This is a genomic window from Hansschlegelia quercus (assembly GCF_004310425.1).
Classification (GTDB): domain Bacteria; phylum Pseudomonadota; class Alphaproteobacteria; order Rhizobiales; family Methylopilaceae; genus Methylopila; species Methylopila quercus.
The window spans coordinates 1-449,439 of sequence record NZ_SIUB01000002.1 but is presented as its reverse complement, the minus strand read 5'-3'; the positions used below and the strand labels follow the sequence as shown (position 1 = coordinate 449,439).

The window sequence follows — 449,439 nt, the reverse complement described above, 5'->3', positions numbered from 1 at the left end:
CGCGGCGTAGGCCGTCGCGAGGTCGTCCACGATCGCGTCCACCGTCCGGACGCCGTCACACCGTTCGAGAACGGCGACCGCGACCGGGTCTGGATGCAGCACGCGCTCGGGAGCGAGCAGCAGCCATTGGTCCCGGACCTCGTCCCGGCGGAGACGCACGCCGCGCGGCAGTTTCGGTACGGCGGCCGAGAGCACTTCGATGTCTGTCATTCCGCCGCCTGACGCTGGCCGCGGTCTGCGGTCTGGAACGCGTCGGGCCAGGGCTTCGCATAGAGATAGGCATGCTCGAGCGCGTCCAACATGGCCCAGAGCATCGAACATTTGAATTCGAGCGCGCCGATCGCCGCGCGCTGCAGCTCGGGCGTCGTCGCGTAACGCTTGACGTAGTCGAGCGCAAAATCGCTGTCGCGCTTGGCCTGAACCGGGCGCTTGTTGAAGTAGGCGAGCGTCTCGGGGGTGATGAAGTCGTAGTTCTCCAGCATCCCGGCGCTGCGGATCTTGATCACCATCGGCGAGAACAGCTCGGTCAGCGACGAGGCGATCGCCTCGAGCAGCGAGCGATCCTTCACGAACGAGACATAAGCGTTGACCGCGAACTTCGTCGCAGGGAGCGCCAGCCGGCCGGACATCACGTCCTCGCGGTCGAGGCCGAGATCGTCGGTCAGCTTCAGCCATTTGGCGATGCCGCCTTCGCCCTCGCGCTCGCCGTCATGGTCGATGATGCGCTGGCGCCATTCGCGGCGGAGCTGCGCGTCGTCCATGCGGGCAAGGATGGCGGCGTCCTTCTGCGGGATGCAGGCCTGGTAGAGATAGCGGTTCAGCGCCCACGCCTCGACCTCGCCGCGCGAGCACGCGCCGGACTGAAGCCGCAGCTGGAACGGGTGCAGGTGATGATAGCGCGTCGCGCCGACGTCCCGCAGGGCGGCTTCGAGCGCGTCAGCGGTCAGCAGTTCGGTCATCGAATCCTCCCGGGCCGTGAGCTCAGGCCGCGGTCGATCCGCGGACCTCGGCATGCCGAGCGCCGGCGACGATCCCGAGGCCGTCTTCCGACACTTCCCAACCCTTCGCCTCGACCGCGCGCCGCTCGGGCGAACCCTCGATCAGGATAGGGTTGGTGTTGTTGATGTGTATGTAGATCTTCCGGCCGATCTTCACACCGTCGAAGGCGCCCATTGACCCGCCTTCGCCCGAAAGCGGCACATGACCCATGCGGCGGCCGGTCTTCACGCCAACGCCTGCGCGCTGCATCTCGTCGTCCTCGAACACCGTGCCGTCGAACAGCAAAACGTCCGCGCCGTCGACCCGCGCGAGGACGTCGTCGTTCACGACCGCGCAGCCAGGAATATAGACGAGGCGCTCGCCGTCCTTGCGGACGTCGACGCCGATCGTGTCGCCCGAGCTGTCGCCGATCTTCAGGTTCTCGGTTTCGAGATAAAGCGGCGCTTTGCCGGGCACGGCGAAGAATTCGATCCGGGCGTCATCGATTGTAATGGTCTGGCCAAGCTCGACGACGCGACGGCTCACCATGTCCGGCGCGAGCACGCCGAAGATCGAGTTGGCGTCCAGAACCTCGGAGATCTGCTTGGTGGCGTAGACCGTCAGCGGCGAGCGCTCGCGGAGCGTGATCAGGCCGTCGATGTGGTCGACGTCCCCATTGGTCAGCACCACGGAGCGGATGGGAGTTTCGCGCAGGCCTGTTGGTTGCAGCCGCGGCGTCGCGAGAATCTGGGAGCGGAGGTCGGGAGACGCGTTGAACAGCGTCCAGCGGCCAGACCCGGTCTCTATCGCGATAGACGACTGGGTGCGACGCTTGACGCGGGAGTCGCCATCCCAAGCGAGAGCGCACACCGGACAACGGCAATTCCATTGCGGAAAGCCGCCGCCGGCGGCGGATCCGAGGACGATCACGCGTAACGACATGGGTTTAGCCCGTAATCACGCAGATCGCCTCTAGATCAAGCACGGTTGAGCTCAGAGCTCAGCCGGGCTGTAGGACGTCACTTCGAGACCAACGGGGGTCTCTTCGACGATCGGAGCGGTCCAAACGGCCATTGTAGCCTCCTAAGGTTCCTCGATAGATTGCTTGAGATGACCCCTAAGGGTTCACCCTTCGCCGGATGATAGATAGCTTCCAGCCCCGGCAGGCGCCAGACTGTCGCACCTTAAATCTTGGTAATGCGGACGCCACTTCTCTCAAGAACTTCTTAGGCTTAGCGCTACTCACCGACCGCATCGCAAGCCGTTGATGGCGCCGTTTCGCCTGATTTCCGAGCGGCTTGACGGGCCTCTTTCGCCTCGCCATTGTCCCGCCGCGATGACCGCCGCCCGACGCGCCGCCGAAATCAACCGGATCGTCATTATCTGCGGATAGCTGAGAGGCTGGCCGCGGCGTTTTTCTTTGCTTGAGAAGAAGAGTGGCGCCCGGCCGAAAGGGAGGACGGGCGTGACTGTGCTCAAGCTTTACAATTCGCTGACCCGCGAGAAGGCGGCGTTCGCGCCGATCGATCCGGCCGCGGTGCGCATGTATGTCTGCGGCCCGACGGTCTACGACCGCGCCCATATCGGCAACGCCCGTCCCGTCATCGTCTTCGACCTGCTGTTCCGGCTGCTCCGGCACGTCTATGGGGCGGGCGCCGTTACCTATGTCCGCAACATCACGGACGTCGATGACAAGATCAACGCGCGGGCGGCGGAGCGCGGAATCACCATCCGCCAGCTCACCGACGAGACTGCGGCCGGCTTTCACCGGGACGTCGCCGATCTCGGCTGCCTCGCGCCCACCGTCGAGCCGCGCGCGACCGAGTTCATCTGCCGCGGCGGCGACGATCTCGACATGGTCAAGCTCGTCGAGCGGCTGATCGCGCGCGGCCACGCCTATGAAGCCGATGGCCACGTGCTGTTCGACGTCGACTCGATGCCGGCCTACGGCAGGCTCGCCCGCCGCTCGCTCGACGAGATGGAGGCCGGCGCCCGTGTCGAGGTCGCGTCCTACAAGAAAGGGCCGATGGACTTCGTGCTATGGAAGCCCTCTAAGGAGGGCGAACCGGCTTGGGATTCGCCTTGGGGACGGGGCCGGCCGGGCTGGCACCTCGAATGCTCCGCGATGTCGGCCGCGCTGCTCGGCGAAGTGTTCGACATCCATGGCGGCGGCATCGACCTGATCTTCCCGCACCACGAGAACGAGATCGCGCAATCCACCTGCTGCTTCGGCACCGAGACGATGGCGAACGTCTGGATGCACAACGGCTTCCTGCAGGTCGAAGGCGAGAAGATGTCGAAATCGCTCAGCAATTTCGTCACGATCCGCGAAGTGCTGGCGGACTGGCCGGGGGACGTCGCGCGGCTCGCGATGTTCTCCGCCCATTATCGCCAGCCGATCAACTGGACGCTGAAGAGCCTCCAGGAGGCCGAACGCACGCTCGGCCAGTGGTTCGACGCCGCTTCTTGGGACGCCGCCGAGCCGCGCCCTGCGCCGGGGGTGGTCGAGGCCCTAGCCGACGACCTCAACACGCCGAAGATGATCGCCGAGCTTCACCGGTTGAGGGGGGAGGGCGGCCGCAAGGCGCTCGCTGGCACGCTCGACTTCCTCGGCTTCCGGCCGGACGTCTATGCCGACTGGCAGACCGCCCGCGCGCCGGAGCCCGGCTTAGCCCGCGAGGAGATCGAGCGTCTGATCGACGCCCGGATCGCCGCGCGCCGGGAGAAGAACTTCGCCGAGGCCGACCGCATCCGCGACGAGCTTCTGGCCGCCGGGATCGTGCTGAAGGACGGCGCCGCCGGCACGAGTTGGGAAGTCGCTAGGTGACGTGCGAGCGCGTCTATCTCTTCGACACCACGCTGCGCGACGGCGCGCAGACGGCGGGCGTGGACTTCACGCTCGCCGACAAGATCGCGGTGGCGAAGCTGCTGGACGGGCTTGGCGTCGACTATGTCGAGGGCGGCTATCCCGGCGCAAACCCGACGGACACAGAATTCTTTGCCGAGAAACGCACGACGCGTGCCGCCTTCACCGCCTTCGGTATGGCGAAGCGCTCCGGCCGCTCGGTCTCCAACGATCCAGGACTTCAAGGCCTGCTGCAGGCGGCCGCCGACGCATGCTGCTTCGTCGCGAAAGCATGGGACTTCCACGTCCGCGAGGCGCTCGGCGTTACGCTCGACGAGAACCTCGCTCAGATCCGCGAGACGGTGGATTCCTCAGTCGCCGCCGGTCGAGAGACCTTGGTCGACTGCGAGCATTTCTTCGACGGCTACAAGGCGAATTCCGATTTCGCGCTAGCCTGCGCGCGGACGGCCTACGAGGCCGGCGCCCGTTGGGTCGTGCTCTGCGACACCAATGGCGGAACCACGCCGGAGGAGATCTCCGAGATCGTCACGGCCGCGAGCGCCGTCGTGCCTGGAACGTGTCTCGGCATCCACGCGCATGACGATATGGGGCTCGCGGTCGCCAATTCGCTCGCGGCTCTCGGCGCGGGCGCGCGCCACATCCAGGGCACGCTGAACGGGCTCGGCGAGCGCTGCGGCAACGCCAATCTCATCACGTTGATTCCGACGCTGAAGCTGAAGCCGGCATATGCCGACCGCTACGAGATCGGCGTCGGCGACGAAGCGCTCGAAGGTCTAGCGTCGCTGTCCCGCTCGTTCGACGAACTCGTGAACCGGACGTCGAACCGCTACGCGCCCTATGTCGGCGCCAACGCCTTCGCGACCAAGGCCGGCATCCACGCCTCCGCGATCGTGAAGAACCCGCGGACCTACGAGCACGTCGACCCGGAGCGCGTCGGCAATCACCGCCGGCTGCTGATCTCGGATCAGGGCGGGCGCTCCAACCTGTTGGCCGAACTCGCCCGTGTCGGCGTCGAGATCGAACGCGACGACCCGCGCCTCGTGGACCTGCTCGAGCTCATCAAGAAACGTGAGGCGCAGGGCTACGCCTATGAGGGCGCCGACGCCTCCTTCGCGCTGCTCGCCCGTCGCACGCTCGGACGCGCGCCGGATTTCTTCTCGGTCGAGAGCTTCCGGGTCATGGTGGAGCGTCGGCACAACGCGCTGGGCGAACTTGTCACGGTTTCCGAGGCGGTGGTGAAGGTCGTGGTGGACGGCGAGCCGCTGATCACGGCGGCGGAGGGCATCGGCCCGGTCAACGCGCTCGACGTCGCGCTTCGCAAGGATCTCGGCCGCTACCAGCCCTTCATCGCCGACCTGAGGCTGACGGATTACAAGGTCCGCATCCTGAACGGCGGCACCGAGGCGATCACCCGCGTGCTGATCGAGTCGATGGACGGCGAGGGTCAGAGCTGGACGACCATCGGCGTGTCGCCGAACATCATCGACGCGTCGTTCGAAGCGCTGATCGACAGCGTGACGTACCGGCTGCTCAAGGCCGACGCGCCGGCGCCGTAACGGAGTCGCCGCCCCCTAGTCCTCGCCAAACCCCGCCGCCCGCATCGGCTCGGAGTTGAACTGGCGGCGATAGAGCACGACGAAGACGATCAGGCTCGCGCCAATCAGCACCATCGGGCTGACGAACCAGCCGAGATAAGCGAGCACGAAGAACAGCGCCCTGAGGCCGCGATTGAAGTGGCGGCCGCCTTCAATGTTCATCCGAGCGGCGCGTTCGACCGCCACCTCCATCTCGCGCGTGTCCCGCATCGCCGGGGGCGGCGAGGCGACGATCAGGATCGAGCAGTAGTTGAACAGCCGGTAGGACCAGACGAACTTGAAGAAGGCGTAGACGAAGATGGCGCAGAAGCCGAGCACCTTGGCCTCGTAGACCTGGGGCGTCGTGGCGATGCCGAGCGGGAGCGCGGCGAAGACGTCGACCGCCTCGCGGCTCGCGCGAAGCGCCGCCAGCCCGCCGCCGACGGCGATCAGCGAGGTCGAGGCGAAGAAGGCCGTCCCGTTCTGCAGCCCCTGCATGGTGATGGAGTCCGGCATGCGAGCGTCCCGCCCCGCCATGCGGGCCATCCACTCGCGTCGTCTGCGCGCCATGACGACGTTGAGGCTCTTATCCGAGCGCTCGGAGAGGAAGTGATGGACGGTCCAGGCTGCGAGAAAGACGCCGACCGCGACGAGATCGAGCGTGGAGAAGATCTGCGCGAACGCGTTCATATCAGTCCGAGCGTGCGGAGCTCGGCGACAAGCGCGGGCGGCAGGCCTGGCGCCGCGCGCTCGTCGACCGCCGTGTCGGCCGGCGCCTCATGGGCCGCAAGATAGCGCCATCCCTGAAATGCGCGGCGAGGGGCAGGGCGCACGGCGACCGTCTCCGGCGACAGCACGATGTCGCAGCGCTCGATCCCGTCCGCGCCCTTCGCCGGTCTGAGGTCGAGGATCGCCTGCCGGATCAGGATCGTCCCCTTGATCACCCAGTAGAGCGAGCCGCCATCGAGCAACTCCGCCGCGCGCTTTGGCGTCATGCGCGTGGTGTGGATCTGCTCCTGCGGCCGTCCGGTGCGGCGGCGCTCGGCCATGCGCTCGTCGATCCAGCTGCGCAGATCCTCGGGAGAATCACAGCCGACGCACAGCTTCTGAAGATGGAGCGTCATAAGGTCCGAGCGCGTTATTCGAAGCCGATCGCCGGTTGCCAGCCCGTGACCGTCATCTTGTTCCGGAGACCGCGGCACGACATGACCGTCACGCCGGAAATGACCGGCACGCGACGCCGGTTCGCTCGGGCGAGCGCGTCGAGCGTCTCCTTGCAGGCGATGATCTTGAGGCCTCCGGCGCCGCGCAGCAGCGGCGGAAGATCCCGCTGCACCAGCGCGACGCCCGGGATCACCGAGATCACGCCGGCGTTCGCAAGGATGACGCGGAACTGACGTCCGCGTCCGCCCTTTACGAAGTCGGAGCCAGCCCGCACCGCCTTCAGCAGAGCGGACGGGTCGTGCCGCTCCAGCCCGACGAACTGGCTATCGCCGGGCGCAGCCGAGGCGGGCGCTCCGGACGCGAGAAGCGCCGCGGCGAGAACGCCGATGAGAGGCCAGCGAGCGGCCATCGCCAATTCCTCCGCAAGCCCAGATTTATTCGTCTTCGGTCGAGAGCAGGCCCTTGAACATGTGCTCGACGAAGTTGGTCTCCTGGCCCGCTGTCGGCGTCGCCTGGTTGAGGAAGTCGAACACGCGGCCGTCCTTCAGCCCGTAATTCGCGATCTTCTCCACGCGGCGCTGCCCGTTAAAATAGATCGCGAGCACGCGCTGGTCGGAAATCTTCGGGTTCATGAAGGCGACCGGGCGGTGGGTCTTCTGCGAGATGTAATAGAAGACGTCGCCCTTCAGGGTCGCGGTGGTCGACGGCGTGCCGAGCACGACCAGCACCTGCTCCTGGCTTGCGCCGACCTGCACCTGCTGCAGCGCGCTCTCGGAAAGCACGTACCCCTTCGACTGCTCTTCCGCGCATGCGGACAGGACGAGGGCGAGCGCGCCTGCGGCGGCGAGCCCGATGACTCGGTTGTTGCTCATTCCTGAAGCTATCTCCCCATACGCCACGCCGGGGCCGCCCAAGCCCCCGGAGAAGGCCTGCCCAGCTTGCTCCTCCGCGGCACTTGGCGTAACCCGCGGCAGGCCGCAGTTCAACAGGCGACAGGCGATACGGCCCGCCACCGCTGCTGCGCGATCTGACGCGATGATCCTCGGACTGCTCAAGATGCGCGCGCCCGTCGCGCCGACGACTGCGGAAGTCATCCACGCCGGTCTCGTGGCGGCGTCGCGACGGCCGGAGCTATACGACGCCCTCGACGCTCCCGACACGCTGCCCGGCCGCTTTGAAGTCCTCGTTCTTCATGTCGCGCTCTATCTACGCCGACTGAAAGGGCGGGGGCCTCGGGCCGAGGCGGTCGCGCAGGAGGTGGTGGACGTGCTGTTCAAGGCGCTCGACGCCCAACTGCGCGAAATTGGGATCGGCGACATGTCCGTCCCCAAGAAGATGAAGACAATGGCGAGCTCTTTCTATGACGGCGCGCAGCAATACGACGCCGCGCTTACAGCCGGGGACCTCGAGGCGATGTCGGCGGCGCTCGCCCGAATCGTCTATCGCGCTGGGCCGGACGAGCGCTCGAAGGCCCTGACGGCGTACGTTTTCGAAGCTGCGGCTGCGCTCGACCTTCAGGACATCGACCGGCTCGTCGCGCGGGGCCCGGTCTTCCCTGCCGTGGGAGCCGCATCATGAGCGACCTGCCGTTGTCCCGCCCGCTCCAGGTTTCTGACGTGCCTGCCGAGGGACTGGAATTCGAGATCCTTCCATCGGAAGAGGAGCGCAAGGCGCTCGCCGCCTTCAATGAAGACGTCATTTCGATCGAAAGCTTCGCCGCGAAGCTTCACGTCACGCCGCTCGGCCGCAACGGCCTGCGCGCCCGCGGACGGCTCGAAGCGGCGACGACTCGGTCCTGCAGCGTGACGCTGGAGCCGTTCAACGAGAATGTCGCCGAGGACATCGACGTCCGCTTCGTTCCGGGGGCGTCGCCCGACGATCTGCGCGACGACGCGCCGGAGCCGCTCGAGGGCGGCGAAGTGGACCTCGGCGTGATCGTCGGCGAGTTCTTCACGCTCGGGCTCGATCCCTATCCGCGCAAGCCCGGCGTGGTCTTTGACCCGCCCTCGGACGAGGCGCCTGAATCGCCTTTCGCAGTTCTGAAGGCGCTGGCCAAGGACGGTTCCCAGCGTGACTCATGAGATAAAGCTCAGGGTTGCCTCCGGCCCGACGATCGCTATGGTCCGCGCGCGCCGAAACCGCTTGTTTCTTCAGCTCCATTGCCGAACGGGCGCGCTGAGCTTCGGACCCCAGGACGAATGACAGACAAGGTTCGCATCGCGCTCGACGCCATGGGGGGCGACTTCGGCCCCGAGATCGTGGCGCCGGGAGCGGCCATCGCGCTGTCGCGCAAGCCCGACATGCGGTTTCTGTTCGTCGGCGACGAGGCGCGCGTCCGGCCGCTCGTCGATGCCGATCCCAAGCTCAAGGCCGCCTCGGAGATCCTGCACACCGACGTCGCGGTGCGAATGGACGACAAACCAAGCGTCGCGCTTCGCCAGGGCCGGCGCCGATCGTCCATGTGGCTCGCGCTTGAGGCCGTGAAGGCGCGCGAGGCTGACGTCGCCGTCTCCGCCGGCAACACCGGCGCGCTGATGGCGATGTCGCGTCTCTGCCTGAAGATGCTGCCGGACATCGAGCGTCCGGCGATCGCGGCGATTTGGCCGACGCTGCGTGGCGAGAGCATCGTGCTCGACGTCGGCGCGACGATCGGCGCGGACGCAAACCAGCTCGTGAGCTTCGCCGTCATGGGCTCCGCCATGGCGCGCATCCTGTTCGACATCGATCGGCCGACGGTCGGGCTGCTCAATATCGGCGTCGAGGAGATCAAGGGCGTCGAGGAGGTGAAAGCTGCGGCCGCCATCCTGCGGGAAGGCGGCTTTACGGCGCTCGACTTCCAGGGTTTCGTCGAGGGCAACGACATCGGCAAGGGCACGGTCGACGTCGTCGTGACCGAAGGCTTCTCCGGCAACATCGCGCTGAAGACGGCGGAAGGCACCGCTCGTCAGATCGCGGAATATCTGCGCGACGCGCTGTCGCGCACGCTGATGTCCAAGATCGGCTATCTGCTCGCGCGCCACGCCTTCGACACGCTTCGCGACAAGATGGACCCGCGCAAGGTGAATGGCGGCGTGTTCCTCGGCCTCGACGGCGTGGTCATCAAGAGCCACGGCGGCACGGACGCGGAAGGCTTCGCCGCCGCCGTCGAGCTCGGCTACGACATGGCGCGCTACGATCTGACCAAGAAGATCCATGAAGGACTGGCGTCGACAGGCGCGGCGGCGACGCCGGGCGAGACGGCGCTCGCAGAGGCTGTTTCGTGACACAAATTCGTTCCGTGGTGCGGGGGTGCGGCTCGTATCTTCCCTCGCGCGTCCTCACCAATGAAGAGCTCGCGCAGAGCGTCGACACGTCCGACGAATGGATCGTCCAGCGCACCGGCATCCGGCAGCGCCACATCGCCGACAAAGGCGAGATGACGTCCGATCTCGCGATCGGCGCCGCGCGCGAAGCGCTCGCTGAGGCCGGCCTCGATGGCGGCGACATCGACCTCATCGTGCTCGGGACTTCGACGCCGGACCAGACGTTCCCCGCGACGGCCGCGACCGTTCAGGCCGCGCTCGGCATGACGAACGGCTTCGCCTTCGACGTGCAGGCGGTCTGCTCGGGCTTCGTCTACGCGCTGTCGATCGCCGACAAGTTCCTGGTTTCTGGCCAGCACAAGCGGGCTCTGGTGATCGGCGCGGAGACCTTCTCGCGCATCCTCGACTGGAAAGACCGCACCACTTGCGTCCTGTTCGGAGACGGCGCCGGCGCGGTGGTGCTCGAAGCTTCCGAGGAGGACGACGGTCGCGGCGTCCTCACCACCCATCTGCGCTCCGACGGGCGGCATCGCGCCAAGCTCTACGTCGACGGCGGCCCATCCTCCACGGGAACGACGGGCCATGTGAAGATGGAAGGCCGCGAGGTCTTCCGGCACGCAGTCGGCATGATCACCGACGTCATCGAGGACGCGTTCAGGGCGACCGGCGAGAGCGCCGAGACGATCGACTGGTTCGTGCCGCACCAGGCGAACCGACGGATCATCGACGCCAGCGCGCAGAAGCTCGGAATCGCTCCAGAGAAGGTGGTCGTGACCGTCGACCGCCACGGCAACACGTCGGCCGCCTCGATCCCGCTCGCGCTCGCCGCGGCGCGCAAGGACGGTCGAATCGCAAAGGGCGATCTCGTCCTGCTCGAGGCCATGGGCGGCGGCTTCACCTGGGGCTCGGCGCTGGTCCGCTGGTAAGCGGCGACCGTCCGCACTCTCCCAATACTATCAGATCGTTGACCGCCGCGCGGAGCGCACATAGCCTCTTCCGCCGGACGGACAGAGACGCGGAATCCATCCGCGCGATCCGCCCGGGAAGCAGGGGGAGGCTGATATGGCCGGGCGGACGGTGACGCGCGCGGATTTATGCGAGGCGGTCTACCAGAAAGTGGGACTTTCGCGCACCGAGTCGGCGGCGCTGGTGGAGATGGTTCTTGCAGAGATCGGAGACTGCCTGGAGCGGGGCGAGACGGTGAAGCTCTCGTCGTTCGGCTCCTTCGTAGTGCGGGACAAGGGCCAGCGCGTAGGCCGCAACCCCAAGAGCGGCCAGGAAGTGCCGATCCCGCCGCGACGGGTGATGGTGTTCAAGCCCTCGAACATCCTCAAGAGCCGCATCAACGGCGAGGAAGAGGAAACCACGCCGGCCAAGAGGAAAGCCAGCGCTTGAGCGACGAAGACGGCGACCTCGAACGCGAGGGCAAAGGCCCGGACGCATTTCGCACGATCAGCGAAGTCGCCGAAGACCTCGGCTTGCCGCAGCACGTCCTGCGGTTCTGGGAGACGCGTTTCCCACAGATCAAGCCGATCAAGCGCGGCGGCGGGCGGCGGTACTACCGTCCGAATGACGTTGAGCTGCTCCGCGGCGTCAAGCAGTTGCTCTATGGGGAAGGCTACACGATCCGCGGCGTCCAGCGGATTCTCCGGGAGCAGGGCGGCCGCAAGGCTGCCGCCGCCGCAGGGCTGACGGCTGCGGCCGAACGCGCCCTCGCTGCGGAGCCGTCGATCGAGCGGCCTCAGGAGCCGCGGATGCGCGGCCTGATGGACGACAGCGTGGGTCCCGATTTCTGGGCGCCGGCGGGGCGCGGCATGCCGCAGGAGCCCGAGACGCCGCGCAGGGCGGAAACGCCCCCCGAAGATTTGCGGGACGATCGCGTGATCGCAACGCCCGCCCCTGTCGTACATGCCGGGCTGAGCGACGCGCAGCGCGCAGGTCTGATTGGCGCGCTGGACGATCTTCTTGAATGCCGTCGCTTGCTCGCCGGTCGGAATTGAATCCGGGCGAAGAGGTCGTTTTATCTTTCGATGTCCAGAACCGATCGTTATGACGGTATTGGGGTGTCGATGCGGGGACGGTGTGTGGGCGTAGCGCGGGGTTGGCTTGACGGCGTCTGGCCGTCGCGTCTGGTTGCGGGTTGTGTCGCCTGCCTAATCAGCACGGCGGCATTGGCGCAGTCGCCGTTACCCGCGCCGCCCGCCGCTGCGGCGGTTCCCGGCGTTTCCTATGTCACCACCTTCACGATCGACGGCGGCGACGCCGAAGTAGAAAAGATCGCGAACGAAACCTCCACGCTGAAGGCGCTGGAGAAGGACGCGCCGCCTGGCCCTCCTGGCCTCGTCGGGCGCGCCAAGGCCGACATCGAGCGCATCGCCGCGGCTCTCACCGCCACCGGACGCTACGGCGCGGTCGTCGACGTGACGGCCGCCGGAGCGCCGGTCTCGTCGGAACGCGCCGCGGACGCGGTGCAGCGCTCGTCGAAACCCGTGCCCGTCGTGGTCCACGTCCAGCCGGGACCCGTCTTCACCTTCGGGAACGTCCGCATCCAGAGCCTCGATTCGGGCGCGGGACAGGCGACGGCGATCGATCCGAAGAAGGTCGGCCTGAGCCCCGGCGCGCCCGCCCCGTCGGCGGTCGTGTTCGCCGCAGAATCGCGGATCGTCGATCAGCTTCGCAACGACGGATATCCGTTCGCGGCGGTGAAGGGCCGCGACGCTGTCGCCGACCACCAGCGCAAGCAGCTCGACCTGACGATCCGCGTCGCCGCGGGCCCGCGCGCGCCGCTCGGTCAGGTCACGATCACCGGCACGAAGGAGGTCGACCCTCGCGTCGTTCTCGGCCGCGTGCCGTTCAAGCCGGGCGAACGCTATAGCCCAAAGAAGGTGGCGGAACTACGCGACGAGGTCGGGAAGCTCGACGTGTTCTCCTCGGTGCGCATCCGCGAGGGAACCGCGCCCGACGCCAATGGCCAGGTGCCGATCGCGATCGAAGTCGAGGAGAAGAAGTTCCGGTATGTCGGCGCGGCGGCAAAATACGACTCGATCGACGGCGCCAGCGTCTCGACCTATTGGGGCCACCGCAATCTTTGGGGCGGGGCGGAGAAGCTTCGTCTCGAGGTCGGCGCCGGACGGCTGATCACCAACAAGCCGGCCGACTACGAGTATACCGCCAAGGCGCATTTCGAGAAGCCGGGCGTCTGGACCGGGTTCGACGACCTGTTGGTCGACGTCGAGGCGCTGCGCGAGCGTCCGGACGCTTATGAGCGCGACGGCGTGCGCGCCGCAGCCGCCATCCGCCGGCGGCTGACGAGCGCGTTCTCGGCGCAGATCGGCATCGAAGCCGAGGGCTCTACGATCCGCGACACCTTCGGCGAAAAGAACTTCGTGCTGCTCGGCATCCCGGTCGGCGTCACCTTCGACAACACCGACAGCAAGCTCGATCCGTCGACCGGCTTCCGCGCCATCGTGACGGCTGCGCCGTACTACAATTTCCAGGGCGAATCGAAGTCGCTGAACATCCTGAAGGGTCAGGTGTCGACCTACTACGCGCTCGACGAGGACAAGCGCTACATCCTCGCCGGCAAGATCGGCTTCGGCTCGATGGTCGGCCCCAAATCGCTCGAGGACGTGCCGGCGAACCGCCGCTTCTTCGCGGGCGGCGGCGGCTCGATCCGCGGCTTCGCCTATCAGAGCGCGAGCCCGTTCTGCACGCCGATCAATCCGAAGCCGAAGAAGGCGCTGGAGTGTGACGAAGACCAGCCGATCGGCGGCCGCAGCCTGCTCGAGACCTCGATCGAGGCGCGCATCAAGGTGACGGACACGATCGGCGTCGTGCCCTTCGTCGACGCCGGCGCAGCGTTCGACAAATCGATTCCCAGCTTCAAGGAAGACATCCGCGTCGGCGCCGGCATCGGCCTGCGCTACTATACGGCGATCGGGCCGATCCGAGCCGACGTCGCGACGCCAATCGTCGGCAAGAGCAAGAACGACTCCCGCGTCGCCTTCTACATCAGCATCGGGCAGTCGTTCTGATGGCCATATTCAAGCGCGTCCTCATCGTTCTTGGGATCCTGCTGCTGATCCCTGTGCTCGTGCTGGGCGCGGCGCTGTTCTACCTGTCGACTGCTCAGGGCCTGTCGACGATCGCGAGCCTGACGTCGAAATACGCAAGCTCCGACGACACCAAGATCGCGATCGGCGGCATCGAAGGCTCGTTCCCCTACGACCTGACGCTGAAGGACGTGAAGCTTTCCGACCGGCAGGGCGAGTGGCTGACAGTCGACCGCGCGCGCCTGCTCTGGTCCCCGCTTCAGCTCTATTCCCGCAAGCTCGTCGTGAACCTCGTCGACGTCGGCGAGGTGAAGGTCGCGCGCCAGCCGGTCTACGAGGCGCAAACCGAAAACCTGCCGCCGCCGGACCCGAACGCGCCGCTGTTCCCCGAACTGCCGATCGAGATACACCTCGAGAAGTTCAACCTCGCCGGGCTTGATCTCGCGCAGCCCGTGATCGGGACGCCCGCCAAGCTGACGGCGAACGCGGCCGCCACCCTGCGCAAGGCCTCCGACGGCGTCTCCGCGGAGTTCGAGCTCAAGCGGATCGACGCAATCCCCGGCCGGATCGGAGGCAAGGGCCGGTTCATCCCCGCGACCAATGGGGTCGAGCTGTCTCTGCGCGGCAGCGAACCGGCCGGCGGCCTCGTCGCGCGCATGGCCAACATCCCCGGCCTTCCTCCGATCGACATCGGCCTCGACGCCGCCGGCACGCTCGACGCGCTTCGTGCGCAGCTCGCCGTCGTCGCAGGAACCCAAGGACGCATGGACGGCGCGGCCGACGTGACCCGCGAGGGCAGGGCGCGGCGCGTGACGCTCGGGATCAATGGCGACGTCGGGCGGCTGGTTGATCCTTCGATCACGCCGCTGGTCGACGGCATGACGAAGATTTCGGCCGAGGCGCTCGTTCCCGACGAGGGGCCGATTGACCTCACCGACGTCACGATCGAGGCGCCGTCCGTCCGCCTCGGCGCGCGCGGCAAAGTCGACACGGCGGCCGAGACGGTCGACCTCTCCTTCGACGTGAAGGCGGGCGATCCCGCGCGCTTCGCGGCGGTGCTTCCTCCCGGTCTGCGCTGGGCCTCGCTCGGCGTGCTCGGGACGGCCAAGGGACCGCTCGATCATCCCGTCATCACGGCGACCGCCGACGGCGGCGGCCTCGCCGCGGAGCAGGGTCAGGCCGAGACTGCGCGCATCAAGCTCACCGCGACGCCGAACGGCGCCCTTTCGGATGACAACACCCGCGTCGCCTTCGTGATCGACGCCGACGCGGACGGCGTGAAGTTCGCCGACGACCGCATGTTTGCGCTCGGCCGCGCCCTCAACATATCGGCCGCCGGCGTGACCAACCTCAAGGGCGAGGCCACGATCGAGCGCTCCGACGTGCGTCTCGCCGACGTCGCGGCGTCCTATGCCGGCGACGTGTCGCCCACAGCCGCGAAGGGCCACGCGACCCTCAAGGCCGGCGATCTCGCCACCGTCGCGCCGTTGACCGGCATGGCGCTCGGCGGCGCCGTCGATCTCTCCTCGGACTTCGACCTCGCCTACGACCTCTCGCGGCTGTCGGCGAGCCTCAACGGCTCGGCGAGCCAGCTGAAGACCGGCGTCGCGCAGGTCGACGGGCTGACCGGCGGCTCGCTCACGATCAAGGGCGGCGTGACCCGAGGCGATGACGGCGCCTTCACGATTTCCGGCCTCGACGCGCGCGGCGACCATGTGGTCGTCACCGCCGACGGTTCGGTGACCCGCGAGCGGGCGAACGTCGTTGCGAAGGCGGACGTCGACGACGTCTCACGCCTCGATTCCCGCGCATCGGGTCAGGCGCACGTCGACGCAGCGCTGACCGGCCGGCTTGACGATCTCGGCGTGAAGTCGACGCTGTCGATCCCCTCGGGCGAAGTCATGGGCCGCGCGCTCAAGGACCTGAAGCTCGACCTCGACGCGACCGACGTCACGGGCTCGCTCGGCGCGGCCTTCGGGCTCGGCGGCTCGCTCGACGGCAAGCCCCTGCGTGGGACCGGGCGGCTGGTCACTGAAGACGATGGCGCGCGTCGCCTCGAAGGTCTCGACCTGGCGATCGCCTCGACGACGGCGCGCGGCGACCTGTCGGTCACGCCGAAGGGCCTCGCGACCGGGCGCATCACGCTGGATTCACCCGATCTCGCCGAAGTCGGCGCGCTCGCGCTGACCGAGCTCGCGGGGCGGCTCAACGCTGACGTCGCGCTGTCGACGGAGAACGGCGTGCAACGCGTCGTGATCGGCGCGAAGGGCGCGGATATCGCAGCCTCCGGAGCGCGGATCGGCGCTTTCGACGTAGCGGCGACCGTGGTTGATCCCACGGGCAAAGTGACGATCGACGGCACGGTCAACGGCTCGTCGATCGCAGCCGGCGGGCAGGCGGTCGACACGGTGTCCCTCATCGCTCGCGGCGCGCCGGACGGCATGGACGTCTCGCTGAACGCAGGCGCCAAAGGCTCCTCCGTCGCCGCCGACGGGCGAGTGGTCTATGCCCCTGCCGAGACGCGCATCGACCTCTCGCGGCTCGATCTCACCGGCGGCGGCAAGTCCGCCCGGCTGACCGGCCCTGCGAAGGTCAGGGTGATCGGCTCCGACATCGCGATCGACGCGTTCGCGCTTCGGGCGATCGATGGCGGCCTGCTGAGCGTGAAGGGCAAGGCGGGCCAGCAGCTCGATCTCGACGTGGCGCTGCGCGAACTGCCGCTTGCGCTCGGCAACGCCTTTTCACCGGAGCTCGGCCTCGGCGGCTTCGTCGAGGGCGACGCCAAAGTCACCGGACTCGCGTCCGCGCCTCAGGCGGTGTTCGACATTCGCGGCTCAGACCTTTCCATCGCGCAGCTCCGCGACGCCAAGATCCCGCCGCTGGCGCTCGCGACCAAGGGCCGGCTCGAAGGCGATCGCGTCACGACCGACACGACTGTCACCGGGGCCGGCGGCCTCAGTATCGTGGCTAACGGCTCGGCGCCGCTCGGGAACGGCGATCTCGACATGACGGTGGCGCTGCGCAGCGTGCCGCTCGCGCTCGCCAACGCTTTCGTGCCCGACCTCGCGCTCGGTGGAGCGCTCCAGGGAGACGCCCGCATCGCCGGCCCGGTCTCCGGACCGAAGGGAACCTACGATCTCCGTATCGCGAACCTGACGAGCGCCAGGGCGCAGGGCGTTCCGGCCCTGGTCGTCGCCGCCAAGGGCGCGCTCGAGGGCGATCGCGTTACGACTGACGCCACCATCACCGGAGGCGGTGGAGTCAGCCTCGTCGCGAAGGGCTCGGCCCCGCTCGGCCGGGGCGACGTCGATATGACGGTTACGATCCGCGAGTTCCCGCTCGCGCTCGCCAATGCCGTCCAGGCCGATCTTGGCCTGCAGGGCGCGCTCCGCGGCGACGTGCGCGTGCGCGGGCCGATCGACGCGCCGGTCGGGAACTACGATCTCCGGATCACCGAACTGCAAGCGTCCGCCGCCGCTGGCCTGCCGCCGCTCGCGGTCATGACAAGGGGCGGGCTCGAAGGTCGCCGCGCGACGACCGAGACGACGATGACAGGCGGCGGCATCGATCTCGCGGCCAACGGCTCGGCGCCGCTCGGCGACGGGCCGATCGACCTCACGGTCAACCTCCGCACGCTGCCTCTGAAATACGCGAACGCCTTCGCGCCGGGCGTCGAGATCGAAGGCGGCATGCGCGGCGTCGCCCGCATCGGCGGCACGGCCAAGGCGCCAGCCGTCGATTACGACGTCACGGTCGTCGACCTTACATCCGGTCGCGCCAAAGGCGTCGCGCCGGTACAGGTCACGGCGAAGGGCGCGACGGATCTGAAGCGCGTGACGACCGACGCGGCCATCACAGGCGGCGGCGGGATCGAAGCGACCGCCAAGGGCTCGGCGCCGATCGGGCAGGGCGACCTCGATCTGGCCGTCGCGATCGGGAAGCTGCCGCTCGCGCTCGCCAACGCCTTTGTCCCCGACCTCGGCCTCGACGGCACGCTGCGCGGCGACGTGAAGCTCGCGGGCCCCGTAGCGCGGCCGGTCGGAACCTACGACGTCGCGATCGACGGTCTCGTGGCGGCCCAGGCCAAGAGCGTGCCGCCCCTGGCCGTCGTCGCCAAGGGCGCGCTTCAGGGCGACCGCGTCACCACCGATACGACGATCAACGGGCAGGGCGGGATCAACGTTTCCGCGAAAGGCTCGGCGCCGCTCGGAAAAGGCGACCTCGATATGGCCGTCGCGATCCGCGAGCTGCCGCTGGCGCTTGCGAACGGCTTCCGGCCTGATCTTGGTCTGAGCGGCAAGCTGCAGGGCGACGCCACCGTCGCCGGCCCGATCGACGCGCCGCGCGGCTCCTACGATTTGCGCATCTCCGACCTGCTGTCGGCAGCCGCCAAGGGCGTGCCCGCGCTACAGGTGACGACAAAGGGGGAGCTCCAGGGCGAGCGCGTAACCACCGACACCACGATTGCCGGCGGCGGCGGCATTCAGGCGACCGCCAAAGGCTCGGCGCCGCTGGGGCAGGGCGATCTCGATATGGCGGTGGCCATCGAGCGGCTGCCGCTCGCGCTCGCCAACGCCTTCCAGCCTGCGCTTGGACTCGGCGGCGAGCTCAAGGGGAGGGCGAACGTCGCCGGCCCGCTCAACGCGCCGCGCGGCGACTACGACCTGACGGTCACCGGCCTCACCGCCGCACAGGCCAAAGGCCTCGCGCCACTGCAGATCACCACCAAGGGCGCGCTGGAAGGTCAGCGCGTGACCACCGACACCGCGATCACCGGCGCCGGCGTGCGGGCGACCGCCAAGGGCGCGATCCCGCTCGGGGACGGCGACCTTGCCGTCGACATCGACGTGCCGGAGCTGCCGCTGTCGATCGCCAACGCCGTAATGCCGAGCCTCGGACTCGCTGGCCGGCTTGTAGGCGGCGCCAAGGTCGGTGGACCGATCAAGGCCCCGACCGGCTCGTACGACTTCCGCGTCACCGGCCTGACGAGCGCGCAGGCCCGAGGCGTTCCTCCGCTCGAGATCGTCACCAAGGGAACGCTCGCCGACGGGCGCGCGACCACCGACACCGCCGTCACCGGCGGGGGCGGCTTGCGTGTCACCGCCAACGGTTCGGCGCCGCTCGGCTCGACCGGCAATCTCGACGTAACGGTTGCGATCCGCGCCGTGCCGCTCTCGCTCGCGAACGCTTTTTCTCCCGGGCTTGGCGCAAACGGCACGCTGACGGGCGACGCCAAGGTCGGCGGGCCGGTTTCGGCCCCGACCGGGACCTACTCTCTCAAGGTCTCGGGGCTCTCAACAGCGGCGACCCGCAGCGCCGGCGTGCCTGTCGCCCAGATCGACTCGAAGGGCGCGCTTCAGGGCAAGCGGGTCACAACCGACACCACCGTGACCGCCGCCCGGGGGTTGAGCGTGACAGCGCGCGGCTCCGCCCCGCTCGGCGCGGGCGACCTCGATCTCGCTGTCGCGGGCAAGGCGCCGCTCGCCTTCCTCAACGACACGCTGTCCGTCTCGGGCGACCGTATCGACGGGCAGGCGAGCTTCGACGTAAGGGTCGGCGGTCCGACTTCCGCGCCGCGGATCAACGGCGCCGGATCGCTCGCAAACGGGTCGTACTTCAACCGCGCCGCCGGCCTTCAGCTGAAGGGCATGACAGCTTCGATCGCGGCGAATGGCACGAACATCGAGGTCCGGTCGCTCAAGGCCACCACGCGCAACGGCGGGTCGATCTCAGGCTCCGGCCGCGTCGCCGTGAACCCGGATGCCGGCTTCCCAGGCGAGATCCGCTTCAACGCCAGCAATGCCGAAGTTGTCGGCACCGACATCGTGACGGCCATCACCGACGCCGATCTCAGGCTCCAGGGGCCGCTCGCGCGCCGACCTGTCGTCACCGGCACGATCCGGACGAGATCGGTCGAGATCCAGATCCCCGACAAGATCCCGGCCCGCTATACGCCTCTGCCGGACGTCCGGCATCAAGGCGCGCCGAAGGCGGTCCTGAAGCAGTATGGCTCGGTCAACGCGGGCAAGAAGACTGCGAAGACCCAAGACGCCTTCGTCGCCACGCTCGACATCACGGTGCAGGCGAACGATCGCATCTTCATCCGCGGACTTGGCATGAACGCGGAGGCGGGCGCCCAGATCAAAATCACCGGCACCTCCGCCGCCCCTGTTCCCGTCGGCGCGTTCCAGCTTCGTGAGGGCCGCAGCAACATCTCTGTGCTGGGCCACAGGCTGGAGTTCACGCGCGGGGCAGTGGCGTTCGCAGGCGACCTCGACCCGACACTGGACTTCGTCGCGGAGACGCAGGCCAAGGACGTGACCGCGCAGGTGCTGATCACCGGCACGGCGTCCGCGCCGCAGATTACGTTCGGCTCGAACCCGACGCTGCCGACCGACGAAGTCCTGGCTCGCCTGTTGTTCAACAAGGCGTCGGGCGAGCTGACGCCCGGTCAGGCGATCTCGCTTGCTCAGGCCGTCGCACAGTACAGCGGCGTCGGCGGAGGCGGGGGCGGGCCGCTCGAAGGCTTGCGCAAGGGGCTCGGCGTGGACAGCCTGGACATCGCATCCGGCGGCGGCGACGGCCTCTTCGGGCTCGGCATCGGACGCTACATCTCCGACAACATCTATCTCGGCTTCTCGACCGGCACGACGCCGGAGGACACCGGCGTGACGCTCGACGTCAATCTCACGGACCACATCAAGGCGCGCGGCCAGGCGGGCGCCGCCGGCAACGCCTCAGCGGGCGTCGCCGCGGAGTGGGACTACTGAGAGGACGCGCGGAGCCATGACCGACCGGAAAGAAGAGCTCGCGCAACGCATTGCGGTCGTCAGGCAGCGTTTCGTCGACAGCCTGCCGAGTAAGGCCCAGGAGATGGCGGCGCTCGCGCAGCGCGCGGTGGCGGCGGACGGCGAGCCTGCACGTCACGCGCTTCGGCTGAAGCTCCACAACATTGCGGGCTCTGCGCCAACCATCGGCCTCGCGATGCTCGGCCAACGCGCGAGCGAGCTGGAAGCCGAGGTCATGGCCCCGCCTCAAGGGCCCCTCGCCCCCGACAGGGCTGCGAAGCTGTCCGCCGCGCTCGGCGCGCTGCCGGGATCAGCCGCGTAAATCGGCGAAGCCGCCGAATCATTCAGCTTGCGGTTGCCGAGAAGTACGTGAAAATCAACCCTGTCGGCGGAGGGGCGCCGGCCGCGGGGGCGTGCTGGCATGGCGTATTTCATGTCGCAGATTGGCGGGGGCCTGCTGGCCGCGTTGATCTCCAGCTCCGCATTAGCCGGCGCGTACACTCTGCCGCGGGGCGAGGTGAAGCTCTTCGTTTCCGGGCTGATGACCGACGGCGACCGTTATTTCGATACGACGGGCCGGCGTCAGCCGCGCGGCCGCTACACCAAGTACGACACGCCGGTCTTCGTCGAATACGGCGTTCGCGACGGCGTCACGCTGTTCGGCTCGACCGAGCTTGAAAAGATCAGCGCCGAGGATGGCGGTCGGCACGAGCGGCAGGGCCTCGGACGTTCCGAACTCGGCGCCCGCATCCGCCTGTTCAATGAGGGGCCGTGGATCGCCTCGGCGCAAGGCTCGGTCGTGGTCGCTGGCGCGCGCGCGAAGGAAGGCGTAGCTGCGATTGGCGAGACCGACGATCAGGTCGACGTCCGCGGGCTGATCCAGCGTAGCTTCGAAGCCTTCGGCATAGCGGGCTTCGCCGATTTCGAGGCTGGCTATCGCTGGCGCAGCAAGGCGCCGGCCGATGAAGTGCGGCTCGACGCCACGGTGGGGCTGCGGGTCGCTCCAAGATGGCTCGCTCTCGTCCAGAGCTTCAACACGATCGGCGCCGGGCGTTGGAGCGGCCGCTACCCATTGCGCCAGCGGATCGCGAAGCTTCAGGGCGCGCTGTTCTACGATCTCACCGAGCGGATGCAGCTCTTCGGCGCCGCCTTCTTCACGCCATATGGTCGCGACGCCATGGACGAGACCGGCGGGCAGATCGGCGTCGGTTACCGGTTCTGATCGGGTAGAAAACCTTCGAAGACTATCTGGTCGGCATGAACAAGGGCGCGCGTCCGATCAGCCGGGCTCTTGACGGTCCAACACATCACGGGCTTGCCGGAGGCCCGGGCTACCGCGACCTCGGGCCGATCGATGTCCTCGATGTCCCAGGAGAGGAAATCGATCTCGTCGATCCGAGGAGAACGGAGGGCTTTCGCAAGCGCGCGTCCCCGCGCCCCGCGAGGCTTTCCGGCCGCTGGATCCAGTTTGATCTCATGGCCCACCAAGCCGCACGGGATCGCAGGCGCATAGAGCTTCGCCACGCGAACGGCGCGGGGATTGAACGACTTCAAAGCCACTTGGGCGCTCCGCTCCGCGACACGTTCGGCGACGCGGCGAGCATGCTCCACGCCCTGCTTTCGCGGGCTTTTGATCTCGACGACAAGGGGGACACGGCCTCCCACGAGGTCGAGGCAGTCTTCGAGCGTCCAGAGGAGATCGCCGGAATGCGCGATCGGGATCCGGCGGAGCTCGGCGACGGTCTTCACGGCGATCCTGCCGGTCTCAGCCGACAGGCGGTCGAGGACGGCGTCATGAATAACGACCATTCCCCCGTCCGCCGTTTCGCGCACGTCGATCTCGACGCCGTAACCGGCGTCGATCGCGCGCGAGACGGCGGTCGGGGTGTTCTCGATAATTCCGGCCGCACGATCGTGCAGGCCGCGATGGGCAATCGGGCGCGCGAAGAGCCAGTCAAGCGCCCCCATCGCTGGCTCAGGCGACTTCGATGATCGCTTCGACTTCGACCGCCGCGTTCAGCGGCAGCGCCGCCACGCCGACCGCGGAGCGGGCGTGCCGGCCCTTGTCGCCCAGAACCTCGACGAGGAAGTCGGACGCGCCGTTCATCACCTTCGGCTGATCGCCAAAATCCGCGGTGGAGGCTACGAAGCCCGTGAGCTTCACGATCCGCGCGATGCGGTCGAGATCGCCCAGAACCGATTTTGCCTGCGATAGGATGTTGATGGCGCAGAGCTTCGCGGCCTTGTTCGCGTCCTCAATCGAGACGCCCGCGCCAAGCGTGCCGGTAAGCGCCAGTCCGCCCGGGCCGAAGGGGAGCTGGCCGGAGACGTAGAGCATGGAGCCGGACAGCACGGCCGGGATGTAGTTCGCAGCCGGCGCCGGCGCGTCGGGCAGGGTTACGCCGAGCTCCTGAAGTCGCTTGTCGATCGCTCCGGCCATAATCTCAACCCTTCTTCACGCCATTGGAGGTTCAGGCTTATCGCCGTTCGGCGGCCCTCCGCATTGCCTTTAGCCGAGCGCGCCGCACAATGGAAACGGCATGACGACGAGGCCGCATCACACGTGATCATCCCATTCCGCATCGCCGCCGCCGGCGCGCTGGCGCTTCTCGCGCTGGCCGAGCCCGCATTCGCCGCCGCTCCCCTTGTGGCGCATCGCGCGGTCTACGAGCTGAAGCTGCGCTCCACCCGCGGCTCCACCCAGGTCGAGCAGGTGAGGGGGCGCATCGTCTACGAGTTCAAGGGCGATTCCTGCGGCGGTTACGCGCTGAATTTCCGGCAGGTCACGGAGATCGCGAGCGAGGGCGGCGACACCAACGTCTCTGATTTGCGCTCGAAGACCTGGGAGGACGGCGCGGCGAAGAGCTTCAAGTTCGCGGCGCAGAACTTCCTGAACCAGAAGCTCGACCGCGATACCGACGGCCATGCCGAGCGCGCGTCTGATGGCGTGAACGTCAGCACGACCAAGCCCGAGAAGACGTCGAACGCCTTCGACAAGAAGACGCTGTTTCCGACCGAGCACCTAATCCGGATCATCGAGGCCGCGCAGCGCGGCGAGTCGCTGCTCGAGGCGAGCGTCTATGACGGGTCGGAGGCGGGGGACAAAAGCTTCGACACGCTGAGCGTGATCGGGAAGCGGAGTGACGCTCCGGAGCCCGGGCTGGAGGAGCCGGCGCGCGTGAAGGAGCTCGTCGGGCAGCCGCATTGGCCCGTCACGATCAGCTATTTTCAACAGGACAAGGCGGAAGACGGCGAGCGCACCCCGGACTACGAGATGAGCTTCGAGCTCTACGCCAACGGCGTCAGCCGCGCGCTCCGCATCGACTACGGGGAGTTCATCCTCGATGGCGACCTGAAGGAGCTGGAGTTCCTGCCCGCCTCGAAGGCATGCCCCTGACTACCGCCGCGGCCGGTGCGCAAACGCCCGCTCAACCGAATCGTCGCCGAACCGCGCCCGAAGCTTCGCCATCGCGGTTTCGATCGCGCCGAGCTTTTCCGTTCGCCGCTCCAGATCCGGTGGGTCGGCGTCCGTTCCCGGCCGCAGATCCGAGATCGACACCCCGATCAGCCGGAACGCCGTGCCGTTCGCTTCGCGCTTCAGCATGCCGCGCGCGGCCTCGAAGATCCGTCCGGCGAGCAGGGTCGGCGAGGGCAAGGCGTGCGCGCGGGTTCGCAGCCGGAAATCCGTCGTCTTGAGCTTCAGCGTGACGGTCGAGCCGGCGATCTCATCGGCCCGGAGCCGCGCCGCGACCTTCTCGCAAAGTCGCCAAAGTCGCGCCTCCAGCTCGTCGGCAGCCGTCACATCGACGTCGAAAGTGGTCTCCGCCCCCACGCTTTTGCGCGCGCGATCCGGTTGGACCGAGCGGTCGTCCTTGCCGAAGGCAAGGCGCGAGAGCCTCAGGCCTCCTTCGCCGTAGCGCCGCGCCAGGTCGCGTGGGTCGGCGCGCTGAAGGTCGCCTATCGTGCGCAGCCCGTCGCGGGCCAACTGATCGGCGAAGGCGGGTCCGACGCCCCATAGGAAGCCGATCGGCCGGTCGCTCAGGAAGGCCGAAGCCTCATTGATCGAGAGGCAGGCGAAGCCGCGCGGCTTGTCGAGGTCGGACGCGATCTTGGCGAGGAACTTGTTGCTCGCGAGGCCGACGGAGACCGTGATCCCGACGTCCCGCTCCACCTCCTGCGCGAATCGCGCGAGCGTCAGCGCGGGCGGCGCCTTGTGCAGCGCCGCCGTGCCGGAAAGATCGAGAAACGCCTCGTCGATCGACAGCGGCTCTACGAGCGGAGTGAGCGCCAGCATCTTGGCCTTCACCGCGCGGCTCGCTTCGACATACTTCGCGAAGTTCGGCTTCACGACCACCGCATCGGGGCACAGCTTCAGCGCCTTGAACATCGGCATGGCGGACTTCACGCCGCGGATCCGCGCGATGTAGCAGGCGGTCGAAACGACGCCGCGCTTGCCGCCGCCGATGATCACCGGCTTTTCGGCGAGCGACGGGTCGTCGCGCTTCTCGATCGTGGCGAAGAAGGCGTCGCAGTCGACATGAGCGATCGAGAGCGTCGCAAGCTCGCGATGCCGTGCGATCCGTGGGCTTCCGCAGCGCAGGCAGCGCGGCCCCGCCGCCGCCTCGGCGAGGCAGTCCCGGCAGAAGGCGAAGGGCTGCGCCACGGCTGTCCGATCAGCCCACGGGATCTGCGTCGCCGGTCAGCCGGCGGCGGGCGTCCGCCACCGCCTCCGGCCGAAGACCTTCGGCCTCCGCAAAGGCGAGCAGAAGGCGCTCGTCCGTCAGCAGATGATCGAGTACGGCGGCTGTAAAGCCCGGCTCACGCGCGGCCGCCCGGATCGTCGAGGGTTCAAGGCCGGACAAAGCGAGGAAGCGGCCAAGCCGCTGCATATCCTGCGCGAGGAAGCCGAGCGCTCGCGCCCCGATGTCTTCCGCCGACGGATCGACGTTCGGGGTCTTCAGCATGTCCGTTCGCCTTTTCGCAAGGAATGTTCGCTAGAGTTTTGTGAAAGAACGACATATCGCGGCGGCTCATCGAACGCTGGCGAGCGCGTCCCTACCTTCCGGGGGCGCACGGCGCCTCGCCCTTTGCGTCCGGCACGGTGGAGTGCAGTCAGTATGCCGAAAACCGTCCTGATCGTAGAAGACAACGAGCTCAACATGAAGCTCTTCCACGATCTCCTGGAGGCGCATGGCTACGCCACCATCGAGACACGGAACGGCATCGAGGCGCTTGAGCTCGCCCGCACCCGCATGCCCGACCTCATCCTCATGGACATCCAATTGCCCGAGGTCTCCGGCCTCGACGTCACGCGGTGGCTGAAGGAGGACGAACGTACGCGGCCCATCCCGGTGATCGCCGTCACGGCCTTCGCCATGAAGGGAGACGAGGAGCGCATCCGCGGAGGGGGCTGCGAGGCCTATCTTTCAAAGCCGATCTCGGTTTCGAAGTTTCTCGAGACCGTGCGTCATTTCCTCGGGGAAGGGTGAGCCGACGAATGACCGCTCGGATCCTGGTCGTCGACGACATCGCCGCCAACCTCAAACTTCTCGAAGCCCGGCTCACCGCCGAATATTTCGACGTGATCACCGCCGCCACGGGGCAGGAGGCGCTCGACGTCTGCGCTCGGGCTCAGTGCGACATCGTCCTGCTCGACGTGATGATGCCGGGGATGGACGGATTCGAGGTGTGCCGACGGCTGAAGGCCGACCCGCAGACCCACCACATCCCGGTCATCATCATCACTGCCCTCGACCAGCCGTCCGACCGGCTGCAAGGTCTTGAAGCCGGGGCGGACGACTTCCTGACGAAGCCAGTCGCCGACATCGCGCTGATGGCGAGAGTGCGGTCGCTCACGCGTCTCAAGATGCTCGGCGACGAGCTGCGCCTGCGCGCTCAGACCACTCGTGAGATCGGCATGTCGGACGCCCTGATTGCGGCGATCGCCGACACCGGCCGCGACGGGCGGGTCCTTGTCGTCGACGACCGCGAAAGCTCTTCGGAGCGGATTGCCCTCGCGCTCGAAGGCGAGCAGACGGTGGAGATCGAAGGCGATCCGCAGGAGGCGCTGTTCCGGGTTGCGGAAGGCGATTTCGACGTCGTGATCGTCGCGCTGTCGCTGGAGAACTACGACGCGCTGCGACTGTGCGCGCAGATCCGTTCGCTCGAGCGCACGCGCATGACCCCCGTGGTGTTGATCGCCGCGCCGGACCAGAATGCCCGCGTGCTTCGCGGCCTAGAGGTCGGCGTCAACGACTATCTGATACGGCCGGTCGAGCCGAACGAGCTCAAGGCGCGAATCCGGACGCAGGTGAAGCGCCGTCGCTACACGGATCGCCTGCGCTCGAACCTGCAGAACAGCATGGAGCTCGCCGTCACCGACGGGCTGACCGGCCTGCACAATCGCCGCTACATGGAGACCCATCTCCAGAGCCTCATCGATCAGGCGGTGAGCCGCGACCGTCCGTTGTCCGCGCTCGTGGTCGACATCGACTACTTCAAGCGCGTCAACGATACCTACGGACACGACGGCGGCGACGAGGTGCTGCGCGAGTTCTCGCGGCGCCTGAAGGCCAGCGTGCGCGGCATCGACCTCGCGTGCCGGCTCGGCGGCGAGGAGTTCGTGGTGATCATGCCCGAGACGGACGCTGCGGTGGCGCGCGTCGTCGCCGAGCGCATTCGCACGAAGTGCTCGGCGACCCGATTCGAGCTCGGCCGCGGCGCGCGCCTGCTCGACGTCACGGTCTCCGTCGGCGTCGCCAGCCTCAACGGCCCTCAGGACGAGGCCGCGACGCTTCTGAAGCGCGCCGACGTCGCGCTCTACAAGGCGAAGGCCGAGGGCCGCAACCGGGTCGTCGCGGACGCCGCCTGACGGCGACGCCCAAACCCACGGCAAACAAAAAGGCGGCCCCGGAGGCCGCCTTTTTCATTCGAGGTCGTGAACCTGGATCAGCGATCTGAGATCACTTGATCTTGGTCTCCTTGAACTCGACGTGCTTGCGCGCGACCGGATCGTACTTCTTGAGCACCATCTTCTCGGTCTTCGTGCGAGAGTTCTTGCTGGTCACGTAGAAGAAGCCGGTGTCGGCCGTGCTCAGCAGCTTGATCTTGATGTTGGCGGCCTTCGCCATGACGAGAACCTCGGGCGGGCGGCCGCGAGGAACGCGCGCCGCAATCGTATGAAATCGAGCGAGCGCGCAACCTACTCACGTAGCCTCTGATGTCAAGGCGCGCGCCGGCGTCTCGCGATTAGCACGATATAGGCGAGCAGGATCGCGGCCATGGCGAGCGGCGCGCCGTGCGGGTTCCAGACGTCGAAGCCAGCGCCGAGGACCGGCGGCCCGACGAGCATGCCGAGCGAGTACATCACGACAAAAGCTGCGTTGGCGGTGGCGAGGTCTACCCCTGAGAATCGCGAGCCGATGAGCGCCAGCCCGACGGTGTAGAGCCCCGAGACCGCACCGCCCCACAGCGCCAGCATGACGTAGAACGGGATCGGCCACTGCGAAACGTAAGGAATCGCGAGCGCCCCGGCGAGGCCGAGGACGCCGATCAGCAGCAGCAGGAGGCGGCGGTCCATTCGGTCGCTCAACAGACCGATCGGCATCTGCCACAGGACGTTGCCGATCGCGACAGCGGAGCCGAGCAGCGTCGCCTCGCCAGGCGTCAGGCCGATGCGAACGCCGTAGATCGGCAGGAAGGTGAAGCCGCCGGTCTCGATGGCGCCGAAGGTAAAGCCCGCGAGAGTGGCGGCAGGGGCGAGCCTGATAAAGAACAGGACGCCGCGCCCGGCCTCAGGACGTTCGATCCGCGGCGCGGAGCCGCCGGCGGCGAACACAGGGAAGGCGGCCAGCGCGAACAGGGCAGCGCATATCGCGTAAGGCGTGAAGCTGGTCAGCCCCGTCCAGGCCACGATCGCCGGTCCTGCGGAGAAGCCGACCGAGAGCGCCGTGCCGTAAAGACCCATGACGAGGCCGCGCGACTTCGGGGGCGCAGCGGCGTTGATCCAGAATTCCGAGACCACGAACAACGTGGCGAATGCGCCGCCGAACAGGAAGCGCAAGGGGAACCACGCCCAGAGCGGCTCGACGAAGTAGAACGCGACGCTGGTCGCCGCGCCGAGCGCAAGTGCTCCTAGAAGCAGCGAGGTCACCCCGAAGATGGCAGCGAGCCGCGGCAGCAGCGGCGCGACGATCATGACGGCGAGACCTGCAAGCGCGGTGTTCGCGCCGATCATCGAACCCGACGCCCCACGCGCCTCCATCGCCAGCGCGAGCAGCGGCACCGAAAGGCTGAGGCTGACGCCGGCAAGCGTGATGCATCCGATCGCGGCCGCGATCCCAAGGCGGTCGGCGGGGGTTGAGGTAGACTGATGAAGCATGGCGAGAGGCAAGAGCACACCGGCCGTCTGAAAGCCAGCGGCCGCGGCGGTAGAGCGCCGTGGTCAACGCCTCATACGAGTTCGCGCGCTGACTGCGATCCGCGCCGATAGAATGGGGTCGGTTGGTCGCGCTCCAGGCCGTCCTCCAGCCGCGCTTCGAGATCGACGAGGATCAGCCGCGTGATCGCGGGAAGATCGAGAGAGCGCGCCTCCGCGAGCGTCGGCCAGCAGAGTTCCACCAACTCGGCGTCCGCATGGATTACGCCCTCGCGGCGCGCGGCGATCAGGCTGGCGTCGGCTGCGAAGAAGCGGGTGTCGAAGCGCCTTGGCCGACCGGGCGGCGTGATCGCGCGCGCGACGAAATGCAGCCCGTCGAGCGACGGCGCGATACCCGCCTCGACGAACGGCGCCCAGGCGTCCCCGCGGGCGCGAAACGCCACGCCGCGCTGGCCGATCATCAGTCCGGTCTCTTCCGCAAGCTCCCGAATGGCGGCGAGGCCGTAGGCCTTCACCCGGGAAGCGGTGGCGCGGCGGACGCCATGCTTCAATCGACGCTCGACATGCGGCGGGTAGGGGGCCGCGACGCTGACGAGGCCGTCGGCCCGCTCCACGCGCCCGCCCGGGAAGACGTACTTGCCCGGCATGAAGCGAACGCCCTCGTGCCGGCGGCCCATAAGCACCTTCGGCTCGCGTCCCGACGCATCGATCAGCATGACGGTCGCCGCATCGCGGATCGGCAGCCGCTTCGGCGCCTGTTTTGAAGCCGCCGTGACGGAGAGGGCGCTCACACCGGACTGTCCGGCTTCAGCCCGCCGTCGCGGAGGGCGCCGTCTTCGCCTTCGCCGCCGAAGCCGTGCATCCTGAGCGCCCATTGCAGGCCGATCAGCGCGCCTTTCACGGAGGGCAGCATGGCGAGCGACAGGATCACCGTCGCCGGCAGCCAGATGGCCATCTGCACCCAGGCCGGAGGATGATAGGTGGTCTCCACCGACAGCAAGCCGCCGATCACGATGTGGGCCACCACCGAAATGACGATGTAAGGCGGCGCGTCGTCCGCGCGTTGGTGGTGCAGTTCCTCGCCGCAGACGGCGCAGACGGGATGAACCTTGAGATAACCGTCGAATATCTTGCCCTTCCCGCATCGCGGGCAACGCAGCTTCGCGCCGCGCCCGATCGATCGTCCCACCGGCCGCTCTTCGAGCGCTCCGGGAGATCCGGAGATCGTCACGTCCGCGCTCATCGCCGTCCCTTCGCTTTTTTCGGACCGGGCTTGTAGGGCCCGCTCGGGCCTCGCGAGCCTGACGTCGTGGCGGCCATCCGCCTCATGCCGCGCTTGCCGCGGCCGGCCACCTTTCCGGGGCGGCCCTCCGAAAGCATCTCGAAGCGCAAGGCGCCTGCGACCGGAGCGGCGTCGATCAGCTTCACGTCCACATGGTCTCCCAAGCGGAAACTTTCACCTGTCCGTTCGCCGACGAGCGCCCGCGCAGCTTCGTCATGCACGAAATAGTCGTCACCGAGCGTCGCGGCGGGGATGAAGCCGTCCGCGCCGGTGTCGTCGAGCTTCACGAACAGCCCCGAGCGGGTGACGCCCGCGATGCGCCCCGAGAAGGTCGCGCCGACCTGATCGGAGAGGAAATGCGCGATAAGCCGATCGACCGTCTCACGCTCGGCCGCCATTGCGCGACGCTCGGCGGCGGAGATGCGCGCGCCGATTTCACCCAGCGTGTCCGGCGTCGTTCCGTCGGGCAGTCCGTCTGTCCCGAGGTCGAGCGCGCGGATCAGCGCCCGGTGGACGATCAGGTCGGCGTAGCGGCGGATCGGCGAGGTGAAGTGCGCGTAACGGCGCAGGTTCAGGCCAAAATGGCCGTAATTGTCGGAGGCGTATTCGGCCTGCGCCTGCGTGCGCAGCACCACCTCGTTGATGAGGGTCGCGTTCTCGGTGTCCGCCATCCGTCTCAGTATGCCGTTGAAATGCGACGGTCTCAGATTGCCCGACTTCGGGAACTCCGTGTCCAGCGTCTTGAGCAGCTCGCGCAACGCCTCGAGCTTTTCGAGCGAGGGCGCATCGTGGACGCGGTAGACGAGCGGCGTGCGCTTCGCCTCCAGCGTCTCGGCCGCCGCGACGTTCGCCTGGATCATGAACTCCTCGATCAGCTTGTGGGCGTCGAGGCGCGCGGGCACGATCACCCGATCGACCGAACCGTCGGGCTTCAGCAGGAGCTTGCGCTCGGGTAGGTCGAGGTCGAGCGGCCCACGGACGTCGCGGGCGTTCTTGAGCGCCGCATAGGCGTCCCATAGCGGCCGGAGCACGGTCTCCAGCAGCGGCCCGGTGGCGTCGTCGGGCGCGCCGTCGATCGCCGCCTGCGCCTGGGTGTAGGAGAGCTTCGCCGCCGACTTCATCATCACGCGGTGGAAGGAATGGCGAATCTTCCGTCCGCCCTTCCCGAGATACATCCGTACGGCGAGCGCCGGACGGTTCACCTTCTCCTTCAGAGAGCAGAGGTCGTTGGAGATGCGCTCGGGCAGCATTGGCACGACCCGGTCGGGGAAATAGACCGAATTGCCGCGCTCCAGCGCCTCGCGGTCGAGCGCCGATCCGGGCCTGACGTAACCCGCTACGTCCGCGATGGCGACGGTGACGATGAAGCCGCCCGGATTATCGGGGGCGGGATCAGCCTCCGCATGGACAGCGTCGTCGTGATCCTTTGCGTCCGCGGGATCGATCGTGACCAGCGGCAGCCGCCGCCAATCCTCGCGACCGCGCATCGAGGCGGCCGGCGCCGCTTCCGCCTCGGCCAGCGCCGCAGCCGGGAAGACATGAGGGATCTGATGCGTATGGATCGCGATCAGGCTGACGGCGCGCTCGCTCTTCAGCGAGCCCAGCCGCTCCCGCACCCTCGCAGCCGGCAACCCGTAGCGGCCCTGCTTCACGATGTCGGCGGCGATCAGGTCGCCATCGCTCGCCCCGCCGGAATCATCGGCGGAGATCGCGAGTTCGCGGCCGGCGTTCTTCTTGTCTACGGGCACGAGCCGGCCTGAGCCGTCGGGCAGCCCGCGGAAGATGCCGAGCACGCGCGCAGACTGCTTCGACAGCACCTTGATGACGCGGCCATGATGTGTGGCGCCGCCGGGCTCGACCTCATCCAGCGGCTCGACACGGACAAGGACGCGATCGCCGACGCCGGGGACCATGCCGGGCTTGCGGCCACGGGCGGGCACGTCGACAAGGATCTTCGGCGCCGGGCCCAGTTCGTCCTCGTCCCATTCGACCGGCGTCGCGATCAGCTCGCCGTCGCGATCCCGGCCGATCACGTCGCCCAGCGTCACGGAGGGCAGGTGGCCTGCGCGGCTGATCTTCTTGCCGCGGCGACCGACGACCCCGTCGTCCGCGAGCTCCTGGAGCATGTCCTTTAGCGCGATACGGTCATCGCCGGTGATGCGGAAGGCGCGCGCGATCTCGCGCTTGCCGATCTTGCCGCCCTGTTCGGTGATGAAGGCGACGAGCTCGTCGCGCGAGGGAAGGCCGCGCGTGCGCAGAGCGGAGGCGGGAAGGTCGGTCTTGGGCTTGCGTGAAAAAGGCTTGGACAACAGAGCGCTTTCGATCGTGCCGCGGGAAGCGCTGCGTGCGCGTCTCGGCCTTGAGCCGAGACCCAGACACGCCAAAATTGGAAGATGCTGACGCTACGGACCCCGATTGTCTGCGGTTCTGGGCCCCGGCTCAAGGCCGGGGCGCAACGGCGGCGCGATAGATTCGCCGCGCCAGCTATCCCGCCGCCGTCTTCTTGGTCGAAGCTTTCTTAGCGGCCGTCTTCTTCGGCGCGGCCTTCTTTGCGGCCGCTTTGCGAGCCGGCTTCTTCGACGGCCCGCTGGCGGCCTTCGCCGCGATGATCGGCAACGCCTGCTCCAGCGTCAGCGTCTCGGGGTCCGATCCTTGCGGCAGCGTGGCGTTGATCGAGCCGTGCTTGACGTAAGGCCCGTAGCGCCCGGCGTGAACGGTGACCGGGCCGCCTTCGGGATGGTCGCCGACCACGCGTCCGGCAGCCGCCTGTCCACGGCCGCCGCGCTTCTCCTTCTTCTCCGCGATGACCGACACCGCGCGGTTGAGGCCGACGGTGAAGACTTCTTCCGCTGAGTCGAGATTCGCATAGACGCCGTCATGGGAGACGTAGGGGCCGTAACGACCGATATTCGCCTCGATCGGCTTGCCGGTCTCGGGGTGAGCGCCGACGAGACGCGGCAGCGTCAGGAGCTTGAGCGCCCCTTCGAGGTCGAGATCGGCCGCGGACCACCCCTTTGGCAGGGAGGCGCGTTTCGGCTTCTCCTTCTCCACCGGCTCTCCGAGCTGGACGTAAGGACCGAAGCGGCCGGCCCGCAACGAGACCTCGAGGGAGGTCGCGGGGTCGACGCCCAGGACCTTTACGCCGTCCGGACCGGCCGCCGAGCCCTCCTCGCCCTCGAGTTCCCCGCCCAGAGGCCGCGTGTAGCGGCATTCCGGGTAGTTCGAGCAGCCGACGAACGAGCCGAACTTGCCGAGCTTCAGCGACAGTCTGCCGTTGCCGCAGGTCGGGCAGATCCGGGGATCGGAGCCGTCGGCCTTCGCAGGGAAGATGTAGGGGCCGAGGATCTCGTTGAGCGCGTCCAGCACCTCCGTGACCCGGAGTTCCTTGGTCGCGTCGACAGCGCCGGTGAACTCCTTCCAGAAGGCGCGGAGCACCTCTTTCCAGTCGAGTTCATTGTTCGAAATCTTGTCGAGCTGCTCTTCCAGCCCCGCCGTAAAGTCATATTCGACGTAGCGCTTGAAGAAGCTCTGCAGGAAGGCCGTCACCAGTCGCCCTTTGTCGTCAGGGACGAGGCGCTTCTTGTCGAGCTTGACGTATTCGCGATCGCGCAGAACGCCGAGCGTGGCCGCGTAGGTCGAGGGCCGGCCGATGCCGAGCTCCTCCATGCGCTTCACGAGCGCCGCTTCCGTGTAGCGGGGAGGCGGCTCGGTGAAGTGCTGGGTCGAGGAGACCGGACCGTCGCGACGGAGGGCGTCGCCGCCGGCCATCGCGGGCAGGCGCTTCGTCTCGTCGTCCTCTTCGTCGTCGCGCCCTTCCTGATAGAGCGCGAGAAACCCGTCGAAGGTCACGACCGTGCCGGTGGCGCGGAGTTCGATCGCCCGGCCGGAGCCGGTCGCCGCGATGTCGACCGTCGTGCGCTCGACTTCCGCCGATTCCATCTGGCTCGCCACGGTGCGCTTCCAGATCAGGTCATAGAGACGCGCCTGATCCTCGTCGAGGCGCTTCGCCATTTCCTTCGGCGAGCGGGTCGGGTCGGTCGGGCGTACGGCCTCGTGGGCCTCCTGCGCGTTCTTCGCTTTGACCGTGTATTTGCGGGGGCTCTCCGGCACGTAACGAGAGCCGTAGTCCGAGCCGATGAGGGAGCGGACGGCCGTGATCGCCTCCGGCGCCATGTCGACGCCGTCGGTGCGCATATAGGTGATGAGGCCGACCGTTTCGCCGCCGATGTCGACGCCTTCGTAGAGCCGCTGCGCGATTTGCATCGTGCGGTTCGGCGCGAGGCCGAGCTTGCGCGAAGCCTCCTGTTGCAGCGTCGAGGTGGTGAACGGCGGCTGCGGGTTACGTCGGCCGGGCTTGGCCTCGACGGAGGAGACCTTAAGGTCTGAGGCCTCGACCGCCTTCTTCAGCGCGGTCGCCGTCGCCTCGTCGGCGATGTCGAGACGGCCGAGCTTCTTTCCGTCGGCCGCCGAGATCCGCGCCTCGAATGCGTCGCCCTTCGGCGTCGCGAGATGCGCGATCAGCGACCAGTACTCGCGAGGAACGAAACGTTCTATTTCCGACTCGCGGTCGCAGACCAGCCTCAGCGCGACCGACTGGACGCGCCCGGCGGAGCGTGCGCCGGGCAGCTTGCGCCACAGGACCGGCGAGAGGTTGAAGCCGACGAGATAGTCCAGAGCGCGGCGGGCGAGATAGGCGTCGACGAGGCCGACATCGATCTCGCGCGGCTTCTTCATCGCGTCGAGAATCGACTGCTTGGTGATGGCGTTGAACACCACCCGCTCGATCGGCTGGTCCTTGATCGCCTTCTTGGCGCGCAGAACCTCAAGGACGTGCCAGGAGATCGCCTCGCCCTCGCGGTCGGGGTCGGTCGCCAAAATCAGCTTATCGGCGCCTTTCACGGCGCGAACGATCTCGTTCAGCCGCGAGGCCGACTTGCCGTCCACCTCCCAGAGCATGTGGAAATCGGCGTCGGGATCGACCGAGCCGTCCTTGGCTGGCAGATCGCGGACGTGGCCATACGAGGCGAACACCTCGTAGTCCGAGCCAAGATACTTGTTGATCGTCTTCGCCTTGGCAGGCGATTCGACGATGACGACACTGTTCATGGGGAATGTGAGCCTTTCGCCGATCCGCACCCGGCGGCGGCGGAAAATGGGAGAGGCGCCCCCTCGTGTCAAATAACCGTTCTGCTGACGCTCGTCGCCAACTCCCGCGAGTTGGAGGTTGCGCTACCGGACAACCTGCAATCTAAGATATAGCCATCATAGATTGTGCAACTCAGTGGGGGCGCCATGGATCGACTATCGCGACGTCGACTGCCGCCTTACACCCGTCGGGACACGGCCTCCTATGTGGCGGCGATGGCGGCCGCTCTGAGGCAGCTCGCCCGCAAGAACGACTTGGCGACGCTCGCCTATCTCCTCGACATGGCCCGGCTTGAAGCCGAAACCGAGGCCCGGCGGGCTGAGGACGACAACTCAGGCCCAATCCTCGAAGGCTCTTAGCCGCACCCGCCCTCCAGCGTGCCGATCGAGCCGACCGGCGAGCTCCAGCTCCAGCAACACGATCTGCACCGTTCGCGCGTCGGCGCCGGAATGGCGAATGAGGTCGTCGACCATCGCGGGCGAGGGCCCCAGCAAGGCGATGATGCGCGAGCGGTCATCCTCCTCCGGCTCGCGATCGTCGAAGCCCGCCGCGCCGGCCTGTGCAAGCGAAATTGGCGGCGGCGGGGGCGGTCCACGGTCGATCAACCGGCTCAGAGCCTCGATCACGTCGTCGGAGCGCGTGACGAAGGTGGCGCCCTCCCGCAGCAGGTGATTCGAACCCTCGCAGCGCGGATCGAGCGGAGATCCGGGCGCCGCCATGACCTCGCGGCCGAGTTCGTTCGCGAGCCGCGCGGTGATCAGCGACCCGGATCGGGTCGCCGCCTCCACGACCACCGTGCCCAGCGACATGCCTGCGATGATCCGGTTGCGGCGCGGGAAGTCGCGGCCACGCGGCTGCCAGCCCATCGGCATCTCGGTGACGAGCGCGCCCTCGTTGACGATGCGGCGCGCGAGATCCGCATGCTCGGGCGGATAGAGACAGTCGAGCCCGCCTGCGAAGACCGCGGCCGTGCCGCTCCTCAGCGAAGCTGAATGAGCGGCGGCGTCGATACCGCGCGCGAGGCCAGAGACGATCAGCCAGCCAGCTGCGCCGAGTTCCGACGCGATCTGCCCTGCGAAGGAACGTCCTGCTGAGGAGGCGTTCCGCCCTCCGACAATCGCCACTGCGGGACGCTGGAACGACTCGACCGATCCGGCGACGGTGATCACCGGCGGTGCGCCCTCGGCTGCTGCGAGCGCTGCGGGATAATCCTGTTCGCCGACCGCGATCAGCCGCGCGCCGCGCCGGCCGATCTCTGCAAGCTCGTCCTCGGCCTGTTCGCGAGAACAGACGGCGCCGCCGCGGCCACCGCGGCGCGCAAGTGAGGGCAGCGCTTCGAGCGCGGCCGCCGCTCCGCCGAAATGATTGACGAGACTTCGAAAGCTGTGGGGGCCGACATTTTCGGAGCGGATCAGGCGCAGCCACGCGATCCGCTGCTCGTCGCTAAGCCTGCCGCCGGTCTGCATCAGCCTTCTTCAGCCGCGGCAGCGCGCTGACCGATCCGGCCTTCTTCGCCCGCGAGCAGCCGGGCGATGTTGTCCCTGTGGAACGCCCAGATCAGCGCGGACAATCCGGCGAAGACCAGCGCTGTCGGGTTGACCGCGTCGAAGATCGCGACGGCGACCGGCGCGGCGAGGCTCGCGATCAGCGCCGAGAGCGAGGAATAGCGCGTCGTCTTCGCGATCAGGATCCAGGCGGCGGCGAAAACCAGCGCGGCCGGCCAGACGACGCCGATCAGAGCGCCGAGATAGGTCGCGACTCCCTTGCCGCCGCGAAACTTCAGCCAGACGGGGAAGACGTGGCCGATGAAGGCGGCGGCGCCGGCCGCAAGGCCAGCGGTCGGGCCCCAGAAATGGTTCGCGATCAAGACCGCGACCGTCGCCTTCAGCATATCGCCGAGGAGGGTGAGCGCCGCCAGGCTCTTGCGCCCGGTTCGCAGCACGTTGGTGGTGCCGATATTCCCCGAGCCGATGGTGCGGATGTCGCGCCCGTCACCGATATAGGTGACGATGACGCCGAACGGAATCGACCCCAGCAGGTAGCCGAGCGCGACCGCGACAAGCAACGGCGTCATAGCGAACAAATCCCGAGCCGGTCCGCCTGCGCAGCCGGCTGTTATCCCGAAGGGCGACCGTATGCGTGCACGGTGCGCCCCGCAACGACAGTCCGCGTCGCACGACCCGAAAGCCGGGCGCCATCGAAAGGCGTGTTCTTCGACTTGGACCGCAGGCTGGCCGCGTCGAGGACCCAAGGGGCGTCCGGATCGATCACCACGAGATCGGCCGGCGCACCGACTTTCAGGGACCCGCCGGGCAGCCCGAGAAGCGCTGCGGGCCGCGTCGACATGGCGGCGAGCAGGCGCGCCAGCGGGACCTCTCCGGAATGGACGAGGCGCAAGCCGGCAGCGAGCATCGTCTCGAGCCCGATCGCGCCGTCCTCGGCCTCGGCGAACGGCCGGCGCTTGGTCTCGACGTCCTGCGGATCGTGAGCGGACACGACGATGTCGATCACGCCCTCGGCGAGGGCCTGAACGAGCGCAAGACGGTCATCCTCATGCCGCAGCGGCGGCGAAAGCTTGAAGAACGTGCGGTACTCGCCGACGTCGTTCTCGTTCAGCGTCAGATGCGCGATCGAGGCCCCGCAGGTGACGGGCAGGCCATCGGCCTTGGCCTTTGCGATGATTGCGACGCTTTCCGCACAGGTGATGAGGCTCGCGTGGTAACGCGCGCCGGTCAGCGCCGCGAGCCGGATGTCGCGTTCGAGGATCAGCGCTTCGGCGGCCTTGGGCCGGCCGGGCAGACCGAGGCGGGAGGCGAACTCGCCCTCGTTCATCGCGCCGCCGGCGGTCAGGTCGGCGTCCTCGACATGGCAGCAGACGAGCGCGTCGAAATCCCGCGCGTAGGTCATCGCGCGGCGCATGACGCGGGCGCTCGCGATCGTCCGCGGCCCGTCCGAAAAGGCGACGGCACCGGCTTCGAGCAGCAGCCCGATCTCCGTCATCTCCTTGCCAGCCAGCCCCTTGGTGAGGGCCGCCATCGGATGGACGTTGACCGACGCCGTGTCGCGGGCGCGACGCTTGAGGTAGTCGACAATCTCAGGGGCATCGACCGACGGGGTCGTGTCGGGCCGGGTGACGATCGTGGTCACGCCGCCCGCAGCCGCCGCCTCGCTCGCTGTGGCGATGGTCTCGCGGTGCTCGGCGCCGGGCTCGCCCACGAAGGCCCCGACATCGATCAGGCCGGGCGCGAGAATTTGGCCGCGGCAGGAGACGATCTCGGCGCCGTCGACCTGACCTTGCGCGTCGCGCCCGACGGCCGCGATCTTGCCGTCGTCGACGAGCAGCGCGCCGACTTCGTCAAGCCCGCTCGCCGGGCAGATCAGCCGCGCGTCCACGAACAGCGCCCGGGGCGGTGGGGGAGGGGCCGCGTCACGCATTGCGCAGACGCCCTCCGAGAGCCTCGAGCACTGCCATCCGGACGGCGACGCCCATCTCGACTTGATCGCGGATCAGCGAGCGTGGGCCGTCCGCGACCTCCGACGCGATCTCGACGCCGCGGTTCATCGGTCCGGGGTGCATGACCACGGCGTCGGGCTTGGCGTAGGCGAGTTTCTGCGCGTCGAGGCCGAAATGCGCGAAATACTCCTTCACGGAAGGCACGTAGGAGCCGTCCATCCGCTCGAGCTGCAGGCGCAGCATCATCACCACGTCGGCGTCCTTCAGGCCCTCGCGCATCGTGCGATAGGTTGTCACGCCCAACCGCTCGACGCCCGCCGGTAACAGCGTCGAGGGCGCCACAACGCGCACCCGCGCGCCGAGCGCGTTCAGCAAGATGATGTTGGATCGCGCCACACGGCTGTGCAGCACGTCGCCGCAGATCGCGACCACGAGGCCTTCGATCCGGCCCTTGGCGCGCTTGATGGTGAGCGCGTCGAGCAGGGCTTGCGTCGGGTGTTCGTGCGCGCCGTCGCCGGCATTGATCACCGAGCAGTCGACCTTCTGCGCGAGCAGGGCGACCGCGCCAGCAGCATGATGGCGCACGACGATGATATCGGGCCGCATTGCGTTCAGGGTCGCCGCGGTGTCGAGCACCGTCTCGCCCTTCTTGATGGAGGAGGAGCCGACCGACATGTTCATCACGTCGGCCCCGAGTCGCTTGCCCGCGATCTCGAAGGACGATTGCGTCCTGGTCGAATTTTCGAAGAACAAATTGATCTGCGTGCGGCCGCGCAGGCTCACCCGCTTCTTCTCGAATTGGCGGGAGAGAGCAACCGCATCCTCGGCCGCCGCGAGCAGCCCCTCGATATCCTGCGGCGACAGGCCTGCGACCCCAAGCAGATGCCGGTGGGGGAAGACGAACAAGGGGTTCGGCTCAGGCTCCATCAAGGCCGGGTCTTTACGCTTGCGAATGCATGCGCGGCAAGTCTTCGCGCGCTCTTGTCCACGGCTTCGCAAGCACCATTTTTCGTTACGAGAGGCAAAACGCGGCGGGCGCTCACAGGCGCCCGGCGCAAAGACGTCATCCGGGGATCGGCGGAGCCGCTCCGGACGAGCGTTGGGAGATGTTTCATGACTTCATTTCGTAACGCACTGATTGCGGGCGTCTCGGCGCTCGGCGTGGTCGCAGGCTCGATGCCGGCGATGGCGGCTTCCGCCAAGTCGGAGCCGACCGTCGGCGGCGTGAAAATGAGCGACATCCAGGAAGTTCGCCACGGCTGGGGTGGTGGCGGTGGCGGGCGCGGCTGGGGCGGCGGCGGTCGCGGCTATAGAAGCGGCTGGGGCGGCGGCGGACGCTATTATGGCGGCTATGGTCGTCATCGGGGCTACTATGGCGGCTACGCGGCAGCCGGCATTCTCGGTCTCGCCGCCGGGGCTGCGATCGCAAGCCCCTATCGCTACGGTTACGGCTATGGCGACGGGTACTATTACGACGACGGCTATTACGGCCGTCCATACAGCTACTACGACCGGCCTTATCGTCGCGGCTATACCCGCGCCTACTACGGCGGGGCCGAGTGCCAGGTGATCTCGCGTCAGCGCGATCGGCATGGCTACCCGATCAAGGTGATCCGCTATCGTCCCTGCTGACCTGCGGACGATCCAAGAATGATGAAGCCCTCGTCCTCCATGGACGGGGGCTTTTTCTTAGGCTCGCTCGTCAGTCTTCATCGTCGGACTCGCGCGCCAGCTTTCGCGAAAGGCGTCGTGGCAGCGACAGCACGACGAGCGCGAGAACGACGCCCATCACGACGAGCTGCCATTTGCCGATCGCGCAGGCGATCTCGAGAGCGGCCGTCAGCCAAACCGCCGCTGCGGTAGTCAATCCACGGGCTCTTCCGGCGTCTGGCGCCGGTTTGAGGATCACGCCGGCGCCGATGAAGCCGACGCCGGTCAGCACGCCCTGAAGAATGCCTTGAACGACTCGGCTCAGCGCACCCGGCTCGTTTCGCAGACCGGGATCGCTCAGCGCCGCGAGCGAGACCAGGCACGCGCCGAGCGAGACGAGCCCGAGCGTGCGCACGCCGGCGGACTTGTCCTTCAGGTCGCGGTTGAACCCGATGACGACGCCGCACAGGGTCGCAGCCACGAGCCGAATGGCCGTTTCGGCGTGGAATGCGTCCAGCGCGTCCATCAAACCCGCCGCTCGTCCTCGAAGCCGGTCAGATCCCGAGCTTCGCCTTCAGGATGTCGTTGACGGCCTGCGGGTTCGCCTTGCCGCCGGACGCCTTCATCACCTGCCCGACGAACCAGCCGATCAGGGTCGGCTTGGCGCGCGCCTGCTCGACCTTGTCCGGGTTCGCGGCGATCACCTCATCCACGACCTTTTCGATCGCGCCGGTATCGGTGACCTGCCTGAGGCCACGCGACTCGACGAGCGCGCGCGGATCGCCGCCTTCGCTCCAGAGGATCTCGAACAGGTCCTTCGCAATCTTGCCGGAGATCACGCCCTCGGTCACGAGATCGACCAGTCCGCCGAGCTGGTCCGCCGAAAGCGGGCTGTCCTCGATCCCGACCCCCTGCTTGTTCAGGCGGCCGAACAGCTCGTTGATCACCCAATTGGCGGCGAGCTTGGCGTCCCGGCCTTTGGCGACGGCCTCGAAGAAGTCCGCGGATTCGCGCTCCAGCGTCAGCACCATCGCGTCGTAGGCGGTGACGCCGTAGTCGCGGATGAAGCGGGCCTTTTTCTCGTCCGGCAGTTCGGGCAAAGCGGCCTTGAGCGCGTCGACCTCGGCCTGCTCGACGACGAGCGGCAGCAGATCCGGGTCGGGGAAGTAGCGGTAATCATGCGCCTCTTCCTTCGAGCGCATGGCGCGCGTCTCGCCCTTGCCGGGGTCGAACAGCCGCGTCTCCTGATCGATCGAGCCGCCGTCCTCCAGAATTTCGATCTGCCGGCGGGCCTCGACTTCGATCGCCTGGCCGATGAAGCGGATGGAGTTGACGTTCTTGATCTCGCAACGCGTGCCGAAGGGATCGCCGGGGCGGCGGACCGAGACGTTCACGTCGGCGCGCAGGTTGCCCTTCTCCATGTCGCCATCGCAGGAGCCGATATAGCGAAGGATGGTGCGGAGCTTCTGGACGTACGCCTTGGCCTCGTCGGAGGAGCGCAGATCCGGCTTTGACACGATCTCCATCAGCGCGACGCCGGAGCGGTTCAGGTCGACAAACGAGCTTTTCGGATCCTGATCGTGGATCGACTTGCCGGCGTCCTGCTCGAGGTGGATGCGCTCGATGCCGACCGTGACGCTCTCGCCTTCGCCGAGATCCACGACGACCTCACCCTCGCCGACGATCGGGCTCTTGAACTGCGAGATCTGGTAGCCCTGCGGCAGGTCCGGATAAAAGTAGTTTTTCCGGTCGAAGGTCGACTGCAGGTTGATGCGCGCGTTGACGCCGAGCCCCGTGCGGATCGCCTGCCGCACGCACTCATGGTTCAGCACCGGCAGCATGCCGGGCATCGCCGCGTCGACGAGGCTGACATGGCTGTTCGGGCTCGCGCCGAACGCGGTGGACGAGCCCGAGAACAGCTTCGCCTCGGACGTGACCTGCGCATGGATTTCGAGCCCGATGACAAGCTCCCAATCCCCGGTCGCGCCGGCGATGAGCTTGGAGGAGGCAGGCGTTTTGGACGGGGCGTTCATCGGGGGAGGCGGGCCTTCCGAGGGATGTCGTTCGCTTGAGGTTTCCTAGCGCCTTCCAGGCGCGCAGCACAATTCGGTGGAGAGCGTCAGCCTTGCGCCCGCTCCATCAGCGCGCGCTCGTGGGCGATGAACTCGGTCATCATCGCGCGCCAGAGTTTCTCCGCGAGGTCGGGATCGAGCCCGTTCGCCTCGGCGAGTCGCCGGGCGTTGGCGGCGACCTCTTCGACGCGCCACGGCACCAGCGCGATCTCCGGATCGCCCTTCAACCGGGCGGCTTCGGTGATGCAATGCGCGCGCTCAGCGACCAGCGGCATGATTTCGGCGTCGAGCGCGTCGATCGCGGCGCGGACCTCGTCCATCGACGCGTAAGTCGGCCGCTCCGTCACCACCAGCGCTCAGGGCTGATCGGACCGCCCGCCGCCTGCTCGATGACCGAGCCGGCGGCGAACAGCGTCTCTTCATCGAACGGCCGCCCGACGAGTTGCAGCGCGAGCGGCAGGCCTTCGGATGAAAGGCCCGCCGGTACGGCGATGCCGGGAAGTCCGGCCATGTTCACCGTCACCGTGAAGACGTCGTTGAGGTACATCTCGACAGGCGAGGCGTCGGCCTTCTCGCCGATCCCGAAGGCGGCCGACGGCGTCGCCGGCGTCAGGATGGCGTCGACGCCATCGGCGAACACCGTCTCGAAGTCGCGCTTGATCAGCGTGCGGACCTGTTGAGCGCGGACGTAATAGGCGTCGTAATAGCCGGCGGAGAGCACATAGGCGCCGATCATGATGCGGCGGCGCACCTCGGGGCCGAAGCCTGCGGCGCGGGTATTCTCGTACATCTCGGTGATGTCTCGGCCGGGAACGCGCGCGCCGTAGCGCACGCCGTCATAGCGGGCGAGGTTCGACGAGGCCTCGGCGGGCGCCACGATGTAATAAGCGGGCAGGGCGTACTTCGTGTGGGGCAGGGAGATGTCGACGATCTCGGCGCCCGCGGCCTTCAACGCCTCAGCGCCCCTGGTCCAAAGCGCGTCGATCTCGGCCGGCATGCCGTCGACGCGGTATTCGCGCGGCAGCCCGATCCTGAGGCCTTTCACGGAACGCCCGACCGCCGCCTCGTAGTCCGGCACGGCGCGGTCGACCGAGGTCGAGTCGCGTGGGTCATGACCGGCCATAGCGCCCAGCATAATGGCTGCGTCGCGCACGTCGCGGGCGATCGGACCGGCCTGATCCAGCGAGGAGGCGAAGGCCACGATGCCCCAGCGCGAGCAGCGGCCATAGGTCGGCTTGATGCCGACGGTGCCGGTAAAGGCCGCGGGCTGCCGGATCGAGCCGCCGGTGTCGGTGGCGGTGGCGCCGAGGCAGAGCTTCGCGGCGACCGCCGCAGCGGAGCCGCCCGACGAGCCGCCGGCCACCATCTTCGCGTCCGAGCCGCTGCGCCGCCATGGATTCACGGGCGGGCCGAAGCAGGAGGTCTCGTTCGCCGAGCCCATGGCGAATTCGTCGTTGTTCAGCTTGCCCAGCATCACCGCGCCTGCCCGGCGCATGAGGTCCGTGACGTGGCTTTCATAAGGCGGCGTGAAGTCGCCAAGAATCTTCGAGCAGGCGGTGGTGCGCACGCCGGTCGTGCAGAACAGGTCCTTGACGCCGAGCGGCAGGCCCTCGAGCGCGCCGGCCTCGCCCTTCACCATGCGATCGTCGGACGCCTTGGCGCGCACCAGCGCGATCTCAGGCGTCTCCAGCACGTAGGCGTTGAGGCCGCGGCCCTGTTCAGCCGCCTCGACATAAGCGCGCGTCAGCTCCGAGGGCGAAATCTCGCCCGCCTTCATCGCCTTGCGCGCTTCCGCAAAGGTGAGGTCGAGGGGCCCGCTCATTCCACCACCTTCGGGACGACGAAGAAGTCCGCCTCGCGCGCCGGGGCGTTGGCGAGCACCTTCTCGGCGTCTTCGCCGTCGTTCACGACATCCTCGCGTAAGGTCAGCGCTGTCGGGATCACGCTCGTCATCGGAGGCACGCCCTCGACGTTCAGCTCCGACAGCTCTTCGACGAATGCGAGGATCGCGGCCAGTTCCGTCGCGAGCTTCGGAACCTCGTGATCGGCGACGGCAATGCGCGCCAGCCTCGCCACGCGGCGGACGGTTGTTTCGTCGACGGACATCAAGACCCTTGGAAAAGCGCAGCGTAGGGAGACCGCGCGCGCTTTAACACGCAGGCCTTCGGCCTCGCAACGCGACGCCTCAGCTGTCGGTCTCGAAGGCCACCCCAATCTCGGGAACCTTCACCGTCGTCCCGCGCACGCTGTCCATCAGCTCGGTGAAGCGCTCGGCGGAAGGATCGATGATTGGGAATGTGCCGTAATGACACGGCACCACGACGTCGAAGTCGAAGAAGTGGCGGCAGGCGTAGGCCGCGGTCTTCGCGCCCATGGTGAAGCGGTCGCCGATCGGCACGAAGCCGATGGTCGGGGCATAGAGCTCGTTGATGAGCTTCATGTCGCCGAAGATCCCGGTGTCGCCCATGGCGTAGACCACCGGCTCGTCCTCGCCGTCGGGGGCGATGATGAAGCCGTGGGGATCGCCGAGATATTGCGAGACCCCGTCATCGCCCAGCTTGCCGGATGAGTGCAGCGCCTGTGTCATCGTGATCTTGAGGCCCGGCAGCGAGATGGAGCCGCCGGTGTTCATCGGCTCCAGCTTTTCGACGCCCTGCGCGTTCAGCCATCCGCCGAGGTCGGCGTCGGCGATCAAGGTCGCGCCATTCGCCTTCGCGATCTCGATGGTGTCGCCGACATGATCGAAGTGACCGTGGGTCAGCAGCACGTGGGTCGCTCCTGCCGCCGCCGCCGCCCTGTCACCCTTGAAGACGCCATTTTGCAGGAAAGGATCCAGCATCAGCACGCTTGATCCAAACTCCAGCCTGAAAGCGGAATGGCCGTACCAGGTGATTCGCATGAGCGGTCCTTGTCCGGAATGTCTGGTCCGTGCGGAAGAACTAAGCGGTTGAACACGGGAAGCAAGCGGACGCGCCCGCGGCGCCCATGCTAAGCCGCGCCGATGACGACTGTTATCGATGACTTCGAGGCCTTCGCCGCCGCTTTGCCGGAGCGCGGCTCGATCGCCGGTCTCGACCTCGGCACGAAGACGCTCGGCGTCGCGGTGTCGGATCCCGCCCGCACCGTCGCTTCGCCACTGGAGACGATCGCGCGGAAGAAGTTCACGCCCGACGTCGACCGCCTGCTGGCGATCGCCGCCAGCCGAAACTGCGTGGGACTGCTGCTGGGACTGCCCGTCAACATGGACGGCACTGAGGGCCCACGCGCGCAGGCGACGCGCGCCTTTGCCCGCAACCTCGCGAACCGCACGCCGCTGCTCATTGGGTTCTGGGACGAGCGTTTGTCGACGGCGGCTGTCGAGCGGCTGATGATCTCCTTCGACACCAGCCGCAAGAAGCGCGCGGAAAGCGTCGACCGGCTTGCCGCCGCCTACATCCTGCAGGGCGCGCTCGACCGCCTGTCGGCGATCAGGCGAAATACGGCCGCCATCCCGGACGACCGGCAGGCCGAGTCGGGATCGTCGTCGGAATAGAGCGCTTCCCTAAGAATGATCCGGCTCTCGCTTAGCTCGGTCGGGATGACGGCCAGGGTCACCTTTCGATCGCCGTCACGAGAGCGTGCGCCGCATCCGCCGGGGGCACGCGCGAAAGTGTATTCTTGCGCACCTTTTCGGGCCGTTCGCGCCAAGGCGGCACGCCGTCGGCGCTCTTTGCATGGGCGATTGCAAAGGCGACGACCGCGTCGGCGTCCTCGGCGAGAAGGTTGCCGACCACGTAGGAGAATTTGCCGGGCGACGCGACGGCGACGGAACAGGCCCTTGAGCAGGCGGAAAGACATGCGATCGCCCGCGCTTGGACCTCAACCTCGGGGCCGCACGCCGCCAGAGCGCGCGCGACCGCCCGGCCGAGGGCCGCGCCTGGACGTTCGGCGTCTTCTAGAGCGCCTTCGGGCCGGCAGGTGCTGCAGATGGTGATGACGGTCGTAACGGACATGCCGTCCGTTTAGCGGATCGCGCGGCGCGTCCGCCAACGAAAACGCAGCGAAGGCCGCGTTGACCCGTGGCCCTGACTCGGACGACGGTCCGCCGCCCATCCGCCGCCGGAGCTTCGACGCCTTGGACATCGCCTATCACGCCGCCATCCTGCTGATCGCGCTCGCTCTCGACGCGGTCTTCGGAGACCCGAACTGGCTGTGGCGGCGGCTCGCACATCCTGTCGTCATCATCGGACGCGCGATCGGTTTCCTCGACAGGAAGCTCAACAGGCTCGAGCTGGACGAGAGCGAGAGACGCCGCCGCGGCGTCCTGACGCTCACCCTCGTCGTCACCGCGGCTGCGGCGGTCGGCTGGCTGCTCGCCTGGACCTTCGCGTCGATGCCCTACGGCTTCCTGATCGAAGGGGTTATCGCGGCGACGCTGATTGCGCAGCGCAGCCTCCATGACCACGTCGCCGCCGTGCGCGACGCCTTCGCGGGCGGGCTTGGCGCGGCGCGCCAGGCCGTGTCGATGATCGTCGGACGCGACCCGAAACGGCTCGACGAGGCCGGCGTCTCACGCGCAGCGATCGAATCGCTTGCGGAGAACTTCGCCGACGGCGTCGTGGCGCCGGCGTTCTGGTGCCTGCTGTTCGGCCTGCCGGGCCTATTCGCCTACAAGGCGATCAACACCCTCGACAGCATGATCGGCCACAAGACCGAGCGGCATCGGGCCTTCGGTTGGGCCTCCGCGCGCTTCGACGATCTCGTAAACCTCGCGCCGGCAAGGCTCTCGGGCCTTGTCGTCACTGCGGCCGCCGCGCTAACAGGGCGCGACGCGCGCGCGGCCTTGGCGGCGATGCGATGCGATGCGAGCCGTCACGCGTCGCCCAACGCCGGCTGGCCGGAATCGGCGATGGGCGGGGCCCTCGGTCTCGCGCTCGGCGGACCGCGCATCTACTCGGGCGTCGCCGTCGACGATCCCTGGATGAACGGGCTTGGCCGGCAGGAAGCGGCCCCCGAGGATATCGGGCGGGCGCTAAAGCTGTTCGTCGCATCCTGCGCCCTCCATGCGGCGATTCCGGCGGCGGCGCTCGCTGTTTTGGTCGCGCTCGGCTGAGAGAGCATGCGTGCTTCGAGACGCCGGCCTAAGGCCGGCTCCTCAGCATGAGGACCGTTGAGGCGTCTCAGACCTCGTCATTCTGAGGAGCGCCGAAGGCGCGTCTCGAAGCACGCAAACCCGTGCCGAGCGACCTTCTTTAGCGCCGACCGCGCGCAATCGTGAGCAGCGCATCAAGATCGAGATGCGCTTCGAGATGCTCGGCCAATCGGTCCAGCGTCTCGTCCACCGTCGAATCGTAGCCGAACCCTCCCGCCCCGACGCCGAGCGTCTCAAGAAACGCCTTGCGGAAGCCGTCCGCCGCGAACACGCCGTGGAGATAGGTCCCGGCGACGCGGCCATCTGCAGAAACCGCGCCTTCAGGCCGGCCGTCGATGACGAAGGGCGCGCGCGCCGTGTCTGGCCCGGAGGTGCGGCCGAGATGGATCTCATAGGCCTCGACGCGCGCGCCGCTCGCCTCGTGGCGGCCGAACACGCGCGCGAGCGTCTTGTCGCCCGTGAGCGTCGTCTCGACGTCGAGCAGCCCGAGCCCTTCGGCGACGCCAGGCTCGCCTTCGACGCCGTCAGGATCCGCAACCGTGCGGCCAAGCATCTGGTATCCGCCGCAGAGCCCGAAAACCCTGCCGCCGCGCCGGACGTGCGCGCGGATGTCCGCCTCCCAGCCGCAGCCTTTAAGGGCCGCGAGATCGGCGATCGTGGCCTTCGAACCGGGGATCAGCACAAGCGACGCGTCGACGGGAATGGGCGCGCCGAGCGCCAGGAGTTCGAGCGAAACGCCCGGCTCCAGCGAAAGTGGGTCGAGGTCATCGAAATTCGCGATGCGGGGCAAAGCGAGCGCGACGATCTTTGCTCCCTGTCCACTGCCGCGCGCTCTGGAGGCGAGATCCGCCGAATCTTCCGCCGGCAATTTCCCGGCCTCCGAGAACCAAGGCACGATCCCGAACGAAGACCATCCGGTGTTTGAGGAAATCGCTGCGAGGCCATCGTCGAACAAAGAGACGTCGCCGCGGAAGCGATTGATCAGATAGCCTTTTACGCGGGCGCGGTCGTCGGGCGGGAGCAAAGCGTGCGCGCCGACGAGAGTCGCGATGACCCCGCCGCGGTCGACGTCGCCGACGAGAACGACCGGGACGCCGGCCGACGCGGCGAAGCCCATATTCGCGATGTCGCCTGCGCGAAGATTGACCTCCGCCGCGCTGCCCGCGCCCTCGACGATCATCAGGTCCCGGCCCGCCGAGAGCCGGTCGAAGCTTTCTAGCACCGCCGGCATGAGTGTCGGCTTGAGCGCGGTATAGGCGCGTCCGCGATAGGAGCCCACGCGGCGCCCCTGCACGACGACTTGGCTGCCGGTCTCGCTCTCGGGCTTCAGCAGCACCGGGTTCATGTCGATCATCGGCTCGAGCCCGGCCGCCCGCGCCTGTAAGGCCTGCGCGCGACCGATTTCGCCGCCGTCGGCCGTCACAGCGGCGTTGTTCGACATGTTCTGCGGCTTGAACGGCGCGACGGACAGGCCGCGCCGCGCGAACGCCCGGCAGAGCCCCGCGACGATCAGCGACTTGCCGACGTTGGAGCCGGTGCCCTGGAACATGATTGCTGGGGTAGGGCGCGTCACGCGGGTGATCCGTGATCCCGGCCGCAGCAAAGCGATTGACGGCTCAGCCTCAAAACTCGATTCCGGCCTGCGCCTTCACACCGTCGCGGAACGGGTGCTTCACCTGCGTCATCTCGGTGACGAGGTCGGCCGCGTCGATCATCGGCTCCTTGGCGTTGCGGCCGGTGACAACGACGTGGGTGTCGGCAGGCCGCGCGGCGATCGCGGCGAGCACCTCGTCGAGGTCGAGGTAGTCGTAGCGCAGCACGATGTTCAGCTCGTCGAGAATGACCAGCCGAACGTCGGGATCGGCGATGAAGCGCTTCGACATCTCCCACGCCTGCTGCGCGGCGCGGACGTCGCGCTCGCGGTCCTGCGTCTCCCAGGTGAAGCCCTCGCCCATGGCGTGGACCTCGACTTGGCTGGGGAACTTCCGAAGTAGGTCGCGCTCTCCGCTCTCCCACGGCCCCTTGATGAACTGCACCACGCCGACTTTCATGCCGTGAGCGATCGCGCGCATCGCCATGCCGAAGGCCGCGGTTGATTTGCCCTTGCCCTTGCCCGTGTGGACGATGAGCAGACCCTTCTCCGACTGCCGCTCGGCGACGATCTTGTCCTGATGAGCCTTTCGCGCCTTCATCTTCTCCGCATAGCGGGCGGGATCTTCGGTCATCGCATTGCGTCCTGTTCAAAGGGGCGGCCGGCGAGGGCGGTGAGCTCGTCCCGCGCGCTGTTACGCTTAGGGTGCCAGAATCCGCGCCGCTCGGCGTCGAGGAACGCGCGGGCCATGGCTTCGAGCGCCGCGGGGTTCGTCTCCGAGATGAACCCGCGGGTCTCTTCGTCGCCGAGATAGGAATCGTAGAGCGCGTCAAACTGGTGGCTGCCGACCGCATCCGTCGTCGCGGCGAACCCGGCAAGGTTCGTCACCGTCGCGAGCATTTCCGCGGCGCCTTTGTGGCCGTGCTCCCGCATCGCTGCGATCCATTTGGGGTTCGTCGCACGGGCCCGCACGATCAGCGCGATTTCTTCGCCGAGGCTGCGAACGACCGGCGTCTCCGTGCGCGAGGTGTCTAGGTGATAGATTTTCGGCGCCGTTCCTGAGAGCCGCTCGACCGCCGCGGAAAGCCCACCGGCGAATTCATGGACGTCGTCGCTGTCCAAAAGATCGAACTCGCGCGCGTCCTGGGTTTGCACGACGGCGTCGACGCCCTTCGCCATCGCGTCGAGCGCCGAGCGGGCGGGGGCGCCCTCCACGCCTTGCGAATAGGCGAAACCGCTCGCCGCGAGATAGGCGTCGGCGAGTTCCGCCCGCGTCTCCCAGGCGCCCTCGTTCAGCAGCGGCGCGAGGCCCGTCCCGTAGGCGCCGGGGGCGGCGCCGAAGATCGAGGGGCCGGCTTCCGTCCGGAACCGTGCGGCGATCGGGTTCGCTTCGTCATCCTCGTCGAGCCCGCCCGCAAGCCGCATCGCCTCGTCGATCAGGTCGATCTGGTAGGGGAAAGCGTCCCGAAAGAAGCCGGAGATGCGGAACAGCACGTCGACGCGCGGCCGGCGCAGCTCCGAGAGCGGCATGATCTCCAGAGCGACGACGCGCGATGAACCCGCTTCCCAACGCGGGGCCACGCCGATCAGCGCCAGCGCCTGCGCGACGTCGTCGCCGCCGGTGCGCATGTTGGCCGTGCCCCAGGCGGAGATCGCGAGCCGGCGCGGCCACTCGCCATTGTCCTGAAAATGGCGGCGGCAAAGCGTGTCGGCGGCGACGCGCCCGAGCCGCCACGCCGCTTCGGTTGGGGCGGAGCGGGGATCAAGCGCGAAGAAGTTGCGCCCCGTCGGCAGCGCGTCGAGCCGCGCGCGGGTAGGGGCGCCGGACGGGCCGGGCGCAACGAAGCGGCCGTCGAGGGCCGCGAGCAGGCCGGCGATCTCGGCCGCGCCCGAGGCGTCCACCCGCGGCGCGACGACTTCTACGATTTCGGCGAGGACGGCGGACGTCCGCTGCAGGTTTTCGGCGGGCGCGACGTCCTCCACCAGCCGAAGCGCCAGCATCTCTAGCCGCTCGACTGTATCGCCTTCGCTCCGCCACGGCGCGTCCGAGACGTCGGCCAGCGCCTGCGGCTTCGGCCCGTCCCATCGCGCGGCGAAATCGGGCTTCAGCGGATCGAACCCGTCGAGGCCAAGATCGGCCGCGAGCGCGCGGGTCAGCGAGGCGTCCTGCGGGCGCGGGCCCCGCGGGCTGCGCGTCAGCGCCACCAGCAGTTCGCCGCGCTTCAGGCCCTCCGGGGAACGGCCGAAGACGTGCAGGCCGTTGCGGACTTGAAGCTCCTTCACTTCGCACAGGAAGGCGTCAAGCTTAGTCAGTGCGTCTTCCGGGTCGTCGGCGATCGAGAAGCCGCAATCCCGGTCGAGGCCGAGGTCCGCGGCGCGCGCCAGAATCTCCTTGGCGAGGCTAGTGGCGCGGCGCGGGTCGAGCCCCTGCGCCTCGGCGTATTCGTCGACCAGCGTCTCGACCTCACGCAACGCCGCGGAGCCTTCGGCGCGGGCAAGCGGCGGGGTCAGATGGTCGACAATGACGGCGGACGTCCGCCGCTTAGCCGCCGCGCCCTCGCCGGGATCGTTGACGATGAAAGGATAGATATGGGGCAGGGGCCCGAGCGCGATCTCGGGGAAGCACTCCTCCGACAAAGCGAGCGACTTGCCCGGCAGCCATTCGAGATTTCCGTGCTTGCCGACATGGACGACCGCTTGCGCGCCGAAGCTTTCGCGGAGCCAGGCGTAAAACGCGAGATGGCCGTGCGGCGGCGGCAGATCGGGATCGTGATGCGCGGCCTTGGAATCGACGTCGAAGCCGCGCGAGGGCTGCACGCCGAGGGCGAGGGCGCCGTAGCGGCGGATCGCCAGACGGAAGCCGCCGATCGCGGGATCGAAGGTTGGGTCGCTCTCGGGCGCTCCCCAGCGCGCGAGCATCTTTGCGCGCGAGGCCGAGGGCAGGGCGTCGAGGAAGCTGAGATAAGCTGCGAGCGGCAGAACTTCCGCTCCCGCGCGGCTTCCGCGGGCACACGAAACGGAGGCCGTCAGAGCCTCGGTCATTTCGCGCACGACGGCAGCGCCGTCCTCCGGCGCGCTGTCCGCGGCGTAGCCCGCTTCCTGCAACGCCCGGAGCATCACCGCCGTGCTCGCCGGCGTGTCGAGACCGACGCCGTTTGCAAGGCGTGCGGCGCCGGTCGGGTAGTTCGCCAGGATCAACGCGACGCGTCGCTCCGGCCGCGGCGTTCTCCGCAACCGCGCCCAGTTCGCGGCGAGATTCGCGACGAACGCGATCCGATCGGGCAGGGGCTCCAGCGCGACGATCTCGGTCTCGGTCGCGGCGTCGAACCGTCCGGCGGACTTGAACGCCACGGCGCGCGTCATGATCCGCCCGTCGATCTCGGGCAGCGACACGCTCATTGCGAGGTCGCGCGCGCCGAGACCGCGGGGAGAGGCTGTCCAGGTCGCGCGATCCATACCGGCGAACACCACCTGCAGGACCGGCGCGTCGGCCGAATCGAGCGGCGTCGGCTCCCAGACGGCCCCAGGCTTGGAGACGGCGAAGGCTGTGGCGTTCAGCACAACGGACGTCTTCGCCTCGGCGAAGATCTTGCGCACGAAGCGCGCCGCGTCCGCCTCCTTGAGGGACGAGACGTAGATCGGCAAAGCGCCGAGCCCATGCTCGGTCAAGGCTGCGATCAGCGCCTCGACCGGCGCGACGTCGCCGGCCTGTAGCTGGGCGCGGTAGAACACGATCGGCGCGACGGCGGCGTCCTTTGGCCAGCGCGCGCGCAGGTCCTCAAGCGAGGGACTGGCCACGCCCGGCCAATAAAGGCCCGCCGGCGGGATCGGCCGCGCGGCTTCCGGAACGCTGCGGCCGTCGAGCAGCGCGTGGAAGCCGCCGAGGGCCGCAGCCAGATTGTCCGGCCCGCCCTCGACCAACATCCGCCACAGCCGCTCGGAATCCTCGGCCGCGCAGGTCGAGCGCGCGATAAGATCTGGGTCGGGGTTGCCGCAGCCGGGCATTGCCGCGACCGTCACGCCGTTCGCCCGCGCGACGCGCAACGCTTCGTCGAGCCCATAGGGCCAGTAAGATTCGCCGCCAAGCAGCCGCAGCACGAGCAGCTTCGAACGCGCCACCGTCTTTTCGAGGAAGAGATCGACGGACATGTTGTGCCGGAGCTTCTGGAGGCTCGCGAGGCGCAAGCTCGGGGCGCGCGGCCCAAGCGCCGCCTGAGCGCGGGCGAGGCCTGCAATCTCCGTGTCGGCCGCGGACACCACGACCACGTCGGCGGGCGACAGGTCGAGATCGACCGCCTCCGTTCCGTCGCCGATCGGCTGTCCCTGGGCCTTCAGGAGATGCATCAGCTCACCCCGCCAAAGCCTTCTCGATCGCGGCGCGGTCCACGCCCTTCTCGCCGATCACCACCAACCGCCCGACGCGGGGCTCGCCCTCGCGCCAGCCGCGGTCAAAATAGCTATCGACGCGGGTTCCGACGGCCTGCACGACGAGCCGCGCGGCCTTGTTCTTCACGGGAACGAAGCCCTTCAGACGCAGCACGTCGTGCGTCTCCAGCACCTTGCGCACGCGCGCCTCGAGCTCCGCGACGTCGGCGGCCTCCGGCGTCTCGGCGATGAAGCTCTCGAAATCGTCGTGATCGTGCTGGACCTCGCCCTCCAGCTCATGAGTTGTCGGCCGCGCGTCGATCTTGTCCTCGACCCCCGAGGCGAGTCCCAGCAGCACTTCGGCGGGCAAAATGCCGTTCGAGGCGGCAACGACGCGGACCCCCTCGCTGGTATGCTCGAGCACGTCGGTCTTCACCCGCTCGACGTCGGCCTCGTTCATCAGGTCGGCCTTGTGGAGCACGATGAGATCGGCGGCGCGCACCTGATCCTCGAACAGCTCCTCGATCGGATCTTCATGGTCGACGTTCGGGTCGGCGGCGCGCTGGGCCGCCACCGCCTCCTCGTCATGGGCGAAGCGCCCGTCGCGCACCGCGGGTCCGTCGACGACGGTCACCACGCCGTCGACCGTCACGCGCGTCGCGATCTCAGGCCAGCGAAAAGCCCGGACGAGCGGCTGGGGCAGAGCGAGGCCTGAGGTCTCGATGACGATGTGATCCGGCGCCGGATTGCGGGCGAGAATTTTCTCCATCGTCGGGATGAAGTCGTCGGCGACCGTGCAGCAGATGCAGCCGTTTGCGAGCTCGACGATGTCTTCCTCACGGCAGGCGTCGCTGCCGCAGGCGGCAAGCAGCTCGCCGTCGATCCCGACATCACCGAACTCGTTGACGATAAGCGCGATCTTCCGGCCGCCGGCGTTCTGCAGGAGGTGGCGGATCAGGGTCGTCTTGCCGGCGCCGAGAAAGCCGGTGACGACGGTCGCGGGGATTTTGTGAGGAACGGTCATGCGGCTTCCTTCGGAAGCTTGAGGTCGAGAGGAAGGCCGGCCGCGACCAGCGTCACGCGCGAGGCGAGGCCCGCCACGCGCTGATTGAGGCGACCCTGATGATCCCGAAACGCGCGGGCGAGGGCGTTGTCGGGCACGATGCCGTAGCCGACCTCGTTCGACACGAGGACGACAGGCCCGGCGGAGGCGCCGAGCGCCGCCAGCAAGCCATCCGCTTCATGCTCAACGTCCAGATTGCCAAGCATGACGTTAGTCAGCCAAAGCGTAAGGCAGTCGACGAGAACCACGCGGGCAGGGGCCGCTTCGGTCAGAATGGCGCGAGAAAGCGCCAAGGGAACTTCGATCGTCGTCCACGAAGCCGGGCGCTCCGCGCGGTGGCGCGCGATGCGCTCGCGCATCTCCGCATCGTCGCCCCGTGCAGTCGCAACATAGGCGACGGGAAGTCCCGTCGCCGTCGCGAGGCCTTCGGCGAAACGGCTCTTGCCCGAGCGCGCGCCGCCGATGATCAGGCTGACGTCGCGCCCGCGCGGCTGCGCAGGCAACGCCGCCTCAGGCTTCGACGAAGCGGTTGCGCAACGCGCCCGCCAGCGTTCCAAGCGTCGCCCAGAACAGGAAACCCGTCACGATGACGGCGACCACGAAGCCGTGCTCGAGCGCGTGCGGGATCGCAGGGGGCTCGCTCGGCTGCGGCGCCCCGATGACATGAGGCGCTGCGATCAGCGCTACGGCTGCGACCGCTGTCAGTGGCGAACGGCCATAGACGATGAGCGCCAAGCCGGCCGCGGTGGCGATCGCTGTCGCCACCCACCAGATCTGCCGGTCCATAAGCGGAGCGCCTTCGACGCCCGGCGCTTCCGGCGGCAGGCCGACGCTCGGCGCGAGCGTGAAGACGAGGAAGCCGGCGAGACCCCAGAGCAGGCCCTCGCGCCAGGAGGTCAGGCCGCCCTTGAGCTCGCTCGCGGCGACCAGCAGCAGCGCGAAGCCGACGCCCGCCACGATGTTGGCGACCAGCGTCCAGCCGAAGCGCTCGGCGCCGTCGGCGGGCTCCCACGCCGCCTCGTCGTGATGATGCTCGGCCGCGCCCGCCGGGTGTTCATGCGGCGCCGCCTCGGCCTTCGCGGCGTTCGCCTGCTCGAAGACCTCAGCCTGCACGATGAGCGGCTGCGTGCCGAAATGCTGCAGAACGGTCAGCACGAGACCGGCGCCGAGGCCCACAAGAGCCGCGATGAAGACGATGTTGCGGAAGAGGTGCATGGCGGTTCCCCTCAGTGGCAGGGGAAGCCAATGGAATGGCGCTGGTCGTGCGCCGCGTTGTGAAGCGCGGGCGTCGACGCGAAGCCGGCGCCTGCGATCAGCACCACGCCGAGCAGCGCGGCGAACAGGATCGGCAGCGCATGGGCCGACGTGAGGGCGACGGGACGTGTGATTGAGGAAGCAGTGCGCATTTCAGGTCTCCAGCCCTCCCACCGAGGGCATTCAGGCGTTGACGCCTCAGGCAGGTCTCCTGGCTCGCGGGTCGCGGCGGTCGCGCCGGCCTTCCCGCGCATAATCAAGCGCAGTGGCTATCTATGGCGCGCCGCTCTCCGCTCACAGTTGCGGGGGCAGCTCCGGAATCGGGCCTTTGGCCCTCACCGAATTCCCTTTTGATCCCTCACGGGAACCTAAGGCTGATCAGCTAGGCCTATCAGGGGCGAACGCGCCTCGCAATGCGCACAAGGGCGCGGCCGGTTTAGCCTTTGAAGGCGCGGATGAGCCAAAGAACCGGCGCCGACTCCGCTCCGAAGCCGATCGCGATCGTCTCCCAGATGAACAGGACAAGCCCGATCGCGGCGAGCGCGACGCCTGCCTTGCGGGCGGCCTCGCCGAGGCCTGTTCGCGCGCGTTCCCGCGACAGGGCGAAGGTCACGCCTGCGATCGTCGCGGCCGTCAGCCCGACCACGATCCAGTATTGGAGATTAGCGTCTCCTTCGAGCGAGCGGCTGTGGCCTACGCCGACGACGGAGCAGGCGACGAGCGCAACAAAGGAGAGGAGGCCGCCAAGAAAGGCGGCGCGCCCGACCGGACGATCTTCGCTCATCGTGTCTCCTTAAGACCGGCGCGGATGACGGCCGGCGCGGTTCATAGCCGAATCTCGCGTGGCAGGAATGAGGCGAGCCGGCGCCGCGGGAACGGGAAGGTTCGCCGCGACTGGACAATTTTAGAGCCCGATCCGGGCCTCAGGGCGCCTCTTTCAGTGGCATTCCAGCCACAGCGGAAGCCAAAGGCCCTGACTGGAACCGTCACAAACATGATCACGCTTGCGCCATCGATCGCCACGCATATGGTCGTTTTGCGGCAAGGAAACGCGCCGCAGGGGATCGTCGGGGGTCGACGGTCAAGACTGACGACCATGGCCGGGGCGCAACGCCTCAGTCGATACGATCCGCTGTGACTTTCGGGGTTGGAGGACTACAATGAATCTCGTCAAGAGCCTGGCGCTTGGCTCCGCCGCCGCCTTCGTTGCGCTGACCGGCGCACAGGCTGCCGATCTGCCGGGCGCCGAGCCCGTCGAGTACGTGAAGGTCTGCGACGCTTACGGCGCGGGCTTTTTCTACATTCCGGGCAGCGACACCTGCCTTCAGATCGGCGGCTTCGCCCGCCTCGACGTGTCTGTCGGCGAGGTCGTGAAGAACAACGCCGGCGTCAAGCCGAACAACAATGTCGGCTTCCGGACGCGCGCCCGTCTGTGGTTCGACGCGCGCACCGACACGGAATACGGCACGGTTCGCACTTACATCCGCGCTCAGTTCCAGCGCCAGTCCGGCGCTCTCGGCTTGGCCGCTGCGACCGACGTCGGCGTCGGCGACGACTCGATCTTCGACAAGGCTTTCGTGCAGTTCGCCGGCCTGACGGCTGGTCTCACGGACTCGTTCTGGGACTTCAAGCCCTATCCGACCTTTACGAACCCCTTCATCTCGGACCGCACCCTCTCGGTTCTCGCCTATACTGCTGATTTCGGCGGTGGCTTCTCTGCCAGCATCGCGGTCGAGGACGGCACCGCTCGTCGCTCCGCCACGCTCGCCGGTCTCCCGGGTTCGGTTGGTTCGAACTACAACGAGCAGAAGTTCCCCGACATTGTCGGCAACGTCCGCGTTCAGCAGGGCTGGGGCGAGGCGCAGATTTCGGGCTTCGCTCATAACATCACGAACGAGCTCGGCGGCCGCGACACCGCTTGGGGCTACGGCGGTCAGGTGGGCGTGAAGGTGAACCTGCCTTCGCTCGCCAAGGGCGACTTCGTCTACGGTACGGCGGCGTACAGCTCCGGCTCGCTGTCCTATCTCGGTGTCGGCCAGACCGGCGACTCGGTGTTCGGTATCGCCCAGACGCAGAACGTCGACCGCGGCAACCGCCTCTCTGACTTCGAGGTCGACGGCGGCGGCAACATCCGCAAGACCGAAGGCTACGCCTTCAACCTCGGCCTTCTTCACTACTGGGATCCGAAGTGGCGCTCTGCCTTCCAGGGCACTTACATCAACGTCAATGTGAAGGCCGCTGGTCAGGATTGGGCTGCGTATGGTCTGACGACCAACCTGATCTGGACGCCGGTCAAGAAGCTCGATATCGGCGGTGAGGTGAACTACGTCAAGAACACCAACACGTCCGACGTCTATGCGCTCCGCAAGAAGGACGAGTTCATCGGCCGCATGCGCGTCCAGCGCGATTTCTGATCCTCATCGGATCGAACGAAAAGGAACGGCCCCGCCTTAGGCGGGGCCGTTTTCATATTGGCTCGACGATCTGCTCTCGCCCGCAGTCTCGGCTGTCGTTCTTAGAGTAAGTCTAAATATAAACTGCGTTTTCTTGTTGTATAATTGTATCGAGCCTCACGGTTTCGTTACGCCGGAAGGCCTCGAAGCCTAGAACGTTATTCGCCTTCTCCAGAATTTCGCTTAGTGGTTTCTGGCGGCGCTGGCGGGAGCGTCGAGCATCGACGCCGGTCGCGCGTCGATCCTTTCGGGGAACTGCGTAATGACGATGGCGAACTTCGTAACACGATCCGCCGGCCTCGGGATCGCCGCCGCGCTGTTGGCCTCCGCGGCCTTCGTCGCGCCCGCCTATGCCGATGACGATGCCCCGGCCAAACTCACGGGCGACCTCTTCGAACGCGACAAGCTGACAGGCGATTGGGGCGGCGCACGCACCAAACTGCGAGACTTCGGCATCGAATTCGACGCCGACGTCACCGCCGACAGCTCCTACAATCTCGGCGGCGGCCTCAAGAAGGGCAAGGGCTTCACCGGCCTGCTCCAGCTGGGCCTCACCCTCGATCTCGAGAAGATCGTCGGCTGGACCGGCGGCGAGTTCTACGCCGGCGCTTACTTCATCCGCGGGCAGGGCATCACGGCCAACGAGACCGGCAATCTGCTGACGATCTCGAACATCGAGGCCGAGCACGCCAACCTGCTCGGCGAGGTCTATTTCAAGCAGAAGCTGCTGGACGACAAGCTCCAGATCAAGATCGGTCAGCTCGCGGCCGACGGCGACTTCGTCGTCAGCGAGACGGCGGCGCTGTTCGTGAACTCGACCTTCGGCTGGCCCGGCCTCAACGGTACAGATCTCCCCAGCGGCGGCCCTGCCTATCCGGTGCCGACGCCGGGCGTCCACGTCTCATACGAGTTCAACGACGCGTTCAGCGTGCAGGCCGGCGTTTACAATGGCGATCCGGCGGGGCGCGACGACTTCAACAAGCACAACACGGACTTCCCGACCAACGACGGCACGTTCGCGATCGGCGAACTGATCTACAAGGCGGACTTCGGAGGCCTGCCGGGCACCTACAAGGCCGGCGCGTGGTACAACTCGCTGCACTTTGATGACATCTCGCGCGTGGACGGCGCCGGGGATCCGATCCGGCGAAAGGGCGACTACGCGCTCTACGGCGTCATCGATCAGACCGTCTGGCAGGGCGGCGGCGACGGCGGCGATCTGAAGAACCCGACGCCTTCGCCGGAGCAGAGCCTGTCGGTCTTCGCTCGCGCCGTCGTCACGCCGCAGGAAAACCGCAACCTGATCGACTGGTACTTCGACCTCGGCTTCAACGCCAAGGGCTTCACGCCCGGCCGGCCGGACGATTTGTTCGGCGTCGCCTTTGCCTACGCCCACATCAGCAAGGACCAGCGCGACCTCGACCGCGCCGCCGGCGACCCGCTGCACAGGGCTGAAATGGTGATCGAGGCGTCGTACCAAGCCAAGATTACGGGCTGGCTGAACCTGCAGCCCTACTTCCAGTATGTCGTTCGCCCGGGCGGCGGCGATCCGGATCCGGATCGTCCGAACCGCAGGCTGAAGGACGCCAAGGTCATCGGTTTCCGGACCCAGGTCGCGTTCTGATCTGACAGCGATATGCGTATGAAGAGGGGCGTCTCGCACGAGCGGGACGCCCTTTCTCGTATGGAGGCGTCAAAGCCCCGCCGCGACGCCCGCCATCATCGGCTGCGCACGGGCGACGCCGATCGTCGTCTCATCCAGCGAGCCGTCCTTGTTCTTCACGATACGGGTCAGACGCTGGCCGTCAGCGTCGCCGATCGGCGCCAGCATTGTCCCGCCGGGCTTCAGCTGGTTGAGCAACGCGGAAGGCGGCGCTTTGACCGCGGCGGATACGAGAATCCGCTCGTAAGGACTTGGCGACGGCCAGCCAAGCGCGCCGTCGCCGACATGGATCGTCACGCCGTCGGCGCCGCCGAGATCGGCGAGACGTCGCTCGGCGTTCTCAGCGAGCGTTTGAAACCGCTCGACCGCCACGACGCGGCGCGCGAGGCGCGACAGGATGGCGGTCACGTAACCCGAGCCGCAGCCGATCTCGAGAACCGTGTCGAGGTCGCCGACGCCGAGCCCGTCCAGCATGGTCGCGATTGTGGAGGGGGCTTCGAGCGTCTGGCCGCAGGCTATCGGCAGCGAGCGGTCGACATAGGCGACGTCTCGGAACCGCGACGGCGTGAACAGCGCGCGCGGAATGGTCTCGATCGCCTTGAGCGTGCGGGTGTGCAACACCCCGCGGCTTCTAAGCGATAGGACGAGCTCGGCGCGGCGTGTCCGCTCGCGGTCGTCGAGAGCGGGATCCGCGAGATCGAAGCCGCTCATCGCATCCTCCGGCGGGTTCTAGGAATCCGCAAACACTTTGCGCAGTCCGTCGAACATCTCGGCGTCCGTCAAGTCGATCTTGAGCGGCGTCACCGAGATCCGGCGCGCGCGGATCGCGGCGAGGTCCGTGCCGTCCGCGATCTCGTATTGGCCACGGCCGAAGACGATCCAGAAATAGGGGTTGCCCCGGCCGTCCGCGCGACCCTCGATCTTCAGAAGCTCCTGATCGCGCTGGCCCTGCGCCGTCACCTCGACGCCCTCGACCTCGTCCGCTTCGCAACCCGGAAAATTCACGTTCACCAGCCGGTCACGGCTGAAGCCGGCCTTCATGATCCGCTCGACGACATCAGGCCCGTGCGTGCGCGCCGCTGCGAACATGTCCTCGAGTTCGCGCTCGCGATTGAAGTTCTGCGACAAGGCGATCGCAGGAACCCCGAGGATCGTCGCTTCGATCGCGCCGGCGATCGTGCCGGAATAGGTCACGTCCTCCGCTACGTTCTGGCCGCGGTTGACGCCGGAGAGCACGAGGTCCGGACGCTTGTCGGCGAGCACGTGCCGCACGCCCATGATAACGCAGTCGCTCGGCGTGCCTCGGACGGCGAATCGCTTGTCGCCGACTTCTCGAAGGCGAAGCGGATCGCTCAGTGAGATTGAGTGCGAGGCGCCGGACTGGTCGGTCTCGGGCGCGACGACCCATACGTCGTCGGACAGGGCGTTAGCGATGTCCTCTAGCGCGGCGAGCCCCGGCGCGTTAACGCCGTCATCGTTGGTGAGCAGGATTCTCACGAGGCGCGCTCGATCCGCTCAAGCCCGCCCATGTAGCTCTTCAACGCCGGGGGCACAGCGATCGAGCCATCCTCCTCCTGGTAGTTCTCGAGCACGGCGACCAGCGCGCGGCCGACCGCGACGCCGGAGCCGTTCAGCGTATGGACGAAGCGCGTGCCCTTGCCGTCCGCCGGGCGGAACCGAGCGTTCATGCGGCGCGCCTGAAAGTCGCCGCAGACCGAGCAGCTGGAAATCTCACGGTAGGTGTTCTGCGCCGGCAGCCAGACCTCGATGTCGTAGGTCTTCTGGGAGGAGAAGCCCATATCGCCCGCGCACAGCGTGACCGTGCGGAAGGGCAAGTCCAGCCGCTTCAGCACCTCTTCAGCGCAGGCGAGCATGCGCTCGTGCTCCTCCAGCGCCTTATCCGGGGCAGTGACGGAGACCAGCTCGACCTTGGTGAACTGGTGCTGGCGGATCAGTCCGCGCGTGTCGCGCCCGGCGGAGCCCGCTTCTGCGCGAAAGCAGGGTGTGCCCGCGGTGACGCGCAGCGGCAGCTCGGCCTCGCCGAGGATCTGCTCTCGCACGAGGTTGGTGAGCGACACCTCAGCCGTCGGGATCAGCCAGAAATCGAAGCTTGCGCGGAACTGGTCATCGGCGAATTTCGGCAACTGCGCCGTGCCGAACATCGCCTCGTCGCGCACCAGCAGCGGCGGCGCAATCTCCGTGTAGCCGTGCTCGCTGGTGTGCAGGTCCAGCATGAAGGAGGCCAGCGCCCGCTCAAGCCGCGCGACCTGACCCTTCAAGACGGCGAAGCGAGCGCCGGACATGCGGCTCGCAGCCTCGAAGTCGATCAGACCTAGCGCCTCGCCAAGCTCGTAATGCGCCTTCGGATCGTGGATCTCGCGCGGGCTTCCGACGCGGTGAAGTTCGACATTCGCCGTCTCATCCGGGCCGTCGGGAACTTCCGCGAGCGGTATGTTCGGGATTTCGGCGAGCGTCGCCGTCAGCTCCTGCTCGATCGCGGCTAATTCGGCTTCGGCGGCCGGCGCGTCCTGCTTCAGACGGCCGACCTCTTCGATCAATGCGGCGGCGCGAGCTTCGTCCTTCGCGGCCTTCGCCTGCCCGACTTCTTTGGACGCCGCGTTGCGGCGCTCCTGCATTGTCTGCAGCCGGCCGATGATTTCCCGCCGCCGCTCGTCGATCGCGATCAACCGCGCGCTCTGAGGCGTGATGGCGCGCCGCGCGAGGCCGCGGTCGAAGCTGTCGGGATCGTCTCGAATTAGGCGGATGTCGTGCATGAGAAATTGGGGTCCGGGGTTGCGAGGCATCGACCGTCAAGTGCGCAGAACGTCGCCCGGCCTACTCCGACTTCTCTTCAGCCTCGGCCTGTGCCCGCTTTTTCTCGATCATCTTCACCACGAAAATCGAGGCTTCGTAGAGAAGCACTGTAGGCAGGGCAAGCGCGACCTGGCTGATGACGTCCGGCGGCGTCAGCACCGCCGCCACCGCGAACACCACCACGATCGCATAGCGCCGCTTTGAGATCAGCCAGGCCGAATCGATGAAACCGGCGCGCGCGAGGAGTGTGAGGATCACCGGCGTTTGGAAGCAGATGCCGAAGGCGAAGATCAGCGTCATCACGAGCGAGAGGTACTCGCTCGTCTTGGCGATCAGTTCGATCGACGCATGGCCGTCGCCGCCGGCCTGCTGCATCGACAGGAAGAACCGCATCGCGAGCGGCATTGCGACGAAATAGACGAAGGCCGCGCCCATGAGGAAGAGGACAGGGGTCGCGATCAGATAAGGCAGAAAGGCGGAGCGCTCGTTCTTGTAGAGGCCAGGCGCGACGAATTTGTAGATCTGGTTGGCGACCAGCGGGAACGAGATGAAGCCCGCGCCGAACATCGCGAGCTTGATCTGGGTGATGAAGAATTCCTGCGGCGCCGTGTACTGCAGCCGGATCGCCTCGGCGGAGCCCGCCGCGATCTCGTAAGGCACCAGCAGCAGGTTGAAGATGTGGCCCGCTACCGAAAAGCAGACTGCAAAGGCCACGACGAAGGCCAGGATCGACTTGATCAGGCGCGAACGCAGTTCGACGAGGTGCTCAATGAGCGGAGCGCGCGTCGCGTCGATGTCCTCCTGGCTCACGACAGCGCTCCAGGCGGAATGGTCTCGTCATCCGGCTTCGCCACGGCCGGAGCAGCAAGGGACCGACTCTCGGGCCCGCCCGCCGGAGACGGGAGCGTTCCCGGCTCGATCTCTGGAGGAGGGGGCGCGAGGGCCGAAGGCGCATCGGCTGCGGTTTCCGCTTTGTCGCCGGCGAGCGCCGACGGCGGCTTATAGGAAAGGGCGCTGTGGATTTCGTCCCGCGCCATCTTGATCGGGTCCGGCACGCCGCCGCCGAACGTAGACGCCTTGTTCTTCAGACCCGTGATGTCGCGCTGCAGCTCGTCGAGCTCCGCTTCCTTGAGCGCTTCATTGAACTGGGACTGGAAATCGCCCGCCATACGACGGAGCGTCGCGACCGTCTTGCCGACGGTCCGCAGCAGCGCAGGCAGGTCCTTTGGACCCACGACTACGAGCGCGACCACCGCGACGACGAGGAATTCAGACCAAGCGATGTCGAACATTGAGGACGGGCCGCCGGCGATAGACGCGACGGAGCGGCGCGCGCGACAGACGCGCGCCCTCCGGGCGGACCTCTATAGGATCAGGACTGGCGGCCGTCGACCGGCTGATTGACGCTGGAACGGACCGGCGCGTCGGCACGATGGTCGATCGTCTGTGTAGGGCGGTGCTGGGACATGCCCTCGGCGACGTCGTCCTCCTCGGTCAGTCCCTTCTTGAAGCTTTTGATGCCCTTGGCCATGTCGCCCATAATGTCGGAAATCTTGCCGCGGCCGCCGAACAGCAGCAGGACGAGCACTCCGACGACCAGCCAATGCGTGATGCTCATAACTTTTCCTCTCGATCGGCTCCACGCGGCCGCTAAGGCGGGCCGGAACCGTCAGTCGTGAATGGAAACTAGGTCCCGCCGCCTAGGAACACAAGGACCTCCGCTCGGCCTGAATGTCACGCCGTCGTCATGACCGGCTGTGGCGCACGCCGAGAGGCCGCTCGCTTCGCCGCCTTCAGGATGCTGAAGAGAATTCCCGGATTTGCCGGGCTTTCGCCGCGAGGATAACCGTCCGTTTACCTCAACGCGCTTTTACTATCGGCATGTCGGTCGGTAGGTCGCGAGTGTCCCAGATGCGTAAATTCGTTCCGGTCCTGCGTTCGGAAATTCTGGCGCGCGCCGCTTTCGTGGTTCTCGGCGCAAGCGCCCTCGGGGCCTGCAGCTCCGATACGTCGCGTTTCGGGGATCCCTTCGGAAACCCCTTCAGCACCTCGGAAGCCGAGCCTGCGCCGAAGCGTGAGCCGGAATATACGGGCGGCATTCGGGCGGCGCCTTCGAGCCGCGTCGAACGCGCCCCGCTTTCCGCGCCGAGCGCCGCGCAGGACCGTCCACTCCGGGGCTACGAGCGGAACGCCGACTCAGGTTATCGACCCTCCGCTTCCGAACCTCGCTCGACCGGTGCGCTTCCGCCGGTTCATGGTGGCGTCAGGACGGCAACCAGCTGGTCCAGCTCCGGCGGGACCGCGATCACCGTCGGCCGCGGCGAAACCGTGAATACCCTCGCCAATCGATACGGCGTTCCTGCGAGCGCGATTCTCCAGGCGAACAACCTGCAGAACGCGAACGACGTCACACCCGGCCAGCAGCTCATCATCCCCGGCTACGCCGGCGCGACAGTCCATCAGGCTCAGGCCGCGCCCGTCGCGGCGGCTCCGCGAATGGCGCAGGCGCCGATCGCAAAGCCCGCCCCCGCGGGCGAGGGCAAGATGCAGTTCGTCACCGGACCGCAGGCCAAGGGCATGGAGCCCGCCAAGACCGCCGCGGCGCCCGCGCTGAAGCCGAGCGTAGCTGCTCCCGCTGAAGACAAGCAGGCGTTCGCCGCGGCGCCGAAGCCGGCGGTCTCCGCCCCGCAGCCGAACGACAGCGTTAAGACGGCTTCGCTCAAGGTGGAGGAGCCCGCCCAGGCCGCCGCGCCCGCAGGTCCGTCATTCCGCTGGCCGGTGCGTGGCCGCGTCATCTCGGGCTACGGCTCCAAGGCGAGCGGCGCCTCCAACGACGGCGTCAATATCGCGGTGCCGGAAGGGACAGAGGTCAAGGCTTCCGACGACGGCGTGGTCGCCTATGCCGGCAGCGAACTCAAGGGCTTCGGCAACCTCGTGCTGATCCGCCACTCGAACGGCTGGGTCACGGCCTATGCTCACAACAGCGCGCTCGACGTGAAGCGCGGCGACACGGTGCGTCGCGGCCAGGTGATCGCGAAATCCGGCGCGAGCGGCAACGTCAGCAGCCCGCAGCTACACTTCGAGGTTCGCAAGGGCGCCACGACGGTCAACCCGCTCGACCATCTGCCCAACGCCTGATCGCTCTAGATCGGCCAAGACACCCGGCCGGCTCGCGCCCGCGCCGGGTTTTGTCTTTCAAAAGGGCGGCGACCGGCGGCTGGCCTTCCATAGCCGAAAGAGAACGCGCCATCGCGCCGGCTCGCCTGACGCCGTAAGCGGGGTCCGCCGATCGAGCGTACGCAGGGTCCCAGGGAGTGTCGCGAGCGGGAGGAAGGCCGGCGCGGCGACAGGATCGACGTCTTCAAAGGCGGCGCGCGCCTCTGCGAGGCGGCCAAGAGCGAAAGCGCGAAGCTCCGCCGCGGCAGCAGCAAGCTGCAGCGTGTCCTTTCCGGAGAGCACGTCTTCGCGCAGGACGCCATGGGTCGCCATGGTCTCGGCAGGCATCATCAGGCGGCCGCGCGAGGCGTCCGCAGGAAGCTCTGCGAGCAGCCGAGTCAGTCCCTGCGCGACCCCACCGAAGCCGGCCGCCTCTGCGCCGCCGGGATCGCGGCCATGGCCGAGGATCAGACTTCCGAGACGGATCACCGCGGAATGGGTGGCGCCGAGCCGGCCTTCGAACTCGTGGAGCGTCGGGATCGGATCGTCATACAAATCGTCTGTTCGGGCGTCGACGAGTCGCAACAGCGGCTCACGAGGAAGGCGTCCGAATGCGATAGCCGCTTCCAGCGCTCGCGCGACGGGATGGGCGACTGCGTCGGCGCGTTCAGGGCTCTCCAGCGCATCGCGCCACCATTGCAGGCGGATTTCTCCGATCGTGGGATCGCTGACGATGCTCCGCACGCGCGCGAGTTCGGCGTCAAAGGCGCGGAGCGCGAGGAGATGCGGGCGAGCGTCGGCTGGCGCAAACTGCGCGGCCGCGAAAGCCGTGAAGTCGGCCCCCCGGACGATGGCTGCGACGGCGTCCGGCGCCTCGCTCACGAGACGGCGATCAACGCCGCGGCGACGCGGCGGCCCTCTGCAAGCAGCACGTTCCAGGTGCGAACGGCAGCGCCCGTCGCCATGGCTTCCGCGACGATGCCGCTGGCTTTCAGCGTCTCGCGAAGCGGCTTCTTCAGGGGAGCGATGTCGGGTCCTGTGCCAACCAGCAACGTATCGATCTCGCCGGCCTCACCGAGCGCCCGCGCGAACGCCGCCTCGTCGAGCTGCGAGGGGTCCGTGGGGCCCCAGGCCCGCATGCCCGACGGCAGGCAAAGCAGCGAGCCTCGATGCGAGAGGTCGGCGAAGCGAAAGCCGCCGCCGCCATAGGCGTCGATCCTGTAGCGGCCGGGAAGATGGCGGTCGTCCTGGGACATGGCCTGATGTTACGATATTTCAGGCCGGAAGGATTGACCGCGCCTCTAGGCCGCGCCGGGCTTGCTCAAGCTCGCAGCCTTGGCCGCAGCGTCCGCCTTGTCGTCGGCCGCCGCGCGCGTCGAAGTCGTCACGCCAAGATAGATCAGCATGGGCGAGGAGACGAAGATCGCGGAATAGGTGCAGATCACCACGCCGAACAGCATCACGTTGGCGAAGCCCTGGATTGCCTGCCCGCCGAACAGCACCAGCGCGAGCAGCGACAAAGCGGTGGTCGTCGCGGTCATCACGGTGCGCGACATCGTATGGTTGATCGAGAGATCGAGCAGCTCTTCCGTCGGCAAGTTCTTGTACTTGCGCAGCAGCTCGCGCGTGCGGTCGAACACGACCACAGTCTCGTTCAGTGAATAGCCCACGATCGTGAGGATCGCAGCGATCGAGGTCATGTTGAACTCTTCCTGGGTGATCAGGAAGAAGCCGACCGTCAGCACGATGTCGTGCAAGGTGCCAATGACCGCGCCGATCGCGAGATTCAGCTCGAAGCGGAACCAGAGATAGCCGAGCACGGCGACGATCGAGAGCACGACACCGAGCGTGCCGGACTGAACGAGCTCGCCGGAGACTCGCGGGCCCACGGTCTCGACCCGGCGGATCTCGAAGTCCTTCTCGAACGTCTCGCGGGCACGCGAGACAAGCGCGCTCTGGGCCTGCTCGCCACCGGGCTGGGTCCGGAAGCGCAGCGAAATCTGGCCGCCCTGGCCGAACTCCTGAGCCTCGACTTCGCCGACCTCGAACGAATGCGCCGCCTCGCGCACCGCGCCGATGTCGGCATGGCCAGCCTTGGCCTGCATCTCGATCAGCGTGCCGCCCGTGAAGTCGATTCCGAAATTCAGGCCGACCGTCAGGAACAGGACGAGGGTCAGCACGGAAATCGCGGCCGAAAACGGGAAGCTCAGCGCGCGCCAGCGCGTGAAGCGGAACTTGCTGTCGTCGGGGAAGATGCGGATGAGGCGCATGACGTGTCTCCGGCTCCGCGTCAGAACGGAAGCGTGGTCGGCCGCGTGCGGCGATACCACAGCGCGATCATCATCCGCGTCATCGTCACCGCCGTGATTACGGTCGTGACGATGCCGAGGAGGAAGACCACGGCGAAGCCGCGGACGGGGCCGGAGCCGAGAAGGAAGAGGATGATGGCGGCGATCGCCATGGTCGAGTTCGAATCGATGATGACGGCGAAGGCGTGCTTGAAGCCCGCCTCGATCGACGAGACCATGCTGCGGCCGGAGCGGAACTCCTCACGGATGCGCTCATAGATCAACACGTTACTGTCGACCGCCGTGCCGATCGTCAGCACGATTCCGGCGATGCCAGGGAGCGTCAGCGTCGCGCCGAGCAGCGACATCAGCGCGAAGATGAAGATGACGTGAACCACGAGAGCGATGTTGGCGATGAAGCCGAACACGCCATAGGTGGCGAACATGAAGATCACAACGAAGATCGCCGCGTACCACGTGGCGCGCGTGCCGGCCGTGATCGAATCCTGACCGAGGCCTGGGCCGACGGTGCGTTCTTCGATAACGGTCAGCGGAGCGGGCAGGGCGCCCGCGCGCAGCAGCACCGCCAGGTCGTTCGCGCTCTCGACCGTGAAGTTGCCGGAGATCTGGCCCTGTCCGCCGGTGATCGGCTCGTTGATGCGAGGCGCCGAGATCACCTTGTTGTCGAGCACGATCGCGAACGGCTTGCCGACATTCGCCTGCGTGGCTGCGGAGAATTCTCGGGCGCCCTTGGTGTTGAACTTGAACGAGACGACCGGCTGGCGGTCCTGCGAGCTGAAGGTCGCTTGCGCGTCGGTCAGATCCTCGCCCGACACCATGACGCGCTTCTCGATGAGGATCGGCGCAATCTGGCCGCCACGCTCCTCCTGAAGCACCTCGGAGCCCTCGGGCGGGCGGCCAGCCGCCGCCTGCTCGGGCGGCATCGACAGATCGACGAGGCGGAACTCGAGCTTCGCGACTTGGCCGAGAATGGCCTTCAACCGCTGCGGATCCTGAAGGCCTGGAACCTGCAGCAGGATGCGGTCCGCGCCTTGGCGCTGGATCGAGGGCTCGACCGTGCCGGTCTCGTTCACGCGCCGGTCCACGATCTTCAACGACTGGTCGACGGCGCCACGCACACGGGCCTGGATCGCCTGTTCGCTGAGCGTCGCCGTCACGACGTTGCCGTCGCGGCTCGCGATCTCGGCTTCCGCAGGTCCCGCACCGCCGAACAGCGACTGCGTCTGCGGAGCGGCCAGCGGACGGAGCTTTTCAAGCGCCAGGTCGAGTTGCGATGGGTCGCGCAGCGTGGCCGCGACGGTCTGACCGTTCAGTGCGATCGAGGTCGTGCCGATCCGCGCTTCGCGCAGCGCCCGCCGGACGTCCTCCCGCAGCGCGTCGGCGCGCGAACGCCTCAACGCATTGGCGTCGACCTCGAGCAACAGTTGCGAGCCGCCCTGTAGATCGAGGCCGAGCACGATAGTCCGCGCCGGGAACCAGGACGGATAGGCGTCGCGCACCGACTGCGGCAGGACGTTGGGCAGCGCGAACAGCACGCCGAGCGCGCAGAGCGCGAGCACGGCGATCGTCTTCCATTTTGAGAAGTACAGCATCTAGGCGTTGGCCTTTATTCCCGCTTCTTAAGGCGGGCTTCGACTTCTTGGTTCAGGCGGCCGGGTCGGTCTTGACCGGTTCGCCCTTCGTGCGGACTTCCGCGATCATCGAACGGGCGAGGCGCGCGCGGACATTGTCCGCGATCTCGATCTGGATCTCGGTGTCGTCCACCACCTTCGAGACCTTGGCGATGATCCCGCCCGACGTCACGATCGTGTCGCCGCGCCGCACGTTCTTGATCATCTCCTGATGAGCCTTCGCCCGCTTCTGCTGCGGCCGCAGGATCAGGAACCACATGATGACGAAGATCAGGATGAACGGCAGGAGCTGGATCAGGAAATCCGTGCCGCCGGGAGCGGCGCCGGACGCCCCTTGCGCAAAGGCGGATGTGACGAACATGGAAGCTCCGATGGCGGGGTATGAGCGCCTCGCTCTTGGGAGCCGGCTTCAACCGCTGAAAACAGGACGGCCGGGCATGCCCGGGCCGAAGCGGCGCGGACTATAGCCACGAGCCTTGCGAAATCAAATCACGCGTCCGAACCCCGGTCGGCGTGGTGGACGAGGCCGGTTCGCAGAGTTACCTAGCGCGCTCCTAGAGCGGAGCGTTTCAGTGTCCGATCCCTTCTATTCCATGCCCGCAACCGATACCCGCGACGCCCTGCTCGAGCGCATCGCCGATGCGCTGGATCGCATGGCGCCGCCGCGAGTGGACGCGCCCGATTTCGAAGCGGCCGACGCCTTTGTCTGGCGGGCGGCGGAGAAGAGCCTCCATCCGGTGGCGAAGGTCTCGCGAGTTGCGATGGGGCTGTTGAAAGGAATCGACCGCGTCCGCGATCAGCTGCTCGATAACACCACCCGTTTCGCGCGCGGGCGGCCCGCCAATAACGCGCTGCTCTGGGGCGCGCGGGGGATGGGCAAGTCAAGCCTCGTCAAGGCGTGCCACGCCGAGGTCGCGGCAGCGCTCGAGAAAGAAGGCAAGCCGAAGCTCAAGCTGATCGAGATCCACCGTGAGGACATCGAGACGCTTCCCATCCTGATGGGGCTGCTCGCGGCCGCGCCGTTCCCCTTTCTTCTGTTCTGCGACGATCTCTCGTTCGACCTCGAGGACACGTCCTACAAGTCGCTGAAGGCCGTGCTCGACGGCGGCGTGGAGGGACGGCCCGAGAACGTGCTGCTCTACGCCACCTCGAACCGCCGTCATCTGCTCGCCCGCGAGATGATCGAGAACGAGCGCTCGACGGCGATCAATCCTGGCGAGGCGGTCGAGGAGAAGGTCTCGCTGTCCGACAGATTCGGCCTGTGGCTCGGTTTCCACCGCTGCAGTCAGGACGAATATCTCGAGATGGTTCGCGGCTACGCCCAGAGCCTCGGGCTCGGGATCGATCCCGAGGAGCTCCGTCGGCAGGCGCTCGAATGGGCGACCACGCGCGGCTCCCGCTCAGGTCGGGTCGCCTGGCAGTTCATCCAGGAAACCGCCGGCCGCGAGGGCCAATAGCCCTTAGAACTGATCGATCGGAGCGCCTTCGCGCTCGTCCATCAGCTCCTCGATCACCGGCGCGGCCCGCAGCAGCGCCGGGATGATCTCCTCGACCTCGCTCGTGACGACGAAGGGCACCTCGGCGCCCTGCCGCAGGAAGCCTTCGGTCGTCATGTGATCGAACAGGGCGATGAGCGGCGACCAGAAGCCGTCGAGATCGAGCATCAGGATCGGCTTGTCGTGGCGGCCGAGCTGGACCCAGGTCAGCTGCTCGACAAGCTCCTCGAGCGTGCCGATGCCGCCCGGCAGCGCTACGAAGGCGTCGGAGCGCTCGAACATCAAGCGCTTCCGCTCGTGCATGTCGGCGGTGACGATCAGCTCCTGAACGTCGGCCAGCATCGCCTCGCGCTCGACGAGGAATCGCGGAATGATTCCAGTGACATGGCCGCCATGCGCCAAGGTCGCCCGGGCGATGCCGCCCATCAGGCCGATATTGCCCCCGCCATAGACCAGCCCGATGCCGGCCTCCGCGAGCGCTTTGCCGAGGGCCTCGGCGGCTTGCATATGCTGCGGCCGCGCCCCTGGGCTCGAGCCGCAATAAACGCAGACTGTTCGGATTCGTGACATGCGGTGAGTGAGCCTTAGCAGGCCGCGCGTGGTCAAGCCGTCCTCGGTTGGTCGAAGCGCCGCGGCGGCCTCGGCGCTGGCGCAGACGGTCCAAGTGTAGAACAGTGTTTTTTGTGGGTTTATGACATGAGTTTCGGTGGCGGCTCATCGTCGCGTTTCGGGTTGAAAGCGTATCGGGGCATGAACACCAGAATTCGGACCGGATTGATCTTGGGCGCGTCGATCGTCATCGCGATTGCGCTGCTCGCCGTACTCATGCCGCGCAGCGGCCAGGGTCCAATGGACTGGCTCGGCGACTTCACCCAGGCGCCGGCGCAGAAGGCGGATCGACTGCCGCCGCCGGCGCCGCAGTCGGAGCAACGGCAGCCGATCCCCTCGCAGCAGGCCCAAGGCGCCCCTCAGGCGGAAACGCCCTCGGAGCGCAGCGCGCAACCGAACACGCCGTCAGCAAACCCGGCCGCCACGGCCCAGACGCCGCCTGCGCCGGCCGGCGCATCCTCGACATCTCCGAAAGTGGATCGCGGCAAGACGCAAGGCGCTGCGCCCTTGGCGACCTTCGACATCGTGCGCGTGGAGCCGTCGGGCGAGTCCGTTATTGCCGGGCGTTGCTCGTCCGGCTGCTCCGTCGAACTGATGGCGAACGGCCGTACGCATGACCGCGTTGTGGCGGACGCCGAGGGATCGTGGAGCATGGTCCCTCCGCCGCTGCCCCCCGGCGATCACGTCCTGAGCCTAAGAGTCCGCACGCCGGACGGCCAGATTTCGGTGTCGGAGCAGACCGTGACGGTCTCCGTGCCGCAGCCGCCCTCAAAGGAGGTCGTGGTCGTCCTGAACGCGCCCGGGCAGCCGTCGCGCGTCCTCGCTATGCCGAGGCCCGCGGAGAAGCCGGCGTCCGCAAGCGCGGCGGCGGCCTCGCGGCCTTTGACCGTAGGGGCGGTCGACGCCGAGGGCGGCCGCTTCTTCGTGCAGGGCTCGGCGCCTCCGGGCGCGCTGCTCAGGATCTACCTGAACGGCTCCTTCATCGCCGCTCCCATCGCGAGCCCGGCCGGCGCGTGGTCGTTACGCGTCGACCATGGCCTCTCGCCCGGCGAGTACGACCTGCGCGTCGACCAGGTCGAGGACGAAGCCGGCCGCGTCTTGTCGCGCGCTCTCGCCAAATTCGCCTATCGATCTGACGTCGCAGCCGCGGCCCCAGGCAGCGTGGCGCCGTCGGCAGGCGAGTCCGGCGCCTCAGGCCAGAGCAGCGAGAACCAGGCGCAGGCGTCGCAGACGGCGAGCGCCGCCGACGCCGTGGTGCCGACGCTCGATTCCGTGACGGTGAAGAGGGGCGACAGCCTCTGGAGCATTTCGCGCCGGAGCTATGGAGCGGGGCAGCGCTACACCGTCATCTTCGCGGCGAACGACGCTCAGATCCGCAACCCCAACCTGATCTATCCCGGCCAGATCTTCGTCGTGCCGACCGGCCCCTCGCCGAATTAACGAGCCAACGACCGCCGCGAAGTTGTCGCATTCCGACAACAGTGTGGTACGGACGCATCAGCGCTTGAGGTGATTCACCTCAGGGCCTCATATCCGTTCGTCTCCACCTCGCTCGAGAGCCGCATTGGCCGACGCCGCTTTACAATCTGAGCCGAACGCCCCGCGCGAGCGCCGTGGTCCTGGCCTTGTCGGGCCGATCTGCGTCGTCGCAGCGCTGATCTCGGCGCTCGTCTCGTTCGTGGTGCTCACCGGCCGAGCGGACATCGAGCCGACGGAGCAGGCGAGCCAGATCGCGATCATCGTGAACGGCGGTTTCGTAGCGCTGCTCGTGATCATCATCATCTGGGAGGTGCGCGGCTTCGTGCTGGCGCGCTGGCGCGCTCAGGCCGGATCGCAGATCCATGGACGGCTGGTCGCCCTGTTCTCCATTGTCGCGGTCGCGCCTGCAGCCTTGCTCGCGGTGTTCGCGCTCGTCACGATCGACAAGGGCTTCGACAGCTGGTTCTCGACCCGCGTCCGCGAGATCGTCGACAATTCGCTTGTGGTCGCGCGCGCTTACCTGAACGAGCACGCCCGCTCGATCCGCGGCGAGATCCTCGCCATGGCGAACGACGTCAACCGCGCCCGTCCGCTGTTTGACAACGACCGGCAGCGCTTCGCCGAGTTCTTCACCGCGCAGGCGACCATTCGCGGTCTTCCCGAGGCGCAACTGCTGAAGCGCGACATGACCGTGGTCGAGCGCGCCAAGATCAACATCGGGCGCGACTTTCCGCACCCTCCGCAGGTCGACATCGACAGCGCCCCGACCGACGAGCCGACGCTGCTCGCGCCGGGCAAGCAGAACGCAATCGGCGCGGTGCTCAAGCTTGAGAACTATGACGACCTCGTGCTCTTCGTCGCGAGGCCCGTCGATCCCCGCGCGAACACCTACATGCAGCTCGTCGAGCAGGGGTCGAACGAGTACAACTCACTGACGCTCCGAAGGCCGCGGATCCAGGCCACCTTCGCGCTGCTCTATCTGCTCGTCTCGCTGTCGCTGCTGCTGGCCGCCATCTGGCTTGGCCTCGCTTTCGCCAACCGCCTGGCCTCGCCCATCCGGCGCCTGATCACGGCGGCCGACCAAGTCAGCCAGGGCGATCTTTACGTGCAGGTCCCGATCGCCCGGAACGAGGGCGATCTCGGCGCGCTGGCGGAGACCTTCAACAAGATGACCTCGGAGCTTCGCAGCCAGCGGAACAGGCTGGTGGAGGCCGCCGACCAGATGGACAGCCGTCGGCGCTTCACCGAGGCGATGCTCGCCGGCGTCAGCGCGGGCGTCATCGGCATCGATCCCGCAGGCGCGGTCACTCTGATGAACCGGATGGCGGAGAAGATCGTCGGCGAGCCCGAGGAGACGCTGCTCGGCCGCCGCCTCCGCGAGGCTGCGCCCGAGCTCGGACCCATGATCGACGCCGCCATCGGGCGCTCTCAGCGGCTGGTTCAGGGGCAGGTGACCCTGCTGAGGGGAGGGCGCGAACGCGTCCTCAACGTGCGGTTCACGACCGAGACGTCGACCGCCGACGAGCACGGTTACGTCGTGACGCTCGACGACATCACCGAGCTCGTCTCCGCGCAGCGAACCTCCGCCTGGGCCGACGTCGCGCGCCGCATCGCCCACGAGATCAAGAACCCGCTGACGCCGATCCAGCTCTCCGCGGAGCGCATCCGCCGCAAATACGGAAAGGTGATCGTCGACGAGCGCGAGATCTTCGAGCAGTGCACGGACACAATCATCCGGCAGGTCGACGACATCAAGCGGATGGTGGACGAGTTCTCGTCTTTCGCGCGCATGCCGAAACCGACGATCGAGGAGGAGGATCTCGCGAACGTCGTCCGCCAAGGCGTGTTCATGATGCGCGTCGGCTACCCCGACATCGCCATCGAAGCGCACGGGGCCGATCAGCCGGTAAAGGCCAAGTTCGACCGGCGGCTGATCGCGCAGGCTGTGACGAACATCGTCAAGAACGCGACGGAATCCGTGCACGCCACGCCGGAAGGCGTGAACGGCGAGGGTCGGATCGACGTATTCGTCCGTCGCGAGGGCGATTCCGCGGTCGTCGAGGTGGTCGATAACGGGGCCGGGCTTCCGGTGGAGAATCGGCAAAGGCTGCTCGAGCCCTATATGACCACCCGCGAGAAGGGCACGGGGCTCGGCCTCGCAATCGTGGGGAAGATCATGGAGGAGCACGGAGGCGGTGTGGAGTTGCTCGACGCGCCCGCTGTGGCCGAAGGCGGCCGCGGCGCAATGGTGCGGCTCTGGTTCAAGGCCCGCACCGAGCAATCCGCGCCCGCGCCAGCGGCCCCCGCAGCCTGAAATCCTTTCAACCGACAGCTTCTTTCGGAGACCGTTTTTTCCTCATGGCGACCGACATCCTCATCGTCGACGACGAGGCCGACATCCGCGAACTCGTGGCCGGCATCCTCCAGGACGAAGGCCACGGGACGCGCACGGCGCGGAATTCCGACGAGGCGCTGGCGGAGATCGCCAAGCGCCGCCCGCAACTCGTCTTTCTCGACATCTGGCTGCAAGGCTCGAAGCTCGACGGTCTGGAGATTCTGGACGCGATCCACAAGGATCACCCCGAAATCCCGATCGTCATGATCTCCGGTCACGGAAACATCGAGACCGCGGTTTCAGCCATCAAGTCGGGCGCCTACGATTTCATCGAGAAGCCTTTCAAGGCCGACCGGCTGGTGCTGATCGCGCAGCGGGCGCTCGAATCCTTTGCTCTCAAGCGCGAGCTGAAGGATTTGCGCCGCGGCTCCGCGCAGACCACCAAGCTCGTCGGCAAGTCGACGGTACTGAATCAGCTTCGCGGCGCGCTTGACCGCGTTGCGCCGACCAACAGCCGTATCCTGATCGCGGGACCTTCCGGCTCCGGAAAGGAGCTGGCGGCGCGCATGATCCACGCGAAGTCAGCGCGGGCGCGGGGACCGTTCGTGCTGATCAACGCCGCCGCGATCACGCCGGAGCGGATGGAGGAGGAGCTGTTCGGCGTTGAAGGCGCAGAGAACGGCTCAAGGAAGGTCGGCGCGCTCGAGGAGGCGCATGGCGGCACGCTGTTCATCGACGAAGTTGCGGACATGCCGCGCGAGACGCAGAACCGTATCCTGCGCGTTCTCGTCGACCAGACCTTCACGCGACTGAATGGCGCCACCAAGGTGCAGGTCGACGTCAGGATCATCTCCTCCTCCTCGCGGAACCTCGAGCAGGAGATCGCCGAGGGTCGCTTCCGCGAAGATCTGTTTCACCGGCTGGCCGTTGTGCCGGTCCGCGTTCCCGGCCTCGCCGAGCGGCGCGAAGATATCCCGGAGCTGATCGAGTTTTTCCTCGACCAGATTTCCTCCGCGACCGGATTGCCGAAGCGCAAGATCGGCGAGGACGCGATGGCCGTTCTCCAGAGCCATGACTGGCCGGGCAACGTCCGCCAGCTCCGCAACAATGTCGAACGCCTGATGATCCTCGCCGGGGGCGACGCCGACGTGGTCGTCAATGCGGACATGCTGCCTTCCGAAATCGGCACCATGGTGCCGCCGACGCCGAGCGGAGCGGGGGGCGAACAGTTGATGGGCCTGGCGCTGCGCGAGGCGCGCGAAATCTTTGAGCGGCAGTATCTGCTTGCCCAGATCAGCCGGTTTGGCGGCAACATCTCACGCACGGCCGAGTTCATCGGCATGGAGCGCTCGGCGCTTCACAGGAAGCTCAAGGCGCTTGGGATCGGGTGAGCCACGCGTCGGCCTGGACGGCGCCATGCGCCGGGACCGGATCAAGCGCCTTTAATCTCAGGATCATCCCGGCTCTGCGGCCGGGATGACGCCTCCGTTTAGTCGATCAGAGCTCTCCATGTCCCGCATCGCCTATGTCAACGGCCGATACGTCCGCCACGCGGAAGCGGCAGTCCATATCGAGGACCGCGGCTACCAATTTGCCGACGGCGTCTATGAGGTCTGCGAAGTCGTCGGCGGCGTCATGATCGACGAGACCCGGCATCTAACGCGACTGCGCCGCTCACTTTCGGAGTTGCAGATCCGCGACCCGATGCCGGAAACAGCGTTGAAGGTCGTGTTGCGGGAGACGATCAGGCGCAACCGGGTCCGCGACGGCATCGTCTATCTCCAGGTCACCCGTGGCGTCGCGCGGCGCGATCATTATTTCCCGTCCGCCAGCATCCCGCCCGCCATTGTCGTCACCGCACGGTCGACCGATCGCGCCAAAGTCGGCGCTGCGGCGGAAGCCGGGGTGTCGGTCATCACCGTGCCGGAGAATCGTTGGCCGCGCGTGGACATCAAGTCCGTTGCGCTGCTGCCGAACGTGCTGGTGAAGCAGCAGGCCAAGGAGGCCGGCGCGAAGGAGGCCTGGTATGTCGACGCCGACGGGTTCGTGACCGAGGGCGGCTCGACGAACGCCTGGATCGTCACTGAGAAGGGGACGATCGTCACGCGCCCCGCCGAGAGCGGCATCTTGCGCGGCGTTACACGCACGACGCTGTTCGACATGGCCCGTGACCTTCAGATGCGGATCGAGGAGCGACCCTTCTCGGTGGAGGAGGCGAAGCGCGCTAAAGAGGCCTTCATCACCGCTGCGACCGCTATTGTGACGCCCGTCACTGCGATCGACGGCAAACCCGTCGGTGATGGGAAGCCGGGACCAGCGGCGCTGGGGCTCAGGCGGCGATTCCACGAATTTGCGGAACGCGCGAAGCCCTGACATCGCGCCGTCCACGCTTGCGCAATCTCGCGGCGCTGGAGTTAATAAGCGAGGCGCTGCATTCGTTCCGCGCCGACCACCAGGGGCGGAGGCGGACGGCGCAAGGCCTTATCCGCGTTGTCTTCTGCGAAGGTCGGCTCGTGCGTCTCGGCGCTAAGCTGAGCCCTATAACGAAAGAAAAAGAACATGGCCGCCGAGCGCGCTCAGAACCTGCAGGACACCTTTCTCAACAACGTCCGTAAGAACAAGATTCCGCTGACGATCTTCCTGGTGAACGGCGTCAAGCTGCAAGGCGTCGTCACCTGGTTCGACAACTTCTGCGTGCTGCTGCGTCGCGACGGGCACTCGCAACTCGTCTACAAGCACGCCATATCGACCGTTATGCCCGGTCATCCGATCCAGCTCTTCGAGCCGGAGGAGACCGAAGCGGAGCGAGCGCCCGCAAAGGCTGCACGGTAAGGATGACGGTTGAGCTCTGACATTTCCGGCCTCAATGGCGGACCGAACGGAAAGGCGCCCGCGACGCGGGCGCTGGTGATCACGCCGGTTCTGACCGGGCGACGCGCTCCGGAGCTGGCCCGGAGTCCCGCGGCTCGCCTCGACGAGGCTGTGGGCCTGGCGCTCGCGATCGACCTTGAGGTCGTCGCATCCAAACTGGTGACGCTCAGCGAGATCCGCCCGGCGACCTTCCTCGGCAAGGGCAAGGTCGAAGAACTGGCCGAGCTCGCCAAGGCGGAGCACGTCGAACTCGTCGTCGTCGACACCGCCCTGACGCCAGTCCAGCAGCGCAACCTTGAAAAGGCGCTCGGCGCCAAGATCATCGATCGCACCGGTCTGATCCTCGAGATCTTCGGTCAGCGGGCGCGCACCAAGGAAGGCGTGCTCCAGGTCGAGCATGCGCACCTCACCTGGCAGAAGAGCCGGCTTGTCCGCTCCTGGACCCATCTGGAGCGCCAGCGCGGCGGCTTCGGCTTCCTCGGCGGCCCCGGCGAGACGCAGATCGAGGCTGACCGCCGGATGATCACCGACCGGATCCTGAAGATCGAGCGCGAGCTCGAGCAGGTGAAGCGCACTCGCGGCCTTCATCGCGCAGGCCGCAAGCGCGTGCCGTATCCGATCGTCGCGCTGGTCGGCTACACCAATGCCGGCAAGTCCACGCTCTTCAATCGCCTCACCAAGGCCGAAGTGACGGCGGCCGATATGCTGTTCGCGACGCTCGATCCGACGCTGCGCCAGATCCGGCTGCCGCACGGGGCCCATGCGATCCTGTCGGATACGGTCGGCTTCATTTCGGAACTGCCGACGCAGCTTGTCGCTGCCTTCCGCGCGACGCTTGAAGAGGTCATCGAGGCCGACATCATCCTGCACGTGCGCGACATCGCCCACGAGGATTCCGACGCTCAGGGCCAGGACGTCGCTTCGGTCCTGCGCGACCTCGGGATCGATCCCGAGACGGACGATCGCGTGATCGAGGTGTGGAACAAGGTCGATCGGCTGGATGAGGACGCGCGGGCGACGCTCGCGGCGACTGTCGCGCGGCGCGACGCCGACGGGCGGCCAGCGCTGGTCTCGGCGCTGACAGGGGAGGGGACCGACGCTTTGCTCGGGTCGGTCGAGGATCGGCTGTCGGCGCGGCGCGAAACGCTCGTCGTGACCATCGAGCCGGATGACGGGGCCGGTGAGAACTGGCTCCATCGGCACGGCGACGTCATGCGCCGCGAGATCGCGGACGACGGCGCGGTGCGCGTCGTCGTGCGAGTTGAGTCCGAACGGGTCGACGGCCTGCGCCGCCGGTTCCCGTCCGTGAGCGCAGTCTAGGATCTCACTTTGGCGCCCATTTTTCCGGGCCGACCTTCCAAATGAGGTTGCCGCGACTGGGAAGAAATCGGCTGGGCTTGAGGCGCAGGGCGGCTGCAAACAGAAACGCCCCGCCGGCGGGCCGGTCGAGGCGTTTCATTCATGTCGATGAGCGAGGTTCTCTAGGGTGTGAGAGCCGGCCCTGAGGCATTCGGCTATTCTTGAACCGTGCGCGTCGTCGATCTATTTCGAGGCGTCCGATTAAGTCTCCAAGGCCGATCCCGGCATCCGCTCCGATCCTTCGGATGCAACAATCAGCCGTGAGGCAATAGACCCTCGGCAGAAGTCCATAATATTATAGGTCGCCGTAGAAAATCGCGCTCCGGATGCGCTTCACTACGGTCAGTCTACACGCTTCGGCGGAGTCATTTTTCTAGACCTCCGTTGTAAGTGTTGACGAGGCGATGATGCGCCCGTCATCGGCGATCGTCAATCCTCGCCGCGGCGGACTACCACTCGGCCGAAAGTCCAGCCTCAGGAGCCACGCGATCGAGCTCTTGGCTGCCCCTGTCGCGCTTCAACAGCCTTCGATAATTGTACGATGCCCGCGCCTCATCAGCGGATCGGCTCAGAAAGCGGCCTTCTCTTGAGCAAAGTTTTTAGGCTTTCCTGATAGCCCTCGAGCATAGAGGTCGCGCCTTCGGCGCGCAGCGTTCCGCGACCCTAGCGAAGCATGGGCGCTGACCATCGTGCGTCCTACCGCGCCATGGCGAGCGCGAAGGCGAGGGCATTCAGGCATGATCTCCGATCTTCGCTCAGGACCGCCGCCGCGGGAGATCGTGGGCGACGTCTGCATCGTCGGCACAGGTCCGGCCGGCATCTCTCTGGCTCTGGAGCTTTCCAAAAAAGGGCGAAGGGTCGTGCTGCTCGAGGGCGGCGGTCCTGTCTACGAGCAGGATTCGCAGGACCTCTACAGAGGCCAGGTCACCGGTCACCATCACATCGACACCGCAAACTCGCGCCTTCGCCAGTTCGGTGGCACGTCCGGCCACTGGACGGGCATGTGCGCTCCGCTCGACCCATTGGACTTCGAGCCGCGGAACGACGTGCCCCATCACGGCTGGCCGATCACGCGCGCGGATCTCGACCCCTTCTACGCCCGCGCTCAGAATTATCTCGACCTCGGCCCCTTCAAGTACGACTTCGCGGACTGGGCGGCGAAGTTGCCCGCGAAGCCGTTGCCGCTTGATCCCGGCAAGGTGTTCACCGACGTCTACCAGCAGAGCCCTCCGACGCGGTTCGCGGAGAAGTTCCACGACGCGATCCGGGACGATGCGCGGATCGACTGCTGGCTTCACGCAAACCTCACCGACATCGTGCTGCGTGACGGCTCGGACGTCGTCGAAAGCATGACCGTCAGTACGCTCGAGGGCGCGCAGACCATGGTTCGCGCCAAGACCTTCGTGATCGCCTGCGGCGGCATTGAAAATGCCCGCATCCTGTTGAACAGCCGTAAGCAGCGTTCGGCCGGCATTGGCAACGAGAACGATCTCGTCGGTCGTTACTACACCGACCATATGACGATCGAGACCTCGACCGTCATGTTCAACGAGGGCGTCGACACTGCGCTTTATCCCGAGGAAATACAGGTCGGCGGCGCTCTGCTGGCGCTCGGCCTGAAGATTCACCCTGATCTGGTCAGGCGGCTGCACCTGAACAACAATTCCGCCTTTCTCGTCGCTCAGCACGACAGCGAAATCTACGACGACGACTTCCGGAACTACGGCTGGATCGCCTTCTCCACGATGCTGAAGACGTTCAGCCGCGGGCATGTGCCGGACCGGTTCGCTGAGCATTACTGCGACGTCGTCGACGATCTCGGCGCGGTCGCCACCGGCGTCTACCGCCATGCGGTGCGCAAGGTCGCGCCATCCTCCCGCGCCAGCGTCTTCAAGATCCGCCAGGACGCCGAGCAGTCGCCGAACCCCGACAGCCGCGTCACGCTGATCGAAGAAAAGGACGCGCTCGGCTTCAACCGCATAGCGCTCAATTGGCGCATCACATCCGACGATCTCCTGAAGCTTCGTCGAACCCACGAGGTCATAGGGGCGGCGATCGGCGCCGCCGGCATCGGCAGGCTCCAGATCGGCATTCCCGAAACGCCTGATCCGGAGGTCGCCTATTCCGGCTACCACCATATGGGCACCACGCGCATGCACGCGGACCCGAGGCAGGGCGTCGTGGACGCCGACTGCCGCGTGCATTCGGTGCGAAACCTCTACATGGCGGGCAGTTCCACCTTCACGACTGGGGGCTGCGCCAATCCGACATTGACGGTCACGGCGCTCGCCATCCGTCTCGCCGACCACTTAGCCGTAACAGTCTGAGGAGAGCAGGGACATGGCAACTTTCACCCGCCGCGCGCTGCTAGGTTCGGCCGCCGTCGTCGCTTTCGGCGCGGTCGCCTATGGCGGCAGCCGGTTCGGTTGCGCCTTCGTGCCGCGGAACCATCCGGACTTCTTCTCGCTCCTCGACATCGCGCCTGACGCGCCGATCGCACGGCGGATCGGAGAGCGGGCGCTCGAGCTCGGGAGCCTGCCGAACGACCTTCCGGGCTTCGCTTCCGCGCTCACGGAGCGTCCCTTGATCCGGCAGGCGCTGGCCGAGGATTGCCCGACTGTGCGGCGGACGCTGGTACAGGACCAGTGTGCGCTGGACTTTGCCGCCCAGCGCACCGTCATCGTCGACGGATGGGTCCTCTCCGAGACTGAAGCGAGCCTCTGCGCGGCGCGCATGTTGAGGCCCCAGCAAGCTTAGTTAGGATTATATCCGTAAATAGGTTTACAAGCCAGACCGGTTCGGCTATCTCTTTGTTCCCTTTTCGTTCTGGAGATGGCTATGCCTACTGTCACTCAGTTGAACGCCACCGACTATGGCTTCACGCCGACCGCCTCCAACCCGTCTACGGCTCTGTCGAGCGCCATCAGCGCTGCGATTTCGCAGGGGCGGCCGCTATTCATCGATCCAGGATCTTACACCGTCAGCAACGTCGTCATCACGGGGCCGCTCGATCTAATCGGCGTACCCGGAAAGGTGACGCTGAAACTGGCGTCCGGCGCAAACGCCATTCTGGTCCTGCAGAATTTCGGGCGGGCTAGGCTCAGTGGACTGATCTTCGACGGCGTCAATCTCACGCCTTCGGATTCCTACGGCGTCGGATACCGCGCCCTGGTAGTCGCGCAGCGGACTACCTCGACGACCTCGCGACTGGCGGTTGAGCGCTGCGTGTTCCAGCACGCGGACGGCTACGGCCTCGGGGTATCGCAATGCGCGGCGTTGATCGTTGATAGCGATTTCAACGATCTTTTCGCCGCGACCGGCGCGGAGAATCATGAAGGCTTCGTTTTTGAAGACAGCCGTCTGTCAGCGATGCGAAACAACGGCGTCGTAATGTCTCGCGACGCCGGCACACCGGCGATCACCCATATTGTAGGCAACCGCATCAACGGCGTCGCGCGGACCACGCCCGAGTCCACGGGCTACCAGGGTAACGCTGTCCTTATCGAAGCCGAGTCGAACGTCGTCGTAGCGCAGAACGAAATCTATGACTGCGCCTTCACAGCCGTCAGACTGAACGGCTGCACCCGCTCGCGCGTCTCACAGAACCATTGTGACAAACATGGCGAGGTCGCGATCTATGTCGAAGGCTTCAGCAACGGTCGGCAGATCGCCAACGATGGCTTCGATGTCGTCGTCAGCGACAATGTCATCAACGACGCCGGCGTCGGCGTTGCGATCGCGAACATCGACAACAGCGGGCGGCTTGGCGTCATCGCTAATAACGTGATCCGTCGCATTTCCAAGCGCACGGTCGCCGCGGGGACGGCGAACCAGTACACCTCGCCGGGCAAAGCGATCGCGGCGGAAACTTGCGTGCTGATCGCCAACAACTTCGTGGAGGATGCCTTTCAGGGGATCGACCTGTCGGCGGGTTCCTACACGCAGGACAGCGTCATCCTGGGCAATGTCCTGCGCAAAACGACGCTCGCGATGGGCGTGTCGACCGTGGCCGGGGCGAAGGAGGTGCTCGTGGGCGACAACCTCGCAACGGGCTTCGCAGCCGTGTCGTCCGGCGGCGGAGCGCTTCGTCAAATGAACGCAGCGGGCGCAGTCACAGGGACCACAGATCTCGCCTCCTTCACCGAGAGCACAGGAACCGCCAATCTCAGGATCGAAGGCGTGGCGAGCCGGGCGACGCTCTAGAGCGGGCTAGCGAATAAAAAAGGGGACGCCTTACGGCGTCCCCCAGCGCTCCAAGGGAGCTGAGAGCAGATCCTCAGACCGAGTAATACATGTCGAACTCGACCGGGTGCGGCGTGTGCTCGAAGCGAATGACTTCCTGCATCTTGAGGTCGATGAAGCTGTCGATCTGGTCGTCGGTGAAGACCGCGCCGCGCTTCAGGAACTCGCGGTCCTTGTCGAGCGAGCTCAGCGCCTCGCGGAGCGAGCCGCACACCGTCGGGATCTTCTTCAGCTCCTTCGGCGGCAGGTCGTAGAGATCCTTGTCCATCGGCTGGCCGGGATCGATCTTGTTCACGATGCCGTCGAGCCCGGCCATCATGAGCGCGGCGAAGCAGAGATAGGGGTTCGCCGACGGGTCCGGGAAGCGGACTTCGACGCGCTTCGCCTTGGGCGAGGTCGTCCACGGGATGCGGCAGGAGGCCGAGCGGTTGCGCGCGGAATAGGCGAGCAGGACCGGGGCTTCGAAGCCCGGGACAAGGCGCTTGTAGCTGTTCGTCGTAGGGTTCGTGAAGGCGTTGATGGCCTTGGCGTGCTTGATGACGCCGCCGATGTACCAGAGGCACTCCTGGCTGAGGCCCGCGTACTTGTCGCCGGCGAACAGGGGCTTGCCGTTCTTCCAGATCGACATGTGGCAGTGCATGCCCGAGCCGTTGTCGCCATAGACCGGCTTCGGCATGAAGGTCGCCGTCTTGCCGTAGCTCTGCGCGACCTGGTGGATGCAGTACTTGTAGACCTGCGTGTGGTCCGCCATCAGCACGGCTTCTTCGAACTTCAAGCCGAGCTCATGCTGGGCGGAAGCCACCTCGTGGTGGTGCTTCTCGACCTTGGCGCCCATCGCGGCCATCGCGGCGAGCATCTCGCCGCGCATGTCCTGCGCGCTGTCCATCGGCGGAACGGGGAAGTAGCCGCCCTTGGTTCGGATGCGGTGGCCAAGATTGCCGGTGTCGTATTCCGCGTCCGAATTCGTCGGCAGTTCATCGCTGTCCAGCTTGAAGCCGGTATTGTATGGCGTCGCCGCGAAGCGCACGTCGTCGAACACGAAGAACTCGGCCTCGGGGCCGAAATAGATGGTGTCGCCGATTCCGAGCGACTTCAGATAGGCCTCGGCCTTGACCAGAGTGCCGCGCGGATCGCGCTCGTAGGGCTCGCCCGTGGTTGGCTCCAGCACGTCGCACACGACCGAAAGGGTGGTCGCCGCGAAGAACGGGTCGACGCAGGCGGTCTTCACATCCGGCATCAGCAGCATGTCGGACTCGTTGATCGCCTTCCATCCGGCGATCGACGAGCCGTCGAACATCTGCCCGTCGGTGAAAAAGTCCTCGTCGACCATCGTGATGTCGAAGGTGACGTGCTGCCACTTGCCCTTGGGGTCGGTGAACCGGAGATCGACGTATTTCACGTCGTTTTCGGCGATGAACTTCATGACGTCTTTGGACGATTTCATCGTCATTTTTTCTTATCCTTTTTCTACGAAGTCTTTCGCCGCCCGGCGCTCCCACCGGGCGTCGGCGATCCTCAGATCGCCTCGACGCCCACCTCGCCGGTGCGGATGCGGATCGCTTCCTCGATAGGCGAGACGAAAATCTTGCCGTCGCCGATGCGGCCGGTCGCGGCGGCCTTGCGGATCGCCTCGACGGCGCGCTCCACCATGTCTCCTGCGAGCACGACCTCGATCTTCACCTTGGGCAGGAAATCGACCACGTACTCAGCGCCACGATAGAGCTCGGTATGGCCCTTCTGGCGCCCGAACCCCTTCGCTTCTGTGACGGTGATGCCCTGAACGCCGACCTCCTGAAGCGCTTCCTTCACCTCGTCGAGCTTAAAGGGTTTGATGATCGCTTCGATCTTCTTCACGTCTTTGGGCCTCCTAAAGTCGCGCGACCGCCCGACGCCGGATGGCGCCGCTTGGCCGGCACGCGCCTCATAGCAGCAAGCGTGCCAGACCGCGTCATCCGACCGAGGCCTTCAGCGCCCTAGCTGGCGTTGGCGACGGGCGCGACGATACTCTATCGGCGCAAACGATCCTGCTCAATGCATGATCGCGCCGCATAATTTTCGTCCGGAGATACCTGCCCATACGATAGCCTCCGGCGCGAAAATTAAGCAGCATTTGATGCAAACGAGTGAGCGATGGATTTCGAGCTTCTGACGCCAGCAGAGATGACGGAAGTGGACCGCGCCTCGGCGGCCGAGGGCGTTCCCGGCGCTGCGCTCATGGAGCGTGCCGGCGAAGCGGTCGCACACGCGGCTCTCGACTACGCGGCGGAAAAGATCGTGGTCCTCGCAGGCCCCGGCGCGAACGGCGGCGACGGCTTCGTCGCGGCGCGGCTGCTGGCCGAGGCGAACAGAGCGGTGGTCGTCGCCGTGCTTGGGGACCGAGCTGCGCTGAGGGGCGACGCCGCGCAGGCTGCCGCGGGATGGGCGGGGCCGACGGTCCGGCTCGAGGACGCGGATTTCGCTAGGGTCGATCTGATCATCGACGCCTTGTTCGGGGCAGGGCTCTCGCGGCCACTCTCGGGCGCGGCCGCCGACGCGGTCCTGGCCGCACAGGCCTGCGGCGCCCCGATCATCGCCGTCGATACCCCCAGCGGCCTCGACGGCGCCTCAGGACATCCAATCGGTGACGTCTGCATGAGAGCGGACGTCACGGTCACCTTCGTGCGGCTGAAGCCCGGCCATATCCTGCTTCCGGGGCGGTTGCTGTGCGGCCGCATCGTCCTCGCCGACATCGGCGCGCCGGCGAGCGCCGTCGCATCGGTCGGCGCGCGCGTCTGGCTCAACCGGCCGGCGGTCTGGCGTGACGCCATTCCGGAGCCGTCGATCGCGGGCCATAAATACTCCCGCGGGCATGTCGCCGTATGGAGCGGGCCGGAGCTTCAAACCGGCGCCAGCCGGCTGTCGGCTCTTGCTGCGCTTCGGGCTGGGGCAGGGGCCGTCACCCTCCTCGGCTCCAAGGCCGCGCTGAAGGAACACGCCGCACACCTCACCGCCATCATGCTGCGGGAGGCCGAAGACGGCTGGCGCTCTTTTCTCGACCAGCGAAAGGTTGCCGCAGTCGTGGTTGGGCCGGGCGCCAGCGCGACGCCCGACACCCGGCGCGCGCTGGAGGAGGCCTGCGCGGGCGACCGGCGCGTCGTGATGGACGCCGATGTCTTTTCGCTGTTCGCGGGCGACGCGGAAGGCCTGGGACGCCTGATCGGCGAGGGCGAGGCGGTGCTGACGCCGCACGAGGGCGAATTCAAGCGCGTGTTCGGAGAGGATGCCGACGTCGCTCCCTCCAAGCTCGAGCGCGCACGCGCGGCGGCGGCGCGTGTCGGCGCGACGATCGTCCTCAAGGGCCCGGACACCGTCGTCGCGTCGCAGGATGGACGCGCGACGATCGCGGACAACGCGCCGCCGCATCTCGCAACGGCCGGGGCCGGCGATGTGCTGGCCGGATTGATCGCGGGCCTCATGGCCCAGGGTGCGCCGGTCTTCGAAGCGGCGTCAGCCGCGGTCTGGTTGCATGGCGAGGCCGCCAATGCGATCGGACGGGGCCTAATCGCCGACGATCTGCCGGGCGCGTTGCCGAACGTGCTTCAGTCGCTCGCCAGCCAGTAAGGCCTCAGGGTCTATTTGGCCGCCAGGAGAGCGCTGCGTACGGGGCGTCCAGAGACGTCACTGTGAGTCGCATAAGATATATTATGGAACGACTCCTGATCCCCGCGCTTGGGGACGGCAGCGGGTCCGGCGTCTAATCAGGTCTGCCGCCGCTGGCGTACCCGCTGCCAGACGACGTCGACCGCCAAGACTATGAGCCAGGCCAGCACCGCGGCCGCTCCGAACGGCAAGCTCACCAGCGACAGCCAGCCCAGCACGAACATCACGGCGAGCATGTCGCCGAAATCGACGCCGCCGATAATACAGGGATAGCTGCTGGCTTCGTCGAGCCTGCAGCCCGCAGCGTCGGCGATCGCGGATGCGCCGAGCGCCAGGATCAGCGGCAGGAAGGCTAGCAGGAGGATCACGGCGAGGCTCGAACCATAGAGAATTAAACGCCGCCTCATCTCAGAACGCCAGCCTCAGCCCGTCATAGGCCGGCTCGATCCCGGCCGGCAGGCGCGCCTTGAGCGTGGCGTAATCGAGATCGGTATGGAGGTTGGTCAGCACCGCCCGGCGCGGCTTCAGACGCTCGATCCAGCCGAGCGCATCGCTCAGCGAGAAATGGCTCGGATGCGGCGTGTCGCGCAGCGCGTCGACGATCCACAGATCAAGATTTTTGAGATGCGTTTCAGCATCTTGCGGGATCCTGTTGACGTCGGGCGTGTAGGCCATGTCGCCGAAGCGGAAGCCGAGCGCGCGCTCGCGGCCGTGGACCAGTTCGAAGGGAAGGGCGTCGATGGCGCCCCCCGGCCCTTCTACGGCCGCAGACGTTCCGGCGGTTAGCCGTCGCTCGTTGAGGATCGGCGGATAATCGCTGCCCGTGGGCGTCTTGAAGACGTAGCCGAAGCGGTCGTTCAGGAAGCCGGACATCTGCGCGTCGCACCAGATGTCGACGCGGCCGTGGGCGTGGATCGCGAGCGGCCGCAGATCGTCGATCCCGTGGGTGTGGTCTGCGTGCTCATGCGTGTAGAGGACGCCGTCGATGCGATCGACATTGGCGCCGAGCAACTGGTCGCGCAGGTCCGCGCCGGTGTCGACCAGCACGCGGGTGACGCCAACTGCCGATCCCTGCTCCACCAATATCGAACAGCGGCGGCGCCGGTTCTTCGGCTCGTTCGGATCGCACGCGCCCCAGCCAGAAGCCACCCGCGGCACGCCGCCGGATGAGCCGCAACCGAGGATCGTGACCGTGCGGCTCATGCGGTTCCGACGGCTTCCGACACGACGAGAGCGTTCCTGTCCGCCTTACTGAACAAGCGGAAGAAATTGTCTGTTGTGATTGCGCGGGTCTCCGCCTCGCTCCAGTTGCGGACGCCAGCGAGCGTCGCAGCGGTTCGCGCCGTATAGGCCGGTTCGTTGCGCTTGCCGCGGAACGGCTCTGGCGCGAGATACGGCGCGTCGGTCTCCACCAGCAGCCGGTCGGCCGGGACCTCAGCGGCGATCGTGCGCAGCTCCTCCGATCTCTTGAACGTCAGGATTCCGGAGAAGGACACGTAGAGCCCAAGCGCGACGCCGCGGCGCGCGAGTTCCGCGCCGGACGAGAAACAGTGAAGGACCGCGGGGAAGGGCCCCTTCCCCGTCTCTTCCTCGAGCACGGCGATCATCTTGTCGTCGGCGGACCGCGCGTGGATCACCAAAGGCAGGCCCGTCTCTCTGGCGGCGGCGATGTGGGCGCGAAAGCCCCGCTCCTGCGCCGCGTAGTCGCCCTCATAGTGGAAATCGAGCCCGGCCTCGCCGAAGCCGACGATCTTTGGATGCGCCGCGAGCCGAATGAGCTCTTCGGCCGAGACGTCGATTTCCTCATGCGCGTTTTGCGGATGCGTGCCCACAGTGCCGACGACGCTGGGATACCGCTCCACAAGCGCGAGAATTTCGTCGAACCGGCGCACGCGGGTCGAGATCGTCAGCATCAGGCCGACGCCGGCTGCATGGGCGCGCTCAACCACCGCGTCCCGCTCGGGCGCGAAATCGGCGAAGTCGAGGTGGCAATGGCTGTCGACGAGCGCCGCCGTCACGAAGCGGCCTCCGCTTCGGACTCGACATAGCGCGGGAACACCGGCTGCGGTGCGGGCAGGGCGGCGCCGGGGACGAGCCGACCGCCCTCCCCGAGCGCCGCGAAGCTGCGCGCGTTTTCCGGCGAGCCGACGAGATCGAGGAGCTTCGACGCAGCTTCCGGCATCACCGGCTGCGCAAGTATCGCGATCTGCCGCACCGTCTCGAGCGTGACGTAGAGCACCGTCGCCATGCGCTCCGGGTCCGTCTTCCTGAGCGCCCACGGTTCCTGGCCCGCGAAATAGCGGTTGGCTTCCGCAACGACCGTCCAGATTGCGGCGAGCGCGGCGTGCGGCGCGGGCTCCACGAAAGCGGCGGAGACCTTCGGCCAGAGCGCGTCGACCGCGGCCAGCATCGCCTCGTCGGCGGGCGAAGGAACGCCGGGCGCAGGCGCCCTGCCCTCGCAGTTCTTTGCGACCATTGAGAGCGAGCGCTGCGCGAGATTGCCGAGGTCATTTGCGAGATCGGCGTTGATGCGGCCGACGATCGCTTCGTGGCTGTAGGAGCCGTCTTGCCCGAACGGCGCCTCGCGCAGCAGGAAATAGCGCACGGCGTCGACGCCGTAGCCGTCGGCGAGCGCGAAGGGATCGACGACGTTGCCAACCGACTTCGAGATCTTCTCGCCGCGATTGGTGAGGAAGCCGTGCGCGAACACCCGCTTCGGCAGCGGCAGCCCAGCCGACATCAGGAAGGCCGGCCAGAACACCGTATGGAAGCGGATGATGTCCTTGCCGATCACGTGCAGGTCGGCCGGCCAGAAGCGCTTCAGCTCGGACGCGTCGTCGGGAAAGCCGGCGCCGGTCAGGTAGTTCGTCAGCGCGTCGAGCCAGACATACATCACGTGGCGCGGATCGCCGGGCACCGGCACGCCCCAGTCGAACGTCGTGCGGCTGATCGAAAGGTCCGTCAGGCCCCGCTTCACGAAGGCCAGGATCTCGTTGCGCCGCGCCTCGGGGCCGATGAAGCCGGGCTGTTCTTCGTAGAGCTTGAGCAGCCGATCCTGATAGGCCGAGAGGCGGAAGAAATAGCTCTCTTCGACCACCCATTCGACCGGCGCGCCGGTCGGCGCCTTGCGGCTTCCGTCCTCGGCCAGAACCGTCTCGGCTTCGTCGAAATAGGCTTCGTCGCGGACCGAGTACCAGCCCTCGTACTTGCCGAGATAGATGTCGCCGTTCTCCGCCATCCGCCGCCAGACCTCCTGGCTCGCGGCGTAATGGTCCTTGTCGGTCGTGCGGATGAAGCGGTCGAAGGAGATCGCGAAGCGCTCGTCCATCGCCCGGAAGCGCTCGGCGTTCCTCGTCGCCCATTCGAACGGCGTCACGCCTTCGCGCGCGGCCGTCTGCGCCATCTTCAGGCCGTGCTCGTCCGTGCCGGTGACGAAGCGGACGTCGCGTCCGGACAGCCGGTGAAAGCGCGCGATCGCGTCCGTCGCGATCGCCTCGTAGACGTGCCCGATATGCGGGACGCCGTTCGGGTAGGAGATGGCGGTCGTGACGTAAAAGGGCTTCTGGTCCGGCATCGCGAGCTTCAGGATCTCGGGCAGTCGGGCCTCACCGGCGCGCGAGGCCGGCGAGCTCGGTCAGCGTCGCAAGGACGAAGGGCCGGCGGTCGAGGTTGAAGACATCGATATCGCGGGCCGAGCGGGCCGTTTTCTCCCATAGCTCCGCGAAGCGCGCAAGGCGCGGCTCCCGCACTGCGGCGCCGTCGACAGCCCGGGCGTGCAGCCAGTCGCCCACGAGGCTGACGAAAAGCGCGAAGCGCTCCTCCCCTCCCCGTTTGGCGAGGTCTTCGGCGAGCGCATGTGCAGCGCGGACATCGATCTCAGGCAGATGGTCGAGCAGCGCGGCGACCGAGGCCCGCAGTCCGGCGCCGTCATTCGCCAGTAGCGACAGCGCGCGTGCGACGCTACCCTCGGCAAGCTCGGCCGCCGCCTGCAAGGCCTCCGGCTCGTGTTCCTCGGCATCGGGCAGCCCCTGAAGCACCCGGAGCGTCTCAACCGATGACAACGGCTCGAGCCGAAGCGACCGGCACCGTGATCGCACCGGTGCGGGCAGCATGCGGGGAGAGGTCGTGAGCAACAGGAAGATCGCGCGCGCCGGCGGCTCCTCGAGCGCCTTCAGGAGCGCGTTTGCGGAGGCGCCGTTCATGTCGTCCGCGGTATCGACGATCGCGACGCGCCACCCGCCCTCTCCCGCAGTCGTGCTGAAGAACGAGACCGCGCGACGCACGTCATCGACGCGAATGTCGCCATAGAACGCCTTGCGCTCGGCGTTCCACACTCGGCGCAGCACGAAGAGATCGGAATGGGCCAGCCGCGCGACGCGGCGGGCGGCTGGATGATCCGGATCCACAGAGAGATCCGTTGCGTTCACGACCGCTGGCGCGGACGGATCAGGGTTCGCCAGGATGAAGCGCGCGAGCCTGTAGGCGAGCGTCGCCTTGCCTATTCCTTCCTCGCCGGAAATCAGCCAGGCGTGATGCATACGGGCGGAGCGGAAGGCCGAAAGCAGCGCTTGCTCCGCCTCCGTATGGCCGACGAGATCCACCGTCTCCCGCGGATGCGGAAGCCCTTCACGGCGGTCGGATTCAGGCGGGCCGTCGGTCTCGATCAAGAGGCCGGCTCCGACAGAGCGAGCATGGGTCGACGTGGCGCCATGGCGGACTTTTGACCCGCCGCGCGCATCACGCCAAGAGGCAATCCACGGCGGCGATCGCAGCCGACTGCACGGCTTCAGGCTCAAGCGACGCGTCGATCACCGCGTGCCGTTCCGGCGCCTGCGCCGCCTGATCAAGGAAGCTTGAGCGTACCCGATCGTGGAAGCCGAGATCGAGACCCTCGAACCGCGCTTCGTCGATGGCGCTCGCGTCGAGCCGTTTGCGGCTCCGCGCGATCCCGGTGCGGGGATCGACGTCCAGCACCAGCGTCAGATCGGGCAGCAAACCGCCCACCGCCTGATCGTGCAGGATTCGGATGAGGGGCAGTGGCAGCCCCCTCCCCGCGCCCTGATACGCGATTGTCGATCCGACGAAGCGGTCGCTGACCACGACCTCGCCGCGCGCGACGGCAGGCATGATGACGTGCTGGACATGCTGCACGCGGGCGGCGGTCATCAGCAGGAGTTCGGAACGTGGGTCCCAAGCTTCGCCGTCTCCGGACAGGAGAAGAGCGCGAAGCTGCTCGCCTTCCGCCGTGCCGCCTGGCTCGCGGGTCGCGAGCGCGGAGACGCCCCGCGCTTCGAGATGGCGCATGAGAGCAACGATCACGCCGCTCTTCCCCGCCCCGTCGCCGCCTTCGACGGCGACGAACAAGCCGCGCTGCGCCATCAGATCTTCGCTGAGATCTGGTCCCACCAGCCGCTGACGAGCTCCAGCGCCCCGTCGAAGGCCCTACGGGGCAGCGGCCCGACCGTAACGTCCTCAGCCGCGTGCAGCGGCGTTTCGAGCGTCAACGTGTCCCCGCGCCAGACCCGCAGCGTCGCGACGCGCGCGCCTTTGGCGATAGGCGCGACGAGAGGCCCGTCATAGCTTACCCGCGCCGCGACACGGCCCTCGTCGCCTTTGGGCGTGAGCAACTCGACCGCGCGCTCGGCCACAAGCGGCACATGGAGCGTCGTTCCGCCGAAGACGCGGGCCTCCGCGACCGTCTCACCCGCAGCGAAGAGCTCCCGGCGGGCAAAGGCTGAAAAGCCCCAGTCGAGCAGCTTGCGCGCTTCCTCGGCCCTGGCCTTCGCGGTTTCCAAGCCGTTCAGGACCAGGATCAGGCGACGACCGTCGCGCTGCACGGAGCCGACAAGGCCGTAGCCGCCGTCTTCCGTGTAGCCCGTCTTCAGCCCATCAGCGCCGGCATAGTCGGCGAGCAGCGGGTTGCGGTTGCGCTGGGTTATCTTGTTCCAGGTGAATTCCGGTTCGGCGAAGAGCTTGTAATCCTCAGGGTACGTCTGGATCAGCCAGGTCGCGAGGGTCGCGATGTCGCGTGCGGTCATCCGCTGGTCCGGCGCCGGCAGGCCGGTCGCGTTCCGGAAATTCGAGCGGGCCAGACCGAGCTCGCGCGCACGCTGGTTCATGAGCTCGGCGAACGCCGGCTCCGATCCTGCGACGGCCACAGCGAGCGTAATGGCGGCGTCTCCGCCGGACTGAACAATCAAGCCTCGGAGCAGGTCCGGCAGCGGGACGTCCGAGTTCAACTTCGCGAACATCGTCGAGCCGCGCGACGGCGCGCCGCCGCGACGCCAGGCGTCCTCGGTGACGCGGAAGGACTCCTCCGGCTTGAGCCTGCCCTCGCGCATCGCCTTGAAGACGAGCTCCGCCGTCATCAGGGTCGCCATGCTGGCGGGTGGGGACGGAAGGTCGGCCTGTCGGGCGAACAGCGTCGCGCCGGCGTCCACGTCGTAGAGGAAAGCGATCGGCGCGTTCGTCGGGCCAGTAGGCGCAGCGGCGATTGCCGGCCCCGGCGCGGCCAGGAGAATGGCTGCAACGGCAGCTGCGATCGACCCGCGAAGCGTTGAGAGCAGAGTTCCGATCATCGCTACGCTACGCCAGATCCCCACAGGATCTGAAGAATACGCGCGCGTCCGAAATCGCGCAATCGCGTGGCGGGAAGAAGGCGGAACTAGGTTAGCGGAATCCGGAATAAGCGAGGCCGCCAGCCTGCTCGCCGGCATTGCGACCGAAGGGAGCCGGCGTTCCGAACGCCTCGAAGCTCGACGCGATGCGCGACGAGACGCTGGGCGCGGACGCCTGTGGCGCCTCAGCGACCTTGACGGGCTCGGGCGCCGCGCGCATCGGCAGGTCCGGCGTTGAGCTGGCGAGCACCGGCGCCGCAGGCTGCACGACGCGTTTGTGCGGCGTGGTTTCGGCGAAGGCGACGGCGACCGGCGCCTTGGGCGCGGCGACGGTCGAATGCGGCTGCTCACGCTTCGCGAGCGCTGCGACCGACTCGACCGAGGGCGACTGCGCGTTCGGCAGGGAAACCGGCTTGGTCAGGCTGACGGAAGCCACCGTGGGATCCGCCCGGGGCGCGACATGCGCAGGCGCGGCGGTCGCCACTTTGACCGGCGCCGAAGACGGCAGCGGGATCGCCTTGGCGACGGCCACAACAGAATCCTTCGCGGTGGTCGCAGCGGAAGCGGCGGTCGCGACAAGCGTTTGCACGACGCTGGCGGGCTGCCCGGACTCAGCGGCGAGCGCGGCGTCGGAGACCGGTGAAAGCGACGCCATCTGCGTCCCGGCGGGGATCGCCGGCCGGCCGAACTCCTGATAGGTCGCGAGCATGCGGCGGTCGTCACGCGTCGCGGATGCCGGGCCGATATAGTCGACCTTCACATTGCCGACGCCCGTCCCCCGGAAGCCGAGCATGTCAGCGGTACGCTTCGATACGTCGATCAGCCGGTTCTTGTGGAATGGTCCGCGGTCGTTGACGCGCACGACCATCGAGCGGCCGTTCTGCACGTTGGTGACGCGCGCATAGCACGGCAGCGGCAGCGTCGGATGCGCGGCGGTGAAGCCGGCCATGTCGAAGGTCTCGCCGTTTGCGGTGCGGCGCCCCTGGAAGCTCTCGCCGTACCAGGACGCCAGACCGACGCCGACCTTGCCAGGCTTGCGCGCCGGAGCGGGACGGTAGGACTTGCCATCGACGGAATAAGGCTTGTTGGTCCCGTTGGCCGACGCGGGCCCCGCCGAGGATGCTTGAGCCGTCGCCACCGTCTCGACGCTGGCGGGCGGCGTCGCATCCGCAACGGTGTCAGGAGACACCGTCGAACAGGCGGCTAATAGCCCGCAGGCCAACAGCAATCCGCTTGTCTTGCGAAGTCGATCGGCGATGGAGCGATGAACGTCGGCTGAGCGACTTACGGCAGGATCGTGACGCGCCGGATGAGAGCGCTTCGCCGTAAGATACATGCGACGTTCCTCACTTCCGGCGTGAGGAGCATCGCAGGCGTTACAATCGCCCGTCGAAGCGCGAGGACCAAGCGCTTGCCCGCGCTCGCCTCATCCCCCTACCGCGCAGCCGACCCAACCGCTTCGACCACGTTCTTCCCTCAGGAAGCCGGCGTATTAAGGCGAGAATGGGGCAGCGAAACACAATTTTAACTCGGGTTAATCGCTGACTCGCGCGGTCCCCTTGAGACCGTCGTCGCGCGTCCAGGCGATCTTGCCCGGTGCGAGCTTCTCGATCGTGAAACAGAAAGGCTTGCCGTTGTACCAGCTCTTCCATTTCTGACAGAGGTTTTCGCCGTCGACCCACCATGAGCCGCTGTCATTCGGCTGCATGAATTTGCCGAGGCCGACCGCTTTACCGGAACCGTCGACCACTCCGTTGGCGTGATAATTCAGTGGAAACTCACCGCCGAAAGGCGTCGCGAGAAAAACCTCTTTGCCGGAGATCTCCTGCTTCAAGCCATCTCCGGAAAGGCGCTCCGCCGCGCTTCCAGATGCGCAAAAGCTCACGCAGGCGACGGCGACAAGAAGCATGCGAAGAGAGCGTTTGCGCATCGGCGAAGCATCCAAATTGGTTGCGGCGCCATGATTTACGCGTGCGGAAACGATCTGGTTGCGTCCGGGAACGCGATATCGCAAAGATCGCCGACGCTCGACAAGTGCGATGCGGAAGGGTGGCCGAGCGGTTTAAGGCAGCGGTCTTGAAAACCGCCGTGCGGGCAACCGTACCGTGGGTTCGAATCCCACCCCTTCCGCCAAAACGTCGATCGAGCGAAGGCGGCCGCCGATTTCGGCTTCAGAGCTATGAAGGCGCGGCGACGTCGCTATCGACGAAAGTGATCACCGGGGTTGTGGGCCAGACGCCGATGCGAGAGCGGTTCCGTCCGTCCAGCTTGGCCGCGTAGAGAGCGTCGTCGGCGACCGCGACCATCTGCTCCGGGAAGATCTCGCCGGCTCCCTTGGCGGAAGACGCGATCCCAATGCTTACGGTAAGAAAACCGCCTTCGGGACCCGGACGGCGCACCCCAGCGCGGCGGATCGCATCGTGCACATTGGCTGCGACCGAGATCGCGCTCTGTTCGGAGGTGTTCGAGAGGATCAGCGCAAACTCCTCGCCGCCATAGCGCGCGGCGAGGTCGCCGGCCCGCGTGGCGCATTCCTTCAGCGCCGCGCCGACGCGCCGAAGGCAGCGGTCGCCCGCGAGGTGGCCCGCTTCGTCATTGAACGACTTGAAGAAATCGATGTCGATCAGCAGCAGCGATAACGGCAGCCCGTCCCGCTGCGCGCGACGGCACTCGACGGCCAGCGCGCTGTCGAACCTCCGCCGGTTCGCCAACCCTGTCAGACTGTCCTGATTCGCCAGACTTTCGAGGTGCTCCTGCGCGGCGCCGAGCTTGATGGCCATGTCGTTGAGCGCGCCAGCGAGCGTCCGCAATTCTCGCGCCTGCCACGGTTCGATCAAGACACGCGCGTCGAGGCGTCCGGCGCCGATGCTCTCCGCCGTTCCCGTCAGGCGGCGGATGGGCTGGGCAAGCGCGGCGACGCCGATCAGCCATGTCGCCCCGAGCGCAAAGACCGTAACCCCGACGGCGACGATCACGTGCCGGATCGCCTGCTGGTTCGCGTCGGCTAGGATCTGCTCCGTGGGCGCGGCGACGACCATCATCGGCCGAGATCCGCCCTGCGCCCGGAGCGGCGCGAATCCCACCACTTGCTCCTCGCCGAACAGGGGCAGCCATGCACCCGCGCGCGGAAGATGCCGCTGCATCGCGAGGCGTAGCGGCTCGCCGACATTGCCTCCGATCAGCGATCGTCCGACGCCGCCGCCGGCAAAGACCTCGCCCGACGCGCCATCGACGACGAGAACCGTCCCGATGTCATCCTCGACGGACAGTTCGGCCAGATTGCTGAAGCTGGCGAGGTCGATGCTGGCGAACACGATCCCAGGCGGCGACGTCGACCCCGACTCGGTCTGCATTGCGATGATGAGCGTCCGCTTGCCCGTCACCTTTCCCACCGTCAGTCGGCTGACCACGACGCCGCTTTGGCTCGTCTTGAGAACCGCCGAGACGAGGTCGGGATCGGTGAAGGAACGCCGGTCCGCGATTGAGCTGTGGCAGACGATGACGCCGTCGGCGTCGACCACGCCGACGGTCATGAACTCGCTGTTGCGGTTGGCGAAGGAGGCGGCCGCCTTCTGACACTGCGCGCCCCCTGCGGTGTCGACGCCGCCGGTCGCGCGGAAATCGCTGAGCAGCCCCGCGGCCCTGTCGAAAACTCGGGATTGCCTTTCGGCGGCAAAGCCTGCGCGCAGTTCGACGGTCGTCAGCGCGTTTTCGATAGCGGCGTAACGGGCGTCATAGACGTCAGCCGCAAGCAAGGCGACGAGCGGCGCGACGGCGCCGACCACGAGGAGCATGAGCCGCGACCGAATCGCGAAGAAGCCAAGAATGCGCTGCGCCGGCACCGATCAACGACCTGGATGTCTCTTGTCCTTGAGCGAGTACCCTAGTGTGGCTTGGTAAATGATTGACTCCGCGCGGAATGGGATGGGCTGCTGCGCAACGAAAAAGGGCCTGGCGGTTTCCCGCCAGGCCCCGAATATAACCGCCGCTCTTTAAGAACGGCGTGGTTCGGAAATCACCAACCGAACTTGTAGCCGACGCCGGCCATCACGCGGTGCTCGGTGTCGCTGACGTGGCTCACGCCCTCGAAGTTGCGGTGGCCGTAATCCGTGTAGCGATACTCAGCGCGGACGAAGACGTTGTCGGTCGCCGCATATTCCGCGCCGCCGCCGACAGTCCAGCCGGCATCCCATTTCGTGTCGGTGCCGACGCCGCCGACGCGCACCTTGCGGTCCGCATACGCGATGCCGCCGGCGCCGTAAGCGAGGAAGCGGTCGAACGCGTAGCCCACGCGAGCGCGGGTCGCGCCGTTCCACTTGTCACGGACCTTCACGCCGCCCGCGCTGTCATCGATGTCGGCGTAGTTGAAGTCGGTGTCGATGCCGATCACGACCGGCGAGCCGTCGAGCTGGTAGTTGTAGCCGGCGAACGCGCCGACCAGCGCGCCCTTCGGCTTCACGCGGCCGATGTTGGTGTCGCCCCAGGCATAACCGGCATGGGCGCCGAGATAGGCGCCGGTCCAGGTGAAGGAAGCCAGGGGAGCGACGGCGGCCGGAGCGGGCTCGTAGGCCGGGAGGTCGGCGGCGAAAGCAGCCGTGGAGAAGGTCAGGATGGCCGCAGAAGCGACGCCGGCCAGAAGCTTGTTTGTCATGTCTTACCCAATCAGCAGTTACGTGCGAGGTCCCCGGGGGCGGACCTGCATAGAGAGGCAGTCACCATGAGATCTGGGCGCTCGGGTGTCGAAACGGCGCCATGATCGACGCCCGTGAGGAACGTTGCATTTGAGCAACTGATTACGTTCGCAAGGGGAGCTATGACGTTGTTTTCGATGGCGAATTTGAGCCGGCGGCGCTCTGAACGGCGAAAACGCCCCGCGTTATTCCGCAGCGACGGCCGTCGATGCGCCGGCGCGGGCGACTCGAGCGGCGAAGAGCTTCGCGAAGTCCTCGCCCGCATGGTGCGATGACCGGGTCAGAGGGCTCGCCGACACCATCAGGAAGCCCTTGGCATAGGCGATCGTCTCATAGGACGAGAACTCGGCCGGCTCCACGAAGCGTGCGACCGCGTGATGGCGACGGGTCGGCTGGAGATACTGACCGATAGTCAGGAAATCCACATCCGCGCTGCGGAGGTCGTCCATGAGCTGCAGCACCTCGTTCCGCTGCTCGCCAAGCCCGACCATGATGCCGGACTTGGTGAACATCGTTGGATCGAGCTCCTTCACCCGCTGCAGCAGCCGCAGCGAGTGGAAGTACCGGGCGCCGGGACGGACCGTCAGATAAAGCGACGGCACGCATTCCAGATTGTGGTTGAACACGTCCGGCCGAGCCTCGACCACGATCTCGAGAGCGCCGGGCTTGCGCAGGAAATCCGGCGTCAGCACCTCGATCGTCGTGCCGGGACTTGCGGCGCGAATTGCGTCGATGACATCCGCGAAGTGGCGCGCGCCGCCGTCCGCCAGATCGTCGCGATCGACGGATGTGATGACGACGTGACTGAGGCCGAGCTTGGCGACGGCCTCGGCGACGCGCTTCGGTTCGCCGGCGTCGACGGCTTCGGGCATTCCGGTCCGCACGTTGCAGAAGGCGCAGGCGCGCGTGCAGGTGTCGCCGAGGATCATGAAGGTCGCGTGCTTCTTCGACCAACACTCGCCGATGTTGGGACAGCCGGCCTCCTCGCAAACCGTCACGAGCTTGTTGGTGCGAACGATCTCCTGCGTCTCGCGATAGATTGGCGATCCCGGCGCGCGGACGCGGATCCAGTCCGGCTTCTTGAGCAGGGGACTTTCGGGCCGCTTGGCCTTCTCGGGATGGCGCGGCCGACTGGCGGCGTCGCCGGTTCGGTCGAGGACGGTGACCATGCCTGCGCCTTGGCGCGCCTCCATGCCCGCCAAGCGGACGCAAGAAAGGGGAGGCCCGAAAAACGGCCCTCCCCTTCAACTTAAGCCGATCTAACCCGGCAGTCGATGCGTTCGCGCGCTTTGCATGGCCGCGTCAAGGGGGGCGCAAGGCTCAGGCGGTGCGGCCGCGGATCATCCGCCAGACGAAGATGAGCAGGCATGCGCCGACGACGGCGACGATGCATTGCCAGATCCAGCCGCCCGGAGGGATGACGCCCACCGCGCGCAGGATCGCGTTCATCACCAGAGCCCCGACGATGCCGAGGATGATGTTCATGAGCAGACCCATGTCCGACTTCATGATCTGCTCGGCGATCCACCCGGCGATCGCGCCGAGAATGATCGCCATCAACCAACCTACGCCTTCCATGGAAACCACTCCCTTTATGATCCGTCCAAGAAACACGCAGACGGGACGTGGGTTCCGTCGTCATGGGAAAAAATACGGAAATCAGGTGTGGATCACGCGTCCGTAAGCGTCGAGCACGCTTTCATGCATCATCTCGGAGAGCGTCGGGTGCGGGAAGACGGCGTGCATCAGCTCTTCCTCCGTTGTCTCCAGGTTCATTGCGATGACAAAGCCTTGGATGAGCTCGGTCACCTCTGCGCCGACCAGATGAGCGCCGATCAGTTCGCCCGTCTTCTCGTCGAAGATCGTCTTCACCAGCCCCTCCGGCTCGCCGAGCGCAATCGCCTTGCCGTTGGCGTTGAACGGGAAGCGGCCGATGCGGACCTTGCGGCCCTGCTCCTTTGCCTTTTTCTCCGTCAGCCCCACCGAGGCGACCTGCGGCTGGCAATAAGTGCAGCCCGGGATCTTGGCCTTGTCCATCGAATGGACGGGCATGCCTTTGATGCCCTCAACGCAGATGACGCCTTCGTGCTCCGCCTTGTGAGCGAGCATCGGCGGTCCTGCGACATCGCCGATCGCATAGATTCCCTTGATGTTGGTTCGGCCGGTCCCGTCGGTGACGATGCAGCCGCACTCGGTCTTCACGCCCAGCGCCTCGAGGCCGAGATTTTCAATATTGCCGACGACGCCGACCGCCGAGATGACGCGGTCGACCTTGATCGTCTCGGTCTTGCCGCCTTCGAGCTCGACTGTAGCCGTAACGTCGTTCGCGCCTTTATCGAGCTTGGTCACCTTGGCGCCGGTGAGGATGCGGATCCCCTGCTGCTCGAAACGCTTGCGCGCGTGGGCCGCGATCTCCTCGTCCTCGACGGGCAGGATCTGCGGCAGCACTTCGACGACGGTCACCTCCGCGCCCATCGTCCGGTAGAAGCTCGCGAACTCGATCCCGATGGCGCCGGAGCCGACCACCAGCAGGGACTTCGGCATGGCGTCGGGAACCATCGCCTCGAAATAGGTCCAGACCAGCTTCTTGTCGGGCTCGATACCCGGCAGGACGCGGGGGCGCGCGCCGGTCGACACGATGATGTTCTTCGCCGAGTAGGTCCCCTCCCCCAACGCGCCCTTGGGTGCTGGGGCGGGCGGACCCTGCACTGACTTCTTGGGAGGAACGACCTTCACCTCGCCCGGCTTGGTGATCGACGCCTCGCCCCAGATGACGTCGACCTTGTTCTTCTTCATGAGATAGCCGACGCCGCCATTGAGCTGGGCGGAGACCCCGCGCGAGCGCTTCACCACCGCGGCCATGTTGAAGCCGACCTTCTCGGCGGTCAGCCCGTAGGCGTCGGGATGCTGCATGTAGTGGAAAACCTCGGCCGAGCGCAGCAGCGCCTTGGTCGGAATGCAGCCCCAGTTCAGGCAGATGCCGCCGAGATGCTCGCGCTCGACGACCGCCGTCTTGAATCCGAGCTGCGCCGAGCGGATCGCCGCGACGTAGCCGCCGGGGCCGCCGCCGATGATGAGGACGTCGTAAGCATCAGCCATGTCTCAAAGCGCCATCCGTCGCTGTGACTGCGTGAGGTCGCCGAGCGCTTGCGCCGCCATTGCGACGCAGGCTTCGAAGACGGCGAGATCGCCCAGGGGAAGAGGCCGCCCGTTTGGCGACGAAACGAAACCGGTAACCGCCTGCGTCAGCATGAGATTGTCGAAGCCGCCAAAATCCTCGACCAGCATTCCATCCTGCGCAACACGGTCGACAAGCAGCGCCGGCTCGTTCGAATAGCCGAAAACCGACTTGCCGAGCGCGAACGCCATGCCGACCTCGAACGCCGTGCCGACATCCGCGCTCACCGAGCGGAACGGCGTGAGGTTCGCGATGACGAGATCGCACGAGCGGATCAGCGCGTCGTTCGCCGCGAAAATCCGCTGGGCCGCCTCAGACCCCTCCCCCGGCTCGGAATCGTCGACGGGGTAAAGCCCCTCGAGCCCATACGTCCGGCAGATTTCTTTCTTCTCGCGGCCGATTGCGGCGGCGTCGGGAAGGAACACCTCCGGACCGGCGAGATAGGCCTTCATGCCGTCACGCGTACTGCGCGACGCCGTCGCCGAAGGACCAGTTCTCCTTGGCGACCTCGACGAGGTTGATCAGCACGTTGCGCGGTTCGATGCCGGGGTTCGCGGCGAGATTGTCCGCGATCGCCTTGTAGAGCGCCTTCTTCTGCTCGACCGTGCGGCCGGCGTTCGCCGTGATCTGGACGATCACCAGCCGGTCGTCGCGCTCGATGCCGAGATAAGACGGGTCGTACTCGAACTCGGCCTTGGCGTGGCCGTGGATCACGACGAAGCGGTCGTTCTCGGGGACGTTGAACGCCTCCCGAAGCGCGCCGTAGACGCCGTCGGCGAGCGCCTTCTTGAAGATGTCGGTTTCGCCGGAGCGGAGCGAGATACGAACGAGGGGCATGGTTCGTTTTCTTTCGTCTTTGTCGAGCAAGCGAAGGGCGGTTACGCCAGCATGGCGAACGGTTTCTCGACCAGCTTCTTGAGCTCCGCGATCAGCGTCGCGCCGAGCGCCCCGTCGACGGCGCGGTGATCGCAGGTGAGCGTCAGGCTCATCACGGTCGCGACCTTGATCTCGTTCCCGATGACAACCGCTCGCTTCTCGGCCCCCCCGACCGCCAGAATGGTCGAATGCGGCGGGTTGATCACCGCAGTGAAGTCCTTGACCCCATACATGCCGAGGTTCGAGACCGCCGTCGTTCCGCCCTGGTATTCCTCGGGCTTGAGCTTGCGATCACGCGCCCGGGTCGCGAAGTCCTTCATCTCCTTGGCGATGGTCGAGAGTGACTTGGTCTCGACAGCCCGGATGATCGGCGTGATCAGCCCGTTGTTCGGCAGCGCGACCGCGACGCCGATGTCGGCGTGCTTGTGGCGCAGCATCGCGCTCTCGGTCCAGCTGACGTTCGCGTCCGGGATGCGGGAGAGCGCGACGCCGAGCGCCTTCACCACGAAGTCGTTGACTGAGACCTTCCAGACAGGCTTGCCGTCGTTCTTCGGAGCGGCCTCGTTGATCTGCTCGCGCAGCTTGAGCAGATCGTCGATTACGCAATCCACGGTGACGTAGAATTGCGGGATCGTCTGGCGCGCTTCCGTCATCCGCCGCGCGATCGTCTTGCGCATGCCGTCGTGCGGGATCTCCTCGAAGGAGCCCTCGGGGAAGAGTTTCTTCAACGCTTCGTCGGAGGCGGGCGTCGCCGCCGGGGCGCGGCCCGCATCACCTTGCTGAGGCGAAGTCGCCTTCGCTCCGCCTGACGCCTTCGCCTCCTCGATGTCGGCCTTCACGATGCGGCCGTGAGGCCCGGAGCCCGACATGGCCTTGAGCTCGATGCCGGCCTCCTTGGCGAGGCGACGAGCGAGCGGAGAGGCGAACACGCGCTCCCCCTTGTCGTGGCCGTTCGAGACCGGCTTTTCGGCGCTCTCCTCCGCATTCGGGGGCTCGTCGTGCTTCGCCTCGCTCGGACGCGAAGCGGGCTGTTCGGCCTTCCCGTCCTGCTTGGACTCCTCTTTCGGCGCGGCTTCGGCCTTCGGCTTAGCCGCGTCCTTCAGGGCGCTGGCGTCCTCGCCCTCTTCCAGAAGAATCGCGATCAACTCGTTCACGGCTACGTCCGAAGTGCCCTCGGCGACCACGATCTTGCCGACCACGCCCTCGTCGACGGCTTCGACCTCCATCGTCGCCTTGTCGGTCTCGATCTCAGCCAGGACGTCGCCGGACTTAACCGTGTCGCCTTCCTTGACGAGCCACTTCGCAAGGTTGCCCTTCTCCATCGTCGGAGACAGCGCGGGCATCAGGATATTCGTGGGCATCTGGCTCAGGCCTCTTCGGAAGGCTTCTGTCGGACAGGCTCGTCGAACGGGAACAGCGCGTCCAGCGGAAACCCGAGAGCGGGGTCGGCGCTCATCGGCTCAGCGCTTCGCCAACCGCTTAAGCGCGACGCGGAGGATCGACTGAACGGCCTGATTGCGGAACGCGCCCGCGGAAGGTCGGGCCGTCCGTCGCGCTCCCAGACCCGATCCAATCGAGCGGCGCCGGAGATATTCGTTGACCGCAATCCTGAGCAGACGTCCGAGCATCGGCGGCGTCAATCCCGGTAACAGACGGACTTGGCCGCCTCGACGACTTCGGCCACGCTCGGCAGCGCGAGCTTCTCGAGGTTCGCGGCGTAGGGCATGGGGACGTCTTTGCCCGACACTCGGGTCACCGGCGCGTCGAGCCAGTCGAACGCGCGCTCCATGATCCGAGCCGCGATCTCGGCCCCGACGCCCGATTGCGCCCAGCCCTCCTCGACGGTCACGCAACGTCCGGTCTTCTTGACGGATTCGATGATGGTGTCCGTGTCCATCGGGCGGATGGTGCGGAGATCGATGATCTCGGCCTCGATCCCGTCCTTCGCGAGCTCTTCGGCGGCTTTCAGCGCATAGGTCATGCCGATCGACCAGGCGACGATCGTGACGTCCTTGCCCGACCGCGCGATCTTGGCCTTGCCGATCGGCACGACGAAGTCGTCGAGCTTCGGCACCGGGAAGGTCTGGCCGTAAAGGATTTCGTTTTCGAGGAAGATGACGGTGTTGTTGTCGCGGATCGCGGCCTTCAGCAGGCCCTTGGCGTCGGCCGCGGTATACGGCGCGATCACGGTGAGACCCGGGACGTTCGAGTACCAGGAGGCGTAATCCTGGCTGTGCTGCGCGCCGACGCGGGCGGCGGCGCCGTTCGCGCCGCGGAACACGATCGAGCAGCCCATCTGTCCGCCGGACATATAGAGCGTCTTGGCGGCCGAATTGATGATCTGGTCGATCGCCTGCATCGCGAAGTTGAACGTCATGAATTCGACGATCGGCTTCAGGCCCGCGAGCGCAGCGCCGACGCCGACGCCGGCGAATCCGTGCTCGGTGATCGGCGTATCGATCACACGTTCCTTGCCGAACTCCTCGAGCAGACCGAGGCTGACCTTGTAGGCGCCCTGATACTCCGCGACCTCCTCGCCCATCAGGAACACGCGCTCGTCGGCGCGCATCTCCTCGGCCATGGCGCCCCGCAACGCGTCGCGGACAGTCTGCTGGATCATCTCCGTGCCTTCCGGCACGTCCGGCTCGGGCAATGCCTCCGGTTGCGGCGGCTGCGCCGCGGCGGATTTGGTGGCCTTCGCCTCCTGCGGCGGCTGCTTGCCTCCGGAGGCGTCCTTCTCAGCGCCTTCCTCCGCAGACTTGGCGGCCGCTTCGCCGCCCGTCTTCGGCTCGTCGGCGGCTGGCACGGCATCAGGCTTCTGCTGCTTGTCGCCGGCCTCAGCCTTCGTCTCCGAAGCGCCGCCGCTGAGCGCGCTCTGGTCTTCGCCTTCGGCCAGAATGAGCGCGATCGGCGTGTTGACTTTCACGTCCTCCGCGCCGTCCTCGATCAGGATCTTGCCGAGCACGCCCTCATCGACCGCCTCGACCTCCATGGTGGCCTTATCGGTCTCAATCTCGGCGATCACGTCGCCGGACCGCACCGCGTCGCCTTCCTTCTTCAACCACTTGGCGAGCTTGCCCGCCTCCATGGTCGGCGAAAGCGCCGGCATGAGGACCTCGATCGGCATGGGGAGTCGTCCCTCTGGTCAGCAGTCTTCTTGCTTTTCGACGCGCGGCGGCCGACTGGCCTCAGCGCAGGATGTTCGTCCAGAGCTCGGCAGGGTCCGGCTCCTCGTCGTTGGTCGCGAAATCCGCCGCCGCGTTGACGATGTCGCGGACCTCCTTGTCGACGGCCTTCAGCTCGTCCTCGCTCATGTGCTCGCCGTCCAGAAGCCGCTTGCGGACCTGCTCGATGGGGTCGTGCGTCTCGCGCATCTTCTGCACTTCGTCTTTCGACCGGTATTTCGCCGGGTCGGACATGGAGTGCCCGCGATAGCGATAGGTCACCATCTCGAGGATGTACGGCCCCTTGCCTTCACGGGCATGCGCGATCGCTCTGAGGCCGGCGGCGTGCACGGCGCGCACGTCCATGCCGTCGACCTGCTCGCCGGGAATGTCGAAGCTTGCGCCGCGCTGGGAGAGGTTGGTGTTCGACGAGGCGCGCTCGACGGAGGTCCCCATGCCGTATTTGTTGTTCTCGATGACGTAGACCGCGGGGAGCTTCCACAGCTTCGCCATGTTGAAGCTCTCGTAGACCTGTCCCTGGTTCGACGCGCCGTCGCCGAAATAGATCAGCGAGACCTTGCCGTTCTTCTTGTAGATGTTGGCGAAGGCGAGGCCTGTGCCGAGCGACACTTGCGCGCCGACGATGCCGTGGCCGCCATAGAACTGCTTCTCCACGCTAAACATGTGCATGGAGCCGCCCTTGCCCTTGGAGTAGCCGCCGCGACGTCCCGTGAGCTCGGCCATGACGCCCTTCGGGTCCATCTCGCAGGCGAGCATGTGGCCGTGGTCGCGATAGCCGGTGATGACCTGGTCGCCGGCTTCCAGAGCCATCTGCATGCCGATGACGACGGCCTCCTGGCCGATATAGAGGTGGCAGAAGCCGCCGATGAGGCCCATGCCGTAGAGCTGACCGGCCTTCTCCTCGAAACGGCGGATCAGCAACATCTCGCGATGCGCGTGAAGCTCCTGCTCTTTCGTGAAGGAAAGGCCACCGGATTTCGCGGGCGCGGCGGATTTGGACGTGGCCGACTTGGACGCCGCAGACTTCGCGGCCGCGGGCTTGGATGTCGCGGACTTGGCGGCCTTCGGCGGCGCCTGCTCCCTTACAGGAGGCTCTTTCTTGGCGGCGGTGGCGGCCATGACGTTCCCCGGCTCGTTTCCATTGTCTTATTGGAAGCTAGTGCGACGGACCCGCTCTGGCGAGCGGAGCCGCGACGCTGCTTCTGAATGGATGAGACAGAGGTTCGACGAAAGTCGCAAGCCCCTGCTGGCGCATTTCTGAGGCGCGACAGACAGGGATCGCGTTCAGCGCGGCTGTGCGGCGCCGGTTGTCGCAGCATTGCTGCGCCGGATGTCACTGGAACTTGATGACCCGATCGCTGGGGCTGACCCAGCCGAGGTCGTCGCGCGCCTGCTCGTCGAGCAGATCCGGATCGAGCCGCTCCGTGCTGAGAAGATCGATGCGATGCTCGATCGCCGCGCGTTCGGCCTTCAGGCTATCCAGCCGCTGGGTCAGCGACGCAACCTCCGCTTCCTTGGAGCGGCTCGCGACCAGCCCGTGATCGCCGACATAAGCCTGCTGGCCGAAATAGACGACCGCGCCGGCTGCGACGAGCCAGAGCGCGAGTTGAGCGGCGGCCATGCGCCATTTCGTGCGGATGATCATGCACGAAGCATACCGCGGCATGGTTACCTCGAGGTTTACGCGAAGCCGAGACGCTTGCGCAGAACAGCGACCAGCTCCGCGATGCGAACGCCCGCCTTTTGCGCCGCCCCTCCATCAGCGAAGCCCTGCGTCGCGATCGTCTCGCCCTCATCCTCGATCCGCAGAACGGCGCGCGCTACCCGGCCGTCATCGACGCCGCGCACGATCAGGGTCGCCGGGCCGAAGGACGCGACATCGCCGACCGCCGGTTCGTTCTCGAAGCGGCTCGCAAAGACGTCGGCGACGGTGCGGGTCTGGTCGTCGGGCGCGACCGCCAGTCCATAGAGTTCGGCAAGCGTTGCGAGCGCCACGTCGCCCCTGAGCGGGAACTCGCCCAGCGCCGGCCTTGCGCCCGCAGTCTCAGTCGAGGCGAACAGGCCGTCGAGCTCGGCGACGCGCTCGGGCGCCGCGAGGAAGTACGCGTAGTCGCCGGGCCTCAAGGACCCCGCGTTGTCGGGATCGAGGATCGCGTCATCGCGCACAACCATGATTGCGCGCGCCCATTTCGGCAGCGAGTCTCGCGCCAGGATCGGACATTTGGGGGTGACGGTGTAGCCCACCATCTCTTGCGCAAGCTGGCCCGGCAGGTCGATCTCGACGCGATGGACCACACGGGTCGTCTTGCGAACCGCAAGGCCCAGACGCTTGGCGAGCGGCGTGATCGTCCATCCCTGGACGATCAGCGAGACGATCACCACCACGAAGGCGACGTTGAAATAGATCTGCGCGTTCGGCGCGTGGGCGAGCGTCGGGATCGCGGCTAAGAAAATCGACACCGCGCCGCGCAGGCCCACCCAGCCGACGAAAGCGATCTCCTTCGGCTTGAATCCGAATGGCGCGAGGCAGAGCGCCACCGCGAGCGGCCGTCCGACGAAGATCAACAACGCCGCGATCGCGAAAGCCGCCGGCAGGGATGGCAGCAGCTGCGAGGGCGTGACGAGCAGGCCGAGCACGATGAACATCACGATCTGGCACAGCCAGGTCACCGTGTCGGTGAAGGCGATGATGCTCGGCAGCGCGCGTACCTGCTTGTTGCCGACGATAATTCCCGCGATGTAGACGGCGAGGAAGCCGGAGCCGTGCATGACGGCGGCGAGCGCATAAAGCGCGATGACGCCGACCACCACGAACAGCGGATGGAGACCCGAGGGCAGGTCGACGCGGTTCAGCACGAAGGCGAGCGCGAAGCCGCCCGCGACGCCCGCCGCAGCTCCGATCACCGCCTCCTGCAGGAAGCGGCCGATGACGGCGATCCCCTCGCCGTCTCCGCCTTGGGCGGAGACCAGGCCGACCAGCAGCACGGTCAGGAACACCGCCACCGGATCGTTTGTGCTGGATTCGATCTCCAGCGTCGCGTTGACCCGGCGCTGAAGTTGCATGCCGCTCGAACGGATCAGGAAGAACACCGCCGCCGCGTCGGTCGAGGCGACAGTCGCGCCGACGAGCAGGCCCTCGACGAGCTTGAGGTTCAGCGCCCAGGCGGCGAACAGCCCGACGATCCCGCCCGTCAGCAGCACGCCGACCGTCGCCAACACGATTGCAGGAACGAGCGCGCCATGGACGTGGGCGAGACGCGTCCGCAGCCCGCCGTCGAACAGAATGATCGCCAGAGAGAGCGATCCGATCAGATAGGTGATGCGGTAATTGTCGAAGGCGACGCCGCCGGGCCCGTCAGTCCCTGTCAGCATGCCGATGACAAGGAAGACGAGCAGCAGCGGCGCGCCGAAGCGGGAGGCCACCAGCGAGGACAGGATGCCGACGAGCATCAGGGCCGAGCCAAACAGCAGGATCGCGTTGACGATCGCGATGTTGTCCATGTCCGCCCGTGTTCAGGAGGCGCGACGTCGCAAGGGCGCCGGCGCAATTGCCGAGCGTCCGTCCGAGCGCCGAAGCCTCGATTGGAGGACTGCAGTCTCACACGACGATTCGTGCGGCATCAAGGCGGGAAGGCGGATTACGGAGACGTCGCGGAAGACGGACGTCATCCCGGCTGGAGCGGCGAAGCCGTGCAGAGCCGGGATCGCGCTCGAAACTGCGCTCAGTCCTGATGACGGTCCCGGCTCTCGCTTCACTCGGCCGGGATGACGGCCTTTATCGTCTCCGGAGAAAACGTGTCCGTTCAGCTTCGAGGAAACTCCAGCCCCATCTCCCGGTAACGCTCGGGGTCGTCGCTCCAGTTCTCGCGCACCTTCACGAACAGGAAGAGGTGCACCACGGTGTCGGCGATCTCGGAGATCTCCTTCCGGGCTTCGGTGGAGATCTGCTTGATGGTCTGGCCGCCCTTGCCGATCACGATGCGCTTCTGGGTCTCGCGCTCGACGAAGATGGTCTGCTCTATACGGACCGAGCCGTCGTCGCGCTGCTCCCACTTCTCGGTCTCGACCGTCGAGGCGTAAGGCAGTTCGTCGTGCAGGCGGCCAAATAGTTTTTCGCGCGTGATCTCGGCGGCGAGCGCCCGCAGCGGCAGGTCGGAGACGTCGTCGGCCGGATAAAGCCAGGGACCGACCGGCATCTCGTCTGCGAGGTAGGAGGTCACGTCCTTCACGCCGTCGCCCTTCAGCGCCGAGATCATGAAGACGCGGCCGAAGGCGACGCGCGCGCTAGCCTCCTGCGCCAGCGCCAGAAGCTGCTCGCGGCGGATGAGGTCGATCTTGTTCAGCAGCAGGATCTTCGGACGATTGGTGTCGGCAAGCTTGCCGAGAATCGCCATGTTGTCCTCGTCGAGCCCCTTCCGCGCGTCGATCAGCAGCGCGATGACGTCGGCGTCGGACGCGCCGCCCCAGGCGGTCGTCACCATGGCGCGATCGAGCCTGCGCTTTGGCGCGAAGATGCCGGGCGTGTCAACGAACACGATCTGCGCGCCATTCTCGATGACGAGGCCGCGCACCAGCGCCCGCGTCGTCTGCACCTTGTGGCTGACGATCGAGACCTTCGTGCCGACAAGGGCGTTGACCAGCGTCGACTTGCCGGCGTTCGGCGCGCCGACCAAGGCGACGAAACCGCAGCGCGTCGCGCCTTCATGGCCGTCGGCAAGCGTGTCTTCGTCGCTCAATCTTTCTCTCCAGACGTAACGCCCGCTCGGGCGAGCAGCGCTGTCGCGGCGGCCTGCTCCGCCGCCCGCTTCGAGCCGCCCTCGCCTTCGGCCTCGCCAAGGCTGTCGACGGAAACCGCTACTCGGAACTGCGGGCTGTGGTCGGGACCGGAGCGCGCCACCTCACGATAGCACGGCGCGGGCAATCCGCGTCCCTGCGCCCATTCCTGGAGCTCGGTCTTTGGATCGCGCAACGGACGCACCGGATCGAGCATACGCGGACGCCAGAAACGGTCGACCAGCGCGGCGCCCGCGTCGTAGCCGCCGTCGAGATAGACCGCGCCGATTACGGATTCGCAGACGTCGGAGAGGATCGCCATCTTCTTGCGCCCGCCAGAATGGGCTTCGCCGGGCCCAAGCCGAATATGAGGCGCGAGCGCCATCGCCTCGGCGACCTCTGCGCACGCTTCCGCGCGCACAAGTTCTGCTAGGCGCCGCGAAAGTTCGCCTTCGGCCGATTTCGGGAAGGCGTGGAGCAACATCGACGCGATCGCGAGGCCGAGCACCCGGTCTCCGAGAAATTCGAGGCGCTGATAGCTGCCGAGCCTTCCCTCGGAGGATTTGGCTGCGCTGATGTGGGTCAGCGCGCGGTCGAGCAGGGTGCGGTCCTCAAAGACGTAGCCGATGCTCGCCTCGACCTCTTCATGCGCGACCTTCGGCCGCTTCATTCGAGGATCGTGCCGATCCGCGACCAGCGCACCGTCCACGGCCACTTCCAGAACGCCCAGGCCGCTTCGCCCCGGTCGACGGAGAAGAACAGCATCTCGGCGCGGCCGACGAGGTTCTCGACGGGCACGTAGCCGACTGCCGACTGCACGCGGCTGTCGGTGGAGTTGTCGCGGTTGTCGCCCATCATGAAGAGATGTCCGGGCGGCACCTCATAGACCGGCGTGTTGTCGAGGAAGCCGTTCGGGTCCATGTCGAGGACCTCGTAGGATCGGCCGTTGTCGAGCGTCTCCTGGTAGCGCGGAATGCGCCGCGTCGCGCCGCCCTCTCCCTCGATGTAGTCGTTGGGCAGCCGCACCTTCGGCACCGGCTTCTCGTTGATGTAGAGCACGCCATCGATCATCTGGATGCGATCGCCGGGCAGGCCGATGACGCGCTTGATGTAGTCGGTCCAGCCGTCTTGCGGCACGTTGACCTTGAAGACGGCGATGTCCCCCCTCTTCGGCAGCGACTCCAGAATCCGACCCTTGAAGATCGGCGGGCTGAAGGGCAGCGAGTGGTGGCTGTAGCCGTAGGAGAACTTGTTCACGAACAGGTAGTCGCCGACGAGCAGCGTGTCTTCCATCGAGCCGGACGGGATGTTGAAGGGCTGGAACACGAGGCTTCGGATCACGATAGCGATCAAAAGCGCCTGGGCGCAGATCTTCACGATCTCGAGGAAGCCGCCTTCGGCGGTTTGCTTCTTGTCGGTCGTCGCGCTCATGGAAGTCCTGTTCGAAGGCGGAGAAGCCGCAGCGGCGCGTGATAGCCCCGGCGCAGGCCGGTGGCAATGAAGCGCGGCGTCGCGCTCAGGCCTTGGGCGCCGCGCTGATCACGACGACGGCCGCCGCGAGCGGAGACTCGTCGGTGAGCGTCAGATCGATCCGCGCCTCGTAGCCCGCGGGGGTCATCCGATCGAGATGCTCCTTCGCGCCACCGGTCAGCGCCAGCGTCGGCCGACCGGAGGGCAGGTTCACCACCCCCATGTCCCGCCAGAAAGTGCCATTCCGGAGGCCGGTGCCAAGCGCCTTCGCGCAGGCCTCCTTGGCGGCGAAGCGCTTGGCGAGCGTCGGCGCGGGCTCACCTCTCGCGAAGGCGCGCTTGCGTTCGAGATCGGTGAAGACGCGATCGAGAAACCGGTCGCCGAAGCGTTCGAGCGTCCGTTCGATCCGGCGGATGTCGCAGAGATCGTTGCCGATGCCGAGGATCATGAAGCAGGCCTCCTTCGTCCGCGTGCGATCGCGGCCTTCATCGTCCGGATCGTCTCCGGCAGCCCGACGGCGAGCGCCTCGCCGATGAGGAAATGCCCGATGTTGAGCTCGGCGATCTCCGGAAGCGCGGCGATCGTTTCGGCGCTCGCAAAATCGAGCCCGTGTCCTGCGTGGACTTCGAGACCGAGGCTCGCCGCAAGCGTGGCGCCGGCCGCCAACTTGGCGAACTCGGCGTCGGCCCGCCCGGTTTCGCCAGCGATCAGAGCCTCGCACCACGAGCCGGTGTGGAGCTCCACGATATGAGCGCCCATCAGCGCGGACTGCTCCAGCGCCTCCTCCTGGGGCTCCACGAACAGCGAGACGCGAATGCCGGCTGCCGCAAGCTCCTTCACGACTGGCGCGATCTGCGCCTTGGCGCCGACGACGTCGAGGCCGCCCTCCGTCGTCCGCTCCTCCCGCTTCTCGGGGACCAGGCAGCAGGCGTTGGGGCGCACCTTCAGGGCGATGGCCAGCATCTCCGGCGTCGCCGCCATCTCGAAGTTCAGCGGGGCCGCGACCTCCGCCCGGATACGCTCGATGTCGCGATCGCGGATGTGGCGGCGGTCTTCGCGCAGATGCGCCGTGATCCCCTCGGCTCCCGCCTCGGCCGCAAGATGGGCGAGCCTGACCGGGTCCGGCAGCATCCCGCCGCGGGCGTTTCGGACCGTCGCGACGTGGTCGATGTTGACGCCGAGCCTGATGTTTTCCGTCATGATGAGCTTGCCTGAACAGACGGTCTGCGTGCTTCGAGACGCCTGCTGACGCAGGCCTCAGCATGAGGACCGTTTAGAGCCAGAGACACCGGTCCTCATGCTGAGGAGCCGTCCGTAGGACGGCGTCTCGAAGCACGCAATCCCGTATCCGCTCTCTCGTTGGGATCAGCCGTTCACCCGCAGGATGTTGCTCACGACCGGCGCCTGCCGCAGGTCCGCGATGATCGCGCCGAGATGCTTGGCGTCGAACACGCCGAGATCGAAGACGATGTCGTGGAAATCCGGCGAACGCGAGACCATGCTCATGTCGTCGATGTTCGCCTCGTAGTTCGAGATGATGCCGGTGATCAGCGCGAGCGAGCCCGGCTCGTTGATCGACGTCACGACGATGCGCACGGGAAACCGCTCGCGTTTGGCGAGATCGACGTCCCAGCGGACGTCGAGCCAGCGCTCGGGATGGTCGTCGAAATCCTTCAGCGCAGGCGACTGGATCGGGTAGATCGTGATCCCCTGGCCGGGATCGAGAATGCCGACGATGCGGTCTCCCGGCACCGCGCCGCCGTTCGGCGCGAACCGCACCGGCAGATCGCCGCGCAAGCCCCGGATCGGCAGTGAAGGCCCCTGCCCGTCCGCGGGCTCCACCTCCGGCGCCTTGAAGCGCAGAGCGCCGGCCTGCTCCAGGCCGAACCAGCCATCGGCCGGCGCGGGCACGCCCATCGAGGTCTGCGGACGCTCGTCCTTCACTTCCGGGTATACGGCCCGGACCACGTCGATCGAGTGCATCTCGCCGCGTCCGACCGCAGCCAGCACGTCCTCGACGGACGCCCGCGCGAGCCGGTGCAGCACGCCGCGCAGACGCTCTTCCGCAAAGCTCTTGCCCGCGCGTTCGAACGCGCGCTGCACGATCTGGCGGCCGAGCCCGGCATATTGCGCCCTGACCGCTGAGCGCGTGGCTCGGCGGATCGCCGAGCGCGCCTTGCCGGTGACGACCAGCGCCTCCCAGGCCGCAGGAGGCGTCTGGGCGTCCGAGCGGATGATCTCGACCTCGTCGCCATTGTTCAGCGGCGTCACGAGCGACTCGCTCATGCCGTTGATCTTCACGCCCACGCACTCGTTGCCGACACTGGTGTGGACGGCGTAGGCGAAGTCGATCGGCGTCGCGCCGCGCGGCAGCGCGATCAGGCGGCCCTTCGGCGTGAAGCAGAACACCTGATCGTTGAACAGCTCGAGCTTGGTGTGCTCGAGGAACTCTTCCGGATTGTCGCCCTCGGCGAGCAGCTCCACGGTGCGTCGCAGCCAGCCATAGGCCCGGCTCTCGCGCGCCAGCACGTCGTTGTCCGGGCCCGCAGCGTCCTTGTAGAGCGCGTGCGCCGCGATGCCGTATTCGGCGAGCCGCTGCATCGCCTCGGTGCGGATCTGCACCTCGACGCGCTGATGGCCTGGGCCGACGATCGTGGTGTGGATCGAGCGGTAGTCATTGGCCTTCGGGGTCGAGATGTAGTCCTTGAACCGCCCCGGCACGGTCGGCCAGGCGGTGTGGAGCGCTCCGAGCGCCTGGTAGCAGGCAGGAACGTCGGGCGCGACGACGCGGAACGCGAAGATGTCCGAAAGCTGCTCGAAGGCTACGGACTTCCGCTCCATCTTCCGCCAGATCGAGTAGGGACGCTTCTGGCGGCCGGTGACCCGGGCCTTGAGGCCCGCTTTGGCGAAGATCTCCTCGAAGTTCTTCCGGATCTCCTCGATCGCCTCGACATTGCGCGCGGCGAGCCGGTTCAGCCGCTCCATGATGGTGGCGTAGGCGTCCGCAAAGAGCGTGCGGAAGCAGATGTCCTCCAGCTCCTCGCGCAGCGCCTGCATGCCCATGCGCGCGGCGAGCGGCGCATAGATGTCGAGCGTTTCCTGCGCGATGCGCGCCCTCTTTGACTGCGGCACGAAGTGAAGGGTGCGAAGGTTGTGCAGCCGGTCCGCCAGCTTCACGAGCAGGACGCGGACGTCCTCTGCGATCGCGAGCAGCAGGCGGCGCAGGTTCTCCGCCTGGGCCGCTTCCTTGGTGACGAGATCGAGCTTCTTGAGCTTGGTCAGCCCCTCGACGAGAGAGCCGATCTGCTTGCCGAACAGCGCGTCGATCTCATCGCGCGTGGTGTCGGTGTCCTCAATGGTGTCGTGCAGCAAGGCCGCCACGATCGTCGCATCATCGAGCCTGAGTTCGGTGAGGATCGCCGCGACTTCGAGGGGATGCGAGAAATACGGGTCGCCCGACGCGCGAAGCTGAAGGCCATGCGCCTTCATCGCGTAGACGTAGGCGCGGTTGAGCAGGGCTTCGTCGGCGTTGGGATTGTACGCCTTGACGCGCTCGACCAGCTCGTATTGCCGCATCATGCCGTAGTGCCGAACCGTCTCGCCGCGTGGAATCAATCGAAGATATCGGCGGCCGCCTACCAGCGCACAAGAATTACCAATTCGAGCGTAAAAAAACGCCGCCGCGGAAATCCGCGACGGCGTCACATCAGTCCAGATATGAAGCGCCGCGCCTCAGCCCTCGTCGTCGTCGGTCTCCGCCGGCGGCACCAGGCCTTCGAGGCCGCGGAGGAGATCCTCCTCGGTCATGCGATCGAAGGAGATGTTGCCGTCATCGTCGGGCGACCCGCCGGAGCCGGCAAGCGCGGGAACGGCCTCGGCTTCGGGCTCGTCGACCTCGACGTACTTCTGCAGCGAGTGGATCAGGTCTTCGCGAAGATCGGCGGGCGCCACCGTCTCCTCGGCGATCTCGCGGAGCGCGACGACCGGGTTCTTGTCGTTGTCGCGATCGACCGTGATCTGCTGACCAGCGGAAATCAGACGGGCGCGATGCCCCGCGAGCAGAACGAGGTCGAAGCGGTTGTCGACCTTGTCGATGCAATCCTCGACGGTGACGCGGGCCATGTGGCGCGCTCCTATGATCGGTCGCTTGGGATTAGGATGAGCGCGGTCTTTACCGCGGGGCGTCTCCCGTGGCAAGCACGCGGAAGCGCTTCGCCGTCAGCGGCCGCGGGCGCTCCATTTTCAATCCTTTTTCCGAAGAAAGACGATACGCTATGTTCTATTCCGATGAGCGCTTAGGCCTGTTCATCGACGGCGCGAACCTCTATGCGACCGCCCGCGGCTGCGGATTCGACATCGATTTCAGACGTCTACTGCGTGATTTTCAGAGCCGCGGCTATCTGATCCGCGCCTATTACTACACCGCGCTCGCAGAAGACCTGGAAGTGTCCACGATCCGGCCTTTGATCGACTGGCTCGACTATAACGGTTACACGGTCGTGACGAAGCCGATCAAGGAGTTCACCGACACGCAAGGTCGACGCAAGGTGAAGGGGAATCTCGATATCGAGCTCGCGATCGACGCGCTGGAGCTCGCTGAGAAGCTCGACCACATGGTGCTGTTCTCGGGCGACGGCGATTTCACGCCTCTGGTGGCGGCCATGCAGCGGCGCGGGGTCAGGGTCACCGTCGTCTCGACCGTGACCACCCAGCCGGCGATGATCGCAGACGACCTTCGCCGTCGCGCCGACCACTTCCTCGACTTGGCGGAGCTGGCGCCGCGGATCGGCCGGGATCCCGCCGAGCGCGTGGCTCGCGAAGCGCGCCGAAACGCCGCGATCGACGCCGCGCCAGAGGTCTGACGGTTCAGGCCGATGGTCCTTGTAGAGCCGTCGCCTGCGCCGGAAGCGCCGTCGCGGGATTGCCCGCTATGCCCTCGCCTGGCGGCGTTCCGTGAGGAGCAGCGAGCGCGCTTTCCCGACTGGCACAACGCCCCGGTTGATTCCTTTGGTCCGGTCGGCGCGCGGCTGCTGATCGTCGGCCTCGCGCCAGGCTTGAGGGGCGCCAACCGCACGGGCCGTCCCTTCACCGGCGACTACGCGGGCGATCTGCTCTACGCGACCCTGATCAACTTCGGCTTTGCGACGGGACGCTTCGAAGCCCGGCCAGACGACAGCCTCGTCCTCCTCGACGCCCGGATCGCGAACGCGGTCCGCTGCGTGCCGCCGCAAAACAAGCCTGAACCCTCGGAGATCCGGACCTGCCGCAGGTTCCTGGAGAGCGAGCTTGAGGCTCTGCCGGCCGGCGGCGCCATCGTGGCGCTCGGCCGCATCGCTCATGAGAGCGTGCTTCGGGCTCTCGGCGCAAAGCTGAAGGACGCCCCGTTCGGCCACAATACGGAGCACAGCATCGGAGCCGTCGCGCTGTTCGATAGCTACCACTGCTCCCGCTACAACACGAACACCGGCGTACTGACGACCGAGATGTTCGAGGCGGTCTTCGCCAAGGTCCGCCACCATCTAGGCTGAAGATGAGACGCTTAATCGATGCGCCAATCGCGCCTGCCAAAGGCAGAGCGCCGGCGTCACGATCAGCTCCATCACCAGCCCGAACAACATCGGCGCCGGCGGCGCGTCGCCGACAAAAACGCCGTAGAGCCGTGCGAGCCCTCCAAGGACGACGATCGCCGTCAGCAGACGATAGCGGCCGCTATGGCGTTCCGGCCGACCCAGCGTCGCCCAGAACGCGAGCCCTATTCCCAGCAGCAGCCCCGAGAGATAGCGAACATGGCTGTCGAGCGCCGGCCCGTGCACGTCGAGAAAGCCGGCGCCGGTGACGATCCCGCTCAATCCTGCGGAGACCGGGACAAGCCCGGCGATCGCGACAATCCCGCGGAACGCCCACCGCTCCGCAAAAAAGCTCATCCTCGGTCTCGCATGATCCGAGACTTGTCCCGGTTCCAGGTGCGCTCCTTGTCGGCTTCGCGCTTGTCGTGGAGCTTCTTGCCGCGGGCGAGCGCGATCTCGACCTTTGCGCGGCCGCGGTCGTCGAAATAGATCTTCAGCGGCACAACCGTCATGCCCTCGCGGGTCACGGCGCCGGTGAGCTTGTTGATCTGCGCCTCGTGCAGCAGCAGCTTCCGCGGGCGCTTGGCTTCGTGGTTGAAGCGGTTCGCCTGCAGATATTCGGGGATGTAGGCGTTGTAGAGGAACACCTCGCCGTTGAACTCGCCGGCATAGGCGTCGCCGATCGTGGCCTTTCCTTCGCGCAGCGACTTCACCTCGGTCCCGACGAGCACGATGCCGGCTTCGATTGTCTCGCCAATTTCGTAGTTGAAGCGGGCTTTTCGGTTGTCCGCGACGATACGGTAGCGGGCGTTCGGGTCCTTTGCGTTCATGACGGCGTCAAACGGCGACCGCCCGCACAGGCGCCGCGTTCGGGCGGAGCAGGTCGGCGGCCTCGAGCGCCGCGCGGATCTTGGTCCGGGTCGCGTCCGAGCAGGGGGCCATCGGCAGCCGCATGGTCTCGCCGCAGCGGCCGAGCATGTTGAGCGCGACCTTGGCCGGGCCGGGGTTCGATTCGCAGAACAGATCGACATGAAGCCCGTAGAGCCGGTCCTGGAACGCGAGCGCGGAGGCGTAGTCGCCCGCCATGCAGGCCTCCTGGAACGCTGCGCAGGGGCCGGGCGCGACGTTCGACGCGACCGAGATGCAGCCGTGCCCGCCATGCGCCATGAAACCAAGCGCGGTCACGTCCTCGCCCGAGAGCTGGATGAAATCCGGCCCGAGCTTGGCGCGCTGCTGCGAGACGCGCGCGATGTTCGCGGTCGCGTCCTTCACGCCGACGATGTTCGGTAGTTCATAGAGCCGCGCCATCGTGTCGACGTTCATGTCGATGACGGAGCGGCCGGGGATGTTGTAGATCAGGATCGGCAGAGCCGTGACGTCGGCGATCGCCTTGAAGTGGGCGTAAAGGCCCTCCTGGGTCGGCTTGTTGTAATAGGGCGTCACGACGAGCAGACCGTCGGCCCCGTCTCTCTCGGCATGCTGGGCGAGCGACACCGCCTCGCGGGTCGAGTTCGACCCCGCGCCCGCGATGACGGGCACGCGGCCCTTCGACTCCTCGACGCACCAGCGCACGACGCTGTGGTGCTCCTCATGGCCGAGCGTCGGGCTCTCCCCGGTGGTGCCGACCGGCACGAGGCCATGAGTGCCTTCTGCGATCTGCCAGTCGACCAGCGAGCGGAACGCGCCCTCGTCGAGCGCGCCGTCTTCGCGCATCGGCGTGACGAGCGCGGTGATGGAGCCGAGGAACTGAGGCTGGGTCATCGTCTTCGAGTTTCTCGCGCCGCGCCGCTTGGAAACGCGGTCGTCGCGGATTGGTGATGGCGCTTCGCCTTGCCGGCGTCACGTTCGATCGACCTAGATAGCCGCGCCGCGGCCGAACGGAAAGCCCGACCATGCTCGCGCCGCCTAATGTCTCGGTTAGCGTTTCGTAAAGTCCGCACGTCGAAACTGAGGCTTCGAACGAGTCCGGGAACCGGCCCGGAACGCCAAGCCTCAAGTCGAGAGATCATGTCCGCGTTTCATGTCCTGCTTCGCGGCGCCGCCGTCGTCAGCGTTCTCATTTCCGCGCATGCCGCCGCTATCGCCCTGGAAGCGCCGGGCTTCGGACCTGACGCCGACGCCTCGTCCGCCGAGACGATGAAGGCTGCGGGGGAGATCGTGCTCGCCTACGACACTGAGGTCACGGGCGCGATTTCGTCGACATCCAGAGCGACTCCGAACCCGAGCGTGTCGTCTAACGACGTCGCGCAGATCCGCGCCGCGATCCAGGCGTTCGAGCGCGGCGACGCCGCCGGCGCCCGCGCGCTGCGCGCCCAGGTCTCCGATCCCGGCGCAGTCACCCTGCTCGACTGGCTGCAGATCAGGCTGGCCTCGCGCACCTGCGGCTTCGCGCAGATCGACGCGTTCTACCGCGTCCATCGCGACTGGCCTTTGGCCTCCATGGTCCGCCGCCGGGCCGAGGAAGCGCTTTGGCTCGAGAACGTTCCGGCTGCGACGGTGCGCGCCTTCTTCGCCGCGAACGGCAAGCCGGAACGGGCCGAGGGCAAGCTCGCCCTTGCCCGCGCGCTTCTCGCCGCCGGGGACCGCGCCTCGGCCGCGAGCCTCGCCAAGGACGCCTACCGTTCCGACGGCCTCGACGGCCAGCTCGAGCAGCAGACCCTTTCGACATTCGGGTCGATGTTCTCCGCCGCGGATCATCGCGCCCGCGCCGAGATGCGTTTCCTGTCCGACGAAGTTGACGCCGGCATGCGCGCTGCAACCCGCGCCGGCGGATCCTACGCAGCGGTCGCCAAGGCGCGCGCCGCCGTCATCCGCAAATTGCCGAACGCGGCCGCGCTGCTGGCGGCGGTGCCGAGCTCGGCGCGGTCCGATCCGGGCTTCATGTTCGCCGCCGCCAAATTCAACCGGCGCGCCGAGCGCCCCAAGGAGGCTGCGGCCGCCATCGCCTCGGCGCCGCGCGGCGGGGCCGCGCTGGTCGATCCCGACGCCTGGTCGGTCGAGCGACGGGTGATCGCCCGCGACCTGCTCGACATCGGCGACGCCCGCGGCGCCTATCAGGTGCTCGCGCGCGACGAGCCGAGCTCGGACAGCGACAAAGTCGAGTCGAACATGCTCGCCGGCTTCATCGCTCTCCGCGCCATGAACGACCCCAGGACGGCCGCCCGTCACTTTGCGATCGTCCAGAGGGAAGCGACGATTCCTGGTACGCTGTCGCGAGCGCTCTATTGGCAGGGCCGCGCCCTCGAAGCGTCCAACGATCGCGCTTCCGCCCGTGTCTCCTACGAACGCGCCGCGCGCTACGTCACCAGCTATTACGGGCAGATCGCGCGCGCGCGCCTCGGCTTGCCGGACCTGCCGATCCGCTCACTCCCGACACCGACCGCGACGGACCGCGCCACGTTCGGCGCCCGGCTGTCGGTCCGCGCGATCGACCTGCTCTACCGGGCCGGCGAGCGCGAGCTCGCTTTGCCGCTCGTAGCCGCGCTCGCCGACGATCTGAAGAGCCCCGGCGAGGTCGTCCTGCTCGGCGCACTGACGCAGCGCTATCAGGATCCCCGCGCGACCCTTACCGTCGGCAAGGCCGGCCTCAACAATGGGTTTGCGGTGGACGCCCTCGCCTACCCGACCGGCGGCGTCCCGAGCTATCGCCCGGTCGGCCCCGCCATCGAGCCGCCCGTCGTCCATGCCATCGCGCGGCAGGAGAGCGCCTTCAACCCGCAGGCGGTGAGCCACGCGAACGCGCGCGGGCTGCTGCAGATGCTGCCCTCGACGGCCGCAAAGACGGCGAAGAACGCTGGCGTCGCCTTCGATGCGCGTCGCCTCACGTCCGATCCCGCCTTCAACGCGCAGCTCGGCGCCGCGCATCTCGGCGAACTCGCGCGCGACTTCGACGGCTCCTACGTGATGGTGTTCGCGGCCTACAACGCCGGCACGAGCCGTGTGACCCAATGGGTCCAACGCTATGGCGACCCGCGCAAACCCGACACCGACCCCGTCGACTGGGTCGAGCGCATCCCCTTCACCGAAACGCGCAACTATGTGCAGCGGGTGATGGAGAACACGCAGGTCTACCGCGCACGACTCAACGGCCGCACGTCGCTGCTGATCGACCGTGACATGACGCGCGGGGCCAACCGGTAAGCCGCACGTCCAGATGCTGCGTGCGTCGAGACGCCTGCTCCGCAGGCTCCTCAGCATGAGGATCGGTGAGGCCTTTCCGATCTCCGTATGCTGAGGAGCGCCAAAGGCGCGTCTCAAAGCACGCAAGCCGTCGCCGTACAGCCTTACTCCTCCTCCCGCCCGAACGGATCGCCATCCCCCAGCGGCTCCTCGTCCTCACCGAGCGAGTCGTCATCCGACGGCGGGGCCATGTCCAGGCCCGGGGGCAGGCGGGCGTCGAGCAGGCCAGCGGCCTTGAGCTCGGCAAGGCCCGGCAGGTCGGAAACCTGCTCCAGACCGAAATGGTCAAGGAAGCCGGGCGTGGTGCCGAAAGTCACCGGCCGGCCCGGCGCGCGCCTGCGGCCACGGAGCTTGATGAAGCCCGCCTCCAGCAGCGTCTCCAGCGTGCCGCGCGAGGTCGCGACGCCGCGGATCTCCTCGATCTCGGCGCGGGTCGCCGGCTGATGATAGGCGATGATCGCCAGCGTCTCGATCGCCGCGCGAGAAAGCTTCCGGATCTCGCGCGCTCCGTCCGCGACCGAGGCGGCGAGATCGGGCGCCGTGCGGAAGGCCCAGGCTGCGCCGACGTGCCGGAGGTTCACGCCGCGGACCGCGTAATCCTCGGCGAGCGCGCGCAGGACGAGACGGAGGTCGGCGCCCTCGGGAAGGCGGCCCGCCAGCGCCCTTTCCTCGACCGGCTCCGGCGCCGCAAACAGCAGCGCCTCGACGATCCGCACATGCAGCGGATCGACCCGCGCACGTTCGTCCTCGGTCAGCCGTCCGTCGAGACCCGGGATCGCAAAGGTCGGCTGCTCGAAGCTCATCGCTCGTCCGTCGATGAGGCGAGCGCAAGCGGCGCGCCGGAGCGGACGAACAACGGCCCGAACAGCCGGTCCTGACGAAGCTCTACCCTGCCCTCACGCGCAAGCTCCAGCGAGGCGCCGAAGCCTGCGGCGAGCACCGAGGCGCGCATTTCGGGCGTCATGTAGCGCAGCAGCAGCGCGTCGAGCCGGGACCAGTTCGCGGACCTTCCGACGAGCCGCTCCAGCGCCTCGCGCGCCTCGGCGAGCGTCCATGTCGGCCGGCGCGCGACGGTATGGGAGGTGACGAGGTTGCGCGTGCGCTGGCGGGCGTAGGCTGTCAGTAGGTCGTAGAGAGTGGCGGTCCAGATCGGCGCGCCCGGTGTCGCCTCCTCGGCTCGTTCGCCTCGGGCGAACACGTCGCGCTCCAACAAAGGCCGGTCGAGCAGCGCGGTGCCGGCGCGGCGCATGGCCTCCAGCCGGCGCAGGCGGAAGGCGAGCGCAGCTGCGACTATTTCCGGCGGTGTTTCGTCGTCGTCCGAGACAGGGTCGGGCGCGAGCAGCCGGGATTTGAGGTAAGCGAGCCATGCCGCCATGACGAGATAGTCGGCGGCGAGATCGAGGCGTTCGGCGCGGGCGGCTTCTACGAAGGCGAGATACTGCTCGGCGAGATCCAGGATCGAGATCCGCGCGAGATCGACCTTCTGACGGCGGGCGAGGTCGAGCAGCAGATCGAGCGGCCCCTCGAAGCCGTCGACGTCGACGACGAAGGCGGGGCCGTCCGGCCTCTCCCGCTGGTCGGCCTCGAAAGCCGTCTCGTCACGCTCGGCCAAGGGCGGGTCGCCTCCGCGGGAAAGTCGAGTCAGGCGAGCAGGCTGTCACGCTTTTCGCGGAGCGCCGCGATATCGACCGCGCCGGCCGGCAAGAGCATCGCGGACGCCGCCGCCGCGCGTTCCGCTGCGCGTCCTTCGAGAAGCGGCGACGCCGCCGCGACTTCGAGCATCTCGTCCATCGCGCCGTTGCAATGCAAGGCGATGTCGCAGCCCGCGCGAAGCGCCCGCGAGGCCGAAACGCCGACGCTGCCCGACAGCGCCTTCATCGAGAGGTCGTCGGACATCAGCAGGCCTTCGAAGCCGATCAGCCCGCGCACGATCTCGGAGATGACGACGGGCGACAGCGTCGCCGGTCGTTCGGGGTCGATCGCCTCGAACACGATGTGCCCGGTCATGCCCAATGGCGCGTCGGCCAGCGCCTGAAATGTCTTGAAGTCGGACGCCTCCAGCGTCGCGCGATCGGCCGTCACGCGCGGAAGGTGATAATGGCTATCGACGGTCGCGCGTCCGTGTCCGGGGATGTGTTTGACGACTGGCAGCACCCCGCCGGCGAGCATGCCCGAGACGACCGCGCCGCCGAGCGCCGCGACCCCCTCGACGGTGCGCGCATAGGCGCGGTCGCCGATCGCGTCGGTCATGCCATCGGCGGGAAGGTCGAGCACGGGCAGGCAATCGATCGTGATCCCGAGCGCCGCAAGCTCCGCCGCGATCAGCTGGGCGCCTGCCCGCGCCGCCTCGACCGCAGCTTCCGGATCGGTGTCGTAGCGCTCGCCATAGCGCGCCGCAGGAGGATGGCCGAGCGCCAGAGGCGGCTTCAGCCGCTGCACACGGCCGCCTTCCTGATCGATCAGCACGTGAGCGTCCATGCGGCCGACCGCCTGGCGGAAGGAGGCGCAGAGCGCGGACACCTGCTCAAGCGACGCGATGTTGCGTCCGAACAGGATCAGCCCCCAGGGCTGCGCCTCGCGCAGGAAATCACGCTCTCGCTGAGTGAGCTGAAGGCCTTCGCAGCCGCAGATGAACGCGCGCACGGACATTCGCGGACCATGGACGAGTTGCGGCGGCGGGCGCAAGCGCGTCTAGGGCTCAAGACCCGTCGATCATGTGCAGGAACGAGCCGCAGACGCTTCCGCGCCGCAAGCCGACCGACGCCCCGCCGACCTCAAACAGCGGATCGCCGGCCTCAGACGCCGTTGTCGCGTAATGGAACTCGTGCGCCCGGAACGCCGCGCCCGCGTCCCCAAGCGGTCCAGACGCCGCAAGCGTGGCGTGGCGATAGCCGAGATGGAGTTTTCGGGCGGAGAAGGAGGTTTCCAGGCCGAGCAGCCCAAGCATCGCGTGGCGCGCGCCTTCGGCGTCGACGAGGCCTTCGCCGAGCGTCATGTAGCCCCCGCACTCGCCATAGACTGCAGCCCCACGACCGGGCGCCGCGCGCATCCCAGCGCCGAAACGTGACGCGCCAGCGAGTCGCCCGGCGTGAAGCTCGGGATAGCCGCCCGGCAGGAACACCGCATCAGAATCGGAGGCTGGCGCCTCGTCGGCGAGCGGAGAGAACGGGGCGATCTCCGCGCCCGCCTTTCGCCAGCCCATGAGCACATGCGGATAGGCGAACCGGAACGCGGCGTCGGCCGCCACCGCGATCTTCTGGCCGAACGGGCGGATCGTCGGACGCGGAAGCGCCTCTCCCGACGTCGGCGCCGGCCGCGCGATCGCGCGTAACCGGTCGAGGTCGACATGCGCCGCGACGAGCCGGCCGGCGTCGGCGATCAGCGCGTGGAGCTCGGGCAACTCTTCCGCTTGCACCAGACCGAGATGGCGCGAGGGCGTGCGGAGCTCATTCGTCCGCGGCAGGGCGCCAAAGACCGGAACGCCAGCCGCATCGCAGCCGAGCCGCAGCAGCGCCTCGTGACGTGGGCTTGCGACGCGATTGAGGATGACGCCCGCGACCGTCACGCCCTCTCGAAATCCTGCGAACCCGCGCGCAATCGCGCCGGCCGACTGAGCCATCCCCGACGCGTCGAGCACCAGCACGACCGGCGCGCCAAGCGTGGCGGCGACATCGGCCGCGCCGCCATGGCCTTCGATCCCAGGTTCGGCGGCATGGTCGAACAGGCCCATGACGCCTTCGACCACCATGAGCTCGGCGCCCCTCCCCGCCTCCTGGGCGAGCGCAAGCAGGCGGGCGCGGCGCATCGCCCAGCCGTCAAGGTTGAGGCTCGGCCGCCCGCTCGCGGCCTCATGGAAGCGCGGGTCGATGTAGTCTGGGCCGATCTTGGCGGAGGCGACCACGACGCCGGCGTTTCGGAAGGCTCGGAGCAGACCGAGCGTGACGATGGTCTTGCCTGAACCGCTCGACGGCGCGGCGACGACGAAAGCGGGCGTCATCGGGCGGGGCTGAGCACGGGCGCGAGCGCGACGACCCGGCCGAAGACGAGGATCGCCGGCGATTCCGCGCCGTCAGTCCCTCCGCCTTCCACCAGCGCGCCGAGCGTGGTCACGAAGACCTTTTGGCGCGGCGTGGACGCGTGGCTCACGACGGCGCAGGGCTCGTCCTCGGGCCGCCCGGCGGCGAGCAGACGCGCGGCGATCTCCCGCATCAACCGGAAACCCATATAGACCACCAGCACCGGCGACCCGGCCGAGAGCGCCGCCCAGTCCAGCCGCTCCGAGAGCTTTCCGGAGGCGTCGTGAGCGGTGATGAAGGTGACCGCCTGGTTGACGTCGCGATGCGTGACCGGGATGCCCGCGGCGGCCAAGCCGCCGATCCCCGCCGTGACGCCCGAGGCCACGCGGAACGGCGTTCCGGCGGCGACCAGCCCCTGCGCCTCTTCCGCGCCGCGCCCGAAGACGTAGGGGTCGCCGCCCTTCAGGCGCACGACCCTTTTGCCCTCCTGCGCAGCCGCGATCAGTCGCGCAGTGATCTCCGACTGCTTGGGCGACGGGCAGCCCGCGCGCTTGCCGACGAAGACGAACTCGCAGCCGCCTTTCGCGAGCCTCAAAACCTCCTCATTCACGAGCGCATCGAAGAAGACGACTTCGGCCTGAGCGAGGGCCCAGGCTGCCTGCAACGTGAGAAGACCAAGATCGCCAGGACCCGCGCCGACGAGCCAGACGCAACCGGCGGGAAAAGGCGGCATGGCGCCCGCGATAGCGGACGGCAGGACGACGGGATACGGGGGGAGAGTTCCATGGGGCAACACGGGCGACATGCGGCGGACCATGCAGATTTCGCAGCCGTCGCACAATCTCGGCCGGAGCCGGGGCGGCCGCGTATTCTGGTTCTGGGCGGCTCGACGGAAGGCTTCGCCGCGGCGGAAGCCCTGACCGCAGCAGGCTACGAGGTGATCTCCTCCTTCGCCGGCAGAACCAAAACGCGTCGCAGCGCCGTTGGTGAGGAGCGCGTCGGAAGCTTCGGCGGGGCGAAGGGCCTCGGCGCGTATCTCGCGGTCGAGAACATAGCGGCGGTGGTCGACGCGCTGCATCCGTTCGCCTCGAAGATGAAGGCCAATGCCGGGATCGCCTGCGCAGATACCGGCACGCCGATCGTCCACATCGACCGTCCGCAATGGCGGCGCGAGCCGGGCGACGACTGGCGAATCGTCTCCGATGTCGCGGCGGCCGCCGCCGCGACGCCCGCCACCGCCGGCGTCTGCCTGCTGACGATCGGACGCCAGCACATCAAGGCCTTCGAGAAGCGGAAGGACCTTGAGCTCCTGATCCGCGTCATAGATCCCCCGGAGAGGCCGTTCCGCCACAAGCGGGCGACCTTCCTCGCCCAGCGCGGGCCGTTCGCGCTGGAGGCGGAGCGCGCGCTGTTTGCCGAGCGCAACGTCACATGCCTCGTCGCGAAGAACAGTGGATCGCATGCCGCGGAAGCCAAGCTGATCGTCGCGCGCGAGCGCGGCATCCCGGTCGTCATCGTCGACCGCCCGGTCGCGCCCGACAGCCCGACCGTCGCCGACGTCGACCTGGCGGTGGCGGAGGTCGGCAGAATGCTCGCTGAAGCTGGGGCGTGCTAAGGGACGGGCTTTGCTGAACCCGGAGCCGTCATGCCGTCCGCAGCTCTCCAGCCGCAGCCTGACCCGGATCGTCGCTGGCTGACGGTGGTCGGCCTCGGCGAGGACGGCGCGTCCTCGCTCGGGCTAGAGGCGTTGGCCACGCTCGAGGCGGCGGAGATGCTCGTCGGCGGGGCGCGTCATCTGGCGCTGGTCGGCGAGGCGCTTGCGCCGCGCGCGACGCGCCATGTCTGGCCTTCCCCGATGCTGCCCTTCGTCGAGACCGTCGCCGGGTGGCGCGGCCGGCGCGTCGTCGTGCTGGCAAGCGGCGACCCGCTGCTCTACGGCGTTGCCACGACCTTCCTAGCCCACGTCGAAGCGGCCGAAATGCGCGTCATACCGGCAGTCTCAGCGTTTCCGCTCGCTTGCGCGGCGATGGTTTGGCCGCAAGCTGCGACCCGGCTGGTCTCCGCCTGCGGCCGGCCGGTCGAGGGGCTCGCGCTGGAGCTGTTCGACGGCGCGCGGATCGTGCTGTTTTCCGCTGACGGCGGGACGCCCGCAGCGGCCGCCCGCTTGCTCGTCGCTCACGGCTACGGCGAGAGCCGGATGACGGTGCTCGAACGGCTCGGCTCCTCGGCCGCGAACGCTTTCTCGCTGACCGCCTCCTCCTTGGGCGATCGCCGTTTCGACGCGCTCAACACGGTCGCGATCGAGGCTGTCGCTGGGCCGGACGGGCGGCCGCTCCCGCGCGCGCCGGGTCTTCCGGACGACGCGTTCGAAAATGACGGCCAGATCACCCGCCGCGAGATCCGCGCCGTCACGCTCGCTCGCCTCGCGCCGATGCCGGGCGCGCTGCTGTGGGATGTCGGCGCCGGCTCGGGCTCGATCGGCATTGAATGGCTGCGCGCCGGCGGCGGACGGGCGATCGGGCTGGAGCCGCGCCCCGATCGTGCGGCGCGCGCCCGAGAAAACGCGGCGTGGCTGGGCGTGCCTACGCTCGACATCCGAGAGGCGCGCGCGCCGGAAGGTCTCAATGGCCTGCCCGCGCCCGACGCCGTGTTTCTCGGCGGCGGCGCCTCCGTTCTCGGAGTTATGGAGGCCTGCTGGGCTGCACTGAAGCCCGGAGGTCGCCTTGTCGCGAACGCGGTGACGATCGAGACCGAGGCCCGCCTGTTCGCCGCGCGGACCGAGTGGGGCGGCGATCTCGTGCGGATCGAGGCGTCCTACGCCGACGCCGTTGGCCGCATGACGGGATGGCGCCCGGCGATGCCGGTGACGCAATACGCCGTGACGAAGCCCATGCGATGACCGTTCACTTTATCGGCGCGGGGCCGGGAGACCCCGACCTCATCACCGTGCGCGGCCGCGACCTGATCGCCCGCTGCCCCGTCTGCCTCTACGCTGGGTCGCTCGTGCCCGCCGCGGTCGTGGCCTACGCGCCGGCGGGGGCGCGCGTGATCGACACGGCGTCGCTTGCGCTCGACGAGATCGTCGGGGAGATGCAGGCGGCGCATGCGCGAGGCGAGGACGTTGCCCGAGTCCATTCCGGCGACCCCTCGCTCTACGGCGCTACGGCCGAGCAGTTCGCCACGCTGCGCGAACGGAACATTCCTTACGAGATCACGCCCGGCGTCCCCGCCTTCGCCGCCGCCGCCGCGCGGCTTGGCGTCGAGCTCACGGTTCCGGAGGTCGCGCAGACGGTGACGCTCAGCCGCCTTTCCGGCCGCGCCTCCAGGATGCCGGAGGCGGAGACGCTCGCGGCTGTAGCGGCCTCTCGCGGCACGCTCGTCCTGCACCTCGCGGCCAAGCAGCTCGCGCGGATCACAGACGAGCTGACGCCGCTCTACGGCGCTGATTGCCCCGCCGCGTTCGTCGCGCGGGCGACATGGCCGGACGAGGCTATCGTCGTCTCGACGCTGGGACGCATCGTGGAGGACGCGGCGCCGCTCGGCGTCGAGCGGACGGCGCTGGTGATCGTGGGATGGGCGCTTGCCGGCGCAGGCGGGGCGCGGAGCGCGCTCTATGCGGCGGAGCACGACCGCCATCTGAAGCCCGCTGCTTCAGAATGAGCAGCGGGGCGGGCTGTGCGTGCTCCGAGAAGCCGCAGAGCGGCCGTCTCGAAGCACGCAGAACGTCATCGTCGAGCTTGTCCCTGGGCGCCTGCGGCCTTACCTCCGGCTCCGCATGACTTTTAAATCCTTCCAGATCGCATCGACATGGTGAGGCGCCGGCGTCGCGAGACGCTTCCGGGCGAGGTCACGGCCGAGGGTTTCGCCTTCTTCGCCACGATGCGGCGGCTTCAGCCCTACATGTGGCCGGGCGAGCGGGCCGACCTGAAGCGGCGCATCGCGATCGCGATCGTGCTGCTGATCGCGACAAAGCTCGTCACCGTCATCGTCCCCTACGGCTTCAAATACGCCACCGACGGGTTGACGCTGATCGCGAAGGGCCAGCCTGCGCCGTCGGGCGGCACGTGGACCGCCATGATGCTCGCCGCGCCGGCGGCGATGGTGCTCGCCTATGGCGTCGGGCGCATCCTGATGGTGGCGCTCGCCCAGACGCGTGACGGCGTCACGGCGCCGGTCGTCCTACATGCCGTCCGCCGGCTGTCGCTGATCGTCTTCCGCCACATGCACCGCCTGAGCCTGCGCTTTCATCTGGAGCGGCGGACCGGCGCGATGAGCCGGATCGTCGACCGCGGCAAGCTCGCGATCGAAACGCTCACCCGCACGGCGCTGCTCACCGTCTTCCCGACGGTCCTAGAGCTCCTGCTCGTCCTCGGCGTGCTCGCCTGGCAGTTTGACTGGCGCTACTCCGCCGTCGTGTGCGGCATGGTCGTGCTCTATCTCGCCTTCACCTATCTCGCGACCGAGCGGCGCATCGGCTTCCGCCGCGTGCTGAACGAGAACGACACCGACGCAAGCTCGAAGGCCATCGACAGCCTGCTGAACTACGAGACCGTCAAATATTTCGGCAATGAGGCGCGCGAGGCGGAACGCTACGACCGCTCCATGGCGGGCTACGAGAAGGCTGCGGTCCGGTCCTACACCTCGCTCGCCTGGCTGAACGCAGGGCAGGCGCTGATCTTCTCCGGCGGCCTCACGATCTGCATGGCGATGGCGATCGCGGACATCCGGGCCGGCCGCAATACGATTGGCGACTTCGTGCTGATCAACGCCATGATGGTGCAGCTTTACGTCCCGCTGAACTTCATGGGCTTCGTCTATCGCGAGATCAAACTCGCGGTCGCCGATCTTGAAGCGATGTTCACGCTGCTGGAAAAAGACCCGGAGATCGAGGACAGGCCGGGCGCCAAACCGCTTGTCGTGTCCGGCGGGACCATCCGGTTCGAGAACGTCTCGTTCCACTACGATCCCGACCGCCAGATCCTGAAGGACGTCAGCTTCGAAGCGCCGGCGGGCAAGACGATCGCGATCGTCGGACAGACCGGCGCGGGCAAATCCACCCTGTCGCGGCTGCTGTTCCGCTTCTACGACGTGCAGGGCGGCCGCATCACGATCGACGGGCAGGACATCCGCGACGTCACGCAAGGATCGCTGCGCGACGCCGTCGGCATGGTCCCGCAGGACACCGTGCTGTTCAACGACACCATCCGCTACAACATCCGCTACGGCCGCTGGGACGCGACCGACGCCGAGGTCGAGGAAGCCGCGCGGCTGGCGCAGATAGACGACTTCATCCGCGACTTGCCCGCTGGTTACGAGACGCAGGTCGGCGAGCGTGGGCTGAAGCTTTCCGGCGGCGAGAAGCAACGCGTCGCGATCGCCCGGACGATCCTCAAGGGGCCGCCTTTGCTGATCCTCGACGAGGCGACCTCGGCGCTCGACAGCGCGACCGAGAAAGACATCCAGGACGCCCTCGCCCGTGTGTCCGTGGGACGCACGACGCTCGTCATCGCGCATCGGCTCTCGACGATCGTGGCGGCCGACGAAATCCTAGTGATGGATGCCGGCCGCATCGCGGAACGGGGAACGCATGAGGCGCTGATCGCCGCGAACGGGCTCTATGCCGGGCTCTGGGCGCGCCAGAGGCGCGCCGACGAGGTCCGGGAAGAACTTGCCCGCGTCGTCGACGAGGACGAGGGCCCGGCGAGATCGCTTATCGCCCGCGACGACGATCTCGTCATCCCGGCCGAAGCGTAGCGAAGAGCCGGGATCGTCCTCAGGAGACGCTCAGTTCTGCGCGCGATCCCAGCTCAACGCTTCGCGTTGTCCGGGTGACGTCAACGCTACGATTGCGACGCCGCTTGGTCCCCGAAGCCGTCCCCGCTATGAACAGGCGCCTGACAGGGAAAACAACAAAATGGCGCTCAACGACGTCCTCGTCTCCGCAAAGAACGCGATGGTCCCGATCCATCGCGAGGGCCGGCCCTTCATCGCGATCTTCGCGATCGTCGCCTTCATCCTGTTCCTGATCTGGCAACCGCTCGGCTGGATCGGCGTCGGGCTGACGATCTGGTGCGCGCTGTTCTTCCGCGACCCCGACCGCGTGACTCCGGTTCGGGAGGGGCTGGTCGTCTCGGGGGCGGACGGCGTCGTCTGCGACGTCAAGCGTGCCGTGCCGCCGCCCGAACTCGGGCTGGGCGCCACGCCCCTGCCCCGCGTCGCCGTGTTCATGAACGTGTTCGACGTGCATGTGAATCGGGCCCCCGTGGGCGGCTCCGTCCGCCGAGTCGCCTATACCGCGGGCAAGTTCCTCAACGCCGACATGGACAAAGCGAGCGAGGACAACGAGCGCAACGGGCTGGTCATCGACAGCCTTCGCGGCCCCGTTGGCGTGGTGCAGATCGCAGGGCTCGTCGCCCGGCGCATCGTCTGTTTCGTACGCGAGCAGGACGGCCTCGCCGCGGGCCAGCGCTTCGGGCTCATTCGCTTCGGGAGCCGCGTCGATCACTACCTTCCCGAAGGCGCAGCGATCCTGGTCGGTGTCGGACAGCGCGCCACGGCCGGCGAGACGGTGATTGCGGAGCTTTCCGCCACCAGCGACGGCCGCACGTTCCGGGCCGGCTGATGAGCGACAAGCCCCTCCTTGAAGGCCCCCTTCGCCGCAGCCGGCTGAAGCGCGTGCCGCTGCGCCTGCTGCTGCCGAACCTCGTGACGTTGCTCGCGCTCTGCGCCGGCCTCACGGCCGTGCGCATGGCGATCGAAGGTCGACTTGAGATGGCGGTCTATCTCGTCGTGCTGGCGGCGGTGCTCGACGGCGTCGACGGCCGGCTGGCGCGCCTGCTCAAGGGCTCGTCGCGCTTCGGCGCCGAGCTGGACAGCCTCGTCGACTTCTTCAACTTCGGCGTCGCGCCGGCGCTCATCCTCTACATCTGGGGCCTGAACGAGCTCGGCCATATCGGCTGGATCGGCTCGCTCGTGCTTGCGATCGGCGCAGCGCTCAGGCTTGCGCGCTTCAACGTGGCGCTCGACGATCCGCTGAAGCCAGCATGGGCGGGCGCCTTCTTCACCGGCGTTCCGGCGCCGGCTGGCGCGCTCGCCTCGCTGCTGCCGATCTATCTCGGTTTTCTCGGCTTTCCGCGCGCCCCCGTCGGCGAGCCGGTCGTGCTCGTCTACGTGATCCTGATCGCGCTGCTGATGGTGAGCCCGCTCGCGACATGGTCCGGCAAGCAGCTCGGCGCTCGCGTCAATCGGCAGTGGATCGCGCCTTTCCTGATCGGCGCGGCGCTCTTCGTGACGCTGCTGATCAGTTACCCATGGGCTGTGCTGACGCTGCTGGTGCTCAGCTATCTCGGCACGATTCCATTCGCCTTCCTGCACCACCGCCGGCTGATCGCGCGCGACGCGGAGAGCCGCCCCGCCCCTTCAGGCGAGACGCTCGATATCGGCTGATCAGGCGGCGAGACCGCAAGCGGCGACCCGGACGCTGAGCGGCATATCCGGATAGGCGTTGCGGAGAAGCCGGAGCGCTTCGGCCGGCGTCTGCGGGTGCGTGCGTGCGAGGAAAGCCTGCATGTCGCCGATCGCGCGCAGGCGCTCGGGAGAAGGCGCGGTCGCGGGCCGGAGCCGGTCGACGTTTGGTGCGAATGCGGCGGACGCCATTTTCAGGATCCTCTGCGGCGGGTGATCTGTCGATCATGCCAACAAGTCGTTAACGCGCCGTTAACTCTTTCGGCCGATTTCGCATCGAGCGTTCATCGTCCATCAGGCAACGGACGCCTTCGGAGGATTGCATGAGTCGCCGATTCCAAGAACAAAGCATGACGGCCCTGGCCGCCATGCTGGCGATCGCTGCGCTCATCCTTGGCGCGACCGCGGAGATGGCGTCCGCGCAGGACGTCGACAAGGTCCGCGTCGAAGGGCAGTTCCAATCTTGGCTGAGAGGCGCCGTAGCGCCGCTCGCGAGCAAAGCGGGTGTTTCGCAGGCCACCTTTGATGCGGCGACCCGCGGACTGGCTCTGGATTGGTCGCTGCCGGACCTGGCGCCGCCCGGCGCGCCGCCGCTGGCAGGCCCGCAGCGGCAGCCGGAGTTCGCCGATCCCGCTCGCTATGTCGCGGAGCCGAACTTCGCCGCCCTAACCAAGGAGGGCCAGGCCGAACTCGCACGCTGGTCAAAGAGCCTCGACGCGGTCGAGCGGCGCTTCGGGGTGCCGCGCGAGATCGTCGTCGCTATCTGGGGCCGTGAATCCCGCTATGGCCGCGCGAAGATTCCCTATGTCGCGATCCGGGCGCTCGCGACCGAGGCCTTCATGGGCGCGCGCAAGGCTCAGTTCATGCCCGAGCTCGTCGCAGCGCTGAAGATCCTGGATGGCGACCACATCGCGCTCGACGCGATGAAAAGCTCCTGGGCGGGCGCGATGGGGCAGCCCCAGTTCCTGCCGTCGAAATATCTCGAGAACGCCGTCGACATGGACGGAGACGGGCGGCGCGACATCTGGAATTCAGTCCCGGATACGCTCGGCTCGATCGCCAACTACCTCAGACGCCACGGTTGGACTCCCGGGCGCGACTGGGGCGTCGAAGCGGCGTTGCCGGCCTCCGTCCCCTGCACGCTCGAAGGCCCCGACCACAGCCGCACCGGCGCCGAGTGGAAGGCCGCCGGCGCGAGACCGATTGGCGGGGGCGCGCTGCCGAAGGTGGACGCGGCCTCGCTTCACCTGATGGCGCCCGCCGGCCGCACCGGGCCGACTTTTCTCGTTTCCGACAACTTCTACGTGCTGAAGGAATACAACGAGTCCGACCTCTATGCCCTTTTCGTCGGCCATCTAGCGGACCGGCTTCGCGGCGGCGGCCCGATCGTCGGAACATGGACCACGCCGAAGGGCGTCGCGCGGAGCGAGATCGCGGCCATGCAGCGCCGCTTCGAAGCCAAGGGCGTCGATGTCGGCACGGCGGATGGCCTCATCGGCTTTCGGACCCGCGTCGCCATCGGTCGTTGGGAGGCTGCGCAGGGCCGCGCGCCGACCTGCTTCCCGGACCCCGGCGACGTCGGAAAAATCGCGCGATGACAGCGGCATGAAGCGAAGGGTCGAACCGTTTCGACGGGTCGACCGTCGGTCTACGGCATGCCAAGCTCGCCTTTGCTAGAAGCCGCCACGAAGGCGGCCAGCGAAGGAGGAGACGTTCGATGTTCAGGATCTTGAGGTCAGTGGCGGCGCTCGCTGGAGCGGGCGCGATCGCCGCGGCGTCACTCGCCGGACCGGCAGCTGCGGCGGATTATCCGACCCGGCCGATCACGATGATCGTACCCTTCGCGCCGGGCGGCTCGACTGATCTCGTCGCGCGGCTTGTCGCGGCCAAGATGGGCGACGCGCTGAAGCAGCAGGTGATCGTCGAGAACCGTGGCGGCGCCGGCGGAAATCTGGGCGCGACCGCCGCGGCCAAGGCCGATCCCGACGGCTACACCATCCTCATGGCGACTGTCGCGACCCACGCGCTCAATCCCGCGCTCTACAAGAAGCTGCCTTACGACGCCGAGAAGGACTTCGCGCCGATCTCGCTGCTCGTGAACGTGCCGAACGTGCTGACGGTGAATCCGAACTTCCCGGCCAAGACGGTTCAGGAACTGATCGACCTCGCCAAAAAGGATCCCGGCAAATACGCCTACGCCTCCTCCGGCAACGGCTCGCCGCTGCACCTGTCAGGCGAACTGTTCAAGAAGCTCGCGGGCGTCGACCTCATCCACATCCCGTACAAGGGTTCGGGTCCGGCGCTGGTCGACGTGATCGCGGGACAGGTGCCCATTCAGTTCGACAACCTCCCCTCCTCCGTCGAACACATCAAGGCGGGTCGGCTGCGGGCGCTCGGCGTGACCACAAAGGACCGGGTGGCGAGCCTGCCGGACGTGCCCGCGATCGGCGAGACGTTGAAGGGCTACGAGACTTATTCCTGGAACGCGCTGTTCGCACCAGCAGGCACGCCGCCCGAAATCATCGCCAAGCTGCACGACGCCGGCGTCTCGGCGGTCAATGATCCGACCGTGAAGGCGAAGCTCGCAGAATCGAGCGCGGTGGTCGTCGGCTCGACGCCCGAAGAGCTGGCGGCTCACGTGAAAAGCGAACTCGCCAAATGGGCCCCCATCGTCAAGGACTCGGGCGCACAGATCGACTGAACCGAGCGGATAACAAAAAGGGCGACGCCTTCTGGCGCCGCCCTTTTTCGTTTTCGATCGACCTTCGCTTAGAACCAGCCGCCGCGCGGCTTTTCGTACCAGCGCCGGTTTTCTTCCTGCGAAGCGTAGATGATGGCGGCGATGACGCCGACGCCGAGCGCGACGCCGAGAAGCGTCAGTCCCGGATTCTGACGCGCGATACCGGAGGCGCGGCGGCCGTAATAAACGGCATGGTCACCGGCGCTCTGTACCGCCTCAAGGCCGTCCCCATAGAGACTGCCTGCGGAGCTGCTGACCGACTTGGCGGCGGCGCTCGCTCTACGTTTTGCCTGTCTGGTCGAGGAGCCTGCGACTTCGGCGACGCGATCGCTAAGATCGGCGACGGCCGAACGAAGGTCGGCGAGCTGGCCGGCGCGGTCCTTCATCAGGCTCTTGTCCATAGTCATGCACCCTCCGTCGCTTTGAGCGGCCGAAGCCGCGATCGGGTTGACAACGTTCGGAGAAGGTTGAGGTTCCCCTGGAAGAGAGGGAGCTGGACGAGGCGATGGCGGACTGCCCTGGGGTGGCGCATCTCGCGGCGATGGCGGACGGCGGCCTCGCCCGCATTCGCGCGCCCGGCGGCGCGCTCACGGCGAACGCTGCGCGCGCCATAGCCGACGCCGCGTCCGAACTCGGCTCGGGGATCATTGATCTCACCAACCGCGCCAATCTGCAGATTCGCGGCCTCCCGCTCGACGCCGGCCCGGCGCTTGCCGCGCGATTGGCGGCGGCTGGCGCCGCCATGGACGGTCCTGCGGACCGGCGGCGCAACATCCTGCTCGATCCTTTGTCCGGGCTCGACCCCGCAGAAATCCACGACTGCCGTCCGCTCGGGACCGCTCTCGATGGGGCGATGTCTCGGGCGCCGTGGATTGGCGCTCTCTCACCAAAGTTTTCCTTCGCGCTCGACGGCGGCGGCTCTTCCGGCGTCGGCGCGATCGCCTCCGATGTCGTAGCGCTTGCTGACGAAGCCGGGTTCACGATCGCCTTCGCCGGCACGGCCGTCCATGCAAGGCCAGACGTCGCCATGGACGTGCTTCTCAGGATCGCGGAGACCGCGGCGGCTCGCGGACCGGGCGTCCGCGCCGTCGATCTGCCTGTCTTGCCTCTCCTCGAAGAGCTCGCGCGACGGTTCGGCGTTCGGCCGGCCGCGGCGGTCGCACGCAGGCTCTCACCAGGCCTCGGCGCGCTCTATGGCGCAGTCGTCATTCCCGTGCCCGTCGGACGGCTAGATTCCGCCATGTTGCGTTGGCTGGCGGATGCGGCGGATCGGAATGGCTGCGGGGGACTCATCCTGGCACCATGGTCGGCCGTCGTGCTTCCGGGCGTCGCGCCCGAAGCGGCGGACCATCTGCTCTTCGCCTCTGAAACCATCGGTTTTACCCCGGTCGCCGTCGCCGGGCGCCTCACGGTGGCGGCCTGCGCGGGGGCGCCCTCTTGCGAGCGCGCGCGTGAGCCTGCGAAGGCGCTCGCCGCCGCAATCCTGGCCCTCGCGGCGCAGGATCGCTCGCTATTGCCCGACCGGCCGACCTCGCTCCACCTGTCGGCGTGCCCCAAGAGCTGCGCCTCCAGCGCCGCCGCCGACCTTCTGCTGGTCGGCGCCAGCGACGGCCAGGGCTGGGACATGCGTCGCGACGCCCGGCCACGCTCTCCGGCGCCGCCGGAACGGCGGCTGGACGCCCCCTCCCCCCGCGACATCCTCGCGCTGCTCGACTGAGGCCTTTGCCGAAGGAATGCCTTGCCTTGCGCCGGGCGCCCCTTCACAAGGCTGTCGCGAAGGGACTGGGGCCGAGCCAATTGGGCATGGACTACATCAAGGACGGGGCTGAGATTTACCGGCGCTCCTTCGCGACCATCCGCTCCGAGGCGGACCTCTCCTCGCTGCCCGCCGACGTCGCGGGAATCGTGGTGCGGATGATCCACGCCTGCGGCATGACCGACCTTCCCTTTGATATCCGCTACGACCCTGCGGTCCTCCAGACCGCGCGCGCTGCGCTCGAAAGAGGCGCGCCGATTCTGTGCGACGCCAAGATGGTCGCCTCCGGCGTGACCCGGTCGCGGCTGCCGGCTGACAACGAGACGCTGTGCATGCTCGACGATCCGCGCACGCCGGATCTCGCGGCCGAGTTTGGGACCACCCGTTCCGCCGCGGCGGTCGAGCTGTGGCGCGATCGTCTCGAGGGCGCGGTAGTCGCCATCGGCAACGCTCCCACGACGCTGTTTCATCTGCTGGAGCGCCTTGACGCCGGCTGGCCGAAGCCTGCCGCGATCATCGGCCTGCCGGTCGGCTTCATCGGCGCGGCGGAATCCAAGGCCGAGCTCGCGGCGAATCCGCGCGGCGTCCCCTTCATCACGCTCGTCGGCCGGCGCGGCGGCAGCGCGATGACGGTCGCGGCGCTGAACGCCATAGCGAACGCGCGCGAATGAGTCCTGGTCGCCTGTCGGGCGTGGGCGTCGGCCCCGGCGATCCCGAGCTCCTGACGCTGAAGGCGCTCCGCCTCATCCAGGAGGCGGACGTCGTCGCCTATCCCTCGACCAGAGGCCGCGACGGCGTTGCGCTGTCCGCCGCGCGGCCGCACCTCCGGCCCGAGCAGGAGCTGCTGCCGCTTGTGTATCCCGTCACCGCGAGCCCGGAAGCGGACCTGCCGAGCTACCCGCAGGTGATGCGCGACTTCTACGACGAGAGCGCCGAGCAGCTCGCCGCCCATCTCGACGCCGGCCGCCATGTCTGCGTGCTCTGCGAGGGCGATCCGTTCTTCTACGGCTCCTTCATCTACTGGCACGCGCGCCTGAAGGATCGCTACGAAACCACCGTAACGCCGGGCGTCTCCTCCGTGATGGCGGGACCCGTCGCCCTCGATCGCCCGCTCTGCATGCGCAAAGAGACCGTGACGGTCATCCCCGGCACACTGCCCGCCGATGAACTGACTCGTAGGCTGACGGCCGCAGATTCCGCCGTGGTGATGAAGCTCGGCCGCACCTTTGCGAAGGTGCGCGCGGCGCTTGACGAAGCGGGCGTGCTGGACCGCGCTTATTACGTCGAGCGCGCCAGCCAGAAGGCCGAGCGGACGCTGCCGGCCGCCGAGGTCGACCCGGCCTCCGTCCCCTATTTTTCCATCGTCGTCGTGCCGAGCCGCGAGATCCCGTGAACCGGCCCGCCATCCTCGTCTTCAACGTCTCGGGGTTGCCGATCGCGCGCCGGACGGCCGAGATCGTCATTGGTGAGACCTTCGGCCTCGCGGGTCGCGTCCAAGACGTCGATACGAGCTTCGACGACGCCGGCGAACTTGTGGCCGAGCTTTTCCGCGCGGGCCGGCCGATCCTCGGGATCTGCGCGGCCGGCATCCTCATCCGGCTCATTGCGCCGCATCTCCGCGACAAGCGGGCCGAGCCGCCTGTGCTCGCCCTCAGCGACGACGGCGCGGTCGTCGTGCCCCTGCTTGGCGGCCTTACGGGCGGCGACGCCATGGCGCGCGACCTCGCCGAGAAGCTCGGCGCCAACGCTGCAATCACGGGCGCGGGCGCTCGGCGCTTCGGCCTCGTGCTTGAGACGCCACCTTCTGGCTACGCACTGGCGAACCCTGACGACGCCAAGGCCGTCACGGCCGCTCTGCTCGGCGGCGCGAAGGCCCGGATCGAGGGCGGAGCGCCATGGCTCGAGGGCTCCGGCGTGCCCTTGTCGAGTGACGGCGCGGTGGTCATCAAGGTGACTGAGACCGCCGAGGCGCCGCCCGCCGGCGGTCTGCTGTTTCACCCGAAGTCGCTGATCGCCGAATTCGATCGGCCGGATGCGTCGACGCTCGCCGTCATGGACGAGGCGTTCGGTCGCCTTGGCTTCGCGCCGGCCGCGTTGGCGCTCGCGACCGCGCCCGAGGGCGCGCCCGTGCACCACATCTTCTCCGAAACACTGATCTCGCGCGCCGTGCCGCTCCGCATCGTCGAGTCGCGGATCGAACCGGGCGAGATCGTCCACAGCGAGGCAGGATTCCGACTCCATCGTTTCCCCACGCCTGTCGCGCCAGAGCAGATCGGCCGCGCGCCAGGTCGCGTGACAGTCGTCGGTTTGGGGCCCGGCCAGCGCGGCTGGCTTGCGCCGGAGGCGGCGGCCGCGCTTGATCGCGCAAGCGACCTCGTGGGCTATGAAGGCTATCTCGCCATGGTCCCGGAGCGCGCTGGCCAGCGGCGGCACGGCTCCGACAACCGGGTCGAGCTCGAACGCGCGCAGGCCGCCCTGACGCTCGCCGGGCTTGGTCGCGAGGTGGCGGTGGTCTCATCCGGCGACGCGGGAATCTTCGGCATGGCAGCCGCCGTCATGGAGGCGATGGTCGCCGACCCTACGCGCTGGCCGAGTGTGATGGTGGAGGTGACGCCCGGGATGTCGGCGATGCAAGGCGCCGCCTCACGTCTCGGCGCGCCGCTCGGCCACGATTTCGCGGTGATCTCGCTTTCCGACCAGCTGAAGCCGTGGCCGATCATCGCCAAGCGACTGGATGGGGCGGCGGAAGCAGACTTCGCGCTTGCGCTCTACAATCCAGCTTCGCTGAGGCGCCGGCATCAGCTCGAGGACGCGCTAGCGATCCTGCGCCGTCATCGGAAGCCGGAGACGCCGGTAGCGCTCGCCTGGAACGTCGGACGGCCGGGCGAGCGGATCACGATCACGACGCTGGGCGAGCTCGACCCGGCGGCGGTCGACATGCGCACGCTGATCATGGTCGGATCATCGAAGACCCGCACCTTCGCGCGCGCCGACGGCAAGCTCTGGATGTTCACGCCGCGGGTCTACGAGACCAATGACGACGCGGCGTTCGGCTGAGGACGGACCTCAGCGCGTCAGCCGCACCACCTGAACGTCGAGATCGCGGATTTTCTTGCGCAGCGTGTTGCGGTTCACGCCAAGCAGTTCCGCCGCCTTGATCTGGTTGCCCCGCGTCGCTGCGAGCGCAGCCGAGATCAGCGGATACTCCACCTCCCTCAGCACGCGGTGATAGAGGCCGGGCGGCGGCAGGTTCTCGCCGAACTCGGCAAAATAGCTGGTGAGGTGCCGCTCCATCGAGCCGCCAAGTGTCTCGGCCGTGGAGGCGTCTTCGCCGAGCGCGTTGGTCGCGGGCTGCGACAGCTCCGCGTCGATCGTCGCCGCTCCGATCATCTCCTGCGGATAGAGCGCGGCGAGGCGACGGATCAGGTTCTCGAGCTCGCGGATATTGCCCGGCCAGCGGTAGCGCTTCAGCCGGTCAAGCGCCGCGCCATCAATTTGTTTCGCCGGCAATCCTTCTCTGAGCGCCAGCGCGAAGAAGTGGCGGACGAGGTCCGGCACGTCCTCGGCCCGCTCCCGGAGCGGCGGAAGGCGAATCGGCACCACATTGAGGCGGAAGAACAGATCTTCACGGAACAGGCCCTGCTGGATGAGCAGCCGCAGGTCCTTGTTGGTGGCGGCGACGATGCGGACGTCGGTCTTGATCGCGGTGCGGCCGCCGACGGTGGTGTATTCGCCCTGCTGAAGCACGCGCAGCAGCCGGGTCTGCGCCTCCATCGGCATATCGCCGATCTCGTCGAGGAACAGCGTGCCGCCTTCGGCCTGCTCGAACCGGCCGGACGATCGCGCCTGAGCGCCGGTGAACGCGCCTTTCTCGTGGCCGAACAGTTCGGCCTCGATCAGGTCACGCGGAATTGCGGCCATGTTGATCGCGACGAACGGACCGGCGCGGCGCTTGCCGTAATCGTGCAGCGCGCGGGCGACGAGCTCCTTGCCGGTGCCGCTCTCGCCCGAGATCATCACGGTCAAATCGGTCTGCATCAGCCGCGCGAGCACGCGGTAGATGTCCTGCATCGCGGGCGAACGGCCGACCAGCGGGATCTCGTCGGTCTCCGGCTCGTCCATGCGCTTGGCGCGACCGCGCGGCTCGGTCAGCGCGCGACCGACGATCGCGATCAGCTCCTTCAGGTCGAAGGGCTTCGGCAGATATTCGTACGCGCCTTTCTCCGACGCGCGGATGGCCGTCATGAACGTGTTCTGCGCGCTCATCACGACGACCGGCAGCTCGGGTCGCGCCTTCTTGATGCGCGGCAGCATATCGAAGGCGTTCTCGTCCGGCATCACCACGTCGGTTATCACAAGGTCGCCGTCGCCCTGGCTGACCCAGCGCCAGAGCGTCGCGGCGTTGCCCGTCGAGCGGACTTCGTAACCGGCGCGGCTCAGCGCTTGGTTGAGGACGGTTCGGATCGCGGCGTCGTCATCCGCGACGAGGATGCTGCCCTGCGGCATGGACGATTCAGCTCCTCAAGGCGCCGCCGGCCTCGCCGACGAACATGGGCATCAGCACCCGAAAGACGGTCCGGCGCGGCTGCGAGTCGCACTCGATGATACCGCCATGATTGCCGACGATCTTGGCGACCAGGGCGAGGCCAAGCCCTGACCCCGTCGGCTTGGTGGTGACGAACGGATCGAACAGATGCGGGATCAGGTCTTCGGGCACGCCGGGACCGTTGTCCCGTACGGTGAAGACCAGCGGGAGGCTGACCTTGGTGGTCGATCCCGGAACGCTCAGGCGGACGCCGGGCCGAAAGGCCGTTGAAAGGTGGATTTCGGCGTCGGGCGTGTCGCTGAGCGCCTCGGCTGCGTTCTTCACGAGGTTGAGGAAGACCTGGATAAGCTGGTCGCGGTTGGCGAGCACCGGCGGCAGCGAGGGGTCGTATTCCTCGATGATGCGGATGTTGCGGCCGAAGCCAGAAAGCGCCAGCCGCTTCACATGCTCCAGAACCGCGTGGATGTTCACCGCCTCGCGCTCGATCGGCCGTTCGTCGGAGAACACCTCCATACGGTCGACGAGTTTCACGATGCGGTCGGCCTCGTCGCAGATGAGGCGCGTAAGCTGGCGGTCCTCGTCGGTCGCGGACTGCTCCAGCAGCTGCGCGGCGCCGCGGATGCCGGAAAGCGGGTTCTTAATCTCGTGCGCCAGCATGGCGGCAAGCGCGGTCACCGAGCGCGCGGCGCCGCGATGGGTGAGCTGGCGATCCATCTTGTCGGCGATCGTGCGCTCCTGCAGCACCACGATCAGCACGCCCGGCTTGTCGCCGAGCGGAGCGACATGGACGTCGACGATCCGCTCGCCGCCATTGCGGGGCGTGCCGAGGTCGACGCGGTATTCGTTGACGGGCGCGTTGCGCTCCCGCGCTTGGTCGATCAGCGCGATCAGCGGCGAGCCGAAGGGCGCGAACTCGCGGATGTGATGCCGGCGCAGCACGATCGCGCTCGCTTCGAAGAACGCCTCCGCCGCGACGTTGACGTCGACGATGCGGCCATCCTCGGCCACGCAGATCACGGGGTGCGGCAGCGCGTTCAGCACTGCCTCGGGAGCGCCCGCGCCGGAGCGCGGCTTGGCCGCTGCGACGCTCAAGCGGCGGCCCTCCAGGCGAGCGTGGAATAGGCGCGGTCGAGCGCGGAAAGCGCCGCCTCAGGCGTCGTGGCGGTCATCGCGTCTGCCTTCAGGTCGCGCGGCGCGTCCTCGCCCACGGTCTCCGCGGCGGCGTCGATATACCAGCCGAGATGCTTGCGCGCGTGGCGTACGCCGACGTCGCGTCCGTAGAGCGTGAGGATGCCGTCATAGTGTTCGATCGCAAGCGCCTGCTGCGTCGCAAGAGATGGCTCGGCAGGACGCACGCCCGTCTTCAGGAAGGCTGCGACGGCGCCGGGGAACCACGGCTTTCCCTGCGCGCCGCGACCGATCATCACGGCGTCGGCGCTGGACGCGGCCAGCATCGCCGTCGCATCGTCAAGCGCCACCAGATCGCCGTTCGCGACCACCGGGATCGACACCGCATCCTTGACCGCGGCGATCGCCGACCAATCCGCCTTGCCCTCGTAGAACTGCGAACGCGTGCGGCCGTGGACGGTGACCATCGCGGCGCCCTCCGCCTCGGCTCGTTGAGCGAGCTCAGGCGCGACGATGCTGCTATCGTCCCAGCCGAGCCGCATCTTGACCGTGACCGGCGCATCCACCGCAGCGACGGTCGCTGCGATCAAACGAACTGCGAGGTCGAGCTCCTTCAACAAGGCCGAGCCGCCGTGGCCGCCAACGACCTTCTTGGCGGGACAGCCCATATTGATGTCGACAATCGCGGCGCCTGCGCCGACTGCGACCCGGGCGGCTTCAGCCATCCACTGGGGATCGCGGCCTGCCAACTGCACCACGTGGATGTCGAGCCCCGAGCCTTCCGCCCGCAACCGAGCCTCGTCGTCGGCGCGCGCAAGTTCGGCGGACGCGACCATCTCGGAGACGACCATGCCGGCGCCGGTCCGCGCCGCGATCCGCCGGAAGGCGAGGTCTGTTACGCCGGACATCGGCGCAAGCAGAACCGAATTCTCCGGCCGAACACGACCGATGAGAAGCTGGGAACTTATTGCTGGTTTACTGGTGCTCATAAATTAGTCGCGCCATCCTGTGCCCACAGATTAGCCAGTTTGGCCTTTAGTTCAACAGCGAAACGCGATTATGAGACATCGTGTCTCTGCTCGGCTAGAACCGCTCCGGAAATCTGCTGAAAGCGTAGGCTCATGGAAGCATCTTCGGAGCGCCCGCCGCGGGTCGCAGCCCTGATCTGCGCTGCGGGCGCCGGCATTCGCGCGCGCGGCGATCAGCCGAAGCAATTCCGCGATCTCGGTGGCGAGGCGATGCTGGCGGCATCCGCTCGCGCTTTCCTCGAGCATCCTCGCATTGACCAGGTCGCCATCGTCATCGGCGCAGGGCACGAGGCCCTCTATCACGCGGCCGTCTCTGCCCACCCGAAGCTTCTTCCGCCCGCGACCGGCGGCGCGACGCGACAGGCCTCCGTCAGCGCTGGCCTGGCCGCTCTCGAAGGCTCAGCTGCCGAGATCGTCCTCGTGCACGACGCCGCCCGACCGTTCACGTCTTCCGGCCTGATCGACCGGGCGATCGAAGCGGCCGCGGCGTCGGGCGCCGCTGTCCCCGCCACGGATGTCACCGACACGATCTGCGTCGCGATCGAGGGTGATTGGCGAGGCGAAACCCTGGACCGTTCGCGATTGCGCGCGCTGCAGACCCCCCAGGCCTTCCGCTACGCCGACCTCGTCGCCGCGCATGCGCGCGCAGCGCGCGAAGGCCGAGAGGGCTTCACGGACGACGGCGCCCTGTTCGCCTGGGCGGGAGGTCGCGTCGCGCTGTTCGAGGGCGAAGGGCGCAATCTGAAGCTCACCACGCCCGACCAGTTCGACGACGAGGCGCTGAGGCGCGCCGGCCGCGCGTTCCTGGCGCTTGGCGACGTCCGCACCGGCTCGGGCTTCGACGTGCACGCCTTTGGGCCCGGCGACCACGTCATCCTCGGCGGCGTCGTGATCCCGCACCCATTCGGTCTCGCCGGCCACTCCGACGCGGACGTGGCGCTCCACGCGCTCACCGATGCGGTGCTCGGGGCGCTCGGCGACGGCGACATTGGCGCCCACTTCCCGCCGTCCGACATGAAGTGGAAGGGTGCGGAGTCCGGTCAGTTCCTTGCCGAGGCCTGCCGGCTGGTGCGCGCGGCGGGCGGCGTTATCGCGCATCTCGATCTCACGATCATCGGCGAGGCGCCGAAGATCGGACCCCATCGCGAGCGGATGCGCGCGCGGATCGCGGAGATCGCGGGGGTGCCCGTGAGCCGCGTCGGCGTGAAGGCGACGACGACGGAGCGGCTCGGCTTTGCCGGTCGGCGCGAAGGATTGGCGGCGATGGCCTCCGCCACCATCCGCCTGCCGTTCACCGAAGGCTTCGACCGATGACCCGTTCGGTCGCGAGCCTTGCGGACGAGGCGCTGCGGTTGGCGCGCGGCTTGGGAGTCATGATCGTCACCGCCGAATCCTGCACCGGCGGACTCGTCGCAGGCGCGCTGACGGAGGTTCCCGGCTCGTCCGACGCGTTCGACCGCGGCTTCGTCACCTATTCCAACGCGGCGAAGACGGCGATGCTCGGCGTTCCGGAAGCAATGCTGAAGGTCCACGGCGCCGTCAGCGCGGGAGTCGCCTGCGCCATGGCCGAAGGCGCGCTCGCCGCTTCGGGCGCGGGCCTTACGGTCGCCATCACGGGGGTCGCGGGGCCCGGCGGCGGGTCCATGGCGAAGCCCGTGGGTCTCGTGCATTTCGCCGCCGCACGCGCGGGAAGGCCTACGCTTCACCAAGCGCGGCGCTTCGGCGACGTCGGACGCGGCGAGGTGCGCCGCCTGTCGGTTATCGCGGCGCTGGAGTTGCTCTGCGAGGCGGCGGGAAAGACGGAGGCGGGCTAGCCCTGCTTCTCGAAATCCGGCGCGCGCACCTCGCGGGCGATCGCGTCGAGCACGGCGTTGACCATGCCCGCCTCGTCGCGCTCGAAGAAGGCGTGCGCGATGTCGACATACTCGGTGATGACCACCTTCACCGGCACGTCCCGGCGCTTGCCGAGTTCGAACGCTCCCGCGCGAAGGATGGCGCGCATGATCGCCTCGACGCGCTTCAGCGGCCAGCCGGCCTGGAGCGTCCGGTCGATCAGCGGATCGAGCGCCCGCTGCTCCTTCAGCACGCCCTTGACGAGATCGCGGAAAAACGCCGCCTCGGCCGGCTTGTACTCGTCGCCGTCGACGACCTTGCCCAGCCAGTGCGACTCGAATTGCGCCAACGTGTCCGGCAGCGGACTGCCGGCGATATCCATCTGGTAGAGCGCCTGCACCGCTGCGAGCCTAGCGGCGGAGCGCTGTTCGCCCTTGGCCATGGCTCAGCCCTCCCCGCGGCGTTTCAGCCGCAGCACAGCAAGCGCCGCTTCCGCCGCGCCGCCGCCCTTGTTCATCTCGGCGACACGGGCGCGGGCGAAGGCCTGCGCATCGTTCTCGACGGTCAGGATACCGTTGCCGAGCGCGAGCTTACGGGCGACGGAGAGCTCCATCAACGCGCGCGCGCTTTCGTTCGAGACGATCTCGTAATGCGTGGTCTCTCCACGAACGACGCAGCCGAGCGCCACCGCGGCGTCATAGGGCTCGCCCTTTTCCGCAGCCGCATCGAGCAGGATCGCGATGGTCGCGGGGATCTCCAACGCGCCGGGAACGGTGACGACGTCGTAGGTGGCGCCGGCGGCATCGAGATGACCGGTCGCCCCGGCGAGCAGTTCGTCGGCGATCGCGTCGTAGTAACGCGCTTCGACCACGAGCACGCGCGCCCGCGTGGGCTCGACGACGCCTGCGCGCCGCTGCGGTTCAGCCATGGAAAACAGCCTCGATCGATTGGGACGGCTCAGTACCGAACCGCGGAGGCCTCGGCAAGGCGCGCGACGTAGCGAGCCATCATGTCGACTTCGAGGTTGACGCGGTCGCCGGCCTTCCGGTCGCCCCAGGCGGTCTCCGAAAGCGTGTGCGGAATGAGATGAACCGAGAAGCGCGTGGCGTCGACCGTGTTCACCGTGAGCGACGTCCCGTCGAGGCAGATCGAGCCTTTCACCGCGATGAAACGTGCAAGCAGCTCGGGCGCCTCGAAGGTGAAGCGGACGGTGTCGCCGAAGTCCTCCCGCGCCACAATCTTGGCGACGCCGTCGACATGGCCGAGCACGAGATGCCCGCCGAGTTCGTCGCCCATCTTCAGCGCCCGCTCCAGGTTCAGCCGCGATCCGGCGCGCCAGCCGCCCGCGGTCGTGAGCGACAGCGTCTCCGGCCCGACCTCGACGGAGAACACGCTGCCCTCCCCGCGCTGCTCGACCGCCACCACGGTGAGGCATACCCCGTCGCAAGCGATTGACGCGCCAAGGTCGATGCCTTGTGGGACGAAGCGAGAGGCTATCGACAGCCGCAGGATTTCAGCGCGCGGTTCGATGGCGACGATCTCGCCGATATCCGTGACGATGCCGGTGAACATGAAGAGATCTGCCTGAAGGTGTGCGTGGTTTGTGGCGCCTCAGCCGCGCTCGTACTCCGCCCAGTCGTCCGCGCCAAGCTGCGTCCGGGCGACGAGCGCGAAACGCGACAGAGCTTGATCAAGCCCTAGGCCTTCCACCGCCGGCACCGCGTCCAGCCCGAGCGCGGTCGGCGCGGTCGCGATCGCCGCGGCGTCCACGAGATCGGCGTTCAGCAGCGCGGCCGCAAGCGTCGGGCCGCCCTCGACCATCAATCGCGTCACGCCGCGCGCGCCCAAGAGATGAAGCGTCTCGCTGACGGACGGGCGGCCATTCTCGAGGGGAACCCGCATGACTTCTGCACCGGCGGCGCGCAGCGCCCTCTCGGCGTCATCAGGGGCGTCGACGCCGCCGATGATCCAGGTTGGGGTCTCGCTGGCGGTTCGCACCAGACAACTCTCGAGCGGCGTCCGAAGCGTCGAATCCATGACGATCCGGATCGGAGAGCGATCCTCCATGCCCGGCAGCCGGCAGGTCAGCGCCGGATCGTCCGACAGCACGGTCCCGATCCCGACCATGATGGCGTCGGCCTCGGCGCGCATCAGGTGGACGCGCGCGCGGGTCTCCTCGCCCGTGATCGCGACCGGACGGCGATCGGCGCTCCCGACCTTTCCGTCAGCGGAGACCGCAAGCTTCAGCGCGACATGAGGCCGCCCGAGGGTGACGCGCGTGATGTGGCCGATTGTGAGCCGCCGCGCTTCAACGGCCCCAACGCCGAACGTTACGGCGAGGCCAGCCTCCATGAGCTGCGCCAGGCCGCGACCGCTGACGCGCGAATCGGGATCGCCTACGGCCGAGACGACGCGCGCAACGCCAGCGGCGATCACGGCGTGCGCGCAAGGCGGCGTGCGGCCATGGTGGCTACAGGGTTCGAGCGTGACGTAGAGCGTGGCGCCGCGAGCAGCCTCGCCAGCGCGAGCCAACGCGTGGACTTCTGCATGCGGACGGCCGCCGACGTCCGTCCAGCCGCGGCCGACGGCGTAACCTTCAGGCGAAACAAGGATCGCGCCGACGGAGGGGTTGGGGGCGGTTCGGCCAAGACCGCGGCGGCCAAGCGCAATGGCCTGTGTCATCCAGCGTTCGTCGACCGCCGAAGACGTCTCGGCCAATTTCTGTTGGATCACGGCAGCTGGCCGGAGAGCGGCGCATCGCCCTCGCCCGCAAGCTCGCCGAGCAGCGTCTCGAAGTCTTTCGCCTCGCGGAAGTTCTTGTAGACGGAGGCGAAGCGCACATAGGCGACGTCGTCGAGGCTCTTGAGCCCCTCCATGACGAGGCCGCCGATCGTTGCGGCCGTCACCTCGGCGTCGCCCGAGCTCTCGAGCTGGCGAACGATGCCGGACACCATGGTCTCGATCCGCTCCGGATCCACCGGGCGTTTGCGCAGCGCGATGGTGACCGAGCGATGCAGCTTGTCGCGGTCGAACGGAACGCGGCGGCCGGACCGCTTCGCCACCACGAGCTCGCGCAATTGCACGCGCTCGAAGGTGGTGAAGCGTTGGCTGCAGGCGCCGCAGACCCGCCTTCTGCGGATCGCGGCGCCGTCTTCGGTGGGGCGGGAGTCCTTGACCTGGCTGTCAGGCGCGCCGCAGTGCGGACACCGCATTCAGGCTGCTCCTACCCTCTTTCTGGACTGGTCAGTCAGCGTAAAGCGGGAACCGCTCGACCAGCGCCGAAACCTGCTTGCGGACCTTGGCCTCGACCTCGGCGTCCTCTTCCACGCCCTTCTCGGAGAGCACGTCGAGAACGGTTGCAATCAGGTCGCCGACCTCCTGGAACTCAGCGACGCCGAAGCCGCGGGTGGTGCCGGCGGGCGTGCCGAGACGAATGCCCGAAGTGACCATCGGCTTCTCCGGATCGTAGGGGATGCCGTTCTTGTTGCAGGTTATGTGCGCACGGCCGAGCGCGATCTCGGAGACCTTGCCCGTCAGCTTCTTGGGACGCAGGTCGACCAGCATCAGATGCGTGTCGGTGCCGCCCGAGACGATGTCGAAGCCGTGGCCCTTGAGGTTTTCAGCAAGCGCCTTCGCGTTGGCGATGACGTTCTTGATGTAGACCTTGAAGTCAGGCTTCAACGCCTCGCCGAACGCCACCGCCTTGGCGGCGATGACATGCATCAGCGGGCCGCCTTGAAGGCCGGGGAACACCGCCGAGTTGAACTTCTTGGCGAGCGCCTCGTCGTTTGTCAGGATCATGCCGCCGCGCGGACCGCGAAGCGTCTTGTGCGTCGTGGTCGTGGCGACGTGGCAATGGTCGAGCGGATTGGGGTGCGCGCCGCCGGCGACGAGACCGGCGAAGTGCGCCATGTCGACCATGAAATACGCGCCGATCTCGTCCGCGATCTTGCGGAACGCGGCGAAGTCGATCTGGCGCGGATAGGCCGAGCCGCCGGCGATGATCACCTTGGGCTTGTGCTCGCGGGCGAGCTTGGCGACCTCGTCCATGTCGATCCGCTGGTCTTCCTTGCGGACATTGTAGTTCACGGCGTTGAACCACTTGCCCGAAAGCGCGGCCTTGGCGCCATGGGTCAGATGGCCGCCGGCCGCGAGATCGAGGCCGAGGAAGGTGTCGCCCGGCTGCATGAGCGCGAAGAACACCGCGGTGTTCGCCTGCGCGCCCGAATGGGGCTGAACGTTCGCGAACTGGCAGTTGAAGAGCTTCTTCGCCCGATCGATCGCGAGTTGCTCCGCGACGTCGACGAACTGGCAGCCGCCGTAGTAGCGGCGGCCAGGGTAACCCTCGGCGTACTTGTTCGTGAGCACTGAGCCCTGCGCCTCAAGCACCGCACGGGAGACGATGTTCTCCGAAGCGATCAGCTCGATCTCGTCGCGCTGGCGGCCGAGTTCGGACTTCACGGCGTCGGCGAGCTCCGGATCGATCTCAGCGAGGCTCGCCTGGAAAAAGCGGCTTTCGGCCGCCTGCGCATTGGCGTCGCTCATGGACATATCAGCTCTCCTCCTGCCGCGCGCGCGGCTCGGGCGCCGAGGCGCCCTCCGAACTTTGAGGGTCCTCCGTACCATAGGTCACGAAGCCGAGAAAAGCGCGCGGGGCGTCTCGCCTTCCCCATTCTGAAATTTTAGCTAGATGCGAGGTCGCGTCACAGCCTGGAGAGGCGCATCCGCAGCTTGCGCAACGCAACCGCCTTGAGTTGCGCGTCGCCGCCCCGAGGCGGCCCGACCACCACAACCTCAACGCCGGTCGCGACGTCGATCGCCGCGCAACGCGCGGAATTCCCGCGCGTCACGATTTCGAACAGCACCTCGCCAGCGACCGCGGTCTCCCGCCGGTCGGGCTGCCTCACTGGCCGGCGGCGGCGGCGCCCGCCATGGCGAGCTCGCCCGTGCCGTCGCGGCCGTAGATGTCCTCGCGGAACTGCACAGTGCCGTCGGCCGCGCCCCAGCCGGAGATGTAGCGCCAGTAGACCGGAACATTAGGGGTCACCTGGATATCGACCCGGTTGCCCGTCTTGATCGCGGCGTCGAGCGAGCGGCGGTCCCAGTTCGGTTGGTTCTTGAGGAGCCAGGTGCACAGCTCCTTGACGTTCTGGATGCGCATGCAGCCCGACGAATGGAACCTAGCGTTCTCGCCGAACAGGTTCTTCGACGGCGTGTCGTGCATATAGACGCCGTCCTTGTTCTGCATGTTGATGCGCACTGAACCCATCGAGTTATCCTCGCCGGGATCCTGCTTGTACATGTAGGCGGTGGCTTCGTCGGTCTGCCAGTTCACCTGCTCTGGCGCGATCTCGACTCCGCTGCGATCGATGATCTTGATGTTCTTCTTCGTGAGGTACTGCGGGTCCTTCTGCATCTGCGGGATCAGATCCTTCTTCACGATGGAAGCGGGAACCGTCCAGAACGGATTCAGATTGACCTGAAGGATCTTGGCGGTGACGTCCGGCGACATGCGGTCGACCTTGCCGACCACGGCCGTGTAGCGCGCCGCGACGGTATTGCCCTCGACAGCCTCGACCTCGGCCGCCGGGATGTTCGCCATCACGTAACGCTCGCCGAGATTGCCCGTGGTCATGGTGCGCAGGCGCACGAGATTGGTCTGGAGCTGACGCAGGCGCGTCTCCGCGGGGATGTTGAGCGAGCTCATCGTGTCGTCGCCGACCACGCCGACCGGGATCAGCCCGTGACGCGCCTGAAAGCGGCGCACGCCGCCTTCGACGTAGCTGTCGAAGGTCGTCGATACCGGCAGGTTCGGATCGAGGTCGCCCGTCGCCATCAGGCGCTGACGAAGCGCGACGACCCGCTCGCCGGAGGAGCCCAGCTTCAGGCGCGGGCCGGTGGGCACCTGGCTCCAGCCGCCGCGGGTGACAAGGCTGTTATAAGCCTCGATCGCCTGCTCGGTGGATTGCAGGGTGGTTTCGCTGAACAACGGCGTGCGGGAGCCAGAGGTTCGGGTGGCCACAGCCCCGGCCGAGGCGTCGAAACGGTCGTTCCATTCCGCCTGCTGAGCGAGGGTCTGCCCGCCGAACGCGAGCGACGCCGCAGCGCCCGCGCCGAGCATGAGCGCTTCGCGACGCGAAGCCGCAAAACCGTTGAACCGATCAGTCACTGTGCAAGCTCCCGCCGCATCGCCAACGGCCGCAAGGTGACGTTTCGTGGTTAACGAACCACGACCGTCCCGCCTTTCGGGAACCCGTCGCGAATCCGCGCCAAGTCCCGGCGTTTTCCCGGCCTTTCCATGCGTTCGAAAGGCCACTGGTTTGAGGCGGAACGATGACTGAGAGGCGGCTCCGTCATCGTTCGTAAGGCCGCCGTGTCACTGCTGCGTCGAGGCGGGGGTCGATCCGCTCGTCGAGGCAGGCTGGTTCTGCCTGAACTCGAACAGTTTGCGCAGGAAGCCGGGCGCGACGGCGGACATCGGGTTCACCGTCAGCGTGGGTGCGGCCGTCGGCCCGCGCACCCGGAAGGTCACGCCGAGCAGCCCGCCATGTTCGCCGCCGCCGAGCAGCGGCCCGATCACCGGCACCCGGCTGAAGAGGTTGTTGAGCGCATAGACCGGCACGAACGTGCCCACGAGATCGACGCTGTCAGCGGCGTAGTTGACTTGACCCTCGAGCGTCGCGCCAAGCTGCGGGCCGTACACCACCGCCTCCTCGACGTCGATCTGGCCCGACGACTGTTTGAAAAGCACACGGAGCCGGTCGAATTTGGTCGCTCCCGGCCGCGTCGGTTCGCCTCTGTCCGTTCCAGTCGTCTGACGAACCCGGGTCAGCGCGTTCTCGTCGCGAACCGAGAAGTCGCGGATCCGAAGTTCGCCCGGGCCGCCGGCGAGCGACGCGGAGAGATCGAAGCTGCCACGGTCGATGCGTCCGTAGAGGTCGACGAAGCGCAACGCCGCGCCTGCATCCTGGCCCGACACCATAAGCCGGCCGCCATCGCCGATCGCGAGCCTGACCGCCCCGGAGCCCACCCGCCCGGTCCCGTCGGCGTCGGTCACCTTGCCGTCGCGAACCACGAGCTTGAGGTCGAGTCCCGCGAGAGCCTGCCCGCCATACCCGATAGCGGTTCCGAGCTTCGCGGAGACGTCGAGGTTCTTGGCCGCGTCGCCGCCCTCAGCTGGCCCGTCGCGAGCGCCCGAAGCCGCCGGCTTCTTGCGGTAGAGCTGCATCAAAGGCCTCAGATCGAGCGCGGCTCCCTGCACGGCGACCTTTGTCACGCCGCCCTTCACGCGGTCGAGCTCGATTCGGGCATCGTCTCCGGGCCCGGGCCGGTAGATCGGCATGCTCGCGGAGACCAAGTCGCCTTTGGGTCCGAAACTGATCGAGCCGCGAACGCTGCGATCACCGCTTTCGAGCACGAAGTCCCGGATCAGAGTTCTTTCCGGGCTGCGCTCGACGATGAAGCCGAGCCGGCCCGGACGGCCGACGGGCTTTACGAAGCCAGGCGCCAACCCGTCGATGCCGACTTTGGCGAGGTCGGCCTTCACGGTCATCGGCGCAGCGGGATCATCGAGATAGATTTCCGCCGAGAGCGGCACGGAGCCCTTAAGCGAACCCGGCACGTCGAAGCCCAGCCGGGTCAGATCGCTCGCCGCCGTCGTGAGGGTCACCGCGAGCTTGCGCTTCGGCGGCGCCCCCTCGCCGGACGGCTCCTCCATCAGCGCGACGCTCGCGGCGGCGCCGGCGACCGATCCCTTGCCGGTCAGCTTCGGCGGCCCGTCGTCGATCTTGAGCTGGAAGGCTCCTTTCTCGAACGAATGACCGGCGTAGAGATCAGCGATCTTCACGTCCCGCATATCGGCTGTCATGCGGACGTCCGGCGGCGGGCCCTCGTTTGCGAGGTGATCGAGTTCGAGCCCTACGCTGACGCCCGTTTCGATGCGGCCGGCGACCTTGTCGAGTGCGATCTGCGCCGGCAGCGGGTTCTTTCCGAAGGCGCCGGACGCAACGAGTTCGAGCGCCTTACGCAGCGCCCCGTCGATATTCATCGTCAGCGTCGCCGGCGGATAGCGGTGATTGAGATCGGGCACGGTGAAGCGGAGGTCTGACACGGTGAGCGATCCTTCCTCCGGTGAGCCGGGGATGACCGCTTTGCTCACCGCGACGTCCACGCGCCGGGAGGTCGCCTCGATCCTGCCGCTCGCCCCCTCAAGCCAGGGTAGCCCCGGTTTGCCGCGAAGCGTTCCGTCCGTGAACAACACCTCGAGCGAAACCGAACCTTCCGGGAACGGCTCCTTCGGCTTGAGCTTCGCGAGGGCGCCGGATTGCACGTCGATGGTGAGAGAGACGCCGTCGACGCGTCCCGAGCCGACATTTTCCACCACCCAGTTGCGAACGCCGGTGGCGAGGAAGAACGGCCACAGCCGCTTGACGGCCGACGCCGGCATCGGCGAGCCAACGAGACCGACCCGGATCGCAGGGCTGTCGCCCTCGAAGCGGATGAGCCCGGTCAGCGCGGCGCTCGCGGTCGGTCCCACAGCCTGCGCCTTGGTGATGTCGAGCACGCCGGCGGCCGGGTCGAACGTCGCCTCGACGTCGATCCGGTCGAGGCGGAGCGGCGGGTCGGAGGGCGTCTCGCCCGCAAGCAGCACGTCGCGGCCGGCGAGCATCGCGGCCCACGGTCGTCCGGGCTCCGGCGGCGCGACAAACGCTCCGGTGAATGTCACCTGCCCTCCCCGCCCTCGGATCTGGGAGGATTCGACGCGCACTGTCCGCGCTGGCGCGTCCCAGCGAAGAGCGAATTGCACGCGGTCGAGCGCGATCTCCTTGCGCGTCTCTCCGGTGTCCGCCGCGGACCCCGGCATGAAGATCTGCAGCGCTCGAGCCTCGAGCCGGCCGTCGCCCGCAAGCAGCCGGCCATCCTCGCCGATCCGCGCATTGATATGTCCGGACACGCGCCCTGCGACCGGCGGCGCGCCAGCCTTCTCTGCGAGCGGGGCGGAATAAGGCGCGAGGTCGACATTCTCGACGCCGAGATCGACGAGCCGCGATTTGTCCCCCGCCGCTGCGCTGACGGTGATCGCCGCGGTCCATCGGTCGGTCGAACGCGCGGAGGACGCAGTCAGCGCGATCGAGCCTCCCGTCCCTCGGGACAAGCGAAGATCCACGCCTTCGAGCGAGAGCGGCGCGCGCGCCCGCGGCGCGACGAGCAGCGTGGCGTCGGTCACTTCGACGTTTTCCAGCGCGCCTGCCGCGCCGTCCGCGCCGAGCAGACGGTCGAGATCGCCGATCGCGGCCAGAATTCGGTCGGGAAGGTCGGAGTTCTTGGAGGCCGCGTCGACGGTGGTGTCGAACCGCATGTCGAGCTTCGGCGCGGTGACATGGACCGACCGCACGCGGACTTCGCCTTTGAGCAGCCCGAGCCCGTCCAGCCTGAGCTCGGCCCTGGGCACGCTCGCTATCGGCGGCCCGGCGCGTCCGGCTTCAATTTTTGCGATCGCGAGATCGACCAGCCTGAGCTCCACGCCGTCCGACCCGCGATGAAGCTCAGCGTCGGCGATCTCGACCGCATAGTCTGGGCCGAGCCGCTGCTCGATTGCAGCCTTGACCCGGGGAATCACCTGGGACGCGGGAAGCGGCAGATAGAGGATAGCGAGCCAAACCGCGCCGAGAGTCGCGGCGAGCGCAAGCGCGCCGCCGAGCGCGAGCGTCGCGACGCGCCGCGCCGTCGGAGGCGCCGCCGCGGGTCTTCCATCGACCGGCCTGTGCCTCAGACGTCCAAGCCATGGGGCGGCGACGGCCCGGGACCTCGGGGACTTGTTCGCTTGCTCCGCCATTGCTTGGGGACGCGTCCTCCTTCGGCAGAGAGGCGATCGATTCGACGCGGGGAAACTCGGCCATCCCTCTTGAGTCGGCAAGGCCGCAAGCGACTATGACGGCCAATTGGGACCAGCAGGAGCGTCCGATGCCGACATTGCCGACCGAGGGCCAGCCCGCTCCGGACTTTACCTTGCCCGGGGCCGGAGGCCGGACCCTCAGCCTGGCCGACTTCAGGGGCCGCAAGGTCGTGCTCTATTTCTATCCGAAGGACGACACCTCGGGCTGCACGCTTGAGGCGCAGGAGTTCACGCGTCTCAAGGAAGCGTTCGACGCCGCAGGCGCCAGCGTCATCGGCGTTTCGCCCGACAGCGTCGCAAGCCACGACAAGTTCGCGAAGAAGTATTCGCTCGACGTCGCCCTCGCGTCCGACGAGACCAAGGAGATGCTGACCGCCTACGGCGTCTGGGGCGAAAAGAGCATGTATGGCCGCAAATACCTGGGTGTCGAGCGCGCCACCGTGCTTATCGACGGAGACGGCAAGGTAGCGCGCGTCTGGACGAAGGTGAAGGCGCGCGGCCATGCAGACGAGGTCTTTGCCGCCGTCCAGCGCATCTGAAGATCACCAGACGCCGTTACGCCCCTATTAACCCTAACCAATTAGCCTCCGGCGGAGTTGAGACGTCGGAGGCTTTCATGGCGGGCGGAAACGGCAGAGATCGCGCCGCGGACCGGATCGTATTCGAATTCGGCCGGCACAGGACGATCGTCAGCCTGCCGCGCCATGGCGTCCTGTTCGTCTCGCTGTTCGTCGGCGCATTGTTCGCGTGGTCGCTTGCGTCGGGCTTCTACGTCGCGTTCCACGACACCGTCATTGGCGAGCTCCGACGCGGCGCGAAAGCCTCCGAGCGGGGCTACGAGGCGCAGCTCTCGACCTTGCGCGACGAGCTCGAGCGGGCTCGCACCCGCAGGCTGATCGAGCGCAGCGGCGTCGACGAGCGACTCGCCGAGATCGGTCGGCGGCAGCAGTCGCTCGAAAAGCGCCAGCTCAAGCTCGCCGAGCTGGCTGAACCGGTCAGGGCGGACGCCGGGCCCGCCATGCGTCTCTTTTCGAAGCCTACGCCGATCGGCTCGGACGCTGCGCTCGACGACGTCTCGACGCCACAGGCGGCAGGCGCTGCGGCCCGCGCGTCGGAGCGGATGTCGTCGATCCTCGACGATATGGAGGCGACCCAGGCCCGCACGCTGGAGGGGCTCGCGACCAAAGCCAGCGAACAGCGCCGTCAGATCGAGCGCGTCTACGACGCGGTCCGTGCGCCCAAGCCTCAGCCCGCGTCGGCGTCAGGCGACGCCGCGGCGGGAAGCGGCGGACCACTCGAACCGATCCCTGCCAGCGGCTATTCGTTCGATGCGCGCGTCGAAACGGTCGCGGCGGAGCGTGAGGCGGTCGAGGCGCTGATGAGAGGGCTGTCGGCGGTCCCCCTTCGCACACCCGCCCCCGGCGCATCCATCTCCAGCGGCTTCGGCGTCCGCCGCGACCCGTTCCTCGGCCAGATGGCGTTTCATTCCGGCATCGATTTCGTAGAACCCGCGGGAGAAGTCGTGCGGGCTACGGCCGCCGGCCGTGTCGTCGACGCCGGATGGAGCGGCGGCTACGGCAACATGGTCGAGATCGACCACGGCGGCGGGCTCTCCACCCGCTTCGGCCACATGTCGGCGATCAACGTCACCGTCGGCCAGCGTGTGGAGATCGGCTCCGTCATCGGCCGCGTCGGCTCCACGGGTCGCTCTACGGGTCCGCATCTTCATTACGAGACGCGCCAGAATGGCGAGGCCGTCGATCCGATTCGCTTCCTCAACGCGGGCCGGCTGCTCGCCAACGCTCTCTGAGAAAACGTCTTAGTCGACGTCCTCAACGCTGTCGGGGGCGCCGCCATAGGCGCGCTGGGCGAGCGTCGCCTCCATGAAGCCGTCGAGGTCGCCGTCCAGTACGTCCTGTGGGGACGTGGACTGGTGCCCGGTCCGGAGATCCTTCACGAGTTGGTACGGCTGGAGGACGTAGGAGCGGATCTGGTGGCCCCAGCCGATGTCGGTCTTGGCGGCCTGGTCGGCGGCCGCCGCCTCCTCACGGATCTTCAACTCGCGCTCGTAGAGCTTGGCGCGCAGCATGTCCCACGCGGTCGCGCGGTTCTTGTGCTGCGAGCGGTCGCCCTGGCTGACCACCATGACGCCGGTCGGGTTGTGAACCAGGCGAACGGCGGATTCCGTCTTGTTGACGTGCTGACCGCCAGCGCCCCCTGAACGCATCGTATCGACGCGCACGTCGCTTTCGTTGATCTCGATTTTGATGCTGTCGTCGATCACGGGATAGATCACGATCGACGCGAAGCTGGTCTGCCGCCGGGCGTTCGAATCGAACGGCGAGATGCGGACCAGACGATGCACCCCGGCCTCGGTCTTCAGCCAGCCATAGGCGTTGTGGCCCTTGATCTGCAGCGTCGCCGACTTGATCCCGGCCTGCTCGCCGTTCTGGTGGTCGACAACCTCGATCTTATAGCCGCGTCGCTCCGCCCAGCGCGTGTACATGCGCAGCAGCATTTCGGCCCAATCCTGGCTCTCCGTGCCGCCGGCGCCGGAATGGACCTCCAGAAAGGTGTCGAACGCGTCGGCTTCGCCGGAGATCAGCGCCTCTAACTGCCGGCGCGCGGCCTCGGCCTTGAGCCCCCCGATCGCCTTCTCGGCTTCGGCGACGACATCCTTGTCGTCCTCCATCTCGCCGAGTTCAATCAGCTCCAGATTGTCCTTGAGCTCGGATTCGATCTTGAGCACGCCGCTCATGGCGTCCTCGATCGAGGTGCGCTCGCGCATGATCTTCTGCGCGCGCTCCGGGTCGTCCCAGAGCGTGGGGTCTTCGACGATGTGGTTCAGTTCCTCGAGGCGCGACTGGGACTGATCCCAGTCAAAGATGCCTCCTCAGCAGCCCGACTGACTGCTCGATGTCCTGAACCAGGGTTTCGATCTCGGCGCGCATGGGCCTTCGGGAATTCGCTGGGGTTTCGGTTTGGGCCGCGACTGGTAGCGGCCGCCGGCCGTTGTGTAAACCAGCCGTCGCGCAAGCGACGGACGCGAGCGGCGCGGCTGGACGGAACCGGTTCGCGCGCAATCTACGGCGGACCTGAATCAGGAGACTTTCCGTGACGAAGCTTGTCGTGATGTATCCGAAGCCCGCCGATCCGGCGCAGTTCGATTCCTATTTCCGTTCGACGCATATGCCGCTCGTGCAGAAGATGCCGGGGCTGAAATCGTTCAGCTACGGGCCGACCAAGACGCTGGACGGATCGGACGCCGCCTTCTTCTGGGTGTTTAGCGGGACCTTCGACAGCCCGGAAGCGATCAGCGCCGCCCTCTCCTCTCCCGAGGGCCAAACCGCCGTCGCGGATATCCCGAACTACTCGAAGGCGACCCCGACGATCCTGCTGATCGAAGAGACCGAGGGCTAAGCCCCTCTCAGGCTGAGGCCGCGCGGCGTTCCTCCGTCGCGGCCTCCCACACCTCGCGGGCGGCGTCGAGGTTCATGGCCGCGATTGCGAGCCCGACGATCAGGTCGGGCCAAGCCGAGGCGAGCGCCGCCGTGGCGAGGCCCGCTGCGATGATCCCGACATTGGCGACAGCGTCGTTGCGCGCAGACAGAAAGGCCGCCCGCGTCAGGCTCCCGCCATGCGTCCGCCAGCGGGCGAGCAGCATGGCGCAGGTGGCGTTCACCGCAAGCGCCCCAAGGCCGGTGAGCGTCAGCGGGAGCGGCGCGGGCGGCGCCGGATCCCAGAACTTGTCCCAGGCCGTCCACAGGGTCGCCGCGCAGGGCGCGAGCAGGATGAGCGCGAGCAGGCCGCCCATGCGGCCTCGCGCCTTGGCCGACCATCCAAGCGCGAGCAGGATCAGCAAATTGACGGATGCGTCCTCAAGGAAGTCGACGCTGTCTGCGAACAGCGAGACCGACCCGATCGACAGCGCCACGGAGAACTCGACGCCGAAGTAAGCGAGATTCAGCGCCGCGACGAGCGCGACGACCCTGCGGAGCGCGCGGTCTTGATCGAGGCGTGCCGTGTCCATGCGATGTGCTGCGTGCTTCGAGACGCCGGCCTACAGCCGGCTCCTCAGCATGAGGGATGCCTGCGCTCAGGAACCTCGACGGTCCTATGCCGAGAAGACCGCGTAGCGGCGGTCTCCAAGCAGGCAGACCGTCTGCTTTCAGTACAATCCGCCCGTGCCCGACCGGACCGCTCGGTCCTGATCAGGCGTCACGTTCTGATTCGACGGCGCCGCCTGTCCGATGATCGAGTAGCTATCCGGCGGAGCGGTGCCCGGCTTGAAGGCCTCAAGGATGACCTTCGAGTCGCCGGCCGACGCGCGCATCCCGCTCGACGGATTGATGCGGATCAGCTTGATCCCCGGCGGGACGCGGAACGGGGTCGCGGGCTTGTCGTGCAGCGCCGCCTTCATGAAATCGGTAAAGACGGGGGCCGCGACTTCGCCGCCGGTTTCACCCTCGCCCATCGTGCGCGGCTTATCGTAGCCGAGATAGACGCCGACCACGAGATCTGGCGAGAAGCCGACGAACCAGGCGTCCTTGTAGTCGTTGGTGGTGCCCGTCTTGCCGGCGACCGGCTTGCCAACGGCCTTAACGCCCGTCGCAGTGCCGCGCAGCACGACGCCTTCCAGCATGGACGTGATCTGGTAGGCCGTCATCGGGTCGAGCACCTGCTCGCGGGCGTCCATCAGCGTGGGTTCGTCCTGGTTCGCCCAGGCCGTCGCCGTGCAGCCGATGCACTGTCGGTCGTCGTGACGGTAGATGGTCTTGCCGGTGCGGTCCTGAACGCGGTCGATCACCGTCGGCGTGACGCGCTTGCCGCCATTCGCGAACATCGCGTAAGCCGCCGTCATCTTGAGCACCGTCGTCTCGCCGGCGCCGAGCGCCATCGAGAGGTAGGGCGGCAGATCGTCCATCGCGCCGAAACGGCGGGCGTATTCGGAGATGAGCGGCATGCCCATATCCTGCGCCAGCCGCACGGTCATGACGTTTCGCGACTTTTCGATGCCGAACCGCAAGGTCTGAGGACCATAGAACTTCTTGCCGTAATTCTCCGGTCGCCAGACGCCGATGCCGGCGCCCTGGTCGATCTCGATCGGGCCGTCCAGCACCACGCTCGACGGCGTGTAGCCGTTGTCGAGCGCTGCCGCGTAGATGAACGGCTTGAACGACGAGCCCGGCTGCCTCAACGCCTGCGTCGCGCGATTGAACTGGCTCTCGTCGTAGGAGAAGCCGCCGGCGAGCGCGAGCACGCGGCCGGTAAAGGGATCCATGGCGACGAGGCCGCCCGAAATCTCCGGCGTCTGCCGCAGGCGGTAGTCGGACGAACCCTCGGAAACCGGCTCGACATAGACGACGTCGCCCGGCTTCACGACCTGCGCGACGGTCTTCACCGGACGGCCGCGGTCGGGACCCTTCGCCCATTTCGCCCAGCGCACGCCCTCCAGCGTCAGCCGGCCGGTGACGCGCTCGCGCGACACGCCGCCGGAGCGCTCATGCGCAGGCTGGAGGCCGATCGCCGCCTCGTTGGCGCCGGAATCGAGCACGACGGCGAGGCGCCACGGCTTGATGTCGTTGTAGGCGGGCAGCGCGCCCAGCGCGACGCCCCAGTCACCCTTAGGGTCGATCTCTTTCTCCGGCCCGCGCCAGCCGCGCTGCTCGTCGAAGCGCACGAGGCCGTTGCTGAGCGATTTCCGCGCCAGCATCTGCAGATCGGGATCAAGCGTGGTCCGAACCGACAGTCCGCCTTCGTAGAGGCCCTTCTCGCCGTAGCGCTCATAGAGCACCCGGCGGACCTCTTCGTTGAAGTACTCGCTCGCTGGCAGTTGCGTGCCGGTGGCGCGCGGCTTGATGTCGAGGCCTTCCTTCTTTGCGGCGGCGCCTTCCTCGGGTGTGGCCTCGCCGTTCTCGACCATGCGGTCGATCACCCAGTTGCGGCGCTCGATCGCCCGGTCCTTGTATTTGAACGGGTTGTAGTTGTTCGGCGCTTTAGGAAGCGCCGCAAGATAGGCGGCCTGCGCGAGAGTCAGTTCGTCCACGCCCTTGTCGAAATAGACCAGCGAAGCCGCGCCGACGCCGTAGGCGCCGAGCCCGAAGAAGATCTCGTTCAGATAGAGTTCGAGGATGCGGTCCTTCGAGTAGGTCTGCTCGATACGAAGCGAAAGCAGCGCCTCCTTGATCTTGCGCTCGTAGTTCTGCTCGTTCGAGAGCAGGAAGTTCTTCGCCACCTGCTGGGTGATGGTCGATGCGCCTTGCGGACGGCGGTCCTGGTTCTGGAAGTTGGAGACCGCGGCGCGGATGATGCCGCCGAAATCGATGCCGCCGTGCTCGTAGAAGTTCTTGTCTTCCGCGGAGGTGAAGGCGTTGATCAGCCGCTTCGGCACCGACTGGATCGGCACGAACAGCCGCCGCTCCTTGGCGTATTCCGCTATCAGCCGGCCATCGTCGGCGTGGAGCCGCGTCATGATCGGCGGCTCGTAATTGGCGAGTTGCTCGTAATCTGGCAGGTCGCGCGAGTATTTCCAGGCGAAGAAGCCGACAAAGCCCGCGGCCGTGAGCGCGACGACGGTCGCGGCCGTAAACAGAAAGCCGAGGAATCGTACGAGCAGGCGCAAGCGGATCCTCGCGTGGTCTGGGCGCTTTGGCGGTCCTGGTTTCACGCGGCTCTCAAGGCCGCGGAAGCGCTGTCCCGCTTTCCGCTATGCCACGGGATCGGTCCGCTTTGTGGAGAATATGCGGCGCTGCGCCGCCCGGCGCCTAATTTACGCGGCCGGGTGTGCCTTGGGCGATACGCATCGCGAAGTATCGATCGATGGCCGTCGAAACGGCGTCGGTCGCCTGTTCCTGCCAGGCGTCCGACATCATCAGCTTGGCGTCCTCGGGGCTTGAGAGATAGCCGAGCTCGAGCAGCACCGAGGGCACGTCCGGCGCCTTCAGGACGCGGAAGCCAGCCGAACGCAGCGGGTTCTTGTTGAGCTTGGCGGCGGCTCGGAGCTCCCTGACCAGCCCCTTCGAGAATTCGGCGGTGAAGGCGCGCGTCTCGCGGCGGGTCAGCTCGAACAGAATGCCGGCGACCTCCTCGGGCTCTTCCGACAGGTCGACGCCGGCGATCATGTCGGCGCGGTTCTCCTTGTCGGCGAGGCGTTCGGCCTCACGGTCGGAGGCCTTCTCCGAGAGCGTGTAGACCGTCGCGCCACGCACGCCGAAGGGGTCGGCCAGCGTGTCGGCGTGGATCGAGATCATGACCGCCGCGCCGGCGTCACGCGCCATCTTCACGCGCGCGGGCAGCGAGATGAACGTATCGTCCTCGCGCGTCAGGATCGCCCGGCGCTCGCCGCCAGCCTCGATCTTCGCTTTCAGGCGCTTGGCGAAGGCGAGCACGATGTCCTTCTCGCTCGCGCCCGCAGGTCCGGCCGCGCCGGGGTCGACGCCGCCATGGCCGGGATCGATCACCACGACCGGAAGCGCCGCGGCCTCTGGCGACGCGGAAGCCGTCCTGTCCGGCCCGTTTGAGCCCGTCGGGTCGCCCTCGCGCGCGGAAAGCGATTTGAGGAAGGCTGCGCGGTCGGTCGGAGTGAGGTCCAGCACTAGCCGCGCGGGCTGACCTTCGACGGGGTCGAGCACGAAAGCCTTGTCGATCGCGACCGGCTTCTTGACGTCGACCACGATCCGCGAGCGGCCCGGCGCCAGCACGCCGAAGCGGTAGGCCGAGATCAGCCCCCTGCCCTCGCGGCCAGCCGTCTCCGGCAGGCGGAAGGCGATTTCCGGAAGATCGATGACGACGCGATAGGGGTCGGCGAGGGTGAATGCCTTGATCGCGGCCGGCGCCGAAAGGTCGATGACCAGCCGCGTCCGTTGTTCATCGCCGGCGAGCCGCGCCTCGGTCGCGACCGGACGCCTGTCGGCCTGAGCGAAGGCCAACGGCGGCAGCGCGACCAGCGCGAAGAGCGCTGCAAGGACGATGGACGAGATGCGGAGCATTCCTGCCGTTTCGCTGGAGCGGATCCGAATGGCGCAGATCTACGGTGTTATGCTCTCAGGGTTAACCAGGTCTGAACTCGACAAGGCGATTTGCGCGCCTGCTGTGTCTCCGGCGCCTATGTCGCGAGCGTGACGCGCGGAACGGCGCCGCCCTTGTCAAAGATACGTATCTTCCGGTACAGAACGTCGTTCACGGCGAGACGCGGTGAGTCCTTTCCTCGCTTTCGTCTCCGCGGCTCCCAGTCCGCGCCGCCCGCGACGCGCGAAGCGCCAATCCACGACACGACGTCCGGGACTGGCGGCTAGCGCATCGGCCAGCGGTCGTGAGCGTCGGCGAATGCCATCGCCGGCCAGAGACGCAACCCGACGCGCAGCCGGTTCTTCGGACTGTCCCGTCCCAGAAATTTGCGAGGTGTTTCGGACGATGAGCACGGCGAACAGCGCCGCATTCGCTCGATCCGGGACCTCGATCCGCCGGCATAGCTGGCGTTCGCCGCTTGTCCGCGCCGCCTTAGGGCTGCGCCTCCACGCATGCGGCTTCTTCCATTTAACATCAGCCGGGCGCATGAGCGCCCTGAGCGCCACGCTAGCGTCGTCGATCCCGACGTCCGGCGGACGGCCCGGCGGCACACAAGAGCTTTCTCAATGGCCAACAAAATGCTCATCGACGCCACCCACCCCGAAGAGACAAGGGTGGTCGTCGTTCGCGGATCGAGGGTCGAGGAATTCGATTTCGAGAGCGCGAACCGCAAGCAGCTGCGCGGGAACATCTATCTCGCGAAGGTGACGCGGGTCGAACCGTCGCTTCAGGCGGCATTCGTCGAATATGGCGGCAACCGCCACGGCTTCCTCGCCTTCAGCGAGATCCACCCGGACTACTACCAGATCCCGACCGCCGACCGGCAGGCGCTGATCGCCGAGGAGGAGAAGGCCGCCGCGGAAGACTCCGAGCCCGCCGAGGAGAAGCCTTCCGGCGGCCGTCGTCGCGGCCGTGGCCGTTCGCGCCCCAAGGCGTCGCCGCAGGATTCCGAGGACGCTGTTTCCGCCGAGGCGACGGTCGAACCTGCCGAGCCCGTCGAGGCTGAGGTCTCCGAGGAGGCCGAAGCCGTCGTCGCCGAGCATGTCGCCGAACAAGAAGAAAAGGCGGACGTCCAGGACGGGGACGAAGAGGATCATCCCGTCGAGTCGATCGGCGCCGGAGACGCGCTCGAGGAGATGCCTGAGCGCCAACAGCGCCGCAGCATCCGCTCCTACAAGATCCAGGAAGTCATCAAGCGCCGCCAGATCCTCCTGGTGCAGGTCGTCAAGGAAGAGCGCGGCAGCAAGGGCGCGGCGCTCACCACCTACCTGTCGCTCGCCGGCCGCTATTCGGTCCTGATGCCGAACACGGCGCGCGGCGGCGGCATCAGCCGCAAGATCACCTCCGCGCAGGACCGCAAGCGCCTCAAGGATCTCGTCGCCGACCTGGAGGTGCCGGAGGGCATGGGCGTCATCCTTCGCACCGCGGGCGCAAGCCGCACGCGGCCGGAGATCAAGCGCGACTTCGAATATCTGATGCGCCTCTGGGAGACGGTGCGCGACCTGACCCTCAAGTCGACCGCGCCCGCGCTGGTCTATGAAGAAGGCTCGCTGATCAAGCGATCGATCCGCGATCTCTACAACAAGGAGATCGATGAGGTTCTGGTCGCCGGCGAGGACGGCTATCGCGAGGCCAAGGACTTCATGCGGATGCTCATGCCGAGCAACGCGAAGACCGTGCAGCCCTATCGCGACAGCCAGCCGCTCTACTCGAAGATGGGCGTCGAGACGCAACTCGACGCGATGTTCTCGAACACCGTGACGATGAAGTCCGGCGGCTATCTCGTCATCAACCAGGCCGAGGCGCTGGTCGCGATCGACGTGAACTCCGGCCGGTCGACGCGCGAGCACAATATCGAGGACACCGCGCTCCGCACCAACATGGAGGCGGCCGAAGAGGTCGCCCGCCAGCTGCGGCTGCGTGACCTTGCCGGACTGATCGTCATCGACTTCATCGACATGGAGGAGAGCCGGAACAACCGGGCGGTCGAGAAGAAGCTGAAGGATTGCCTCAAGGACGACCGCGCCCGCATCCAGCTCGGTCGGATCTCGCATTTCGGCCTGATGGAGATGTCGCGCCAGCGCATCCGCACCGGCGTGCTGGAATCGTCGAGTGAGGTTTGCCCCGTCTGCAGCGGCGTCGGCACCGTCCGCGCCGTGCCCTCGGTCGCGCTCCACGTGCTGCGTATCTGCGAAGATCACCTGCTCAAGGACGCTTCGCGCAACCTGCTGGTGAAGCTCCGCGGCGAAGTGGCGCTCTACGTTCTGAACCAGAAGCGCCACCACATTCGCGAGATCGAGAGCCGCTTCGGCGTCACCGTCCTGTTCGCGGCTGAGGAGCACCTCGCGCCGGGGCAGCATGCGATCGTCGAGCGTACGGAGCCCGCGACGGGCGAGCCGCGCGCGCCGATCACGCAAGTGCGCGTTGACAGCATCGCGCCCGATGAGATCGACGAGCCGGAGGAGACGGTCGAGGCGGAGGCTTCCGAGCCCGTCGCCCAGCCGGCGCGCCGCGCGCAGTCCGAGGACGAGAGCGAGAACGGCGAAGGCGGACGCCGCAAGCGCCGTCGCCGCAGGCGTCGCGGCGGTCGTGGCGGGGCTGAGAACGGCCAGAGCGTCGAGGCTTCGTCGGACGACGAGTCCGAGATTGACGGCGAGGAGCAGGATCTGAGCGCGAGCGACGTAGCGGACGAAACCTCGCCGCTGGTCGCGGAAGCCGCGCCGGAAGCCCCCGCTGAGGCTTCCGAGGAGAGCGAGGACGAGGCCGGCAAGCGCCGTCGCCGTGGCCGTCGCGGGGGACGCCGCACGCGCCGTGGCGGGGACGAAGCGGCTGACGGCGCGGAAGAGACCGAGGCGGTGGCGGCCAATGGCGAAGCCCCGGCTTCCGAGGTCTCCGACGTCGCGGAGCCAGTCGTGGCTGCGCCGGAACCCCAGACGCCGGTCGACATCGAAGCCGGCGACGTGCTGACGCCCGAGGAGGAGGTCGCGGTGACCGAGACGGTCGAGGTTGAAACGCTTGCCGAGCCGGCGCCCGTCCGCCCGGCGCCGCAGCCGCTGCCTGAGGCCGAGGTTTCCGGCCCGCGTCGCAAGGGCTGGTGGAGCCGCAAGGTCTCCGGCGGCTGATGATCCGAAGCGGCGGCTGCCTCTGCGTCGGCGTCGGCTACGAAGTGACGGGCGATCCGGCGCAGCCGGTCGCCTGTCACTGCTCGCAATGCGCCCGCACCAGCGGCAACTATGCGGTGATGGCCGCTTGGCCGGCCTCGGAGCTGGTCCTGACCGCCTCCGAGAGTCTTGCCTGGTTCCGGTCTTCCGATAGCGCCAGCCGCGGTTTCTGCACGCGCTGCGGCGGCAACCTGTTCTGGCGGGAAGAGCCTGAGGGCGACAAGATCTACGTCGCCATGGGGACGCTCGACCAGCCGACGGGTCTCAGGCTCGCCGGGCACATCTTCGTCGGCTCGAAGGCCGACTACTACGAAATCGCAGATGGCCTGCCACAGAAGCCTGGATGGTGAGCGCGCGTCACGCCGCCACCGTCTCAAATAGAAAGGCCCGGATCGCTCCGGGCCTTTTGCTTTTACTGATGTTTCGCGCGAAATCAGGGCTGCGGCTTCGGCTGGGCCGGTTCCGGCTGCTCTCCGCTCGTCGCAGGCGTCCCGCCGCCATTGGCAGGCGTCTGTTCCGCGCCTGCCCTGCCGGGCTCAGTCTGCTGGGCCGGTCCGGAGCGGACCTCATCCTTGGAGCCGCTCTCCTTGGGATCAGAGACCTGCGGCGTGATCGGCGCGGCGCCCTGCGGCTGCGGCACCGGTTCGCTGTTGTTCTGCGCGGTTGGGGCTGCGAAGGACGGCTGCGGCGGCGCGCCGGCGCCGTCTTCCTTGGTCTGCTGCTTCAGCTGCTGAAGGATGCCGCCCTGCCCGGTGCCGAGCGGGGCGGAGGGGCCGCCCGGCGCCGCCTGCGGGACAGGCGCGGTCGGGTGCAGCCGGTCGAACACCGACCCGCCGCCGTAGCCTGCGACGACCGTCAGTGCCATGCTGGTGACGAAGAAGCCGCCAGCCAGATAGGCCGTGAGACGCGTCAGTGGGTTCGACTGGCTGCGGCCGGCCATGAAGCCGCCGCCCCCGCCGATGCCGAGCGCGCCGCCTTCGGATTTCTGGAGCAGCACGACCACCACCAGCGACAGCACGATCATGAGGTGGATGACGATGAGGACGGTCTGCAGCATGGCTCTATCGCAAAGAGGTTCGCGCGGGGACGACCTGCGCAGAAGGCGCTCCTTACACCACGAAGCGCCAACCGGCTACCGACACGTTTGGCCGAACGCCGGGTTTTGCAAGCTCCAGGCGGCGGCCGCTATCGCTGGGCGGCCTTGGCGATCGCCAGGAAGTCGGCAGCCTTGAGGCTCGCGCCGCCCACCAGCGCGCCGTCGACGTCGGCCGCGGTCAGGATCTCGGCCGCGTTGGCGGGCTTCACCGAGCCGCCGTAGAGGATACGAAACTTGTCGCTCTCAGCGCCGAAGCGCTTGGCGAGTTCGGCGCGGATGAAGCCGTGCATCTCCTCGACCTCGGCGATGGTCGGGGTAAGACCCGAACCGATGGCCCAGACCGGCTCGTAGGCCACGACGAGGTTTTCCGCCTTCGCCGCATCCGGCAGGGAGCCCTGGAGCTGTTCGCCTACCACCGCTGCCGCCCGTTTTTGTTCTCGCTCGTCCGCCGTCTCTCCCACGCAGACGATCGCGACCAACCCGGCGCGGAAGGCGGCCTCGGCCTTGGAGCGGATCAGCGCGTCGGTCTCGCTGTGATCCGCGCGACGTTCGGAATGGCCGACGATCACCGCCTTGCCACCGGCGTCGGCGATCATCTCGGCGGAAATGTCGCCGGTATAGGGGCCATTCGGCTCGGGATGGCAGTCCTGCGCGCCGACGAGCACCCCGGCCCCTCGCGTCGCAGTCGCGAAGCTCGTGAGCAGCGTCGCCGGGGGGAATACCATCAGGTCCACCGCGTGCCGCATCGGCCCCATGTAAGCGCCTATAACCGTGACGAATTCCGGGGCCGAAGATCCCAGCCCGTTCATCTTCCAGTTGCCGGCGATCAGGGGCTTGCGCTTCGACGTCGGCATGGACGGGCGTCTCCTTGAAGGCGCTCCGATGAGCGCGAAGGCTGGGGCTCGCGACCTAGCAGAAGCCGCGGCGCTTGCAAATTCCTCCCGCTCTTGCGATTTGCGGCGACTCCGGGCGCGCAGCTAACGTCGCGCCCACTTTTTCCGAGCCGGTTGTCGGCGCGGACGTTCGGGCTGGAACACGGAATGCTTCAGACGCTTCGCTCAGGCGCGGCCGGTTGGGTCGCCAAGGTGTTCCTTGGCCTGCTGGTCCTCAGCTTCGCCATCTGGGGCATCGCAGACGTGTTCCGCGTTGGAGGCGCTGCGAAAAATGCCGCCATCGTCGGCGACCGCAGCATCTCCGTCGACGAGTTCCGCAACGCCTACGCGATGGAGCTCCGGCGCATCGGCCAGCAGGCGAAACGCGTGATCACGCCCGAACAGGCGCAGATGGCCGGCGTGGGCGAGCGCGTGCTCGGCAATCTCGTGAACGAGGCGGCGATCGACGCCCGCGTCCAGAGCCTCGGCCTCTCCGTGAGCGATGAGGAGGTCGCGCGCGAGATCCAGAACGACGAGGTGTTCCGCGGCCCGACCGGCGGATTCGACCGGACGACGTTCAACGAAATCTTGCGTCAGAACAATCTGAGCGAGAACGCATATCTCAACCTTCAGCGCACCTTCACGGCACGCAAGCAGCTGACCGACGCGCTGAGCGGCGGCATCGAGCCGCCCGTCGCGCTTCGCCAAGCGCTGCACGCCTATGAGGCCGACAGCCGCTCGGTGTCCTATGTCGAACTGAAGCCCGAGGCGGCCGCTTCCGTGCCGGCCCCTGCCCCCGAGCAGCTCAAGGCGTTCTACGACGAGCGCAAGCTGAGCTTCCGCCTCCCGGAGTACCGAAAGGTCGCCGTCGTCGCGCTCGACGCGCAGGCGATCGCCGCCGGGATTCAGGTGTCCGACGAGGAGCTCCGCGCCTATTACGACAAGAACCGGCCGAGCTATTCCGACCTCGAGAAGCGCTCGATCGAACAGGTCGTCTTCCCCAGCGTGGCGGAAGCGAAGGACGCCTACGAGCGGGTCAAGGCCGGCGCGCCGTTCGAGCAGATCATGCTTCAGCGGAAGATGAAGCCTGAGGACGCCTATCTCGGCGACCTCACCAAGTCGCAGATGCTCGACGCCACGATCGCCGACGCCGCTTTCGCGTTGAAGCGGGGCGAGGTGAGCCAGCCCGTCGAGGGCGCCTACTCCGTCGTGCTGTTGCGCGTCACGGGGATCCAGCAGGAGCATGTGAAGCCGTTCGAGGACGTGCGTGACGACATCCGCGCGGCGGTCGCCGGCGAGCGCGCGAACGGCCAGGTCAAGACGATCCACGACAAGATCGACGACGCCCGGCTCGGCGGGGCGACGCTCGACGAGGTCGCCAAGACCAACAACCTGCAGCTCCGCGTCATCGACGCCGTGGATCGCGAGGGCCGCGGCCCCGACGGCGTCGAGATCGCGGACCTGCCGCAGAAGAACGAGCTGCTCTCGAAGATCTTCGCGACCGATCCGGGCGCCGAGACGTCGCCGATCGGTGGCCCCGATTCCTTTGCCTGGTACGACGTGCGCGGCGTGACGCCGCCGCGCGATCGCCTGTTCGAGGACGCGCGCGCGGACGTCGAGGCCCGCTGGCGCGAGGAGGAGGCCCGTAAGCGCCTCGACGCCCGCACCGAAGCGGCGCTGGCGGAACTTCGGAACGGCGCCACCCTCGACAAGGTCGCGGGCGAGCAGAAGGCCTCGGTCGAGCAGGCGGAAACCACAAGGAGTGGCGGCGCGCCTTCCATCAAGCCCGCTCAGGCTACCCCGATCTTCCAGACGCCGGTCGAAGGCTTCGGCGCGACCGCGGCCGACGAGACCGGCTCCCGCCTCGTCTTCAAGGTCACATCCGTGAACGATCGGCCTTACGATCCGGCGACCGCCCAGCCGAATGAGCAGGCGGACCGGATCGCACAGACGATCGCGAACGACATCGTCACCGCCTTCGTGCAGAAGCTGCGGCAGGATCTCGGCACGCGCTTCGACACCGGGGCGATCGCGCAGGTGACCGGCGGCGGCGCCAGCTGATGCTTGTCCTTCCCGATCTTGAGGAGTTTCGGGGGGCGTACGAGGCAGGCCGGCCTCAGGTGGTCTCGACCACCCTCGTCGGCGATCTCGAGACGCCGGTCTCGGCGTATCTGAAGCTCGCCGAGGGCCGGCCCAACGCCTTCCTGCTCGAATCGGTCGAAGGCGGCGCGACCCGCGGCCGCTATTCGATGATCGGGCTCAAGCCGGACGTGCTCTGGCGCTCACGCGACGGCCGCGCCGAGGTGAACGTCGAGGCTTTGACCGACCTCGACGCCTTCAAGCCATGCGCAGAGCCGCCGCTCGAGGCGTTGCGCGCCTTGCTCGCCGCCTCACGGATCGAACTCCGCGAAAACCTGCCGCCCATGGCGGCCGGGGTGTTCGGCTATCTCGGCTACGACATGGTCCGCGAGATGGAGAACATCGGGGCGCCGAACCGCGACGTCCTGGACGTGCCGGACGCGGTGCTCATGCGGCCGACGGTGATTGTCGTGTTCGATTCGGTGAGGGATGAGATCACCGTCGTGGCCCCTGCGCGGCCGACGCCGGGCGTCTCCGCGGAGTTCGCGCACGCCCGCGCGGTCGACCGGCTGACGGAAGTCGTCGACGGCCTCGACCGCGCCGTCCCGAAGGAGCCGACGCCGCAGCAGGCCGGCGAAGGCTATGACCTGGTCTCCAACACCTCGCCCCAGGAATATGAGGCGATGGTCGAGCGCGCGAAGGAGTACATCGCGGCCGGCGACATCTTCCAGGTCGTGCTGTCCCAACGCTTCGAGGCGCCGTTCGATCTGCCGGCCTTTGCCCTCTACAGGGCTTTGCGGCGGACCAACCCGGCCCCCTTCCTGGTCCATCTCGACTTCGGCGGCTTCCAGATCGTCGGATCGAGCCCCGAAATCCTGGTCCGGGCGCGCGACGGCAAGGTCACGATCCGTCCGATCGCCGGCACGAGGCCGCGCGGCGCGACGCCGACGCTCGACCAGGAACTGGCGGCCGAGCTCCTCGCCGACCCGAAGGAGCGGGCCGAGCACCTCATGCTGCTCGATCTCGGCCGCAACGACGTCGGGCGGGTTGCGGAGATCGGGTCGGTGACGGTCACCGACCAATTCTTCCTCGAGTACTACAGCCAGGTCATGCACATCGTCTCGAACGTCGAGGGCCGCCTTGCGGCGCCGCACGACGCGCTCGACGCGCTGGTCGCAGGCTTTCCCGCGGGCACGGTCTCCGGCGCGCCCAAGGTGCGGGCGATGCAGATCATCGACGAACTCGAGAAGGACAAGCGCGGCGTTTATGCCGGCTGCGTCGGCTATTTCGGCGCGAACGGCGAAATGGACACCTGTATCGTGCTGAGAACGGCCGTCGTGAAGAATGGCCGTATCCACGTCCAGGCGGGCGCCGGGATCGTCGCGGATTCATCCCCTGCATCCGAACAGGCGGAATGCGTCAACAAGGCCAAGGCTCTGTTCCGCGCCGCCGATGAGGCCAGGCGCTTCGCGAGCGCCGCGCGGCGCGGCCAATAAAAAAGGCGGGCGCTCCAAGAAGCGCCCGCCCAAGCTCAACCGCCCAAGTTTTTCGTCACTTTGAAATCAGCAAGCGACGCGGTAGCGCTCGCCGTAGCGGTTGGTTTCATAGCAACGCGCGCGGCGACGCTCCGGGCCGGGCTGCTGAGAACCGACGACAGCGCCGCCGGCCGCGCCAAGGGCGCCGCCCACAAGCGCGCCGCTCGCCCTGCCAGTGATGATGCCGCCGGCGGCCGCGCCGACTCCGGTGCCGATAAGCGCGCCGCTCAGGGTGCGCTCATTGCGGGTTTCGCCGCAGGCGCCAAGGCCAAGGGCGAGGGCGGAAACCGCGATGATCGAGGCCGTCTTCTTCATGGGCGTAACTCCGATTGAGATGAAGCGCATTGTAGGCTGCGGATCGCGCGCGACCAGATGCTTTCACAGAAGTGACCACGGGATCGTTACCGGAACGCTTCAGGCGGCGGTGCGCGCGGCCCGGGGCGCCTCCGCCACGTCAGGCGTCATCGCCTTGACGAGCGCGAGGTAGGACGAGGCCGGCAGCGGCGGCGCGAACACGTAGCCCTGCGCCATCCGCACGCCCTTGCCGCGGAGGTATTCGACCTGCTCGATCGTCTCGACGCCTTCGGCGATGAGATCGAGGTTCATGTCGCTCGCGAGCCGCACGAGGCTGTCGACGATGGCGACCGAGTACCGGCTGGTGCCGATGGCGTCGACGAACATCTTGTCCATCTTCATGACGTCGACGCCGAGCTTCAGCAGGTAGGACAGCCCGCCATGGCCGGTGCCGACGTCGTCGAGCGCGACGCGCGCGCCGAGCGCCTGCAGCTTCGAGATCACGATACGGGCGCGCGGGATATCGGTCAGGGGCTGGCGCTCGGTCACCTCGAACATCAGCTGGCCCATGCCGATCGGCGAGCCCGCGAAGATGCGCTCGACGTCGTCGACGATCGAGACGTCGTCGAAATGGCGAGCGACGAGGTTGAAGCCGACCTTCAATCCCGGCCGCGCGCGGTAGGCCTCGCCGAGATCGTCGCGCGCCGATTCCATCAGCGCCCGGGTCAGCGGGAATATCTGGTCGCTCGCTTCCGCCAGGCCGATGAACGAGCCGGGGGGCGCCATACGGCCGTCAGGCTTGCGCCAGCGGACCAGCACCTCGCATCCCTTGAGCCTGCCGGTGACGATGTCGATCACCGGCTGGTAGTAGGGCACGAACTCGCCGCGCCGGATGCCGTCGGCGATCTCGCGAACCGGCCCGCCCGATCGGCGGCTGATCAGGATCGCGACCGTGGCGACGACCGCGGCGAACACCAGGCTGCAAAGGTTGGCGTAGAGGAACAACCCCTCGTTGGCCTTGGCGGTGGCCGCGCCCGGCACCTCGATCTCGACCTTCATCGGATAGCGCTGCGAAGCGGCGCGCGCCGAGATCTTGGGAATGATGGACGGCTGTTCGTTCATGAGCAGCGGGTCGAGGTAACGGCGCGTGATCTGGCCGCCGTCGATCATGACCAGTTCGACAATGAAGGAGGCACCGACGGCGCTGCGAAGGAACTCCGGCAGAAGATTCTCGCCCGGCACGAGCACCCGCAAGGCGCTGCCATCCGGGTTGCGCCATTGCAGGCGGACGAACTGCTGAGGACTGGTCTCGCCGATGCGGACGGTCGACAGAAAGACGTCGGGGTTGGTCGTCCCGTGCTCGGCAGAGGTCAGCCTGACCACGCGCGGCTGGCCGAATGCGGCGCATCGCGCGACGCCCTGAGGATCGACGAAGCCGACTTCGCTAGCCGACGGCGCCTGGAGCGGAGAGCCGAGAGCGACCTCCCGGCTGAGGTCGGCGCATTTGGCGACGCCCTTCATGCCCATCGAGATCAGCATGGCCGCCGACTCGTCGAGGCGGCGCTCGGCGACGGTCAGCACCTTGGCGGCGATCTCGTCCACCTCGCTCTGCGAGGTGGCGGCGATGTTCATGGCGAGCAGCGCGTTGAGGCCGATAATCGGGCCGGCGGCGATCGCGAGACCCGTCAGAAGGGCCCTCTTCCACGAATGTCCGCCGTCTTGCGCCACAGTCCCGCCTTGCCCGGACGAAGCAGGATCGCTTTTCCGGGCACGACGGTACGGCTTTTTGCTTAATACGAGCCTAAGCGGTGGTTTCCATCATGCCGGCGACTGCACCTGAGCCTCGACGACCGCCAGCGCAGTCATGTTGACGATGCCACGCGCCGTCACGGACGGAGTCAGAATGTGAGCCGGCTTCGCCGCGCCGATCAGGATCGGCCCAACCGGGAGAGCGTCCGCCAGCGATTTGATGAGCTGGACCGCGATGTGCGCGGCGTCGAGGTTGGGGAAGATCAGCAGGTTCGCCTCGCCCGACAAAAGCGAGTTCGGCATCACCCGCTCCCGAAGTTCGGGACGAAGGGCGACGTCGCCGGTCATCTCGCCGTCGACCTCGAGGTCGGGCGCGGCCTTCCTGATCAGAGCGAGCGCGTCTCGCATCTTCCGGGCCGAAACCGTGTCGTCCGCCCCGAAATTGGCGTGCGAAAGCAGCGCGATCTTCGGCGTCAGACCGAACCGCGCGACGCTCTTCGCGCACAGGATCGCGCAATCCGCGACGGTGCGGGCGTCCGGCTCCGGGATGACATAGGGATCGGCGAGAAAATACGCGCCGCGGCCACTGATCAGCAGCGCAAGCGCCGAGTAGTTTGGCACCTCGGGCGCTTTGCCGATCACCTCATCGATCGCCTGAAGATGCTCGCGGAAGCGGCCCTCCAGCCCGCAGATCATGGCGTCGGCGTCGCCGCGCTGGACGGCGAGCGCCGCGATGACGGTGGAGTTGGTGCGCACGATTGTGCGCGCGCGGTCGGGGCTGACGCCGCTCCGTCCGGCGCGCTCGACATAGAGCGAGACGTAGTCGCGGTAGCGGCGGTCGTCTTCGGGATTGATGATCTCGACGTCGATTCCCGGCTTGAAGGTCAGGCCGAAGCGACGGGCGCGCACGTCGATCACGTGAGGACGACCGATCAGGATCGGCGTCGCGATACCCTCCTCAAGCGCAACCTGCGAGGCCCGCAGCGCCCGCTCGTCCTCGCCTTCGGCGTAGATCACCCGCTTGGGGGTCGCACGGGCTGCCGCGAATACCGGCTTCATGACGAAGCCGGAGCGGAACACGAAGCGGTTGAGCTGTTCCTCATAGGCGCGGAAGTCCGCGATAGGCCGCCGGGCTACGCCGGTCTCCATCGCGGCGCGCGCGACAGCCGGCGCGATGCGCAAAATAAGGCGTGGATCGAACGGGCTCGGGATCAGCGAGTCCGGCCCGAACAGGCGCGTGACGCCGCCATAGGCCTGGCTGACGACGTCGGAGGACGGCTCGCGCGCAAGCGCCGCGATCGCCTGCACCGCCGCGGCCTTCATCGCCTCGTTGATGGTCGTCGCGCCGACGTCCAGCGCTCCGCGGAAGATGTAGGGGAAGCAGAGGACGTTGTTGACCTGGTTCGGGAAGTCCGAACGGCCGGTGCAGATCATCGCGCCCGGGCTCGCCTCCCGGGCAAGGTCCGGCATGATTTCGGGGACAGGGTTTGCGAGCGCCATGATCATCGGCTGCGGCGCCATGCGCTTGACCATGTCGACCTTCAGAACCCCGCCGGCGGACAGACCGAGGAACACGTCAGCGCCGTCGATAACCTCGCCCAGCGTCCGCTTGGTCGTCTTCTGGGCGTAGACGCTCTTCCAGCGGTCCATGAGCGCCTCGCGGCCCTCGTAGACGACCCCTTCGATGTCGGTGACCCAGATGTTCTCGCGCTTGGCGCCGAGCGTGACGAGCAGATTGAGGCAGGCCAGCGCCGCGGCGCCCGCGCCCGACGTCACGACCTTGACCTCGGAAAGCTTCTTGTTCGCGATCTCGAGCCCGTTGACGATGGCGGCCGCGACGATGATCGCGGTGCCGTGCTGGTCGTCGTGGAACACCGGGATACCCATGCGGGCCTTACAGGCCTCCTCGACCTCAAAGCATTCCGGAGCCTTGATGTCCTCGAGGTTGATCCCGCCGAAGGTCGGCTCGAGCGCGCACACAACTTCGATGAGCCGCTTGGCGTCCTTCTCGGCGACCTCGATGTCGAAGACGTCGATCCCGGCGAATTTCTTGAAAAGGACCGCCTTGCCCTCCATCACTGGCTTGCTCGCGAGTGGCCCGATATCGCCCATGCCGAGCACGGCCGTGCCATTCGAGAGCACCGCGACCAGGTTTTGCCGAATGGTGAGTTCGGCGGCCATGTCGGGGTTTTCGGCGATCGCGTCGCATGCCGCGGCCACGCCGGGGGAATAAGCGAGCGCGAGATCGCGCTGGTTGCCCAGGGGCTTGGTCGCCTTGATCTCGATCTTGCCCGGCCGAGAGCCCGTGCTCGTCGAGCCGCGGTGATACACCAGCGCGCCCGTGCGTAGGTCTTCGGACATCTCGATGGCCATCAGGCGCTCCCCAGCTGGCGCGCCTGAAATCGGCGCTTGGATGGGCAATGGCCTTTCGTCGTATGCCGGTCAAGCGATCAGACGGCGAATCAACCGACAAGCCCTTACCCTGGCCATCGTTTGGTCCGACGACGAGGCGAGGCCATGACGGCGGCCGAGGATCACCTGCTGGAGCGGAGAAGCAAGGCATGCGGATAAGGCTTCGGACGATCATCGCGAGCGTCGCCGCTCTTGCGGCTCTTGCCGCGATCTCCGTCGCCTCCGCGCCCACCGTGGCCCAGTACGTGGCCGAGCGAGAGGTCGATAAGACGCTTGGCCGAATTCGCCGCCTCAGCACCGCGGTGGCCGATCGCGGCGAGGTGTCGGTCGACATTGGCGCGCGCTCGGTGACCGTTCACGACATCTCAATTGATCCCCCCGGCGGAAGATCCCGCATCCAGATCGGATCGCTGACGATCGTGCGTCCGTGGCAGGTCGACGACAACCTGACGGCGGAGCGCGTCGTGGCCGAACACATCCGGGTGGAGTCGACGCTCGGTGAAACCATAATCCCTCGTTTCGAAGCCCGCGATTATTCCGGGCTCTCCCGCGGGCTGGTCGCCACGCCCGGCATCGGCTCGTCGGCTCGAAGCCAGGCCGAAATCATCGCGAGCATTTCGAGCGCGGAGGCGAGCGCGCCGTCGATCGAGATTACGGAGACGCGCACCAAAATCACCCGGACGTTCAAGGACGTCACGATCAGTCGCATCTCGAATGGGGTGCTCGACACGATGATGATCGGGTCCGCCTCCGTCACCGCGCCGAACCTGAAGCCGGGCCGCGCGGTGCGGACGGAAGGCCTGACGCTCACCGGCTCGAAGCTCGTCGCAAAGTCGCTCAGCCTGCCGACGCTCTGGCGCTTCTATGCGGGCGACGGCGCGGGCGACCGCGAAGTCCTCCTCCGGTCCCTCGCGATAGACGAACTGACGATCCGCGCGGGAATGAGACCGGACGGCGCCTGGCGCGCTTCCGCGAAGGGAGCGTTCGCGGAGGATTTCAGGCTTCGCGCTCTTGGCTTTCCTTTTGCGGTTATCGACGACGTGATCGCCAAGCTGGACTCCGACGAGCCCGCAACGCCCGCCGACAACCGCCAACGCATCGCAGTTGTCGTCGACGCCGCACGCGCTTTTTCGTTCGCGTCGATCGGAGCGCGTGAAATCACGATCGAATCGCGTGGCGCTGACGGCGCCCGCCGCTCCGGACGGGCCGACAGCTTTGCTCTGGAGGGCTACGCGGACGCCCGACTGGAGCGGATCCGGGCGGACGGCGTTCGCTACGCGCCCGACGACGCCAGCGACATCGCTGCACGAAGCTTCGAGCTCGAGCGTTTCGACGCATCGCGCATCGCCGAATACGGCGCGCGTGTCGGACGGAACGAGGTCATGCTGCAGACGCGGCCGACGACAGAGGAGATCATCCGCACTGCGCCGCGCATCGCGCAGATTTCGTTGACGGGCGCCGACGCCAAGAACGCCGTCGGCGCGCTGGAGGTGGCGAAGGCCGACATCGTCCTGGACGCGCCGCTCGACGACGTCCCGCAGAAGGTGACGGCGCGGTTCTCGAACCTCAATGCGACAGGAGCGGCCGACACCTCATTCCGCCGGCTGCTCGAAGCGGCGGCCCTCGATAGGCTCGAAGGCAGCGGGATGGCGTCGCTGAGCTTCGACCTGACCCGGCGGGAGCTGGCGCTCGACGCCTTGAAGGTAAAATTCGAAGGCGTCGGCGCGGTTCATGCCAAGGGCGCGTTTGGGGAGGTCGATCCCACTCTCGCGATGAGCGCGGGCGCTGCGATGTTCGAGAAGTTCTCGTCGATCGTGCTGGAGCCCTTCCGCTTCACCATCGAGAACGACGGGGGCTTCGAGACGTTGCTGAAGCGCGCGGCCGCGCGGGCCGGACAGCCGGAAGACCAGTTCAGGGCCGCGCTAGCCGAACGGACGCAGGAGGAGTTCGCGCGTCTGTTCGGCCCGCCCGCGGTCCAGTCGGCCGCAGCGCTCGCGGGCTTCATCCGCGAGCCGCGTTCGATCGTGGTCTCCGTCGACCCGAGAGACGCGGAAGTCCGGCTGATCGATTTCCTGCAGTCGCTGAACCTCGGCCCGGCCGGTATCGCCCAGACCATTGACGTCCGGGTCTTCAACCGACGCTGAAGCCCCTAGGCCGATCTGGCGGCCGGCTGCGGCGGCTGCGCGAGGCGGATGTGTAGGTCCTTGAGTTGCTTCGGCGAGACTTCCGACGGCGAGCCCATCAGCAGATCGAGCGCTTGCTGGTTCATCGGGAAGATCGAGATCTCGCGCAAATTGGTCACGCCGGTGAGCAGCATGACGATGCGGTCCACGCCGGCCGCCATGCCGCCATGCGGCGGCGCGCCGTATTGGAACGCGCGGTACATGCCGCCGAAGCGCTCGACCACCGTCTCCTCGCCATAGCCGGCGATCTCGAAGGCCTTCACCATCGCCTCGGGGCGGTGGTTGCGGATGCCGCCGGAGGCGATCTCGTAGCCGTTGCAGGCGATGTCGTACTGGAACGCCTTGATGGTCAGCGGGTCTTGGCCGTTCAGCGCGTCGAGCCCGCCCTGCGGCATCGAGAAGGGGTTGTGCGAGAAGTCGACCTTCTTCTCGTCCTCGTTCCACTCGTACATCGGGAAGTCGACGATCCAGGCGAGCTCAAAGCGGTCGAAATCGACGAGCTTCAGCTCTTCGCCGACCTTGGTCCGCGCAAGCCCTGCGAAGCGCACGAACTTCGACGGGTCGCCTGCCACGAAGAACGCGGCGTCACCGTCCTTGAGGCCGAGCTGCTCGCGGATCGCCGCGGTGCGCTCCGGGCCGATGTTGTTCGCGATCGGGCCTGCGCCCTCCCCGCCTTCGCGCCACATGACGTAGCCGAGGCCCGGCTGGCCTTCGCTCTGCGCCCAAGAGTTCATACGGTCGCAGAAGGCGCGGCTGCCGCCGGTCGGCCCGGGGATCGCCCAGACCTGCGCGCCCTCGGTCTCCAGCATCCGCGCGAAGACCTTGAAGTTCGAGCCGCGGAAATGCTCCGAGACGTCCTGCATCACCAGCGGGTTGCGCAAATCCGGCTTGTCCGTGCCGTATTTCCGCATCGACTCGGCGTAGGGGATGCGCGGCCACTTCTTGGTCACCGGCTTGCCGTCGGCGAAGTCCTCGAACACGCCGGTGATCACCGGCTCGACGGCGGCGAAAACGTCCTCCTGCTCCACGAAGCTCATTTCGAGGTCGAGCTGGTAGAACTCGCCCGGCAGACGGTCGGCGCGCGGGTCCTCGTCGCGGAAGCAGGGCGCGATCTGGAAGTAGCGGTCAAAGCCGCTCATCATGATCAGCTGCTTGTACTGCTGCGGCGCCTGCGGCAGCGCATAGAACTTGCCCGGATGGATGCGGCTCGGCACCAGGAAGTCGCGCGCGCCTTCAGGGCTCGACGCAGTGAGGATCGGCGTCTGGAACTCGAAGAACCCCTGCCCCTTCATCTTGGAGCGCATGGCGTCGATGATCGCGCCGCGCGTCATGATGTTCCGGTGCAGCTTCTCGCGACGGAGATCGAGGAAGCGGTAACGGAGCCGCGTCTCCTCCGGATAATCCTGATCGCCGAACACCGGCAGCGGCAGCTCGGCCGCGGCGCCGAGCGTCTCGATCTCGGTGCAATAGAGCTCGACCTGACCCGTGGGCAGGTCCGCGTTCTCCGTTCCCGCAGGGCGCGCGCGCAGGCGACCGTCGCAACGGATGACCCACTCGGAACGCACGGTCTCGGCCATCTTGAACGCGGGACTGTCGGGATCGACCACGACCTGGGTGAGGCCGTAATGGTCGCGCAGATCGATGAACAGCACGCCGCCATGGTCGCGCACGCGGTGGACCCAGCCGGAGATCCGGACGGTCTCGCCGACATGGGCGGACCGGAGTTCGCCGCAGGTATGGGTGCGGTAGCGATGCATCGTCGATCAGTCCCGGTCTTTGGCGGCCGGCGCAGCCGCCTTGAAAAGCGGCCGGACCACGGCATGGGGTCCAGACCTTGTCAAGAACGCGCGGCCGGCAGACAAGCCGTTCGCGCTCGGCTATAGCGGGTTTCGATGACGATGATCACCTCGACAGACGCGCTCGCCGCAACCTGCGCCCGCATGGCGCGCGCCGACTTCGTGACGGTGGACACCGAGTTCCTACGCGAGACGACCTTCTGGCCGAAGCTCTGCGTGGTTCAGCTCGCCGACGAGGAAGGGCCGGTGGTGATCGACGCCCTGGCGCCCGGCATCGACCTCGCCCCTTTGTTCGAGCTGATGGCGACTGAGAGCGTGCTCAAGGTCTTCCATTCCGGCCGGCAGGACATCGAGATCTTCCATCACCTCTCGGGCCACGTGCCGCACCCCGTGTTCGACACGCAGGTCGCGGCAATGGTGCTCGGCTATGGCGACTCGGTCTCCTACGACCAGCTGGTTCAGCGGACGACCGGCGTCGCGCTCGACAAGTCGTCGCGCTTCACCGACTGGAGCCGCCGCCCGCTTTCCGAAGACCAGATCACCTACGCGATCGCGGACGTGACGCATCTCAGGAACGTCTACGCAAAGCTCTCCGCCGATCTCGCGAAGCGCGGTCGCGCCGACTGGCTCGTCGAGGAGATGGAGACCCTCACCTCCCCCGCGACCTACGCCGCGCATCCCGACGACGCCTGGCGGCGCTTCGCGTCTCGCCTGAAGAAGCCGCGCGATCTCGCTGTGATGATGGAGGTCGCGGCCTGGCGCGAGCGCGAGGCGCAAGGCCGCGACGTGCCGCGCTCGCGGGTGCTGAAGGACGACGCCTTGATCGAGGTCGCGACCCGTGCGCCGCGCAATGTCGAAGCTCTGGGATCGTTACGCGCGTTTCCGAAGGGCTACGAACGCTCCCGCGCCGGACAGGAGATCCTGGAGGCCGTCGGCCGCGCCGCCGAGCGCGATCCCGCCACCCTGCCCCAGATCGAGCGTGACCGCGCCGGACACGTCGCCAATCCCGCGACGGTCGAGCTTCTCAAGGTGCTGCTGCGCATGATCGCCGAGCGCAATGCGGTCGCCCCGAAGATCATCGCCAATGTCGAGGACCTCGAGCGCATCGCGGCGGACGACGAGGCGGACGTTGCTGCGCTCGCCGGCTGGCGGCGGGAACTGTTCGGCGAACACGCGCTGAAGCTGAAGGCCGGCACGCTTGCGCTCGCGATCGAACGCGGCCGTGTCGTTACGCTGGATCGTGAGCCTGGAGAAGATGGCCCGCTGCCGGCGCCGCGCCCCAGGCGCGGCCGCGGCCGCCGTCCAGAAAACGCGGTCGAGAGCGAGCCGGTCGAGGGCTGAACGCCCTCAGATGGCTTCGAAGGCGAACAGCCCGATGAGGCCGACCAGGCAGACGAGGCCGAGCAGGAAGGCGAAGTCAGCGACCCGCTCGCAGCGACGCCCGAGCGTCGGCGCTCCTTCCGAGAGCCTGATCGAGAGATAGGAGAACAGCGCGCTGAACAGGAAGGCGACGGCGATGGCCGCGCCGTACTCGTCCACGACGCTCGGACCCGACCGGCTCTCGACGATCTTCACGAGGCCCACCAGCGTGGTGCAGATGCCGATCATCGTGCCCGAAGCCGGCAGGATGTAGCTGGCCAGCCTCTGCCCGGTTCGATTAGAGGACGCCGCGCCGCGCTCCTCGGCCATCGTCAGATCGCGACGATCGCGGTGCGCCGGCCGAGGATCTTGCCGAGCTTCGACAGGCGGTTCCGCAGGCGCTCGCTTTCGAGATCGCCCAGTTCGTTCGGCAGCCGGAGCGTCAGAACGTCCTTCTTCACGGTCAGCGGCGCGCGCAGCAGCACGCCGGGCACGGAGGCCGAGACCAGATAGGCGACGCGCATCGCGGCGCCGAGCGTGCGCGCCCGGTCGAGGATGCGGGTCGAGGCGAGCTCGCGGATGCGCGGGCTCGCTTCGTCGTCGAGCAGGCCCATGTGCCGGTAGAAGATCGCGAGCGCCATATAGGCCCGGCCGGGATGGTCGACGCCGACGAAGGCCCCGTGCGCGATGACGTCGAGGGCCTGCTCGCCGCGATAGTCGGGATGTACGCGCCAGGCGATGTCGGAGAGATGGCAGGCGGCGTGGCGCCAGCGGCGCTCCTCCGCCTCCTCTTCGATGTCGCAGCTTCGGAACAGACGATCGGTCCATTCCACGAGGTCGTCGCCATGGCGCGGCGCGCGGGCGCGCAGCCAGCCGAGGTCGCGCGCGGACGAGATAAGCGCATCCTCGCGGCGGCCCTCCTCGTCGAGCAGTTCGTAGAGCAAGCCTTCGCGGACCCCGAGGCCGGACATCACGACGTCGCGCGGCTTGCCGATGCGGATGATGTGCTCAAGCACCAGCGCGCCATAGGCGAGCAGCGGGCGGCGCTCGGAGGAGACGACGCTGATCGCGCTCAGCGTGTCGGGATCGACGCGCCGGACGAGACGGCAGAACTCCAGCGCCTCGCGGGCCGGGATCGTGTAGCCGTGGAGAACGTGCAGCGGATAGTTCTTCTGCATCATGTGAAGATGTGCCAACGCGCGCCACGTGCCGCCGACGGCGTAGAAAGCCCTGCCTTTCACACGGTCCAGCTGCTTGGAGCCTTCGAGCGCGTCGCGCACGACGCGGTCCGCCTTCTTGATCGACTTGTCGGAGATGTCCTGCAGCCGGATACCGCCGAGCGGATAGGTGTCGCCGTGGCCGACGCGGTTCTTGGATACGTCGATTAGTTCGAGGCTGCCGCCGCCGAGATCGCCCACCACCCCATCGGGCCGGAACACGCCGGAGACGACGCCGAACGCCGACAAGCGGGCCTCGCGCGCTCCGGACAGCAACTGGACCGGCTCGCGGCAGATGCGCTCAGCCTCGCGGATGAACTCGCCTCCGTTCTCGGCGTCCCGCGCGGCGGCGGTCGCGAGCACGTACATGCGGCTGACGCCCATACCGTCGGCCAACGTCCTGAAGCGCCTCAGCGCGGACAGCGCTTTGGCGACCGATTCGTCGGCGAGCCGATTGGTTGTCGCGAGCGACCGGCCGAGCGCGCAGAGCTCCTTTTCGTTGAACATCGCAGTCGGCGCGCGGGACAGGCCCTCGTAGACCACGAGGCGCACGGAATTGGAGCCGATGTCCACGATCGCGACGGGCGGTCCATAGGGCAGCCTGCCCGGCGTCAGCGGCCGTTTGCCGGCTGCGGCGTAAGGCGTCTCCGTCTCGCCCGGCGCGTCGGGGAGCGGGGCGCTCTTCTTTCCGCCTTTATCCACGCTTGGCGAGCCTGCGCGGCGAACTCGTCTTCACGGATTTTCCGCGACCGGAAAGGCTTGGATTGGTCATGAAATACTGATGCGCGTTGAAGGGCTCCTCGCCCTCGGCCGGGGCGATGCGGCGCGAGGAGCCGTCCGGAAGCAGGGTCCAGCTCTGCTGGTTGTCCTTCAGGTTCGCGACCATGATCTGGTCGAGGACCTGTTCGTGAACGGTGGGGTTGAGGATCGGAAGCATCGCCTCGACGCGCCGATCGAGGTTGCGTTGCATAAGGTCGGCCGAGGCGATGTACACGTGGGCCTGCGGCGACGGCAAGCCGTAGCCTCCGCCAAACGCGTAGATCCGGCTGTGCTCCAGGAAGCGCCCGACGATCGATTTTACGCGGATGTTTTCGGACAGGCCGGGGACGCCGGGCCTCAGCGAGCACATGCCGCGCACGACGAAGTCGATCTTCACGCCGGCTTCGCTCGCCTCGTAGAGCGCGTCGATGATCTGCGGATCGACGAGGCTGTTGCACTTGCCCCAGATCGCGGCCGGGCGGCCGGCCTTGGCGTGCTCGATCTCCTCGCGGACGCGGCCGAGGAAGACCTTGCGAAGCGTCGCCGGCGAGGCCGCCATGCGCTCGAGTTCGTCCGGCTCCGCATAGCCCGTGATGAAGTTGAACAGGCGCCCGACGTCACGGCCGATCACCGGATCGGCGGTAAAGAAAGACAAGTCCGTGTAAATCTTGGCCGTAACCGGATGGTAGTTTCCGGTGCCGACGTGACAATAGGTGGTTAAGCCGCCGGCCTCGCGGCGCACGACCAGCGACAGCTTGGAGTGCGTCTTCAGCTCGATGAAGCCGAACACCACCTGCACGCCGGCGCGCTCCAGATCGCGCGACCAGCGGATGTTGGCCTCCTCGTCGAACCGCGCCTTGAGCTCGACCAGCGCCGTCACCGACTTGCCGGCCTCGGCAGCCTCCGCCAGCGCGCGGACGATCGGGCTGTCGGACGAGGTCCGATAGAGCGTCTGCTTGATCGCGACGACGTTCGGATCGCGGGCGGCCTGGTTCAGGAACTGCACCACCACGTCGAACGATTCGTAGGGGTGGTGGACGACGAAGTCCTTCTCCCGGATGGCCGCGAAGCAGTCGCCGCCGGCCTCGCGGACCCGTTCCGGGAAGCGCGGGTTATACGCCTTGAACTTGAGCTCCGGCCGATCGATTGAGACGATCTGGCTGAGATCGCCGAGAGCCAGCACGCCGTCGACCACGAAGACCTCGTCATCGGTTACGTCGAGCGCGTCGATTACGAAGGCGCGCAGCTCCGGCGGCATCGTGTTCTCGACTTCGAGGCGGATTACCGAGCCGCGGCGGCGGCGCTTCAGCGCGCTCTCGAAGGTGCGGACGAGATCCTCCGCCTCCTCTTCGACCTCGAGATCGCTGTCGCGGATCACGCGGAAGCCGGCTTGGCCCTTCACGACATAGCCGGGGAACAGGCGCTGGATGAACAGGCCGATGACCTGCTCCAGGCTGATGAAGCGGGCCCCCGGCTCGCCTTCCGGCAGGCGGATGAAGCGCTCGACGCGCGCCGGCATGCGGATCAGCGCGTTCAGGGCGCGGCCGTCGCTCTGGCGCGTCAGGTTGAGCGCGATCGTGAAGCCGAGATTGGGGATGAACGGGAAGGGATGCGCCGGATCGACCGCCAGCGGGGTCAGCACGGGAAAAACGTAGTTCAGAAAATAGTCTTCGAGCCACAGCATCTCGGACTTTGACAGGCCAGGGCCCTCGATCAGATGGATCTGCGCCTCGGCGAGCTGGCTGCGCAGCTCCAGCCAGCGTTTCTGCTGATCGTGCGCAAGCGAGGACACCACCTCGCCGATGCGGATCAACTGCTCGCCCGGGGTCAACCCGTCCGGCGAACGCTCCGTCAGTCCCGACTTGAACTGGCCGCGTAGCCCCGCGACGCGGACCATGAAGAACTCGTCGAGATTGTTCGCGGAGATCGAGAGGAAGCGGAGCTGCTCCAGTACGGGATGGTTGAGGTTTGAGGCCTCCTCCAACACGCGCCTGTTGAAGCCGATCCAGGAAATTTCACGGTTCACGAAGCGCGACGGATCGCCCACTGGCGGCGGCGTTTCGACGATCGCAGGAGTGGCGAGCTCGACGCCGGCGATCTCGGCGCGCGGCGGAACCTGAGCGATCTCGTTCATGGACTCGTCTCTCACAGCGTCGCGTTTCACGGCGGCCCGGCGGCGGCCGCGCGGCTGCATACGACGTTCCTGTGACGGCTTGGCGACGCCGGAAGGCTTAGGGTCGGAAGGATCGGCGGCGTCCATTCAATCCTCTTCGTCGAGCAGGCGGGCGAGGACGTCGCCGGCAAGGCCCCGGCCAACTGCGCGGCCGCGCGCCAGCGACTCATGATCGAGCGCGTCGACCACACGCCGCACGGAGCCAAGAGAACGATCGCATCTGCGCGCGATGAAGGCCACCACATCCGCGTCCACCCGGAGCTGGCGCTCGTCGAGCAGCTTGACCAGCACCGCCTGGACCATGGCCTCCTCCGGCGGCTCCAGTCGCGCTTGGGGCAGAGCCCTCAGCCTGGAAGCTAGATCGGGCAGCGTCGGCCAGAGCAGCGAAGGACCCATGCGGGCGGTCAGAAGGAGATAGGCGTTCCGCTCGCGCGCCGCGTTCAGGAGATGGAACAGCCCGGTCTCGTCCACGCTGTCGACATCCTCGACAAACGTCGGCGCAATGCTCTCCTCGAGGATCCGGCGCGCGGCCTCCTCGGGGTCGGTCGCCTCGACGGCGGACGCCTGCTCCGCCCACATCGAGGCCAGATGCGTCTTGCCGGCGCCCTCGTCGCCGACGAGGAGCAGCACCTTGTCCGGCCATGCCGGCCATCCCGTCACCAGCGCATGCGCGGCTTCGTTCGCCGAACCGACAAGATAGTCGTCGGCGCCGAGCCGCGGCTCGTGCGGCAGGGCGAGCGGGATCTGGCGGGGCGCCTCGCGCGCCATCACGTCTCCCCGGAGACGTCCGGCGCCGCCTGCGGCCTGTCGATCCGCGGGTTCGGTGCGAACAGGCTCGAGGTCTGGGGCCCGCCGGGCAGGACAGTCGGCCCCTGGCGCCCGGTATAAAACGGGCTCTCCAGATAGCGCTGGACGGCGAAGCGCGCGAGCACGCCGAGCGCCGCGGCGAGAGGCACGGCGACCAGCAGCCCGACGAAGCCCATGAGGTAGCCGAAGGCGACGAGAGCGAACATCAGCCAGACCGGATGCAGGCCGACCGAGCGCCCGACGAGGCGCGGCTGCAGGATGTTGCCCTCGACGAACTGGCCGAAGACGAAGATGCCGAGCACGAGCGCCACCATCGTCCAGTCCGGCCAGAACTGCACGATCGCGACGCCGACGGAGACCAGCAAGCCGGTCAGGGAGCCGACGTAAGGGATGAAGCCGAGCAGGCCGGCGCCGAGGCCGATCACCAGTCCGAAGTTCAGGCCGACGATCGTCAGCGCGATTGCGTAGAAGGTGCCGAGGATGAGACAGACGAGCGCCTGACCGCGAACGAAGCCGGCGATGCTGTCGTCCATTTCGCGGGCGAGCCGCCGGACGGTCTCGCGGTGCTGAAGCGGCGTCCAGGCGTCGACCTGATCGATCATCCGGTCCCAGTCGATCAGCATGTAGAAGGCGACGACCGGCGTCACGACGATGAGGCTGGCCAGAGAAACCAGCGCCTGTCCGCTTGCCCAGAGCGAGGCGAGAAACGAGGTCGCCCAGTTGATGCCCTCTCCCACGATAGCGCCGAGGGACGCCTTTGCCTGGCCGATGCCCTGCCCGACCATGCGGCCGAGGAAACTGTCGGACTGCACCGCGAGCAATTCTTGGAGCCGGGCGACGGTGGCGGGCAGCTTCTCGATGAAGTTTGAGATCTGCCCAGCGAGCAGCGGCGCGACGAGCACGATGGCGAGCACGAGCACGAGGACGACGGAAGTGAGGATCACCAACGTCCCCGCGACGCGCGGCAGGCCGAGGCGCTCCAGCCGATCGGCGACGGGATCGAGCAGGTAAGCGAGCGCCAAGCCGGCGACGAAGGGCAGCAGGATGCCTGAGAACAGATAGAGGAAGAACGCCACCGCCAGCAGCGCCGCGAGCCAGAACAGAGCCTGTCGCTGGAAGTTCATGGCGCTCTCTCCTGGTCGCCCGGCGCGGCCGGCTCCGTCAGCGCCATGTGACGGATGAAGGCCACGAGATAGGCGGCGGCCGAGGCGAGCGTCAAGCCGCCCACGCCCCAAGCGCCCATCGTCTCCGCCAGCGGCAGGCTGAGCCCGAAACCGTCCGATCCGAGGATGAAGCCCGCAAACACGATTTGCGCGACGGTGTTCAGCTTGCTCACGGCGAGCGGGACGATCGGCAGCGGCCGCGCCACTAGCCAGGCGACGAGTACGCCGCCGATGATGACGACGTCGCGAAACACGACCGCGATCGCCAGCAGCCGCGGGATCTCGAGCAAGACCCCGAGCGTCACATAGATCGAGACCAGCAGAGCCTTGTCGGCGACCGCGTCGAGATAGGCGCCGAGCTCCGTCTTCTGGTTGCGGGTCCGCGCGAGATAACCGTCGAGCCCATCCGTGACGCCTGCGAGCGCGAACAGCCAGAACGCCGCCAGCGGCTGGCCGCTCGCGATCAGCCAGACGAGCAGAGGCACGCTGAAGATGCGTGCGATCGTGAGGAGGTTCGGCAGGTTCACGTGGCGTTCGTCTCCAGTTTGTTTGGGCGCTCGGCGCTTGTGCTGCGTGCTTCGAGACGGCCCTCCGAGCTTCCTCAGCATGAGGGCCGTGGAGAGAAGCCAAAGCGCAGACCTCCTCATGCTGAGGAGCCCGCGCTAGCGGGCGTCTCGAAGCACGCACGGTTTCTCAGGCCGTGACACTGAATGAAATAAGAGCGACAGCCTCACCGGCAAAGAACCCCCTGGTTGCGGTTCCGGCCATGCCGGTCTAAGGGGGCGGCGGACAAGCGTCGGGGCGGGAAATGGCCGAAAATCAATCGAGCGGCGGCGGCCTGACCTACGCCGACGCGGGCGTCGACATCGACGCCGGCAACGCGCTCGTCGAGCGCCTCAAGGCGCTGGTGCGCGCCACACGCCGCACCGGCGCGGACGCCGAGATCGGCGGCTTCGGCGGCCTGTTCGACCTCAAGGCCGCGGGCTTCACCGACCCGGTGCTCGTCGCCGCCAATGACGGCGTCGGCACAAAGCTCAAGATCGCGATCGAGACCGGCATCCACGATACGGTCGGCGTCGACCTCGTCGCGATGTCCGTCAACGACGTCGTCGTGCAGGGCGCCGAGCCGCTGTTCTTCCTCGACTATTTCGCCTGCGGAAAGCTTTCCGGCGACACCGCCTACGACGTCGTGAAGGGCATCGCGACCGGCTGCATGGACGCCGGCTGCGCGCTGATCGGCGGCGAGACGGCCGAGATGCCGGGCATGTACCCCGACGGCGACTACGACCTTGCCGGTTTCGCGGTCGGCGCGGCGGAACGCGGCAAGCTGCTGCCGCGCCGCGACGTCACGGCGGGTGACGTCCTGCTCGCGCTCGCCTCGTCGGGCGTGCATTCGAACGGCTTCTCGCTCGTCCGCCGCATTGTCGCTCGCTCGGGGCTGACGCTCGAGGCCCCCTCCCCGTTCTCGGAGCACCCGACGCTCGGTCGCGCGCTGCTGACGCCAACCAAGATCTACGTTCGATCGCTGCTCAAGGCGCTGAAGGCTGGCCTCGCCATCAAAGCGCTCGCCCACATCACCGGCGGCGGCCTGCCCGACAATCTGCCGCGCGTACTGCCCGACGGTCTCGGCGCGGCGATCGACCTCGGCGCGATCACGCCGCCCGCCGTGTTCGGCTGGCTGGCTAGGGCCGGCGGCGTGGCGGAGGCCGAGATGCTGCGCACCTTCAACTGCGGCGTCGGCATGGTCGTCGTCGTCGCGGCTGACGCTGCGGACGAGGTCGCAGCGCTGCTGACAGAAGAAGGCGAGGCGGTTGCGCGAATAGGCGAGATCGTCCCGATTTCCGCGGCCGACGATCCTGTGCGCTTCTCAGGCGCGCTCGACCTCGCATGACGAAGACGCGGGTCGTCGTCCTCGTCTCGGGCCGCGGCTCCAACATGGCGGCGCTGATCGACGCCGCCGCGGCCGAGCCCGACTTCCCCGCCGGGATCGTCGCCGTCATCTCCAACCGGCCGGGCGCGGGGGCGCTGACGATCGCCGAACGGGCGGGCATCGCGACCGCAATCGTCGACCACAAGGCCTACGGGAGCCGGGCGGAGTTCGACGCCGCGCTCGATAAGGCGATCCGCTCGTTCGAGCCGGACCTCGTCTGCCTCGCGGGCTTCATGCGCATCCTCACCGACGGCTTCATCGAGGGCTGGGCGGGACGGCTGATCAACATCCATCCGGCTCTGCTGCCGAGTTTCAAGGGCCTCGACACGCACGCCCGCGCGCTCGCAGCTGGAGTGAAGCTCCACGGCTGCACGGTGCATATCGTAACCGCGGAGATGGATTCGGGTCCGATCATCGCCCAGGCCGCGGTGCCCGTGCTCGACGGCGACGACGAGGATGCGCTGGCTGCCCGCGTGCTCGCGGCCGAGCATCTGCTCTACGTCCGAGCTCTGAAGCTCTGGGCGGAAGGCCGCGTGCGCGTCACCGACGGCAAGGCGCTGGTGGACGCGGGCGGCGATGCCGACGCGACGGCGCTCGTCTGGCCTTAGCCCGCGGCTCAGCCGGCGGCTTAAAGAAAACGACCGGCGATCACTCGCCGGCCGTTTTTCATGGATGGACGTTTCGCCCATCCCGAGCCTTATGAAGCGTCCTTGATCGTGCCTTCCGCGGTCGTGTGCCGCCGGCGCTTGATGACGTAGCCGAGGGCGACCACGAAGATCGCGCCTGCGGCGGCCGCAAGGTAGTGCAGCCACTTGACAGCGGTCGCTGCTCCGCCATGCTCAAGGTCGGGAACGACCAGCCCGGGGTCGTAACCCTGCAGCCAGTTGGTCACGATCACGTCGCCGAGGATCATCTCGCCCGCGATCCAGCCGAGCAGCGCCGCGCCGAACCACACCAGGATCGGGAATTTCTGCAAGATCGCGCTGAGCACCGTGGAGCCCGCCACGATCAGCGGAATCGTGAGCAGCAGGCCGAAGATGAAGAGCTCGGGGTGACCCTTCGCGGCGGCGGCGATCGCGACCACGTTGTCGAGGCTCATCACGGCGTCGGCGATCGCGATCGTGCGGACCGCGCCCCAGAGGTTGGAGCTCGCCTCAACGTCGGCGTGGTCCTCGTGCTCGTCGGTCGCGAGCTTGATCGCGATCCAGAACAGCAGCAGGCCGCCCGCGACCTTCAGGAAGGGCACGCCGAGCAGGAAGGTGATGAAGAAGGCGAAGATGATGCGCAGGACGACTGCGGCGCCGGCGCCCAGCAGGATGCCGAGCTTGCGCTGATCGGCCGGGAGTTTGCGGCAGGCGAGCGCGATGACGACCGCATTGTCGCCCGAGAGCAGCAGATCGATCCAGATGATCTGAAGCAGCGAAATCCAGAAAGTCGGCTGGTCGAACGCGAAAGTGAATTCCATGCCTTCCTCCCGGAAACGCAGCGCCGGCCGGCGCGGACTTCCCGCGTCGGCCGGCGATCATGAACTAGAGCGCGAGAGCGGCCGGATCAGCCGACGATCTCGTGATCCTGGAAGAAATACTTGATCTCCTCCTTAGCGGTCTCGGACGCGTCGGAGCCGTGCACCGTGTTGGCCTCGATCGACTCTGCGAGCTCCTTGCGGATCGTGCCCGGGGCGGCGTTCGCCGGATTGGTCGCGCCCATGACTTCGCGGTACTTGGCGATCGCGTCTTCGCCCTCGAGCACCTGCACGACGACCGGGCCCGAGATCATGAAGTCGACGAGTTCGCCGAAGAACGGGCGCTCTTTATGAACGGCGTAGAAGCCCTGCGCCTGCTCCTTGGTCATCTGGATGCGCTTCTGCGCGACGACGCGCAGGCCCGACGCCTCGATGATTGAGAGCACCTTGCCGGTGATGTTCCGGCGGGTCGCGTCCGGCTTGATGATGGAGAAGGTGCGTTCGAGGGCCATGGATGACGCCTTGTTGTTTGAGGTGCGCGGCGCGCCGTCTCGACGACGCGGGCGAAGCAATGGGTAATGGGTAGAGGCGCGCGGCTTATAACGTGCGGCCTTGCGAGGTCAAAGCGGCGGCGACTTCGGCTTGTCCGCGCTTGCGCCTCAGCCTTCCGCTTGCGCGGGAGACGACCGACTTCGGCCCGCGGTTTCGTTTTCCGCGCAGTCGGCTTGACCCTTCGTCGCGGCGCGGCGATGCAGGTCGCGGAGACGCATCGATGCACGATCACTGGGTCATGCTCGCCGGCTACAACGCCTGGGCGAACGAAAGAATCTACGCGGCTGTCCTGGCCGCGCCAGGCGGGACATTCCACGCCGACGCCGGCGCCTTCTTCGGCTCGCTGTGCGGAACCTTGAACCACCTGCTCGTGACCGATCGCATCTGGATGCGGCGCTTCACCGGCGAGGGTGACGCGCCCGACAGGCTCGACGCCATCCTGCACGACGACGTCCTGTCCTTGTCCGAAGCGCGCGCCGCAGAGGACCGCCGCATCTCCGACTGGGTCGCCCGACTGACGACCGAACGGCTCGCCGGTCCGCTCCGCTACGCCAGGATGGCGGCGCCCGACATCATCGAGCAGCCGCTCGGCTCCGCGCTCGCCCACATGTTCAACCACCACACGCATCACCGCGGGCAGGCGCACGCGATGCTGACGCGTTTCGGCGGCCGTGACGCCGCGCCATCGCTCGACCTCGTCAACTATCAGCGCGAAGCGGGTCTGACGACCTGAGACGAGCGGCGAACCGTGACGACGCGTCAGCCGTTCGTGCGCGCCAGCGTCTCGCCGTAGCGCGCCTCCAGCCTGGCGAACCACTCCGCCAGCCGATCTTCGCCCGCGAGATAATCCACCGCGCCGACGACACGGGCCCACTGGAAGAGACCGGCGACCATGAGGTCGGCGAAGAGCGGCGTCTCGCCTCCGAGAAAAGGCTGCGAGCGAAGAAGTATGCGGATCGGCGTCAGCGCGTCCTTGACCGCCGCGATGTTCTTCTCGGGCTCCGCCGCGACCTCCTCGAGCGTCGCTTTGAACATCTTCTCCCGCGACGTCCGGAAGTAGCCCTGCGTCTCCTCGTCGAGCCCGTCATGGATCGCGAGCACCATCGCGCGCGACATCTTGCCGAGCAGGAAGGACGCCTGGGCCTGCACGAAGCGCGACAGCGCGACGCCGCCCTCGCCCGCGAAGAGCGGCGGGCGATCGGGGTAGTCAGTCTCCAGTTTCAGCGCGAGCTCGAACGAGTCGCCAACCGTCGCCTCGCCGAGATCGACCACCGGCACGGTCTTGAAGCCGCCCTCGATCTTCGGGATGTCGATGAAGCGGGTCGGGATCGTCTCGAACGCCACGTCCTTATGCGCAAGCGCGAGCTTCGCCGCCCAGCACCATGGACTGAGCCGACGCCCGTCGGCCAACGTGAGATCATGGATGCGAGCTGTCATGGGCGTTCCTTCGTCGTTTTTGGTTTGGCGGAAGTCTGGCATGCCAGGCTTGGCCTGACGAGCGCCCGCTTGCGCGGCGTCAGGGCGGTCACCATTTTCTTGCTATGCGAGCGCCGCAGTTACGCGCAGACCCCTTCGGAGCCCGACGCGACGATGACCGCTTCCCCGCTTTATCCCGCCGCGATCTCGTCCGGATCGCTGGTCGACCCGCTCAACGAGCCACGGCTCTACGATGGCGTGCTTGGCCGGCGCGTGCTGGCGTTCTGCGTGGACTTCTGCGTGGTGCTGACGCTGACGGCCATCGCCAGCGTATTCATCGTGATGCTGGGCTTCCTGACGTTCGGCCTCGCCTGGCTGCTGTTTGGCGGCGTGTTCCCTGCGGTCGCGATTCTCTATTCCGGCGCGACGCTTGGCGGAGATCGGGCCGCGACCTGGGGCATGCGGTTGACGGGCTTGACCGCCCGCGCCTGGAGCGGCGAACGGCCGGGCTTCGCGATCGCAGCCGCCCATGTCGTACTGCTCTATCTCTCGATTTCGTTCCTGACGCCGCTGATCCTCATCTTCGGCCTGTTCACGCGCCGCAAACAGCTGCTGCACGACCTCGCGCTCGGCGTGCTGTTTGTGGATCGCGGGACGCTCGAGGGTCGGCGCTGAACGAGGCCGAGCCCATCAAGCCGCTTGGCCGGACCGCAGAGCCGCTGTTATCCTGATCGCGGACACGCCGCTCCAGCGGGAGCGCGGCGCGTCCGCGAGGTTGACGAGACTTGACCGCTCATTCGCGTGATACGCCTCAGTTCTACCTGACCGCCCCTTCGCCCTGCCCCTATCTGAAGGGGCAGTTCGAGCGGAAGGTCTTTACCCATCTCGTCGGCGAGCAGGCGGCCCCGCTCAACGATCTGCTGACGCATGGCGGCTTCCGGCGCAGCCAGACCATCGCCTATCGCCCGGCCTGCGAGGGCTGCCGCGCCTGCGTTTCGGTGCGCGTCTGCGTCGACGACTTCGTCTGGACGAAGGCCTTCCGCCGCAACCGCGCGCAGAACCGCGACCTCGTCGGCGCCGAGATCGGCCTCGCCCCGACCTCCGAGCAATATTCGCTGTTCCGCGCCTATCTCGACCACCGTCATTCCGACGGCGGCATGGTCGACATGACCGTGCTCGACTACGCCACGATGGTCGAGGACAGCCATGTCCGAACCGGCCTTGTCGAGTATCGCCGGCGCGGGCCGGACACCGCGATCAACGGCCGCGGCGCCGGGCCGCTGCTCGCGGTCGCGCTGGTCGACCGGCTCTCCGACGGACTGTCGCTGGTCTATTCGTTCTACGACCCCGAGCAGCGCGATCGCGGGCTCGGCACCCATGTGATCCTCGACCACGTCGCGCGCGCCAAGAAACTGGGGCTGCCGTATCTCTACCTCGGCTACTGGGTCGAGGGATCGCCCAAGATGCACTACAAGCGCCGCTTCCGGCCGCAGGAGTTCTTGGCGCCGACGGGGTGGCAGTTGCGCGAAGGAGAGTAATACCGCACATGCGACGCCTCGTTTTGACGAGTCTTGCCGTCGTTGTAGCAAGCTATGTCGCGTGGGGCCTTCTGATGACACGCTCCAAGTCCGTCCGCCTTGAGAACAACGGTCTCAGCCTCTCGTTCGCCATCTCTTGGGGATTGGGAACGGATGAGAAATTTCGCCTGACGGGCGACGGCTATCTTTTTGGTCCGTCCAGCGAATGGCTTTCGATTTGGAAAAGACCTTATAATTCTGGCCTCTCCGTATACCGGTCAAAAGAAAAAAACACTTATTACTTCGGCACCGTCTATCGGCTATTTGTGCTTGATCGTTCGTCTGGCGCGATGAAGTCCTCCTGCGATCCTGCGGACATCCCGCAGCACAGTGAACTCGGTAAGCGGTTGGCGCAGTCTGCAATAATTGACAGGGATAAGATTGACCCCGGCTTCACCCATTTATTCCGATATGTGGAAAGAGATCAACGGAGCGGCGCAATACCGGCGACGCCGCCTGTTTCTCGGTACTATTCTGAATTGAAATACTTAGGTCGCTTTGGTTTGGTTAGATCAAGCGGACGGGGAAGTGAAATACGATTTGTTGCTCCGGATCAGGAAAACGAGCCGAGGCTGTCTCTTGATATTCATTGCGGATAGAAGGTTTGGCGCCCGCGTAGTCTGGGATTAGCCGAATAATTAAATTCCCAACTTATTAGACTTCGGGAAGCCGTGCGGCGGCAGCCTGCCGGCTTCGGCGCGATTGCCGATCCAGTCGCGGAGCTCGTCGCCCAACACGCGCCGCGCCACGCCGCCATTGGTGGTGAAGCTCAGCCCCTCGCTAAGCGAGAACACCTTGGCGTCCGAGACCTCGCCGTCCTTGTAGCGCTGCAGGCGCACGCCGGCGCCGCGGGCCATCTCGGCGATCTGGGAGAGCGGGAACAGCAGCAGCTTGCGGTTCTGTCCCACGATCGCGACCGTGTCGCCGTCTGCCTCCGTGAACTTCAGCACCCGCGCGCCGTCGAGGTTCACGACCTGCCGCCCCTTGCGGGTCGAGGTCAGCAACTGGTCTTCCGCGACGATGAAACCGCGCGACGCGGTCGTCACCACGAGGCGCTTGGCGCCGGCGCGGTGGACGAAGACGTCGACGATCTCCGCGCCCTCGTCGATGTCGACCATCAGCCGCACCGGCTCCCCTGCGCCGCGACCGCCGGGCAGCTTGGAAGCGTCGACCGTGTAGGCTTTGCCGTTCGACGTGATCACCACGAGCTTGGCGGTGGTCTCGGTCTTGAGCGACAGCATCAAGCGGTCGTCGGCTTTGAAAGTCAGCGTCGAGAGGTCGGCGACGTGGCCCTTCAGCGCGCGGATCCAGCCCTTCTCGGAGACCACGACCGTCACCGGTTCGCGCTCGACGAAGGCGTCGGCGATGTCGGAGGCCGTCGAAGCCGGCGCCGTCGCGAAGGTGGTGCGGCGCTTGCCGAGCGCGGTGTCCGGCCCAAAGCTCTTCGCGAGGCCGTCGAGCTCCTTGTCCACCCGCCGCCACTGGCGAGCCTCAGAGCCGAGCAGGCCGCGGAGATCATCGCCCTCCTTGGACAGCTTGTCATGCTCGCGGCGGATCTCGATTTCCTCGAGCTTCGCGAGCGAACGCAGCCTCATGTTGAGGATGGAGTCGGCCTGCAGCTCGGTCAGCGCGAAGGCCGCGATCAGATCCGCCTTCGGATCGTCGGCGGCGCGGACGATGCGGATCACCTCGTCGATGTTGAGATAGGCGATCAGCAGTCCGTCAAGAATCTCTAGCCGCCGGACGATGGCGTCGAGCCTGTGCCGCGCGCGGCGCTGAATGACCTCGCGGCGGTGGTCGAGCCAGTGCCGCAGAGCCTCCTTCAGCCCCATGACGACGGGCGTCGTGCCGCGCGCCAGCACGTTCATGTTGAGCGGGATGCGGGTCTCGAGCTCGGTCAGGCGGAAGACCGATTCCATCATGACCACAGGGTCGACGTTGCGCGCCCGCGGCTCCAGCACGAGGCGGATGTCCTCGGTCGACTCGTCGCGCACGTCGACGACGAGCGGCAGCTTGCGCTCGTTGATCAGTTCCGCGATGCGCTCAACCAGCCGGCTCTTCGGCACGAGCCACGGAATTTCAGTGACGACTGCGACCCATGTCCCGCGGCCAAGGTCCTCGACCGCCCAGCGCGCGCGGGTGCGGAAGGCGCCGCGGCCGGTGCGGTAGGCGTCGGCGATGCTCGTCGGCCCGTCGATGACGACGCCGCCGGTCGGGAAGTCAGGGCCCTGCACGTGCTCCAGCAGCGCGTCGGGTTCGATAGCGGGATCGGCGAGCAGCGCCTTTGCTGCGGCGACCAGTTCCGCAACGTTGTGCGGCGGGATCGCGGTCGCCATGCCGACCGCGATGCCCTGGGACCCGTTCGCGAGCAGGTTCGGGAAGGCGCCGGGGAGCACGATCGGCTCTTCTTCCGAGCCGTCATAGGTCGGGCGGAAGTCGACCGCGTCCTCGTCGAGCCCGTCGAGCAGCAGGCGGGCAACCTCGGTCAGCCGCGCCTCAGTGTATCGCATCGCCGCGGCGTTATCGCCGTCGACATTGCCGAAATTGCCCTGCCCCTCGACCAACGGCCAGCGCTGCGCGAAGTCCTGCGCCAGCCTGACGAGCGCGTCGTAGACCGACTGGTCGCCGTGCGGGTGGTACTTGCCGATGACGTCGCCGACCACACGGGCGCATTTCTTGAACGCCGCGCCGGGGTCGAGCTTGAGCTCCCGCATCGCCCACAGCACGCGGCGATGCACGGGCTTGAGCCCGTCCCGCACGTCAGGCAGCGCGCGCTGCGTGATCGTCGAGAGCGCGTAGGCGAGATAGCGCTCTTCCAGCGCCGCCCTGAGCTCGACGGGAAGGACACCGTCTTCCGGCGGCGGGGCGAGGTCGTTCATGTCGCGAAGGGTTAGGCCGGGAGCCGATTCGCAGCAAGACGCTTACGGCACCATCTTTCAATCTCGCTTGGTCAGAAATCTGCTTCTTTGAAACCTGCATCCTTCATGTAGTCGCTGATCTCCATGTATTCTAAGATTGGTCGTCGACTTATGCGCAAGGCTGCAGTCACGAGGGGTCTCGCATCCTCAGCATTACCTTGAGCTATCATCAGCGTCGCTTTGTTATACAGCACAACGGCCTTAGCATGCCCCTTAAACGCCCACCACTCGGCGAGTTGAAACATTCTTTCTGAAGAAGAATGGTCACCAGACAAACCAAGAGCAAGCGCGTAGTTTGCTAGCTCATACTGCGAAAAACCCGACCTCAGAAGTTCGTTGCGGAGCAGGTCAACCGCTTCATTTACCATCTTTTTTTGTAAGAAAAGAAAAGCCGTGTTGTTTAAAGATTGCTGAACAAAAAGCTTTTTTCTGACAACATTCGCGAGAAAGATGTATGTTAATATAACGCACACCAGCGCCATAACAATAGGAACTATTGTTAGCATAGATATTGACTTATTTTCCTTTGAATTATTCTCCTCCGCTAATCCGTTATCGTTCTTTACCACAATTTCGGGGCGTACAGACTGCGCGCCTTCGAACAGAATAGATGTCGTAAATTCTTCTCCCGCCGCTAAGATCGGGGCTACAAAGTCTATGACTGCTCCTTTGCTTTTGTCATCAGTCTCCGTGACAGGAAGCCCTGACGACAAATTTGCCTTTCGTTCAATAATCGTAGTTCCGTCTGAAAATTTTATAAATATTCTAGATGTAGGAGACGTTTTTCGTCCGCTATTCCTCAGTACGACTTCCAAAAAACCATATCGTTTAGATATTGATTGAAACCCCTCAATATAATTTGCTCTATATGTTAGTTTTTCCTTCCCACTAAACCATCCATCCTCTCGTGTCGCCGCCCATATAATGATGCCGGATACTATCGCCACGACTAAGCCAACGACGATGTTTATGGTGATCTCTCTCGAAACTCCTCTCCGGCTAGTCTCTATAATCGCCATTTTTCCCCGCAAAACGATCTAGCATTCAGATATGAAAATCTAAATCAGCGAGATAGCTACCAAAAAGATCTAACCTGCGCTGATCTTAAATGGCATATTGCGGCGATTTCTACGGGAGAGCCAGAACTTGCTCATAGAGCTTCCCGTGTAGAGCGAGTCGAGTACCGATGGCGTATTATTTACGCGATGTCGTGGCGAGGTACGCCGCGCGTGAGTCCGGCGGCCTCAGGCCCCGTGGCTCCCACACCCTCATGTTGAGGAAGTGGCCGGTGAGCGCGAAACCGGCGGCGACGTCGGCCGCAGTCGGCGAGGCGTTGGCGCCGCGCGCGACGAGAAAGGGCGGCAGAGCGAACAGTTTTTCCGCGTAAGGCGCGCCCGCCTCACGGCCGACCGCCCTACCCGTCTTCGGCGAGACGTAGATCAGGTCTTCGGTCTCGCCCGTCGCCGCGCATTGCGAGAGATCGAGGCCGAAGCCGAGCTCGGACAGGATTTCGAGTTCCAGCCGCACGATCAGTGCGGGCGCCGTTTCAGGATCGTGCAGATGGTCGGCGACGATCTCGGCGGCTGCGTAGAGCGCCTCGTGCGGGTCCCGCTCTGCGAGCAGGCGCAGCAGATGCGCAAGGTGGCCGACGCCGTGGAGCGCGTCGGCGCGCTCCATCAGGCGGCCAGCGCGCGTCTCGATCGGTTCGACCGTGTAGGCGCCGAGATGGTCGTCGAGCCGCGCCCGCCATTCGGCTCGCACGGTGTTACCGGGCTGCAGCGTCGGCCGCAGCTTGCGCGAGCGCCCGCCGCGCACAAGGCCGAGATGTCGCCCATGGTCGCGCGTAAAAAGCTCGAGCACCACGGAGGTCTCGCCCTGCCGGCGCACCCCCAGGATCAGCCCGTCATCGGTCCATTGCATAAGCGGACCATGGCGCCGCGGAAGGACGCCGTCATCCGCCTTGCGCGAGACGGACAGGAGGACGGCGGCTTATGCCGCCGTCCTGAAGAGCTGTTACGGGCAGAACCAGAGCGGACCGACCAGAATGCAGCCGCGGGTGCGCCAATCGCCCGGCCGGCCGCGGTAGCTGCGCCAGCCACGCGGAGCGCTGCGATAACGCTGTCCCGGCGTGAAGCGGTGCGATGGGCTGCGGTCGACATGGCGCTTGTCGTTTCGATGATTATCGCGGCGAAGGTCGACGAGTTGGATCGTCGTCGCGTGGAGCCCTGAAGGGGACGCCGCGGGCGCGGCCATCGCGACGGAGGCCGTAGAAATCGGAAGCGCCGCAACGAGCGCGACGGTCAGTGTTTTCAGCATCGATGGGACCCCCAAATTTATCGAACGATCATTTCACGTTCGACAGAGGGCGACCCTGCGCGCTTTGACGGGTCAGGCGTCGTCGGCGATCTCGGCGCGCTCGTAGCCGTCGACGTCAGACCTGTCGGCGGGCGACCGCGCGACGCTCTCGACAGCCGCAGCGTCCGGCCCGGCGCGGGCGGCTTCCGCAAAGGCGTCGAGCCGCGACTGATCGCCCGCCAGCACCGCTTCGACCGAGCCGTCTGAGCGGTTGCGGACAAAGCCGCGCAGGCCCAGCCCATCCGCGGTCGCCTTCGTCCATTTGCGGTAGAAGACGCCCTGGACGATGCCCGTGACGATGAAGCGTTCGACGGTTTCGGTCATATTTGATCTGCTCATCCATTGATGCTGGAATCGGCTGCATTTCTTCTGCGAAATGACCAACGATGCTTCATCCTTAGAGCTTCTCAGGAGCCTCCGCATGTTCAAGTATTGGGCGTACGTTCTTATCGGTAATAACGCGGTTGGAAAAACGACAATACAGAAGGAACTGGCTCTTCGCCTCTGTAGCATTGATAAGTTCAGCCGCTTCGACAGTAACCAGAATTACAAAATCTCAAACACTTCAATGCCATCGTCAGCTAGACACATATTCATGATGGGGCGGAGCTTCGATGAGCAAAACACCACCGCATCTACGTTTTTTCGGAACAATTTTCATCCATCTGACATCGCGATACTGAGCTTTCATGCCCAAACATCAAACACAACAGAAATAATAGATACGATCAGGCACCTTCGACGTTTTCACTACAACGTCTCCGGTGTCTTTTTCCAAAATAATCAGTATGGGCAAACACGAGACCTCGCTGAGCTAGACTGGGATGAGCGCCTGTGGATCGAGAACCCTCCACTCAAGGAAAGCGAAGACCTCACTGAGGATGCCTACTACCAGCTCAGAGCTATTGGTGCGCGCTTCGCCACCTTCCTGATAAAGCGCTCCAACCAGCATTGTGGTGAAGTCTAAGTCCCCTATTACGCGAACTCCAAAATCACCGCGTCGACCGCAAGGCTGTCGCCGGCCTTCACGTGGATGGTCTCGACCGTCCCGTCGCGTTCCGCGCGAAGCACGTTTTCCATCTTCATGGCCTCGACGACGGCGAGCGTCTCGCCGGCCTTGACCTCCTGACCAACCTCGACCGCGAGCGAAACCACGAGGCCCGGCATCGGGCAGAGCAACTGCTTGGAGGTATCCGCGATCTGCTTCTCCGGCATCATCGCGAACAGCTCGGCGATGCGCTCGCCATGGACGCGGGCGTACACCGCGACGCCGCGGTGAGCGATGTCGTAGCCATAGGCGTCGCGCCGCTTGCGGACCTGGGCGGAGATCGTCCTGCCGTCGATTTTGCCGGACCAGACGGGCTCGCCCGGCCGCCATTTCGTGTCGACCCGGCGCGACGCGATCTCCTTGCCGGAATCGCCGAGCGTGCGGACGATCACCGTGTCGCCGTCGAGGCTGGTCTCGACCTTGGTCCCCACGCCGTCGAGCAGCACGGTGCGCAGCCGCTCCTTGGTGGCGGCGCCCTTGCGTAGCTGGTGGGAGATCGACCGGCGGCGCTCCTGCGTCAGCCAGTCGATCTGGGCCGCGATCGCGACCAGCGTCTCGGCGATCTCGCCGTCCGCCTTGCGGGGCGCGAAGCCGTCGGGAAACTCCTCGGCGATGAAGCCGGTCGAGAGACGGCCTTCGCGCCAGCGCGGATGCTCCATCAGCGCGGTGAGGAAGGGGATGTTGTGCTGGATGCCGTCGATGCCGAAGGCGTCGAGGGCGGCCGCCTGCGCGTCGATCGCCGACAGCCGGTCCGGCCCGTGGGTCACGAGCTTCGCGATCATCGGGTCGTAGTACAGCGAGATCTCGCCGCCCTCGGTTACGCCGGTATCGTTGCGGACGGTGATGCCGTTCTCGGTCGATTCCGCCGGAGGCCGATACGCCGTGAGGCGGCCGATCGAGGGCAGGAAGTTGCGGTAGGGGTCTTCGGCGTAGACGCGGCTCTCCACGGCCCAGCCGGTGAGCTTCACGTCTTCCTGGCGGATCGAGAGCGTCTCGCCATAGGCTACCCGGATCATCTGCTCGACGAGGTCGATGCCGGTGATCAGCTCAGTGACGGGGTGCTCCACCTGCAGGCGGGTGTTCATCTCGAGAAAGTAGAACGACTTGTCCTGCCCGGCGACGAACTCGACCGTGCCGGCGCTGTCGTAGCCCACGGCCTTGGCGAGCGCGACGGACTGCTCGCCCATGGCCCGGCGCGTGGCTTCGTCGAGCAGCGGCGACGGCGCCTCCTCGACGACCTTCTGGTTGCGGCGCTGGATCGAGCATTCGCGCTCGCCGAGATAAATGACGTTGCCGTGCTTGTCGCCGAGCAGCTGGATCTCGACGTGGCGCGGATTGACGATGAACTTCTCGATGAACACGCGGTCGTCGCCGAAGGAGGACTTCGCCTCCGACTTCGAGGCGCGGAAGCCCTCCGCCACGTCCTCCGCCGAATAGGCGATGCGCATGCCCTTGCCGCCGCCGCCGGCTGACGCCTTGATCATCACGGGAAAGCCGATCTCGGTCGCGACCCGGACCGCGTCCTCGGTGGATTCGATGACGCCGAGATTGCCCGGGACGGTCGAGACATTGGCCTTCGCCGCCGCCTTCTTTGACTCGATCTTGTCGCCCATCGCCTCGATCGCGGCGGGGTTCGGGCCGATGAAGACGATGCCGGCCGCCGCCAGGGCCTCGGGAAACGCCGCGCGCTCCGAGAGGAAGCCGTAGCCTGGGTGCACCGCTTCCGCGCCGGTCTGCTTGCAGGCGTCGACGATCTTGTCGATCAGGAGGTAGGACTGCGCCGCGGCCGGCGGCCCGATATGCACCGCCTCGTCGGCCATCTCGACGTGCAGAGCGTCCTTATCGGCGTCCGAGTAGACCGCAACGGTCTTAATCCCCATCCGCCTCGCGGTCTTGATGACGCGGCAGGCGATCTCGCCGCGATTGGCGATCAGGATCTTCTTGAACATTCGGAAAGACCGCTTCTGGACGAGGAAGCTGCGAGCCGGAAGGATCGCTGCGTGAGAACCTGAAGCGTTCGTACGATAGGCGCTTGGGCAGCGTCCATCGGCCGAAGGGCGAACGCTGCGGCGCAACACGCTCTGCGCGCGGCGCCCGAGTTCCGCGCAGGCGGGCGGCCGCGCGCGCCGCGTCGGCGGAGCGACACTCCAGGCGTAATCATGGCCGCAATGCCCTTGAGCCTCTTGCGGCGCCGCAACGCACGCGGCAAAACAGCCGCGCCATGATCCAGATCTCCGACCTCACATGCCGCGTCGCGGGCCGCGTGCTGCTCGACAATGCGGCCGCGTTCCTGCCGGAGGGCGCCCGAGTCGGCGTCGTGGGCCGCAACGGCACGGGCAAGACCACTCTGTTCAAGCTGATCGCGGGCGATCTCGCGCCCGACGACGGCTCGGTCAGCCTGCCGAAGAATCTACGACTGGGCCGCGTCGCGCAGGAGGCCCCGTCCGGTCCCGAGCCGCTGATCGACGTGGTGCTTGCGGCCGACAAGGAGCGTTCGGCGCTGATGGCGGAGTCGGAGACCGCGACCGACCCGGAGCGCATCTCCGACATTGTGACGCGCCTGATGGACATCGACGCTTACGAAGCTCCGGCGCGCGCGGCGCGCATCCTGTCGGGTCTCGGCTTCGACGCCGAAGCCCAGCTGCGCCCCTGTTCGGATTTCTCCGGCGGCTGGCGCATGCGCGTGGCGCTTGCGGCCGTTCTGTTCTCCGAGCCCGACCTGCTGCTGCTCGACGAACCCACGAACCATCTCGATCTCGAAGGCACGCTTTGGCTGCAGGATTATCTCGCCAAGTATCCCCGCACGACGCTCGTCATCAGCCATGACCGCGACCTGCTGAACGCCTCTGTCGATCACATCCTGCATTTCGAGAACGGCAAGCTGAACGTCTGGAAGGGCAACTACGACACGTTCGACCGGATGCGGCGCGAGAAGCTCAACCTCGACCTGAAGGCCGCCAAGGCGCAGGCCGACGAGCGCGCGCGGCTCGAGGCCTTCATCGCCCGGTTCAAGGCCAAGGCCTCGAAGGCCACGCAGGCCCAGTCGCGCGTCAAGCGCCTCGCCAAGATGCAGCCGATCAACGCGGTGATCGAGCGCTCCGTCGTCGCGTTCAAGATCCCGGATCCCGAGAAAGAGCTCGCGCCGCCGCTGATCGCGCTCGACGGCGTCTCGGCGGGGTATGGCGACCGCACCATCCTGCACAAGCTCAACCTGCGCATCGATCCGGACGACCGCATCGCGCTGCTCGGCTCGAACGGCAACGGCAAGTCGACCTTCGCGAAGCTTCTGGCGAACCGGTTGGCGCCGCAGTCGGGCCGGGTGAACAAGTCCGAAAAGATCCTGGTCGGCTTCTTCGCCCAGCACCAGGTCGAGGACCTCGACGTCGACGGCAACGCTTATGACCATGTCCGGCGCAAGATGCCGGACGCCGCGGAAGCCGCGGTGCGGGGCAAGACCGCCCAGATCGGCTTTTCAGGCGACAAGGCCAACACCAAAGTCTCCAAGATGTCGGGCGGCGAGAAGGCGCGGCTCGCTTTCGGGCTTGCCGTGTTCCACGGCCCCCATCTCCTGATACTCGACGAGCCCACCAACCATCTCGACATCGACAGCCGCGAGAGCCTTGCGCAGGCGCTGAACGAGTTCGCGGGCGCCGTGATCCTCGTCAGCCATGACCGGCATCTGCTCGACGCCACCGCCGACCGGCTGTGGATCGTCGGCGGCGGCGGGGTTGAGCCGTTCGAGGGCGACCTCGACGACTACCGCAAGTACATCCTCTCGGCGGAAGGCTCAGGAAAGTCCAAGAAGGTCGGCAAGGGCACCGGCATGCGCTCCGAATCCCAGCCGAAGCGCATCGACGTCGGGGCGCTGAAGAAAAAAATTTCCTCGCTCGAAGAGCTGATGAGCGAATGCGCCCAGGCGATCCAGAGGATCGACGCCGAGCTGCTCGCCGGCGCCGGCTTCGCCGACCGGCCGAAGAAGGCCGCCGACCTCGCCAAGCGCCGCGACGAGTTCCAGACCGCGCTCGACGAAGCGGAGGCGACCTGGCTTGCGGCGAGCGCCGATCTTGAAGAGGCCGCCGCCGCGTGACGCGGCCGCTTTTTCTCAAAGCTCTCTCCGTCCCCCGGCCCGGACTTGCGGGCGCCGTCCTGATCGCCGCCGCGTTCGCAGCCGCAACCTTCGCCGTGCTCGACGGCCGTTTCAGCCATCGCGGGTGGCCGCTCGTCGCCGGGATCGTATTCGGCGTCGCGCTCCAGCGCGGCGAACTCTCGCTGGTCCGCGCATGGCGCGATCTCCTGGTCCTCAAGGACTCGAACCAGTTGCTCGGCTTTCTAGCCGCATTGTTCGCGGCCCAGATCGTGACGCTCGGCGCGCTCGTGCTGATAGGCGCCGGGGCGCCGCCCGCAAACGCCCGGATCGGACCGGTGAGCTGGATTTTGCCGCCAGCCGCCTTTGTGTTCGGCGTCGGCTCCGTCGTCGCGCGTGGCGGGGTGATGGTTCATCTCCGCCGCCTCGGCGAAGGCTCGCTCGTCGCCGTCCCGGCGCTGCTCGCCGTCTTCGCGGGTTTCGTCGGCGGCGTGGCGCTGTGGCCATGGACCTGGGTACACGCGGTCGAGGGCGCGCCGGCGCCCTTCCTGCCGGAGACGCTCGGCTTCGCGGGCTCGCTCTTGGCCCAGTTCGCGATCATCGCGGCGCTGGCCGTGCTGCTTTGGCGCCGTCGGCCGGCCGCAAAGCCGGACCCGCGAAGCCTGCGCGTGCGGCTCATGGTCGAGCCGTGGCCCGCGACCTCCGCCGGCGCGCTGCTCGGCCTGCTGGTCGCCGCCAGCTACGCCGCGGGCGAGCCGCTCGGCCTGATCGCGGAATGCGCCACGGCCGCACGCTGGCTCGCGACCATGGCGGGTCTGGCCCCTTCGAACCTGCCCGGTCTGAGCGACGGCGTCGGTGGCATCGTCGTGCCGTTGATGACAGGCTTCGCGCTCACAGAGCACGTCGTCATCCTGATCGGGTTCATCGTTGGCGCCTTCGCCTGCGCCCTGGCCTCCGGGCGGTTCTCGCTCGCAGGCTTCACCTTGCGGGACGCGATCGAGATGGTCCTCGGCGGGCTGCTGCTCGGCCTAGGCGCCATGACGGCGCTCGGCGCGGTCACCGGCGAGGCGATCGCCGGCGTCGCGGTCGGAGCCGCCTCGGGCTGGATCTTCCTCGCCTTCGCGTCGCTCGGCATCCTCGCAGCGCTCATCCTCGATCCGCGCGACGCGATGATACGACCGAGACGCCCTCGCGGCGATCTGCCGGAAGACGCGGAGTTGCCTCACTCCTCGGCGGACACGCCGTAGAGCGCCTTTACGTCCTTGAGGAACGCCGCGCGCGAGCCCTCGCGGGTGTAGAACATGTGGCCGCCCGGATAGATCTTGAGCCTCACCCGCTCCGGGTCGCCGAAGGCCGGGATCTGATCGAGCGCCATCTTGGATTCCATGTAGGGCGTCACGAGATCGGTCGCGCCGTGGGCGACGATGACCTTGACCTTCGGGTCGAGCGCCAGCACGGCCTTCAGCGACGAGATCGCCTCCGGCGCGCCCTGCCCCTCTCCCCACCGCCATTTGCGGTTCACGTCGCCGTTGATGAGCTCGTAGCGGCGGTCGATCTTCCAGTTCAGCTCCCGGCCGTAGAAGTCGACGGCCGCGCGGGTGAGCGGCGCCTGCGCGCCGTCAAGCACGGGATCGTCGAAGTCCGAGCGGGCGGCGCTGGGGTCAGGGTCGAAGGCGGTGACGTTGGCGTCGTAGAGCGAGCCAACCTTGCCCTCGTTGCGCCCGATCTCACGGGAGAAGGATCGGATGTCCACGCGTCCGCCGAGGCGGCGGACGAAGGCGGGATCGAGGCCGGTCAATCGAGCGACTTCCGCCGACATGCGATCCACCGCGGCCTTGTCGCGCGGGCCCTTCATGAGGTCGGCGAAATAAGAGCCGGTCGCGTAGGCCTCGGCGTCCGCGAGATCGGCGCGCGTGATCGGCCCTGCCCTTTCCCGCATGGTCGCCACGAGCGAAGGCAGCCCGTTCATCCACGGGATCGGCGAGATGTCTTCATCCTGCCGGATGCCGAAATCGAGCACTGGCGAGATCGACACGATCCCGGCGACGCCGACGCCGTCGCGCGACTGAAGCTTCTGGGCGATGCGGGGCGCGCGGAAGCCGCCATAGCTCTCACCGGCGAGATAGACGGGAGAGCCGAGCCTACCCTTCGCCGCGAGATGCTTCGCGATGACCCGCGACAGCGCGTCGACGTCGCCCTCCACCGAATAGAAGTTCCGCTCGGCATCGGCGCCGACAGCGCGGCTGTAGCCTGTGCCCGGCGGATCGACGAAGACGAGATCGGTGAAGGCGAGCCAGGTGTCGGGATTGTCCTCGAACTTGGGCAGGTCTGAGGGGGCAGAGCCCTGATTGCCGAAGACGAAGCGCTTGGGCCCGAGGCCGCCGAAATTGAGCCAGGCGGAGGCGGCGCCCGGCCCGCCGTTGAAGACATAGGTGATCGGCCGCTTGGTCGCCTCGACGCGGTCCATCGCGTAGGTCGTGGCGACGATATCCGCGAGCTTCTTGCCCTCGGGATCCGCCAGCGGCACCGCCTCGACGCCGACCGTGTAGGTCAGCGTATCCTGGGGCGTCACGGTGGAGCGTTTGGCCGTCCCCGGCCCCGGCAGCGCGTTTGAGGGCGGGTCGTCGGCGAAGGCGGGCGTCGCAAGCGTGAAGCAGACAGCGAAGATCGCGGGAAGATGTCGGAGGATGGCCATGGCCGGCCAAATGGCGCGGCGGCGAAGCCTTGCGAGGGCGATCACGCGGATGGGAGCGGCTAGTGCATGCGCGTGCTTCGAGACGGCCCTTCGGGCCTCCTCAGCATGAGGAGGTTTGCGGCTGGCTCAACGGTCCTCATGCTGAGGAGCCTGCGTCGGCAGGCGTCTCACGCCTCACGCTGCCAGCGGCCTTCGTCGGTCTGCTTCCAGTAGGTGACCGCGTGCCCCTCGGCCTTCAGCGTCTTCCACTGTCCGCGCACGGCGTCGAGCGCCTCCGGGTCGTGGCCGTCGAACAGCACGAGCGCGCGCTCGTATGCGCCGAGGTCTGGTGGCGCCGCGCCATCGACCAGCACGCGTACCGCGGCTCCGTTCGGATTGAGATCCGTCGTCGTCAGCCAGATCGTCTCGTCGGCGCCCTCGGCCTCCGCGCCGTGCGGCAGAAAGCCTTCATCCGAGTAGGTCCAGAGCGAATCGTCTAGCGCCGCGACCCGCTCGGGCGCGGCCGCCTGCACCACGACCTTCCAGCTCCGCTCCAGGCACTTTTCGAGCAGCGTCGGAAGCGCCTTGTCGAGCGGCTGACGGGTCAGGTGATAGAACAGGACGTCGGTCATGCCCGAACAATGCCGCGCCTCCGCGCCGCCGTCACCCCGGCCGGACGTTGGTCAGCCCACGGCAGATTGATCCGAGAGCCGAGGCCCGAAGCCCGCGGGAAATTAAGTATTAATTTGATAAAATTGTCGGAAGCGGCCGGTTTCGTTGAAGAAACTGACGGCGGACGGTATCTCGGTGGGAGCTCATCAGGCACGCAGGACGGCAGGCGCACCGTGGATCTGTTTCTAGTGACATTCGAAAGCGACTCGGCGCTAGCCCGATTCGAAGTCACGACCGAAATCACGCGCTATCCGAGCGTTCAACTGTCTCCGACAAGCTTCGTGGTGAAGACCAAGCACGGCAACGGGGCGCTGTTCGCCCGGCTGAAGGCGCATCTCGGAGAGGCCGACAACCTCTATGTCCTCACTCTTCAGCCCGAGTTCTCGGGCTGTGGACTGAAGTCGGTGATCGACTGGCTGGGCGAGCGCTGCGAGGAGCGCGCGCCCAAGGACGAGCGCGCGTCCCAGGCCGCGCCGGCCATGCCGCGAGCCATGAACCTGTTCGGCTGATCTCTCGGCTTTGCGCCGGATACGAAAAACCCCGTCAGGCTCTCGCCGTGGCGGGGTTTTTGTTCGTGAGCGAAGCGCTCAACCTTCGTAGGCGTCGCTCACCAAACGGTCGAGCAGGCGCACGCCCCAACCCGATCCCCAACTGCGGTTGGTGTCGCTCGAGGGCGAACCCATGCCGGTGCCGGCTATGTCGAGATGCGCCCAGGGCGTGCCGTTGACGTGGCGCTTGAGGAACTGCGCCGCCGTGATCGAACCGCCGTGGCGGCCGCCGGTCTGCTTCATGTCCGCGAACTTGGAATCGATCAGCTTGTCGTATTCCGGCCCGAGCGGCATCCGCCAGACGGTCTCGCCCGTCGACTTGCCGGCCTTGGAGATCGCTTCTGAAAGCGGATCGTCGTTCGAGAACAGGCCGGCGTTATCGATGCCGAGCGCGACGAGGATCGCGCCGGTCAGCGTCGCAAGGTCTACCATGAACTTCGGCTTAAAGCGGTCCTGCACATACCAGAGCACGTCCGCCAGCACGAGGCGGCCTTCGGCGTCGGTGTTGATGATCTCGATCGTCTGCCCGGACAGGCCGGTGATGATGTCGCCCGGCCGGTAGGCTTTGCCGTCCGGCATGTTCTCGACGCAGCCGATGGCGCCGATGACGTTGACCTTCGCCTTACGTGAGGCCAGCGCATGCATGAGGCCGACGACGCAGGCGGCGCCCGCCATATCGCCCTTCATGTCCTCCATGCCGCCGCCTGGCTTGATGGAGATGCCGCCGGTGTCGAACACGACGCCCTTGCCGACGAAGGCGATGGGCTGCGCGTCTTCATCCTTGGCGCCGTTCCAGCGCATGATGACAACCTGGCTCTCCTGCTCGGAGCCCTGGCCGACGGCGAGCAGCGCGCCGAAACCGGCCTTCTTGAGGTCCTTGTCGCCCATCACCTCGACTGCGACGCCGAGCTTCGAGAGCTCGCCCGCGCGGGCCGCGAACTCCTTCGGCGTCAGAACGTTGGCCGGCTCGTTGACGAGCGTGCGGGCGATCTCGACGCCCTCGGCGAGACCTTCCTTGAGCTTCCAGGCCTTCTTGGCCGCGGCCTCGTCGGAGACCGCCAGCGTGACCTTGGAGAGCGGACCGCCGGCATCCTCGTCCTTCTTCTTGGTCTTGTAGGCGTCGAACGTGTAGGCGCGCAGCCTCAAGCCCAGCGCGATGTCGGCGACCGCCTCCGCGGCCAGCCCATCGAGCAACACGGTGGCATGCTCCGCCGAGGACGGCAGCTTGCCCGCGATCTGGCCGCCGAGCTTCACGTAGTCCGGCCTCTCTTCGCCGTCGCCGCGCCCGACGACAATCACGCGGTCGACGCTCGAAATCAGCGGAGCGAGAAGCGTAAAGCCCGATCCGGCCTTGGCCTTAAATCGCTCAGCGGCCGCCGCTCGCCCGACCGCAGTCTCGATTGGCGACAGAAACGCCGTGGTCGCGGGTCCGAAAGCGAGGTTCGGCCCCGCGAGGACGACGACGACGCCGGAGAGGTCGTCGCCAAGCTTCCGGATCGCGATCTTGAGACGCGCGGGGGCGTCGGAGTGCTTGGCCATCTCTATTGGGGCTCCTGCGAGATTTCGGCTGCGTCCGCCGATTGGGCGGACGGGTAAGGCTCAGGTAAGCTCGGTGTAGCCCTTATACGACAGCTCCGTCACGTTCCAGCCGCCAGCGCCCCGTGGCCGAGGCCCCGTGCTTGCGCGGACGCGAGGTAATATCGTCAATTGGCCATGGCGAGTCGGGGGCGGCGCGCCCCCCTGAGTGGAGGTCGCGTTTGCGGCCAGATTCGTGCCAGTAACAAGCCGACAGCAAACGACGCCGGACGCCATTGAGGGAACCGCCGCCCGCCTTGTCGCGCGTCGTGGTTGTGGCGTTTCGTTCTCGGGCGTGCTTTACGTCGCGGGCAGGTTCGCCGGCGTATCGGGGGCGGCCGGATCTGCGCGTGCGCCTCGTTCGGTCGCCGTCTCGCCTGCCCTCCCAACCTTTCGCGCGCCCTGCGATGAGGGAGGACGAACGCAGTTGACGGCCCGCTTCGCCCTGTTCCGCGCCGTCGCGACCGCCCTGCTCGCAGTGGCGGTCATCGCCCTCGCATCGTCCGCCCAAGCGCAGAGCCTCGTGCCGCCGAAGCCTGCATCGATGAAGGGCTACGGCGGCCAGAAACCGATCGACACCTCCAACGTCGGCAAGCGCGATCCGAACGCGCGCATGCTCATGGAGGCCAAGGAGCTCGTCTACGATTACGACAAGGAGATCGTGACGGCGGTCGGCGGTGTCGACATCTATTACGACGGTCGCACGCTGCAGTCCGAGCGCGTGCGCTACGACCAGAAGGCGAACCGCGTGCTCGCCATCGGCAAGGTCAAGTTGACCGAGCGCAACGGCGACGTGATCTACGCCGACCAGATGGACGTCACCGACAACTTCCGGGACGGCTTCGTCGAACCTCTCCGCCTCGAGACCACGCAGCGCACCCATTTCGCGGCGGCCAAAGGCCGGCGCGAGAATGGCGAGGTCATGATCTTCGACCGCGCCGCCTACACCGCCTGCGAGCCTTGCCGCGACAATCCTTCGAAGCCCCCGCTGTGGCAGATCAAGTCCAAGCGCATCATCTGGCGCCAGGACGAGAAGATGATCTACTACGAAGACGCGACCTTCGAGCTGTTCGGCCAGCCGATCGCCTGGCTGCCGTTCTTCTCCAGTCCCGACCCGTCCGTGAAGCGGAAGACCGGCGTCCTCGGCCCGAGCTTCATGAAATCCAGCGACGTCGGCTACGGGATCGAGACGCCGTATTATTGGGTGCTGTCGCCGTCCTCGGACCTGACGCTCGCGCCGCTCGTCACGCAGCATCAGGGCGTGATGCTCAAGGGCGAGTATCGCCAGAAGCTGATCGACGGCGCCTACGAGATCCGCGCCGCCGGAATCCACCAGCTCAATTCCGACCGCTTCAACGACAAGGTCGGCCCGGGCCGCAACGACGAGGGCCTGACTGTCGGCCCCGGCAACCGCGATAACCGCTGGGCGTTAACGACCAAGGGCGACTTCGACATCAACGAGCGCTGGTCGTGGGGCTGGGACATCAACCTGCTCTCGGACAAGTGGGTGCGCGGCGACTACGATTTGTGGGGCACCGGACCCGAAGCGGTTTCGACGCTCTACCTGCAGGGCCAGGGCGATCGCAGCTTCTTCGAAGCGCGGGCATACCGCTTCTACGGCCTCACCCGCTACGATCGCCAGGACCGCCAGCCCTGGGTCGCGCCGGTCGTCGACTATGACTACACGTTTGAGGATCCGGTCGGCGGCGGCGAGCTGTCGCTCGACTTCAACGCGACCAACCTCTACCGCGAGGAAAGCGACTACGCCCGCGAGCGCACGCGCTTTCGGCCGAGACCGGACAATGCGCTGGTTGGGGCCGCGGGCACCTATTCCCGCCTCTCCGGCGACATCGACTGGCGCCGGCGCTTCGTCGACCCGATCGGCCAGGTCTGGACCCCGTTCGCTTTCGCGCGCGGCGACCTGATCTACACCAAGCCCGATTACGACTCCTCGATGCCGGCGTTCCTTCGGAACGAGCAGGACCTCGTGGCGCGCGGCATGGCCGGCGTTGGGCTTGAATACCGCTACCCCTTCATCGCGGTGGCCCAGGGCTTCACGCACCAGATCGAGCCGATCGGTCAGCTCATCCTGCGACCGAACGAGACTCATGTCGGCAAGCTGCCGAACGAGGACGCACAGAGCCTGCTGTTCGACGACACGACCCTGTTCTCGTGGAACAAGTTCTCAGGCTACGACCGCATCGAAGGCGGCAGCCGCGCCAATGTCGGCGGCCAGTATACCGTGACCGCCGATTCCGGCGCGAGCGCCAGCGTACTCGTCGGTCAGTCCTTCGCCCTGTTCGGACAGAACTCGTTCGACAAGATCGACCCAACCCAGATTGGCCCGGATTCAGGCCTCGACACGAAGCGGTCGGACTATGTCGGCGGCTTCACCTTCGTCCCGAACTCGTTCTTCTCGATCGCGAGCCATCTACGGCTCGACGAGAAGGGCTTCGACCTGCGGATGGCGGAGGTCGAGGGGCGGGCTCAGTTCGACCGCTTCCAAGCGAATTTGATGTACGGCCGCTACGACAAGGCTGCGCTACAGGGGTACGACGACATCCGCGAAGGCGTGCTCGGCGGCGCCCGCGTCTTTGTGACCGAGGACCTCTATGTCGAGGGCGGCGCGCGCTACAATTTCGATCGCGACGCCTTTGACCGCACCCAGGTCGGCTTCGGGTTGAACGACATCGCACAGTGCCTGTCGTTCAATTTCACGTATATCCGCGAGATCGACACCAGCTCGGACACGGTGCGCGTCTCCGACGTGAACAACAAGTTCCTCGTGAAGTTGGATTTCCGCACCCTCGGTTCCGTCGGCCTGTCGCGAAACTCGCGCTCCTCCGTTAATCCGGACACGTTCGGGTCGAACTGACCGGTTAACCGCTGTTGACGGCGGGGCGGAGAATGCAGACAAAAGCGCCGCACCCCGCGCTCCGTGCGTGGTCGAATCAAGGGGCGTCGATGCCGAGTTCCGCGCGTTTCCGGATCCTGTCCGCAACCATCGTTCTTGCCGCAGCCGGCCTCGCTGCGGCGACGCCCGCTTCCGCGCAGTCGATCTCGGTTGTCGTCAACGGCCAGCCGATCCTGACCAGCGAAGTGCAGTCGCGGCTCGCGCTGCTCAAGCTCCAGTCCGGCGGCAAGGGCGGCAGCGTCGCGGCGGCCCAGGACGAATTGATCGACGAAAAGCTCAAGCTCACCGAAGCGAAGCGCTATGGGATGACCGCCGACCCCGCGCAGGTCAACGCGGCCTTCTCGAGCATCGCGCAACGCACCAAGCTGACGCCGGAGCAATTTTCGCAGGCCATCGCCCAGCGCGGCGTCAGCGCCCAGACGCTGAAGGACCGCATTGCCGCCGAGATGGCCTGGGCGCAGCTGGTGCGCCGCAAATACGCGGCGCAGGTGTCCGCTCGAGACCCGGTCGCGACCGGCGCGACCCAGCCGAGCAACAAGGCGGTGCAGTATACGCTTCGGGTTGTCGTCTTCGTGCTGCCCAAAGGCGCGACGGACGCGCAGGCGAACCAGCGGCGCGCCGAAGCGGTGGCGGCCCGCGGCCGCTTCCCCGGCTGCGATGGGGCCGTCCAGTTCGCCAGCGCGCTCCGCGACGTCGCGGTCAAGGAGCCGGTGATCCGCTCCAGCTCCACCCTCGGCAAACAACTGTCCGACAGCCTCGACAAGGTGAAGGTGGGCGCGCTGAGCGAGCCGCAGCGTTCAGACGACGGGTTCGAGATGATCGCGGTCTGCGAGCGCAAGAACATCAATGATGACACCGCGTTTCGCGCCCCCGACGACGACGCCGCGATGCGGAAACTCGAGGACAAGTCGAAGGCTTACCTGGCGCAGCTGAAGTCGCGCGCGATCGTCGAGCGCAGGTGACGACGCCTGCCGGCGCGCGCGCGATGCGGCCGCTCGCTCTTTCCATGGGCGAGCCCGCCGGGATCGGCATCGAGCTCGCTCTCGCCCTCTGGGCGGCGCGCGGCCAGGTCGAGATCCCCCCTTTCCTCGCGGTCGGCGACCCTGCGGCCTTCGCAGCCCGCGCGCGGCTCGTCGGACTGGATGTCCCGATTGCCGAGGCCGATCCGGAATCCGCCGGGCCGCTGTTTCCGGATTGCTTCCCGGTCATGCCGACTGGCCGCGCCGCGCGAGCAGCGCCTGGCCGCGCAACGACCGACGATGCGGAGGGCGTCATCGAGGCGATCCGCCTCGGCGTCGAATTCGTCCACAGCGGGCGCTGCTCCGCGCTCGTGACGCTGCCGATCGCCAAGGCGCCGCTGGTCGCCGCCGGCTTCCCACATCCGGGCCACACCGAATATCTCGGCGCGCTCACCGAGGCGTTGTGGGGGCGGCCTGCGCGGGCAGTCATGCTGCTCTGGGCGCAGGAAATCGCGGTGGTTCCCGTCACCGTGCACATCCCCTTGCGGGAGGCGCCTGATCGCCTGACGGAGAACGAGATCGTCGAGACCGCGCGCATCGTCGTGCGCGACTTCAAGCGCCGTTTTCGGATCGAGCATCCTCGTGTCGCGATCGCGGGCCTCAACCCGCACGCCGGGGAGCAGGGCGTGCTCGGCTCCGAGGACGAGGCGGTCATCGCGCCGGCCGTCGAGCGGCTGAAGGCCGAGGGCGTCATCGTGACCGGTCCGCATCCCGCGGACACGATGTTCCATGCCGAGGCGCGCGCCCGCTACGACGTCGCGCTCGCGATGTATCACGACCAGGCGTTGATCCCGGTCAAGACGCTCGCCTTCGACCGCGCGGTTAACGTCACGCTCGGCCTGCCCTTCGTCAGAACGTCGCCGGACCACGGCACGGCTTTCGACATCGCGGGCACGGGAAAGGCCAACCCCGCCAGCCTCAGGGCGGCGTTGGACCTCGCAGCCAGGCTTTCGCGCGAGCCTGCGCTCGAATGAGCGCGATCGACGACCTGCCGCCGCTCCGCGAAGTCATCAAACGGCATGAACTCGCGGCGAAGAAGTCCCTCGGCCAGAACTTCCTTCTCGACCTCAACCTGACATCGCGGATCGCCCGCGCCAGCGGACGCATCAAGGGCGCGACCGTGATCGAGGTCGGCCCCGGTCCCGGCGGCCTCACCCGCGCGCTGCTGGCGGAAGGCGCGGCGAAGGTCGTCGCGATCGAAAAGGATTCTCGCGCGCTGGCGGCGCTGGCGGAAATCGCGGCGCGCTATCCCGGCAAGCTTGAGATCATCGAGGGTGACGCGCTCGAGGTCGACATGGCCCCGCTCGCGGGCGAGGGGCCGGCGCGCGTGGTCGCGAACCTGCCTTACAACATCGCGACGCCCCTGCTGCTCGGCTGGGTCACGAGTGATCGCTGGCCGCCCTGGTGGGACGGGCTGACGCTGATGTTCCAGCGCGAGGTCGCGGAACGCATCGTGGCGCAGCCCGGCGACGCGTCCTACGGTCGGCTTGCCGTGATGTGCGGCTGGCGCTGCGAAGGGCGGATCGCCTTCGACGTGAGCCCGCAGGCCTTCGTCCCGCCGCCGAAAGTCACGTCGTCGGTGGTGCGGCTGACCCCCCGCGCAAATCCCCTCGCCTGCTCCGTAAAGGCGCTGGAGACCGTCACGCAGGCCGCCTTCGGCCAGCGCCGCAAGATGCTCCGTCAGAGCCTGAAGACCCTCGGCGATGTCGCCGCGCTGCTGGAGCAGGCCGGGATCGAGCCGACCCGGCGGGCCGAGGAGATCCCGGTCGACCGCTTTGTCGCGCTCGCGAACGCGTGGGCGTCGCGCTGACGGCTGACCCTCAGCTCTCCGTCTGCCCCAGCTCGATCGCGAGCCGGTCCGCGAACTCGCCGATCGCGACGCGTCTGGCGCGCCTCAGCCGCTCGGCCTCGAGGATCGAGCGGATCTCGTTGTAGCAGCGGTCCAGGTCGTCATTGACGACGACGTAATCGTACTCTGTCCAGCGGGCGATCTCGACGGCGGCGTTGCGCAGGCGGCGCACGATGATTTCTGGCGCATCCTCCGCGCGGCGCTCGAGGCGGTGCCGGAGCTCGGCGGCGGAGGGCGGCAGCACGAAGACGCTCGCGACGTCGTTCGGCATCGCTTCGCGCGCCTGCAGCGCTCCCTGCCAGTCGATGTCGAACAGGATGTCCTGTCCGCGGGCCAGCGCCTCTTCGACTGGCTGGCGGGGGGTGCCGTAGCAATTGCCGTGCACCTCCGCCCACTCCAGCAGCTCCTTGTTGTCCCGCATCCCGTCGAATTCGCGCTGGCTGATGAAGTGGTAGTGTACGCCGTCGATCTCGCTGCCGCGCCGCGCGCGGGTGGTGACGGAGATCGACAGGTTCAGCCCTTCCGCGCGCTTCATCAACGCCTGGGTAAGCGTCGACTTGCCGGCGCCTGAGGGCGACGACAGAACGAGGACGACGCCGCGGCGAACCATCTCCTTCTCGGCGACTACCGGGACCGTGATCATCGCGCTCACTCCACGTTCTGGACCTGCTCGCGGAACTGCTCCACGACGGCCTTGAGGTCGAGGCCGATTGCGGTCAGCGCCCGGTCGTTCGATTTGGCGCAAAGCGTGTTCGCCTCGCGCGAGAATTCCTGCGCCAGGAAATCGAGCCTGCGCCCTACGGCCCCGCCCTCCCCGATCAGCGCGCGCGCCGCCTCGACATGGGCGGAAAGCCGGTCGAGCTCCTCGCGGATGTCGGCGCGGGTGGCGAGCAGCGCCGCTTCCTGATGCAGACGGTTGGGATCGAGCGCGACGCCGGTCCCGACGAGCGCGGAGACCTGATCGGCGAGCTTCTTCGCCACCGCGTCGGCCGAGCGTGCGGGGCACGCGTCAGCGCGTGCGGCGAGCTCGCCGATCGTAGCGACGCGCTCAAGCAGCAGGATTTCGAGAGCCGCGCCTTCGCGGGCGCGCGCCACAACAAGGGCATCGAGCGCCTCGACCAAGCCGCGGACGATCTCAGCCTCGAAAGCCGCGCGCTCCTCAGCGCTGTCCTCGGCCTCCGCGATCTCGACGATGCCGCGTTGGCTGAGCGCCGCGTCCACGCTGAGCGGCGCCGCGCTGGGCAGCTTCTCGGCGATCGCGGCGGCGGCCGCGACCAGCGCGGAAAGCGCCGCCTCGTTGATGCGGATTTCCGTCCGACCCACCACGCGGTCGATGGTGAGCGAAGCCTGGATCGCGCCCCGCTTCAGCCGCGCGGAGGCTTCGGCCCGTACGGCTTGCTCAAGCGCGTCGAAGCCCGGCGGCGTGCGGATGCGAAGGTCGAGGCCTTTGGAATTGACCGACCGCAGCTCCCAGACCCAGCGCGCGCGCGCGGACCCGCCGGCGCTGCGCGAAAACCCTGTCATGCTGGCGAGCGGCATGTCGTCCAACGCCTCCACGGAAAGCGCCGCAGCCTTATCCGGCGCGGCCGCCGCGCGGAAGATGGCGCGCGCGATTCTACCGGGGTTTCGCGCCCTTCTTGGGCGCAGGCGGGGGCGCGCTCGACGGCGGCGCGGAAGTCGGCTCTTCCTGATCGGCCTCGGCCGCCGCGGCGTCGGGCGCGAGGCGGTCGGCGGGAGCGCCGGCCGTGCGCTCGATCTGGCGCCATTTCGCGACGTTGCGATTGTGTTCGACGAGGCTCGGCGCGAAAGCGTGGCCGCCTGTACCGTCGGCCACGAAGTAGAGATCCTTCGTCTCCGCAGGTTGGGCGGCGGCCTCGATCGCGTCGCGGCCGGGATTGGCGATCGGCCCCGCAGGAAGCCCCGGAACGACATAGGTGTTGTAGGGCGTGCGCGACTGGATGTCGGTGCGGTTCAGGCTGCGCCCAAGCGTGCCGCGGCCGCCGACGAGGCCGTAGACGATGGTGGGATCGGACTGCAGCCGCATGCCGCGGGCCAGCCGGTTCGCGAACACCGCGGCGACCCGCGGCCGCTCCTCCGCGATCCCGGTCTCCTTCTCGACCAGCGAGGCCAGCGTGACGAGATCCTCGGGCGTCTTCACGCCCGGGGTCGGCCGGCGCGAATCCCAGGCCTTTTGCACCACCTCCTTGTGGAGTTGCTGCATGCGCTGGACGATCTGCTGGCGCGCCGCGCCGCGCGTGAAATTGTAGGTCTCAGGCAGGAGCGAGCCTTCCGGCGGCGTGTCCTTGATGTCGCCGGTCAGCAGCGGCTGGTCCCGCAGGCGGTCGACGATCTGCAGGCTCGTCAGCCCTTCCGGAATGGTCACCGTGTATTCGATCGACTTGCCGGACGCGATGATCTCCATCGCCTCCCGCATGCTGACGCCCGCCGGGAACGCGAACTCGCCATAGCGCAGCTTGTCGTTCTGCCCGTAGAAGCGCACGCCGAACTCGAACAGCTTCGGCTGGTCGATGACGCCGCCGCGCGTGAGCGCCTCCGAGATTTCGGAGAGGCCCTGATTGCGCTGGATCATGACGGTGGCGTCTTTCTCCAGCGGCCCGCGGCCGTCGAAGCGCGCCTTCGCCCAGTAGAGCGCGCCGCCCGCCAGGAATACGAGCAGCGTCAGGAAGGTGAAGAGGCCGCTGAGATAACCGACAAACGCGCTGTCGCGCCTGCGCGCCCGCTTCTGGGGCGGAGCGGCCGTTGCGGTTTTCGACTTCGGCGTCTCCTCAGCGGGAGGCGGCTCGGTCGCCATGGGCGTGGCGGCGACGAGCCGCGGCCGCGGGCGGTCGGAGGCCGCACCCGGTTCCCCCTGCGGACGGCCAGAGAATGGCTCGTTCACGCCGGGTCCCCGCGAAGGTTCGTCGCTCGACACGATCGCGTCTCCTAAGCCCCGCCGTTCGGACCCCACGGGGCGGGAGCGTCACATGACAGGCGAATGTGGCGAAAGCCGCTCCGGCCGACTTGCCGTTCAGGCCTCAGGCGGCGAGCCGCCTGAACACGAGCGAGGCGTTGGTGCCGCCGAAGCCGAACGAGTTCGACAGCGCGACGTCGATCGGCATCGACTTCGCCTTCTGCGGCACGAGATCGAGCGCGGTGTCAACCGAGGGATCTTCGAGGTTGAGGGTCGGCGGAGCGACGCCATCGCGCATCGCGAGCAGAGAGAAGATCGCCTCGACGGAGCCCGCCGCGCCGAGCAGATGGCCGATCGCCGACTTGGTAGAAGACATCGTGATCTTGCCCGCGGCGTTGCCGACAAGGCGTGTGACGGCGCCGAGCTCGATCTCGTCGCCGAGTGGGGTCGAGGTGCCGTGGGCGTTGATGTAGTCGATCTCGCTCGCCTGGATGCCGGCGCGCTTCAGCGCCATCTGCATGCAGCGGAACGCGCCGTCGCCGTCCATCGCCGGCGCCGTAATGTGGTAGGCGTCGCCCGACAGGCCATAACCGACGACTTCGCCGTAGATCTTCGCGCCGCGCGCCTTGGCGTGCTCCAGCTCCTCGAGCACCACGACGCCCGCTCCTTCGCCCATGACGAAGCCGTCACGCTGTTTGTCGTAGGGCCTCGAGGCGCGCTCCGGCGTGTCGTTGAAGTTCGTGGACAGCGCCCGACAGGCGATGAAGCCCGCGACGCCAAGCCGGCTGATCGGCGATTCCGCCCCGCCCGCCACCATGACGTCGGCGTCGCCGAGCGCGATGAACCGGGACGCGTCCCCGATCGCGTGCGCGCCCGTCGAGCAGGCGGTGACGACGGCGTGGTTCGGGCCTTTGAGGCCGTGGCGGATCGAGACGTGGCCCGAGGCCAGATTGATCAGGCGACCCGGAATGAAGAAGGGCGAGATGCGGCGCGGGCCCTTTTCGTGAAGGACGATTGCGGCGTCCTCGATGCCCTTGAGGCCGCCGATGCCGGAGCCGATGAGCACGCCCGTGGCGTAGCGCTCGTCTTCCGTCTGCGGCTTCCAGCCGGAGTCCGCCAACGCCTCCTCGGCGGCGGCGACCGCGTAGATGATGAAGTCGTCGACCTTGCGCTGCTCTTTCGGCTCCATGACGCTGTCGGCGTCGAAGGAGCCGGGCGAGCCGTCGCGCGGCACGCTGCCGGCCACGCGGGCCGGCAGGTCATCGACAGGGAATTGGCCGATCTTGGTTAGACCGCTTTCGCCGGCGATCAGCCGGCTCCAGACAGTCTCGACGCCGGCGCCGAGAGGACAGACCATGCCGAGGCCGGTCACGACGACCCGTCTCATGCTGCGTTCCTCACTTCATGCAATCGCATAGCGCCGTGAGATACGGCGCCCCGGACTTCAGGCCTGCGCGGCGTTCTTCTCGAGGAAGCGCGTGGCGTCGCCGACGGTCAGGATCGTCTCGGCGGCGTCGTCCGGAATTTCGCAGCCGAACTCTTCCTCGAAGGCCATGACGAGCTCGACAGTGTCGAGGCTGTCGGCGCCGAGATCGTCGATGAAGCTGGCGTTCTCGGTGACCTTTTCGGCGTCGACGCCGAGATGTTCGATGACGATCTTCTTCACGCGTTCGGCAATGTCGCTCATCGTTCTCATTTCCTCGTTTGTTCGATCCGGAAGATCGCCCCGCCGGACCGCCGCCGAACTGTCGGTTCAGGTCCGTGATTCCCTACGGGCGGTTTTATTGAAGGCGCAATTCGCTCCCGGCAACGTTTTTTGTCTGCGTCGCCGCCGGACCGTCCGAAAGAGTCGCGATTTGACCAGCCGCCGCCTCCTCGAAACCGCGGCTAGTTAACATGATCATCAGGCCTGCGCCAGACGGCGCCAATCCGCCTTAATGACGGTCAGATCATGGCCATTCCGCCGTTCACGTGAAGGGTTTGCCCTGTGACATAAGCGGCCTCGCTGCTTGCGAGATAGACGGCGGCAGCGGCGACCTCGTCACCCTGCCCGAACCGCCCGGCTGGGATGCGGGATATCCCGCCTTCGCGCTGCTTTTCGTTTAGGGCTTCGGTCATCGGGCTCTCGATAAAGCCCGGCGCCACGCAGTTGACCGTTATGTTGCGGCTCGCGACTTCGGCCGCGAGCGACTTCGACATGCCGATGAGGCCGGCCTTGGACGCCGCGTAATTGCCCTGCCCCGGATTGCCAGTGACGCCGACGAGAGACGTCACGCCGATCAGGCGCCCGTAGCGCCGCTTCATCATCCCCTTGAGCGCTGCGCGGTAGAGGCGGAAGCCCGCCGACAGATTAACCGCCAGAACCTCCGACCACTCCTCGTCCTTCATCCGGAGGAAGAGATTGTCGCGGGTGACGCCGGCGTTGTGAACGAGGATGTCGAGCCCGCCCATCGCGCTTTCGGCCGCGCCCGGAAGCGCGTCGACAGCGGCCTCGTCCTTGAGGTTCGCCGGCACGACATGAGCGCGCTCGCCGAGCTCCGCCGCGAGCTGCTCTAGAACCTCTGCGCGCGTGCCCGACAACGCGACGGTCGCACCCTGGGCATGGAACGCGCGGGCGATGGCGCCGCCAATGCCGCCAGTCGCGCCGGTGACGAGAGCGTAGCGGCCGGTCAGATCGAACATCTCAGCTCCTCAAGAGATCAGGCCGCGCTCGCGAAGCCGGATTCGGCCTTCACGCGGGCGACGTCTTCGGGCGCGCCGACGGACTCGGCGGTGACGTCGGCGGCGATGCGCTTGACGAGGCCCGCGAGCACCTTGCCGGCGCCGATCTCGACGAAGCGCGTGACGCCAGCGCCCGCCATGAAGGCGACCGACTCGCGCCAGCGCACCGCGCCGGTGACCTGCGCCACCAGGCTCGCGCGGATCGCTTCGGGGTCGGTTAGCGGGCTCGCTGTGACGTTCGCGACGACGGGCGCTCTCGGCGCCGCGATCCGCACATGGCTCAGCGCCTCGCGCATCACGTCGGCGGCAGGCTGCATCATCGCGCAATGGAAGGGCGCGGAGACCGGCAGCAGCAGGGCGCGCTTCGCTCCGCGGGTCTTGGCGATGACGAGCGCGCGCTCGACCGCGGCCCTGGAGCCGGAGATCACCACCTGACCCGGCGCGTTGTCGTTCGCAGACTGGCAGACGTCGTCCTCTGCGGCTTCCGCCGCAACGGCGCGCGCGGTTTCGAGGTCGAGCCCGAGCAGCGCGGCCATGGCGCCTGCGCCGACGGGCGCGGCCTTCTGCATGGCGTCGCCGCGGATGCGCAGCAGCCGGGCCGCGTCCGGCACGGCGAGGCTGCCGGCGGCGGCGAGCGCGGAATATTCGCCAAGCGAATGGCCAGCGACGAAGGCCGCGTGGCGGGCGACGTCGAGGCCGGCTTCGGCCTCCAGCACGCGAAGCGTCGCGATGCTGACCGCCATCAGCGCGGGCTGGGCGTTCGACGTCAGCGTAAGCGCGTCATCGGGTCCCTCGAAGATCGTCCTCGACAGCGCCTCTCCAAGCGCGGCGTCGACCTCTTCGAACACGATCCGCGCGACCGAGAAGTTGTCGGCGAGCGCTCGGCCCATGCCGACCTGCTGGCTTCCCTGTCCGGGAAAGATCAAGGCTGTGGTCAACTGACGCGTCCTCGGCCGTCTTTTATCGTTGCGGCTGCAAAGCAGGCCGGCGCAGGCCATGTCAAGGCGATGGACCCAGGGAGACGAGCTACGATGTCAGAGAACGAGCGCGAAGAGACCCGTCGCGAGCGCGGAGAGAAGACCCTGTCCCGCATCCATTCCGCGACAGGCGACGGAGTGGTTGCGGCTCTGAAGCAGATCGCGCCCGACTTCGCCGACATGCTGGTCGATTTCCCGTTCGGCGACGTCTACTCACGACCGGGGCTCGACCTGCGCTCGCGTCAGATCGCGACGATCGCGGCGCTGGTGACGCTGGGCCACGCCGAACGTGAATTGCGCTGGCACATCCGCGGCGGATTGAACGTCGGGCTCACCCGAAACGAAATTGTTGAAATCATCACGCAGATGGCGGTCTACGCGGGCTTTCCGGCCGCCGTGAACGCGCTTTTCATTCTGCGCGAGGTCTTCGCCGAGATCGACGACGAGACCGCCGAGGAAATTCTGCAGGACGACGCATGACCGCCGCGAAATTGATAGAATTCTTCTATCAATCGACTTGCGCCCGGCTGCGGCGTTTCGCGCGGGCTCGAAATCGATCGCACCACTGGAAAAATACAAAGGAACCGTTCAAGTAATTGCCACGACGAACGGTTTGCGCTTTTCGTCGTTGCCCTCCTAGGGCGTTTCCTCCCTAGACTTGGCCGCCCGTCTCGCGGGCGGCCTTTTTTTCGTCTATCGGTGATCGGCCTTAGACTCGTGATCGTGGAGCCCGTCGGTGCTGGTCGCGACCTGGAACGTGAACTCCGTCAAATCTCGGCTTGACCTGCTGTTGCGTTGGCTGAAGGAAGCTCAGCCAGATGTCGTCTGCCTGCAGGAGATCAAGTGCGTCGACGACGCGTTTCCGACGGCCGAGATCGAGGAGGCCGGCTATTCCTCCGCGGTCCACGGGCAGAAATCCTATAACGGCGTCGCCCTGCTCTCCCGCTTGCCGCTGGAGGACGTGACGATCGGACTCGCCGGAGAGGACGAGGACGAACAAGCCCGCTTCATCGAGGCGGCCGTCTCGACCGCGACGGGCGTCGTGCGGATCGCCGGCATCTACCTCCCGAACGGCAATCCCGTCGATACGCTAAAATACGGCTACAAGCTGGACTGGATGGAGCGGCTGCGCCGCCACGCCGAGACGCGTCTCGCGCTCGAGGAGCCCTTTATCATCGCCGGCGACTTCAACGTCATCCCCGATGCGCGGGACGCCAAGCGTCCGGAGACCTGGGTCGGCGACGCGCTCTATCGGCCGGAGACCCACGCCGCCTGGCGCCGCCTGACCGCGCTCGGCCTCACCGACGCTCTGCGCGCCTGCGCCGATGATGCCGGCCTCTACACCTTCTGGGACTATCAGGCCGGCGCCTGGCAGAAGAACAACGGCATCCGCATCGACCACCTGCTGCTCTCGGCGCAAGCGGCCGACGCGCTCACCGGGGTTCGCATCGACAGCCATGTCCGCGCCTGGGAGCGGCCGTCGGACCACGTGCCGGCGCTGGCGGAGTTTGCGTTCTGAAGCCTGCGGCCGCGGGTCGCGGGGCTCCTTAACCTTATTATTAGCAGCGTCTGAGAGCTTGCGGGGACCGCAGCCCTTCTCCCGGAACGCTTCCTGTGCCCAACCTTTCAACGCTCAAGGTGCGCCTCCCCGCGACGACCATCGGGCTCGCGCTTGTCAGCGCGGCCCTGATGGGCGGCATCAGCTGGTATTCCGCGCGCAGCGGAATGATCGACGAGACCGGCGAGCGTCTGCGCTCCGCCGCGAACGCGCGGGTTGAGGCGATCGAGCTGATCGCAGCCCGCGCCCGGGCCGACTTCCTGTCCGCCGCGGCCCATCCGCTGATCCAGCAGAACTTCGGCGACATCGCGGAGAATCTTGACCCGGCGCGGCCGGATTATCAGACGCTTGTCGACCTGTTCCGCAAGCCCGAGACCGTCGAGCAGCGCGTCGCGCTGGATGGGCTCGACACCAACACGACCTATGGCCGGCGCCACGCCAAGGTGCAGGAGGTAGGCCGCCGGCTGGTGAGCGAGCACGGCTACGCCGACCTCCTCTTCCTGAACAATGACGGGCGCGTGGTCTACACCGCGACCAAGAGCGCTGATTTCGGCCTGTCGGTCGCCGACAGCGAACTGTCGACGTCCGGCCTCTCCAAGATCTTCGAGCGCCTGAAGGCGCAGGAGAGCGAAGACCTGGTATCGCAGGATTTCGCACCCTATCCGGTCGGCGGGCCTTCCGCTTTCATAGGCAAGGCGGTCAGCCGCAAGGCGAACGTCGCGATGGGCTCGACTCAGTCGAACGAGCGCATCGGCTATGTGCTGATGCGGATGGCGCCCGCATTGTTCGATCAGACGCTTTCGAAGCGGGTCGGCCTCGGCGATACGGGCGAGACGATGGCTGTCGGTCTCGACGACGGGCTGCTGCGCAGCAATCCGCCGCTCGCGGCCGGCGCTGCGAAGGCGGGCGACCCCGCTTCGAAGCTCGGCGTTGACGCTGGCGGCCTGAAGAGCGGCGCGCCGTTCGAGTTCGCGCGCGACGGCGTGGACCGCATGGCGGCCTCGGCCAGCGTGGACGTTTTCGGCGGCCGTTGGGCGGTCCTGGCGGAACAGGCGAAGAGCGAGGCGACGGCTGCGGCCGACGCTCTGACGCGCCTTCTGGCGCTGTCAGCGGCCGGCGTGCTGGCGCTGACCGCCCTGCTCGGCATGCTGCTCGCCCGATCGATCGTCCGTCCGCTCGGCGCCCTCACCCGCGCCTTGCAGGCGCTCGCCGCTCGTCAGGAAGTCGCCGAGGTCGCCGGCAGCAGGCGCAAGGACGAGATCGGCGACATCGCCCGTGCGGTCGCCATCATCCGCGACGTTTCGCTCGAGGAAGCTGCGGAGCAACTGAAGACCACCGAAGCCGCCCGCATGCGTGAGGAGACCGCCCGCCGCGCCATGCTGCGCGACCTCGCGGACCGGTTCGAACAGTCCGTCGGCGGCATCGTCTCGCGCGTCGGCGTCTCCATATCCGGCCTACAGACCGCGTCGGGCGCGATGCGCACGACCGTCGACGGCGCCGCGGAGCGCTCCTCATCGGTCGCGATAGAGGCCGAGCGCACGGCGGCCAACATCAACGCCGTGACCTCGGCCGCGCAGGAGTTGGCCGACACGATCAGCCATATCGGCTCCCGCGTCGAAGAGGCGGCGTCCATGTCCTCCTCCGCAGTCGAAGGCGCGGCGCAGGCGGAGAGCGTGATCGCTACGCTTGCAAGCGCCGCGACGCGGATCGGCGACGTCGTTGGTCTTGTCTCCGAAATCGCCAATCAGACCAACTTGCTCGCTCTCAACGCCACGATCGAGGCAGCGCGCGCAGGCGAGGCCGGCCGCGGCTTCGCGGTGGTTGCAGCCGAGGTGAAGGCGCTCGCTGGCCAGACCGCCAAGGCGACGGCCGAGATCGGTCAGCACGTGTCGTCCATCCAGCAGGCGACGGGCAGCGCATCCGGCGCGATCCGCACGATCACCGGCCAGATTCAGGCGATGAACGAGGTCTCGACCGCGATCGCTTCGGCGGTGGAGGAGCAGACCGCGACGACGCAGGAGATCGTGCGCAGCATGGGCCACGCCTCTGCAGGCTCGACCGCGATGACCTCCGACATCTCGGAGGTCGCTCAGGCGGCAGGCGATGCAGGGCTGGCGGCGGGTGACGTCGCACGCGCCACTGACGACCTTCTTGGCCAGTCGCAACAGCTCGCGGCGGAAGTCGAGCACTTCCTCGGCAACGTCCGCGCGGCCTGAAAAGACAGGTCGGGCCGGCCTAGTCCAAAAAAAAGCGCCGCCGTCATTCCGGACTTGTCCCGGAGCAACGGCGGCGCGCTCATCCTTCCTGGGTATTTCCGTCGGAAAGCGACCGCCTCAGCGGTCCTTGTTCCAGGCCGCGACATAGGCGCCGGCGGTCTCGCGGTCCTCATCGGAGGCTTGCGCGTTTGCTTCCTCGTAAAGCTGGCCGATCCAGCGGTCGCCGGGGCCCGCGGCGTTGTTGGCGAGCGTCAGCCACATCAGGCCGCGGGCGCGCTGGCGCGGCACCTGGATGCCGTTGAACAGCATGCGGCCGAGCACCGCCTGCGCCTCGCGCTGACCCTTGTTGGCGGCGAGACCGAGCCAGCGCGCCGCCTGTCGCGGATCCTTCTCGCCGTCCGGCCCGTCGATATACATGCGGGCCAGATTGTACTGCGCGTCCGGGTCGCCGAAATACGAGGCGGCGTAGGAGAACATCTCGCGGGCGCGCGAGGCGTCCGGCTTAATCGGGCTGTTCGGCACGCCGTCGAGATAGTAATTGCCGAGCGCCACGAAGGCGTTGGCGACGAAGCGCGACTGGTCGGTGTAGGGCTCGTCGTCGGCGTGCGCGTTCGCGACCTGGCTGAAATAATCGAACGCCTTGGCGTCGTCGCGCTCGACGCCGTCGCCCTCGGCGTACATGCGGCCGAGCTTCCACTGCGCCATGGCGTGTCCGCGCTTGGCGGCGTCGAGCAGCGAGGTCACCGCCGCGGCCTTGTCGCCCGCCATATAGGCGCGGGCGCCCGTCTGGAACGCCTGATAGGGCGAAACCTGTTCTTTCTTCTGCCCGGCGCCTTCGAATGCGCAGGCGCCGCCGACGCTCGCGACGAAGGTGAGCGCCGCCAAACCGAGAAGGGATACTCGGTCAGACGTCCGCATAGGCGCGCCGCTCGAACTTGGCGCCGGGGTGGGTCACAGCGCCGAACCGCGCGGGACCGACGCCCTGCCCGAACTTCCAGATCGCCCCGGAGCCGAAGCCGTGGTCGCGCGGCTTCCAGTCCTGCCGGCGGGCTTCCAGCTCCTCGTCGCTGAGGGCGACTTCGATCGTGCCCTCCACGGCGTCGATCGTGATGATGTCGCCGTCCCGGATCAGCCCGATCGGGCCGCCGACAGCGGCTTCCGGACCGACATGGCCGATGCAGAAGCCGCGCGTCGCGCCGGAGAAGCGCCCGTCCGTGATGAGCGCCACCTTGTCGCCCATGCCCTGCCCGTAGAGGGCCGCGGTCGTGGACAGCATCTCGCGCATCCCGGGGCCGCCCTTGGGGCCCTCGTAGCGGATGACGAGCACTTCGCCTTCCTCGTAAGCGCGCGAGCTGACGGCCTCGAAGCAGGCCTCCTCGCCGTCGAAGCAGCGCGCCGGGCCGCTGAAATGCTGGTTCTTGAGCCCCGCGACCTTAACGATGGCGCCGTCAGGCGCGAGGTTCCCCCGCAGGCCGACGACGCCGCCGGTTGCGGTGATCGGATCGTTCGCCGGCCGCACCACGTCCTGATGCGGGTTCCATTTCACCGAAGCAAGGTTCTCGGCGATGGTCCGGCCGGTCACGGTGAGGCAATCGCCGTGCAGGAAGCCATGGTCGAGCAGCGTCTTCATCAGCAGCGGGATGCCGCCGACTTCGAACATGTCCTTGGCGACGTAGCGCCCGCCGGGCTTGAGATCGGCGATATAGGGCGTGCGCCGCATAATCTCAGCGACGTCGAACAGGTCGAATTCGATGCCGCATTCATGGGCGATCGCAGGCAGGTGCAGACCTGCATTTGTCGAGCCTCCGGAAGCCGCGACGACTGTCGCGGCGTTCTCCAGCGCCTTGCGCGTGACGATGTCGCGCGGGCGGATGTTGCGCGCGATCAGCTCCATGATCTGCTCGCCGGCCGCCATGCAGAACCGGTCGCGGATCTCGTAAGGCGCGGGCGCGCCAGCGGAGTAAGGCAGCGCGAGGCCGATGGCCTCGGACACGGTCGCCATGGTGTTCGCGGTGAACTGCGCGCCGCAGGCGCCAGCCGAGGGGCACGCCACCTGCTCGAGCTCGTCGAGGTCGTCCGCCGACATGTCGCCGACCGAATGCTTGCCGACAGCCTCGAACAGGTCCTGCACCGTGACCGGCTGGCCGCGGAAAGAACCGGGCAGGATCGACCCGCCATAGATGAAGATCGACGGCACGTTGAGGCGCACCATGGCCATCATCATGCCCGGCAGCGACTTATCGCAGCCGGCGAGGCCGACCAGCGCGTCGTAGGAGTGGCCGCGGATGGTGAGCTCAACGCTGTCGGCGATGACCTCGCGGGAGGCGAGCGACGCCTTCATGCCCTCGTGGCCCATGGCGATGCCGTCGGTGACGGTGATGGTGCAGAACTCGCGCGGCGTACCGTTCGCGGCAGAAACGCCCTTTTTCACCGCCTGCGCCTGGCGCATCAGCGAGATGTTGCAGGGCGCGGCTTCGTTCCAGCAGGAGGCCACGCCGACCAGCGGCTGGTGGATCTGCTCCTTGGTGAGGCCCATCGCGTAGAGATACGAACGATGCGGCGCGCGCGCCGGACCTTCCGTGACGTGCCGGCTCGGCAGTTTCGTCTTGTCGAAGACTTTCGCGTCCATTCCGCCCAAATTCCTTCGGGGCGATACGCGCCCCTTTCCGTCGTTCCGGCGGGCGGCCTGGGCCTCCTGCGACGGCGCTCTAGGCCGAGGCAGGAAGGATTCGGAACGCCACGCGACCCGCTGTGGTTGGAACGACCCGGCCCCCCGGCCCGGCGTTACTCGATGGCGAAGTTCTTCAGCGAGTTGAGTGACGTAATAGTCCCGTCTTTGTGGCTGAATGGCGGCGATTACGGCCAATGAACATGGCCTGAACGCCACGTCGTGACCGATGTTGCCGTTATGCCACTGGGATTCCGACCGAAGCGGCGATGGCGCGCCGGCGCTCGTCACTTCGTCGATATGCGCGATCCGACGAGGCGAGCGAGCTGCGCGCCAGCCTCACACCACATGCGCCGGCGCGAGCGGGCATTCGACCCCTTCGATCTCTACCTGCAGCGTAGCGTGGCCGATCGAGAATTGGCGGCCGAGCGCCTCGCAGACGTCCCGCAGGAAGGCGTCGCCCGGATGGCCTGCCGGCATCACGAGATGCGCGGTCAAAGCGGTCTCCGTCGTGCTCATCGGCCAGACATGCAGGTCGTGCACCTCCACCACGCCATCACGGCCCTGCAGGAAGGCCAGAACCTCCTGCATCGGCATGTTCGGCGGCGCGGCGGCGAGCGACATCGTCACGCTGTCGCGGAGCAGTCCCCACGTGCCCCAGAAGATCAGCGCCGCGATGGCGAGACTGACGGCGGGATCGAGCCAGAGCCAGCCGGTGTAGAGGATCACGAGGCCTGCTACGACGACGCCGAGCGAAACCGCCGCGTCCGCCGCCATGTGCAGGAAGGCGCCGCGGACGTTGATGTCTGACTTGCCGCCTTTCATGAACAGCAGCGCCGTGGCGCCGTTCACCGCAATTCCGATCGCAGCCACGATCATCACCACGCCGCCTGACACTGGCGACGGCTCGGCGAACCGGCGGATGGCCTCGAACGCAATCGCGCCGATCGCGACGAGCAGGAACAGCGCGTTGAACAGCGCCGCAAGGATCGACGAGCTTTTCAGCCCGTATGTGAAGCGCTCGCTCGGCTGACGCTTCGACGCGGTCGCCGCGGCCCAGGCGACGAGCAGGCCGAGCACGTCGGAGAGATTGTGCCCGGCGTCCGCGAGCAGCGCCGTCGAGTTCGCCACGAAGCCGTAAGCCGCTTCGACGAGCACAAACCCGGTGTTGAGCGCGACGCCGATCGCGAAGGCGCGCCCGAAATCGGCGGGAGCGTGGGCGTGGCCATGGCCGCCATGGCTGGCGCCATGGGCATGGCCGTGATCGTGGTCGTGATCATGGCCATGTTGATGATCATGGACGTTCATCGTCAGGCTCTCCCGGGTCCTGGCGACCCTTAGCCGGAGAGCCCGACGTTATGCTAGAACGCCACTCAGCGGAGCGCCTTTAGAGCGCCCCGACCGGCGTAGATCGCCTGAGGGCCGAGCTCCTGCTCGATGCGGAGAAGCTGGTTGTACTTCGCGACCCGATCGGAGCGGGCGAGCGAGCCGGTCTTGATCTGCCCGCAATTGGTGGCGACCGCGAGGTCGGCGATGGTCGCGTCCTCGGTTTCGCCCGAGCGGTGCGACATCACGGCCGTGTAGGCGGCGCGGTGGGCCATGTCGACGGCGGCGAGCGTCTCGGTCAGCGACCCGATCTGGTTGACCTTGACGAGGATCGAGTTCGCCACGCCCTTCTCGATGCCCGTCGAAAGACGCTCGACATTTGTGACGAACAAATCGTCGCCGACGAGCTGCGTCTTGGTCCCGCAGAGTTCGGTAACGGCCTTCCAGCCCTCCCAGTCGTCCTCCGACATGCCGTCCTCGATCGAGGCGATCGGATAGTCGTTGACGAGCTTGGCGAGGTACTCCGCCTGCGCTTGCGGGTCGCGCGTGGCGCCTTCGCCCTCATAGACGTACTTGCCGTCCTTGAAGAACTCGGTCGCGGCGCAGTCGAGTGCGAGGAACACGTTCTCGCCGGGCTTGTAGCCGGCCTTCTCGATCGACTTCATGACGAAGCCGAGCGCCTCTTCCGCCGACTTCAGATTCGGCGCGAAGCCGCCCTCGTCGCCGACATTGGTGTTGTAACCGGCATCCTTGAGCTGCTTCTTGAGCACGTGGAAGATTTCCGCCCCGCAGCGCAGCGCCTCCGCGAAGGTCGGCGCGCCGACCGGCATGATCATGAATTCCTGGAAGTCGATCGGATTGTCGGCGTGCGCGCCGCCGTTGACGATGTTCATCATCGGCACAGGGAGCGTGCGGGCCGAGGTTCCGCCGACATAGCGGTAGAGCGGCTGGCCTGCGGCTTCCGCCGCGGCCTTCGCGACCGCGAGCGAGACGCCGAGGATGGCGTTCGCGCCGAGCCGCGCCTTGTTGGGCGTGCCGTCGAGCTCGATCATCGTCTCGTCGATCTTGACCTGATACTCGGCCTCGAAGCCGCCGATCGCGTCGAAGATCTCGCCGTTCACGGCGTCGACCGCCTTGGTCACGCCCTTGCCGCCGTAACGCGACGTGTCGCCGTCCCGCAGCTCCACGGCTTCATGCGCCCCGGTCGAGGCGCCCGAAGGAACGGCGGCGCGGCCGAACGAGCCGTCCTCGAGCGTCACGTCCACTTCGACGGTCGGGTTGCCGCGGCTGTCCAGGATTTCGCGGGCGACGATGTCGACGATGGCGGTCATGGCGCTGGACGCTCCAACTTTGAAAATTAAGGCGCGGCAGCTCTATCCCATGGTGCGCGCGCGGAAAAGCGCCGCGGAGGTCGCGGCGGCCGGCCATCCGTCGTAGATGACGCCGCAAAGACCTGACAGGAGCAGCACCTCCAATGACCGACCTGCAACTGGGCCGTGACGTCGGCCTGCCCGCGAGCCCCGAGACCGCGTCGCTGGACCGGGTGCCGAACCCGCATCGCGATGTCGACTACGTCGTCCGCTTCGCCGCGCCCGAGTTCACCTCGCTCTGCCCGGTGACCGGCCAGCCGGACTTTGCGCATCTCGTGATCGACTACGTGCCGGACGAATGGCTGGTGGAGTCGAAGTCGCTGAAGCTGTTCCTCGGCTCGTTCCGCAACCACGGCGCGTTCCACGAGGACTGCACGGTCGCTATCGGCAAGCGGCTGATGGAGACCCTGAAGCCGCGCTGGCTCCGCATCGGCGGCTATTGGTACCCGCGCGGGGGCATTCCGATCGACGTGTTCTGGCAGACGGGAGACGCGCCCGCGGGCGTTTGGATCCCGGACCAGGGCGTGCCGTCCTATCGCGGGCGGGGGTGAGGGAAGAACGCGCTTCCCTGCGCGCACCGAGACGCCCGCCCCTACTTCTTCCCGTAAGGGTTCTCCGCAGCCCTGAAATTCACCCGGATCGGCGTGCCCGGCAGGTCGAACGACTCCCGCAGCGAATTCACGAGATAGCGGACGTAGGAATCCGGCAGCTCGCTGGTCCGCGTGCCGAACAGCACGAAGGACGGCGGGCGCGCCTTCGCCTGGGTGGCGTAGCGGATCTTGATGCGTTTGCCCGAAACCGCGGGCGGCGGGTGGCGTTCAAGCGTCGCCTCCAGCCAGCGATTGATTGCGGCGGTGGGCACGCGCTTGTTCCAGACCTCGTGGGCCTTGACCACGGTCTGCATCAGCCGGTCGACGCCCTCGCCGGTCTCGGCCGAGAGCGTCGCGAGACCCGCGCCCTTGATCTGCGGCAGGAGGCGATCGAGCGCCTCACGGGCGTTCGACAGCGCCGATCCCCGGTTCTCCACCAGATCCCACTTGTTCAGCCCGAACACGATCGAGCGGCCCTCGCGCGACACGAAGTCGGCGATCGACAGGTCCTGCTTCTCGAACGGCACCTCGGCGTCGAGCAGCAGCACCACGACTTCGGCGAATTTGATCGATCGGATGGCGTCCGCGACGGACAGCTTCTCCAGCTTGTCGACCACGCGAGCGCGCTTGCGCAGGCCCGCGGTGTCGACGAGGCGGATCCTGCGGCCGCGCCATTCCCAGTCGACTGAGACGGAATCGCGGGTGATGCCGGCCTCGGGACCGGTCAGCATGCGGTCGGAGCCGATCAGGCGGTTGACGAGCGTCGACTTGCCGGCGTTCGGGCGCCCGACGATCGCGATCCGCAGCGGCGGTTCCTCGCCCTCCTCCGGCTCGTCGTCCTCGGCATATTCCTCAGGGATGACGAAGTGCGGCTGCAGCGCGTCATAGAGGTCGCCGAGCCCCTCGCCATGTTCAGAGGAGACGGGAATGGGGTCGCCGAGGCCGAGCGAATAGGCCTCGTAGGCGGCGGTCGCGCCGCCGCGGCCCTCGGCCTTGTTCGCGAGCAGGATGACAGGCTTGTGCGAGCGCCGCACGAGGTCGGCGAAGCGCTCGTCGTCGGCGGTCAGACCGGCGCGTGCGTCCGTCATGAACAGCACGACGTCGGCCTCAGCGATCGCGGCCTCGGTGCCTGCGCGCATCCGCGCCTGCAGCGAGCCGTCGGCGGCATGCTCAAGGCCGGCTGTGTCGACGATGCGGAAGTCCAGGTCGCCGAGCCGGCCGTCTCCCTCACGCCGGTCGCGCGTCACGCCGGGCTGGTCGTCGACGAGCGCGAGGCGCTTGCCGACGAGGCGGTTGAACAAAGTCGACTTGCCGACGTTCGGCCGGCCGACGATCGCCACGACGACGAGGGGAGCGGCTTGATCTGACATGGATGACGCCCTCCCCGGCGCCCGGACCGCGCCGGGCGGCCGTGAGGCGGCCGATCAGGCCAGGTTGCGAGCGCCGTCCAGCGGCAGGGCGGTCAGCGGCTGCGGCACCGTATCGGGTGGCGTCGGGGCGACCTTCGGCACCGGGCGGCGCTCGCCCGGCAGCGGCGTCTTCTTCTCGGCGAAGGGGTTCATGCCGGAAAGCGTGTCGCAGCCGGCGAGGCTCCCCACCACGAGGAGGGCAAGGCCGAGACGAAGCGGTTTGGCGAAGCGACGGTCGATCACGGATACTGTCCCCGATGGCGCCCGCAATACGCGCGGGCAGGCTAGATCAATTGATCGGTTTGGCCGGAGCCTCGGCGGCGGCGGCCGGCGGAAGCACGGACAGCATGAGGTCCGCGCGCTGGCGGGTCGCGCCGGGGGCGTCGGCGTCCGCGACGATCGCCTCGAACTGCTTGCGCGCCTCAGCGGCGTCGTTCGCCTTGTAGGCCGCAAGGCCGATCGCCTCGCGGGCAAGCGTGCCCCATTCGTTCGAACCGACGAGCGGCTCCGCGAGGCGCTTCACCTCGTCGAGCCCGGCTGCGTCGACGCCAAGATAGGCCGCCCGCGTGCGCGCCGCGTCGCGTAGCATGGGATCGGACGCGCTATCGGCGATCGCCTGGTAGAGCTTGAGAGCGCCCGGCTTGTCGGTCTTCGACAACTCGTTTGCCTCGCGGAAGCGCGCAAGCGCCGCATAGCCCTCCGGCCCGGTTGCACTGATGGCCGCGAAGGCGGCGCGGGCCTCCTCGGCCTTGCCCTCCTCGGCGAGGCGCGACGCCGCTTCATAGCGATCGCCGGCTTCCGCGGCCTTGCGAGCCTCGTAATATTCATAGCCGCGCCATGCGGCGACGCCGACGATCACCAGCGCCGCGGCGAGCACGATCGCGGTTCCGTAGCGGGCCCAGATCGCCTTCAGCCGGTCGCGGCGCAGGTCTTCCTGGATCTCGTGGTAGATGTCGCTCATCGCCGTCCGGTCATGGGTCTTTGCGCGCAGGAGCGATCGAGCCCTTGCACGCGGGCCGGCACCATAGCGAGGGCGCCCCGCGCCCGCAAACGGTTTACGGCGGGCTGACCGCCTAGAAGCGGAACGCGGGAACGCCGATCAGGATCGGGTGGAGGAAGGTCCCGAACAGGCCGTAGAGCACGGTTCCGATCACGAGGGCGACGACGTCGTTCTGCCAGGAGGCGGGCTGAGGCGCCCTGCCCTCGCGCCGCTCCTGCCGCTTCAGGCCGATGCGCGCGATCACCGCCCAGGCGAGGAACGAGCCGAACAGCAGGATGCTCTTGAGATCGCCGTTCGCGACGAGATGCGCGGAGGCCCACAGCTTCACCGCCACGAGCATGGGATGCTTGAGCTTCGCGCGGATGTGCCCCGGCAGATAGGTCGCGACGAGCAGCACGAAGGCCGGCCACATCAGCGTGATCGGTATGTGCCGCGTCCAGCCCGGCGGGTCCCAGACGGGGACGAACGGTCCGTATCTCCAGCCGAGCAGAATCAGCGCCAGCCCGAGCGCGGTGATCAGCGCATAGGCGCCCTTGTAGGCGGGCTCTCCCACCCGCGCGACCAGCCGGCTGCGAACGCCGCGAGCGCGCGTCACCAGATGGCCACCGATGAACAGGACTAGGCCGAGTACGAGGATGAGCATTCCGAGCGCCTTCATTTGGAGCCGCTCTTAACTATCCGGCGCGACAGCGGCGCGCCAGACGCAAGCTGGATTCGACACCTCGCCTCATTTACGCCACAGTTCGGCAGCGCCCGAGGCGGGGTTGGGGCGCGTCGGGGATCAGCGTCATGCGTCGTTTCGCCTTTGGCCTCGCTCTCGCGGCCGCAACTCTTCTGCCGTCATTCGCTCAGGCCACGGTTGTCGCGACCATCAGCCTCTCGCGCCAGCGCGCGAACGTTTCAGTGAACGGCTTCCCGACCTACTCCTGGCCAGTCTCCACAGCGCGCCGCGGCTACGTCACGCCGACCGGCTCCTACCGGCCGATCCGCACGGAGAGGATGTGGTATTCGCGGAAGTACGACATGTCGCCGATGCCCTATTCGGTGTTCTTCCGCGGCGGCTACGCCGTGCACGCTACGGGCTATGTCCGCTCGCTCGGGCGCCCCGCCAGCCATGGCTGCGTGCGGCTTCATCCGGTGGCCGCAGCGACGTTCTACCGGCTTGTGCAGCAATACGGCATGGGCAACGCGCGGATCGTCATCACGCAGTGAGGCGCAACGCTCTTCAGCCGAACGCCTTGCCGTAATCTTCCGGCTTGAACCCGACGATCAGCGCGCCGCCGGCGTCGATCACCGGGCGCTTGATCATCGACGGCTCCGCGAGCATCAGCGCAATCGCCTTGCGCTGGTCGAGCCCCTGCTTCTGGGCGTCGTCGAGCTTGCGGAACGTCGTGCCCGCTTTGTTGAGCAGCGCCTCCCAGCCTACCTTCCTCGCCCATCCGGAGAGGGTGGCTTCGTCGATCCCGGACGCCTTGTAATCGTGGAAGGCGTAGGCGACCCCGCGGCTGTCGAGCCAGGCCCGGGCCTTCTTCATGGTGTCGCAGTTCTTGATTCCGTAGATCGTGACCATGAGCGTTCCGCCTCCGTGTAAGCGCTCAGAACGCCGAGCGCGGAGGTCGCAGGCGGGAGCATCGCACAACTATAGACAGACTCGCGCCCGGCAGGCGCGCCATTCGCGACGTCGCGGTTTATAATCCCGTGAAAGTCAGCGCATTGCCGAGCGCGGCGCCGGAGGCGGTGTTGTCGAAGACGCACCAGGCCGGCGCCGTCGCGAGATCCTCCTCTACCCGTTTGCGCAACGAGACGAGCGCCGCCTCGTCGTAATCCGAGTAATAGAGCCGCGGCGAGCCATGCCAGCGATAGTATCGCAAGCCGCCCCAGCCGCCCGGCTCGTCCGCGCCGGGCGCAGGCGCGGGATCCGCCGCCACGCGCGCGATCTGGCGTTCCGCCAACCATTCGTCGGCCTCGGGCGTGAACCAGTCGTCGTGGCGAGGCTCGAACGCGATCGTGGCGTCGCCGACAGCGCGCAATTGATCGAAGAAGTCCCCCGCCGTCGCTCTGTCGGCCTTCGAGGATCGCGGAAGCTGGACCAGCAGCACGCCGAGCTTCTCGCCCAGGCCTGCGACTTCCGACGCGAACGCGTCGATCAGAGATGCGCAGTCGACCAGCGCACGCTCGTGGGTGATCGCCTTCGAAACCTTGACCGAGAACCGGAAACCCTCAGGCGTCGACTGCGCCCAGCGCTCATAGGTCTTGTGCTGGTGCGCCCGGTAGAAGGACGAGTTGATCTCCACGGCGTTAAGGCGGCGGGCGTAGCGCTCGAGATGCGTTCCCGGCCCCGGAACCGCCTCGGCATAGCGCGATGCCACGCTCCAGCCCGCGGTTCCGACGAAGAGATCGCCTCGTCCTATTCCCACTCGATCGTGCCGGGCGGCTTTGAGGTCACGTCGTAGACGACGCGGTTCACGCCGCGGACCTCGTTGATGATGCGGGTCGCCGCGCGGCCGAGGAAGTTCATGTCGTAGGGGAAGAAGTCGGCCGTCATGCCGTCGACCGAGGTCACGGCGCGCAGCGCCACGACATATTCGTAGGTGCGACCGTCGCCCATCACGCCGACGGTCTTCACCGGCAGCAGCACCGCAAAGGCCTGCCAGATCTCGTCGTAGAGCCCCGCCTTGCGGATTTCGTCGAGATAGACGGCGTCGGCCTGGCGCAGGATGTCGAGCTTCTCGCGGGTGACGCCGCCGGGGCAGCGGATCGCGAGGCCCGGACCCGGGAAGGGGTGGCGTCCGACGAAGGTCTCAGGCAGGCCAAGCTCGCGGCCAAGCGCCCGGACCTCGTCCTTGAACAACTCGCGCAGAGGCTCGACGAGCTTCATGTTCATGCGCTCGGGCAGACCGCCGACATTGTGGTGCGACTTGATCGTGACCGAGGGGCCGCCGGAGAACGACACGCTCTCGATGACGTCCGGGTAGAGCGTGCCTTGCGCGAGGAAGTCCGCGCCGCCGATCTTCTCGGCCTCGGCCTCGAAGACGTCGATGAACAGCTTGCCGATCGTCTTGCGCTTGACTTCGGGGTCGTCCACGCCGTCGAGCGCGGAGAGGAAGGTGTCGCTGGCGTCCACATGGACCAGCGGGATGTTGTAGTGGTCGCGGAAGAGACCCACGACCTGCGTCGCCTCGTCCTTGCGCATCAGGCCATGGTCGACGAACACGCAGGTCAGCTGGTCGCCGATCGCTTCGTGGATCAGCACCGCGGCGACGGAGGAATCGACACCGCCCGACAGGCCGCAGATGACGCGGCTCTGGCCGATCTGGGCGCGCAGCTTCCCGATCGTCTCATCGCGATAGGCCGCCATCGACCAGTCGCCCGCGCAGCCGCAGATGTTGCGCACGAAGTTTTTCAGCACCTTGCCGCCCTGCGGCGTGTGCACGACCTCGGGATGGAACATCAGGCCGTAATAATGCCGGGTCTCGTCCGCGATCGCGGCGTAGGGCGCGTTCTCGGAGATGCCGATGATGCGGAAGCCTTGGGGCATCTGCGTGATGCGGTCGCCGTGGCTCATCCACACGACGTTCTTGCTCTTGTCCTCCCAGACCCCCGTGAAGAGCAGAGACGGCGCGACGACGTTCAGGTCCGCGCGTCCGAACTCGCGGTGATGCCCGCTTTCGACCGTTCCGCCGAGCTGCTCGGCCATGGTCATCTGCCCGTAGCAGATGCCGAGCACGGGAACGCCGCTATCGAACACCGCCTGCGGCGCGCGGGGCGTCCCGGTCTCGGCGACCGAGGCCGGACCGCCGGACAGGATCACGCCTTTCGCGCCATAGGTGGGAAACACCTCTTCCGCGAGATTGAACGGCACGATCTCGCAGTAGACGCCCGCCTCTCGCACCCTGCGCGCGATGAGCTGGGTCACCTGAGACCCGAAATCGATGATCAGGATGCGGTCGTGCGTCTGGTCGGCGGTCATGGCGAGTGACGTACTCCGCCGAACCACAGGCCGCAACGCGCGAGAACGCGCGTCCCGTCGATAATCCGACCTGCGATCAGAGTCGTCCGCCGCTTTCCGGCGTCGGCGCCGGCGCGCTGTTCGCGACAGGACTGCAGAACGTGGGGGCCTCGGTCGCGCCGAGGCGGCCAGCGAGCTTGCCACAGCCCCAGTCGCGGAACGGCGTCGGCAGCATGGGCGCGATCGTGGCGGCGATCCGGTCGTTCGAGCTGGTTCCCCAGTTCACGTAATAGAACCAGTACCCTGCGACGAGCACGACCACGAGGCCGATGATCTGAAGAAGCCCGCTGATCCCGCGCATAAACCGTCTCTCCGCCGCCTTGGACCCGAAATGGACCCGGCGAGCCGTGGGTCAAGTCCGCCTGAGGGTGGCGATGAAGAAGCCGTCGGTGTTCGAGCGCTTGGGGCTAAGCAGCAGGGCGTCGCCGGCGGCGTTCGCATAAGCGCCCAGCACCGGCGCGCCGGCGCCCACCGCCGCCTCGACGGCCCGAGCGGACCGAAACTCCGGATGCCGGGCGATGAAGGCCGCGAGCCGATCCTCGTTCTCCTCCATCAGCAAGGAGCACGTCACGTAGACCAGGCGCCCGCCTGGCCTGACCAGCGGCGCCGCGACGTCAAGCGCGGCGTCCTGCTCGAGCATGCGCTGTTCGAGCGATGTCGGCCGCATGCGCCATTTGGCGTCCGGATTGCGCCGCCATGTGCCGGCGCCGGTGCAGGGCGCGTCGACGAGAACGAGGTCGGCCTTGCCCTCAAGATCGGCCAGCACGTTTGCCTCGCCGCGCGGGCTGCGGATCTGCAGGTTGCGCACGCCTGCGCGCGTCGCCCGCTCGTTCAGCGGGCTGAGCCGGCGGATGTCACTGTCATGGGCGTAGATCTGGCCGCGGTTGTTCATGGCGGCGGCGAGCGCAAGCGTCTTGCCGCCAGCGCCCGCGCAAAGATCGACGACCTGTTCGCCGGGGGCGGCCGCAGCGATCATCACAGCGATCTGCGATCCCTCGTCCTGAACCTCGACCAGCCCCTTCTGATAGGCGGGCTCCGCCTGCACCGGTGGTCCGCGGCCGTCGTCCGTGAGCGGGACGCGCACGCCGAAGGGCGACAGCGGCGTTACCTCGGCCTTCAGATGGGCGAGCGACCGCAACGCCTTTTCCCGGTCGCCTTTCAGCGCGTTGACGCGGAGATCGAGCGGCGCGCGCTGACTGAGCGCCGCGCCCTCCTCCGCCCTTGCGTCTCCGAAGACGCGGGCGAGCGGAGCGTCGAGCCAATCGGGATAGTCGCCGCGGACATGTGCGGGAGCGCCGTCGAGCGAGCCGGTCGCCATCGCTGCGCGCTCGGCCTCGAACGGCGGCGCCGGCGCATGCGGGGTTGCGGCGAACGACGCGCCGAGCGCATCGAGCTCCGCGCCGCGGATGAAGGCGAGCGCGCCGAGCACGAGCGCGCGAGGGCTGTCCGCGCCCATCCGCCACGCGAGCGAGGAGCGCGCACGAAGCGCGTCGTAGACGAGGCTCGCGATGCGGGCGCGGTCGCCGGACCCGGCGAAACGGTGCGCGCCGCCCCAATCCTTCAGGGACTGGGCGACCGGCCGGTGACGCTCGACGATCTCGGTCAGGACCTCGATCGCGGCGAGGGCGTGGGCGGCTGGCGTCATGAGTTCAGATTTCGGCTGCGAGAAGAATGCGCACCGCGAACACGGCCCACATGATCAACAGCACGATCGCCCCCGCAGCGAACAGTCCGAAGCGGATTCTTAGCCGGTTCTTCGACGTGTGCTCGAAGGCGTGCAGCCAGCGAAGAACCACGAACACCCAGGCGAGAAGCACGAAGAGGAAGTCCGCCTTGCGCGTGATGATCACGAGAGGGACCAGCGCGAAGAACAGGACCGGCAGCTCGAACTGGTTGTGATAGGCGTCGGAGACCTGCTGCGCCTTGGCTGGCCAGCCATAGTTCCGCTGCGAGCCCGGCCGCACTTCCACCGCCTTCGCGCGTACGGCCTTGGTCCGCACGCCGCCCATCCAGAACAGCAGCACGAAGGTCAGAAGCGCCTGCGCGAAGACGGGAGCGAGGACGGCGGGAAGGGTCATGTGGGCCTCTCAACGGGACGGAATAAACAGGCCGCCCGGCTGACGGACCAAGAGGTCGATGGTCGAAGTCCGGCTGGCGACGCTTCCGCCTACACCATGCTCGGATAGTTGGGGCTCTCGCGGGTGATCGTCACGTCGTGGACGTGACTTTCGCGCAGCGACGCGCCGGAGATGCGGACGAACTTGGCCTTGTCGTGCAGCTCGGGGATCGTCGCGGCGCCGACATAGCCCATGGCGGCGCGCAGGCCGCCTGCGAGCTGGTGAAGCACGGCCCCGACTGGGCCCTTGTAGGGCACCTGCCCCTCGATGCCTTCCGGCACGAGCTTGAGCCGGTCGTTGACCTCGGCCTGGAAGTAGCGGTCCGCGGACCCCTGCGCCATCGCGCCGACCGAGCCCATGCCGCGATACGACTTATAGGAGCGGCCCTGGTAGAGGTAGACTTCGCCTGGGCTTTCGTCGGTGCCTGCGAGCAGCGAGCCGACCATCACGGCGTCGGCGCCGGCGGCCATCGCCTTGGCGAGATCGCCGGAATATTTGATGCCGCCATCTGCGATCACCGGCGTATCGGCGGCCTTGGCGACCTCGACCGCCTCCATGATGGCGGTGAGCTGCGGCACGCCGACGCCCGCCACGATGCGCGTGGTGCAGATCGAGCCCGGCCCGATGCCGACCTTGACCGCGTCGGCGCCCGCGTCGATCAGCGCGCGCGTGGCCTCGCCGGTCGCGACGTTGCCGGCGACGATCTGGACCTCGTTCGACAGTCGCTTGATGCGGGCGACGACGTCGAGCACGTGCTGTGAATGGCCGTGCGCGGTGTCGACCACGATCAGGTCGCAGCCGGCGTCGATCAGCGCCTCGGCGCGCCCAAAGCCCTTGTCGCCGACGGTGGTCGCGGCGGCGACGCGGAGACGCCCCTGCGCGTCCTTGTTGGCGTTGGGGTTTGCGACCGCCTTCTCGATGTCCTTCACCGTCACCAGGCCGACGCAGTGATAATTGTCGTCGACCACCAGCAGTTTCTCGATGCGGTTGGTGTGGAGCAGGCGCTTGGCCTCCTCCTGGCTCACGCCGTCGCTCACCGTGATGAGGTTGTCGCGCGTCATCAACTCGGAGACCGGCTGGCGCGGATTGGTCGCGAAACGCACGTCGCGGTTCGTCAGGATGCCGACCAGCTTGCCGGCGCGGCCGTTCGGGCCGCGCTCGACGACGGGGATGCCGGAGATGCCGTTGCGCTTCATCAGGTCGAAGGCTTCGGCAAGCGTCTGGTCGGGGGCGATGGTGACGGGATTCACCACCATGCCGCTCTCGAACTTCTTGACCTGCCGGACCTCTGCGGCCTGCTCCTCGTCGGTGAGATTGCGGTGGATCACGCCGATCCCCCCGGACTGCGCCATGGCGATGGCGAGGCGCGACTCGGTGACCGTGTCCATCGCGGACGAGATGATCGGGATGTTGAGCGAGATCGTCCGCGTGACGCGGGAATGGAGCTTCGCCTCGCCGGGCATGACTTCGGAGAGGCCGGGCCTCAACAGCACGTCGTCGAAGGTAAGGGCTTCGCTTCCCAGAACGTCGTCGATCCTGGCCATGCCGAACCTCCTGCAACGGATGTGCGCGTCAGCGCCCGGCGCCGCCTGATCGGCGTCCGGCCCCTCGAGCGTCTGCGGAAACTGCCGCAGGCGGGTTGGGGAAGTTGGCGCGGACGTTTAGCACGCGCGCCGCCATAGGCAAACGAATGTCAGGGATGCGTCGCGGCGCGTTCCCTCATTCCTTCCGCACCCACGGAAACACCCAGCTCTCCGTCAGCGTTTCCTCGCCGACCTTCAGCGTTCCGCGCAATACGGCTTCGGTGTTCGGCTGGCCGATCTCGTGGTCGAGGAAAAGCCGGAAGCCGTCGATCTCGGGGTTCGGCACGACATAGGCGGCGGTGATCTTGCCGGTGGAGGCGGAGGTCTCCGTTACCACCCGCTTCGGGTCGTCCAGCCAGTAGCCGAGCTCGCCGCCCGCAAAATCCACCACGAAGCGGCGGACATGCGACGGCGCCGGATTGGGATCGCCGGAGGCGCGCGCCTCGGTGACGAAGGTGTGGATCGCGCGCGCCTTCGGCGTCAGCCGCTCGGCGAGCTTGAGCGAACGGATCACATAGCTGAACCGCAGCATCGAGCCGGCCTTGGGCTGCGCGTCCGGGACCCAGTAGGCGACGACGTTGTCGAAAGTCTCGTTGTTCGTCGGAATCTCGACGAGCTCAACCCGACCGGGACCCCACTTCCCCTGGGGCTCGATCCAGTAGCTCGGCCTCAGATCGTAGCGGACCTCGAGGTCCTGATAATGCTCGAACAGGCGGTCGCGCTGCAGCAGGCCGAAGCCGCGAACGGCCGGATCGGGAAACGACGTCTTGCGCAGCGCCTCCGGGTTGACGAGCGGCCGCCACGTCCATTCATCGTTCGCGCCATAGACGAGAAGCCCATCCGAATCATGCACTTCCGGCCGGAAGCCGCGATATTGCGCGCGGTCGTTCTCGCCGTAGAAGAACATCGACGTCAGCGGCGCGACGCCGAGCTTCGCGATGTCCCTGCGTGGGAACAACGTCGAGCCAACCGCCACCGTGGTCTCGCCGCCCGGCGTGATGACCATGCGATAGGCGCCGGTCAGCGACGGCCCGTCCAGCAGCGCGTGGACGACAAGCTCGCCGGTGCCCGGTCTCGGCTCCTCCACCCAGAATTCTCGGAACTCGGGAAATTCCTCGGGCTCAGCCTCGCCCGTCCCGATCGAGATCCCGCGCGCGGAGATGCCGTAATGCTGGCCCTGTCCCAGCACCCGAAAATAGCTCGCGCCGAGGAACACTCCGAGTTCGTCGACGACGGTCGGCTTGTTGAGCGGGTAATGCAGCCGAAGCCCCGCGAAGCCGAAATCGATCGGCAGACGGCCCTGCAGCTTGGTCTCGCCGAAGTCGAACAGCGAGGCGTCGTATGGGATTGGCGCCGGCACGCCGTCCCGCACGAGGTTCACCGTCACGCCCCCCTTGTAGAGGAAGCCGCGGTGGAACAGCTGCATGCGGAAGTCGCTCTTCGTCTTGGCGAAGAACGCCTTTTCCGGCCTGAAGCGGATGGCGCGGAAGGCGTCGAACGACAGCTCGCTTAGCGCCTTGGGCAGCTCCGTCGAAGGCGGCTGGAACGGCTGCTGCGAGAGCTGGCGCGCGCGTTCAATGACGATTCCGTGGTCGAAGATGACCGCTGGGTTCTGCGCGTTCGCTGCGACGGGAGCGACGAGCGCCGCGCCGCCTGCCCCGATGAGCGCGACCGTATCGCGACGGCTGAAGATCACTGACACAAACTCCCGCATGCCCCGATCGGCATTGTATCGCACGGCGCTGAGGTTTGGAGGCGGTCTGCCCCTTCTCTCCTCGAAGGGGTTAAATCTCTCCCCCGAGTTGGCGCAGCGCCGACTCGATCTTCGCCAGCCGGTCCTCGTAAGCCGCCCGCTTCTCCTTCTCGCCCTCGACGACCTCTTCCGGCGCGCGGGCGACGAAGCTTTCATTGGCGAGCTTGCCGTCGATCCGCTTGATCTCGACGACCGTCTTGTCGCGCTCCTTGGCGAGCCGGCCGCGCTCGGCCGCGATGTCGACGACCCCGCCAAGCGGCACCGCGACGACCGTGCCGCGCACGAGTAGCTGGATCGCTTCGCCGGGAGGCGTCTCGGCGAAGGTCACGGACGACACGCGGGCGATACGCGCGAGCGTCGGCGCGGCGCGCGTCCCCCTGCCCTTCAGCGCCTCGTCGGCGCCGACGAGAACCAGCGGCAGCGCGGCGCCCGGAGGCACGCCCATCTCGGCGCGCGCCGAGCGGAGCTCGGTGACGAGCTCCACCAGCCAGCCGATCTCGGCCTCGCTCTCCGCGTCGCCCAGGCCGGCGAGTTCCGGCCAGCGGGAAAGCACGAGCAGCCCGTCGCGGCCGCCCTCGGCGGCCCGCGCGGCCCACAACTCCTCGGTCACGAACGGCATGAAGGGGTGCAGCAGCTTCGCCGACTGATCGAGGATGAAGGCCAGCGTCGCGCGGGTCTCGATCGCCTCGGCGCCCTGGTCCTCGCTCTGCAGCACGGGCTTGGCGAGCTCGACATACCAGTCGCAGACGACGTTCCAGACGAAGCGGTAGACCGCGGCGGCCGCCTCGTTGAAGCGGTATGCTTCGATCGCGGCGGTGGTCTCGGCCGTCGCCTTCGCCGCCTCGCCAAGGATCCAGCGATTGAGCGTCGTTGTCGCCGTCTTCGGGTCGAAGCCCGCGACCGGGACGGAGCCGTTCATCTCCGCGAAGCGTGAGGCGTTCCAGAGCTTGGTCGCGAAGTTGCGGTAGCCCTCGACGCGGGCGCGGGCGAGCTTCACGTCGCGGCCCTGCGCCGCCATTGCGGCCAGCGTGAAGCGCAAAGCGTCGGCGCCATAGGCATCGACCAGCTCGATCGGGTCGATGACGTTGCCCTTGGACTTCGACATCTTCGCCCCCTTCTCGTCGCGGACGAGGGCGTGGATGTAGATGTCGCGGAAAGGGACCTCCTTCATCACGTAGAGGCCCATCATCATCATCCGGGCGACCCAGAAGAAGATGATGTCGAAGCCCGTGACGAGCGCGGCGTTGGGGTAATAGGCCTTGAGCTCCGGCGTCTCGTCCGGCCAGCCGAGCGTGGAGAACGGCCAGAGCGCGGAGGAGAACCAGGTGTCGAGGACGTCCTCGTCGCGGGTCAGGGCGGTCGGCGCGCCGTAATGCTTTTCGGCGGCGGCAAGCGCTTCGGCTTCCGTCTCCTCGACGAAGTTCGCGCCGTCCGGGCCGAACCACGCCGGGATCTGATGCCCCCACCAGAGCTGGCGCGACACGCACCAGGGCTGGATGTTCTCCATCCAGTCGAAATAGGTCTTCGACCAGTTCTCCGGCACGAAGCGCGTGCGCCCGTCGCGCACCGCCGCCATCGCGTCGACCGCGAGCTTCTGCGCGTCAACGTACCACTGGTCGGTCAGATAAGGCTCGATCACCACGCCCGAGCGGTCGCCGTGCGGGACCTGATGAACATGCGGCTCCGTCTCGACCAGCAATCCCAGCTCCTCGATCAGCGCCAGGACGCGCTTGCGCGCCGTCTCGCGATCAAGCCCGTCGAGCGACATCAGAAGGTCGAGATCGACCGACGCCGGCAGGTCGTTCAGGAAGGCCTCGTTGCCGAGCAGCGACAGTCGCGCATCCGGCGTCAGGATGTTGATCAGCGGCAGCCCGTGCCGCTTGCCGACCTCGAAGTCGTTGAAGTCGTGCGCAGGCGTGATCTTGACTGCGCCGGTGCCCTTCTCGGGATCGGAATATTCGTCCGCGACGATCGGAATTTTCCGGCCCACGAGCGGCAGGATGACATGCTTGCCGACGAGGTGCCTGTAGCGCTCGTCTTCCGGATGAACGGCGACCGCGGCGTCGCCCAGCATCGTCTCCGGCCGCGTGGTGGCGACGACGATCGACTCGTCGGAGCCCTCGACGGGATAGCGCAGGTGCCAGAGATGGCCCTTCACCTCGACCGACTGGACCTCGATGTCCGAGATCGCAGTCAGCAGCTTGGGGTCCCAGTTCACCAGCCGCTTGTCGCGATAGATCAACCCGTCCTTGTGGAGGCGGACGAACAGCTTCACGACCGCGCGCGAAAGGCCCTCGTCCATCGTGAAGCGCTCGCGCGACCAGTCGGCGGAGGCGCCGAGCCGCTGGAGCTGTTTGAAGATCGTGCCGCCTGATTCCGCCTTCCATTCCCAGACCCGCTTGATAAAGGCCTCGCGGCCCATGTCGCGCCGGCCGGGCTGCTGGCGTTCGGCGAGTTGGCGCTCGACGACCATCTGTGTGGCGATGCCGGCATGGTCCATGCCGGGCTGCCACAGCACGTTCTTGCCGCGCATGCGCTCGAAGCGCGCGAGGATGTCCTGCAGCGTGTCGTTCAGCGCGTGCCCCATGTGGAGCGAGCCGGTGACGTTCGGCGGCGGAATGACGATGCAATAGGGCTCTGCGCCAGGCTCCGCGCCCGCGCCGGCCTTGAACGCCCCGGCCTCGTCCCAGCGCGCGGCGATCCGCGGCTCGATCTCGGCCGGCGAATAGGTCTTTTCGAGCATTGCGGACACGCAGCCTTGAACGCGGGAGAAGAGGCCGCGTTGAAGCCCACCCCCGTGGGGGGTGTCAATGTCAGGCGAAGCAAGGCGCCCACGCCGAACAGGGTTAAGGGCGAGCGGCGACGCGCTGCGCGAGCCTGGCATGGCCGGGCGCACCAGAAACAGTCGTCATAGTCCGGCTTGACCGGACCATCTATGTCGATCCCCGAGCCTGACGCCCGAGATGGATCCTCCGGTCAAGCCGGAGGATGACATCCTGTCTTGAGAGGTCGAGCCAGAGGCCGCGGCCGGGAGAGCGAGGCGAGGGCGACGCTTCGACTACCGCCCGCCTCGCGCCACGCGCTCGATTTCCTGCTTCACCAGGCGCTCGACCAGCGGCGGCAAATTGTCGTCGAGCCAGGCGCGCAGCATGGGGCGCAGCATGTCCTTCACGATGTCGTCGAGCGTGCGGGCGTTGTTCGCGAGGATCGTATTCGTCAACGCCCCGAACGCGCCGGTTACGGCGTCGTTCGTCGCGTTCGACAGCAGCCGGTCCTCTATCGCGGAGGCGTAAGACGGCGCCGGGGCGGGAGCCTCCCAACGCGGCTCAGGCTCCTGCCGCGCAGCGGGTTCGGGCGCCCTTGCGACCGGCGCAGGCTGGGGAGGCGGCGGCGGGGAGAACGGCGCCTCCGCCATGTCCTCGGTCAGCTCGAACACGTCGATGTCGTCTTCCGCCGCCGGCGCAGCAGGCGCAGGGACGATGGGCGCACGCTCCGCAGGCGCGGGCTCCGGCGCCTTGGCCTTCGGCGGCTCGGGCGCATCGAAGGAGGCGAACATCGCGTCGATGTCGTCCTGGCCGAGCGCCTCGGCGGCGTCGATCGCGTCCACCTCGGGCGCGGCTTCCGGCTCAGCGGCTTTCGCGGTCGAAGGCTTCGGCGCCATGGACTGTCCTGGCTCGTCGTCGGAAATGATGCGGCGGATGGAGGCCAGAATCTCCTCCATCGTCGGTTCGTGGGCTTTGGCGGCAGTGCTCATACGCTCTCCGTCGCGTCGCAGGCCGCCTTGGCGCTCGTCACGCAGGCCGCCGCCGACGTGACGAATCACTTCAGGACTCCGGCCCTCGTGCAGCGCTAACTATCGGCGCGCGCAGGCCTACGGGCAAGGCGTCCGCCGGCTTCGCCCACAGGCTGGAAGCGTCGCGACTCAGCGCCCGTCGGGCGTGCGCAGGCCGTACCATTTGTCGCGAACCTGCTCGTAATGCGCGTTCGGGTCGTAACGCGCCGCGGCGAGGCCGAGACGGCTCGCGGTGAGCCAGCCGACCGCCGACATCAGGGCGTAAGCCGCGACCACGCGGTCGCGCTGCGCTTGGATCAGCGTGATCCGCGCGTTCAGCACCGCCTGCTGCGCGTTCAACACGTCGAGGGTGGTGCGTTGCCCGACCTTGGCCTCCTCGCGCACGCCGTTCAGGGCTGTCTGGTTCGCCTTGATCTGCGCCTGCGCCGACTGGATCTGGGATGTCGCAGACTGGAGCTGACCCCAGGCGGACACCGCCGCCTGCCGAACCTGATCACGCGAGATGTCGGCCTCGAGGCGGCGCTGTCCGGCGGTCTCCTTGGCCTGCCGCACCCGCGAGGAGACCAGGCCGCCCTGATAGATCGGGAAAGTCAGCCGTCCCACGACCGAAGCGTCCGTGGTGCGCGTGATCTGGCTGCTCGAATCGTAGCGACGCTGGAACGCGGCCTCAAGGCCGACCTGCGGGTAGAGGTCGGCTTCGAAGACGCGGATCTGGAGGTTCGCTGCGTCGACGCCGTGGAACGCGGCGAGAATCGCCGGGTGCTGCGCCTGGCTGAGATTGATCGCCTCGTTCAGGCTCTTCGGCAAAAGCTTGTCGATCGAGCGCGCGGCGCGCGGACGGCCGATCTCCTCGCCCACGACCTGGCGATAGGTCGCGCGGCTGGTGTTGAGCTGCGCCTCAGCCTGGCTGACGGCGGTGTAGGAGCCCTCGACCGCGGCCTGCGCCTGCGAGGTGTCGGTGCGCGTCACCTCGCCGACTTCGAAACGCTGGGTCGCGGCGCGGAGCTCTTCCTTCAGCACGTCGACGTTGTTCCGCCGGACGTCGAGGATCGCGTAGTCGCGCAGCACGTCCATATAGGCCTGCGCGGTGTCGAACAGGACGTTCTGCTCGCTGTTCGTCAGTTGCTCGCGGGCGCCCAACACGTTCGATTCGGCCGAGCGCACGGTGTTGTACGTGCGAAAGCCGTCGAACAGCGTCTGATCGGCCGTGATGCCGGCCCCGCGCGGCGTGCTGTTGTCGGTCGTCTTGGTCTTCGTGGCAGGTATAGCGAGGCCGCCAAGGTTCTCCGCCTCGGTCTGCGTGGTCTGTGTCGTGCGGGCGCGGCCGACATCCGCCGTCACCGTGACAGTCGGGCGGTAGCCCGACAGCGCCTGCGGCACCTGCTCGTCGGTCGCCCGGACCTGGGCGCGCTGCGCATTCAGAGTCGGGTTCGCCATATAGGCGCGAGCCAGCGCGTCCTCGAGCGACTGCGCGTTCGCCGCGCCGCCCAGTCCCAGAGCCAACTGAAAGCCGGCGAGCACGCACAAGGCGCCAGCGCCGCGAAGTGAAACGCGCAAAGACATCAATTTAACACCGCAGTCTTAAGCGGCGCGTCGCCGCCAGAGTCCATGCGTCCCTCCATTAGGCTACCCGTCCGTCGACGCCGTGGAAATGACGACGAGGACGCAGCCGACGACTTGGGCGGGGGGTGGCGCAAAGAGGCAACAGACGCGAGAATTTGATTTAGAGGGCGAACGCCTCTCGGGCCTCAAAGCCCGGCAGCAGCGGTCCGCCAGCGTCGAACGCCTGGGCTGTGGAAAGCCCGGTCCCCGCCTTGCGGAACACGGTCGCCTTGGTCGCGCGGCCGAACCCCGCGGGCGCCACCATCCGGCCGTGAGCGCTGAGCTGCGCCCCGAGCGCCTCGTAACCGTCCACCACCGCGCCGTCGACGAAGATCATGTCGAAGGGCGCGGAGCCCGGCGCGCCTTCGGGCAACGGCCCTTCCTCGACGACGACGTTCGGTAGATCGCCGAGCGCTGCGCGGGCGGCGGAGGCGAGCCCGGAATCGCATTCGAGCGCGACCACCTGGGACACGAGCCCCGCCAGAATCGCCGCCGAATAGCCCCGGCCGCACCCGATGACGAGCGCCGTCTCGCCCTGTTGCGGATCGGCAAGTTGCACGAGCTTGGCGAGCGTTCGAGGTTCGAGCGAGGCGCGCCCCGCCGGGCCGAGCGGCATGGAGAGGTCGAGATAAGCGAGGTCTTCCTGGCCCGGCGCGCAAAATCGCTCCTTCGGGACGCTGAGGAAGGCCGCGAGCACGCGACGGTCGGTGACGTCGGCGACGCGGATCTGCCCGTCGACCATGCCGTGCCTGAGCCGCTCGAAATCCGTCATGCCCGGCGCTCCGCTCTTCGGCGGGACACCCGCCTTAATCTGCTGAACTTCTGCGCCAGCAGCCATCCGGTGGCAAGCGGCAAGCGCGGGGGCGGCGGTTGCGGCGCGCGAAGGCGCAGGCTATGGAGAGCGCCCACCCGCAATAGCCGGGGGTCGAGGAGCCGTCAGGCCCCACGCCCCGCTCACGGGGCCACGTGGCGGAGTGGTTACGCAGAGGACTGCAAATCCTTGTATCCCGGTTCGATTCCGGGCGTGGCCTCCACTTCCCGCGGTACGGTGGTTGCGCGGCCCTCGCTGATCGGGGCATGACTCCACCCTTCGTCTCCGGCGGATGCGAGCTATGATCCTCGAGACCCTGGGCCACGCCACGCTCGCGCTGTCACGCGAAGGCGAAGACCCGATCCTGCTGACCGATCCGTGGCTGACCGGCTCCTGCTACTGGCGGAGCTGGTGGATCGAGAACTATCCCTCCCCGGCCGAGATCGCGACGCTGAAGCGCGCGCGTTACGTCTATCTGACGCACGAGCATCCCGATCACCTGCACCCGCCGAGCCTCCGCCTGCTGGGGCCCGACGGTCCCGAGATCCTCGTTCCCGACTTCCTCGAGATGGGGATGGACGCCTTCCTGAAGGGCGAAGGCTTTCGCGTGCGCCGACTGCCGTCGGCTGAGTGGGTTTCGCTCGACCACGATGTCTCGGCGATGAGCCTGCCGATCTGGAACAACGATTCGATCCTGATCCTCTCGACGCCTGACGCGCTGATCTTCGACCTGAACGACGCCAAGCCCGACGGCCGCGTCTTCACCAAGCTGAAGCGCCTGCGTGACGCTGCTCCCGAACGCCGCTGCGTCGTGCTGAGAAGCCACTCGCCCGCGAGCCCTGCGAACAGTTTTTTCGTCGACGGGGGACGGCTTGAGCGCACGTCGAAGGCGCAGTTCGTGCGCGCCGCCCGCGCGGCCTGCCGACGGATCGGCGCGACCGACTTCATGCCGTTCGCCAGCCAGTCCACCTTCCGCCGCTCCGACACCGAATGGGCGAACGCCTACAAGGTCGGCCTCGCCGATCTCCGCGAGCACTGGAAGGACCGCAGCGCCAAGCTGCATCCGCCCTATACACGCCTCGACCTCGCCACGGGCGAGGCGAGTTCTCGCGACCCCGCCGCTTACGACCCGCACGACACGGCCGAGACACGCGGGCTGATCGCCGAACAGGAGCGCGAGAACGCCGCCGTCACGTTGGACCAGTCCGACCTCGACCGACTCGAGGCGCAGCTTCGCGAACTCCGGCTTTATCTCCTCGCGCTGTTCCCGCGGGGGTTCGGCGTGACCGCGGGCGACCTCGCGCTGCATTTCGATCCGCGGAAAGGCCGGCTGGAGCGCCGCGCCTCCACCGGGCACTTCCAGCTCGAGATTCCGCCGCTCGCGCTCAAGGAGGCGCTTGCTTTCGGCCATGTCGGGGACCTCTGCATCCCGATGTTCACGCGCGCCCATCTCGACGGACGCACCACGCCGCGCCGGGTCGAGCTCTTCTTCATGCTGCTGGCGTTGCGCGACTACGGCTATGTCGGCGGATTGGGTCGTCTCGCGCGCTGGGCTGCATGGGTCGGCCGCGAGCAGTTGCGCCGTCTCCCCGCCCCGCCGCGGCCCGCCGCCTAGCGTCTCGACAAGGGTCGAAAACGGGGTGGCGCGGTCGCAAACCCTCTGCTATACGCACCGCGCTCGGGGCGGCGGTCGACGCCAAGCCCCCTGTTCCTCGGTAGCTCAGCGGTAGAGCCCTCGACTGTTAATCGAGTTGTCGCAGGTTCGAATCCTGCCCGGGGAGCCAGTTTTCCTTCAGATCAGTCGGTCTTCGGCGTGAACGCGTCGCCCTGAACGGCGCGGGGCCGGAATTGTCGGATGATCCGCCTCCTGCGTTGGGGCGTATCGACCGCGTATGCGATCCGATACGAAACCGATCACTTCTCATCTTACATCCAGGCGGAGCGCTCTCGTCTGGTTTCGAGACGACCTTCGGCTGGGCGACAATCCCACGCTCACCGCAGCGCTGACGTCCGGGCTTCCGGTCACCGCCCTTTACATCTTCGATGACGCCACGCCTGGGCCTCGCGCGCTCGGCGCAGCGTCTCGCTGGTGGCTCGCGCAGTCCCTGAAATCGCTGGCCGCCGATTGCACGAAAATCGGCCTGCCCTTCGCCGTCCGCCGCGGCTCCGCGAAGACGATGGTGGCCGAGGCCGCCGAAGAGGCCGGCGCGGAAGCCGCGTTCTGGAGCAGGCGGTATTCCGCCGATCTCTCGAATATCGACGCTGCGGTCGAGGAAGAGCTCTCAGCCAAGGGCGTGCGCGTCGAGAGCTTTAACGCCTCGCTGTTGCGCGAGCCGTGGGAGGTGAAAGCCAAGACGGGAGGCCCGCTGAAGGTGTTCTCGCCCTACTGGCGCGCGGCGAACACGATGGGCGAGCCGGCGGCGCCCCTCCCCCGCCCCAAGAAGGCGGACGTGATCGCAGGCCCGACGCTCGGCGGCGTGGAGATCGAGGCGCTCGGGCTTGAGCCGACGACGCCGGACTGGGCCGGCAGCCTGCGCGAGGTCTGGACGCCGGGCGAGACTGGCGCGGTGGAGGCGGTCGAACGCTTTCTGGAGGAAGGCCTCAAGGGCTACGCCGAGAACCGCGATCGCCCTGACATGGAGGCGACCTCGCGAATGTCGCCGCGGCTGCGCTTCGGCGAGGTCAGCCCGCGCCAGCTCTGGCATGCGGTCGAGCGCGCAAAGGAAGAAGGCATGGCGACGTCGCGGGACGTCGAGAAGTTCCGCACGGAGCTCGGCTGGCGCGAGTTCTCCTATCATCTGCTCCACCATTTCCCGGACCTGTCCACGCGCAACTTCCAGGAGCGCTTCGACGCTTTCCCGTGGAGCCCCCCGAAGCCGGAGCACCGGCGCGCATGGCGCAAGGGGCTTACCGGCTATCCGATCGTCGACGCCGGCATGCGCCAGCTCTGGACGACGGGCTGGCTGCACAACCGCGTGCGGATGATCGTCGCCTCCTTCCTGATCAAGGATCTGCTGATCGACTGGCGGGACGGCGAGGACTGGTTCTGGGACACGCTGGTCGACGCCGACCACGCCAACAACGCCGCGAGCTGGCAGTGGGTGGCGGGCTCCGGCGCAGACGCCGCTCCCTACTTCCGCGTCTTCAATCCCACCTTGCAGGGGCAGAAGTTCGACCCGAACGGCGACTATGTCCGCGCCTTCGTGCCCGAGCTGTCGAAGCTGCCGGCCAAATGGATCCACATGCCCTGGGAGGCGCCCGGCGAGGTAATGCGGGCCGCCGGCGTGACGCTCGGCAAGACCTATCCCGAGCCGATCGTCGACCATTACGTCGCGCGAGATCGGGCGCTGGCCGCTTTCGCGAAGCTCAAGGCGGCAAGCGCTTGACCCGCTCCATGGAGAATCGATCGATGCGCATCGCGGTCGTCGGCGCCGGCATCTCGGGCGCGAGCGCGGCATGGGCTTTGTCGAAGAACCACGAGGTCGTGGTCTACGAGAGCGAGCAGCGGCTCGGCGGTCATTCGCACACGGTCGACATTGACTATGACGGCTCGTCCATCGCGGTCGATACCGGCTTCATCGTCTACAACGAGCTCAATTATCCGAACCTGACCGCCTTGTTCGCCGAGCTCGGCGTCGAGACGCAGGCGAGCGATATGAGCTTCGGCCTGTCGCTCGATGGAGGCGCATTCGAGTGGTCCGGCAAGACCATCCGCACATTGTTCGCGCAGCGGAAGAACATGGTCGCGCTGTCCTATCTCTGGATGTTGCGAGAGGTGCTGCGGTTCAACAAGCTCTGCCGTATGGACCTCGCGGCGGGCGTGCTGTCTGGCCTCAGCCTTGGCGCATGGCTGGACCGCCACGGCCTCAGCCGCCGCTTCCGCGACGACTACCTGATGCCGATAGCCTCGGCGATCTGGTCGACGCCGGCGATGCACGTGCTGGATTTCCCGGCAGAAAGCTTCGTGTCCTTCTTCGCGAACCATAAGCTGATCGACCCCGACCGGCCGCTCTGGCGCACCGTCAAAGGCGGAAGTCGCGCCTATGTCGAGAAGCTTGCGAAGTCTTATGAGAAAGGCCTCCGGATCGGCACGCGCGTCGCCGCGATCCGCCGCGACGACGACGGCGTCGTGATCATCGACGAGAGAGGCGGCCGTGACCGGTTCGACGAAGTCGTGATGGCCTGCCATTCCGACCAGGCGCTCGATCTGCTGGTCGACGTTTCGAGTGAAGAGCACGACGTGCTCTCCGCCATCCGCTACCGCTCGAACGACGTCGTCCTTCATCGCGACGTCAGGCTGATGCCGAAGCGCAGCGCCGTGTGGTCGGCCTGGAATTATCTCGGCTCCCGGAAAGACCCTAAGGCCGGAAGCCGCGACGTCGCCGTCACCTATTGGATGAACGTCCTGCAGGGCATCGATGCGGAGCATCCGCTGTTCATCACGCTCAACCCGCCGTTCGAGCCTGATCCCACAAAAATTTTCCGCCGCTTTTCCTACGCGCATCCTCAATATGACGCCGCGGCGCTCGCCGCGCAGCGTCGCGTGCCTTCGCTGCAGGGCCGCCGTCGAACATGGTTCTGCGGCGCCTGGACCGGTCATGGTTTCCACGAGGACGGCCTGTCCTCCGGACTGGATGTGGCGGAGCGTCTCGGCGGCCAAATCCCGTGGCGCACGCAGCCGCTCATGGATGCGGCCGAGTGACCGCAGCGCCGCCTGCGGCCGCCGCCGCGCTTTATCCAGGGATGGTGCGCCATTCCCGGCTCAAGCCGAAACGCCACCGATTCGCCTACAAGGTTTTCTCCCTGCTGATCGACGTCGACCGTCTTGAAGAGGCCGGCGGCCTGTCGCGGCTGTTCTCTGTCGGCCGTTTCAATCTCACGAGCTTCCGGGAAAGCGATCACGGCCCGGGCGACGGCTCGCCGCTCGGGGCCTACGTCCGCACCCTGCTGGCCCGAGAAAGCGTGGACCTCGCGGGCGGCAGGGTGCTGCTGCTCTGCTATCCCCGGATCCTCGGCTACGTCTTCAACCCCCTAAGCGTCTACTGGTGCTATGGAGCGGACGGCGTGCTGAAGGCGCTCGTCTACGAGGTGACGAACACCTTCCGCGAGCGGCATTCCTATGTCGCTCCGGTTCTGGAGGACGATCGCGTCGGAGGCTCGATCGCGCAGCAGCGCGACAAGCTGCTCTACGTCTCGCCCTTCATCGCCATGGGCATGCGCTACGCATTCCGTTTGGCGCCGCCGGACGAACGCGTCCGGATATCGATCCTTGAAAGCGATGCGGAAGGTCCGTTACTTCTAGCGAGTTTCAGGGGCGATCGGCGCGCGCTGACGGACGGAGCGCTCCTTCGTGTTTGCGGCGAGCTTCCGTTTATGACGCTGAAAGTGACGGCTGCGATCCACTGGGAAGCTCTTCGGCTCTGGCTGAAGGGCGTGCGGCTGGCAGACCACCCGAGTCCGCCGGCTGACCCCACGAGCGCCGATGCGCCCGGCCTCTTCAGCCATAGGAAATCCGGCTCATGACGAGCGTCGATCTCCGTGCGCCCGAGACGGCGCCTTTAACCAGCGAGACGCTCGCCGAGGCGGCGCGTGGACTGCCGCTCGAGGTACGGCTTGCACTGCAGGTCTGCGCAAGGCTGGCAAAGGGCCAGCTGACCGTCCGCGTGCCCGACGGCCGCAGCTTCGTCTTCAAAGGCGCAGGCGAGGGTCCGGAGGCGACGATGGTCATTCACGACCACCATTTTGCCCGGCGCATCCTCAGGAACGGCGACCTCGGCGTGGCGGAAGGCTATTTGCGTCGCGAATGGTCGAGCCCGGAGCTCCCGGCCTTCCTTGAGCTGTTTTGCGTGAACGCCGACGAGGTCAACGGCTACCTCATGGCCAAGCCGCTCTACCGCGCGCTCCAGTCCTTCCGTCACTGGATGAACCGCAACACCAAGACCGGTTCGCGCCGCAACATCGAAGCGCATTACGACCTCGGCAACAGCTTCTACGCCGAGTGGCTAGACCCTTCGATGACCTATTCCTCCGCGCTGTTCGAGGGGACGGACGGCGATCTGTCGGCCGGCCAGAGGCGCAAATATCAGGCGCTGGCGCAGGCGATCGAGCTCAAGGCCGGCGAGCATGTGCTCGAGATCGGCTGCGGCTGGGGCGGCTTTGCGGAATTCGCGGCCAGGGAGGTCGGCGCGCGCGTCACTGGCCTCACCATCAGCCCGTCCCAGCTCGAATTCGCCCGCAAGCGCATCTTCGAGGCGGGGCTTGCCGACAAGGTCGAGCTAAAGCTCGAGGACTATCGCGACGAGCGTGGGACCTATGACCGCATCGCCTCGATCGAGATGTTCGAGGCGGTCGGGGAGGAATACTGGCCGGCCTTCTTCGGCCAGATGCGCGACCGCCTGAAGCCTGGCGGAGCGGCGGGGGTGCAGGTCATCACCATCCAGGACCGCTTCTTCGAGACCTACAAGCGCGAGGTCGACTTCATCCAGCACTACATCTTTCCCGGCGGCATGCTGCCCTCCCCGGCGAAGCTGCAGAGTCTGGCTCAGAGCTCCGGCCTCAGGATCGCGGCCGAGCGCATCTTCGGCCTGGACTATGCCGAGACGCTCAGCCAGTGGCGCCGCAGCTTCCTCGCCGCATGGCCGACGATCGAACCGCTGGGCTTCGACGAACGCTTCAAGCGTCTGTGGGAATACTACCTGTCCTACTGCGAAGCGGGCTTTCGCTCGAAGAACATCGACGTCCGGCAGATCGTGTTCGCACGGGCGTGAGGCGCCTGCTCAACTGGCCCCCGGACCCGCCTTCTTGTCCCACCCGGTGGCCTTCTTGATCAGCCAGAAATAAGCCGGGTATGGCAGGAGCCGCAGCGCCTTCAGCACGTAAGTGAAGCGCTTCGGAAACGTGATCTCGAAGCCGCCGCGCTCGATGCCCTTCACGATCCGCCGCGCGGCGTCCTCCGGCTTCAGCAGCGCCGGCATCTTGAACTTGTTCTGTGCAGTCGTCGGGGTGTCCACAAAACCGGGATTGGCGATTTGGATCGAGACGCCCCAAAGATCGAGGTCGAACTTCAGGCTCTCGGCGAGGTTGATTAACCCCGCCTTCGTCGCGCCGTAAGCGGCCGAACTCGGCAGCCCGCCGTAGCCGGTTACAGACGCCACCACCACGATCCGGCCCGACCGCCTCGCCGTCATCGCGGGCAGAATCGCGGCGAGGCATGCGGCCGTGCCGCCGAGGTTCACGTCGAAGGTCGTCCGGACGGCATCGAGGTCGAACGGCGCGGCCGCCACCGGCGTGAAGACGCCGGCGTTCAGCACGGCGAGGTCAATCGCTCCGAGCTCGGCCTCGATTCGGGCTGCGATCGTCTTGACCCCATCGGCGTCCGTCACGTCGCCTTCAAACGCGACAATACGGCCACCCTGCGTCGCCGCTTTAGCTGAGAGCGCGGAGAGCTTGTCGCCGCTCCGGGCGGTCGCGGCCACCAAGACGCCTTCTGACGCCAGCTCCAGCGCCAGGGCAGCTCCGATGCCGGAACTTGCGCCGGTCACCCACGCGGTCTTGACGCCCGTCGCCGCCGAGAACCCCGTCATCCCATCATGCCGTTGAACAGCCGCCCGATCGAGCCCGTCAGCTTGAGCTTGCCTTCGGTCACCGAGAAGCAGACGCATCCGGTCTCCGGGTCGGCGACCGGCCGATGATCGATCGCGGCGTCCGCGACCGCCACGTCGCCGCGGCGGTAACCTCCGGTCTCGTCGCGATAGGCGCCACGCAGCACCAGCGTCGCCTCCACGCCTTCATGGGTATGGGAGGGAAGCGCCCTGCCGGGCTTCACCTTGATCAGCTGCGCCGTCACCTGGTCGTCGGCGAACACGGTGCGCTCCCGCACGCCGAAGCCGTAGAACCGCCACTTCTGGGCGGCGATCGGCCCGCCAGCGAGCTTCAGCAGAGGCTGAGGCAAGTCGGGGTCGGTCGCCGGCCGAGCGTGTCCGTACCAGCCGTCGGCGTAGATCGCGCCTAGGATGCGGTCGCGCACGGCGTGGCCGATCGGCCGAACCGGCATGCCTTCAAGTTCGGCTGCCGCTCGATCTTCAAGCGCCCGCACGAAATCGCGGTTCTCTTCGGAAAGGATGAGGTGCGACTCGATCAGCGCGTGCATGCACGGCTCGAGCAAGCCCGTGGCGTAGCCGGCAAGCAGCGGATCGATCAGGCGACCATTGGGTAGCGTCGCCGTAGAATGTTGCTCAGCCAAGACAGGCGCAGTCCTTCGTGCCGTCCGCTCCCACGAGGCGCTACGGGCGCGACGCAATGGTGGATCAGTTCGACGCGCAGTCGCCGGCGCGCCGCGGCTTTCATTCTATCGACTTGCCGCATAACGTGCCCAGCCCTCGAAGACCAATCCTGCGGACCGATAACTCCCATGCGCATCCGAAGCGGCCTCGTCGAAGCGATCGGCAGAACGCCGCTCATCCGCTTGAAGCGCGCCTCCGAAATGACGGGCTGCGAAATCCTCGGCAAGGCCGAATTCATGAACCCCGGCCAATCCGTGAAGGATCGCGCCGCGCTCTGGATCATCGAGGACGCGGTGAGGCGAGGCGCGCTGCAGCCCGGCGGCGTCATCGTGGAAGGCACCGCCGGCAACACCGGAATCGGGCTCGCGCTTGTCGCGAACGCGCTCGGCTATCGCACAGTGATCGTCATCCCGGACACCCAGTCCGACGAGAAGAAGCAGATGCTGCGCCTTGCGGGCGCGGAGCTCGTCGAGGTGCCGGCGGTCCCGTACAAGGATCCGAACAACTATGTGAAGCTCTCCGGCCGCCTCGCCGAGGCGCTCGCGAAATCGGAACCCGCCGGCGCGATCTGGGCGAACCAGTTCGACAATGTCGCGAACCGGCAGGCGCATATCGACTCGACCGGCCCCGAGATCTGGGACGACCTCGACGGCAAGGTCGACGGCTTCGTCTCCGCGGTCGGCACCGGCGGCACTCTCGCCGGAACTGCCATGGCGCTGAAGGAGCGGTCCAAGGACGTGAAGATCGCGCTGGCCGACCCGCCAGGAGCGGCGCTCTACAGCTTCTACACGACCGGAGAGCTCAAGGCCGAAGGGTCGTCGATCACCGAAGGCATCGGGCAGGGCCGCATCACCGCGAACCTCGAGGACGCGCCGGTCGACTTCGCCTACCAGATCCCCGACGCCGAATCCGTCCAGATCTGCTTCGATCTGCTGGAGCATGAGGGCCTGTGCCTCGGCGGCTCGTCCGGCGTGAACGTCGCCGGCGCCATCCGCCTCGCCCGTGAGTTGGGCCCCGGGCACACCATCGTGACGATCCTCTGCGACTACGGCACGCGCTACCAATCCAAGCTGTTCGATCCGTCCTTCCTGCGGTCCAAAAGTCTTCCCGTCCCCGCCTGGCTCGAGAAGCACGGCCGCGTGAACCTCGCGGAGGTCATGGAATGAGCAATCCCAACCTCGTCTCGACCGAATGGCTGGCCGAGCGCCTAGGCGACCCCAATGTCGTGCCCGTCGACGGCTCCTGGTATCTGCCGGACGCCAACCGCGACGGCCCGGCGGAATTCCTCGAGCGCCACATCCCGGGCGCGGCGTTCTTCGACATCAATGTCGTGGCCGACACATCGACCGGCCTGCCCCACATGCTGCCCTCGGCCGACGCTTTTTCGCAGGCCGTCGGCGCGCTCGGCATCGCCGACGGCGCGACGATCGTCGCCTATGACGGCGCGGGCCTGTTCGCCGCAGCGCGCGTCTGGTGGACCTTCCGCACCATGGGCGTTCGAGACGTCTTCGTCCTCGACGGCGGACTTCCGAAATGGCTTGCCGAAGGACGACCGACTGAACCCGGCCCCTCGACGCGCGCGCCCACGCAGTTTGCCGCCAGGCGTGACTCCGCGGCCGTTAAAGACGCCGAAGACATGGCTGCGATCCTCGCCGCCGGGTCGGCGCAGGTCATCGACGCCCGGCCCGCGGCGCGTTTCCGCGGCGAGGCGCCGGAGCCGCGGCCAGGGCTCGCCTCCGGCCACATGCCGGGCTCTCTCAACCTGCCTTTCCAGGAGATCGTCGGCGCCGACGGCAAGCTGAAGGAGGAGGCGGAGCTTCGCGCGGCCTTTGAAGCGGCCGGCGTCGACCTGTCGAAGCCGATCGTCACCACCTGCGGCTCGGGTGTATCGGCCGCGATCGTGGCGCTGGCGCTCGAAGGCGCGGGCGCGAAGGCGGACGGAATCTATGACGGCTCCTGGGCCGAATGGGGCGCCGGCGGCCGGCCGGTCGCCACAGGTCCTGCGAAAAGGGACTGAGCCGCTTTTGGCGGAACGCGTCGCGCGCAACACGCTTGTCGTCATGCGCATGACGCGAATGGAGCCATCCGCTATCTACTGCGTTTCTCGGGGTATGATGGCCCGCTCGGCGAGTCGGGGCCGCGGCGCATGGAATGGTACGGACGATGGCTGACATTGCGGCGACGGAAGTGAAGAAGGCCAAGCCGAAGCGCGGCTGGCTCTACCGCACGGGCAAGAAGCTGCGCCCGAAGATGGATGAAATCCTCGCGCGCTCCTCGCTGGTCGGCAATCCGCCGGTATTCGCGCACGGCACGTTCGCCTGGACGGCGGAGCTCGAGAACAACTGGGAAACGATCCGCCGCGAGGCGGCCTCCGTGATGCACGGCGAAGATATTCCGGTGCTCGCCGATATCTCCCCCGATCACGGAAGGCTCGGCGGCGACCGCAAGTGGAAGTCCTTCTTCCTCTACGGCTATGGCTACAAGGTCGACGCCAATTGCGAGAAGTGCCCGGAGACCGCGAAGCTCGTCTCGAGAGTGCCGGGCCTCAACAGCGCGTTCTTCTCGATCCTTGCGCCGGGCGCACGCATCCCGCGCCATCGCGGCGTGACCAAGACGCTGCTCACCTGCCATCTCGGCCTGTTTACGCCAAAAGACCGCCCGTCCTGCCGGATGGCGGTGCATGACGACATGGTGCACTGGGACGACGGCAAGACCGTCGTCTTCGACGACACCTATTATCACGAGGTGTGGAACGAGACCGACGAGACGCGCGTGATCCTGCTCGTCCAGTTTGAGCGCCCGATGCGCCAGCCAGGCAAGGCGATCGGCCGCGCCTTCCTCGGCGCCGTCCGCCGCTCGCCCTTCGTGCAGGAAGCCCGCAAGAACTTCCTGGCATGGCAGGGCGCGCAGAACCGGATCGACGGGCACTGAGGAGCGGCGCGCTTCGAGTGGCGCCCTCGCTTCAAACACTCTGTCGTCATTCCGGGCTTTTCCCGAAATCCATCAGCGCCGCGCGATCAGACGATCGGCAGGCGTTGCGCGTAGGCCTGAGCCGTCACGGTTATGCATTCGGGGACAAGCCCGGAATGACGGCAGTGGCGCCGCAAACGAAAATCCCCCGGACCAGCCGGGGGATCATCAGCACTTCATGACCGATCGGCTCAGTTGCGGGAAACTACGCAGTCGCCGCCGGCGGAGCGGAGGTTCGAGCAGAGCGTGGACGCGTCGGTGCTGGAGCTGAACGGCCCGACGCGGACCCGGTAGTAGGTGCCGCGGTCGGGCACAGTCGCCGGCTGGATCGACGCTTGGTAGGAGCCGAGAACGCTCGGGAATTTCTTCTGAAGCGTGGAATAGGCCGCGCGGGCGTCCTGCTCGCTGCGCTGCGAGGTGACCTGCACGACATAGGCGCCGCCGGGCGTGGCGCGAGCGGGAGTCGTTGCGGCAGGCGCCGGAGCGCGCGGGGCTACCGAGGCGACCTGCTGGGCAGGAGCCGGCTGAGTTGACGGGCGGGCCGGAGCCTGCGCGGCAGGCGCCGGCTGCGGCGCAGGACGGGTCGCGGCGGCCTGAGACGAGGGACGCGGCGTCGCTGCCTGAGCGGCGCGCGGGGCCGGCCGGGCGGGTTCGCCTTCGGCCATGATGCCCTCATTGAACTCGCTCGACGCCGGGGCCTGCCCCGTGCGGGCCAATTCGGCGATCGGGTCGCTCTCGGCTGTCTGCACGGGAGCGGCCGGCGCAGACTGCGGCGCAGCCGCGACCGCCCCGTCGGGACGGATCGTCATCGTTTTGACGCGACGCGGCTCGTCGCCGCCAGTCGCGACCGTGGACTTGTCGCCGCCCGGCAGGATCGTGCGGGAGCCGTCTACGCGCGGAGCCGCGCTCGGCGCCGCCGGCAGATCGACCGGCTGCTCTTCGCGGGTCACCACCTTGGATTGGCGCTTTGCGTCGTCGACGCGGTCATAGACCGCCTTGTTGCGCTGCCCGGCGTCGGACTCGGGCTCCGGCGTGGTCTTCACCGGCTCGACGTCGGCCTTGATCAGCGGCGGCTCGCCGCCGAGACCGCGGCCGCCGAGCGCCTTGTAAGCGAACAGGCCGCCGGCGCCGAGCACCGCGACCGCAAACACCGCGCCCAGCATGAGCATGCCGCGAGGGCGGCGCTGCTCGGCTTCAGCCGGCGCGTAATAAAGCGGATTGCCGTCCTCGTCGTAGGCGTAGGGCTCGTCGGGGTTCGGCGCGTAGAGCCGCGGATCGTATTGCTGCTCCTCGACCGCAGCGGCATAGCGCTGCTGATCGAGCCAGTACTGGTGAGCGTCGGCGTCATAGGGATGGCCTTGCGGCGCCTGGTAATCATAGGCGTCGTCGTAGCCGCTCTGCTGCCCGCCGCTGCGTTTCATGGCCTGACTCTGCATAACACACCACTCTCCGCGCGTCGTTCGACGGAGAAGCGGCGTGAAATCGGCAGGCGTCTACGCCAGCTTCACCGCATCTCGTCGGGAGCCGCGACCCCCAATACACCAAGGCCGGAGGCGAGAACCACGCTGAGGGCTCTCACCAGGGCCAGTCGATCATGCGACGACAATGGATTGTTTTCCATAATGAAGCGTAAATCCGGCGAATCCTTGCCCCTGTTCCAGTGCGCGTGAAATTCGCTGGCGAGCTCGTGCAGGAAGAAGGCGATGCGATGCGGCTCGCGCGCCGCCGCCGCCTGCTCCACCGCCCGCGGCCATGCGGCGAGCTTGCGGATCAGACCTAGCTCGCCGGGATCCGTCAGTCGCGAGAGATCGGGCGCTGCGGGCGCTTCGCCCAGGATCTCGCGGCCGTTCCGCAGGATCGACTGCATCCTTGCGTGGGCGTACTGGACGTAGAACACGGGATTGTCGCGCGACTGCTCGGTGACTTTGGCGAAGTCGAAGTCGAGCACCGCGTCGTTCGAGCGGAACAGCATCATGAACCGCACGGCGTCGCGGCCGACCTCGTCGACCACGTCGCGCAGCGTCACGAAGCTCCCCGCCCGCTTCGACATGCGCACCGGCTCGCCCGCGCGGAACAGCCGCACGAGCTGGCAGAGCTCGACCGAGACCTTTGCGGTCCCGCCCGACAGCGCGCGGCCGACGGCCTCCAGCCGCTTCACGTAGCCGCCGTGGTCGGCGCCGAGCACGAACACCATCTCCTTGAAACCGCGCCCGAACTTCGAGCGGAAATAGGCGATGTCGGCTGCGAAGTAGGTGTACGAGCCGTCCGACTTCATCAGCGGCCGGTCGACGTCGTCGCCGAACTCGGTCGCACGGAACAGCGTCTGCTCGCGCTCCTCCCAATCGTCCGGCAGTTCGCCCTTCGGCGGCGCGAGCACGCCCTCGTAGACGAGGCCTTGGGCTTTCAGGTCCGCGACCGCCTGGACGATCAGCCCGCCCTCGCCGTGCAGCGTGCGCTCGGAGAAGAACACGTCGTGCCGGATGTTGAGCGCCGCGAGGTCGTCGCGGATCATCGCCATCATCGCGTCGATTGCGGCCTCCCGGACGAGCGGCAGCCACTCGGCCTCGCTCATCGTCTTCAGCCTTTCGCCATGAGCGTCGGCGAGCGCCTGGCCGAGGGGCTTCAGATAGTCGCCGGGGTAAAGTCCCTCGGGAATGGCGCCGATGTCCTCGCCGAGCGCCTCGCGGTAGCGAAGGAAGACCGAGCGGGCGAGCACGTCGACCTGCGCGCCGGCGTCGTTGATGTAGTATTCGCGTGTGACCTCTTCGCCGGCAAAGGCCAGGAGGTTCGCGAGCGAGTCCCCGAACACCGCGCCTCGGCAATGGCCGACATGCATCGGCCCGGTCGGGTTCGCCGAGACATATTCCACATTGACCTTCGCGGGCGTCTTGTTGGCCGGCCGGCCGTAATCGGCGCCCTCCCCGATCGCGCGCGACAGCTCCTTCAGCCAGAAGGCGTCCGTTAGCGTCATGTTGACGAAGCCGGGGCCCGCGACCGAGGCGCTGGCGACGTCGGGGTCTGCGCCCAGCGCCTTCGCGATCAACTCGCCGAGATCGCGCGGCTTCACGCCGAGCTCCTTGGCCGTGACCATGGCCGCGTTGGTCGCGAGATCGCCGTGGCTAGCGTCGCGCGGGGGCTCGACGACCATGCGGGACAGGTCGGGCATTCGGGCGATCGCGCCTTCGGCCGCAAGCCGCTCCATGATCGAGCTCAGGCGCGCGGAGAAGTCTGCGAAGACGTTCATGATCGTCCCGAAAAGGGCTGGAGAAGGCCTCGGCGGCTAACGCAATTCAGGGGTCGCGTCAAACAGACGGCGGTGCTCCATCAGAGCGTAGCGGTCGGTCATCCCCGCGATGAAGTCCGCGACCGCGCGGGCGTGGCCGGTCGCGCGGCCCTCCCGCTCCCACTCCGGCGGAAGCGCCGAGGGGTCGGCGAAATAGCGGTCGAACAAATCCGTGACGATCCCGGCCGCGTCGTCCATCACGCGGTCGACCCGGGCGTGGCGGTACATGCGCGCGTTCAGCAGCCGCTTCACGCCGCGCTCGGCCTCCGCCATCTCGCTTGAGAATGCGATCGTCGCCTCGCCCGCCGAGCGCACATCCTCGACGCTTTGCGGATCTGCGGCGTCGATCCGCCGCGCGCCCTCCGCGATCGCGTTCTCGACCAGCCTTGTAATGACGCGCCGCACGACCTCCGGCCCGCGCCGATCCTCGTCGAGGCCGGGATGGCGGGCGTCGACCTCGGCGAGGATGTCGGCGAGGAACGGGTCGTCGCAAAGTTCGTCGAGCGCGAACAGATTTGCTCGCAGGCCGTCATCGACGTCGTGCGCGTCATAAGCGATGTCGTCGGCGATCGCGGCGGCCTGCGCCTCCGCCGTGGCGTGACCGCCGAGCGGCACGCCGGCGCGTTCGGCCACCTCGGTCATGGACGGCGAGGCGCCGACCAGCGGGCCGTTGTGCTTGGCGACCCCCTCGAGCGTCTCGAAGGTAAGGTTCAGCCCGTCGAAATCGGCGTAGCGCCGTTCCAGCCGGGTGAGCACGCGGAGCGACTGGGCGTTGTGGTCGAAGCCGCCATGCTCCCGCATCCGCGCGTCGAGCGCCCGTTCGCCGGCATGCCCGAACGGCGCATGGCCGAGATCATGGGCGAGGGCGATGGTCTCCGCCAGATCCTCGTCGAGCCCGAGCGCGCGGGCGATCGAGCGCGCGATCTGCGCGACCTCCAGCGTATGCGTCAGCCGCGTCCGGTAGTGGTCGCCCTCGTGATAGACGAAGACCTGCGTCTTGTGCCGCAGCCGCCGGAATGCGGAGGAATGCAGCACCCGGTCGCGGTCGCGCTGGAAGTCGGTGCGCGTCGGGCTCGGCGCCTCCGGCAAGGCGCGGCCCCGGCTCATGCCGGGATCGGCCGCCCAAGGCGCCCGCGGACGGACGATCCAGCGCGTGATGTCCAAGCTGCGCCAACCCCTTCGATAAGCGCCCGCGTTGACCACGGGGGCGCGCGTGCTTACCTCTCGTTCATCGGCGGACGCAACGCCCTCCGGAGCGAAGTCGAAACATGACCGAACAGACAGTCCTCGTGACGGACCGCGCCGCGGAGCGCATCCGCGAGATCCTCGCGTCCGAGGCGCCGGAGACGATGCTGCGCGTCAGTGTTCTGGGCGGCGGCTGCTCGGGCTTCAGCTACGATTTCGGCTTCGACACCAGCGCGCAGGACGACGACCTCGTCATTGCCCGCGACGGCGCGAAGGTGCTGATCGACCCGGTCTCCCTGCCGTTCCTCGCCGGCTCGCAGATCGACTTCGTCGACGAACTGATCGGCGCCTCGTTCAAGATCACCAACCCGAACGCGACCGCCTCCTGCGGCTGCGGAACGAGCTTTTCGATCTGACGCGCGCGCGGTCGTCATTCCGGGCCTGTCCCGGAATCCATCACCGCGACGAGGCAAGACTAGAATCGTAGCCGCGGCAGCTTATTTCTGCTTCCTCTACGGTGATGGATTCCGGGACAAGCCCGGAATGACGAGCGTTGTATGGACGGCTACTACGTTTACATCCTAGCGAGCCGCCGACATGGGACGCTCTACGTGGGCGTAACTAACGATCTGATCCGACGAGTCTATGAGCACCGCGAGAAGCTTTTGAAGAGCTTCACTTCCCGTCACGACGTGACGCGGCTCGTTTACTTCGAGACCTTCGACGATCCGCTTTCTGCGATCACGCGCGAAAAGCAGATCAAGGGCTGGAAGCGCGACTACAAGGTCAACATCATCGAGCAGTCCAATCCGTATTGGACGGACCTCTATCCTACGCTCGTCTGATCGCCGCCGTCATTCCGGGCTTGTCCCGGAATCCATCACCGGGACGGCCGGCAGAAAAGCACCACACGCGTGTCGCGCCTCCTCCTAAATTTTCTCAGCGGTGATTGCTTCCGGGATGGGCCCGGAATGACGGCGGCGCCCCGTCACCGAAGCTCGCGCATCGCCGTCGTGATCCAGTCCACCGATTGCCTGACCTCGCCGAGCAGATCGCTCGACGAGCGACAACCGTTGACGGGATAGACGGCGAGGAACGTCGCGAGGATCGCCAGGATGAGCACGCGGTTGACGACGAAGGTCAGCAGCCAGCGCGCCATCTCACGCGGGCTCGTTCATGTCGGCCAACCGGCGGCGTAGGATATCGCGTTCCTGGCTGAGCTGCCTCATCCGCCGCGCCGCCTCGATCGGGACGATCGTTCCAGGCTTTTCATCCGTAGGGGCCACGCCGAGCTGGGTGCGGCTGCGCCAGACCACCCGGCAGACCCGAGGCGTCCCTTCCCGGTGAAGCGTCAACTCGAACGCGCCGGGCGTTCCGAGCGTCTCGCCCATCTCGAGCGTCGCTCCGCTCAGCGACCTGTTCCGGACGAGGCAATCGAACGTCGAGTACCGACCGTTGAAGACGATCTCGGCGCCGAGATACGTTTTGTTTCGCGGATTGATGCGGCGTTCTTCCATATGCATGTCCCCTTTTGGGACGACCTCGTCGTCCGGAACATGACTAAGCAATCGTTAAGCCATGTGGCTGGAAGTGGGCGCGTGAGCGACCGCGGGCAGCGGGATCACGGCTGCCTTGCTTCGACTCCCCTCTTCCTCTATACGCCGCGCTTCGCTGTCGTTCGGCTGGGGGCTGAACGGAGGGATCGGGCTCGCCCGGTCAGGATGAAGAATCCGTCCTCCCGTGTCTCCGCCTTCGAGAATTCGTTCGGGCCTTTCGGGCTCGGAGGGCTTCGCGCCGGACGGCTCGTTCACATCAGACTTGAAGGTCCCGATCCACATGCCGCTTTACGAACACGTCTTCCTGGCGCGCCAGGACGTGACGTCGCAGCAGGTCGAAGAGATGACCGCCCAGTACAAGCAGGTCCTGGAAGCCCAGGGCGGCTCGGTCGCCAAGACCGAGCACTGGGGCGTCAAACCTCTCGCCTACCGCATCAACAAGAACCGCAAGGCCCATTACACGCTCCTCAACATCGACGCGCCGGCCGCGGCCGTCGCCGAGATGGAGCGCCAGATGGGCATTTCCGAAGACGTCCTGCGCTTCATGACCATCAAGGTCGAAGAGCACGAGGAGCAGCCCTCCGCGATGCTTCAGCGCCGTGACCGCGACGACCGTGACGACCGTCCCCGCGGCGGCGGCGGCTTCCGCGGCGGCGACCGTGGCGGCCGTGAAGGCGGCGGCGGCTTCCGGCGCGACCGCGAGGATCGTCCGCGTCGCGACGAGTCCAGCGTGGAGGCGAACTGATGGCCGAGATCACCAGCGCGACCGGCGGCCAGCGCCGTCCGTTCTTCCGCCGTCGCAAGACCTGCCCGTTCTCGGGCGCCAACGCGCCGAAGATCGACTACAAGGACGTGCGTCTGCTGCAGCGCTACATTTCCGAGCGCGGCAAGATCGTGCCGTCGCGCATCACGGCGGTCTCCGCCAAGAAGCAGCGCGAGCTCGCCAAGGCGATCAAGCGTTCGCGCTTCCTCGGCCTGCTGCCTTACGTCATCAAGTGACTTTTTGCGGGCAATGAACCCGCGGAAAGTCATCCCGGCCGCAGCGTAGCGTAGAGCCGGGATCGTGCTCAGAATTGAGCGCGTTCTGACGACGATCCCGGATCTGCGCGGCTCCGCCGCTTGTCCGGAATGACGATTTTGGCTTCCGCGCCTTTGGCGCGGAAGCCTGTTTTCCAAGGCGCCGGCTGACCCGGCGTCGTTGAGCCATTCGGGCTCTAACCGTGGCGACCCCGCGGGACAGCAGGACGAAACTTTATGCTCGGCGTGCCCTCTCTGATCGGCGCCGGCGCGGGGCTCGCCTCCGCGCTGCTCTATGCGGCCGCGGCCTCCGGCTCGCCCTTCGCCCTCGCGCTCCTCTACGTCGCGCCGCTCCCCGTCCTGCTCGCGGCCGTCGGCTGGCGTCACACGGCAGGCCTCGTCGCGACCGTCGTCGGCGCGGCCTTTCTCCTGTTGCTGGTCGGCCCCAAGACCGGGCTTTATTTCGTCATCGCCGTCGGATTGCCGTCCTGGTGGCTGGCTTATCTCGCGCTGCTCGCGCGGCCCGGCCCCGACGGCGGCGTCTCGGAATGGTACCCGGTCGGCCGGCTGGTGATCTGGTGCGCCGTGCTCGGCGCTGCTCTCGTCGCCGCCACCATCCCGCTCGTCGCGAGCAATCTGGAAGAGTACCGCGCGTCGCTTCGGGCCCTGTTCGAGCGGGCGTTCGTCGGCGCTAATGCGGTGGAGACTCCCGGGACCGACCCGAAGGCGCTGATCGAGCTGATGACGACGCTTGCGCCCAGCATGGCCGCGAGCTTCTGGACGCTGGCGTCGATCTTCAACCTCTGGCTCGCCGGGCGCATCACCCGCTCGTCGGGCAGGCTCGCGCGACCGTGGCCTTATCTGCCGGAACTCGAATTTCCGCGCTCCGCCTCGCTCGCCCTTCTGGGCGCGACAGCCCTGTCCTTCCTGCCGGGGCTCGCCGGCCTGGTGGCCGAGCTGTTCGCCGGCACGCTTCTCGTCGCCTTCGCGCTGCTCGGCCTGACCGTTGTCCACCTCTGGACGCGGCGCTCGCCGTTCCGCCCTCTCGTACTGTTCGGCTTCTACGCCGTGCTGCTGCTTCAGCCCTGGCTGATGATCGTGCTCGCGCTGCTCGGCCTCGCCGACCACTTCTTCGGCCTGAAGCGACGCTTCGGGCCGCCGCCCTCGGCCCCGCCGACGGCGCCCGCCAACCTGCCCTGATCGAAACGAAATCAGACGAACCGAACGGAGACTGAACCCATGCAAGTGATCCTGCTCGAACGCATCGCCAAGCTCGGCCAGATGGGCGACGAGGTCCGCGTCAAGGACGGCTACGCCCGCAACTTCCTGCTGCCGAACAACAAGGCGCTTCGCGCCAATTCCGGCAACCGCCAGAAGTTCGAGGGCCAGCGCGCCCAGCTCGAAGCCCGCAACCTCGAGGCTCGCCAGGAGGCCGAGAAGGTCGGCGAGAAGGTCAACGGCAAGGTGCTCGTGCTCGTCCGTCAGGCCGGCGAGACCGGCCAGCTCTACGGCTCGGTGTCGACCCGCGACATCGCCGAAGCGCTGACCAAGGACGGCCTGAGCGTCGGCCGCAACCAGGTCGTGCTGAACGCGCCGATCAAGACGATCGGCCTGCACGAGCTGCCGATCCGGCTGCACCCGGAAGTCGAGGTCTCCGTGACCGTCAACGTCGCCCGCTCCGAGGCCGAGGCCGAGCGCCAGGCGCAGGGCGAGGACCTGACCCAGCGCGAGGAAGGTCCGGCCTTCGAGACCTTCTCCGAGGACGACGACGACCGCGGCGGCCGTCGTGGCGGCGGCCGCTTCGACCGCGACGACGAGCAGGGTTCGGACGAAGGCGAGTCGGAAGAGGGCTGACCCCTCCCCGCCTCCTTCATGCACGGCGAACGCCCGGCCATCGCGCCGGGCGTTCTCGCATCTGCGGCGATGATGCAGAGTGACGGTCAAGCGATTCGGCGGGGCGTCTTCGGCGCCTGTGTGAATCGGGGGGCGTTGCGCGGAAGCTGCAGGCCTCCCGCGCCGCCCGTGTTAACCGGTCGCTAACCACAGCATGACCCGACAGGGACCGAAATTAACCCGATGGCCGTCGCCGACTCTCTCGCCCGTCGCCTGCTCGACCCGGAGCCCGCCTACCGGCAGGCGCCGCACAATGTCGAGGCCGAACAGGCGCTGCTGGGCGCGGTGCTCGTCAACAACGACGCGTTCTGGCGGGTGTCGGACTTCCTCGAGCCGGGCCATTTCTACGAGGGCCTGCACGCCCGAACCTTCGAGATCGTCGCCAGTCTGGTCCGGGCAGGCAAGGCCGCAACCCCCGTCACGATCAAGACTTTTCTGCCGACCGACCTCGATGTCGGCGGCGGCCTGACGGTCGCACAATACCTTGCCAGACTTGCCGCCGAGGCGACGACCGTCATCAACGCCGAGGATTACGGCCGCACGGTCTACGACCTCGCGCTCCGTCGCTCGCTGATCGGCATCGGCGAGGAAGTCGTCAACGTCGCCTATGACGCCCCCGTCGACATGCCGCCCCGCGACCAGATCGAGGAGGCCGAGCGCCGCCTGTTCGAGCTTGCCGAGACCGGCAGCTATGGCGGCGGCTTTCAGACCTTTTCGAACGCGCTCAAGACTGCGGTCGACATGGCCGCCAGCGCCTATAAGCGCGACGGCGGTCTGTCCGGCATCGCGACCGGGCTGGACGATCTCGACCGGCTGATGGGCGGACTGCAAGCCTCCGACCTGATCATCCTCGCGGGGCGTCCCGGCATGGGCAAGACGTCGCTCGCGACCAACATCGCCTACAACATCGCCAAGGCGTATCAGGGCGAGACGCAGCCCGATGGGCGGACCAAGACGATCAACGGCGGGGTCGTCGGGTTCTTCTCGCTCGAGATGTCGGCCGAGCAGCTCGCCACCCGCATCATCGCCGAGCAGGCCGAGATTTCGTCCTCCAAGATCCGCCGCGGCTCGATCGACGAGCGCGACTTCTACAAGCTCACCGAAGCCGTGACCGAGATGCAGCGCGCCCCGCTGTTCATCGACGAGACCGGCGGCCTGTCGATCGCCCAGCTTGCGGCCCGCGCGCGGCGGCTCAAGCGTTCGAAGGGCCTCGATCTCCTGGTCGTCGATTACCTTCAGCTGCTGTCCGGCTCCGCCAAACGCGGCGAGAACCGCGTGCAGGAGATGACCGAGATCACCACGGGCATGAAGGCGCTCGCCAAGGAGCTGGCGGTGCCGATCATCGCGCTGTCCCAGCTCTCGCGTCAGGTCGAAAGCCGCGACGACAAGCGCCCTCAGCTCTCGGACCTCCGCGAATCCGGCTCGATCGAGCAGGACGCCGACGTCGTGCTTTTCGTGTTCCGCGAAGAGTATTACGTGAAGAACAAGAAGCCCCGCGAGGGCACGCCCGAGTTCGAGCAGTGGCTGACGGAGATGGAGAACGTGGCGGGCAAGGCCGAGGTGATCATCGGCAAGCAGCGTCACGGACCGACGGGAACGGTGGAGCTCCAGTTCGAGGCGGAGTTCACGCGCTTCGGCAATCTGGCTCAGGACGACCATCTGCCGGAGCGGATGTGACGCCGGAGTTTCCGGGCGGACGGCTGACTATCGACCTCGCGGCGCTCCAGAAAAACTGGCGCACGCTGCGCGACCTCGATCCTTCGAGCGAATGCGCCGCCGTGGTGAAGGCCGACGCTTACGGGATCGGCCTCGAGCCTGCGGCAAAGGCGCTGAGCGCGGCCGGCGCCAAGACCTTCTTCGTCGCGCATCTCTCCGAGGCCGCGATCGCGCGGGCTGCCGCTCCCGACGCCACGATCTACGTCCTCAACGGCCTGCCACAGGGCGCCGGCGACGCCTTCGCCGCCATCCGGGCACGGCCGGTGCTCGGTTCGGCCGAGGAGATCGCGGAATGGCGCGGCTTTGTGGCGGCGACCGGCGCAGACGGCGCAGCGGCGATCCATATCGACACCGGCATGCGCCGTCTGGGCCTCGACGTCGAAGAGGCGAAGGCTCTACTGCCGTCCGATCTCGGCTTCACGCCCTCGCTTCTGATGAGCCACCTCGCCTGCGCCGACGAGCCGGAGCGCCCGGAGACGGAAGCTCAGCGCGCGCTGTTCGCCGAGCTTCGCGCGCTGGTTCCGAAAACGCCTGCAAGCCTCGCCAACTCGCCAGGAACGCTGCTGAAGAAGACGTCTTGCGGCGGCCTCGGCTTCGACCTGCGCCGGCCGGGCGTCTCACTTTACGGCGGGAACCCGCTGGCGCCCCGACCCTCGCAGCTTGCGCCCGTCGTGCGGCTCGACGCGCGCATCGTGCAGACGCGGATCGTTCCTGAGGGTGTTGCGGTGGGTTATGGCGGCGTGGAGCGCACGCGCCGCCCAACCCGGCTCGCCATCCTGTCGCTCGGCTACGCCGACGGCATCTTGCGCGCAGGCGGCGGAGCCGACGGCGGCAGACCCGGCGCCGGGGCCTTTGGCGGGGGCGTTCGTTGCCCGTATTTCGGCCGCATCTCTATGGACCTCATCGCCATCGACGTCACGGACGCGTCCGAGGCCGCCACAAGGCGCGGCGACTGGATCGAGGTGCTCGGCGATCACATCGGCGTCGACGATCTCGCTCAGGCCTGCGGTACGATCAGCTACGAGATCCTGACGTCGTTGGGCGGCCGGTACGAACGCCGTTACCTGCAAGGCGCTTCTTCCTGATGGCTCGACCCAAGACCGCCTTCGTCTGCCAGGCCTGCGGGGCCGTGTATAATCGTTGGTCGGGGAAGTGCGAGGCTTGCGGCGCATGGAACTCGATCGTCGAGGAGGCGGCGGCCGCGCCTGTTCCCGGCGGCGGCGGCGGCGTTTCGCGAGCGCTCGGCCGCGGCAGGATCGTCGTGCTCGAGGGACTGTCCGGCGCATCCGATGAGGCGCCACGCATCGTCTCGGGCATTCAGGAGCTCGACCGCGTCACCGGCGGCGGCTTCGTGTTCGGATCGGTGCTGCTGCTGGGCGGCGATCCCGGCATCGGCAAGTCGACGCTGCTGATCCAGGCGAGCGCCGCGCTCGCGCGGGCCGGTCACCGGGTTGTCTATGTGTCGGGGGAGGAGGCCGCGGCGCAGGTGCGGCTCCGCGCTCAGCGGCTGGGGCTCGGCGACGCGCCCGTCGCGCTCGCCGCGGAGACGAACGTCGAGGACATCCTCGCTACGCTGAAGGATGGCGAGCCGCCGCGCTTCGTGGTGATCGATTCGATCCAGACGCTTTGGACCGGCCAGGTGGAGTCCGCGCCCGGCACCGTCACCCAGGTGCGCGCCTCCGCCCAGGCGTTGATCCGCTACGCCAAGACGACAGGGGCCTGCGTCGTGCTGGTCGGCCACGTCACCAAAGACGGCCAGCTCGCAGGGCCTCGCGTGGTCGAGCACATGGTCGACGCCGTGCTCTCCTTCGAAGGCGATTCCGGCCGCGACTTCCGTATTCTGCGCGCGCAGAAGAACCGCTTCGGACCGACCGACGAGATCGGGGTCTTCGCGATGACGGGGGATGGGCTGGAGGAGGTTCGCAACCCCTCAGCCTTGTTCCTCGGCGACCGGGAGCCCGACGCGCCGGGTACGGCGGTGCTGGCTGGCCTCGAAGGCTCGCGGCCGCTGCTCGTCGAGATCCAGGCCCTCGTCGTGCCCTCGACGCTCGGCACGCCGCGGCGCGCTGTGGTCGGCTGGGAGAGCTCCCGCCTCGCCATGGTGCTCGCCGTGCTCGAAGCGCGCTGCGGCGTGAGGCTCGGAACGCACGACGTGCATCTGGCCGTCGCCGGCGGCCTGCGAGTGCAGGAGCCGGCCGCCGACCTTGCGGTCGCGGCAGCCCTCGTCTCGTCGCTGCTCGGCTCGCCTCTGCCACTCGACGCGGTGTTCTTCGGCGAGGTCGGCCTCACCGGCGCAGTTCGTCCCGTGGTGCATCCCGGACCGCGACTGAGGGAGGCGGCGCGACTCGGCTTCAAGCGCGCCGCCCTGCCCTCCGCGGCCGCCGAAGCCGCCGGCGAGGCAGGACTTTCGGCCATCGCAATCCCAACGCTCGACGCCCTGGTCGCGAGGCTTGCGGCGCGCGCGGAGGGCGCCCGCATGAAAGACGCGTGACGGCGGAGGGCCGCAGCGTTATAGAGACCGCGTCCGCGGGAAGCAGCTTTCCGCGCGGCGTCGCCCATTCTTGGCACGGACACCGCCGCAGCGCATGACCATCACGCTTCTGGACGTCATCCTGCTCGCGGTCATGCTCATCTCGGCGGCGCTCGCCATGGTGCGTGGCTTCACGCGCGAAGTGCTGTCGATCGCCTCCTGGGTCGCCGCCGCCGCCGCCACGATCTTCTTCTTCGAGCCGGCCCGCGCGCTCGCCCGCGAGCACATCAAGTTCAATCCGCCGCAGATCGCCGACGTTGTCGCTGCGGGCTCGATCTTCATCGTCACGCTGCTGATCGTCTCGTTCATCACGATGAAGATCTCGGACGTGATCCTCGACAGCCGCGTCGGGCCCGTGGACCGTATCCTCGGCTTCGCCTTCGGCGCCGCGCGCGGGCTGCTGCTCGTGATCGTCGCCTTCATGTTCTACACGTGGCTCGTGCCCGACAGGGGCCAGCCCGAGTGGTTCCGGACGGCGCAGTCGAAGCCGCTTCTTCAGGACGCAGGGGACAAGCTCCTCGCGATGTTGCCTGAGGACCCTGAAAGCACCATCTTGCAGAGGCTTAAGCGCAGGGACGGCGCGACCGGAGAGTCAGGGGCCGCCGCGCCCTCGACGCCCGATCAGGCCGCGCCGGCGCCGGACGAGACCCCGGACGTCAGTCCTTCCGACAGGCAGGGCGTCGACCGGCTTCTCGAGCAGGACGCGAAGCCCAGGCAATAGCCGCCGGCAGGCCAGCCGGAGGCGCGCAATGGGCGGATCGCTTCCGCCCGCGGGAGACGGACATGACGATGCAGTCCACGCCCAAGTCCGAAGACTGGTTCGATCTGGAGGCCGACCGCCTGCATGAGGAGTGCGGCGTCTTCGGCGTTTTCGGACATCCGGAAGCGGCGGCGCTCACGGCGCTCGGCCTGCACGCGCTTCAGCACCGCGGCCAGGAGGCGGCGGGCATCGTCAGCTTCGACAACCAGCGGTTCCACGCCGAACGGCGTCTGGGCCTTGTCGGCGACCATTTCTCCGACGCCCGCGTCATCAGCCGGCTGCCCGGCCGCCAGTCGATCGGCCATAACCGCTATTCGACGACCGGCGAGACAATTCTCCGCAACGTCCAGCCGCTGTTCGCGGAACTCGATTCCGGCGGCTTCGCGGTCGCCCATAACGGCAACCTGACCAACGCCCAGACGCTCCGTAAGGAGCTCGTACGCGCCGGCGCGATTTGCCAGTCGACGTCCGACACGGAGGTCATCCTCCACCTCGTCGCGCAGAGCCGCCGACCGCGCATGATCGACCGCTTCGTGAACGCGTTGCGGGAAATCGAGGGCGCTTACGCGCTCGTGGCGCTCACCGACGGCAAGCTGATCGGCGCGCGCGACCCGCTCGGCATCCGGCCGCTGATCCTGGGCGAACTCGACGGCTGCCACATTCTGACGTCCGAGACCTGCGCGCTCGACATCATTGGCGCGAAATACGTCCGCGACATCGACAATGGCGAGGTCGTGGTGATCTCGGAAGCGGGAGTGCAGTCGCTCCGGCCGTTCCCGCCGCAGAAGATGCGTCCCTGCATCTTCGAGTTCGTCTATTTCGCCCGACCCGACTCCATCGTTCAGGGCAAGTCGGTCTACGAGGTGCGCAAGCAGATGGGCGTCGAGCTCGCCCGCGAGTCGCTGCCCGAAGCCGACGTTATCGTGCCGGTGCCGGACTCAGGCGTGCCCGCCGCGATCGGCTTCAGTCAGGCCTCCGGCATTCCGTTCGAGCTCGGCATCATCCGCAACCACTACGTCGGACGCACCTTCATCCAGCCGACGCAGGGCGTGCGCGAGCTCGGCGTGCGGATGAAGCACAGCGCGAACCGCAGCCAGATCGAGGGCAAGCGGATCGTGCTCGTCGACGACAGCCTGGTGCGCGGCACCACCTCGGTGAAGATCGTCAAGATGATGCGCGACGCGGGCGCCAAGGAGGTGCATTTCCGCCTCGCCTGCCCGCCGATCACGCACTCCGACTTCTACGGCATCGACACGCCGGAGCGCGAGAAGCTGCTCGCGGCGACGCACACGCTCGAGCAGATGCGCGAGTTCATCGGGGCGGACAGCCTGGCCTTCCTTTCGGTCGGCGGCCTCTACCGCGCTATGGGCTATGAGGGTCGCGACGATCTGCGTCCGCAGTTCACCGACCACTGCTTCACCGGCGACTACCCGACGCTGCTCACCGACATGATCGGCGAGACCCCGCGCCAGCTCTCGCTGATCGCGGAAGCGAGCTGACCGCCGCATGCATTCATGAGCACTGACAAACGGCTCGACGGCCGCGTCGCCGTCGTCACCGGCGCGAGCCGCGGCATCGGCTACGCGACGGCGCTCGCCCTCGCAAAGGCCGGCGCTCATGTCGTCGCTACGGGTCGCACGCAAGGCGGGCTTGAGGAACTCGACGACGCCATCAAGTCGGCAGGCGGCTCGGCGACGCTCGCCCCCTTCGACATCGCGGATTTCGACGCGATCGACCGGCTAGGCGCGGCGCTCTACCAGCGCTTCGGCAAGCTCGACGCCCTCGTCGCGAACGCCGGCATGCTCGGTTCGCTCACCCCGCTCGGCCACATCGAGCCGAAGGACTGGGACAAGCTCGTCGCGGTCAACCTCACCGCGAACTGGCGGCTGATCCGCTCGCTCGACCCGCTGCTGCGGGCCTCTGGCGCCGGACGCGCGGTGTTCCTGACCTCGAGCGCGGTCCACAAGGACCGGGCCTATTGGGGCGGTTACGCCGTCACCAAGGCCGGCGTCGAGGCGCTCGCACGCTCCTACGCCGCGGAAACGGCCGCCAACACCGCCGTGCGCGTGATGCTGGTCAACCCGGGCCCACTGCGCACCGCGATGCGCGCCAAGGCGATGCCAGGGGAGGATCCGGCGACTCTCAAGACGCCGGCTGATCTCGCCCCAAAGATCGTGGCGTTGTGCGCGCCAGACTGGAGCGAGACAGGCAGGCTCTACGACTTTCCGAGCGATCGCGTGTTGGGCTTCAATCCGCCGAGCTAAGCAGTTCGGTGGCTCAAGCCTTTGCGAGCCTGTCGAATGCGACCAGCCTCTCGAGCAGCGCCGGCATGTCCTTGAGCGCGACCATGTTCGGCCCGTCCGAAGGCGCGTGGTCGGGGTCCTGATGGGTCTCGATGAAGACGCCCGCGACGCCGACTGCGACCGCCGCGCGCGCCAGCACGGCCACATATTCGCGCTGCCCTCCCGACGACGTCCCCTGCCCGCCCGGCTGCTGAACGGAATGGGTCGCGTCGAAGATCACCGGCGCGCCGGTCTTCGCCATCTCGGGCAGCGCGCGCATGTCGGAGACCAGCGTGTTGTAGCCGAAGCTCGCGCCGCGTTCGGTCAGCAACACGCGGGGATTGCCTGCGCCGGTCAATTTCGAGACGACGTTTTTCATGTCCCAGGGCGCGAGGAACTGGCCCTTCTTAACGTTCACGACCTTGCCGGTGGCGGCGGCTGCGAGCAGCAGGTCCGTCTGGCGGCAGAGGAAGGCCGGGATCTGCAGCACGTCGACGGCTTCGGCCGCGGCTCTGCATTGGTCCTCACTGTGGACGTCCGTCAGCACGGGCAGGCCCAGGCTCTCGCGGATCTCGGCGAAGACGGGCAGCGCGGCTTCCAGCCCCACGCCGCGCTGAGCAGAGGCGCTGGTGCGGTTCGCCTTGTCGAAGGAGGTCTTGAAGATCAACCCGACGCCGAGCTTTGCCGTGATCTCCTTCAGCGCGGAGGCGATCTCCAGGGCATGGGCGCGGCTTTCGAGCTGGCAGGGGCCTGCGATCAGCGACAGCGGAAGATCGTTGCCGATGCGAACGGATCCGACCTCGACGACAGCGTCGGGACGATTTTGGACGGGTGCGTTCATCGGACGTCTCGTGAGCCGCTCTTCGTTTGGCGATCGACCGGCAAAGCTGGCGAAGGCTTCGCGGTCCGCGGGCAGGCGATTTAGCAGGCCGGCGCCGACCTAGCCAGAGCGAGCGTCGCTCCAGCCGGCCCTGAACTTTCGAACGCGGCCGCTCGTTGGCGAGGCGTGCAGAGGAGAAAGCCTGATATGGCGCGAGACGTGTTGATTACCGGCGCGAGCGTCGCGGGGCCGGCTCTCGCGTGGTGGCTTGGCCGTTACGGCATGAACGTGACCGTCGTGGAGCGCGCGCCGGAATTTCGCGACAACGGGCAGAACGTCGATATCCGCGGCGCCGGGCGGGTCGTCGCGCAGCGTATGGGAATTGAGGACGAGATCGCAGCCAGGACGACTGGCGAGAAGGCGATCGCCTTCGTGGATGAGAAGAACGAAGTCCAGGCGCAGATCGACGTCGGCGATTTCGGCGCCGGAGGACCGACGGCGGAGCTCGAGATCCTGCGCGGCGATCTCTCCCGCATTCTCGTCGAGCGCAGCCGCGACAAGGCGCGGTACCAGTTCGGCGATCGGATCACGGCCCTCGACGACGGTCCCGATGGCGTGGACGTGACGTTCGAGAAAGGAGGTCGTCGCCGCTTCGATCTCGTCATCGCGGCCGAGGGGATTGGTTCGGCGACGCGGACGCTGGTCTTCGGCGACGAAGCCCGTCGCAAGCCGCTCGACCTCTACATGGGTTATTTCTCGATCCCGCCGGCTCCGACCGACAGCGAAGACACCGCGCGTTGGTTCAACGCTCCCGCCGGACGCAGCGTGTTCCTGCGGCCCGGCGGCGACGCCACCCATGTCGTGCTCACCGCGCAGCAGCCGCCTGACGGACGCGAGGATCTCGAGCCGAGCGAACAGAAGGCTTGGCTCCGCAAAACTTTCGCAGACGCCGGCTGGGAGATCGCGCGGGTCCTCGACGGGCTCGACAAGGCCGACGACTTCTACTTCGAGGCGATCGGCCAGGTGAAGATGGACCGCTGGTCCAAGGGGCGGGTCGCGCTTCTCGGCGACGCCGCCTATTGCGCCTCCCCGATCAGCGGCATGGGGACGAGCCTCGCCCTCGTAGGCGCCTACGTGCTCGCCGGCGAGCTTTCCCGCCATGAGGACCATGAGGCCGCGTTCGCCGCTTACGAAAGGATCATGCGGCCCTATGTCGAGCAGGCGCAGAATGTGCCGAAGCTTGGTCCGCGCATCGCTCAACCGCAGACGCGGTTCGGCATCGCGCTTCAACAATGGGCGCTCGATCTGTCGACCAAGCCGCTCGTGAAAAGCGTTGCGACGAAGCTGATGTCGTCGAAGCCGGAGAAGATCGATCTGCCGAACTACGGCTACGGCGTCGACGCCGGAGGTCTGAAGACGCCCGCCGTCGGCGACTAGCGCCGTCGCTCGCGCTTTAGACCAGCCTGCTCTGCGCCAACGCCGCCTCGACGAAGCTCGCGAACAGGGGATGCGGCTCGAAGGGCCTCGACTTCAGCTCCGGATGGAACTGGACGCCGACGAACCAGGGGTGGTCGGCATACTCGACGATCTCGGGCAGAAGGCCATCCGGCGACATGCCGGAGAACACGAGCCCCTTCTCCTCAAGCCGCTCGCGATAGTCCGTGTTGACCTCGTAGCGGTGGCGGTGACGCTCGGAAATGTCGTTCGAGCCGTAGATCTCGGCGACCTTGGAACCCTGCCGGAGGCGCGCGTCATAGGCGCCCAGCCGCATCGTGCCGCCGAGATCGCCCTCCGCATGCCGGCTTTCGAGCGCGTTGCCGCGCACCCATTCCGTCATGAGGCCGACGATCGGCTCAGGCGTGGGACCGAATTCGGTGGAGTTCGCCTCTGAGACGCCGGCGAGGCTCCGCGCCGCCTCGATCACCGCCATCTGCATGCCGAAGCAGATGCCGAAGTAAGGCACCTTGCGCTCGCGCGCGAAGGTCGCAGCTCTGATCTTGCCCTCGGCTCCCCGCTGGCCGAAGCCGCCGGGCACGAGGATGCCGTGGACATGTTCGAGATACGGCGCCGGGTCCGCGCTCTCGAAAATCTCGCTCTCGATCCAATCGACATTGACCTTCACGGTGTTCGCGACGCCGCCGTGAACCAGCGCCTCGTAGAGCGATTTGTAGGCGTCCTTCAGGCCGGTGTACTTGCCGACGATCGCGATCGTGACTTCGCCTTCCGGCTGGCGCACGCGGCGGGTGACCTCGCGCCAGCGCGTAAGGTCGGGCGCCGCCTGCGGCTCGATGCCGAAGGCGCGCAGCACCTCGGTGTCCAGCCCTTCGCGGTGGTAGGCCTCGGGCACCTCGTAGATCGTGTCGACGTCGCGGGCTTCGATCACGGCGCTTTCGCGCACGTTGCAGAACAAGCCGAGCTTGCGGCGCTCCTCCGGCGGAATCGGGCGATCGCAACGGCAGAGCAGGATGTCCGGCTGGATGCCGATCGAACGCAGCTCCTTGACCGAATGCTGGGTCGGCTTGGTCTTGAGCTCCCCCGCGCTCGGGATCCACGGCAGCAAGGTGAGGTGGATGTAGATCGCGTCGCCGCGCGGAAGATCGTTGCCGAGCTGTCGGATCGCCTCGAAGAACGGCAGACCCTCGATGTCGCCGACCGTCCCGCCGATCTCGACGAGCACGAAGTCGAACGCTTCGTTGCCGTCCCGGACGAAGTGCTTGATGGCGTCGGTGACGTGCGGGATCACCTGAACCGTGCCGCCGAGATAATCACCGCGCCGCTCCTTGGCGATGATGTCCTGGTAGATCCGGCCGGTTGTGATGTTGTCCTTCTTCGACGCCGGGATGCCGGTGAAGCGCTCGTAATGGCCGAGGTCGAGGTCGGTCTCCGCGCCGTCGTCGGTGACGAACACCTCGCCGTGCTGCGTCGGGCTCATCGTGCCGGGATCGACGTTGAGATACGGGTCGAGCTTGCGCAGCCGGACCGTATAGCCGCGCGCCTGGAGCAGCGCGCCGAGCGCCGCGGAAGCGAGACCCTTGCCGAGCGAAGACACCACGCCGCCGGTGATGAAGACGTAGCGCGCCATCCGCTCTCTTTCGCAAATCCGATGAGCCGGGCGGCCGTCAGCCCGACTCGTCAGCGTTAGCCGCGGTCCCGGCGATTCGCCTATTGCCGCGAGGGTCGTTGTCCACATGCCCGACATCACGTCCAAAGCCGGCGCGCCGGCGGAAGAAGACTTCCGTCGGGCCGGTCAGCAGGCGCTTGTCAGGCTGTCGCGCTTGTTAGCCCGGCTTGCGCCGGAGCGCAAAGGGCAGATGCGCAAGGGAGGGCGGCGGCGGCGTCAGGGCCGCCAAAGTCGCTTTCGTTGACCCTGACTTGGGCGCGCCGGTACTGTCGCGCAAACCGGGGACGCGCCCGGATGGAAGATGCGACGCATGCCGATGCAACTGCCCGGACTCGTCAGGCGAACGGTCGCCGCGCTCTGCGCCCTGAGCGTTCTGGCGGGGCCCCTGCCCGCTTCGGCTCAGACCGCGCCGCGCGGCATGAGCGTGATCCGCGATGCGGAGATCGAGGCCCTGCTGCGGGACTACATGACCCCGATCTTCCGCGCCTCGGGCGTGGGCGAGGGCGTGGTCGACATCACCATCATCAATTCCCGAGAGTTCAACGCCTTCGTCGCCGACGGCCGGCGCATCTTCGTCAACACCGGCACGCTGATCGACTCGAAGACGCCGAACGAGGTGATCGGCGTTCTCGCGCACGAGACCGGACACATCGCCGGCGGCCATCTCGCCCGTTTGCGCCAGCAGGTCGACAACATGCAGACCATGGCGATCGTCGCCATGCTGCTCGGCATGGGAGCGATGGCCGGCGCCGCCGTCTCGGGCGGCCGGAACGGCACCGGCGACGCCGCGATGGGCGCCGTGATGGCGCCGCAGCAGATGATCCAGCGCACGATGCTCGCTTACGTCCGCACGCAGGAAGAGGCGGCTGATCGCGCGGCGGTTAGCTATCTCAACAAGACCGGCCAGTCCGCGAAGGGAATGCTGACGACCTTCAGGCGCTTCGCCCAGCAGGTCGCGTTCTCCAAGCGCTTCATCGACCCTTACGCGCAGACCCACCCGATGCCGCAGGAGCGCATCGAAGCCCTCGAGCATCTCGCGGAGCAGAGCCCGTATTACGACAAGGTCGACTCGCCGGCTCTTCAGGCTCGCCATGACCTGATGCGGGCGAAGCTCATCGGCTTCACCGATACGCCCGCCGCCGTCGGGCGGCGCTATCCGCCAAGCGACGACAGCCTTCCCGCCCGCTACGCCCGGGCGATCGCAACCTATCGCTCGGCGCCGCTGCCCGGCGCCATTGCCCAGATCGACGGGCTGATCGCTTCCCAGCCGAACAATCCCTATTTCCACGAATTGAAGGGCCAGGCCTATCTGGAGAACGGCCGGCCGAAGGAGGCCGTCGGACCGCTGCGTCGCGCGCTGGCCCTCGCGCCGAACGCCAGCCTGATCCGCACCATGCTGGGCCAGGCGCTCAACGCAGGCGGCGGCGACTCGAAGACGGCGATGTCGGAGCTCACGCGCGCGACCGCGGTCGACACCAAGAACGCCGACGGCTACCGCGAGCTCGCTATGGCTTACGCCAAGCAGAACAAGATTCCGGAGGCCGATCTCGCCTCCGCACAGGCGGCGTTCGCCTCCGGCGACTACGGGACGGCGCGGCAGATCGCCGAGCGCGCCAAGCGCGGCTTCAAGCAGGGCACGCCGAACTGGCTGAAGGCCGACGACATCGCGACCTACACGCCGCCGAAGTTGAACTGAGATGCTACAAGTGTGGCTCCGGTATTTGCCTTACATGCTGATGGCCATGCGCCAGCTGTTCAGGGGCGAACTCAGCCTCCGCGCCATCAGGAATCGGCATCGCCGCGAGCACAACATGCCGCCGGATAGGTCTCGCCGCATTTCCAACGCGGAGCTTCTGCAAGATGAAGCGCATTCGGCTCGTCCCCCTTCGTTCGATCCGCCAAAGCCGTAATCCGTCCCGGAGATAGTTGATGCGTTCTCTCGCGCGCCTCGCGCTCGCTCTCACGCTCACCTTTGCGGCGGCGGCGGCGGCGTTCGCCTTCGACGCGTCGGAGAAGGAGGAGATCGGCAAGGTCGTCCGCGAATATCTCATCCAGCATCCGGAAGTGCTTTACGAGGCGCAGAAGGAATGGAACCGGCGGCAGGAAGCCAAAGCCGCGGAAAGCCGGACCGCCGCGCTCTCGACCTTCATGCAGCGGCTCGACAAGACCTCGCCGCATGCGGTGTTCGGCGATCCCAGGGGCGACGTCACCCTGGTCGAGTTCTTCGACTACAATTGCGGCTATTGCCGCCACGCGGTGAAGGATATCGACGCGCTCATCGCCGCCGACCCGAAGCTCAGGATCGTGCTCGTCGAGCTTCCGGTGATCCGGCAGGAATCGCTCGGCGCCGCGCAGGTCTCGATCGCGGCCGGGCGCACGGCGCCGGACAAGTTCCGCGCCTTCCACGACAAGCTGCTTTCGGGACAGACGCTCGCCACCAAGGCGCGGGCGCTCGCCGTCGCGAAGGAGGTGGGCATCGATCAGGCGAAGCTCGACGCCGCGCTGGCCTCGCCAGACATCCAGAACATCCTGCTCGAATCGAAGAAGCTCGCCGACGATCTCGGCGTGGAGGCGACCCCGACTTTCGTGGTCGGCGACCAGATCGTCCCCAACACCTCGGACGTGGTGCCGGACCTCCAGGGGCGCATCGCGGCGCTTCGAACCTGCGGCAAGGCCGAGTGCTGAGGCGCAGCCGCGGAATCGCTTGGGTTCCCGCGCGCGCTTCCCTATAAGACGCGACGCTCGCCGCACGCCGGCGGGCGGAACCTCCTAGCGGACCGCCTGATTGAAACCCGTCGTCTTCGTCCTCAACGGCCCGAACCTCAATCTGCTCGGCTCGCGCGAGCCGGCGGTCTATGGCTCGTTGACGCTTGAGGACCTCGAGGCGCGCGCCCGGGACGTCGGCCATGAGGTCGGACTGACCGTCGACTGCCGCCAGTCGAACCACGAGGGCGCGCTGGTCGACTGGATTCAGGAGGCGGGGCGCTCGGCGCAGGGCATCGTCCTCAACGCCGGCGCGTTCACGCACACCTCGGTCGCGATCCACGACGCGCTGCGGAGCGTCGCGACGCCGACCATCGAGGTGCATCTCTCGAACGTTCATGCGCGCGAGAGCTTCCGCCATCATTCATATGTCTCGGCCGTCGCCGCCGGGATCATCATCGGCCTTGGCGTCGACGGATACGACTTCGCGCTGCGCGCGCTCGCCCGCCGCATCGGCGCGACAGCGTCAAGCGCGCTCGCCTGAAAAAGAAGACCATGAAGAAACCAATGACCAACGCCGGCGCCGACCACGAACTCGTCCGCGAACTCGCGGAGCTCATGACCGAAAACGGGCTTACCGAGGTCGAGATCGAGCGCGGCGACTTCCGCGTCCGCGTCGCCCGCCAGTCCTTCGCCGCTCCGGCAGCGCCGGCCTTTGCTCCGGCGCCCGCCGCCCCGAGCGCGCCGGCCGCCGCCGTGTCGAACGACCCGGCGAAGCATCCGGGCGTCGTGCTGTCCCCGATGGTCGGCACCGCCTATCTCGCTCCGGAGCCCGGCGCAAAGCCCTTCATTGAGGTCGGCGCAACCGTCCGGCAGGGCCAGACGGTCCTCATCGTCGAGGCGATGAAGACCATGAACGCCATTCCCGCGCCGAAGGCCGGCACCGTCCGCGAGATCCTGGTGACGGACGGCCAGCCGGTCGAGTTCGGCGAACCCCTGCTGATCGTCGACTGACGACATGCCGAGCTTCGACAAGGTCCTGATCGCCAACCGCGGCGAGATCGCGCTGCGCATCCTGCGCGCCTGCAAGGAGCTCGGGATCGCGACCGTCGCGGTCCACTCCACGGCGGACGCGGACGCCATGCATGTGCGCCTCGCCGACGAGAGCGTGTGCATCGGCCCGCCGGCCGCGCGCGAAAGCTACCTGAACATTCCCGCGCTTCTGGCCGCCTGCGAGATCACCGGCGCGGACGCCGTGCATCCCGGCTACGGCTTCCTGTCCGAGAACGCGCGCTTCGCCGAGATCCTCGAGGACCACAACCTCGTCTTCATCGGCCCGAAGCCCGAACACATTCGCATCATGGGCGACAAGATCGCCGCCAAGCAGACGGTGAAGCGCCTCGGCATCCCTGTCGTGCCGGGCTCCGAAGGCGGCATCACCGACGATGTCGAGGCCATTGCGGTCGCGCGCGAGATCGGGTTCCCGGTCCTGGTGAAGGCGGCCGCGGGCGGCGGCGGACGCGGCATGAAGGTCGCGATGACCGAGGGCGACCTCCTGGAAGCGCTGCAGACCGCGCGTTCCGAGGCCAAGGCGGCCTTCGGCGACGACGCCGTCTATCTCGAGAAATATCTGATCAAGCCGCGCCACATCGAGGTGCAGGTGCTGGGCGACGGCGAAGGCGCCGCGATCCATCTCGGCGAGCGCGATTGCTCGCTGCAGCGCCGCCACCAGAAGGTCTGGGAGGAGGCGCCCTCCCCCGCGCTCAACGCGTCCGAGCGCGAGCAGATCGGCGAGACAGTCGCGGCCGCGATGCGCGGCCTAAGCTACCGCGGCGTCGGAACCGTCGAGTTCCTCTATGAGGATGGCCGCTTCTACTTCATCGAGATGAACACCCGCATCCAGGTCGAGCACCCGGTGACCGAGATGATCACCGGCATCGACCTCGTGAACGAGCAGATCCGCATCGCCGGCGGCGCAAAGCTTTCGATCGCGCAGGAGGACGTGGTGTTCCGCGGCCATGCCATCGAGTGCCGCGTCAACGCCGAGCACCCCGAGACCTTCCGGCCGTCGCCGGGCCGGATCGCCTATTATCACGTGCCCGGCGGCCTCGGCGTCCGCGTCGATTCAGCGGCCTATCAGGGCTATTCGATCCCGCCGAACTACGACAGCCTCATCGGCAAGCTGATCGTCCACGGCCGCAACCGCACCGAATGCCTGATGCGTCTGCGCCGAGCGCTCGACGAGTTCGTAGTGGACGGCGTCGACACCACGTTGCCGCTGTTCCGCCGGCTCGTGCGCAATTCCTCGATCCAGGATGGCGAATACGACATCCACTGGCTCGAGAAGATGCTGGCGGAAACGCCCGCGGAGGCGTGAGTTTCCGGCGGAGGCGGCGCGCCTGCGGTCGTCCCGCTTTTCCCCGCCTGCGCGTGGCCGTAGATTGAAGCCATGACCCGCATCAACGACGTCATGGTCGAGATCACGCCGGAGGTCCTGCTCAAGGCCTATGCCTGCGGGATCTTTCCGATGGCGGAGAGCGCCACGGATCCCGGACTCTACTGGATCGAGCCCGAACTGCGCGGCGTGATGCCGCTCGACGGGTTCAAGGTCTCGTCCCGTCTCGAGAGAACGGTGCGCTCCGACTTCTTCGAGATATGCGTCGACACGGCGTTCCATCAAGTCATGGACGGCTGCGCCTCGCCGGCGCCCGGCCGCGACAAGACCTGGATCAACGGCCGCATCCGCAGTCTCTACGGCGAGCTTCACGCAGCCGGTCACGCCCACAGCGTCGAGGCCTGGCGCGACGGAAGGCTCGTCGGCGGGCTTTACGGCGTCCGGCTTGGCGCGGCGTTCTTCGGTGAGAGCATGTTCCACGTCGAGCGCGACGCCTCGAAGGTCGCATTGGTCCATCTCGCAGCCCGGCTCGTGAAAGGTCGCTTCCGCCTCCTCGATACGCAGTTCGTCACCGACCATCTCAGGCGCTTCGGCGCGATGGAGACGCCGCGGCGGGACTACCATCGCCTGCTCCAGGACGCTGTAAGCCAGCCCGCCGAGTTCTTCCCCTGGGGTCCGGGCGCAAGCGTCTCCGGCGACGAAGCGATGGGCTCGCTTGCGGCGGTAACAGTTCAGTAAGCGTAACGGCCGTTAATGATCGGGGGCCGCCCTCCAAGGGTCTTCCGATGTCGTCCGAGCCGCACCGCGATCTTCCATCCTCCGCCTTCGATGGCGTGACGCCGCCGAGCCGTGAGCTGACGCTTTGGCGCGACGCGCCGCCGGCCGAGCCGCGCGCCTTCGCGCTCCCGCCATTGAAGCGCTTCCTGCCTTATGCGCTCGGCGCTGCGCTTCTGCTCGGCGGCGGCTTCGCGATGGCGAACTTCGCGACCGCGCCGTCGCTGACCGACGGCGTGGAGGAAGTGACCGCGATCGACGCCCGCCGTATGGGCCTCGCGTCCAACCTCGATCCCGCAGGATCCGAAAAGCGTTCGACTGCGCTCAGCCGCGACGTCGGCGCGCTGAAGAACGAGATCGTCCGGCTCCAGAAGGCCCTCGTCCAGGCCAAGACCGGCCAGGCGACGTTGACGAAGACCGCCGCCGGTCAGGCCGCCGCCAATCAGGACGAGGTCCGCGCGCTCAAGACCGAGATCGCCGCGCTTACCAAGACGCTTGGCGAGGCGAAGGATACTTCGACCGCGAAGATCGACGCGCTGCAGGCCAAGGTCGATCAGGGCAAACAGGACGAGGCGCATGTCGCGGAACTCCGCGATCGTCTGGACAAGATCGAGAAGGCGAATGCCGAGCTCGCAGCCAAGCGCGACGAGCCGGCCACCACCGGAAGCGTCGCGAAGTCAGAACCCGCAGCCGCCCCCCCCTCTCCTGTCGTAAAGGGCTGGACGCTGCGCGAGGTCTATGACGACGTCGCCGTCTTGCAAGGCCGCCGCGGAACCATCGAAGTCGAGCGCGGCGCGACCGCGCCGGGCATCGGGCGCGTGAAGTCGATCGAGCGCCGGGCGGGCGAATGGGTCGTCGTCACTGATCGCGGATTGATCCTCCAACGCTGAGGAGCTCCACCTGACATCGGCTTCGCCGAGGCCGCCTCGCCGCTGCCGCGAGGGGGCATCAGGAGCCTCAGCCTAAACCGCGCCTTAAGCTGCCCTGTGCCAGCCTGTCGCGTGATGAGCTTTATAAGTCCGCCCACCGACACTCAGGATCGCGCGGCTGCCGCGATCATGGAGCGCGCGCCGTTCGTCTGCGGCGGGCTTGTCTTGGCCTATGTCGTCGCGATCGGCGCCATGTGGGCGACGTCCTCGAACGGACTTGACGCGCTGGGCCGCCCGCTGGGAACGGACTTCTCGAACGTCTGGGCCGCCGGCCGGCTCGTGCTCGAAGGCGCTCCCGCCGCTCCTTACGACCTCGCCGCCCACTACGCCGAGCAGGTGAAGCGCTTCGGCGCAGGCGTGCCGTTTTACGGCTGGCACTATCCGCCGATGTTCCTGTTTCTGGCGGCGGCGCTTGGGGCCCTGCCCTATATCGCTGCTCTGATCGTCTGGCAGGCGGCCACGCTGCCGCTCTACCTCGCGGCCATCGTCAGGATTTTGGGCGCGCGCCGCGCCGTGCTGCTTGCGGCGGTCGCCTTCCCCGCCGTGTTCGTGAACCTCACGCACGGCCATAACGGCTTCCTGACAGCGGGCCTTTTCGGGCTTGGGCTCGTCATGCTCGACCGCAGACCATTGCTCGCCGGGGCGCTGCTCGGGCTCCTCGCCTACAAGCCGCAATTCGCAGCCCTTCTCCCGCTGGCGCTGATCGCCTCTGGCCGCTGGCCGACGTTCTTCGCCGCAGCCGCGGCCGCGGCCACGTCCGCCGCGCTGTCTCTTGCGGCGTTCGGCTGGGAGGCATGGGCCGGATTCTTCGCGAGCGGAACCTTCACCCGCACTGTCGTGCTCGAGGCCGGCGACACGGGCTGGCACAAGATCGTCACCGCGTTCGCCGCCGCGCGCGGGCTCGGCGCGAGCGTCCCGGCCGCCTATGCCGTGCAGGGAATCGTCGCCTTTGCGACGGTCGTCCTCATCGTTCGGCTCTGGCGAGGCGACGCGCCCTTTGGGCCAAAAGCGGCGGCGCTGCTCGCGGGCTCGCTGCTCGTGACCCCCTACGCGCTCGACTACGACATGATGCTGCTGGCACCCGCCCTCGCCTTCCTGGTCCGCGACGCGTCCGCCACTGGATGGCGACGCGGCGAGACGGTCGTGCTCGCCTTCGTCTATCTGTCGCCGCTCGTCGCCCGCACGGTCGCGGAGGCCACGCATCTGCCGCTTGGACTCTTCGCCATAGCCGCCCTCTTCGCAGCCGCGCTCCGCCGCGGCGGCGCGTCCGTCACGCAGTCCGGATCATTCGCCCATGCCGTCGGCCGTTGAACGCCTTCGCGACCAGACCGAAACCAAGCCGCGCGCCACGCCGCTAAAGGTCGCGGTGCTGCTGCCCTGCTACAACGAGGAGGCCGCAATCGCCGATGTCGTGCGCAGCTTCCGGATGGTGCTGCCGGGCGCCGACATCTACGTCTACGACAACAATTCGCGCGACGGCACCGTCGAGCGCGCGCTCGAGGCCGGCGCGATCGTCCGACGCGAGCGACGGCAGGGCAAGGGCGCCGTGGTGCGCCGGATGCTCGCCGACGTCGAGGCCGACCTCTACCTCTTGGCGGACGGCGACCTGACCTACGATCCGCTGGCCGCGCCCGTTCTGATCGATCGTCTGATCTCCGAACAGCTCGACATGGTCGTCGGCGCCCGCGAGGGCGAAGGCATGCTGGCGCGACGGGGGCACGCGGCGGGCAATCGGCTCTTCAACAAGGTCGTCGAGCGTTTCTTCGGCCCGGGCTTCACCGACATTCTGTCGGGCTATCGCGTTATCACCCGGCGCTTCGCCAAATCCTTTCCCTCCGCCTCGAAGGGATTCGAGATCGAGACCGAGCTCGCGATCCACGCGCTCGACCTGCGCCTCTCGGTCGCGGAGATCCCGGTGCGCTACGGCAAGCGGCCGGAGAATTCGGCGAGCAAGCTCTCAACCTTCCGCGACGGCTTCCGGATCCTCTGGACGATCGCAATGATGCACAGGGCGGTGAAGCCGTTCAAATTCTTCGGGACGATCGCGCTCGGCCTCGCGACCGCATCGACGATCCTCGGCCTGCCCGTGATCCTGACCTATCTGGAAACCGGCCTCGTGCCCCGGTTCCCGACGGCGATCCTCGCAGCCACCGTCATGCAGCTCTCCGTGCTAAGCCTCGTGTGCGGCGTCATCGTCGATGCGGTCGCTGAAGGTCGGCGCGAGGCCAAGCGGTTGCGTTATCTCGAGCTGAAAGGCGCCTGAAGCAAATCCTCGCTCGGCCCACGGCCTCACTTCGATCTCATTCCGCCGCCTCTGTGCGCCGCTCCGCTAAGCGGTTAAACAGTCTTGGGCGTAACGCGCGTCGAGTCGCGCATGGGATCGTGCATGAGGTCGACCTTCGCCGCCGCGGCGGCAGCGCTGATGGCGGCGGTTTTCGCCGCCTCGAGCGCGTTTGCGCAGCAGCCTGGCTCGGAGCAGTGCCTGGGGCTCGAGGCTCAGCTCGCCTCGCTCGGCCGCCCCAAGCAGGCCGACGGGCGCCAACTCGCGCAGAATGTCGCGCGCCAGCAGGCGGATCTCGACCGCGCCAATGCGCAGTCGAAATCCTTGGGCTGCGGGCCGCGGTTGTTCTTCATGCCGGCGCCGCCGCCCGAATGTCGCCCGCTCGGCGATCGCATCAAGCAGTTGGAAGCTGGCGTCGAACGCGCGCGCGCTCAGGCCGCGCAGGCCCAGCAGCAGCCTGGTGGCGGCGGAGATCCGCGTCGGCGTGAGGTGCTGATCGCATTAGCGCGCAACAATTGCGGCCCCCAATACCGCCTCGTCGAACGCCGAGTCGCGGCGCCCCAGCAGGAGCGCAAGGGCTTCTTCGAGATGCTGTTCGGCGGCGGCGCTTCAGAGCAGCCGCAGGAAGAGACGGTGATCGAGCCGGAAATGGCCCCGAGCGAGACTCCTCGCGTATCGACCTTCCGCACGGTCTGCGTCCGCACCTGCGACGGCTTCTTCTTCCCGATCTCCTTCCAGACGACGCGTAACGCCTTCGAGCGCGACGAGGCGATCTGCCAAGCGACCTGCCCTGGCGCCGAAGCCAAGCTCTTCGCCTATCCCAACCCCGGCGGGCAGATGGAGCAAGCATCGAGCGTGGACGGCGAACCCTACGCCAAACTCGAGAATGCTTTTCGCTACCGCAAGGAGTTCGTTGCCGGCTGCTCATGCAAGCCCGAGGGCATGAACTGGGCCGAGGCGCTCTCCGGCGTCGAGGACAAGACGGTGAAGAAGGGCGACATCGTCGTCGACGAGCAGAAGGCGCATGAGATGTCGCGTCCTCAGCGCTCCGGCGACGCGCAGGCGCAGGTTCGCCCATCCCAAAAGCCGGAGGCGCCCGCCCCCGAGGCTGCGCCGGAGACGACCCTCGATTCCCCCGCGCCGTCCCAGGCTCGCCGCTCCGTGCCGAAGGACGTGATCATCCTCGACGACCCCCAGCCCGAGCGCGGCGGCGTCGAGCGTCGGCCGCTAGACGGCCCGACCATGGAGCCTGCGCCCGGCGTTCGCTGACCGCGTGCTTGAAGTATCGCGCAGCGACGACGCTCACAGCGATCCGAGCTTGGCCTCAGCTAGACCATGCCGGAGCGCATGGGGGTTCGGGTAATATGGACGGTGTGCGGGCTTCGTCTTCAGCGCGAGATGGCGGTCCGCTGGCACGGGGGTAACAGAGATAGGCGCCCCGGCTCGCCGCAAAGTGGACGATCAGCGGGTATGTGGCGCGCCCTACGGGAGTCGAACCCGTCTCTCCAGCGTGAAAGGCTGACGTCCTAACCGATAGACGAAGGGCGCTTGGCGCGACGGCACGTATAGGGGGGTTCATCGGACGGAGCAAGCCGCCGAATGAAGCTCTTCTCAGAACCCGAAGAAGCGCATCACGGGATCTGAGAAGGACGAGATCGCCGTCCCGATCGCGGTCGATAAGGCGGCCAGAATCAGGATGCTGACGACGGTCCCGAACCAGCCGACCGCGATGGCCACGCCATCCCGTTCAATGACCCCAAGAGCGAAGGCCGTTATGGCGGCGGCCGGGGGCATGTTGCCGAAGGGAATCGGCAGGAACAGGATGAGCGACAGCACGAAGCAGGCGGCGCCTGTCAGGCGATCGGCGAATGGCGCGCTCAGCAGCGGGTAGCGGGCCTTCAGGAGCCGCTCCAGCCGCTCGATCCAGGGTCCGACGCGGGAGGCGAGCGTTGCGAAGTCGGCGCGCTTGAGCGAGCGGTTCGTAATGAAGCCGGGTAGCCAGAGCACCTGGCGGCCGACCATCAGCTGAAACGCGATAAACACCAGCGGCGCCCCGAGCACGGCCGAGGTGCCGGGCGGCATCGGCAGCGCGTTCGGCAGCGCGAACACGAGCAGAAGCGCGCCAAAAGCCCGGTCGCCGAACGCGTCGAGAATGGCCGCGACGCTGACGCGCTCGCGGTCGCTCTGCGCAAGTTCCTGGAGCACGTCGGAAAAACCGCGATGAGGCGCCTCAGCGGGCTCGGCCTCGGGCGATGGCTGGGCGGCGTTGCTCACGAATCTCCGGAAGGTCGGGCGCAGCGCGCCAGGCAGGACTGTCGACGAACTGAGGTTCTAGCGCGGGAACATGGACTTGAGGTGGCGCCGCGACGAGCCCGCCCAAGCATTTTCCGGTGAGCGCCGCTTCGTCATGTCTCCGCTCGCGCGGCGTCGATCAGCCTGAAGCTGATCCGCTCCGAACCGCCCCACCGGTCTATCGTCAGCGTGCCGGCAGCGTGGATGCGATTTCCGCGCGCGCCGAGCAGCGAAGCCCCGAGGTCGCTTTCGGCAGCGCGAAAAGCGATCGCGTTGACCGAGGCGCCGTCACCGGCCTTGAGGCGCAGGCGGACATGACCCTGCCCCACCACATCCGCGGAAGCGACCGAGTGGCCGGCGAGCGCGAGCACGGGTTCGGGCGCCGCAGAGCCGAATGGACCCGCGCGCTCAAGATCGCGTACGAGGTCGGTCGTCGCTCCGGCTGCGGACAGGGCGGCGTCGACATGCAGGGCTCGCTCACCGCGTGCACGGGCGACCGAAGCGCCCAGGCGCTCGTCCAGGAAGGCCCGGAAAGCGCCGAGGCGCTCGGCGCGTAAGGTGATTCCCGCCGCCATGGCGTGGCCGCCGCCCTTGACGGCGATCCCCTCCTCGACCGCCGCGCGAACGGCGGCGCCGAGATCGACGCCTTGGATCGAACGGCCGGAGCCGGTTCCCACGCCATCGGGGTTGAAGGCGATCGCGAAAGCCGGCCGGCGGAACTTCTCCTTCAGCCGCGCTGCGACGAGCCCGACGACGCCGGGGTGCCAACCCTCGCCCGACACGACCAATGTCGCGGCGCCCTCGCCTTGCGGCCCTACCGATAGGCTTGCCTCAGCTTCCGCCTCATCGAGCGTGGCGCGTTCGACCGCCTGCCGTTCGCCGTTCAGCCGGTCGAGTTCGGCCGCGATGCTGAGCGCTTCCGTTTCGTCCGTGCTCAGCATCAGCCGGCAGCCGAGCCCGGCGTCGCCGATGCGTCCGCCGGCGTTGATGCGCGGACCGAGCAGGAAGCCGAGATGGTAAGGCGCCGGCGGGCCGTCGAGCCGGCTGGCGTCCATCAGCGCGCGCAGGCCGAGCCGTTCGCGGCGGCGCATCGCGATCAGTCCCTTCGCAACGAAGGCCCGGTTCAGCCCGACCAGCGGCACGACGTCGGCGACCGTGCCGAGCGCCACGAGGTCGAGGTGCGACAACAGGTCGGGCTCCCGTCCCCGCGCCGCCCAGAAGCCTCGACGACGCAGTTCCCGGGCCGTCGCCACCAGCGTCATGAAGGTGACGCCGCAGGCGGCGAGATGACCGAGGCCGGAAAGATCGTCCTGCCGGTTCGGATTGACCAGCGCCGTGACCTCGGGGAGCGCCTCGCCGACCTGGTGATGGTCGAGCACCACCACGTCGAGCCCACGGGCGCGGGCGTGCGCCAATGGCTCGAAGCTTGTCGACCCGCAATCGACCGTGACGAGAAGCGTCGCGCCACCGTCCGCGAGACCGTCGATCGCGCCGGTATTTGGCCCATAACCTTCGAAGATCCGGTCAGGGATGTGCACGCGGGCCTCGGCCCCCGCCTCGCGCAGGAAGCCCGCGAGCAAGGCTGCGGAGGTCGCGCCGTCGACGTCGTAGTCGCCGAAGACCGCGACATGTTCGGCGCGTTCGATCGCGTCCGCGAGGCGACCGGCGGCCGCGTCCATCGCGGTCAGTGTGGAAGGGTCCGGCATTAGAGAGCGGACCGAAGGTTCAAGAAAGGCGGCCGCGTCGGCGCTCGTAACGCCCCGGCCTGCGAGCGCGCGCGCCAGCAGATCGGCGAGGCCATGGTCGCGTACGATTTCGGCCGCAGCGGCCCGGCCCTTCAGGTCGAGCCGGTCGCGCCAGACGCGGCCCGAGAACGAGCTTTCGACGCCGAGGAAGGCCTCCGCGGTGGGTCGGGCGAGCGCGAAAGCCGCCGTCATCTCGGGTGATTCTTCATGCGCGGAATCATAGACCGAACCGAGCGGTCGCGCGCCTCGTCAGCTCAGTCGGCGGAGAACTTCGCCGTCAGCCCGTGCTCGGCGCGGATCCGCCGAAGCGTGCCGGTGGAGGAGCGCATGACGATCGTGTCGGTGGTCACGCCCTGCGGACCAAAGCGGACGCCCGCGAGCAACCCTCCGGTAGTGACGCCGGTGGCTGCGAACAGCACGTTGCCGGACGCCATATCGTCGACGTCGTAAACCCGTGAGAAGTCGTCGATGCCCATCGCTTCCGCCCGGCGGCGGGATTCGGGCGTGTCGAGGATCAGTCGGCCCTGCATGCGCCCGCCCATGCACTTGAGAGCGGCCGCGGCGAGGACGCCCTCAGGCGCGCCGCCGACGCCGAGATAGATGTCGACGCCGGTCTTCGCAGGATCGGTGACGTCGATCACGGCGGCGACGTCACCGTCGGTGATCAGGCGCACGGCGGCGCCCGTCGCGCGGACGGCTGCGATCAGCTTGGCGTGCCGCGGGCGGTCGAGAATGCAGGCGGTGATCTCGTCGATCGCGACGCCCTTGGCCTTCGCGAGGCGGTAGATGTTCTCGGCAGGCGACGCGTCGAGGCTGACGATCCCCTCCGCATAGCCCGGCCCAATCGCGACCTTATCCATGTAGCAGTCGGGCGCGTTCAGCAGCGATCCGGGCTGCGCCATAGCGATCACTGCGATGGCGTTGGGCTGGCCCTTTGCGCAGAGCGTCGCGCCTTCCAGCGGATCGAGCGCGATGTCGACGCGCGGGCCGCTGAGATCGCCGACCTCCTCGCCGATGAACAGCATCGGCGCCTGATCGCGCTCGCCCTCGCCGATGACAACCGTGCCGTGGATGGCGAGCTGGTTCAGCTCGCGGCGCATGGCGTCAACCGCGGCCTTGTCGGCCGCCATCTCGTCGCCGCGGCCCCGCAGCCGCGCGGCCGCGACTGCAGCGTGTTCGGTGACGCGCACGAGCTCCAGAGCCAGCGCACGGTTGATGACTTCGTGATGGGTGACGAGAGGCCCGCCGCGCGAGCGCCTGAGCGGAACCACATTACGCCTGGCAGCGACGTTCTTGGCCATTCTGCCGTTTCCTCTGACGCGTCTTTGCGCGTCTTACCTCAGCGTTTTTCGATTCGTATGACCTGAGGCGTCCCGTCGATATGCCCGTCCGCTTCGATTGCGTCCAGAGCGGCGCGCAAGGCCGCTTCGTTGGTGGCGTAGGTGATCAGCACGACCGAGACCGGCGCGACGCTGGCCCGCTCACCGTCAGGCTCTTGTGCGCGCTGCACGATACTGCGGAGGGAGATGCCCTGTTCCGCCATTCGGGTCGCGATCGCGGCGGCGGCGCCGGGGCGGTCGATAACCGAAAGACGTATGTAATAGCCGCCCTTATGCGTCGCCATCGGGGCCCGCGTCGGCGCGGCGAGGGACTTCGCCGGCACGCCGAAGACAGGAAGCCTTAGGCCGCGAGCGACATCGACGATGTCGGCGATGACCGCGGAGGCCGTCGCGTCGCCGCCCGCGCCTGGCCCGGCTAGGATCAGCGCGCCGACGATGTCACCGTCGATCTCGACCGCGTTGGTCACGCCGTCGACCCGCGCGATAGCGCTGTCCTTCGGAAGCATCGCGGGGTGCACCCGCTGCTCGACGCCCGTCTCCGTGCGCGTCGCGACGCCGAGCAGTTTAACGCGGAAGCCCAGCTCCTCGGCCATTTCGAGGTCGAGCGGCGTGATCGATGCGATCCCCTCGACATAGATCCCGTCCGCATCGACCTCCACGCCGAAGGCGAGCGTCGCGAGCAGCGCCAGCTTGTGGGCCGCGTCGAAGCCGCCGATGTCGAAGGTGGGATCGGCCTCGGCGTAGCCGAGCCTCTGCGCGTCGGCGAGGCACTCTGCGAAGCCGAGCTTCTCCTTCTCCATCCGGGTCAGAATGTAGTTGCACGTGCCGTTGAGGATGCCGAAGACGCGGCTGATCCGGTTGCCGGCCAAGCCCTCGCGCAGCGTCTTCACGATCGGGATGCCGCCGGCGACCGCCGCCTCGAAGCCGACCGCGACGCCTGCCTCCTCAGCCGCCTTTGCGATCGCGAGGCCATGCTTGGCGAGCAGCGCCTTGTTGGCGGTGACGACGTGGCGTCCGCTTTCGATCGCGGTTTCAACGCAGGCGCGCGCCGCGCCCTCCGCGCCGCCGATCAGCTCCACCACGAGGTCGACTTCGTTGGAGCGGGCGAGCTGGCTTGGATCGACGTGCCAGGCGGCGTTGGAGAGGTCGATCCCCCGAGCCCGGTTCCGGTCACGAGCCGAGACGGCGGTGACGACGACAGGCCGCCCGGCCTTGGACGCGATCTCGTCGGCCTTCTCGGTCAGCACGCGGACAACGGACGCGCCCACCGTGCCAAGGCCGGCGACGCCGACCCTCAAGGGTTCGGGCATCTCGATAGTTTCCGTGAATGGTAGGGGCGCGTCCGCCTCTCAGCGGGCCGCGGCGAGCGGGACGACGTTGTGCAACGTCTCGTCCGCCGTTTCAAGGAAGCGCCGGATGGAGCGCGCGGCCTGACGGATGCGGTGCTCATTCTCGACCAGCGCGATGCGGACGAACTCGTCGCCGTGTTCGCCGAAGCCGATGCCCGGCGCCACCGCAACCGAGGCCTTCTCGACGAGCAGCTTCGAGAATTCGAGGCTGCCGAGCGCGCGGAACTTCTCGGGGATCGGGGCCCAGGCGAACATCGAAGCCTTTGGGCTCGGCACCGGGAAGCCTGCGCGGCCGAAGCTGTCGACGAGGACGTCCCGCCGCTTCTTATAGATCTCCCGCATCTCCGCGATGCAATCGTCCGGCCCGTTCAGCGCGGCCGTGGCCGCGACCTGGATTGGCGTATAAGCGCCGTAATCCAGATAGGATTTCACCCGCGCCAACGCCGCAATCAGGCGCTCATTGCCGACGGCGAAGCCGACCCGCCAGCCGGGCATGGAATAGGTCTTCGACAACGAGGTGAACTCCACCGCGACGTCCATCGCGCCGGGGACCTGCAGGATTGAGGGCGGCGGGTCCCCGTCAAAATAGATTTCGGAATAAGCGAGATCCGAGAGGATGAAGAGGTCGTGCTGCTTCGCGAAGCGCACGACGTCCTTGTAGAAATCGAGGTCGGCGACCTCCGCCGTCGGGTTCGACGGATAGCAGGTGATGATCGCGATCGGCTTCGGGATCGAATGGATCACGGCCCGCTCGAGCGCATAGAAGTAGTCCGCACCCGGCGTCGCCGGCACGTTGCGGATCACGCCGCCCGCCATCAGAAAGCCGAAGGCGTGGATCGGGTAGCTCGGGTTAGGGGCGAGCACGACGTCGCCGGGCGCAGTGATGGCCTGCGCCATGTTGGCGAAGCCTTCCTTCGAGCCGAGCGTCGCGACGATCTGTGTATCGGGATCGAGCTTAACGCCGAACCGGCGGGCGTAATAGGCGGCCTGCGCCTTCCTCAGGCCGGGGATGCCCTTGGAGGCGGAGTAGCGGTTCGTGCGCGGCTTGGTCACCGCCTCGATCAGCTTGGCGTTGATATGCTCGGGCGTCGGCAGGTCAGGATTGCCCATGCCGAGATCGATGATGTCAGCGCCTCCCTTTCGGGCGGCGGCCTTCACGCGGTTGACCTGCTCGAAGACGTAAGGCGGCAGACGCCGGACGGAGTGGAATTCGGACATGGCTTGATTCGCGGGGTTTCGGGGCCGCGCCCGCGCGATCCCACAGTCCCGACGGAATACCTCAGGCGGACCATTGCGGCAAACCCGCGCCGCGCGTCATTGGTCGAAAGCGGCTGCGCTCAGCGAGCGGCCCGCGGCTGACGCTTGCGGGCGAGCAGGTCGGCCTGGAGTTGGCGCTGCTCGGCCTGCGACTTCAGCGGCCGGTTCGGATCGCTTCCCGGGTCGGGATAAACGCGAGGCGTCGAGAGGCCCGTCGGCGGCGGCGGCAACCCGCGGTCGCCCTTCGGCCCGTATTTGCCGCAGCCCGCGAGCGCGAGCGCGAGCGCGCCGGCCGTCACAAGCGCGAAGCGGACGAACACACCGGATGCTCTCATCGGCTTCATGGTCTCGATCAGGCGGGAAGACGCGAAATTTCGCGTCAAGCTAACGCCGCCCGTGACGTGACAAGCGGCTTGCGCCTATTCTCATGGGAACAGGGACGGACGCAAGCCGCGGAAACGCTTCGGCGAAGACCGGACGACCGGGGCAGGATGACTCGAGGAGGTCGGCATGGGCCGCAAGGCCGTGAGCCGGAGACCGAAGTCGGCAGTCGAGCAGCCGCTCGCGGCCGACGAGACGCGAAGCGCGAAGCCTGCGATCCCCCGTCCGAGCTCGGCCTCTCCGTCCCTTGTTTCCAAACCGACCAAGAAGCCGTCGGCGCGGAGGGCGAAGGCGGATCAGCCGCCAGCCAAGAGCGCCTTAAAGCCCGCGTCAGCCAAGCCGAAGATTGTCCGGGCTAAGGCCGCAAAGCCGAAGGCCGTGAAGTCTGCCGCGGCTGACACTTCCGCTTCGAAGCCTGCGGCCGCCGAGGGCGATGCGCCAAAAGCTGCGCCGCGCGGGAAGTCTCGGCCGCAGAAGCCTGAACCGAATCCGTCAGCTTCCAGTTTCGAGCAGACGGCCCATCAAGACGACGCGAACCCGTTTCTGACTCCTGAGGTTGAACGCTTCGCTCAGAACATGGCGGGTTTCTGGGAGGCGAGCGGCGCCGCGCTTTCGGCGTATATGAAGCCGCGGGAGGCCGGCCAGCGGGCGGCTTCGGGCGCGGAGCAGGCGGTCGACATCGTCCGCACGCTCGGACAGGTCGTGGAGAGCTGGCTCGCCGATCCCGCACGCGTCGCCGAAGCGCAGCGGGATCTGGCTGGAGGTTTTCTCGAGCTTTGGACCGGGACTCTCAAGCGCCTCTCGGGCCAAGCCGCACAGCCGGTCGTCGAGCCGCATCCACGCGACTCTCGCTTCAAGGACCCCGAATGGTCCGAGCACCCGATCTTCGACTTCCTCAAGCAGGCGTATCTGCACACGTCCGGCTGGGCCGAGCGGATGGTCGACCAGTCCCAGGATCTCGACCCGCACGTTCGCCACAAGGCGGCGTTCTACGTGAAGCTGATCGCCAACGCGCTTTCGCCCTCGAACTTCGTGCCAACTAACCCGGAGCTCATCCGCGAGACGCTGGCGTCGAAGGGCGAGAACCTCGTTCGCGGCATGCGGATGCTGGCCGAGGACATCCAGGCCGGCAACGGCGACCTGCGGATCCGTCAGACCGACCCCAAGGATTTCGAAGTCGGCCGCAATCTCGCGGTCTCTCCGGGCAAGGTGATCTACCGCAACGAGCTGTTCGAGCTCATCCAGTATGCGCCGTCGACCGGGATGGTCCGAACGCGGCCGCTGGTGATCGTGCCGCCCTGGATCAACAAGTTCTACATCCTCGACCTGACGCCCGACAAAAGCCTGATCAAGTGGTCCGTGGAACAGGGGCTGACCGTGTTCTGCGTGTCGTGGGTCAACCCCGACCAGCGTCATGCGGACATGAGCTTCGACGACTACATGCGCGACGGCATCATGCGCGCGATCGACGTCGCACGGGAGATTTGCGACGTCGATCAGGTCGATACGGTGGGTTATTGTGTGGGCGGCACCCTGCTCGCGATCACGCTCGCCTACATGGCCGCAAGCGGTGACCATCGGGTCGCAAGCGCGACGATGCTGACGGCTCAGGTCGACTTCACCAATGCGGGCGATCTGAAGGTTTTCGTCGACGAGGAGCAGATCGCGGCCGTCGAAGCGCACATGAAGGAAGTCGGCTTCCTTGAGGGCGCACGAATGGCGAACGCCTTCAACATGCTTCGCTCGAACGATCTGATCTGGCCCTATGTCGTCAACAACTACCTCAAGGGTAAGGCGCCCTTCCCGTTCGACCTGCTGTTCTGGAATTCCGACGCGACGCGGATGCCGGCGGCGAACCACTCCTTCTATCTTCGACGCTGTTATCTGCGGAACGACCTCGCGCGGGGACGCATGGAGATCCTCGGGAAGAAGCTCAACCTCAAGACGGTGAAGACGCCGATCTACAGCGTGGCGACGCGCGAAGACCACATCGCGCCGGCGACGTCCGTCTACGACGGGAGCCGGCTGTTCGGAGGATCCGTGCGCTTCGTGCTCGCAGGCTCCGGCCACATCGCAGGGGTCGTGAACCCGCCAGCGCGGCTTAAATACCAGCACTGGACCGGGGAGGCGGCGGAAGGCGGCCTCAATGAATGGATCGCCGCGGCGGAGGAGAAGCCGGGCTCGTGGTGGCCGGACTGGCGCGCCTGGCTTGCGGCGGCGGACGCGACGATGGTGGCCGCGCGGGTCCCCGGCGAAGGCCCCTACCCGGCTATCGACGACGCGCCGGGTAGCTACGTGAAGGTGAAGGCGTAGAGAGACGCGAGGCAATCTTCTTGTCCGGCCCCGCGCCGTCTCTCGCGGACGCTTTCAGCGCGTCATGCCGTAGGCAAGCGTGCCCGCAAATACGCCGAACATCGAGAGCACTGCGGCGACGACAACGATCGTTTCGAAAGGCATGACGTTCTCCTCTTGCATTGAGGAGGACATCATTCCAGCGCGACGCCGCGGCGCTTTGATCCGCGTCAAAGACCTGACATGTCACGGAAAGACGGCGCGGCTCTCCAGCCCTTCGGTCTCCGGGAATCCGCAGACCACGTTCATGTTCTGAACCGCCTGCCCCGACGCGCCCTTCACGAGGTTATCGAGCGTCGAGATCACGATTGCCCGATCGGGCCCGCGGTCAGCCACCACGCCAAGCTGGACGAAGTTCGAACCGCGCACGTGGCGGGACTGCGGGACCTTGCCGAACGGCAGCACGGCGATGAAGGGCTCGCCGGCATATGTCTCGGTCAGCGTCTCGTGCAGTTTCTCAGCGGTTGCGCCCGCAGCCAGCGTCACTGTGACCGTCGCGTAGATGCCGCGGTTCATCGGGATCAGCAGCGGCGTAAAGGTCGCCCGGGACAGTCGGCCCGAGGCCTTGTCGAATTCCTGATCGAGCTCCGACGTGTGCCGGTGCTTGCCGACCCCATAGGCATGCACGCCCTCGGAAACCTCCGAGAACAGCATCTCCTCTTTCGCCGCCCGCCCAGCCCCGGACATGCCGGTCGCGGAGACGACGACGATGTTATCGGGATCGATCAGTTTCTCACGTAGCAACGGAACGATGGGCAAAATCGAGGTCGTCGAATGGCAGCCGGGATTGGCGATGAGCCGAGCCCCTGCGATCGCGTCGCGGTTCAGCTCGGTCACGCCGAACGCCGCCTCCTTCTGGAGTTCGAGCGCCTGATGCGGATGGCCGTACCAGGTCTCGTAGTCCGCGGGGTCCGCGAGACGAAAGTCAGCGGAGAGATCGACGACCTTGAGCGTCTGTTTCTTCTCGAACAGGCCAGCGATCACCCCCTGCGTCGTACCGTGCGGCAGAGCGCAGAAGACGAGGTCGATGGCGTCAAGGTCGATCTCCGCGATCGTGATCAGCCGCGGAAGTTCGACGCCTGCGAATTGCGGAAACACATCCGCCATCGCCTGCCCTGCCTTCCGGTCAGCGGTCAGCGCCGCGATCTTGACGCGGGGATGGCGCAGCAGCAGGCGCACGAGTTCAGAGCCCGTATAGCCGGAGGCGCCGAGGATCGCGACGTTGATGAGGTCGGCCATTTCATGCCTCACACGCAGGCGTCATCCCGGCTGCGGAGCCGGGATCGTCTTCAGAATGTGGCGTCTAGCATGATCCGCGCTGGACTTGGATGACGATCCCGCATCGTCGCTTACGCCAACCGGGTTGACGCTTGCGGAGCCTGTCAAATCTCAACCACCACCCGACCGCGGACCTTCCCCTCAAGGATCGCCTCCGCCGTCGGCACGATCTCGTCGAAACCGATCGTCTTCGTCATCGAACGCAGCTTGTCGCGGTCAAGGTCCTTGGCGAGCCGCCCCCACGCCTCGATCCGGATCGGCTTCGGAACCGTGACGCTGTTGATGCCGAGCAGCGAGACGCCGCGCAGGATGAATGGGGCGACGGATGTCGGTAGGTCCATACCCGCCGCGAGCCCGCAGGCCGCCACCGCCCCGCCCGCCATCGTCTGCGCGAGAGCGTTCGCGAGCGGCACCGAACCGACGCTGTCGACCACGCCGGCGAAGCGCTCCTTCTGCAGCGGCTTGCCCGGAGCGGCCAGCTCCTCGCGGGGGATGATCGACGACGCGCCAAGGCCCTTGAGGTAGTCCGCCTCTTCCGCACGGCCGGTGGAGGCCACCACTTCGTGGCCGAGCTTCGCGAGCAGCGCCACCGCGACAGAACCGACGCCGCCGGCCGCTCCCGTCACCAGCACCGGCCCCCGCGCGGGCGTAACTCCGTGACGCTCGAGCGCCATCACGCAGAGCATCGCGGTATATCCGGCCGTGCCGATCGCCATCGACTCCGCGGCGTCGAGACCTTCCGGCAGCGGCACGAGCCAGTCGCCCTTCACCCGCGCAAGCTCGGCGTAGCCGCCGAGATGTCCCTCGCCGACGCCCCAGCCGTTCAGCACGACCTGGTCGCCTTCCGAGAAGTCGGGATTGGTCGAGGAGACCACCTTTCCTGCGAAGTCGATGCCGGGGATCATCGGAAAGCGTCGCACGACCGGCGATTTTCCGGTGATGGCAAGCCCGTCCTTGTAGTTCACGGTCGAGTGCGAGACGCGCACGACGATGTCGCCATCCATCAGATCCGCCTCATCGAAATCGACCGTCGAGACGCTCTGGCCCCCGTCGGCCTTGTCGATACGCAGCGCACGGAAAGTCCCCATCTCGGGCGTCTCCTGGTTCGAGTCGCAGCACTAGATAGGGAAGCCGCCGCTCTCCGTCATCGGCGTGCTCTACAAGGGCCGGAGCGTTATGCCCGTGCGCATAGAGCGCTCGACGCCGCTTCAAATGTTCTTTTCATGACGTTCAGGTCTTCAAAAACGGCGCAGGGCCTACTATCATAGTTATGCTCTAAATGAGCATAACGTCGGTTCGATCATTGGAGGACGCCATGTCCCCGCTCGCCGCCTCGCTCGTACGCGCCGAAGCCTTCGCCCAGGCGCCGCGCCGGTTTCCGCCGGTCGCGATGCCTTCGCTCGAATATACGCCGGAGGTCGCAGCCGCCACGGCGCATCTCTACGAGCGCGTGAAGACGGTCATCCCCGCGATTGAGTGGCCGGTGTTCGCGCCTTACGTGAAGGCGATCAACGATCTCAAGAAGGTCCGCAACGCGGTGATCCTAGCGCACAATTACCAGACGCCGGAGATCTACAATTGCGTGGCGGACGTGGTCGGCGACAGCTTTCAGCTCGCGCGCGAGGCGACGAAGACCGACGCCGACGTCATCGTCCAATGCGGCGTGCACTTCATGGCCGAGACTTCGAAGATCCTGAACCCGGACAAGACGGTGCTGATCCCCGACAGCCGCGCCGGCTGTTCGCTCGCCACCTCGATCACTGCCGCCGACATCCGCGCGCTGCGTCTGAAGCACCCGGGGGTCCCGGTCGCCGTGTATGTGAACACCACGGCTGAAGTGAAAGCTGAAGCCGATATCTGCCTGACCTCAGGCAACGCCGTGCAGGTCGTGGAATCGCTCGGCGTTCCGGAAGTGATGGTTCTGCCGGACCAGTATCTTGCGGCCTGGATCGCCTCGCAGACCGCCGTGCGGATCATTACTTGGAACGGCGCCTGCGAGGTGCACGAGCGATTCACCGCCGAGGAGCTCCGGGGCTACCGCGAGGCTGAGCCGGGCGTGGTCATCCTTGCCCACCCCGAGTGCCCGCCGGAGGTGCTGGCCGAGGCCGATTTCACCGGCTCGACGGCGAAGCTTGCGGAGTACGTCAAGAACGAGAAGCCGAAGAAGGTCGTGCTGATCACCGAGTGCTCCATGGCCGATAACGTCATGGTCAACGCGCCGGAGACCGAGTTCGTGAAGCCGTGCAACCTCTGCCCTCACATGAAGCGCATTACGCTGCCAAAGATCCTCGAGAGCCTCGTGCACATGCGCGACGAGGTTCTCGTCGATCCGGCGGTCGCCGACCGCGCGCGGCTGAGCGTCGAGCGCATGGTGAACCTGAAGATCTGATCTGCGGCTTCTGCCGCAGCCGTCATCCCGGCCGAGCGAAGCGAGAGCCAGGATCGCGATTAGAACAGAGCGCTTCATCCTGATGACGATCCTAGATCAGCCGACGGCGATCCGGGATGACGGGTGGAATGAATGACCGACTCTCCTGAAATCGTAGATTTCGGTGAACTCGCCCCGCTCTCCTGGTCTGGCGTCGACGACGTGGTGATCGTGGGCGCTGGGCTTGCTGGCCTCTTCACCGCGCTGAAGCTCGCGCCCCGGCCAGTCACGGTCGTCGCTGCAGCGCCGCTCGGCTCCGGCGCGTCGTCCGCGTGGGCGCAGGGCGGCGTCGCGGCGGCGGTCGGCCTCGGCGACACCGCCAAGAAGCACGCCGCCGACACGATCGCGGCCGGCGCCGGCATCGTCGATCCGGCGATCGCCCGGCTGATGGCTGAGGAGGGGCCGGCGCGGATCGCCGATCTTCTCGCCTACGGCGTGCCGTTCGACCGAGACCTCGAAGGTCGGCTGCTGCTGTCGCAGGAAGCCGCGCATAACGAACGCCGGATCGTGCGCGTCAACGGCGACCTTGCCGGCCGGGCGATCATGGAGGCATTGATCGCCGCTGTCCGGAACACGCCGTCGATCCGCCTGCTGGAAGGCTATGCCGCCGAAACACTGCTGACCGAGGGCCGCTTCGTCACGGGGGTAGTCGTTCGTGCCCATGTCCCCTCGGCGCAGCCGGTGAACCTCTCCGCCCGCGCCGTCGTGCTGGCGTCCGGCGGCGTCGGCCATCTCTATGCCGTCACAACCAATCCGCTCGAGGCCCGCGGCTCCGGTCTCGCCATGGCGGCGCGCGCCGGCGCGGTGCTCGCCGACCTCGAATTCGTGCAGTTTCACCCGACCGCGATGGCGATCGGCCAGGACCCCGCCCCGCTCGCAACTGAGGCGCTGCGCGGCGAAGGCGCGATCCTGGTCAACCGGGAGGGCCGCCGGATCATGGATGGCGTGCACCCCGACCTTGACCTCGCGCCGAGGGATATCGTCGCTCGCGCGGTGTATGAGGCGTCGCGAAACGGCGGCGCCTTCCTTGACACCCGCGCGGCGCTGGGCGAGCGCTTCGCCGAGCATTTCCCCACCGTCTACGCCGCTTGCCGGACTGCGGGCCTCGACCCCGCCCGCGAGGCGATCCCCGTCGCGCCCGCCGCGCACTATCACATGGGCGGCGTGCTCACCGATGCGAACGGGCGCACATCGCTCGACGGCCTGTGGGCCTGCGGCGAAGCTGCCTCCACCGGCGCGCACGGCGCAAACCGGCTCGCCTCGAATTCGCTGCTCGAGGCGGTCGTTTTCGGCGCCCGTGTCGCCGAGGACATCCTGGGGCTCGTCCCCGCCTCTCCAGCGCCCGCGGAACGAGCCACGACCCGCGCAACTGCTGGCGCAACGAAGGCGGACAGCTCGGCCATAGCCCTGTTGCGCCAGACAATGACGGATTGCGTCGGCGTCGTCCGCGATGGGGCGCGGCTCAGTCAGGCCGTGGGCGCGCTTGACGAAATTCGTAGGGAGGCGCGCTCGGCCGACGTCGCGAACATGGCGACGGCTGCGCTACTCGTCGCGGTATCTGCTTCTCGGCGCGAGGAAAGCCTCGGCGCGCATTACCGGTCGGACTTCGCCAAGCCTGTCGAGGCGCTGCGGCAGCGCTCTGTCATCACGCTCGACGACGCGTTGGCGGGCGTCGAGCCGGCCGAGCGGCGGCTCGTGGCGTCGTGATCGCTCCGCTGGATCCGATCTCGGTTCGCCGCGCAGTCGAGGCGGCGCTCGCCGAAGATCTCGGGCGCGCGGGCGATTTGACGAGCGCGGCGACCGTCCCGGCTGCAGCCCGCGCCAACGTCGCGATCGTCTCGCGCCAGTTCGGAAGGCTTGCCGGCCTTCAACTCGCGCAAGCGGCCTTTGGCGCGCTGGACCCGCAGATCCTGTTCAAGAGCGAAAAGGCCGACGCAGACGCCATCTTGCCCGGTGACGTCATCGCCCGCATCGAGGGTCCTGCCCGGGCGGTGCTGACGGCGGAGCGGACCGCGCTCAACTTCCTCGGGCATCTCTCAGGGGTTGCGACGGCGACCGCGACCTACGCCGATCTCATCGCCCACACCAAGGCGAAAATCTGCTGCACGCGGAAGACGTTGCCTGGGCTGCGGGTGTTCCAGAAATACGCCGTTCGCTGCGGCGGCGGCTCGAACCACCGCTTCGGGCTCGATGACGCGATCCTCATCAAGGACAACCACATCGCAGTCGCCGGCGGCGTGGAACAGGCGCTCAAGGCTGCCAAGGCCGCTGCCGGGCATCTCGTCAAGATCGAGATTGAGGTCGACGACCTCGATCAACTCGACCGGGTGATCGCGGAAGGCGCCGACGTCGTGCTGCTCGACAACATGGATCCCGCAACGCTTTCCGAGGCGGTGAGGCGAATTGGCGGCCGGATGATTGCCGAGGCGTCCGGCAACGTCTCGCTCGAGACGGTGGCCGGGATAGCGGAGACCGGCGTTGATCTGATTTCAGTGGGCCGGATCACGCACTCGGCGCCCAATCTGGATCTCGGGCTGGACGCCGAACTCGTCCTGTGACGGATCGTGGTTAATGATCTCGTAAGAATATCGCGCAAGGGTTGCATTACGACGTAGCGCATCGTGCGCCGCGCGGCCCGAGCGACGTCATGAAAGCCCCGCCCTCACTGCTTGCAATCACTCTGATTTCAACGATCTCCGCCGCGCATGCCGAAACTCTGACCTTCAGAGGAACCGCACTCTCCGCGTGTGCCCTCATCGCGCCGGTCGATGGGACGCTCGCGCTCAACAGTGATCTGAAATCTTGGGCGACGGCCACTCCGGCCACGATTTCCGCCATCAACACTGCGCCGGCCACCCTATCCGTGACGAAGCCGACGGACTGGGTGAGCGGACCGGCCGGCTCGCCTCCGACGACCTTCACCGTCAGCGCCCAGACAACGGGCGTCAACCTCGGCGTGCTGTCGATCCTCGGCAACGGCGTCACCACATCGTTGAGCGGGCTGGGCACGTCTCAGCTCATCGTCTCGCTCGGAGCAACCGCGAGCACGCCCTACCGAGCGGGTAACTACGCCGCCGAAGTGACCGTCACATGCACCGTCCCATGATGACCAAGGCCGGCATCTGCGCCTTTGCCCTGTTGTGCCTGCCAGCGGCAGCAGCCGCCCACGCCATTTTCCCGGGCGACCAGACGGTCATGACGCTCGGGGACCGCGCTTTCGTCCGACTTCAGGCCGTAAGCGATCCGCGCGACGCCTCGACCTTTGCAGTCGAGATCTTCAACTTTGAAGACTGGACCCCGTCGCGTCTCGCCGTAGCCACGCCCGAGCGCTTCGTTCTCCCCCCGAGAGATCCCCAGAGCCTCGATGCGTCCGAACGCTCGATCACCGTGCTCGTAGATCTCAACGGCAAGCCGATGCAGCGGCTGAGGATCTGCACCAAGAGCGTTGCGCCTCGGGACGCTCTGCGCGCCAGGGCGACCACGATCACAACGCGCGTATGCGCGAACGTCACAGTGAAGCGGTTCAGCGCATGACCAGCACCCGCGTTATGCCGGCGATGGCTTTCGTGTGCCTTCTCGGCGGCCCTGCTGCGGCGCAGCAGGGGTTCTACCTTCCCACGCCCAGCACCAGCTACGGACAGGACGAGTTTCGGGCGGCTGACGGCACAAGCTGCCGCTCGACAATGGACGGCGCTCGCCATCTCGAAGTCGGAGCCTTCCGCTCCGACAATCCGAATGATGGCGGCCTCTATGTCTTGCAGGGTCTGCCTGGTCAGACGAAGCAAAGAAACACAGGCGTCTACGGACGGTTCTCAATTTCTCTCGACGCTCCCACGCAGCGCATGGACTGCACAGCGCTCTATCGGCTTGAGATCGAGCGACGCACCCTCGAGAACGAGATGATGAAGCAGAGCCTGAACGCCGCGAACAATCGCCTCGACGAGCTGAAGGGCTCGGTCGCGCAGGCTCCGGCGGCCCCGCCGCCCGTAAGCGACGGGGCGACAGAGGCGACCGGATCGATCCCCAAGCGGAAGAACCGCCGCCCGAAGCCCTACAATGTGGCCGACGAGCTTCGGCGTCTTCCGCCGCCTTAGGGCCTGTGCGTCAGGCCACCGCGACGGCGACGTCTAGGCCGGCCTTCGCTAGGTGCGAGTAGGGGCACACCACGTGCGCCTTGGCGGCGAGGTCTTGCGCCTGCTCCCGATCGAAGCCGGGGATCGTCACGGTGAGCGAAACGTCGAGGCCGAAGCCCTGGCCGTCGTCACGCTGGCCGATGCCGACCTTAGCCGCGACGGTGGTATTGTCGGGGATCTTCACCTTCTCGCGGCCGGCGACGAATTTGAGCGCGCCGAGGAAACACGCGGAATAGCCGGCGGCGAAAAGCTGCTCGGGATTGGTGCCCGCGCCGCCTGGGCCGCCGAGCTCCTTCGCGGTCACCAGATCAACCTTGAGATTGCCGTCGGTCGTGGCGGCGGAGCCGGTGCGGCCGCCGGTGGCGACGGCTTCGGTCGAGTAAAGGACCTTCATGAGAGCCTCCTGTGGTTCGCCGCGATGACCGCGACTATTCGTTATCGCGATATTTATTAGCGCGGCCTATTTAGGAACCACCGCCTGCGCATGGGCGTCATGCATTTAATTATTGCGATAGTGATTATCTTGTCGTGAGATCGTCAGACACATCGCGAGCGCCGCAATGTCCGCCTCTCAGCCAAGCCTGCGCCTGCAGGACCAACTTTGCTACGCCGTCTATTCGACCGCGATTGCGATCAACCGCGTCTATAAGCCGGCGCTCGACACGCTCGGCCTGACTTACCCTCAGTATCTCGCGCTGCTCGTGCTCTGGGAGGAGGATGGGCTGACCGTGAAGGCGATCGCGGATCGGCTGATGCTGGAGTCGAGCACGCTGACCCCGCTGCTCAAGCGGCTGGAGGCTTCGGGCTACGTCGCGCGGCGGCGAAGCGAGGAGGACGAGCGGCAGGTCATCGTGAAGCTCACGAGCAAAGGACAGGCGCTCAAGGAGCGCGCGCCTTGCGTGCCGCTGTCGCTGCTGAGCTCTTCCAGGTTGTCGGTCAGCGAACTCAAGCGACTGAACGGCGACGTCCAAGCGCTGCGCGACGCGCTGGCGGCCAAGCTCGCCGAAGCCGCCTGAAGCGTCGCGCCTAGGCGCGACGCCGTGTTTCTGCTGCAGCTCGCGCCAGTAGGTTTCGCGCGCGATCCCGTCGAGCGACTTCAGCTTTGCGGCCTCGTCCGGCGTCAGCGTAACAAGCTTGTAGCCGCGCGAACGGAGGCAGGCGTAGCGGTCGGCAAACTGGTCGCGCGGCGGGGCAAACCCCGTGTCGCCGATAGCAATTCCGCTGCCGCCCTCGGAAAAGGCGGCGCAGGACATCTCGTCCTCGTTTGCCTCCGCCGGTCCGGCGCCGGACTTCATCCAGCGCTTTTCGCCTGCGCAGCCGGCGAGGCCGAGCGCGCAGACGAGCGCGACCGCGAGCCTCGGAGCGCCATGCGCCCTCAAAGCGCGATGCTCCGGCCTGCCCGCTTCCGCTCCGCGAGCAGGCCGAGATAGATCTGCGCCAGCGAGCAGCCGGCGAGCGCGGTGATCTGCGCGTGATCGTAAGGCGGCGAGACCTCGACGATGTCGAAGCCCTTGAGGTCGAGTGGCCCAAGTCGCCTGAGGCACGAGATCGCGAAGGCCGAGGAGACGCCGCCCGGCACCGGCGTGCCTGTCCCCGGCGCGAAGGCCGGGTCGAGGCAGTCGATGTCGAAGCTCACATAGACCGGCGTGTCCTCGACATGGCCCAGGATGCGGCTGGAGACCGCGAGCGGTCCCATCTCCTGCGCAAGCAGCCCGTCGACGATCGAGATGCCGTAATCCTGCGGCGCGTTGGTGCGGATGCCGATCTGCATCGAGCGCTCTGGGATGATCAGCCCATCGCGGACCGCGCGGGTGATCATCGTGCCGTGGTCGATCCGGCCGCCATCGTCATCCCATGTGTCCTGGTGCGCGTCGAACTGCACGAGCGCCACGGGACGCCCAAGCCGCGCGACCAGCGCCTTCAGCACGGGATAGGTGAGAAAGTGGTCGCCGCCGAGCGTGACGAGATGCGCGCCCGTCGCGAGCCGCGTCGCGGCCTGCGCCTCGATCGCCGCCGGCGCCTGATCGACCCGGCCATAGTCGAGCGAGCAGTCGCCGGTGTCGGCCACTGCCATGTCCGCGAAGATGTCGAAGCCGAACGGGTAAGACGGGTCGCCGACATTCACGGTCGACGCCTCGCGGATCGCCCGAGGCCCGAACCGCGTCCCCGGCCGGTTCGAGACGGAGGTGTCAAGCGGAACGCCCCAGACCGCGACGTCGTACCCCTCCGCCGAGCGTGCATACGGCCGGCGAAGGAAGGAGAGCGCGCCCGCGTAGTTTGACTCGATCGACTCGCCGTAGCGCCGGGATGGATCGAGCGCGTCGTCGACTGGGCGGGGGTGAAGGGGGTCTTTGACGATCATGACTCATCCGTCATCCCGGTCGCAGCGCAGCGCAGAGCCGGGATCGTGTGAAGGATCAGGCTCCCATAGCAGCGCCGAGTTCTGATGACGATCCCGATCGGCGCTTTGCTGCGTCCGGAGTAACGCCTGGTCCCTGAGGAGATGGGCCAAAACGAAAAAGGCGGGCCGCTGGGGCCCGCCTTGTCCGTACGCAGTACCTGAAACCGCTCGGGCGTCAGCGCTTCGAGAACTGGAAACTGCGACGCGCCTTAGCGCGGCCATACTTCTTGCGCTCGACCACGCGGCTGTCGCGGGTGAGGAAGCCGCCCTTCTTGAGGACGCCGCGCAGCTCCGGCTCGAAATAGGTCAGCGCCTTCGACACACCGTGCCGCACCGCGCCGGCCTGGCCCGAAAGCCCGCCGCCGGCCACCGTGACGGTGATGTCGTACGAGCCCTTGCGGTTCGCAACCTCAAGCGGCTGCTGCAGGATCATGCGCAGCACCGGACGGGCGAAATACACCTCGAGTTCGCGCTTGTTGATGAGCACCTTGCCCGAGCCCGGACGGATCCAGACGCGCGCGACGGCGTTCTTGCGCTTGCCGGTGGCGTAGGCGCGGCCGAACTGGTCGACCTTCTTGACATGCTTAGGGGCTTCCGGCTGAGCGTTCAGAGCGCCGCCGAGATCGCCGAGGGACTGGATGTTCTCGGCCATGATCAGCTCCGGACGTTCTTGCGGTTGAGGACGCCGACGTCGAACGACGTGGGCTGCTGCGCCTCGTGAGGATGCTCGGCGCCAGCGTAGACACGCAGATTGCCGAGCTGCTTGCGGCCGAGCGGCCCACGCGGGAGCATGCGCTCCACCGCCTTCTCGACTACCCGCTCCGGGAAACGGCCGTCGAGGATCTGGTGCGCCTTGCGCTCCTTGATGCCGCCCGGATAGCCGGTGTGCCAGAAGTAGGACTTGTCTTCCCGCTTCTTGCCTGTGAATGCGACTTCAGCCGCGTTGATGACGATGACGTTGTCGCCATTGTCAACATGAGGCGTGAAGGTGGGCAGGTGCTTGCCGCGGAGACGAAGCGCAATGAGCGATGCGAGACGGCCTACGACGAGGCCCTTCGCGTCGATCACGATCCACTTCTTCTCGACTTCGGCCGGTTTGGCCACGAAAGAGCGGGCCGGCTGGGGTCGCATGAGAAAACCTCGACAGGTGAAAACGTAGACGCAGGGCTAAGGCCCTGCGCGACGAGGGGTTGATAGCCGAAGAGCGGCCGGAAATCAACGGCGCGTTCCAATCAAAAAACAAGCGAAAACAATAGTTTATAAAAAGGGTATCTTGTTACCTCGTCGATAACAGCTGATTTTGCTCGCTCATGGCTGCTTCCTCAGACCCGCGGCGGGATCGAATAGGTCGCGACCACATGCGCGACGCTTTCCGATTGGCCCTCCTGCAGGAGCTCAGCCTCGCCCACCGCCAGCGAGCGGCCGATCTTCATGTATCGGCAGTCGGCCACCAGATCTCGCGGCTCCGGCTTGCGAAGGAAGTTGATGGACAGGTTCGTGGTGACGGCGAGCGGCACAGGCCCGATCGCGCCGAGAAGCGCAACGTAGAGAGCGACGTCGGCGAGCGCCATCATCGAAGGGCCGGAAAGCGTGCCGCCGGGACGCAGATAGCGGTCGTCGAAGTTCAGCCGCATCCGTGCCGTCCCATAACCCACGGTCTCCAGGACGAAGGCGTCGCCGCCACGCGCGAGCTGAGGGAATTCAGCCGTCAGAAACGCCTCCATCTCTAGAAGCGTCATGCGCGGCGCGCGTTCTGCTGCGAGGCGTGGCTTTTCCGTCATGGTCGTGTCCGTTTTCCGGGGCCATAGTCGCGAATCTACAGGACCGCCCAACACCCGGGCGAGGGTCGGGCGTTCGCCGCCAAGCGATCGGACCGTCCTCGTCGATAAGGGCCGCGCGGCGTAGCCCGTCTGTCGGAGGACGTCCATGCCCATCGCCTCGCTTTGCTCGCTGCGTCTCGCGCTCGCCGCTTCCGTCGCCGCGGCCGCGATTCTCGTGTCGCCCGCTGGAGCGCAGGAGAAACCTGCCGAGACGCCCTCTGCCCAGACCGCGCCCTCCGAGACCCCGCCCGCTGGCGCGCAGACCGGCGAGCCGGACGGCGCTGGCGACGTCGAGCCGAAGCAGATCCCGCTGAACGCCAAGCTCGTCGAGCATTTTATCGTCGCCTGGCCGGAATTTGAGGCGCTGCGCGAAAAGCTGCAGGCGGCGAACCCTCAGGCCAAGGACCAGAACCCCAACAACCAACCCGAAAGTGACGAGGCGGAGGTTGGCGAGGCGGAGGATCCGGTCGGCGCCCTGGCCGGCTATCTCGACAAGCCGGAATCGAAGGCGCAGATCGAGGCGATCCTCAAGAAGCACGAGTTTGCGACGTACGCCGAGTGGGCGGACGTCGCGCAGTCGGTGCTGCTCGCCTTCGGCGCGAGCGATCCCGACGGCGGGGAGACGGATCTCGGCGCGGAAAAGAAGAAGGTTCAGGGCGAGATCGAAAGCGACGCCGCGCTTTCCGACGATGAGAAGAAGAGCGCTCTCAAGGATCTCGACGAGCAGTTCGCCGCGCTCGAGAGCTTCCAGCCGCTGCCGGGCAACGTCGAGGCGGTGAAACCGTATCTGCCGAAGATCAAGCAGCTGTTCGGCGACGACAGCCAGAACTGAGGCCATGGCTCCCCTCGCCTACTCCGACGACCTCATTCGCGACGTGCTGACGGGCGTTCGCACGATCGCGGTGGTCGGCGCGAGCCCGAAGCCGGAGCGGGCGAGCTTCTATGTCGCACGCTTCCTTGCGGAACGCGGCTACGAGGTATTCGCCGTCAACCCCGGACACGCCGGCGCGCGGATCGCGGGACTGCCGACCTTCGCGCGCCTCGGCGACATTCCCCAGGCGATCGACATGGTCGATGTCTTCCGCGCCTCCGAACATGTCGGGACGGTCGTCGAGGAGGCGCTCGCCCTTGGCCCGAGGCCGAAGGTGATCTGGACTCAGTTGGACGTCCGCGACGACGCGGCGGCGGCCCGCGCCGAGGCCGAAGGCGTTACGGTGATCATGGACCGTTGCCCAAAGATCGAGATCGCACGGCTGGGGCTCTGAAGGAGCTCGGCGAACTTACTCTGCAGGCTGAGCGGCGGGGCTGAAACCGGCCGCTTTCCTCGGCCGGCGCGCCGCAATCCACGCCAGCGACGCGTTCACGACCGCGAGGCCGAGAACTAACACGGCGCCGAACTGATGAGCGAGGCCAAGCTCCAGCGGCACCGCCATCAGCAGCGCGGCGATCCCGAGACCGGCCTGCGCGAGCATCAGCGCCATAAGCGCATGCGCCCTCCCCGTCGCCCCCGGTGACAGCCGCGCCCGCGTTACGGCGATTGCATAGAGGACGGCGCCGGCGAGCAGGAGATAAGCGCCGAGCCGATGGTTCAGTTGCACCAGCGCGACGTTGTCGACGAAGTTCTCCCACCACGGCTTGACGCTGAAGAGCACGAAGAGCGGGGGCGCGAAGCCGCCATCCATGTCCGGCCAGGTGTTGTAGCCGAAGCCGGCGCGCGAGCCGGCGACGAGCCCGCCCAGCAGGATCTGCGCGAGGGAGCCGGCGAGCAGCGCGTAGGCTCCAGCCCGCAGGCCCGGAGTCAGCGCCGCGCGGTCGCGACCGAAGCGGCCGAGATAGGCGAGGAAGACCAGCAGCGAGGACAGGAACAGCAGCGCAAAGCCGAGATGGAGCGTAAGCTTCACGGGAGCGACCGCCGTCATGCCGGGCTGGAGACCGGACGCCACCATGATCCACCCCACCAGGCCCTGCGTCCCAAGCAGGAGCCCCATGCCGAACAGCGCAAAGCCCTCTCGCAGCGACACGCGTCGGGTCAGCGCGGCGATCGCAAGGCCGCCGGCGAATACCAGGCCGATCAGCCTCCCGAGCTGGCGGTGACCCCATTCCCACCAATAGATGAACTGGAAGTCGCCGAGCGACATGCCCTCGTTCTGCAGCCGGTATTGCGGGCTCTCACGGTACTTCGCGAACTCGGTCGCCCACGCCGCTTCGCCGATCGGCGGGATCGCGCCGGTGACGGGCCGCCACTCGGTGATGGAGAGGCCGGAACCCGTCAGGCGCGTCGCGCCGCCGACGACGACCATCAACGAGACCAGCAGCACGGTCGTCCAGAGCCAGGCTGCGAGGAAGCGGCGGCGGGGGAAGGTCTCGGTCACGGGCGTCTCAATCCAAGCGACGGAGAGGTTGATCCGTCGACCGCCAGCGCTTTAAGTCCGGCTTGCGGCGCGCACAAGGCGGCGCGACGTCCCTCCCGGAGCTTGCCTTGCGGCCGCGCGTAAAAAAACTCATCGGAATGGTCGTGCTCGTCGTCGGCGTCACGTCCTACGCGCTGATCGTGATGCTCGTCGGCCAGTTCGGTTTCGCGCGTTCCGGCGCGCTGGCGCAACTCGCCTTCTTCGCGTTTTTTGGACTGATCTGGATCGTGCCGGCGGGTCTTCTCATCCGCTGGATGGAGCGGGTCGAGCGGCCCCGCTGATCAGGCGGCGTTTCGCAGCCGCCGCGCTGCGTCCGTCAGAAAGAAGGGCGCGCCGGAGAGCAGGGCGTCGACCGCCGCCCTCGTCTGAAAAAGGCCGTTCAGCGACACCCGCGGCAGCGCCGTTGGATTTGCCGCATGAGCTGCGGTGAGATGGCCCGGCATGGTCGTCACCGCGGTCTCGAAGTCGAGCTCGGCCGCGAGCGCGAACTCACGGGGCCCTGCGGCGTCTGGGTTGCCGACGGGATAGGCGAAGTGTCGGGCGTCAATCGCGAGTTTTTCGCGGATGGCGCGACGGCTTTCCGCCATTTCGGCCCAGGCGACATCCTCCGGATGCTTCGCAAGCATCGGATGCGTCACGGTGTGGGCGCCGATCTCGACCAGCGGGTCCTCCGCCAGCTCCGCGAGTTCGTCCCAGCGCATGCAGAGATCGCGCGAGAAGGCGCCGAGATCGACGCCTTGCCCGGTCGCCAACCGGTCGATCTCGGCGCGCATCGCCTCCTCGGGGCCAGAACGAAGCCTCCAGTAGATCCGGTCCCACGCCGCTCGCTTCTCGGCGACCGAGGCCGTCCTGATCTCCTCCGCGCCGTCGGCGAAGCGGACTGTCAGGCTGTCGGCCCGAGCGATCGCCTGCTCGAGCGCGAGCCACCACATGCCGGCGTTTCCGTCCGCAAACCCTGACGCGATGTAGAGCGTCCCCGGCGCGCCGTGGCGGCGCATGATCGGCAGCGCAAAGTCGCGTACGTCGCGATAGCCGTCGTCATAGGTGAGATGAAGAAAAGGCTTCGCGGAGGCGCCTTGGCGCACCCGCCGCCACGCCTCGTCCAACGTGACAAACTCGAAGCCAAGCCGGCGCGCCCGCGCCAGCGTCAGGTCCAGAAAGGCCGGCTCGACCTCGAGCAGCCGATTGGGCGCGAACTCGCCGCCGGCGAAAGGGCGAACGTGATGCAGCGTCAGGATCAGCCCAAGGCCGCGCGCACGGGAGACGAGCAGACGGTTCGCGCCGCTGAGGTCGAGCGCCACGAAAGCCGCTCGAAAAAGGCGCGTCCGCCTGTCGGTCATCGAGCCGCCCTAATTCTCGTCCGCACGGAGCTTCGGTCAAGAAGGTAAATGAAAGCTTTCATCACAGCCGCTCATTCATAGACAATACCCGGCGTATTAGCTTCAAACGCGCTCAAAGCTACGAAAGCATCAAATTCTACAACGCTTTTTAGATGTCTCGCTTCACCGAATGTAGATTATTCCGGATCATAGTCTCCGCTTGCCGGGCTTTGAGCCCGCCGGTCTTGGCGAGTTGTGACGATTGCGATGCTGAAAGGGCTGCGACGGCGCTTCAAAGCCGAAGAGGACGGCGTGACAGCGGTCGAGTTCGCTCTGATCGCGCCCGTATTGATGTTCTTCATCATGGGCATATGCGAGATGGGCCTGATGGCCGGAGCCCAGAACATCCTGGACGGCGCAGCTTTCGCAGCTTCGCGAGCGGGCAAGACCGGCTACGTCGCCACAAGCAAGACGCAGCAGCAGATGATCACAGCCGCAGTGACCAAGATCGTCGGTTCATATCTCAACCCGTCGAAAATCGTCGTAACGAGCCTGTCCTACAGTGATTTCAGCAATGTCGGTCAGCCGGAGCCCTATACGGACACCAACAAGAACGGCAAGCGAGACGCTGGTGAATCCTTCATTGACGTAAATGGCAACGGCGCCTGGGACTCCGATCAGGGCAAGTCCGGTTACGGCGCCGCGGGCGAGATCGTCCTCTACACGCTGACCTATAACTGGAGCCTGTTCACCCCGATGATGAGCAAGCTCGTGGGCAGCGGCGGCATCGTCCCGCTGAAGGCGCGCGTTGTCGTGCGGAACGAGCCTTACGGATGAAGAACCCTCTCCTCAGCTTGATGCGCAGGTTCAGGCGGTCCGAAGATGGCGTAGCCGCAATCGAGCTCGCCCTGTTCTCACCGCTCCTCGCCCTCCTCCTGCTCGGCGGCTACGACCTCGCGCGTTACGAATCGATTAGGGCGAACGTTGATCGCGTCGGCTTTTCCGTCGCCGACGTGACCTCCCAGTATAAAGAGCTGAACAATGACGCGATGGCGCTGATTTTCAAAGCGACTGGCGCCAGTATGCCGAGCTATACGTCGGGCGCTAACGGCGTAACCATACTTACGTCTGTCTATCTTGATGCGAGCAACGTCGCCCGCGTGAAGTGGCAATGCTACAGTTCGGCAGGCTCGGCATGGAAAAGTAAGTTCGGAACGGAAGGTCAGGTAGCCGCCGTGCCCTCCGGCTTACTCGCAGACACCAAAGACAACATTATGGTTGCAGAGGTGTACTATCGCTTTGATCCGATCTTTAACAAGTTTTTGCAAGGCAGCCAGACGATCTACATCGCGTCGATGTACCGGCCGCGGCTTGGATCACTGACGACAAAGCCAACGGGCACAGCATGTCTTTAGGACATCTAGTCTCCCGCTTCGCACGGTCGCGCGAGGGCGCCGTCGCTCCGCTGCTCGGCATCCTGATCATCGTTCTGATCGGCTGCATGGGCTTGGCGATCGACGTCGGCCGCGGGGAGATCGTCAAGGCGAAGCTCGTGAACGCGCTCGACGCGGCCGGACTCGCCGTCGGCGCCCGCACCGCGACGACCGATTATTCGGCGGACGCTCGCAAGTTCGTCGACGCCAACTTCAAGATCGGCATAGCCGGGGCCACCATCACGTCGGTCACGGCGACGCCAAGCGCGGACAAGAGCACCATCACGCTGACCGCGACCGCGACGCTTCCGACGACGCTCATGCGGATCCTTGGTCCAACCACCATGACGGTTAGCCACACGTCCGAGGTCACGCGGAAATCCGCGGGCCTCGAGGTTGTGCTCGTCCTCGACAACACGGGGTCGATGGACAACAGCGGCAGCATGCCCACGCTCAAGGACTCCGCGAACAGCCTGATGAACACGCTGTTCGGATCCAGCACGACCGGCGACAACCTGTATGTCGGCCTCGTGCCGTTCTCCCAGACCGTGAATGTGGGAACGACGCGAACATCGTGGATGAAGGGCAGCAAGCCGAGCAACTGGAGCGGCTGCGTGATGGCGCGCTACCAGAACAGCCAAGATCAAACCGACGACGTTCCATCAACGACCGCCACTCAGTTTGAATACTACAAATATCCAAACCCGTACTCGAGCTATTACGAATCGTATTGGGCAGCGATCGGAGGCTACAACACCTATTGCCCGCAGACGGTGACGCCTCTCACGAACCAGAAGGCGACCGTCACCAGCGCCATCAACGCGATGACGGCGGACGGCAACACGCACATCAACCTGGGAGCGGTCTGGGGGTGGCGCATGATCTCGCCGAAGTGGCGGGGATATTGGGGCAGTTCGACCCTGCCGCTCGATTACGGCACGGCGAATATGAGCAAGGCCGTGATCATCATGACGGACGGCGATAACACCATGAGCAACGGCGTCTATACGGCCTACGGCGATCTGAGTGACGGCAGGCTGGGCACCACAAGCTCCTCCGCCGCGGAAAACGTGCTCGACACGCGGCTGACCGCCGTCTGCACCAAGATGAAAACCGCGGGGATCACGGTCTACACGGTAGCCTTCAGCAATCCTGGCTCATCCACCAAAACGATGCTGCAGAACTGCGCGACATCGACGGCCTTCTATTTCGACGCCGGCAACAAGGCTTCGCTGATCGCAGCCTTCCAAGCGATCGGCGATTCGCTCTCGAACCTTCGTGTCAGCAAGTGAGCCCGATGAGTTCACCCAACGCTTCGGCTATTTCTTTCGCGGAAGAGCCCGCCATGGCCTGGTCCGGCGACTTTGCATCGCCTGCTCTCACGACAGCGTCTTCCCCTGCATCTGGGCGGGCGTTCGCCTCGATCGAGCTTTATCGCAGCGTCGATTCCGCATGGCGCGAGTGGGCTGCGCTCGCGCCCGACGCTATGGGCTCCGCCTACCAGACTCCGGGCTTCGTCGGCGCCTGGATGGCGAACGCGGCGGCGCCGGACGGCCTTGCGCCGCTGATCGTCGCCGCGCGAGACGCTCATGGCCGCATGGTCGCGCTGCTGCCGCTCAGCCTCCGGAGCCGTTTCGGCGTCACGACCGCCTCGTTCGCTGGCGGAAGCCACTCGAACTACAACATGCCGCTGATCCGTAGCGACGCGCTCGACGGCTTCACCGCTGAGGAATGCGCGCGTCTGCTGGAGGAGGCGGGGGCGGCCGCTGGGGTCGATCTGTTCGCTCTGGAGAACCAGCCCGAGACATGGCAAGGCGCAGCTAACCCCTTCGCTCTGCTGTCCGGCCAGCCGTCCCCTGCACCCGCCTTCTGCGGCCCGCTTTCGCCAGATGTGGAGGAATATTTCAGCCGCCTGTTTTCGACCAAGACCCGGTCCAAGCAGCGGCGCAAGATGCGTCGCTTCGAAGAAATCGGCGCCGCCCGGATCTACCGCGCCGAAACCCGCCAGGAGCGCCAGAAGCTGCTCGACGCGTTCCTTGCGCAGAAGGGGCGGCAGTTCGCGGAACGAGGCATCGCCGACGTGTTCGCGCGGCCGGGCGTGCGGGACTTTCTCGCCGAGGCGGCGGGCCTCAACGGCGCCGCTCCCGCCATGGACATCTATGGTTTTGACCTCGACGGCGAAACGATTGCGGTGACCGGCGGGTTCGGCGCCAACGGCCGCTACAGCAACATGATCATTTCGATCACTTCGGGCGAGCACTCAAAATACAGCCCGGGTGAGATGCTGCTGAACTTCCTCGTCGAGGACCTGATCCTCCGGGGGTTCCACACCTTCGATCTCGGCGTCGGCGTCGCGGGATACAAGCTGTCCTATTGCCCGAACGAGGAGACGCTGCGCGACGTGTTCTTCCCCGTTACCGCGAAAGGCCGCGCGGCGGGCGCCGCTGCGGCGGCCCTGCGAGCCGCAAAGAGCTGGGCCAAGAACGACGAGCGCGTCTACGCCGTCATCGAAAAGCTCAGGGCGCTGAAGAGCCGCAGCGCCCGTCCGGCCTCCGACGGTTCAGCCGACTGACCCTCGCCGCTCAGGCGGCGAGGGACTTGTCGTTCGGCGAACCGCCGCCGTCGTTCACCAGCAGAACCACCACGTCCTCGACGCCCGCGCCGCGTAGCCGCTCATGCGCGTCGACGGTTACGAAGTCGGATGCGCCGGCGTTCGAGATCAGCACCGCGGCCGCGCAGTGGCTGGCGAAAAGATCCGCCCGGCCGGCGCCGCTCGGCGCGGTCAGGATGACGAAGTCGTAGGTCAGAGCGAGCGCTTCGAGCACCACGCCAAGCCGCCCCTGCGCACTGGCGTCGAGCGAGGCGAAGCTTTGATCGCCGCGTGGCACCAGGTGGACGCGTGAGCCCGGGTCGCGGTGGATCGCCTGCGCGAACGTCGCCTCGCCCGTCAGCAGTTCGGCGAGGCCCGTCAGCGCACCCTGTCCGAGGCCGCCGCCGACGTCGACCGCGATCACGCGTCGCCCGAAAGAGGAGATCGTCGATGCGAGCTCGGACGCCACGCCGCGGGTCTCGAGCCCCTCGGCCGCCCCGGTCATCACGATGCGCAGCGCGCCAGGGCCAGACGGCATCGACGCCAGTTGGCGCGCGAGAGCGGAAACGAGCGTGGCGTCGACGCACTCCATATCGACCGAATGTTCGATATTGTCAGGCGCGCCCGATGATGTCGCGGCTTCCGCAGCGGCGGCTGCGATGATTCCGGTCGCAGCGGCGCTCATGGGGGGAGCGGAAGCGTCGACGGCCTCCTCTTCCGTCGCCTTGACTGGCTCGGAAGAGTCGTCAGACGCAGTCTCCTCTTCACTCACAGGACTTGAGGGATCGCTCGCCAAGACGACCGGCTCTTCGCCCGATGGCTCGCGGTCCGCTTCCACGGCCGTCTCCGCCAGCTCGGTCGGCGCCGGCCTGTCCGGCGCCACCACGACCGATTCGGAGGTCGTCTCCGCGACCGAGGGTTCGGCGACCGGCTCAGGATCGGCCGGAGCGGTCTCGGTCGACGTCTCGGAGGGCTTCAGGACGGCCGCTGTCGCCAGGCCTGTCGCAAAAGCTGCGGCGGGCGCGACCGAGCGATCAATCTCGCGCTCACGCCCGACTGGCGCGCGGTCCGGCTGCTGAGGCGCAGCAGGCGCGGGTTGAACAGGCTCGTGACGTTGCGCGACGGCGACGGCCACCGGGGGCGCGACATCGCCATCGTCGTAGCGGCGTATGCTGCCGCCGCCGAAGATTTCGGCCACGGCTGCCGCGAACAGCGACAGCACGAAGGCGCCGAGCGTCGCGAGCAATACCGTCGGGCCCTTCTTCGGGAAGTAAGGCTCAGTCGCAGCCGCGCCGCGCGAGATGACGCGAGCGTCCGCGAGCAGCGCTTCGGGATTGTCGCGCGCGGTCGCCTCGCGATAGCGGGTCAGCATCTGTTCGAGCAAATCACGCTGCGAGCGGGCTTCGCGTTCGAGCGCGCGGAGTTCGACGTCCTGGCCGTTCGCGGCGGAAGCCGACTTCTTCAGCAGTTCGAGTTGCTTGGTCAGCGCCTCCACCCGCGCCCCGGCGGTGCGGGCGTCGTTCTCGAAGGCGCGGGCGAAGTTCGCGGCCTCGATGCGGATCTGCTGATCGAGACCCGCCATCTGCGCCGAGAGCTCTCGCATACGCGGGTGCTGGGGCAGCAGGGTGCGACCTTCGCTCGCGATCTGCGCCGCGAGCTGCGAGCGCTGCTGCGAAAGCGCACGTACGAGTTCAGAATTCGCGATCTCGAGGGCCTCGGCAGGTCGCCCCTGACGCATCACGGAGCGGATCATCTCCGCCTTGGCCTGGGCTTCCGCCTGCTGCGTGCGGGCGGTCGAAAGCTGGATGGTGGTGTCGCCGAGCTGCTGGGCCGCGACCGTGGTGTTGTTGGTGCCGACGAGCAGGCCGGCTTCCGCGCGGAAAGCCTCGACGCGTCCTTCGGCCACCGAGACGCGATCGCGGAGATTGGCGATCTCCTCGCCGAGATATTGGCTCGCCTGCCGGTTGGATTCGCGCTTGGCGTCGCGCTGGATGGCGAGATAGGCGTCGATGAAGCCGTTGACGACCTTCGCCGCCAGATCCGCGTCACGCGCTGCGAATTCGACGCCTACGACGCGGGTTCCAACCACGGGATAGACGGACAGGCCGCCCGCGACCTTGTCCACGACCCGCTCGTTGAAGGGCAGGTCTTTCCGCGGGCCGGCAAGACCGGTCAGACGCAGCAGCTTGCTGAACAGGGATTCGTGGCTTTCCGCGAACTCGGGATCGGAGCTGAGATTGAGGTTCTTCACCACCGTGCGCACGAGGTCGCGCGACTGGATGAGCTGAACCTGGCTCGCCACCGCCTGCTCGTCAGGGAGCGGCGCGGCCGCCTCTCCGCCGGCGCGCGGCGCGCCGCCTTCGCGGTTCTCGATGAGGACAAGCGCGCTTGACCGGTAATACGGCGCGGTCAGCTGGACGAACAGGACCGCGGCGATCGCGACAAGCAGCGTGGGTAGCAGGATCCACCGCTTCCGACGCCACATGCCACGGCCGAGGACGCGCAGGTCGATCTCGCCCTGGGCGGGACGATCGTCCTCTTCGCGATGATGATTCCGCGGCGCCATGACGTGCCCTCGACTCTCGCATTCAAGCGTACTTGTCGGGAAGAAAGCATGATCATGGTTGCCGCAGGGTTAACCGACTGCAATCAGCAAAAAGCGCCTAAAACGCATTGTTAACCGTGTTTCGATTACGTGAACGTCGTCTTTGATCGTCAGGGCACGCCGTCATGAGATCGTTCCGATCATTCACCGTTCTCGCGGTCGTCGCGACCCTCGCAGGGTGCGCGGGGCCGCGGGCGGTTCCGCCGCAGCTGGCGGCGGCTTTTGACGAGCCGTACGTGCTGGCGAGCGGCGACAAGCTGCGGGTCAACGTATTCGGCCAGCAGAATCTTTCGAACAGCTACGCCGTCGAGCCAGACGGCAGCATCGCGATGCCGCTGGTCGGCCGCTACAAGGTCGACGGCAAGACCTCTGATCAGGTCCGCGCGGGCCTTGAGGCGAAGCTGAAGAGCGGCTTCCTGCGCGATCCCAACGTATCGGTCGAAATCGAGTCGTATCGGCCCTTCTTCATTCTTGGGGAAGTCACCACCGCCGGCCAATATCCTTACGTCGCCGGCATGACTGCGCAGAACGCCGTCGCCATCGCGAGCGGGTTCACGCCTCGCGCAACGCGGGATCGCGTGGAGATCACGCGTCGGCTGAGCGACCGCGTCTACAAGGCGGAAGTCCCTCTGACTTATCCGATCCGGCCCGGCGACACGATCACCGTGCAGGAACGCTGGTTTTAAGCGCCTCCCGACGAGCAGCTCCAACAGGTCTCGGCGCGCGCGCCACGCGTCGAGGGAAGCAAGTTAGATGATCGACGACGAGGTTCTGCGGATCGTTCATCTGGTGCGGTCGCCCATCGGCGGCATCTTCCGCCATATCGCCGATCTCATTGTCGCCCAGTCGGCCGCCGGACATCAGGTCGGCCTTGTCTGCGACAGCCTCACAGGGGGGCCGTTCGAGGCGGCGCGAATCGAAAGCCTCGCGCCCCATCTCGCGCTAGGCTCGGTGCGGCTGCCGATCGCACGGCAGATCGGCCCGTCGGACATGCGCGCTATATCGCGTGTCCGCGACATCCTGGAGCCGCTGAAGCCGGACATCGTGCACTGCCATGGGGCCAAGGGCGGCGCATTCGGCCGCGTGGTCGGAACGTGGCTCGGGCGTTCGCGGCCCGTCGCGCGTTTCTATGCGCCGCACGGCGGCAGCCTCCATTACGATCCCAAATCAATCGCTGGCCGGTTCTTTTTTCAGATCGAGCGTGCGCTGGAGCGGCTCACCGAGTCCCTCGTCCACGTCAGCGCCTATGAGCAGCAGACCTACGCGAACGTCGTTGGCCGTCCGCGCTGTCCAGCGATCGTCATCCGCAATGGCCTGCGGCCCGACGAATTCGAGCCGATCGAGCCCGCCGAGGACGCTCGTGACTTCCTCTACATGGGCATGCTGCGCGATCTGAAGGGCGTCGACGTCTTCATCGAAGCGATCGCCATCCTCGCCCAGTCCGACCGGCCGGCGACCGCGATGATCGTCGGCGACGGCCCCGATGAGGAGCGCTATCGCGCGATGGTGATCGAGAAGAATCTCGGTCGCCTCGTCTCCTTTCAGCCGTCCACCCCGACGCGCGAGGCGTTCCGGCTCGGCCGCACGCTGGTCGTGCCGTCGCGCGCCGAATCCATGCCCTACGTCGTGCTCGAGGCGATCGCCGCGCGGCTCCCGATCGTGGCGACGCGCGTCGGCGGCATTCCCGAGATCTTCGGACCCTACGCCGACGAACTGGCGCCTCCAGGCGATCCGCGGGCCCTCGCCGCTGCGATGGCCGCGTCCGCGGCCGACCGGAACGCCGCCCTCGCCGCCGCCGAAAGCCGGCGCAGGCATATCTCCAGCGAGTTCTCGCTGTCCGAGATGTCGTCGCGGATCGAGAGCGTCTACCGCATGACAATCGCGCGAATGCGCGGCCGCGGCTGACCCCGTGCGTAAAAGGTTGTTGGGAGTTTGAGACTACACCTCATACCGTACAGCCTGGAAACGAGCCGCCGTGACCGAGATCACCGCCAGACAGATCGACCAAGTCGCTTCTCAGGCGTCCTATCCAAAGCGCCCCACGCCGCTCAACCAGCAGGCGCTGGAGATCGCCGAGCGCTTCAGCGAAGCTTCGATCTCGCCGGTGCTCCTCTTCGGCGGCATGCGTCTGGGCGACGCGTTGATCGCGGCGTTCACGGGCCTCGTCACGTTCATGCTCGTGATCGGGCCGGTCACCTCCATGAATTGGAACGAGGCGGGGGCGCTGGCGCTAGCGACGTTTGCGACGCCTCTCTTCGTGCAGGCCGCCGACGCCTACCAGACGGTCGCCTTCTCCTCGCGCGCAGGCCAGCTCGGCCGGACCCTCGGCGCCTGGACCATCCTGTTTGCGGGCTTCGCGGTGCTGGCGATCTTCTTCGACGTCGGCGACGCGGCTGACCGGCGCTGGTTCGGCGTCTGGTTCGGTCTTGGCGCCGCCGTTCTGCTGATCGAACGGGTGGCGCTGGGTTCATTCATTCGCCGGTGGGCTCAAGAGGCGCGACTCGGCCGAAAGGCCGTCATCGTGGGCGGCGGCGAGAACGCGGGCGAGCTGATCCGCGCGCTGGAATCCGCGTCCGGCAACGATGTTCACATCTGCGGCGTTTTCGATGACCGCTCCAACGAGCGCTCGCCTGCGAGCGTCGCAGGCTATCCGAAGCTCGGCAACGTTGCGGAGCTCTTGGAGTTCGCCCGTATCGCGCGGGTCGATCTTCTGATCGTGACGATCCCCATCAGCGCCAAAGGGCGCGTGGCTGAGATTCTGAAGACGCTTTGGGTGCTGCCGGTCGACATCCGCCTCTCGGCGCACACTGAAAAGCTGCGCTTCCGACCCCGCGCCTATTCTTATGTCGGCAAAGTGCCCATGGTGGCGCTGGCCGCAAGGCCGATTCAGAACTGGGACATTGTGATGAAGCGCGCCTTCGACCTCGTGGTCGGCGGGCTCGCGCTGCTGTTGGCTTCGCCCTTCATGCTGGCGACCGCGATCGCCATCAAGCTCGACAGCCCGGGCGCGGTGTTCTTCCGGCAGAAGCGCTATGGCTTCAACAACGAGGTCATCGATGTCTTCAAGTTCCGGTCGATGTACGCCGACAGATGCGACCCCGAAGCCAAGGTCGCGGTTACCCGCGGCGACAACAGGGTCACCCGCGTCGGCCGCTTTATCCGCAAGAGCTCGCTCGACGAACTGCCGCAGCTCTTCAACGTGCTGCGGGGAGAGCTATCGCTTGTCGGACCGCGTCCACATGCGGTGAACGCGCATACCTCCGAGCGGCTTTGGAACGACGTCGTCGACGGCTATTTCGCACGCCACCGCGTTAAGCCCGGCGTCACCGGCTGGGCGCAGGTCAACGGCTGGCGCGGCGAAGTCGACACCCCGGCGAAGCTCCAGAACCGCGTCGACCACGATCTCTATTACATCGAGAACTGGTCGATCCTGTTCGACATCATCATTCTGGCCCGAACGCCGTTCGCGCTCGCCAAGGCCGAGAACGCGTTTTGAGCGCGACCCTCGGATATACCGCCGAGCGCGCGGGTCGCTCCACCGCCATCAGCGGGGAAAGCCTGCGCGAGAGCATCGTCTGGCTCGCGATCGCGTCAAGCTTCTTCGTGATGTTCGAGCCCGCCGCGTACGATCTGCTGATGATCGGGGCGGTCGTGCTGTTCGCGGCGACTGGGCTCAAGCTGCCGAGGGCGCTGCTGCCGTTCTTGCTGCTCGTCATCCTCTACCAGATCGGCGCGTTGCTCACGCTGACGATCGTGTTCGACCGCGCGAACACCCAGAAGTGGACGACAGTCGGCGTCTTTCTGGCCATTACCGGTTGCTTTTATGCGCTGTTCCTTGCCGAGCGAACGGAAATCCGCGCGAAGCTGATCGCGAACGCCTGGGTCGTCGCCGGCGTCGCTAGTGGCCTCTTCGCGATTCTGGGCTACTTCCACCTCGTGCCCTTTGCGGACACGCTGCTGAAGTACAACCGCGCCAAAGGCTTCTTCAAGGACCCCAATGTCTTTGCGCCACACCTGATCTTCCCGGCGCTCGTGCTGATGCAGCAGCTTTACTGGGCGTCGATCAAGCGCTCGCTGATCGTGCTCGCGCCGCTCGGCATCGTGATGGCGGGTATCCTGCTCAGCTTCTCCCGCGGCTCTTGGGGCCATCTGATCGCTTCCGCCGCGCTGATGACCGTGCTGACCGTGCTTTCCGCGCCTTCGCGCGGCTCGCGGGCCCGCATCCTCGTCACCTGCCTCATGGCGACGCTGGCCGCAGCGGCGATGGTGGTCGTCATCGTCCATTTGCCGTCGGTCTCGTCGCTGTTCGCCGAACGCGCTTCGCTCGAGCAGAGCTACGACACCGAACATGGCGGCCGGTTTTCGAACCATCTCGCGGGCTTCCAGCTCGCGCTCGAAAAGCCGCTCGGAATCGGCATTTTCCAGTTCTCCAAGCGCTTTGGCGCCGACGTCCACAACACCTATCTGAACGCTTTCATGTCCTACGGCTGGCTTGGCGGGATCGTGGTCCCGGTCCTCACCATTCTGACGTTGGTCTCCGGGTTCAGGACGGTCCTGATCGCCAGCCCTTGGCGACCGATCTTCATCTGCACGTTTTCGACCTGGACGGTGCTGATGATCGAGGCCGCCGTGATCGACGTCGACCACTGGCGTCACCAATGGGCGCTGCTCGGCATGACCTGGGGGTTCATCGCGGCGAACATCGCCTATCGACGACGGGCCAGCGCCATTCCGGGACCAGCCACCGCAGCGTAGACCGCGGCCCCGATAAGGCCGATGACGACCGCCGGCGCAAAGTCCGGGAACTGCGGGATCAGGCCCTTCATCCCCGCCGCGATCCCGAGCGACCAGCGGATCGCGGCGACCGACGCAGCGACGCCGAGCGCGAGGCTCGCAACCGTCACAAGGAAGCGCCGATCCGGCGCGAAGCCGTCGCGGCGCGCGAGCAGCCAGGTCAGGATCAACAGGTTCGCCCAGGCGCCGACTGCGGTCGCGAAGGCGAGGCCGGCGCTGAAGAACGAGCCGACCAGCGCGACCTTCAGCGCGACGTTCATGATCGTCGCAAAGGCCAGGGCCTTGACCGGCGTCGCGGTATCGCCGGAGGCGTGGAAGGCCGGCGTCACGCATCTGAGCGCAACAATCGCCGGCAGGCCGATCGAATAAGCCTGCAGCGCGGCGGCCGCGCCCTCCACCGCCGACTGATCAAACGCGCCGCGCCCGAACAAAGCCGCGACGATTGGGACGGGCGCCGAAACGAACAGGGCTACGAAGGGAAGGGTAAGCGCGAGCGAGCCCTCGAGCGCGCGGTTCAGCCGGTCGCGCGCGCCGGGAAGATCGTCGGCGGCGAGTCGGCGCGACAGTTCCGGCAGCAGCACCGTGCCGACTGCGATGCCGACGACCGCGAGCGGCAGTTGGTAGAGCCGGTCGGCGTAATAGAGGTAGGAAACCGAACCTGTCGGTAGGAAGGAGGCGAGGATCGTGTCGGCGAACATCGCGATCTGGACGCCGGCCGAGCCCAGCACCGCCGGACCAAAACCCCGTAAAAAATTGCGGACATGCGCCGTGATCCGGGGAGGGCGAAGCGCCAGTGAGAGCCCTGCCCTGCGCATGTCCCAGACCACCAGCCCAAGTTGGGCGAAGCCGGACACGAGCACGCCGACCGCGAGCGCATGCGCCACCGTCGGGAAGAGGCCGGTCATCAGCAGCGCGCCGATAATGCAGACGTTCAGCAGGATCGAGGCGGCGGCCGCCATCGCGAAGCGGTCATGCGCGTTCAGCACGCCCGCGATCAGCGTCATCCACGAGATCAGCAGCAGATAGGGAAACGTGATCCGGGTGAGATCGGCGGTCAGATGCAGCTGGCCGGGGTCGTCCCGGAAGCCCGGCGCGAGCAGCGCCACGACGGTGGGCGCGAAGATCAGCGCCGCGACCAGCAGCACGATCTGGGCGGCGAGCGTCAGCGCCAGCACGTCCTCGGCGAAGGCCTTTGCGGCGCCCTCCCCCTCGCGCGTCAGAGCACGGGCGTAGCGCGGCACGAATGCGGCGTTGAACGCGCCTTCCGCGAAGATCGCCCGGAAGTGGTTGGGCAGGCGGAAGGCGATCATGAACGCGTCGGCGAGCGGCCCCGCACCAAGCACCGCCGCCATCATCACGTCGCGCACAAAGCCGAACAGGCGGGAGACAAGGGTCAGCCCGCCGACGGAGGCAGCCTTACGCCACATGGAAGATCACCGGCCGTATCGCTCCGAATCCTGGAAGGTTCGGCGAGACCCTATCGGTCCAACCTCTTCCGCGCATCCGCTCACGCCGCGCGGGCGAGACCCAGCTTCGGCGGAGTCGGGTCCTGCGGGTAGGCGGCGAAGCCCTTGAAGGCGAGGCCAACCCGCTCGCCGACCGACACGTCAGTCTCCGGCGACAGCAGCGCCTCGATCCGGGAGCGGGCCTTGCCGACGCAGACGTCAGCTCGACGATGGGCGCCGGAACGGCGGAGGCCGATGATCTCGCCATGCACCGCCGCGTCGTCGGGGTTCGCGAGCGTCACGTCCTGGGGACGGATGTGGATGCGCGAGGGGCCGTCGGGCGAATCCACGGCCCCGATCGGCAGCGGCGATCCCTCGAACAGCGCCCTGCCCTGCTCAATCGTCACCGGCAGAGAGGTCGAATCGCCGATGAAGGCGTAGACGAACGGCGTTTCCGGCCGGTCGTAGACGTCGTCCGGAGTGCCGACCTGCTCGATGTTCCCCTTGTTCAGCACTGCGACCCGGTCGGCGAGCTCCAGCGCCTCGTCCTGGTCGTGGGTCACGAACACAGTGGTGTGGCCAGTCTCGTCGTGGATGGCGCGCAGCCAGCGGCGCAGCTCCTTGCGAACCTGGGCGTCGAGCGCGCCGAACGGTTCGTCGAGCAGCAGCACCTGCGGCTCGATCGCGAGCGCGCGGGCGAGCGCGACGCGCTGCCGCTGGCCCCCGGAGAGTTGGGCCGGATAGCGCGCCTCAAGGCCGGAAAGCTGCACGAGGTCGAGCAACTCCCTCACCTTCTTTGCGATCTCCGCCTCGGCCGGACGCCGGGCGCGGCCGCGGACCCTGAGGCCGAAGGCGATGTTGTCGAACACCTTCATGTGCCGGAACAGCGCATAATGCTGGAAGACGAAGCCGACATTGCGCTCCTGGACGGACTTCGACAGCGCGTCCTCGTCGCCGAACAGGATCTGGCCGCGCTCGGGGATTTCGAGGCCGGCGATCGCCCGCAGCAGCGTCGTCTTGCCGGAGCCGGACGGCCCGAGCAGCGCGATCAGTTCGCCCGAGCGGATGTCGAGGCTGACCCCGTTCAGCGCCGGGAACTGGCCGTAATCCTTGTGGAGGTCGCGGATCTTGAGGTCCATCGTGTTCTCTTTACGGCTTAGCGGCGGTGCGCCGCGGAGATCTCGTCTCCGTAGCGCCATTCGAGCCCGGTCTTGATCGCGAGCGTGACGAGGCCGAGCCCCGCGAGCACCGAGGCGACCGCGAAGGCCGCCACGAAATTGTAGTCATTGTAGAGGATTTCGACCTGCAACGGCACGGTGTTGGTGAGGCCGCGCAGATGGCCAGACACGACCGACACGGCGCCGAACTCACCCATCGCGCGCGCGTTGCAGAGCAAAACGCCGTAGAGCAGCGCCCAGCGCACGTTCGGCAGCGTCACCGACCAGAACGTTCGGAAGCCGCGGGCGCCGAGCGAAAGCGCGGCTTCCTCCTCGCTCGTCCCCTGCTCCTGCATCAGCGGGATGAGCTCGCGCGCGACGAAAGGGAAAGTCACAAAGACGGTCGCGAGCACGATGCCGGGCAGAGCGAAGATGATCTGCAGGTCGTGGCTCTGAAGCCATTTGCCGAAATAGCCCTGCCCGCCGAACAGCAGCACGTAACACATGCCCGAGACGACCGGAGAGACCGAGAACGGCAGGTCGATCAAGGTGAGCAGCAGGCTCTTCCCCTTGAATTCGAACTTCGCGATCGCCCAGGAGGCGGCGAGCCCGAACACAAGGTTGAGCGGCACCGCGATCGCCGCGACCAGCACGGTCAGCTTGATCGCGGAAATCGTGTCCGGATCGTCGAACGCGGCGAGATAAGCGCCGACGCCGTTCCTGAGCGCTTCGGTGAACACCGCGATCAGCGGCAGGAAGAGGAAGAAGCCGAGAAAGATCACCGCGACCGCGATCAGCGCGAGCCGCGCGGCGGGGCTTTCACTGGTTGGGCTAGACGGGGGCGCGGCGTCAGCCACGGCCCAGCCTCCGGCGCGTCCAGGCCTCGGTGAGATTCACGATCAGCAGCACCACGAACGAGAGCGCCAGCATGATCGTGGCGACGGCGGTCGCGCCGGCATAATCGAACTGCTCGAGCCGGGTGATGATCAGCAGCGGTGCGATCTCTGAGACGCCCGGAATATTGCCGGCGATGAAGATCACCGAGCCGTACTCCCCCACCGCCCGCGCGAAGGCGAGCGCGAAGCCGGTCAGCAGCGGCGGGACGAGCGTCGGGAGAACGATGCGAAACACCGTGGTTGCGCGTCTTGCGCCGAGCGTTGCGGAGGCCTCCTCGAGCTCGCGGTCGACGTCGGCGAGCACCGGCTGAAGGGTTCGGACCACGAAGGGCAGGCCGATGAAGACCAGCGCCACAAAGATGCCGAGCGGCGTATAGGCGATCCTGAAGGGCACGAGCGAGCCAACCCAGCCGTTTGGGGCGTAGATCGCGGCTAGCGCGATGCCGGCGACTGCCGTCGGCAGCGCGAACGGCAGGTCGACGGCGGCGTCAAGCAACCGGCGGCCCGGAAAGCTGTAGCGTGTCAGCACCCAGGCGACGATCAGCCCGAAGACCGCGTTGAGCGCCGCCGCCGCAAGCGAGAGACCAAAGGAGAGCCGGAGCGCCGCAAAGGTCTGCGGCCGGCTTGCGATGGCGTAGATCTGCGCCGGGCCGAGCGAAGCCGCCCAGAGCACCACCGCCCCAAGTGGGATCAGGACGATGACGCTGAGCCAGATCCATGTGAAGCCATAGGCGATTCCGAAACCCGGCAAGGCGCTGGGGCTCCGGAAGCGGAACTGGGACATCAAACCTCGCACGGACGCTTCGGCGCGGCCGCCCCGCGCGGCCGGACAATTTCAGCGTCGGGCGCGCTTGTCGAGGCGGCCAAAGCGAAGATTCTCCGCTTGGGGCCCATGAGAGCGGACCCCGTAACAGAAAAGCCCCGCCTGCGCCTTTTAGCGCTGACGGGGCCTCCGAAGAGTTGGTGGAAAGGCTCAGCCCTTTTCGGAAAGGCTCACTTCGGCTGGTAGATCTGGTCGAACGTGCCGCCGTCGCCGAAGTGCTCGGCCTGCGCCTTCTTCCAGCCGCCGAAATCGGCGTCGATGGTGACGAGCTTCAGATCCTTGAAGCGAGCGACATCCGCCTTGTCCGCGAGCTCGGGGCTCACCGGACGATAGAAGTTGCGCGCGGCGATGGTCTGACCCTCCTTCGAGTAGAGCAGGTTCAGGTAAGCCTCCGCAGCCTTGCGCGTGCCGTTCTTGTCGACATTGCCGTCGACGACCGTCACCGGCGGCTCCGCCAGGATCGAGATCGAGGGATAGACGATCTCGAACTTGTCCTCGCCGAACTCCTTGAACGACAGGAACGCCTCGTTCTCCCAAGCGAGCAGCACGTCGCCGAGGCCACGCTGCGCAAAGGTCGTCGTGGAGCCGCGCGCGCCGCTGTCGAGCACCGGCACATTCTTGAACAGCGCCGAGATGTATTCCTTGGCCTTGTCGTCGCCGCCCTGCTGCCGGCCGTAGGCCCACGCCGCAAGGTAATTCCACCGCGCGCCGCCCGAGGTCTTCGGGTTCGGCGTGATGACCTGGACGCCGGGCTTCACGAGGTCTCCCCAGTCCTTGATGCCCTTCGGATTGCCCTTGCGAACGAGGAACACGATGGTTGAAGTGTAGGGCGAGGAATTGTGCGGCAGGCGCTTCTGCCAATCCGCCGGGATCTTGCCGGTCGCCGAGGCGATCGCGTCGATGTCGGCGGCGAGCGCAAGCGTGACGACGTCGGCGTTGAGCCCGTCGATCACGGAGCGCGCCTGTTTGCCCGAGCCGCCGTGGCTCGCCTGGACCCGAACGTCCTCGCCGGTCTCGGCCTTCCAAGACTTCTCGAAGGCGGCGTTGAAGTCCTTATAGAGCTCGCGCGTCGGATCGTAGGAGACGTTTGTGAGCCGCGTCTGCGCGACGGCCTGTCCCGCGCAGACCGGAGCCGCGAAGGAGAGCGCGGCGAGAAAAGCGATGGCTGTGCGGCGGTTCATGGCTCGAGGACCTCGTTGACGTGTCGCTCTATCGGCCATGGCTCCAGAGGCGCTGTCAACGCTAAATTCCTTATTTCGATGGATTTTATATCCTATCACATGGCCGTAATGCGGAATGGACCTCCGAACATAAAAAAACGCCCGGTCGCTCCCCAGCGGCCGGGCGTCATCCTGTTCGAGGGGCTTCTGACCGGAGAGGGGCGGTATCCGGTCCGACGCCGTTCAGGCGGGGGAATTCTCGAAAGTTGAGGCCGAACTTATCCCAGAGCTTCTGAACGGACGCAGCGCAGCGCGTTCATCAGGCGTTCAGTAGATCCGCCATGAACGGGCCTTGCTATGCGTCCGGCGCTTGCGTGAGGGCGCGAATTTCGCTACGGCCATGCGGCTCTCGCAAGAGAGTTTCGGAGCGTGGCGCAGCCCGGTTAGCGCACTAGTCTGGGGGACTAGGGGTCGGAGGTTCAAATCCTCTCGCTCCGACCATTTTAAAACGACGAAGCTGGAACGGCGTCCTTTCGCCGGGCGCTGAGGACATCCGTTATTATGGAAGACTACAAGTCGTTGCTCGACCGCCTCAAAGCGGCGCAACTCGAACAGTTTGCCGCCGCCGCCAGCGCCAAGACGCTGCCTTCGGACGGCGCGATGCGCAAGATCGCCGATCTAGAGATCGCGATCGGAGCTCTCGAGCACCTGATCGACGACGGCGCGTTCAAGAAGCGCTAACCTGTCCAAATAAATCGTGAACAAATTGGAGGCCTCCGGAACTCGGAGGCCTTTTCGGCGTTTTGATCGCAACACCGCGAGAAAAAGAGCCGAGCCTCTCCGATGCTTCACGTGATCGAAAACGCCAACGCCTTTCGCCCGAACTACAGCGACGGCGTCATGTCTTCGCTCGCGGCGTCGGACATCGAGACGAACGCGATCTCCTTCGAAAATCTCGGCGCTTCCGACATCGACATCGTTGATGACAGCTTGCTTAATACTGCTCCTCACAACGCGATCGAGCGGCAATTGCTGAACGGCGACGTCATTGGTCTGGCTCTGATGTCGAGCGCGATTCTCTGGAGCGCGATGGGCGCGTTCGGCTGACGCGCCGTATCAACCCTCATGCGGGTTCTCTACGTCGACGACGAGCCTGATATTCGGGAAGTGGCCCGAATGTCCCTCGAGCTGGATAGCCATTTCGTTGTCGAAGTGGCTGGCAGTGGCGCTGAGGCGCTGATAGCCGCCGACAAGTTTCAGCCAGATGTCGTGCTGCTAGACGTGATGATGCCTGATATGGATGGCCCAACCACGCTCGCCGCTTTGCAGAAAGAGCATGGCGATACGCTGCCGCCAGTGATTTTCGTAACGGCTCGAACGCAGGCGCGCGAAGTCGAGCGGTTTCAAGCCCTTGGCGCACGCGCCGTCATACCAAAGCCGTTCGATCCCATGACGCTGGCGAGACAGGTCCGAGATCTCGTCGGCTGACAGCCCTATCACGGCGTCTTTCGGATGAACGTTCCGAAGGACCGCGGGCCGTCGCCGACCTCCATCTCGCGCAAGACCTTCAGCGTCGTGGCGTCGATCTCACTGACAGTGTTCGAAAACCAGTTGACCGAATAGACCCGCCTCCCGTCCGGTGAAGCCTGGACGCCCTCGGGATATTCGCCGACCGCGATGGCGGCGGCCGCCTGAAGGTTCGCGATGTCGAACACCGAAACCTGCGCTGCGTACTGGTCGGAAACGAACGCCTTGCCGCCTGCGAGAGCGACCGCATACGGGCGATCTCCAACCTTCACGGTTCCGATCGTCTTGCGCATACCGAGGTCGACGACTGAGACGTCGTCGGATTCGACGTTGGCGGTGTAGGCGCGTCTGCCGTCTTGATCGATCGTCACGCCGAACGGATGTTTTCCAACGGGAATGGTAGCGATCTGCGTCTCGCTTGCGACGTCGATAACCGAGATCTGGTCCGCCTCCCGGTCGGCGGAGATCAGCAGCTTGCCGTCCGGAGTGAGCGCGAGGCCGGAAGGCGATTTACCGACGGCGATGCGCTTGGTGATGCGACCGGCTGCGGGGTCGACGACCAGAATGTCAGAGCCGTACCAATCCGCGACATAGACCGGCGCGCCCGACGGATGCACGGCGACGCCGAGCGGCCCGCCTTCGAGCGGAATGCGTTTGGCGACCTGCCTGTCAGCAGTGTCGATTACCGCGAGGCTCCGCCCCTCCGGGCTCGTCACGAACGCCGTAGCGCCATCACGCGACAACGCAATCCCCGCGGGTTTGCCGGAGACCGGAATGGTCGCGACCGCCTTGCCGGAGCTCAGATCGAGCACCGTAACGCTGTCGCCCGTCTGGTTGACGATGAACGCCTCGTCGGCGCGGGCGTGGCCCGCGACGACGAGACTGAGCGCGACGAGAACGGCGCGCGCGAACATGCTCAGCTGCCCTTCTCGACCTTCTCCTTCACGGAGGCGAGCGTGGTCTCGTAGAGGCCGTCGACCGCTTTCACGGCGGCTTCGTCGCTCAGCTCCGGCGGCGGATCATTGTTCGGATAGCCGCGGTAGAACGCGCCCATCCAGGTGACGGTCGACTTACCGCCGTCATCCTTCACGGTCAGCTTCGAGGAGTAGTTGTTCACCGGCAACGTCTTCACGTCGACGCTCGTGATCCGGTAGTGCAGCGTCTTGCTGGCCGCGTCGTAGGTGTCGAGCTCCTCCTCGATAACTGCCCCCCCCTTGAGGGTCAGCTTCCGAGTAGCCCCCTTGTCGTTGCCTCCGGTTCCTTCCGTCTTCTCGACGACCGGAATCCAGCTCGCATCCTGGAAGTTCCCGATAACGGCCCAAACCTTGTCGGCCGGCGCGTTGATCTCGATGGTCTTCGTGGTCTTTTGACGCGTCGGACCGTGCGCGTCTGCGGCCCCCGCCAGCGCGATCACCGCCACTGCAGCCGCAGCTGCGAGAAACTGTACCTTCATGCGTCGCTGTCCTTGTTGTGGGCCTTCTTCGGCGGCCAACTTAGGGCCGTCTTCTGGGGCGCAAATTAGGCCGGCGCGCATAAGATCAAACCCGGCGTGCGGGATAAAGCCCCGAGACGTCGACCCTTAGCCGCACCTTCCATGCTTTGGCGCAAAGCTGGTCGCGCTTTAGGCTCCGGGGGAACGCGAGCACGCTAACGGCATTGCCTAGTTGATGGAACAGCAAGCGACATTTCGAGCCCGCCTCGTCGAAAGCGTCGCGGGAATCGGCCGCGACACGTGGGACGCCTGCGCCTCCTCGGATGGCGCGCCGTACAATCCCTTCCTCGACTGGCGCTTCCTCGACGCGCTGGAACGCTCTGGCTCCATCGGCGGCCGCTCCGGCTGGTCGCCGGCCCATGTCATCCTGGAGGACTCTGCGGGCGAGATCGCGGGCGTCGCCCCCACCTATGTGAAGCGGCACAGCCAAGGCGAATACGTCTTCGATCACGCGTTTGCGGACGCCTACCAGCGGGCCGGCGGAGAATATTATCCGAAGCTCCAGGTGGCCGCGCCCTTCACGCCCGCGACCGGCCCTCGCCTGCTCGCCGCGCCCGGCTACGGCGCGCCGGCGAAGGGCGCGCTCGCCACCGCCCTGCTCGCGGTTCGCGACCGCATGGAGGTCTCGTCGGTCCACGTCACCTTCTGCACCGAAGAGGAGCAAGCGCTGCTCGTCGAGCGCGGATACCTCTCCCGCGTCGACCGGCAGTTCCACTGGACCAACGAGGGCTACGGCTCCTACGACGACTTTCTCGGCGACCTCGCCTCCCGCAAACGCAAGCAGCTCAAGCGCGAGCGTCGCGAGGCGGCGGAAGGCGTCGTCATCCGCCAGCTGACGGGCGCCGACCTGACCGAGGTCTATTGGGACGCGTTCTTCGAGTTCTACATGGACACCGGCGCCCGAAAATGGGGACGGCCATATCTCAACCGCCGCTTCTTCAGCATGGTCGGCGAGGCCATGCCGGAAAAGATCCTGCTGGTCGTCGCTGAAGTCGCAGGTAAGCCCGTCGCCGGAGCGCTGAACTTCATCGGCGGCGACGCGCTCTACGGCCGCTATTGGGGCGCGGTCGAGGAGCGGCCCTTCCTGCATTTCGAGCTCTGCTATCACCAGGCGATCGACGCCGCGATCGAGCGTGGGCTGTCCCGCGTCGAGGCCGGCGCGCAAGGCGAGCACAAGCTCGCGCGCGGCTATCGTCCGGTCACGACCTATTCCGCCCATGCCTTCGCGGATCCCGGCCTGCACGATGCGGTCGGTGACTACCTCGCCCGCGAGCGGCGCATGGTCGCCATGGGCGACGAAGCGCTGGACGCGGCGACGCCCTTCCGCAAGGACGGCGAACACATTTCTTGACGCGGGCGCTCGCTTGCGCAGACCTGTCGCTCCAGGGCGTGAAGGAGCCGACATGGCCGAGTATGAGAGCGACAACATCTTCGCCAAGATTCTGCGTGGCGATCTCCCTGCGCAGAAGGTCTACGAGGACGAATTGACGCTCGCCTTTATGGACGTGATGCCGCGCGGCGACGGCCACGCCCTCGTCATCCCGAAGGCGGCCTCGCGTAATCTGCTCGATATCGCGGAGGCCGACCTCGCACCTCTCTTCAAGACCGTGCAGAAGGTCGCCCGCGCCGTGAAGGCCGGCCTCGGTGCCGAGGGCGTGACCATCCAGCAGTTCAGCGAGAGCGCCGGCGGACAGGTGATCTTCCACACCCACGTCCACATCCTGCCGCGCTGGACCGACATTCCGCTGAAGCCGCACACCGGCCAGATGGAAAAGCCGGAAGTGCTCGCCGCCCACGCCGAGAAGATCCGCGCCGCGCTTGCGGAGCTCTAGGTTCCGAGGATCGCCATTCCGGCGATAAGCGTGATCTCGGCGGCGCCGACGCCGAGCGCAAGCGAGCGGCGCGTGACGCCGTAAACCGCCCCGCCAGCGGCGACCGAAGCAAGCCTCAGCCAGAGCGGCGCAAGCGCGAAGCCGCCTGTCGGGCTCAGCACAAGCTTCGCCACGAGGCCCGCGACCAGCGCCGTCGCGACCATCCGTACCCAGGCGAACAGCGCGCTGTCCTCGTCCAGTCGCGCCGACAGCAACACGCCAAGCATGCGCCACACTTCGTTCGCAGCGAATGCGGCGACAATGGCGAGAAGCATGAACCAGCCGTCGTGCTGACTCACGTCGATCGCCTGCGCCGGGCGACCGTCCGGTCGATTAGAAAGGACAGCGTGCCTCCGATGATTCCGGTCCAAAGCAGATCGAAGCTCGGAGACATCTGAGAAACGAACGGGGCCATCACCAAGCCGACGACGATCGCAACTCTCTCGCCGACTCCATGCGCGCCCCGCTCAAGCGACAGAAGAAAGTAGACCGGGGTAAGCCCCAGAAGCCCGATCGCAAGCGCAGGCGGTAGGACGCCGGCGGCGGCATGGCCTGACACGGTCGCGACGGCGCTCCCGGCCACGAGCCCGTTCGCCAACCCGAGGAAGTACGGCATGCGCCCTTCGCGCGGCATGACCTGCGTGCGGCGCTGGCCCTCGAACCAGGCGGTGACGGCGACGTAATGCGCCGCTAGAAGCCGCGTCCCGAACCGTGTCTGCGGCGTTTTGAGCACCGGCAGAATCGCGACCACCATCGGCAGAAGCCTCACCGCCGAGATCGAGACCGCAAGCGCCGAAGCGCCGATTCCCGCACCGCTCGCCAGCGCGCCCGCAAGCACGAGCTGCCCGGGAGCGGCCCAGATCAGCAGGGTCGACAGGCCGGCGGCCCAGATCGGCCAGCCGAAATCATGCGTCATCGCCCCGAAGCCGAAGAAGCTTCCATAGAGCACGAAGCCGGGAACGCTCAGCGCGCCACGCGCGCCGCTCCAGAACCAATAAGAGGCGCCGACATCGGTCGACGCCTCTTCCGGAGTTTGGACGACCATCGCTCAGCCCCAGTAGAGGGGACCGACGACGGCCCGCGGCTTACCCGTCACTGCGCACGAGCGGCGGGGTCTTCGGTCCGGGCTTCTTGGCGGCGTCAGCCGCGCGCCGCTTCGGTGCGCGCTCGGCCCTGCCTTCCGAAGACTTGGGCTCGGCGCCTTCGATCTTCTCGGGCTTCGGCGTCACCGGTCCCTCTGGGAAGTCGAAGCCGAGGCCGGTCTTGCCGTCCTCCTTGGTCTCGACTAGCACGCGCACCGCGCCGCCGCCCTTGAGCTTGCCGAACAGCACCTCGTCGGCGAGCGGCGTCTTGATCGTCTCCTGGATCAGGCGCGCTAGTGGCCTTGCTCCCATCTGCGGATCGTAGCCGCGCTCGGCCAGCCAGTCCCGCGCCTCCGCGGAGAGCTCGATCGTGATGTTGCGATCGGCGAGCTGCGCCTCGAGCTGGAGCACGAACTTCTCGACGATCTGGCTCACCACCTCGATCGGCAGATTGCCGAATGCGATGATCGAGTCGAGCCGGTTGCGGAACTCCGGCGCGAACAGACGGTTGATCGCGTCCGAATCCTCGCCCGAGCGCTTGGCGCGGTTGAAGCCGATCGGCTCCTTCGCGAGGTCGGCGGCGCCGGCGTTGGTCGTCATGATCAGGATGACATTTCGGAAATCGACCTGCTTGCCGTTGTGGTCGGTGAGCTTCCCGTGGTCCATCACCTGCAGGAGGATGTTGAACAAATCGGGATGCGCCTTCTCGATCTCGTCGAGCAGCAGCACGCAATGCGGGTTCTGATCGATGCCGTCCGTCAGCAGCCCGCCCTGGTCGAAGCCGACATAGCCGGGAGGCGCGCCGATAAGCCGGCTGACCGTGTGGCGCTCCATATACTCCGACATGTCGAAGCGGATCAGCTTCACGCCGAGCAGAGAAGAGAGCTGACGCGCGACCTCGGTCTTGCCGACGCCGGTAGGGCCTGAAAACAGATAGCACCCGATGGGCTTCTCCGGGTCGCGGAGGCCGGCGCGGGCGAGCTTGATCGTCGAGGACAGCGCCTCTATCGCGGCTTCCTGCCCGTAGACGACACGCTTGAGGTTCGTGGTCAGCGACCGCAGCACCTCGGCGTCGTCCTTCGAGACCGACTTCGGCGGGATGCGCGCCATGGTCGCGATCGTCGCCTCGATCTCCTTCACGCCGATGGTCTTCCGGCGCTTGTTCTCCGGCAGGATCATCTGGCTCGCGCCGGTCTCGTCGATCACGTCGATCGCCTTGTCCGGCAGCTTGCGGTCGCTGATGTAGCGATGCGCGAGCTCCACCGCGGCCTTGATGGCCTCGTTGGTGTAGCGGACCTGATGGAAGCTCTCGTAATAGGGCTTCAGGCCCTTGAGGATCTCGATCGCGTCTTCGACCGAAGGCTCGGAGACGTCGATCTTCTGGAAGCGCCGCACCAGCGCCCGATCCTTCTCGAAGTGCTGGCGATATTCCTTGTAGGTCGTCGATCCCATGCAGCGGAGCTGGCCGGAGGCGAGCGCCGGCTTAAGCAGGTTCGAGGCGTCCATCGCGCCGCCGGACGTCGCTCCGGCGCCGATCACGGTGTGGATCTCGTCGATGAACAGGATCGCGCCGGGCGTCGCCTCGAGCTCCTTCACGACCTGCTTCAGCCGCTCCTCGAAGTCGCCGCGATAGCGCGTGCCGGCGAGCAGCGAGCCCATGTCGAGCGAGAACACGGTCGAGTCCTGCAGGACCTCCGGAACCTCGTCGCGCACGATGCGGAGCGCGAGGCCCTCCGCGATCGCAGTCTTGCCGACGCCGGGATCGCCCACGAATAGCGGGTTGTTCTTGGTGCGGCGGCAGAGAATCTGGATCGTGCGCGTGATCTCCGCATCGCGACCGATCAGCGGATCGACCCGCCCCTCGCGCGCCTTCTTGTTCAGGTTCACGCAATAGGCGTCGAGCGCGTCCGCCTTCTTCTTCGGCGCGCCGTTGTCGTCGGACGCAGCGCCGGACTCCTCCTCCGGCGCGCCGCCGCGCGCAGGGCGCGCCTCGGACAGACCCGGGCGCTTGGCGATGCCGTGGCTGATATAATTGACCGCGTCGTAGCGCGTCATGTCCTGCTCCTGCAGGAAGAACGCAGCGTGGCTTTCGCGCTCGGCGAAGATCGCGACAAGCACGTTCGCGCCCGTCACCTCTTCACGGCCGGACGAGGTGACGTGGATCACGGCGCGCTGGATGACGCGCTGGAAGCCGGCGGTGGGCTTGGAATCCTCGGAGGTCTCTCCGACGAGGTTCTCGAGTTCGGTGTCGACATACTCGATGAGATTCCGCCGCAGGATCTCGAGATCGACGTTGCAGGCCCGCATCACGGCGGCGGAGTCCTGGTCGTCGATCAGCGAGAGCAGCAGATGCTCGAGCGTGGCGTATTCGTGCCTCCGCTCATTGGCGAAGGCGAGCGCGCGATGAAGGGACTGCTCGAGACTGCGCGAGAATGACGGCAATGGAATTACCTCACTTCTTCTCCATGACGCACTGCAAAGGATGTTGGTGCTTGCGCGCAAAATCCATCACTTGCGTCACTTTGGTTTCAGCCACCTCGTAGGTGTAGACGCCGCATTCCCCCGCACCGTGATTGTGGACGTGCAACATGATGCGCGTCGCGGCCTCACGGTCCTTTGCAAAAAACTGTTCGAGCACGTGAACGACGAACTCCATCGGCGTGTAGTCGTCGTTCAGGATGAGCACACGGTAGAGGCTCGGCCGCTTGACCTTGGTCCGTGTCCTGGTGACGACCGCAGTTCCCGGCCCGCCATCTTCGACCCGACGTGGACCCGCGACCGCCGGCCCCGTGGTGGTCATGCCGGCTCGGAGCGCGGCTGCGCTCCGTCGCCCGACAGGGCGCCGGAAATTGCGCTTCGCAGTCGTCGTCCTCGTCTCCCTCATGCCGTCAATCGCTTCGTGATCGTCTCTTCGGCTGCCCGCTGCCAGCCGATTCCGCAGCGCGGCGCCAAATCATTTTGACGATCCTAGCGGCGCTTTTCGGGAGGCGCCAGACCGGCATTAACCTCGCCCGCTGTCCCCATTTATGATCGATCTCGACGAAAAAAAGCCCGGCGCGAAGGCCGGGCTTTTCATTTCTTCAGGCGCCTACTCGGCGCCCGACGCTGGTTGGCGTCACTTCGCCTTGGCGAAGGCCGCTTCGACCGGCTTGTAGCTTTCCTTGGCCATGTCGGCATAGAGCTCGCCGATCTTGGTGAGGCGGGCGAGGTAGGTCTCGTAGGCCGCCTTGGCATAGGCGGACTGCAGCTCGATCGCCTTGTCCACCGTCTTCACGCCGATGATCTTCTCGACAAGCGCCGCGCCGTCCTCGAACGACTTCTTGGAATAGTCGGCGACTTCGACGGCGATCGCCTGCATGCCCTTCGAAACCGAGCCAAAGCTCTTCAGGGCGAGGTCTACGCCTTCACGGCCGAACTTCTGGGCGTCGTCGATGGTGTTCACGCTCATGGCTGTCTCCTCCAGCAATATGGCTGCGCGGGTGCGCTTTGGCCGGTTGGCGAAAGCGTCCCAGTAGGCTGACTGGCGCTTTCCGACGCGTAGGCCGCGTCCGAGGAGGCTGATATATGCACTGCAACATAACTGTCAAGACGCTATGATGCGCTGCACAAAGATGATCCGCTTAACGCGTCCGTAACCGCGTCTCGTCACTCTCGTTGACTGCGCCGTCCGGGTGACTCCGGCGGGCGCCTGTTCAGTCGCCGGAACGGTCAGTGCGGATAGTGGCTATGTTGAGCGTAATGAGTTTCGCCGGACGGATGACGTCCTGCATCGCAATTGCCGGCTTGGCGGCGACCACCTTGTTCGCGACCGTCGATGGCGCTGAAGCCGCACGCAAGAAGCGCCATTTCAAACCCGTCTCACTGACGCAGCGGATCAATCGCGCCGCGCCGACCTCAGCCTTCGCCGGGGCCCCGAACTACTCCGCGCTTGTCGTCGACGCGAAAACCGGTCTCACGCTCTACGAGCGCAATCCCGACGACCTCCGCTTCCCGGCCTCCGTGACCAAGGTCATGACGCTCTACCTCGTGTTCGAGGATCTTGAGCGCGGCCGCATCCGGCTCGACAGCCGCATCGTGATGTCCGCCCATTGCGCGGCGGAAGCGCCCTCCAAGCTCGGGCTGCGGCCCGGCGGCACGATCGACGTCGAGGATGGCATCAAGGCGCTCGTGACCAAGTCGGCGAACGACGTCGCCTGCGCCTTCGCCGAGAACCTCGAAGGCTCCGTTCCCAATTTCGGCGAGCGCATGACGCGCAAGGCGCGAGCGATCGGCATGACCCGCTCGGTGTTCCGCAACGCATCGGGCCTGCCGAACCCGAACCACGTCACGACGGCGCGCGACCTCGTCACGCTCGGCCGCGCCATCCAGGACCGCTTCCCCCGCTATTACGGATATTTCGGCACGCGGGTTTTCACGTTCGCCGGCCGCTCGATGCCGAACCACAACAAGCTGCTCGGCCGCGTCGAGGGCGTCGACGGCATCAAGACGGGATACACGAACGCTTCCGGCTTCAACCTGCTGACCTCGGTGAAGAGCCAAGGTCGGAGCATTGTCGCGGTGGTGATGGGCGGCCGGACCGGCCCGTCGCGCGACGCCAACATGCGCGAGCTGATCGCGATGAACCTGCCGAAGGCGCAGCCGGGCTCCCGGACCGCGCCGTTGGTCGCCGACGCTCAGGTCGATGCGCCCATCCGCGCGGCTAAGCCTGCGGTGATGGCGAGCGTGCCGACGCCGCCCGCCGCGCCGCCGCTGCCGGAGCGTGAAGAGCGCATCGCCTCGCTCGGCGTTCCGCCGCTTCCGATCCCCGCCCCGGTGATGGCGCCGCCCCAAGCGTCCTCCGGCGCCACTCCGAAGGCGCTGCCCCGCATCGTCTCGACGGCTGAACGGCCGGTGATAGCGGCCTCGCTCCCGACGCAGGCCAGCGCGCCGCTCGCGGCGTCGCCCTCCACGACGCCCGGCTCCATGCGTTGGGTGGTGGGTCGCCAGCCGACCGTCACCGGCAGCGTGACCCGCGAGGCCACGGTCGAGACCGTTGAAGATCAGCAGGCCGAGCTCGCGACCGTGGAGCCGACCGAGGCGCCTCCTGCAGCTGCTGCGCGGCCCACGCGGGTCGCCGTCTCCGCTCCTGTCGCTCCGATCGCCTCTCCAGTCGCCCGCAAGGGTTGGCTGATCCAGATCGGCGCCACCGCGGCTGAATCGGGCGCGGAAGCGCTGCTCTCGAACGCCAAGGCGAAGGGCGGCAGCGCGCTCCGCTCGGCGGAGCCGTTCACCGAGCCCTTCACCAAGGGCGGCTCGACCTACTACCGGGCGCGTTTTGCGGGGCTGGACGAGAAGTCCGCAGACGCAGCCTGCAAAGCCTTGAAGCGCAGCTCCGTCAGCTGCTTCGCGATCAAGAACTGAGCGGCGCGGGGGAGGGTCTTAGAGATGGCCACGCGCAGCGAGAACATCCTTAGCGGCGTTGACCCGCGCCGCGAGCTCAGTCGTCCCCCCCTGGTCGGGATGGACTTTCTTCATCAGCGCCCGGTGCGCACGGCCGACCTCCTCAAGGCTCGCCCCCGGATGCAGGCCAAGGATCTGATACGCCTCCTCCTCGGTCATTACGCCAGGCCTGGCTGGGCCGCGCCCTCGAGCGAACCGAGGGTCCGCGTGAGCTTGGCCGTCCGCGCGCCCTCCGGCCGCCCCGCCGCGACGATCTCCTTCTCCGAGCCGTGACGGCTTCGGCCGGCGCGCGAACGCGCCGGTCCCGATCGCGCCGAACGCCATCAGGCTGAGGCCGATGATCGGCTTGCCGGTGAGCGTAAGCGCCAGCCCGACGACCCAGCACAGCGTGCTCGCAATCCGAGCCGGGCGCCGCACCCGAACGGGATCGGCGTCGAACAGGATGCGTCCGACCGCCAGGATCGTCGCCAGCGCCATCGCTCCGAAAACGATCCAGATCATCCGGCCTCTTCTCTCATGAACTCAGGCGAACGGCCGAAGGCCGAAGGTCTCTTGGCGCGTCGCCACGCCTGCTGATAACGCAGGCGCCGGCAAAACACGAAGCTGCATGAACGGATGAACGGCATGACCGAGATCACAGTCGCGACGACGGTCGCTGCGCTCCGCGACCACACCGCCACCTGGCGCGCGGCGGGCGAGCGGATCGCGCTCGTGCCGACGATGGGCGCGCTTCATCCGGGCCACATCGCGCTCGTGGAGAAAGCGGCTTCGCGCGCCGATCGCGTCATCGTCTCGATCTTCGTAAACCCGACCCAGTTCGCGCCGCACGAGGACTTTGCGTCGTACCCACGCGATCTCACGGCCGATCTCGCGACGCTCAACGGGAAGGGGGTCTCGCTCGTCTATGCGCCCGAGCGCGGCGAGATGTATCCAGATGGCGCGTCGACGGTTATCACCGTCGGCGGACCTGCCGAGGGATTGGAGAGCGACACGCGACCGCATTTCTTTGCGGGCGTCGCGACGGTCGTCTCCAAACTGCTGATTCAGTGCGGGCCGGACGTCGCCGTCTTCGGCGAGAAGGACTTCCAGCAGCTCGCGGTCGTCCGGCGGTTGGTCCGCGACCTGTCGCTCCCCGTCGAGATCATCGGCCTGCCGACCGTGCGGGAGCCGTCCCGCCTCGCTCGCTCCTCGCGCAACGCCTATTTCAGCGAGGCTGATCGGGCGAGAGCGGCGGCGCTCTACGCCGCTCTTTCGGACGCCGCGCGGGCGATCGCCGCCGGAAAGGAACCAGAAGCGGCGCTCGCCGTTGCGAGAGTTACAATTAAGAGCGCTGGGTTCGCGCTCGATTATCTCGAACTTAGAGACGAAGAGACCCTCGGAGCCTGCTTCGCCGACAAGCCCCTGCGCCTTCTCGTCGCGGCCCGTCTTGCCGGCGTCAGGTTGATCGACAATGTCCGTGTCACGAAGGCGTAGCGGCCGCCGGCGATGATCCGGGGCGACCGCCCAGCCCGATTATTCAGGGAGCTCCCAATGGCGCTCGTCGAAACCGCCCTGCCCTCGACCGCAAACCGGCCGCGCAAGCTGCGCCAGCCTCAGCTGACGATTGCGGCCTCGGATGCGCTTGTCCTCTGGCGGCGGAGGCAGGCGACGCTGATCCATCTTGGCGACTGGCGGCGGATCGACGACGCCGGCTGGATCGAAGGCTCGCTGCGCTGCCCGCCGGGCGAGTTCATGGAGTTTATGGACCCGTCCAACCCGCTGCATGCGAGGCTGTTCGCGCCCGGCTCGACCCTCATCTTCTACGGCGGTCCACGCCGCGCCTGCCTCGACGCCGTCCGCCGCGCCCGCGCGCTCGGCCACAAGGCGCTGGCGCTGCGCGGCGGCCAAAGAGCCTGGAAGGAAGCGGGCGGCCGCCTCGGCGCCCATCCGCAGAGTCCAGCGCCGGCGCTGAAAGCTTCGTTCGGCCTCGCCGTCAAGCACGCGCTCGCAGCGGTCAAGGCGCGCCTACAGAGCCTCCAGACGCGGATCGGCTGAACCGCGGTATCGCGAGACGGATCGCGCGCTTCCCTCACCCGCCATGCGCGAGCACGGCGAGGAGAAGGAGCGCGACGATGTTCGTGATCTTGATCATCGGGTTCACCGCGGGTCCCGCCGTGTCCTTGTAGGGGTCGCCGACCGTGTCGCCGGTCACGGCTGCCTTGTGGGCGTCCGAGCCTTTGCCGCCGTGATGGCCGTCCTCAATGTACTTCTTGGCGTTGTCCCACGCGCCGCCGCCTGAGGTCATAGAGAGCGCGACGAACAGGCCGGTCACGATCACGCCGAGCAGCATCGCGCCGACCGCCGAGAACGCCTCGCTTTTGCCCGCGACCGCAAGCACGATGAAGTAGGCGACGACAGGCGACAGCACCGGCAGAAGCGACGGGACGATCATCTCCTTTATCGCCGCTTTGGTGAGCAGATCGACCGCGCGGCCATAATCCGGCCGGTCGCGCCCTTCCATGATGCCCGGCTTCTCGCGGAACTGCCGCCGAACCTCCTCGACGATCGCAGCAGCCGCGCGGCCGACCGCGGTCATGCCCATCGCCGCGAACAGGAAGGGCAGCATTCCGCCGAACAGCAGGCCGACGACGACATACGGATTGGCGAGCGAGAAATCGAGCTTCACGTCGGCGAAGTACGGGTAGGTCGCAGGGTTCGCGATGAAGTGGTTGAGGTCCGAGGTGTAGGCCGCGAACAGCACCAGCGCGCCGAGACCGGCCGAGCCGATCGCGTAGCCCTTGGTCACCGCCTTGGTGGTGTTGCCTACGGCGTCGAGCGCGTCGGTCGAGACGCGGACTTCGGACGGCAGGCCCGCCATCTCGGCGATGCCGCCGGCGTTGTCGGTCACCGGCCCAAAAGCGTCGAGCGCGACCACGAAGCCGGCGAGCGCCAGCATCGCGGTGACGGCGATCGCGATGCCGAACAAGCCCGCCAGCGCATGGGTCGCCATGATGCCGGCGATGATCACGAGCGCGGGCAAAGCCGTCGCCTCAAGCGAGATGGCGAGACCCTGGATCACGTTGGTGCCGTGGCCAGTGACGGAGGCCGCCGCGATCGAGCGCACCGGGCGGTAGCCGGTGCCGGTGTAGTACTCGGTGATGACGACGATCAGGCCGGTGATGGCGAGGCCGATGACGGCGCAAAGGTAAAGGTCCCAGCCCGTGAAGCTGACGCCCGTCGTGGTCGTGTACTCGGTTCCGAAGCCGACCAGGATCGCCGTCACAAGCGCGATCGCGACCAGCGAAAGCAGGGCCGAGACGCCGAAGCCGCGATAGAGCGCGCCCATGATCGACTGGTTCTTCGGGAGCTTCACGAAGAAGGTGCCCGCGATCGACGTCACGATGCAGACCGCGCAGATCGCGAGCGGGAACAGGATGAGGTTCGAAAGCGCCGCGTTGCCGGCGAAGAAGATCGAGGCCAGCACCATGGTGGCGACGACGGTGACGGCGTAGGTCTCGAACAGGTCGGCGGCCATGCCCGCGCAGTCACCGACATTGTCGCCGACATTATCCGCGATCGTCGCGGGGTTGCGTGGGTCGTCCTCCGGGATGCCCGCCTCGACTTTACCGACCAGGTCGCCGCCGACATCGGCGCCCTTGGTGAAGATGCCGCCGCCGAGCCGCGCGAAGATCGAGATCAGCGAGGCGCCGAACCCGAGCGCCACGAGGCTGTCGATGACGACGCGCTCATTCGCTTCGTGGCCAAGTACGCCGGTGAGGATCGCGTAATAGATCGCGACGCCGAGCAGCGCGAGGCCGGCGACCAGCATGCCGGTCACCGCGCCGGACTTGAACGCGACTTCGAGGCCAGCGCCTAGCGAGTGGGACGCCGCCTGCGCCGTGCGGACGTTGGCGCGGACCGAGACGTTCATGCCGATGAAGCCTGCGGCGCCGGAGAGCACCGCGCCGATCAGGAAGCCGATCGCGACCGGCAGAGACAGGAAGACTGCGACGAGGATGAAGATGACGATGCCGACGATTCCGATCGTCGTGTACTGGCGCTTCAGATAGGCCTGCGCGCCTTCGGCGATCGCGGCGGCGATCTCCTGCATGCGCGGCGTGCCTGCGTCCGCCTCCATCAGCGAGCGCGTGGCCCAGACCCCGTAGACGATTGAAAGCAGTCCCAGCAATACGATCAGCGTCAGCGCCATCGTCCGTCACCCTCGTCCACGCGTTTCCCAGCGCCGCGGGGTCTCTCGAGCTAAAGCCGGGACCCTCTTCAGGCGGCCTCCGCGCGGGAGGCGCGGCGACGGCGTGAAGCTGACAGAAGCGATGGATGCGCGCAATTGACGCGACGGCGGCCCGAACCGTCCTTTAGTCGACGGCGCAATGACTTGACTGTAGCGGCGTTCCAATGAGGCGAAGCGCTGTACGCTTGACGCCCCCTCATCCGGCCGCTGCCGCGGCCACCTTCTCCCGCGAGGGGAGAAGGGAAGAAGCGGCGCCGCTTCTTGAGATCATAGCCCACGACGTTGATGCCCCCTCTCCCCTCGCGGGAGAAGGTAAGGGTGAGGGGGCGTCACAGGATCAAGCGCAGAAGCCCGGACGCGCGTCATCGCCCGGCGGTCCGGTTCTTCCTCGTCCAGCTCTGGTCAAACAGCGACGCTCATCGAGTGGGGAAGCGCGGGAGCGCCGGGCCACCGTCAGGGGGGTAGAGTAGTTGTCGGTCGCCCGGCGCTCCACGCACGGCATTTTTGCGAACCCTGCGGACGACATCCGAAACCGCTCGGAGCTTGTCCGGCCGCCTCCCGAAGGAGTGCGGCCTTCAGGCGAAGGCCTTCTCCGCCGGCCTTTGGAGCCGGCCTCGAAGACCTCCGCCGCCCAGGCGGTCCCGCGCCATGCTAGGCGGCCCCCGTCGTAATGCGGGGCGGTCTCTTCACAGGCGTTAAGGGAACAAATCCTCAAGCCCGCGCCGCAGCAGTCGCCCCGGGACGGAGACATCCGGTCATCCCCGCCGCAGGCGCCGCCTCCTCCCCGCATGGCCGGCCGGTCCGGACACGCCTTCCCATCGGGGAGAAGCACGCACAAGGGATCACGGACAGAGCGAGATGTCAAGGATTAAATTCCTTGGACGCGGTCGTGAGCCGCCGCCGCAGCTCACATCCTCAGCCATCATGCCCGTCTTCGGGCATCCACGACGTGCCGGGCCGTCACGAAGCTCGACGTCCAAGTCGTGGATGCCCCTTCAGGGCATGGCGGGGTTCGCGCTCGATGCAAGCCGCTCGCGAGCGGCGAGGACCTCGCAGCCCCTACTGGCTGATCTTCTCGGCCGCGTAGGCGATCGCCTGCTGGTACACGGTCGCCTTGTTCCATTCCGACAGCGGGCCGTACTGGTCGAAGCCGCCGCCATGGCGCCAGCCATGGGCGCGGAAATAGTTGGCGATCGAGGCGATCGTGTCGGCCGAGGAGCGGACCATGTCGCGGCGGCCGTCGCCGTCGCCGTCGACCGCATATTTGAGATAGGAGGACGGCAGGAACTGCGCCTGGCCGATCTCGCCATGCTCTGCGCCACGCATTTCGCTCAACTGCAGGTCGCCACGCTCGACGAGCTGCATTGCGGCGATCAGCTCGCCCTGGAACATCTCGGTGCGGCGGCAGTCATAGGCGAGCGTCGCCAGTCCGTTGAACACGTTCTTGCGGCCCTGGATGGCGCCGAACGCGGTCTCCATGCCCCAGACCGTCAGGATCACCGGCGCCTCGACGCCGTATTGCTGCTCCACCCGGTCGAACAAAGCGCGGTTCTTCGCCCAGCGTGATTTGGCCTGGGAGATCAGGGACGCCGGCGCGCGCTTAGCGATGAACTGGTCGAGGCTCATCTTGAACGGCCGCTGGGTGCGGTCGTAGGCGATGAGCCCGCGGTCGTACGCGACCCCGGTGAGAGCGGCCTCCGCCGTCCCGGCCGAAATCCCGCGCGACTGCGCCTCGCGCTTGAAGTCCTGAACCCAGGCCGAGAACCCGTCCCCGGTGTTGCCGCAGGTCGCGGCGAAGGCCGGAGCGGCCGCGAGCGACATCGCCGCCGCGACAAAAACAGTCTTGAACATACGCATCGGGGGGCCTGTCGCGGTTCTACGTCCGAAGAGCCAAAAGGCTCTCCGAGGGGGATTCGGGACGCCATCATGCTCTAGGCCGCGCCATGCGTTCAATGAGCGCAGCGCATGCGGGCGAGCCGGCGTGGCGGCCGCGCCACAGGCGGCGGCCGCTCAGAAATGAGAAAACGAGCCGGCGCCAAGGGAGAGACGCCGTCCGGCCTGCTCGATCACGACCTCGGCGCCGTCGACCAGCGCTCCGATGTCCGCGACCGCAACGCCGGCCGCAGCCGCCTCCGCCTCGAAAGCTTCGGCGTCCGATGGCTCGATCGCGACCAGAAGCTCGTAATCGTCGCCGCCGGTCAGGGCGGAGACCAGCGCGTCCGGGTCGGCGTTCACCGCGCGACGCACAGCGCGCGACAGGGGGATCTGGCTGGCGTCGATCAGCGCCCCGGCGCGCGAGGCGGCGGCCAGCTTGCGGGCGTCGCCAGCCAGCCCGTCGGACACGTCCATGGCGGCCGTGGCGTAGGCCGATACGACGTCCGCCAGCGCGAGCCGGGGTTCGGGAAGCAGGTAGCGGTCGAGCAGCCATTCGCGCTCGTCGCGACGGAGATCCCAGTCGATCGTCAGACGCTCGTCCTGCCTCAGCCGGAGCCCCAGAGCGGCGTCGCCGATCGTGCCGGTGACGTAGAGCCGCTGGCCGGGGGCCGCTCCATGGCGGCGCGGCACGTGGCCCTCGCGGGCATGGCCGAGCGCGGTGACTGAGACCCAGAGCGGCCCCGGCGTGCGCACTGTGTCGCCGCCGAGCAGGCTTATCCCGTATTCCTCCTGGTCGAGGCCGAGCCCCTCCACGAAGCCTTCGAGCCAGTCGACCGTCCAGTCGCGCGGAAGCGCGAGCGTCACGAGATAGCCCGCCGGCCGGGCGCCCTTGGCGGCGAGATCGGAGAGGTTTACGCGCAGCGCCTTGCGGGCGATCGCATCCGGCGGGTCGTCGGGGAAGAAGTGCACGCCGGCGACGATCGCGTCGGTCGTCACGACGAGTTCACGCCCGTCGATCTGCGGCACGGTCGCGGCGTCGTCCATCAGCCGCGCGGCGCCGGGAGCGGTCGCGAGCGGCCTGAAGAAGCGCGCGATCAGCTCGTCCTCGCCGGGCCTCCGCGGGCTCACGCCAGCGCCGGCCGGCCGTAGACGTCGTCAGCGCGCTTCTCGAACGCCTCGGCATAGCGCCTGAAAACGCGGTCGAAAACGGAGCCGACGAGCAGCGAGAGCGCGCGGCTCCTGAGCTCCCACTCGATGAAGAACTGCACCTCGCAGCCGTTTTCGAGCGGCTTGAAGGTCCAGCGGTTTTCGAGATGGCTGAAGGGGCCGTCGAGATATTCGACGAGGATCCTGTTCGCCTCGCGGTCGAGCGTGACGCGGCTCGAGAAGGTTTCGCGGAAGATCTTGTAGGCGACCGTCATGTCCGCGACGAGGATCGGGCGGGCGTCGCGCTCCTCGCGCCGACGCACCCTCAACGCCTCGCAGAGCGGCAGGAAAAGCGGATATTTCTCGACGTCCGCGACGAGGGCGAACATTTCATCGGCGGAATGCGGCACGCGACGGGTGGTGCGGAAGCTCGGCATAGGGCTCCGGACGAGCGGAAACGGGCGGTGAAATATAGCGAAGCGGCGGGTTGAGGCGAATCCGACTGCCTCAGACGGTCGCGCGTGCTTAGACTTGGCCTGCGGCCCTCCTCAGCATGAGGACCGTTTCGCTTGACGTTTTTGCCGCCGCGCTCCTCATGCTGAGGAGCGATCCTGAAGGATCGCGTCTCGAAGCACGCACGACTGTCTGAGCGTCTAGACGCTCAGGCCGCCGGAACGTAGGTGTCCGGCCGCGCGGGCGTGATCGCCACCGACTCGCCGCAGCCGCAGGCGGAGGTCTGGTTGGGATTGCTGAAGGTGAAGCGCTGCGTGAGCTTCTCGGTCACGAAATCCATCTCCGTGCCGAGCAGATAGAGCACCGCCTTCGGGTCGATCAGCACGGTGACGCCCTTGTCCTCGATCACCTCGTCGAGCGGGCCGGCTTCGGCCGCGTAATCAAGGGTGTATTCCATGCCGGCGCAGCCGCCGGTCTTCACGCCGATCCGCAGGCCCGCGAGCGGCGTTTCGGATTTCTCGACGACGGCGCGCACGCGCGCGGCGGCGCGGTCGGTGAGCGTCATGACCTTGGGACGGGGGCGGGCTGACATCGATCGGCTCCTGGAAAGCGCGAACTCAAGATAATGCCCGGGCGCAAAAATTGCGAGCGGCGCGCGCGTCCTCAGTAGGTCGCCCAGAGCCCCGGCGATGCGATCTCCACGAGATTGCCGTCGGGATCGCGGAAGTAGAGGCTGACGCCGCCGCGCGGCCAATCCACACGGCCTTCGATTACGATCCCCTGCGCAGTCAGCCGCTCGATCCAGTCGTCGATCGCGTCGGCTGGAGCGCCGAACGCAAAATGCGCAGGCCCGGAGGAATCATGGCCGGGTATGAAGCCGCTGTTCGGGACTTCCTTGCCGTCGGCGGAGGCGCCGCGCAGGAAGACGAGGAAGACGCTGCGCCCGCCGACGTCGTAGGCGACCATCGACGGATCGGCGAACAGCCGGGATAGGCTAAACAGTCCCTCGTAGAACGAAGCGGCCCGGTCGAGATCGTCGGCATACACCGCGGTCTCGATGACGCCTGTCAGAACTGGCGTCACCACGACCCTTGTCACCACATATCGAGGGCGACGCGGGCCTCGTCGGACATGCGGCTCTGATCCCATGGGGGATCGAACACCATGTTCACGATCACGCGCTGCACGCCCGGCGCGGCGCCGACCGCGTTCTCCACCCAACCCGGCATCTCGCCCGCGACCGGACAACCCGGCGCGGTCAGCGTCATGTCGATGGTGACGTCGCGATCGTCGGAGATGTCGATCTTGTAGACGAGCCCGAGCTCGTAGATGTCGACCGGGATTTCCGGGTCGTAGACGGTCTTCAGCGCGCCGACGATGTCGTCGGTCAGCCGGTCGAGCTCCTCCGGCGGGATCGCGGATGCGGTCTCCGGCTGGGCGGCCGTCGCTGCGTCGCTCATGGTCGAGCCTTTCTCAAGCGAACAGGTCTCGCGCCTTGGTCAGCGCCTCGGCGAGACGATCGATCTCGTCGACCGTGTTGTAAAGGGCGAAGGACGCCCGGCAGGTCGACGTCACGCCGAGCCGCTTCAGCAGCGGTTGAGCGCAGTGCGTGCCGGCGCGCACGGCGACGGCGGAGCGGTCCAGCACGGTCGCGACATCATGAGCATGCGCGCCCTTGAGGTTGAACGCCACAATGGCGCCCTTCCCCGGCGCCCGGCCATAGATCTCCAGCGCGTTGACTGCGCCAAGCCGCTCATGCGCGTAGGCGCTCAAGCTGGCTTCGTGGGCGGCGATCGCGTCGAGACCGACGGCGCGCATGTAGTCGAGCCCGGCCCCGAGCCCGATCGCCTGCACGATCGGCGGCGTGCCGGCCTCAAAACGGTGCGGCGGCTCGCCATAGGTGACGTTGTCTTCGCTCACGTCGCGGATCATCTCGCCGCCGCCGTGGAACGGAGCGAGCTTCTCCAGCCGCTCGCGCTTGCCGTAAAGCGCGCCGATCCCGGTCGGTCCGTAGACCTTGTGCCCGGTCAGGACGTAGTAGTCGCAGTCGATGTCGCGAACATCGGGCGCGAGATGAACCGCGCCCTGGCTGCCGTCGACCAGCACCGGCACGCCGCGCTCATGCGCGATGCGGCAGACCTCCTTCACCGGCACGACAGTGCCGAGCACGTTCGACATATGCGTGACGGCGACGAACTTGGTGCGCTCGGTCAGAGCCGCTTCGAAGGCGTCGATGTCGAACGAGCCGTCCTCGCGCACCTGCACCCACTTCAGCACCGCGCCCTTGCGCTCGCGCAGGAAGTGCCAGGGCACGACGTTGGAGTGGTGCTCCATGATCGTGAGGACGATCTCGTCGCCCTCCTCGATCCCGGACAAGCCGACGCCGTTCGCGACGAGATTGATCGCCGAGGTCGCCGAACTCGTGAAGATGATCTCGTCGGTTGAGCCCGCGTTCAGGAACGCGCGGACGCTCTCGCGCGCGCCTTCGAAAGCCTCGGTCGCGGCGTTCGCAAGATAGTGCAAGCCGCGGTGAACGTTGGAATATTCGTTCTCGTAGGCGAAGCGCATCCGGTCCAGAACCTGGACCGGTTTCTGCGCGGATGCGCCGTTATCGAGATAAACGAGCTGTTTGCCGTGGATCTGCAGCGACAGCGCGGGGAAGTCGGCGCGCAGGCGCTCGACGTCATAGGTCGGCACCACTGGCGCGAGGGATTCAGCGAGGGACATGTCTTTGATCTAAAGGCTCGGGGCGCGAACGCAAGGCCGAGCGGGCAAGTGCGATGCCAGGGCCGCCCTCGTCATCCCGGACGGCCGTAGGCGACCCGGGATCGTCATCAGGAAGAAGCGCTCGATCCAGCACGCGATCCCGGCTCTCGCTTCGCTCGACCGGGATGACGCTTCACGTCAGTCCCGCGCCACCAGCCAGCGCTCCGACCGCGCGACGAGCGCCTCGCGAAGCGGTTCGATCTCGATCGACTCGAGCACCTCGCCGACGAAGGCCTGCACGAGCAGGGCTTCGGCCTCGACCTTCGGAAGGCCCCGCGACATCAGGTAGAACAGCAGCTCGTCGTCAAGCGCGCCGACTGTCGCGCCATGGCCGCAGACCACGTCGTCGGCGAAGATCTCGAGCTCGGGCTTGGCGTCGGCCTCGGCGCCTTCGGAGAGCAGCAGAGCCTTGGCCATCATCTTGCCGTCGGTCTTCTGGGCGCCCGGCCTCACGACGATCTTGCCCTGGAACACCGAGCGCGCCTCGCCGTCGAGCGCGGTCTTGAACGTCTCGCGGCTCGTGCAGCCGACGGCGTCGTGCTCGACGACCAGCGTCGTGTCGAGGTGGCGACGCGCTCCGGCGAAGCCCGCGCCCGTCAGGTCGGCGGTGGCCTTCGCGCCCTTGAAGCCGAGATAGATCTGCTGGCGGGAGGCCGCCGCGCCTGCCGTCAGCGCAACAGTCTTCAGCTCGGCGCGCGCGCCGAGCGTCGCCGCGAGCGTCGCGAGATGCAGCGTGCCGAAGCCTTCGTCCTGCAGCTTGATCAGCGTCGCCTTGGAATCGTCGCCAAGCGTCAGCCCGACGGTGCTGTTGACCTGATGGCCGCCGGAATCGCCGGAGAAGCTTTCAATCAGGGTCGCTTCCGCGCCCTCCCCGATCGTCACAAGCACGCGGCCGTAGGCCGCGTGACCCGGGCCGGTCTGGACGTTGGCGATGTGGATCGGCCTGGCGACCTTGGTACCGGCGGCGACCGTGATCGTCACGCCGCTCGTCACGAAGGCCGTGTTGAGCGCGACCGCGGCGTCGCCCTGGGGCGCGCCAGCGAGCGTCAGCGCGGCCCGCGCATCGGATTGCAGCGCATGGGCGAACGGCGTGATCGTCACGCCCTGGGGAGCGTCGATCGCCGAAAGAAGCTCAGCGAAAGCGCCGTTGACGAACACCAGCCGGAGCGCGTCGACCTCTTGGAGCGGCAGCAGGCTCCTCGCGGCGGAGACGTCGGCTTCGGTCGCGCCTTCCGCGATCGGCTGCGCCTCGCGCATCAGCGCACGGAGGTCGGTGTACTTCCATTCCTCGACGCGCCGGTTCGGCAGACCGCGCGCGACGACGCCCGAAAACGCCTCCTCGCGGATCGCGCGCGCGGCCTCGCCGCCGGCTTGCGCGGAGCGGGCGCGCTCGAAAGCGTCGATCAGGCCGGTCTCGGCGGCGGTGCGTATGGGGCGGACTTCCGCGTTCATCGCGTGGTCGGTCCTCAAGCGGCTTCGTCGGAGATGTAGTCCGCGTATCCGCGGGCTTCGAGCTCGTGGGCGAGCTCCGGCCCGCCGGTGCGCACGATGCGGCCCTTCGACATCACGTGGACGACGTCGGGACGGATGTGGTCGAGCAGGCGCTGATAATGCGTGATGACGACGAAGCTGCGGTCCTGCGCGCGGAGCGCGTTGACGCCCTCGGCGACCACCTTCAGCGCGTCGATGTCCAGGCCGCTGTCGGTCTCGTCGAGCACGCAGAGCTTCGGCTCGAGCAGCGCCATCTGCAGGACTTCGTTGCGCTTCTTCTCGCCGCCGGAAAAGCCGACGTTGAGACCGCGCTTGAGCATGTCCGTCGAGATGCCGAGGCCGTCGGCCTTTTCGCGCACCAGCTTGATGAAGGCCGGCGTCGGCAGCTCCGCCTCGCCGCGGGCGCGGCGCTGGGCGTTCAGCGCGGTCTTCAGGAAGGTCATCGTGGCGACGCCGGGGATCTCCAGCGGGTACTGGAAGGCGAGGAACAGGCCCGCAGCCGCCCGCTCGTCCGGCTCCAGCGCGAACAGGTCCTGCCCGTCGAGCGACGCCGAGCCCGCCGTGACTTCGTAGTCGTCCTTGCCCGCGAGCACATAGCTCAGCGTCGACTTGCCCGAGCCGTTCGGACCCATGATCGCATGGACCTCGCCCGCTTTCACGTCGAGGGTGAGCCCGCGAAGGATCTCCTTGTCCTCGATGGAGGCGTGCAGGTTCTGGATGGAGAGCATTTCTTCCCGTTTCCCATTATCGTCATCCCGGACGCTGGCGAAGCCTGCGAGCCGGGATCGTCCTCCGAAAAGGACGCCATATCCTGCGTACGATCCCGGATCGACCTGATGGTCGGCCGGGATGACGCGCTATCGATTATCCCACGCTGCCTTCGAGCGAGATCGAAATCAGCTTCTGCGCCTCGACCGCGAACTCCATCGGCAGCTGCTGCAGCACGTCCTTGACGAAGCCGTTGACGATGAGCGCCACCGCCTCCTCCTCAGACAGCCCGCGCTGCTGGCAGTAGAACTTCTGGTCGTCCGAGATCTTCGACGTCGTGGCCTCGTGCTCGAATACCGCCGTCGAGGTCTTGGCCTCGAGATAAGGCACGGTGTGCGCGCCGCATTCCTCGCCGATCAGCAGGCTGTCGCAATTGGTGAAGTTCCGCGCGTTGGTCGCCTTGCGGTGCGCGGAGACCAGCCCGCGATAAGTGTTCTGCGAGCGGCCGGCCGAGATGCCCTTGGAGATGATCTTCGAGGTCGTGTTCTTGCCGAGGTGGATCATCTTGGTGCCCGAGTCGACCTGCTGGCGGCCGTTCGAGATCGCGATCGAATAGAACTCGCCGCGGCTGTTGTCGCCGCGCAGGATGCAGCTCGGATATTTCCAGGTGATCGCCGAGCCGGTTTCGACCTGCGTCCACGAGATCTTCGCGTTCTTGCCGCGGCAATCGCCACGCTTGGTCACGAAGTTGTAGATGCCGCCCTTGCCGTCGGCATCGCCGGGATACCAATTTTGGACGGTGGAGTATTTGATCTCGGCGTCGTCGAGCGCGACGAGCTCGACGACCGCCGCGTGCAGCTGGTTCTCGTCACGCATCGGCGCGGTGCAGCCTTCGAGGTAGCTCACATAGGAGCCCTCGTCGGCGATGATCAGCGTGCGCTCGAACTGGCCGGTGTTCCGCTCGTTGATGCGGAAGTAGGTCGACAGCTCCATCGGGCAGCGGACGCCCTTCGGGATGTAGACGAACGACCCGTCGGAGAAGACCGCCGAGTTCAGCGTCGCAAAGAAATTGTCGGAGGCCGGGACCACCGAGCCCAGGTACTTCTTGACCAGCTCCGGGTGCTCGCGGATCGCCTCGGAGATCGGGCAGAAGATCACGCCGGCCTGACGCAGCTCCTTCTGGAAGGTGGTCGCGACCGAGACAGAGTCGAAAACGGCGTCGACGGCGACGCGACGCTCCTGCACCCCGGCGAGCAATTCCTGCTCCACCAGCGGGATGCCGAGCTTGGCGTAGGTCTTCAGCAGCTCGGGATCGACGTCGTCGAGCGTCTTCGGACCCGCCGTGCCTTTCGGGGCCGAGTAGTAATAGAGCTCTTCATAGGGGATCGGCGGATAGTCGACGCGCGCCCAGTTCGGCTCGGTCATCGTCCGCCAGCGGCGATAGGCGTCGAGGCGCCACTCGAGCATCCACTCCGGCTCGCCCTTCTTGGCCGAGATGAAGCGCACCGTGTCCTCCGACAGCCCCTGCTCGGCGCGGTCGGATTCGATGTCGGTGACGAAGCCGTATTTGTACTGGTCGACGTCGATCTCGCGGACGCGGGCGACCGTCTCCTGAACTGCCGGCATTCTCTTTTTGCTCCTCGGCCGCGGGCGGTCTCGCGACTTTCGTTAGAAGGCTTCTAGCAGGGCGGGCGTCTCATAGAAACGCCTTGTCGCCGCGTTTTACGCGACCGACGCCGGACGAGTCTGGTTCGCGCGCCGCGCGATCTCCGCCCATGCATCGAGGAAGCGCGAAGCGTCCTCGCTGGTCGATGTCCAGCCGAAGCTGATCCGCAGCATCCCTGTCGACAGATCGTGATCGACGCCCATTGCGTCAAGCACCGGCGACGCCTTGGTTTTGCCCGAAGAACAGGCCGATCCCGCGGAAACGGCGATCCCGGCGAGATCGAGAGCGATCATCGCGGTGGACGATGCGATTCCGGGCGCGGCGAAGCACGACGTGTTGGGGAGCCGGGGCGCGCCGGCCCCGAAGATGGTGACGGGGCCGAGACGGGCCAGTCCAGCCTCGAACTCGTCGCGGATTTCGGCCAGCTTTGCGAAAGCGTCGAGCCCAGCGAGCGCTTCCGTCGCCGCGACGCCAAGGCCTGCGACGCCGGCCGCATTCTCCGTGCCGCCGCGCCATCCCTTCTCCTGCCCGCCGCCCCGCACCACCGCTTCCGCGACATGCAGGCCCTCATGCGCGCGCACCAGCGCGCCGACGCCCGCCGGGCCGCCGAACTTGTGAGCCGCGAGCGCGAGGAAGTCGCAGCCGAGCGCCCCGATTCCGACGGGGATCTTGCCCACCGCCTGCACGGCGTCGACATGAACCAGCCCGCCATGCGCCTTCACGATCCGGGCGGCCTCTGCCACCGGCTGGATCACTCCGGTCTCATTGTTCGCGGCCATCAGCGCCAAAATCGAGCGCTCCTCCGGCTTCGCCGTCGCATGGGACGACAAAGCGCGATCGAGCGCCGAGAGGTCGATAACGCCGTTGTGATCCACCGGGATGGTCTCCACGGCCTCGCGAGGAAAGCGCGCGCCGGCGGCGACCGCGGGATGCTCGACCGCCGACACGAACAGGCGCGTCACGGGCCGCGGGTCGCGCGGGTCGCGGATCGTCGGGGTGAGCGCGAGATTGGAAGCCTCGGTGCCGCCGCTCGTGAAGGTGACGCAGGCTGTGTCGGCGCCGACGAGATTTGCGACCTCGCGGCGGGCGTCTTCAATGACGCGCCGTTTCGCCCGCCCCTCCGCGTGGATCGACGACGGGTTGCCGGTCAGCGCCAGCACGTCGGCCATGCGCGCGACGACGGACGGCCGCACGACTGTGGTGGCGTTGTGATCGAGATAGAGACGGGTTGCGGCCATGGCTGCTCTGCGCTCCCTCAAGCGCCGCGCCGTGAACCTTGCCTTGCCACGGCCCTTCCGTGCTAGAGACGTCCGATTGACGGCGCAAGGCGGCCGGCCTTCAAAGGGCCAAAGTCCGCGCGCGACCGCCGCGCATCGCGGCGAGCACTCAAGGATCTGGAATGCCCGAGGTTATCTTCAGCGGCCCCGCCGGCAGGCTCGAGGGCCGTTACCATCCGGCGAAGACGCGGCGCGCGCCGATCGCGCTCATCCTGCACCCCCACCCGCAATTCGGGGGCACGATGAACAACCAGATCGTCTACAATCTCTACTACGCCTTCCTGAACCGGGGGTTCTCCGTCCTTCGCTTCAACTTCCGCGGCGTCGGCCGTAGCCAGGGCGCGTTCGACCACGGCTCGGGCGAGCTCTCGGACGCCGCCTCCGCGCTCGACTGGGCGCAGAGCCTGAACCCGGACGCGCGCGCCTGCTGGATCGCCGGCGTCTCCTTCGGCGCGTGGATCGGCATGCAGCTTCTGATGCGCCGTCCCGAGGTCGAGGGCTTCATTTCGATCGCCCCGCCCGCGAACCGCTTCGACTTCTCGTTCCTCGCGCCCTGCCCGTCCTCCGGCCTGTTCGTCCATGGCGACCAGGACCGAGTCGCGCCGATGAAGGACGTCCAGATTCTTATCGAGAAGCTGAAGACGCAGCGCGGCATCGTCATCGATCAGGCGGTGATCCCCGGCGCGAACCACTTCTTCGAAAACCGCGTCGACGAGCTTCTGGTCGAGGTGAACACCTATCTCGACAAGCGGCTCGGGCCGGTCGCGGAAAAGACGGCTCCGGCGGCGCAGTTGCCCGCGCCGGACGGCGAGGACGCGGCTTAATGAACCCCGAGGTCAACGAGCCCACCTGCCGTTAGGGACTGCAATGGGCATCGCGCGTTTCTGGAAAAAGGCCGGGCCTCCCAGACCTCAGCCGACGAGCGAGCAGATCGCCGTGATGCGGCGTGTCGCAGAGATGATGGCGAAGCGCGTCAGCATCCTGCGAAGCGACTGGAAGGTGGTTGCGCCTTTCGTCGCGGCGATAGCCGACGGGGACAATCCGTCCTCTCTCGAGACGCTGGCGTACATCGCCGATCTTGCGATCTACGCGCGCGAGAAAGAGGCCGAGACGGCGGCATTGGTCGCCGTTACAGATGGATGGCAGCCAATCGAAAGCGCTCCCGCGGATACGGCGCTGGTCGTCTGCGGTTTTTTGAACGATGCTGAGTTCATCGCCGCGGAAGCCTACAAATCTGCCGGAACCTGGTTCGCTGCTTGGGACCGTGAGCCGGGACTCGATTTCGAGCCGGTTTATTGGCTTTCCTCGCCGCCTCGCCCGAAGTCGTAAGGGCTCAGGGTAGCGCCAATACCCCGCCGGTCATCGGCCGGGGCGCGCCAGTCGTGCCGGGATAGGTCAACGGCAACCCCCTGAAGCTGCGCACGGCCAGCACCGCAAAGGCCTGCGCCTCCAGCGCGTCGGCGGACAGGCCGACATCGTCCGCGGTCCTGATGTCAGCGCCCAGCCTCTCGCGCAGCATTCCCATCAAGGTCGGATTGCGCGCGCCGCCGCCGGCAACGATCCATGTCGCGGGCGGCTTCGGCAGTCGAGCTCCAGCCGCTGCGACGGAGGCCGCCGTGAACGCCGCAAGCGTCGCCAGCGCGTCGGCAAGCGGCAGGCCTTCCGTTGGCGAGGCGTCGAAATCGTTGCGGTCGAGCGACTTTGGCGGCGCCTTTTCGAAATACGGATGAGCCATCAGTGTCGCGACGACGGCCTCGTCGACGCGGCCGGACGCCGCGATCGCGCCGTCGCGGTCGAAGGCCTCGCCTGTCTCGCGGAACAGGCGGTCGTCCATCAGGGCGTTTGCCGGCCCGGTATCAAACGCAACCAAGGCTCCGTCTTCGCCGATAAAGGTGACATTGCCGACGCCACCGAGATTGAGCACCGCGAGCGGCCGCTTCAGATCGAGATCGCGCGTCAGCACGGGATGAATGGTCGGCGCCAGCGGCGCGCCCTGCCCGCCTGCGGCGACATCCGCCGCACGGAAATCGTAGACGACCGGCAGGCCGAGCCGGCGCGCCAGCGCGGCGCCGTCGCCGATCTGCACGGTAAGCCTTTGATCCGGACGGTGAAGCACGGTCTGGCCGTGGAAGCCGACGATCTCCGCATCTCCGCCATGCGCGCTCACAAAGGCTTCGACGGCTTCAGCGTGCGCGCGGGTGACGATGTCTTCCGCCTCGACCAGCGCGCCCGGCCGCTCGCGCCGCTCGCCGACCGCGACGGCGTCGGAGAGCGCCCTCGCCAGCACCGCGCGCTCCTCCGGCCGGTAGGCGCGATAGAAGCTCGGTCCGAACCGCTCGATCCGCTCGCCGTCAGTCTCGACTAGCGCGACGTCGACGCCATCGAACGACGTGCCGCTCATCAGCCCGATCGCGCGCATGGGAAAGCTCTCCGAATCCAACTTCGAAGTGACTTTGCACCGAAAACATGGAATCCGGACGCCCCGATCAAAGACGCAAGCATCCGATGACCGCCTACAAATCCGATTTCCTGCGTCTCCTCGAAGAGCGCGGCCAGATCCATCAGGCGTCCGACGCCGCGGCGCTGGATGCGCTCGCCCTCGACGGGCCGATCACGGCCTATATCGGCTACGACCTGACCGCGCCGAGCCTGCATGTCGGGCACATGGCGAACATCATGATGCTGCGCAGGCTCCAGCAGACCGGGCACAAGCCGATCGTGCTGATGGGCGGCGGCACGACCAAGGTCGGAGACCCCTCCTTCCGCAACGAGCAGCGTCCGCTGCTCGACGACGCGCAGATCGCTGCGAACAAGGAGACGATCAAATCAGTCTTCACGCAGTTCATGACCTTCGGCGAGGCCGAAACGGACGCGATCATGGTCGACAACGCGGAGTGGCTCGACAGGCTCGAATACGTTCCGTTCCTGCGCGAGATCGGCCGGCACTTTTCGGTCAATCGCATGCTGTCCTTCGACAGCGTGAAGTCGCGGCTTGAGCAGGAGCAGCCGTTCTCTTTCCTCGAATTCAACTACATGATCCTGCAGGCCTACGACTTCCTGGAGCTGAGCCGCCGCTACGGTTGCCGGCTTCAGATGGGCGGTTCGGACCAGTGGGGGAACATCGTCAACGGCATCGAGCTCGGCCGCCGCGTCGACGGCGCGGGGCTGTTCGCCCTCACCTGCCCGCTGATCACCACCTCCTCCGGCGCCAAGATGGGCAAGACCGCCGGAGGCGCGGTGTGGCTCAACGCGGACATGGCCTCCCCATACGTGTTTTGGCAGTACTGGCGGAACACCGAGGACGACGACGTCGTCCGCTTCCTGAAGCTGTTTACGGACCTTCCCGTCGCCGAGATTGAACGTCTGGGCGCGCTCGGCGGCGCCGAGATCAACGAGGCGAAAAAGGTCCTGGCGACCGAAGCAACCGCCATCGTCCACGGCCGCGCCGCGGCGGAAGAGGCTGAGGCGACCGCCCGCACCACATTCGAGGAAGGCGCGCTCAGTCAGTCGCTGCCGACCGTCGCGATCGACGCTTCGGCGCTCGTGGCGGGGCTCGGCGTGCTGAGCGCCTTTTCCGAGATCGCGGGCCTCGTCGCCTCGAACGGCGAAGCCCGCCGCCAGGTGAAGGGCGGGGGCCTGAGGCTCAACGACAAGCCGGTCACCGACGAACGCGCGGTTCTGACCGAGGCCGACCTGACGCCGGAGGGCGTCATCAAGCTCTCGCTCGGCCGCAAGAAGCACGTCCTGCTGCGCCCGCGTGGGTGAAAGGGCGCCGGACGCGCGACCTCAGGGTAGACCGTCGCCGGTGTACTTCAGGAACCGCGGACGCTCGCGGAGCCGCTCGAGATATGCGGAGATCGCCGGGTAGTCCGGCCGGGTGATCGGCGTCGCGAGCCAGCGGTTGACGACAAGGCCCAGCACGACGTCCGCGAGAGTGAAGGTCGCGCCGGTGACGAACGCACCCGTCTCGGCGAGCCGCTTTTCCAGAACGCCCATCTGCGCGTTCCAGCCGTCGGCGCCCTCACGGATTTTCTGTTTGTCCTGGAAGGCCGGGTCGCGCCGGACAAGAGCGAAGAACACGTATCGCCAGGACGCGTTCAGCTCAGTCGCCTGCCAGTCCATCCACTGCTCGACGCCGGCGCGCTCCCTGGGAGACGCGGGAAGCAGATCGGTCCGGCCGTGCTTGGCGGCCAGATAGCGGCAGATCGTGTTGGATTCCCAGAGAACGCCCGCCTCATCCTCGATGACGGGGATCAGCCCGTGCGGGTTTTTCGCCAGGAACTCCGGGTCCGCAGTCGAGGCGAAACCCCTCCCCCAATCCTCGCGATCATAGGCGAGGCCGATCTCGTCGCAGGTCCAGAGGACTTTGCGGACATTGATCGAGGACATCCTGCCCAAGATTCTGAGATCTGCGTCCATCGGTATCTCCTCGTCCTGATCGGCACCCCGCAAGCGGGCTGGCGACGGTTGGACAACGGAGCAGCGCTTACCCGCAAGAGGAAAAGCCCGCCGCGGTCGCCCCGGCGGGCTTTTTCGCATCGTCCTGAAGACGACGATCAGAGGCGGAAGCGGATCTGGTCGGTCCAGAAGCGCTCGAGGCGGACCAGTGCGACGTTGAGCGTCTTGAAGTCGTCTGCCGAGACGCCGCCGACCTGCTCGATCGTGCGGATGTGCTTGGCGTAGAGGCTCTCGACGATGTCGTGGATCTCGCGGCCCTTGTCGGTGAGGCTGATGCGCACCGAGCGGCGGTCCATCCGCGAGCGCTGGTGATGGAGGTAACCCATCTCCACCAGCTTCTTGAGGTTGTAGGAGACGTTGGAGCCGAGATAGTAGCCGCGGGTCCGGAGCTCGCCGGCGGTCAGCTCGGCGTCGCCGACGTTGTACAGAAGAAGCGCCTGGACGCTGTTGATGTCCGACCGGCCGCGGCGGTCGAACTCGTCCTTGATCACGTCGAGCAGGCGACGGTGAAGCCGCTCCACCAGCGTGAGAGCTTCAAGATAAAGCGGCCTGACTTCGCCCTGGCGAGGATCGGCGGCGGCAGTGTCGGCCTGACGAGCAACGTTCTTCATGACGGACGCCTTCCTGTATTCTCAATCATCTTGGGGCGTCGTCCCTGTCCCGCGCCCCTTTGATCTCGAATATGCGCCTGTCCCGTGAAAATGCGCTTAAATGACGTGATGAAATTTGTCTTTATTTTGTAGACTTAATCAATCCTTGCTTCGGCTCATCAACAAGGTCTTACCGGAACAACTGTAAATCGATTTTCGTTTTTATTATCTATTCCTGAATCCTGTGGCGACGAATTGTTCACCAGATCCATCAGTCGAGCTCGAGCCGGGCCTTCACCGACAAGACGATGTAGACGCCCATGGCCGCGAAGGCCGCGATCGTGAGGGCCACGGTGGCGGTGGACGACGATCCGTCGAGCGCCACGGCCGCGATCTGGCCGATCGCGGCGAGCAGCCAGATTGCCACGCCCCAGGCCGCGCCGAGCCACAGTCCGACCGCCGCGACAGGGTCCGCCACGGCGAAGAAGGCGCAGGTGACGAGCCGGGCCGTCGAGACGCCAGCCATCGGGTCGGGCGAGCCGCCCGAGAGCAGCAACGCCGCCCAGTAGGCGAGGCCCTTCACGAACTGCAGCACCGCAAGGCCGCGCAGGAAGACGAACAGCCGCCAGTTCCACGGTTTGCCCGCGGGATCCGTCATGCGGGAATCGGCGAGCGATATGCCGGGCAGACCCGCAGTTTCGTTCTCGCCCGCCATCGCCTCACGCTCTCTGATCACTCGGCCACTGTTTCCGGTTCGCGCGCGTGGCGCAAACCGGCCCCGTCGCTTTAAGGGGATGTCTGCGTGATCCCTGCGGTGTTATGCACAGCGCCGAAACGCGTCCGACATCGCCGGCAGCCCGGCGCCGGGAGACCAGACTCATGCGTCAGACCCGCGATCCGAACGGCCCCATTGCCGACGGCGCCCTCGACCTGCCCCGGCGCCTGCGCCGCAACCGCCGCGCCGACTGGTCGCGCCGCCTCGTCCGCGAGAACGAGCTCAGCGTCAACGACCTGATCTGGCCGATCTTCGTGATCGAGGGCGAGAACGTCCGGGAGCCCGTTCAGGCGATGCCCGGCGTCGAGCGCCTCACCGTCGACCTTGCGGCCCGCGCGGCCGAGGAGGCGGCGTCGCTCGGCATCCCCGCGATCGCGCTGTTTCCTTTCACCGCGCCGGAACTGCGCGATCCTACCGGCTCGGAGGCGCTCAACTCCGACAACCTCGTCTGTCGCGCGCTCAAAGCGATGAAGGCCGCCGCGCCAGACGTCGGTCTGATCACCGACGTCGCGCTCGATCCCTTCACCAGCCACGGCCATGACGGGCTGATGGACGGCGAGCGCATCCTGAACGACGCCACCGTAGCGGTCCTGGTCCGTCAGGCGCTGACGCAGGCCGAGGCCGGCGCCGACGTGATCGCGCCCTCCGACATGATGGACGGCCGTGTTGGCGCGATCCGCGCAGGGCTCGACGATGCGGGCCTCTCCCACGTCCAGATCATGTCTTATGCGGCGAAATACGCCTCCGCCTTCTACGGCCCGTTCCGCGACGCGATCGGCACCAGGAAGGCGCTCATCGGCGACAAGAAGACCTATCAGATGGATCCCGCGAACGGCGACGAGGCGCTGCGCGAGGCGGAGCTCGACGTCGCCGAGGGCGCGGACATGCTGATGGTGAAGCCCGGCCTGCCCTATCTCGACATCGTCTGGCGGCTGAAGGAACGCTTCGGCATGCCGACCTACGCGTATCAGGTGTCGGGCGAGTACTCGATGATCTGCGCCGCTGCGGACAATGGCTGGATCGACGGCGAGCTCGCGATGGTGGAGAGCCTGATGGCCTTCAAGCGCGCTGGCGCCGACGGCGTGCTCACCTATTTCGCGCCGGCGGTCGCCAAGCGATTGAAGGCGGGCTGACCCTTCCCGCTCTGGAACGAAAAAGGCCGCCCTCTCCGGAGGCCTTTTGTTTGCGCGTCGCGGCCCGCCTCAGAGCGGGATGTTGTCGTGCTTCTTCCAGGGATTCTCGAGGCGCTTGCCGCGCAGCATCGCGAGCGCGCGGGCGACGCGGCGGCGGGTCGAGCGAGGCAGGATGACCTCGTCGATATAGCCGCGCTCGGCCGCGATGAAAGGCGTGAGGAAGTGCTCTTCATACTCCTTCGTCTTGGCCGCGATGCCTTCGGCGTCGGAGCCGCGGAAGATGATCTCGACCGCGCCCTTGGCGCCCATCACCGCGATTTGCGCCGTCGGCCAGGCATAGTTCACGTCGCCGCGGAGATGCTTCGACGCCATGACGTCATAGGCGCCGCCGAACGCCTTGCGGGTGATGACGGTGACCTTCGGCACGGTCGCCTCGGCATAGGCGAACAGCAGCTTCGCGCCGTGCTTGATGAGGCCGCCATATTCCTGCGCGGTCCCAGGCAGGAAGCCGGGAACGTCGACGAAGGTGACGATCGGTATCTCGAAACAATCGCAAAATCGCACGAAGCGGGCGGCCTTGCGGCTGGCGTCGCTGTCGAGCACGCCCGCGAGCACCATCGGCTGGTTCGCGACGAAGCCGACGGTCCGCCCTTCCATGCGCCCGAAGCCGACCACGATGTTCTTCGCGAACGATTCCTGGATTTCGAAGAAATCGGCCTCGTCGACCGTCTTCAGGATCAGCTCCTTGATGTCGTAGGGCTTGTTCGGATTGTCCGGGATGATGGTGTCGAGCGAGGCGTCGTAGCGGTCCGGGTCGTCGAAGGAGGGCCATTCCGGCACGCCCTCGATATTGTTGCCGGGCAGGAAGTCCATCAGCCTGCGCATGTCGACCAACGCGTCGACGTCGTTGTCGTAGGCGCCGTCGGCGATCGAGGACTTCGTCGTGTGGACTTTCGCGCCGCCGAGCTCCTCCGCCGTCACCGTCTCGTTGGTGACGGTCTTCACGACGTCGGGACCCGTGACGAACATGTAGGAGCGGTCGCGGACCATGAAGATGAAGTCGGTCATCGCCGGCGAGTAGACGTCGCCGCCGGCGCAGGGACCCATGATCACAGAGATCTGCGGGATGACGCCGGAGGCCAGCACGTTGCGCTGGAACACTTCGCCATAGCCGCCCAGCGCCGCGACGCCCTCCTGGATGCGCGCGCCGCCGGCGTCGAACAGCCCGATGACCGGCGCGCGGTTGCGGATCGCCATGTCCTGAATCTTGATGATCTTCTGCGCGTGCGCCTCGGAGAGCGACCCGCCGAACACGGTGAAGTCCTTCGCGAACACGAAGACCTTGCGCCCGTTGACGGTGCCCCAGCCGGTGACGACTCCGTCGCCGGGGATCTTCTGCTTCTCCATGCCGAAGTCGTTCGAGCGGTGCTCGACGAACATGTCGTATTCTTCGAAGGAGTCGGGATCGAGCAGGATCTCGAGCCGTTCGCGCGCGGTGAGTTTTCCGCGCGCGTGCTGCGCCGCGATGCGCTTCTCGCCACCGCCCAGCCGCGCCGTCGCCCGGCGCTCTTCGAGCTCCGCCAGAATGTCCTTCATGTAAGCTCGGCTCCCGTCACCCGTTTTGTGAGCCGTATCGCGCACGCTGCGGCGCCGCAATGTGGACAAAGGGCGGGGCTGCAGCCTCGCCGTCAGGCGCGCGCGAGCGCGAGCATGCGGACGGAGGCCTCGAATTCGCAGCGGCGGAAGGCTTGGCGGGCGGCGGCTTCCGCATCGTGCCCCCAGATCTCCGCGCTCCAATCCTCGTCGACTGTCGCCGCCGCCCATGCGCTGTCGGCGGAGAGATGCCCCCTGTGGAGCGCGAGCGCGACGAGGGCGGAACCGGTGAGCGTGGTGAGCGTGCTCAGGGCCGCCAGCGTAAAGGCGTCGTCGCGCGGCACGGCGAGGCTGACCGCCTCCAGCGCTTCGGCGGGCTGCTCGACGAACATCACGCCTTCCGCCAGCACGAAGCGCGCGCCGAGCGTGTCGCGGGCGAAGGCGAGCACGGGATCCCAATGCGTGGCCTGGCGCGCGACCAGGCGGTCGGGCGTGTCCGCGCGATAGCACACGAGGTCGCTGCCGGCGTAGCGCACGATCTCGGCGGCGACGGCCGCCGCCTCCTTGGCGACGCCGTCGATCGCGACATTCGCGAGCCGGGTGAGCGGCATGGTCGAGGGATCGATCCGTTCCTCCTGAGCCTGCCATTCCGCGGCGACCGCCTCGGCGAGCGGGCGCGCCTTCATCGCGAGCAAAGCGCGGGCCGGCGTTCGTGCAGTCTTTCCGTCGAGGGCAATCGCGAAAAGACCGTCCTTCTCCAGCGCTTCGGCGGCCTTGTAGAAGCGCTTCGGCAACTCGTTCGGCGCGCTCATCGGGCCGGCTCCGGCGCCGTAATCCCGAGCGCCGCCGGCAGGGCGTCGAAACTGGCGATGACGATCTCGGCCCCGGCGGCGAGCAGGCGGTCGGGCGTGTGGTACCCCCACGAGACCCCAATCGCCCGCGCGCCGGCCGCGCGCGCCATCGCCATGTCGAAGGTGGTGTCGCCGACCATCGCGGCCTCCTGGGGGTCAACGCCAGCCTCCGCCGCGGCCTGAAGGACCATCGCAGGATGAGGCTTCGAGGGCGCGTCTTCCGCCGTCTGGCGGGTGACGAAGCGGTCCTCGAGCCCATGGCGCTCGACGAAATGAGCGACCCCGCGCCGCGAATTGCCGGTGGCGAGCCCCAGCAGCAAACCTCGAGCGGAAAGCGCCTCGATGATCTCTAGCGCGCCTGGATAAAGCGGCATTGAATCAGGATTTTGCGCACGGTTGCGCATGAAATTGAGCTTGAACGCCTCGCCGATCGCAGCCTGCGGATGGTCTGCGGCCTCGGCCGACAGCTCGGCCACCGCTTCCGCGACAGAGAGCCCGACGATCGCCCGAACGGCCTCGCGTTCGGGCGCGGTCAGTCCATGCGCCACATAGGCTTCCGCCATCGCCGCGACGATGGCGTGCTGGCTGTCGACGAGCGTGCCGTCGACATCGAAGATCACGAGCTTCATGCGCGAAACCTATGGAGGCGTGACCGCCTCAGTCTTCCGGAGCGTCGACGATGGGGTCATAGTCGGAGGCGTCGAAGCCCAGCACGCTCCACGATTGCTGCATGTGCGGCGGCAGGGGCGCAGAGACGTCGAGGATGTCGCCGTTCGCGAGCGGCAGCACAAGGCGGCGGGCGAGCAGATGCAGCCGGTTCTGCAAGCCGCCCGGAAGCTGCCAGTTCTCGACGTTGAAGTATTTCGGGTCGCCCACGATCGGGTGGCCGATATGGGCGCAATGGGCGCGGAGCTGATGCGTGCGGCCGGTGACCGGTTTCAGCGACAGCCAGGAGAGCTTCGGCCCGGCGTGGTCGACCACCGCGTAATAGGTCAAGGCGTGCGCGGCGCCGCTGTCGCCGTGGGCGACCACCTGCATGCGCTCTCCCTCCGGCCCGTCGCCCTCGCCTTTGGCGAGATAGGTCGAGATGCGTCCCTGCTTGGTGCGCGGAACGCCGGGAACGAGCGCCCAGTAGATCTTGCGGGTCAGACGGGAGCGGAACGCGCGGGCGAGATCGGAGGCGGCGAGCCGCGTCTTCGCGACGACGAGCACGCCCGCGGTGTCCTTGTCGATGCGGTGGACGAGGCGCGGCCGCTGCCCATCGCGGCCGGTCAGCGCGTTCAGCATGCCGTCGACATGGCGCGTAATCCCTGAGCCGCCTTGGACGGCGAGGCCATAGGGCTTGTTGAGGACCAGGATGTTGCGGTCCTCGTGGATCGTCATCTCCTTCAGCTCGCGCGCGTCGCGATCGTCTGCGGACGCGCGCTTGACCGCGGGCTTGGGTAGGGTCTCATCCTCCGCGCCCTCGCTCTCGTCCTTCAGCGGCGGCACGCGGACGACCATGCCTGCGGAGAGCCGCGTCGCGGTCTTCGCGCGGGCGCCGTCGACGCGGATTTGGCCCGTGCGGCAAAGCTTCTGCAGGTGGCCGAAGGCGAGCGCCGGAAACCGCTCCTTGAACCAGCGGTCGAGCCGTAGGCCTTCTTCTGCTTCACGCACGGGAATCGACTGCACGCCGGCGGCCTTGCCCGGCAGCGCGGGCAGCGGTTTTGCGGCGATCGCGAGGCTTTTTTCGACCGCCGAACGCGGCGCGCCGCCGCTTTTTGCGGCGGGTTTCTTCACGGGATTGCGGAACGCCTCTCCTGCGGCCGCCCTTGCTGCGGCCTTGGTGGGCCTGCCGGTCTTCGTCAGGAGCTGCGGACGGGGTCCGCCTTTCCTGGGTCCGCGGGAGGTGCGTTCGGCCATCGAAACGTGCTTTCGGAATGCGCCGATAGGACCGCGTCGCCCGGTTAGGTCCGGGCGTCCACGACTGGCGTTCGCAAGAAGAGCACGCCTTTTACCCCAGCGCGCGCCCAAGAGCGAGGCCGCCGATCAGCGCTGCGATCGAGACGCCGATGGACGCCGCGACGTAGGCCCCGGCGAGCCCCGCCTCCCCGCGCTCCCAGAGCGTTACCGCATCGAGCGAGAAGGCGGAGAAGGTCGTGAAGCCGCCGAGGACCCCCGTCAGCAGGAACACCCTGAGCTCATTCGATCCGCCCTTGAGCGCAAGCAGCGCCGCAAGCAGACCCATGACAAAGCCGCCGACGACGTTCACCGTCAGCGTTCCCCAGGGAAAACCGAGCCCGAAGGCGCGCGCCGTGGCGACGTTGACGAAATAGCGGGTGACCGAGCCGAGGGCTCCGCCGAGCGCGACAAGCAGCGCAGGGATCATTCGGGGACTCCAAGCGAATGCGTTGCTTCCGTCAGCATGGCGCCGCCGGGCGTCCAGGCCTCACCCGCGCTCGGCCCTGAGCTTCGCCCAGTACTCCAGCCGCTTCCTGAGCTCGCGCTCAAAGCCGCGGTCGGGCGGTTCGTAGAAGGCGCGGCGGCCCATGGCTTCGGGGAAGTAGTCCTGGCCCGAGAACGCCTCCGGGGCGTCGTGGTCATAGGCGTAGCCGTCGCCATAGCCCTCGGATTTCATGAGCTTGGTCGGCGCGTTCAGGATGTGCTTCGGGGGCACGAGCGAGCCGTGCTCCTTCGCCGCCGCCCGCGCACGCTTGTATGCGACGTAGACCGCGTTCGACTTCGGCGCAGTCGCGAGATGCACGACGCATTCGGCGAGCGCGAGCTCCCCCTCGGGCGTGCCGAGCTGCTCGTAGGCGTCACGGGCGGCGATCGCGATCACCAGCGCCTGCGGGTCGGCGAGACCGATGTCCTCCGACGCCATGCGGATCAGCCGGCGGGCGAGGTAAAGCGGATCCTCGCCGGCGTCGAGCATGCGCGCGAGCCAGTAAAGGGACGCGTCAGCGTCCGATCCGCGGACCGATTTATGGAGCGCAGAAATGAGGTTGTAGTGGCCGTCCGAGGACTTGTCGTAGATCGGCGCGCGGCGCTGCACGACGTCCTGCACGCGTTCCGCGTCGAAGATTTCGCCTGCTCGGGCCGCTCGCCAGATCTCCTCGGCGAGGGTCAGCGACGCCCGCCCGTCGCCATCCGCCATACGGATCAGCGACGCTCGCGCCTCTTCGTCGAGCGGCAGCGGGCGACCCTCGATCGCTTCGGCGCGCGCGAGCAGCTTCTCGATGGCCTCGGCGTCTAGCGAGCGGAACACGAGCACCCGCGCGCGCGACAGCAGGGCCGCGTTGAGCGCGAAGGACGGGTTCTCGGTGGTCGCGCCGACGAGCGTCACCGTCCCGTCCTCCATGACGGGCAGGAAGCTGTCCTGCTGCGCCTTGTTGAAGCGGTGGATCTCGTCGACGAACAGCAGTGTGCCCTGCCCCATCGACCGGCGGCCGCGGGCGGCGTCGAAGACCTTCTTAAGATCGGCGACGCCTGTAAATATCGCTGAGATCGGCTCGAAGGCGAGGTTCGTCGCCTGGGCGAGCAGGCGGCCGACGGTGGTCTTGCCCGTGCCCGGAGGCCCCCAGAAGATCAGGCTGCCGAGAGTCCCCGCCTCGATCAGCCGGCCGAGCGCGCCGTCCGGCCCGAGCAGATGCTCCTGGCCGATCACCTCGTCGAGGCTCTGCGGGCGCAGACGGTCCGCGAGCGGCCTAGGGGCCTCCCGCTCCATTCCCGCCGCCTCGAAGAGGTTCGCCATCTCAGCCGCCGAACACGGACGTGATGCTGTGGCCGTCGCGCTCGATCGTAACCTTCCACACGCCGGGCTGTCCGCCGGCGATGATCACGAGATCCTTCACGGCGGCGACCTTCTTGTCGTTCACGGCGCGGATGATGTCGCCCTTCTGGAAGCCGAGCTGCTCGGCGATCGTGCCCTCGCCCGTCTCCATCACCACGACCCCGCGCAGGCTCTGGTCGAGCGACATCTCGTCGGTGAGCGCGGGCGACAGATTGGCGACGGTCGCGCCGGTGAAGGGTGATTCCCCGCGCAAGGTACGCTGCTCGCGAGCCGGGATTTCCGGCGCGGTCGAGAGCGCGACAGACAGGGTCTTCGTGGCGCCGCCGCGGGAGACCGCGACCTCCGCCTTGCCGCCGATCGGACGCGTCGCGAAACGGTAGGTGAAGCCCTCGACGCTGTCGACGGGCTGGCCGTCGACGGCGGTGACGAGATCGCCCTGCTCGATCCCAGCCTTCGCGGCCGGCGAGTCGGCCGCGACCGTCGAGACCAGGGCGCCGCTCGGGCGTTTGAGGCCGAGGCTGTCCGCGATCTCAGGCGTGACGTTCTGCAGCGAGGCCCCGAACCAGGGCCGCACCACCGACTTCGCCCCGGATCGTGCCGAGGACAGCACCACGCGGACCATGTTGGCGGGGATCGCGAAGCCGATGCCGACCGAGCCGCCGGACTGCGAGAAGATCGCGGTGTTGATGCCGACCAGCTTGCCATCCAGATCGACCAGCGCGCCGCCCGAATTGCCGGGATTGATGGCCGCGTCGGTCTGGATGAAGGACTGGAAATCGTCCACGCCGATCTGGGTGCGGGCGAGCGCCGAGACGATGCCGGAGGTCACGGTCTGCCCCACGCCGAAGGGGTTGCCGATCGCGAGCACAAGGTCGCCGACCTGCACGGCGTCGGAATCCGCGAAGTTCAGGCTCGGAAACTTCTCGGAGCCGTCGCCGATCTTCAGCACCGCCATGTCGGCGCGTGAATCCTTCAGCAGGATTTTCGCCTCGAACTCCCGCTTGTCGGAAAGCGCGACGCGCACCTCCGTCATGTTCTCGACGACGTGGTTGTTGGTGACGATCAGCCCGTCGTCACCCACGATGACGCCGGAGCCGAGCGAGCGCTGCACGCGCTCTCGCGGCATGCGGCCGCTGTCGCCCCCGAAAAAGCGGCGGAAGAACGGATCGTCGAACAGCGGGTTGCGCGCGCGCTGCTCGGTGCGGCTGGCGTAGATGTTGACGACGGCCGGAGTAACGTTGTGCACGACCGGAGCGAAGGACAGCTTGACCTCTTCCCGGCTCTCCGGGAGCCGGCGCTCCTCCGCCTGCGCAGGCGCGAGGAGTATGGCGATCAGGCCAAGAGCCGCGGCTGCGGTGAACTTCATGAGATGGCGCTCCGCTCAAGGACGTCCGTGATGCGGCGTCTGACATAATGCGGTCCGCGCCCGAACGAAACGGCCGTGACGCCGCGTGCCTCCACGAAAGGACGTTCCTTTGAAAACGCTGCTCTTCGTTCTCGGCCTCGTCGCCGTCGCCGTGGGAGCTCTCTGGATCGGCCAGGGGCTCGGGCTTATCGCGTGGCCCGCCGAGAGCTTCATGATCAGACAGACCCAGTGGGCCTACTACGGGGCGGCGCTAGCGGTAGTGGGCATCGTGCTGGTAGCGATCTCCCAACGGCGTTGAGCCGCTGCGCACGCCCCCGTAGCACTGCCCTCGTGTCCGGACTTAAGCCGGGACGAGACGCGTTGAGCCCTAAAGCGAACCTGGAGACGTCTTCGCTTCTCGGCCTATCCGTCATGGTTCTGGGTCCCGGCTCAAGCCCGCGACCCGAAGTGGAGCCATCAGAGCCAAGTTCTTCACAGTCCAAACGAAAAAAGCGGCCGTCGCCGGCCGCTCTCTTCAAGTCAATCGTGGAGACGCAGGCTCAGGCCGCGGCTTCAGCCTCGAGGCGGTCGCGATCGACCTTGCCCTTGGCGTTCACGTCGCGCTCGACGAACTCGATCACCGCGACCGGCGCATTGTCGCCGTGGCGGAAGCCCGCCTTGATGATGCGGAGATAGCCGCCGGGACGACCCTCGTAGCGCGGCGCCAGCGTGTCGAACAGCTTGCGCACCGTCGGGAGGTGGCGAAGCTCCGCCAGCGCTAGGCGGCGCGAGTGAAGGTCGCCGCGCTTGGCGAGCGTCACGAGCTTCTCGACGACCGGACGCAGGTCCTTAGCCTTCGGCAGCGTGGTGACGATCTGCTCGTGCTCGATCAGCGACTGCGCGAGGTTCGCGAACATCGCCTTACGGTGGCTCTGGAGCCGGTTGAAGCGACGGCCGCGCTTCGCGTGCATGGACATTTCAGTTCTCCTTCAGGCCCGCGCCGCTTTTAAGCGGTCAGCAGGTCCGGCGATCCTCAGTAATGCTCTTCGAAGCGCTTGGCGAGTTCGTCGATGTTGTCCGGCGGCCAGCCGCCGACTTCCATCCCGAGGTGCAGGCCCATCTGGGCGAGCACTTCCTTGATCTCGTTCAGCGACTTCCGGCCGAAGTTCGGCGTGCGGAGCATTTCCGCCTCCGTCTTCTGAATGAGGTCGCCGATATAGACGATGTTGTCGTTCTTCAGGCAGTTCGCCGAGCGGACCGACAGCTCCAGCTCGTCGACCTTCTTGAGCAGCGCCGGGTTGAAGGCGAGCTCCGGGATCGAGGACTGGACGCTTTCCTTCTTGGGCTCCTCGAAGTTCACGAATACTTCGAGCTGGTCCTGGAGGATGCGCGCGGCGTAGGCCACCGCGTCCTCGGGGCTGATCGAGCCGTTGGTCTCGACGGTGAGCGTCAGCTTGTCGTAGTCGAGGATCTGGCCTTCACGCGTGTTCTCGACGCGGTAGGAGACCTTCTTGACCGGCGAATAGAGGCTGTCGACCGGAATCAGGCCGATCGGCGCGTCCTCTGGACGGTTGCGGTCGGCGGCGATGTAGCCCTTGCCGGTGTCGACGGTGAACTCGATGCGGATCTCCGCGCCGTCGTCCAGCGTGCAGATCGGCAGGTTCGGGTTCAGCACCTCGACGTCGCCGACCACCTGGATGTCGCCCGCGACCACCTGGCCGGGACCCTGCTTGCGCAGAACCATCCGCTTCGGGCCCTCGCCCTGCATCTTGATGGCGACGTCCTTGATGTTGAGGACGATGTCGGTCACGTCCTCGCGGACGCCGGGGATCGACGAGAACTCGTGCAGCACGCCGTCGATGTGGATCGAGGTCACCGCCGCGCCCTGCAGCGACGACAGGAGGATCCGGCGCAGCGCGTTGCCGAGGGTGAGGCCGAAGCCGCGCTCGAGCGGCTCCGCGACCATGGTCGCGGTCCGCTTGCCGTCGCCGCCGCCCGCGACTTCGAGCTTGTTCGGCTTGATGAGATCTTGCCAGTTCTTCTGGATCACGGACTGCATCCTTCGTCAGTCACCCGTGGAGCCCCTGAGGCCCCGACGGAGGCCGCGCTGAAACAGCTGCGGCCTGAAACGGAGACGCGCCCCAAACCATTGGGGCGCGACGCACGAGACGTCGGCTCAGACGCGCCGGCGCTTGCGCGGCCGGCAGCCGTTGTGCGGGATCGGCGTCACGTCGCGGATCGAGGTCACCATGAAGCCGGCGGCCTGCAGCGCGCGAAGCGCCGACTCACGACCCGAACCCGGGCCGCGGACTTCGACTTCGAGGGTGCGCATGCCGTGCTCGGCGGCCTTCTTGGCGGCGTCCTCGGCCGCGACCTGGGCCGCATACGGGGTCGATTTGCGCGAGCCCTTGAAGCCCTGGGCGCCGGCCGACGACCAGGACACGGTGTTGCCCTGCGCGTCGGTGATGGTGATCATGGTGTTGTTGAACGTGGCGTTCACGTGCGCGACGCCGGACGCGATGTTCTTACGTTCGCGGCGGCGAATGCGCTGGGCTTCCTTGGCCATGTGGCTCTCGATCCTTCAGGCGCGCCCGTAATTCCAGGCGCTCGGGAAAAGATGGGCGGCGCGATCAACGCGCCGCCGATTAAAAATTACTTCTTCTTGCCGGCGATCGGCTTCGCCTTGCCCTTGCGGGTGCGGGCGTTGGTGTGGGTGCGCTGGCCGTGGACCGGCAGACCGCGGCGGTGACGCAGACCGCGATAGGAACCGAGATCCATCAGGCGCTTGATGTTCATCGCGACTTCGCGGCGCAGATCGCCTTCGACCATGTAGTCGCGGTCGATCGTCTCGCGGATCTGGATGACCTCGGCGTCCGTCAGCTGGTTGACGCGGCGCTCGGCCGGGATCGAGACCTTCTCGCAGATCTCGCCCGCCTTCTGGGCTCCGATGCCGTGGATGTACTGAAGCGCGATGATGACGCGCTTGTTAGTCGGGATGTTTACGCCTGCAATACGGGCCACTTGGGCGCCCTCCATGTGCGGCCGGTCCCTTGCGGGATCGGCAATAAGGCGCGCGTCCGGTGGAGGCCGGCCCATGCGCGCCAGTGAAACGAAGCGAAGGTTCCAGGCGCGCGTTGGGCGCGCCGATCTCCGAGCACTTTCGATGAAGGCGTGCGCGTAGCGCCTTACGGAGCGCTCGTCAACCCCTTCTTAGCATTTCAACCGATCCTGCCGTCCTAACCGTCAGGCGGACGCCTTGACGTCGGACAGCACGCCGTCGATCTCGGCCGCGACCGTATCAATCGGCGCCATGCCGTCCACGGAGGCGTAGAGGCCGCGCTGTTTGTAGAACGGGCGAAGCTGAGCCGTGACGGCGTTGTAATCAGCGATCCGCTTGCGAACCACATCCGGCGCGTCGTCGCTGCGGACCGGCTTGCCGGCAGCGGCGAGATCGCGCGCGCGACCTTCGACCCGCTCGAGCAGCGCGTTCTCGTCGACCGCGAGTTCGATCACGGCGTCGAGGCCGAGGCTTTTGCCGTCGAGCATCACGTCCAGGGCTTCCGCCTGCTTCACCGTGCGCGGGAAGCCGTCGAGGATGAAGCCGCGAACGGCGTCGGATTCCTGGATGCGGTCGCCGACGATCTGGACCACCAGCCGGTCGGGGCAGAGCTCGCCCCGCGCCATGAGATCCTTAGCTTCCACGCCGACGGGAGTGCCGGCGGCGACCGCCGCGCGCAGCATATCGCCGGTCGACAGCTGGACAAGGCCATGCTTGGCGACCAGGCGCTCGGACTGCGTTCCCTTACCGGCCCCAGGGGGGCCGAGCAGGATAAGCCTCATTTCCGCTTTCCTCTCAGCCTGGCCTTCTTGATGAGGCCTTCGTACTGCGCGGCATAGAGATGGCCCTGCACCTGCGCGACAGTGTCCATCGTCACCGAGACTACGATCAGCAGCGAGGTGCCGCCGAAATAGAACGGCACGGCCGCATAGGAGATCAGAATCTCAGGAATGACGCAGACCAACGCGATGTAGGCGGCGCCGACGACCGTGATGCGAGTCAGCACATAGTCGATGTATTCCGCGGTGCGCTCGCCGGGGCGGATGCCGGGGATGAAACCGCCATACTTCTTCAGGTTGTCCGCGGTCTCCTGCGGATTGAAGACGATTGCGGTGTAGAAGAACGAGAAGAACACGATCAGCGCGACGTACAGCACCATGTAGAGCGGGCGGCCGTGCGCGAGGTAGGTCGTGACCGCGCCGAGCCAGGCCGGGCCGGATCCGCCGGCCGAGAAGTTCGCGATCGTCGTCGGCAACAGAAGCAGCGAGGACGCGAAGATCGGCGGGATGACGCTCGCGGTGTTGAGCTTCAACGGAAGATGCGAACTCTCCCCGCCGGTCATCCGGTTTTGGCTGACCTGCCGCTTCGGGTACTGGATCAGCAGCCGACGCTGGGCGCGCTCCATGAACACGATGAAGGCGATCACGCCGATGGCCATGACGATGATCGCGAGGATCACCCCGGTGGAGAGCGCGCCCTGGCGCGAGAGCTCCAGAGTGCCGGCGATTGCCATCGGCAGCTCCGCCACGATGCCGGCGAAGATGATCAGCGAGATGCCGTTGCCGATGCCGCGCGCGGTGATCTGCTCGCCGAGCCACATCAGAAACATCGTGCCGCCGGTCAGCGTGATGACCGTGGAGATCTTGAAGAACCAGCCCGGATCGACCACCACATTCGCCTGACCCTCGAGACCGGCTGCGATGCCGTAGGCCTGGATGGTTGCGAGCAACACCGTGCCGTAGCGCGTGTACTGGTTGATGATCTTGCGGCCCTGCTCGCCCTCTTTCTTCAGCGCCTCGAGGTGCGGCGAGACGGTCGTCATCAGCTGCACGATGATCGAGGCGGAGATGTAGGGCATGATGGCGAGCGCAAAGATCGCCATGCGGCCGACCGCGCCGCCCGAGAACATGTTGAACAGGCCGATGATGCCGGTCGACTGATGCCGGAACACCTCGGCCAGCGCTGAGGGGTTGATGCCGGGCATCGGGATGTAGGTGCCGAGGCGGTAGACGAGCAGCGCCCCGAGCGTGAACCAGATTCGCTGCTTGAGCTCGCTCGCCTTCGAGAAGGCGGAGAAATTCAGGTTCGCAGCAAGCTGCTCAGCGGCGGATGCCATCGATCCCGTCCGTCAAATGAGTGGGGAGACGCACGTCTCCCAAAAACGCCACGACGCCCCCGAGGGGGCGTCGGGCTGTACTCAGATAGTTGGTTCAGGCCGCGTCCGCATCGGCCTTGGGGGCCAGCAGCGTCACCTTGCCGCCGATCTTCTCGATCGCGTCGGAGACCGACTTCGAAACGGCGTACACCTCGAGATCGAGCTTGGTGGTCAGCTCGCCGCGGCCGAGGATCTTCACGCCGTCTTTTTTCTTGCGGGTCAGCACGCCGGCTTCGGACAGCGCGTCCTGGGTGACGGGCTTCGAGGCGTCGAGCCGACCGGCGTCCACCGCCTGCTGGAGACGAGCGAGGTTGACCTCGTTCAGCTCCTTGGCGAACAGATTGTGGAAGCCGCGCTTCGGCAGGCGGCGATAGAGCGGCATCTGGCCGCCCTCGAACGCTTTCACGCGCACACCGGTGCGGGACTTCTGGCCCTTCACGCCGCGGCCGCCGGTCTTGCCCTTGCCTGAGCCGATGCCGCGTCCGACGCGGATCTTCTCCTTGGTGGCGCCGGGATTGTCCCGGAGATCGTTCAGCTTCACCATCACTTGCCTCCCGCGTTGGCGTCTTCGACGCGCACGAGATGCGCGACCTTCGCGATCATCCCGCGCACGGCCGGCGTGTCGGTGAGTTCGCGGCGCTTGCCGATCCGGCCGAGGCCGAGACCGACGAGGGTTGCGTGCTGGTCGGCCGGACGGCGAGTGGACGAGCCGGTCTGGACCACCGTCACGCTGCCGGACTTCGTCTTCTTCTTGGCGGCGTCTGCCATGATCAAGCTCCTATTGCTGCCGTTCAGCCTTCGGCGACGGCATCGGCGTCGACGTCCTTGCGGCGAGCCTGCAAGGTCGAGACCTTGAGGCCGCGGCGGGCGGCGACGGAGCGCGGGCTGTCTTCGCCCTTCAGGGCGTCGAAGGTGGCGCGCACCATGTTGTAGGGGTTCGACGAGCCGAGCGACTTGGCGACCACGTCGTGGATGCCGAGCGTTTCGAACACGGCGCGCATCGGGCCGCCGGCGATGATGCCGGTACCCGCCGGCGCCGCGCGGACGACGACGCGGCCCGCACCGTGACGACCGTCGACGTCGTGATGCAGCGTCCGGCCTTCGCGGAGCGGCACGCGGATCAGACCGCGCTTCGCGCTCTCGGTCGCCTTGCGGATCGCTTCCGGCACCTCGCGCGCCTTGCCGTGGCCGAAGCCGACGCGGCCCTTCTGGTCTCCGACCACGACGAGCGCGGCGAAGCCGAAGCGCCGGCCGCCCTTGACGACCTTGGCGACGCGGTTGATGTGGACCAGCTTGTCGACGAACTCGCTGTCCTCGCGGTCGCGACCGCGGTTCTCTCTGGGCTCACGAGCCATGTTCTAGGTATCCTCTCGCCTCGAGCGGGCTTCAGAAGTTGAGCCCGCCCTCACGGGCGGCCTCGGCGAGGGCTTTCACCCTGCCGTGATAGATGTATGCGCCGCGGTCGAACACCACGTCCTTGACGCCGGCGGCGGTGGCTCGTTCGGCCACCAGCTTGCCGACGGCCTGGGCCGCAGCGATGTCCGCGCCGGTCTTCGCCGTGGAGCGGAAATCCTTGTCGAGCGTCGAGGCGGCCGCGAGGGTCACGCCCTTCGCGTCGTCGATGATCTGCGCGTAGATCTGCTTCGACGAGCGATGCACGGACAAACGCGGACGGCCATTGGCCGCCGAGAGGAGCGCCCGGCGGACACGAGCCTTGCGGCGGGCGCCGGTCTGGAGGTTCTTCGCCATGTTTCCGGGCCTTACTTCTTCTTGCCTTCCTTGCGGAAGATGAACTCGCCGGCGTACCGCACGCCCTTGCCCTTATACGGCTCGGGACGACGATAGTCGCGGATTTCGGCGGCCACCTGGCCGACGCGCTGACTGTCGATGCCGGAAATGGTGATCTCCGTCGGCTTGGCCGCCGCGATCTGGATCCCATCCGGGATCGGGTAGATCACGTCATGGCTGTAGCCGAGCGCCAGTACCAGGTTCTTGCCCTGGACGGACGCGCGGTAGCCGACGCCGGTGATCTCGAGCTTCTTCTCGAAGCCCTTGGTGACGCCGGTCACGAGGTTCTGCACCATCGTGCGGGACATGCCCCACATGGAGCGCGCCTGCTTCGTCTCGCTGCGCGGCTGGACGGTGACCTTGCCGTCGTTGAACTCGACGACGACGTCATGATGCGCCCGGAAGGCGAGTTCGCCCTTCGGACCCTTGACCTTGATGTTCTGACCTTCGACCGCCGCGGTCACGCCCGACGGCACGTCGATCGGCTTCTTGCCGATGCGCGACATGATCGCTCTCCTAATTCCGAACCGGGAAACCCTTCGCCAGCGTCAGAAGACGCGGCAAAGGATCTCCCCGCCCACGTTGTTGTCGCGGGCGTCGTGATCCGCCATGACGCCCTTCGGCGTCGACAGGATCGAGATGCCGAGGCCGTTGGCCACGCGCGGAAGGTTCTTGACCGAGGCGTACACCCGACGGCCGGGCTTCGACACCCGCTGAATCTCGCGGATGACGGGAGCGCCGTCATAGTACTTCAGTTCGATCTCGAACTCCGACCGACCATTGTCCATGTCGGTCGACGTGTAGCCGCGGATGTAGCCTTCCGACTGCAGCACGTCGAGCACGTTCTGACGCAGGCGCGAGCCGGGCGTCGAAACGGAGGTCTTGTTCCGCATATGCGCGTTGCGGATGCGCGTCAGCATATCGCCGAGGGGATCGTTCACAGCCATATCGCCCTCCCCTTACCAGCTGGACTTCGTGAGGCCGGGAATCTGGCCAGCGGAGCCGAGATCCCGGATCGCGATACGCGAGATGCCCAGCTTGCGGTAATACGCCCGGGGACGTCCCGTCATCTCGCAACGGTTGCGAATGCGGACCTTCGAGCCGTTCCGCGGAAGCTCGGCGAGCTTCAGGCGGGCGGCGAACCGATCCTCGAGGTCGAGGTTCGGGTTCTTCGCGATAGCCTTCAGCTCGGCGCGCTTCGCGGCGTCCCGGGCGACCAGCATACGGCGGCGGTTGTTCTTTTCGACCGCGCTCTTCTTAGCCATGCGATCCTCCCGTCACTGCCTGAAGGGGAAGTTGAAGGCCCGCAGCAGCGCGCGCGCCTCGTCGTCAGTCTTCGCCGTCGTGCAGACGATGACGTCCATGCCCCAGACCTGATCGATCTTGTCATACTCGATCTCCGGGAACACGATGTGCTCCTTGATGCCCATGGCGAAGTTGCCGCGGCCATCGAAGCTCTTGGGATTCAGACCGCGGAAGTCGCGGACGCGGGGAAGCGCGATCGTGACCAGGCGGTCGACGAAGTCGTACATCCGCTGGCGACGCAGCGTCACCTTGGCGCCGACCGACTGGCCCTCGCGCAGCTTGAAGGTCGCGATCGACGTGCGGGCCTTCGTGATCACCGGCTTCTGGCCGGCGATCTTGGCGAGCTCGGCCGCAGCGGTCGCGGCCTTCTTGGAGTCGGCCACAGCCTCGCCGATGCCCATGTTGATGACGATCTTCTCGATCGTGGGCACGGCGTAGGGGTTCTTGTAACCGAACTCTTCAATCAGCTGAGGGCGCACGACCTCATCGTAGTGCTGCTTCATGCGCGGCGTGTAGGTCGCCTCAGGCATCGATCTGCTCCCCCGATCGGGTCGCGACGCGAACCTTGCGGCCGTCGTCCAGTGTCTTGAAGCCAACGCGCGTCGCCTTGCCGTCCTTCGGATCGGCGAGCGACAGGTTGGAGAGATGGATCGCGGCCTCCTTGCGGATGATGCCGCCTTCCTGGCTCTGGGTCTGCTTCTGGTGGCGCGAGATCAGGTTCACGCCGCGAACCACGGCGCGATCGTCCTTCGGACGCACTTCCAGCACTTCGCCAGTCTTGCCCTTATCGCGACCGGTCAGAACGACGACCTTGTCGCCTTTCTTAATCTTGGCGGCCATTACAGCACCTCCGGCGCGAGCGAGATGATCTTCATGTGGTTCTTGGCGCGAAGCTCGCGCGGAACCGGACCGAAGATGCGCGTGCCCACCGGCTCCTTCTGGTTGTTGATCAGCACCGCCGCATTGCGGTCGAAGCGGATCACGGAGCCGTCGACGCGACGGACTTCCTTGGCGGTCCGAACGACGACCGCCTTCATGACGTCGCCCTTCTTCACGCGACCGCGCGGGATCGCCTCCTTGATCGACACCACGATGATGTCGCCCACGCCGGCGTAGCGGCGGCCGGCGCCGCCCAGAACCTTGATGCACATCACTCGCTTGGCGCCGGAATTGTCGGCGACGTCGAGGTTGCTCTGCATCTGAATCATGGCCGTATACCTTTCTTTCTCGCTCGGAGCCGGTTTCCGTCAGAAACGGACCTGGCCCGGCGGGCCTAACTCTTCAGATGAAATTTACTCGGACGCGGACGGCGCGGGAGCGGCGACTGACGGATCGACAGCGACGTCGGCCCGCACCACCCAGCGCTTCAGCTTCGAGATCGGCTTGCTCTCCTCGATCCACACGAGGTCGCCGACCTTGAAGCGGCGGTCCTCGTCGTGGGCGTGGTAGTGCTTGGTCCGCCGCACGGTCTTCTTGAGCAGCGGATGCGTGAACCGACGCTCCACCTTGACCACAACGGTCTTGGCGTTCTTGTCGGAAATGACGGTCCCGAGCAGGACTCGCTTCGGCATGATGTCCTCCTCTTAAGACTGCGACGCGGCTTCGCCGCGCTTGGTGGTCGCGACGGTCCGGATGCGCGCGATGTCGCGACGCAGCTGGCGGACCCGCGACGTGTTCTCGAGCTGACCCGTCGCCTTCTGGAAGCGCAGGTTGAACTGCTCCTTCTTCAGCTTGACGAGTTCGTCGTCGAGCTGATCGGCGGTCATCGCGCGGAAGTCCTGCGCCTTGGCCATGACTTGGTCTCCTTATTCCGCGATGCGCTGAACGAAGCGCGTGCGGATCGGCAGCTTGGCGGCGGCGAGCGCCAGCGCTTCCCGGGCGATATCGACAGGAACGCCGTCGATCTCGAACATGATGCGGCCCGGCTTCACCTTGGCGGCCCAGTATTCCGTCGCGCCCTTACCCTTGCCCATGCGGACCTCAGTCGGCTTCGAGGTCACCGGAACGTCCGGATAAACGCGGATCCAGACGCGACCGGCGCGCTTCATGTGACGCGTCAGCGCGCGGCGGGCGGCTTCGATCTGGCGCGCGGTGATGCGCTCCGGCTCCATGGCCTTAAGGCCGAAGGCGCCGAAATCGAGGTTGAATCCGCCCTTCGCAGCGCCGCTGATGCGACCCTTGAACTGCTTGCGGAACTTAGTCTTCTTCGGTTGCAGCATGACTTAGACTCCTGCGCCCCCGATCACGCGTGATCGCGGCGCGGCGGACGACCGCCATCGCCTTCGTTCAGGCGACGATCCTGAGCCATGGGATCGTGCTCCATGACCTCGCCCTTGAAGATCCACACCTTGACGCCGCAGGTGCCCATCGCGGTCTTCGCGGTCGCGACCCCGTAATCGACGTCGGCGCGCAGCGTGTGAAGCGGCACGCGACCTTCGCGGTACCACTCCGTTCGGGCGATCTCCGCGCCGCCGAGACGGCCGGCGCAGTTGATCCGGATGCCCTCGGCGCCGAGACGCATCGCCGACTGGACCGCGCGCTTCATGGCGCGACGGAACGCGACGCGGCGCTCGAGCTGCTGCGAGATCGACTCCGCCACCAGCGTCGCGTCGACTTCCGGCTTGCGGACTTCGACGATGTTGATGTGCACCTCGGAAGCGGTCATCGAGCCGACCTTCTTGCGAAGCTTCTCGATGTCCGCGCCCTTCTTGCCGATCACGATGCCCGGACGAGCCGAGTAGATCGAGACCCGGCACTTCTTGTGCGGGCGTTCGATAACGATCTTGGAGACGGCGGCCTGCTTGAGGTCCTTCAGAAGGGCGTCGCGGATCGCGATATCCTCCTGCAGGAGCTTCACATACTCGCCGCCGCTCGCGAACCAGCGCGAATCCCAGGTGCGGTTGATGCCGAGCCGAAGCCCGATCGGGTTGACCTTGTGACCCATCGTCTTCTCCTCAGGCCTTCGCCGCTTCCGCCTCGACCTGACGAACGACGATCGTCAAGTGCGAGAACGGCTTCTGGATCTGGCCGACGCGGCCACGAGCGCGCGGGCTGAACCGCTTCATGACGATCGACTTGCCGACGAACGCCTCCGAGACGATCAGATCGTCGACGTCGAGGTCGTGATTGTTCTCGGCGTTGGCGATCGCGCTCTCGAGCGTCTTCTTGACCTGGCCGGCGATCCGCTTGCGCGAGAAGGTGAGATCGGCGAGCGCCGTCTCGACCTTCTTGCCGCGGATCAGCTGCGCGACGAGGTTGAGCTTCTGCGGCGAGATCCGGACCATGCGAAGCACGGCCTTGGCCTCGTTGTCGGGAAGCGCGCGCTTGGCTGCCTGCTTGCCCATGATTACTTCCTCTTCGCCTTCTTGTCCGCCGCGTGCCCGTAGAAGGTGCGCGTCGGGGCGAACTCGCCGAACTTGTGCCCGATCATCTCTTCGTTGATCGCGACGGGGACGTGCTTCTGCCCATTATAGACCCCGAAGGTGAGGCCCACGAACTGCGGCAGGATCGTGGAGCGACGGCTCCAGATCTTGATGACTTCGTTGCGGGTCGAGGACCGTGCGTTATCCGCCTTCTTGAGCAGATAGCCGTCGACGAAGGGACCCTTCCAGACTGAACGCGCCATGGCGGGCTCTCCTTACTTCTTCTTCCGAGCGTGGCGGCTCGAAACGATGAACTTATCCGTCGACTTGTTCGAACGGGTGCGCTTGCCCTTGGTGGGCTTGCCCCACGGGGTGACCGGATGACGGCCGCCCGAGGTGCGGCCTTCGCCGCCGCCGTGCGGATGGTCGACCGGATTCATGGTCACGCCGCGGTTATGCGGCTTGCGACCGAGCCAGCGCGAACGACCCGCCTTACCGAGGCTGATGTTCGAGTGGTCCGGGTTCGACACCGCGCCGACCGTGCCGAAGCACTGCCCGTGGACCATGCGCTGCTCGCCCGAAGACAGGCGGAGCGTCACATAGCCCTGGTCGCGGGCGACGATCTGGGCGTAGGCCCCGGCCGAGCGGGCGATCTGGCCGCCGCGGCCGATCTTGAGTTCGACATTGTGGACGATCGTGCCGACCGGCGCGACGCCGAGCGGCATCGCATTGCCCGGCTTCACGTCGACCTGCGCGCCGGCGATCACGCTGTCGCCGACGCCCAGACGCTGCGGCGCCAGGATGTAGGACAGCTCGCCATCCGCATAACGGATCAACGCGATGAACGCCGAACGGTTCGGATCGTACTCGATCCGCTCCACCGTCGCCGCCACGTCGAGCTTGCGACGCTTGAAGTCGATGATGCGGTACGTCCGCTTGTGACCGCCGCCACGAAACCGGACGGTGATCCGGCCGTAATTGTTGCGGCCGCCCGAGGAGTGAAGGCCCTCGGTGAGCGTCTTGAGCGGCTTGCCCTTGTAGAGGGCTGACCGGTCGACGAGCACGAGCTGACGAAGGCTCGGCGTGATCGGATTGTATGTCTTGAGCGCCATCTGTTCGGCTCTCCCTATCCCGCTGCCCGACTCAGAGGCCGGTGGTCACGTCGATCGAATGGCCTTCGGCCAACGTCACGATCGCGCGCTTGTGGTCGCCCTGATGGCCGAGACGGCCGCGGAAACGCTTGGTCTTGCCCTTGCGGACAAGCGTGTTGACGCTAAGGACCTTCACGTCAAAGAGCTTCTCGATCGCGGTCTTGATCTGCGGCTTGGTGGCCGTGGACGAGACCTTGAAGACGACCTTGTTCAGCTCCGAGGCGATGGTCGCCTTCTCTGTGATGATCGGCGAGCGGATGACGTCGTAGTGGCGAAGATCGCTCATTTGAAGCGCGCCTCCAGCGCATCGATCGCAGCCTTCGTCAGGACGAGGACGTCGCGGCGAAGGATGTCGTAGACGTTGATGCCCTGGACCGGCAGCACGTCCACAGTGTGGACGGCGCGAGCGCCGAGCTTCACGTTCGCGTCGACCTCGGCGCCGTCGATGACGAGGGCATTGGAGAAGCCCAGCTTCTCGATCTCGGCCTTGAACGCCTTGGTCTTGCCCTCAGTCAGCGAGAAGCTGTCGAGAACGACGATCTGGCTGTCCTTGGCCTTGGCCGAGAGCGCGTGCTTCAGACCCAGCGCGCGGAACTTCTTCGGCAGGTCATGCTCGTGCGAGCGCACGACCGGCCCAAAGGCGCGCCCGCCGCCGCGGAACTGCGGAGCGGAGGCTGCGGCGTGACGCGCGCGGCCGGTGCCCTTCTGCTTGTACATCTTCTTGCCGGTGCGGGCGATTTCCGAACGGCCGAGCGTCTTGTGCGAACCCACCTGACGCTTGGCGAGCTGCCAGCGCACGATGCGGTGCAGGATGTCGGTCCGGGGCTCCAGGCCGAAGATGTCGTCCGAGAGGACGATCTTTTCGCCGGCCTTGCCGTCGGACTTGGTGATCGCGATCTCAACCATCACGCGTTCTCCGTCTCGGCGCCAGCTTCGTGAGACTGGGCCTCGTTCGAAACCGGCTCGTTCGCCTGAGCGGCGGCCGCGCCGCGCTCGCGGAACGAACCCGGCATCGGAATGCCATCCGGCAGCTTGGTCTTCACCGCGTCCCGGATAAGGATCCAGCCGCCGGCGGAGCCAGGAACGGCGCCCTCGACGAGGATCAGGCCGCGCTCGACGTCGGTCGAGACCACCTTGAGGTTCTGCGTCGTCACGCGGACATCGCCCATGTGACCGGCCATCTTCTTGTTCTTGAAGACCTTGCCGGGATCCTGACGGCCGCCGGTCGAACCGTGCGAACGATGCGAAACGGAGACGCCGTGAGTGGCGCGAAGGCCGCCGAAGTTGTGGCGCTTCATAGCGCCGGCGAAGCCCTTGCCGATGGAGGTGCCCGTGACGTCGACCCGCTGGCCGGCGACGAAGTGATCCGCGGTCAGCTCGGCGCCGACGGGGATCACGGCGTCATCGGAGACGCGGAATTCGACAAGCTTGCGCTTGGGCTCGACTTCGACCTTGGCGAAGTGGCCGCGCTCGGCTTTCGACACGTTCTTCGGCTTGCGCGAACCCGCGCCGAGCTGAAGCGCGACGTAGCCCTGAGCCTCGACCGTGCAATGACCGACAACCTGACATTGGTCGATCTTGAGCACGGTGACCGGCACATGCTCTCCGGCGTCGGTGAAGACGCGGGTCATGCCCAGCTTCTGTGCAATGAGTCCGGACCGCATTTGCGTCGTCCTTCCCTTCAATTCGATCAGAGCTTGATCTCGACATCCACGCCGGCCGCGAGGTCGAGCTTCATAAGCGCGTCCACGGTCTGCGGGGTCGGATCAACGATGTCGAGGAGACGCTTGTGCGTGCGAATCTCGAACTGCTCGCGGCTCTTCTTGTCGACGTGCGGCGAGCGGTTCACGGTGAACTTCTCGATGCGGGTCGGCAGCGGGATGGGTCCGCGCACGGTCGCGCCGGTCCGCTTCGCAGTCGACACGATTTCGCGCGTCGACGTGTCAAGAATGCGGTGGTCGAACGCCTTCAGGCGGATCCGGATGTTCTGGCCGTTCATGGTCGTCAGTCTCCACGAGACTGGGCGGCGCCGGATGTCCGGCGCGCCCCGCCGCGGTCAAGTCAACAGATCACTCGATGATGGTTGCGACGACGCCTGCGCCGACGGTGCGGCCGCCTTCGCGGATGGCGAAGCGCAGCTTCTCCTCCATCGCGATCGGAACGATCAGCTCGACCGTCATCGCGATGTTGTCGCCAGGCATCACCATCTCGGTGCCCTCAGGCAGATGAACCACGCCCGTCACGTCCGTCGTGCGGAAGTAGAACTGCGGGCGGTAGTTCGTGAAGAACGGCGTGTGACGGCCGCCCTCCTCCTTCGTCAGGATGTAGGCCTCGGCCTTGAACTTCGTGTGCGGCTTCACCGAACCCGGCTTGCACAGAACCTGCCCGCGCTCGACGTCCTCGCGCTTGGTGCCGCGCAGCAGCGCGCCGATGTTGTCGCCGGCCTGCCCCTGGTCCAGCAGCTTGCGGAACATCTCGACGCCGGTCACGGTCGTCTTCACCGTCGCCTTGATGCCGACGATCTCGACTTCCTCGCCGACCTTCACGATCCCGCGCTCGACGCGGCCCGTCACCACCGTGCCGCGACCCGAGATCGAGAACACGTCCTCGACCGGCATCAGGAACGGCTGGTCGATCGGACGCTCCGGCTGCGGGATGTACTCGTCGACCGCCGCCATCAGCTGGAGAATGGCGTCATGGCCAAGCTCGGGGCTCTTGTTCTCGAGCGCCGCCAGAGCCGAGCCCTTGATGATCGGAATGTCGTCGCCCGGGAAGTCGTACTTCGACAGAAGCTCGCGAACCTCGAGCTCGACCAGCTCCAGGAGCTCGGCGTCGTCGACCATGTCGCACTTGTTCAGGAACACCACCAGCGCCGGAACGCCGACCTGACGCGCCAGCAGAATGTGCTCGCGGGTCTGCGGCATCGGGCCGTCGGCGGCCGACACCACCAGGATCGCGCCGTCCATCTGCGCCGCGCCCGTGATCATGTTCTTCACGTAGTCGGCGTGGCCCGGGCAGTCGACATGCGCGTAATGCCGGTTCGCCGTCTCGTACTCGACATGCGCCGTCGAGATCGTGATCCCCCGCGCCTTCTCCTCAGGAGCCTTGTCGATCTGGTCGTAGGCGGTGAACGTCGCCCCGCCCGTCTCAGCCAGAACCTTCGTGATCGCAGCCGTCAAAGACGTCTTGCCATGGTCAACATGGCCAATCGTCCCGATGTTGCAATGCGGCTTCGTCCGCGCGAACTTTTCCTTGCCCATGGCCAGGCTCCGTTCTTTCTCGAGTTCGTTTCTTAAAAATGCTCGTTAGACGTCGGAGTGATCAGGCGTATTTCGCCTGAACCTCCTTCTCGACGTTCGACGGCACCTGCTCGTAGTGATCGAATTCCATCGTGTAGTTCGCCCGGCCCTGGCTGAACGAACGCAGCGTGTTGATGTAGCCGAACATGTTGGCAAGCGGCACCATGGCGTTCACCACGTTCGCGTTGCCGCGCATGTCCTGGCCCTGGATCTGGCCGCGCCGCGAGTTCAGGTCGCCGATGACCGAACCCGTGTAATCCTCAGGCGTCACGACCTCGACCTTCATGATCGGCTCGAGCAGCACCGCGCCGCCCTTCTGAAGGGCCTCGCGGAACGCCGCGCGGGACGCGATCTCGAAGGCGAGAGCCGACGAGTCGACCTCGTGATAGGCGCCGTCGATCAGCTCGACCTTGACGTCCACAACCGGGAAGCCGGCCACCACGCCCGCGCCGAGGACCGAGTTGAGGCCCTTCTCGACGCCGGGGATGTACTCCTTCGGCACCGCGCCGCCGACGATCTTCGACTCGAAGGCGAAGCCCGCGCCGACTTCGTTCGGCTCGATGTGGAACTTGACGCGGGCGAACTGGCCCGTGCCGCCGGTCTGCTTCTTGTGGGTGTAGTCGACGTCGACCGGCTTCGTCAGGGTCTCACGATAAGCGACCTGCGGCGCGCCGATGTTGGCGTCGACCTTGTAGGTGCGGCGCAGGATATCGACCTTGATGTCGAGGTGCAGTTCGCCCATCCCCTTGAGGATGGTCTGGCCGGACTCCTGGTCGGTCGACACGCGGAAGGACGGATCCTCAGCCGCGAGCTTCGACAGAGCGACGCCCAGCTTCTCCTGGTCGGCCTTGGTCTTCGGCTCGATCGCGATGGTGATCACCGGCTCCGGGAACACCATCTGCTCGAGGATGACCGCCTTCAGCGGATCGCACAGCGTGTCGCCGGTGCGGACGTCCTTGAGGCCGGCGAGAGCGACGATGTCGCCCGCATAGGCTTCCTTGATATCTTCGCGGTTGTTCGCATGCATCAGGAGCATGCGGCCGACGCGCTCCTTCTTATCGCGGGTCGAGTTCAGCAGGGTCGAGCCCGCCTCGAGCTTGCCCGAATAGACGCGGCAGAAGGTGATGGTGCCGACGAACGGGTCGTCCATGATCTTGAACGCGAGGACGGAGAGGCCTTCGTCATCGGCCGGACGGCGGACGATCGGCTCTTCCGTCTTGAAGTCGACGCCATCGACCGCGCCGCGATCGAGCGGGCTCGGAAGATAATCGCAGACCGCGTCGAGCAGCGGCTGGACGCCCTTGTTCTTGAAGGCCGAGCCGCAGAGGATCGGCGTGAAGGCGCGCGTCAGCACGGCCTTGCGGAGCAGCCTCTTGAGCGTCGCCTCGTCCGGCTCCTCGCCTTCGAGGAACTTCTCGAGCGCCGCGTCGTCGAGCTCGACGGCGCGCTCGATCATCAGGTTGCGATACTCGAGCGCCTGGTCGGCGAGATCGGCCGGGATTTCTTCGTCGTGATAGTTCGCGCCGAGGTTTTCATTTTCCCAGACGACCGCCTTCATGCGGACCAGGTCGATGATACCGGCGAAGTTGTTCTCGGAGCCGATCGGCAGCTGGATGCAGACCGGCTTGCCGGCCACGCGGGTGTCGATCTCCCTCACGCAGCGGAAGAAGTCGGCGCCGATCTTGTCCATCTTGTTGACGAACACGATGCGCGGCACTTCGTACTTGTCGGCCTGGCGCCAGACGGTCTCGGTCTGCGGCTCGACGCCCTGGTTGCCGTCGAGAACACATACCGCGCCGTCGAGGACGCGCAGCGAACGCTCGACTTCGATGGTGAAGTCGACGTGACCGGGCGTGTCGATGATGTTGAGACGCTTGTCTTTCCAGAACGTAGTCGTCGCGGCGGACGTGATCGTGATGCCGCGCTCCTGCTCCTGCTCCATCCAGTCCATCGTCGCGGCGCCGTCGTGGACTTCGCCGATCTTGTGGGACTTTCCGGAATAGAACAGGACGCGCTCGGTCGTCGTCGTCTTGCCGGCATCAATGTGAGCCATGATGCCGAAGTTACGATAGTCTTCGATCGCGTGGGAGCGGGCCATCTTGTCGGTCCTTCCGTCTCTGCTCGATTACCAGCGGTAGTGCGAGAAGGCGCGGTTCGCTTCCGCCATGCGGTGCGTGTCTTCGCGCTTCTTCACGGCGGAGCCGCGGTTGTTCGAGGCGTCGATCAGCTCAGCGGAGAGCCGGTCGACCATGGTCTTCTCGTTGCGGGCGCGGGCGGACGCCAGCAGCCAGCGAAGGGCGAGCGCCTGGCGACGCTCGGGGCGCACCTCGACAGGGACCTGGTAGGTCGCGCCGCCGACGCGGCGGGAGCGAACTTCCAGCGCCGGGGCGATGTTGTCGAGCGCCTGGTGGAACACGGCGACCGGGCTCTGCTTGAGCTTCGTCTCGACGGTGTCGAAGGCGCCGTAGACGATCGACTCAGCGGCCGACTTCTTGCCGTGGCGCATCACGGTGTTCATGAACTTGGTGACCACGATGTCCCCGAACTTCGGATCGGGATGAACTTCGCGGCGCTCGGCGGAATGACGACGGGACATATCTCAGAACCTCACTTCGGCCGCTTGGCGCCGTACTTCGACCGGCGCTGCTTGCGGTTCTTGACGCCCTGCGTGTCAAGCACGCCGCGGAGGATGTGATAGCGCACGCCCGGAAGGTCCTTCACGCGGCCGCCGCGGATCATGACCACCGAGTGCTCCTGAAGGTTATGACCTTCGCCCGGAATGTAGCCGATGACTTCGAAGCCGTTGGTGAGGCGAACCTTGGCGACCTTACGGAGCGCGGAGTTCGGCTTCTTCGGCGTCGTCGTGTAGACGCGCGTGCAAACGCCGCGCTTCTGGGGGCACGCTTGGAGCGCCGGAACCGTGTTGCGCGCCGTAGGCGCCTGCCGCGGCTTGCGGATCAACTGGCTAATGGTGGGCATTGATGGCCTAACCGCTTTCGTTTGATCGACGTTCGGAACACCGGGTGATCCCGATGCGCAAAACGAAACTGACGCCTGCCTCCGGTCTCCCGGTGACGAGCGCCGCTCCCTGCAGAGGATCGCCAGCGACGAGCGCTGGAGATCGTGTACCGCAACTGACCTTAGATGGTCGCAACAGCGTTTGATCCCGAAGGGTCGGAGCGTTGGACCGCGTCCGAGCAGCGTGGGATCACTGCCTGTCGAAGAGTAGGCGCTGTCTATCTCGCGACTCGGGGATAGTCAACACCGTCTCGGCTTTTCTGCGCCGTGACTGCCCGTCATGCGAATTTGATGGGCCCATGACGGGATCGGAGCGCACTCGTTCGCCCCCTCTACAAGGGAGCTTGAGACCAAACAAGGAAGGAGCGCGGATGTCCCTATTTCGACGGCTTCATCGTGGCGGCGCCCGGGCCGCCTTCAGCCTACAAGACGCTCGCCAAGCGCGCCACCGCCATCCGGATGGCGCTCCGCGGCTTCAGGCTATATCTGAAGCTCGGCGGTAAATCCCGCAGCTGCATAGAAGCGCTGAAACGAAGAAGGCCGCCGGATCTCTCCGGCGGCCTTCTTATTGAAGCGGATGGCGGGGCGCCAAAACCGCCCTGCCCTCACTCCGCCGCATCGGACGCCGGCAGCAGATCCTGCTGGCGCGGGGCGGCGCCGGATTCCCGGGCGCGCTGCGCCAGGATCAGGTCGTCGCGGTGCATCGCGATCTCGCGGACCTTGTTCATCACCGAGCCGGTGCCGGCCGGGATGAGACGTCCGACGATCACGTTCTCCTTCAGGCCCTCGAGATCGTCCGCCTTGCCGTTGACGGCGGCCTCGGTGAGGACGCGCGTCGTCTCCTGGAAGGAGGCGGCGGAGATGAACGAGCGGGTCTGCAGGCTCGCCTTGGTGATGCCGAGCAGCACCGGATGGCCGACGGCGGGCTTCTTGCCCTCCTCCAGCGCCTTGGCGTTGATCGCGTCGAAGTCCATGCGGTCGACCTGCTCATTGGTGATGAGCTCGGTCTCGCCGGCGTCGGACACCTCGACCTTCTGCAGCATCTGGCGAACGATCACCTCGATGTGCTTGTCGTTGATCTGCACGCCCTGCAGTCGGTAGACCTCCTGGATCTCGTTGACGAGGTAAGCCGCAAGCTCCTCCACGCCCTTGATCGCCAGGATGTCGTGCGGCGCCGGGTTGCCGTCGACGATGTAGTCGCCCTGCTCCACGACGTCGCCGTCCTGCAGCTGGATGTGCTTGCCCTTCGGGATCAGGTACTCGACCGGATCGCCGCCATCGCTCGGCACAAGCGTCACGCGACGCTTGTTCTTGTAGTCCTTGCCGAACTGCACGGTGCCTGCGATCTCGGCGATGATCGCCGCATCCTTCGGACGACGCGCCTCGAACAGCTCCGCCACGCGCGGCAGACCGCCCGTGATGTCGCGCGTCTTGGCGCTCTCCGTTGGAACGCGGGCGAGCAGATCGCCTGCCTTGACCGAGTCGCCCGGCGAGACCGAGAGGATCGCGTCGGGAGCGAGCTGATAGCGCGCCTCGCCGCCCTTCGCGGGCTTCAGGATCTTGCCGTCATTGTCCTGAATGATGATCGAGGGTTTCAGGTCCGTGGTGCGGGCGGATGTCCGCCAGTCGACGACGACGCGCTTGGTGATGCCCGTCGCTTCGTCCGACGTCTCCTTGACGGAGGCGCCGTCGACCAGATCCTCGAACGCCGTCTTGCCGTCGACCTCGGTGAGGATCGGACGGGTGTACGGATCCCACTCGGCGATCCGCTGGCCGCGCTTGATCTTGTCGCCTTCGTCGACGCGGAGCTTGGCGCCGTAGAGCAGGCGATGCGACGCCCGCTCGGTCACGCCGTTGGCGTCGACGATCACCACCGCCACGTTGCGGCCCATCACGATCAGGTCGCCATCCGAGTTCCGCGCCGTGTTGCGGTTGCGGATCTTGACGGTGCCCTCGAACGAGCTCTCGACGAAGGACGAGTCCGCGAGCTGCGCCGTGCCGCCGATGTGGAACGTGCGCATGGTGAGCTGCGTGCCCGGCTCGCCGATCGACTGCGCCGCGATCACGCCGACGGCCTCGCCCATGTTGACGGGCGTGCCGCGGGCGAGATCGCGTCCGTAGCAGGCCTTACAGACGCCGACCTTGGTCTCGCAGGTCAGCACCGAACGGATGCGGACCTCCTGGACGCCGGCGGCGTGCATGACGTCGACGTCCTTCTCGACGATCAGCGTGTTCTTCGGGACGATGACCTCGCCGGTCGCCGGGTTCTCGACGTCCTCGGCCGTGGTGCGGCCGAGCGTACGCATGCCGATCGTCGCGACGATCTGGCCGGCGTCCACAACCGGACGGACGCGGATACCGGCGTCGGTGCCGCAATCGTCCTCAGTGATGATGCAGTCCTGCGCCACGTCGACGAGACGACGCGTGAGATAGCCGGAGTTCGCGGTCTTCAACGCGGTGTCCGCGAGGCCCTTACGGGCGCCGTGGGTCGAGTTGAAGTACTCGAGAACCGAGAGGCCTTCCTTGAAGTTCGAGATGATCGGGCTCTCGATGATTTCGCCCGAGGGCTTCGCCATCAGGCCGCGCATTCCGGCGAGCTGCTTCATCTGCGCCGGCGAGCCGCGGGCGCCCGAGTGGCTCATCATGTAGATCGAGTTGATCTGCTTGGCCCGGCCGGTCTCCTTGTCGACCTGAACGGCCGAGATCCGCGCCATCATCTCGTCGGCGATCTTGTCGGTGCACTTCGCCCAGGCGTCGACGACCTTGTTGTACTTCTCGCCCTGGGTGATCAGGCCGTCCTGGTACTGCTGCTCGTATTCCTTGGCCAGAACGCGGGTATCGTCGACGATCTTCGTCTTCGTCTCCGGCACGACCATGTCGTCCTTGCCGAACGAGATGCCGGCCTTGAACGCGTTGTGGAAGCCGAGCGACATGATCCGGTCGCAGAAGATGACCGTGTCCTTCTGACCGCAGTTACGATAGACGGTGTCGATCATGTTCGAGATTTCCTTCTTCGTCATCAGCTTGTTGACGACGTCGAAGGTGAGCTTGGAGGTCTTCGGCAGAAGCTGGCCGAGCATCATGCGGCCAGGCGTGGTCTCGTAGACCTTCGAGGTCTGGTTGCCCTCGGCGTCGACCGAGAGGAAGCGACCCTTGATCTTCGAGTGCAGCGTGACTGTCTTGGCGAACAGCGCATGCTCGAGCTCGCCCATGTTCGCGAACGCGGTGCCCTCGCCAGGCTCGTTGTCGCGCATGATGGTGAGGTAGTAGAGGCCGAGCACGATGTCCTGCGACGGCACGATGATCGGCTGACCGTTCGCGGGGTGCAGGATGTTGTTCGTCGACATCATGAGCACGCGCGCCTCCAGCTGGGCCTCGAGGCTCAGCGGAACGTGCACGGCCATCTGGTCGCCGTCGAAGTCGGCGTTGAACGCGGCGCAGACCAGCGGGTGAAGCTGGATCGCCTTACCCTCGATCAGCACCGGCTCGAACGCCTGGATGCCGAGGCGGTGAAGCGTCGGCGCGCGGTTCAGCATCACGGGATGTTCGCGGATCACCTCGTCCAGGATGTCCCAGACCTCAGGCTTCTCCTTCTCGACGAGCTTCTTCGCCTGCTTGACGGTGGCGGACAGGCCCTTGGCGTCAAGACGCGAATAGATGAACGGCTTGAACAGCTCGAGCGCCATCTTCTTCGGCAGGCCGCACTGGTGCAGCTTGAGCTCCGGGCCGACCACGATGACCGAGCGGCCGGAATAGTCGACGCGCTTGCCGAGCAGGTTCTGGCGGAACCGGCCCTGCTTGCCCTTCAGCATGTCGGACAGCGACTTCAGCGGGCGCTTGTTGACGCCCGTGATGACGCGGCCGCGGCGGCCGTTGTCGAACAGCGCGTCGACCGCCTCCTGAAGCATGCGCTTCTCGTTGCGGATGATGATGTCCGGCGCGCGCAGCTCGATCAGCCGCTTTAGGCGGTTGTTGCGGTTGATGACGCGGCGATAGAGGTCGTTGAGGTCCGACGTCGCGAACCGGCCGCCGTCAAGCGGCACCAGCGGTCGCAGATCCGGCGGGATCACCGGAACGACGGTCATGATCATCCAGTCCGGTTTGTTGCCGGACTCCATGAAGGCCTCGACGATCTTCAGGCGCTTGGCGAGCTTCTTCGGCTTGAGCTCGGTGGTCGATTCCGCGATCTCGACGCGGATGTCGGCGGCCATCTTCTCGAGATCGAGACCGCGCAGCAGCGACTGGATAGCCTCCGCGCCGATCTGCGCCGTGAAGGCGTCCTCGCCATACTCGTCTTGCGCGTGGAGGAAGTCCTCCTCGCTCAGCAGCTGGCGATCCTTGAGCGGAGTCAGGCCGGTCTCGAGGACGACGTACTTCTCGAAGTACAGGATCGCCTCGAGGTCCTTCAGCGTCATGTCGAGCAGAAGGCCGATGCGCGACGGCAGCGACTTCAGGAACCAGATGTGGGCGACCGGCGCGGCGAGCTCGATGTGGCCCATGCGCTCGCGGCGCACGCGCGAGAGGGTGACCTCGACACCGCACTTCTCGCAGATGACGCCCTTGTACTTCATGCGCTTGTACTTGCCGCACAGGCACTCGTAGTCCTTGATCGGACCAAAGATGCGCGCGCAGAACAGGCCGTCACGCTCAGGCTTGAACGTGCGGTAGTTGATCGTCTCCGGCTTCTTGATCTCGCCGAACGACCAGGAAAGGATCTTCTCCGGGCTCGCGATCGAGATGCGGATCTGATCGAACGTCTGGGCAGGAACCTGCGTGTTGAAGAGATTCATCACTTCTTGGTTCATCGCCGTCTCCTTCCGCGAGAGCCGAACCGGGGCGCCGCCACGCCGGTCCGCTTCGCTTGAAAATCCCAAATCCTGACGGCGGGCGGGCCTGAACCCGTCCGCCGGATGGCCCCGCTAGCGAAGCGGGGCCGTCGCCGTCACTCGGCCGCTTCGGCCGGCGGAAGCTCGCCAGGCCGCTTCTTCGAGGTATGCAGGTCGACGTTGAGGCCGAGCGAACGCATTTCCTTCACGAGCACGTTGAAGCTCTCGGGGATGCCGGCCTCGAACGCGTCGTCGCCGCGCACGATCGACTCGTAGACCTTGGTGCGGCCTGCGACGTCGTCCGACTTCACCGTCAGCATCTCCTGCAGCGTGTACGCCGCGCCGTAAGCCTCGAGCGCCCAGACCTCCATCTCTCCGAAGCGCTGGCCGCCGAACTGCGCCTTGCCGCCCAGCGGCTGCTGGGTGACGAGCGAGTACGGTCCAATGGAGCGCGCGTGGATCTTGTCGTCCACGAGATGGTGAAGCTTGAGCATATATATGTAGCCCACCGTCACCTGTCGATCGAACGCGTCGCCGGTCCGGCCGTCGTGGAGGGTGACCTGACCCGAGGTCGGGACGCCGGCCTGCTCGAGCATGCGCTCGATGTCGGCCTCCTTGGCGCCGTCGAAGACCGGCGTCGCGATGGTGATGCCGCGACGCAGCGTCTCGGACATCTCGACGAGCTCCTTGTCGTTCATCCCCTTCACTTCCTCGTTGTCGCCATAGACGATATCGAGGCGGGACTTCAGATCCTTGAGGCCGGCGCCCTCACGGTAGGCGTCGATCGCCCGGCCGATCTGCGCGCCGAGGCCGGCGCAGGCCCAGCCGAGATGGGTCTCGAGGATCTGTCCGACATTCATGCGGCTCGGCACGCCGAGCGGGTTCAGCACGATGTCGACATGCGTGCCGTCCTCGAGGAACGGCATGTCCTCGACGGGAACGATGCGCGAGACCACGCCCTTGTTGCCGTGCCGGCCGGCCATCTTGTCGCCCGGCTGGATCTTGCGCTTCACCGCGATGAAGACCTTGACCATCTTCATCACGCCGGGGGGCAGCTCGTCGCCGCGCTGCAGCTTCTCGACCTTGTCGAGGAACCGCTGCTCGAGACGCTTCTTCTGCTCATCGTACTGGGCGCGCATGCCCTCGAGGTCCGACATGACCTTGTCGTCGGACACCGCGATCTGCCACCACTGGGAGCGCGGAGCCTCGCCGAGACCTTCGCGCGTCAGCGACTCGTCCTTCTTGATCGTCTTCGGACCGGAGATCGCGGTCTTGCCGACCAGCATCTCGCCGAGGCGAGCGTAGGTGTTCCGGTCGAGGATCGCGAGCTCGTCGTCGCGGTCCTTCGCGAGACGCTCAATCTCTTCGCGCTCGATCGCCTGAGCGCGCTCGTCCTTGTCGACGCCGTGCCGGTTGAATACCCGGACCTCGACGATCGTGCCCGTCACGCCGGGCGGAACGCGGAGCGAAGTGTCGCGTACGTCGGACGCCTTCTCGCCGAAGATCGCGCGGAGGAGCTTCTCCTCCGGGGTCATCGGGCTCTCGCCCTTCGGCGTGATCTTGCCGACGAGGATGTCGCCCGCCTGCACTTCCGCGCCGATATAGGTGATGCCGGCTTCGTCGAGGTTCTTCAGCGCCTCTTCCGAAACGTTTGGAATGTCGCGCGTGATCTCCTCCGGCCCGAGCTTGGTGTCGCGGGCCATCACCTCGAACTCCTCGATGTGGATCGAGGTGAAGACGTCGTCGGAGACGATCTTCTCACTGAGGAGGATGGAGTCCTCGAAGTTGTAGCCGTTCCACGGCATGAACGCGACGAGCACGTTGCGGCCAAGCGCGAGCTCGCCGAGCTCGGTCGACGGACCGTCCGCGATGATCTCGCCCCGCTTCACGATGTCTCCGACGCGGACCAGCGGCTTCTGCGTGATGCAGGTCGACTGGTTGGAGCGCTGGAACTTCATGAGCCGGTAGATGTCGACGCCGGGCTTGGAGGCGTCGGCCTCATCGGTCGCGCGGATGACGATGCGGGTCGCGTCGACCTGGTCGACGACGCCTGCGCGACGCGACGCGATCGCCGCACCGGAGTCGCGGGCGACAACCGCCTCCATGCCCGTGCCGACGAAGGGCGCGTCGGCGCGAACCAGCGGCACCGCCTGGCGCTGCATGTTCGAGCCCATCAGCGCGCGGTTCGCGTCGTCGTTCTCGAGGAACGGGATGAGCGCGGCCGCGACCGACACGAGCTGCTTCGGCGACACGTCCATGTAGTCAACGCGCTCGATCGGCGCGAACACGACCTCGCCCATGTGACGGCAGACGATGAGGTCTTCCGTGAACTTGCCTTCGTCGGTGATGACCGCGTTCGCCTGCGCGACGTGGTGCTTCGACTCTTCGACGGCCGAGAGGTAGTGCACCTCATCGGTCACGCCGCCGTCGCGCACCTTGCGGTACGGGGCCTCAATGAAGCCGTACTTGTTCACACGAGCGAAGGTCGCGAGCGAGTTGATCAGGCCGATGTTCGGGCCTTCCGGCGTCTCGATCGGGCAGATGCGGCCGTAATGCGTCGGGTGCACGTCGCGCACCTCGAAGCCGGCGCGCTCACGCGTCAGGCCGCCCGGCCCGAGCGCCGAAAGGCGACGCTTGTGCGTGATTTCCGACAGCGGGTTCGTCTGGTCCATGAACTGCGAGAGCTGAGACGAGCCGAAGAATTCGCGAACGGCCGCGGCCGCAGGCTTCGCGTTGATCAGGTCCTGCGGCATGACGGTGTCGATCTCGACCGACGACATGCGCTCCTTGATCGCGCGCTCCATTCGGAGCAGGCCGACGCGGTACTGGTTCTCCATGAGCTCGCCGACCGAACGCACCCGGCGGTTGCCGAGATGGTCGATGTCGTCGATCTCGCCCTTGCCGTCGCGCAGGTCCACGAGCGTCTTCACGACCGCCAGGATGTCGTCCTTGCGGAGCGTCCGGACAGTGTCCTCGGCGTCGAGGTCGAGGCGCATGTTCATCTTCACGCGGCCGACCGCGGAAAGATCGTAGCGCTCGCTGTCGAAGAACAGCGACTTGAACATCGCCTCAGCGGTGTCGAGGGTGGGCGGCTCGCCCGGACGCATGACGCGGTAGATGTCGAACAGCGCCTCTTCGCGCGTGTTGTTCTTGTCCACCGCAAGCGTGTTGCGGATGTAGCCGCCGGTGTTGATGTGATCGATGTCGAGCAGGTCGAGCTCGTCGACGCCGACCTCCTGGAGCGTCTCCAGCAGCTTCGCAGTGATCTCCTCGCCGGCCTCGGCCCAGACTTCGCCGGTTTCGACGTTGACCAGATCCTCGCCGACGTACTGGCCGACCATCTCCTCGTTCGAGACGCGCAGGAACTTCGTGCCCTTCTCGCCGATCAGGCGGGCCTGACGCGGGGTGAGCTTCTTGCCGGCTTCGAGCACGACTTCGCCGCTCTCGGCGTCGATCAGGTCGACGGTCGCGTTAAAGCCCTTCATGCGCTCGCCGTCGAACGGGCGGCGCCAGCCGTCGCCGTCACGCTGGTGCGCGACCTTGTTGTAGAAGGTGTCGAGGATCTCCTCGCCGTCCATGCCGAGCGCGAACAGCAGCGACGTCACCGGGATCTTCCGGCGACGGTCGATGCGGGCGTGCACGATGTCCTTGGCGTCGAACTCGATGTCGAGCCAGGAGCCGCGATATGGGATGATGCGAGCGGCGAACAGCAGCTTGCCCGACGAGTGCGTCTTGCCCTTGTCATGGTCGAAGAACACGCCGGGCGAACGGTGCATCTGGGAGACGATGACGCGTTCGGTGCCGTTCACGATGAACGTGCCGTTTTCGGTCATGAGCGGCATGTCGCCCATGTAGACGTCCTGCTCTTTGATGTCCTTGACAGAGCGGGCGCCGGTCTCCTCGTCCACGTCGAACACGATCAGGCGCAGCGTCACCTTGAGCGGGGCCGCAAAGGTCATGCCGCGCTGGCGGCATTCGTCGACGTCGTATTTGGGCTGCTCGAACTCGTAGGAGACGAACTCCAGCATCGAGGTGTTCGAGAAGTCGGAGATCGGGAACACCGACTTGAAGACGGTCTGCAGCCCTTCGTCGGGGCGCGCCTCCGAGCCGTAAAGAAGGAACTGGTCGTAAGACGCCTTCTGGATCTCGATGAGGTTCGGCATCTTCGCGACTTCGCGGATTTTGCCGAAGAACTTGCGGACACGCTTGCGGCCGGGGAGCGTCGTCTGAGCCTGAGCCATCGTTTTCCTCATCGTTCGCCGAGGCGCGTCTGACCCAAAAACCGGCTGTCGGCCCTTGGATCAGACGCGGCGGGCTCCATCTCGTCGCCGAGCCCGCTGGTAGGTATCGCCGCCCCAGAGACCGACCCGGTCCGAGAGGCGCTTAAAGCCGCGTGAGAATCGACGTCCCGAAAGACGCCGTTCCCCGCGGCTTTTAATGCGGCCCGCGAGAACCGGCTAACCGGCGCCCGCGGGTATTTTGTGGCGGGCGATCGCTCGCCCGCCGCTTAGCTCACTTGAGCTCGACCTTGGCGCCGGCCTTCTCGAGCTGGGCCTTGAGCTTCTCGGCCTCGTCCTTCGAAACGCCTTCCTTGACGGCCTTGGGAGCCGCTTCGACCAGGTCCTTGGCTTCCTTGAGGCCGAGGCCGGTGATCGCGCGGACCTCCTTGATGACCTCGATCTTCTTGTCGCCGGCGGCGGCGAGCATGACGGTGAACTCCGTCTGCTCTTCGACCGGGGCCGCAGCGGCGCCGCCGCCGGCCGGACCAGCGACCGCAACCGCCGCAGCGGCCGAGACGCCCCACTTCTCTTCGAGGAGCTTTGCGAGCTCAGCAGCCTCGAGCACCGTCAGGTTGGACAGTTCGTCGACGATCTTCGTCAGATCAGCCATTGTCTTTAAGTCCTTCAGTTCGAACCAGGTTTGATTGTTTGAAGAACGGCGTCACGCCGCCTCGTCTCGGTTGGCGTAGGCCCCGAACACACGCGCGAGCTTTGCGGCAGGCGCGGTCGAGAGCTGCGCGAGCTTGGTCGCGGGAGCCTGGATAAGGCCCACGAGCTTGGCGCGCAGTTCGTCGAGCGAGGGAAGCGTGGCCAAAGCCTTCACGCCCTCGGGGTTCAGGGAGGTCGCGCCCATGGCGCCGCCGAGGATCACGAACTTGTCGTTCGCCTTGGCGAACTCCACCGCGATCTTCGGCGCCGCAATCGGATCGGCGCTGTAGGCCAGGACCGTGGGGCCCTGCAGCAGCGGTCCGAGATGGGACACGTCCGTGCCCTCGAGAGCGATTTTGGCGAGACGGTTCTTCGCGACTTTCACGCTCGCGCCAGCGTCACGCATCTGCCGACGAAGGGTCGACATCTGGGCGACGGTCAGGCCCGAGTAATGAGCGACGACGATGGCCCCGGAGTCCGAAAACACCGAGTTCAGCGTCGCGACCATGTCACGCTTTTCCGCGCGGTCCACGTGCTCTCTCCGGTTGACGATCCGACAGATGTCGGACCGCCGGGTTGCAACGACCGCTGCCTTCAAAGCCCGAGGGCTTCTCCGGAAGCGGCGGCTTCAAGCCTGTCCGCGCGTGCCCGCCCGACATGGACGCTCACGGCGATGGTTCGAACCGGACTTTTGATCCGGTCGTCCCCCGTCTCGGCAGGTCCCGGTGCTCCGGGCTTAAGGCCCGCCCCCGTGGGCGGCCGCCTGCTTTCTCGGACAGGTCGGGCGGCGCGGCATTGGCGCCGCGTCGCCCTGAGCGGCCTGGGCGAACCCAGGCCGAATTCTCCGGCTCAGGCGCCGCCGAGCACCGTCGAGGGTTCGACGCGAACGCCGGGTCCCATTGTCGAGGAGACGGCGATCTTCTGCACGTACTGGCCCTTGGCGCCGGTCGGCTTCGCCTTCACCACGGCGTCCGTGAACGCCTTGATGTTCTGCGCGAGCTTCTCGGCGTCGAACGACGCCTTGCCGACGCCGCCGTGAATGATGCCGGCCTTCTCGACGCGGAATTCGACCGCGCCGCCCTTGGCGGCCTTCACGGCGCCCGCGACATCCATAGTCACCGTGCCGACCTTCGGGTTCGGCATCAGGCCGCGGGGGCCGAGCACCTTACCCAAGCGACCGACGAGCGGCATCATGTCCGGCGTTGCTATGCAGCGGTCGAACTCGATCGTTCCGCCCTGCACGATCTCGAGCAGGTCCTCCGCGCCGACCACGTCCGCGCCGGCCTTCAGGGCCTCTTCAGCCTTGGGGCCGCGGGCGAACACGCCGACGCGGACCGTGCGGCCGGAACCGTTCGGCAGCTGGCACACGCCGCGGACCATCTGGTCCGCATGGCGCGGGTCGACGCCGAGGTTGATCGCGACCTCGATGGTCTCGTCGAACTTCGAGGTGGCGCGCTCCTTCACGAGCGCAAGCGCCTCGTCGAGGCCGTAGAGCTTGTCGCGGTCGATTCCGTCCCGCGCCTTCTCAGTGCGTTTTCCAAGCTTCGCCATGGTCAGCCCTCCACCGCGAGGCCCATCGAGCGGGCGGAGCCCGCGATCATCGCCACAGCCGCGTCGACGCTGTCGCAGTTCATGTCGGCCATCTTCTTCTCCGCGATCTCACGGAGCTGAGCTTGGCTCACCTTGCCGATCGGGCCGGACTTGCCGGTCGTCTGCGAGCCCTTGGCGACCTTTGCCGCCTGCTTGAGGAAATAGCTCACCGGGGGCGACTTCATCACGAAGGTGAAGGAACGATCCGCATAGGCGGTGATCACGACAGGGATCGGCATGCCCTTCTCGAGCTGGCCGGTCTGCGCGTTGAACGCCTTGCAGAATTCCATGATGTTCAGGCCGCGCTGACCGAGCGCCGGACCAATCGGCGGCGACGGGTTCGCGGAGCCCGCGGGCACCTGCAGTTTGATAAAGCCTACAATCTTCTTCGCCATCTAAGTCTCCTGGACCGCCTTTTAAAGTGGCGGTCGTTGAGCCGTGGTGCGACTGGCCGCCCGGGCGAGCGAAGAGCCCGGCGCCATATCTCCCACAGCGGGAACGGGATCAGACCTTTTCGACCTGCCCGTATTCGAGATCGACCGTCGTCGCGCGGCCGAAGATCGAGACGTCGATCTTGAGGCGCGCGCGGGCCTCGTCGACGTCCTGAACGATGCCCGAGAACGAGGCGAACGGCCCGTCGGACACGCGCACCTGCTCGCCGACTTCGAACGACACCGACGGCTTCGGCCGCTCGATGCCTTCCTGAACCTGCCGCATGATCCGGAGCGCCTCGTTCTCCGAAATCGGCGACGGCTTGTTGTCGGCGCCGAGGAAGCCCGTGACCTTCGGCGTGTTGCGGATCAGGTGGTAGGCCTGGTCCGTCAGATCCATCTTCACCAGCACGTAGCCGGGGAAGAACTTGCGCTCGGCGTCGACCTTACGGCCGCGACGCACCTCGACGACCTTCTCGGTCGGCACGAGGATTTCTTCGAAGAGATCGGACAGGCCGGTCTGCTCGGCCTTCTCGCGGATCGAATCCGCGACCTTCTTCTCGAAGTTCGAATAAGCGTGGACGATGTACCAGCGCTTCGGCCGGCCGCCGGTCTGCGTGTTGAGCGCGTTCATTGACCGTACCCCAGGATCCACGTCACGCCGAACCGCAGGATCATGTCGGCGACGAAGAAGAAGACGGAGGCCAGAAACACGAACACGAACACCATGACGGTGGTGATGGCCGTCTCACGGCGGGTCGGCCACACGACCTTCCTGGTCTCTGTCGCCACCTGCTGGAAAAATTCGCCCGGAGAAGTCTTCGGCATGGCCTCGGTAACGTCCAAAGGGGCGCGCTCCTGAAACCAGGTTCGCACCCCGTTCAAAATTCAAAACTCGCGGCTCGATCAAGCCGCCCCGCTTTCAACATCCGCCCTGCGCCGAGTTGGTTGCGTTTGGCAGGAGTGGAGGGACTCGAACCCGCAACCTCCGGTTTTGGAGACCGGCGCTCTGACCAGTTGAGCTACACTCCTACGCCAGGCGCCCTGGCGGGGCGCTCCGTATGCCACGCCCGTTGAGCGGCCGCAACACCTTGTAGAGCCTTATCGTCGACCATTTTCATGGGTCCAGGCCGAGGCTCACACGGGCTCAACCACGACGGCGGTGCCGTAGGCCAGAACTTCCGTCACGCCGTCGGTGATCTCGTTAGCGTCGTAGCGCATCGCGAGCACGGCGTTGGCGCCCATCCGCCGCGCCTCGTCGACCAGATGGTCGTAGGCTTCGCGCCGCGCCTGCTCGGCGAGATCGAGGAAAGCGCCGATCTGGCCGCCGAACAGCGACTGCACGCCGCCGACGAAGTTGCCGATCACCGAGCGCGACCGGACGGTGATTCCCCTGACGAGACCGAGATACTCGATCACGCGGTAGCCCGGCAGATCGTTGATGGTGACGACCAGCAGGCCGACGCCCGGCAGCAGCGTCCCGCCCCCCGGCCCCCGCGGACGATCATTCCGCTCGGGAGCCGCCGGCGGAGGAGGAGGCGGAGGGCCGCCCCGTTTGCCGAAGGGTTGATCGCTCATGCCATCGGCCCCGAAAAAGAGAAGCTCCCTCCCGCTCGAGGCGGAAGGGAGCCACTCTAGCAGATCGACTGAAGCCGCGATCCAGCGTCTGCGCGTATCGCGCACGGGCTGGTCGCGACGATCACTCGATGATGGTTGCGACGACGCCTGCGCCGACGGTGCGGCCGCCTTCGCGGATGGCGAAGCGCAGCTTCTCCTCCATCGCGATCGGAACGATCAGCTCGACCGTCATCGCGATGTTGTCGCCCGGCATCACCATCTCGGTGCCCTCAGGAAGATGAACCACGCCCGTCACGTCTGTCGTGCGGAAGTAGAACTGCGGGCGGTAGTTCGTGAAGAACGGCGTGTGACGACCGCCCTCCTCCTTCGTCAGGATGTAGGCCTCGGCCTTGAACTTGGTGTGCGGCTTCACCGAACCCGGCTTGCACAGGACCTGACCGCGCTCGACGTCCTCGCGCTTGGTGCCGCGCAGCAGCGCGCCGATGTTGTCGCCAGCCTGGCCCTGGTCGAGCAGCTTGCGGAACATCTCGACGCCGGTCACCGTCGTCTTCACCGTCGCCTTGATGCCGACGATCTCGACTTCCTCGCCGACCTTCACGATCCCGCGCTCGACACGGCCCGTCACCACCGTGCCGCGGCCCGAGATCGAGAACACGTCCTCGACCGGCATCAGGAACGGCTGGTCGATCGGACGCTCCGGCTGCGGGATGTAGTCGTCCACAGCCTTCATCAGCTCGAGGATCGCGTCATGGCCGAGCTCGGGAGACTTGTTCTCGAGCGCCGCCAGCGCCGAACCCTTCACGATCGGAATGTCGTCGCCCGGGAAGTCGTACTTCGACAGAAGCTCGCGAACCTCGAGCTCGACCAGCTCCAGGAGCTCGGCGTCGTCGACCATGTCGCACTTGTTCAGGAACACCACAAGCGCCGGAACGCCGACCTGACGGGCGAGCAGGATGTGCTCGCGGGTCTGCGGCATCGGGCCGTCGGCCGCCGACACCACCAGGATCGCGCCGTCCATCTGCGCCGCGCCCGTGATCATGTTCTTCACGTAGTCGGCGTGGCCCGGGCAGTCGACATGCGCGTAATGCCGGTTCGCGGTCTCGTACTCGACATGCGCCGTCGAGATCGTGATCCCGCGCGCCTTCTCCTCAGGAGCCTTGTCGATCTGGTCGTAGGCGGTGAACGTCGCCCCGCCCGTCTCAGCCAGAACCTTCGTGATCGCAGCCGTCAAAGACGTCTTGCCATGGTCAACATGGCCAATCGTCCCGATGTTGCAATGCGGCTTCGTCCGCGCGAACTTTTCCTTGCCCATCGATGGTTCCTAAGCGTGCGCGCCCTGACCAGGGCTCAAGTGTCGCGGCGGTGCTTAGAGCGTCCGCGGGATCAGATCAAGTCGAGCGCGACGCCGTGCGGGCGATGGGCGCAGGCTTCCGCCTGCCCGCGCCGGAAAGGCCCGGCTGGGACTTGGTCGCGAGCCAGATGACATGGCGCGCGCCCTTGCCGGCGCGGTGGGCGCGGATCCGATGCTCTTCGACCGCGAAACCGGATTTCGACAGCCGCGCGCCGAACGACTTGTCCGGTCCCTGCGACCACACCGCCAGCACGCCGCCGCCCTTCAGCGCCGCCCGGGCGTCGCCGAGGCCTTCGACGCCATAGAGCCCGTCGTTCGACGCCCGCGTCATGGCCTCCGGCCCGTTGTCCACGTCGAGCAGGATCGCGTCATAGGCGCCGCGACCCGAACGGATCTGGACCGCGACGTCGTCCTGCACGATCGTGACCCGGGGGTCGCTGAGGCTGGCTCCAAAAATCTCGGCCATCGGCCCGCGGGCCCAGGCGATCACCGCCGGAACCAGCTCGGCGACCATAACGGACGCCCCCGCTGGCAGCACCTCCAGCGCGGCGCCAAGGGTGAAGCCCATGCCGAGACCGCCGATCAGCATGCGCGGTCGCGCGCGGTCCTTGATCCGTTCGAAGGCCAGCGTCGCCAACGCCTTTTCGGAGCCGCTAAGCCGGTTGTTCATCAGCTCGTTTTGGCCGAGGCGGATTGAGAACTCGTGCCCCCGCTGCGAAAGCTTCAGCTCGCCGCCGCCCGGCACCTGCGCCGTGTCCAGATGGATCCAGGGGATCATGAATTACCTGTGACGTCGGTGGACGCAGGACTTCGACGCTAAGGCTGCGGCTCGGGACGGATCGCCCGAGACGATCGATCAGCCAACTGCTGGAGTCAGCGTCAAAGATCTTGGTCAGAAGCTGGAGCGGGTGAAGGGAATCGAACCCTCGTATTCAGCTTGGAAGGCTGCTGCTCTACCATTGAGCTACACCCGCGCGCCGGCATCATAGCGCAGATCAGGCGATCAAGTCAGGCGGGATGGTGGAGGGGGTTGGATTCGAACCAACGTAGGCTGAGCCAACGGATTTACAGTCCGTCCCCTTTAACCACTCGGGCACCCCTCCACGCTCACCTCCGCGCCGGCGGACCGGGCGAAACGCCGAAGCGGCTAAGGCTCGAAAGCCTCCGTTCGGCGCGGGCCGTGCTTTAGGGGGCGCCCGGCGCCGCGTCAACCGAAAAGGCGGCGTCCGCGTTGCAAGCATGGGGGCGGCGTGACACACAGGCCACCCCTCCGATCTCGGAAATCCTAGAGCCGTGCCGCGACCGCCCCGCCCGCCTCGTCCGACCGACGGCCAGCCCTGGAAGAAGCGCGCCCCCAAGGGCGGCCCGCGATCCGGCGGAGACCGGCAGCGCCCAGCCTTCCCGCGCGATCATGACGGGCCCGTCGTGCTTTACGGCCATCACAGCGTCGCCGAAGCGCTGGCGAATCCCCGACGCAAGCTCATCCGCCTGATGGCGACGGAGAACGCCTGGGCGCGGCTCAGCGAGGCCGGCCTCGGCGACCGCATCGAGCCGGAAATGGTTCGGCCGGGGCAGATCGATCGCCTGCTGACGCCGGACGCCGTGCATCAGGGCCTCTATCTCGAGGCCGAGGCGCTCGAGAGCCCGACGATCGACACGATCCCCGAAGACGGGCTGGTGCTGGTCCTCGACCAGATCACCGATCCGCACAATGTCGGCGCGATCGTCCGCACTGCCGCGGCCTTCAAGGTTGACGCGATAGTGACGACGGCGCGGCATTCCCCCGAGGCGACAGGCGTGCTGGCCAAGGCCGCCAGCGGCGGCCTCGAGCATGCCCCGATCGTGCTCGTCCAGAACCTCGCCCGCGCGCTCGAAGCCCTTGGCGAGCGGGGATTTCTGCGCGTCGGGCTCGATTCGGATGGTCCCTCGCCGCTCGACGAGACCGAGCTTGGCCGCGGCGGCGTGGCTCTGGTGCTCGGCGCCGAGGGCAAGGGCCTGCGGCAGTTGACGCGAGACACTTGCGACCGGCTGGCCAGGCTCGAAATGCCTGGCGAGATCCGCAGCCTCAACGTCTCCAACGCTGCGGCGATCTCGCTTTATGTGGCGATGCGGGCGCGCGCCGGCGTCAGCGCGGCGGGAACTGGTTGATCCGCGTCGCGGCGTCCGTCCGGACCGTCGGCCCGCTCTGAACCAATGGCGGCCGCGGCGTATAGCGACGAGCCTGGCCGATGGAGTCCAGCGTGTCGGGTCTGCCTGGCACGTTGGACCGCTGGCCATAGCGATCGTAACGCGGCGGATCGGCAGGGCGCGGCAGCGCTCGCGGGGTCGTGACCAGCTCTGGAGAGCTTCGGCCGCGGCGCGCATTTCGATCCGGCTCACCCATCGGACGGGTCACCGCGCCCGGCCGCTGGTCGTAGGGCTCTGAGATTACGCTGCCGGACCGCTCTTCGGCCTTGGCCGAAACGCTAAAAGCAAGCAGCATCAAAGCGATGGCTGACGAAGGTCGTATAAACGAACGTTGCATGGCGCATCCTGTCGACGACTCCGCGCCGTAACCTGTATTTAGATTAAGCGGCACTCCGCGCCAGTCTTCAGGGGAACTGAAAGTCTGTTCGAGAGCCGCTGCAAGCCGCCCGCACGTGGCGGCGGCGACGCCCGCATCAATGCGGGCCGGGGAGCGTCAGAGGGCGAAGAAACGATGACTTTGGCGAGCACGACCGCGGTGAGAGAGCCCGCGCGACCGATGACCAAGGAGGAGCGGCGCGTGATCTTCGCGTCCTCACTCGGCACGGTCTTCGAATGGTATGACTTCTATCTCTACGGGTCGCTCGCCGTCATCATCGGCGCGCAGTTCTTCAACGTGCTCGGCGCCGACGGCAAGCCGCTCTACGACGAGTCGACGCGCAACATCTTCGCGCTGCTCGCCTTCGCCGCGGGCTTCATCGTGCGTCCATTCGGCGCCCTCGTGTTCGGGCGGATCGGCGACCTCGTCGGCCGCAAATACACCTTCCTCGTCACCATCCTGATCATGGGCATCTCGACGTTCGTCGTCGGCGTGCTGCCCGGCGCGGCCACGATCGGCTTCGCGGCGCCCGTGATCCTGATCCTGCTGCGCCTCCTCCAGGGCCTCGCGCTCGGCGGCGAGTATGGCGGCGCCGCGACCTACGTGGCCGAGCACGCGCCGCAGGGACGCCGCGGTTTCTACACATCGTGGATTCAGACCACGGCGACGCTCGGTCTCTTCCTGTCGCTGATCGTCATCCTGACCACTCGAACGGCGGTCGGCGAAGACGCGTTCAAGGAGTGGGGCTGGCGCATCCCGTTCCTTGTCTCGGTGCTGCTGCTCGGCATCTCGGTCTGGATCCGGATGCAGCTCAGCGAGTCGCCCGCCTTCCAGAAGATGAAGGCTGAAGGAACGGGCTCGAAGGCGCCGCTGACGGAGTCGTTCGGTCAGTGGAAGAACGCCAAGATCGCGTTGATCGCGCTGCTCGGCCTCACCGCCGGACAGGGCGTCGTCTGGTACACCGGGCAGTTCTATGCGCTGTTCTTCCTGCAATCGATCCTGAAGGTCGACGGCTACACGGCGAACCTGCTGATCGCCTGGTCGCTGCTCCTCGGCACCGGCTTCTTCGTGTTCTTCGGCTGGCTCTCTGACAAGATCGGCCGCAAGCCGATCATCCTCGGCGGCTGCCTGATCGCGGCGATCTGCTTCTTCCCGATCTTCAAGCAGATCACCACCATCGCGAACCCGACGCTGGAGAAGGCGATCGAGACCGTGCAGGTCTCGGTGGTCGCCGATCCCGCGGAGTGCGGAAGCCTGTTCAACCCGGTCGGCACCCGCAAATATACGTCGAATTGCGACGTCGCCCGCGATTTCCTGTCGAAGTCTTCGGTACGCTACGCCAGCGAGGCGGCTCCGGCGGGCACGCCGACGGCAATCACGATCAACGGTCAGTCGATTCCCTATGCCGCGGGCCCCGCGGCGGCGGAGACCAACAAGACCGTCTCGGCGGCCCTTCAGGCGGCTGGCTACCCGAAGGCCGGCGACCCGGCGATCGTAAAGATGGCGCATCCGTTCGACGTCTTCCGGGCGCAGACCGGCGGCATCATCCTGATGCTGTTCGTGCTGGTGCTGTTCGTGACCATGGTCTACGGGCCGATCGCGGCGGCGCTGGTGGAGCTGTTCCCCACCCGCATCCGCTACTCGTCGATGTCGCTGCCCTACCACATCGGCAACGGCTGGTTCGGCGGCCTGCTCCCGGCGACCGCCTTCGCCATGGTGGCGGCCACCGGCGACATCTATTACGGCCTCTGGTACCCGATCGTGTTCGCTTTGATGACGGTGGTCATCGGCCTGTTCTTCGTGCCGGAGACGAAGGATCGCGACACCAACACCTACGATCACGCCTGATCGGCAGCGGCGTCACAGCCGCTGAACAGAAAGCCCCGCGTCGTGAGACGCGGGGCTTTTTCGTTGGCCGATCACCTCCGCTCGGCGGCGATGCTAATCCGACCGACGAGCGCCCCAGCGGCCCTCGAAGACGTGATCCTCCAGCGGCGCCCGCTCGGCCCAGCGCCGGGCTTCGAGCTCGGGCCGGGTGAACAGCCGGTCGACATAGCCGACGCAGAGGTAAGCCACGGGTGCGACGTGCTCGGGGAGGCCAAGCGGCTCGACGAGGTCCGCCGGATCGAAGATGCTGACCCAGCCGACGCCAATCCCTTCGGCGCGCGCGGCGAGCCAGAAGTTCTGCACGGCGCAGGCGGTGGAATAGACGTCGGTGTCGCGCTGATGGGTGCGGCCGAGGACCGCCTCCCCGTCCCGGCCGCGATCGCAGACCACACAGACATTCAGCGGCGCCTTGAGGATGCCTTCGAGCTTCAGGCTCCGATAGCGCTCGGCGCGCTCGCCCTCGAACATCGCGGCCGCCTCGGCGTTGCGGCGGACGAAGATGTCGTGGATCGTCTTTCGCTGCTCCGGATTGCGCAGCACGATGAAGCGGGACGGCTGCATGAGGCCGACCGAAGGCGCGCAATGGGCGGCCGCGAGGAGCCGGCGGAGCGTTTCGTCGGACACCGGCTGCGGCAGGAACTCGTCGCGCACGTCCCGCCGCGTCTCGATCGCGCGATAGACCGCGGCGCGCTCGGCGTCCGAGAATGGCGCGGCCGACCGCATGTCGGGATGCGAGCCGTCATTGTCTGGAGGGAGCATGCGGTCGGTCCTGGCGCGACGTGCGGTGGGCGCCGACCTTCATCTTGCATATCTGGTATCCGCGCTACCCGACGAACCGCTCATTCAGCAAGCGGACGTGCAAAGCCCGCAGGGCGCCCTCAGGCCGCTTTCGTGTAGTCGACGTACCAGTCGACGAAGGCGCGCACGCCCTCCTCCACGCTCGTTCGCGGCCGATAGCCGGTGAGCGCTTCGAGCAGGCGGTGATCGGCCCATGTGGCGGGCACGTCGCCGGGCTGCATCGGCAGCATGTTCCGGATCGCGGGCTTGCCCAGGCAGCGCTCGATCGTTTCGATGAACGGCAGCAAGCCGACAGGCTCGCCGCCGCCGACATTCACCACCCGCCACGGCGCGACCGGAGAGAGCGTGTCGCTCACGCCTTCGGCCGCCACGGGCGATCCGATCGCTGGACGAGCGTCGATCAGACGCACGATGCCCTCCACGAGATCGGAGACGTAAGTAAAGTCGCGCTGCAGCCTGCCTTCGCCGTAGACGTCGATCGGCTGCTCCTTCGAAATCGCGTCGACGAACTTGAAAAGCGCCATGTCGGGCCTGCCCCATGGGCCGTAGACCGTGAAGAAGCGGAAGCAGGTCGTCGGAACGCCGAACAGGTGGGCGTAGGAGTGCGACATCGCCTCCATCGCTTTCTTGGTCGCGGCATAAAAGGTCAACGGATGGTCGGTCCGATCGGCCTCCTGGAACGGCATTATTTCGTTCGCGCCATAGACCGAGCTCGTCGACGCCATCAGCAGGTGAGCCGGTTTCACCGCGCGGGCGATCTCCAGCATGTTGAAGGAGCCGGTGAGGTTCGAGTCGGCGAACGAGCGCGGCTGTTCGATGGAATGGCGCACGCCGGCCTGGGCGGCGAGATGGACGATCACCTCCGGCTGAGCGACCTCCGCGGCCTTCTCGAGCGCCGCCATGTCCTCCAGCTGACCGATGATCGCCTTGAAGCCGTTGGAGCGCGCGAGCAGCGCGTGGCGGGCCTCCTTTAGACGGACGTCATAATAAGCGGTCATCCCGTCAAAGCCGGTGACGAAATGGCCGGCGTCCAGGAGCCGCTGCGCGAGATGGTAGCCGATAAAGCCAGCGGTCCCCGTGACGAGGAATCTCATCCGTCGCGTCCTTCCATCATCAAGCCCGCCCTGTCGCTTGGCGATCATGGGCTGGTCAGCGCAGCTCGCCGCTTCGGCGTTGTTGTCCGCCGGACGCTCGCGTCCACCGGCGGCGGGGCGAGGCATAACGGGAGAACGACCTCTCGAACAGGCGCCGCCTCCGCTGCATGCAGATCTGAGGCGTCTTTCGCGGGACCCGTCCGCGGCATTGGGCTGCCTTGCGCTCGCAGGCGAAATCATGCCGCACTGCAAAATCCGTAGACAGGTGGCGGTCCGGTCGACACATTGCGCTGCAATGGCAGGTGTAAAGATCGGACTTAATCGGTCGACTGTCCGGCGGCGGATCGTATCGCGCCTATCGTATTGAGCAGACTTCCAGAGGCAGATGAGCAAATCAGCGATTTACCCCGTCCTGCTTTCTGGCGGCGCCGGCAGCAGACTTTGGCCGCTCTCCAGGGAGGCGTTTCCGAAGCAATTGCTGGCTCTGAACGGTCCAAAAACGCTTTTACAGCAGGCCGCGGGCAGAACGAATGATGCGACGCGCTTCGGACCGCTGACGGTCATCGCCAATGTCGAGCACCGCTTCGTCATAGCCGAGCAGTTGCGCGCCCTGAAGGTAGAGAACGCGAAGATCGTCCTGGAGTCGGAGGGCCGCAACACGGCCTTCGCCGCCGCGGTCGCCGCCTTGCTGACGAGCCGCTCGGATCCTGACGCGCTGATCCTGGTGATGCCGGCCGACCATATCATCGGCGACACGACGGCCTTCCTGAAAGCGGTCGAGGCCGGCGCGGAAGCAGCCCGCTCGGGCCGTCTGGTTCTCTTCGGGGTCCAACCGACGGAAGCCGCCACCGGCTACGGCTACATCAAGCGCGGCGAGGCCTACCGGGATTTCGCCGGCGTCTCGGGGGTCGCCCAGTTCGTCGAAAAGCCCAGCCAGTCGCTCGCCGACCAGTATCTCGCGTCGAATGATTATGCCTGGAACAGCGGCATCTTCCTGCTGCACTGCGCGACGTTCCTCGCCGAGCTCCAGACTTTCGCTCCGGACGTTCTGAACGCCGCCTCGACGGCTGTTGGCGACGCTGTCGAAGACATGGACTTCCTGCGGCTCTCGCCCGAAGCGCTGGCGTCGTCGCCCTCGATCTCGATCGACCATGCGGTGATGGAGAAGACCGCGCTCGCCTGCGTCGTCGCGGCCGAGTTCCCGTGGACGGACGTCGGCAGTTGGTCGGCGCTCTGGTCGCTCGGCGACAAGGATGAAACAGGCAACGTCCTCGTCGGCGAAGCCTTCGCGCTCGAAAGCTCGAACTCATATCTGCGGAGCGAGGGACCCGCGATCGCCGCCTACGGCGTCGAGGATCTGATCATCGTCGCCACGCCCGACGCCGTGCTTGTGACGCCGAAGAAGCACGATCAGCATGTGAAGTCGCTGGTCGATCTCCTGCGCAATGAGGAGATTTCGTCCGCGACCCAGACGCCGCGGATGTATCGCCCGTGGGGCTTCTACGAGTCGATCCAGAACGGCGACCGCTTCCAGGTGAAGCGGATCACCGTCAATCCCGGCGGCAAGCTATCGCTGCAGAAGCACTTTCACCGCGCCGAGCACTGGGTGGTGGTCAACGGCACGGCGCTCGTCACGCGCGACGGAGAAGAGATCCTGCTGCGCGAGAACGAGTCGATCTTCCTGCCGCTCGGCTGTGTTCACAGGCTGGCCAATCCCGGCAAGGTCCCGCTCAACCTCATCGAGGTCCAGTCCGGCCCCTATCTCGGGGAGGACGACATCGTCCGCATCGAGGACATTTACGCCCGCGTCTGAACGAGAATGGGCGGGCCCTTGGGCGACTCCACTTCGAGGGGTCGCCGGTCCGCTCAGCTTGCGGCCGGACGCCCGGTCGCCGTCACGCATAGTCCATCCGAAGACCACCGCGTCATGAGGCGTTGATGTTTCCCAAACCGCAGGCCTCCCTCAAGCCGAACACCTACGAGTTCGAGTCCTCGCCGATGGTGCGGCCGACGGGCTTTCGCGAGTACGACGCGCGCTGGCTGTTCCCCGACGAGATCAACCTCATGGGCGTCCAGGCGCTCGGCATGGGCCTCGGCACGCTGATCCATCGCCTCGGCGTCGAGCCTAAAATCGTCGTCGGACACGACTTCCGCAGCTATTCGTCGGCGATCAAGGTCGCGCTGACCTCGGGCCTGATGGCGGCGGGCGTTCGCGTGCTCGACATCGGCCTAGCGCTCTCCCCGATGGCCTATTTCGCGCAGTTCGAGCTCGACTGCCCCTGCGTCGCGATGGTCACGGCCTCGCACAACGACAATGGCTGGACCGGCGTGAAGATGGGCGTGCAGCGCCCGATGACCTTCGGGCCGGAGGAGATGGGCAAGCTCAGGGAGATCACGCTCGCCGCCGATTTCGAGCTGCGCGGCGGCGGCTCCTTCGAGTTCGTGGAGAACTTTCCCGACCGCTACCTCGCCAGAATGCTCGATCGGCCGAAGCTGTCGCGCAAGCTCAGGGTCGTCGCGGCCTGCGGCAACGGCACGGCCGGCGCGTTCGCGCCGAAGGCGCTCGAGATGCTCGGCTGCGAGGTGATCCCGCTCGACACTGAGCTCGACCACAGTTTTCCGAAATACAATCCGAACCCCGAAGACATGCAGATGCTCCACGCGATCCGCGACGCGGTGCTGGAGCACGGCGCGGATGTCGGCCTCGGCTTCGACGGCGACGGCGACCGCTGCGGCGTGGTGGACAATGAAGGCGACGAGATCTTCGCCGACAAGGTCGGCGTGATGCTGGCGCGCGACCTCTCCGCGATCCACAAGGACGCGCAGTTCGTGGTCGACGTGAAGTCGACCGGCCTGTTCGCCTCCGACCCCGTGCTGATCGCGCAAGGGGCGAAGACGGACTATTGGAAGACCGGCCACTCCTACATCAAGAGGCGCGTAAACGAGCTCAACGCCTTGGTCGGCTTCGAGAAATCCGGCCACTACTTCTTCAACAAGCCGATCGGCTATGGGTACGACGACGGCCTGATCTCGGCCTTCGCGGTCTGCGACATGCTCGACCGCAATCCGGGTCAGTCGATGGCTGACCTCAAGCGGGCGCTGCCGAAGACCTGGGGCTCGCCCACCATGTCGCCACATTGCGCCGACGAGGTGAAGTACGACGTGGTCGCCGAAGTCACCGCCGCCTTCGAGAAGATGCGCGCGGACGGGGAGCCGATCGCCGGGCATCCGATTACGGACATCGTCACCGTCAACGGCGTTCGCGTAACGACGGACGATGGCACTTGGGGTTTGGTGCGCGCGTCGTCGAACAAGCCGGAACTGGTGGTGGTGATCGAGAGCCCCGCCTCGGAGGCTCGTCTCCACGAGATGTTCAAGGCCGTCGACGGCGTGCTTCGCCGGCGCTCCGAAGTCGGGGCCTATAACCAGACGATCTGACGTCGAGAGGATCTTGCTCGCGGCCCTCTTGGGTTACGGGCCGGTTTGGCGTAAAGCCGTCTCCGCTCGGCGCAAGCCGGCCGCCGGATTAGCTCAGCGGTAGAGCAGCGGTTTTGTAAACCGAAGGTCGGGGGTTCAATCCCCTCATCCGGCACCACTTCCTTCCCGTCCGCGCGGGGCGCTGAACGCTTCGGCTGTCCCGCGGCCACAGCGGCGTTCCGCATTGGAAATTTCGCAACGCCCCTTCTCATGCACGTCGGGTCGCGTGGTAGACACTCGACCGAACGTGATGGACTGGCGGAAGACCTCGCGGCCTGCTGAACGGGTCCCGCGGCCGTTCCGGTCGACGAGCTTCGAAGCTGGCCGGCGGGGACGGGACTTGGTGTTTGAGGGAAGAGCATGCGGATCGTGATGATTGGCTCGGGCTATGTCGGCCTGGTGTCCGGCGTGTGTTTCGCCGATTTCGGTCATTCGGTCGTCTGCGTGGACAGCGACCGCTCGAAGATCGACGCGCTGAACGCCGGCCGCATGCCGATCTACGAGCCCGGCCTGGATGATCTTGTGACTAAGAATGCCAAGGCGGGGCGCCTGACGTTCACGACCGACCTCCCCTCCTCCGTCGCAGACGCCGACGCCGTCTTCATCGCGGTGGGCACGCCCTCACGCCGCGGCGACGGGCACGCCGATCTCTCCCACGTGTTCGCGGCGTCGCGGGAGATCGCGCTCGCCTGCAAGGGCTTCACGGTCGTCGTCACCAAATCGACCGTGCCGGTCGGCACCGGCGACGAGGTCGAGCGCATCATCCGAGAGGCCAACCCCTCGGCAGATGTCGCCGTGGCCTCGAACCCCGAGTTCCTGCGCGAGGGCGCGGCCATTTCCGACTTTAAGCGGCCGGATCGCGTCGTCATCGGCACGATCGACGAACGCGCGCGGAATGTCATGCGTGAAATTTACAGGCCGCTGTCGCTGAACGTTTCGCCGCTGCACTTCACTGAGCGCCGGACCGCGGAGCTCATCAAATACGCGGCCAATGCCTTCCTCGCGATGAAGATCACCTTCATCAACGAAATCGCGGACCTCTGCGAGAAGGTTGGGGCGAACGTTCAGGAGGTGGCGCGCGGCATTGGCTCCGATAATCGCATCGGCTCCAAGTTCCTACATGCAGGACCCGGCTATGGCGGCTCCTGCTTCCCGAAAGACACGCTCGCCCTCGTCAAGACCGCGCAGGACTACGACAGCCCGATCCGGCTGATCGAGACGACGGTGGCGGTGAACGACGTGCGCAAGCGCGCGATGGCCCGCAAGATCATCGCGGCGATGGGCGGCGACGTGCGCGGAAAGACGGTCGCCGTGCTCGGGCTCACGTTCAAACCGAACACCGACGACATGCGCGAAGCCCCGTCGCTCTCGATCATCGCGGCGCTGCAGGACGCCGGCGCGATCATCCGGGCCTATGATCCGGTCGGCGCCGAACACGCGAAGGGCCTGCTGGACCAGGTGACGTTCGCCGAAGATCCGTACGAGGCGGCGAACGAGGCGAGCGCCATCGCCATCATCACCGAGTGGGACGAATTCCGCGCGCTCGATTTTCAGCGGCTGAAGTCGGTGATGGCGGAGCCGCTGCTCATCGACCTGCGGAACATCTACCCCCAGGGCGAGATCGACCGGCACGGTTTCGCCTATGTCGGCGTCGGGCGGGCGACGTTCGCGACGCCTCCAAGCTCCAAAGCGTAGCCCGCGAAGCCGGCCCTCCGACGCCGCGGACTAGCCGAGGAACCTGCTCACAGGTTCGATTGCGGGCCCTTGGCGCGGCGCACGCCCTGCACCGCATTGGCCCCGCTCGTGAAGACATCGAAGATCTTGTTGAGTTCGACGGTCGCGGCGGTCGAGATATAGAGCAGGTCCCTCTCCTGCAGCGCGAACTGCTGCGCCAGGAAGTATCCGCTCGGGGTGCGCAGATCGACGATGAAGATCGTCGGCACGACCATCTCGGGGTTCGTGCAGCTCGGCACGGGAGTGCCCATACGCGCCAAGGCGCTGCACGGAACCATGCGATAGACCAACAGGGAACTGGCGTCCGCCCGTGCGTCGACCAACCCGCCCGCCATGCCGAGCGCGTCCGCCAGCGAAACGCGGCGATCGGTCAGCGAGAAGCGGGCGCTGTCGCCGAAGGTGCTCTGCCCCGTCGAACCGAATGCGTAGAAATAGCGCGGGTTATGCGAGAGATAGACGCTGTCGCCCGGCCGCACGTAGATGTTCTGCGACGGCTCGGCGATGATCCGGCTGAGCAGCGCCGAGGATTCCTGCGAACCCCGTTGCACCGTCACGATCGTCTCGTAGTCCGGAAACTTCGACCCTTGGGCGCGCGCGATCGCGTCCATGATCCGCTCGCCCTTCGGCGTCAGCGAATAACGGGTCGGCACGTTCACCTCGCCGAGCACGCTCACCGAAGCCGACTGGCGATCGCTCACGGTCACGATGGCGTTCGGCTCGATCGCGCGGCTGCGCAGCCGATCATTGATCACGGCCTGGATCTGCGCCGGCGTGCGGCCGGCCGCGGCGATCGAACCCGCGAACGGAACCGAGAGGGTGCCCGATTGATCGATCTGCTGCGGGCTGATCTCGACGTAGTTGCCCTGTCGCGTGCCGCCCTCGGCCGGGACGAAAAGACCGCCGGAAGCGGCCTCGAAGATCGTGACCCGGACCGTATCGCCAACGCCGACGCGCACGTCCGGAGCGCCGGTCCGGCTCGTGAAGGAGTCCGTGAACGTCGCCAGCGTCACCGGCGGCAGGGTCGAGATCACCGCGGGGGTGAGCTTCACGACCGCGTAGTTCATAGTGTCGCGGCGATGAACGCCGGTGGTGGTGCTCGCGCCGTTCGGCCCGGCGGCCGGAAGCGCTGCACAACCGGCAAGGCTCGTTGCGCCCATCAACAAAGCGGTCGTCGCTCGAAGAAACTTCGCGCTCCGACGACCTTCATGGTTAATCGCCATTTCTAACCTTTGATGAGCGTCACGCACGAATAACCGAATGCGTTAACAGTGAAAATTCAAGATCAGAGTTAATTTTACCTTAAGTGGACGGGATTTCTCCGAGGCAAATTGAAGCGACTAACAGCCCCTCAGCAACCCCTTAGAGCAGCATGGCTGCACTTACCATCGCTGCGTTGCGAAATGATCACAAGACAGCTTCCGAAGAGCCTCCGGTATATGTTGCGCTGCGATGAAAAGCACGCTTTGGTACGGCGCGCCAAGGGGAACCGTATGACGACCGCACATGGCTGACGTCGTTGACGGCAACCGGAAGGTCGCCAGCGCATTTCTATGGTCGTTCGCCCAGAGCTGGGGCAACAGGATACTGATCTTCCTGTTGTTTCTGATCCTTGCGCGCCTCATCAGCCCGGCTGAACTCGGCCTCGCGTCGACGGTCGCGCTGATCCTGCTGATCCTCTCGCAGATCGCCGAGTTTGGCTACGGCCAAGCTCTGGTGCAGCGCCGCGAGCTCGGCCCGCACGACGTCGATCTGCCTTTCTTTACGGCGATAGGCCTGTCGATCGTGGCGGCCGCCGCGCTCATCCTGTTCCGCGGCAAGATCGAGGCTGCGGCGGAGTTGCCCGGACTGGCCGCGCTGCTGCCCGCCGCCGCGGTCTCCCTGCCGATCGCGACCGCGTCCGCCATCCAGGAAGCGCTCTACAAACGCGAGTTCGATTATCGGACGCTGGCGCTGCGCATGCTCGTAGCGACCGCCCTCTCCGGGGTCGTGGGCGTCGGGGCGGCGCTGGCCGGCTATGGCGCGCTCAGCCTCGTTCTTCAGACGCTGGCGCTTTACGTCGTCAGCGCCGTGTGGCTGTGGCGACGTCCCAAATGGACGCCGACCTTTCATGGCGATCTAGCGTCCTGGCGCCAGCTCACCGGCTTCAGCGCGCACGTGCTCGGCAGCCGGATGCTTGAGTTCGCCACCACACGCATCATCGACGTGCTGGTCCTCACGCTTCACGGCATCGTGGCGCTCGGCCTCTACACGGTCGGAGCCCGCCTCTACCAGACGCTGATGCAGCTCCTGACGACGGCGCTCGGCGACGTCTCCCTGAGCGCCTTGTCGCGCATGACCGACGACCGCGAGGGCCTGCTCTCGGCTTACCTGAAGAGCATCACCGTCAGCGCCACCATCGCGACGCCGGCCTTCGTGGCCATGAGCGTGATGTCCTCGGAGATCACGGTTGCGCTGTTCGGTCCCAAATGGGCCGCCGCCGCCAGCGTTATGTGGCCGCTCATGCTGCTCGGCGCCGTCCAGACCATCCAGTTCGCCAACGGCGCATATTTCGTCGCCCTCGGTCGGCCGAGCTACACGCTCTACCTCAACGTGCTCAAGCTGGCCGCGCTCGCCCCCGCCATGCTGCTGATCCCGACGCGCGGCATCGAGGATCTGACGATCGTCTTCGTTCTCGGCCAGCTCACCATCACACCGCTGACCTTCTGGCTGGTCGTGCGGCTTCTCGGCGCCCGCTGGGCCGACGTCGGCGCTCATGCCTGGAGCGCGCTGCTTTCTCTTGTCGCCGCCGGCGCGGTGCTTCTCATCAAGACGCAGACAACCGTCGAAGCGGAGCACGGGGTGTGGGCTGCGCTGATCCTTTATGGCGGCCTCTACGCGCTGGTCTATGTCGGCCTCGTCTGGCTTTTCGCCCGCCGGCATTGCCGCCTTATTGGCGACCTCTTATTGGGCGCCTTCCGCAGCCGCGCCCCGAAGCGTCTGACCAGCGTGTGAGCACCAGAGCGTGACGTTCCTGCCCGATTTGAAGAAAAGACTTCGCCATCTGAAGCGCGGCGTGACCGAGCGCGTCCGCGGCCCTGAAAATCCGGTTTGGCCGCAGGCGTCCTACCCCACCGTAGAACTCGTCTATTGGCGGCCGAAGGGCCACGGCAACTTTGGCGACGAGCTGTCCCGCGTGGTGGTGGAGCTTATGCTTGCGCGACGCGGTATTACCGCCCTCGACGAGATCCCTGCGCGGCGGCGAATGCTGGCCATCGGGTCGATCCTGCACCTCGCCGCCGACGACACGGTGGTGTGGGGCACGGGACGTAACGGCGTCATTCCCGATCGAGCGCATTTCTTCGATCGGCTCGACGTCCGTTCCGTAAGGGGTCCGAAGACCGCAGCGTTCCTGGAGTCGATGGGGATCGCGGCCCCGAAGGTCTACGGAGATCCAGCCCTGCTCCTGCCGCGGCTCGTCGGCGACCGCTTCGCCGGCGTCCGGCGGGTCGGCCCCGTCTTCGTGCCGAACCTCAATGATTTTCGCGCCGGGCTCGATCTCTCCCGGATCAAAATTCCGACGATCGATCCCCGCCGATCATGGAATTTGGTGGTTGCAGAAATCCTGAGTTACGACTTTGTTATTGCCAGCTCGCTGCACGGCCTGATTGTAGCGGAGGCCTTTGGCATACCGGCGCGCTATGTTCGTATGACGGAGGAAGAATCCCTCTTTAAGTACGAAGACTACTACCTCGGAACGGGGCGATCGGAGATCAAAGCCGCGCGCTCGATCGAGGAGGCTCAATCCATGGGCGGCGAACGGCCGCCCGAAGTCGATCTCGACCTTCTGGCCAATACGTTTCCTTATGACGTTTGGGGTAGATGACCGGGGACGGAAAGTCCGCGGAACTAAACTACTCTGCCGGTCTGGACGTATCAGAGACGATACGGGCTCACCGCCACGCGCAACTTCCAAAATAGGATTCTACCGCCCTGATCGCCGACGCCCACCCGACCCGCACATCAGAGCGGAGCCATGTGCGGACCGGCGATCGGCGCGGCGCATTTGACAGCCAACTTTTACAGATCGGCATGATCGGAGCCTGTTCGCCAGCCTTTTGCGGCAGATCGGAGCGTCAGCGCCTCGAGGCGTCGTGCTGCGTGCGCGCGCTATGATCGGCCGCTTCCTCGGACCGGAAACCCTGCGACAGCGCGTCATCGTACTGCTGTTCGGCACGGCGCTTGGGCAGGCGTTGCCGATGCTGGCTTCGCCGCTGCTCACCCGGCTTTTCGATCCGCACGAGTTCGGCGTCCTTGGCGTATTCAGCGCCGCGTGCATGTCGCTGATCCCGCTCGCGACGATGCGCTACGAGTGCGTGCTGCTGATCGCCCGCTCCGCCGAGGACGTGGCGGATACGCTGGTGCTCACCGGCCTCACCGTCCTCGCCATGTCTCTGCTGGCGCTCTGCATCGTCGCCGCAATACCGTTTGAGAGCTTCTTCGATCTGCCCGGCTTGAGCCACGTGAAGTTCTTCCTGCCGGTCGCTCTTTTCTGCGTCGCGATGTACCAGCTGCTGGTCTACGAGGCGACGCGCGTCGGAAACTTCACGCCTGTCGCCCGGACGAAGCTCCTGCAAGGCGTCGTTGGGCCGAGCTCCCAGATCTTGCTTGGCCTAGCCGGCTTCGGACCTGTCGGTCTCGTCATTGGCTTTATCCTGAGCCAGGCGGCAGGGGCGGCCTCGCTATACCGCCGCTTCATCGTTCCGCACTTCCCTGCGATACGCGCTTCCAATCTCGGTCGGGTACGACGCCTCGCGCGGACGCACGTGTCGTTTCCGTTGTTCTCGAGCTGGTCTGGCGTGCTTCAGGAGGCCGGGAACAACTATCTCATCATTATCCTGATCATCGCCTTCTACGATCCCACGGTCGCGGGCTTCCTGTTTCTCTCCGATCGGATCGTCGGACGACCGCTTCTGATCGTGACGACGTCGCTGCTCCAGGTCGCTGCCGGCGATCTGTCGAAGCGGCTCCGGGAGGAGCCGGGGACGGTTCTCGTCCGCTTCCTGAAGATCGTCGGCGTCCAGTTCGTGCTTTCAACCTTGTGGTGCGGCTTCGTCGCGACCGTCATTCCGTTGATCGTCGCGCCGGTCTTCGGAGCCGACTGGATCGGCGCCGTGCCTTTCATCCAGACGATCTGCATCGCCTATGTCTTCCAGGCGACGATGCATCCCGTCTCGCCGACGCTGCAATTGATGGAGCGTCAGGGAGCGCTCGCTGCCTGGGAGATCGTGAGGGCGGCGGCGATCGTAGGCGGCGTGGTCTGGGCCGCGCGTACGGGTCGGGATCCTCTGTTCGCGGTCGCGCTTTACGCGGGCATCCAGGCGGGCATGCAGATCCTGCTGTTTTTCGGGCAGGTCTATCAGATCTCGAAGCTCAAGGCGGATCCGTCCCAGGAGGCCAAGAGCGGCGCGCGGGCGCTCGAGATCGCGACCGACTGATCGCCGACCGCTCCGGCGGTCAGCTCGCGCGTCTAAGACCCTGTTCGCCCGCGCGGCGCGCCAGAAGGTCGCTATAGACGGCCTGATAGGCGTCGCACATCCGCTCCACCGTGAAGGACTGCGCGAAGGGGCCGGATTTCTCCCGGAACACCTGCCGCAGCTGAGGATCGTGAGCGACGCGCCGGATCGTTGACGCCAGATCCTCGGCGGAGCCGGGCTCGAACAGCACGCCTGTCTCCCCGTCCCGAACGAATTCCGGAATCGCCCCGATCCTGCTCGCGATGACGCCGAGGCCGTAGGCGGCCGCTTCCACGATCACCACCGGCGCGTTCTCATACCAGAGCGACGGCAGAAGGAAGACGTCCGCTTGGGAGAACAGCGTCGCCTTCTGATCGCCGGAGACGTAGCCGTGATACCGGATTCGGGGATCAGCCGCGGCCGCCGCCTGGACCTCAGGCTCGAGCGCGCCTCGTCCTGCGACATGCAGTTCGACAGGCGTGTCCGCTCCGATCAGCCGCATGGCGTCCAGGACAACCCGCACGCCTTTCTCGACCGTCAGTCGAGCCGGCATCAACAGGCGAAGCGGCCCCTCCCCCTTCGCCGCCGGAAGCGCGTCCGGCAGAGGGATGCCGTTTCTCACCACACGCGTGTCGGCGACCTTTAGGCCGGCCGCAACGTGCTGGTCGATCAGGAAGCGCGACGGGCTGCAGAAGACGTCGATGTCCTTGGCCGTGGCCACGTGCCAGCGGCGGTAGGTTCGACAGCCGAGGCTTGGATTGGTGCAGAGCTTCCAGCTCTTCGACAGCATAAACGCGCGGGGGCAGATCAGGTGGTAGTCGTGCGCGGTATGAACGACCGGCAGTCCCGCACGCTGGGCGGACCGCCAGATCGAGGCCGAGAACCCGTCGACCAGATGGGTGTGGAACAGGTCGGGTCGGCGCTGATCCATGATCGTGCGGATGCGCCGGGCCGCGTCACGGTTCCAGGCGTCGGTGAGATGCCAGCGCATCTTGTCGAGCCGCTTCGCATGGCCGCGGTCGAAGTGCCAGTAGACGTTCTTCGGGAAAAAGCGGACGACCTCGACGCCGTTCCGCTGCTCCACGGGATAGGGCTCCATCTCGGGCCCGCAGGTCGAGACCACCGTCACCTGCGCGCCTCGACGAACGAGCTCCTCGGCGAGATAGGCCACGATCAACTCCGCCCCGCCGGCGGCGATCGGCGGGTAGATATTGTTCGCGAGCATGACGTGCATGGAAGCTCCTGCCGGCGAGGACGCCAGATCCCGGACGAAGACGACCGCCCGTCAGAGCCTGCGGGCGAGCCAGTCCGGGAGATATTGCTTGTGATAGGTCATCACCGCTCCAACGATGCTGCCGCCGGCGGCCTCGACGAGGCTTTTGACGCGCGTCGCTTCCGCCAGACGGGTCTTGCCTGAACGGATGACAATGACGACGCCGGGCACGCTGTCGGCCAGGATCAGGGCGTATGGGTCCGCGATGACCGGGCCGGTCACGATAACCGTGACGTCATAGAGCTTCCCCAACTCGCTGAGCAGAACGTCGGTCAGGCCAGTCCGCAGGTCGCCGCCGCCGGGCTGCCGCTCGGCCGTGACCACGTCGCGCAGGAAATTCTCCTTGAGGGCGAGCTCGAGCACGTCCGGGTCGCCCGGCATGCCCCTCAGGATCTTCAGAGGGTGTCGTCCCAGCACGAACGGGGCAGAATCAGCGTCTGCGGCCTGCCGCCAGGTCTTGGCGGCGAGTTTGTAGGGTTCGGAGCCCCAAAGGAGCATGCAGGACCTGAGCCCCTCCGCCTCCGCAGCCCGACAGGCGCCGAGCGCCGCCTCCGCCGAGCCTTCGTCCCCCTCCGCACATGCGAAAAGCGCGGCGCGAGGTTCGGCTTCCATGAGCGAGGTCGAAAGCGTGCGCCAGAGGGTCGTGGCAGATTCAGCAGGTGAACGACGAGACAATGAGTACTCCTAAATCCGTTGGGCCGTCGGAAACGGCACCGTTCACGTCGCCGGTCGCGGATCAAATTTCGGGAATGCGGAAATGACCTTGAGCCGCAGTCCCTGTTCGATTTCGTGCGGGCTCGCGATGCGGTCGGACAGAGCTTCCCGCAGAACGATGATGGTGCCCGAGACCAGAAGGCTGCCGATCAGCGCGGCCGCGAGCAGCAGGAACTTTCGCGGACGGGCCGGCTTCGGGTCCGAATAGGGCTCGTCGATGACGGAAATCCGCGTGATGCCCTCGTCGTTCAGGCGCTGGTTGACCGAGGCGTCGCTGTATTTCCGCGCAAGCACGCGATAGCTCGCGTCGGCGAGGTCGACCTCGCGGGTCAGATCGACGATCGCCTGGTTGTCGCGCTGCATGTTCTCGATGCGGCTCGAAAGCGCCCGGCGTTCGCCGGCCCAGTAGTCCATCGATTTGCGTGCGGCTTCGACGTCCGCGGACGATCGGAGATAATCCGCCAGCAAGCTCTGGTAGATGTCGGTCGACCCGCCGCGGTTGAGCGACTGGATCTCGCGAAGCCGCTGCTGGTACTGCCGCTCTTTGTCCGCGAGAGCGGCCCTGGCGGTTGGCGTGCTCGCCGCGCGGAGCTGGTTCAGCTCGTTGCCGAGATCCTGGATCTCCTTGTATTTCGTCGCGTCGACGATGCTCGCGACGTTCGTCGGCACGGTCCCGAGGATCTGCTCGAGCTTCGCCTGCTTGCCCTCGGCCTCTGCGGCGCGGGCGTTCAGCGTGTAGATATTGTCCGAAGCGGAGCTCTGCTGCGCGAGCAGCAGCTCGAACTGCTTCTCGTATTCGAAGATTCCCGACTGACGCCGCTTCGCGTTCAGCGCCGCCTGCTTCTCCTCGAGCAGCGCCTGAGCGGCCTTGGTCTGATCGGCGGTGAAGGCGAGCTGAGGGTTCTCGTAAAGCTCCGCCTGCGTCTCGATCGACATCTCGATCAGCCGCTTGAGCAGCTTTTCGCCGAGTTCGCGGCTCTGATGGAAGAGCGAGATCTCGACCACGTTCGTCGAAGCGCCGGACTTTGCGGAGATCGAATCGCGCAGCACATCGACGGCGACGTCGTCGGCGGTGCCCAGGCGCGGCGGGTTGGCGTAGATCTTGGGGTAGAGCGTCTGAACGCCGAACTCCTTCACGAGGCGCTCGGCATATTCGCGGCTCTGCACGATGCGGAGATAGTTCTCGATCATCTCCCGTCGCTCGTCCTTGCCGCTCGGCACGACGATCTGCCGATCGTCGACCGCAAGCTCGGGACGGATGTCGCTGCCGAACCGCAGAACCAACGAGGCCTGCGCCTGATAGATATTTGTCGCGGTAAAGAAGTAGATCAGCGCCAACACGACGAACATCGCGGTGATGCCGACGATCATCTTCATATATCTGAAAAGGAGCGTCGCAACGCCACGAGCAGTAAAGTCAAAGTTCATTGGTCTTTTACCCGCGTTGGCTGCAGCACCAGATCAATAACCGGCGTATTCGGTCGAAACGACGCGCGGATGAATGCGCGCCCAAGCTTTATGCCAGGCTTCTCGATAAAGATATGCGCCAGGGCCGCCAGCGACAAAACGATCACCATGAGGGCGCCGAGCCGAAGCAGATCGGCGGCGTACAGACCGTAGACGGCGCTAAGCTGGATGATCGGCGCGTGAAACAGATAGGCGCCGTACGAGACGTCGACCGGCTCCCAGAGCGCCGGCAGCCAGAAGGCGGCGATAAAGACGGCCGACGCGACGAAAAGCGGCTCGAACGCAGAAGCGTGCGGAACGAACCAGACCAAGCCGGCGACGGCGACGAGCGCGATGACGGCAAGCGCCAGGATCCGCGTAGAAGGCCGTTTCAGAGCGTCCAGACGATCGAAATAGAGGGCGATCGCCATGCCGACCGCGAAATAACGGATCTGCCCCGGAAGTTGCTTCGCGAGCATGGGCTGGGCGTCGACGAAATACTCGTAAAACAGCGTCGATGCGATGAACAGCGCCGCGATCCAGGCGAAACCGAGCCGCCGATAGACCGCCATCAGCAAGGGGAGAACGGCGTAGAACATGAGTTCGATCTTCAGCGTCCAGAGGCTCGGATTGATCGCGGGCGTCGGGAAGCCGTCCAACACCCCGCCGAAAGCCGGCGCGTTGAAGTTCATGAAAAGCGCGTTCATCACGAGGTAATGGCCCAGTTCGGCAAGGTCGAACGTCCCTCGCGACAGCGCGATGACGCTCATGACAGCTCCCTGGCAGCCGACCACCAGCAGATAGAGAGGCAGGATCCGGAACAGGCGCTTGACCCAGAACCGGAGAAGCTGGGGATCTTCATCATAGCTCGCGGTGACGAGCACGCCGCTCGTCACGAAGAAAGCCGCCACGCCGAGCTCGGCCCATGGAAAGCCGTACCGGGCCTCCGGAGCCGACAAGAGCACGTAGAAATGGTCGTACACCACCGCCACTGCAAACAGGATGCGCAGCAGGGTGAAGTTGTTCGGCCGCTCCCGCAGGAGCTGGGCATTGCGGCGAAGCGCGCCTGTCATGCCCGGGTTCTCGTTGGGTTCTTGGGGACGAAAGCTACGCGATAGGGATCGAAAGGAGCCGCCGTCTTGGGAGGCGTCGCCACCACGTGCGACGGCTCGCGAGCATCCTGGGTCACGTTCCGGAAAAGGATGTAGATCGCTGCGCCGAAAAACAGGCAGGAAATCTGATCCTCGATCACGTTGGCGACCACCCCATAGGCGAAGATGAACGCCAGCATCGCGAGAGCGGCGGTCGTCGTCTGGTCGTAGGCCGACCGTTGCCTCAGCGCGTAGAAGGCGATGAGACCGATGTACAGCAACGACATCACGCCGAACTGCACATACAGATAGACGAACATGTTGTCGGCTGAATTCAGATAGTACGGCTCGTAGGCCGCGAAATTCGTCACGTAGAAGGCCGCGTCGGGCGAGTACATCCGCATGGCGTAGCCGATGCCGCCGAGACCGACGCCGAAGAACGGGACGCTTTTCTGCGCGTACCACGCCCAGGCGTCCGGCCACATGCGCGCGGCGCGGTCATAGAACGATTGAAGCGAGAAGACGCTGATGTCGCCGGACGGCATTATATATCCCGGCAGCATGAGCGGCAGCCCGATCATCAGCAACAGCAGGATAAGCATAGTCCATTTGAGCGCCGGAATGGCCGCTCTTTTGGGAAATACCATCGCTACGGTAAATATGACGATCACCCCGGCCAACGTACCCTTCTGAGTGCTCCAGAAGACGCCGACGGTGGTCATTACTGCGATCAGCAAGCGAACGAACATCGATCGCGCGATGAAGAACAGAAGGATGCCGACGCAGGATAGCAAGCCAGAGAGATGGGCGGAGGAGCGCGCCAGGCCCGCCGCTCGCTTGTCGGCGCCGCCGATCTGCCAGTCGCGACTGATTTCGACAGCCTGTCCGCCGATGTCGGCTTTGAGTCCGACCCAAGGCCATTCCACGAAATACTTCTCGAGGCCGCCTGCGATCACCGAGGCGACAAACAGGACCGAGAGGAAGACGATGAACCATCGTTTCGGGCGGAAAAGCCGATCGGCGCAATAGGCGCCGATGATCAGCGAAAGAAAAGGCTTCGCGCCGGCGATGACGGGCGACAGCCCCCGCATGTTGAAGTAGCCGATCATGCCGTGAAGCGCGAGAACCGCCACCGTGCCGACGACGAGCGGCGCGCCTCGATGGTTCATGAACCGGCGCAGGACGATGAGCCCGATCGCGCCGAAGATCATCGCGTCCCGGAGGAAGATCAGCGGATCCGCGCCGAACATGTTCAGCACCCAGCGGACCACGCCCTCGCTCGCGAAAAGCGCGATGTAGATGCAAAGCGCGATCGTCAGGACGGCTGCTTCGAACGCGTTTGCGTCCTCGGAAGCGGCGCCGAACCCTGCGGGGACCTTGTAGTCGCTGACAGCGCTCATTCCGCGTGATCCGCTATGAAGGGGACGATCCGCGCGCCGCTCGCATTGCGCATCGGCAGCATCCGCTTCGTCACCAGGCGCTTCCCGACCGCCGAGCTGACATGGACGTCGTATGTGGCGTCTTTGCGGAAAGCCTCTTCCGCATAGCCAAGACGCACCTCGCCGCCGTCATTGACCACAAGTGGGCGTGGCTCGTCGCCGGGAACGACCGGATAAAAGAACCCGCCCACGATCTCGGATACGCCCCCTCCGCGGTTCTCGAGGATCGTCACTTCCTGTTCGACCTTCATCCCCAGCACGCGGACGCGAGAGCCATCGTTACGCAGACGGGCGCTTTTTGCGCCCTCGGAGTTGAACTGCCGCATCCACACCGGGGCAGGACCTGCGATCATGGCGGCGCCGCAGCAGGCGTTGGAGACGAAGAGGGGCCCTCCCGTCGGCCGACGCTCTACGAGATTCACGCCGGCCGTCACCTGATCTTCGATCGCGACGACGCGGTCGCCGGTGAGCTCGTAGCCGAGCTGGCCGCCGCGGTCGGTCATGTCAAAGGTCAGCTTCTCGATGTGAAGCGGGTCTCCGCCGGTCGCGACCTTGAAGATCCCGTTCTCCCGCCGATCGAACCGCGGCGCGCGCGCGTCTCCGACGGTGATCGTGGCGTGCATGCCGAGGATGGCGCGGACCGTCTCGGGGATCTCGATGACGTCGGTCACCATGTAGTCCCCGTAGGGGAAGACGATCGTTCGCGCGCCGGATTGAAACGCGCGCCGGATGGCCTTGGTCGAGTCAAAATCGCGCCCCGGCCGCGCGCCGAACGCGGTGATGTCGACCCACTGGTCCCGAGGCCCCAGATCGACCGCCGGGGCGTCGGCCGGGCCTAGCCGCCAGTCCGCGTCGCCCAGGCGCTTGTTGTCCGGTCCGAAACTGCCGTCCCCGTCCACTTCCTTCGATCGAGGGAACAGCGCGGCGAAGCCCGTGCTTTTCACTCCGGAGAGCGTCAGGTAGCCCCGGTTCTCGATCGCCGCCCCGCCCGATCCGGAGAAGGCGCCCCCGTTGACCATCACGAGACCGCCGAGCGAGGCGTTCTTTACGGCCGGGCCGGACGCGGTCTCGACGACAAGGTCGTCGACGGCGACAAGGTTGCCGGCGTTACGGAGGCCGGCGTTGCGCGCGTTCCGCACCCGGATGTGCGCCATCGTCACGCCATACTCGGTGTTCGCCACATCGATCCCGACGTCGAAACCGTCCACGGTGACGTCGCTGATCAAAGCGGGGCCGATCCATTTGCGCGTCAGCGCGAGGCCCACGGCCCCGCTGCCGGCTCTGCCCACGAGGCTCACCCGGCGGACGGCGCCGATATTGTTCGCGAGATAGTCGAGGGCGACGGCGCCAGGGTTCTTGTCGCCGACGTCGAGCGTCAGGTTCTCGACGTAATTCGCATAGGCGTCGTTGCCCTCGCCCTTCCCAGCATAATCCTTGCCGCCGCTGGACGAGGTACCGTCCAGCAGCCGGGCGCTCGTGAGAACCATCGCCTTGGGCGCCCGCGGGTCGCCAAAACCTGGCGCAGCGTCGGCGAGCTTGATCGTAGTGCGGTCTCGGCCTTCCCCGGCGATCGCCATGCCGCTCGTGAAGCGCCCTTCGCCGTCGCGTCGCTCAAGCGTGCCGCTGATCAGGTAGGTTCCCGCCGGAAAGTAGACGATCGGCGTCTCCCAGAACACCCGTCCCGGCGCCACGGCGACCGAATCGATCGCCCGCTGGATGGCGTCGGTGTCGTTCGCAATCCCATCGCCTTGGGCGCCGAAATCGCGGACGTTGACCACGCCGCTTGCGGGAGGCGGCGCGACGCCCTGCGGGAGCGCAGAAGCCGGCGGCGAAAAAGCCAGAACCGACGACAGCGCCGCCGCGAGCACAAGACGCCGCGGCGAGCCCCGGCGAGCCGCCCCCGCTATCAAGTCTGCTTCCCGCAATGAAATACCCTGTAGCGACGGGCTCATCCGCAGGTTGGTGTCGGACAGCCGCGCGCAGTTGACATTGCGCGGCAGCGTCGCGTCAATGAAATTTGTGCAGTGCAGAATAACGGCCGACAAGCGGAGTTAATTGGCGAGCGCGCGTTGCAACGCGGCCTTCGTATCGACGCGGTCGGGCGCTAGACGCCTCTTAGAAATGGTTAGGAGGCTTGGATGAAGCGCGGACATCTCGACCAGATTGAAGGTCTTCGGGGCTATCTCGCGCTATGGGTCGCGCTGGGCCACGGGCTTCAGCTTTCGGGATTTCTGTCCTTGCCCGGTCCCCTCGGCGTTCTGCTTCGAGGCGAGGCCGCCGTGGCGATCTTCATGATCCTCAGCGGGTTCGTCATCACCCACCTGCTGCTCCAGGGCCGCGAGACCTACTCGCAATATATCACCCGCCGGTTCCTGCGCCTGTTCCCCGCCTACGCTCTCTGCTGCGCGATCGGCTACCTCATTCTCGGCCCCTGGGCCCACATCGTTCAAACTGTCTCGTGGCAGGATCTCCCCGGCTGGGCCGAGTACTCTCGCGGCGTCGCCGAGATCGCTTCGCAGACACATAATAATACCGCGCCGCATGCGCTGCTTCATCTCTTCATGCTTCACGGCCTCATTCCCGACGAACTTCTGCCACGCGCAGCGATGACATTCCTGCCCGCGGCATGGAGTCTGTCTCTGGAATGGCAATTCTATTTGGTAGCGCCTCTGATCCTTCGCGCGTTCGGCAGTCCGGTCAAAACGGTGCTGTGCGCGGTGGTGTTCGCGCTGCTGCTGGTGGCCTACGAGAAGGGCTTTCTGGGCTCCTATCCGATCCCTGCGACGCTCGCCGCGACGAGCGGCTATTTCGCGATCGGCATTCTGTCCCGCCTGCTCTACCCCGAGCTCGAAAAGCTGAATTATTCGCCGGTGGCCATCGCAGCGGCGTCGGCGTTCCTGATGCTGGCCTTTTCGAGCGAGTTTCTGCCGCTCTCGATCTGGCTGGTGTTCTATTCGTTTCTGGTCTGGGGCCGCACGAGCCCGGTCGCCGGCAGCGTCTTCTCTTTCTTCTTCGCGACCCGGATTCCGCTATTTCTCGGCGGCCTGTCGTACTCCCTCTATCTCATCCATCGTCCCATCCAGGTGATCTTGGGCGATCTCGCGCTCGGCGTGGCGGATCTCTCGCGACCTCAGATGGTCGCTATACAGATCGCGGCGATCATCGCCGCGGTGCCGGCCGCCTATCTGATTCACCGCTTCGTGGAGCTTCCCGGCATCGCGCTCGGCAAGCGCCTTACGAGGCGCGAACAGGTGAAGCTGGCCTGATCCTTTCGCACCTGCGCGCTTCTCCAGGCGCGCAGGACGATGCGGCGGATAACCGCATCAAGTCGAGAACGGCAAGCGGTTCATCCCTTAGTCGAGGTCGTGAGCCAAATTTGCGATCTTTACCAACAACCAATTTGTGCCGCGCGGCTATTGCGCTGCAGCAAAGATTGGGTAGGGTTACTGTCATATGAAGGGTTTATGCGTAAGTCGCACGATGCGAGGATCGCCGAATGCGGTCCGAAGCGACGGGCGGTCTTCAATCGCTTCCGGCGAAAAGACAACGCTCCGCTTCGCGCCTGAATTCAAACCGAGGCCTGACGGCCCACATCCGTGGAGTTTTTCGTGAGCTTTACTGGAGCAAGTCAGGAATCTGCGCTGGGCGGCGGCTTTGCCGCCGAGCCTGCGGTAGGAGCGGAGCCGCTCGGCGGTGGCGCGAAACGAGCGATCGACGTCGTTTTCAGCGCGCTTGCGATCGCCTTCCTTCTTCCGGTGTTCCTGCTGATCATCCTGGCCGTGAGGGCCTCCAGCAAAGGACCCGTCTTCTATGGCCATGCCCGCCGCGGCTTCTGCGGCGCCACCTTCAAGTGCCTCAAATTCCGTACGATGGTCGTGAACGGCGACGAGGTGCTGAAGCGGCATCTCGCCGAAAATCCGGAAGCGAGGATCGAGTGGAGCGAGACCAGGAAGCTGCGCAACGATCCGCGCGTGACCGGGATCGGCAAGATCCTGCGCAAGTCCAGCCTCGATGAACTGCCGCAACTGCTGAACGTCCTCCGCGGCGAAATGAGCATCGTAGGACCGCGCCCGGTGGTTACGGCCGAACTCGCCAATTATGGCGATCACGCTTCCGACTATCTGCAGACCCGTCCGGGCATCACCGGTCTCTGGCAGATCAGCGGCCGAAGCGACACGAGCTACGCGCAGCGGCTGGCCTTCGATTCCGAATATGTCCGCACCTGGTCCACCGCGAAGGATATCCGGATCATGCTGCTCACCGTCCCGGCGGTGGTGATGCAGCGCGGCAGCGTGTGACCATGCCCCGGCGCGAAACGCTGCGCAGTCACAGCGCGCGTTGCGGCGCCGTGGAACGAGGACGTCGCGGTGCGTATGCCTGAGCCAGCCAGGTTGGCGAGGGCGACGGGAGAGAGCTCGGCGCCGCCGTCGGCGGCCCTCTTGGCCCCCCGGCTCCAGGGTCGCTTTGAGGCCCTCGATGGATGGCGCGGCGTCTGCGCGCTTCTGGTTGCGGCTTACCACTTCAACCCCGCGGCCCATTCAATGATCGGACCGCTGCTCCGCAACGCCTACATCTTCGTGGATTTCTTCTTTGTTCTGAGCGGCTTCGTCATCTGCCACACCTATGGCGACAAGCTCCGGTCCGTAGCGGACCTGACGCCGTTCATGATCCGCCGCTTCGCGCGGCTCTATCCGCTCCATCTCGCGATCCTTCTGATCTATGTCGCCATCGAATGCGCGCGCTGGGCAGGCGGCGCCGTCGACAGCGGACGCGCGCCGTTCGCCGGGAGCCGCTCGGTCGCGACCCTCCTGGGCAACCTGACGCTGACGCAGAGCGTGGGCTTCTTCAACGACCTGTCGTGGAACGGGCCAGCTTGGTCGATCAGCGTCGAGTTTTGGACTTACGTCGCGTTCGCCCTCCTCGTTCTGGCCGCCGGCCGCTTCAGGGTCCCGGTCTTTGCGGCCGTCGCAGTGGGAGCGCTCGTCGCCCTCTTTGCAACGGGCGTCTCGACTCTGAATGTGACAGCGGATTTCGGCCTGCTGCGGTGCCTCGCGGGCTTCTTCCTTGGAGCGCTGGTTCGCATCTTTCTGATCGGTCGGGCGGCGGTGGATCACGGCGCCAGCTCTGCGGCGTCGTCTCGCCAGGCGACCTTGATCGAAGCGGCCACGCTCGTCGGCGCGCTCGCCTTTGTGACTTTCGCCGGCGACGGGCGCTGGTCGATTGCCGCTCCGATCGTGTTCGCCGGCGTCGTCGCCGTCTTCGCGCACGGGCGTGGGCTGATGTCGCGTGGTCTCGCTTCCCCGCCGCTCGTCATGCTCGGGGCGCTGTCCTACGCGGTCTACATGATCCACGCCTTGGGCGTTTACGCGCTGACCACCCTCGCCAAGCTCGTCGAACAGAGGACGGGCGCGCCGTTGACCGAGCGTTTCGTCGAACACGGCAACGAATACGTCATCATGAGTCTGCCGAACGCTTGGGCTATGGACCTCGCGACCCTCATGTTCCTCGCGGGCACGCTCGTGGCGGCGATGCTGCTGCGGCGTTTCGTGGAACTCCCGGGGCAAACCTTCGTGCTGTTCGCCCTGCTTGGGCGGCCGGCGGCGCGCGCCCCCGTCGACGCGCCTCTGGTCAGCCGGACGTGAGCGGCGCGCGGACAGCGCGAGACAAGTTCGGAGCTTAGAGTGTCGCATCGGTCTGAGGTCATCGTCGTCAACGACTTCCTGCATGTGCAGGGCGGCGCGAGCCGCGTTGCGATCGACGAGGCGGTCGCGCTCGCCGGCGCCGGCGTCGACGTGACCTTCTTCGGCGCGAACGGTCCCGCCTGCGCCGAGCTGGTGGACGCCGGCATACGGCTGATCGACCTCGACCAGCCCGAGCTGCTGGATGCCGGCAAGTCGCCCAAGGTGCTGCTTCAGGGCCTCTGGAACGCCGGGGCCTATAAGGTGATGGCGGAGCACCTGCGCGGCCGCGACCCGCGTCGTGTGGTCGTCCACCTCCACGGCTACACGAAATCGCTGACCCCCGCCCCCGCCAAGGCCGCGGCCGATCTCGGCTTCCAGGTGGTCTGCACGCTGCACGACTTCTTCTCGGCGTGCCCGAACGGGGCGTTCTTCGATTATCAGGAGAACCGGCCCTGCGGACGCCAGGCGCTCTCGTTCGCCTGCGTCAAGGCGCAATGCGACAAGCGCGGCCGCGCCCACAAGATCTACCGGCTGGTACGCGCGCAGGCGCAGATCCGCATCGGCCGCTTCCCTGCGGTCGTCCGGAACTACATCGCCTTGTCGCGACGTTCGACAGAGATCCTGAAGCCCTATCTGCCGAGCGGATCGCGCATCTTCCCACTCGAAAACATCATCGACATCCCGCCGTCGCCCCGCGTCGACGTCGCCGCGAACCCCACCGTTGTCGCGGTCGGCCGGCTCGACCGCGAGAAGGGCGTCGAGACGCTGCTCGCCGCATCCGAAGCCGCCGGGATCCCGATCCGCTTCGTCGGAGACGGCCCCCTCCGCCCGCTCGTCGACGCTGCGCCACATGCGGAGGCGACCGGATGGCTGTCGCCGACGCAGGTGGTGGCCGAGCTCGACAAAGCCCGCGTCCTGGTCTTCCCGAGCCTCTGGTACGAGACCTTCGGCCTCGTCGTGTCCGAGGCCGCAGCCCGCGGCGTGCCGTCGATCGTGAGCGACGTCTCCGCGGCGTCCGAAAGGGTGGAGCCCGGCCGGACAGGCTGGGTGATCACCGCCGGTTCGGTGGAGAGCCTCGCCGCAGCGCTTCGCGAGACGGCCGATGGCGCGCGCGTCGCGGCCTATGGCGCAGCGGCCTACGACGCCTTCTGGGCGAACCCGCCCAATCGCGAACGTCATGTGCGCGAATTGCTCGACATCTACGACGACGTTCTGGGGAGCGCTTCCGCGCGCGACCCGCGCCCGGCGCACGCCGGCGTCACCGTCGTCCAGCAGGAGAGCGCGCTTTGAAGGTGGTGACCCTCGACGATCCGCGTTTCGGCGCCACCTGCCTCGATCTCTGGGATGCAGCCACCGCCGGCAAGGCGCCGGACTTCCTGGTCGGGATCCGCACCGGCGGCTACGTCGTCGCGGAGCGGATGATGCGAGAGGCGCGTCCTGCGGCGACGACCCTGCTGCCGATCACGCGCCGACGCAACACGACTGCGGCGAAGAACGCCTCTCCGCTCGTCGGCAAGGTGCTGCGCGCGCTGCCCTATGTCGTGACCGACAAGATCCGCGTCGTCGAGCATCGCATCCTGACCGCAAAACGCGAGAAGGCCTCGCCCGGAGCGACGCCAAAGGAATGGAGCCCCGACCCGGCCGAGGGCGCCGCGCTCACCGAAGCGATCAGGGCGCGGCCCGGCGCTTCCGTCCTGATCGTCGACGACGCCGTCGACACCGGGGCGACGCTGCTCGCCGTGAAGCGTTTCGTGGAGGCGATCAGCCCCTCCGCGTCCGTGCGGTCCGCCGTGCTCGTCACGACGACGGCGGAGCCGATCGCGCGCGCCGACGTTAGCCTGCACACCAACGTCCTCCTGCGATTTCCGTGGTCCAATGACTTCGTCGCCTGACGCCGCGATCGAGACCCTCAAACGCTCGACCGTCCGACCGGTCTATGCTTTTGATCTCGACGGCACGATCCTAGACGTGAACAGCTTCCCGCTGTGGGTGAGATACCTGCTGAAGGGTGGCCCGGCGACGGCGCCGCTCGGCGCGCGAGCGAGCGTGGCCGCCCGTACGGCCATGGCGCTCATCGAACGCAAGGCGTTCAAGCGTTCCCACCAATTGCTCAAACTGCGGCTTCAACGCCTGTGGACCGCCCTACCCCAGGCGCAGGCGGCTGAAGACTTCACGGCCCGGCTGATGCCGCACGTCCGCCGCGAATTCGGACCTGCGCTGGCCAAGGTCGCTTCTGGCGAGATCGACGCTCTGCTCGCCACCGCGGCCGCAGAGGAATACGCCGAGGAGCTCGCGGCGCGGCTCGGCTTTCGTCACTACGTTGCGACGCCGCGCGGACGAGCGGACGTCGATGAGAATGTCGGTCCCGCGAAGCGCGCATCGGTTCTGGCCTTCGTCGAGAAAGCGGGTTGGAACGGACGTCCGCTGGTCGTTTTCACCGATCATCTGGAGGACGCGCCCCTGGTGGAGAGCGCCGACATCCTCGTCTGGTGCGGGACCGACGCCGATGGTCGCAAGGCCGCTGGAACGCTGCCGGCCAAGGCGTTCATTCCGCTTTCGAAACTCGAACTCCGCCATGCAGACGTATGGGGGTGACAGAGAGCCACACCGCGGTGTTTTGCGTGTCCAAGGGGTCGGACGTGGCGCGGATGCTGATACGGTCTTGTAGACGTCGATCGGGGCAAGGATGACGAGTCGGCGGCAACAGGTGGATGATGTCAGGAGCGCGCGACGGGATGCCGTGAGCGCCGCCGGCGTCGCCGCGTCTCCGAAACCGGCGGACCGGCTCGTGTACTATTTCGGCGTCGGCGGGATTCGCATGGTGAGCGCCGGCCTCGACCGCGTCACGCGCCTGCACTGGGAGGAGATTTCGGAGAGCGGCGTCGCTGTTGAAGGCTTCGTCGTCGATCCAAGCGCCCAGGAGGTCGAGATCTCGCCTCGCTCCGGCGCCGCAGTGCTGCGGATCTATCCGTCCGAGGCGAGCGCTGCGCATAGCGGCGGAGGGTCGAGCCTTCTGGCAAAGGCTCGCGCGTTGATGCAACCGCAGGCGCTTCACGTCGGATTTTCCCTTTTGTCTCGGCGCGCGAAACGCGACGCGATCGAGCTCAGCCGCCAGCGCCCGCCCGGCCTCATCGTCATCGACCATATCTATGCGGGCCAAAACGTTCCGCTTCTCTGGGTGCTGTTCAAGAGGCGCCCGATCATCTTCGTCTCGCACGACAACACGCCGGAACTTCTTCTGGATCTTCGTAAGGATGCGACCAGCCTGTCTCGCAAGCTGATCTCGTATCTGGATTTCCTGAAGGCGCTGGCGCTCGAGCGGCTGTATCTGGCGAGGGCGGACGAGGTCGTTTTCCTCTCCGACTACGACCAGCAGGCCTATGGCCGCCATGTTCAGAAGTCGAAGGCGCTGCTGCCGCTGGACGCCGAGGGGCCGAAGGCTATCACGGGCAAGACAGGCTTCCGCGAGGCCGGCGGCGTCCACGATATCGTGTTCGTCGGCTCGCCATCGTTCATGCCGAACGCCCACGCGATCCGCTGGATCTGCGAGAAGCTCTCGCCCGCCCTCTGGCGCGCGAGCCCCGAGTGCCGGATCGTCCTCATCGGAAAGGGAACGGAGGCCTTGAAGGGCGACAGCCCGAACGTCTTTGGCGAAGGCTTCGTGGACGACGACAGGCTGGAGGATCTGCTCCAGAACAGCCTCGCTCTGCTCGCTCCGATCGAGCATGGCAGCGGGCTGAAGATCAAGATCCTGGACGCGCTTGCGGCCGGGGTCCCGGTGATCGCCACGCAGCGGGCTCTGCGCGGTTTCGGGGCGTTCGACACCCATATGGTGATCGAGACCGCCGACCCGGATGCTGCGGCGGCCGCCATCACTCGGCTCGCCGGGAGCGTAGAGAAGCAGATCTCCCTTCGCCGCAGGATCGTCGATCAGGTCAGCCGGTATCGCTCCGAGCGAGCCGGACAATTCGCGGCGATCGTGAAGCGGCTTCTGGGCTGACGTGGGGTTCGGGCCCTCGATAGGCCCGAACCAGCTGGCGTTGTCTTAGACGATCAGGAAGTCGGCGTTCGTCAGCGCGGCGTGGTTCTCGAGCGTCGCGAACTGCACGGCCCCATACTTGCTGCCCGTTCCATCGCGGTCGAACAGCAGGGCGCCCGTCGAAGCGTTGTAGATGATGCGGTCGTCGGCGTCGTGCGCCGCGGCGCCGACATAGAACGCCGAAGCCGCCAACTGCCCTTTCGCGAGGCCAGTGAAGACCGCGTCGTCCAGGTGGACCGTGTCGTCGACAGCCTTGAAGTCGGTGATGACGTCGACATTCGAGGCCTTTAGCGCCGTCGAGAACACGAACGTGTCCTGGCCGGCGCCGCCGGTCAGACGATCGGCGCCTGTGGAGCCATCGATGACGTTGGCGCCGGCATTGCCGACGATCACGTTCGCCAGCGAGTTGCCCGTTCCGTTGATGGCGGCGCTACCGGTCAAATTGAGATTTTCGAGGAAGTCGCCGAGCTTGTAGGTGACGGCGCTGTTGACGACGTCGGTTCCCCCATTCACCAACTCCGTGACGATGTCCTTGGCGTTGTCGACGATGTAGGTGTCGTTGCCAGCCCCGCCGATCATCGTGTCGGCGCCTGTGCCGCCATCTAAAACGTTTGCCCCGGCGTTGCCCGTCAGAACGTTCGCGAGAGCGTTGCCCGTCGCGTTGATGTTCGCGGCGCCGGTCAGTGTCAGGTTTTCAACGTTGTCGCCGAGCTTGTAAGTGATCGAGCTCATGACGGTATCGGTTCCGCCATTCGCAAGTTCGGTGACGACATCCTTGGCGTTATCGACGATGTAAGTGTCGTTGCCTGCGCCGCCGATCATCGTGTCGGCGCCCGCGCCGCCGTCCAGAACGTTCGCTCCGGCGTTCCCGGTCAGGACGTTCGCCAGAGCATTGCCGGTGGCATTGATGTTCGCGCTACCGGTCAACGTCAGGTTCTCGACATTGGCGCCAAGCGTGTAGCTGACGGAGCTCATGACGGTGTCGACGCCGCTATTCGCGATCTCGGTCACGACATCCTTCACGGTGTCGAGGATGTAGGTGTCGTTGCCGGCTCCGCCCGCCATTCTGTCTGCGCCCAAGCCGCCATCGAGCACGTTAGCGGCGGCATTGCCGGTGAGAACGTTGTCGAGCGCGTTGCCCGTTGCGTTGACGACCCCGCTGCCGGTTAGCGTCAGGTTCTCGACGAAGTCGCCAAGCTTGTAGCTGATCGAGCTGTTGACGGTGTCGGTTCCGGCCGCTCCGTTCTCGAGCACAAGGTCTTTCGCGTTGTTGATCGTGTAGATGTCGTTTCCCCGACCGCCGATCATGGTGTCGGCGGCTGTCGTGCCAGCCAGACGATCGGCCCCGTCCGTACCCGCGACAAACCTATGCAAGGGATCAAGGTCGCTCAGCAGCGGCGTCGCGGCGAGGAGGCTTTCCGAGGCTGAAGCCGTCGACCCCGCCTTAACGGTGACGTAGGTTTCCTTGCCCGCCGCGGTCTTCGTATAGATCGACGTGACATTTCCCGACGCGTCATAGAGCTTGTCGACGATCGTGCCGTCGTCGCTGCGCGTCCATGTGTGCTGCTGGGTGCCGTCGGCCCTGAGATAGACCACTTTCACCGACCTGCCGCTGGCGTCGTAGCTTTCGACGCGGGTCGCGTAAGCTTGGCCCTTCACGTTGAACACATACTCGTCATGGCTGCGGTCTGCCCGCACCACTGATTCCGAGACCTTGTTCCCGTCGGCGGCGTAGATGACCGTGTCATAGGCGCCCGAGCTCAGCGCCTGCGTGACCCGGATCGGATCACCGGCCGCGTTAAACGTATAGGTCCAGGTCGCGCCGTCAGCGTCGACGAACTGCGAGTAATCGTGCGTACCGTCCGCATGGAGGCGCTCCGTTGAAATCAGCTTTCCGGCCTGATTGAAGACCGTGATCTGCGTGACGTAGCTCTTGCCCTGGATGCCGTATTCGTAGTTCTCGCGCGCGCCGTTGGCGTACAGCACGCTCTCGGTCGTCTTGGCGCCGGCGTCGCTGAAGGTGATGGAGTGCTTCGAGCCGTCGGCCAGCGTGATGTTCTCGCTCTTCGGCAAGCCCTTGACGTAGGTCGTCATGTCGACCGAGCCGTCGGCGGACTGCACGTAGGAAGAGACGAGCTTGCCGTCGAGACCGTAGCGGAGGTCCGTCACCGTGCCATCTGCGGCCTTGCTCCACGCCTCCGACGCCGTTCCGTCGGCGCGGGTGTAGTCGACGGTCGTGACCCGCCCTTGCGCGTCGTACGTCTCCTTGGTGGAGACGTATTCCTTGCCGGTGATCCCGTACTTGAAGACTTCGCTGCTCTTGTCGGCGTGAACGATCGTCTTGCCGGTCGCGACGCCGTTGGCGTAGCTCACCGTGACGTTGGAGCCATCCGCGAGCGTCGCGTTCTCCGTCTTCGGAAGACCGTTCACATAGGTGGTCATGTGAACCGAACCGTCGGCGGACTGGACGTAGGAGGAGACCAGCTTGCCGTCGAGGCCGTATCGCAGGTCGGTCAGCGTGCCGTCCGCGGTCCTGTTCCAGGCTTGCGAAATCGTGCCGTCAGCGCGCGAGTAGGTCACGCCGGTGGAACGACCGTCCGCGTCATAGGTCTCCTCGGTGGCGACATAGTCCTTGCCCGTGATGCCGTACTTGAACTCTTCGCGGCTATGATCGACGTGGACGACCGTCTTGCTCGTCGGATTGCCGGAGCCGTCGAGATGCGTCGTCTCGCTGGAGCCATCCGCGTTGGTGACGATCGTGAGCGTGACCTTGCCCGAAGTGAGATAGTCCGACTCGGTCCGCTCGAGCGCGCCGAAGGCGTCGTAGAAGCTCGTCCGCAGGACGGTAGGATCCGCGCTCGAAACGGAGAAGCCGTACTCGCCCTTGATCGCCGCCAGCGCCTTCGGATTGTCCACCATGAACGCGCGCATCGCGGCGACGGATTCGACAGGCAGGTAGTGGCCGTCGGTGATCGTAATGCTCGTAAGAACGCTCGCATGCTCGAGCGCCTCGATGCGCACCGCGAGCTCCGCTCCGGTGCCGGAATAGACGCCATCCGACGCCGCAAAGCCGGCGCTGAGCCCGATGACGACCGGGTGGTCGGTCAGGGTCAGGACGACGCGGTCCGCGCCATTCGCCTTGTAGATCGCCGTCTCGCCCGAGATCGGATCGTAGACGCTGACCTGATCATACTTCTCGTTGAAGTAGACGGTGACCGTGTCTTTCGCCACGGACATCGCTTCGTTGGTCACGCCGTTCCAGGAGCGGACGTCCGGCCACACGATTAGCGCGGTCGAGCCGTCGCTCTTGTCGAGCATGAGGGTCTCGACCGTCGAAGAGGCGTCGCCGATGGCGAAGGCGAGCTTGCCGGGGGCGGCCGTGCCCTTGCCGTCGTCGGCGAGGATGGTCATCAGATTATGGACGGCGACAGCGGCGAGCTTCGGCGTGCCGTCGGCGTTGAAGAGCCCGAAATGCAGCTCGGTGTTCGTCCCCGAGGCGTCGGACGCGCTGTCGAAAAGCTCGTAGAGATAGGTCATGTCGACGCCGGCCGAGAACGACTCGACCATCGCCATCAGCGTGTAATTCGCCTGGGTGGCTTGGTCGACGCCGGAGTAGGCGCGCGGGTAGACCGTCGTGAAGCCGGTCTCCGTGATCACGACGTCCCCAGACGCGCCGCTCTTTGTCAGCGTGTCGATGTATTTGTCGATCGACGTCCCAGGAGTGGCGTCCGTGCCGGTGTAGAGGTGAAGGTTGGCCGCGTCGGTGTACTGGCTGAGCGAGCCCGACTGCGTCTGCCCGTTCGAGACGGCGGCGCCGAGCGTATAACCGTAGACGTCCACGCCCGAGAGCGACGCGTCGCCCTTGATGAAGGCGTAGAGGTCCTTCTGGATCTCGTACGCAGCCTCGGCCCCGACTTTGCCCTCGTAGGACACAGTCCAGTTGTCGACCTCGTTCGGCCCCTCCACCGCGATGACCGAGCCGGGGTTGAGATCGTTGAACTTGTCGATCTGCTCAAGGCGGTAGAGCAGCTGGGCTTCCGTTCCGAAGCTCGTGAGGCTCGGCAGCAGGAAGTCGAACTTGATCCCGCCTTCCGCCAGAGACTGGTAGGTCGAAACCGTCGCGGCGTTCGTGGTGATGACGTCGCGGACCGTGTCGATGCCGAGATAATCGAGGCTGCTCTTGATAAGCGAGACGTTCCCGTACGCATCCTTCGTGGACGGGATGTGCGTGTTTATGCCAATCGAGTCGAGGAAGCTCGACGCGGAGTATGAACGCGCACCGGCGACGATAGACATGGACCAGTCCCTAGCCATGGAGCTCTAATGTGAGCCGACTGTATGGCAGCGGTATTTAGGTCCGGGCTAATCCGATAACTAAAGTTCTATGCAACCCTCAAATCGTTGTCCGGTACGCATTTTTCCTGACGAAGGGACGTCCGGGCGCGACGCTGGAGGCCGCCGAAAACAGGGCGTCGACCGATGCGATAGCGGCCTCGGATAAAGCCCAGGCCCTGTCAATCGAACAGGCTTGAGACGCTTTCTTCTGAGGAGGTTCGGGCGATGGCTTCGCCGATCAGGGTCGCGATGGAGA

423 protein-coding genes, 9 tRNA genes, 3 pseudogenes and 1 riboswitch (1 of these 436 only partly in view) are annotated in these 449,439 nt (G+C 66.8%); of the genes and pseudogenes, 162 read left to right on the top strand and 273 right to left on the bottom strand.

The genetic code is table 11. The features are described 5' to 3' along the window. The 4 genes in view from pqqD to pqqA are tightly spaced (at most 51 nt apart) and all read right to left on the bottom strand, a layout consistent with a single transcriptional unit that may run on beyond the window. Positions 1-210, bottom strand: the 5' portion of a protein-coding gene (pqqD, locus tag EYR15_RS06165) for a pyrroloquinoline quinone biosynthesis peptide chaperone PqqD (protein ID WP_131002113.1). It extends 78 nt beyond the left edge of the window; 210 of the gene's 288 nt are visible here — the first part of the coding sequence; the start codon lies at positions 208-210; the stop codon falls past the left edge of the window. Then, positions 207-959, bottom strand: a complete 753-nt coding sequence (gene pqqC / locus EYR15_RS06160) for a pyrroloquinoline-quinone synthase PqqC (protein ID WP_131002111.1) — start codon at positions 957-959, stop codon at positions 207-209. Before pqqC ends, pqqD begins: the two co-directional genes overlap by 4 nt. 22 nt (positions 960-981) lie before the next feature. Beyond that, the gene (pqqB, locus tag EYR15_RS06155; protein WP_131002109.1) at positions 982-1,920 is read right to left on the bottom strand and encodes a pyrroloquinoline quinone biosynthesis protein PqqB; all 939 of its coding nucleotides are present in this window, start codon (positions 1,918-1,920) and stop codon (positions 982-984) included. Between the two features lie 51 nt (positions 1,921-1,971). After that, complete coding sequence (gene pqqA / locus EYR15_RS17375; protein ID WP_131002444.1) at positions 1,972-2,052, bottom strand: pyrroloquinoline quinone precursor peptide PqqA; 81 nt, start codon at positions 2,050-2,052, stop codon at positions 1,972-1,974. Between the two features lie 391 nt (positions 2,053-2,443). On the opposite strand from pqqA, the gene cysS reads away from it, so the two are divergent. Beyond that, positions 2,444-3,805 (top strand): cysteine--tRNA ligase, encoded by a 1,362-nt coding sequence (cysS, locus tag EYR15_RS06145; RefSeq protein ID WP_131002107.1) that lies wholly within the window; start codon positions 2,444-2,446, stop codon positions 3,803-3,805. Further along, complete coding sequence (gene cimA, locus EYR15_RS06140) at positions 3,802-5,400, top strand: citramalate synthase (RefSeq protein ID WP_131002105.1); 1,599 nt, start codon at positions 3,802-3,804, stop codon at positions 5,398-5,400. Before cysS ends, cimA begins: the two co-directional genes overlap by 4 nt. Positions 5,401-5,415: 15 nt before the next feature. Here the strand turns inward: cimA and EYR15_RS06135 are convergent, their stop codons facing one another. From EYR15_RS06135 to EYR15_RS06120, 4 genes are read right to left on the bottom strand one after another with little or no spacing between them, the layout of a single operon-like run. Then, a complete protein-coding gene (locus EYR15_RS06135; RefSeq protein ID WP_131002103.1) occupies positions 5,416-6,108 on the bottom strand; it encodes a DUF599 domain-containing protein in 693 nt (230 codons plus the stop codon). Then, positions 6,105-6,542, bottom strand: coding sequence for a DUF1489 family protein (locus EYR15_RS06130; protein WP_131002102.1), 438 nt, complete (start codon positions 6,540-6,542; stop codon positions 6,105-6,107). Before EYR15_RS06130 ends, EYR15_RS06135 begins: the two co-directional genes overlap by 4 nt. Before the next feature lie 14 nt (positions 6,543-6,556). Beyond that, a complete protein-coding gene (locus EYR15_RS06125; protein WP_131002100.1) occupies positions 6,557-6,991 on the bottom strand; it encodes a hypothetical protein in 435 nt (144 codons plus the stop codon). Between the two features lie 25 nt (positions 6,992-7,016). Next, positions 7,017-7,454 (bottom strand): outer membrane protein assembly factor BamE, encoded by a 438-nt coding sequence (locus EYR15_RS06120; protein ID WP_131002098.1) that lies wholly within the window; start codon positions 7,452-7,454, stop codon positions 7,017-7,019. A 163-nt stretch (positions 7,455-7,617) separates the two neighbouring features. On the opposite strand from EYR15_RS06120, the gene EYR15_RS06115 reads away from it, so the two are divergent. From EYR15_RS06115 to EYR15_RS06070, 10 genes are all read left to right on the top strand, one after another. Beyond that, on the top strand, positions 7,618-8,160 hold the full coding sequence (locus EYR15_RS06115; RefSeq protein ID WP_245498174.1) for a ubiquinol-cytochrome C chaperone family protein: 543 nt from the start codon (positions 7,618-7,620) through the stop codon (positions 8,158-8,160). After that, positions 8,157-8,663 (top strand): YceD family protein, encoded by a 507-nt coding sequence (locus EYR15_RS06110; RefSeq protein WP_131002096.1) that lies wholly within the window; start codon positions 8,157-8,159, stop codon positions 8,661-8,663. The genes EYR15_RS06115 and EYR15_RS06110 overlap by 4 nt, the downstream gene beginning before the upstream one ends. A gap of 117 nt (positions 8,664-8,780) precedes the next feature. After that, positions 8,781-9,845 (top strand): phosphate acyltransferase PlsX, encoded by a 1,065-nt coding sequence (gene plsX / locus EYR15_RS06105; RefSeq protein ID WP_131002094.1) that lies wholly within the window; start codon positions 8,781-8,783, stop codon positions 9,843-9,845. Then, on the top strand, positions 9,842-10,810 hold the full coding sequence (locus EYR15_RS06100) for a beta-ketoacyl-ACP synthase III (RefSeq protein WP_131002092.1): 969 nt from the start codon (positions 9,842-9,844) through the stop codon (positions 10,808-10,810). Before plsX ends, EYR15_RS06100 begins: the two co-directional genes overlap by 4 nt. Before the next feature lie 136 nt (positions 10,811-10,946). After that, on the top strand, positions 10,947-11,279 hold the full coding sequence (locus tag EYR15_RS06095) for an integration host factor subunit alpha (protein WP_131002091.1): 333 nt from the start codon (positions 10,947-10,949) through the stop codon (positions 11,277-11,279). Further along, the gene (locus EYR15_RS06090; protein ID WP_131002089.1) at positions 11,276-11,884 is read left to right on the top strand and encodes a MerR family transcriptional regulator; all 609 of its coding nucleotides are present in this window, start codon (positions 11,276-11,278) and stop codon (positions 11,882-11,884) included. Before EYR15_RS06095 ends, EYR15_RS06090 begins: the two co-directional genes overlap by 4 nt. 171 nt (positions 11,885-12,055) lie before the next feature. Continuing rightward, the gene (locus EYR15_RS06085; RefSeq protein WP_245498173.1) at positions 12,056-13,918 is read left to right on the top strand and encodes an autotransporter assembly complex protein TamA; all 1,863 of its coding nucleotides are present in this window, start codon (positions 12,056-12,058) and stop codon (positions 13,916-13,918) included. Then, positions 13,918-20,706, top strand: a complete 6,789-nt coding sequence (locus tag EYR15_RS06080) for a translocation/assembly module TamB domain-containing protein (protein ID WP_131002085.1) — start codon at positions 13,918-13,920, stop codon at positions 20,704-20,706. Before EYR15_RS06085 ends, EYR15_RS06080 begins: the two co-directional genes overlap by 1 nt. A gap of 16 nt (positions 20,707-20,722) precedes the next feature. Continuing rightward, positions 20,723-21,046, top strand: a complete 324-nt coding sequence (locus EYR15_RS06075) for an Hpt domain-containing protein (RefSeq protein WP_131002084.1) — start codon at positions 20,723-20,725, stop codon at positions 21,044-21,046. 99 nt (positions 21,047-21,145) lie between these two features. Beyond that, positions 21,146-21,946: a hypothetical protein gene (locus EYR15_RS06070; protein ID WP_245498172.1), complete on the top strand. Its 801-nt coding sequence runs from the start codon at positions 21,146-21,148 to the stop codon at positions 21,944-21,946. Here the strand turns inward: EYR15_RS06070 and EYR15_RS06065 are convergent. After that, complete coding sequence (locus tag EYR15_RS06065) at positions 21,934-22,692, bottom strand: glycerophosphodiester phosphodiesterase family protein (protein WP_131002082.1); 759 nt, start codon at positions 22,690-22,692, stop codon at positions 21,934-21,936. The genes EYR15_RS06070 and EYR15_RS06065 overlap by 13 nt on opposite strands. Before the next feature lie 7 nt (positions 22,693-22,699). After that, entirely contained in the window at positions 22,700-23,164 is a 465-nt protein-coding gene (locus EYR15_RS06060; RefSeq protein WP_131002080.1) for a RidA family protein, read from the bottom strand. A 123-nt stretch (positions 23,165-23,287) separates the two neighbouring features. On the opposite strand from EYR15_RS06060, the gene EYR15_RS06055 reads away from it, so the two are divergent. After that, on the top strand, positions 23,288-24,121 hold the full coding sequence (locus tag EYR15_RS06055) for a cell envelope integrity EipB family protein (RefSeq protein ID WP_131002078.1): 834 nt from the start codon (positions 23,288-23,290) through the stop codon (positions 24,119-24,121). Here EYR15_RS06055 and EYR15_RS06050 read toward each other — a convergent pair whose 3' ends face one another. After that, positions 24,122-25,387 (bottom strand): DNA polymerase IV, encoded by a 1,266-nt coding sequence (locus tag EYR15_RS06050; RefSeq protein ID WP_131002076.1) that lies wholly within the window; start codon positions 25,385-25,387, stop codon positions 24,122-24,124. It lies immediately after the preceding gene. 10 nt (positions 25,388-25,397) lie between these two features. Further along, complete coding sequence (locus EYR15_RS06045; protein ID WP_131002074.1) at positions 25,398-25,688, bottom strand: DUF3572 domain-containing protein; 291 nt, start codon at positions 25,686-25,688, stop codon at positions 25,398-25,400. A gap of 153 nt (positions 25,689-25,841) precedes the next feature. Here EYR15_RS06045 and EYR15_RS06040 point away from each other — a divergent pair, with 153 nt between their 5' ends. Continuing rightward, entirely contained in the window at positions 25,842-26,213 is a 372-nt protein-coding gene (locus EYR15_RS06040; RefSeq protein WP_131002072.1) for a response regulator, read from the top strand. A gap of 8 nt (positions 26,214-26,221) precedes the next feature. Continuing rightward, positions 26,222-27,595, top strand: a complete 1,374-nt coding sequence (locus EYR15_RS06035) for a PleD family two-component system response regulator (protein WP_131002070.1) — start codon at positions 26,222-26,224, stop codon at positions 27,593-27,595. Positions 27,596-27,686: 91 nt separating this feature from the next. On the opposite strand, the gene rpmG is transcribed toward EYR15_RS06035, so the two are convergent. The 6 genes from rpmG to topA form a co-directional block, all read right to left on the bottom strand. Continuing rightward, on the bottom strand, positions 27,687-27,854 hold the full coding sequence (rpmG, locus tag EYR15_RS06030; RefSeq protein WP_131002067.1) for a 50S ribosomal protein L33: 168 nt from the start codon (positions 27,852-27,854) through the stop codon (positions 27,687-27,689). A gap of 92 nt (positions 27,855-27,946) precedes the next feature. Continuing rightward, positions 27,947-29,104, bottom strand: a complete 1,158-nt coding sequence (locus tag EYR15_RS06025) for an MFS transporter (protein WP_131002066.1) — start codon at positions 29,102-29,104, stop codon at positions 27,947-27,949. A 71-nt stretch (positions 29,105-29,175) separates the two neighbouring features. Beyond that, complete coding sequence (locus EYR15_RS06020; RefSeq protein WP_131002064.1) at positions 29,176-29,892, bottom strand: NUDIX hydrolase; 717 nt, start codon at positions 29,890-29,892, stop codon at positions 29,176-29,178. Next, positions 29,889-30,344 carry a DUF983 domain-containing protein gene (locus EYR15_RS06015; protein WP_131002062.1) on the bottom strand — a complete coding sequence of 152 codons (456 nt, stop codon included), beginning with the start codon at positions 30,342-30,344 and terminating at the stop codon, positions 29,889-29,891. The genes EYR15_RS06020 and EYR15_RS06015 overlap by 4 nt, the downstream gene beginning before the upstream one ends. Further along, complete coding sequence (rnr, locus tag EYR15_RS06010) at positions 30,341-32,692, bottom strand: ribonuclease R (RefSeq protein ID WP_131002060.1); 2,352 nt, start codon at positions 32,690-32,692, stop codon at positions 30,341-30,343. The genes EYR15_RS06015 and rnr overlap by 4 nt, the downstream gene beginning before the upstream one ends. Positions 32,693-32,867: 175 nt before the next feature. After that, positions 32,868-35,489, bottom strand: a complete 2,622-nt coding sequence (gene topA / locus EYR15_RS06005) for a type I DNA topoisomerase (protein WP_131002058.1) — start codon at positions 35,487-35,489, stop codon at positions 32,868-32,870. 186 nt (positions 35,490-35,675) lie between these two features. On the opposite strand from topA, the gene EYR15_RS06000 reads away from it, so the two are divergent. Then, positions 35,676-35,888, top strand: a complete 213-nt coding sequence (locus EYR15_RS06000; RefSeq protein WP_131002056.1) for a hypothetical protein — start codon at positions 35,676-35,678, stop codon at positions 35,886-35,888. Here EYR15_RS06000 and dprA read toward each other — a convergent pair. The 4 genes from dprA to EYR15_RS05980 are packed head-to-tail and all read right to left on the bottom strand — an operon-like array spanning position 35,862 to position 39,910. Continuing rightward, complete coding sequence (dprA, locus tag EYR15_RS05995; protein WP_131002054.1) at positions 35,862-36,995, bottom strand: DNA-processing protein DprA; 1,134 nt, start codon at positions 36,993-36,995, stop codon at positions 35,862-35,864. The two genes, EYR15_RS06000 and dprA, sit on opposite strands and share 27 nt — an antisense overlap. After that, positions 36,995-37,603, bottom strand: a complete 609-nt coding sequence (gene plsY / locus EYR15_RS05990) for a glycerol-3-phosphate 1-O-acyltransferase PlsY (protein WP_131002052.1) — start codon at positions 37,601-37,603, stop codon at positions 36,995-36,997. Before plsY ends, dprA begins: the two co-directional genes overlap by 1 nt. 41 nt (positions 37,604-37,644) lie before the next feature. Then, positions 37,645-38,964, bottom strand: a complete 1,320-nt coding sequence (locus tag EYR15_RS05985; protein WP_131002050.1) for a dihydroorotase — start codon at positions 38,962-38,964, stop codon at positions 37,645-37,647. Then, the gene (locus EYR15_RS05980; RefSeq protein ID WP_131002048.1) at positions 38,957-39,910 is read right to left on the bottom strand and encodes an aspartate carbamoyltransferase catalytic subunit; all 954 of its coding nucleotides are present in this window, start codon (positions 39,908-39,910) and stop codon (positions 38,957-38,959) included. The genes EYR15_RS05985 and EYR15_RS05980 overlap by 8 nt, the downstream gene beginning before the upstream one ends. Positions 39,911-40,096: 186 nt before the next feature. Here EYR15_RS05980 and EYR15_RS05975 point away from each other — a divergent pair, with 186 nt between their 5' ends. Next, positions 40,097-40,615, top strand: a complete 519-nt coding sequence (locus EYR15_RS05975) for a hypothetical protein (protein ID WP_131002046.1) — start codon at positions 40,097-40,099, stop codon at positions 40,613-40,615. A gap of 70 nt (positions 40,616-40,685) precedes the next feature. Here the strand turns inward: EYR15_RS05975 and EYR15_RS05970 are convergent, their stop codons facing one another. The 6 genes from EYR15_RS05970 to EYR15_RS05945 all read right to left on the bottom strand — a co-directional run bounded on the left by EYR15_RS05970 (position 40,686) and on the right by EYR15_RS05945 (position 45,604). After that, on the bottom strand, positions 40,686-41,159 hold the full coding sequence (locus EYR15_RS05970) for an MgtC/SapB family protein (RefSeq protein ID WP_131002044.1): 474 nt from the start codon (positions 41,157-41,159) through the stop codon (positions 40,686-40,688). Positions 41,160-41,187: 28 nt separating this feature from the next. Next, positions 41,188-42,666 (bottom strand): Asp-tRNA(Asn)/Glu-tRNA(Gln) amidotransferase subunit GatB, encoded by a 1,479-nt coding sequence (gene gatB / locus EYR15_RS05965; protein ID WP_131002042.1) that lies wholly within the window; start codon positions 42,664-42,666, stop codon positions 41,188-41,190. A gap of 86 nt (positions 42,667-42,752) precedes the next feature. Continuing rightward, complete coding sequence (locus EYR15_RS05960) at positions 42,753-43,052, bottom strand: chorismate mutase (protein ID WP_245498171.1); 300 nt, start codon at positions 43,050-43,052, stop codon at positions 42,753-42,755. Beyond that, the gene (gene gatA / locus EYR15_RS05955) at positions 43,049-44,527 is read right to left on the bottom strand and encodes an Asp-tRNA(Asn)/Glu-tRNA(Gln) amidotransferase subunit GatA (RefSeq protein WP_131002038.1); all 1,479 of its coding nucleotides are present in this window, start codon (positions 44,525-44,527) and stop codon (positions 43,049-43,051) included. The genes EYR15_RS05960 and gatA overlap by 4 nt, the downstream gene beginning before the upstream one ends. Then, positions 44,524-44,811 carry an Asp-tRNA(Asn)/Glu-tRNA(Gln) amidotransferase subunit GatC gene (gatC, locus tag EYR15_RS05950; RefSeq protein ID WP_131002036.1) on the bottom strand — a complete coding sequence of 96 codons (288 nt, stop codon included), beginning with the start codon at positions 44,809-44,811 and terminating at the stop codon, positions 44,524-44,526. The genes gatA and gatC overlap by 4 nt, the downstream gene beginning before the upstream one ends. 79 nt (positions 44,812-44,890) lie before the next feature. Further along, positions 44,891-45,604: a metal-dependent hydrolase gene (locus tag EYR15_RS05945; RefSeq protein ID WP_131002034.1), complete on the bottom strand. Its 714-nt coding sequence runs from the start codon at positions 45,602-45,604 to the stop codon at positions 44,891-44,893. Between the two features lie 102 nt (positions 45,605-45,706). On the opposite strand from EYR15_RS05945, the gene ruvX reads away from it, so the two are divergent. Continuing rightward, positions 45,707-46,237 (top strand): Holliday junction resolvase RuvX, encoded by a 531-nt coding sequence (gene ruvX, locus EYR15_RS05940; protein ID WP_131002032.1) that lies wholly within the window; start codon positions 45,707-45,709, stop codon positions 46,235-46,237. A gap of 58 nt (positions 46,238-46,295) precedes the next feature. On the opposite strand, the gene EYR15_RS05935 is transcribed toward ruvX, so the two are convergent. Then, a complete protein-coding gene (locus tag EYR15_RS05935) occupies positions 46,296-46,697 on the bottom strand; it encodes a DUF1636 family protein (protein ID WP_131002030.1) in 402 nt (133 codons plus the stop codon). A 122-nt stretch (positions 46,698-46,819) separates the two neighbouring features. Here EYR15_RS05935 and cbiB point away from each other — a divergent pair, with 122 nt between their 5' ends. Beyond that, on the top strand, positions 46,820-47,797 hold the full coding sequence (gene cbiB / locus EYR15_RS05930; RefSeq protein WP_131002028.1) for an adenosylcobinamide-phosphate synthase CbiB: 978 nt from the start codon (positions 46,820-46,822) through the stop codon (positions 47,795-47,797). 139 nt (positions 47,798-47,936) lie between these two features. Here the strand turns inward: cbiB and EYR15_RS05925 are convergent, their stop codons facing one another. The 8 genes from EYR15_RS05925 to EYR15_RS05890 all read right to left on the bottom strand — a co-directional run bounded on the left by EYR15_RS05925 (position 47,937) and on the right by EYR15_RS05890 (position 56,893). Continuing rightward, positions 47,937-49,385, bottom strand: a complete 1,449-nt coding sequence (locus EYR15_RS05925; protein WP_131002439.1) for a cobyric acid synthase — start codon at positions 49,383-49,385, stop codon at positions 47,937-47,939. Between the two features lie 73 nt (positions 49,386-49,458). Further along, positions 49,459-50,061, bottom strand: a complete 603-nt coding sequence (gene cobO, locus EYR15_RS05920) for a cob(I)yrinic acid a,c-diamide adenosyltransferase (protein ID WP_131002026.1) — start codon at positions 50,059-50,061, stop codon at positions 49,459-49,461. Continuing rightward, positions 50,058-53,771 carry a cobaltochelatase subunit CobN gene (gene cobN / locus EYR15_RS05915; RefSeq protein WP_131002024.1) on the bottom strand — a complete coding sequence of 1,238 codons (3,714 nt, stop codon included), beginning with the start codon at positions 53,769-53,771 and terminating at the stop codon, positions 50,058-50,060. Before cobN ends, cobO begins: the two co-directional genes overlap by 4 nt. Before the next feature lie 4 nt (positions 53,772-53,775). After that, complete coding sequence (cobW, locus tag EYR15_RS05910; RefSeq protein WP_131002022.1) at positions 53,776-54,816, bottom strand: cobalamin biosynthesis protein CobW; 1,041 nt, start codon at positions 54,814-54,816, stop codon at positions 53,776-53,778. Further along, a complete protein-coding gene (gene cobU / locus EYR15_RS05905; RefSeq protein ID WP_131002020.1) occupies positions 54,813-55,358 on the bottom strand; it encodes a bifunctional adenosylcobinamide kinase/adenosylcobinamide-phosphate guanylyltransferase in 546 nt (181 codons plus the stop codon). Before cobU ends, cobW begins: the two co-directional genes overlap by 4 nt. Before the next feature lie 7 nt (positions 55,359-55,365). Next, complete coding sequence (locus tag EYR15_RS05900; protein ID WP_131002018.1) at positions 55,366-56,070, bottom strand: CbtA family protein; 705 nt, start codon at positions 56,068-56,070, stop codon at positions 55,366-55,368. Between the two features lie 11 nt (positions 56,071-56,081). Next, positions 56,082-56,261, bottom strand: a complete 180-nt coding sequence (locus EYR15_RS05895) for a CbtB domain-containing protein (RefSeq protein WP_131002016.1) — start codon at positions 56,259-56,261, stop codon at positions 56,082-56,084. Between the two features lie 32 nt (positions 56,262-56,293). Next, a riboswitch (cobalamin riboswitch) is annotated at positions 56,294-56,496 on the bottom strand. 49 nt (positions 56,497-56,545) lie between these two features. Further along, the gene (locus EYR15_RS05890) at positions 56,546-56,893 is read right to left on the bottom strand and encodes a hypothetical protein (RefSeq protein ID WP_131002014.1); all 348 of its coding nucleotides are present in this window, start codon (positions 56,891-56,893) and stop codon (positions 56,546-56,548) included. A 376-nt stretch (positions 56,894-57,269) separates the two neighbouring features. Here EYR15_RS05890 and EYR15_RS05885 point away from each other — a divergent pair, with 376 nt between their 5' ends. Then, the gene (locus EYR15_RS05885; protein WP_131002013.1) at positions 57,270-58,523 is read left to right on the top strand and encodes a porin; all 1,254 of its coding nucleotides are present in this window, start codon (positions 57,270-57,272) and stop codon (positions 58,521-58,523) included. Positions 58,524-58,824: 301 nt separating this feature from the next. Further along, positions 58,825-60,186, top strand: a complete 1,362-nt coding sequence (locus tag EYR15_RS05880) for a carbohydrate porin (RefSeq protein ID WP_131002011.1) — start codon at positions 58,825-58,827, stop codon at positions 60,184-60,186. A 69-nt stretch (positions 60,187-60,255) separates the two neighbouring features. Here the strand turns inward: EYR15_RS05880 and EYR15_RS05875 are convergent, their stop codons facing one another. From EYR15_RS05875 to EYR15_RS05850, 6 genes are all read right to left on the bottom strand, one after another. Further along, positions 60,256-60,936, bottom strand: a complete 681-nt coding sequence (locus EYR15_RS05875) for a protein-L-isoaspartate(D-aspartate) O-methyltransferase (RefSeq protein ID WP_131002009.1) — start codon at positions 60,934-60,936, stop codon at positions 60,256-60,258. An 18-nt stretch (positions 60,937-60,954) separates the two neighbouring features. Continuing rightward, entirely contained in the window at positions 60,955-61,722 is a 768-nt protein-coding gene (gene surE, locus EYR15_RS05870; protein ID WP_131002007.1) for a 5'/3'-nucleotidase SurE, read from the bottom strand. Beyond that, positions 61,719-62,999, bottom strand: a complete 1,281-nt coding sequence (gene serS, locus EYR15_RS05865; RefSeq protein ID WP_131002005.1) for a serine--tRNA ligase — start codon at positions 62,997-62,999, stop codon at positions 61,719-61,721. The genes surE and serS overlap by 4 nt, the downstream gene beginning before the upstream one ends. A gap of 61 nt (positions 63,000-63,060) precedes the next feature. Continuing rightward, positions 63,061-63,849, bottom strand: a complete 789-nt coding sequence (gene tatC / locus EYR15_RS05860; RefSeq protein WP_131002003.1) for a twin-arginine translocase subunit TatC — start codon at positions 63,847-63,849, stop codon at positions 63,061-63,063. Continuing rightward, positions 63,846-64,331 carry a Sec-independent protein translocase protein TatB gene (gene tatB / locus EYR15_RS05855; RefSeq protein WP_131002001.1) on the bottom strand — a complete coding sequence of 162 codons (486 nt, stop codon included), beginning with the start codon at positions 64,329-64,331 and terminating at the stop codon, positions 63,846-63,848. The genes tatC and tatB overlap by 4 nt, the downstream gene beginning before the upstream one ends. An 80-nt stretch (positions 64,332-64,411) precedes the next feature. Next, complete coding sequence (locus tag EYR15_RS05850) at positions 64,412-64,657, bottom strand: twin-arginine translocase TatA/TatE family subunit (protein WP_131002000.1); 246 nt, start codon at positions 64,655-64,657, stop codon at positions 64,412-64,414. A 710-nt stretch (positions 64,658-65,367) separates the two neighbouring features. Between EYR15_RS05850 and EYR15_RS17370 the strand changes: the two genes are divergently transcribed. Continuing rightward, positions 65,368-66,177, top strand: a complete 810-nt coding sequence (locus EYR15_RS17370) for a LysM peptidoglycan-binding domain-containing M23 family metallopeptidase (protein ID WP_165455432.1) — start codon at positions 65,368-65,370, stop codon at positions 66,175-66,177. A gap of 57 nt (positions 66,178-66,234) precedes the next feature. Here the strand turns inward: EYR15_RS17370 and EYR15_RS05840 are convergent, their stop codons facing one another. The 5 genes from EYR15_RS05840 to yajC are packed head-to-tail and all read right to left on the bottom strand — an operon-like array spanning position 66,235 to position 70,496. Further along, positions 66,235-67,077 (bottom strand): phytoene/squalene synthase family protein, encoded by an 843-nt coding sequence (locus EYR15_RS05840; protein ID WP_131001996.1) that lies wholly within the window; start codon positions 67,075-67,077, stop codon positions 66,235-66,237. Then, positions 67,074-67,451 (bottom strand): Mth938-like domain-containing protein, encoded by a 378-nt coding sequence (locus EYR15_RS05835; protein ID WP_131001994.1) that lies wholly within the window; start codon positions 67,449-67,451, stop codon positions 67,074-67,076. The genes EYR15_RS05840 and EYR15_RS05835 overlap by 4 nt, the downstream gene beginning before the upstream one ends. Before the next feature lie 45 nt (positions 67,452-67,496). Continuing rightward, a complete protein-coding gene (gene secF / locus EYR15_RS05830) occupies positions 67,497-68,465 on the bottom strand; it encodes a protein translocase subunit SecF (RefSeq protein ID WP_131001993.1) in 969 nt (322 codons plus the stop codon). A 20-nt stretch (positions 68,466-68,485) separates the two neighbouring features. Then, complete coding sequence (gene secD, locus EYR15_RS05825; protein ID WP_131001991.1) at positions 68,486-70,096, bottom strand: protein translocase subunit SecD; 1,611 nt, start codon at positions 70,094-70,096, stop codon at positions 68,486-68,488. A 52-nt stretch (positions 70,097-70,148) separates the two neighbouring features. Continuing rightward, positions 70,149-70,496, bottom strand: a complete 348-nt coding sequence (yajC, locus tag EYR15_RS05820; protein WP_131001989.1) for a preprotein translocase subunit YajC — start codon at positions 70,494-70,496, stop codon at positions 70,149-70,151. Positions 70,497-70,728: 232 nt separating this feature from the next. On the opposite strand from yajC, the gene EYR15_RS05815 reads away from it, so the two are divergent. Next, positions 70,729-71,592: an ATP-binding protein gene (locus tag EYR15_RS05815; protein ID WP_131002437.1), complete on the top strand. Its 864-nt coding sequence runs from the start codon at positions 70,729-70,731 to the stop codon at positions 71,590-71,592. Between the two features lie 3 nt (positions 71,593-71,595). Here the strand turns inward: EYR15_RS05815 and EYR15_RS05810 are convergent, their stop codons facing one another. Continuing rightward, complete coding sequence (locus EYR15_RS05810; RefSeq protein WP_131001987.1) at positions 71,596-72,201, bottom strand: LOG family protein; 606 nt, start codon at positions 72,199-72,201, stop codon at positions 71,596-71,598. A gap of 180 nt (positions 72,202-72,381) precedes the next feature. Between EYR15_RS05810 and EYR15_RS05805 the strand changes: the two genes are divergently transcribed. From EYR15_RS05805 to EYR15_RS05765, 9 genes are all read left to right on the top strand, one after another. After that, positions 72,382-73,680, top strand: a complete 1,299-nt coding sequence (locus EYR15_RS05805; RefSeq protein ID WP_131001985.1) for a LysM peptidoglycan-binding domain-containing protein — start codon at positions 72,382-72,384, stop codon at positions 73,678-73,680. Between the two features lie 124 nt (positions 73,681-73,804). Beyond that, positions 73,805-76,033 (top strand): sensor histidine kinase NtrY-like, encoded by a 2,229-nt coding sequence (locus tag EYR15_RS05800; protein WP_131001983.1) that lies wholly within the window; start codon positions 73,805-73,807, stop codon positions 76,031-76,033. Between the two features lie 44 nt (positions 76,034-76,077). Beyond that, positions 76,078-77,445, top strand: a complete 1,368-nt coding sequence (gene ntrX, locus EYR15_RS05795; RefSeq protein ID WP_131001981.1) for a nitrogen assimilation response regulator NtrX — start codon at positions 76,078-76,080, stop codon at positions 77,443-77,445. Between the two features lie 118 nt (positions 77,446-77,563). Continuing rightward, positions 77,564-78,427, top strand: coding sequence for a D-amino-acid transaminase (locus tag EYR15_RS05790; RefSeq protein ID WP_131001979.1), 864 nt, complete (start codon positions 77,564-77,566; stop codon positions 78,425-78,427). A 186-nt stretch (positions 78,428-78,613) separates the two neighbouring features. Then, positions 78,614-78,886 carry an RNA chaperone Hfq gene (gene hfq / locus EYR15_RS05785; RefSeq protein ID WP_131001977.1) on the top strand — a complete coding sequence of 91 codons (273 nt, stop codon included), beginning with the start codon at positions 78,614-78,616 and terminating at the stop codon, positions 78,884-78,886. A gap of 9 nt (positions 78,887-78,895) precedes the next feature. Then, positions 78,896-80,245 (top strand): GTPase HflX, encoded by a 1,350-nt coding sequence (gene hflX, locus EYR15_RS05780; protein WP_131001975.1) that lies wholly within the window; start codon positions 78,896-78,898, stop codon positions 80,243-80,245. A gap of 776 nt (positions 80,246-81,021) precedes the next feature. Beyond that, a complete protein-coding gene (locus tag EYR15_RS05775) occupies positions 81,022-82,611 on the top strand; it encodes an FAD-dependent oxidoreductase (RefSeq protein WP_131001973.1) in 1,590 nt (529 codons plus the stop codon). A 13-nt stretch (positions 82,612-82,624) separates the two neighbouring features. After that, a complete protein-coding gene (locus tag EYR15_RS05770; protein ID WP_131001971.1) occupies positions 82,625-83,041 on the top strand; it encodes a hypothetical protein in 417 nt (138 codons plus the stop codon). Positions 83,042-83,122: 81 nt separating this feature from the next. Next, positions 83,123-84,487: a TIGR03808 family TAT-translocated repetitive protein gene (locus tag EYR15_RS05765; RefSeq protein ID WP_165455431.1), complete on the top strand. Its 1,365-nt coding sequence runs from the start codon at positions 83,123-83,125 to the stop codon at positions 84,485-84,487. A gap of 73 nt (positions 84,488-84,560) precedes the next feature. Here EYR15_RS05765 and glnA read toward each other — a convergent pair whose 3' ends face one another. Beyond that, entirely contained in the window at positions 84,561-85,970 is a 1,410-nt protein-coding gene (gene glnA, locus EYR15_RS05760; RefSeq protein ID WP_131002435.1) for a type I glutamate--ammonia ligase, read from the bottom strand. Between the two features lie 71 nt (positions 85,971-86,041). Then, positions 86,042-86,380, bottom strand: a complete 339-nt coding sequence (locus EYR15_RS05755; protein ID WP_131001967.1) for a P-II family nitrogen regulator — start codon at positions 86,378-86,380, stop codon at positions 86,042-86,044. 276 nt (positions 86,381-86,656) lie between these two features. Between EYR15_RS05755 and EYR15_RS05750 the strand changes: the two genes are divergently transcribed. Further along, positions 86,657-88,126 (top strand): NAD(P)H-hydrate dehydratase, encoded by a 1,470-nt coding sequence (locus EYR15_RS05750; RefSeq protein ID WP_245498169.1) that lies wholly within the window; start codon positions 86,657-86,659, stop codon positions 88,124-88,126. A 137-nt stretch (positions 88,127-88,263) separates the two neighbouring features. On the opposite strand, the gene EYR15_RS05745 is transcribed toward EYR15_RS05750, so the two are convergent. From EYR15_RS05745 to EYR15_RS05705, 9 genes are all read right to left on the bottom strand, one after another. Then, the gene (locus EYR15_RS05745; RefSeq protein WP_205741586.1) at positions 88,264-88,533 is read right to left on the bottom strand and encodes a hypothetical protein; all 270 of its coding nucleotides are present in this window, start codon (positions 88,531-88,533) and stop codon (positions 88,264-88,266) included. A gap of 40 nt (positions 88,534-88,573) precedes the next feature. Continuing rightward, positions 88,574-89,368 carry an MBL fold metallo-hydrolase gene (locus EYR15_RS05740; RefSeq protein ID WP_131001963.1) on the bottom strand — a complete coding sequence of 265 codons (795 nt, stop codon included), beginning with the start codon at positions 89,366-89,368 and terminating at the stop codon, positions 88,574-88,576. Beyond that, a complete protein-coding gene (locus tag EYR15_RS05735; protein WP_131001961.1) occupies positions 89,365-90,183 on the bottom strand; it encodes a TatD family hydrolase in 819 nt (272 codons plus the stop codon). The genes EYR15_RS05740 and EYR15_RS05735 overlap by 4 nt, the downstream gene beginning before the upstream one ends. Continuing rightward, the gene (gene metG / locus EYR15_RS05730; protein WP_131001959.1) at positions 90,180-91,739 is read right to left on the bottom strand and encodes a methionine--tRNA ligase; all 1,560 of its coding nucleotides are present in this window, start codon (positions 91,737-91,739) and stop codon (positions 90,180-90,182) included. The genes EYR15_RS05735 and metG overlap by 4 nt, the downstream gene beginning before the upstream one ends. A gap of 31 nt (positions 91,740-91,770) precedes the next feature. After that, positions 91,771-92,832, bottom strand: a complete 1,062-nt coding sequence (locus EYR15_RS05725) for a DNA polymerase III subunit delta' (RefSeq protein ID WP_131001957.1) — start codon at positions 92,830-92,832, stop codon at positions 91,771-91,773. Between the two features lie 70 nt (positions 92,833-92,902). After that, the gene (gene tmk / locus EYR15_RS05720; protein ID WP_131001955.1) at positions 92,903-93,544 is read right to left on the bottom strand and encodes a dTMP kinase; all 642 of its coding nucleotides are present in this window, start codon (positions 93,542-93,544) and stop codon (positions 92,903-92,905) included. Beyond that, positions 93,544-94,743, bottom strand: coding sequence for a D-alanyl-D-alanine carboxypeptidase family protein (locus EYR15_RS05715; protein ID WP_131001953.1), 1,200 nt, complete (start codon positions 94,741-94,743; stop codon positions 93,544-93,546). The genes tmk and EYR15_RS05715 overlap by 1 nt, the downstream gene beginning before the upstream one ends. 91 nt (positions 94,744-94,834) lie before the next feature. Beyond that, positions 94,835-95,971, bottom strand: a complete 1,137-nt coding sequence (locus EYR15_RS05710) for a septal ring lytic transglycosylase RlpA family protein (RefSeq protein WP_245498168.1) — start codon at positions 95,969-95,971, stop codon at positions 94,835-94,837. A 345-nt stretch (positions 95,972-96,316) separates the two neighbouring features. Further along, on the bottom strand, positions 96,317-96,712 hold the full coding sequence (locus EYR15_RS05705; RefSeq protein ID WP_245498167.1) for a hypothetical protein: 396 nt from the start codon (positions 96,710-96,712) through the stop codon (positions 96,317-96,319). Between the two features lie 113 nt (positions 96,713-96,825). Between EYR15_RS05705 and EYR15_RS05700 the strand changes: the two genes are divergently transcribed. Continuing rightward, positions 96,826-96,915 (top strand) — tRNA-Ser (locus EYR15_RS05700). Positions 96,916-96,959: 44 nt separating this feature from the next. Here the strand turns inward: EYR15_RS05700 and EYR15_RS05695 are convergent. The 19 genes from EYR15_RS05695 to rpoZ all read right to left on the bottom strand — a co-directional run bounded on the left by EYR15_RS05695 (position 96,960) and on the right by rpoZ (position 117,077). Then, positions 96,960-98,576 carry a sensor domain-containing diguanylate cyclase gene (locus EYR15_RS05695; RefSeq protein WP_131001949.1) on the bottom strand — a complete coding sequence of 539 codons (1,617 nt, stop codon included), beginning with the start codon at positions 98,574-98,576 and terminating at the stop codon, positions 96,960-96,962. 221 nt (positions 98,577-98,797) lie between these two features. Further along, entirely contained in the window at positions 98,798-99,433 is a 636-nt protein-coding gene (locus tag EYR15_RS05690) for an outer membrane protein (RefSeq protein ID WP_131001947.1), read from the bottom strand. Between the two features lie 225 nt (positions 99,434-99,658). Next, positions 99,659-100,642, bottom strand: coding sequence for a lipoyl synthase (lipA, locus tag EYR15_RS05685; protein ID WP_131001945.1), 984 nt, complete (start codon positions 100,640-100,642; stop codon positions 99,659-99,661). Positions 100,643-100,793: 151 nt separating this feature from the next. Next, on the bottom strand, positions 100,794-101,051 hold the full coding sequence (locus EYR15_RS05680) for a GlsB/YeaQ/YmgE family stress response membrane protein (protein WP_131001943.1): 258 nt from the start codon (positions 101,049-101,051) through the stop codon (positions 100,794-100,796). An 81-nt stretch (positions 101,052-101,132) separates the two neighbouring features. Beyond that, positions 101,133-102,572: a dihydrolipoyl dehydrogenase gene (gene lpdA, locus EYR15_RS05675; RefSeq protein ID WP_131001941.1), complete on the bottom strand. Its 1,440-nt coding sequence runs from the start codon at positions 102,570-102,572 to the stop codon at positions 101,133-101,135. A 3-nt stretch (positions 102,573-102,575) separates the two neighbouring features. After that, on the bottom strand, positions 102,576-103,103 hold the full coding sequence (locus EYR15_RS05670; RefSeq protein ID WP_131001939.1) for a nucleoside 2-deoxyribosyltransferase: 528 nt from the start codon (positions 103,101-103,103) through the stop codon (positions 102,576-102,578). 4 nt (positions 103,104-103,107) lie between these two features. Continuing rightward, positions 103,108-103,488, bottom strand: coding sequence for a tautomerase family protein (locus EYR15_RS05665; RefSeq protein ID WP_131001938.1), 381 nt, complete (start codon positions 103,486-103,488; stop codon positions 103,108-103,110). 41 nt (positions 103,489-103,529) lie between these two features. Continuing rightward, a complete protein-coding gene (locus EYR15_RS05660; protein ID WP_131001936.1) occupies positions 103,530-104,888 on the bottom strand; it encodes a pyruvate dehydrogenase complex dihydrolipoamide acetyltransferase in 1,359 nt (452 codons plus the stop codon). A gap of 275 nt (positions 104,889-105,163) precedes the next feature. Further along, on the bottom strand, positions 105,164-106,654 hold the full coding sequence (locus EYR15_RS05650) for a pyruvate dehydrogenase complex E1 component subunit beta (RefSeq protein WP_131001934.1): 1,491 nt from the start codon (positions 106,652-106,654) through the stop codon (positions 105,164-105,166). Between the two features lie 61 nt (positions 106,655-106,715). Next, the gene (gene pdhA, locus EYR15_RS05645) at positions 106,716-107,831 is read right to left on the bottom strand and encodes a pyruvate dehydrogenase (acetyl-transferring) E1 component subunit alpha (protein WP_280987119.1); all 1,116 of its coding nucleotides are present in this window, start codon (positions 107,829-107,831) and stop codon (positions 106,716-106,718) included. 214 nt (positions 107,832-108,045) lie between these two features. Continuing rightward, entirely contained in the window at positions 108,046-108,333 is a 288-nt protein-coding gene (locus tag EYR15_RS05640) for an FtsB family cell division protein (RefSeq protein ID WP_245498166.1), read from the bottom strand. Positions 108,334-108,392: 59 nt separating this feature from the next. Beyond that, the gene (locus EYR15_RS05635; RefSeq protein WP_131001932.1) at positions 108,393-110,213 is read right to left on the bottom strand and encodes a potassium/proton antiporter; all 1,821 of its coding nucleotides are present in this window, start codon (positions 110,211-110,213) and stop codon (positions 108,393-108,395) included. Between the two features lie 302 nt (positions 110,214-110,515). Beyond that, positions 110,516-111,448, bottom strand: coding sequence for a GTPase Era (gene era, locus EYR15_RS05630; protein WP_131001930.1), 933 nt, complete (start codon positions 111,446-111,448; stop codon positions 110,516-110,518). Then, positions 111,445-112,155 carry a ribonuclease III gene (gene rnc, locus EYR15_RS05625; RefSeq protein WP_131001929.1) on the bottom strand — a complete coding sequence of 237 codons (711 nt, stop codon included), beginning with the start codon at positions 112,153-112,155 and terminating at the stop codon, positions 111,445-111,447. The genes era and rnc overlap by 4 nt, the downstream gene beginning before the upstream one ends. Beyond that, the gene (gene lepB, locus EYR15_RS05620; protein ID WP_131001927.1) at positions 112,152-112,916 is read right to left on the bottom strand and encodes a signal peptidase I; all 765 of its coding nucleotides are present in this window, start codon (positions 112,914-112,916) and stop codon (positions 112,152-112,154) included. Before lepB ends, rnc begins: the two co-directional genes overlap by 4 nt. An 85-nt stretch (positions 112,917-113,001) precedes the next feature. Continuing rightward, positions 113,002-113,403: a holo-ACP synthase gene (gene acpS / locus EYR15_RS05615; RefSeq protein WP_131001925.1), complete on the bottom strand. Its 402-nt coding sequence runs from the start codon at positions 113,401-113,403 to the stop codon at positions 113,002-113,004. After that, positions 113,400-114,155 (bottom strand): pyridoxine 5'-phosphate synthase, encoded by a 756-nt coding sequence (locus EYR15_RS05610; RefSeq protein ID WP_131001923.1) that lies wholly within the window; start codon positions 114,153-114,155, stop codon positions 113,400-113,402. The genes acpS and EYR15_RS05610 overlap by 4 nt, the downstream gene beginning before the upstream one ends. A 165-nt stretch (positions 114,156-114,320) precedes the next feature. Then, positions 114,321-116,534: a RelA/SpoT family protein gene (locus EYR15_RS05605; protein ID WP_131002425.1), complete on the bottom strand. Its 2,214-nt coding sequence runs from the start codon at positions 116,532-116,534 to the stop codon at positions 114,321-114,323. 153 nt (positions 116,535-116,687) lie between these two features. Next, complete coding sequence (gene rpoZ, locus EYR15_RS05600; protein ID WP_131001922.1) at positions 116,688-117,077, bottom strand: DNA-directed RNA polymerase subunit omega; 390 nt, start codon at positions 117,075-117,077, stop codon at positions 116,688-116,690. Between the two features lie 152 nt (positions 117,078-117,229). Between rpoZ and EYR15_RS05595 the strand changes: the two genes are divergently transcribed. After that, on the top strand, positions 117,230-117,817 hold the full coding sequence (locus EYR15_RS05595; RefSeq protein WP_131001920.1) for a LabA-like NYN domain-containing protein: 588 nt from the start codon (positions 117,230-117,232) through the stop codon (positions 117,815-117,817). A 12-nt stretch (positions 117,818-117,829) separates the two neighbouring features. Next, positions 117,830-118,483: a uracil-DNA glycosylase gene (locus EYR15_RS05590; RefSeq protein WP_131001918.1), complete on the top strand. Its 654-nt coding sequence runs from the start codon at positions 117,830-117,832 to the stop codon at positions 118,481-118,483. Here the strand turns inward: EYR15_RS05590 and EYR15_RS05585 are convergent. From EYR15_RS05585 to dapA, 3 genes are read right to left on the bottom strand one after another with little or no spacing between them, the layout of a single operon-like run. Beyond that, positions 118,475-118,879: a DUF4345 domain-containing protein gene (locus EYR15_RS05585; RefSeq protein WP_131001916.1), complete on the bottom strand. Its 405-nt coding sequence runs from the start codon at positions 118,877-118,879 to the stop codon at positions 118,475-118,477. The genes EYR15_RS05590 and EYR15_RS05585 overlap by 9 nt on opposite strands. Beyond that, positions 118,876-119,352: an SsrA-binding protein SmpB gene (gene smpB, locus EYR15_RS05580; protein WP_131001914.1), complete on the bottom strand. Its 477-nt coding sequence runs from the start codon at positions 119,350-119,352 to the stop codon at positions 118,876-118,878. Before smpB ends, EYR15_RS05585 begins: the two co-directional genes overlap by 4 nt. 7 nt (positions 119,353-119,359) lie before the next feature. Next, positions 119,360-120,283 (bottom strand): 4-hydroxy-tetrahydrodipicolinate synthase, encoded by a 924-nt coding sequence (dapA, locus tag EYR15_RS05575; protein ID WP_131001912.1) that lies wholly within the window; start codon positions 120,281-120,283, stop codon positions 119,360-119,362. Positions 120,284-120,529: 246 nt separating this feature from the next. Here dapA and EYR15_RS05570 point away from each other — a divergent pair, with 246 nt between their 5' ends. After that, on the top strand, positions 120,530-122,662 hold the full coding sequence (locus EYR15_RS05570) for a lytic transglycosylase domain-containing protein (RefSeq protein WP_131001910.1): 2,133 nt from the start codon (positions 120,530-120,532) through the stop codon (positions 122,660-122,662). Between the two features lie 143 nt (positions 122,663-122,805). On the opposite strand, the gene scpB is transcribed toward EYR15_RS05570, so the two are convergent. The 5 genes from scpB to cobA are packed head-to-tail and all read right to left on the bottom strand — an operon-like array spanning position 122,806 to position 127,450. Beyond that, positions 122,806-123,504, bottom strand: coding sequence for an SMC-Scp complex subunit ScpB (gene scpB, locus EYR15_RS05565; protein WP_131001908.1), 699 nt, complete (start codon positions 123,502-123,504; stop codon positions 122,806-122,808). Then, positions 123,501-124,313 carry a segregation and condensation protein A gene (locus EYR15_RS05560; RefSeq protein ID WP_131001906.1) on the bottom strand — a complete coding sequence of 271 codons (813 nt, stop codon included), beginning with the start codon at positions 124,311-124,313 and terminating at the stop codon, positions 123,501-123,503. Before EYR15_RS05560 ends, scpB begins: the two co-directional genes overlap by 4 nt. Before the next feature lie 29 nt (positions 124,314-124,342). Beyond that, a complete protein-coding gene (gene nagZ, locus EYR15_RS05555) occupies positions 124,343-125,350 on the bottom strand; it encodes a beta-N-acetylhexosaminidase (RefSeq protein ID WP_131001904.1) in 1,008 nt (335 codons plus the stop codon). Positions 125,351-125,399: 49 nt separating this feature from the next. Continuing rightward, the gene (locus tag EYR15_RS05550) at positions 125,400-126,698 is read right to left on the bottom strand and encodes a cobyrinic acid a,c-diamide synthase CobB (protein ID WP_131001902.1); all 1,299 of its coding nucleotides are present in this window, start codon (positions 126,696-126,698) and stop codon (positions 125,400-125,402) included. Further along, positions 126,695-127,450, bottom strand: a complete 756-nt coding sequence (gene cobA / locus EYR15_RS05545; protein ID WP_245498165.1) for a uroporphyrinogen-III C-methyltransferase — start codon at positions 127,448-127,450, stop codon at positions 126,695-126,697. Before cobA ends, EYR15_RS05550 begins: the two co-directional genes overlap by 4 nt. 51 nt (positions 127,451-127,501) lie before the next feature. Here cobA and EYR15_RS05540 point away from each other — a divergent pair, with 51 nt between their 5' ends. The 6 genes from EYR15_RS05540 to EYR15_RS05515 all read left to right on the top strand — a co-directional run bounded on the left by EYR15_RS05540 (position 127,502) and on the right by EYR15_RS05515 (position 134,163). Beyond that, positions 127,502-128,332, top strand: coding sequence for a cobalt-precorrin-6A reductase (locus tag EYR15_RS05540; RefSeq protein WP_131001900.1), 831 nt, complete (start codon positions 127,502-127,504; stop codon positions 128,330-128,332). Between the two features lie 30 nt (positions 128,333-128,362). Then, the gene (gene cbiE, locus EYR15_RS05535; protein ID WP_131001898.1) at positions 128,363-129,616 is read left to right on the top strand and encodes a precorrin-6y C5,15-methyltransferase (decarboxylating) subunit CbiE; all 1,254 of its coding nucleotides are present in this window, start codon (positions 128,363-128,365) and stop codon (positions 129,614-129,616) included. Continuing rightward, positions 129,613-130,377: a precorrin-4 C(11)-methyltransferase gene (gene cobM / locus EYR15_RS05530; RefSeq protein WP_131001896.1), complete on the top strand. Its 765-nt coding sequence runs from the start codon at positions 129,613-129,615 to the stop codon at positions 130,375-130,377. Before cbiE ends, cobM begins: the two co-directional genes overlap by 4 nt. A gap of 147 nt (positions 130,378-130,524) precedes the next feature. After that, entirely contained in the window at positions 130,525-132,471 is a 1,947-nt protein-coding gene (locus EYR15_RS05525; protein WP_131001895.1) for an ABCB family ABC transporter ATP-binding protein/permease, read from the top strand. A 160-nt stretch (positions 132,472-132,631) separates the two neighbouring features. Beyond that, positions 132,632-133,339, top strand: coding sequence for a phosphatidylserine decarboxylase (locus tag EYR15_RS05520; RefSeq protein ID WP_131001893.1), 708 nt, complete (start codon positions 132,632-132,634; stop codon positions 133,337-133,339). Continuing rightward, a complete protein-coding gene (locus tag EYR15_RS05515) occupies positions 133,339-134,163 on the top strand; it encodes a CDP-alcohol phosphatidyltransferase family protein (protein WP_131001892.1) in 825 nt (274 codons plus the stop codon). Before EYR15_RS05520 ends, EYR15_RS05515 begins: the two co-directional genes overlap by 1 nt. Here the strand turns inward: EYR15_RS05515 and EYR15_RS05510 are convergent, their stop codons facing one another. After that, entirely contained in the window at positions 134,164-134,373 is a 210-nt protein-coding gene (locus EYR15_RS05510) for a hypothetical protein (RefSeq protein WP_131001891.1), read from the bottom strand. Positions 134,374-134,531: 158 nt separating this feature from the next. On the opposite strand from EYR15_RS05510, the gene EYR15_RS05505 reads away from it, so the two are divergent. Beyond that, positions 134,532-135,779, top strand: coding sequence for a lytic murein transglycosylase (locus EYR15_RS05505; RefSeq protein ID WP_245498164.1), 1,248 nt, complete (start codon positions 134,532-134,534; stop codon positions 135,777-135,779). A gap of 119 nt (positions 135,780-135,898) precedes the next feature. After that, on the top strand, positions 135,899-136,882 hold the full coding sequence (locus EYR15_RS05500; protein ID WP_131001890.1) for a Bug family tripartite tricarboxylate transporter substrate binding protein: 984 nt from the start codon (positions 135,899-135,901) through the stop codon (positions 136,880-136,882). 68 nt (positions 136,883-136,950) lie between these two features. Here the strand turns inward: EYR15_RS05500 and EYR15_RS05495 are convergent, their stop codons facing one another. Beyond that, entirely contained in the window at positions 136,951-137,328 is a 378-nt protein-coding gene (locus EYR15_RS05495; protein WP_131001889.1) for a hypothetical protein, read from the bottom strand. 98 nt (positions 137,329-137,426) lie between these two features. Between EYR15_RS05495 and EYR15_RS05490 the strand changes: the two genes are divergently transcribed. The 4 genes from EYR15_RS05490 (at position 137,427) to cobJ (ending at position 141,734) form a co-directional block, all read left to right on the top strand. Next, complete coding sequence (locus EYR15_RS05490; protein WP_131001888.1) at positions 137,427-138,638, top strand: hypothetical protein; 1,212 nt, start codon at positions 137,427-137,429, stop codon at positions 138,636-138,638. Positions 138,639-138,724: 86 nt separating this feature from the next. Continuing rightward, complete coding sequence (locus tag EYR15_RS05485; protein ID WP_131001887.1) at positions 138,725-139,348, top strand: precorrin-8X methylmutase; 624 nt, start codon at positions 138,725-138,727, stop codon at positions 139,346-139,348. Further along, positions 139,345-140,070, top strand: a complete 726-nt coding sequence (locus tag EYR15_RS05480) for a precorrin-2 C(20)-methyltransferase (protein WP_131001886.1) — start codon at positions 139,345-139,347, stop codon at positions 140,068-140,070. Before EYR15_RS05485 ends, EYR15_RS05480 begins: the two co-directional genes overlap by 4 nt. After that, the gene (gene cobJ, locus EYR15_RS05475; protein ID WP_131001885.1) at positions 140,067-141,734 is read left to right on the top strand and encodes a precorrin-3B C(17)-methyltransferase; all 1,668 of its coding nucleotides are present in this window, start codon (positions 140,067-140,069) and stop codon (positions 141,732-141,734) included. Before EYR15_RS05480 ends, cobJ begins: the two co-directional genes overlap by 4 nt. Positions 141,735-141,743: 9 nt before the next feature. On the opposite strand, the gene ntrC is transcribed toward cobJ, so the two are convergent. Genes ntrC through dusB form a run of 3 tightly spaced genes read right to left on the bottom strand, consistent with a single transcriptional unit; the run spans position 141,744 to position 145,340 of the window. Beyond that, positions 141,744-143,183: a nitrogen regulation protein NR(I) gene (gene ntrC, locus EYR15_RS05470; RefSeq protein WP_131001884.1), complete on the bottom strand. Its 1,440-nt coding sequence runs from the start codon at positions 143,181-143,183 to the stop codon at positions 141,744-141,746. 7 nt (positions 143,184-143,190) lie between these two features. After that, positions 143,191-144,315 (bottom strand): two-component system sensor histidine kinase NtrB, encoded by a 1,125-nt coding sequence (locus EYR15_RS05465; protein WP_131001883.1) that lies wholly within the window; start codon positions 144,313-144,315, stop codon positions 143,191-143,193. Continuing rightward, complete coding sequence (gene dusB / locus EYR15_RS05460) at positions 144,312-145,340, bottom strand: tRNA dihydrouridine synthase DusB (RefSeq protein ID WP_131001882.1); 1,029 nt, start codon at positions 145,338-145,340, stop codon at positions 144,312-144,314. Before dusB ends, EYR15_RS05465 begins: the two co-directional genes overlap by 4 nt. Before the next feature lie 132 nt (positions 145,341-145,472). On the opposite strand from dusB, the gene EYR15_RS05455 reads away from it, so the two are divergent. Beyond that, positions 145,473-146,693, top strand: a complete 1,221-nt coding sequence (locus tag EYR15_RS05455; RefSeq protein WP_131001881.1) for a bifunctional 2-C-methyl-D-erythritol 4-phosphate cytidylyltransferase/2-C-methyl-D-erythritol 2,4-cyclodiphosphate synthase — start codon at positions 145,473-145,475, stop codon at positions 146,691-146,693. After that, complete coding sequence (locus EYR15_RS05450) at positions 146,690-147,193, top strand: CinA family protein (protein WP_131001880.1); 504 nt, start codon at positions 146,690-146,692, stop codon at positions 147,191-147,193. The genes EYR15_RS05455 and EYR15_RS05450 overlap by 4 nt, the downstream gene beginning before the upstream one ends. On the opposite strand, the gene nusB is transcribed toward EYR15_RS05450, so the two are convergent. The 9 genes from nusB to EYR15_RS05405 form a co-directional block, all read right to left on the bottom strand. Continuing rightward, complete coding sequence (nusB, locus tag EYR15_RS05445; protein ID WP_131001879.1) at positions 147,190-147,654, bottom strand: transcription antitermination factor NusB; 465 nt, start codon at positions 147,652-147,654, stop codon at positions 147,190-147,192. The genes EYR15_RS05450 and nusB overlap by 4 nt on opposite strands. 3 nt (positions 147,655-147,657) lie before the next feature. After that, positions 147,658-148,140, bottom strand: a complete 483-nt coding sequence (ribH, locus tag EYR15_RS05440; RefSeq protein ID WP_131001878.1) for a 6,7-dimethyl-8-ribityllumazine synthase — start codon at positions 148,138-148,140, stop codon at positions 147,658-147,660. A gap of 29 nt (positions 148,141-148,169) precedes the next feature. Next, the gene (locus EYR15_RS05435; RefSeq protein ID WP_131001877.1) at positions 148,170-148,784 is read right to left on the bottom strand and encodes a riboflavin synthase; all 615 of its coding nucleotides are present in this window, start codon (positions 148,782-148,784) and stop codon (positions 148,170-148,172) included. A gap of 39 nt (positions 148,785-148,823) precedes the next feature. Then, a complete protein-coding gene (gene ribD / locus EYR15_RS05430; protein WP_131001876.1) occupies positions 148,824-149,894 on the bottom strand; it encodes a bifunctional diaminohydroxyphosphoribosylaminopyrimidine deaminase/5-amino-6-(5-phosphoribosylamino)uracil reductase RibD in 1,071 nt (356 codons plus the stop codon). Between the two features lie 47 nt (positions 149,895-149,941). Continuing rightward, on the bottom strand, positions 149,942-150,424 hold the full coding sequence (nrdR, locus tag EYR15_RS05425; protein WP_131001875.1) for a transcriptional regulator NrdR: 483 nt from the start codon (positions 150,422-150,424) through the stop codon (positions 149,942-149,944). A 31-nt stretch (positions 150,425-150,455) separates the two neighbouring features. Beyond that, positions 150,456-151,757, bottom strand: coding sequence for a serine hydroxymethyltransferase (gene glyA / locus EYR15_RS05420; RefSeq protein ID WP_131002420.1), 1,302 nt, complete (start codon positions 151,755-151,757; stop codon positions 150,456-150,458). 158 nt (positions 151,758-151,915) lie between these two features. Beyond that, on the bottom strand, positions 151,916-152,119 hold the full coding sequence (locus tag EYR15_RS05415) for a DUF6898 family protein (RefSeq protein ID WP_131001874.1): 204 nt from the start codon (positions 152,117-152,119) through the stop codon (positions 151,916-151,918). After that, complete coding sequence (locus tag EYR15_RS05410) at positions 152,116-153,381, bottom strand: L,D-transpeptidase family protein (RefSeq protein WP_245498162.1); 1,266 nt, start codon at positions 153,379-153,381, stop codon at positions 152,116-152,118. The genes EYR15_RS05415 and EYR15_RS05410 overlap by 4 nt, the downstream gene beginning before the upstream one ends. A 207-nt stretch (positions 153,382-153,588) precedes the next feature. Continuing rightward, on the bottom strand, positions 153,589-157,047 hold the full coding sequence (locus tag EYR15_RS05405) for an AsmA-like C-terminal region-containing protein (RefSeq protein ID WP_131001873.1): 3,459 nt from the start codon (positions 157,045-157,047) through the stop codon (positions 153,589-153,591). Positions 157,048-157,175: 128 nt separating this feature from the next. Here EYR15_RS05405 and EYR15_RS05400 point away from each other — a divergent pair, with 128 nt between their 5' ends. Together EYR15_RS05400 and EYR15_RS17280 are read left to right on the top strand one after the other, a co-directional pair. After that, the gene (locus EYR15_RS05400) at positions 157,176-157,646 is read left to right on the top strand and encodes a peroxiredoxin (protein ID WP_165455430.1); all 471 of its coding nucleotides are present in this window, start codon (positions 157,176-157,178) and stop codon (positions 157,644-157,646) included. Positions 157,647-157,723: 77 nt separating this feature from the next. Then, complete coding sequence (locus EYR15_RS17280) at positions 157,724-158,917, top strand: M23 family metallopeptidase (RefSeq protein WP_131001872.1); 1,194 nt, start codon at positions 157,724-157,726, stop codon at positions 158,915-158,917. Between the two features lie 9 nt (positions 158,918-158,926). Here the strand turns inward: EYR15_RS17280 and prfB are convergent. Then, a protein-coding gene (gene prfB / locus EYR15_RS05390) for a peptide chain release factor 2 (protein ID WP_131001871.1) occupies positions 158,927-160,058 on the bottom strand; the annotation gives its coding sequence in 2 pieces (ribosomal slippage) (positions 158,927-159,988 and positions 159,990-160,058; 1,131 coding nt in all). Between the two features lie 163 nt (positions 160,059-160,221). On the opposite strand from prfB, the gene EYR15_RS05385 reads away from it, so the two are divergent. Continuing rightward, the gene (locus tag EYR15_RS05385) at positions 160,222-160,527 is read left to right on the top strand and encodes an EthD family reductase (RefSeq protein ID WP_131001870.1); all 306 of its coding nucleotides are present in this window, start codon (positions 160,222-160,224) and stop codon (positions 160,525-160,527) included. 7 nt (positions 160,528-160,534) lie between these two features. Here EYR15_RS05385 and EYR15_RS05380 read toward each other — a convergent pair whose 3' ends face one another. The 3 genes from EYR15_RS05380 to EYR15_RS05370 form a co-directional block, all read right to left on the bottom strand. Next, the gene (locus tag EYR15_RS05380; RefSeq protein WP_131001869.1) at positions 160,535-161,137 is read right to left on the bottom strand and encodes a cation efflux transmembrane domain-containing protein; all 603 of its coding nucleotides are present in this window, start codon (positions 161,135-161,137) and stop codon (positions 160,535-160,537) included. A gap of 138 nt (positions 161,138-161,275) precedes the next feature. Continuing rightward, positions 161,276-163,729, bottom strand: a complete 2,454-nt coding sequence (locus EYR15_RS05375) for a penicillin-binding protein 1A (RefSeq protein WP_131001868.1) — start codon at positions 163,727-163,729, stop codon at positions 161,276-161,278. Between the two features lie 142 nt (positions 163,730-163,871). Further along, on the bottom strand, positions 163,872-165,095 hold the full coding sequence (locus tag EYR15_RS05370; RefSeq protein WP_131001867.1) for an N-acetylmuramoyl-L-alanine amidase: 1,224 nt from the start codon (positions 165,093-165,095) through the stop codon (positions 163,872-163,874). Between the two features lie 645 nt (positions 165,096-165,740). Between EYR15_RS05370 and EYR15_RS05365 the strand changes: the two genes are divergently transcribed. Together EYR15_RS05365 and EYR15_RS05360 are read left to right on the top strand one after the other, a co-directional pair. Beyond that, positions 165,741-168,296 carry an Rne/Rng family ribonuclease gene (locus EYR15_RS05365; protein WP_131001866.1) on the top strand — a complete coding sequence of 852 codons (2,556 nt, stop codon included), beginning with the start codon at positions 165,741-165,743 and terminating at the stop codon, positions 168,294-168,296. Continuing rightward, positions 168,296-168,685: a GFA family protein gene (locus EYR15_RS05360; protein WP_131001865.1), complete on the top strand. Its 390-nt coding sequence runs from the start codon at positions 168,296-168,298 to the stop codon at positions 168,683-168,685. The genes EYR15_RS05365 and EYR15_RS05360 overlap by 1 nt, the downstream gene beginning before the upstream one ends. Positions 168,686-168,924: 239 nt before the next feature. Here the strand turns inward: EYR15_RS05360 and secG are convergent. Then, positions 168,925-169,389: pseudogene (gene secG, locus EYR15_RS05355) on the bottom strand (preprotein translocase subunit SecG); the annotation flags it as partial. A gap of 131 nt (positions 169,390-169,520) precedes the next feature. Continuing rightward, complete coding sequence (gene tpiA / locus EYR15_RS05350; protein WP_131001864.1) at positions 169,521-170,285, bottom strand: triose-phosphate isomerase; 765 nt, start codon at positions 170,283-170,285, stop codon at positions 169,521-169,523. Between the two features lie 186 nt (positions 170,286-170,471). Between tpiA and EYR15_RS05345 the strand changes: the two genes are divergently transcribed. Both EYR15_RS05345 and trpE read left to right on the top strand, forming a co-directional pair. Further along, entirely contained in the window at positions 170,472-172,364 is a 1,893-nt protein-coding gene (locus EYR15_RS05345; protein ID WP_131001863.1) for a SurA N-terminal domain-containing protein, read from the top strand. Continuing rightward, positions 172,364-173,878, top strand: coding sequence for an anthranilate synthase component I (gene trpE, locus EYR15_RS05340; RefSeq protein ID WP_131001862.1), 1,515 nt, complete (start codon positions 172,364-172,366; stop codon positions 173,876-173,878). The genes EYR15_RS05345 and trpE overlap by 1 nt, the downstream gene beginning before the upstream one ends. A 66-nt stretch (positions 173,879-173,944) precedes the next feature. On the opposite strand, the gene EYR15_RS05335 is transcribed toward trpE, so the two are convergent. The 3 genes from EYR15_RS05335 to EYR15_RS05325 all read right to left on the bottom strand — a co-directional run bounded on the left by EYR15_RS05335 (position 173,945) and on the right by EYR15_RS05325 (position 178,333). Beyond that, entirely contained in the window at positions 173,945-174,232 is a 288-nt protein-coding gene (locus EYR15_RS05335) for a YMGG-like glycine zipper-containing protein (protein WP_131001861.1), read from the bottom strand. 99 nt (positions 174,233-174,331) lie between these two features. Continuing rightward, complete coding sequence (locus EYR15_RS05330; RefSeq protein WP_131001860.1) at positions 174,332-175,939, bottom strand: EAL domain-containing protein; 1,608 nt, start codon at positions 175,937-175,939, stop codon at positions 174,332-174,334. A gap of 90 nt (positions 175,940-176,029) precedes the next feature. Continuing rightward, complete coding sequence (locus tag EYR15_RS05325) at positions 176,030-178,333, bottom strand: NADP-dependent malic enzyme (protein ID WP_131001859.1); 2,304 nt, start codon at positions 178,331-178,333, stop codon at positions 176,030-176,032. Positions 178,334-178,521: 188 nt separating this feature from the next. Between EYR15_RS05325 and EYR15_RS05320 the strand changes: the two genes are divergently transcribed. Continuing rightward, on the top strand, positions 178,522-180,516 hold the full coding sequence (locus tag EYR15_RS05320) for a hypothetical protein (protein ID WP_131001858.1): 1,995 nt from the start codon (positions 178,522-178,524) through the stop codon (positions 180,514-180,516). Positions 180,517-180,521: 5 nt separating this feature from the next. On the opposite strand, the gene aspS is transcribed toward EYR15_RS05320, so the two are convergent. Next, positions 180,522-182,312: an aspartate--tRNA ligase gene (aspS, locus tag EYR15_RS05315; protein ID WP_131001857.1), complete on the bottom strand. Its 1,791-nt coding sequence runs from the start codon at positions 182,310-182,312 to the stop codon at positions 180,522-180,524. A gap of 135 nt (positions 182,313-182,447) precedes the next feature. Here aspS and rnd point away from each other — a divergent pair, with 135 nt between their 5' ends. Beyond that, positions 182,448-183,692 (top strand): ribonuclease D, encoded by a 1,245-nt coding sequence (gene rnd / locus EYR15_RS05310; protein ID WP_131001856.1) that lies wholly within the window; start codon positions 182,448-182,450, stop codon positions 183,690-183,692. 6 nt (positions 183,693-183,698) lie between these two features. Here the strand turns inward: rnd and EYR15_RS05305 are convergent, their stop codons facing one another. From EYR15_RS05305 to EYR15_RS05280, 6 genes are all read right to left on the bottom strand, one after another. Then, a complete protein-coding gene (locus tag EYR15_RS05305; RefSeq protein WP_131001855.1) occupies positions 183,699-184,040 on the bottom strand; it encodes a hypothetical protein in 342 nt (113 codons plus the stop codon). A gap of 2 nt (positions 184,041-184,042) precedes the next feature. Continuing rightward, positions 184,043-185,542: an exopolyphosphatase gene (ppx, locus tag EYR15_RS05300; protein WP_131002413.1), complete on the bottom strand. Its 1,500-nt coding sequence runs from the start codon at positions 185,540-185,542 to the stop codon at positions 184,043-184,045. Between the two features lie 79 nt (positions 185,543-185,621). After that, a complete protein-coding gene (locus EYR15_RS05295) occupies positions 185,622-187,820 on the bottom strand; it encodes an RNA degradosome polyphosphate kinase (protein ID WP_131001854.1) in 2,199 nt (732 codons plus the stop codon). A 126-nt stretch (positions 187,821-187,946) separates the two neighbouring features. After that, positions 187,947-188,627, bottom strand: a complete 681-nt coding sequence (locus EYR15_RS05290) for an HdaA/DnaA family protein (protein ID WP_131001853.1) — start codon at positions 188,625-188,627, stop codon at positions 187,947-187,949. Then, on the bottom strand, positions 188,627-189,790 hold the full coding sequence (locus EYR15_RS05285; protein ID WP_131001852.1) for an AI-2E family transporter: 1,164 nt from the start codon (positions 189,788-189,790) through the stop codon (positions 188,627-188,629). Before EYR15_RS05285 ends, EYR15_RS05290 begins: the two co-directional genes overlap by 1 nt. Next, positions 189,787-190,356 carry a CDP-alcohol phosphatidyltransferase family protein gene (locus EYR15_RS05280; protein ID WP_131001851.1) on the bottom strand — a complete coding sequence of 190 codons (570 nt, stop codon included), beginning with the start codon at positions 190,354-190,356 and terminating at the stop codon, positions 189,787-189,789. Before EYR15_RS05280 ends, EYR15_RS05285 begins: the two co-directional genes overlap by 4 nt. 281 nt (positions 190,357-190,637) lie before the next feature. Here EYR15_RS05280 and purM point away from each other — a divergent pair, with 281 nt between their 5' ends. Together purM and purN are read left to right on the top strand one after the other, a co-directional pair. After that, the gene (gene purM, locus EYR15_RS05275) at positions 190,638-191,720 is read left to right on the top strand and encodes a phosphoribosylformylglycinamidine cyclo-ligase (RefSeq protein ID WP_131001850.1); all 1,083 of its coding nucleotides are present in this window, start codon (positions 190,638-190,640) and stop codon (positions 191,718-191,720) included. Continuing rightward, positions 191,717-192,367, top strand: coding sequence for a phosphoribosylglycinamide formyltransferase (gene purN / locus EYR15_RS05270; protein WP_131001849.1), 651 nt, complete (start codon positions 191,717-191,719; stop codon positions 192,365-192,367). The genes purM and purN overlap by 4 nt, the downstream gene beginning before the upstream one ends. Positions 192,368-192,456: 89 nt before the next feature. Here purN and EYR15_RS05265 read toward each other — a convergent pair whose 3' ends face one another. Together EYR15_RS05265 and ndk are read right to left on the bottom strand one after the other, a co-directional pair. Beyond that, positions 192,457-193,224: a TerC family protein gene (locus EYR15_RS05265; protein WP_131001848.1), complete on the bottom strand. Its 768-nt coding sequence runs from the start codon at positions 193,222-193,224 to the stop codon at positions 192,457-192,459. Positions 193,225-193,310: 86 nt separating this feature from the next. Continuing rightward, entirely contained in the window at positions 193,311-193,733 is a 423-nt protein-coding gene (gene ndk / locus EYR15_RS05260; protein ID WP_131001847.1) for a nucleoside-diphosphate kinase, read from the bottom strand. A gap of 260 nt (positions 193,734-193,993) precedes the next feature. Here ndk and EYR15_RS05255 point away from each other — a divergent pair, with 260 nt between their 5' ends. Beyond that, a complete protein-coding gene (locus EYR15_RS05255) occupies positions 193,994-194,506 on the top strand; it encodes a DinB family protein (RefSeq protein ID WP_131001846.1) in 513 nt (170 codons plus the stop codon). Between the two features lie 26 nt (positions 194,507-194,532). Here EYR15_RS05255 and EYR15_RS05250 read toward each other — a convergent pair whose 3' ends face one another. Further along, complete coding sequence (locus EYR15_RS05250) at positions 194,533-195,210, bottom strand: glutathione S-transferase C-terminal domain-containing protein (protein WP_245498161.1); 678 nt, start codon at positions 195,208-195,210, stop codon at positions 194,533-194,535. Positions 195,211-195,363: 153 nt separating this feature from the next. Between EYR15_RS05250 and EYR15_RS05245 the strand changes: the two genes are divergently transcribed. From EYR15_RS05245 to EYR15_RS05235, 3 genes are all read left to right on the top strand, one after another. Further along, positions 195,364-195,864 carry an RDD family protein gene (locus tag EYR15_RS05245; protein ID WP_131001845.1) on the top strand — a complete coding sequence of 167 codons (501 nt, stop codon included), beginning with the start codon at positions 195,364-195,366 and terminating at the stop codon, positions 195,862-195,864. A 110-nt stretch (positions 195,865-195,974) separates the two neighbouring features. Beyond that, the gene (locus EYR15_RS05240; RefSeq protein WP_131001844.1) at positions 195,975-196,727 is read left to right on the top strand and encodes an arginyltransferase; all 753 of its coding nucleotides are present in this window, start codon (positions 195,975-195,977) and stop codon (positions 196,725-196,727) included. An 8-nt stretch (positions 196,728-196,735) separates the two neighbouring features. Further along, positions 196,736-197,365 carry a hypothetical protein gene (locus EYR15_RS05235; RefSeq protein WP_131001843.1) on the top strand — a complete coding sequence of 210 codons (630 nt, stop codon included), beginning with the start codon at positions 196,736-196,738 and terminating at the stop codon, positions 197,363-197,365. Positions 197,366-197,404: 39 nt separating this feature from the next. Here EYR15_RS05235 and parC read toward each other — a convergent pair whose 3' ends face one another. The 5 genes from parC to EYR15_RS05210 all read right to left on the bottom strand — a co-directional run bounded on the left by parC (position 197,405) and on the right by EYR15_RS05210 (position 202,363). After that, positions 197,405-199,645: a DNA topoisomerase IV subunit A gene (gene parC / locus EYR15_RS05230; protein ID WP_131001842.1), complete on the bottom strand. Its 2,241-nt coding sequence runs from the start codon at positions 199,643-199,645 to the stop codon at positions 197,405-197,407. 71 nt (positions 199,646-199,716) lie between these two features. After that, the gene (locus tag EYR15_RS05225) at positions 199,717-200,703 is read right to left on the bottom strand and encodes a tetratricopeptide repeat protein (RefSeq protein WP_131001841.1); all 987 of its coding nucleotides are present in this window, start codon (positions 200,701-200,703) and stop codon (positions 199,717-199,719) included. A gap of 175 nt (positions 200,704-200,878) precedes the next feature. After that, positions 200,879-201,604: a DNA repair protein RecO gene (gene recO, locus EYR15_RS05220; RefSeq protein WP_131001840.1), complete on the bottom strand. Its 726-nt coding sequence runs from the start codon at positions 201,602-201,604 to the stop codon at positions 200,879-200,881. Between the two features lie 93 nt (positions 201,605-201,697). Further along, on the bottom strand, positions 201,698-202,000 hold the full coding sequence (locus EYR15_RS05215; RefSeq protein WP_131001839.1) for a hypothetical protein: 303 nt from the start codon (positions 201,998-202,000) through the stop codon (positions 201,698-201,700). 72 nt (positions 202,001-202,072) lie between these two features. Further along, positions 202,073-202,363, bottom strand: coding sequence for an acylphosphatase (locus tag EYR15_RS05210; protein WP_131001838.1), 291 nt, complete (start codon positions 202,361-202,363; stop codon positions 202,073-202,075). Between the two features lie 97 nt (positions 202,364-202,460). Between EYR15_RS05210 and EYR15_RS05205 the strand changes: the two genes are divergently transcribed. Then, positions 202,461-203,006: a hypothetical protein gene (locus EYR15_RS05205; protein WP_131001837.1), complete on the top strand. Its 546-nt coding sequence runs from the start codon at positions 202,461-202,463 to the stop codon at positions 203,004-203,006. 8 nt (positions 203,007-203,014) lie between these two features. Here the strand turns inward: EYR15_RS05205 and EYR15_RS05200 are convergent, their stop codons facing one another. Further along, positions 203,015-205,036, bottom strand: a complete 2,022-nt coding sequence (locus EYR15_RS05200) for an acetyl-CoA carboxylase biotin carboxylase subunit (RefSeq protein ID WP_131001836.1) — start codon at positions 205,034-205,036, stop codon at positions 203,015-203,017. 272 nt (positions 205,037-205,308) lie between these two features. Here EYR15_RS05200 and EYR15_RS05195 point away from each other — a divergent pair, with 272 nt between their 5' ends. Beyond that, positions 205,309-207,174, top strand: a complete 1,866-nt coding sequence (locus EYR15_RS05195) for an ABC-F family ATP-binding cassette domain-containing protein (RefSeq protein WP_131001835.1) — start codon at positions 205,309-205,311, stop codon at positions 207,172-207,174. Beyond that, positions 207,171-208,418 (top strand): YeeE/YedE thiosulfate transporter family protein, encoded by a 1,248-nt coding sequence (locus EYR15_RS05190; protein ID WP_131001834.1) that lies wholly within the window; start codon positions 207,171-207,173, stop codon positions 208,416-208,418. The genes EYR15_RS05195 and EYR15_RS05190 overlap by 4 nt, the downstream gene beginning before the upstream one ends. Here the strand turns inward: EYR15_RS05190 and EYR15_RS05185 are convergent. Next, positions 208,394-209,866: a S10 family peptidase gene (locus EYR15_RS05185; protein WP_131001833.1), complete on the bottom strand. Its 1,473-nt coding sequence runs from the start codon at positions 209,864-209,866 to the stop codon at positions 208,394-208,396. The genes EYR15_RS05190 and EYR15_RS05185 overlap by 25 nt on opposite strands. Before the next feature lie 167 nt (positions 209,867-210,033). Continuing rightward, on the bottom strand, positions 210,034-210,477 hold the full coding sequence (locus EYR15_RS05180; protein ID WP_131001832.1) for a DNA polymerase III subunit chi: 444 nt from the start codon (positions 210,475-210,477) through the stop codon (positions 210,034-210,036). A gap of 228 nt (positions 210,478-210,705) precedes the next feature. Between EYR15_RS05180 and EYR15_RS05175 the strand changes: the two genes are divergently transcribed. Beyond that, on the top strand, positions 210,706-211,026 hold the full coding sequence (locus EYR15_RS05175) for a hypothetical protein (protein ID WP_131001831.1): 321 nt from the start codon (positions 210,706-210,708) through the stop codon (positions 211,024-211,026). Positions 211,027-211,104: 78 nt separating this feature from the next. On the opposite strand, the gene EYR15_RS05170 is transcribed toward EYR15_RS05175, so the two are convergent. Beyond that, positions 211,105-212,604, bottom strand: a complete 1,500-nt coding sequence (locus EYR15_RS05170; protein ID WP_131001830.1) for a leucyl aminopeptidase — start codon at positions 212,602-212,604, stop codon at positions 211,105-211,107. Between the two features lie 463 nt (positions 212,605-213,067). Between EYR15_RS05170 and EYR15_RS05165 the strand changes: the two genes are divergently transcribed. From EYR15_RS05165 to rsmA, 4 genes are all read left to right on the top strand, one after another. Beyond that, entirely contained in the window at positions 213,068-215,515 is a 2,448-nt protein-coding gene (locus EYR15_RS05165) for an LPS-assembly protein LptD (protein WP_245498160.1), read from the top strand. An 89-nt stretch (positions 215,516-215,604) separates the two neighbouring features. After that, complete coding sequence (locus tag EYR15_RS05160; protein WP_131001829.1) at positions 215,605-216,516, top strand: SurA N-terminal domain-containing protein; 912 nt, start codon at positions 215,605-215,607, stop codon at positions 216,514-216,516. Between the two features lie 23 nt (positions 216,517-216,539). Then, a complete protein-coding gene (pdxA, locus tag EYR15_RS05155) occupies positions 216,540-217,547 on the top strand; it encodes a 4-hydroxythreonine-4-phosphate dehydrogenase PdxA (protein ID WP_131002398.1) in 1,008 nt (335 codons plus the stop codon). Next, complete coding sequence (gene rsmA / locus EYR15_RS05150; protein WP_131001828.1) at positions 217,544-218,383, top strand: 16S rRNA (adenine(1518)-N(6)/adenine(1519)-N(6))-dimethyltransferase RsmA; 840 nt, start codon at positions 217,544-217,546, stop codon at positions 218,381-218,383. Before pdxA ends, rsmA begins: the two co-directional genes overlap by 4 nt. A 10-nt stretch (positions 218,384-218,393) precedes the next feature. Here the strand turns inward: rsmA and gmk are convergent, their stop codons facing one another. The 7 genes from gmk to fabD form a co-directional block, all read right to left on the bottom strand. After that, positions 218,394-219,065 carry a guanylate kinase gene (gmk, locus tag EYR15_RS05145; protein WP_131001827.1) on the bottom strand — a complete coding sequence of 224 codons (672 nt, stop codon included), beginning with the start codon at positions 219,063-219,065 and terminating at the stop codon, positions 218,394-218,396. Between the two features lie 5 nt (positions 219,066-219,070). Beyond that, the gene (locus EYR15_RS05140) at positions 219,071-219,961 is read right to left on the bottom strand and encodes a YicC/YloC family endoribonuclease (protein ID WP_131001826.1); all 891 of its coding nucleotides are present in this window, start codon (positions 219,959-219,961) and stop codon (positions 219,071-219,073) included. Between the two features lie 76 nt (positions 219,962-220,037). Next, a complete protein-coding gene (gene mltG, locus EYR15_RS05135; protein WP_245498159.1) occupies positions 220,038-221,354 on the bottom strand; it encodes an endolytic transglycosylase MltG in 1,317 nt (438 codons plus the stop codon). A gap of 103 nt (positions 221,355-221,457) precedes the next feature. Beyond that, positions 221,458-222,720 (bottom strand): beta-ketoacyl-ACP synthase II, encoded by a 1,263-nt coding sequence (gene fabF / locus EYR15_RS05130; protein ID WP_131001825.1) that lies wholly within the window; start codon positions 222,718-222,720, stop codon positions 221,458-221,460. A gap of 57 nt (positions 222,721-222,777) precedes the next feature. Further along, on the bottom strand, positions 222,778-223,020 hold the full coding sequence (locus EYR15_RS05125) for an acyl carrier protein (RefSeq protein ID WP_131001824.1): 243 nt from the start codon (positions 223,018-223,020) through the stop codon (positions 222,778-222,780). A 257-nt stretch (positions 223,021-223,277) separates the two neighbouring features. Beyond that, the gene (gene fabG, locus EYR15_RS05120; RefSeq protein WP_131001823.1) at positions 223,278-224,015 is read right to left on the bottom strand and encodes a 3-oxoacyl-[acyl-carrier-protein] reductase; all 738 of its coding nucleotides are present in this window, start codon (positions 224,013-224,015) and stop codon (positions 223,278-223,280) included. Positions 224,016-224,032: 17 nt separating this feature from the next. After that, positions 224,033-224,992 (bottom strand): ACP S-malonyltransferase, encoded by a 960-nt coding sequence (fabD, locus tag EYR15_RS05115; protein WP_131001822.1) that lies wholly within the window; start codon positions 224,990-224,992, stop codon positions 224,033-224,035. 93 nt (positions 224,993-225,085) lie between these two features. On the opposite strand from fabD, the gene EYR15_RS05110 reads away from it, so the two are divergent. The 3 genes from EYR15_RS05110 (at position 225,086) to EYR15_RS05100 (ending at position 228,805) form a co-directional block, all read left to right on the top strand. Further along, a complete protein-coding gene (locus EYR15_RS05110) occupies positions 225,086-225,511 on the top strand; it encodes a carboxymuconolactone decarboxylase family protein (RefSeq protein ID WP_131001821.1) in 426 nt (141 codons plus the stop codon). Between the two features lie 256 nt (positions 225,512-225,767). After that, complete coding sequence (gene xth, locus EYR15_RS05105) at positions 225,768-226,550, top strand: exodeoxyribonuclease III (RefSeq protein WP_131001820.1); 783 nt, start codon at positions 225,768-225,770, stop codon at positions 226,548-226,550. A 95-nt stretch (positions 226,551-226,645) separates the two neighbouring features. Then, entirely contained in the window at positions 226,646-228,805 is a 2,160-nt protein-coding gene (locus tag EYR15_RS05100) for a methyl-accepting chemotaxis protein (RefSeq protein ID WP_131001819.1), read from the top strand. 117 nt (positions 228,806-228,922) lie between these two features. Here the strand turns inward: EYR15_RS05100 and EYR15_RS05095 are convergent, their stop codons facing one another. The 4 genes from EYR15_RS05095 to eno form a co-directional block, all read right to left on the bottom strand. Next, positions 228,923-229,723 (bottom strand): tetratricopeptide repeat protein, encoded by an 801-nt coding sequence (locus tag EYR15_RS05095; protein WP_131001818.1) that lies wholly within the window; start codon positions 229,721-229,723, stop codon positions 228,923-228,925. Then, on the bottom strand, positions 229,710-231,434 hold the full coding sequence (ilvD, locus tag EYR15_RS05090; RefSeq protein ID WP_131001817.1) for a dihydroxy-acid dehydratase: 1,725 nt from the start codon (positions 231,432-231,434) through the stop codon (positions 229,710-229,712). Before ilvD ends, EYR15_RS05095 begins: the two co-directional genes overlap by 14 nt. A gap of 378 nt (positions 231,435-231,812) precedes the next feature. Then, on the bottom strand, positions 231,813-232,781 hold the full coding sequence (locus tag EYR15_RS05085; protein WP_131001816.1) for a cation diffusion facilitator family transporter: 969 nt from the start codon (positions 232,779-232,781) through the stop codon (positions 231,813-231,815). A gap of 65 nt (positions 232,782-232,846) precedes the next feature. Beyond that, the gene (gene eno, locus EYR15_RS05080) at positions 232,847-234,130 is read right to left on the bottom strand and encodes a phosphopyruvate hydratase (RefSeq protein ID WP_131001815.1); all 1,284 of its coding nucleotides are present in this window, start codon (positions 234,128-234,130) and stop codon (positions 232,847-232,849) included. Positions 234,131-234,273: 143 nt separating this feature from the next. On the opposite strand from eno, the gene queF reads away from it, so the two are divergent. After that, positions 234,274-234,720: a preQ(1) synthase gene (queF, locus tag EYR15_RS05075; RefSeq protein WP_131001814.1), complete on the top strand. Its 447-nt coding sequence runs from the start codon at positions 234,274-234,276 to the stop codon at positions 234,718-234,720. Positions 234,721-234,761: 41 nt separating this feature from the next. Here queF and der read toward each other — a convergent pair whose 3' ends face one another. The 4 genes from der to EYR15_RS05055 form a co-directional block, all read right to left on the bottom strand. Further along, positions 234,762-236,129 (bottom strand): ribosome biogenesis GTPase Der, encoded by a 1,368-nt coding sequence (gene der, locus EYR15_RS05070; protein ID WP_131001813.1) that lies wholly within the window; start codon positions 236,127-236,129, stop codon positions 234,762-234,764. 54 nt (positions 236,130-236,183) lie between these two features. After that, positions 236,184-236,411 carry a hypothetical protein gene (locus tag EYR15_RS05065; protein WP_245498158.1) on the bottom strand — a complete coding sequence of 76 codons (228 nt, stop codon included), beginning with the start codon at positions 236,409-236,411 and terminating at the stop codon, positions 236,184-236,186. 46 nt (positions 236,412-236,457) lie between these two features. Continuing rightward, complete coding sequence (locus tag EYR15_RS05060) at positions 236,458-237,129, bottom strand: tetratricopeptide repeat protein (RefSeq protein WP_131001812.1); 672 nt, start codon at positions 237,127-237,129, stop codon at positions 236,458-236,460. Positions 237,130-237,241: 112 nt separating this feature from the next. Next, positions 237,242-237,811: an NnrU family protein gene (locus EYR15_RS05055; RefSeq protein WP_131002392.1), complete on the bottom strand. Its 570-nt coding sequence runs from the start codon at positions 237,809-237,811 to the stop codon at positions 237,242-237,244. A gap of 146 nt (positions 237,812-237,957) precedes the next feature. On the opposite strand from EYR15_RS05055, the gene EYR15_RS05050 reads away from it, so the two are divergent. Next, positions 237,958-238,380 (top strand): L,D-transpeptidase, encoded by a 423-nt coding sequence (locus EYR15_RS05050; RefSeq protein ID WP_131001811.1) that lies wholly within the window; start codon positions 237,958-237,960, stop codon positions 238,378-238,380. Positions 238,381-238,393: 13 nt separating this feature from the next. Here the strand turns inward: EYR15_RS05050 and EYR15_RS05045 are convergent, their stop codons facing one another. The 12 genes from EYR15_RS05045 to EYR15_RS04990 all read right to left on the bottom strand — a co-directional run bounded on the left by EYR15_RS05045 (position 238,394) and on the right by EYR15_RS04990 (position 252,797). Beyond that, on the bottom strand, positions 238,394-238,738 hold the full coding sequence (locus EYR15_RS05045) for an ArsC family reductase (RefSeq protein WP_131001810.1): 345 nt from the start codon (positions 238,736-238,738) through the stop codon (positions 238,394-238,396). Positions 238,739-238,856: 118 nt separating this feature from the next. After that, a complete protein-coding gene (locus EYR15_RS05040) occupies positions 238,857-239,585 on the bottom strand; it encodes a DUF72 domain-containing protein (protein WP_487326345.1) in 729 nt (242 codons plus the stop codon). After that, positions 239,576-241,138, bottom strand: coding sequence for a glutamine-hydrolyzing GMP synthase (gene guaA / locus EYR15_RS05035; protein ID WP_131001809.1), 1,563 nt, complete (start codon positions 241,136-241,138; stop codon positions 239,576-239,578). The genes EYR15_RS05040 and guaA overlap by 10 nt, the downstream gene beginning before the upstream one ends. A 76-nt stretch (positions 241,139-241,214) precedes the next feature. Then, positions 241,215-241,478, bottom strand: coding sequence for a hypothetical protein (locus tag EYR15_RS05030; protein ID WP_131001808.1), 264 nt, complete (start codon positions 241,476-241,478; stop codon positions 241,215-241,217). Between the two features lie 51 nt (positions 241,479-241,529). After that, entirely contained in the window at positions 241,530-242,822 is a 1,293-nt protein-coding gene (locus EYR15_RS05025; protein ID WP_131001807.1) for an RsmB/NOP family class I SAM-dependent RNA methyltransferase, read from the bottom strand. 4 nt (positions 242,823-242,826) lie between these two features. Beyond that, the gene (locus EYR15_RS05020) at positions 242,827-243,255 is read right to left on the bottom strand and encodes an MAPEG family protein (protein WP_131001806.1); all 429 of its coding nucleotides are present in this window, start codon (positions 243,253-243,255) and stop codon (positions 242,827-242,829) included. Between the two features lie 89 nt (positions 243,256-243,344). After that, complete coding sequence (gene guaB, locus EYR15_RS05015) at positions 243,345-244,838, bottom strand: IMP dehydrogenase (protein WP_131001805.1); 1,494 nt, start codon at positions 244,836-244,838, stop codon at positions 243,345-243,347. Between the two features lie 175 nt (positions 244,839-245,013). Continuing rightward, positions 245,014-246,573 (bottom strand): OpgD/OpgG family glucan biosynthesis protein, encoded by a 1,560-nt coding sequence (locus tag EYR15_RS05010; RefSeq protein WP_245498156.1) that lies wholly within the window; start codon positions 246,571-246,573, stop codon positions 245,014-245,016. 88 nt (positions 246,574-246,661) lie between these two features. After that, complete coding sequence (locus EYR15_RS05005; protein WP_131002388.1) at positions 246,662-249,373, bottom strand: valine--tRNA ligase; 2,712 nt, start codon at positions 249,371-249,373, stop codon at positions 246,662-246,664. A gap of 315 nt (positions 249,374-249,688) precedes the next feature. Beyond that, positions 249,689-250,045, bottom strand: a complete 357-nt coding sequence (locus EYR15_RS17365; RefSeq protein ID WP_382239049.1) for a PopZ family protein — start codon at positions 250,043-250,045, stop codon at positions 249,689-249,691. Positions 250,046-250,552: 507 nt separating this feature from the next. Continuing rightward, on the bottom strand, positions 250,553-251,944 hold the full coding sequence (locus tag EYR15_RS04995; protein ID WP_245498155.1) for a TolC family outer membrane protein: 1,392 nt from the start codon (positions 251,942-251,944) through the stop codon (positions 250,553-250,555). A 202-nt stretch (positions 251,945-252,146) separates the two neighbouring features. Continuing rightward, a complete protein-coding gene (locus EYR15_RS04990) occupies positions 252,147-252,797 on the bottom strand; it encodes a protein-L-isoaspartate O-methyltransferase family protein (RefSeq protein ID WP_131001801.1) in 651 nt (216 codons plus the stop codon). 188 nt (positions 252,798-252,985) lie between these two features. Between EYR15_RS04990 and EYR15_RS04985 the strand changes: the two genes are divergently transcribed. The 7 genes from EYR15_RS04985 to EYR15_RS04955 all read left to right on the top strand — a co-directional run bounded on the left by EYR15_RS04985 (position 252,986) and on the right by EYR15_RS04955 (position 259,603). Beyond that, positions 252,986-253,059: transfer RNA gene (locus EYR15_RS04985), tRNA-Cys, on the top strand. 78 nt (positions 253,060-253,137) lie between these two features. After that, positions 253,138-254,451 carry an MBL fold metallo-hydrolase gene (locus tag EYR15_RS04980; RefSeq protein ID WP_165455429.1) on the top strand — a complete coding sequence of 438 codons (1,314 nt, stop codon included), beginning with the start codon at positions 253,138-253,140 and terminating at the stop codon, positions 254,449-254,451. A gap of 94 nt (positions 254,452-254,545) precedes the next feature. Then, positions 254,546-254,620, top strand: a tRNA-Asn gene (locus EYR15_RS04975). Between the two features lie 108 nt (positions 254,621-254,728). Continuing rightward, positions 254,729-256,222, top strand: a complete 1,494-nt coding sequence (locus tag EYR15_RS04970) for a cryptochrome/photolyase family protein (protein ID WP_131001799.1) — start codon at positions 254,729-254,731, stop codon at positions 256,220-256,222. 23 nt (positions 256,223-256,245) lie between these two features. After that, entirely contained in the window at positions 256,246-257,538 is a 1,293-nt protein-coding gene (locus EYR15_RS04965; protein ID WP_131001798.1) for an NAD(P)/FAD-dependent oxidoreductase, read from the top strand. Positions 257,539-257,579: 41 nt separating this feature from the next. Further along, positions 257,580-258,359, top strand: a complete 780-nt coding sequence (locus tag EYR15_RS04960) for a DUF1365 domain-containing protein (RefSeq protein WP_131002386.1) — start codon at positions 257,580-257,582, stop codon at positions 258,357-258,359. After that, on the top strand, positions 258,356-259,603 hold the full coding sequence (locus EYR15_RS04955) for an SAM-dependent methyltransferase (protein ID WP_131001797.1): 1,248 nt from the start codon (positions 258,356-258,358) through the stop codon (positions 259,601-259,603). The genes EYR15_RS04960 and EYR15_RS04955 overlap by 4 nt, the downstream gene beginning before the upstream one ends. 9 nt (positions 259,604-259,612) lie before the next feature. On the opposite strand, the gene EYR15_RS04950 is transcribed toward EYR15_RS04955, so the two are convergent. Continuing rightward, complete coding sequence (locus EYR15_RS04950) at positions 259,613-260,419, bottom strand: SDR family NAD(P)-dependent oxidoreductase (RefSeq protein WP_131001796.1); 807 nt, start codon at positions 260,417-260,419, stop codon at positions 259,613-259,615. Next, entirely contained in the window at positions 260,416-261,078 is a 663-nt protein-coding gene (locus tag EYR15_RS04945) for a ChrR family anti-sigma-E factor (RefSeq protein WP_245498154.1), read from the bottom strand. Before EYR15_RS04945 ends, EYR15_RS04950 begins: the two co-directional genes overlap by 4 nt. A 168-nt stretch (positions 261,079-261,246) precedes the next feature. Here EYR15_RS04945 and EYR15_RS04940 point away from each other — a divergent pair, with 168 nt between their 5' ends. From EYR15_RS04940 to EYR15_RS04930, 3 genes are all read left to right on the top strand, one after another. Continuing rightward, positions 261,247-262,284: a cysteine synthase A gene (locus tag EYR15_RS04940; RefSeq protein WP_131001795.1), complete on the top strand. Its 1,038-nt coding sequence runs from the start codon at positions 261,247-261,249 to the stop codon at positions 262,282-262,284. Further along, a complete protein-coding gene (sseA, locus tag EYR15_RS04935) occupies positions 262,281-263,135 on the top strand; it encodes a 3-mercaptopyruvate sulfurtransferase (RefSeq protein WP_131001794.1) in 855 nt (284 codons plus the stop codon). The genes EYR15_RS04940 and sseA overlap by 4 nt, the downstream gene beginning before the upstream one ends. Positions 263,136-263,281: 146 nt before the next feature. Then, entirely contained in the window at positions 263,282-264,049 is a 768-nt protein-coding gene (locus EYR15_RS04930; protein WP_131001793.1) for an aspartyl/asparaginyl beta-hydroxylase domain-containing protein, read from the top strand. A gap of 230 nt (positions 264,050-264,279) precedes the next feature. Here the strand turns inward: EYR15_RS04930 and EYR15_RS04925 are convergent, their stop codons facing one another. The 3 genes from EYR15_RS04925 to EYR15_RS04915 form a co-directional block, all read right to left on the bottom strand. Next, positions 264,280-265,509, bottom strand: coding sequence for an SPOR domain-containing protein (locus EYR15_RS04925; RefSeq protein WP_131001792.1), 1,230 nt, complete (start codon positions 265,507-265,509; stop codon positions 264,280-264,282). Positions 265,510-265,592: 83 nt separating this feature from the next. Beyond that, a complete protein-coding gene (argS, locus tag EYR15_RS04920) occupies positions 265,593-267,332 on the bottom strand; it encodes an arginine--tRNA ligase (protein WP_131001791.1) in 1,740 nt (579 codons plus the stop codon). A 36-nt stretch (positions 267,333-267,368) separates the two neighbouring features. Next, on the bottom strand, positions 267,369-268,529 hold the full coding sequence (locus tag EYR15_RS04915) for a deoxyguanosinetriphosphate triphosphohydrolase (protein ID WP_382239046.1): 1,161 nt from the start codon (positions 268,527-268,529) through the stop codon (positions 267,369-267,371). A 110-nt stretch (positions 268,530-268,639) separates the two neighbouring features. Between EYR15_RS04915 and erpA the strand changes: the two genes are divergently transcribed. Further along, the gene (gene erpA / locus EYR15_RS04910) at positions 268,640-268,972 is read left to right on the top strand and encodes an iron-sulfur cluster insertion protein ErpA (RefSeq protein ID WP_131001790.1); all 333 of its coding nucleotides are present in this window, start codon (positions 268,640-268,642) and stop codon (positions 268,970-268,972) included. Positions 268,973-269,113: 141 nt separating this feature from the next. Beyond that, the gene (locus tag EYR15_RS04905; protein WP_131001789.1) at positions 269,114-269,401 is read left to right on the top strand and encodes a GIY-YIG nuclease family protein; all 288 of its coding nucleotides are present in this window, start codon (positions 269,114-269,116) and stop codon (positions 269,399-269,401) included. Between the two features lie 143 nt (positions 269,402-269,544). Here the strand turns inward: EYR15_RS04905 and EYR15_RS16955 are convergent, their stop codons facing one another. Both EYR15_RS16955 and EYR15_RS04900 read right to left on the bottom strand, forming a co-directional pair. Continuing rightward, positions 269,545-269,715 carry a hypothetical protein gene (locus EYR15_RS16955; protein WP_165455428.1) on the bottom strand — a complete coding sequence of 57 codons (171 nt, stop codon included), beginning with the start codon at positions 269,713-269,715 and terminating at the stop codon, positions 269,545-269,547. 1 nt (position 269,716) lies between these two features. After that, entirely contained in the window at positions 269,717-270,073 is a 357-nt protein-coding gene (locus EYR15_RS04900) for a hypothetical protein (protein ID WP_165455427.1), read from the bottom strand. 319 nt (positions 270,074-270,392) lie between these two features. Between EYR15_RS04900 and rpsF the strand changes: the two genes are divergently transcribed. From rpsF to EYR15_RS04850, 10 genes are all read left to right on the top strand, one after another. Next, positions 270,393-270,857 (top strand): 30S ribosomal protein S6, encoded by a 465-nt coding sequence (gene rpsF / locus EYR15_RS04895; protein WP_131001787.1) that lies wholly within the window; start codon positions 270,393-270,395, stop codon positions 270,855-270,857. After that, a complete protein-coding gene (rpsR, locus tag EYR15_RS04890) occupies positions 270,857-271,111 on the top strand; it encodes a 30S ribosomal protein S18 (RefSeq protein WP_131001786.1) in 255 nt (84 codons plus the stop codon). The genes rpsF and rpsR overlap by 1 nt, the downstream gene beginning before the upstream one ends. Before the next feature lie 255 nt (positions 271,112-271,366). Then, positions 271,367-272,329 carry a DUF2232 domain-containing protein gene (locus EYR15_RS04885; RefSeq protein ID WP_131001785.1) on the top strand — a complete coding sequence of 321 codons (963 nt, stop codon included), beginning with the start codon at positions 271,367-271,369 and terminating at the stop codon, positions 272,327-272,329. A gap of 39 nt (positions 272,330-272,368) precedes the next feature. Continuing rightward, complete coding sequence (gene rplI, locus EYR15_RS04880; RefSeq protein ID WP_131001784.1) at positions 272,369-272,983, top strand: 50S ribosomal protein L9; 615 nt, start codon at positions 272,369-272,371, stop codon at positions 272,981-272,983. A 222-nt stretch (positions 272,984-273,205) separates the two neighbouring features. After that, positions 273,206-274,699, top strand: coding sequence for a replicative DNA helicase (locus tag EYR15_RS04875; protein ID WP_131001783.1), 1,494 nt, complete (start codon positions 273,206-273,208; stop codon positions 274,697-274,699). Then, the gene (gene alr / locus EYR15_RS04870) at positions 274,696-275,823 is read left to right on the top strand and encodes an alanine racemase (protein WP_131001782.1); all 1,128 of its coding nucleotides are present in this window, start codon (positions 274,696-274,698) and stop codon (positions 275,821-275,823) included. Before EYR15_RS04875 ends, alr begins: the two co-directional genes overlap by 4 nt. Further along, positions 275,823-277,229, top strand: a complete 1,407-nt coding sequence (radA, locus tag EYR15_RS04865) for a DNA repair protein RadA (RefSeq protein ID WP_131001781.1) — start codon at positions 275,823-275,825, stop codon at positions 277,227-277,229. The genes alr and radA overlap by 1 nt, the downstream gene beginning before the upstream one ends. Before the next feature lie 94 nt (positions 277,230-277,323). After that, positions 277,324-277,989 carry a CvpA family protein gene (locus EYR15_RS04860; RefSeq protein WP_131001780.1) on the top strand — a complete coding sequence of 222 codons (666 nt, stop codon included), beginning with the start codon at positions 277,324-277,326 and terminating at the stop codon, positions 277,987-277,989. 62 nt (positions 277,990-278,051) lie between these two features. Next, entirely contained in the window at positions 278,052-279,527 is a 1,476-nt protein-coding gene (purF, locus tag EYR15_RS04855) for an amidophosphoribosyltransferase (protein WP_131001779.1), read from the top strand. A gap of 15 nt (positions 279,528-279,542) precedes the next feature. Beyond that, complete coding sequence (locus tag EYR15_RS04850; protein ID WP_131001778.1) at positions 279,543-280,292, top strand: SDR family NAD(P)-dependent oxidoreductase; 750 nt, start codon at positions 279,543-279,545, stop codon at positions 280,290-280,292. A gap of 13 nt (positions 280,293-280,305) precedes the next feature. On the opposite strand, the gene kdsA is transcribed toward EYR15_RS04850, so the two are convergent. Then, positions 280,306-281,151: a 3-deoxy-8-phosphooctulonate synthase gene (kdsA, locus tag EYR15_RS04845; RefSeq protein ID WP_131001777.1), complete on the bottom strand. Its 846-nt coding sequence runs from the start codon at positions 281,149-281,151 to the stop codon at positions 280,306-280,308. 186 nt (positions 281,152-281,337) lie between these two features. Here kdsA and EYR15_RS04840 point away from each other — a divergent pair, with 186 nt between their 5' ends. Next, positions 281,338-282,567: an FAD-dependent monooxygenase gene (locus tag EYR15_RS04840; RefSeq protein WP_131001776.1), complete on the top strand. Its 1,230-nt coding sequence runs from the start codon at positions 281,338-281,340 to the stop codon at positions 282,565-282,567. Positions 282,568-282,583: 16 nt separating this feature from the next. Here EYR15_RS04840 and pyrG read toward each other — a convergent pair whose 3' ends face one another. Continuing rightward, complete coding sequence (pyrG, locus tag EYR15_RS04835) at positions 282,584-284,212, bottom strand: CTP synthase (RefSeq protein WP_131001775.1); 1,629 nt, start codon at positions 284,210-284,212, stop codon at positions 282,584-282,586. 349 nt (positions 284,213-284,561) lie between these two features. Here pyrG and EYR15_RS04830 point away from each other — a divergent pair, with 349 nt between their 5' ends. The 10 genes from EYR15_RS04830 to EYR15_RS04785 all read left to right on the top strand — a co-directional run bounded on the left by EYR15_RS04830 (position 284,562) and on the right by EYR15_RS04785 (position 294,602). Next, entirely contained in the window at positions 284,562-285,947 is a 1,386-nt protein-coding gene (locus EYR15_RS04830; RefSeq protein WP_245498153.1) for a M48 family metalloprotease, read from the top strand. Between the two features lie 233 nt (positions 285,948-286,180). Beyond that, on the top strand, positions 286,181-286,936 hold the full coding sequence (locus EYR15_RS04825) for a DsbA family protein (protein WP_131001773.1): 756 nt from the start codon (positions 286,181-286,183) through the stop codon (positions 286,934-286,936). A gap of 100 nt (positions 286,937-287,036) precedes the next feature. Then, the gene (gene aroQ / locus EYR15_RS04820; protein WP_131001772.1) at positions 287,037-287,498 is read left to right on the top strand and encodes a type II 3-dehydroquinate dehydratase; all 462 of its coding nucleotides are present in this window, start codon (positions 287,037-287,039) and stop codon (positions 287,496-287,498) included. Positions 287,499-287,509: 11 nt separating this feature from the next. Continuing rightward, positions 287,510-287,968, top strand: coding sequence for an acetyl-CoA carboxylase biotin carboxyl carrier protein (accB, locus tag EYR15_RS04815; RefSeq protein ID WP_131001771.1), 459 nt, complete (start codon positions 287,510-287,512; stop codon positions 287,966-287,968). Between the two features lie 4 nt (positions 287,969-287,972). Beyond that, positions 287,973-289,331 carry an acetyl-CoA carboxylase biotin carboxylase subunit gene (gene accC / locus EYR15_RS04810; RefSeq protein ID WP_131001770.1) on the top strand — a complete coding sequence of 453 codons (1,359 nt, stop codon included), beginning with the start codon at positions 287,973-287,975 and terminating at the stop codon, positions 289,329-289,331. Between the two features lie 72 nt (positions 289,332-289,403). Then, the gene (aat, locus tag EYR15_RS04805) at positions 289,404-290,087 is read left to right on the top strand and encodes a leucyl/phenylalanyl-tRNA--protein transferase (RefSeq protein ID WP_131001769.1); all 684 of its coding nucleotides are present in this window, start codon (positions 289,404-289,406) and stop codon (positions 290,085-290,087) included. A gap of 47 nt (positions 290,088-290,134) precedes the next feature. Continuing rightward, positions 290,135-291,013: a hypothetical protein gene (locus EYR15_RS04800; protein ID WP_131001768.1), complete on the top strand. Its 879-nt coding sequence runs from the start codon at positions 290,135-290,137 to the stop codon at positions 291,011-291,013. A 168-nt stretch (positions 291,014-291,181) separates the two neighbouring features. Further along, the gene (locus tag EYR15_RS04795) at positions 291,182-292,363 is read left to right on the top strand and encodes a glycosyltransferase family 87 protein (protein ID WP_165455426.1); all 1,182 of its coding nucleotides are present in this window, start codon (positions 291,182-291,184) and stop codon (positions 292,361-292,363) included. Beyond that, the gene (locus tag EYR15_RS04790) at positions 292,347-293,315 is read left to right on the top strand and encodes a glycosyltransferase family 2 protein (RefSeq protein ID WP_131001766.1); all 969 of its coding nucleotides are present in this window, start codon (positions 292,347-292,349) and stop codon (positions 293,313-293,315) included. Before EYR15_RS04795 ends, EYR15_RS04790 begins: the two co-directional genes overlap by 17 nt. Before the next feature lie 123 nt (positions 293,316-293,438). Beyond that, the gene (locus EYR15_RS04785; protein ID WP_131001765.1) at positions 293,439-294,602 is read left to right on the top strand and encodes a DUF2865 domain-containing protein; all 1,164 of its coding nucleotides are present in this window, start codon (positions 293,439-293,441) and stop codon (positions 294,600-294,602) included. 204 nt (positions 294,603-294,806) lie between these two features. Here the strand turns inward: EYR15_RS04785 and EYR15_RS04780 are convergent. From EYR15_RS04780 to EYR15_RS04750, 7 genes are all read right to left on the bottom strand, one after another. After that, a tRNA-Glu gene (locus tag EYR15_RS04780) sits at positions 294,807-294,881 on the bottom strand. 63 nt (positions 294,882-294,944) lie between these two features. Continuing rightward, positions 294,945-295,607, bottom strand: a complete 663-nt coding sequence (locus tag EYR15_RS04775; protein ID WP_131001764.1) for an exopolysaccharide biosynthesis protein — start codon at positions 295,605-295,607, stop codon at positions 294,945-294,947. A gap of 131 nt (positions 295,608-295,738) precedes the next feature. Further along, positions 295,739-297,562: a single-stranded-DNA-specific exonuclease RecJ gene (gene recJ / locus EYR15_RS04770; protein WP_131001763.1), complete on the bottom strand. Its 1,824-nt coding sequence runs from the start codon at positions 297,560-297,562 to the stop codon at positions 295,739-295,741. Positions 297,563-297,624: 62 nt separating this feature from the next. Next, on the bottom strand, positions 297,625-298,671 hold the full coding sequence (gene glpX / locus EYR15_RS04765; RefSeq protein WP_131001762.1) for a class II fructose-bisphosphatase: 1,047 nt from the start codon (positions 298,669-298,671) through the stop codon (positions 297,625-297,627). A 38-nt stretch (positions 298,672-298,709) separates the two neighbouring features. After that, on the bottom strand, positions 298,710-300,020 hold the full coding sequence (locus EYR15_RS04760) for a homoserine dehydrogenase (RefSeq protein WP_131001761.1): 1,311 nt from the start codon (positions 300,018-300,020) through the stop codon (positions 298,710-298,712). A 39-nt stretch (positions 300,021-300,059) separates the two neighbouring features. Then, a complete protein-coding gene (locus tag EYR15_RS04755) occupies positions 300,060-301,277 on the bottom strand; it encodes an LL-diaminopimelate aminotransferase (RefSeq protein WP_131001760.1) in 1,218 nt (405 codons plus the stop codon). A gap of 119 nt (positions 301,278-301,396) precedes the next feature. Further along, positions 301,397-301,651: a hypothetical protein gene (locus EYR15_RS04750; protein ID WP_131001759.1), complete on the bottom strand. Its 255-nt coding sequence runs from the start codon at positions 301,649-301,651 to the stop codon at positions 301,397-301,399. 622 nt (positions 301,652-302,273) lie between these two features. On the opposite strand from EYR15_RS04750, the gene phaC reads away from it, so the two are divergent. Next, positions 302,274-304,010, top strand: coding sequence for a class I poly(R)-hydroxyalkanoic acid synthase (gene phaC / locus EYR15_RS04745; protein WP_245498152.1), 1,737 nt, complete (start codon positions 302,274-302,276; stop codon positions 304,008-304,010). 225 nt (positions 304,011-304,235) lie between these two features. On the opposite strand, the gene argC is transcribed toward phaC, so the two are convergent. Then, the gene (argC, locus tag EYR15_RS04740; RefSeq protein WP_131001757.1) at positions 304,236-305,288 is read right to left on the bottom strand and encodes an N-acetyl-gamma-glutamyl-phosphate reductase; all 1,053 of its coding nucleotides are present in this window, start codon (positions 305,286-305,288) and stop codon (positions 304,236-304,238) included. A 143-nt stretch (positions 305,289-305,431) separates the two neighbouring features. Then, the gene (acuI, locus tag EYR15_RS04735; protein ID WP_131001756.1) at positions 305,432-306,415 is read right to left on the bottom strand and encodes an acrylyl-CoA reductase (NADPH); all 984 of its coding nucleotides are present in this window, start codon (positions 306,413-306,415) and stop codon (positions 305,432-305,434) included. Between the two features lie 227 nt (positions 306,416-306,642). Between acuI and nadA the strand changes: the two genes are divergently transcribed. The 6 genes from nadA (at position 306,643) to EYR15_RS04705 (ending at position 311,849) form a co-directional block, all read left to right on the top strand. Continuing rightward, entirely contained in the window at positions 306,643-307,716 is a 1,074-nt protein-coding gene (gene nadA, locus EYR15_RS04730; protein ID WP_131001755.1) for a quinolinate synthase NadA, read from the top strand. A gap of 132 nt (positions 307,717-307,848) precedes the next feature. Continuing rightward, positions 307,849-309,462: an L-aspartate oxidase gene (locus tag EYR15_RS04725; RefSeq protein ID WP_131001754.1), complete on the top strand. Its 1,614-nt coding sequence runs from the start codon at positions 307,849-307,851 to the stop codon at positions 309,460-309,462. Beyond that, positions 309,459-310,313 carry a carboxylating nicotinate-nucleotide diphosphorylase gene (nadC, locus tag EYR15_RS04720; protein ID WP_165455425.1) on the top strand — a complete coding sequence of 285 codons (855 nt, stop codon included), beginning with the start codon at positions 309,459-309,461 and terminating at the stop codon, positions 310,311-310,313. The genes EYR15_RS04725 and nadC overlap by 4 nt, the downstream gene beginning before the upstream one ends. An 89-nt stretch (positions 310,314-310,402) precedes the next feature. Beyond that, positions 310,403-310,861 carry a hypothetical protein gene (locus EYR15_RS04715; RefSeq protein WP_131001753.1) on the top strand — a complete coding sequence of 153 codons (459 nt, stop codon included), beginning with the start codon at positions 310,403-310,405 and terminating at the stop codon, positions 310,859-310,861. Next, complete coding sequence (locus EYR15_RS04710) at positions 310,846-311,289, top strand: hypothetical protein (RefSeq protein ID WP_131001752.1); 444 nt, start codon at positions 310,846-310,848, stop codon at positions 311,287-311,289. Before EYR15_RS04715 ends, EYR15_RS04710 begins: the two co-directional genes overlap by 16 nt. Then, positions 311,286-311,849 (top strand): hypothetical protein, encoded by a 564-nt coding sequence (locus tag EYR15_RS04705; protein WP_131001751.1) that lies wholly within the window; start codon positions 311,286-311,288, stop codon positions 311,847-311,849. Before EYR15_RS04710 ends, EYR15_RS04705 begins: the two co-directional genes overlap by 4 nt. A 10-nt stretch (positions 311,850-311,859) precedes the next feature. On the opposite strand, the gene EYR15_RS04700 is transcribed toward EYR15_RS04705, so the two are convergent. After that, the gene (locus EYR15_RS04700; protein ID WP_131001750.1) at positions 311,860-312,282 is read right to left on the bottom strand and encodes an organic hydroperoxide resistance protein; all 423 of its coding nucleotides are present in this window, start codon (positions 312,280-312,282) and stop codon (positions 311,860-311,862) included. Positions 312,283-312,448: 166 nt separating this feature from the next. Here EYR15_RS04700 and EYR15_RS04695 point away from each other — a divergent pair, with 166 nt between their 5' ends. Next, positions 312,449-312,904 (top strand): MarR family winged helix-turn-helix transcriptional regulator, encoded by a 456-nt coding sequence (locus EYR15_RS04695; RefSeq protein ID WP_131001749.1) that lies wholly within the window; start codon positions 312,449-312,451, stop codon positions 312,902-312,904. 359 nt (positions 312,905-313,263) lie between these two features. On the opposite strand, the gene speB is transcribed toward EYR15_RS04695, so the two are convergent. The 4 genes from speB to EYR15_RS04675 all read right to left on the bottom strand — a co-directional run bounded on the left by speB (position 313,264) and on the right by EYR15_RS04675 (position 316,070). Beyond that, on the bottom strand, positions 313,264-314,250 hold the full coding sequence (speB, locus tag EYR15_RS04690) for an agmatinase (RefSeq protein WP_131001748.1): 987 nt from the start codon (positions 314,248-314,250) through the stop codon (positions 313,264-313,266). 214 nt (positions 314,251-314,464) lie between these two features. Next, positions 314,465-314,941 (bottom strand): 30S ribosomal protein S9, encoded by a 477-nt coding sequence (rpsI, locus tag EYR15_RS04685; protein ID WP_131001747.1) that lies wholly within the window; start codon positions 314,939-314,941, stop codon positions 314,465-314,467. Positions 314,942-314,943: 2 nt separating this feature from the next. Next, on the bottom strand, positions 314,944-315,420 hold the full coding sequence (gene rplM / locus EYR15_RS04680) for a 50S ribosomal protein L13 (protein WP_131001746.1): 477 nt from the start codon (positions 315,418-315,420) through the stop codon (positions 314,944-314,946). Between the two features lie 191 nt (positions 315,421-315,611). Beyond that, positions 315,612-316,070 (bottom strand): PaaI family thioesterase, encoded by a 459-nt coding sequence (locus tag EYR15_RS04675; RefSeq protein WP_382238788.1) that lies wholly within the window; start codon positions 316,068-316,070, stop codon positions 315,612-315,614. Between the two features lie 145 nt (positions 316,071-316,215). On the opposite strand from EYR15_RS04675, the gene EYR15_RS04670 reads away from it, so the two are divergent. Continuing rightward, positions 316,216-316,941 carry a hypothetical protein gene (locus EYR15_RS04670; RefSeq protein WP_245498151.1) on the top strand — a complete coding sequence of 242 codons (726 nt, stop codon included), beginning with the start codon at positions 316,216-316,218 and terminating at the stop codon, positions 316,939-316,941. A 4-nt stretch (positions 316,942-316,945) separates the two neighbouring features. Then, positions 316,946-317,374 carry a CoA-binding protein gene (locus EYR15_RS04665; protein ID WP_131001745.1) on the top strand — a complete coding sequence of 143 codons (429 nt, stop codon included), beginning with the start codon at positions 316,946-316,948 and terminating at the stop codon, positions 317,372-317,374. 15 nt (positions 317,375-317,389) lie between these two features. Here EYR15_RS04665 and EYR15_RS04660 read toward each other — a convergent pair whose 3' ends face one another. After that, positions 317,390-318,481, bottom strand: coding sequence for a COX15/CtaA family protein (locus EYR15_RS04660; RefSeq protein WP_245498150.1), 1,092 nt, complete (start codon positions 318,479-318,481; stop codon positions 317,390-317,392). 107 nt (positions 318,482-318,588) lie between these two features. On the opposite strand from EYR15_RS04660, the gene EYR15_RS04655 reads away from it, so the two are divergent. Further along, complete coding sequence (locus tag EYR15_RS04655) at positions 318,589-318,801, top strand: DUF2842 domain-containing protein (protein WP_131001744.1); 213 nt, start codon at positions 318,589-318,591, stop codon at positions 318,799-318,801. Here the strand turns inward: EYR15_RS04655 and EYR15_RS04650 are convergent, their stop codons facing one another. After that, entirely contained in the window at positions 318,802-319,860 is a 1,059-nt protein-coding gene (locus tag EYR15_RS04650) for a polysaccharide deacetylase family protein (RefSeq protein ID WP_131001743.1), read from the bottom strand. Between the two features lie 291 nt (positions 319,861-320,151). Between EYR15_RS04650 and EYR15_RS04645 the strand changes: the two genes are divergently transcribed. From EYR15_RS04645 to EYR15_RS04630, 4 genes are read left to right on the top strand one after another with little or no spacing between them, the layout of a single operon-like run. After that, entirely contained in the window at positions 320,152-320,676 is a 525-nt protein-coding gene (locus tag EYR15_RS04645; protein WP_245498149.1) for a TadE family protein, read from the top strand. After that, positions 320,673-321,254 (top strand): pilus assembly protein, encoded by a 582-nt coding sequence (locus EYR15_RS04640; RefSeq protein WP_131001741.1) that lies wholly within the window; start codon positions 320,673-320,675, stop codon positions 321,252-321,254. The genes EYR15_RS04645 and EYR15_RS04640 overlap by 4 nt, the downstream gene beginning before the upstream one ends. Next, a complete protein-coding gene (locus EYR15_RS04635) occupies positions 321,245-322,564 on the top strand; it encodes a pilus assembly protein TadG-related protein (protein ID WP_131001740.1) in 1,320 nt (439 codons plus the stop codon). The genes EYR15_RS04640 and EYR15_RS04635 overlap by 10 nt, the downstream gene beginning before the upstream one ends. A 53-nt stretch (positions 322,565-322,617) precedes the next feature. After that, entirely contained in the window at positions 322,618-323,844 is a 1,227-nt protein-coding gene (locus EYR15_RS04630; protein ID WP_165455424.1) for a GNAT family N-acetyltransferase, read from the top strand. 10 nt (positions 323,845-323,854) lie between these two features. Here the strand turns inward: EYR15_RS04630 and EYR15_RS04625 are convergent, their stop codons facing one another. Beyond that, a complete protein-coding gene (locus EYR15_RS04625) occupies positions 323,855-326,428 on the bottom strand; it encodes an exopolysaccharide transport family protein (RefSeq protein WP_131001738.1) in 2,574 nt (857 codons plus the stop codon). A gap of 164 nt (positions 326,429-326,592) precedes the next feature. On the opposite strand from EYR15_RS04625, the gene EYR15_RS04620 reads away from it, so the two are divergent. From EYR15_RS04620 to EYR15_RS04605, 4 genes are all read left to right on the top strand, one after another. Beyond that, entirely contained in the window at positions 326,593-327,153 is a 561-nt protein-coding gene (locus EYR15_RS04620) for a polysaccharide biosynthesis/export family protein (RefSeq protein WP_131001737.1), read from the top strand. Between the two features lie 67 nt (positions 327,154-327,220). Further along, the gene (locus EYR15_RS04615; protein WP_131001736.1) at positions 327,221-328,372 is read left to right on the top strand and encodes a glycosyltransferase family 4 protein; all 1,152 of its coding nucleotides are present in this window, start codon (positions 327,221-327,223) and stop codon (positions 328,370-328,372) included. Between the two features lie 70 nt (positions 328,373-328,442). Then, the gene (locus EYR15_RS04610; RefSeq protein WP_245498148.1) at positions 328,443-329,963 is read left to right on the top strand and encodes an undecaprenyl-phosphate glucose phosphotransferase; all 1,521 of its coding nucleotides are present in this window, start codon (positions 328,443-328,445) and stop codon (positions 329,961-329,963) included. After that, on the top strand, positions 329,960-331,222 hold the full coding sequence (locus EYR15_RS04605) for an O-antigen ligase family protein (protein WP_245498147.1): 1,263 nt from the start codon (positions 329,960-329,962) through the stop codon (positions 331,220-331,222). Before EYR15_RS04610 ends, EYR15_RS04605 begins: the two co-directional genes overlap by 4 nt. Here the strand turns inward: EYR15_RS04605 and murJ are convergent. The 5 genes from murJ to EYR15_RS04580 all read right to left on the bottom strand — a co-directional run bounded on the left by murJ (position 331,174) and on the right by EYR15_RS04580 (position 336,763). Then, positions 331,174-332,688, bottom strand: a complete 1,515-nt coding sequence (murJ, locus tag EYR15_RS04600; protein WP_131001735.1) for a murein biosynthesis integral membrane protein MurJ — start codon at positions 332,686-332,688, stop codon at positions 331,174-331,176. The genes EYR15_RS04605 and murJ overlap by 49 nt on opposite strands. An 80-nt stretch (positions 332,689-332,768) precedes the next feature. Then, positions 332,769-333,845 carry a sulfate/molybdate ABC transporter ATP-binding protein gene (locus EYR15_RS04595; RefSeq protein ID WP_131001734.1) on the bottom strand — a complete coding sequence of 359 codons (1,077 nt, stop codon included), beginning with the start codon at positions 333,843-333,845 and terminating at the stop codon, positions 332,769-332,771. A 17-nt stretch (positions 333,846-333,862) separates the two neighbouring features. After that, complete coding sequence (cysW, locus tag EYR15_RS04590; RefSeq protein WP_165455423.1) at positions 333,863-334,720, bottom strand: sulfate ABC transporter permease subunit CysW; 858 nt, start codon at positions 334,718-334,720, stop codon at positions 333,863-333,865. Further along, complete coding sequence (gene cysT, locus EYR15_RS04585; protein ID WP_131001732.1) at positions 334,713-335,543, bottom strand: sulfate ABC transporter permease subunit CysT; 831 nt, start codon at positions 335,541-335,543, stop codon at positions 334,713-334,715. The genes cysW and cysT overlap by 8 nt, the downstream gene beginning before the upstream one ends. Before the next feature lie 209 nt (positions 335,544-335,752). Then, the gene (locus EYR15_RS04580) at positions 335,753-336,763 is read right to left on the bottom strand and encodes a sulfate ABC transporter substrate-binding protein (RefSeq protein ID WP_131001731.1); all 1,011 of its coding nucleotides are present in this window, start codon (positions 336,761-336,763) and stop codon (positions 335,753-335,755) included. A 402-nt stretch (positions 336,764-337,165) separates the two neighbouring features. Here EYR15_RS04580 and EYR15_RS04575 point away from each other — a divergent pair. The 4 genes from EYR15_RS04575 (at position 337,166) to EYR15_RS04560 (ending at position 338,230) form a co-directional block, all read left to right on the top strand. Continuing rightward, a tRNA-Pro gene (locus EYR15_RS04575) sits at positions 337,166-337,243 on the top strand. Between the two features lie 60 nt (positions 337,244-337,303). Further along, a complete protein-coding gene (locus EYR15_RS04570; protein ID WP_131001730.1) occupies positions 337,304-337,483 on the top strand; it encodes a hypothetical protein in 180 nt (59 codons plus the stop codon). A 102-nt stretch (positions 337,484-337,585) separates the two neighbouring features. Continuing rightward, positions 337,586-337,849, top strand: coding sequence for a hypothetical protein (locus tag EYR15_RS04565; protein ID WP_131001729.1), 264 nt, complete (start codon positions 337,586-337,588; stop codon positions 337,847-337,849). Between the two features lie 18 nt (positions 337,850-337,867). Further along, complete coding sequence (locus EYR15_RS04560) at positions 337,868-338,230, top strand: response regulator (protein WP_131001728.1); 363 nt, start codon at positions 337,868-337,870, stop codon at positions 338,228-338,230. 8 nt (positions 338,231-338,238) lie between these two features. On the opposite strand, the gene EYR15_RS04555 is transcribed toward EYR15_RS04560, so the two are convergent. Both EYR15_RS04555 and EYR15_RS04550 read right to left on the bottom strand, forming a co-directional pair. Further along, positions 338,239-339,183 (bottom strand): YVTN family beta-propeller repeat protein, encoded by a 945-nt coding sequence (locus EYR15_RS04555; RefSeq protein ID WP_131001727.1) that lies wholly within the window; start codon positions 339,181-339,183, stop codon positions 338,239-338,241. Between the two features lie 2 nt (positions 339,184-339,185). Next, positions 339,186-339,722, bottom strand: a complete 537-nt coding sequence (locus tag EYR15_RS04550; protein ID WP_131001726.1) for an SRPBCC family protein — start codon at positions 339,720-339,722, stop codon at positions 339,186-339,188. 214 nt (positions 339,723-339,936) lie between these two features. Between EYR15_RS04550 and EYR15_RS04545 the strand changes: the two genes are divergently transcribed. Together EYR15_RS04545 and EYR15_RS04540 are read left to right on the top strand one after the other, a co-directional pair. Further along, positions 339,937-341,112, top strand: a complete 1,176-nt coding sequence (locus EYR15_RS04545) for a GNAT family N-acetyltransferase (protein ID WP_131001725.1) — start codon at positions 339,937-339,939, stop codon at positions 341,110-341,112. A gap of 52 nt (positions 341,113-341,164) precedes the next feature. Further along, positions 341,165-341,593 (top strand): HIT family protein, encoded by a 429-nt coding sequence (locus EYR15_RS04540; RefSeq protein ID WP_131001724.1) that lies wholly within the window; start codon positions 341,165-341,167, stop codon positions 341,591-341,593. Here the strand turns inward: EYR15_RS04540 and EYR15_RS04535 are convergent. The 5 genes from EYR15_RS04535 to EYR15_RS04515 form a co-directional block, all read right to left on the bottom strand. Next, positions 341,590-341,931 (bottom strand): AzlD domain-containing protein, encoded by a 342-nt coding sequence (locus tag EYR15_RS04535; protein WP_245498145.1) that lies wholly within the window; start codon positions 341,929-341,931, stop codon positions 341,590-341,592. The genes EYR15_RS04540 and EYR15_RS04535 overlap by 4 nt on opposite strands. Then, positions 341,928-342,677 carry an AzlC family ABC transporter permease gene (locus EYR15_RS04530; protein ID WP_131001723.1) on the bottom strand — a complete coding sequence of 250 codons (750 nt, stop codon included), beginning with the start codon at positions 342,675-342,677 and terminating at the stop codon, positions 341,928-341,930. Before EYR15_RS04530 ends, EYR15_RS04535 begins: the two co-directional genes overlap by 4 nt. 40 nt (positions 342,678-342,717) lie before the next feature. Then, a complete protein-coding gene (clpA, locus tag EYR15_RS04525; RefSeq protein ID WP_131001722.1) occupies positions 342,718-345,156 on the bottom strand; it encodes an ATP-dependent Clp protease ATP-binding subunit ClpA in 2,439 nt (812 codons plus the stop codon). 10 nt (positions 345,157-345,166) lie between these two features. Continuing rightward, positions 345,167-345,514: an ATP-dependent Clp protease adapter ClpS gene (gene clpS / locus EYR15_RS04520; protein ID WP_131001721.1), complete on the bottom strand. Its 348-nt coding sequence runs from the start codon at positions 345,512-345,514 to the stop codon at positions 345,167-345,169. A gap of 315 nt (positions 345,515-345,829) precedes the next feature. Beyond that, positions 345,830-346,156 (bottom strand): phasin family protein, encoded by a 327-nt coding sequence (locus EYR15_RS04515; protein ID WP_245498188.1) that lies wholly within the window; start codon positions 346,154-346,156, stop codon positions 345,830-345,832. A gap of 284 nt (positions 346,157-346,440) precedes the next feature. On the opposite strand from EYR15_RS04515, the gene EYR15_RS04510 reads away from it, so the two are divergent. Continuing rightward, positions 346,441-348,114 (top strand): SPOR domain-containing protein, encoded by a 1,674-nt coding sequence (locus EYR15_RS04510; protein WP_245498144.1) that lies wholly within the window; start codon positions 346,441-346,443, stop codon positions 348,112-348,114. An 18-nt stretch (positions 348,115-348,132) separates the two neighbouring features. Here EYR15_RS04510 and EYR15_RS17360 read toward each other — a convergent pair whose 3' ends face one another. Next, positions 348,133-348,654, bottom strand: coding sequence for a DnaJ domain-containing protein (locus EYR15_RS17360; protein WP_131001719.1), 522 nt, complete (start codon positions 348,652-348,654; stop codon positions 348,133-348,135). 123 nt (positions 348,655-348,777) lie between these two features. On the opposite strand from EYR15_RS17360, the gene panC reads away from it, so the two are divergent. Together panC and EYR15_RS04495 are read left to right on the top strand one after the other, a co-directional pair. After that, complete coding sequence (gene panC / locus EYR15_RS04500; protein ID WP_131001718.1) at positions 348,778-349,626, top strand: pantoate--beta-alanine ligase; 849 nt, start codon at positions 348,778-348,780, stop codon at positions 349,624-349,626. 57 nt (positions 349,627-349,683) lie between these two features. Next, a complete protein-coding gene (locus EYR15_RS04495; protein ID WP_131001717.1) occupies positions 349,684-350,187 on the top strand; it encodes a rhodanese-like domain-containing protein in 504 nt (167 codons plus the stop codon). Between the two features lie 34 nt (positions 350,188-350,221). On the opposite strand, the gene EYR15_RS04490 is transcribed toward EYR15_RS04495, so the two are convergent. From EYR15_RS04490 to EYR15_RS04435, 12 genes are all read right to left on the bottom strand, one after another. Continuing rightward, positions 350,222-352,342 carry a sodium-translocating pyrophosphatase gene (locus tag EYR15_RS04490; RefSeq protein ID WP_131001716.1) on the bottom strand — a complete coding sequence of 707 codons (2,121 nt, stop codon included), beginning with the start codon at positions 352,340-352,342 and terminating at the stop codon, positions 350,222-350,224. 1,098 nt (positions 352,343-353,440) lie between these two features. Continuing rightward, a complete protein-coding gene (locus EYR15_RS04485; RefSeq protein WP_131001715.1) occupies positions 353,441-354,238 on the bottom strand; it encodes a lytic murein transglycosylase in 798 nt (265 codons plus the stop codon). Between the two features lie 153 nt (positions 354,239-354,391). Next, the gene (gene thiL, locus EYR15_RS04480) at positions 354,392-355,384 is read right to left on the bottom strand and encodes a thiamine-phosphate kinase (protein WP_131001714.1); all 993 of its coding nucleotides are present in this window, start codon (positions 355,382-355,384) and stop codon (positions 354,392-354,394) included. After that, positions 355,381-355,839, bottom strand: coding sequence for a type II toxin-antitoxin system RatA family toxin (locus tag EYR15_RS04475; protein ID WP_131001713.1), 459 nt, complete (start codon positions 355,837-355,839; stop codon positions 355,381-355,383). Before EYR15_RS04475 ends, thiL begins: the two co-directional genes overlap by 4 nt. Positions 355,840-356,063: 224 nt before the next feature. Further along, positions 356,064-356,447, bottom strand: a complete 384-nt coding sequence (locus EYR15_RS04470) for a HesB/IscA family protein (protein ID WP_205741585.1) — start codon at positions 356,445-356,447, stop codon at positions 356,064-356,066. 71 nt (positions 356,448-356,518) lie between these two features. Then, entirely contained in the window at positions 356,519-356,938 is a 420-nt protein-coding gene (locus EYR15_RS04465) for a VOC family protein (RefSeq protein WP_245498143.1), read from the bottom strand. Positions 356,939-356,949: 11 nt separating this feature from the next. Then, positions 356,950-357,315, bottom strand: coding sequence for an SUF system Fe-S cluster assembly protein (locus EYR15_RS04460; RefSeq protein ID WP_131001711.1), 366 nt, complete (start codon positions 357,313-357,315; stop codon positions 356,950-356,952). A gap of 13 nt (positions 357,316-357,328) precedes the next feature. Next, positions 357,329-358,582, bottom strand: coding sequence for a cysteine desulfurase (locus tag EYR15_RS04455; protein ID WP_131001710.1), 1,254 nt, complete (start codon positions 358,580-358,582; stop codon positions 357,329-357,331). A 177-nt stretch (positions 358,583-358,759) separates the two neighbouring features. Next, positions 358,760-360,073 carry a Fe-S cluster assembly protein SufD gene (gene sufD, locus EYR15_RS04450; protein ID WP_131001709.1) on the bottom strand — a complete coding sequence of 438 codons (1,314 nt, stop codon included), beginning with the start codon at positions 360,071-360,073 and terminating at the stop codon, positions 358,760-358,762. Between the two features lie 14 nt (positions 360,074-360,087). After that, the gene (sufC, locus tag EYR15_RS04445) at positions 360,088-360,840 is read right to left on the bottom strand and encodes a Fe-S cluster assembly ATPase SufC (RefSeq protein ID WP_131001708.1); all 753 of its coding nucleotides are present in this window, start codon (positions 360,838-360,840) and stop codon (positions 360,088-360,090) included. Positions 360,841-360,976: 136 nt separating this feature from the next. Next, complete coding sequence (gene sufB / locus EYR15_RS04440) at positions 360,977-362,446, bottom strand: Fe-S cluster assembly protein SufB (RefSeq protein WP_131001707.1); 1,470 nt, start codon at positions 362,444-362,446, stop codon at positions 360,977-360,979. A 96-nt stretch (positions 362,447-362,542) separates the two neighbouring features. Then, the gene (locus EYR15_RS04435; RefSeq protein WP_131001706.1) at positions 362,543-363,724 is read right to left on the bottom strand and encodes a cysteine desulfurase family protein; all 1,182 of its coding nucleotides are present in this window, start codon (positions 363,722-363,724) and stop codon (positions 362,543-362,545) included. Positions 363,725-363,885: 161 nt separating this feature from the next. Between EYR15_RS04435 and EYR15_RS04430 the strand changes: the two genes are divergently transcribed. Then, on the top strand, positions 363,886-364,587 hold the full coding sequence (locus EYR15_RS04430) for an alpha/beta hydrolase (RefSeq protein ID WP_131001705.1): 702 nt from the start codon (positions 363,886-363,888) through the stop codon (positions 364,585-364,587). Between the two features lie 136 nt (positions 364,588-364,723). Beyond that, the gene (locus EYR15_RS04425; RefSeq protein WP_131001704.1) at positions 364,724-365,092 is read left to right on the top strand and encodes a hypothetical protein; all 369 of its coding nucleotides are present in this window, start codon (positions 364,724-364,726) and stop codon (positions 365,090-365,092) included. Positions 365,093-365,096: 4 nt separating this feature from the next. Here EYR15_RS04425 and EYR15_RS04420 read toward each other — a convergent pair whose 3' ends face one another. After that, positions 365,097-366,182, bottom strand: a complete 1,086-nt coding sequence (locus EYR15_RS04420) for an anhydro-N-acetylmuramic acid kinase (RefSeq protein ID WP_131001703.1) — start codon at positions 366,180-366,182, stop codon at positions 365,097-365,099. A gap of 86 nt (positions 366,183-366,268) precedes the next feature. On the opposite strand from EYR15_RS04420, the gene tyrS reads away from it, so the two are divergent. After that, complete coding sequence (tyrS, locus tag EYR15_RS04415; RefSeq protein ID WP_131001702.1) at positions 366,269-367,528, top strand: tyrosine--tRNA ligase; 1,260 nt, start codon at positions 366,269-366,271, stop codon at positions 367,526-367,528. A gap of 21 nt (positions 367,529-367,549) precedes the next feature. Here tyrS and EYR15_RS04410 read toward each other — a convergent pair whose 3' ends face one another. The 3 genes from EYR15_RS04410 to EYR15_RS04400 form a co-directional block, all read right to left on the bottom strand. Beyond that, positions 367,550-368,182 carry a glutathione S-transferase family protein gene (locus EYR15_RS04410; protein ID WP_131001701.1) on the bottom strand — a complete coding sequence of 211 codons (633 nt, stop codon included), beginning with the start codon at positions 368,180-368,182 and terminating at the stop codon, positions 367,550-367,552. Positions 368,183-368,319: 137 nt separating this feature from the next. Continuing rightward, positions 368,320-368,832 (bottom strand): transcriptional regulator LdtR, encoded by a 513-nt coding sequence (gene ldtR, locus EYR15_RS04405; protein ID WP_131001700.1) that lies wholly within the window; start codon positions 368,830-368,832, stop codon positions 368,320-368,322. Between the two features lie 250 nt (positions 368,833-369,082). Continuing rightward, positions 369,083-369,526 (bottom strand): DUF6163 family protein, encoded by a 444-nt coding sequence (locus tag EYR15_RS04400; RefSeq protein WP_131001699.1) that lies wholly within the window; start codon positions 369,524-369,526, stop codon positions 369,083-369,085. A gap of 164 nt (positions 369,527-369,690) precedes the next feature. Between EYR15_RS04400 and hemB the strand changes: the two genes are divergently transcribed. Then, positions 369,691-370,719: a porphobilinogen synthase gene (gene hemB, locus EYR15_RS04395; protein WP_131001698.1), complete on the top strand. Its 1,029-nt coding sequence runs from the start codon at positions 369,691-369,693 to the stop codon at positions 370,717-370,719. Between the two features lie 69 nt (positions 370,720-370,788). Here the strand turns inward: hemB and EYR15_RS04390 are convergent, their stop codons facing one another. The 7 genes from EYR15_RS04390 to EYR15_RS04360 all read right to left on the bottom strand — a co-directional run bounded on the left by EYR15_RS04390 (position 370,789) and on the right by EYR15_RS04360 (position 378,301). Beyond that, complete coding sequence (locus EYR15_RS04390) at positions 370,789-372,315, bottom strand: acyl-CoA carboxylase subunit beta (protein WP_131001697.1); 1,527 nt, start codon at positions 372,313-372,315, stop codon at positions 370,789-370,791. 92 nt (positions 372,316-372,407) lie between these two features. Next, on the bottom strand, positions 372,408-373,124 hold the full coding sequence (locus tag EYR15_RS04385; RefSeq protein WP_131001696.1) for an ATP12 family chaperone protein: 717 nt from the start codon (positions 373,122-373,124) through the stop codon (positions 372,408-372,410). After that, positions 373,121-373,792: an HAD-IA family hydrolase gene (locus tag EYR15_RS04380; RefSeq protein WP_131001695.1), complete on the bottom strand. Its 672-nt coding sequence runs from the start codon at positions 373,790-373,792 to the stop codon at positions 373,121-373,123. The genes EYR15_RS04385 and EYR15_RS04380 overlap by 4 nt, the downstream gene beginning before the upstream one ends. A 28-nt stretch (positions 373,793-373,820) precedes the next feature. Further along, the gene (locus EYR15_RS04375) at positions 373,821-375,065 is read right to left on the bottom strand and encodes an RluA family pseudouridine synthase (RefSeq protein ID WP_131001694.1); all 1,245 of its coding nucleotides are present in this window, start codon (positions 375,063-375,065) and stop codon (positions 373,821-373,823) included. Between the two features lie 91 nt (positions 375,066-375,156). Continuing rightward, positions 375,157-375,531 (bottom strand): fluoride efflux transporter CrcB, encoded by a 375-nt coding sequence (gene crcB, locus EYR15_RS04370; RefSeq protein ID WP_131001693.1) that lies wholly within the window; start codon positions 375,529-375,531, stop codon positions 375,157-375,159. A 60-nt stretch (positions 375,532-375,591) separates the two neighbouring features. Then, positions 375,592-376,896 carry a replication-associated recombination protein A gene (locus EYR15_RS04365; protein WP_131001692.1) on the bottom strand — a complete coding sequence of 435 codons (1,305 nt, stop codon included), beginning with the start codon at positions 376,894-376,896 and terminating at the stop codon, positions 375,592-375,594. Position 376,897: 1 nt separating this feature from the next. Next, complete coding sequence (locus EYR15_RS04360) at positions 376,898-378,301, bottom strand: DegQ family serine endoprotease (RefSeq protein WP_131001691.1); 1,404 nt, start codon at positions 378,299-378,301, stop codon at positions 376,898-376,900. A gap of 109 nt (positions 378,302-378,410) precedes the next feature. Between EYR15_RS04360 and EYR15_RS04355 the strand changes: the two genes are divergently transcribed. Beyond that, on the top strand, positions 378,411-378,599 hold the full coding sequence (locus EYR15_RS04355; RefSeq protein ID WP_131001690.1) for a hypothetical protein: 189 nt from the start codon (positions 378,411-378,413) through the stop codon (positions 378,597-378,599). 241 nt (positions 378,600-378,840) lie between these two features. Here the strand turns inward: EYR15_RS04355 and rplQ are convergent, their stop codons facing one another. The 45 genes from rplQ to EYR15_RS04130 all read right to left on the bottom strand — a co-directional run bounded on the left by rplQ (position 378,841) and on the right by EYR15_RS04130 (position 413,223). Next, the gene (gene rplQ / locus EYR15_RS04350) at positions 378,841-379,251 is read right to left on the bottom strand and encodes a 50S ribosomal protein L17 (RefSeq protein ID WP_165455447.1); all 411 of its coding nucleotides are present in this window, start codon (positions 379,249-379,251) and stop codon (positions 378,841-378,843) included. A 62-nt stretch (positions 379,252-379,313) separates the two neighbouring features. Next, on the bottom strand, positions 379,314-380,339 hold the full coding sequence (locus tag EYR15_RS04345) for a DNA-directed RNA polymerase subunit alpha (RefSeq protein ID WP_131001688.1): 1,026 nt from the start codon (positions 380,337-380,339) through the stop codon (positions 379,314-379,316). 117 nt (positions 380,340-380,456) lie between these two features. Further along, entirely contained in the window at positions 380,457-380,846 is a 390-nt protein-coding gene (rpsK, locus tag EYR15_RS04340; protein WP_020178186.1) for a 30S ribosomal protein S11, read from the bottom strand. 86 nt (positions 380,847-380,932) lie between these two features. After that, complete coding sequence (rpsM, locus tag EYR15_RS04335; protein WP_131001687.1) at positions 380,933-381,301, bottom strand: 30S ribosomal protein S13; 369 nt, start codon at positions 381,299-381,301, stop codon at positions 380,933-380,935. 222 nt (positions 381,302-381,523) lie between these two features. Further along, on the bottom strand, positions 381,524-382,120 hold the full coding sequence (locus EYR15_RS04330; RefSeq protein WP_131001686.1) for an adenylate kinase: 597 nt from the start codon (positions 382,118-382,120) through the stop codon (positions 381,524-381,526). Further along, positions 382,117-383,454, bottom strand: coding sequence for a preprotein translocase subunit SecY (gene secY / locus EYR15_RS04325; protein ID WP_131001685.1), 1,338 nt, complete (start codon positions 383,452-383,454; stop codon positions 382,117-382,119). The genes EYR15_RS04330 and secY overlap by 4 nt, the downstream gene beginning before the upstream one ends. A gap of 94 nt (positions 383,455-383,548) precedes the next feature. Next, on the bottom strand, positions 383,549-384,034 hold the full coding sequence (rplO, locus tag EYR15_RS04320; protein ID WP_131002366.1) for a 50S ribosomal protein L15: 486 nt from the start codon (positions 384,032-384,034) through the stop codon (positions 383,549-383,551). A gap of 2 nt (positions 384,035-384,036) precedes the next feature. Further along, positions 384,037-384,261 carry a 50S ribosomal protein L30 gene (gene rpmD, locus EYR15_RS04315; protein ID WP_131001684.1) on the bottom strand — a complete coding sequence of 75 codons (225 nt, stop codon included), beginning with the start codon at positions 384,259-384,261 and terminating at the stop codon, positions 384,037-384,039. A gap of 23 nt (positions 384,262-384,284) precedes the next feature. Beyond that, positions 384,285-384,848, bottom strand: coding sequence for a 30S ribosomal protein S5 (rpsE, locus tag EYR15_RS04310; RefSeq protein ID WP_131001683.1), 564 nt, complete (start codon positions 384,846-384,848; stop codon positions 384,285-384,287). Between the two features lie 31 nt (positions 384,849-384,879). Then, positions 384,880-385,242, bottom strand: coding sequence for a 50S ribosomal protein L18 (gene rplR, locus EYR15_RS04305; protein WP_131001682.1), 363 nt, complete (start codon positions 385,240-385,242; stop codon positions 384,880-384,882). Between the two features lie 11 nt (positions 385,243-385,253). Then, positions 385,254-385,787, bottom strand: a complete 534-nt coding sequence (gene rplF, locus EYR15_RS04300; RefSeq protein WP_131001681.1) for a 50S ribosomal protein L6 — start codon at positions 385,785-385,787, stop codon at positions 385,254-385,256. A 42-nt stretch (positions 385,788-385,829) separates the two neighbouring features. Beyond that, positions 385,830-386,228: a 30S ribosomal protein S8 gene (rpsH, locus tag EYR15_RS04295; protein WP_131001680.1), complete on the bottom strand. Its 399-nt coding sequence runs from the start codon at positions 386,226-386,228 to the stop codon at positions 385,830-385,832. A 12-nt stretch (positions 386,229-386,240) separates the two neighbouring features. Beyond that, complete coding sequence (gene rpsN / locus EYR15_RS04290; protein ID WP_131001679.1) at positions 386,241-386,546, bottom strand: 30S ribosomal protein S14; 306 nt, start codon at positions 386,544-386,546, stop codon at positions 386,241-386,243. A gap of 12 nt (positions 386,547-386,558) precedes the next feature. Continuing rightward, positions 386,559-387,116: a 50S ribosomal protein L5 gene (rplE, locus tag EYR15_RS04285; RefSeq protein ID WP_131001678.1), complete on the bottom strand. Its 558-nt coding sequence runs from the start codon at positions 387,114-387,116 to the stop codon at positions 386,559-386,561. After that, positions 387,109-387,426, bottom strand: a complete 318-nt coding sequence (gene rplX, locus EYR15_RS04280; protein ID WP_131001677.1) for a 50S ribosomal protein L24 — start codon at positions 387,424-387,426, stop codon at positions 387,109-387,111. The genes rplE and rplX overlap by 8 nt, the downstream gene beginning before the upstream one ends. Beyond that, positions 387,426-387,794, bottom strand: a complete 369-nt coding sequence (rplN, locus tag EYR15_RS04275; RefSeq protein ID WP_131001676.1) for a 50S ribosomal protein L14 — start codon at positions 387,792-387,794, stop codon at positions 387,426-387,428. Before rplN ends, rplX begins: the two co-directional genes overlap by 1 nt. An 84-nt stretch (positions 387,795-387,878) precedes the next feature. Continuing rightward, a complete protein-coding gene (rpsQ, locus tag EYR15_RS04270) occupies positions 387,879-388,157 on the bottom strand; it encodes a 30S ribosomal protein S17 (RefSeq protein ID WP_131001675.1) in 279 nt (92 codons plus the stop codon). Positions 388,158-388,169: 12 nt separating this feature from the next. Further along, positions 388,170-388,379, bottom strand: a complete 210-nt coding sequence (gene rpmC, locus EYR15_RS04265; protein ID WP_131001674.1) for a 50S ribosomal protein L29 — start codon at positions 388,377-388,379, stop codon at positions 388,170-388,172. A 12-nt stretch (positions 388,380-388,391) separates the two neighbouring features. After that, positions 388,392-388,805 (bottom strand): 50S ribosomal protein L16, encoded by a 414-nt coding sequence (rplP, locus tag EYR15_RS04260; protein WP_131001673.1) that lies wholly within the window; start codon positions 388,803-388,805, stop codon positions 388,392-388,394. 23 nt (positions 388,806-388,828) lie between these two features. Continuing rightward, positions 388,829-389,530 carry a 30S ribosomal protein S3 gene (gene rpsC, locus EYR15_RS04255; protein ID WP_131001672.1) on the bottom strand — a complete coding sequence of 234 codons (702 nt, stop codon included), beginning with the start codon at positions 389,528-389,530 and terminating at the stop codon, positions 388,829-388,831. 10 nt (positions 389,531-389,540) lie between these two features. Further along, entirely contained in the window at positions 389,541-389,930 is a 390-nt protein-coding gene (rplV, locus tag EYR15_RS04250) for a 50S ribosomal protein L22 (protein WP_131001671.1), read from the bottom strand. 2 nt (positions 389,931-389,932) lie between these two features. After that, complete coding sequence (gene rpsS, locus EYR15_RS04245; RefSeq protein ID WP_131001670.1) at positions 389,933-390,211, bottom strand: 30S ribosomal protein S19; 279 nt, start codon at positions 390,209-390,211, stop codon at positions 389,933-389,935. A gap of 12 nt (positions 390,212-390,223) precedes the next feature. Continuing rightward, complete coding sequence (gene rplB / locus EYR15_RS04240) at positions 390,224-391,060, bottom strand: 50S ribosomal protein L2 (protein WP_131001669.1); 837 nt, start codon at positions 391,058-391,060, stop codon at positions 390,224-390,226. 31 nt (positions 391,061-391,091) lie between these two features. Then, complete coding sequence (locus EYR15_RS04235) at positions 391,092-391,385, bottom strand: 50S ribosomal protein L23 (RefSeq protein WP_131001668.1); 294 nt, start codon at positions 391,383-391,385, stop codon at positions 391,092-391,094. Further along, positions 391,382-392,005, bottom strand: a complete 624-nt coding sequence (gene rplD / locus EYR15_RS04230) for a 50S ribosomal protein L4 (RefSeq protein ID WP_131001667.1) — start codon at positions 392,003-392,005, stop codon at positions 391,382-391,384. Before rplD ends, EYR15_RS04235 begins: the two co-directional genes overlap by 4 nt. Then, complete coding sequence (gene rplC / locus EYR15_RS04225) at positions 392,005-392,763, bottom strand: 50S ribosomal protein L3 (protein ID WP_131001666.1); 759 nt, start codon at positions 392,761-392,763, stop codon at positions 392,005-392,007. Before rplC ends, rplD begins: the two co-directional genes overlap by 1 nt. A 26-nt stretch (positions 392,764-392,789) precedes the next feature. Then, complete coding sequence (gene rpsJ / locus EYR15_RS04220; RefSeq protein WP_131001665.1) at positions 392,790-393,098, bottom strand: 30S ribosomal protein S10; 309 nt, start codon at positions 393,096-393,098, stop codon at positions 392,790-392,792. A gap of 70 nt (positions 393,099-393,168) precedes the next feature. Then, complete coding sequence (gene tuf, locus EYR15_RS04215) at positions 393,169-394,359, bottom strand: elongation factor Tu (RefSeq protein ID WP_131001664.1); 1,191 nt, start codon at positions 394,357-394,359, stop codon at positions 393,169-393,171. Positions 394,360-394,420: 61 nt separating this feature from the next. Next, the gene (fusA, locus tag EYR15_RS04210; protein WP_131001663.1) at positions 394,421-396,496 is read right to left on the bottom strand and encodes an elongation factor G; all 2,076 of its coding nucleotides are present in this window, start codon (positions 396,494-396,496) and stop codon (positions 394,421-394,423) included. A 27-nt stretch (positions 396,497-396,523) separates the two neighbouring features. Further along, positions 396,524-396,994, bottom strand: a complete 471-nt coding sequence (gene rpsG / locus EYR15_RS04205) for a 30S ribosomal protein S7 (RefSeq protein WP_131001662.1) — start codon at positions 396,992-396,994, stop codon at positions 396,524-396,526. 11 nt (positions 396,995-397,005) lie between these two features. After that, on the bottom strand, positions 397,006-397,377 hold the full coding sequence (gene rpsL / locus EYR15_RS04200) for a 30S ribosomal protein S12 (RefSeq protein ID WP_020178159.1): 372 nt from the start codon (positions 397,375-397,377) through the stop codon (positions 397,006-397,008). 644 nt (positions 397,378-398,021) lie between these two features. After that, positions 398,022-402,221, bottom strand: a complete 4,200-nt coding sequence (rpoC, locus tag EYR15_RS04195) for a DNA-directed RNA polymerase subunit beta' (protein ID WP_131001661.1) — start codon at positions 402,219-402,221, stop codon at positions 398,022-398,024. Positions 402,222-402,358: 137 nt separating this feature from the next. Further along, on the bottom strand, positions 402,359-406,483 hold the full coding sequence (gene rpoB / locus EYR15_RS04190) for a DNA-directed RNA polymerase subunit beta (RefSeq protein ID WP_131001660.1): 4,125 nt from the start codon (positions 406,481-406,483) through the stop codon (positions 402,359-402,361). Positions 406,484-406,754: 271 nt separating this feature from the next. Further along, on the bottom strand, positions 406,755-407,132 hold the full coding sequence (rplL, locus tag EYR15_RS04185; RefSeq protein ID WP_131001659.1) for a 50S ribosomal protein L7/L12: 378 nt from the start codon (positions 407,130-407,132) through the stop codon (positions 406,755-406,757). Between the two features lie 51 nt (positions 407,133-407,183). Further along, a complete protein-coding gene (gene rplJ / locus EYR15_RS04180) occupies positions 407,184-407,702 on the bottom strand; it encodes a 50S ribosomal protein L10 (protein ID WP_131001658.1) in 519 nt (172 codons plus the stop codon). Between the two features lie 317 nt (positions 407,703-408,019). Next, positions 408,020-408,721: a 50S ribosomal protein L1 gene (rplA, locus tag EYR15_RS04175; RefSeq protein WP_131001657.1), complete on the bottom strand. Its 702-nt coding sequence runs from the start codon at positions 408,719-408,721 to the stop codon at positions 408,020-408,022. 2 nt (positions 408,722-408,723) lie between these two features. Continuing rightward, on the bottom strand, positions 408,724-409,155 hold the full coding sequence (rplK, locus tag EYR15_RS04170) for a 50S ribosomal protein L11 (protein WP_131001656.1): 432 nt from the start codon (positions 409,153-409,155) through the stop codon (positions 408,724-408,726). A gap of 109 nt (positions 409,156-409,264) precedes the next feature. Next, entirely contained in the window at positions 409,265-409,825 is a 561-nt protein-coding gene (gene nusG / locus EYR15_RS04165) for a transcription termination/antitermination protein NusG (RefSeq protein WP_131001655.1), read from the bottom strand. Further along, the gene (secE, locus tag EYR15_RS04160; protein ID WP_131001654.1) at positions 409,822-410,019 is read right to left on the bottom strand and encodes a preprotein translocase subunit SecE; all 198 of its coding nucleotides are present in this window, start codon (positions 410,017-410,019) and stop codon (positions 409,822-409,824) included. The genes nusG and secE overlap by 4 nt, the downstream gene beginning before the upstream one ends. Before the next feature lie 127 nt (positions 410,020-410,146). Next, positions 410,147-410,223: transfer RNA gene (locus EYR15_RS04155), tRNA-Trp, on the bottom strand. A gap of 105 nt (positions 410,224-410,328) precedes the next feature. After that, entirely contained in the window at positions 410,329-410,769 is a 441-nt protein-coding gene (locus EYR15_RS04150) for a YbjQ family protein (RefSeq protein ID WP_205741584.1), read from the bottom strand. A 121-nt stretch (positions 410,770-410,890) separates the two neighbouring features. Continuing rightward, entirely contained in the window at positions 410,891-412,081 is a 1,191-nt protein-coding gene (tuf, locus tag EYR15_RS04145) for an elongation factor Tu (protein WP_131001653.1), read from the bottom strand. 76 nt (positions 412,082-412,157) lie between these two features. After that, entirely contained in the window at positions 412,158-412,898 is a 741-nt protein-coding gene (locus EYR15_RS04140; RefSeq protein ID WP_131001652.1) for a spermidine synthase, read from the bottom strand. A 122-nt stretch (positions 412,899-413,020) separates the two neighbouring features. Continuing rightward, a tRNA-Gly gene (locus EYR15_RS04135) sits at positions 413,021-413,094 on the bottom strand. Between the two features lie 44 nt (positions 413,095-413,138). Continuing rightward, positions 413,139-413,223: transfer RNA gene (locus tag EYR15_RS04130), tRNA-Tyr, on the bottom strand. A 190-nt stretch (positions 413,224-413,413) separates the two neighbouring features. Here EYR15_RS04130 and rlmB point away from each other — a divergent pair. Next, entirely contained in the window at positions 413,414-414,268 is an 855-nt protein-coding gene (gene rlmB, locus EYR15_RS04125; protein ID WP_131001651.1) for a 23S rRNA (guanosine(2251)-2'-O)-methyltransferase RlmB, read from the top strand. A gap of 550 nt (positions 414,269-414,818) precedes the next feature. After that, on the top strand, positions 414,819-416,531 hold the full coding sequence (locus EYR15_RS04120; RefSeq protein WP_131001650.1) for an MFS transporter: 1,713 nt from the start codon (positions 414,819-414,821) through the stop codon (positions 416,529-416,531). A 93-nt stretch (positions 416,532-416,624) separates the two neighbouring features. Here EYR15_RS04120 and bluB read toward each other — a convergent pair whose 3' ends face one another. Both bluB and EYR15_RS04110 read right to left on the bottom strand, forming a co-directional pair. After that, entirely contained in the window at positions 416,625-417,329 is a 705-nt protein-coding gene (bluB, locus tag EYR15_RS04115; RefSeq protein ID WP_131001649.1) for a 5,6-dimethylbenzimidazole synthase, read from the bottom strand. A gap of 119 nt (positions 417,330-417,448) precedes the next feature. Next, entirely contained in the window at positions 417,449-418,462 is a 1,014-nt protein-coding gene (locus EYR15_RS04110) for an NAD-dependent epimerase (RefSeq protein ID WP_131001648.1), read from the bottom strand. A 385-nt stretch (positions 418,463-418,847) separates the two neighbouring features. Between EYR15_RS04110 and EYR15_RS04105 the strand changes: the two genes are divergently transcribed. From EYR15_RS04105 to EYR15_RS04090, 4 genes are all read left to right on the top strand, one after another. Next, positions 418,848-420,275 carry a mannose-1-phosphate guanylyltransferase/mannose-6-phosphate isomerase gene (locus EYR15_RS04105; RefSeq protein WP_131001647.1) on the top strand — a complete coding sequence of 476 codons (1,428 nt, stop codon included), beginning with the start codon at positions 418,848-418,850 and terminating at the stop codon, positions 420,273-420,275. Between the two features lie 125 nt (positions 420,276-420,400). After that, positions 420,401-421,900: a phosphomannomutase/phosphoglucomutase gene (locus tag EYR15_RS04100; protein ID WP_131001646.1), complete on the top strand. Its 1,500-nt coding sequence runs from the start codon at positions 420,401-420,403 to the stop codon at positions 421,898-421,900. Between the two features lie 82 nt (positions 421,901-421,982). After that, positions 421,983-422,057 (top strand) — tRNA-Thr (locus EYR15_RS04095). A gap of 242 nt (positions 422,058-422,299) precedes the next feature. Then, on the top strand, positions 422,300-423,634 hold the full coding sequence (locus EYR15_RS04090) for a UDP-glucose dehydrogenase family protein (protein WP_131001645.1): 1,335 nt from the start codon (positions 422,300-422,302) through the stop codon (positions 423,632-423,634). Positions 423,635-423,681: 47 nt separating this feature from the next. On the opposite strand, the gene EYR15_RS04085 is transcribed toward EYR15_RS04090, so the two are convergent. Further along, positions 423,682-424,830, bottom strand: coding sequence for a polysaccharide biosynthesis/export family protein (locus EYR15_RS04085; RefSeq protein ID WP_165455422.1), 1,149 nt, complete (start codon positions 424,828-424,830; stop codon positions 423,682-423,684). A 346-nt stretch (positions 424,831-425,176) separates the two neighbouring features. Here EYR15_RS04085 and EYR15_RS04080 point away from each other — a divergent pair, with 346 nt between their 5' ends. The 3 genes from EYR15_RS04080 to EYR15_RS04070 all read left to right on the top strand — a co-directional run bounded on the left by EYR15_RS04080 (position 425,177) and on the right by EYR15_RS04070 (position 429,147). Further along, complete coding sequence (locus EYR15_RS04080; protein WP_131001643.1) at positions 425,177-426,664, top strand: oligosaccharide flippase family protein; 1,488 nt, start codon at positions 425,177-425,179, stop codon at positions 426,662-426,664. A gap of 10 nt (positions 426,665-426,674) precedes the next feature. Then, positions 426,675-427,535 carry a polysaccharide pyruvyl transferase family protein gene (locus tag EYR15_RS04075; RefSeq protein WP_131001642.1) on the top strand — a complete coding sequence of 287 codons (861 nt, stop codon included), beginning with the start codon at positions 426,675-426,677 and terminating at the stop codon, positions 427,533-427,535. Positions 427,536-427,821: 286 nt separating this feature from the next. Next, entirely contained in the window at positions 427,822-429,147 is a 1,326-nt protein-coding gene (locus tag EYR15_RS04070) for an oligosaccharide flippase family protein (protein WP_165455421.1), read from the top strand. Between the two features lie 19 nt (positions 429,148-429,166). On the opposite strand, the gene EYR15_RS04065 is transcribed toward EYR15_RS04070, so the two are convergent. From EYR15_RS04065 to EYR15_RS04040, 6 genes are all read right to left on the bottom strand, one after another. Further along, positions 429,167-430,399, bottom strand: coding sequence for a glycosyltransferase family 4 protein (locus tag EYR15_RS04065; protein ID WP_131001640.1), 1,233 nt, complete (start codon positions 430,397-430,399; stop codon positions 429,167-429,169). 51 nt (positions 430,400-430,450) lie between these two features. Then, positions 430,451-431,050: a tyrosine-protein kinase family protein gene (locus EYR15_RS04060; RefSeq protein WP_131001639.1), complete on the bottom strand. Its 600-nt coding sequence runs from the start codon at positions 431,048-431,050 to the stop codon at positions 430,451-430,453. A gap of 105 nt (positions 431,051-431,155) precedes the next feature. Continuing rightward, positions 431,156-432,580 carry a GumC family protein gene (locus EYR15_RS04055; RefSeq protein WP_131001638.1) on the bottom strand — a complete coding sequence of 475 codons (1,425 nt, stop codon included), beginning with the start codon at positions 432,578-432,580 and terminating at the stop codon, positions 431,156-431,158. Continuing rightward, complete coding sequence (locus EYR15_RS04050; protein ID WP_131001637.1) at positions 432,577-433,671, bottom strand: acyltransferase family protein; 1,095 nt, start codon at positions 433,669-433,671, stop codon at positions 432,577-432,579. Before EYR15_RS04050 ends, EYR15_RS04055 begins: the two co-directional genes overlap by 4 nt. Continuing rightward, complete coding sequence (locus EYR15_RS04045; protein WP_131001636.1) at positions 433,668-435,089, bottom strand: O-antigen ligase family protein; 1,422 nt, start codon at positions 435,087-435,089, stop codon at positions 433,668-433,670. The genes EYR15_RS04050 and EYR15_RS04045 overlap by 4 nt, the downstream gene beginning before the upstream one ends. After that, positions 435,086-436,996 (bottom strand): glycoside hydrolase family 55 protein, encoded by a 1,911-nt coding sequence (locus tag EYR15_RS04040; protein WP_165455419.1) that lies wholly within the window; start codon positions 436,994-436,996, stop codon positions 435,086-435,088. Before EYR15_RS04040 ends, EYR15_RS04045 begins: the two co-directional genes overlap by 4 nt. 270 nt (positions 436,997-437,266) lie before the next feature. Between EYR15_RS04040 and EYR15_RS04035 the strand changes: the two genes are divergently transcribed. From EYR15_RS04035 to EYR15_RS04005, 8 genes and pseudogenes are all read left to right on the top strand, one after another. After that, positions 437,267-438,394, top strand: coding sequence for an acyltransferase family protein (locus EYR15_RS04035; RefSeq protein ID WP_131001634.1), 1,128 nt, complete (start codon positions 437,267-437,269; stop codon positions 438,392-438,394). 375 nt (positions 438,395-438,769) lie between these two features. Then, complete coding sequence (locus EYR15_RS04030) at positions 438,770-439,426, top strand: sugar transferase (RefSeq protein ID WP_131002362.1); 657 nt, start codon at positions 438,770-438,772, stop codon at positions 439,424-439,426. Positions 439,427-439,567: 141 nt separating this feature from the next. Then, a complete protein-coding gene (locus EYR15_RS04025) occupies positions 439,568-440,770 on the top strand; it encodes an acyltransferase family protein (protein WP_165455418.1) in 1,203 nt (400 codons plus the stop codon). A 39-nt stretch (positions 440,771-440,809) separates the two neighbouring features. Beyond that, a pseudogene (locus EYR15_RS17355) lies at positions 440,810-441,223 on the top strand (glycosyltransferase); the annotation flags it as partial. A gap of 183 nt (positions 441,224-441,406) precedes the next feature. Continuing rightward, positions 441,407-441,943 (top strand): annotated as a pseudogene (locus EYR15_RS17350) (glycosyltransferase); the annotation flags it as partial. Positions 441,944-442,101: 158 nt separating this feature from the next. Further along, on the top strand, positions 442,102-442,701 hold the full coding sequence (locus tag EYR15_RS16950; RefSeq protein WP_245498187.1) for a phosphoribosyltransferase family protein: 600 nt from the start codon (positions 442,102-442,104) through the stop codon (positions 442,699-442,701). Further along, on the top strand, positions 442,685-443,404 hold the full coding sequence (locus tag EYR15_RS04010) for a haloacid dehalogenase-like hydrolase (protein WP_131001630.1): 720 nt from the start codon (positions 442,685-442,687) through the stop codon (positions 443,402-443,404). Before EYR15_RS16950 ends, EYR15_RS04010 begins: the two co-directional genes overlap by 17 nt. Before the next feature lie 145 nt (positions 443,405-443,549). Beyond that, on the top strand, positions 443,550-444,809 hold the full coding sequence (locus tag EYR15_RS04005) for a glycosyltransferase (RefSeq protein ID WP_165455416.1): 1,260 nt from the start codon (positions 443,550-443,552) through the stop codon (positions 444,807-444,809). Between the two features lie 45 nt (positions 444,810-444,854). Here EYR15_RS04005 and EYR15_RS04000 read toward each other — a convergent pair whose 3' ends face one another. Beyond that, positions 444,855-449,144, bottom strand: a complete 4,290-nt coding sequence (locus tag EYR15_RS04000) for a hypothetical protein (RefSeq protein ID WP_165455415.1) — start codon at positions 449,142-449,144, stop codon at positions 444,855-444,857. Positions 449,145-449,439: the final 295 nt, after the last annotated feature.

Bases quoted from the DNA above. Each gene is read 5' to 3' on its own strand.
- pqqC (WP_131002111.1), bottom strand. From the start codon at position 959: ATGACCGAACTGCTGACCGCTGACGCGCTCGAAGCCGCCCTGCGGGAC.
- pqqB (WP_131002109.1), bottom strand. From the start codon at position 1,920: ATGTCGTTACGCGTGATCGTCCTCGGATCCGCCGCCGGCGGCGGCTTT.
- pqqA (WP_131002444.1), bottom strand. From the start codon at position 2,052: ATGGCCGTTTGGACCGCTCCGATCGTCGAAGAGACCCCCGTTGGTCTC.
- EYR15_RS06135 (WP_131002103.1), bottom strand. From the start codon at position 6,108: ATGAACGCGTTCGCGCAGATCTTCTCCACGCTCGATCTCGTCGCGGTC.
- EYR15_RS06130 (WP_131002102.1), bottom strand. From the start codon at position 6,542: ATGACGCTCCATCTTCAGAAGCTGTGCGTCGGCTGTGATTCTCCCGAG.
- EYR15_RS06125 (WP_131002100.1), bottom strand. From the start codon at position 6,991: ATGGCCGCTCGCTGGCCTCTCATCGGCGTTCTCGCCGCGGCGCTTCTC.
- EYR15_RS06120 (WP_131002098.1), bottom strand. From the start codon at position 7,454: ATGAGCAACAACCGAGTCATCGGGCTCGCCGCCGCAGGCGCGCTCGCC.
- EYR15_RS06115 (WP_245498174.1), top strand. From the start codon at position 7,618: ATGATCCTCGGACTGCTCAAGATGCGCGCGCCCGTCGCGCCGACGACT.
- EYR15_RS06110 (WP_131002096.1), top strand. From the start codon at position 8,157: ATGAGCGACCTGCCGTTGTCCCGCCCGCTCCAGGTTTCTGACGTGCCT.
- plsX (WP_131002094.1), top strand. From the start codon at position 8,781: ATGACAGACAAGGTTCGCATCGCGCTCGACGCCATGGGGGGCGACTTC.
- EYR15_RS06095 (WP_131002091.1), top strand. From the start codon at position 10,947: ATGGCCGGGCGGACGGTGACGCGCGCGGATTTATGCGAGGCGGTCTAC.
- EYR15_RS06080 (WP_131002085.1), top strand. From the start codon at position 13,918: ATGGCCATATTCAAGCGCGTCCTCATCGTTCTTGGGATCCTGCTGCTG.
- EYR15_RS06075 (WP_131002084.1), top strand. From the start codon at position 20,723: ATGACCGACCGGAAAGAAGAGCTCGCGCAACGCATTGCGGTCGTCAGG.
- EYR15_RS06070 (WP_245498172.1), top strand. From the start codon at position 21,146: ATGGCGTATTTCATGTCGCAGATTGGCGGGGGCCTGCTGGCCGCGTTG.
- EYR15_RS06065 (WP_131002082.1), bottom strand. From the start codon at position 22,692: ATGGGGGCGCTTGACTGGCTCTTCGCGCGCCCGATTGCCCATCGCGGC.
- EYR15_RS06060 (WP_131002080.1), bottom strand. From the start codon at position 23,164: ATGGCCGGAGCGATCGACAAGCGACTTCAGGAGCTCGGCGTAACCCTG.
- EYR15_RS06045 (WP_131002074.1), bottom strand. From the start codon at position 25,688: ATGCTGAAGACCCCGAACGTCGATCCGTCGGCGGAAGACATCGGGGCG.
- EYR15_RS06040 (WP_131002072.1), top strand. From the start codon at position 25,842: ATGCCGAAAACCGTCCTGATCGTAGAAGACAACGAGCTCAACATGAAG.
- EYR15_RS06035 (WP_131002070.1), top strand. From the start codon at position 26,222: ATGACCGCTCGGATCCTGGTCGTCGACGACATCGCCGCCAACCTCAAA.
- rpmG (WP_131002067.1), bottom strand. From the start codon at position 27,854: ATGGCGAAGGCCGCCAACATCAAGATCAAGCTGCTGAGCACGGCCGAC.
- EYR15_RS06025 (WP_131002066.1), bottom strand. From the start codon at position 29,104: ATGCTTCATCAGTCTACCTCAACCCCCGCCGACCGCCTTGGGATCGCG.
- EYR15_RS06015 (WP_131002062.1), bottom strand. From the start codon at position 30,344: ATGAGCGCGGACGTGACGATCTCCGGATCTCCCGGAGCGCTCGAAGAG.
- topA (WP_131002058.1), bottom strand. From the start codon at position 35,489: ATGAACAGTGTCGTCATCGTCGAATCGCCTGCCAAGGCGAAGACGATC.
- EYR15_RS06000 (WP_131002056.1), top strand. From the start codon at position 35,676: ATGGATCGACTATCGCGACGTCGACTGCCGCCTTACACCCGTCGGGAC.
- dprA (WP_131002054.1), bottom strand. From the start codon at position 36,995: ATGCAGACCGGCGGCAGGCTTAGCGACGAGCAGCGGATCGCGTGGCTG.
- plsY (WP_131002052.1), bottom strand. From the start codon at position 37,603: ATGACGCCGTTGCTTGTCGCGGTCGCGCTCGGCTACCTGCTGGGGTCG.
- EYR15_RS05985 (WP_131002050.1), bottom strand. From the start codon at position 38,964: ATGCGTGACGCGGCCCCTCCCCCACCGCCCCGGGCGCTGTTCGTGGAC.
- EYR15_RS05980 (WP_131002048.1), bottom strand. From the start codon at position 39,910: ATGGAGCCTGAGCCGAACCCCTTGTTCGTCTTCCCCCACCGGCATCTG.
- EYR15_RS05975 (WP_131002046.1), top strand. From the start codon at position 40,097: ATGACTTCATTTCGTAACGCACTGATTGCGGGCGTCTCGGCGCTCGGC.
- EYR15_RS05970 (WP_131002044.1), bottom strand. From the start codon at position 41,159: ATGGACGCGCTGGACGCATTCCACGCCGAAACGGCCATTCGGCTCGTG.
- gatB (WP_131002042.1), bottom strand. From the start codon at position 42,666: ATGAACGCCCCGTCCAAAACGCCTGCCTCCTCCAAGCTCATCGCCGGC.
- gatA (WP_131002038.1), bottom strand. From the start codon at position 44,527: ATGAGCGGGCCCCTCGACCTCACCTTTGCGGAAGCGCGCAAGGCGATG.
- gatC (WP_131002036.1), bottom strand. From the start codon at position 44,811: ATGTCCGTCGACGAAACAACCGTCCGCCGCGTGGCGAGGCTGGCGCGC.
- EYR15_RS05945 (WP_131002034.1), bottom strand. From the start codon at position 45,604: ATGCGAATCACCTGGTACGGCCATTCCGCTTTCAGGCTGGAGTTTGGA.
- ruvX (WP_131002032.1), top strand. From the start codon at position 45,707: ATGACGACTGTTATCGATGACTTCGAGGCCTTCGCCGCCGCTTTGCCG.
- EYR15_RS05935 (WP_131002030.1), bottom strand. From the start codon at position 46,697: ATGTCCGTTACGACCGTCATCACCATCTGCAGCACCTGCCGGCCCGAA.
- EYR15_RS05925 (WP_131002439.1), bottom strand. From the start codon at position 49,385: ATGTTCCAGGGCACCGGCTCCAACGTCGGCAAGTCGCTGATCGTCGCG.
- cobO (WP_131002026.1), bottom strand. From the start codon at position 50,061: ATGACCGAAGATCCCGCCCGCTATGCGGAGAAGATGAAGGCGCGAAAG.
- cobN (WP_131002024.1), bottom strand. From the start codon at position 53,771: ATGCATCTCCTGAAGGCCCAGGGACAGCCGATCGGCGACGGAACGGAG.
- cobW (WP_131002022.1), bottom strand. From the start codon at position 54,816: ATGACCGTTCCTCACAAAATCCCCGCGACCGTCGTCACCGGCTTTCTC.
- EYR15_RS05900 (WP_131002018.1), bottom strand. From the start codon at position 56,070: ATGCACCTCTTCCGCAACATCGTCTTCATCGCGGCTCTTGTGGGCCTC.
- EYR15_RS05895 (WP_131002016.1), bottom strand. From the start codon at position 56,261: ATGCGCACTGCTTCCTCAATCACACGTCCCGTCGCCCTCACGTCGGCC.
- EYR15_RS05890 (WP_131002014.1), bottom strand. From the start codon at position 56,893: ATGAGCGAAGATCGTCCGGTCGGGCGCGCCGCCTTTCTTGGCGGCCTC.
- EYR15_RS05885 (WP_131002013.1), top strand. From the start codon at position 57,270: ATGAATCTCGTCAAGAGCCTGGCGCTTGGCTCCGCCGCCGCCTTCGTT.
- EYR15_RS05880 (WP_131002011.1), top strand. From the start codon at position 58,825: ATGACGATGGCGAACTTCGTAACACGATCCGCCGGCCTCGGGATCGCC.
- EYR15_RS05875 (WP_131002009.1), bottom strand. From the start codon at position 60,936: ATGAGCGGCTTCGATCTCGCGGATCCCGCTCTCGACGACCGCGAGCGG.
- serS (WP_131002005.1), bottom strand. From the start codon at position 62,999: ATGCACGACATCCGCCTAATTCGAGACGATCCCGACAGCTTCGACCGC.
- tatB (WP_131002001.1), bottom strand. From the start codon at position 64,331: ATGTTCGACATCGCTTGGTCTGAATTCCTCGTCGTCGCGGTGGTCGCG.
- EYR15_RS05850 (WP_131002000.1), bottom strand. From the start codon at position 64,657: ATGAGCATCACGCATTGGCTGGTCGTCGGAGTGCTCGTCCTGCTGCTG.
- EYR15_RS05835 (WP_131001994.1), bottom strand. From the start codon at position 67,451: ATGTCCCAGGACGACCGCCATCTTCCCGGCCGCTACAGGATCGACGCC.
- secF (WP_131001993.1), bottom strand. From the start codon at position 68,465: ATGCGCCTCATCCGCATCTTCCCCGACGACAGCAAGTTCCGCTTCACG.
- secD (WP_131001991.1), bottom strand. From the start codon at position 70,096: ATGCTGTACTTCTCAAAATGGAAGACGATCGCCGTGCTCGCGCTCTGC.
- yajC (WP_131001989.1), bottom strand. From the start codon at position 70,496: ATGTTCGTCACATCCGCCTTTGCGCAAGGGGCGTCCGGCGCCGCTCCC.
- EYR15_RS05815 (WP_131002437.1), top strand. From the start codon at position 70,729: ATGCCCGCAACCGATACCCGCGACGCCCTGCTCGAGCGCATCGCCGAT.
- EYR15_RS05810 (WP_131001987.1), bottom strand. From the start codon at position 72,201: ATGTCACGAATCCGAACAGTCTGCGTTTATTGCGGCTCGAGCCCAGGG.
- EYR15_RS05805 (WP_131001985.1), top strand. From the start codon at position 72,382: ATGAACACCAGAATTCGGACCGGATTGATCTTGGGCGCGTCGATCGTC.
- ntrX (WP_131001981.1), top strand. From the start codon at position 76,078: ATGGCGACCGACATCCTCATCGTCGACGACGAGGCCGACATCCGCGAA.
- EYR15_RS05790 (WP_131001979.1), top strand. From the start codon at position 77,564: ATGTCCCGCATCGCCTATGTCAACGGCCGATACGTCCGCCACGCGGAA.
- hfq (WP_131001977.1), top strand. From the start codon at position 78,614: ATGGCCGCCGAGCGCGCTCAGAACCTGCAGGACACCTTTCTCAACAAC.
- EYR15_RS05775 (WP_131001973.1), top strand. From the start codon at position 81,022: ATGATCTCCGATCTTCGCTCAGGACCGCCGCCGCGGGAGATCGTGGGC.
- EYR15_RS05770 (WP_131001971.1), top strand. From the start codon at position 82,625: ATGGCAACTTTCACCCGCCGCGCGCTGCTAGGTTCGGCCGCCGTCGTC.
- EYR15_RS05765 (WP_165455431.1), top strand. From the start codon at position 83,123: ATGCCTACTGTCACTCAGTTGAACGCCACCGACTATGGCTTCACGCCG.
- glnA (WP_131002435.1), bottom strand. From the start codon at position 85,970: ATGAAATCGTCCAAAGACGTCATGAAGTTCATCGCCGAAAACGACGTG.
- EYR15_RS05750 (WP_245498169.1), top strand. From the start codon at position 86,657: ATGGATTTCGAGCTTCTGACGCCAGCAGAGATGACGGAAGTGGACCGC.
- EYR15_RS05740 (WP_131001963.1), bottom strand. From the start codon at position 89,368: ATGAGCCGCACGGTCACGATCCTCGGTTGCGGCTCATCCGGCGGCGTG.
- metG (WP_131001959.1), bottom strand. From the start codon at position 91,739: ATGCCGGACCAGAAGCCCTTTTACGTCACGACCGCCATCTCCTACCCG.
- tmk (WP_131001955.1), bottom strand. From the start codon at position 93,544: ATGGCGCAGCGCGGCTTGTTCGTCGCCGTCGAAGGCGGCGACGGGGCG.
- EYR15_RS05715 (WP_131001953.1), bottom strand. From the start codon at position 94,743: ATGATCGGAACTCTGCTCTCAACGCTTCGCGGGTCGATCGCAGCTGCC.
- EYR15_RS05705 (WP_245498167.1), bottom strand. From the start codon at position 96,712: ATGCGCAAACGCTCTCTTCGCATGCTTCTTGTCGCCGTCGCCTGCGTG.
- EYR15_RS05695 (WP_131001949.1), bottom strand. From the start codon at position 98,576: ATGCTCCTCGTGGTCGGCGCCGTCGCGCCGCTCGTCGCCTTGCTTGCG.
- EYR15_RS05690 (WP_131001947.1), bottom strand. From the start codon at position 99,433: ATGACAAACAAGCTTCTGGCCGGCGTCGCTTCTGCGGCCATCCTGACC.
- lipA (WP_131001945.1), bottom strand. From the start codon at position 100,642: ATGGTCACCGTCCTCGACCGAACCGGCGACGCCGCCAGTCGGCCGCGC.
- EYR15_RS05680 (WP_131001943.1), bottom strand. From the start codon at position 101,051: ATGGAAGGCGTAGGTTGGTTGATGGCGATCATTCTCGGCGCGATCGCC.
- lpdA (WP_131001941.1), bottom strand. From the start codon at position 102,572: ATGGCTGATGCTTACGACGTCCTCATCATCGGCGGCGGCCCCGGCGGC.
- EYR15_RS05670 (WP_131001939.1), bottom strand. From the start codon at position 103,103: ATGAAGGCCTATCTCGCCGGTCCGGAGGTGTTCCTTCCCGACGCCGCC.
- EYR15_RS05665 (WP_131001938.1), bottom strand. From the start codon at position 103,488: ATGCCCCTCGTTCGTATCTCGCTCCGCTCCGGCGAAACCGACATCTTC.
- EYR15_RS05660 (WP_131001936.1), bottom strand. From the start codon at position 104,888: ATGCCCACGAATATCCTGATGCCCGCGCTGTCTCCGACGATGGAGAAG.
- EYR15_RS05650 (WP_131001934.1), bottom strand. From the start codon at position 106,654: ATGCCGATCGAGGTCCTCATGCCGGCGCTTTCGCCGACCATGGAGGCG.
- pdhA (WP_280987119.1), bottom strand. From the start codon at position 107,831: ATGGCCGCCACCGCCGCCAAGAAAGAGCCTCCTGTAAGGGAGCAGGCG.
- EYR15_RS05640 (WP_245498166.1), bottom strand. From the start codon at position 108,333: ATGGCCGCCGCTCAACTCGCGCTCTGGCTCGTCGCAGCCGGCGCGGTC.
- EYR15_RS05635 (WP_131001932.1), bottom strand. From the start codon at position 110,213: ATGGACAACATCGCGATCGTCAACGCGATCCTGCTGTTTGGCTCGGCC.
- rnc (WP_131001929.1), bottom strand. From the start codon at position 112,155: ATGAAGCGGCCGAAGGTCGCGCATGAAGAGGTCGAGGCGAGCATCGGC.
- lepB (WP_131001927.1), bottom strand. From the start codon at position 112,916: ATGAGCGCGACGACCGACAAGAAGCAAACCGCCGAAGGCGGCTTCCTC.
- acpS (WP_131001925.1), bottom strand. From the start codon at position 113,403: ATGATCCTCGGCATCGGCAACGATCTCTGCGACATCCGCCGGATCGAA.
- EYR15_RS05610 (WP_131001923.1), bottom strand. From the start codon at position 114,155: ATGACGGAAAACATCAGGCTCGGCGTCAACATCGACCACGTCGCGACG.
- EYR15_RS05605 (WP_131002425.1), bottom strand. From the start codon at position 116,534: ATGATGCGGCAATACGAGCTGGTCGAGCGCGTCAAGGCGTACAATCCC.
- rpoZ (WP_131001922.1), bottom strand. From the start codon at position 117,077: ATGGCCCGCGTCACCGTCGAGGATTGCATCGACAAGGTCGACAACCGC.
- EYR15_RS05595 (WP_131001920.1), top strand. From the start codon at position 117,230: ATGTTCTATTCCGATGAGCGCTTAGGCCTGTTCATCGACGGCGCGAAC.
- EYR15_RS05590 (WP_131001918.1), top strand. From the start codon at position 117,830: ATGGTCCTTGTAGAGCCGTCGCCTGCGCCGGAAGCGCCGTCGCGGGAT.
- EYR15_RS05585 (WP_131001916.1), bottom strand. From the start codon at position 118,879: ATGAGCTTTTTTGCGGAGCGGTGGGCGTTCCGCGGGATTGTCGCGATC.
- smpB (WP_131001914.1), bottom strand. From the start codon at position 119,352: ATGAACGCAAAGGACCCGAACGCCCGCTACCGTATCGTCGCGGACAAC.
- dapA (WP_131001912.1), bottom strand. From the start codon at position 120,283: ATGACCCAGCCTCAGTTCCTCGGCTCCATCACCGCGCTCGTCACGCCG.
- EYR15_RS05570 (WP_131001910.1), top strand. From the start codon at position 120,530: ATGTCCGCGTTTCATGTCCTGCTTCGCGGCGCCGCCGTCGTCAGCGTT.
- scpB (WP_131001908.1), bottom strand. From the start codon at position 123,504: ATGAGCTTCGAGCAGCCGACCTTTGCGATCCCGGGTCTCGACGGACGG.
- nagZ (WP_131001904.1), bottom strand. From the start codon at position 125,350: ATGTCCGTGCGCGCGTTCATCTGCGGCTGCGAAGGCCTTCAGCTCACT.
- EYR15_RS05550 (WP_131001902.1), bottom strand. From the start codon at position 126,698: ATGACGCCCGCTTTCGTCGTCGCCGCGCCGTCGAGCGGTTCAGGCAAG.
- cobA (WP_245498165.1), bottom strand. From the start codon at position 127,450: ATGCCGCCTTTTCCCGCCGGTTGCGTCTGGCTCGTCGGCGCGGGTCCT.
- EYR15_RS05540 (WP_131001900.1), top strand. From the start codon at position 127,502: ATGGGGCAACACGGGCGACATGCGGCGGACCATGCAGATTTCGCAGCC.
- cbiE (WP_131001898.1), top strand. From the start codon at position 128,363: ATGCCGTCCGCAGCTCTCCAGCCGCAGCCTGACCCGGATCGTCGCTGG.
- cobM (WP_131001896.1), top strand. From the start codon at position 129,613: ATGACCGTTCACTTTATCGGCGCGGGGCCGGGAGACCCCGACCTCATC.
- EYR15_RS05525 (WP_131001895.1), top strand. From the start codon at position 130,525: ATGGTGAGGCGCCGGCGTCGCGAGACGCTTCCGGGCGAGGTCACGGCC.
- EYR15_RS05520 (WP_131001893.1), top strand. From the start codon at position 132,632: ATGGCGCTCAACGACGTCCTCGTCTCCGCAAAGAACGCGATGGTCCCG.
- EYR15_RS05515 (WP_131001892.1), top strand. From the start codon at position 133,339: ATGAGCGACAAGCCCCTCCTTGAAGGCCCCCTTCGCCGCAGCCGGCTG.
- EYR15_RS05510 (WP_131001891.1), bottom strand. From the start codon at position 134,373: ATGGCGTCCGCCGCATTCGCACCAAACGTCGACCGGCTCCGGCCCGCG.
- EYR15_RS05505 (WP_245498164.1), top strand. From the start codon at position 134,532: ATGACGGCCCTGGCCGCCATGCTGGCGATCGCTGCGCTCATCCTTGGC.
- EYR15_RS05500 (WP_131001890.1), top strand. From the start codon at position 135,899: ATGTTCAGGATCTTGAGGTCAGTGGCGGCGCTCGCTGGAGCGGGCGCG.
- EYR15_RS05495 (WP_131001889.1), bottom strand. From the start codon at position 137,328: ATGACTATGGACAAGAGCCTGATGAAGGACCGCGCCGGCCAGCTCGCC.
- EYR15_RS05490 (WP_131001888.1), top strand. From the start codon at position 137,427: ATGGCGGACTGCCCTGGGGTGGCGCATCTCGCGGCGATGGCGGACGGC.
- EYR15_RS05485 (WP_131001887.1), top strand. From the start codon at position 138,725: ATGGACTACATCAAGGACGGGGCTGAGATTTACCGGCGCTCCTTCGCG.
- EYR15_RS05480 (WP_131001886.1), top strand. From the start codon at position 139,345: ATGAGTCCTGGTCGCCTGTCGGGCGTGGGCGTCGGCCCCGGCGATCCC.
- ntrC (WP_131001884.1), bottom strand. From the start codon at position 143,183: ATGCCGCAGGGCAGCATCCTCGTCGCGGATGACGACGCCGCGATCCGA.
- dusB (WP_131001882.1), bottom strand. From the start codon at position 145,340: ATGAGCACCAGTAAACCAGCAATAAGTTCCCAGCTTCTCATCGGTCGT.
- EYR15_RS05455 (WP_131001881.1), top strand. From the start codon at position 145,473: ATGGAAGCATCTTCGGAGCGCCCGCCGCGGGTCGCAGCCCTGATCTGC.
- EYR15_RS05450 (WP_131001880.1), top strand. From the start codon at position 146,690: ATGACCCGTTCGGTCGCGAGCCTTGCGGACGAGGCGCTGCGGTTGGCG.
- nusB (WP_131001879.1), bottom strand. From the start codon at position 147,654: ATGGCCAAGGGCGAACAGCGCTCCGCCGCTAGGCTCGCAGCGGTGCAG.
- ribH (WP_131001878.1), bottom strand. From the start codon at position 148,140: ATGGCTGAACCGCAGCGGCGCGCAGGCGTCGTCGAGCCCACGCGGGCG.
- EYR15_RS05435 (WP_131001877.1), bottom strand. From the start codon at position 148,784: ATGTTCACCGGCATCGTCACGGATATCGGCGAGATCGTCGCCATCGAA.
- ribD (WP_131001876.1), bottom strand. From the start codon at position 149,894: ATGACACAGGCCATTGCGCTTGGCCGCCGCGGTCTTGGCCGAACCGCC.
- nrdR (WP_131001875.1), bottom strand. From the start codon at position 150,424: ATGCGGTGTCCGCACTGCGGCGCGCCTGACAGCCAGGTCAAGGACTCC.
- glyA (WP_131002420.1), bottom strand. From the start codon at position 151,757: ATGAGCGACGCCAATGCGCAGGCGGCCGAAAGCCGCTTTTTCCAGGCG.
- EYR15_RS05405 (WP_131001873.1), bottom strand. From the start codon at position 157,047: ATGGCGGAGCAAGCGAACAAGTCCCCGAGGTCCCGGGCCGTCGCCGCC.
- EYR15_RS05400 (WP_165455430.1), top strand. From the start codon at position 157,176: ATGCCGACATTGCCGACCGAGGGCCAGCCCGCTCCGGACTTTACCTTG.
- EYR15_RS17280 (WP_131001872.1), top strand. From the start codon at position 157,724: ATGGCGGGCGGAAACGGCAGAGATCGCGCCGCGGACCGGATCGTATTC.
- EYR15_RS05380 (WP_131001869.1), bottom strand. From the start codon at position 161,137: ATGGACACGGCACGCCTCGATCAAGACCGCGCGCTCCGCAGGGTCGTC.
- EYR15_RS05370 (WP_131001867.1), bottom strand. From the start codon at position 165,095: ATGCTCCGCATCTCGTCCATCGTCCTTGCAGCGCTCTTCGCGCTGGTC.
- EYR15_RS05365 (WP_131001866.1), top strand. From the start codon at position 165,741: ATGGCCAACAAAATGCTCATCGACGCCACCCACCCCGAAGAGACAAGG.
- EYR15_RS05360 (WP_131001865.1), top strand. From the start codon at position 168,296: ATGATCCGAAGCGGCGGCTGCCTCTGCGTCGGCGTCGGCTACGAAGTG.
- tpiA (WP_131001864.1), bottom strand. From the start codon at position 170,285: ATGCCGACGTCGAAGCGCAAGCCCCTGATCGCCGGCAACTGGAAGATG.
- EYR15_RS05345 (WP_131001863.1), top strand. From the start codon at position 170,472: ATGCTTCAGACGCTTCGCTCAGGCGCGGCCGGTTGGGTCGCCAAGGTG.
- trpE (WP_131001862.1), top strand. From the start codon at position 172,364: ATGCTTGTCCTTCCCGATCTTGAGGAGTTTCGGGGGGCGTACGAGGCA.
- EYR15_RS05335 (WP_131001861.1), bottom strand. From the start codon at position 174,232: ATGAAGAAGACGGCCTCGATCATCGCGGTTTCCGCCCTCGCCCTTGGC.
- EYR15_RS05325 (WP_131001859.1), bottom strand. From the start codon at position 178,333: ATGGCCATCGAGATGTCCGAAGACCTACGCACGGGCGCGCTGGTGTAT.
- EYR15_RS05320 (WP_131001858.1), top strand. From the start codon at position 178,522: ATGCGGATAAGGCTTCGGACGATCATCGCGAGCGTCGCCGCTCTTGCG.
- aspS (WP_131001857.1), bottom strand. From the start codon at position 182,312: ATGCATCGCTACCGCACCCATACCTGCGGCGAACTCCGGTCCGCCCAT.
- rnd (WP_131001856.1), top strand. From the start codon at position 182,448: ATGACGATGATCACCTCGACAGACGCGCTCGCCGCAACCTGCGCCCGC.
- EYR15_RS05305 (WP_131001855.1), bottom strand. From the start codon at position 184,040: ATGGCCGAGGAGCGCGGCGCGGCGTCCTCTAATCGAACCGGGCAGAGG.
- EYR15_RS05295 (WP_131001854.1), bottom strand. From the start codon at position 187,820: ATGAACGAGATCGCTCAGGTTCCGCCGCGCGCCGAGATCGCCGGCGTC.
- EYR15_RS05290 (WP_131001853.1), bottom strand. From the start codon at position 188,627: ATGGCGCGCGAGGCGCCCCGCCAGATCCCGCTCGCCCTGCCGCACGAG.
- EYR15_RS05285 (WP_131001852.1), bottom strand. From the start codon at position 189,790: ATGAACTTCCAGCGACAGGCTCTGTTCTGGCTCGCGGCGCTGCTGGCG.
- purM (WP_131001850.1), top strand. From the start codon at position 190,638: ATGGCCGAAAATCAATCGAGCGGCGGCGGCCTGACCTACGCCGACGCG.
- purN (WP_131001849.1), top strand. From the start codon at position 191,717: ATGACGAAGACGCGGGTCGTCGTCCTCGTCTCGGGCCGCGGCTCCAAC.
- EYR15_RS05265 (WP_131001848.1), bottom strand. From the start codon at position 193,224: ATGGAATTCACTTTCGCGTTCGACCAGCCGACTTTCTGGATTTCGCTG.
- ndk (WP_131001847.1), bottom strand. From the start codon at position 193,733: ATGGCCCTCGAACGCACCTTCTCCATCATCAAGCCGGACGCGACCCGC.
- EYR15_RS05255 (WP_131001846.1), top strand. From the start codon at position 193,994: ATGCACGATCACTGGGTCATGCTCGCCGGCTACAACGCCTGGGCGAAC.
- EYR15_RS05250 (WP_245498161.1), bottom strand. From the start codon at position 195,210: ATGACAGCTCGCATCCATGATCTCACGTTGGCCGACGGGCGTCGGCTC.
- EYR15_RS05245 (WP_131001845.1), top strand. From the start codon at position 195,364: ATGACCGCTTCCCCGCTTTATCCCGCCGCGATCTCGTCCGGATCGCTG.
- EYR15_RS05235 (WP_131001843.1), top strand. From the start codon at position 196,736: ATGCGACGCCTCGTTTTGACGAGTCTTGCCGTCGTTGTAGCAAGCTAT.
- parC (WP_131001842.1), bottom strand. From the start codon at position 199,645: ATGAACGACCTCGCCCCGCCGCCGGAAGACGGTGTCCTTCCCGTCGAG.
- EYR15_RS05225 (WP_131001841.1), bottom strand. From the start codon at position 200,703: ATGGCGATTATAGAGACTAGCCGGAGAGGAGTTTCGAGAGAGATCACC.
- recO (WP_131001840.1), bottom strand. From the start codon at position 201,604: ATGCAATGGACCGATGACGGGCTGATCCTGGGGGTGCGCCGGCAGGGC.
- EYR15_RS05215 (WP_131001839.1), bottom strand. From the start codon at position 202,000: ATGCTGAAAACACTGACCGTCGCGCTCGTTGCGGCGCTTCCGATTTCT.
- EYR15_RS05210 (WP_131001838.1), bottom strand. From the start codon at position 202,363: ATGACCGAAACCGTCGAACGCTTCATCGTCACGGGCATCGTCCAGGGC.
- EYR15_RS05205 (WP_131001837.1), top strand. From the start codon at position 202,461: ATGTTCAAGTATTGGGCGTACGTTCTTATCGGTAATAACGCGGTTGGA.
- EYR15_RS05200 (WP_131001836.1), bottom strand. From the start codon at position 205,036: ATGTTCAAGAAGATCCTGATCGCCAATCGCGGCGAGATCGCCTGCCGC.
- EYR15_RS05195 (WP_131001835.1), top strand. From the start codon at position 205,309: ATGATCCAGATCTCCGACCTCACATGCCGCGTCGCGGGCCGCGTGCTG.
- EYR15_RS05185 (WP_131001833.1), bottom strand. From the start codon at position 209,866: ATGGCCATCCTCCGACATCTTCCCGCGATCTTCGCTGTCTGCTTCACG.
- EYR15_RS05180 (WP_131001832.1), bottom strand. From the start codon at position 210,477: ATGACCGACGTCCTGTTCTATCACCTGACCCGTCAGCCGCTCGACAAG.
- EYR15_RS05170 (WP_131001830.1), bottom strand. From the start codon at position 212,604: ATGGCCAAGCACTCCGACGCCCCCGCGCGTCTCAAGATCGCGATCCGG.
- EYR15_RS05160 (WP_131001829.1), top strand. From the start codon at position 215,605: ATGCCGAGTTCCGCGCGTTTCCGGATCCTGTCCGCAACCATCGTTCTT.
- pdxA (WP_131002398.1), top strand. From the start codon at position 216,540: ATGCGGCCGCTCGCTCTTTCCATGGGCGAGCCCGCCGGGATCGGCATC.
- rsmA (WP_131001828.1), top strand. From the start codon at position 217,544: ATGAGCGCGATCGACGACCTGCCGCCGCTCCGCGAAGTCATCAAACGG.
- gmk (WP_131001827.1), bottom strand. From the start codon at position 219,065: ATGATCACGGTCCCGGTAGTCGCCGAGAAGGAGATGGTTCGCCGCGGC.
- EYR15_RS05140 (WP_131001826.1), bottom strand. From the start codon at position 219,961: ATGCCGCTCGCCAGCATGACAGGGTTTTCGCGCAGCGCCGGCGGGTCC.
- fabF (WP_131001825.1), bottom strand. From the start codon at position 222,720: ATGAGACGGGTCGTCGTGACCGGCCTCGGCATGGTCTGTCCTCTCGGC.
- EYR15_RS05125 (WP_131001824.1), bottom strand. From the start codon at position 223,020: ATGAGCGACATTGCCGAACGCGTGAAGAAGATCGTCATCGAACATCTC.
- fabG (WP_131001823.1), bottom strand. From the start codon at position 224,015: ATGTTCGATCTGACCGGCCGCTACGCTCTCGTCACCGGCGCGACTGGC.
- EYR15_RS05110 (WP_131001821.1), top strand. From the start codon at position 225,086: ATGTCAGAGAACGAGCGCGAAGAGACCCGTCGCGAGCGCGGAGAGAAG.
- EYR15_RS05095 (WP_131001818.1), bottom strand. From the start codon at position 229,723: ATGCGGACGTCTGACCGAGTATCCCTTCTCGGTTTGGCGGCGCTCACC.
- ilvD (WP_131001817.1), bottom strand. From the start codon at position 231,434: ATGGACGCGAAAGTCTTCGACAAGACGAAACTGCCGAGCCGGCACGTC.
- EYR15_RS05085 (WP_131001816.1), bottom strand. From the start codon at position 232,781: ATGAACGTCCATGATCATCAACATGGCCATGATCACGACCACGATCAC.
- eno (WP_131001815.1), bottom strand. From the start codon at position 234,130: ATGACCGCCATCGTCGACATCGTCGCCCGCGAAATCCTGGACAGCCGC.
- queF (WP_131001814.1), top strand. From the start codon at position 234,274: ATGACCGACCTGCAACTGGGCCGTGACGTCGGCCTGCCCGCGAGCCCC.
- der (WP_131001813.1), bottom strand. From the start codon at position 236,129: ATGTCAGATCAAGCCGCTCCCCTCGTCGTCGTGGCGATCGTCGGCCGG.
- EYR15_RS05060 (WP_131001812.1), bottom strand. From the start codon at position 237,129: ATGAGCGACATCTACCACGAGATCCAGGAAGACCTGCGCCGCGACCGG.
- EYR15_RS05055 (WP_131002392.1), bottom strand. From the start codon at position 237,811: ATGCTCATCCTCGTACTCGGCCTAGTCCTGTTCATCGGTGGCCATCTG.
- EYR15_RS05050 (WP_131001811.1), top strand. From the start codon at position 237,958: ATGCGTCGTTTCGCCTTTGGCCTCGCTCTCGCGGCCGCAACTCTTCTG.
- EYR15_RS05045 (WP_131001810.1), bottom strand. From the start codon at position 238,738: ATGGTCACGATCTACGGAATCAAGAACTGCGACACCATGAAGAAGGCC.
- guaA (WP_131001809.1), bottom strand. From the start codon at position 241,138: ATGACCGCCGACCAGACGCACGACCGCATCCTGATCATCGATTTCGGG.
- EYR15_RS05030 (WP_131001808.1), bottom strand. From the start codon at position 241,478: ATGCGCGGGATCAGCGGGCTTCTTCAGATCATCGGCCTCGTGGTCGTG.
- EYR15_RS05025 (WP_131001807.1), bottom strand. From the start codon at position 242,822: ATGACGCCAGCCGCCCACGCCCTCGCCGCGATCGAGGTCCTGACCGAG.
- EYR15_RS05020 (WP_131001806.1), bottom strand. From the start codon at position 243,255: ATGACCCTTCCCGCCGTCCTCGCTCCCGTCTTCGCGCAGGCGCTTCTG.
- guaB (WP_131001805.1), bottom strand. From the start codon at position 244,838: ATGGCCAGGATCGACGACGTTCTGGGAAGCGAAGCCCTTACCTTCGAC.
- EYR15_RS05005 (WP_131002388.1), bottom strand. From the start codon at position 249,373: ATGCTCGAAAAGACCTATTCGCCGGCCGAGATCGAGCCGCGGATCGCC.
- EYR15_RS17365 (WP_382239049.1), bottom strand. From the start codon at position 250,045: ATGGCGGAGGCGCCGTTCTCCCCGCCGCCGCCTCCCCAGCCTGCGCCG.
- EYR15_RS04990 (WP_131001801.1), bottom strand. From the start codon at position 252,797: ATGACGGATTTCGAGCGGCTCAGGCACGGCATGGTCGACGGGCAGATC.
- EYR15_RS04980 (WP_165455429.1), top strand. From the start codon at position 253,138: ATGATCCTCGAGACCCTGGGCCACGCCACGCTCGCGCTGTCACGCGAA.
- EYR15_RS04970 (WP_131001799.1), top strand. From the start codon at position 254,729: ATGCGATCCGATACGAAACCGATCACTTCTCATCTTACATCCAGGCGG.
- EYR15_RS04965 (WP_131001798.1), top strand. From the start codon at position 256,246: ATGCGCATCGCGGTCGTCGGCGCCGGCATCTCGGGCGCGAGCGCGGCA.
- EYR15_RS04960 (WP_131002386.1), top strand. From the start codon at position 257,580: ATGGTGCGCCATTCCCGGCTCAAGCCGAAACGCCACCGATTCGCCTAC.
- EYR15_RS04955 (WP_131001797.1), top strand. From the start codon at position 258,356: ATGACGAGCGTCGATCTCCGTGCGCCCGAGACGGCGCCTTTAACCAGC.
- EYR15_RS04950 (WP_131001796.1), bottom strand. From the start codon at position 260,419: ATGACGGGGTTCTCGGCGGCGACGGGCGTCAAGACCGCGTGGGTGACC.
- EYR15_RS04940 (WP_131001795.1), top strand. From the start codon at position 261,247: ATGCGCATCCGAAGCGGCCTCGTCGAAGCGATCGGCAGAACGCCGCTC.
- sseA (WP_131001794.1), top strand. From the start codon at position 262,281: ATGAGCAATCCCAACCTCGTCTCGACCGAATGGCTGGCCGAGCGCCTA.
- EYR15_RS04930 (WP_131001793.1), top strand. From the start codon at position 263,282: ATGGCTGACATTGCGGCGACGGAAGTGAAGAAGGCCAAGCCGAAGCGC.
- EYR15_RS04925 (WP_131001792.1), bottom strand. From the start codon at position 265,509: ATGAAACGCAGCGGCGGGCAGCAGAGCGGCTACGACGACGCCTATGAT.
- argS (WP_131001791.1), bottom strand. From the start codon at position 267,332: ATGAACGTCTTCGCAGACTTCTCCGCGCGCCTGAGCTCGATCATGGAG.
- erpA (WP_131001790.1), top strand. From the start codon at position 268,640: ATGACCGAACAGACAGTCCTCGTGACGGACCGCGCCGCGGAGCGCATC.
- EYR15_RS04905 (WP_131001789.1), top strand. From the start codon at position 269,114: ATGGACGGCTACTACGTTTACATCCTAGCGAGCCGCCGACATGGGACG.
- EYR15_RS16955 (WP_165455428.1), bottom strand. From the start codon at position 269,715: ATGGCGCGCTGGCTGCTGACCTTCGTCGTCAACCGCGTGCTCATCCTG.
- EYR15_RS04900 (WP_165455427.1), bottom strand. From the start codon at position 270,073: ATGGAAGAACGCCGCATCAATCCGCGAAACAAAACGTATCTCGGCGCC.
- rpsF (WP_131001787.1), top strand. From the start codon at position 270,393: ATGCCGCTTTACGAACACGTCTTCCTGGCGCGCCAGGACGTGACGTCG.
- rpsR (WP_131001786.1), top strand. From the start codon at position 270,857: ATGGCCGAGATCACCAGCGCGACCGGCGGCCAGCGCCGTCCGTTCTTC.
- EYR15_RS04885 (WP_131001785.1), top strand. From the start codon at position 271,367: ATGCTCGGCGTGCCCTCTCTGATCGGCGCCGGCGCGGGGCTCGCCTCC.
- rplI (WP_131001784.1), top strand. From the start codon at position 272,369: ATGCAAGTGATCCTGCTCGAACGCATCGCCAAGCTCGGCCAGATGGGC.
- EYR15_RS04875 (WP_131001783.1), top strand. From the start codon at position 273,206: ATGGCCGTCGCCGACTCTCTCGCCCGTCGCCTGCTCGACCCGGAGCCC.
- radA (WP_131001781.1), top strand. From the start codon at position 275,823: ATGGCTCGACCCAAGACCGCCTTCGTCTGCCAGGCCTGCGGGGCCGTG.
- EYR15_RS04860 (WP_131001780.1), top strand. From the start codon at position 277,324: ATGACCATCACGCTTCTGGACGTCATCCTGCTCGCGGTCATGCTCATC.
- purF (WP_131001779.1), top strand. From the start codon at position 278,052: ATGACGATGCAGTCCACGCCCAAGTCCGAAGACTGGTTCGATCTGGAG.
- EYR15_RS04850 (WP_131001778.1), top strand. From the start codon at position 279,543: ATGAGCACTGACAAACGGCTCGACGGCCGCGTCGCCGTCGTCACCGGC.
- kdsA (WP_131001777.1), bottom strand. From the start codon at position 281,151: ATGAACGCACCCGTCCAAAATCGTCCCGACGCTGTCGTCGAGGTCGGA.
- EYR15_RS04840 (WP_131001776.1), top strand. From the start codon at position 281,338: ATGGCGCGAGACGTGTTGATTACCGGCGCGAGCGTCGCGGGGCCGGCT.
- pyrG (WP_131001775.1), bottom strand. From the start codon at position 284,212: ATGGCGCGCTACGTCTTCATCACCGGCGGCGTGGTGTCTTCGCTCGGC.
- EYR15_RS04830 (WP_245498153.1), top strand. From the start codon at position 284,562: ATGCCGATGCAACTGCCCGGACTCGTCAGGCGAACGGTCGCCGCGCTC.
- EYR15_RS04825 (WP_131001773.1), top strand. From the start codon at position 286,181: ATGCGTTCTCTCGCGCGCCTCGCGCTCGCTCTCACGCTCACCTTTGCG.
- accB (WP_131001771.1), top strand. From the start codon at position 287,510: ATGAAGAAACCAATGACCAACGCCGGCGCCGACCACGAACTCGTCCGC.
- accC (WP_131001770.1), top strand. From the start codon at position 287,973: ATGCCGAGCTTCGACAAGGTCCTGATCGCCAACCGCGGCGAGATCGCG.
- aat (WP_131001769.1), top strand. From the start codon at position 289,404: ATGACCCGCATCAACGACGTCATGGTCGAGATCACGCCGGAGGTCCTG.
- EYR15_RS04800 (WP_131001768.1), top strand. From the start codon at position 290,135: ATGTCGTCCGAGCCGCACCGCGATCTTCCATCCTCCGCCTTCGATGGC.
- EYR15_RS04795 (WP_165455426.1), top strand. From the start codon at position 291,182: ATGGAGCGCGCGCCGTTCGTCTGCGGCGGGCTTGTCTTGGCCTATGTC.
- EYR15_RS04790 (WP_131001766.1), top strand. From the start codon at position 292,347: ATGCCGTCGGCCGTTGAACGCCTTCGCGACCAGACCGAAACCAAGCCG.
- EYR15_RS04785 (WP_131001765.1), top strand. From the start codon at position 293,439: ATGAGGTCGACCTTCGCCGCCGCGGCGGCAGCGCTGATGGCGGCGGTT.
- recJ (WP_131001763.1), bottom strand. From the start codon at position 297,562: ATGACGGCGGCTTTCGCGCTCGCCCGACCCACCGCGGAGGCCTTCCTC.
- glpX (WP_131001762.1), bottom strand. From the start codon at position 298,671: ATGGCCAAGAACGTCGCTGCCAGGCGTAATGTGGTTCCGCTCAGGCGC.
- EYR15_RS04760 (WP_131001761.1), bottom strand. From the start codon at position 300,020: ATGCCCGAACCCTTGAGGGTCGGCGTCGCCGGCCTTGGCACGGTGGGC.
- EYR15_RS04755 (WP_131001760.1), bottom strand. From the start codon at position 301,277: ATGTCCGAATTCCACTCCGTCCGGCGTCTGCCGCCTTACGTCTTCGAG.
- EYR15_RS04750 (WP_131001759.1), bottom strand. From the start codon at position 301,651: ATGAGAGCATCCGGTGTGTTCGTCCGCTTCGCGCTTGTGACGGCCGGC.
- phaC (WP_245498152.1), top strand. From the start codon at position 302,274: ATGGCGGGTTTCTGGGAGGCGAGCGGCGCCGCGCTTTCGGCGTATATG.
- argC (WP_131001757.1), bottom strand. From the start codon at position 305,288: ATGGCCGACCTCATCAACGTCGCGATCCTCGGCGCCTCCGGCTATACG.
- acuI (WP_131001756.1), bottom strand. From the start codon at position 306,415: ATGGGGACTTTCCGTGCGCTGCGTATCGACAAGGCCGACGGGGGCCAG.
- nadA (WP_131001755.1), top strand. From the start codon at position 306,643: ATGTCCCCGCTCGCCGCCTCGCTCGTACGCGCCGAAGCCTTCGCCCAG.
- EYR15_RS04725 (WP_131001754.1), top strand. From the start codon at position 307,849: ATGACCGACTCTCCTGAAATCGTAGATTTCGGTGAACTCGCCCCGCTC.
- EYR15_RS04715 (WP_131001753.1), top strand. From the start codon at position 310,403: ATGAAAGCCCCGCCCTCACTGCTTGCAATCACTCTGATTTCAACGATC.
- EYR15_RS04710 (WP_131001752.1), top strand. From the start codon at position 310,846: ATGCACCGTCCCATGATGACCAAGGCCGGCATCTGCGCCTTTGCCCTG.
- EYR15_RS04705 (WP_131001751.1), top strand. From the start codon at position 311,286: ATGACCAGCACCCGCGTTATGCCGGCGATGGCTTTCGTGTGCCTTCTC.
- EYR15_RS04700 (WP_131001750.1), bottom strand. From the start codon at position 312,282: ATGAAGGTCCTTTACTCGACCGAAGCCGTCGCCACCGGCGGCCGCACC.
- EYR15_RS04695 (WP_131001749.1), top strand. From the start codon at position 312,449: ATGTCCGCCTCTCAGCCAAGCCTGCGCCTGCAGGACCAACTTTGCTAC.
- speB (WP_131001748.1), bottom strand. From the start codon at position 314,250: ATGATCGTCAAAGACCCCCTTCACCCCCGCCCAGTCGACGACGCGCTC.
- rpsI (WP_131001747.1), bottom strand. From the start codon at position 314,941: ATGGCCGAGAACATCCAGTCCCTCGGCGATCTCGGCGGCGCTCTGAAC.
- rplM (WP_131001746.1), bottom strand. From the start codon at position 315,420: ATGCGACCCCAGCCGGCCCGCTCTTTCGTGGCCAAACCGGCCGAAGTC.
- EYR15_RS04675 (WP_382238788.1), bottom strand. From the start codon at position 316,070: ATGACGGAAAAGCCACGCCTCGCAGCAGAACGCGCGCCGCGCATGACG.
- EYR15_RS04670 (WP_245498151.1), top strand. From the start codon at position 316,216: ATGCCCATCGCCTCGCTTTGCTCGCTGCGTCTCGCGCTCGCCGCTTCC.
- EYR15_RS04665 (WP_131001745.1), top strand. From the start codon at position 316,946: ATGGCTCCCCTCGCCTACTCCGACGACCTCATTCGCGACGTGCTGACG.
- EYR15_RS04650 (WP_131001743.1), bottom strand. From the start codon at position 319,860: ATGACCGACAGGCGGACGCGCCTTTTTCGAGCGGCTTTCGTGGCGCTC.
- EYR15_RS04640 (WP_131001741.1), top strand. From the start codon at position 320,673: ATGAAGAACCCTCTCCTCAGCTTGATGCGCAGGTTCAGGCGGTCCGAA.
- EYR15_RS04635 (WP_131001740.1), top strand. From the start codon at position 321,245: ATGTCTTTAGGACATCTAGTCTCCCGCTTCGCACGGTCGCGCGAGGGC.
- EYR15_RS04630 (WP_165455424.1), top strand. From the start codon at position 322,618: ATGGCCTGGTCCGGCGACTTTGCATCGCCTGCTCTCACGACAGCGTCT.
- EYR15_RS04625 (WP_131001738.1), bottom strand. From the start codon at position 326,428: ATGGCGCCGCGGAATCATCATCGCGAAGAGGACGATCGTCCCGCCCAG.
- EYR15_RS04620 (WP_131001737.1), top strand. From the start codon at position 326,593: ATGAGATCGTTCCGATCATTCACCGTTCTCGCGGTCGTCGCGACCCTC.
- EYR15_RS04615 (WP_131001736.1), top strand. From the start codon at position 327,221: ATGATCGACGACGAGGTTCTGCGGATCGTTCATCTGGTGCGGTCGCCC.
- murJ (WP_131001735.1), bottom strand. From the start codon at position 332,688: ATGTGGCGTAAGGCTGCCTCCGTCGGCGGGCTGACCCTTGTCTCCCGC.
- EYR15_RS04595 (WP_131001734.1), bottom strand. From the start codon at position 333,845: ATGGACCTCAAGATCCGCGACCTCCACAAGGATTACGGCCAGTTCCCG.
- cysT (WP_131001732.1), bottom strand. From the start codon at position 335,543: ATGTCCCAGTTCCGCTTCCGGAGCCCCAGCGCCTTGCCGGGTTTCGGA.
- EYR15_RS04580 (WP_131001731.1), bottom strand. From the start codon at position 336,763: ATGAACCGCCGCACAGCCATCGCTTTTCTCGCCGCGCTCTCCTTCGCG.
- EYR15_RS04570 (WP_131001730.1), top strand. From the start codon at position 337,304: ATGGAAGACTACAAGTCGTTGCTCGACCGCCTCAAAGCGGCGCAACTC.
- EYR15_RS04565 (WP_131001729.1), top strand. From the start codon at position 337,586: ATGCTTCACGTGATCGAAAACGCCAACGCCTTTCGCCCGAACTACAGC.
- EYR15_RS04560 (WP_131001728.1), top strand. From the start codon at position 337,868: ATGCGGGTTCTCTACGTCGACGACGAGCCTGATATTCGGGAAGTGGCC.
- EYR15_RS04555 (WP_131001727.1), bottom strand. From the start codon at position 339,183: ATGTTCGCGCGCGCCGTTCTCGTCGCGCTCAGTCTCGTCGTCGCGGGC.
- EYR15_RS04550 (WP_131001726.1), bottom strand. From the start codon at position 339,722: ATGAAGGTACAGTTTCTCGCAGCTGCGGCTGCAGTGGCGGTGATCGCG.
- EYR15_RS04545 (WP_131001725.1), top strand. From the start codon at position 339,937: ATGGAACAGCAAGCGACATTTCGAGCCCGCCTCGTCGAAAGCGTCGCG.
- EYR15_RS04540 (WP_131001724.1), top strand. From the start codon at position 341,165: ATGGCCGAGTATGAGAGCGACAACATCTTCGCCAAGATTCTGCGTGGC.
- EYR15_RS04530 (WP_131001723.1), bottom strand. From the start codon at position 342,677: ATGGTCGTCCAAACTCCGGAAGAGGCGTCGACCGATGTCGGCGCCTCT.
- clpS (WP_131001721.1), bottom strand. From the start codon at position 345,514: ATGACCACCACGGGGCCGGCGGTCGCGGGTCCACGTCGGGTCGAAGAT.
- EYR15_RS04510 (WP_245498144.1), top strand. From the start codon at position 346,441: ATGTTGAGCGTAATGAGTTTCGCCGGACGGATGACGTCCTGCATCGCA.
- EYR15_RS17360 (WP_131001719.1), bottom strand. From the start codon at position 348,654: ATGATCTGGATCGTTTTCGGAGCGATGGCGCTGGCGACGATCCTGGCG.
- panC (WP_131001718.1), top strand. From the start codon at position 348,778: ATGACCGAGATCACAGTCGCGACGACGGTCGCTGCGCTCCGCGACCAC.
- EYR15_RS04495 (WP_131001717.1), top strand. From the start codon at position 349,684: ATGGCGCTCGTCGAAACCGCCCTGCCCTCGACCGCAAACCGGCCGCGC.
- EYR15_RS04490 (WP_131001716.1), bottom strand. From the start codon at position 352,342: ATGGCGCTGACGCTGATCGTATTGCTGGGACTGCTTTCAATCGTCTAC.
- EYR15_RS04485 (WP_131001715.1), bottom strand. From the start codon at position 354,238: ATGCGTATGTTCAAGACTGTTTTTGTCGCGGCGGCGATGTCGCTCGCG.
- EYR15_RS04475 (WP_131001713.1), bottom strand. From the start codon at position 355,839: ATGCCGAGCTTCCGCACCACCCGTCGCGTGCCGCATTCCGCCGATGAA.
- EYR15_RS04470 (WP_205741585.1), bottom strand. From the start codon at position 356,447: ATGTCAGCCCGCCCCCGTCCCAAGGTCATGACGCTCACCGACCGCGCC.
- EYR15_RS04460 (WP_131001711.1), bottom strand. From the start codon at position 357,315: ATGAGCGACGCAGCGACGGCCGCCCAGCCGGAGACCGCATCCGCGATC.
- EYR15_RS04455 (WP_131001710.1), bottom strand. From the start codon at position 358,582: ATGTCCCTCGCTGAATCCCTCGCGCCAGTGGTGCCGACCTATGACGTC.
- sufD (WP_131001709.1), bottom strand. From the start codon at position 360,073: ATGAACGCGGAAGTCCGCCCCATACGCACCGCCGCCGAGACCGGCCTG.
- sufC (WP_131001708.1), bottom strand. From the start codon at position 360,840: ATGCTCTCCATCCAGAACCTGCACGCCTCCATCGAGGACAAGGAGATC.
- sufB (WP_131001707.1), bottom strand. From the start codon at position 362,446: ATGCCGGCAGTTCAGGAGACGGTCGCCCGCGTCCGCGAGATCGACGTC.
- EYR15_RS04435 (WP_131001706.1), bottom strand. From the start codon at position 363,724: ATGGCCGCAACCCGTCTCTATCTCGATCACAACGCCACCACAGTCGTG.
- EYR15_RS04430 (WP_131001705.1), top strand. From the start codon at position 363,886: ATGCCCGAGGTTATCTTCAGCGGCCCCGCCGGCAGGCTCGAGGGCCGT.
- EYR15_RS04425 (WP_131001704.1), top strand. From the start codon at position 364,724: ATGGCGAAGCGCGTCAGCATCCTGCGAAGCGACTGGAAGGTGGTTGCG.
- EYR15_RS04420 (WP_131001703.1), bottom strand. From the start codon at position 366,182: ATGCGCGCGATCGGGCTGATGAGCGGCACGTCGTTCGATGGCGTCGAC.
- tyrS (WP_131001702.1), top strand. From the start codon at position 366,269: ATGACCGCCTACAAATCCGATTTCCTGCGTCTCCTCGAAGAGCGCGGC.
- EYR15_RS04410 (WP_131001701.1), bottom strand. From the start codon at position 368,182: ATGGACGCAGATCTCAGAATCTTGGGCAGGATGTCCTCGATCAATGTC.
- ldtR (WP_131001700.1), bottom strand. From the start codon at position 368,832: ATGAAGAACGTTGCTCGTCAGGCCGACACTGCCGCCGCCGATCCTCGC.
- EYR15_RS04400 (WP_131001699.1), bottom strand. From the start codon at position 369,526: ATGGCGGGCGAGAACGAAACTGCGGGTCTGCCCGGCATATCGCTCGCC.
- hemB (WP_131001698.1), top strand. From the start codon at position 369,691: ATGCGTCAGACCCGCGATCCGAACGGCCCCATTGCCGACGGCGCCCTC.
- EYR15_RS04390 (WP_131001697.1), bottom strand. From the start codon at position 372,315: ATGAAGGACATTCTGGCGGAGCTCGAAGAGCGCCGGGCGACGGCGCGG.
- EYR15_RS04385 (WP_131001696.1), bottom strand. From the start codon at position 373,124: ATGAGCGCGCCGAACGAGTTGCCGAAGCGCTTCTACAAGGCCGCCGAA.
- EYR15_RS04380 (WP_131001695.1), bottom strand. From the start codon at position 373,792: ATGAAGCTCGTGATCTTCGATGTCGACGGCACGCTCGTCGACAGCCAG.
- EYR15_RS04375 (WP_131001694.1), bottom strand. From the start codon at position 375,065: ATGGCCGAACGCACCTCCCGCGGACCCAGGAAAGGCGGACCCCGTCCG.
- crcB (WP_131001693.1), bottom strand. From the start codon at position 375,531: ATGATCCCTGCGCTGCTTGTCGCGCTCGGCGGAGCCCTCGGCTCGGTC.
- EYR15_RS04365 (WP_131001692.1), bottom strand. From the start codon at position 376,896: ATGGCGAACCTCTTCGAGGCGGCGGGAATGGAGCGGGAGGCCCCTAGG.
- EYR15_RS04360 (WP_131001691.1), bottom strand. From the start codon at position 378,301: ATGAAGTTCACCGCAGCCGCGGCTCTTGGCCTGATCGCCATACTCCTC.
- rplQ (WP_165455447.1), bottom strand. From the start codon at position 379,251: ATGCACGCGAAGCGCGGCCGTCGCTTCAACCGGCTCCAGAGCCACCGT.
- EYR15_RS04345 (WP_131001688.1), bottom strand. From the start codon at position 380,339: ATGCAGTCCGTGATCCAGAAGAACTGGCAAGATCTCATCAAGCCGAAC.
- rpsK (WP_020178186.1), bottom strand. From the start codon at position 380,846: ATGGCCAAGGAAGCCCAGCGCATTCGCCGCCGCGAACGTAAGAACATC.
- EYR15_RS04330 (WP_131001686.1), bottom strand. From the start codon at position 382,120: ATGAGGCTTATCCTGCTCGGCCCCCCTGGGGCCGGTAAGGGAACGCAG.
- secY (WP_131001685.1), bottom strand. From the start codon at position 383,454: ATGGCATCCGCCGCTGAGCAGCTTGCTGCGAACCTGAATTTCTCCGCC.
- rpmD (WP_131001684.1), bottom strand. From the start codon at position 384,261: ATGGCAGACGCCGCCAAGAAGAAGACGAAGTCCGGCAGCGTGACGGTG.
- rpsE (WP_131001683.1), bottom strand. From the start codon at position 384,848: ATGGCTCGTGAGCCCAGAGAGAACCGCGGTCGCGACCGCGAGGACAGC.
- rplR (WP_131001682.1), bottom strand. From the start codon at position 385,242: ATGGCGAAGAACCTCCAGACCGGCGCCCGCCGCAAGGCTCGTGTCCGC.
- rplF (WP_131001681.1), bottom strand. From the start codon at position 385,787: ATGTCGCGCATCGGCAAGAAGCCGATCGACGTGCCGTCGGGCGTGACC.
- rpsH (WP_131001680.1), bottom strand. From the start codon at position 386,228: ATGGCTGTGAACGATCCCCTCGGCGATATGCTGACGCGCATCCGCAAC.
- rpsN (WP_131001679.1), bottom strand. From the start codon at position 386,546: ATGGCTAAGAAGAGCGCGGTCGAAAAGAACAACCGCCGCCGTATGCTG.
- rplE (WP_131001678.1), bottom strand. From the start codon at position 387,116: ATGCCTGAGGCGACCTACACGCCGCGCATGAAGCAGCACTACGATGAG.
- rplX (WP_131001677.1), bottom strand. From the start codon at position 387,426: ATGGCCGCCAAGATTAAGAAAGGCGACAAGGTCGTCGTTCTGACCGGT.
- rplN (WP_131001676.1), bottom strand. From the start codon at position 387,794: ATGATTCAGATGCAGAGCAACCTCGACGTCGCCGACAATTCCGGCGCC.
- rpsQ (WP_131001675.1), bottom strand. From the start codon at position 388,157: ATGCCGAAGCGAGTCCTGCTCGGGACCGTCATTTCCGACAAGAACGCC.
- rpmC (WP_131001674.1), bottom strand. From the start codon at position 388,379: ATGGCCAAGGCGCAGGACTTCCGCGCGATGACCGCCGATCAGCTCGAC.
- rplP (WP_131001673.1), bottom strand. From the start codon at position 388,805: ATGCTGCAACCGAAGAAGACTAAGTTCCGCAAGCAGTTCAAGGGTCGC.
- rpsC (WP_131001672.1), bottom strand. From the start codon at position 389,530: ATGGGTCACAAGGTCAACCCGATCGGGCTTCGGCTCGGCATCAACCGC.
- rplV (WP_131001671.1), bottom strand. From the start codon at position 389,930: ATGGGCAAGCAGGCAGCCAAGCGCGCGCTTCCCGACAACGAGGCCAAG.
- rpsS (WP_131001670.1), bottom strand. From the start codon at position 390,211: ATGGCGCGTTCAGTCTGGAAGGGTCCCTTCGTCGACGGCTATCTGCTC.
- rplB (WP_131001669.1), bottom strand. From the start codon at position 391,060: ATGGCGCTCAAGACATACAATCCGATCACGCCGAGCCTTCGTCAGCTC.
- EYR15_RS04235 (WP_131001668.1), bottom strand. From the start codon at position 391,385: ATGAGCGATCTTCGCCACTACGACGTCATCCGCTCGCCGATCATCACA.
- rplD (WP_131001667.1), bottom strand. From the start codon at position 392,005: ATGGTTGAGATCGCGATCACCAAGTCCGACGGCAAGGCCGGCGAAAAG.
- rplC (WP_131001666.1), bottom strand. From the start codon at position 392,763: ATGCGGTCCGGACTCATTGCACAGAAGCTGGGCATGACCCGCGTCTTC.
- rpsJ (WP_131001665.1), bottom strand. From the start codon at position 393,098: ATGAACGGCCAGAACATCCGGATCCGCCTGAAGGCGTTCGACCACCGC.
- tuf (WP_131001664.1), bottom strand. From the start codon at position 394,359: ATGGGCAAGGAAAAGTTCGCGCGGACGAAGCCGCATTGCAACATCGGG.
- fusA (WP_131001663.1), bottom strand. From the start codon at position 396,496: ATGGCCCGCTCCCACGCGATCGAAGACTATCGTAACTTCGGCATCATG.
- rpsG (WP_131001662.1), bottom strand. From the start codon at position 396,994: ATGTCCCGTCGTCATTCCGCCGAGCGCCGCGAAGTTCATCCCGATCCG.
- rpsL (WP_020178159.1), bottom strand. From the start codon at position 397,377: ATGCCCACCATTAGCCAGTTGATCCGCAAGCCGCGGCAGGCGCCTACG.
- rpoC (WP_131001661.1), bottom strand. From the start codon at position 402,221: ATGAACCAAGAAGTGATGAATCTCTTCAACACGCAGGTTCCTGCCCAG.
- rpoB (WP_131001660.1), bottom strand. From the start codon at position 406,483: ATGGCTCAGGCTCAGACGACGCTCCCCGGCCGCAAGCGTGTCCGCAAG.
- rplL (WP_131001659.1), bottom strand. From the start codon at position 407,132: ATGGCTGATCTGACGAAGATCGTCGACGAACTGTCCAACCTGACGGTG.
- rplA (WP_131001657.1), bottom strand. From the start codon at position 408,721: ATGGCGAAGCTTGGAAAACGCACTGAGAAGGCGCGGGACGGAATCGAC.
- rplK (WP_131001656.1), bottom strand. From the start codon at position 409,155: ATGGCGAAGAAGATTGTAGGCTTTATCAAACTGCAGGTGCCCGCGGGC.
- nusG (WP_131001655.1), bottom strand. From the start codon at position 409,825: ATGAACGCGCTCAACACGCAGACCGGCGGCCGGCCGAAGCGCTGGTAC.
- secE (WP_131001654.1), bottom strand. From the start codon at position 410,019: ATGCCGAAGACTTCTCCGGGCGAATTTTTCCAGCAGGTGGCGACAGAG.
- EYR15_RS04150 (WP_205741584.1), bottom strand. From the start codon at position 410,769: ATGAGCGATCAACCCTTCGGCAAACGGGGCGGCCCTCCGCCTCCTCCT.
- tuf (WP_131001653.1), bottom strand. From the start codon at position 412,081: ATGGGCAAGGAAAAGTTCGCGCGGACGAAGCCGCATTGCAACATCGGG.
- EYR15_RS04140 (WP_131001652.1), bottom strand. From the start codon at position 412,898: ATGATCCCCTGGATCCATCTGGACACGGCGCAGGTGCCGGGCGGCGGC.
- EYR15_RS04120 (WP_131001650.1), top strand. From the start codon at position 414,819: ATGACTTTGGCGAGCACGACCGCGGTGAGAGAGCCCGCGCGACCGATG.
- bluB (WP_131001649.1), bottom strand. From the start codon at position 417,329: ATGCTCCCTCCAGACAATGACGGCTCGCATCCCGACATGCGGTCGGCC.
- EYR15_RS04110 (WP_131001648.1), bottom strand. From the start codon at position 418,462: ATGAGATTCCTCGTCACGGGGACCGCTGGCTTTATCGGCTACCATCTC.
- EYR15_RS04105 (WP_131001647.1), top strand. From the start codon at position 418,848: ATGAGCAAATCAGCGATTTACCCCGTCCTGCTTTCTGGCGGCGCCGGC.
- EYR15_RS04100 (WP_131001646.1), top strand. From the start codon at position 420,401: ATGTTTCCCAAACCGCAGGCCTCCCTCAAGCCGAACACCTACGAGTTC.
- EYR15_RS04090 (WP_131001645.1), top strand. From the start codon at position 422,300: ATGCGGATCGTGATGATTGGCTCGGGCTATGTCGGCCTGGTGTCCGGC.
- EYR15_RS04085 (WP_165455422.1), bottom strand. From the start codon at position 424,830: ATGGGCGCAACGAGCCTTGCCGGTTGTGCAGCGCTTCCGGCCGCCGGG.
- EYR15_RS04080 (WP_131001643.1), top strand. From the start codon at position 425,177: ATGGCTGACGTCGTTGACGGCAACCGGAAGGTCGCCAGCGCATTTCTA.
- EYR15_RS04070 (WP_165455421.1), top strand. From the start codon at position 427,822: ATGATCGGCCGCTTCCTCGGACCGGAAACCCTGCGACAGCGCGTCATC.
- EYR15_RS04065 (WP_131001640.1), bottom strand. From the start codon at position 430,399: ATGCACGTCATGCTCGCGAACAATATCTACCCGCCGATCGCCGCCGGC.
- EYR15_RS04060 (WP_131001639.1), bottom strand. From the start codon at position 431,050: ATGGAAGCCGAACCTCGCGCCGCGCTTTTCGCATGTGCGGAGGGGGAC.
- EYR15_RS04055 (WP_131001638.1), bottom strand. From the start codon at position 432,580: ATGAACTTTGACTTTACTGCTCGTGGCGTTGCGACGCTCCTTTTCAGA.
- EYR15_RS04050 (WP_131001637.1), bottom strand. From the start codon at position 433,671: ATGACAGGCGCGCTTCGCCGCAATGCCCAGCTCCTGCGGGAGCGGCCG.
- EYR15_RS04045 (WP_131001636.1), bottom strand. From the start codon at position 435,089: ATGAGCGCTGTCAGCGACTACAAGGTCCCCGCAGGGTTCGGCGCCGCT.
- EYR15_RS04035 (WP_131001634.1), top strand. From the start codon at position 437,267: ATGAAGCGCGGACATCTCGACCAGATTGAAGGTCTTCGGGGCTATCTC.
- EYR15_RS04010 (WP_131001630.1), top strand. From the start codon at position 442,685: ATGACTTCGTCGCCTGACGCCGCGATCGAGACCCTCAAACGCTCGACC.
- EYR15_RS04000 (WP_165455415.1), bottom strand. From the start codon at position 449,144: ATGTCTATCGTCGCCGGTGCGCGTTCATACTCCGCGTCGAGCTTCCTC.